The following is a 385,480-nucleotide window of genomic DNA, read 5'->3' on the forward strand; positions in this document are numbered from 1 at the left end:
CGTCAACGACCAGAACCCGAGACCTTCCGTGAGCAACTGGAACACGCAGAAAGCGACGAGTACGCACAACAGGCCTGAAGCGACCTTGATCTTGCTGAACATCGAGAACACCTGAATTGAATGGCCGAAGGGATGACTACGGGTTTACGGCAATATGTGGGACGCCTTGAGGCCGATCCGCTAAAAGAGGCGATATTCCCCGTCCACAGCAGACTCGCGACGAATAGCCTCTTGTTTTCCGCAAGAATCCGCAGGCAATGTCTTCAAATGACCTTGACGCCGTGCGCAGGCGCTTCCTAGAGTGGACACCAGACGGGCCGACGCCCGAAGGAACCGAGATGACCGATCTACTCGATCGCGCACGCGGCGCGTTGCATGCGCAGCCGTTCAGCATGCTGCTTGGCGCCGAACTCATGAACACGGGCGCGCATGAACTGACGCTCTGTCTGCCGATCCGCGATGAATTGAGGCAGCAGCACGGTTTCGTCCACGGCGGGGTGATCAGTTATCTGGCCGACAATGCGTTGACGTTTGCCGGCGCGCTCACGCTCGGACCGCGCGTGGTGACGGGCGAATACAAGATCAACTATCTGAGGCCCGCGATCAACGGCACCTTGATGGCGCGGGCGCGGGTCGTGCATGCCGGGCGCAATCAGGCGACGTGCCAGTGCAATATCTTCGTAATGGACGATGGCTCGGAGAAGCTCATCGCCGTGGCGCAGGGCACGATCAACCGCATGGCGGAAGGCACGGAAATCGCGGCGCCGGCCTGAAGCCTGAGGGAGGTTTTGACGCGAACGCCGGGTGGAACCGGGCGTTCGCACAGCGCGGCCCGTCGGGCCGCGCGTCACGCTACACCATTCATTCCGCTGCGTAAGTCTTCTGCTTCTGCTCGCCGAGGCCCTGAATGCCAAGGCGCATCGTCTGACCCGGTTTCAGGAACACCGGATCCGGCTTCACACCCATGCCGACGCCCGGCGGCGTGCCGGTCGAAATCACGTCGCCCGGCTGCAGGCTCATGCACTGCGACAGGTACGACACGAGTTTCGCGACCGTGAACACCATCGTCTTCGTGTTGCCGTTCTGATAGCGATGACCGTCCACTTCGAGCCACAGGTCAAGCGCCTGCGGATTGGCCACTTCATCGCGCGTGACGAGCCACGGGCCGATCGGGCCGAACGTGTCGAAACCCTTGCCCTTGTCCCACGTGCCGGTGCGTTCGATCTGCCACTCGCGCTCCGACACGTCGTTGATCACGCAATAGCCCGCGACATAATCAAGCGCATTGGCTTCGTCGATGTATTTGGCGGGCTTGCCGATCACCACGCCCAGTTCCACTTCCCAGTCGCACTTTTTCGAGTTGCGGGGAATTTCGACGTCGTCGTTCGGGCCGACGATCGCGCTCGTCCACTTGTTGAAGACGACCGGTTCAGCCGGCACCGGCAGGTTCGATTCCGCCGCGTGATCCGCGTAGTTCAGCCCGATACAGACGAACTTGCCGATATTCGCGACGCACGGACCGATGCGCGGATTGCCCTCGACCACCGGCAGCGAAGCCGGATCGAGCGCGCGCAGTTTTGCGAGACCGGCATCGGTCAGCACGTCACCGCCGATATCGGCGACAACTTTCGACAGATCGCGAATCTTGCCTTGCGCATCGAGCAAGCCCGGCTTTTCCTGACCTTTCGGCCCATAACGAAGCAGTTTCATCGTGGCATTTTCCTGGTGTTCAGTGAAAAAACGCGTGGGCGGCCCGGACTCCGGCCGCCGTGCAACTAGTTGGACCAGCCACCGTCGATCACGTGCGCGTGACCGGTGGTGAACGCGGATTCGTCCGACGCGAGATACAGCGCGAGCGCCGCGATCTCTTCCGGCTTGCCGACACGACCCATCGGCTGGCGCGCGACGAAGGCCGCCTGCACCGCGTCGATTGTAGCGCCCTGGGCCTGCGCCTGCGCCGCGATGCGCTGTTCGAGCGACGGCGAAGCCACCGTGCCCGGACAGATCGCGTTGCAGCGCACGCCGCGCGTCACGAAGTCGGCCGCGACAGCCTTCGTGAGACCGATCACGGCCGCCTTCGACGCACCGTACACGAAGCGGTTCGGCACGCCCTTGATGCTCGAAGCCGCCGACGACATGTTGATGATCGAGCCGCTGCCCTTCTCCAGCATGCCAGGCAGAAACGCGCGGATCGTGCGGTACATCGCTTTCGCGTTCAGGTCGAAAGCGAAGTCCCAGTCTTCGTCGCTCGCTTCGAGAATCGAACCTGCATGCACGAAGCCCGCGCAGTTGAACAGCACGTCGATCGCGCCGAGTTCGGCGGCGAGCGCCTTGATCGCGGCGTCGTCACGCACGTCCAGCTTGCGCGCCTCGACGGGCTTCCCAGCGAGTGCGTCGATGCGGATATCCGTGGCGATCACGCGGGCGCCCTCGCGCGCGAAGAGCTCCGCGGTCGCGAGTCCGATGCCTTGTCCGGCGGCAGTGATCAAGGCCGTCTTGCCGGCCAGTCTTTGTATCATCTACGGCTCCAGTTGAAATGGCGTTTGAGTCATACCGGGTATTGCAGCGCATGCCGGGATGAACCCGGCACGTGCATGAAAGATTCATAGTCGATAGAAGGCCGCCGCATTGCCGCCGAATACCGCGTCGCATTGCGTCTGCGACAGCGATGCCAGCAACGCGTTCGCCGCGGCGTGCCACGTCGGGTAATCGCCGTTCAGGTTCAGCACCGGCCAGTCGCTGCCCCACATCAGGCGTGACGGCCCGAAACGCGCAAGCAGATGGTCGACGTAGGGACGCAACGTGGCTTCGTTCCAGCCCGGCGCGGCCTCGGTGGCAAGACCGGACAGCTTGCAGTGGACCTGTGGAAAACGCGCCAGCCGTTCGATGCCATCCGCCCACGGCTGCCAGGCCACCGCGCCGTCGCGGATCGCGGGCTTCGCGCCGTGATCGATCACGATACGCAACCGCGGAAAGCGCTGGATGAACGTTTCGAGCGCATCGACATGCCGCGCGAAAATCAGCGCGTCGAACGCGAGGTCGTGTGCGATGACGGCTTCGATCGCGGGCGCAAGGGCGGGGTTCGCGATCCAGCTGTCGTCGGGCAAATCCTGAAGCATCGGCCGCACGCCCTTGAACTTCGGCTCGCGCGCGAGTTCGGCGATGAGCGCGGGCGCGTCGTCGTCGAGCAGCGGCACCCAGCCCACCACGCCCGCAATCGAAGCCTCGTTGCGCGCGAGGTCCAGCAGATAGCGCGTTTCGTCGACGGTCGACGCGGCCTGCACGACAACAGTTTTGTCGATGCGCTCAGCGGCGCGCAACGACGCGAGATCGGCGGGACCAAACGTGCGATAGAGCGGCTTCAGATCGGGCGTCAGCCAGCCGTAGTCGCCGCGATCCGGATTCCAGTAGTGCTGGTGGGCATCGATGCGCGTTGCCACGTCAGTCTCCGGGCACGGGCGCGCGTGGATCGAGCAGGCCCTCGCGCAACGCTTTCCACAGCGCGACCGGCAATTCGCGCTCGAACGACGCGACGTTCTCGCGCAATTCGCCGGGGCTGCGCGCGCCCGTCAACACGGTGGCGACGGCCGGGTGCGCATACGGAAACTGCAGCGCGGCGGCGGGAAGCGGCGCGCCATGCACGCGGCAGATCGCTTCGAGGCGCGTCACGCGGTCGATCACGTCCTGGGGGGCGTCGCCGTAGTTGTACTTCAGGTCACCCTGCACGCCGCGCGCGAGGATGCCCGAGTTGAACGCGCCGCCGAGCAGGATGCTCACGTGCCGCGCTTCGCACGCGGGCAGCAGGTCGTTCAGCGTGTCCTGTTCAAGCAGCGTATAGCGGCCCGCGAGCAGCGCGCAGTCGATGTCGAATTCCGCCATCGCCTCGAGGATCACCGCGCCTTCGTTCACGCCGAGACCGACCGCCTTGATCGCGCCGGCCGAGCGCAGTTCGTCGAGCGCCTTGAACCCGCCGCCTTCGCTCAGTTGCTTCCAGTAGTGCGCGTTACGGTCGCCGTGCGTATAGCGACCGATGTCGTGAACCAGCAGGATATCGATGTCGACCATGCCAAGCCGGTGCTGGCTGTCTTCGAACGAACGCAGGATGCCGTCGTGCGTGTAGTCGTAGATCGCCTCGAACGGCAGCGGGTTCTGCCACCCTTCGCTGCCGTCGTAAGGATGCGTGCGCGGCACGAAGCGCCGGCCGGCTTTCGTCGACAGCACGTACTCGCCGCGCGGATATTTGCGCAGCGCGTGCCCGAGGCGGTGCTCGGCTTTCGTGTGTCCGTAGTGCGGCGCGGTGTCGAAATAACGGATGCCGGCGTCCCAGGCGGCGTCGATCGTGCCCTGGGCTTCCTCGTCGGTGAGATCGCGATACAGGCCGCCGAGCGGCGCCGTGCCAAGCCCGAGGCCGGTCACTTTCAGGTCACGCCGGCCAATGCCGCGCCGCTGGCTGACCTTCGGATTCGCCGCTGTCGTCATGCAGATGTCTCCTCTCTCATCGTTACCGCGCTTCAGACCGGCGCGATTTCAACCACGCGATGCTGCGCCGCACTCGAAGGCAGGCATGCGGGCCCCACCGGCTCGAACGTCTTGTACGTCAGGATAAACTCCTGATGGCCCAGCGCCTCCGACTTCGATGCCGCGCCCCGCGCGACAGCGAGCGTTGTATCGAACACCTCGCGGCCGACTTCGTCGAGCGTCGCGCGGCCCTCAAGAATACGCCCGGCGTCGATATCCATGTCGCCGGCAAGGTTGCGATACGTCGACGGATTCGCGCACACCTTGATGACCGGCGAAATCGCCGAGCCGACCACCGAGCCGCGCCCGGTCGTGAACAGGATCACGTGCGCGCCGCACGCGATCAGCTCGCCGATCTCGGCGTTGTCGCTGATATTCGGAAAGCCGAAGCGCGGCTCGCCATCCGGCACGACGTCGAGCAGATAGAGCCCGCCGGTGGGCGGCACGTCGCCGGGTTTCACGATGCCGACAATCGGCGACGCGCCGCTTTTCGCATACGCGCCGAGCGACTTCTCCTCCTGCGTCGTCAGCCCGCCGTCAGCATTGCCGACCGCGAAACTGCCATGTCCGAGAATGGAATAGTAACGCGCCGCCTTCGCAACGCAAGCGACGATTGCATCGCCCAGGTCGTCGCGCGCGGCACGGCTCTTCATGTGGAATTCGCAGCCGACCAGCTCGCCCGTTTCCTCGAAGATGCAGGTCGCGCCCGCGTCGATCAGATGATCGAACGCGCGGCCCACGGCCGGATTCGCGGTGATGCCGCTCGTGCCGTCGGAGCCGCCGCAGATCGTGGCGACCACGAGTTCGTCGAGCGCCATCGGCACTTTTTGCTGCGCCGCCAGTTGCCGGCGCGCGTCGCGCACCCAGTCGACGCCGTACTGGATCGTGCTGCGCGTGCCGCCCTTTTCCTGGATCGTCAGCACCTCGACGGGCCGGCCGCTCGCGCGCACGACGTCGACGAGGTAGTGCTTGTTCATGCTCTCGCAGCCGAGCGACACGAACAGCACCGCGCCGACGTTCGGATGCGTGGTGAGCTGCTGCATCATTTTCTCGGCGTAGCTGTTCGGGTAGCAACCCGGAAAGCCGATCAGATGGACGGGCGGCTCGCGCTCGCCGGAAGGGTCGTCGAACGCGTCGAGCGGCGCGCGAAACTGCGTGACGATTTCGCGCGCGACGTGATGCGCGCATTCGACGAGATACGCCACCGCGACGACATTGCGGATGCCCTTGCGGCCATCGCTGCGCGGATAGCCTTGCAGCACCGGCGCCAGCGCGGCCTCGAGCGGCTCTGCGGCGGCGGATGCAACGGAAGTGTCAATCATGATCGTTGGTTCCCGCACGGCGAAACGCCGTGTTCAGTGATGCACGAATGCGTGGCCGGCGTCGTGCGTGTAGGTCGGCAGATAGTCGCTTGCAAGGTTGTGCGTGTGCAGATGCTCGCCGCGTGCGACGGCTTCGGTCACATGACCGATCACCGCCCCATAGCGCAGGACCTTTTCGTCCTGGACGAGCGCGCGGCGCGCGACCTTGTGGCCGAGATCGATGGTCTTCGCGAGCGTGACGCGCTCGCCTTCGATCATGACGTCGGTCCCGGCTTCAAGACGCGCGGCTGCGATCAGGCAGTTGTCCTGCGGCGTCAGCAGAATGAGGCGCGGGTCGGTTGATGAACTGCTCAAAATAGGTCTCCGTGATGCGCGCTGGCGTGTTGCCGCCAGCGCTTCTTCCAGCGTTTCAGGTCAGTTCTGGCCTTCGCCACCCGCGAGCCGCGCCACCATCAGCGAGCCGAGGATGATCGCGCCGTAGATCGCCTGGATCCAGAACGACGGCACCTGTGCGAGCGTCAGCAGGTTCTGCACGACGCCGAGCAGCAGCACGCCGGACAGCGCGCCGAGCATCGTGCCCTTGCCGCCGTCGAGCGAAATACCGCCGATCACCGCCGCCGCGAACACGGTGAAGATCATGCCGTTGCCCTGGTTCGCGTTGATCGCGCCGACGTAACCCGTCACGATCAGGCCGCCAATCGAGGCGAGCATGCTGCCGAGCACGAACACGCCCCACGTGATGCGCTCGACGCGAATGCCGGCCGCGCGGGCCGCTTCCGGATTGCCGCCGATCGCGTACAGCGCGCGGCCGATGCGGTGATAGCGCAACATGAACGCGGCGATGGCGAACGCGGCGGCCGCGAGCCACACCGAAACCGGCAGGCCGAGCACGATGGTCGTGGCGAGCGTGAAGAACGACGACGGCATGTCGAACAGCGTGCCGCCCTTCGTCGCGCCGACGAGCATGCCGCGCAGCACGATCAGCATCGCGAGCGTGACGATGAACGCGTTCAGCCGCAGCCGCACGACGAGAAAGCCGTTGATGAACCCGATCACCGCGCCGACCAGCACGATCGCGATGAGGCCCATCGCGGTCGGCCATTGCAGGCCGAAGCCCGCGGACGCCGCCGGCATCACGAGCATCGCGCCGATCGCGGGTGCGATGCCAACGGTCGATTCAAGCGAGAGATCGAACTTGCCGGTCAACACGATCAGCGATTCGGCGAGCACGACGAGCGCCAGCGCCGCCGACGCGCCGAGCACGCTGATCAGATTCGCCTTCGTCAGGAAGCTCGGGCTGACGAACGCGCCGATCACGAGCAGCAGCGCGATGGCCGGCAACAGCGCGAGGTCACGCAGACGCGCGAATTCGATTCGCGCACGGCGACGCGGCGTGGCGGGCGCGCCGGCCTGTGCCTGGCCCGTCGCGAACGCGGGCGTGGGCGCACTATTCTTCATGGAGACTGACTCCTTCAACTGAGGCGATAAGGTCGTGGTCCTGCCAGCCCGCCGGGAATTCGGCGACGACGCGGCCACGGAACATGACCAGCACGCGGTCACAGGTGCGCAGGTCGTCGAGTTCGCCGGAGACGACGAGCACGGCCTTGCCGTCCTCGCGCACGCGGTCCACGACGGACAACAGCGCTTCCTTCGATTTCACGTCGACGCCCGCGGTGGGGTCGATCAGCACGAGCACGCCCGGGTCGGTGGCGAGCGCACGCGCCATCACCACTTTCTGCTGGTTGCCGCCGGACAGGCCGGACACGACGTGCTCCGGTCCCTGCGCGACGATGCCGAGCGCGTCGATCATCTTGCGGCCGAACGCGTTTTTCTTCGCGGGCGGTGCGATGCCGAATTTGCCCAGCAACCGCGTGATCGTCATCGACGCGTTTTCCGCAATCGACTGCGACAGCACGAGGCCTTCGTGATGGCGGTCCTTCGGCACGCAGCCGACACCCGCCGCAAGCGCCGCGGGCACGTCGCCCGGCGGCAGCGCGTTGCCGTCCACGCGGATTTCGCCGCGCCTGATGTTGCGCAGGCCCGCGATCACCTCGGCGACGCTCGTGCGTCCGCTGCTCGTCGCGCCTGTGAGGCCAACCACTTCGCCGCGCTTCACGGCGAACGACACGTCGTCGTAATCCACGCCGGCGAGGTTCGCCACTTCGAGCGCAACCGGCGTGTCGTGCGGCAGCGCTTCGCGCGCCGCGGCATCGGCGACGTTCAGGCCGCCGCGCTCGCCCGTCATCGCCTCGATCAGCTGCTCTCGCGGCAACGCGGAAACCGGCGCGCTGACGATATGCCGCGCGTCGCGCAACACCGTCACGGCCTGGCAGATCTCGTACACCTCCTGAAGATGGTGCGAGATGAAAAGGAACGTCACGCCTTCGCTCTGCAGTTCCTGAATACGTTTGAAAAGGCGCTTGATTTCGTCGCCGTCGAGCTGCGCCGTGGGTTCATCGAGAATGATGAAGCGCGCGCCGTACGACAGCGCCCGCGCGATTTCGACGAGCTGGCGCGCTTCGACGGACAGGTCGCCCGCACGGGCGTCCTCGCGCACGTCGATCTTCCAGTGATCGAGCAACGCGCGCGCGTCGCGCCGCATCGCCGGCCAGTCGATCACGCCACGCCGTGCCGGCTGGCGGTTGATGAACAGATTCTCCGCGACGCTCAGATCGCGGATGATCGTCGAATGCTGATAGACGCACGCGACACGTTCGCGCCACGCATCGCGATCCGCGATCGGCGGCGCGGCGACGCCGCCGAAACGCACCTCGCCGGCATCCGGCTTGCGCAGGCCGCTGAGCATCGACACCAGCGTCGATTTCCCGGCCCCGTTACGCCCGACGAGTGCATGCGACTCGCCGGGCATCACGCGGATGCTCACGTCTTTCAGCGCGGCCGTCGAACCGAAGCGCTTCGTCACATCGAGCGCTTCAACCACGGCGGACACAGCGGAGGACGTCATTTCACTCATTTGACGGTGTTACCCCAGAGGCTCTTGTCGTCGACGTTCGCCTTCGTCACGAGCGGTGCGGGCAACTGGTCTTCGAGTCGTCCCGGCGCCAGTTCGATGATGGTGCTGCCGTGATCCGTCGGGCCCGGCTTGAACGTCTGCCCGGCGAGCGCGGCCTTGATGTAGTACAGGCCGTATTTGGCGTACAGGTCGGCCGGCTGCGAGACCGTTGCATCGATGTCGCCGCGGCGGATCGCGTCGAATTCCTGCGGAATGCCGTCATTGCTGACGATCACGACGTGCTTCGGGTTGCCCGCCGGATACAGCATCTGCTTGCGGCGCAGCGTCTGCAGCGTCGGCGACAGATACACGCCGCCCGCCTGCATGTAGATGCCCTTCACGTCGGGGTTCGCGGTCAGCAGGCTGTCGAGCCCGGTCGCCGCGACATCGCCCTTCCAGCCCGCCGGGATTTCCAGCACCGTCAGCGACGGATATTTCTTCATGCAGGTGCGGAACGCTTCCGAGCGGTCGCGGCCGTTCACCGAGCCGAGATCGCCCATGATCTGCACGACCTTGCCCGCTTTCACGTGCTCGCCGATGTAGGTACACGCCTTCTCGCCGTACGCGTGGTTGTCGGCCCGCACGACCATCGCGACCTTGCCCTGCGTCGGCGCCACGTCGACGGCGACGACCGGCACGTTCTTCGCCGCGGCGGCGTCCAGCGCGCGGCTGATCGCCGCCGAATCCAGCGGCCCGACCACGATGCCCTTCGAACCAAGGTTCAGCAGGTTGTTCATGTCGGTGATCTGCTGCACCGGGTCGCCGTTCGAGTTCACCGGCGCGAGGATGTCGATGCCCATCTGCTTCGCGTACTTCGGCAGGTAGTTGTTGTACGACTGCCAGAACGGCGAGGTGAGCAGCGGCAGGCCGAGGCCGATCTTGCCGACTTCCGCGGCGCGCGCGGTCGTGCCGAGGGCCATGCCCGCGACACACGCGGTGGCGAGGCTGAGCGATAACGTCTTGCGAATGAAACGGCGGGCCTTGTGCTGCCCTGTTGCCAGGTTCGACATGCTTGTCTCCGGGATATGCGTTGTTGAACTGCCGGAAACCGAGAGTCGGCATCCGGCACGTTGCCATGCGCTTTCTTATAAATTGGTGGTTTTTCATTCACCAATGAACGTATTATTCATATACGAACTTTTTTAAGTCAAGGAAATTGCGCTCCACCAGACGTCCGTACTTTCCCTGGCGGCCAGCCGCGCGCAACGCTCTACACTCACGCGCCAGGCAGCCGATGAATTGCACGAGGATCTGAAACACAATGGCAACCGATCTGGAAGACAAGGACGACGCCGACCGCTATCGCGCGCCCGCGCTCGACAAGGGTCTCGATATCCTCGAATTGCTGGCCGAGCAGAAGGACGGCCTGACGCGCGCCGAGATCACCAAGCTGCTGGGCCGCAACGCGAGCGAGATGTACCGGATGCTGGAGCGGCTCGTCGCGCGGCAGTACGTGGTGCGCTCGCCGGGCGGCGACCGTTATTCGCTGAGCCTGAAGCTGTATGCGCTCGGACACCGGCATCCGCCGATGAACCGTTTGATTTCCGAAGCCCTGCCGCTCATGCAGCGCTTTGCCGATCGTGCCGAACAGTCGTGTCACCTGGTTGTGTACGACCGCGGCAATCTGCTCGTGATCGCGCAGGTCGACGGGCCGGGCACGTGGGGCATTTCGGTGCGGCTGGGTTCGCGTGTCGGCCTGATCGACACGGGGTCGGGCCGCGTGATGCTCGCGTTCCAGACGCCGGAGCAGCGCGCGCATCTGCTCGCCGAACATACGAAGGTGAAGGGCGAGGTGACGATCGATCGCGACGCGCTGGAACGCGTATGCGAGGAGACGCGCAAGGCGGGTTTCTCGCAGAAGGACAGCCAGCAGACGTTCGGCGTCACCGACCTGACGTTCCCCGTGCTCGGGCCATCGGGCCAGGCGATCGCGGTGATGACGTGTCCGTATCTGCGCCGTATCGACGAGTACGTCGCGCCCACGCTCGAAGCGGCGACGGTGATGCTGCGCGAGACGGTTGAAGCGCTTTCGATGTTTCGCGAGCGTGTCTGAGGGCGAATGAAGGAACCGGTGGAAACGGACTTGTGCGAGGCGAGGGACGCGTTAGAATAGCGGCCCTTTCCGAAACCGCCGCACGATTTTTGTCGTGCGCGCCCAACGTACACGTCATGGCTAAACTTCTGAACGATCACGAATTCCAGCGTTTTTCCGAGCTTCAGCAGAAGCAGGCCAGCTTCACGATCACGAGCGAGGAAGCCGATGAGTTGCGCGATATCGTCGCGCGCGCACAGAAGAAACGCGACGATCGCGCGGCGGCGATGCAGGCGATCGAAGCACACATCCAGCAGTTCGACATCACGCCCGACGAGCTGTTCCCAGCCGACCAGATCGCCGATGCGGCGCGCACGTTCGGACTGATTCCGGCGGCGAAGAAGGAGCGCGTGCTGCCGCCTTCGTTCACGTTCAACGGCAAGCCATATCAATGGACGCGCGCGCTGCCCGAGGAAATCCGCGTGCCGCTGTTCGAAGCGTTCACGGGCGGTCAGTCGGTGAAGGGCTTTATCGCCACGCCGAAAGACACGGTGCGGTGCGCAGCGGCGATCGCGCGCCTGGAAAAGGAAACCGGTGCCGTGTACGCGGAAACGTGGCTTGAAGAGCTGGCTGTGTCGCGCGCGCAGGTTGAGGAGCAGGCGGCGAAGCTGGTGGTGTAACCCGCCACGTGGGAGGGCCAGGCTGCTGCGGAAAGGCGCATGGTATTGCGCCTTTCATTTGCGTGCGATCTGGCTCACCGTGATCTCGTGCAGCGGATGAGGTATCGGTGTTCTGTGACCATGCGATGGTCATCGTCACACCAGGATCAGGATTCAGCGCGCCCTCGTAATTCTGGCCACCGTAGAAGACGCCCTCGATGAATGCCTGTCCATCGCGAACCGCGAACGCAATGATTGTTCGCCGGCGATAGTGGGTAATACGCAGGCCCGGTCGTATGTCATCACGACGTGTGCCCCGGCGCGGGAAGATCCGCAAACTCTCGCAATACGCGACGATGCCATCGACGTAGCGCGCCGCTAGCGCCGGCGAAGCAGCCTCGGCGATATATCGCTCGATATCCTCGAGTTGCGAGAGCGCTTCAGGCGCAAACTTGACCGGCGGTGTCGTCATGCGTTCTCTATGTTCCTTTCTTTCGTCTGGCGGCAAGCGCCGAGCGCACCTCGCTTGCGCCAAGTGCCCGTGAGGGATCGGCCACCAGTGCATCGTGGGCCGGCGCGACCTGCTCGCGCAGCCATGACTCGACGGCACGATCGCGAGCGACCAGTGTGCGCAAGCCATCGCGGATCACCTCGCTTTCAGTGGCGTACTCGCCGGAAGCAACTTTTGACCTCACCATGTCAGCCATTTCGTTCGGCAAGGTGATGCTGAATTGTTGGGTGGAACGCATGACGACTCTCCGAGCCAAATCCGTAGGATTTAATCCTACACCATCCCTCCTGGCAACGCCCGTTCAATCTTGCTGCTCTCGCCATGATCACACTCCGTATAACTAACTAATACAAAGCTTAAAGCAGAACGACATCCCGATAAATAGACCGTTCGGCATAGTCATCCCTCATGCCCGGCTATCGCCCGCCCCTTCATCCAGCGCCATCCTGAACCCCATCACACCGGGATCTTCCGTTTTCGTCATCGTGAAGCCGCAGGCCTGCGCGAGCCGGATCATCGGCGTGTTCTCGCGCAGCGCCTCGCCGACGAGCCATCGCGTGCCACGCGCCCGCGCGTATGCAATGATCCGCTCCATCAACAGGCGCCCCAGCTTGCGCCCCTTCTGGTCCGAGCGCAGCGCCACTGCGAATTCGGCCGTTTCGTTATCCGGATCCGCGATCGCGCGCACGACGCCCAGCGTGTGCATCGAACCGTGCTCGTCGGTGATCGTCGCGATCAATGCCATCTCGCGGTCGTAGTCGATCTGCGTCATCCGCGCGAGCTGGGAGTGATCGAAGCTGCGCACCGCGCCGAAAAAACGCAGGCGCAGATCGTCGGCGCTCATCGCTTTCACCAGCTCGTTGTGCGCGGCTTCGTCTTCAGGGCGAATCGGCCGGATCGTGACGCGCAGGCCGTGCCAGTCGAGCGTCTCCTCGAAGCGGCGCGGGTACGGCACGATCGCAAGCCGGCTGCGCTTGCGCCCAAGCCGCACGCACGGCGCGACGAGCACGGTGCGCGTCTGGAACACCCGCAGCGTCAGCGAGAGTCCGACGATCTCGCGCACGTCGCACACGGCCTGCGAAAGCCCGGTCAACGCAATCAGCGACGGTTCCGCGGGCACCAGCCGCGCATACGGCGAACGCCCGACGATGTCGCGCGCGAGGACCGGATTGAGCGGCGGCAGGCCGTACGTGTGCATCGGCGGCGACACGCCATCGGACGAAGGCGCCGTGAAGCGAAACACGGGGCCGAAGTTTTCGTCGTCATGCAGCTCGACCGCGATATCGACGATCACCCGCTCCGCCGATTCCTTTGGCTCGACAACGAGGCCAAAGTGGCCGAGCAGTCGCGCGGCTTCCTCGCCGGTGAGCTTGACTGTCGTTGCGTCGGCAACCTTCGCGGCTTCCGCCGCCGTCAACGCCGCGCATGCCTCGGCCTGCGCGGCGTCGATCGATCCGGGCAGTTGCGCGGGCAAACCTTCCGGCGTCTGCATCAGCAATTCGCGACCAAGCCGGTAGTCGACAAGACGCGCGAACGCGCTCGCAAGCCGCTGCGGCGTGGTGTGTACCGGAATGCCGTGCGCGTGCAACGCGTCGCGCGTCGCAGTATCGACGCCGCCAAAGAAACACGTCAGCAGCCCGCGATACGCAAATCTCTGCTGTTCGCACAGCACGCGCGCCACCTCCGCGGCCGGCGCGCTGTGCGTCGACGCGTGGACCACGAACGCCGTGCCCGTCGCGCGCCTCGGCGCCAGCATTTCGAGCGCGATGCCGAAGTGCTCGGGTCGCGCGTCATCGCCGAGCAGCAACGGGTTGCCCGGCGTCGCGTTCGGCAGCGCGTTGGCGACGCCCTCGGTGGCGTCGTCGGGCCAGCGCGCGAGCGTGTCGCCCGACGACGCGAAGGCGTCGGACGCGAGCGCGGCGACGCCGTGGTCGCTCGTGATGAGCGTCGCCGTATCGCTCGCGGCGACGCGGCCTACGCCGAGCGTTTCGATTTCGTCGAGCAGATCGTCCAGCGAATCGACGCGCACCATCCCCGCGCGACGAAACGCGGCCGTGTAGAGCGCATCGGCGGGATCGGAGCGGCCCGCGCGCAACGCGAGCACGGGCTTGTTTCGCGCCGCCGCGCGCGCCGCCGACATGAACTTGCGCGCCGCGCGCACCGTATCGAGTTCGAGCAGGATCGCGCGCGTACCCGGGTCGCTCGCGAGATAGTCGAGCACGTCGCCCGCGTCGACGTCCGCTTCGTCGCCGAGCGCCACCGCGTGCGAAAAGCCGAGCCCGCGCGCATGCGCCCAGCCGAGCACGGCGTTCGTCAGCGCATTCGACTGCGAGACCCACGCCACGCCGCCCGCCTTCACCGTACACGACGGTGCGCCGAGATGCGCGCCGAGCCCGGGCGTCACGACGCCGAGACTGGCGGGCCCGACGATGCGCAGCAAATGTGGCTTCGCCGCGGCCAGCGCGTGGCGCAGCGCGGCCCGGTCTTCATCGCAGCGCGTCTGACCAACGATGATCGCCGCGCGCGTGCCCATGCCGCCGAGACGATGCACGATCGCGGCCCACGTCGCGGGCGGCGTGCAGATCAGCGCCACGGTCGGCGGCTCGGGCAGATCGCCGACGTCGGCCATCACGCGATGTCCGTCGAGCTCGTCGCACTTCGGATTGACCGGCCACAGCGCGCTGCCGAAGCCACCGTCGAGCACGCGCGTCCACACCATTGCGCCGATGCTGCCCGCGCGCTTCGAGGCGCCGATAACGGCAACGGATTGCGGCCGGAACAACGCGTCGAGATTGCGAACGGTCACGGGCACTCCACGAGAGCGAAAAGGTAAGCCCGGGGCGACCCGGGCCACGGGAACGCACGCGGGCGCTGCGGGCGTGCGCATCCTCCAACAGGATAGGCGAAGTCGGCGCGCCCGGCTCGCCCGAATCCCGCGGCGGCGTCGCGACCCGCGCGCAAGCAAGCTTGTTGAAAGTGCCGTGTGCCGTTAGAATCGCCCGGTCATTGGGGAGTAGCCTTCCTCCTTCCCCGGAGGAGAATGCGTCAACACACCTGGTCCGGCGGTTCAATCGCCTCCGGCCATGGCGCATTCGACCGCACCGGTCTGGCGAGACCATTGGCGCACTGCTTCGTCCCGGGTCGGACGGGAAGCGGTGCGTCATGGTTCGTGTACGTCCGGCCCCGGAGACTCCCTGTGAAGCGTCACTCTTCCTTTCCCGCCACATCTTTCATCGATACGCCATTCCGCGCATGCCGCACGGAGGGATGCGCGTGAGCTCGCTCCTCCTCGAACTCGCCGTCATGCTGGTCGTCATTCTGGTGGCGGCTGAACTCTTCACGAACGCACTCGAACACCTCGGCGAACGGCTGAAAATTTCCGAAGGCGTGACCGGCTCGCTGTTCGCGGCCGTCGGCACCGCGTTGCCGGAGACGATCGTGCCGCTCCTCGCCATCGCCAGCAGCACGGGGCCAGGCGGCGTGAACCAGGAGATCGGCGTCGGCGCGATTCTCGGTGCGCCGCTGATGCTCTCCACGCTGTCGACGTTTCTGATGACGCTCGCCGTGCTGCGTACGCGCGGCGTCAACGGACACATCGTGCCCGAGCGCACCGGCTTTACCCGCGACCTCAACTATTTTCTGTTCGCGTTCTTTCTTGCAGCGGTGGCGATGTACGTTCCGCACGAACGCACGTCCGTGCGCGCGCTTTTCAGCATCGCGCTGGTCGGCGTGTACGTGACGTATGTGGTGATGACGTTCCGCGCGTCGAGCGGTCTCGTCGCGGACGGACACGGCACCGAGGCGCCGGGCCGCATGCTGCTCGCGCGCATCGGCCTGCCCACCACCATGCTCACGATCGGCGTGCAGCTGCTGCTCGCCGTCGCGCTGCTCGTCTGGGGCGCGGAGGGTTTCATCCACGGCGTGCGCGGCGTCTCCGAAGGGCTCGGTGTTTCGCCGCTCCTGCTCTCGCTGCTGATCATTCCGATCGCGACCGAGCTGCCGGAAAAGGTCAACAGCATCCTGTGGATCCGTCGCGGCAAGGACACGCTCGCGTTCGGCAACATCACGGGCGCGATGGTGTTTCAGGGCACGCTGCTGCCCGCCATCGGCATTCTGCTGACACCGTGGGAGCCGCGCATCGAAGTCGTGACGGGCGTCGTCATCACGCTGATCGCGGCCGCCTGGATACGCATCAACGCGCGCGCGCCCGGTCTCGCGATCTGGGCGCTGCTCGTGAATGGGCTGCTCTATCTCGGCTACCTGGGTATCACGTTGATGCGGTAGCGCGGTAGCGCGACTGCGTGGCTGGCTCGATAATTTACCGCTCATATGTGAGCGGTAATCCCTCTTTATCGCTCACATATGAGCGGTAACGGGATGTTTTCTTGACCGGGTACCGCACTGCGGCGGATAATAACGTTATTACCCGATATCAGCCTTAACCGCTCATATGCGCACCATTAAGCCGGATAACCGCTCACACGTGAGCGGTAAAACCTCGGTCAGGAAAAGCGCGGCGAATCAATCCCCGCCCGCCCTGCCAGCGCCCGCGAGAGACAACAGCGGCCTTCCGCCGCCGGTCGCGCGCGCGCTGAAGAAGCTGGGCGCGGACCTTGCGCTTGCGCGCCGCCGCAGGCGCCTGACGCAGGCGTCAATGGCCGAACGTATCCAGACGTCGGTAGCAACCTTGCGCCGGATGGAGCATGGCGACGAACGCATTCCTATCGGCGTCATCGCGCAGGCGTGCCTGGTGCTCGGTGAGCTGGACAAAATCAACAACCTGCTCGACACGGCCTCCGACGATATCGGTCTGACGCTGATGAACCAGCAGTTGCCGTTGCGCGTCCGAAGGAAAAAGCGCGTCACACCCGAGTCAGGCGCGCTATGAAGCGACCCGTCCTGCAACAGTCCGTCAAGGTCGTATTGGGCCAGGGCGCCATTCCCGTTGGAAGCCTGAGCTTCAACAAGGATGGCGCGCGTGAAAACTCGACGTTTGCCTATCACGACGCATGGCTCGCATCGATTGACCGGTTTGAGATCTCGCCGGACCTGCCACTCGTCGACGGGCACCAGTTCCGCAAGCCGCCATCGAAGGAAGATTCGATTTTCCATTTTGCGTTTGCGGACACCGAACCGGACGGCTGGGGCTGCCGCGTCATCGCACGAGACCACGCGAAGCGTCGCAAGGCAGCGCACGCCAGGGGCGAACGCGTGCCGACCGCGGCGCTCACCGAGATGGACTATCTGCTCGGCGTCGACGACATGAGCCGCATTGGCGCACTCCGGCTCAGGGATGAAGCCGGCAACTTTCTGCGCACCATCGAGGACGGCGGCCGCGGCACGCCGCCGCTACTTGAACTGGCCCATCTCCTGAGCGCGACGCGCGCCGTGGAGACGAACAGGGAAACCGTGGCGGACCTGAAGTATCTGCGCGGGCGCGGCACATCGCTTGGCGGAATGCGGCCCAAATGCACCGTGCTCGACGATGACGGGCATCTTGCAATCGGCAAGTTTCCGAGCGTCAAGGATGACCGCAGCGTCACGCGCGGTGAAGTGCTCGCCCTTCATCTCGCCGCGGCGGCGGGCATTACGGCGGCGGACGCGCGCATCGTCATGTCGGACGACATTCCAGTGGCCCTCGTGCGCCGGTTTGACCGGGTCGCAGGGGGCGGACGCATTCCCTATCTTTCCGCGGGCTCGATGTTGCAGGCCTCGCGCGCGGAGGACCATGCCTACACCGGGATAGCCGATGTCATCATCGCGCGCTCTGTTGACCCGAAGCACGATCTGGAGGAACTGTGGCGGCGGCTGGTATTCAACCTGCTCATCACGAACGTCGACGACCACGTGCAGAACCATGGGTTCCTGCATGTGGAGCACGGCCAGTGGCGACTCGCACCGGCGTTTGACCTCAATCCGTTTCCGGACAAGGATCCCGAACTGAAGCTGTGGCTGAGCGAAGAATACGGCCCGGTCGACTCGATAGGCGCCGTGTTCGAGGCGGCATCGTACTTCCGCCTGTCGGATACCGAAGCCGCGCGGGTTCTGGGCGAGGTCTATCAGGCTGTACTGGGCTGGACACGCGTCGCGAAGTCCGCGCCCGTCGGCATGACGAACGAGGACATCGATGCCTTTGCCCCGGCATTCGAGAACGCCCAGATGGAGGAAGCGGCGAGGCTGCTCGCGTAGCAGGCCCGCCGTGCGTGAATATTGGAACCCGCGCCTTACATCGCCTTCTTGAACGGCGCGCCGGAATGCTCGCGCAGTTCGTTGAAGACGATCTTCGGCCACGCCTTCTGCGCGACTTCGATCTCGGAGATGTGCGAGGCAAGATACGTCGGCGCGTTCGACGCGTCGAGCGCGATCCGCGCCGCGTAGGAATCCGTGAAACGGCGCAGTTCCGCCGGATCGTCGCACGTCACCCAGCGCGACATGCGATAACGCGCCGGCGCCATCCGCACGTCGACCTTGTATTCGGTCGACAGCCGGTGCGACACCACTTCGAACTGCAGCTGGCCGACCGCACCCAGGATCGTCAGGCCGCCCAGGTCCGGACGGAAGACCTGAATCGCGCCCTCTTCGCCCAGCTGCTTGAGCGCTTCGCCAAGCTGCTTCGCGCGCATCGGATCGACCACTTCGACCGTCTGGAAAATTTCCGGTGCGAAAAACGGCAGGCCGACGAACTGCAGCAGCTCGCCTTCGGTCAGCGTATCGCCGAGCGAAAGCGTGCCGTGATTCGGAATGCCGATGATGTCGCCGGCGTACGCTTCGCTGACCGTTTCGCGGCGCTGCGACAGGAACGTCACCACGTTGCTCGCGCGGAACGTCTTGCCCGAACGCGTCACCTTCAGCGCCATGCCACGCTCGAAATGCCCCGAGCACACGCGGATGAACGCCACCCGGTCGCGGTGCGACGGGTCCATGTTGGCCTGCACCTTGAACACGACGCCCGTGAACTTCGGCTCGTCCGGCATGACCGGACGTTGCACGGCCATGCGCATCGAAGGCGGGGGTGCGAGGTCGACGAGCGCGTCGAGAATTTCCTTCACGCCGAAGTTGTTGATCGCCGAGCCAAACAGCACCGGTGACTGCTCGCCCGCGAGAAACGCTTCGCGATCGAATTCCGGCGACGCGCCGGTGATCAGCTCGATTTCGTCCTTCGCGCGTGTCCATGCCTGGCCGAAGCGCTTTTCGCCTTCTTCATCGGAAGGGCCATGCAGCGTTTCCACCGCGCCGCCGGCCGTGTCCTGACCGGCGCGGAACACGCGCACCTGGTCGCGCTGGATGTCGTAGACGCCCTGGAAATCCTTGCCCATGCCGATCGGCCACGTGAACGGCACGGCCGCCACGCCCAGATGCTGCTCGATTTCGTCGAGCAGTTCGAGCGGCTCGCGCACCTCGCGGTCGAGCTTGTTGATGAACGTGACGATCGGCGTCTTGCGGCTGCGGCACACTTCGAGCAGCTTCAGCGTCTGCGCCTCGACGCCGTTCGCGCCGTCGATCACCATCACGGCGGCGTCGACCGCGGTCAGCACGCGGTATGTATCTTCAGAGAAGTCTTCGTGGCCCGGGGTGTCGAGCAGGTTGATGACGGCTTCGCCGTACTCGAACTGCATCACCGAACTCGCGACCGAAATGCCGCGCTGCTTTTCGATCTCCATCCAGTCCGACGTCGCATAGCGATTGCTCTTGCGGCCCTTCACGGTACCCGCGATCTGGATCGCGCCCGAAAACAGCAGCAGCTTTTCGGTAAGCGTGGTCTTGCCCGCATCGGGGTGGGAAATGACCGCGAAGGTGCGGCGGCGTTTGAGTTCGGAGACTGACATCGGTGCTGGGAATCACGGTAGGGGTTCGAGCGCGCGTCACGGCGCAGGGCCGGCGCTGGCTGGTGCGTCGGCTGTGCCAGACGCGGCGGCGAAGGTGGGGAAAACCGCTCGAAAAACGGGAAATCCCGGCACGGAACAGCGCCGGGACGAATGATACACGTCATGGGCGCCCGCGTCGGGAAACGGGGCGCCCCGGTCCCGCCCGGTGGGCTTCGTTCAGCGTGAGGCGCCTTGTTTCCGGCGCACACGCGGCCCATGCGATCGAAACGGACATGACACATGCGGTGACGCGAGCCAGATTTCCAGTAAAGGTGAGGGTTTTCGGGACCTGCCCCGCAATGGCATTAGCGACGCGTTTTCAGGTAAAGAGCAAAGGCGCACAGGAAGGCAGCGATGGCATGCACACGTACACACATTTCGCACCGATAACATCGCTCGCGTTTTGATCGTCAGCGTGATGCACGCATCATCGTGTCGGGCGGAGAGCCTTTTACTGCAAGGCTTTGCTCGATGTTCAGGGTAGCGCGCGCAGTGCGCTTTCGCCTCGCGCGTTCATCATGCGAAGCGACGTTGCGTGTCAGCGATGTCGCCTGTCAAGGCAACGCAGGCGCATCGTCGATGCGTCGTTCCATCTGCGACGACAGAGACGAACCGAACGCCAAAGGTGAGGGTTTTCGGGATCAGAGAAAAAGCGGCACAACTCAACCCACGTCCGCACGAAGCGCACAGCGACACGCCACTGCGTCGTGCAGCCGGTCAGCTTTCGATCAGGAAGCGTTCGCGATTCTTGCCGGCGAGCCATCCTGGCGAGCGTCCACGTCCGCTCCACGTTTCGCCGGTTTTTGGATTGCGGTAGCGCGCCGGCAACGCGGGTTTGCGGCCTTTCGCCTTCGCGCTCTTCGTGCCGGAGGGGGCGAAACCGAGTTCTTCAGCCGTGATGTCGAACTCTTCGATCAGCAGCTTGATGTCGGCAACGACCTGCGCCATCTCCTTCTCGCGCGCGACCGCTACTTCCTTGTGGAGCTTCTCGAGTTGCGCTGTCAACTGCTTGTAGCTGGCCATGAGGAATGGTCTCCAGTCTGTGTCGATAACGACGACGGCCTGACTTTACCAGTCCGGAAAGACGCTGGCCACGCGCCGTCATTCCTGCATGCCGCGCGATCTGCCCTGGGTGCCGCGTGAATCAGTCGTCGATGGCGTCGTACACGTGGCGCTCGAATTCGACCACCATCGGAAACGGCTCGATACCGCGCCGCTGGATCAGCATCATCGCGATCATGTCTTCGACCGGATCGGCAAGCCAGCTGGTGCCGTATGCGCCGGGCCAGCCGAACGATCCCGTCGAGCGGTAGCCAAGCGGCAACTGCTGCGCCGGGTCGTCGACGACGGCGAGCCCCAGCCCGAAACCCTGCCCCGCCCACACGACGTGCCCAAACGACGGCTGCCGGCGCTGGTCGCGGCTCAGGAAATTCGATCGCATCAGGTCGACCGAGCGATGCGACAGCAGCCGCGTGTCGCCCACGCGGCCGCGCCCGAGCAGCAGGCGGGCGAACTGGAGATAGTCTTCCGCGGTCGAGACGAGCCCGCCGCCGCCACTATGAAAGCGCTCCGGATTGGCCCAGCGGCTGCGCTCCGGGTGATCCTCGACGACACGCCGTTTCGTCGCCGGATCGATGGCGTAGGCCGTGGCGAGGCGCCCAAGCTGCGCCTCGGGTACCCAGAACGCGGTATCGCGCATGCCGAGCGGCTCGAAAATACGCGTGCGGAAGAAGTCGCCGAGCGACATGCCCGTGATGCGATGGATCAGCACGCCGAGCACGTCGGTTGCAATGCCGTAGTGCCAGCGCGAACCGGGCTGGAACATCAGCGGCAGCGCCGCGACGCGTTTGAGCCAGCCGTCCGGCCCCTGCGACGACTCGAAACCGTTGAAGGCGCCCAGATACGCTTCGGCCAGCGGCCCGAGCGCCGTGAAGTGATACGCAAAGCCAGCGCGGTGCGTCAGCAGGTCGAGAATCGTGATGGGCGCACGCGCTTCGACGGTGTCGTCGAGCGGGCCGGCCGGGTCGCGCAGCACCCGCGGGTCCGCGAGTTCCGGCAACCAGCGCGCGACGGGCGCGTCGAGCGTCAGCCGGTCTTCCTCGGCGAGCATCATGATCGCCGCGCTCGTCACGGGTTTCGTCATCGAGGCGATGCGAAACAGCGTGTCGCGCGCCATCGGTTGCCCGGACATGTCGTCGAGCGCGCCGAGCGTGTCCATCTGGGCGATTTCCCCGCGACGCCAGATCAGCGTCACGACACCGGCCACCTCGCCCCGGTCGACATAGCCCTGCATGGCCTCGGTCAGCTTCGCCAGTCGCGCGCCTGAGAATCCTGCGTGGATCATGAGTTGCCCTGGTTGCACGGGTGAAGCGGCGCCCGCCTGGTGCGCGAGACGCATCCGCGCCGCCGGGAGTCACACCGGAACACGCCACGGATGTGTCATTTGATCTGCATGCGCGTTTCCAGCGCGCGCAGCGCTTCATTCAGGCGCTTGACGCGACTTGCCTGCGAAGGCACGAGTTCCGCCCCCAGCACGCGATCGATCCGGTCACGCCAGTACGAAAGCGGAATGCGATCCTGATCCGAAAGTCGCGAGATTACATGTTCCAGATGTTCAATATCTTTTTCGAGTTGGTGATGATTCATTGCTTTCCCCGGAATTGCTGTTTCTGGTCTGCTCTCTTTGCATGAAAAGCGCCGCAACCTTGCGTTGTACCCGCAAAAGGATAATTCTGCTTCCCCACGCCCTGTTAAGCGTCGTCTGAAAAAATGCAGGAAGAAAACGCATGTTACGGCAATACCATGGAACATCGGTGAAGACTATAGGACAGGAATCTTCCATTCATCCGTTAGCCGCCGCACGGAAAAATGCCGCCGCATGCGCGAAATTGCCACAAGGGACGCCAGGATTAACGACGGCTAATCGGACCGTATACGCCACATTTGCGGAAAAGACCGGAAATGCACGGCCGGTTGAATATTCCACCCGCCACCAGGGCCGCGACGACACGGGAGCGCAGTGGAATTGGATGAAGAACAGTATGACCAGCTGGTACACCGGATATATGACACCGTCACGGATTCAGAAACGTGGCACCTGTTTTACGCGGAACTTGCCGAACTCATTGTCGCGAAAACCATTCGTCTCATTGGTTTCGATAAAAAACACAATGCGCTTTCATTTAGCGACGGTTTCAATCTGCTTCCTGGCCGTGAACTCGGTTACATCCGCCGTTATCACCAGATTGATCCGCGGCTTTCGATGCTGTGGTCTCAACCGGTACTCAAGTGGTTACATTGTCACGAGCATTTTGACGCGGAGTTTGTGCGTAATAACCGCTTCTTTCAGGAATTCCTTTTACCCGGTGGACGCCGTTATGCGTCATGCGTAAAACTCGTCGACGATGAAACGGTTACCGTTTTTTTCGCCTGTCTGAGAACCGTCGACCAGGGTCCATTCGCGCTGGACGCGGTCGCGATACTCGAACGCCTGACGCCCCACCTCGCACGCGCGGCCAGATTTCAGATACAGCGCTTCGTGTTCTCGACGGATGCGCTGGTTGGACACGCGCTGGTCAACCGCTGGCGGCAGCCGGTCATTCTCGCGAGCACGGAAGGCGACGTGCTGCGGCTCAACGGCGCGGCCGAGCGCCTGTTGCAGACCACGATGATGGTGCGCACGAACAATCGCAAGGTGACGCTGCCCGCGCCGTTCCAGCAACGCTTTCTGGAAGACTGCGCGACGACCGAAGCGCATCTGCGTGTCGCCAGCGCCGACGTCCACGCGGATGCGGCGCGCTATCGCGTGATGCGCATCCAGGACAGCACGAGCCCGTTCCCGCAGGACACGCTCTACGCGTTCTACAACCTGATCGCGCCGGGCGAGGTGTCGGCCGTGTTCGGACTGCGGGCAATCGTGATGCTGATTTTCTATCACCCGCCGTCGGCGCCGCCCGTCGACGAAGACCTGCTCGCCGCCGCGTTCGATCTGACGCCCGCCGAGTGCCGCGTCGCGCATTTTCTGGCGGGCGGCATGTCGCCGAAGGAAATCGCCACGCGCATCGGCGTACAGCACGACACCGTGCGCAAGCAGTTGCAGGCGATCTATCAGAAGACAGCGACGAACCGGCAACCCGATCTGGTCCGGCTGCTGCTGCATTTACCCGGCAACGGCGGCGGCCAGTAGGTCGGTGGGCCAGCCGCAGGTTCATCGCGAGCCGGCCACGACCCGATTCAGCCCGCCTTCTTGCACGCGAAGAGCAGGTTGCGCACGCCGCCGGCGGTGGTCTGGCGCACGATCTCGAACGGGCCGCCGCACATGCCGCGCGCCTGCTGCTCGCAGCCATCGCCGCCGGCCGCGGAACACTGGACCTGCGTGGTGGGCAGGCCATCGGGAGAAAACAGCGGCGCCGCGCTGCTGCAACCCGCCAGCGCGGCGAACGCCACGCCCGCGCTGGCGGCAGCGGCGGCAGACAGGGCGCGTGTGACGAAGCGCGGTGGCGCGCGGAATGGACGATTGCGTTTCATTGAAAAACCCCGGTTGATCTCTTGTTCTGCCTGTCCTGTGATTCTGCCACGCGACCGGAGCGCTGCGTCAGTCGGGCGCCGCAAGCGTCTTGTAGGGCAGCGGGCCGCGCGGTGTGGCCGTCACGCGCACGAACACCTGCTCGACGTCGGGAATCGCCTCGAGACGCTTTTGCAACGCGGCCGCATCGAACGATGCCGGCGCGCAGCCTTCCGCATAGATGAAGCGACGCTGCACCGTGATCCAGATGCTCGTGCCGTCGAGTCCTTCCGGCGGGGTGAACCGCGCGCGAATCGCAGCGGCGATGTCCGGGTCGTACATGTAGGAGTTGGGCTTCGTGCATTTGTGCGCGAGCCAGCACGTCGTCCCGCGCTCGACGCGATAGTGCGCGTCGTCTTCCATCTGCGCCTTCGTCATCAGCGGACCGAGCGGCACCGGACAGTCCGCCACCGCGTGCGACAGCGCGAAAAACGGGTCGTTGTACCAGTTCCTGCGCTCGACCGTCGATGATGCGCCCGCGCCAGATACGGCCGAAGCCGCCGAAGCCGCCTGCGCGAACGCGTGCTGTGCCTGGAACGCGAGGCCCGTCGCGAGCAGCATTGCAGCGAATCGCCCGTGCTTCATCTCACACCTCGATACCGTAAGCGGCGATCTTCTTGTAGAGCGTCGCCCGTCCCATGCCGATACGCGTCGCGGTTTCCGTCACGCGGCCGCCGCTGGCACGCAGCGCGTCGCTCAGGAACCGTCGTTCGAACGCGGCCATCGCGTCGGTCCAGGTTGCGTTTTTCGCATCCGTCGCGGTCGTGGAACCGGAGCCGGCCGCACCCGTGACGTCGATGCCGGCTTCGCGCGCCGCCACGGGCGCACGCATCGGTCCGAGGAACGGCGCCAGCGCCCGGGCGTCGATGCGTTCGCTGTCCGACAGCATCACCGCGCGCTCCAGCGTGTTGTGCAGCTCGCGCACGTTGCCCGGCCACGCGTACGCGGACAACAGGCGCAACGCGTCGTCCTGCACCTCGAAATGGGCGCCCGGCACGTTCAACGACAGGTCCTCGAGTATCGCGTACGCCAGCGCCTCGATATCCGACGCGCGTTCGCGCAGCGGCGGTGCTTGAATCGTCAGCACGTTGAGCCGGTAAAAGAGGTCCGCGCGAAAGCGTCCGGCGGCGACGAGCGCCGGCAGGTCCACCGAGGTCGCCGCGATGATCCGCACGTCCGCGCGCACGATCCGGTTCGAGCCGAGCGGCTCGAACTCCTTGTCCTGCAGCACACGCAGCAGCTTGCCCTGCAAGGGTAGCGGCATGTCGCCGATTTCGCCGAGAAAGAGCGTGCCGCCGTCGGCGAGTTCGAACTTGCCGACGCGGCCCTTGCGATCGGCGCCCGTGTAGGCGCCCGCCGCCGCGCCAAAGAACTCGACTTCGAGCAGCGTATCCGGAATCGCCGCGACGTTCACCGTCACCAGCGGCTTGTTCGCCCGCGCGGAGGCGCCGTGAATCGCATGCGCCAGCAGTTCCTTGCCGGTGCCCGTCTCGCCGAGCAGCAGCACCGGCGACTCGACCTGCGCCGCGCGCCGCGCCTGGCGCTTGACCTCGAGGCTCGCCGCGCTCGTGCCGACGAAACTCGCGAATGTATATTTCGCGCGCCGCGCCTGCGCGAGCGACTGACGCGTCGCGATCAGCTCCTGCTGGACACGCGAGTAGTGCGAAAAGAGCGGCGTGAGCGCCTTGAGTTCGTCGAAGAGCGCAAACCCGACGGCGCCGACGGTCACGCCCGCATCGTCCTTCAGCGGCAGACGGGTCACGACGAGCGGCTCGCGGTCGGTTTCAAGGATATCGAGCAGGATCGGCTTGCCCGTCGCGACGACGTCGCGCATCAGGCTGTTCGGGATCACCGCTTCGCAATCGCGGCCGATCGCCTGCTGGGGATCGGAGAATCCGAAGCGCGCCGCGTAACGCTTGTTGATCCAGACGACGCGCGCATCGGCGTCGACGATGAACGTCCCTTCGCTGAAATTTTCGAACGTGCGAAAGAGCGAATCCATCGCCCTTCGCAAGACGTCGCTGTAGTTCTCGGGCAGGCCTGCCCAGTCGTTCATCATGGTGTCGCTGTCTCCTGGTATTGTTTTATGCATGCCGCTGTCTCCATATGTAGACAGCATATCTCAACGCCGAGATCACCAGCAAGACCGCCTGCTCGGGTATCGCCGCATTCCCGGCATCCTGGATTGCCGCCTTAAGTCTCGAAGTCGAGACTTTATGTACAATCGGTCGCACCGCGCGCTGGCCGGCGGGCCGCTGATGTCGCGCCCACGCCGTCTGGTGGCGGGTGGCACGAAAGCTGCGTACGCGAGCGCCGGCTCGCCGCATCCACGGTCAGGCCGTCGACGCGCGTGCGCACAACAAACCAGTTCTGGAGACTTAATGTCCTTTGTCATCGTCCTCGCCGCACTGGCGTTTCTGATGTTCGCCGCCTATCGCGGCTACAGCGTGATCCTCGTCGCGCCGATCGCCGCGCTTGGCGCCGTGCTGCTGACCGACCCCGCCGCCGTCGCACCGGTTTTTTCCGGCATCTTCATGGAAAAGATGGTCGGCTTCGTCAAGCTCTACTTCCCCGTGTTCCTGCTCGGCGCCGTGTTCGGCAAGGTGATCGAGCTGTCGGGCTTCTCCGAATCGATCGTCGCCGCCGCGATTCGCTACATCGGCCGTTCGCGGGCGAATGCGGTGATCGTGGCGGTGTGCGCGCTGCTCACGTACGGCGGCGTTTCGCTCTTCGTGGTCGTGTTCGCGGTGTACCCGTTCGCCGCTGAACTGTATCGCCAGAGCAATATCCCGAAGCGGCTGATGCCGGGCGCGATCGCGCTGGGCGCCTTCTCGTTCACGATGGATTCGCTGCCGGGCACGCCGCAGATCCAGAACATCATCCCGACGACGTTCTTCAAGACCACCTCGTGGGCCGCGCCGTGGCTCGGCGTGATCGGCTCGGTCTTCATCATCGTGGTCGGCCTCACGTATCTGGAATGGCGTCGCCGCGCGGCGATGGCAACGGGCGAAGGCTACGGCACCGAACTCGTGAACGAGCCGGATCGCGTGGAATCGAAGTCGCTGCCGCATCCGCTGCTGGCCGTCGCGCCGCTCGTTCTCGTGGGCGTCGCGAATTTCGCGCTGACGCGCATGATTCCCGAGTGGTATGGCGCGAGCTACACCGTCGCGCCGGAAATCCTGCCGGGCGTGCATGCGCCGGTGACGACGTCGGTGAAGGCGGTGGTCGCGATCTGGTCGGTGGAAGGCGCGCTGCTGCTGGGCATCCTGCTCGTCGTGCTGACGGCGTTCGGCCGCGTGCGCGAGCGTTTCGCGACCGGCACCAAGGCTGCTGTGGGTGGCGCATTGCTGGCTTCGCTGAATACGGCTTCGGAATACGGCTTTGGCGGCGTGATCGCCGCGCTGCCGGGGTTCCTCGTGGTCAGCAACGCACTCAAGAGCATTCCGAACCCGCTCGTGAACGCGGCGGTGTCGGTCAGCTCGCTGGCGGGGATCACCGGTTCGGCGTCCGGCGGCATGAGCATCGCGCTCGCCGCGATGTCGGATCTGTTCATCAAGGGCGCGGACGCCGCGCATATCCCGATGGAAGTGCTGCACCGCGTGGTCGCCATGGCCAGCGGCGGCATGGACACGCTGCCGCACAACGGCGCCGTGATCACGCTGCTCGCGGTGACCGGCCTCACGCACCGTCAGTCGTATCGCGATATTTTTGCGGTCACCGTCATCAAGACGCTGGCCGTGTTCTTCGTGATCACGGTGTACTACACGACCGGGATCGTCTGATTCTGATTGGCGGGCGGGCGGGGCGGCGTTGCTGACAACAGGCCAGGGCGTGTTCACACGAATGTCCAGGGAAGGTCACTTCGAGTGAAAAAGTCAGGACGACTGGCTCGCCAGCTGTCCGCCCCCTCAGTCGGGGCGCGACGTCAGTAGCGTGACTGGAACGCCATGACAATCCTTCTTCGCCAGTATGGTCACCCCGCGAAGCGCGGACAACGGGTCATGACCGGCCAGAGTCGACGTCGCCGGGTCAACGGCACGTAGCATGTTGATTGGCCAGGACGCACGATAAAGCCGCTCATGCACAAGCGAACCCAACCAGACGGGCGTCGCCGACGCGGCGCCCTGCTCTTCAATTGCATGGTCCGTGGGCCAGAAACGCAGCACGTCGCGTTCGTCGCGCGTGCTGCCGGGATGCGTGAAGACCAGCAAAGACGGCACACCGTTGTTCAGTTCCGGCAGCACCGGCAGTGCCATCGCCGAAACCCTGGGCGACGCGAGGGACAGCAGGCTGCGCGCAGAAAGCTTTGCTCCGTCGACCCAACCTTGAGCTCGAAGGCGGCTTCCTATCTCCTCAACATTCGCGGACCACTGAATTGCCAGAGGCTCCTTCCGGTCACCTTCCATGTCTGACCGGTAACAAGGCAAACTCCGCCACAGGGAATCGGTCCATTGCGAGGTCGTCGCGATGACCGGTGCGTTACCCGGTGCGCTGCCAGGTTTCGGTGTGGGCGGCGCAACGTGAAGTTGCATGGCCACGCTAACGCACACAACCGTCAGCATGAGAACTGGCATGAACCCACGCGATGGCTGCACCACCGGTCTGCGCAACACGGCGGTAAAGGCCACGACAGCGACCCAGACCGACGCAAGCGCCGCGCCTCCAATGGCATCGGAAAACCAGAATCGACCGAAGTAAAGCCCGGACAGGCTGACGCTGACCATGACGACGGTACTTGCCGCCACGACGAACACGCCAGCCAGGGTGCCAACTCTTCGCGTAAGCAGAAACGCAAGAAAACCATACACAACGACCACCGCGGCAACGTGATTGCTCGGGAACACATACGCGCCGGACGCAAGCGAATCGGGCGGAGCACGATGGATTGCAAACTGGAGGGTGACTATCAGCAGCTGTGAAAAGACAACGGCAGCGAGCCAGTAACCCAACGTGCGCCAACGGCGTTCCCACACCATCCACAGCGCCGCTGTGGCGACCAGCGCTGCCAGCGTCGGGACACTGCCGGGCATGGCAAGGCCCGAGAGGACCGTGTCGCCCCACGGGCTGCGCACAGATTGAAGAAAGTGATAAACGGATACGTCAACCCGCACGAGTGGGTCGCCGCTGATGACGTCCTCCAATACGCCGAAGAACAGCCAGCAGGAAAGAAGCACAATGGCCGACGCCACCCCTATCGCGCCAGAAGCGGGCCGGTCCGGATTCAGTAGCTGCAGGGCAAGACGACCTGCCCGCCCTTCGTGATGACTGGCCCAGGTCGCCAGAGTGCGACCCACGGCACTCGCCCAGGCACTGGCGTGTGAGAGAACGAATCGGGCGCCCCGAAAGCTCAGCCATACGATTCCGGCCAGGAGCGCGATGATGATGACGAGGCGAAACGAAACAGCGCCGGCCACCTGGACGGAGGCCCCGAAAATAACGCCCGGCAGGATATGCGCGGGCGCCCAGAGTAGCGCTGACAGGATGTTCATGGTGTAAAACCGCACCGGCGTCATACCCGACGTTCCCGCAACCACTGGCACAATCGCTCGCAGCGGCCCGATGAAGCGGGCGAACACGACGCTCTTCGGACCGTGTTTCGCGAAAAATCCGTGCGCGGCCTCAAAGACTTGCGGGTGCGTCCGAAACGGCCACAACTGGCCAATCTGTGACTTGTACCGGCTGCCGAGCCAGTAGCTCATGCCGTCCCCGGTTACCGCGCCAGCAATCGCGCATGCGAACAGCGCTCCCAGGTTTAACGACCCGGTTCCAGCAAGCGCGCCGGCCAGGAACATCGCGGTGCTACCCGGGATGAAGGTTCCGATCACGGCGACCGCTTCGAGAAACGCAGCCAGGAAAGCGACCGCGAGCATCCATGCCGGGTGTCCGGCGAGCAGATGCAACAAGTGGTCGTATGCGTGTTCCATCGACATCTCCATGGTCCGCGCGCCCGCTGTCGCCTGGCGCCATTCAGATTGCCGCGGGCCATGTGCCGCGCGATGCGAATACCGGACACCTGGGCTCAGGCAGATCCCGAAGTCACGGATTCGGATATAACGGCTGAAAATACCGCGCGCGAAATCCGCCTGCGATGTTCTCGAGTACCAGCCGGCCCCCTGTCCGGCGTGCAATCTCCGAGACGATGGAAAGACCCAGTCCACTTCCCGACGCAACGGAATGGTCCAGCCGGTAGAACGGTTCCAGCACACGGTCGAGTTCGCCGTCCGGAATGCCTGGACCCGAATCGGCAACCTCAAGGATCACCTCGTCCACCGCGTGAATGACCGATACATCCACCCTGCCGCCGGCTGGCGTATAGCGCACCGCGTTGTCGACCAGATTTCGCAGCACCACCATGACTGACGACGCGTCCACAACGGCGTCGACGTCATCAAAGCGCTCGAACCCAAGGTCGATATCCTTCTCGCGAGCGATGCCAATCGTGGCGTTGATGGCCTCCGTTGCGAGGGCTCGTAGCGATACGGTCGTCGGCTGCTCCAGCACGGCCTGTTCGGATCTCGCGAGAGCGAGCAGTTGCTCCACCAGTCTGTGGGTGCGGCGCAACCCTGCCTGAAGGGCCAGCAACCGCTCCCGGGCGTCCGGCGACGTAATGGCGACACCCAGATTTCCGGCTTGCAGGGACAGGGCTGCCAGTGGCGAACGCAACTCATGCGCTGCGCTGGCGACAAACCTGCGCTGCTGGCCGATGGCGTCCTTGAGTCGTGCAATCAGGCTGTTTATCGACCGGACAAAGGGCAGTGCTTCCGCGGCGATACCTTCCTCTGATAACGGCTGGACCGTCGCGTCGGTCTGGCGGTCCACGACGGCGGCAAGGCGTGTCAACGGTGCCAGCTTCGTCCTGACAATCACCACCACGACGATGAACAGCCCCGGCAACAGGAGGAGCATGGGCACGAGTGTTCTCATCGCGCCGTCCCGCGCTATTTCGTCGCGTAACGCAGAGGGTTCCGCCACGGCGATGCGGCCGCCGCTTCGGAGCGTTCGTATGCTGACGCGCCAGCGTTGTTCATCGCCGCTCAAATCATGAAAGCCGTCAGCCAGCGCCTGCGGAATCACCAGCCCGGCGACCTGCGCAACGCCTGACGGTGCATCGCTTAACCGGTCAATGACCACCTTGACGTCTGCGTCCTGCGAGCTCTCAATCGATGGACGGGACCCTGTAAACGTCAACGCGCCGCTATCGATGAGCGCAGCGATCTGCTTCAGTTGACCATCCTGAAGCGCTCTTGCTTCCTGATACGCGAACAGGAATGAAAATCCGCAGGCAAGCACGCCGACGGCCACAATCACGCCGCCAATCCACGCCGACAGCTGCAACGTCAGAGAGCGTGATTGTTTTCCTTGTCTACCAACCATCCCACACCTCGTACATTGCGGATAACCGACGCGCCGAGTTTTTTGCGGATGCCGTGAATCAGGACCTCCACGGCATTGCTCTCGACCTGTTCCTGCCAGGCATATAGTTTTCGCTCCAGGTCGCTTCGCGACAGGACCGTCCCGGGTTTCATCAACAGCGCGCTCAACAACGCAAACTCGCGACTCGTCAGCCGGCACGCGTTGTTCTCATACAGAGCCATGTGTGTGGCCGCATCGAGTGTGAGACGCCCGCCTGTCATCCTGGTATCGCCGTGGTCGCCGAGCCGGCGGGTCACCGCCCGAAGTCGCGCAAGTAATTCGCTGATTTCGAATGGCTTGACAAGATAGTCATCGGCGCCGGCATCCAGCCCGACTATCCGGTCCTGGACACTGTCGCGCGCCGTCAGAATAATCACCGGCGTCCTGTTTCCCCCCGCCCTGAGCGAGCGAAGCACGTCAATGCCGTCGCGCTTCGGCAGATTCAGGTCCAGCAGCACGACGTCATGCTCATGTCCCAGCAACGCCCCGGTTGCCGACTCTGCGTCGCGCACCCAATCGGCCGCATACGCCGCGTCCTTCAATGCCTGGACGATGGCAGCGCCAATCATTTCGTCGTCTTCTACGAGGAGAATTCTCATGCGTCCCACCGGATCGAAAGCAGCGTGCTAAGTCAAATCTAAGTCTCGCGGATTAGTATCCGATGCGTTTTTGCGTCGGATATTCATCGTGACCCATGATGCCTACGATAGCAGGTTGCAAAGCGGACTTGCCACAACCCGTCGGCGATATATCGCGCCATTGCACTCGCGCGAGTCGCGCTGGCTTTAGCGTTGACCGGATGTGCGACGCATGCAAAAAGGCCGCTGCCGGAAACGGGACATGAGTGTTACGCGAGGCAGAGACACATCGGCCATCCACGCCTCGGGGCTTACCGTTCAACGGCAACCGCAGGAATATCGCGATCGCGTAAGCGCCATTGACCACCCGCCGCTTCACCAGGTTCACCATGAATTCCGCACGCCTGTTCATCCTCGCCGCCGCCGTCATCATCACATCATCCGTCGCCGGTCATCGTGCGTTCGCCGAAGACGTCGTGACAATGCCTGCGGTCCAGAAGCGCGTTGTGGCCACCATCTCCGCGACCGCGCACGTTCAGGCAGCGTCCAACACCGTGTTGAGCGCGCCTGTGGCGGGCATCGTCTCCGGCCTGCGCGTGCTGCCCGGCGAAACCGTGCGGCCCGGGCAGACGGTTGCGCATCTGACCGGCCCCACGGTATCAACCGACAGCGCGCGCCTTGCGGCCGATCTGGAATCGGCGCGGATACGGGTGTCCGCGGCAACGCAGGCGGCCGCCATCGAACAACAAAAGCTCGATGAGCAACTCAGCACGCGCGACGCCGTCGTTCGCATGCGCGCCGAACTCGACACCGCACGCCAGCAACTCGCAGCTGCGCAGTCGGCGATCCGGAGCTACGCACGCTCTATCGCGATCGGCGTACCCGAGCCGGGTGTCGTGACGGCGGTCAATGCGGCCGATGGTCAATATGTGAGTGCGGGACAGGCACTGGTAACCGTGGCCCCGTCGCGTGGCCTTCATGTGGTCGCGAATTTCTATGGCAACGACGCCTCACTGGTCACGGGCGGAATGCAGGGCGTCTTTCTGGCCGAAGGCGCGGACGCGCCCATCAATGTGGTTGTACAACGCGTGTCGTGGAGCGTTACCGCGCCCGGACAACTGGAAGTCTGGCTCAATGCCGCACCGGGGCACGCGCTGGTGACGGGCACGGTCGGCACAGTGTCTTTAACCACGTCTGACGACAAACGGCTCGCCATTCCGTCCGCGGCGCTCGTGCTCGATGGCGGCCAATGGTGGGTACTGGTGCGCGACAAGAGCGGAAACCACAGGCGACGCGTCGTTCCAGGACTCTCTGACCGGGGCTGGACGTCGATCGTCCAGGGGCTCTCGCAGGATGAGCGGGTTGTAGTGCAGGACGCGTATCTGCTCTTCCATCAGGACTTTGCCGTGCGCTACCAGCAAGCCGACTGATGGTCCCTGCCGACAAGACCATGCTCAACGACATCGTCAAACGCCCGCTTCTCTGGGTCATGCTGTACGGCGCGCTGATTGCCTATGGCATCTATGCGCTCCTCAACATTCACGCCGAAGTCCTGCCGCAGTTCAACATGCCGCAGGTGAGCATCATCGCCCAGTTGCCCGGTGCGACGACGTTAGACCTGGAGGGCCTGATAGCCCGGCCCATCGAGGCCGAACTTCAGTCGCTACAGTCGCTGGGCGACGTACGGACGGTCATAGGCCAAGGTTCCGTCAAGATCGAAGCGCGATTCACGGAAGGAACCACGGCGGCAAGCGCGCTGCAAGACGTCAATGGCGTCATCGGCCGCATCAACGGTTCGCTGCCAGGTGGCGCGACCCTGACCACGGAAATCTCCGGCAACGCGATCAACGAGGTTGCCGACTACGCCGTCGAGATTCCTGACGGGGTGGACGCGTCAATGGTGCAACGTGTCGTGGAATCGAATCTTGCTCCTCGCATCCGGGCGGTTCCGGGCGTGCAGCGCGTGTCGGTGGCGGGGCCTGGCCAGGATGCCCTATGGGTCCGCCCCGACCTTCTGAAAATGCAACGCTTTAATGTCTCTGCGTCGACGCTCGCCGCGTCGCTCGGCGCTGCCACGGGCATGGTGCCCAGCGGATATGTCGACCTGGGCCATCAAGACATTTTCGTTGAAGGAAGAAGCCTGCCGACGCAACCGTCCGAATACGCGGACATCTCCCTGCCGTCACCCGGTGGCGCCATCCCGCTAGGCGCGATCGCCGACGTGGTCCGTGCCGCTCCGCCCTCTCACCACGCCGTCAAACTCGACAACAGGCCGACCATCGCGCTGGTCGTGTTCAAGCAGCCGGGCGCTTCGACACTGCCGGTTGTCAACGAGGTCGACAGGACACTGCATGAACTGGAACGCCAGTTACCCGGCGGCGCCCGTTTCGTGCGCATCTACAGCCAGGGGCATATCGTCGGTGTGGTCGCCGCTGACCTGAGCCGCAATCTCGCTATCGGCGCCGTACTTGCCGTTGCGGTCCTGTTCTGGATGCTGGGCGCGAGCCGCGGAATATGGGCGGTGGCCCTGAGTATTCCCCTCTCGCTTCTACTCGGTATCGCCGGGCTGTACCTCGCCGGACAAACGTTGAATTTACTGACGTTCGGCGCCCTGTCGGTGGCCGTGGGGCTGCTTGCCGACGATGCCATCATCGTGCTGGAAAGCATCTACCACCGATGGGAAGCCGGCGACAGCCGGTGGGAAGGCGTGGTGCGTGGCTTGCGCGACATTGCCGGGCCTGACATTTCTGGGACGATGACGACCGTCGCGGTGTTTCTGCCGCTTGCGTTCGTGGGTGGCCTGGCGGGATTGTTCTTTGTTCCGTTTTCGCTGGCGATGACGGTGAGCCTGATCGCGTCACTCGTCATTTCATTGAGCATGATTCCGCTGGTACTGGGATTCATCGGACCTCGCGCCGAAAAGCGCATGTCATCAGGTGCGCATGCCGTCGCGTGGCTCAAAGGCCATAACCTGCGTCTGTTCGAATTTACCCTGCGTCGCCCTACGCGCTCGCTGTGGGCGTGCATCGCCATCTTCGTGGTCTCCGTTGCCGGGCTCGCGCTGGTTCCGGTGGATTTTCTGCCGTTGCCAAACGAAGCCGTGCTGCTTGAAAGCTTTACCCTGCCGCCGGGCACGTCATTGCATGACGCCGAGGACGCCTCAGACCGCATCAGCGAGCGACTGCTCGGGCTCGGGCCGGTCGCTCATGTATTTTCACGCGTGGGCTCGGCGTCCGGGACGTCTTACACTGAACCGGCTTACGCTGGCGAGATTCAGATTGCGCTGAAGCCGGATGTGAACGCGAGCAGCCTCGACCAGATTGGCCAGCAGGTTCTCGATGCATCGAAGCTGCCCGCCGTGCAGACCGCAATTGGCACGCCGACGCTGGAACGCGTCGGCGAAACGCTGTCGGGCTTGCCGCAGCCGTTCGTTGTCGACGTGTACGGGGATTCCATCGCAACCTTGCAGTCGCTCTCGTCGGAAGTCACGCGTCGGCTCGCGAGCGTGCCCAACCTGTCGGGCGTGTTCAACAACGACGGCTATCCCATCACCGAATTGCAGATCACGCCGAGGCCGAACGGCCTGACGCTCCATGGCATCACACCTGCCCAGCTCTTCTCCCAGCTGCATATCCTGCTGGCCGGGCAAACGGTTGCCACGGTCCCCGAAGGCAACGGCCACCTGGATGTGTTTGTCAGACTGGCCGACCCCACACACCTGTCCATCGAGCAGCTACGGCAGCTTCCGGTGATGGCTAACGGATGGACCACCCTGAGCGACGTCGCCGATGTCCGCATGGCGACTGGACCCAACGTCATCAGGCATCTGAACGGACTCCGCGCGATTGAGATACTCGCGACGCCAACTGCCCCGCTCGGACAGGTGATTTCCGCTTCCAGACAGGCGCTTGCGACGCTTTCCCTGCCAGCGGGCTATGAAGTGAAGTTCGGTGGCCTGTACCCGCAGCTCGAGCGGGCGGCAATTAACGTCGGTATCGCGGCGGTGGTCGCACTCGCGCTGATGCTCGGTATCCTCACGCTGCAGTTCGACGGCTTGCTGGTGCCGGGTCTGCTGTTGCTGCAAATGCCGCTGGCGTTCTCCGGAGGCGCGATCGCGCTGGTGGTGAGCGGGGTTGGCCTGAATGCAATCGGCCTGATTGCCTTTCTCACCCTGATCGGGGTGAGCCTGAACCATGGCATCGTGCTGCTGCAACTGGTGAAGCGAAACGAAGCGCAGGGACTGTCCGTGGTCGACGCCGTGCGCGACGCGGTCGAGGTGCGCTTCAGGCCGATTCTCCTGACGGTCCTGACCGCTTCGCTCGGCCTGTTGCCGACCGCCCTCGGCTTCGGCAAGGGCGCCGCTCCCGAACAGGGCCTGGCCATCGTCACGTTGGGCGGGTTGGTCTGGAGTGGCCTGCTCAGCACCAACCTGCTGCCGGCTCTTTATGTACACAGGCGCGAGAAGCAGCGTCAGAAAACGCTCTAGGAGGCGCGGGGCATCGCTTCGTCATTTGCTCTGGACAACATTGACGCTGCAGCGCCGCGCGATGCGCGCGTGGCTGGCATCACGCCTCCCCGTCTGCGTGGTGCCGGGGAACATGGCGAACATCGGTGCCGCTCACCACGTAGACAACCGACTCGGCGATATTGGTTGCGTGGTCACCAATACGCTCGATGGCCTTCGCGATAGACAGGTAGTCCAGTCCCGTCGAGATGGTCCGGGGGTCTTCCGTCATATACGTCACGAGCTTGCGCACGAAGGTGCGAAACGCGTTGTCGATGGCTTCGTCATCCTTGATGATCTGCGCGGCTGCAACGGTGTCCATGCGCGCAAACGCGTCCAGCGCCCGGCGAAGAATCTGTAAGGCCATTTCGCCGGAAACCGTGATTTCAGCGATATTGAGGCTCCGTGCGCTGGATTGACTGGCAATGCGGCGCGCGCACTTCGCAATCTTCCTGGCCTCGTCACCCGCGCGCTCAAGGTTTGTGATGCACCTCGACGCGGCCATCAGGAGCCGCAGGTCACGTGCGGCGGGCTGTCGACGGGCGATGATGTTGCCCACTTCCTCGTCGATTTCTATTTCCATCGCATTGAGCCGACGTTCGCCCTCGAGGACCTGCTCGACAAGTGGCAAATCGAATGTTCTCATCGCCTCCATCGCGAGCGCGATCTGTGCCTCCACAAGGCCGCCCATTTCGAGCAACCGGCCTGAGAGCAGGTTGAGGTCGACATCGAATTTTCTCGAAAGATGCTTGTCCGGCATGCTGATTCCTCGGCCGAAGCGGCCAGCAACATAGTCCGCAGTTGCCTGCAGTATCGTATTGGGTCCGGAAAATCTGCCCGCTCGAACCAGATTCCACGAACACACCCATGCTCACGGATACATGGCCATCGAGCCTGAAGCCTGTGATGACGCCTGCACGCCTGACACGAAAAAGAAGGCCCGGAATCGCTTCCAGGCCCGGGAAAGGTGGTCATGGCATAGCTCTTTCGGCTCGAAACGTGACTGAGCCGAACTTCACCAGTGGCGTTAACCACCTGCGTGGTCATACAAACGAAACAGTCCGACACGCGTGCGTGTCGAACGTCAGAAGCAGAATTCCGCTACCGCCCTGCCTGCACGAAATTAGCAGTCTCTCCTTAAGGGCAGCTTATGCGGACGTCGGGAAGAACACATGTATCGATCTGCCCCGACACGCGTGAGTGCGGAAATTGTCAGGGATTCGAGCGTCGCGGATCAACGCGTATTAGTCTGTTCGCAAGGGGCGTCGAATTTCTGGCCGGTGGCGCTTAGCCACTGCTGCCAACGACGATGCGTCAGTCAGGATTGGGCCCTTCCAGTTTGTTTTCCAGAACCGCTCCGTCCCGGGCGTCGACACCGACCTCCTGGGTCGCCCGTCCCGTGCGGATATCGAAGGAATATCGAAGTCCGCTGCCCCCGGCCTCCTTTTCCAGTTCCTCATCCACGATTTTTCCCGGATGTGCCTTGAGCGCGATGGAACGCGCCTCTGCGATTCCGACCCTGGCATCCTTTGCAAACTGCTGGCCGGTAAACGCCTGCGCACCCACGCTTGCAACGAGTAACCCACACGCCAGACCCATTGCGGAATAGTTTCTCATCTCAACCTCCATGGTGATTCCGGTTTCAATGCAATGCTGGACGTTCGACCTTAACGCCTGCTTATGGTCCGTCTTGCCGGTTGCGTAATTACGGCTGCGTGCGCGAACAACGGGAATTTCGTCAGACTTCGAGGCAATGTCCCGCGGCGCCTACAGCATGCGTCGAAGCAGGCGGTCCTTGAATCCAGCCTGATGCACGACTACAGCGAAAACGTGCAGACCAATCAGGATGAGAAGCATCGTGGCGCTTGCGCTGTGCCACTCGCCAATGGACGCGCCAGGCGAATCTGGCGTGGCAAGCTGTGGCATATCCCATACCCCGGCCAGCCTGACAACCCAGCCCCGGCCACTTGCGTTCAGCCATCCGAGCAGGGGAACGAGCAGCAGAAGCGCGTACATTGAAACGTGAACCGCCGCCGCGAGAAACCGGAGCACGCCATGCTGGTCGACCGGATGTGGCGAGCGACGCATTGCGGCCCACAGAAGCCTTGCGGTGAACACGGCCAGTAGCGAAGTTCCAATGCCAACGTGCCAGGCGACCAGGCCAGCCGGCGCCTTCACTGAATCAGCGTCCGGCATCAACCATCCAAGGCTGAACTGCGCCACCAGAAGCAGCAAGCTGAGCCAGTGAAGCAGCCGGGAAACCGCGTCGTAACGGGCCGGCGTGTCGCTGAAGCGGACTGTGTTTCGAGTATTCATTTTTGACTGGACCAGAACCGGAAAATGAAGGCGCCGCGTTCGACGTTCGAACAGCGAATCCTTCTTGCACGAACACGCGACATCACCTGCCCTTTCCGCGCGCGCGACGTTACGCCCGCCAGATGCTGCAGGCATTTGGCTTAAGAGATACTTAACGAGTCTGGAAAGACCTGCTGTCAGACGATGAGCGACGTGTTCATCGGAACGCCCGTTGCTCTCTGCGATGCGCAGATGTCGTCAGGCGCTCAGAGATAGCGCTGACCTCGTTGGCGTTCGATGCGAAGAAGGTGTCTTGCGTTGTGGGCTTTCGTGTCGCCAGAATCTTCCGGCGCAGAGGCAGAGAGGCGGAAAAATCCCGCAGGCCGACAGCACTTGAGAGTTGATCGAGTCGTCCTGCCCGAAGGGCAAGACGGGGCGCCCGCCACGCGCAGTCGCGACGATGTCACGGATCCATTTCCATGCATGTATGTATGGACCCGACACAGGAAGGCGGCAACGGGTATGTCCAAGACGGGTCGCGAACATTCAGACTCTAGCGACGGCCCGCTTCGATGAATCAGTCATCGTCGCCATGATGTTGATGTTCCCATCCACGGTGGCGGCCGTGGTCATGCCATCTGTGCTCGTCTTCGTCATCCCCATCGTAGCGATATCCATAGCCATAAACCGGGGCTGGCGCGTAGATCACCGGCGGCGGAGCCTCGTACACGACTGGGGGTGGTGCGGCATAAACGGGCCCCGGCAAACCCAGAAACACGCCGATGTCCGCGTGGGCGAAAGCCGCGCTGGATGCACAAGTAGCGGAAATGCCTACTGCGAGAAAAAGGGTAGCGCGTTTCATGAAGTTCTCCTGTCCTGCTCACTTCTGGCGGGTACCAGACAATGGTGAACGACGCGGATTTTAGGAGTGGTGGACACAGGCAGGTGAGGCTGAAATGTCAATTCTGTAACCGGCCGTAACCCGCGGTGGAATACGACCGGTTTCGAACATGATCACGACGCAGTCAGGGAGTCCCCCGAGACATGGACGCGCTCACCGACCTGGACCGCCGGCTGGGACGGGTACGTGAAATTCCGGTAGCTGCCGTCCTGCATTCTCACCTGCACCTGGTAACTCGTAGCCTTGCGCACCGCATGCTCGATGCCGTTACCCGCAAAGCCACCGCCAACCGCTCCCGCAATCGTTGCCAGAATGCGACCGCGTCCTCCTCCAACCTGATTTCCCAGCAGGCCGCCAGCGACCGCTCCGCCCACGGCCCCCAGACCCGTCGTCGGTTCCGGTTCCTGGACCGTATTGACGGCGACAACTTCACCAACATTCGGGTCGACGGCAACCGGCCGTGGTGCGAGTTGTGCGGGGTTTTGCGAGGCGTCGTTGTTCGCATATCCCTGAGCCTGCTCAACCGGCGCACTCCGGTGATGATGGACACGCGGATGGACTGGCGCTTCCTCGCGCACGACATGTTGCTGCGCGTCTGGCTGCGGCGATACGACCGGCGCACTGGCAATTTGCGCGGCGACCGGTACCGCCTGGGCCGAAGGCGCGGTCGTCGCACGGGATGTGGGAAGAATGCCGGTCATCGCGGCGATACCGGTCGCACTGGCCAGGATGACGGCCACGGCCGCACCGGCAACCAGAGGGTGGATACGACCGCGTTGCGGTGAACTGGAAGTCAGGTTGGTATTCATGTCGCGCTCGCTCCGTTGACGTGTGTCAGCAAGAACGTCGGGGTCGACAACCCGGTGGACATAGCAACCGCGGGATTTGTAAGCAGTTGTAGCGCTTACAGCTCCGGATGCGCCAGGTCGCCAGCGACGATCTGCTCGCCCTGCACCTGCGCGGCCGCCAGCGCCTCGTTTTTCGTCGCGAAAGGGCCGAGTTCCGGCGCACCGTCGAAGGGAAACAACACTTTCCCATCTGTCTTTCGAACTACCCGCAAGACGCCATGGAACCGGAGATAGCCGGCGAGTTTCGTCGTGGCGAAGACGTCGAAATCATCTTCCGACGTGGCGGGCACACTGGGGATAAATCTGAAGTTGGACATGACGGGCTTCTGGATTGCTGTGCCGGGCGGCCATCCAGCGAGCCCGCTGTTGTCACACCGCTGGCGAAAGAGACAGGGACGGTGAAGTCCCTTTTTACCGCATTACTGCCAGGTTTCCCGCTGCCACGGACCCCATTCGGCGCCCGCGACCTTGAAACGGGTGTAGGTCGCACTCTGGCCGGTCGGATTTTCCGACGTGTCGCCTTCCGGTTTGACGTCGGTGGTATGAAGCGCGAAGGCCTGATGGTCGTCGGTGTCGATCGTCACGCGACCAATGGGACCGGTTCCATCTTGTTGATTTGACTCAAGAATTACGAAATAAGGGGCGAGTCGGCCCCAAAAAGCAGTCAATTCATCTTGCAAATAATGTGTCATGGATTTCCTGGATGTATGGGTCCAGTTTACCCTGGTCACCATCGGCGACGATTTTTGACCGCCCGGGCGCCTGAAGGAATGCGCGAATATCGCAAAAAATCGTCACCCCGTGTACTTGCTGATAGGCGGTTTTCATAAAGGCGTGGTACAACTCTATCTTCGCGTCTGCCGATCCAGAAATACGGCGGCCGCGATGGAACACAACTTTTACTGGATTAAAAATGGCAACTGGTACCGTGAAGTGGTTCAACGATGCGAAGGGTTTCGGATTCATCACGCCGGATGACGGTGGTGAAGATCTGTTCGCACACTTTTCTGAAGTTCAAGGTAGCGGCTTCAAGTCGCTGCAAGAAAATCAGAAGGTTAGCTTCGAAGTGAAGCAGGGACCGAAGGGCAAGCAAGCCGCCAACATCCAGCCGCTGTAAGCAGCTGGGCAGTCGGTTTTGCGACTACGAATGGCCCGCCCTCGCGGGCCATTCGTACTTGTAACGGCAGCGAAACAGTCGCTGCCGGGTGGCGAGTCGTTTTTTGTGTTGCGCGACGGCTGCGGCACATCTACGCATCGCGCAGCAGCTTGCGCGCTACCCGCACGCGACGCCTGCGCTCCTGCTTCAGCCATCGCGTGACGGAATCCCGGGCGCCGCTGTCCCCAAACAGGTTTTCGTTCTGTTGAAGCAGCGTTTCGCTCGCAACGACGTCATTCAGCGCACCAAACCGCTTCTGGATTTTCGTGAGGCGTTTAAGCGTCCGGCGATGATCGCCACGCAACGCCGGTTCAAACAGTTCCAGCAGATAACGCAGCGTCTTCCCTGCTTTTCGCACTTCATGCAACGACGCGTAGTCAGATTTCTTCGCACGCGAAGCGCGCCTCATCCGTTTGCGCAGTAACTTTTCGCATGCCACGACCCGGCGGTCTCCAAATTTCCGGAACGGTACGCGCTCGTGCGCGGTGTTCAGCGCCTTCGTTGCGTCTGCAAGCGTTTCGCGCAGCACGTCCTTCACACCCGCGTTCGCGAGCGTTTCCAGACTCGCGGCCAGCGCCTGTGTACGAGCCGCTTTTAGCTCGCTCGAAGAGGCCGACTCGGCCTCCACTTCTTCTTCGAGCAACTGCAGAAGAATGTCCCAGTCGCGCGTTTTGCCGGCAGCCGTCGCGAGGAATTTGAAGAGCGCCCGCTGTTGCCTGGTGACGTCCTTATCGAAGAGCGGCCCGTAGGCCCACCACAACGAACGCAAGCGGCGCAGCACAACCCTTAGCTTGTGAAGCGATTCGGGATCGGCGCCCTCGCTCAACAGCGCAGCGCATGAGATCGCCTCGTGAACGAGCGGCGACGCAAGTGATGAGAACGCGGCAGCGGCGTCCTCCCGGGCCTCGATGCCGGAGCCTGCCCCAGTTGTATCGTCGCGCTTCATTCGATCTCCCGCCGGAAGAGGGTTTTACGCGGACCCAGAAAAGAGATTGCCAACGCGCGTGAGCACGCTCTGTTTCATCATAGACGCACGGGGGCTCAAGTTCCTGCCGGTCATGCCGTAAAGCACAGGAGAGCAGTATCTCGACCTGGTGACGGGAACGTGGACACCGAAAAACAAGCCATCGAAGAACAAACATGGACCACGGGGCGCATATTGAGCAACGTCGTCTGGCCAGAATTGCCAGATCGTTGCCCGGCAGAACTTTCATCCAGGCGTCGCTAGCGATCGTGCTTGGCATCGTTGCGGCACTCGTACTTCCCATGGTTTTCGGCGATGAATTCGCTACCCGCAAGGCGGCAAAATTCTATGCGCCTGTCGAGGGCAAGGCTTATGGAAGCGGATCGCGCGATTCCATCGCCGTCCTTCTGATCGACGATCAATCGCTAAAGCAGGCAGGCCAGACGTGGCCAGCCAGTTACGACTATTACGTCCGCCTGATGCGTGGCATCGCGATTTACAGGCCCAAGGCCGTATTCATCGATATCGTCTTTAAAGACGCCCGTTCCGATCCGGCCATCGGGAAACTCGCTGCCCGCCTGTGTGAGCTGCAACACGCCGGCATCGACGTCTACCTCGCCGGCAAGCGCGATGCGGATGGCAAATTACGCATACGCGCCGGTCTCGACGAGTTGCAAGGCCGTTGCTTCAAACTCGTATCGGTCGAATACAAACCCGACGAACTGGATCATCTGTCCTGGACGTATCCACTCGAAACGAAGTCCGGCGGAGCAACGACTGTTCAGAGCGCTGCGCTTGGAATCTACGAAAACAGCTTTGGTGTGCATCTCGCCCGGCCGACTGCGGATCTGGCGCTGTCCTGGGGTCTGAAACCTGCTGCGAACGGCCTTGACTGGAGCGCGTCGGATACGGGCGAGAACAGAACCCACGGCGTGGCTGAAGACGGTTCGTACTGCCGCGGCGACCACGGATGGCTCGAACTGGCGCCATACGGCTTTCGCCAGATGCTGTTCCATGACGCAGAAAAGCCCGTCTGCGTTTTTCACGAAACGCTCTATGCACGCGAGCTGGCGAATACGACTGCCGAGGACGAAGCAAAGCTGACATCCGCGTTGCGCGGCAAGGTCGTCATGGTGGCAACCGCACGGGACTATTCAAACGACCTGGTCAACACGCCAATCAACAACCGCATTCCCGGTGTGTATCTCCATGCGATGGCGCTCGACAACCTGCTTACGTGGGGTCCACGCTACAAGCATGCAGCGGCTCTCACCCCAAGTACGGATCGCGACAACCTCAAACTGCTGGGTCTTGCCGCGTTCGGGCTCCTCGCCGTTGTCATCGTGCGGATGCTCAAGAACTTCGCGCGCGAGCGATCGACGCGGTTGCGAACCGCACGACGCGGACCCCGGTTTTACGATCCAGACGTGTATCTCCTCGATACCTCCCCCACCGGCGACGGCGGCGAGCGTCGAGTTCAGATCGAGTCTCGCGTGGCCGGACACAGAGAACAGACATCGCCCTCCAGGCGGCTCGCGCGACGACTCGGACACGGGCTTCGGAAAGCAGCGGTCTGGGCGGCCACATGTCTCGCGGAGATCACCGGCTCGCTCGCACTGGTCGGGCTGCTGCTCTACATCGGTCAACGTGTGCTCGACGTCGGATTTCTGACCGTTGTTGACATCGCTGTGTTCGCGCTTGCCGCCGAGTGGTTCGAGTGGAACGAAAAGCTGATCGACTGGTTCAACGCGTCCAGTCATAACAAGGAGTAGATACGATGAAACGAAGCTATACCAGCCCGTCATTGAGAAGCCTGCTTGTCTGGTGGACCGTTCCGCTCATGGTCATGGTGTCCCCGGCAGCGGCCGTTGCCAGTGACGCCGGTAGCGTCGTCAGCGCGAAAATCGATCCGGTTCCGCTATACGCCAGTCCCGACGAAGCCAATCCCGCGAAAACAGCGCCAGCCTCCAGCTTGCCCTGGCATATCAAGGAAACGCACAACGATTTCTATCGCGTATCGATCGACGGGAAGGACTACTGGGTCGACTCGATGACAGTCCACGCCAGCAAGACCGTCGTTGCGGCATGCGGGCGCTCCGCCGGGGGCGTTGTCATTGCTGCCGATCTCGGCGCGTCAACCAATCATTGCAAATGAACGTACGGATGCGTTTTGCGACGTCAGCTGCGATCTCGGTCTGGCTAATGAGTGCGTGCGCGAATATCCCCGTGCCCTCTGGGATTGCGTCCGTTCCCGGCGTGGGACCGGACAAGCCGGTCATGACGGTGGCTGGCGAGCTTCCACCGGCGCCTTCGCACACCTGGCCGGCTATCAATGAGGACCTGAACGATCATCGGGCTGACGGCTGGGGCCTGGTGTCGATGCCGGAGATGGAGAAATACCTGAATGGCCTGCTAAGGAAGATCAAGGTCGCAACCGGCACCACAGACTGGCCCGGCGCAGTACACATCACCGCACAGACTTCGCTGAATGCGAGTTCGAGCGCCGCCGGCAATATCTATGTTTCCCTTGGGTGGCTTCAGTCGGCGGAATCAGAGGATGAGATTTTTGCGATCCTGTCGCACGAGTTCGGCCACATTTATCTCAATCACTACGCCGTATATGACGTGAAGAACGCGGGCGACACGTCAACGCTCATCGCGGGTGTCACGTGGACATACGTCAACCGCAAGGTTGCTGACAAAGGCTGGAACGGGCTCGACAAGATAGCCGTCGTTCAGGCGATCGGCACGATGGCGCTCATGCCGGCGTGGCAGCGCCATATCGAGGAACAGGCGGATCTCTTCGGCGCCACGGTCAGTCTGCGGTGCGGTTATTCGTATATTCACGGCTTCAAGGCTTTCCTTGAACGCATCGATTCCTATGACCGCAGCGCGAGAGAGCGCAACGCAAAGTTACGCGAGGAACAGGACAACGCGACTCGCGAGAAAATTCGTACGGATACGCTCGCGCGTGCGCCGAAAACGCCTCCACCTCCGGCGGTCGCATCGGATGCAGCGGCACCGCTTCGGGCACTCGCGGCGATCAATGACGCGCTCACGAAAGTCAACGGGACACTAACCGAGGGGCAAATAAGCCTGAATCAGGGCACCTTTTCCGCTGCACAAGCGCTCGACGACGCCATCGCCAAAGGGACGGCTGCAATTCAGGATCCGCATCCCGACGGTGCAGCGCGCGAAGACGACCTGAGCAAGGAGGTCGCCACCCTGATTGCCGGGAAGCGGCCGCCTGGCCGGGTAAAGCCATGGGAAGACGCGAAGCATCAGCGCAGAACCGCGCAGACGCTTGCACATTACGCGCTTGTGCCAGATATCGAAATGCTCGAGGCCCAATACCAATACCTGGAAGCGCTCAAACTGGCGGCAAAGGCCGCGTCGGGAACAAACGCCGATGACGCCATGCTGGACTTTTACCTTGGCAATACAATTGCGCTTTCGCAGGGACGATCGAAAGAAAGCCCTGTTCAGGTTTTCAGCCGAAACCTCAAGTCACCCGAGCGATCATGGCGCCTTCAGGTGGCGATCGCCAACAACATGGCGAGCACGAATCGCCAGCAGGCGCGAAGCTTCATTGAACAGCAGTTTGTGTATTTTGGGCGAGCGCCCAAGGCGTGGCCCGACATGATCGCGTTCTATCGCGATAGTGGCGACGTGAAAGGCGCCAAAGATATGGCAACGACCTGCTCAATCACGCTGCCAGACTATCGCCAGGCCTGCCTGACCGCAAGCCAGACGCCCGCCGAGCTTGCCGAGGCGAAGGCAAAGGCCGACGCGCATGCGAAAATCGTCGTCGACAACATGTCGAAGCGATGGTTCAAGCAGTAATCTGCCGTACTTTTCCGCTCTCACTCGCATGCGTCAAGCGGACACGGCAAGCAAAACCGGTTCCGGTTCTGGCCGTGTCGATTGCCGTCGTCGAGCCGTTTGCGCCCGACGACGCGCATCCGCTACTTACGATGCAGCAACCGCCTCTGAGACAGTAGCGATCTTTTTGGCCGCGACCTTCTTCACCGCCGTTGCCTTTTTAGCCACGCTCTTCTTAGCTGCCGTCTTTTTGACAGCGGCCTTTCTACCGGCAGTCGCGACAGTACGCTTTACTGTCGTTTTTACGCCTGCGGCTTTTTTGGCGGTTACTTTCTTTGCAGCCGTCGTCTTTTTTGCGGCAGCCTTCTTTGCCGTTGCCTTTTTGGCAGCCGCGCCACGTTTAGCCGTGACCTTCGCTTTCCCGGCTGCACCCGATTCCGCCGCCGCGTCGATCAAAAACTTCGTGCGGTCCTTGACGTCCTTGATCCAGACCGGCGGACGTGCGTGACCACTCCATGTCGCGCCCGTTTTCGGGTCGCGATACTTCGGCGGAAGCTTGCCTTTTGCGGCACCGGCCAGTTTTGCCTTGCCATTCGCTGAACGGCCGCTTAAAGCTTTTGCTTCACGTCGTGCTTTTGCCTTTGCTTCGATATCCGCTGTCGTCAAACCATGTTTGAGCATCAGCTCACGAATCTGGTTCACCGCTACTTGAGTCTTTCGCGCGATAAGCGCATCGGCTTGCGCCTGGAGTTTTTTCAATCGCGCCTGGATCTGTTCCAGTGTGGCCATCAGAGCCTCCCTTCAGGTTTAGATGGTCGCACTATGCCACGTACAGACACTCAATGACAAAAGTTTTGTCAATACTTCACGTTTTTAAAGCGAAAGTCACGGCATTCACCGTTCGTGTCTTTCGCTTTCGATATTCAAAACTCTCCGGCGTCGGGCACAACTGTATGGACTGTTTATCTTGTGATACGCGGCGAATATGTCCATGTCTGAGCGGATCGTCTGGAATACGACGCTTTCCTTGAAGAGCAGAAAGCCAGCTGGAACCCGAAGAAAGGAAAGTATCGGACGCGTTTCATTCCAGACTCAATCGCGTTTGCCAATGAAACGAAACTCGTCGCACCCGGATAACGCGGGATTAAAGCGCCCGCATCAGACACACGGCGACGCCTCGCGAATCTCAAGCCATGGTTCGCGAGGCATGCGTCTAAACAGGCTGTGGAGTTAGCAGTTGCTAAAAAGACAGGCTCGAAACCGGCATCGCTGTCGCAGGTATTGCCTCAGGCGTCTTCGCCGGAAAGTCGCACACGCCTTCCGGGAACGTGAGCCATGAGTGTCGCGACAATCTCTTCCGCGCTGCTTTCCGCGGGCACGACACGGCAACACGCATCCTCTTGCGCATGCGGCGACCATTCGACAAACCGGTACGGGCGCCCCCAGGGCGGCTGAAAAGGCTCGGAAATCCGGCACGTCCGCGGTGCGAATCCGCGCTCCGCACTGGACATGGCTCGAAGCTGTTCACGCACACTATCCTGAACCATCGTCGACTCTCCATTGCTGGTTGCACTTCGCTTCACGTCGAGTACCCCTCGTGCCTAAAAAAATTGCCGCCGATGAACTGGCGGCTAAACAGGGGTCGACTCATAGTCGCAGCGAACAATTAAGCGAGCCTTAAAGCGCACACGAAAGACCTGACCTGAGCAGGTCAACGCATTTCGCAATCGTTACACCAGGCACGCGGCTTGCGCGACCGTTGAAGGACAACGACCAGGAGAATGAATTGAGCGCACCCGATCCCAACTTGCCGCCACCCATAGGCGACGACGAGGCGAATATCGTCGGCATTCTTCCGGGCGACGACCCAGGGTCGGACGTGATGGCCGCCGCAACGCTAGCGGGCGACAAGGCCGTGACAACGGATGGCGACCACATCGGACACATCGCGAGAATCATGCTGGACGTCCGACGCGGCCGGATCGCATACGCCGTGCTGTCCGCCGGCGGTTTTTCCGGCATGGGCAACATGCTGCACGCCATTCCATGGGGCGCACTGACATTGAACGTCGACGAAAAGCGCTTTCTTGTTCATGTCATCGCGGACGAAATCAGGAACGCGCCTGGTTTCGACAAGGACCACTGGCCTTCCGCGGCCGATCCGCAGTGAGCGACAGCGGTGCATCGCCATTTCAAACGCGGGCCGTCCAGGCTGCCGCGATGACATTCGTTGCAAATCCCGCCCACGTCAATCGTCCTGGTAATACCAGCGTGTGCGGAGCCGTCTCCCGAAAGCTCCACATATATGACATTACCGTGCGGCCGCCAACGGTCAGGTACACGAATTGCGGATGAAATGACCCAGGTGGCCTCCTGCCGGAGCCTGGACGCTACCGGACAACGCGTCCGGTGGCGCGTTGAACGAACATCTGACGCAAAAAGAACCAGAACATGATCACCACCCAACCATGCACTGCAACACGGGGAACCGGCGGTGATGCCATTACCGTCGCCTTCTATCCCGATACCGGCTGCCTGCGTTTTTCCGACGCGCAAGGCACCTGTCTGCACGAACTGCTTCCGCCACACTCCTGGTTTGCCGTTTCGTCGTTTGCACGAAACGACCAGGGCGGCGCCGCGCCAGGCCCCCAGACACTTGACATCCTGCTGATCGAATTTACAACGGGTACGCGCTTTACGAACGCACGTATTCATCAGCGGATAGCATCCGATTTGCTCACGGGTTTCGCCCGGTTCCGGTAATTCGCGTTCCGGTGGCGACGTTACAACGCGCGCGCGTTTTGCTTCTGTTAAATTGATCCGGGCGCCCCGCGAAGTATGAGACTTCGCTGGCCAACCGGATGCCGCGAGGTGTGTCATGGAGACTGTGGAGTTCGAGCCCAGCGTCTCGCCCGATGGACGGACAGTGGTCTTCGTTCTGTCACTTCGGGGGCGGGACCATGAGTGCGCGGTAACGCGTGAAGCGCTGGAGCAGCATTTCTGGCTGCAGCACGGCGCGACCGAAGCGCGAATCCTCAGAACTTTCGACGACGGCCGCAAACGCATTTTCGCCGTCGCGGAAAGAAAACTGCTGGCAAATCCCGGTGGGCGCGTCGTCGTTACCGCAAATGACTTCGGCCCGCGACGCTAGCCCAATGCGCACTCGACACGACAGGCACTGCATTCACACCTGCAATGGCTAAAGCTTCTTGGCACCCGCAACTGTCTCTAGTGTTTCTGCAGTTGCGGGTCTCGCACGTATCGCTTCTTTCTGTATTTTCACTGCTGGCGTGATGCCGCCGGCGCTGTGATGCATCGCGCGATGGTAAGCAACCGTCGATACAAGCAACGCTGCAAATACCACTGCCAGCAGATAGTGAACAGCCGCGCACGGTTCGCGAACCACACGAAAGTTAAGGCGCGCATCCCACGCCGTGATTCCGTCGCGCTTAAGCAGTACCGCATTCAGGATCATGACAAGCGGTTGCGCAACGGGCAGCCCAAACGCAAGGCCGCGCGCCCACACCGAGAAATTACGCGAGAGGTAACGGTCAAATGAAGGCGCGGCACCATCCGGTTCGACGACGCGAATGCCAAGCAATGCCTTGCCGATGCTGTTCCCGCACGCGGCATAAACCAGTGCGTCGAGGAAGAGCGCAAGCGGCAGATAAACCATGCCCAGAAAACTCATGTTCATCATGGACGTCGAGTGAAACTGCAGCAGGCGCCAACCCGTCACGGTGTTGATGAACGCCATTGCGTAGCCGGCAAGGAACGTCCATAACAGCAGGTCGAGCGTCCGCGCGACGTAGCGGCGCCATACGAGCGGTGGCGCCGGTGTGATCGTCGATAGCGTGGTGCTCGCGGCGACTGACGGTGTCACACCGGCGGGAGATATTGCAGGCGCCGCGCTGGCTAACGATTGCGCTCTTGATGTGGGATCGCTTTGCGTGACCGGCAGCCTTTCCTTGCCCAGCGCGCTCGCGAAGAGCCACGCGACGGCCCACAGCAAAGCGAGCGGACACATCCCGAGCGCCAGCATCGCGAACAGTGGATCGAGCGTGTGAACGGCGAAGCCGCAGGCGAATGCCAGCCAGATTGCAGAAGGGACAGCGAGTGTCCTGACCGTCCATGACGTGTATGTCATGTCGCCCCCGAGTTCTTTTCAGATAAATTTTTCTGAACTCTACTGCGGTGCCCAGGGTGCGTCTACAGGCGAGAGTGCGGCACCGCTCAGTTCCGCACAGGCAAGCGATCCTGCATCGTCGGATCGCGACACACACAACGACCGACGCGACTTCCGTGCGGTGCGCTTTACCCGCCCGTTGATATCTTCGGTCAGAACCGCAAGCCGTTCAGGAACTGATACCACAGCGTACCGAGGCCACCGCCCGGCACATCTGCGTTTGCTTTTGCATTTGCATGGCGCGTGTCGCCATCGGACGTGGCGGTTGCGGCATGCGCTTCCTCGACCACCGGCGGGGCCTGCCGCGATGCATGCAACGCCACTACGCTGGCCGCGATCTGTGCAGCAAGAGCGGCTTCGCATTGCTGACCGATGAGCACGCCGAACACGACGTCGCGATTGTGTCCCTCGTCGGCGAAGCGCATCGCCACGGCAACCCGTTCCGCGTATTCCGCTTCGGCCGCTGCGCGCGCCACCGCTTCGCGTTCGGCCTGCTCGCGCGCTTCGCGCTCCTGATGCGCTTCCCACGCGCGCATCTGCTCGGCGTACACGGCGTCGTACACCTCGCGCTGCGACACGTCGGAGAGGATCGCGTATGCGTTCTTGACGTCCTGAAACGCCATGCGCGCAACCTCTTCGTGTCCGGCGTTGCGGTCTGGGTGCCAGCGCATCGCGGCCTTCCGGTAAGCCCGCTTGATTTCTTCGCCCGTGGCGCTCGCGTGTACGCCCAGCGTGTCATAGAGGGTTGCCATTGCCTGTTCGCCTGTCGATCACGTTGCGAATCATCGTAGCATGTGAAAAATGCACGCCTGTTACAGCGACTGGCGTGTTGCGCGCCAGGCGGCAGCTGCCTGCAAGTTATCCCCACTTTATGTTGGCAACGTTGTGGACAACCACGCGGGTTACGTTGCAAGTGCATGAGCGGAAACGACTATCGCCCATCGGCGCAAACTCGGGCACGCGGTCTGCGCAACGCATTTTTGGCGCGCTATCTTCTGGCGGGACGGGACCGCATCACGCCGGTCGCCACACACGGAGACGCCTGTGAGTCACGACATCAAGTTCTGGATGGTCCCGGCTGCGCCGACGCCGGTCGGACCGTTCTGTCACGCCACCGAATCGGACGGCTGGGTCTTCATCACCGGACAGATGCCGACTTCGCCCGACGACGATCATGCACCGTTGCCCGAAGGTGTCGTCGCGCAGACACAACGCGTGATGGACAATCTCGTGCTCGTGCTGCACGGCATGGGGCTCGGACTCGAACACGTCGTGTCGGCGCGCATCTTCCTCACCGAATTCAAACGCGACTTTGCGCCGATGAACGAGACGTACCGCGCGTATTTCCCGAAGGACGCATTGCCGGCCCGTACGTGTATCGGCGTGACAGCGCTCGCGTGCGACGCGCTCGTGGAGATCGATTTCATCGCGCGCAGGCCGTAAGCGTTTCGTAACGCAGCGTTACCTTTCTCGCATCGCTGTTTCACCTGTGTCGGGCCTCGTCTCATAGACTTCAGTCGTAGTCACGGACAACGCACACGACGTGCAAGGAGAAACAGATGAACAAGAAGATCCTTGGAGCAATACTGGGTATCGCCGTGCTCGCGGCGTCGTCAGCCGCATCGGCGCATGTCAACGTGGCGATCGGACTCGGCATTCCGGGCCCTGTGGTGTACGCACCCGCACCTGTCTACGTGGCGCCCGCACCGGTCGCCGTAGGCTACGGTTACGGCTATGGCGGCTACGATGGCTGGCGCGGGCGTCAGTGGCGCGAACGCGAATGGCATCAGCGCCAGTGGCATCGTGAAGGTGGACGCGAGCGCCACGGCGGATGGCGCGAACATTGAGTTCAATCCGGCGCTCAGGCCGATGAAATCGGCGCAAATGTCGGCAATCCGGCCTTTGCGCTTTCTTTTCATCATCGACTGCGTGTAACGCGCTTTATTCCGTTCCCGCTCCGCCTCACCAGTGCAACCGGCTACTCGATCTGACTTGGCCTGGATTCGTTTCCTGAGTCCGGGCACGACGGTACGCACCGTCGGAAGCGTTTATTCGATCCGTTGTGGAACGCGCATTTGAAACGATGTCCGGCATACAAAAAGTCCGGTTGCCAGCCTGCTTGTATCTACGCCGGGCTTCGTCAAGCGAAACCGCATCGAATGCTCCCGCTTTTACTGCCGCATCGCCGAATGCGTCGCTGCGGCGATATCGCTCGCCACGGACGCGAGGGCTCGACTGTATGCGTTAGCGACGGCGTCGTAGCCAGGACCGGTAGCAGACCCGGATACAACGGAGCGCCCGCCAACTTTTTCTCCCTGCTTCGGAGGACGCACGGACCAGATCACGACCAGCATTACTGTGCCGTCCATTGATGAATCGAAGCTCTGCACGTCAACCGATACGCGGTATGCGCTTTCGTCCGTACGCTGTGGATACGTGGATACGGCTGCGCCTGGAATCAGCTGTGCGAGATCCGCAGCGAGCACACGCGGAATCTGGCGCTTCAGGGGCTCGGCCCACCGGGCGAATTCGTCGATCGACACACGGTTCGCGCCCAACCTCGAAACTATCTGCGGTCGATCGACCAGTTCGGGAACCGAAACCGGATCGAACGCGATAACCACGCGATCCACGGCTTTCGACGGCTCGGCAACCTGAACCGGGTTCAACGTGTAGAACTTCGACGCCGGCGATGTCGCGCACCCCGCGAAAAGACCCAGCGCGATCATCGTGAAAAATAACAACGTCGACCTGTTCATGGCCTGTCCTCGACCTTGCCACGAAGAAGTGCCTCCGGATGCCGGTCGAGATAGTCCGCAAGCTCGCGGATCGAGACGGCAGCCCGTGACAGTTCACGCATTGTTTCCGCAGCGCTTTGCTGCAATGGCGAGTCACTTTGCAACGTGCGATTCGCCGACGTAAGCGCCTCGCGAGCCGCACTCAATGTTGCTTTTGCCTCAGGCGCGACATCTGTGTTGAGCTTGTTCAGCAGCGTGTCGGCGTCACTGAGTGTTTTGCGCAGGTCCGTGCTGATTCCCTCAAACGGTATCCTGTTCAGCCTCGCGACGAGGCTTGTAATAGAGTCCTGCAAGCCCTGCAGATTGCCTGGCACCGTTGGCAGTTGCGGCGTCTTTTCTCTCCAGTCTATGGTTGCCCTGGGCGCGGCGGGGAAGAAGTCGATCGCGATATACAGCTGTCCGGTAATAAGACTCGCTGTCCTCAACTGCGCCCGCAGCCCTTTCGATACCAGGTAGTCAGCGAACATCCTTCGTTCCGACGGCATACCCTCGACGTTGCCGTGCCAGTCGTCGCGTGATACCAGGCGCTCGGGAAAAATGCTGACCTCGACAGGGATACTGAATTCCTTCCTGACAGGATCGAAGTGCGAGCGGATCGCCGAAACCTCTCCGATCACTATTCCGCGGAAGTCGATGGGGGCGCCCACGGTCAGGCCGCGCACAGATTCGTTAAAGGTCAGCACATATTTGTCGACGATTGCGTCATGCCGCTTCATGGCCTCGGCCCGGTCGATAAAAAGCGCGTACCGGTGTTGTGCGTCTGCTTCATTTTTGTCCGTTGTATCTGGCGGATTCTCGAATGCGAGCCCACCAACCAGAATCGATACGAGTGATTCGGTGTTGATCTTCACGCCGGTTGTATCGAGCGTCACGTCTACGCCGCTCGCATGCCAGAAGCGCGTGTCATTCGTCACGTACCTGTCATACGGAGCATTGATAAAGACGTGCATGGTCATTCCCGTGCCATCGGCATCCAGCGCGTAAGAGACGATCTGACCCACCTGAAGGCGCCGGAAGAATACGGGCGAGCCGATATCCAGTGAGCCGATGGTGTCGCTCTTCAGCACGAACTCCCGTCCTGGTGTCCCCGATGCAAGGACCGGTGGCGACTCGAGACCGGTGAAGTCACGCCGCGCCGTGTGCGACGTGCCGATGTCCATGCCGATGTGAGCACCGGATATCAGCGTGCTGATGCCCGATACGGTGCCGCCCGTAATCCGTGGTCGCACCACCCAGAAGCGCGTGTCGTCGACGAGCATGCTCGAGGCACTGCGGGACATTTCAGCGCTGGCAAGCACGGTCTTGTGGTCGTCGGAAAGTGTAAGGCTCCTGATTACACCCACATCGACGTTCTTGAACTTGATCTTCGTCTTGCCGGCCTCGATACCTTCACCCGTGGCAAAGCTGATCGTGATGGTCGGACCTCTTTGCAGGACCGACTGCGCCACCAGCCAGCCGGCCAGCAGCACGGCGACTAGCGGGACTAACCAGACAAGCCGCATGCGCCACTTCAATGGCGTGACTGAAACCGCGGCCGGAAAATCGGGCGCGGCGAGGTCATCGTTCTGTTCAGGTAACTTATTCACTGCCTGGCTCCACGGCGTCCCATATGAGTCGTGGATCGAAGGACAACGTGGCGAACATGGTCAGCACGACGACCGCCCCGAACGCAAGCGCCCCGGGGCCCGCATCGATCGTTGCAATCGAGCCGAATTGCACAAACGCGACCAGAATCGTGATGACGTAGATATCGAGCATCGACCAGCGGCCAACGAACTCCACAATCCGGTAGATACGTGTCCGCTCGCGTGGGATGAAAGAAGAGTTCAGCTGGGTACTCCAGGCGAGAAAAGCCAGCGACAGGATTTTGAGCATGGGCACCACGATGCTCGCGACGAAGACAATGACTGCAAGCGTCCACGATCCAGCGTTCCAGAGATAGACGACGCCGCTCAATATCGTGTCGGCCTGAACGCCGAACAGGGTACTGGTGACCATGACCGGGAGGAGTACGGCCGGGATGTAGAGCACCATGGCCGCGAGAAGGAAGGCCCAGGTGCGTGTGAGGCTGGCGGGTTTTCTCAGATGCAGCGATGCGCTACAGCGCGGACACTTCCTGGCTGGAACATGGGCGAGGAGCGGGCTGGAGAGCGTGCCGCAGTCTCGACAGGCGAACAAGCCGGCGCGTGCGGCGGTAGTGCCGGCGACAATAGTCTGGATGGCGCGCGGCATGACACCGTTGCCGCGTGCTGAATCGACACGCGCCCATATTTCACGCGGATTAAACTCAGCAGCCGCAGCCGCGAGCAGCACCATCACCGCTCCAAACGCCCAGGTCGCGATGCCTGGGACGACGGTTGCAAAATGCTGAAGTTTGACGAGCGCAACCAGCATGGCGAGGACGAGCACCTCGATCATTCCCCATGGCGCAACGTGTCGCAACAGACGAAAACCAAGCTCAGGTCGTTGAGGGACATGTCCAATATGCAACGGCAAGAGCAGACAGATCACGACCGCGATGTTCAGGGAAGGCATCAACAGCGTGGTCACGAGGACCAAACCTGCAATGGGCCACATGCCATTCATGTACAGATGTGAAGCTGCCCCGAGAAGCGTCGTTTCAATGAGCGTGCCATTTACCCAGAGTCCGAATATCGGAAAGCAGTTGGCAACCACAAACAGGATCGCGGCAGCCAATGTGAATGCCAATGCACGATCGAACGTCGCCGGCGAGCTTTTATAGAGGGCTGCACCACAGCGTCGGCATTTCGCGGTACCGCCCTGCGGCAATAGCGTCTCCCACTGGAGAAATTCGCATTCGCGACAGGCGATCAACTTCATTTCATTCATTTTCGGCATCCGGTTTCTGACGCACGATTCCGAAGCCCCTGCTTTTTTGACCTCCGGCTGCGGCTTGCTCGCTGGAGTCGGGCAGCCAGGAACAAACCGCGGTCCTGATGAGTGGGGCATCGGACTCCAGCCAGATCAATGAAGCTGTGCCACCAGCGCATCGGCTCCCTTGTCGAGGCCAGTCTTTGCAGCACTCAATGAGCCGAAAGCTGCGGGCAGATTCATGGCATTCGGATATTGCTTCGACACGTATGCCTTTAGCAGCTGGCCACTCACGCTGTCATAGACTTCCACCGCGTAGGAAACCGAGCCGCTGAATGCGCCCTGCCCTCCGCGGATCGACTGCACTCCGTTATAGAGATTGCCCGCAAGGTCAAAATGCATGACCTGCCCGACAAGCAATGTCGTGCTTTCGGCACCCGTAAGGGTCAGCTTGATCCGCAACGTGTTCGGGCCGGCCTGCTTCGCAACGTCGAACCGCTTCGCGAGCCTGTCCGAGAACGTCTTTGCCATGTAGTCGGCAAGCGCTGCCCTGTCGGCGGCCTTCATGTCGCCAAACTGGTTGTCATGGCCCTGATACACGACCACCGGGTCCAGCACGACCTGCGTGTATCGCGCCCAGACCACAGGGGCCGTGTATTTGTAGGGCACCTTGCCCGCATCGTCATCCCGGTTCTGCTTCAACTGCGACGAGGAAGAAATGCCCGTGTAAGCGACGGGTTGCACACCCGCGCATGCCGTGAGGGCCAGTACCACCGTGCCGGTAAAAAGAAGCGGGACGAGTTTGTTCGTGAACATTGCGTGTTCCTTGAAGGGCAAATTGAGTGCCGGGTGAGCGCCAGCTGAGTGCCGGGCGGCGTCCAGTTCAGGCGAGAACCAGTCAGGCCGAACAGTAGCATCGCCATAACTGGATGTAAACCGTCTAGACGGTTTGTTTGTTGCCCAGTCGGGGAGGTACAATTCCATCCTTGAAGGCGAACGGTTTCACGCCACCCGTTTGCGAGGCCGCGTGCCGAACCGGTTTACTTCAACGAATTACTTGCACAACACCATCACGGCGCGGCAGCCATCGAGGCTGCACCCCAATCGTCGCGACGTCATCAAAATCGATAATGGATAACCAGACCCGTTCGGAGATTTCCCGCAGAAAGGCCATTGAGGCCGCGCTCATCATCCTGACCCGGGAAGGTGTCGGTGGGCTCACGTTTGATTCGTTGTCGCGTGAAAGCGGCATCAGCAAGGGTGGACTGCTGCATCAGTTCCGCACCCGGCAGGGCGTGTTGTGCGCGTTGCTGGAATATCAGCGGCAGCAATTCGAGCAGATCGCGCGCGACTATATGGCAAAGGAAGGCGCGTCGAAGGCCGAACCGAACCTCGCGGCGCAGATTGCGATTTATCGGGAGTCCATCAACCAGCCGCATTCCGTGGCACGGGCGGTGCTCGCCGCACTGGTCGAAAATCCCACCCTGCTCGACGACATGAAGACGTCTGATGCAGTGAAAATGAAGGTGTTGCAGGATGAAGCGACCGACCTCGATCTCTCGCTGTTGCGATACTTCGCTGCCAGCGGTCTGGCATTTCACACTCTGCTAGGACTGTCGCCTTTGAGCAATTCCGCGCGGAACAGGCTGTTCGACCGGCTCCTCGATGAGGATAGCTGGCAAGCTCAAAAGCCACAGCCGAAAGCGCGCAGGCGGTCTGCGCGCTGAGCGTCGCCATGGTTTGAATTTTCACAAAAACTTCTAAAGCCCATACTGTCTGTTGCGACGCCGATGAACAGGACCCGCAACAACTACCCACCCGCGGTCTCGCCGCGGGCAGCGCTCATTTCGAAGCCGTCGTCACAAGAACCGGTTTGTCGCGGTAGAGCGTCGGGAAAAGCCGCTTGAGGTTCGCGACCTTCGGCAGATCGTTGATGGCGATATACATCGAATCCGGGTGCAGCGTCAGATAGTTCTGGTGATAGCCCTCGGCCGGATAGAACGCCTTCAGCGCATCGGTCTTCGTCACGATCGGCGCGGGAAACGCATGCGACTTGTTGAGCTGCGCGATGTAGCTTTGCGCGACCTGCTTCTGCATGTCGTTTGCCGGAAAAATCGCCGACCGGTATTGCGTGCCGACGTCCGGGCCCTGCCGGTTCAGCTCGGTCGGATCGTGCGCGACCGAAAAATAGATCTGCAGCAGCCGGCCATACGTGATCTGCGACGGGTCGTACGTGATCTGCACGGATTCCGCATGTCCTGTCTGTCCGGTGCTGACCGTTTCATATTCGGCCGTATCGCGCGCGCCGCCCGAATAGCCGGAGACGACGTTCGTCACGCCGCGCACGTGCTGGAACACACCCTGCACGCCCCAGAAACAGCCGCCTGCGAGCACCGCTGTTTCCGTATGCGCGGCCGTCGGCGGTTCGTCCACGGCCGGCGGCGCGATCACGACAGCGGCTTCCGCCGACATCGCCGTGCGCTGCGTCATCACGAGCGCGCCGCCAGCAAGGCCAAGCGCCATCGCGACGGCGAGCGCACGCGTGCGCGTCGAGCGTCTGAAAGTTTGAGTCAGGAACTTCATGATCCACGTCCTCGTTCAGCGCGCCGTTTTGCGTCATGCCCGGCCGGCGCAGGACCGTTTTCTTTACGTGCGGATACGCGTCATGCGCGTCATACGGCCTTGGGCGTAAACGTCATCGCAAGGCCGTTCATGCAATAGCGCAGGCCGGTGGGCGGCGGGCCGTCATCGAAGACGTGCCCCAGGTGTCCGCCGCAGCGCCGGCAATGCACCTCGTTGCGCGCCATGCCGAACGACGTGTCGGTCTGCGTCGCGACGGCGCCATCCAGCGGCTTCCAGAAGCTCGGCCAGCCGGTGTGGCTGTCGTATTTCGTCTTCGATGAAAACAGGTCCAGCCGGCACCCCGCGCACGCGAAGATGCCCGCGCGGTGTTCGCTGTTGAGCGGGCTGCTGTACGGGCGTTCGGTGCCCTCCTCGCGCAGCACGTTGTATTGCGCGTCGGTCAGCATCTTGTGCCACTCGGCGTCCGAATGGACGACTTCGAACGGCGTGCCGGTGGCCGCCTGTGCATGCGCCGGCGCGGCGCCGAACAGGCGCCACGCGGCCGTGCCGCCAGCGAGCGTGGTCGCCCCGAATACCTTCAGGAAAATCCGTTTCGAGCGTTTCATGATATTCATCCAGGTAATGTCTCCGGCGTCTCCGACCTCGGTGCCAGGGTCGCCACGACGCCTGACGTTCGCCGGAATCCGCACGTTTGCCCGCGGAACCCGTCCAACGCTTTTGCGCGTTCGTGAACGTGAGTCGCGCGACACGCCGATAAATGACAGTACGCCTGCACTGTTTACACATCCAGTGCCAGGTTATTCCGTGAAATATCCGGAAATGTTCGAAACGGTGCATCGGGAATAAAGTACGCGCGAGCGGCGTTTGACTTGAGACCCTGACATCGTCGCGAGCGGAATACACTAGCGCCCCATTTCTAACAGCTTTCATCGCCCCATCCTTCTGAAGACGCCACCGATGAACACACAAGCCAACCCGTCCCGCGCCGAACTGGCCGGCGCGACGACGCCCTCGCAGTACTCCCGCACCGCGATGCTGCTGCACTGGGTCATCGCGGCGCTCATTCTCGTCAACGTTGCGCTCGGGCTGAGCGCGGATTCGCTTCCGGACGACTGGGTGCGCCCCGTCATCGATACGCACAAGTCGATCGGCATCACGGTGCTGGGCCTCGTGCTGCTGCGCATTCTGTGGCGCGCGTCGCACCGGCCGCCGCCGCTGCCGCGCAGTTTTCCGGACTGGGAACGCGGCGCGGCGCACGTCGCGCACTTCGTGCTCTACCTGTTGATGATCGGCCTGCCGCTCTCGGGATGGATGCACGACTCCGCGTGGAAAGACGCGGCGACGCATCCGATGAGCCTCTTCGGCATCGTGCCGTGGCCGCGCATCGGGTTCATCATGAATCTCGATCCTGCCGTGAAGGAACACCTGCAGCTGCACGACAGATTCGGCGCGCTGCATACGTGGCTCGGCTATGCGCTGTATGCGCTCCTCGCGATGCACATCGGCGGCGCGCTCAAGCACGAATGGATCGACCGCAAATCGGTATTGAAACGGATGCTGCCGTGACCGGGGACGTCGACCTTCCCCTCGAGAACCCGCCGGTGAATTCCGCCGATGCGGCGCGAAGCGCGAAAGCGTCGCTCGAAAACGCGCTCGCGCTCGCCTCGCCGCGCATCCTCCCGCGTCCGGCGACGATGCTGGGCGTGGCGATTCATTGCAGCGTAGTCGTGCTGTGGCTGGTGCTGTTCGCGCGGGCGTTTTTCCTGCACGGCGTCGTCGCGTGGGCGACGGGCATCGCATACGTGATCTACGACACGTTGCTGCTCGCGTTCGTCACGCTGAAAACGCTGCCGCTGATCCGCCCGATGCAACCGCCGGCCGCGCCGGCGCACGCGGCCAACGCGCGGCCGATGCCGGACATGGGCGTCATCGTCGCGTCGCACAACGAGGCGGCGGTGCTGCCCGTGACGCTCGCCGCGCTGCTGCAACAGACGCACGGGCCCGCGCAGATCGTCATCGCCGACGACGGTTCGACCGACGGCACGCGCGATCTCCTCACGCGTCGCTTCGGCCTGGTCGCGCCCGCCGAAGGCGAGCTGAGCGCGCCGAGCACGCTGCATCCAAACCTCTACTGGCTGCGCGTGCCACACGGCGGCAAAGCGCGCGCGCTGAACGCGGCCATCACCGTCATGACGACGAGCACCGTGATGACCGTCGACGCCGACACGCTGCTCGCCGCCGACGCCACCTTCGCGATGCGCGCCGCGTTTGCCGGGAACCCCGATCTGGTCGCCGCCACGGGCATTCTGGTGCCGGTCTGCAGCAAGACCGTGGCGGGGCGGCTCTTCCAGTTTTTCCAGACGTACGAGTACATGCGCAATTTCATCGCGCGCTTTGCCTGGATGCGCGCGGACAGCCTGCTGCTGGTTTCAGGCGCGTTTGCGTCGTTCCGGCGCGACGCGCTGATCACCGTCGGCGGCTTTGATCCGCAGTGTCTGGTGGAAGATTACGAACTGATTCACCGCCTGCGCCGTCACGCGGTCGATCACGGTTTGCACTGGGACGTCAGCGTGGTCGGCAATGCACACGCGCGCACCGATGCGCCCGGCACGCTGGCGGGTTTTCTTCGCCAGCGGCGTCGCTGGTTCGCGGGCTTCCTGCAGACGCAGTACTGGAATCGTGACATGACGGGCAATCCGCGTTACGGCACGCTCGGCATGCTGATGCTGCCCGTCAAGGCGATCGATACGATGCAGCCGGTCTACGGGCTCACCGCATTCGCGCTGCTGCTCGGCTTTGTGTTCGGTGGACACGGCGCGATCGTCATTTCGATCTTCAGCGTGATCGGCCTGAAAACCGCCATCGATCTCGTGTTCTACCTGTGGTGCGTGCATCTGTACCGCCGCTGGACGGGCGACCGTTCGGGCTCGAGCATCGGGATGGCCATGGCCGCCGCGATCGCCGAGCCGTTCACGTTCCAGTTGATTCGCCATGCAGGTGCCGCGCTGGGCTGGCTGCATTTTCTGCGCGGCGGACGCTCGTGGGGCAAGCAGCGCCGCTCAGGTCTCGTCGCGCCGGACGAGCATTGAGGTGGTGCGCCTGACAGCTGCGGCTGGCAGGCGCGAGCGAGCACTTTTTAGTGTTTCTGATGCGCCTCGCCTCTGATGTCGGGAAAGAACGCGCCACGCCGCGCCTTGATGTCAATTCGGCGCTGCACGGCCAGTATCCGAGGCAGCGCCTCAGTCCGCGGGACCCATCTTCGGCGCGTCTTCGTTGCGCGATTTGCGCCACTGCTGGTAAGCGGCCAGCGTTTCTTCGTTCGGCGGATAGGTGCCGCGCAGCGGCGCGCCCGCTTCGATGCGCGCCGTGATGAACGCTTCCATCAGTTCCTGCTCCGCCGCCGCGTGCGCGACTTCTTCGGCGAGATGACGCGGGACGATCACGACGCCATCGGCATCGCCGACGACGATATCGCCCGGATACACCGCCACACCGCCGCAACCGATCGGGACGTTGACGTCGATGGCGTGATGCTTCGCGAGATTCAGCGGCGCGCTTGCACCCGCGCAGAAAAGCGGCAGGCGAAGCGCGGCGATCGTCGCGCTGTCGCGGATCGGGCCGTCCGACACCATGCCCGCGACGCCGCGCATTTTCAGGCGCGTCGCGAGAATCGAGCCGACCGATGCGACGCTGCGCTCGCCGCGGCAGTCCTGCACGAGCACGCTGCCAGGCGGCGCGGTTTCGATGGCCTTGCGCTGCGGATGGTCAGGGTCCTGGAAAATGCCGACGTGATCGATGTCCTCGCGCGCCGGGATATTGCGCAGCGTAAAGGCCGGGCCGACGAGATTCGGCGCATCGGCGGCGGGCTTCACGAGCGGCACGACGCCCTGGAGGAACACATTGCGCAGGCCGTGCTTGAAGAGTTGCGTCGTGAGCGTGGCGGTGCTGACATGGCGAAGTTTTTCGAGCGCCGCTTCGCTGACGGGATGTTCGGTCGAAGTCATCGGATGGGTTCCGTGGTGAGAGTCAGACGGGTTCGCGACATGACATGCCGGCGCGTTTTGCCGGCCGATGTTATCGCTACGACCCTGCCCACGCTCGCCAGGGATTACGCGTACGCACGCGCTGTCCGTCTCCGGTTTCAAAGCGCAGTATGCTGGCGGCAACCGTGCTGCGCTTCCGGCAGCGAGCCAACCGCAAAGGATCATGACCATGCCCGCGTTCACCGCGCCGCCCGCCGTCGTCACAGTGAAAAGCCGTTTCGATTTCGACCGCACGGTGAATCTCGTCACCGAGGCGCTGACTTCACGCGGCATGACGATTTTCGCCGACATCGATCAGGCCGCCGCCGCGGCACAATCCGGAACGACGCTGCGTCCGACGCGGCTGATTCTCTTCGGTAATCCGAGGGGCGGAACGCCGGTCATGCAGGCCAATCCGCACGCCGCACTGGAATTGCCGCTAAAGATCGTGATCTGGCAGGACGCGCAGGAACCGGTATGCGTCGATTATCTCGATCCCGGCGCGTTGCTCAGCGAGCGATATGGCATCGATCCCGCGCTTACCGGTGCATTCAAGCAGGTCGCGCAGCTACTGGCGCAGACGCTTCAGTAAAAACCGCCGCCCGGCGCTTACGCGACCCGCAGCCCAAGCTCTTCCATCAGCAGCGCCGCCTGCGCGTGCGAAATCGTCGCACCGCGAAACTGTGCGGCATCCGTGAGACGCAGGCCACCGAGGTCGGCGTCGCGCAGATCCGCGCCGGCGAAGCGCGCGCTCTTCAACAGCGCGTTGCGCAGACTGCCGCCGTTGAACACGGCGTCGCGAAAGTCGGCGCCGCCGAGGTCGGCATCGGAGAAATCGAGCTGGTCGAGCGTCGCCTTTCTGAACGACATGCCGCGCAGGTCCGCACCGATCAGCAGACACTCGCTGAACTGCAAACCGAGTGTCGTGGCGTTTTCGAAGGTAGCGCCCGTCAGCTTGCTCTCGCTGAACGCGACCGACGCGAGTTTCGCGCGTCGCCAGCTGGTGTTGTTGAGATCGCAGGCGCGAAACGTCGCGTCGTGGAGATCAGCGGCGCCGAAATCGGCCTGCCGTCCACGGCAACTGCGCCAGCGCGTGCCGTTGAGCTGCGCGCCGAAGAACGACGCTTCCACCAGCGTGCAGCGCGTGAAATGACATCCGCCCAGGTTGAGTCGCGAGAAGTCGGCCATGTCGAACACGCAGTCTTCGAATGAAGGCGGTGTCGTGGCGCTGGCAAGCAGGGCTTCGAGCGATTCGCGAGTGAGGGTTGTCGATGCAACGGGTTGACTGGTTTGACCGGTGCGGCCAGGGGCTGTGTCTGGAAAGAGTTCGTGGTTCATCTGGAGTCGGAGTGTGCCGCGCACAATGCGCCGCGCGCGACATGGGCAGCGCGCCTCGTCCATTTTAACTTCAGCGCACGGCCGCGACCCTGGGCAGGAAATCATGGAAGTGTTTATATTTATCGTCCTGTCCGACGAATACCGCCGAAAACGCATTCATTCAATGAATGGCGCGACGTCGCCGCTCAACCCCTGCATCAGGAACTCGAGATGACCGATCTTTCCGCCTTTCCGATTACAACGAAGTGGCCCGCGCAACATCCTGAGCGTATCCAGCTCTATTCGCTGCCGACACCGAACGGCGTGAAAATTTCCATCATGCTCGAAGAAACGGGCCTCGCTTACGAGCCGCATCTCGTCAGCTTCGAGACGAACGACCAGATGTCGCCCGCGTTCCTTTCGCTGAATCCGAACAACAAGATCCCGGCGATCATCGACCCCAACGGACCGGACGGCAAGCCGCTGGCGCTGTTCGAATCCGGTGCGATCCTGATCTATCTCGCCGACAGGTCGGGCCGGTTCATGCCGCGGGACGCCGCCGGCCGCTACGAAACGATCCAGTGGGTCATGTTCCAGATGGGCGGCATCGGGCCGATGTTTGGACAGGTCGGCTTCTTCCACAAGTTCGCGGGCAGGGAGTATGAAGACAAGCGTCCGCGCGACCGCTATGTCGCCGAATCGAAGCGTCTGCTGGGCGTGCTGAACGAGCGTCTCGCCACACGCCAGTGGATCATGGGCGACGACTACACGATCGCCGACATCGCGACGTTCCCGTGGGTGCGTAACCTGGTCGGCTTCTACGAAGCGGGCGACCTCGTCGCGATCAAGGACTTCCCGCACGTCACGCGTGCATTGCAGGCGTTCATCGCGCGCCCGGCCGTCGAGAAAGGGCTGACGATACCCGCGCGCAAACCTGCCTGAAGTAGCGTCGCGGTAGCGAGCTCCTCCGCGCCGCGCGGACAAAAAAATGGCCGCTGGTAACCCCGCGGCCATTTACCCCCACGCATGCGGCTTTGAATCCGCTGCGTTTTTCTTTTGTTTTTGTTCTTCTTCTGGTTGCTTCTTCTTTTCCCCGAACTACCCTTTCCCCGAACTTTCGTTTTCCCCGACTTACTGGCCCCACTCGCTTGCAACTCCGTGCTTGTTCTTATCGTTTGGTCACACTTGGTTACGTTTGGTTACAGTCTAGTCATTACGAATTGACACGCTATTGTCGTTTTCTCTCCCAGGGTTTTCACCGACATTTTGCTGGCGCTTGACGCCGCGCACCGGTGGTCCTGCAACACGCGGCTCATCGGTCCTGCGAAAAGCCACTTTGTGACGCATGGCACGAGCACACACAGCGCCGTGCCTGCGCCAACCCGTGAGGCACTTCGAAACGATCGGCGGATCAATCAAATGGCTTGCCGCTTTCAGTTCGCGGTGCGACATTCGTGGAGCCCGGCATCCGCAGGCACACAGACAAGGAGCATGAATGACCGGACATGAAATCCTCCATCCGTTAAGGCCTTTTCTGAAGAATTTCGTCTGGGAGCACGGACACATCGGCACACGTTTTCTCGACTGCACCGATGGCGGCGTGAAATTCGACGAAGGCAAGAAGTCCCGCTTCGCCGCGGAAAAATATCTGTACGTACCGCTCGGCAAGGATGCCGACGACGACCCCACCGCGGAAGGCCCGGCGGTCCACGAAGCCGGCCTCGCCCGCTTTCTGCGCGCAGCGCAGATGGGCAAGCCGGAGGAAGCCGGTTCAGCCGCGGAAGTGCAGCGCGCCGTACACGACTGCGTGGAACTCGGCGTATTCAGCGCCTACCAGCGCGAAGCGCACGCCGCCCACGCACGCTATTCCGAAGAAGCGATGTTCGACGACGAAATCCGCGCGGCGGTTGTCGGCGATATCCGCCGGATGTACGCGCCGATGCGCGAGCAGCTCGCGCTTTATGACTTCACCGTGCTTTACGGCCTGCCGGCGCCGCTCATGTTCAGCGACGCGCCGTTCATCGACTGGCGCGTGCGGATCACGCCCGCGCTGCCGTTCGTGTCGTTGCCGCTCGGGCCGTATGCGCTGCTCGTCGGCGGCTCTTCGGGACGAACGAGCAAGGCAGCGCCCGTGGTATGGAAAGCCGCAGGCGCGCTCGGGCCGCTCAAGGACCATAACCGGCATCAGGTGGAGCGCGCGCACCACTGGATCGTCGCGACCACCGACGACCCGCTCGTCGCCGTGCAGCCGCGCTTCGCGCCGCCCGCCGCCACCCCGGCCCCGGACGCCGCGGCGGGGCCGGCATGAGCGGCGATCTGCTGGTCACCCACGTGCGTCTTGCGGATGGCCGGCGCGTCGACATTTCGATTGCCGGCTCGCGCATCGCGGCGATCGGTCCCGGCCTTACGCGCGAACCCGGCGTGACGGAAGAAAACGGCGAAGGTGCGCTCGTGCTGCCGGGTTTCGTCGAGGGTCACACGCATCTCGACAAAACCATGTGGGGCATGCCGTGGTATCGCAACGAGGTCGGCCCGAGGCTCATCGACCGCATCGAGAACGAGCGTCGCTGGCGCGCGACGAGCGGCCATGACGCGGGCGCGCAGTCGCTCGCGCTCGCGCGCGCGTTTCTGCATGCGGGCACCACGCGGCTTCGCACGCATGTCGACGTCGACACGGATGCCGGCCTGCGCCATCTCGAAGGCGTGCTTGCCACGCGCGAGACGCTAAAGGGCGTGATGGACGTGCAGGTGGTCGCCTTCCCGCAATCGGGCCTGCTCAAACGCGAGGGGACCGCCGCGTTGCTCGATCTCGCGCTGGCCGAAGGCGCCGACGTGCTCGGTGCGCTCGATCCGGCTTCGATCGACGGCGATCCGGTTGCCTCGCTCGATACGACGTTCGATATTGCGTCGCGGCATCAGAAGCCCGTCGACATCCATCTACACGAGCCCGGCGAAACCGGCGGACGCACGATGACGCTGCTGCTGGATCGTGTCGAAGCGCTCGGCATGCAGGGGCGCGTCGTGATCAGCCATGCGTTCTGTCTGGGTGACCTGCCGGAGCGCGCGCGTGACGCGCTGCTTGAGCGCCTTGCCCGTCTGCGTGTCGCGCTTTTGACGACGGCGCCGCCTTCCGTGCCGGTTCCGCCGCTCAAGGCATGTGTCGCGGCCGGCGTCACGCTCTTCGCGGGCAACGACGGCATCCGCGATACGTGGACGCCGTATGGTTCGCCCGACATGCTCGAGCGCGCGATGCTCGTCGGCATGCGCTACGACCTGCGCCGCGACGACGATCTCGAACTCGCCTTCGACACCGTCAGCGGCGCCGCGGCGCGCGGCTGCGGCTTCGCGGATCACGGCCTTTCGGTGGGCGCGCGTGCCGACCTCGTGCTGGTCGACGCCGACACGGTAGCCCATGCGCTCACCGCGCGACCGGTGAGAAAGTGCGTCGTCTCTCACGGGCGCATCGTCGCCCGAAACGGCGAGGGCGTCGCGCGGTAAGCGCCGCGCCGCACGTCTCCCCACGCCCGCGTGTTACGCGTTATGTGCGCTATCGCACATAACGCGCAAAAAAAATTTCACACCCCATTCGTTATACCAATACAGCAACCATCCTGCATGGGACCGAAGTACGACGGCTAAAGTCCGCGCATGGCGAGCGGGCCACAAGGAGATCCTCATGACCATGCCGCAGAGCTTTCGCAATCCGTTTGTTTCGCTCTACCAGTCTGTGGTGGATCAGGTCGCGCGCGCGACCTGCGATCTGGCGACCGGCCTGGCGTCCCGACCCGGGCTCGAGAACCGCCTCGTGCATGCGGCGGAACAGGTGGCGGCACTCAAGGCACAGGGCGCGACGGACTTACCCGATGTGCCGCTCGACGGTATCGCGCAGGACGCATGGCAATGCGCGAAGCTGGGGTTCGCCCTCATGGAGGCGCTGGCGCGTGGCGACACGGCCTCGGCGCAAAGCATCGAGGACGTCATGCGCTACAACGTCTGCGACCCGCACTGGGCAGGCACGATTACCCGTTACGTGCGGTATTTCGGACCTGACGGCGACCGCGCCAGCATCCCCTATATCCGGCCCGCGACAGTCGGCCCCGTCACCGTGCCGCTCAAGGCCGACGCGCGGGTCGCGCTGATCGCGGACTGGGGAACCGGCACCGACATCGCCGTGAATCTGCTGAAGGAAGTGGCGTTGCAGAATCCGGATGTCGTGATTCATCTCGGCGACATCTACTACTCCGGCACGGCGCACGAGTGCGACGTGAACTTCAGACGGATCATCGATGCGGTGCTCGAGCGCGACACAAAAAACCTGCCGGTGTACACACTCTCCGGCAACCACGACATGTATTCGGGCGGCGAGGGTTATTACGGCCTGATCGCTTCGCTGAACGATCGCCCGTGGTTGCAGCCAGCCAGCTTCTTCTGCCTGCGCAACGACGACTGGCAGTTCATCGCGATGGACACCGGCCTGCACGACTACATCCCGGTCGTGGGCGAGGACACGCTGACGTTCATCGAGCCCGACGAGGAAGCCTGGATCATCGACCGCCTCAGGGAATTCGACGGCAGGACGATCCTGATGTCGCACCACCCGCTTTTTTCGGCGTTTTCGCAGATCGGCCCGCGCGGCGCCGACGGCACGCTCACCGCCTACAACCCGAAGCTCGCGGCGAGCTACCGGCGCTTCGCGAAAGCCGCGAAGCAGCCCGTTGCCGCGTGGTTCTGGGGCCACGAGCACAACCTGTCCGTCTACGATCCGTTTCAGGGGCTGCAACGCGGGCGCTGCATCGGCCACGGCGCGGTGCCGGTCTTCGTCGAAGACGACACGACACCGTTCGCGCCGATGCCCGGCATCGTCAATCCGCCGAAGGTGACGGACGTGCAGCTGGGTATCGAAGGCCGCACGTACATGCACGGCTTCACGGTTGTCCGGCTCGGCACGGGCGGTGCCGCGCGCGCCGAATACTACGAGGACAACAACGGCACCCAGCCGATGTTTGCCGAAGACCTCTAGCCCGCATCCTTGCGCAGGAACATCGCTTAAAGGAAATGCAGCGTCTTCGCGGCCTGCTGGATGGCCTTGCGGATTCGCGGATACGTGCCGCAACGGCAGACGATGCCGCACAGCGCCGCGTCGATTTCATCGTCCAGTTCCGCCGGTTTGAGTGGCCGCTTCAGGTTCCTGAGCAGCGCGCAGGCCGCCATGAACTGCGCGCTCTGACAGTAGCCGCACTGCGCGACGTCGATGTCGAGCCACGCGGCCCTGAGCGCCTTCGCCTCGACGCCCTGCACGCCTTCGATCGTCGTGATCTTCTCGCCGTGCAACGCGTTTAGTTTCGTCTGGCAGGCAAGCCCTGCCTTGTCGTTCAGGTGAACCGTGCAGGCGCCGCAGACACCCACGCCGCAGCCGAACTTCGTGCCGGTCAGGTGCAGTTCACACCGCAGCACCCAGAGAAGGGGCGTCTCGGGATCGGAGGCGACGGTCACCGTCTTGCTGTTCACGTTGAGGGAGGACATGTTTTCGTCGTCGCGGTGTTGGCGGGGTTGAGCGGACAGGGCGTTTTCAGGCGCACGCCGGCGGGGTCGAGCGGCAGCGAATAGCGGCGCTCGCCGGTGAGCGCGAAGAGCGCGTTCGCGACGGCCGGCGCGACCGGCGGCACGCCCGGCTCGCCGACGCCGTGTGGATGCGCGTCGCCCGGCATGATGTGGACCTCGATCGTGGGACAACCCGACATCCGCACGACCGGGAAATCGAGGAAATTCGTCTGCTCCACCTGCCCGTCGCAAAGCGTGATCTCGTTCTGCAACGCGCTTGAAAGACCAAAGATGATCCCGCCTTCCATCTGCTGCGCGATCAGGTTTGGATTGACTGCCGTGCCGCAGTCGATGACGCAGACCACCCGATGCACGCGCACGCCTTTGTCCGGATCGAGCGAGACCTCGGCGACCTGCGCGACGATGCTGCCAAACGCCTCGTGCATCGCGATGCCGCGCGCGCAGCGCACGCCCCTCGGGCCGACAACCGGCTTGCCCCAGCCCGCCAGCGCAGCCGCGCGGCGCAGCACGGCCAGATGCCTGGGATGCTGCGTCAGGAGGCCCGCGCGAAACTCGACCGGGTCCTTGCCCGCGAGCGCGGCGACCTCGTCCATGAAGCACTCGGTGAAAAATGCCTGATGCGAATGCCCGACCGAGCGCCAGAAGCCGACCGGCACCGGCAGCTCGACGAACGCGTGCGCCACGCGCGCGTTCGGCCATTCGTAGGGCTGGTCGAACGCGCCTTCGGACGTCGTCTTGTCGTACGGAAGATGCAGGTCCGGGAGGCCGAACGTGCGCGTGAGCACCTGTGGCACGATCGCCTGCCCCGCCGACGTGTTGCGCCATGCCACCAGCTTGCCGTCGGCATCGAGCCCGGCCTCGAACCGCGACAGGCACGCCGGCCGGTAGAAGTCGTGCTGCGTATCCTGCGTGCGCGACCAGAGCGTCTGCACCGGCCGGCCGCCGGCTTCCTTCGCGATGGCCGCGGCCTGGGTGATGAAGTCTATTTCGAGGCGCCGGCCGAACGCGCCGCCCAGCAGTTGAGTCTGCATGTCGACCTTGTCTTCGTCGATGCCCAGCACTTTCGCGACGTGCCGGCGCGCGAGCGTCGGCATCTGCGTGGCGGCCCAGACGGTCGCCGCGCCGTCCTTGAACTGCACCGTGCAGTTGACCGGCTCGACCGGCGCATGCGCGAGATACGGCGCGCGATATTCCGCCGTGATCGTCCGGTGCGCCGTGCGCAGCGCGGCATCGACGTCGCCCACGGTGTAGAACGCGTGGCCGCTATCCTTGTCGAGCGTCCCGGCAAGGCGCGCGTCGATGTCCGCACTCGACAGTTTCGCGGCGGCGCCCGCGTTCCACACCGGCTTGAGATCCGCGGCGGCGGTCAGCGCGCCGTACATGTCGCGCGCGATCACCGCGACGCCGCCCGTGCCGCCGTTATAAGGCGGCACGACGAACGCCTTGATGACGCCGAGCTTCGCGGGAATCCCCGACGCGTCGAAATGCGCGACCGTCCCGCCCAGCGTCGGGCACATGTTGACGCTGGCGTAGAGCAGGCCGTCGGGCAGCGCATCGATGCAGAAGCGCGCGCTGCCGTCGATCTTCGATGCTGCCTCGATACGCCGCAGCGGCTTGCCGATGATCCTGAACTGCGCCGGCAGTTTCAGCTCCACCTTGCGCGGCATCGGCTGTCGCGCCGCCAGCGCCGTCAGTTCGCCGAAGCTCGCGGTACGGCCCGACGGATGCGTGACCCTGCCGGCGGCGACGCTGCAATCGGCCGCGCGCACGCCCCACTTCGCGGCGGCCGCACTCACCAGCATCGCGCGCGCCGACGCGCCGGCCTCGCGCATCGGCGTCCACAGATCGTTGACGCTTGAAGAACCACCCGTCGTGTTCACGCCGAAGTCGCGCGTGAACTTGCGCACCATCCAGACCGCGAGACGCTTGATCTCGCCGTCGTCGTCCGGGCGAAACCAGAGATCGTCGACGATGCTTTGCTGGTCGTTGTAGATTCCGTCGATCGGCGCGTTCTCGACTTTCACCTGCGACCAGTCGGCGTCGAGTTCGTCGGCGAGCACCATCGCAAGGCCCGTATGCACGCCCTGCCCCATCTCCGACTTGCACATCATGATCGTGACCGTGCTGTCGGCGGCGATCTTGACCCAGCCGTTCAGCGCGACCTGCGTGCCGCTCACGGGCAACGGCTTCGACGTCGTCAGACGCTGCCCCGGCGGCAGCACGCTCCAGCCGACGAGCAGGACACCCGCCGCGCCGGCACCACCGAGCAGGAAAGTTCTGCGCTTCATCATGCGGCGACCCGGGTGGAGTCCACGATAAAGGAGCGTCCCGGTTCGCGCGGGGCGCCATGTGTTCCCAACACTGATAGAACGTGCGAGCAGCGACGGGACTGAAATGCTTCATCTTAGTCCGTCCACGCGCCATTCGAGAGACGCGCGACACGGTCATCTCCGCCGGGTACGGCGCAATCAGCGTATCTGGACGCATCGACGTGACGCAACACGCCCGAACGCGGGGGCTTCGCTGGCTGATGCCGCCTGGGATGGCGTCACCCCGCTTCGGAACAGCGGAGGTTCCACTGACGCAACGCGCGGACGTCGCGATCGAAGCCGAGGATACTGATCGAAGCCGTATCGAGCACCAGATGCGCGCCGAGCGCCGCCGAATCGCCCATCCAGCAGCCGCCCAGCACGCGCAGAAAATGCGCATGCGAGAAGAGCGCGATGCGCCCCCGCATCGTCAGGAGACGTGCGATCAGCGCGCGGGCGCGCGCCTCTATCTGTTCCAGGCTTTCGCCTTCGGGCATGGGCGAATCCCAGACAGACCAGCCCGGCACGGTCTCGCGGATCCCGGGCGTCGTGCGCCCTTCGTAGATGCCGTAGTCCCATTCGTGCAGCTCCGGCTCGACCTCGGCACGCTCACCGAGACCCGCCTCGCGACAGGTTTCGATCGCGCGCGACATCGGGCTCGTCAACACGCGATCGAACGGCTGCGCGGCGAGCAGCGGAGCGAGCTGATGCGCCTGACTGTGGCCGCGTTCCGTCAGCGGGATGTCGGTGCGGCCCGTGTGCTGGCCGGACAGGCTCCACGCGGTTTCGCCGTGCCGGACCAGCCAGAGTTCGACCTGTCCTTCGTGGCGCTGCTGGGTGGCAGTTGCAGTGTTCATGGGAAAACTCTTCTGGACGGGATGCGGTGACGGGCGGCACGAGGTAGCACATCGGGTGACGCCGCAGGTTGACCGATTCTAAAGCGACCAGACGAAACCCGCCGTCGGGCACACGGCATGCCGTGTATGGCGCGACGCGTCCCGCTTGCGGGTCGCGTGCGCCATGCATTGATCGCGTGCTATGTTTCCGGTGATCCAGCGCCACCAGACCGCCCGCCCCAAAGGACACACTCCCGCTGATGGAGCACGCCTACTTCGAGTTGCTGCACTTTCTGACCGCGAACCCGTCATGGGCGCTGGCGGTCGTCGTACTCGCCGCATTCTTCGAGGCGATTGCCGTCATCGGCACGTTCGTGCCGGGCAGCACCGCGATGTTCATCGCTGGCGCGCTGGTGGGCACGGGCACACTCAACCTCGGCTGGGTGCTCGTCTGCGCGATCGTCGGCGCCATCGCCGGCGACGCCGCCAGCTACTGGTTCGGCATCCGTCACAAGACGACGATCGCGCGTCTGTGGCCGTTCAGCTCGCACCCCGGCATCCTGATCGCGGGCGAAAAATACTTCGAGAAACATGGCGCGAAGAGCGTGATCTTCGCGCGCTTCATCGCGCCGATACGGGCCATCGTGCCCGTTGTCGCCGGCATGATGGGCATGTCGCAACTGCGTTTCTTCGCGTTCAACATCCTGTCCGCGCTGCTCTGGGCGCCCGCGCACATCCTGCCCGGCGTGGTGTTCGGCGCTTCGCTCGAACTGGCGGGCGCCGTGTCGTTCCGGCTTGTGATCGTCGCGGCGATCTTCGTGGCGATCGGCTGGATGACGGTCAAGCTGATCGGCGTGAGCGTCTCGCACGCGCGAAACTGGACCGACGTGTCGCGCCGGCGCATGCTGCACTGGGCCAGGCACAACCCGCATGCGACAGGCCGCCTCGTGCTGCGCGTGCTGGATCCGGACAACCCGGCCACGGGTCTGATCATCGCCATTTCGATGCTGCTGCTGGTGGCGGGCGCGGTGTTCGTCTCCACGATGAACGACGTCGCGCGCGGCAATCCGCTGGTTCAGGTGGACACGTCCGTGTACCGGTTCCTGCGCTCTTTCCACGCCTCGCTGTACGACCACGCGATCTTCCTGCTCTCGACGCTCGGCAGCGCGCTCACGCTGTCGATGCTCGCGCTTGCCGTCGTCATCTGGATGGCGTTCGAGCGGCGCTGGCGCACGATCCTGTACTGGCTGATCGCCGTCGTGTTCTCCCAGGTGCTGATTCTCGCGATCCAGATCGCGGCACGCGGTCTGACGACCGCCTCCGTCGCTTCCAGTGTGCGGGCGTTTCCAAGCAATCACGTCGCGGGCGCCGTGGTCATCTACGGCTTTCTCGCGTTTCTGCTCGTGCGCCGGGTCGGCCTGCTTTCGCGGATCCTGGTGACCACGGCCACCGCGGCGATTGTCGCCGCGGTGGCGCTCGCGGGTCTGTATTCGGGGCTCTTTTCTTTTTCGGCCGCGCTCGGCGGCGCCGCGCTCGCGACCATCTGGGTGTTTCTCGTGGCGCTGACCGCCGTCTGGCGGCATCCGTCAAACCCGTCCCCGCGACCGTTCATGCCGCTCGTGTTTCTGGTGCTGATCGGCGTCGCCGTCGTGGCGCAACTGGATGCCACCCGGCGCAGCGAGTGGATGGATGCCGCGAAGCCGGCGCCGGCCATCGTCGTCACGCCCGCTCAGTGGACCGATCGCATATGGCGCACGTTCTCGTGCTATCGCTCCGACATGGAAGGCGATCGCCAGGAGCCGATCACGGTGCAGTGGACCGCCTCCGCCGATCAGGTGCGCACGCAACTGCTGAGCCGCGGCTGGGTGGCGGGCACGCCGCTTTCCGCGCGCAGCGTGCTCTCGCTGGTTTCGCCAGACGTGAGCGCCGTGGACCTGCCGGCGCTGCCGAAGCTGAACAACGGCGAACCTTCGACGCTCGTCTTCATCCGTCCCGATGCGTCCCGCGACCAGCGCGACGTCCTGCGATTCTGGTCGACGAACTACGCGGTCGAACATCGGCGCGGCATTGCACCGACGCCGATCTGGCTCGGCTCCGTGGTTCACGAACGGTTGCGGCGCCCGACCTGGCCGTTCAACGTGCTCCGTCCGGACCTGCGCGTCGAGCCGATGATCCTCGACCGGAGCACCACGTCGTCGTGGAACGATCTGCAGATTGCAAGAAGCACGGGGTGCAAGGGCGTGCCGGTCACGCTGATCGCATCAAGGGCGCAATGACAGCCTGGCCGGCCGCCAGGCGCGGCGGCGAATCACGCGGCACAATAGGCAGGAATCAACGAACGGGTAGGTACACGTTCATCACAGGGGCCAGCAGGTGATCGAGTTTCCGGCGGCGGCGATTGCGACGTGGGGCGCGGTGGTGGTGTTCGGCAACGTGTTGCTGACGCGCCTCGGTGCGCCGCTGCCGGCGATTCCCGTGCTGATCTTCGCCGGCTCCGCGATCGGCAGCGGGATGCTCTCGTTCACGCACATCCTGTTCGCCGCGGTGGCGGCCGCGATGCTCGGCGACTGCGTCTGGTTCGCCGCCGGGCGGCGCTTCGGGCGTCGCCTCGTCGATGGCCTTGCGCGCTTCTCGCTGACGGTCGCAACCGGCGTGCGGCACGCGCGCGCGCTCTTCGAGCGCTTCGGCTTGCCGGTCGTCGCCGTCTGCAAGTTCGTGCCGGGCCTCGCGCTGGTGACGCCGCCGCTGATGGGCACCACCTCCGTCGCCATTTCCGCGTATTTCGCGTGGGATGCCGCAGGCACGTTCGCGTGGGCCGCGTTCTGGCTGCTGGGCGGTGCGGCGTTCGAGCAGCAGTTGTCGCAGTTCATGGCTGTCGTCAGGTCGTACGGCGCGACGATCTTCGACGTGATCGCCGTCGCGACGGTGCTGTACGTTGCGTATCGCTACTGGCAGCGCGTGCATTTTCGCCGGCGCATCGCGCACATGAAGGTTTCGCCCGAACAGCTCGACGCGATGATGCGCTCGCCGTCGCCGCCGGTCATTGTCGACGCGCGGCCGGAGTCGGTCCGCGACGAAGACCCGTGGCTCATTCCCGGCGCGCTGCTGCTCGACCTGCATTCCGGCGAGCCGCTACGCGCCAGGGTGCTCACGCGCGAAGTGGTCGTGTATTGCTTCTGCGAAAACGATTCGACGTCGCGGAAAATGTGCGAGCACCTGCACAAGGAAGGCTTTTTTCACACGCGCTCGCTGACAGGCGGTCTCGACGCATGGCGGCGATGCGGCTATCCGGTCAAGCCGATGCCGCCTCGTATCGAGATGTTTCCCGCGGCGCTGGCGAGGACGTAGTGTCCCCGCAGGCCGTCAGCAGCACAGGAATCGACTTGGACGTCGGCGTGCCGGCGCCATCGGCCACCGAAGACAGCGGCACGAGCGGATTCGTCTCCGGGTAATACGCGCCGAGACAGCCGCGCGGAATGTCGTATTCGACCAGCAGAAAACCGTTCACGCGACGCTCGATGCCGTCGTCCCATACGCTCGTGATGTCGACGCGCTCGCCGGCCTTGAAACCCAGCATCGCGAGGTCGTCCCGGTTCGCGAACAGCACACGCCGCTGGCCGTAGACGCCGCGATAGCGGTCGTCGAGACCGTAGATCGTCGTGTTGTACTGGTCGTGCGAGCGCGTGGTCATCAGCGTCATCAGGCGCTCGCCGTGCAGCGCCCGCGCGCGATGAACCGGCGTATCGAAGGAAATCGCGTGGACCATGAACCGCGCCTTGCCGCCCGGCGTGTTCCAGATGCGCTCGCGCGCCGCCACACCCAGATGGAAACCGCCCGGCTGCTTCAGCCGCTCGTTGTAATCCGTGAAGCCATCGATCACTTTCGCGATGCCATCGCGGATCAGCGCGTAGTCGTCCGCGTGCGCGAGCCAGTCGACCTTCGCGCTGCCGAGCGTGGCGTGCGCCATGCGCGCGACGATCGCGATTTCCGACAGCAGATTCTCCGAGGCCGGCTTGTTCATGCCGTACGAGATGTGGACCATGCTCATCGAATCCTCGACGCTCACGCCCTGCGCCACGCCCTTCTGCAGATCGATTTCGGTGCGGCCGAGCGTCGGCAGGATCAGCGCGTCCCGACCGTGTATCAGGTGGCTGCGGTTCAGCTTCGTCGTGATGTGGACCGTCAGCGCGCAGGCGCGCATGGCGTCCCACGTGCGCGGCGTGTCCGGCGTCGCGATCGAGAAGTTGCCGCCAAGGCCGATGAACACCTTCACCTTGCCGTCGAGCATCGCCTGAATCGTGTTCACGACGTCGAGGCCATGTTCGCGCGGCGGCTCGAAGTCATAGACCTCGCCGAGACGGTCGAGGAACTGCTGCGTCGGCTGCTCCTCGATGCCGACCGTGCGGTCGCCCTGCACGTTCGAGTGACCGCGCACCGGACACAGGCCCGCGCCGCGCCGGCCGATGTTGCCGCGCATCATCATCAGGTTCGACAGGATCTGCACCGTCGGCACGGAGTTTTTGTGCTGCGTCAGGCCCATGCCCCACGTCGAGATCACCGCGCGGCCCTTCGCGTAGATGTCGGCGAGCTTCAGCACGTCTTCGAACGGCACGCCCGATTCCGCGACGATCGCGTCCCAGCTTTCGGCGCGCAGGTCGTCCGCGAACGAATCGAAGCCCACCGTGTGCTCCGCGATGAAATCGACGTCCAGCACGCGTTCGAGATTCGACGCGATCGCTTCGTCGTCGAGTTCGATCACGCGCTTCGCGACGCCCTTGATCAGCGCGAAATCGCCACCGACCTTCGGGCGGATAAAGACCGAGCTGATTTTCGTGCTGCCCATCGTGATCATCTCGACCGGATGCTGCGGGCTCGCGAAACGCTCGAGGCCGCGCTCCTTCAGTGGATTGATCGAGACGATGGTCGCGCCGCGCTTCGCGCATTCGCGCAGTTCGCCCAGCATGCGCGGATGGTTCGTCGCGGGATTCTGGCCGAAGAGCAGCAGCGTGTCCGCATGCTCGAAGTCGTCCAGCGTCACCGTGCCCTTGCCTACGCCGACGGTGTGCGGCAAGCCGCGGCTCGTCGCCTCATGACACATGTTCGAGCAGTCGGGGAAGTTGTTCGTGCCGTACATGCGCACGAACAGCTGGTACAGAAACGCGGCTTCGTTGCTCGCGCGGCCCGACGTGTAGAACGCGGCGCGATCGGGGTCGTCGAGCTGGTTCAGATGGCGCGCGATCAGGCCGAACGCGTCGTCCCACGCGATCGGCACGTAGCGGTCGCTGCGGGCGTCGTAGACGAGCGGATCGGTCAGGCGGCCGTGCTGTTCGAGTTCGAAGTCGGACTGGGTCATCAGGTCGGCAACCGTATATTGCTCGAACAGCGCGGACGTGGCGCGCTTGCTGGTGGCTTCGGCGGCCACGGCTTTCACGCCGTTTTCGCAGAATTCGAACGTCGACGCGTGTTCGCGATCCGGCCACGCGCAGCCCGGGCAATCGAAGCCATCGGGCTGGTTCTGCGCGAGCAGCGTGCGGTAGTTGCCGCCCGCGACCTTCTCCTTGAGCAGGTTCAGCGCCACATATTTGAGGGCGCCCCAGCCAGCGGCGGGGTGCGTGTACGGCTCGATACGAGCTTCAGGTTTCTTCATGACCGTGTCGCCGGGTAGACGGATAAGCGGGCGGATGTGCCAATGAAGTGAAGCGTACTGTGTCCCAGAATGAACGCGGCACACAGAAATCGTGAAATTCGAGGAGTACAGTTGGCGAGTCCGGGCTACACTGGCTGCATTCCCTCTCCGGACCTTCTTCGCCGTGAAGCTCTACGAGAAACTCGCCGACGAAATCGAAACCGCCGTGCGCAACGGTGTTTTTGCGGCGGGCGAGCGCATTCCGTCGGTGCGGCAGGCGAGCCAGCAGCATGGCGTGAGCATCAAGACGGTGCTGCACGCGTATGCATTGCTCGAAGGGCGCGGCGTGGTCGAAACGCGGCCGCAGTCCGGCTATTTCGTGCGCGAACTGGCCCGCACGCAGGGTGCGTGGGCGATGTCGCCGCAGGCGCCCGCTGTCGCTTCCGAGGTCGACGTGAGCCGGCTCGTGCTGTCCACGCTTCGCAGCATCCGCACGAACGACGCGATGCCGCTCGGCTCGCCCTATCCCGATCCAACGCTCTTCCCGTGGCGCCGCATCAACCAGTACGCGAACGCGATTGCGCGACGGCACGCAAGCTGGAACCTGATGGACGACCTGCCGCCCGGCAATCCCGAACTGATCCGCCAGATCGCGCGGCGTTACGCGGAAAACGGCGTGCCGGTCGATCCGCGGGAAATCATCATCACCGTCGGCGCGACCGAGGCGATCAACCTCAGCCTGCAGGCGGTCGCGAAACCGGGCGACACGGTCGCCGTCGAATCGCCGACGTACTACGCGATGCTGCACGCGATCGAGCGCCTCGGCATGCGCGCGATCGAAGTGCCGACGCATCCCGTCGACGGCATCGACCTCGCGGCGCTTGCACAGATCATCGCGCGCGAGAAGATCGCGGCGTGCATGGTCATGCCGAATTTCCAGAATCCGCTGGGCTTTCTGATGCCCGACGAGCGCAAGCGGCAACTGGTGGAACTGCTGGCCGCGCACGACATTCCAGCCATCGAAAACGATGTCTATCACGAGCTTTACTACGGCGAGGCCCGGCCTTCGACGCTCAAGAACTTCGACACGCGCGGGCTCGTTCTGCACTGCGCGTCGTTCTCGAAGAGCCTGACGGCTTCGTACCGGATCGGCTGGGCGATGCCCGGGCGTTATCGCGCGCAGGTCGAAAAACTCAAGTTCCTGAATACGCTGACGACACCTTCCGTGCCGCAGGTCGCCGTCGCCGACTATCTGCGTCAGGATGGCTACGACAGGCATCTGCGGCACGTGCGCCGGGTTTACCGGCAGCAGGCGCGCCTGATGACAGCCGCCGTGCAGCGATTTTTTCCAGTGGGCACGCGCACGTCGGCGCCGCAGGGCGGCTATGTGCTATGGGTGGAACTGCCGGAGCGCGTCGATTCAATGCGGCTCTATCAGGCCGCGCTCGCGCGCGGCATCACGATCGGGCCCGGCTACATGTTTTCGACGCGCAACGAGTTTCACCATTTCATCCGGCTGAACTACAGCTACACATGGACATCCGCAACGGAAACCGCGCTGAAGACGCTCGGCGAACTCGTCGCGCAGATGGCTTGAGAAACGGACACGCAAAAAAACACAATGGAGACGCAGATGAACGATGACATCGATCCCGCGCTGATCGCCGTGCTCACGCAGCTGTGGCGCGCCGCGCGGGAGACGCCTGGGCGCGCATGGTCGCTCGCGAAGCTCTCGAAACAGGCGGGCCTGCCGATGAGCGGCTTGCGCCGCCAGTTGACGGCGCTCGTCGACGGCGGGTTTGTCGAAACGACGTTCGATGAGGCGGGCACCGGCACGGCGCGTCTGAGCGATGCCGGGCGCGCATTGTGTGCCGGTCTGTTCGATGACGGCGATGGGTCAGACTGAGGTCATCGGCGGCTGATGCCCGACATGCATCGCCGCAACGCGCAGATCGCGTTGCTGCAATCACGCGCACGTCGAGTTGGCGGGCAGATGCCGCTCGCCAGACGGCGTGCCGCCCCGGCCGTTATGGGCCGGGCACCGGCGCGACGGGCCGCGTATTCCTGATCCGGAATCGCAGACGGTTGCAGTCGCCCTTGACGCGCGCCGCGTAGGCTTGCGGATCGCCGGCACGCAGCGATTGATACTGCAAAAGCGTACGTTCCTGCTGGATCCAGCCGTAATTCCAGTGGTAATCGAAATCCTTTGCATCGGGCATCGAAGCTCTTAGCTTCGCCTTGTAGCCCGCAACCTGACTGGACGTGAACCCGCACAGCGCGCTTCCGAAATGCGCGCCGCTACCCGCCGCCTGAACGGCCTCATCGGTGCTGTTCGCCTGGCCCCAGGCGCCAGACGAACATGCCGCGGCAATCAGCAGCACGGCACGCGTGACTCGTTGCGGATGCATCATTTCGCCTCCGTTCGATGTGAAGTTCAACATCCCGCGAAACACCCCGGCTGCCATCGAGTGCAGGCGTCGCGTTCGCGCGGTGACAAACTGCCGGCCGCCGCGTTCAGCAAACACACACTCCACGAACGCGGCGGCCAGTTGCGTTCAACGTTCAGCTTTCAGGAAACGGCGTCGCCGTGAATGTTGAACTGCTCGCTGAGCGCGGCATGCAGCGCGTCGGCCCGCTGCTGGAGATCGGGTGTCCAGCCGGACGTCGTGCCGCACAGTTGCTCCAGTTCGCGACAGCGCTTCGCGAGCACCGGCTCCTGCACCACCAGGAACGCGCCTGCGCTGCCATGAGCCCACTGACGCAGCAGCACGACGTCCTGATTTTCGATGATGCCCGCGAGCTTCGGCAGATCGGTCGCGAGATGGTCCTTCAGGATCGCCATGTAGCGCGATTTTTCGCTGGTGGACATGGCAGAGGACGCAGCAGACGTGTCATCGACACGCGGTGCGGATACCGGCGCCGGAGGCTCCTCCGGTGTCGCCGCGCTCGCCGCAACGATCGCGCCGCTTCGCACGAGTCCGAGCAGCGCGGTTTCCAGTTCCTTCAACGAAGCGGGCTTCGCGACGTACGCAGCGAAGCCGCGTTCGCGCCAGTCTTCGGCCTGCTCGTTGCTCGTCACCGCGCTGAACGCGAGCACGGGCACGTCCGGATGCGAGACGTGCAGCCTCGCCAGCAGTTCGTGTCCGTCCATCACGGGCATGTGAATGTCCGTCAGCACGGCGTCCACTTCCGTGTTCTGGAGCGCGGCGAGCGCCTGTCGTCCGTCGCCGACGATAATCGGCCGGCAGCCCAGCGTATCGAGCTGCTCCGCGACCAGCGTCTGGTTGAGCGGGTTGTCTTCGGCGACGAGGATCACGAGGCCCTGCAACGCCGCGTCGGGCGCCTCCACTTCGACAGGATATTCGGGCGCTGCCTCGACCTCGCCCGACGATTCACCCACCGCGCGCTCGATGGTGGCGAGTCCCGACCGGTGGTTGAACGCGTTCACTTCGTACACGCCCTCGGCGTGGCGCACCGCGCTATGATGTCCGGTGCGCGTCATCCACACCACCGGCACGCGGCGCACCGCACGGAGCGCATCGATCGTGGCGCGGTCGTACTCGCCGGTCACGATCATGAAGCTGGGTGTGTTGGCGCGCAGAAACGCCTCGGCCGTGGCCTGCGTCAGCACGGTGTTCGTCAGCCAGCCGGCGCGCAACATCCAGGTTTCCAGATACTTGCCGCTGTCGCGCTCCTGACACAGCACGAGCGTCGTGCCGCGTTGCACGGGCGCGGGAGGGTGTTCATCGGCTGCGGCGTGCAGCGACGCCAGCGGAATCATCACGGTAAACGCGGAACCGACGCCGGGTACGCTCTCGACCGTGATATGGCCGCCCATCAGTTCGCACAGCCGCGCGCAGATCGACAGGCCGAGCCCGGTGCCGCCAAAGCGGCTCGACGTCGTCGCCTCCGCCTGAACGAACGGGCTGAAGATCCGCGACACCAGGACCGCGTCCATGCCGATCCCCGAATCGCACACGCGGCACACGAGGACGTCGCGCTCCTGAACGTCGACCTGCATCTCGGCGCTGAACGTGATCTTTCCGCACGCCGTGAACTTGAACGCGTTGTTCAGCAGGTTGTTGACGATCTGCGCGATGCGCGTGCGATCGCCGCGCAACACCGTGTCGAGCGTCGCGGACAGATGCACGTAGAAGCGCAGCGGCCGGTCCTGCGCCATCGGCGCATAGGAAAGCGCGAGACTTTCCATGTCGTCGATCGGCCGGAACGTCTCGGCAACGAGCTTCAATTCGCCCGCATCGATCTTCGAAAAATCGAGGATGTCGTTGACGATGCGGCGCAGTCCGTCCGCCGCCATGCCCAGCGCCCGCAGCCGTTGCTCATGCGGCCGCACACCCGGGCTTCGCGACAGCAGTTCGAGATTGCCGAGCAGCGCGTTGAGCGGCGTGCGGATCTCATGACTCATCGAGGCGAAGAAGTTCGAGCGCGCGCGCATCATCGCTTCGGATGCCTGCTGCGCCGAACGCAGTTGCTGCTCGAGCGTCTGCTGCTCGGTGACGTCGATGACCGCGCAGAACAGCACGTCCTCGCCGTCGTAACGCGCGGGCGCGTAGGTGATCTGCAGGAACTGCGGCGCTGGACCGCCAGCTTCGGGCAGCTTCGCATGCACGATGAAACCGGCGATCTTCGCAAACGAGGAAGCCGGCACCTCGTGCCCGCCGTGCTCCCGAAACGCCGTGACGATGTGCGGCGGCAGCTTCGACTCGCTTCCGGGGCGCAGCAGCGAGGCGGCCAGCTGGTTGAAGGTCAGCAGCGAATAGTCGCGTTGCCGGACGATGCACAACCCGACCGGCGTCGCGCTGACAAGAATGTGGTTGATCGTTTCGCTTTCGAGCGCGCGTTCCGTTTCAGCCTGCGACTGGCGAAGCAGCCGCAAGCCCCAGAACCGCGCCGTCAGCATGACGCCCGCGATCAGCACGAGTGCGAGCCCCGCGATCACCATCAGCTGCTCGCTGAGCGCGCGAAGCAAACCCGCGTACGAGACGAAGTAGACGAGCGAGCCGAAACCGGGCTGCGTCGGCTCGACGAACAGCACCCCTTCGCGCGAATAGACGACGTGTCCGGGCGCAACGCTGTTCGCGGCCCTGAGCAGGCGGCTGGACTGCTCAGCGGTGACGGCCGGCGACGACGCCACGAGGCGCCCGCCTTCGTTCTGCAACAGGAGCGTGCCCGGATCGGCCAGACGCGTCAGGCCAGCGAGAAAGGTCTTGACCGGAACGCTGGCGGCAATGAGCGTCCCGGCTGTGTCGTTTTCGTAGACGGCCGTGACCTCGGTCATCACCTCGATGTTCTGCACCGGATCGACGTAGGGGCCAATCCAGACACGCTCGCCAGGCGCCGGCGTGGCGCGCCCCGTCTTCGACTGGAGTTCGCGCGTCAGCACGTCGTGCAACCGCGTCGCCAGACTGACGTCGAGCGCGGATGCCTTGCCAGGCCTGGCTGCGTCGAGGGCGGGAAGAATCAGGCCATAGCTTTCGTCCACGCCCACCAGATACGCGCGGTGATCGAGATCGAACGCGAGCTGCGTGGCGAGTATCGAGTCCGCGGCTTCATACAGGCGCGAGAGCCGCCCATCCAGCGTGCTGCCCCACGCGTCGCGCGTGGCCGGCGGCACCAGCACGTCGAAATGCGCTTCCGGCAACCTGCCGAAACCGCGCCCGATCCCCGTCTCGCGCACCTGGTCGGCGGCGCCGGCGGGCAACGGGCGCGGTGCCACGAGCGTGTCGTAGTAGCGCACGGTCACCTCGGCGCGATGCATGAACGAGCCTTCGCGTTCGAGCAGCGCGGAGACATCGGTCGCGTATTGCACGACACGCCCGTGCCGATAGTCGAGATAGCGCGCGGTGGCCAGCACGGCCACCAGAACCACCGACACGACGACGATCGCCACCAGCGTGCAGATCGTCGCGAAATAAAGATAGCGCTGACGCCGCGCGCTTCGGGCAACGGCCGCGAACGATTCGGCGAGCGAGTCCTGGGTGAGGTCGAGAATTTTCTGCATGACGCGGTCGTCAGATCAGTCCGTTCTCATAGGCATAGCGGATGAGATCGGTGTTGGTCTGCAGACCGAGCTTCTGCATCGCCATGGTCTTCTGGCTGGACACCGTGCTGACCGAGCGGCCCAGCTTGGTTGCGATCTCCGACAGCAGGGAGCCTTGCGCATAGAGCCGCACGACTTCGAGTTCGCGCGGCGTCAGTTCGGTTGCGGGCGCGGCGTTGGCCGACGCCGAATCGAGCAGCGCGCGGATCGAGGGCGAGTAGAAATGGCCGTCGCTGACGGTCACGTGGATGCACGCGCGAACGGTTTCGTCGAGCTGGTCTTCCTTGCTGACGAAGGCGCGCGCACCCAGCTTCATCGCGCGCATGACGACGCCGGGGTTGGTCTGCGCGCTGACCACGACGATGCGCGTGTCGGGATAAAGACGCGACAGGCGCTTGAGCAGATTGAAGCCGTCGATCGACGCGTCGCCGTGTCCCATGCTGAAGTCGGTCACGGCGACGTCCGCTGGATTCTGCGCCAGCGCCTGCACCAGCTGGCTGCCGTTTGTGCATTCGCACACGACCTCGAAACCCGGCGCCCTTCTCAGGCAGTCCCGCAGGGCAACGACAATCAATGGGTGATCGTCGGCAAGTGCGACGCGAATAGGCTTGACTGACATACCGTTGTTCCTTAGGACGACGGAGGGGAATGTGCTGGCTATTCTCGGAGGCAGTCTAGCCTTTTTGCTAATCTTAGGATATGTCTGATTCACAAATCTGGAATTGGCGAAATTCTTTAGATTGCCGTTCACGGAATATCCGGTTTGACTGGAATATGAAGCGGGTTAACAGAACGTTAAAAAACGTAATAGCCATCCGTCGCTGGGGTGATCCGCACGTCGTCGAACTCACAGGAAGCGTCCCTCCGTTATCAAGCCTGGCGGCCTCTGACGCCCGCACGGTTGTCGGACTACATCGATAAAGATCGCGCGCCACGTTATGTGCCGTGCATTCTCAATGGCACTCCTGGCAAGCGGTATCGTAATTTCCTTAAAGTGGCATTCCCGATTTCAGATATTTCGCATAAAGAGCCGGGCACGTTCTGCCTTACTGCGCGGGCACCGGATTATCAGCGACCGCGAATTGCGATTGACCGGTGTGTCGAACTGACGCAACGCGTACGCAACGGATGACAGCGTCGCGTTACGACGGATTGCCAGCCGGTGAGGGCGGAATATCGACGCAAACGTTGAAGCGAAAGCAGAATGATCTGATGGATCGGCGTTATTACCATCTCGACAGCACGTGGGCGACGGCTCAGGATGAACCTGTCAGCGCCCAGTAATGCGGGCCAGCTGATCCAGGTAACAACGGCGTTTGAGCGGCCCGCCCAGGAATGGGCGGGCTATTTTTTTGAATCGTCACGCGTTCGTGTCGCGCGCGCGGCTGGGCCGGCGTATCCGGCCACGTACCGCGGCGAGGCCCACAAAAAGCCCGCCAGCCCGACGGACACTCGCGCTACACTGGCCTTGAACCGCGGCGCGAGGCTGCATGCGGTCCTCCGGGCAACGAAGCCCACGGCAGCGGGTGTCCGTGGGGAGGCTCGCCCGGCAGACGAAGTCCGCGGCCAGCCCGTACAATGAATCGCTCAACAACGAAACAAGGACACTGTCGATGCGCACCACCGGCTCTTCCGGGGCAATGACCCTGCTCACCGAATACGACGACGCAACGGCGCGCGAACTCCGCTCGCTGCGCCTCGAATCGACTGAAGACGGCAAAGGCATTCTTCTGGTCGAAGTCGATGAACGCAAGCCGGGAATCCACCGCGAAGTGCGTTACGAGATCACGCCCGCGGAACTGATCGCGGCGATTCGCGCCCACGGCGCCGAATTGCCGGGCGAACAGCACAACCGTTAATTCACCCTGAACCGCCGGCCGCATCGCCGGTTTCATCGCGGGCGCTGGCGCGCGTCACCACTCTGTCACATGCGCGCCACCGCCTTGCACGGTCTTTAGCGGGGCCGGCCGGTACCGGCGGCGACGCCCATCCTCGAAGGCAGACAATGGAATACGATCCGCAGAATGCGTTCGCCCGGATCCTGCGGGGCGAATTGCCCGGCATCCGCGTGTACGAAGACGAACTGACGGTCGCGATCATGGATATCATGCCGCAGGCCGATGGCCACGTACTCATCCTCTGCAGGGAGCCGGCCGCCGAAATTTTCGAGCTGTCGGAAGAAGGCGCGGCCGCCTGCATGCGGACCACCCGGCGGGTCGCGAAAGCGGTCAAGGCGGCCCTGAACCCGCCCGGCGTGCTGATCGCCCAGTTCAACGGGCGCGCAGCCGGCCAGACCGTGCCGCACGTCCATTTCCACGTCATCCCGCGTCGCGCGGGTGAAACGCTGATACCGCACGGCACAGTGCCTGCGGATGCCGAAAAACTTCGCGAAATCGCCGCGCTGATCGTCGCCGCCATGCCCGAAGGCGCGGCCTGATCCACTGTCTGGGCGTCTGTCCGTCTCTACGTCAGTCGGCCCTTTCGAAACGGCGATTCGTCCCCATCTGGCGCTAACGGCCAGAATGGAACAGGGCGGCCACCTCTACCGCCTCCCGCGTGCCGGGCGCGTCACGCGTCCGGCACGCGGCGTTTCTCCAGCCCGTCGTGGCCGGTCCGATCGTGAATTTCCTTTGTTTTCAAGTCACATTCCGGCACGCTTGCACGTCTTAAAAATGCGTCCATAATCTTTGAGTTACCTTCATTTCTGGCCGTAAGGCCGTGGATGTAAACCGATGCTACATGACCTCGTCCAGCAGTACGGGCCGTTGCTGGTGTTTGCCAATGTGCTCGCCGCGTCGTTCGGGCTGCCCCTGCCCGCGATGCCGTCCCTCGTCCTTTTTGGGGCAATGGCCGCGCTGCACCCCGGCTCCATCGGCGGGCAACTGCTGCCGGTTCTGGTGCTGTCGATTTTCGCGACGCTGATCGGCGACAGCGCGTGGTTCCTCGCGGGCCGCATCTACGGCGGCAACACGCTGAAGACGCTCTGCAAGCTTTCCCTGTCGCGCGACACGTGCGTGAAGAAGACCGAACGCTTTTTCGGACGCTGGGGCGTGCGCGTGCTGGCCGTGGCCAAGTTCGTGCCGGGCCTGTCGATCGTCTCGGTGCCGATGGCCGGCGCGATGCGCGTGCCGTATCGCACGTTTCTGAGCTACGACAGCATCGGCGCGGCGCTGTGGTCGGGCGTCGGGCTGATTATCGGCGTGCTGTTCGCACCGCAGATCGACATGCTGTTCGCCGGTGCAAGCCGTCTTGGACGCATGACCGCGGTGGTCGTGGTCGCGCTGTTGCTGCTGTATGGCGCCTGGCGCTGGATCCGCCGGCGCCAGTTGATCAGGAAGCTGGCGACCGCCCGCATGGAAGTCGAGGAGCTCGACCATCTGATCACCGCGAATCAGACGCCCGTGCTTTTCGATATCCGCTCACACGAAAAACGCAAGCTCGATCCGTTCGTGATCCCGGGCTCGCAGTACGCCGACGAGCGTCAGCTCGCGGAGATCATCGCGAAATATCCGCACGACCAGAAAGTGGTGATTTACTGCTCGTGCCCGAACGAGATTTCAGCGGCGTGGATGGCGAAGCAGATGACCGAGGCCGGTTTCTCGGACGTCGTGCCGTTGCGCGGCGGCCTCGACGCCTGGCGCGACGCCGGCCGTCAGCTGGAGCCGCTGCCTGGCGCCCCCGCCAGCCACGTCGACGACGCCGACATCGAACCGAAAGCGGCGTAACGCGCGGCCGCGCGTCGCCCCATGTCGGGCGACGCGGCAGCCGCAGCCGGCCTGGCGCATCCGCGCCGGCACCGGCCCCGTGTCACACAGGACAGAGGAAGGAGCCGTTTGATGGCAGCGACTCAGGACAATGAAGGTCAGGCAATCGTAGCGGACGCACCGTTTTCGAACCTGAGCACCCGGCAGCACCAGATGTTCCCGGAACTCACCAACGAGGAAATCGACCGCCTGCGCAAATTCGGCGAAGTGACGCGCCGGGGAGCCGGCGAATATCTGTTCCTCACCGGCCAGACCGGCCCAGGCATGTTCGTGATCCTGTGCGGCGGCGTGCGGATCACCCGGCGCGACGGACTCGGCCGCGAATATCCGGTTGTCGAGCACGGCCGCGGCCAGTTCATGGCCGAGGTCGGGCAGCTCTCCGGCAAACCCGCGCTGGTCGACGGTCTGACGACGCGCCCCGTCGAGGTGCTGCTGATTCCACCCGAGCGGCTGCGCGCGCTGATCGTCGCCGAGGCGGAACTGGGCGAGCGCATCATGCGCGCGCTGATTCTGCGTCGCGTCGCGCTGATCGAGAACGGCGCCGGCGGGCCGGTGCTGATCGGCAAGCGCGACGACCGCCGGCTGGTCGCGCTGGAAGGTTTCCTGTCCCGCAACGGTCATCCGCATTCGGTGATCGATGAACGCGACGAAGATGCGCTGCGGCTCATCGAGCAGTTCGCCGCGCGCCCCGAAGACCTGCCGCTCGTGATCTGTCCGGATGGCACGGTGCTGCATCATCCGAGCGATCCCGAACTGGCGACCGCGCTCGGCATGCTGCCCGACCTGGACGCGTCGCATGTCTACGACGTCGCGGTTGTCGGCGCCGGTCCGGCCGGGCTCGCGACCGCCGTGTATGCGGCGTCCGAGGGCCTTTCGGTCATCGTGCTCGACAGCCGCGCGCCTGGCGGCCAGGCGGGCGCCAGTTCGCGCATCGAAAATTATCTTGGCTTTCCGACGGGTATTTCCGGCCAGGCGCTGGCCGGCCGCGCGTTCGTGCAGGCGCAGAAATTCGGCGCGCACGTCGCGATTCCCGTGAAGGTGCGCACGCTTCATTGCGACGAGCAACCGCACCGGCTGGACCTGGTGTGCGGCGGCAGCCTGCTGTCGCGCACAGTGGTGATCGCGACGGGCGCGGTGTACCGTCGCCCGAATCTCGAAGGGCTCGAACGCTTCGAAGGGCGCGGCGCGTACTACTGGGCTTCGCCCGTCGAGGCGAAACTCTGCAAGCACGAAGAGATCGTGCTGGTTGGCGGCGGCAATTCGGCCGGACAGGGCATCGTCTATCTGGCGTCGCACGCAAAGCACGTACACGTGCTGATCCGCAAGAGCGGTTTCGAGTCGACGATGTCGCGTTACCTGATCGATCGCATTCGCTCGTTGCCGAACGTGACGGTGTATCCACACGCCGAAATCGGCCGCCTCGAGGCCGGCGAAAGCGGGCTCGCCTCGGTTGTGCTGAAGTCGCCGCTTCCGGACGGCACCGATCACTTCGACACGCGTCATCTGTTCCTCTTCACCGGCGCCGATCCGAACACCGCCTGGCTGCGCACCTGCGGGGTCGAACTCGACGCCAAGGGCTTCGTGCTGACGGGCGTCGGTGCGGGCTCGGGCTGCGATCTGGCGACGACGGTCGAAGGCATCTACGCTATCGGCGACGCCCGCGCCGGGTCGACGAAGCGCGTGGCGGCCGCCGTCGGCGAAGGTGCGGCGGTGGTGGCGCAGATTCACCAGCTGCTCGCCGAACGGGCCGGTGAAGCGATCGCGCTTGGCGCCTGAGCGTCGAGCGCGCACCGCGTCTTGAAGACCGTCCCGCTTCCGGCTGCCCGCACGCTCCATCTGGCCGCTCAGGGTCTGCTCGCGCCGCCGCGCCGCAAGGCGGCGAAGGCGGACGTGCTGACGGCCATCCGTCGCATGGCGCAACTGCAGATCGACACGATTCATGTCGTCGCGCGCAGTCCGTATCTGGTGCTGTTCAGCCGCATCGGCGCCTACGAACCGGGCTGGCTCGACGCGCATCTCGCCGAAGGCAATCTCTTCGAATTCTGGTCGCACGAGGCGTGCTTCGTGCCAATCGAGGATTACGGCCTGCTGCGCCACCGCATGCTCGATCCGGCTGGCATGGGCTGGAAATACGCCGCCGGCTGGCACGCCGAGTATCGCGCCGACATCGACAACCTGCTCGATCACATCCGCCGCAACGGCCCCGTGCGCGCGGCGGATTTCGCGCGCGAAGGCGGCAAGGGCAACGGCTGGTGGGACTGGAAACCCGAGAAACGTCACCTGGAAGTGCTGTTCTCGACCGGGCAGCTGATGGTGTCGGCGCGTCACAATTTCCATCGCGTCTACGATCTCACCGAGCGCGTGCTGCCCGGCTGGGACGACGCACGCGACCTGCAACCGGTCGAGGCCGTCGCGCGCGAGCTGCTGCTGCGCAGTTGCCGCGCGCTTGGCGTCGCGCGCGCGGACTGGGTCGCGGATTATTACCGGCTGCCGCGCCGTCCGTACGTCGATGCGCTCAAGGCGCTCGCCGACGAAGGCGAACTGATCCCGGTGCGCGTCGATGGCTGGAAGCAGGACACGTTCGTGCATCGCGAATTCGCGCCGTTGATCGACGACGCGATCAGCGGCGCGCTGGCCTCGACGGTGACCACCGTGCTCTCGCCGTTCGACCCGGTGGTGTGGGACCGCAGGCGCGCGGCTGCGCTGTTCGATTTCGACTATGCGATCGAGTGCTACACGCCAGCCGCGAAGCGCAAATTTGGCTATTTCGTGCTACCCCTGCTAAGCCGCGGCAAGCTGGTGGGGCGCGTGGATGCGAAGGCGCATCGCACGGAAGGCGTGTTCGAACTGAAATCGTTTCATCTCGAACCCGGCGTGCGCCTGAGCGGCCGGCTGACGGACGACCTGCGTCGCGCGCTGCAGCGCTGCGCCGACTGGCACGGCACGCCTGAACTGCGGTTCACGTCGGCGCCGAAGGCGGTGCTTGCCGCGTTCGGCGCTCTCGGCGCGCAAGCAGGAAAACGCGAGGTCAGTGAAACGCCGCCCACGCCAGCGACAACGAAAACACGCCGAGCACAAGCGACGCGCCGCGCTGCACCTTCGACGGATTGACCCACGCGAGCCTGCCGTTGCCGAGCGCCGCGCCAAACGCGATCCACGCGAGCGCCGCCGGCACGAGCAGGCAGACGAACACCGACATCGCCAGCAGATACGCCGCACCGTTTTCGAACGCGGCGGCCGGAAAAATCGTGCCCGCGAACAGCAATGCCTTCGGGTTAAGCAGGGTCGCGACGAAGAGCGTGCGCACGCCCGTGGCCGCCTGAGCCGAAGTGGACAGCGCCACCGCCGCCTTCCACATGTTGACCGCGAGATACGCGATGTAGAGGCCGCTTGCGATGCGCAACACCGAAGGCAGCCACGGCCACGCATGCGCGGCCTGCGCGAGAAAATGTCCCCACAGCGAAATCGACACGACGTAACCCGCGAGTTCCGCGCCCACGAGCGGCAGCGAACGGCGCATGCCCTGGCGCAACCCGGCGGCGGCGAGCAGCGTATTGGTCGGTCCGGGTGTGATGAGCACAACGGCAATGCCGAGTGCGAGCAGTGCGGCTTCGGAAAGAGAAAGCATGGCAGGCGAGTGCTGGCGGATACGGTGCGACTTTTTATCACAGATCGCCGCCGCGCCAAAACCATCCGCGACGATCACTGGAATGATGAGAAAAAAACGGCCGGCATCGCGCCGGCCATGGGTACACACGGGAGCCGCGCCGGCCTGAACGACCGGCGCACGGCGTGCGCGCCTGGGCGCTAGAGTCTGGCGCGCAGTTCGCGGGCGGTTTCGAGCAGACCCTGGTAGCCAGAGCGCGCATGCTCCGGCAGGTCCGGATCGCCGACAAACGCGCCGAGCGTTTCGATCAGGCTGTACAGAATGCCCTTCGCCGCGCCCGCCGCGATACCGCCTGTCGACACCAGATGATCGACATGGCTCACCGCTGCGTCGAGGTGCTCCAGATCTGGCCGCTCACCCGTTTCCTGCTTGTCCGATACTTCGCGCGTCATGATGGTCAATCGCTCCTGTTGAAGGACCCGTGGTAGATCTTTCATGTTGTTATATACCGATCGCGCGCGGTCGTCCATCCGGCGGGGCCTGAGCGTCGGAGCGCCGCTGGATCAAGGCGTTCAGCGATACATCAGGTGTTTCGCGCGCGCATCGTCCATCGTCTTCGGCCTGCACGACGTATTCGCTGTTCGCGCGCTGCACGGCGGCGAGGCCTGGATACATGTCGATCCAGCCCGACGTGCCCTCCACGTTCGCATCCGGCGACATGTAGCCGACCGGCTGTCCAGCGTATCGGCCCAGTAGAAACCGTTGCCGACCGTTGGCGGATTGCCGGTGATCCGCCGCGGCGTCGGCTCGCAGCGCAAGAACGTCGGGATAGTAGAAGCGGCTCATCGTGAACGACTTGTACGACCATTCCTGTCCAGGTCCGCGGCTGTTGGTCGAGCGAAAAATGCTTCGAACCACTGAATACCTGATCGGGAGAGTCGACAAGGAAGGCGTGGCTCACCTGTCGTCGGCTCCCGGATATTCTCACCTGTCGCGATCGAACGGATGCCGTGACGCTCCCGAACCCTCTCACCTTACGGGTTGTCCCGGGCGCACGCCGCACGGCCGTCAATCGCTCCCGTTATCCAGCGACCGGGTACGATGTCGCTTTCGTTACCACACCGGAGCCCGCGAGCTTGCGACCTACCGAGTCCTCGGCACTCGACCTGCCACTGCCATCGCGCAACTTTGCAACAACGCGCCGCATCCTGCTTGTCGTCCTCGCGGCAGCCGTGCTGATTCCGCTGGTCTGTCTGATCGGCTATGGCTATTACGATTACCAGCGCCGCACCATCGACGCGAACGACGTGACCGATCGCCTTGTGCGCGTGGCCCAGGAACACGCGCTGAAGGTGCTGGACCTGAATCGTGAAATGGCGACGCGCATCGTCGATCTGCTCGGCGACAGCGGCGACGCCGAAATCCGCGCGCAGGAAGCGCCGATCCACCGGCGGCTCAGCATGATCGGCGGCGACTTCCCGCAGATCGCCGCGATTTCCATCTTCGGCGAGAACGGCGACGTACTCGCGACGAGCCGTTATTACCCGGTGCCGAAGGCGTCGATCGCGAATCGAGATGACTTCCTTTCCGCACGCGCCATCCGGCCCGCGCCGTATTTCTCGTTGCCGCTGCGTGACGTCATTGGTCACGCGGACGTATTCGTGACGAACCTCGGCCGCACCTCCATGAAGGACGGCAGTTTTCTGGGCATCGTTTCGATTGCATTACAGCGCAAATATTTCGCCGATTTCTACCGCGAACTCGTCAGCGACAATCCCGCTGTGACGATCGGCCTTTATCGCCGCGACGGCGCCGCCCTGCTGCGCTATCCCGAAGGCACGCCGGGCATCATGCCCACCGCGAATACGCCGTTCACGAGCGCGCTGCACGACGGCCTGCTGTTCGGCCGGCTTCGCATGACATCGACGAGGGACAACGTCGAACGGCTGCTGTCGTTTCGCCGCGTCGGCAACTATCCGCTTTACGTCGTGGCGGCCTATGCCACCGACGCGATCTTCAACGCGTGGTGGCGCCACTATCTGCTGATTGCGTCGATCACCGCGGTGCCGTGTTTTGCGGTGTGCGTGCTCGTGCTGTTCTCGCTGCGTCAGTTGCGCGCCGAGCAGGTCGCATGGGAGCGCTGGCAGGCGGAAGTGGCGATGCGCCTGTCGGCGGAGGCGTCGAGCCGGCACATGCGCCGGATGGGCGCGCTCGGCAACCTCGTCGCCAACGTCGCGCACGACTTCAACAACCTGCTGATGGTCGTCTCGACCAACATGGGGCTCGCGCGTCGCAAGGGCTTCAACAATCTCGAGAAAGAAGTGACGGCGGTCGAGCGCGCGACGCACGGCGCGCAGTCGCTCGCGCGGCGCCTCCTGAGCGTCGCGCGCAAGCAGCCGCTCAAGCAGGAAGCCATCGATTTCGCCACCTGGCTGCCGGCTGCCACGCACCTGATCCAGACGGCCGTCGGCGACAAGGTGCGGGTCAGCGTGCAGGTCGTGCCGGACCTGTGGCACGTGTTCGCCGACGCGACGGAACTCGAATTCGCGATCATCAACGTCGCGGTGAATGCGCGCGACGCGATGCCGCTCGGCGGACGCTTCGTCATTCGCGGTCAGAACGTACGCCTGACCGCGAGCGACACGCGCCTGCCCGACGGCGAATATGTCCTGGTCTCGCTCACGGACGACGGCGAAGGCATGCCGGAAAACGTGCTGAAACGCGCGTTCGAACCACTCTTCACGACGAAGTTCAGCGGCGCCGGTACGGGCCTCGGTCTCGCGCAGGTGCTGGTCGCGTGCGAACAGGCTGGCGGCACGGCTCGCATCGACAGCGTGCCGAAGCGCGGCACCACCGTGCGCCTGTACCTGCCGCGTTACCAGGGCGAGCTGGTTCCGGTGCGACCTGTTGCGCCTGCCGCGCCGGCAACCGCCACCGCGAAGCAGGGCGTGGTGCTGCTCGTCGAGGATAACGGCGACGTGGCCGAGGGTGTCGCCGCCGTGCTGGAGGTCTTCGGCTGCAAGGTGCGCCACGAGCCCACCGCCGATGCCGCGCTCGACGCGCTCAATGCCGGCGGAACCTTCAATCTCGTTCTGTCGGACATACAGATGCCGGGCCGCCTGAGCGGGATCGATCTCGCCGAGCGGATACAGCACCAGTGGCCGGGTCAGCGCGTCGCGCTGATGACCGGCTACGCCGACGAACTCGAACGCGCCCGGCACCTCGGCGTGCCGATCCTCGCCAAGCCGTTCGATATCGATGAGCTGCGTGAACTGGTGACGTGTACGCCTTGAATGCGGTTTTCGTCCGGGTGACGAGGCACTTCATGTGAGTACCCACTTACGCATTCAGGCTTTATTTACGGCTCTGGTGCGGTTCTGATGGGCCGGGGTTCCGGTTACGCGCCGGCATGTCACCAGGGCGGCTTTATGCGCAAAAAGATTGTCACCGGGGCGCTGGGCGCCTCGGCTGCCCGGCCTGTCGCGCCGGACCGCCCCCCCCAGACGCCCCATGCACGTTGCCGCGCACTCCCGAAAAACCTCACCTTGAGGCCATCTTTGACCTCTGACGGGTGATGATCGGCAAGGCAAACGGCACACCGCTCGTTCCGCCAGACGTATGCGCGAAAGCGCGCCGCCATCCTGCCGTTGCGTCTGCTTCGGCACGCGCCGGCCGGCCTCGCTCTAAACGCCGTTGTCCTTTATCCATAAGGGTTTGACGCCATCTCGCAGAGGGCGAACCCAAGCCCGACGATTCCGCCAGCGCACCATGAAACGCCATTCGTCCGATCAGCCGGCCGCATACATCAGCCGCGCCGCCCAGGATGGATCAAGGCCCCGCGCCGGCCTCCGTATTTTCCGCTCCCGAAAACCCTCACCGTTCGCCGTGGAGCAGCCTTCGTGCATATTCGCCGCTTGCGGATTCACCCTGCCGGGTGCCAGGATGCACGGGGTATTGGGGCACCGGCGCACGCCTGGGCCGGCGCCCTTCTTCGCTGAAACACGCGCTCTCAAGGAGATGTGCCGATGCAAACCGACGACCCAACGCTCCCGCCTGACCTTCCCCAGCACACCGACCAGCCTGACGACCCCGAACGCCGTCGCGTCCTGACAGGTCTCGCGGCAGTTGGTATTGGCCTCGCGCTGACAGGCTGCAAAACCGGGCAGGTATCCGCGAATGCCGGCGGCCCGCGTAGCGCGGCCGATCTCCGGCTCGACGCCGCGCTCAATGACCAGGTTCGTCACATCGTCGTGATCTATGCGGAAAACCGCAGCTTCGCGAATCTGTACGGCAATTTCCCCGGCGTCCAGCATCCGCTCGACGCGGTACCGGCTACCCGCTCCGCGCAGCTCGACCGCGACGGCCAGACGCCGCTCGCGCAACTGCCAAAAATCTGGGGCGGTCTCGTGCCGCAGGCGCAGGAAGTGGGCGGCAAGCGCTACATGGTTGCCGAGCGCGACATCGTCGGCCTGCCAAACGGGCCGTTCCGTCTCGCCGACGCAGAGGGCGTACCGCTGCCGAACGGCGTCATCACGCGCGATCTCATCCACCGCTTCTATCAGAACCAGATGCAGATCAACGCGGGCCGCAATAACCAGTTTGTCGCGTGGGCGGATTCCGGCGGGCTCGTGATGGGTCATTACCGGAATTCGGCAGACTCGCTGCGCCTGTGGAATCTCGCACAGCAATACACGCTGTGCGACAACTTCTTCATGGCCGCTTTCGGCGGATCATGGCTCAACCACATCTTCCTGATTTCGGCGCAGGCGCCGTTTTATCCGGATATCCACAACAGCCCCGCGAGGAAACTCGTTTCGGTAATCGAGGGCGACGACCCGACCGGCACGCGGCTGAAACTCAGTGCGAATTCACCCGCATCGGCGCTCGAAGGGCCGCCGAAGTACGAAAACGACGGCCTCTTCACTGCGGACGGTTACGCCGTCAACACGATGGCGCCGCCCTACATGCCGAGCAACGTGCGTCCGGCCGAAGGTGGCGACCCGAATCTGGCCGATCCGTCCAACCCGAAGGTGCTGCGGCCGCAGACGTACGCGACGATCGGCGACCGCCTGTCGGACAAGGGCGTGGACTGGGCGTGGTACAGCGGCGCGTGGCAGTACGCGCTCGACCATCGGGACACGGGCGCGGTGCCGGACTTCCAGTATCACCATCAGCCGTTCAACTACTTCGTGAATTTCGCGCCCGGCACGGATGCGCGCCGGCGCCATCTGCGCGATGCGGGCCTCGGCGACGACGCGTCCACGAACCATCTGATCGCCGACATCGACGCGGGGCGTCTGCCCGCTGTCGCGTTCTACAAGCCGCAGGGCAACCTGAACATGCACGCGGGTTATGCCGATGTCGAATCGGGCGACCGCCACATCACGCAGGTCATCGAACATCTGCAGCGCAGCCCGCTGTGGCCGAACACGGTCGTGATCGTCACCCACGACGAGAACGGCGGCTGGTGGGACCCGGTCTCGCCGCCGAAAGGCGACCGCTGGGGCCCGGGCTCGCGCATTCCGGCGCTCGTCGTGTCGCCGCTCGCGAAAAAAGGTTACGTCGACCACAGCCTGTACGACACCAACTCGATCCTGCGACTGATCACGCGCGTACACGGGCTCGCGCCACTGGACGGCGTGCTTGCGCGCGACCGCGCGTTTGTACAGGACGGCAGGACGCCACCCGGAGACATGACCGGCGCACTCGATCTCGCATGACGGCTTGCGAGTTCGCCGCAGGCGACCCGCAACGACTTTGCCGGTTCGGCCACCGGGGCGGCGATTCTATAAAGTCTACGATAGACTTTACGTCTATACTCGATGCCAGGCCGTCGCGCGCCGGCGCGATCGCCATGTGCGACCTGCTGCGTGTGCGTATTTCAATTCGAGGACGGAAGTCATGGAAATCAGGGAATTCGGTGTCGAACGCTGGATGGATCTCTACGAGAACCACTGCGAGTTGAATCTCGCGGAAACGTGCGTCGAGTCGTTGACGGTCGAGGAACTGCTGCGTATGTCGGGCCGGCAGGACAGCATTCTTGGCGAGATGCTGCCGCTCAAGCTGACGTACGGCGCCATCGACGGCACCGAGCGCCTGCGCTCGAACGTCGCCTCGCTGTACGAAAAGCAGAAGGTGCCGAACGTGCTGATCACGCACGGCGCGATCAGTGCGAACGCGCTGGTGTACGAGACGCTCGTCGAACCCGGCGACCATGTGATTTCCGTGCTGCCGACGTATCAACAGCACTATTCGATTCCCGCAAGCTATGGCGCGAACGTCGACATCCTCGCACTTCGCGAAGAAAACGGCTTCCTGCCCGACCTGGACGAACTGAAGCGCCTTGTCAAAAACAACACGCGCCTCATCGCGATCAACAATCCGAACAACCCGACGGGTTCGCTGATGGACCGTGCCTTCCTCGAACGTTTCGTGGAAATCGCGCGCTCGTGCGGCGCCTGGGTGCTGTGCGACGAGGTCTATCGCGGCACCGATCAGGAAGGCGACGGCTTTACCGCGTCGATCGCCGACCTGTACGAGAAAGGCATTGGCACGGGCAGCATGTCGAAGACGTGGTCGCTCGCCGGCCTGCGCGTGGGCTGGATCGTCGCGCCGGTCGAGCTGATCCGCCGCGTGCAGATTCATCGCGACTACAACACCATCAGCGTCGGCATGCTGAACGATCTGTTCGCGAGCATTGCCCTCGAAAGCCGCGACGCGATCATCCGCCGCAGCCACGACATCCTGCGCACGAACCTGGCCATTCTCGATGCGTGGATCGCGCAAGAACCCCTGCTCTCGTACGTCAAGCCGAAGTCGGGCACGACGGCGCTCGTGCGATTCGATCTCGACATGACGTCGCGCGATTTCTGCGTCGCGCTGCTCGAAAAAACCGGTGTGATGTTTACGCCCGGTAGCGCGATGGACATGGAAGGTTACGTGCGCATCGGTTATACGAACAGCCGCGACGTGCTGGAAGCCGGGCTTGTGAAAGTGTCCGGGTTCCTGCGGGACATCGCGCGTTAGAAGTCGCTGCCGCCATTGCGGCTTCTGTTGCTCCATGATTGCTGCCTCACTGCTATATCGGTTTCGCTAACCACGACGCCTGCGTGTTACGCCATGCCGTAACACGCAGGCGCACCCCGCCCGTGTTCCTTCGACGCCCCACCTGCGTCGCGTTGAAAACTTCCGTCGATTGCTGCCAGTGTGCCGTGCCAGCGAAAGCGCGTCACCCTGGCCGAACGGCCAGGTTTTCTTTCGCCCCGATCGTCGGTACGCTGTGTGTTCGACATTCAGGAGTCGGGTCATGCAACGTTTGAAAATTCCCGCCGTCTATATGCGCGGCGGCACCAGCAAAGGCGTGTTCTTTCGCGCGGACGTTCTGCCGGAGGATCCGCTCGCGCGTGACCAGTTGCTGTTGCGCATCACGGGCAGCCCCGATCGCTACGGCAAGCAGATCGACGGTATGGGCGGCGGCACGTCGAGCACCAGCAAGGTCGTCATCGTGTCGCGCTCGGCGCGCGCCGATAGCGACGTCGATTACTGGTTCGGCGCGGTGCCGATCGATAGCGCGGTTATCGACTGGTCAGGAAACTGCGGCAATCTCTCGGCCGCTGTCGGGCCATTCGCGATCAGCGAGGGGCTGGTCGACGCGCCGGCCAGCGGCGTGGCCATCGTGCGCATCTGGCAGGCCAATCTCGGCAAGCACATCGTCGCGCATGTGCCGATGCAGGATGGAGAACCGCTCGAGTCGGGCGATTTCGAACTCGACGGCGTCGCGTTTCCCGGCGCGGAAATCAAGCTCGAATTTCTCGATCCGGCCGGCGGCGACGGCGAAGACAAAGCAGACGCCGGTGGCCTGTTTCCCACCGGCGCGCGCATCGAGACACTCGACGTGCCAGGCGTTGGCGCAATCCGGGCGACGTTGATCAACGCAGGCAATCCTACTGTCTTCATCGACGCGGCAAGCCTCGGGCTCAGCGGAATCGAATTGCAGGCCGACGTGAATCCGGACCGCTCGCTGCTGGACCGTGCAGAGGCCATCCGGGCACACGGTGCGGTCGCGATGGGTTTGTCCGCGAGCGCGGACGAAGCAACCCGCCTGCGCCCCGCCACGCCCAAGCTGGCGTTTGTTGCGCGTGCTGCGCCGTACGTCGCATCGGATGGCAAAGCGATTCACCCCGATGAGATCGATCTTGTCGCACACATCTTCTCGATGGGCCAGCTGCATCACGCAATGACCGGCACGGGCGCGGTGGCGCTCGCCGTCGCGGCAGCGATTCCCGATACGATCGTGAGCGCGATTGCGCCGCTCGGTCCGGACGGCCGCGTGCGCTTCGGGCATCCGTCGGGCACGCTGACGGTCGGTGCCGAAGCCCACGAGGAAAACGGCGCGTGGGTCGTGACAAAAGCGGTCGTCAGTCGTTCGGCACGACGGTTAATGGAAGGCGCGGTGTGCGTGCCGGTCACCGGGAGCGCGGCCGATACTGCCGGTTGATCTATGTGCTGAAGCGCTTTGATCCGGAATCCTGGAAGGTCCACGTGTACCGGTCGCGCGACGCGAGCTCATCGTGTTCGATACGCTCGTGAAGCAACCCGGCAAAGTCATCCACAAAACTTAGCGTCCCAAAACAAAACGGTGCGCAACGCGTTGTCGCGTTACGCACCGTTCATCGACTCCCGCAAAACCTCACCTCTAGATCGGTCTCAATATGTTTCGAGATGCAGGCGCCCTTCGCGTTTGAGCGTTTTCCACAGCGGTTCCCATTCAAGTCCATTTTGTTCGGCGATATCGCGCAATGCCTGCAATACGCCGTCTTCCATGTCTTTCAGACCACACACGTAGATGTAGGTGTTCGCGTCGCGAAGCATCTGCGCGACATCCGCGGCGCGCTCGCGCATCGCGTCCTGCACGTAGCGCTTTGGCTGACCCGCCGTCCGTGAAAACGCCAACGTCGTATCGATGAAATCACGCGGCAGGTTCACCAGCGGCCCGAAGTACGGTAACTCTTCCTTCGTTCGCGCGCCGAAAAACAGCATCAGCTTGCCGGTCGCGCCCTTCAGCCTGCGGCGGCGCCGGTACTCCGTCATCGCACGCATCGGCGCGGAGCCGGTGCCCGTGCAGATCATCAGCAAATGCGAGTTCGGATGATTCGGCATCAGGAACGTGCTGCCGAACGGGCCGATCACGTCGACCTTGTCGCCCTTCTTCAGGTCGCACAGATAATTCGAGCACACGCCATCCGTCGCATTGCCGTGATAGTCCTGCGTGACGCGCTTCACCGTGAGCGACAGATTGTTGTAGCCCTTGCGCTCACCGTCACGCGGGCTCGCAATCGAATACTGTCGCGCGTGATGCGTCTTGCCGTCCTTCGTCGAACCCGGTGGCAACACGGCGATCGACTGGCCTTCCAGCACCGGGAACGGCATCGTGCCGAAATCCAGCACGATGTGATGTATGTCGCTTTCAGTCGATTCGTCCGTGAGCCGGTAGTTGCCGACCACCGTCGCCGACATGGGGGCTTTATGCGTATAAAGATTCACATAGGGCTTGGCCGACGACCAGGGTGGCAACGTCGAGCCGCGCACCGTGTCCACCTCGATGCCTTCCGACGTTTCCGCTGATTCCTCCGCATCGCCAGGTTGAGGCGCGACTTCATCGAGCGCGGGGCTCGCGGTCGTGTTGTGCGCGGGCAGTTCGTCCCACGTGAACTGTTCGTCGATGCTGTACGCGTCGGCCTTCAGCACGTTGCGCCAGTTGTCGATGGCGCCCGTCGGACACGGTGGCACGCACGCCATGCATCCGTTGCACACATCGGCCTTCACGACGTAGTTGTTCGAATCGTGCGTGATGGCATCGACCGGGCAGGTCTCTTCGCACGTGTTGCAGCGAATGCAGATTTCCGGGTCGATCAGATGCTGCCTGAGGACTGCGATCGGGGCTGGGCCGTTCATGTTTTGTCTCCCCCTGCATCCGGCTGCGTCGCGACAGATCGCTGCGCAACCGGGCGCCTGGTAGTGCCGGGATGAATCAGTTGAAGCGCACGTATTCGAAATCGACCGGCTGGCGGTTGACGCCCATCGCTGGCGGCGCGATCCAGTTCGCGAACTTGCCGGGTTCGATCACGCGGCCCATCAGCGAGGCCACGTACGCGCGATCTTCCGGCGTCGGCAACCAGGTGGCCTCGTTCGCCTTCCATTCGTTTTCGTTGATCACGCGGCCATCGGGTGCGACGCGCACGCCGGCGAACGTGCCGATCTGGCGGTTGAACGCCTTGTGCGGCACGGTCACGCGAAAATCGATGCCGGCCTTTTCGAGCACCTTGTTCCAGCGTCCGACGCCCGCCACCGAATCCTTGATGTAGTCGTCGCGCAGCACTTCGTTCATCGCGTTGAGCATCGGCACTTCGCGTTCGACGAGCTTGCCGTCCTGCACGTCGAGCAGCTTGTAGTTCTGGCCGTTCAGTTGATGATCGTCGTCGCGTTTGGTTTCTTCGTAACGGCCTTTCAGGCCCGAGCTGTAGAACGTCGCCGCGTTCGACGACTGGTCGGCGCCGAACAGGTCGATCGTCACCGAGTAATGGAAGTTGATGTAACGCTGGATCGTTTCCAGATCGATGACGCCCGCGGCGCGCAGCTTGTTGACGTCGTCGGTCTTGAGTTCGTTCATTACCTGCGCGGTGCGCTGGATCACGCGCGACACGCCCGATTCGCCGACGAACATGTGATGCGCTTCTTCCGTGAGCATGAACTTCGTCGTGCGGGCGAGCGGATCGAAACCCGACTCGGCGAGCGCCGACAGCTGGAATTTGCCGTCGCGGTCGGTGAAGTACGTGAACATGAAGAACGCCAGCCAGTCCGGCGTGCGCTCGTTGAACGCGCCCAGAATGCGCGGGTTGTTGTCGTCGCCGGAGCGGCGGTCGAGCAGCGCGTCGGCTTCCTCGCGACCGTCGCGGCCAAAGTAGCGATGCAGCAGATAGACCATCGCCCACAGGTGACGCCCTTCCTCGACGTTCACCTGGAACAGGTTGCGCAGGTCATACATCGAAGGCGCGGTGAGCCCGAGGTGACGCTGCTGTTCCACCGAAGCGGGTTCCGTGTCGCCCTGCGTGACGATGATGCGTCGCAGGTTCGCGCGGTGTTCGCCGGGCACGTCCTGCCAGGCGGCTTCGCCCTTGTGCTCGCCGAAGTTGATCTTGCGCTCCGCGTCGCCGGGCGCGAGGAAAATGCCCCAGCGATAGTCCGGCATCTTCACGTGATCGAAGTGCGCCCAGCCGCCGGCATCGACGCTCACCGCCGTGCGCAGATAGACGTCGTAGCCGTGCGAGCCGTCCGGGCCCATGTCGCCCCACCATGACAGGAAGTTCGGCTGCCATTGTTCGAGCGCGCGTTGCAGCGCGCGGTCGTCGGCGAGATTGACGTTGTTCGGAATCTTTTCGCTGTAGTTGATCGTGGACATGTCTGTTTCCTTGAGCTTGAACTGGAGCTGGAGCCTGGGCGCGTGCGTTACGGGATCGTTGAGCAGGGAACGTTCGATAAGGCGCGCGTTACACGCGGTTCAGGTCGAACTGCGCCTTGCTGCCCTTGCCGTACACCTTGAGCGCGCCCTTCTCGCCCACCGCGTTCGGCCGGTTGAAAATCCAGTTCTGCCAGGCGGAAAGCCGGCCGAAGATGCGCGTGTTCATCGTTTCCGGCCCGTTAAAGCGCAGGTTCGCTTCGAGGCCCGTCAACGCGTCCGGCGACATCGCCGCGCGTTCTTCGATCGCCATACGGATTTCGTCGGCCCAGTCGATGTCGTCGGGCGAAGCGGTCACGAGCCCAAGACGTTCGGCTTCGACCGGTTTCACCGGCTTGCCGGTCTGCTCGCGGGCGGCCTGCATCGGTCCGGTTTCGTCGTAGAAGCGGCGGCCGAGGCGCGACTGGCCGGTGATCATCGGATACAGGCCGAAGTTGACGTCGGACAGCGTGATCGCCGGTTCTTCGTCTTCGTTGCCGGGCAGCGCGGCCATGTAGGTGCGGTCGGTCGCGAACGCCAGTTCGGCGAAGGTGCCGGCGAAGCACGAACCCGGCTCGATCAGCGCGAAGAGCGAACGCGACGACACGTCGATGCGCGCCAGCGTGCGGCGCAGCATGCCGATCGTTTCGCGGACGAACCAGTGGTCCTTGTGCTGAAGCAGCGTGGCATCCGCGGCGAGCAGCGCGCGGGCGTCGCCTTCCGTCTTGAAGATCCACGTGCCGATGTCGAGTTCGTTGGTGCGCATCGAGAGAATCGCGTCGTCGAGTTCGCGGGCGAACTGCAGCGGCCACCAGTTCGCGCCGGCCGCGACGATTGCGTCGATATCGGCAGGCGGGTTGCCGGACGGCGCTTTCGCGGTGAACGTCGCGGTGCGCTTCGTGCGGTCGATCGTGACGTCGACGGTCGCATAGCCGATGCCGTCTTCGCGGTCCTGACGTTCGACGCGCGTCAGCGTCACGCCTTTCGCGTCAGCCGGCCGGTCGCTCTGCGCGGCCAGTTCCAGTGCGCGCGCCTGCACGGTCTGTTTGAACACGTTCGGCTTGACCACTTCGTCGACAAGGCGCCACTGCTTCGCGCGCTCGCCGCGCACGCCTTCGACGATCGTGCAGAAGATGTCGGCACGGTCATGGCGGACCTTGCGCTTGTCGGTGACGCGGGTGAGACCGCCGGTGCCGGGCAACACGCCGAGCAGCGGCACTTCAGGCAACGCGACGGACGACGAGCGATCGTCGACGAGGTAAATCTCGTCACACGCGAGTGCCATTTCGTAGCCGCCGCCGGCGCACGCACCGTTCACTGCCGCGAGAAACTTGATGCCCGAATAGCGCGACGTGTCTTCGAGACCGTTGCGCGTTTCGTTGGTGAATTTACAGAAGTTGACCTTCCAGGCGTGCGACGACAGGCCGAGCATGAAGATATTCGCGCCGGAGCAGAACACGCGGTCCTTGAGACTCGTGACGACCACCGTGCGCACTTCCGGATGTTCGAAGCGGATGCGTTGAATCGCATCGTGCAGTTCGATGTCGACGCCCAGATCATACGAATTGAGCTTGAGCTTGTAGCCTTCGCGAATGCCGCCGTCTTCGGCGATATCGATGCCGAGCGTGGCGACGGGGCCATCGAATGTCAGCGACCAGTGTTTATAGCGTGACGGCTCGGTGCGGTAGTCGACCCGCGGACCGGCCGACGGCGCAGCAGATGCCTGAACCGGCGTGACGCCTGTCGCGGTGCCCTGCTCCACTGATTGAGCGACTGACATGGATGTCTCCTTCGTACATTGCGGGTTTGTTGAATGTACGATAGTGCATCTTTTTACTCGAGTAAAGCACTTTAATGCTTGTTACGGGTTTTCCCGGACGTGCTTTTTAGTTCAGTGTACGCGCCGCCATCGTGTCGCCATGACGCCAACGTCACTCCGAGGCAATCCGCGCCGCCAGCCGGTCTCGCAGCGACAGATAGCATTCCGCCAGCGGTTTGCCGCTGGTGTCGAACGTCATGTCGGCGCGTCCGTAGAACTCGCCGCGGCCTTCCAGAATGCGCTTCAGGTCATCCATCGCTTCCTTGTTGCCGGACATCGGCCGCAGGTCGCCCTGGGCGATCACGCGCCGCATGTGTTCTTCCGGCGTGGCCTGCAGCCACACCGTGAAGCAGTGGGCGAGCAGCGCGTTCAGTGTGCTGGGCTCGGACACGAGACCGCCCGGAGAAGCAATCACCGCGCGGGGATGCTCCTGTATCACCGCTTCGAGCGCGCGGTGCTCGTAGCGCCGGTAAGCGCTCGCTCCGTACAGCGCGTGGATTTCCGCCGGCGGGCAGCCCGCCAGCTGCTCGATCACGCGGTTCAGTTCGACGAAGGGCATTTTCAGCTCGTCCGCGAGCATCCGGCCAAGCGTCGATTTCCCGGCGCCGCGCAGGCCGATCAGCGCGATCCGGTTGCGCCGGTTGGGATCTTGCGGCGCGGTGGCAAGCATCTCCTCGAGCGCGGCGCGGGCGCGCTTTAACGTGTCGTGATCGCGGCCGTAAAGCAGTTCGCGGATGCGCAGCCAGTCGGCGGAAGACGTCGTTTCGTCGCCGACGATCTCGGCCAGCGTGCAGTTTAGTGCCTTCGTCAGCTGGCGGAGGAACAGCACCGACGCGTTGCCCACACCGGATTCGAGGTTCGCGAGGTAGCGCTCGGAGACATCCGCTTCCTTCGCCAGCGCCTTGCGCGTCAGGCCGCGGCGCGCGCGCAGCACGCGCACGCGCTCGCCCATTCCGACCAGAAACGGATCGCGGGCTTCACGCGCGTCGTCGGGCGCGGCGTCCTGATCCGCAGGCTCAGTCGATTGCACGGCGGATTGCACGGCGGCGGTTTGTTTCATGTTGAAGCATCCTCTGAGCGGACTTTAATGAATTATAGTGCTTGACATGCAGTTTGTCGCACGCTAAGTTTAATGCACATTTCAAGACTGCCAGACGCCTGCGGCCTGCTCGCGTCACGGCGACGATCCGCGCCTCGCGCGCGGTGGAGACACGCATGTCCCCCGACACATTTCGAACGCTGATTGCCGGCGTGACCCGCAGGATCGCGGCGCGCCCGCTCGATCAGGATCTCGCCGGCTGGCTGAACGCCGAATATCCCGCCTCGGGCGCGGCCTGGGCCGAACTCGCCGACGCCTGCTGCACCGGCGTGAAGGAAGGCTGGCTGTGCGAGCGCGAAGCGGGCGGCATCCGCTACGGACGCATCTTCAAGGCGCTGCCGGAAACACACGGCTTCTCGGTCGACGTCGTCAGCATGACCGACATCGCCGGGCCGCATCACGTGCATCCGAACGGTGAAATCGATCTGATCATTCCGCTCACCGAAGGCGCGACCTTCGACGGCCATCCGGCTGGCTGGTGCGTCTATGGGCCAGGCACCGCGCACCGGCCGACGGTCGCTCATGGCAGCGCGCTCGTGCTCTATCTGCTGCCCGAAGGCGCAATCCAGTTCACGAAACAGGAAGCCGCCGCCTGACGCGCGCCGCTTTCCACATTCACATCCGGATCGCAGCCACCGCTCATTGCGTCGCATTGCATCACGCCGCAACGTTCCACGAAGCCGGCGCTGTGAGCCGCTAGACCGATCACTCAGGAAGGGCATCTCATGGCCGCATTGCTAGAAAACCTTATCGCCGGCAAGTGGGTCGCCGGTGGCGGCGAAGGCACGCTGCTGAGCGATCCGGTGACAGGTGAAGCGCTCGTGCGCGTCTCCAGCCAGGGCCTCGACCTGCCCGCCGCGTTCGACTACGCCCGCACTCGGGGCGGCGCCGCGTTGCGCAGCCTGACCTATGCGGCGCGCGCCGCTCTGCTCGCGGAAGTCGCGAAGGTGCTGCAGGCGAACCGCGACGACTACTACGCGATCGCCCTCGCGAATTCCGGCACGACGAAGAACGATTCCGCGGTCGACATCGACGGAGGAATCTTCACGCTGTCGTACTACGCGAAGTCGGGCGCGACGCTCGGCGAGGTCCACGCGCTGCGCGACGGCGCCACCGTGAGTCTCAGCAAGGACAAGTCGTTCACCACGCAACACGTGCTGACGCCCACGCGCGGCGTCGCGCTTTTTATCAACGCGTTCAATTTTCCGTCGTGGGGATTGTGGGAGAAGGCCGCGCCCGCGCTGCTGTCCGGCGTGCCGGTGATCGTCAAGCCCGCCACCGCGACCGCATGGCTCACGCAGCGCATGGTGGCCGATGTCGTGAAGGCCGGCATTCTGCCGGACGGCGCGCTTTCGGTGATCTGCGGCAGCTCGGCGGGCCTGCTCGACCCGATCGGCGCGTTCGATGTCGTTTCGTTCACCGGCTCCGCTGAAACCGCTGCGAAGCTGCGCGCGCATCCCGCGTTCGTCGAGCACGGCGCGCGCCTGAACGTCGAGGCGGACAGCCTGAACAGCGCGATCCTCGCCGCCGATGCCGCGCCGGGCACCGAGGCGTTCGATCTCTTCATCAAGGAAGTCGTGCGAGAAATGACCGTGAAGTCGGGTCAGAAATGCACGGCGATCCGGCGCGCCTTCGTGCCGAAGCAGCATCTCGCCTCGGCCACCGACGCGCTCGTCGCGAAACTCGCGAAAATCACCATCGGCAACCCGCGCAACGAGTCGGTGCGCATGGGCGCGCTCGTCAACCGCGAACAGTACGACAACGTGCGCGCCGGCATCGCGGCATTGCGCGAGGAAGCGCGCGTCGCGTTCGATGGCTCGGGCGTCGAACTCGTCGACGCCGACCCGGCCGTTGCCGCGTGCGTCGCGCCGCATCTGCTGGTCGTCGACGACGCGGACACAGCCACGCGTATTCACGACATCGAGGTATTCGGTCCGGTCGCGACGCTGTGCGCGTACACCGTGGCGGCCGCGCAGGACGCGTCGCTGGAGGAAGCGCACGCCATCGCGCTCGCGCGACGCGGACACGGTTCGCTCGTCGCGTCGGTGTTTTCGAACGACGAAGCGCGGCTGGCGCGAATCGCGCTCGAACTCGCCGATACGCACGGGCGCGTCCATGCGATCTCGCCTTCGGTGGCACAAAGCCAGACCGGCCACGGCAACGTCATGCCGATGTCGCTGCACGGCGGCCCGGGCCGGGCCGGCGGCGGCGAGGAACTGGGCGGCCTGCGCGCGCTGAATTTCTATCATCGCCGCGCGGCGATCCAGGCGCCGGCCGCAACGAACGAAGCGGTGCAGCAGGCGACGTCCAGCGTGATTGCGTGACGACGAAGCCTGCTCACCGGCGAGTGGTGACGAATGGCGGTAGCCCTCCGGCGCCAGCAGCGGGAACAGGCGCGAGCCACTGAATCGACCCAGACAACCGACAACAAGAACGTGTGACGGCGGCTCACGCCCAGCCGGACACGCGTCGCCCACGTCAGGAGACAAGCATGGAAGCCCTGGTAGAGCCGGACGCCGCAAACGGTCAACCCGCCGTCGAAGCGCCGCCTGTTCATTTCAACTTTGCCGCGCACCTTTTTGCGCTGAACGAAGCGCGCGCCCTGAAGCCCGCGTATATCGACGACAACGGCGTCATGCCCTACGGCGAACTCGAGTCGCTTGCGCGCCGCTTCGCGAGCGCGCTGACGAAACTCGGCATTCACCCCGAGGAGCGCGTGCTGCTCGTGATGCACGACACGACCGATCTGCCGGTCGCGTTTCTCGGCGCGCTGTATGCCGGGGTCGTGCCGGTCGTCGCGAACACGTTGCTCACGGCCGCCGACTACACGTACATGCTCGATCACAGCCGCGCACGCGCGGTCATCGCAACAGGCACGCTGCTGCAGGTGATCACGCAGGCGCTCGCCGATAAGGCTGACGAAGGCTGCGTGCTCGTCGTCTCGCGGCCGCAGGACGCGGATCTGCCTGGCGAGCATGTGTTTCGTCGGATGATCGACGAATCCACGCCGCGCGCGACGCCCTGGGCAAGCCACGCCGACGATATCGCGTTCTGGCTGTATTCGTCCGGCTCGACGGGCAAGCCGAAAGGCACGGTCCACACGCACGCGAACCTGTACTGGACGGCCGAGCTCTACGGCAAGCGCGTGCTGGGTATCCGCGAGGACGACGTCGTCTATTCGGCGGCGAAGCTGTTCTTCGCATACGGCCTTGGCAATTCGCTGACGTTTCCGCTTTCTGTCGGCGCAACCGCCATCCTGATGGCCGGCCGGCCAGCGCCCGAGGCCGTCTTCGCGCAACTCACGCGCCACAAGCCGACCATCTTCTACGGCGTGCCGACGCTGTACGCGGGCATGCTCGCCTCGCCGGACCTGCCCGCGCGCGCGGACGTCCGGTTGCGCGTGTGTACGTCGGCGGGCGAGGCGTTGCCGCGCGAAACCGGCGAGCATTTCACGGAGCGCTTCGGCTGCGAGATCCTGGATGGCATCGGCTCGACCGAGATGCTGCACATCTTCCTGTCGAACCGCGCGGGTCACGTTGCGTACGGCACGACGGGCACCGCGGTGCCGGGCTACGATATCGAACTGCGCGACGAAAGCGGCCAGCCGGTTCCCGACGGCGAAATCGGCGACCTTTACATCCGGGGACCGAGCGCCGCGCTGATGTACTGGTGCAACCGCGACAAATCGCGCGCGACGTTTCTCGGCGACTGGCTGAAAAGCGGCGACAAGTATCGTCGTCTGCCGGATGGGAACTACACGTATGCCGGCCGCAGCGACGACATGCTGAAAGTCAGCGGACAATACGTGTCGCCGATCGAAGTCGAGATGGTGCTGATGCAGCACGACGACGTGCTCGAAGCGGCGGTCGTCGGCGTGACGCGCGACGGGCTCATGAAAACACGTGCGTTCGTCGTGCTGAAACACGAAGCAACGGCGACCGACGCGTTCGCCGCCGAACTGAAGGCCTTCGTGAAGGCACGGCTTGCGCCGCACAAATACCCGCGCGAAATCCTGTTCGTCGACGATCTGCCGAAGACGGCGACAGGCAAGATCCAGCGTTTCAAGTTACGTGAGGCACCATGATGCGCCCGCGCCGGATACCATCGAACCCGCCCAAGATACGCGGTGAAACGCCGCTCAACGCTTCTGTTTCTGTGACTGTCTAATGGACCGGATCCGCACACCCCTGTCGTCGGCCTTCGCTGAACTGCCTGCCGGCGTGGATCGCGGCGCGCTTCGCATCGAGTATCAATGGCTCAGCCCGGAGCGCGTCGACGCGCCGCTCGCCGTGTTTCTGCACGAAGGGCTCGGCTCGATCGCGATGTGGAAAGACTGGCCGCAAACACTGTGCGACGCGCTGGGTTTCCGGGGTCTCGTGTACTCGCGCCCGGGTTATGGCCACTCGACGCCGCGTGATCACGACATCAAGTGGCCCGTCGATTTCATGCACCGGCAGGCGTACGACGTGTTGCCCGCCCTCCTCGACGCCCTCCGGATCGACGCAGCCGAACGCGCGCGCATGTGGCTCGTCGGCCATAGCGACGGCGGCTCGATCACGCTGCTCTATGCGGCGGCGTTTCCGCACGCGCTGGGTGGCGCGATCGTCGTCGCGCCCCATGTGATCGTCGAGCAGAAGTCTGTCGACGCCATCGCGCAGGCAAAAATCGCCTTCGAGACGACCGACTTCAAGCCGAAGCTCGCGCGCTATCACGACGACGTCGATTCCGCGTTCTATGGCTGGAACGACATCTGGCTCAACGCCGACTTCCGGCGCTGGGACATCACCGGCGTGCTGCCCTCGATCACGTGCCCGCTGCTTGCCGCCCAGGGCCATGACGACGAATACGGCACGATGGTGCAGATCGACCTGATCCAGCAGCACGTCGCGCACGTGCAACTCGCGAAACTCGACGGCTGCGGACATTCGCCGCATCGCCAGGCGCCTGAACTGCTGAACGCAACGATCACCGCATTTGTGAAAAGCCAGTAGCACCACGCTTGTGGTGAGCTTTTTCGGGAGGTGAGCGCGACGCCATTTCGCGCTCACCTTTGTCATTCGGGCGTTCTGCCCTTTCCTCGCCTTCCTTCCCGTCGCATCATGTATGTCGCACCACGTTCGCTGTGGGGCGCGATATCAGGCACTTATATCATCAGTCATCGTATAACTTGATGAGAGGCAGGGGAAGGTCATTTCATTGTTTAATATAATGGTTAACGTGAATATGAAAGCATATTGTCAGGTGCATAATATAATTAAGATATACGATGACAGATAACATCATGCTTTGAACGGAGCGCGGGCCCAATCCTGCCGGGCGCCCTGTTCTGCCCGCCACTCGTCACCCAGCCGAAGGACAATTCATGATCGCTGCCTCGCCGTTTCAGCCCCTGCCCAACAGTTTTCGTCAGGCCGTACGCAACCGCGAGAAGCTCGTGGGTTGCTGGTCGTCGCTGGCAAGCCCGATCGTTACGGAAATGCTCGGCGTGATCGGCTTCGACTGGCTTCTGCTCGACGCGGAACACGCGCCGAACGACGTCATCACGCTCATTCCGCAGCTGATGTCGCTGAAGGACAGCCGCAGCGCGCCCGTCGTCCGGCCGCCGGCGAACGAGAGCGTCGTGATCAAGCGCCTGCTCGACACCGGCTTTTGCAACTTCCTGATTCCGTTCGTCGACAGCGCCGCCGATGCCGCGCGCGCCGTCGCCGCGACGCGCTATCCGCCGCACGGCATACGCGGCGTGTCGGTCGGGCATCGCGCGAACCGCTTCGGCACGGTCGCCAATTACCTCGACATCGCGAACGACAATATCTGCGTGATCGTGCAGATCGAAAGCCGCGCGGCGGTCGAAGCGATCGACGAGATCGTGGCCGTCGACGGCGTCGACGCGGTGTTCGTCGGCCCGTCGGATCTTGCCGCGGGCTATGGCCATCTCGGCGACGCGAACCATCCGGAAGTGCAGCAGGCCATCGAACGCATCTTCGCGAGCGCGAATGCCGGCGGCAAGGCAAGCGGCATCCTGGCGCCGGTCCAGGCCGACGCCGAACGGTACATCGCGATGGGCTGCCAGGTGGTGGCCGTATGCGCCGATCTCGGTCTGCTGCGCAACGCCGCGCAGGCCGTGCGCAAGCACTTCATCGCTGCCTGAACCCGGCACGCCAGACACCCGATTCAACGACACACTGAACCCGACAGACCGAACGGAGGATCACATGCAATCAGCAGGCTTTATCGGACTCGGCATCATGGGCAAGCCCATGGCAGCGAATCTTCTCAAGAACAACGTGTCGCTCGCGGCCTTCACGCGCAGCGGCGTGCCGGACGAACTGAAGCAGGCCGGCGCCGTCGCCTGCGACAGCCCGGCGGCCGTCGCGGCGAAAGCCGACGTCATCTTCATCATGGTGCCGGACACGCCCGACGTCGAGCGCGTGCTGTTCGGCGAGGATGGACTCGCGGGCGCGCTGCGCGCGGGCCAGACGGTCGTCGACATGAGCTCGATCTCGCCGATGGCCACGCGCGAGTTCGCCGCGCGCGTGCGCGAAAGCGGCGCGGAGTATCTGGACGCGCCGGTCTCGGGCGGCGAAGTGGGCGCGAAGGCCGGATCGCTGACGATCATGGTCGGCGGCACGCAGGCCACGTTCGATGCCGTGAAGCCGCTCTTCGACATGATGGGCAAGAACGTCACGCTGATCGGCGACGTGGGCGCGGGGCAAGTGTGCAAGGTCGCCAACCAGGTGATCGTCGCGGCGACGATCGAGGCGGTCGGCGAAGCGCTGCTGCTGGCGTCGAAAGCGGGCGTCGACGCGGCGCGCGTGCGCGAGGCGCTGATGGGCGGCTTCGCTTCCTCGCGGATTCTCGAGGTCCACGGCGAACGGATGACGAAGCGCACGTTCGACCCGGGCTTTCGCATCGAGCTGCATCAGAAGGACCTGAACCTCGCGCTCTCCACGGCGCAGGCGCTCGGCGTATCGCTGCCCAACACGGCGACGTGTCAGGCGCTCTTCAACGCATGCGTCGCGCACGGCGGCAAGGCGTGGGATCACTCGGCGATGGTTCGCGCACTCGAAGTGCTCGCGAATCACGAGATCGGCCAGCCCGCCAAAGCGTGACGCCGCGTACCTGACCAAAGCACGTGACGGGAGCCGCGGGCAGTTGCGGGTAGTTGCATGAGGCTCCCGTAAATACTCACCGATGCGCCTGAATAACCATTTTCAGGCCGAAGAAACAAAGAAGGAGCGTGCGATCGACGCCACGCCCCTTCTTCGATGCGATGTCCCTGCCTGAATCGTCCGAACCTTCCGGACGAAGATTCAGCGCAGGGTTTTAGCGCCCGGCTTTTTCCTCGACCGCCTGGATCGCTTTCGCGACGCCCGCGCCGTAAGCCGGATCGGCCTTCGTGCAGTGCTCGATATGCAGCGCCTGAATCGGCTTCGACACGCCCGCGATCGCACGCGCGGTGTTGTCGAACAGTGCCTGCTTCTGTTGCGCCGACATCAGACGGAACAGCGCGCCCGGCTGCGAGAAATAGTCTTCATCGACGCGATGATTCCAGTGATCCGCCGCGCCTTCCAGCGAAAGCGGCGGTTCGCGGAAATCCGGCTGCTCGATCCACTCGCCGCGCGAATTCGGATTGTACGAAGTCGCACCGCCCGCGTTGCCGTCGACGCGCATCAGGCCGTCGCGGTGATAGCTGTGTACGGGGCACTTCGGCGCATTCACCGGAATCTGGTTGTGGTTCACACCGAGCCGGTAGCGCTGCGCATCGCCGTACGAAAAGAGACGGCCCTGCAGCATCTTGTCCGGCGAAAAACTGATACCCGGCACGATGTTGGCCGGATTGAACGCGGACTGCTCGACGTCGGCGAAATGATTCTCCGCATTGCGGTTCAGCTCCACATAGCCGACTTCGATCAGCGGATAGTCCTTCTTCGGCCAGACCTTCGTCAGATCGAACGGGTTGACCGGATAGGTGGCCGCGTCCTTCTCCGGCATGACCTGCACGAACAGCGTCCAGCGCGGAAACGCTTTCTTCTCGATGCTTTCGTACAGATCGCGCATCGAGCTTTCGCGATCCTTGCCGACGAGCGCTTCCGCTTCGGCGTCGGTCAGATTCTGGATGCCCTGCTGCGTACGGAAATGGAACTTGACCCAGTGGCGCTCGTTCGCGGCATTGATCAGGCTGAACGTATGGCTACCGAAGCCATGCATGTGGCGAAACGACTTCGGAATGCCGCGATCGCTCATCACGATCGTCACCTGATGCAGCGCTTCGGGCAGATGCGTCCAGAAATCCCAGTTGTTTTCCGCGCTGCGCATGCCGGTGCGCGGATCACGCTTCACGGCGTGGTTCAGATCGGGGAAATTGAGCGGATCGCGCATGAAGAACACCGGCGTGTTGTTGCCGACCATGTCCCAGTTGCCTTCCTCCGTATAGAACTTGAATGCAAAGCCACGGATGTCGCGCTCGGCGTCGGCGGCACCCCGCTCGCCAGCCACCGTCGAGAAGCGGGAAAACATCGGCGTCGTCTTGCCGATTTCGGAGAAGAGTTTCGCGCGCGTGTACTTCGTGATGTCGTGCGTCACCGTGAAGGTGCCGAACGCACCGGAGCCCTTCGCGTGCATGCGGCGCTCCGGAATCACCTCACGGTCGAAATGAGCGAGCTTTTCGAGGAACCACACATCCTGCAGCAGCGCGGGCCCACGGGGGCCGGCCGTCTGGATGTTATTGTTGTCGACAACGGGTGCACCAAATGCAGTGGTGAGCTTGTTCATGTCGTGTCCTGTCCTTGTGGGGAGATGGGCGCCTGTGGCGCCCGGTTCACGCAAACGCCGACGCGCGGATCATCGCACCGACGTTGACTGGCACGCGTCGGCCGCGACTTCCACGACGATACACTGCATCGCCGCGACGTATCGCTACGCCGCTCATCGCACACTGGCCGGCGCTTCGCGCAACACCCTGAATCCATACCGGGTCGTCGAGCGCCAGTACTGTAGGACAGCGGTCGTCGAAAGGCGTTCCAGTACCCACCGTAGTGGGAAGCACGCAGGAAGCCATGAATTGATCGTTGTCGGCCTTGCGTGCTGAACGGGATTGATTGTTGTGAATCTTTTGGCCCTGCATTTAATTAAAACCCGCCAGTCATGCAGCCAGCGACGGTGCGCCGCGCGGATGTCGCCGCCCGATGCATGCGGGACGCATGGCCGGTACATCAGGGTCCGCAAGGCGAGGTGGAACTTCGTCTCCCGAATACCCTCACCTCTCTTCGTACCGCCGCGACCTGACGCTTTTGCACATTCCTGACAGCGGTGTCAAAATATGATCATTGCAGTTTTGTGTACTGGAGCAGGCATGGCAGGCGTTCGGCAGTTCGATGAAGACAGCGCATTTGCGCAGGCGCTGGAGGTTTTCTGGCGCAAGGGTTTCCGCGCGACCTCGATGCTGGATCTGGCAGAGGCCACCGGCGTGCAGCGCGGCTCGCTCTACAACGCGTATGGCGACAAGGAAGAGATTTTCATGCGCGTGTTCGAGCGATACACCGAACGGTTTATCGCCGGCGCGCGCCAGGCGCTGAAGAAGCCCGATGTACGTGATTCGTTGCTCGCTTTCTTCGCCTTTGTGATTGCCTCGCTCGTGCAGGGCACGCCGTCGCGCGGCTGCCTGTCGACGAAGACCGCGATTGAAGTCGATCCGGATTCGCCGCGCCTGCGCGAGGCGCTGCAAAAGATGATCGACGGACTGGAGGCCGCGGTACGCAGCGCGCTGGACACACCCGAGGCGAAAACGCGACTCGCGATTCCAGCGGCGCAGGCGGCAAAGCTCGTGGTCACGATGACGCGCGGCATCGCCGTGATGGAGCGGGTCTATGGCGACCCGAAATCGCTCAAACAGACCACGTCCGCGCTCGTCGATGCGCTGGTGCCGAAGCACTGACGCACGCCGCGCGTGATGTTTTTCAGGCAGCGGGAATGAGGTCTTCGCGATTGGTGATGTCGTGGAACCCGACCATCGCACCTTCGACAGGCTCCCGCAGCGCCACGATCCAGGTTGAGATATTCGCGTCTGGATGAAGCCCCCATTGCGCACCGACCCGCGCCGCCATTACGAGGTTCCCGGCATCACACTCAGCGAGCATGACGAGCAGTCCAGGCCTCCACAAAGCAACCCGGCGCAGATGGGGCGCGACCTTTGGTTTAAGCAGCGAAGAACCGGTCATGCTTTCTGAAAGGATGCGAGGGTAGTATCCGGCGACTGATTGTAGCGTGACATGTACCGCCGTCAGGCATGGCATATCCATCGACGGCCTGCACGGTCGGGCAACCCGGTACGCCGCCGATGTCGCTGCGCTGGCGCGCTGACTCCCACACCCGCACTATCTCGAGGACTCAAAATGGATACCTATATCCTGTTAGGTTGTGGCTTTGGCACGGCGCTGCTGATTGCAATCTGGGGAATATGGAATCTCAGGTAGTCCGCAAGACGTGTACCCGAAGAACACGTGGCGAAGGACGCGACGGGGTCAACCATCTGGACCAGTCCAGCTTCCCGAATCTCCAGAACATCCTCCGTTGTGGCCATCACATCGACAGGTGTTTGAAGTAGCGCCAGAAGCGTCACCAGTTCATGTCCACCCAGCGCCGTGACGTTCAATAACCTCCATGCCCCCTGTCTGGCGCAGACTCTTTGCACGTTGTATATCAACGGCCCGCATGCATGAAGACGGTCTGGTGCAGCAGCGTCAGAACATGATGCTGGTCCTCAGGCCCACCACGGCTTCATTGCCGACCCGCTGCGATGGGTTCTCCGGATTCGGAATGCCACCCGCCGGACGGAACGCGTACTGAAAGTCCGCCTGCAACTGCCACCACGGCGTGACCTGACACAGACAGGTCGCCTCGACGTATGAAGACATGCTGGCGTCTCGCAAGTGAACTTGCGAAAGGCGGCCAGACAAAGGGAGCGTGCTGCTGACAGACCGGCAGAAAGCCAGTCGGTGATGAAGCGCGCCAACCCGACCAGAGCGAGTTAGCGGCGAAGGAGTGTTCCTGCTGCGGCTATCTCGCGGTTACTGCGCCGGCACAGGCCGGCGTCGGACTTCCACTACTCGAGCATGCGTCCACGAGGGACTCCTTTTGATGAGACGGGCGGATTGTATTCGGCACGCGTGTCAAACGGCAAGTAAAAAAATCGCAAAGAACATCGCACTCCGAATCTCCCGCCACATTCTGTGGACAAACGATTCTGCTTCGCATTCGCCGCAGCATCTCTGATTTTTCATTAACCCTTCATTCATGTCATTTCGAAAGGATGACGGGCGCCGGGAAATTATATTGGCGCTGCCTGGCGAATCATGTTGACTTCAGATTCGAGCGACGCCTAAAATTTAAAAATCTTCACAAACGGGGCTGATGCCTTGGACACCTGCAGTAGTCGACCTTCGAATAGTTTCGCTGCCTGACCGGCAGGACGTCCGCGCTCTCTTCATCCAGCCGCCGTCTTGCCAGCAGGCAGACGGTGCGCGCCGTAGCAACGCTCTCCGTGCATCTTTGATTAGCGCCATCTGGCCGCAGCGATTCCGCGCGTCCGCATGGCACAGCGTCGCGAGTGTCAACTCGCGGCAGCGTTCGCTTGCGCCCTTTCGATTCACCGGCGTGGGCCAACGCGTGGATAAACACGTGCGTAGCAAACGCTGATAAGGAGCCGCCATGCCGGACAGTGACAGTTATCCCATATGCCGCTCATCTTTACCTTTGCCTGAGGAAAGCGAGTAGACGTTCGCCGCCGCGCGCATGATGCGCCGAAGCGCCGTGTCTGCTGGCTTTCCGCGAACCGCATTAAGCCAGCCACTCGGAGAAACATCATGAACTTCGGCCTCCTCCTGTCGCAACTGCCACACGTTCAGGAATCACGCGTCCACTACGACGCCATGCTCGCGTTCCACGCCCGCGAACCGCACCCATTCGCCGCTCTCTGGCAGCGTTTCAAGACATTCGTTTCGTAAGTTCGCGCTCTTTTCCGCCATACGCAAGCGACGCCGTCGTTCGACGGTACACGCCCTTACGTATGCCGGAGGTACGCAATTTCCTTTCAATAACCAGAATCGGGGAAGAAAGCAAAATGGCCACTCCAGCTAACGTCTCACCGCCACGCAGCGCCGTGCTTGACTCCGCGCACGTCGGCGACATCAGGGGTGCGTTGGGCACCATCGCCCACCACGACACCGCGCCGCGCACCAGCTGGTGGGCGCGCTTTCGCACGCTGCTGGCCATTCTTGGCCCCGGCCTCATCGTGATGGTCGGCGACAACGACGCCGGCGCCTTTGGCACCTACACCCAGGCCGGGCAGAATTATGGGACCACGTTGCTGTGGACCATGCTGCTGCTGGTGCCCGTCCTCTTCGTCAACCAGGAAATGGTGCTGCGACTGGGCGCCGTCACCGGTGTCGGCCACGCGCGCCTCATCTTCGAACGCTTCGGCAAATTCTGGGGGGCCTTCAGCGTCGTCGATCTGTTTGTCCTCAATGCGCTGACGATCGTGACCGAGTTCATCGGCATCACGTTCGTGCTCGACTTCTTCGGCATCTCGAAGATTCTGGGGGTCTGTATTGCCGCGGCGCTGACCATGGCCGCCGTCAGCACAGGCAACTTCCGGCGCTTCGAACGCTTCGCCGTGGTGCTGTGCCTGCTGAGCCTGTTGCTGGTGCCGGTGCTGGTGTCGATTCACCCGCCGGTTGGCCAGATGACGCGCGATTTCTTCATTCCGAACTGGCCCGCCCACTCGAAACTGAGCGATGTGATGCTGCTGGTCATCGGTATCGTCGGCACCACCGTTGCACCGTGGCAACTATTTTTCCAGCAAAGCTACATTGTCGACAAGCGCATCACGCCGCGCTTCATGACGTATGAAAAAACCGACCTGTGGATTGGCATTCTGTTCGTGCTGATTGGCGCAGTGGCGATGATTTCGTTCTGCGCTGCGATGTACGCCGGCAAACCCGAGTTCGGGAATTTCACAGACGCGGGCGGTGTCATCGCTGGTCTGGAGAAATATGCGGGCCGCACGTCCGCGGTGCTGTTCGCCGTTGCGCTGCTCGACGCCTGCATCATCGGTGCCGCTGCGGTTTCGCTGTCGACCGCGTATGCCATCGGCGACGTGTTCAAGATCCGTCATTCGCTGCATCGCGGCGTGACGGACGCGAAGGGTTTCTATCTTGTGTATTTCGGCATCGTCGCCGCCGCTGCGGCTCTGGTGCTGATTCCCGGTAGCCCGCTTGGACTCCTGACCGAAGCGGTGCAGACGCTCGCAGGCGTGTTGCTTCCGAGCGCCACCGTGTTCCTGCTGCTGCTGTGCAACGATCGCGCGGTGCTCGGCCCGTGGGTCAACTCGAAGAAGCTGAACCTGTTCACGGGCGCTGTTGTCTGGGTTCTGGTGATGCTGTCCATCATCCTGACCGCCTCGGTCGTCTACCCGGACATCACGGGCGAAACGATTCTGGAAACGCTCGCTGGCGGGACACTGCTTGCCATCTTCGGCTACGCCGCCACGGTCGGCATTCGCAGGCTTCGTCGCGAAACGGCGGACGGCGCGGTACAGACGTATCCGCAAGGCGCGCGCGACACGTGGCGCATGCCGCCGCTGGATGAACTGCCACCTCCGAACCTCACGCTGAGCAAGCGTGTCTGGATGGGCGTGCTGCGCGGCTATCTGGTGCTGGCCGTCGGCCTGGTTGTCGTGAAGGTCGTGCAGATGACGCTCCTGAAATAAAACAGACACCTGCGCCGTCCGCACTTTCTGTCCATCCGCCCAGGCGCCGTGCCTGCTTGCCCGCCACCCGGCGGGCAAGCCATGAAGCGCGAAAGGCCGACGTCATGAGCCGGATTCGAACGCTCCCTGCACGCTCAGTGCATCAGCGTATACGTGGCGAAGAAGGCGCCTGAAATCTGGCAACAGTCGCGCAATTCGGGCGAAAACGATATCTCGTTTTCCGGACAATGACGGCTCTGCTATTCGTTTTGAGGCTGGTACAGTCGAGCCGCTTCATTCAAGCGCCTTCGCAGATGCATCAACATGATGGAGTACGCGCATGGAATCCGGCGAAAACGACGAACCGCTCGAAACCCGGCTGGTACGGGTGCGTGGCCAGGTACAGGGTATCGGCTATCGGGAGGCGTGCGTGCGCCGCGCCAGCGCACTGGGTGTAACCGGCTGGGTTCGCAACCGGATGGATGGTTCGGTAGAGGCAATGCTGCAGGGCTCTCCGGAGCAGTTGGCGACCCTGTGCGCCTGGCTCAGCGAGGGTATGCCCGCAGCGCTTGTCGACGCATTCGAGGTGACTGAGGTACAGCCGCCGTTTGCTCGCTTTGACACCTTTGAGCGTCTGGCCACCCAGTGAGCGGCGGCAGGCAGCGACAGTCGAAGGACGATCAGGCGTGTGCCGCCGCCAGCGCGGCCGTCACGTGTTCGCGGAGGAACGCGATCCACGTCCTGATCTTCGCGTCGAGATATTCACGCGACGCGTACACCGCGTAAATCGTCATTTCCTGCAGCTTGCACTCGGGCAGCACGTGCACCAGCTCGCCGCTGCGCAGCAGCGGCAGCGCGGAGAGCATCGGCAGCGCGCCGATTCCCATGCCGCGAGCAAGCGCGCCCGCAAGCGCATCCGGCGAATTCACGCGCAGCTTGCCTGGCGGCAGATCGATTTCCTCGACGCCACCGGGCGTCTCGAACTTCCAGTGGTCGACTGGAAAATACGGTGTGACGAATTGCAGGCAGGCATGCTCGAGCAACGCCGCGACGGTAGCGGGCGTGCCATGCCGTTCGATGTACCGCGGCGACGCGCACAGCACGCCCGGCATCGTGCAAATGCGCGCGGACACCAGCGCCGAATCCTGCAGATGCGCGGTCGTGATCTGAAACGACACGTCATACCCTTCGTCGAGCAGATCGGGAATCCGTTGCGACAGGGTCAGCTCCCCGCGCACCCGTGGATTCGCCTCGAGATATTCCGCGAGCGCGGGGATCACGTAGATATGGCCGAAGCTAAGCGGTGCGTGAATACGCAGCACGCCCGATGGCGTGTCTTTCGCGTCGCCGGCTTCGGCTTCGGCTTCGGAGTGTTCGATCAGGCCGAGAATTTCCTTGCAGCGGATCAGATAGCGATTGCCCGCATCGGTCAGCGCAACGCGACGCGTCGTGCGATTGAGCAGACGCGTGCGCAGGTGAACCTCGAGTTCGGAAATGGCGCGGGAGGCCTGCGCGGTCGTCACCTCAAGTTGCTGCGCTGCAACCGTGAAGCTGGCGATCTCCGCCACCCGCACGAAGATCTTCATGTTCCGCAGTATGTCCATCGCGTCCGGTCCCGGGTTGTTGACGCGAAAATATCATAGGGGCCGTGTTGTACGCCACGTGGCGCACGTCCTCATGCGACGTCAAAGACTGCCGTCGAACAGCGATTGCTGCGTCGTTTGCGCTACGGTCCGGTTGCGCGTCGCGTTTGACCGACGCGACGTTTTCACGGATGTGGATGCTGGCATCTTTGCGGCTTCGATCGCCAGCAGCGTTTCCTTCGCCTTCAGTCCGCCCGCGAAGCCGGTGAGATCGCCCGACGCGCCGATCACGCGATGGCACGGCGCGATGATCGAAATGGGGTTTCTGCCGTTCGCCGCGCCGACGGCGCGAACCGCCTTCGGGTTGCCAATTTGCGTCGCGATGTCCAGATAGCTGCGGGTTTCGCCGAACGGAATCGTCAACAGCGCGGCCCAGACCTGCTTCTGGAACGACGTTCCGGCAAAATCCAGTTCGAGATCGAAACCGGTGCGTTCGCCGGCGAAATACTCCTTGAGCTGGCGCTCCGTTTCATCGAGCACCGGATCGTGTTCGGCCTCGACCATTTCGCCGAGCCGCACACGGTTGGGCCGCTCGTTTTCCCAGAGAACGGCGACCAGGCCGGCCCCTTTCGCGACGAGTTTGAGTTTGCCGACCGGCGAATCCACTTCCTTGTACGCGTATGACATTTGACCTCTCCGTGCAATCGTTGATTGAGGTTAGCTCATCCGTGACGAAAGTGTAGATGACATCGGCGTGCAGGGGGCCACGGGCACTTCGGGTTCAGGCATGTTAGTTTGCCGCCCGGTATCTGGAAGGATCGACGTCCCAGGCTTCGCGGAACGCACGCGCGAACCTGCTGTGGTTTGTATCGCCACACTACGCCCAACTGCGTGCGCTTTTCGGTACGACGAGCATCTCCTGGATATCCTCACCATCCTGGAAACACTCACCTGACGGCATCGCCCCGTAGCTCCCGAATTACCTCACCTCTGCGGGCATCTCCTGGAATTCCTCACCATTGCGACGATGCGATCCTGCTAGAACTTCACCTTCAGCTGAAACCCCAACGTGAACGGAAGATTGTCCGACGGGATCGGCGGAATCAGAATGACGTTTGCACCGACGCGCTTGTATTCGAACATCAGGACCGGCGCGACCACCGGTCCGATTGTGTGATCGCGACCGAGGCCCCAGTTGCCGTAGTTATAGCCCGAGATGATGCCGCCGATCACGGAGAGTCGCACGAAGCCCCAGTGCGTGAAGTCGGGCGACCAGACGCCGCCGCCGTACCACGAAGGACGCGACAGCGAATTGCGAAAGCCACCGGCCGTCAACGCCCATTCGTTGTTCAGCCAGCACTCGACGCCGAGGCCAGGATTGAACTCCCGGAAGTGTTCGTTTGGGTCCGGGTTGATGTGATACGACCCAACCATCACGTCGGCCCAGACGCCGCCCTTGCACCAGTCGGTTGCGTGCGCCGCGGTCGTCATGCCGAGGCCCGCCGCCGCGGCCACGGCCGCGCATGCTATTTTGTTTTTCTTGCGCCAGAAACGCATGTCCTCTCCGTCGTCGGTCGGATGCCGACGTGATCCATGTTCTTGTCGAGTGGTGGTGTCACCGCCGTCGCGCACTGTACCTCAACGCGCGCGGCACGAAGGGGTGGATACGCTCGGGAAAGCGGGCACGCGAGCTGCCGCGTACCGCCCAGGGAGAACAATAACGGAGAACCGATGGCGAATTGGTGAAAAGCGCGACGCGAGCCCGCGCTTACAGGCCCAGATCCGACAGCCCGGGATGATCGTCCGGACGACGGCCGAGCGGCCAGTGATACAGACGGTCCGCCTCGCGGATCGGCAAGTCGTTGATGCTTGCGTGACGGCGAGCCATCAGGCCGTTCGCATCGAACTCCCAGTTTTCGTTGCCATATGAGCGAAACCAGTTGTTCGAATCGTCGTGCCATTCGTAGGCAAAACGCACGGCGATCCGGTTGTCGTTGAACGCCCACAATTCCTTGATGAGCCGGTAATCCAGCTCCTTCGCCCATTTGCGACGCAGCAGGCCGACGATCTCCGCGCGACCCGTGACAAACTCCGAGCGATTGCGCCAGACGCTTTGCGGCGTGTAGGCAAGCGCCACGCGCTCGGGATCGCGCGTGTTCCAGCCATCCTCTGCTCCGCGTACTTTCTGGATCGCCGTTTCGCGCGTGAAAGGCGGAAAGGGCGGACGGCTTTCGATCGGTTCGGTCATGACTTCTCCTGACGTTGGGTGGACACCCGTCGGCCCGACGGGCGAGAGACAGCGAAATCTGCTTCGAGCAACTGTCCGGCTGCGGTGCGCGCATCGAGCGCGGCGTCGGCGTCGCCACTGACGAGCGCCACGCCGATCGCGCCGTCGATCAGGATCAGCCATTGCCGCGACAGCCGCGCGGCGCGTGCCGTGCGCCGATCCGGCTGATCGTCCGGCTTGTTCTGCCTGCCCTGCTTTTTCTGTGTGATGACGTCCGGACCGGTCGATGCCACGTAGTCGTCGCACACTTCGCGCACGAAGCGAAGCAGACGCGCCTTGTGTTCACGCGCGACGACGCGGATCGGATCATCGGCGGCGCCGATTTCTCCGGCCGCATTGAGAAACGCACAGCCATGAAAATCATCCGACAAGAACCACTCCCGCAACACGTCGAACATGCCAATGAGCCGTGCGCGAGGCGCCGTGCCGCGCGCGAGCGTGTTGCCGGTGAACCAGTTCATCCAGCGTTCGTCGCGCCGTTCGAGCGCAGCGGCAACCAGCGCGTCCTTCGAGCCGAAATGCGTGTAAAAGCTTTTGCGCGCCGTACACGACTGACGCACGATCGCGTCCACGCCGGTCGCGTGGATGCCACCGGCGTAAATCAGCGCCTCGGCGGCGTCGAGCAGCCGCTCGCGTGCACCGGTTGTCGACGGATTGTCAGAAGAAGCCAGGGAAGTCTCCATGAACGAAAGGTAGAACGATCATTCTCCCCTGTCAAGTTCTGGCGACAATCGTTCATGGAATCTGGATGACGCCGGGCGCTTGCGTTATGGTGATGCTCTTCGAAACACGGATCGACGACATGCGGACACTCACGCTACGCGCCGCGCTCACGCGCGCGTTCCTGGTCACGGCGCTTGCGACAGCGGCGGCCTGCACGCCACTTCGGGTGGTGACGCACACGGTCAGCACAACGGAAACGCGTGTGCCGGCCGGACGCTACACGCTCGATCCGAATCATTGCAGCATCACGTTCGATATCGATCACTTCAAGTATTCGCGCTTTACGATGCGATTCGATCGCAAGACCGCACAACTCGACTGGAACTCTGGCGGGCTGGATAAAAGCGCGGTGACGGCGTCGATCGACGCGGCAAGCATCGACACGAATGTGCCGCTTCTCGACAGGATGGTGAAGGGCGACCAGATGCTGGATGTCGCGCGCTACCCGGAGATACGCTTCGTGAGCACGCGCTTCGAGCGGACCGGCGATTCGCGTGGAACGCTAACCGGCGACCTGACGATTCACGGCACCACGCAACCGGTCACGCTCGACGTGACGTTCAACGGCTTCGCACCCGATCCGCTCACGAAGCAGGACACGCTCGGCTTTTCGGCGGAAGGCCGCTTCAGCCGTTCGAAGTTTGGGCTTTCGACGTGGTATCCGGCTGTGGGCGACGACGTGCATGTGCGCATCCAGGCGGAATTTGTGAAGCCGCCTGCGGGAGGTTGAATGCGTCTGATTTTGCTGTTGTCACGCGTGCGTTGTGTTGGACCTGTGTCCAGCACAACGCGAATCAACGATACGACAGCAACGAATCAGGCCGCGGTCCAGTCGAGAATGACCTTGCCGCTTTCACCTGAGAGCATCGTCGCGAAGGCACGCTCGTAATCGTCGACCGGGAAACGGTGCGTGAGAATCGGCGAAAGATCCAGCCCGCTTTGCAGCATCGCGACCATCTTGTACCAGGTCTCGAACATCTCGCGCCCATAGATACCTTTGATCTCAAGACCCTTGAAGATGACCTGGGTCCAGTCGATCGCGGTTTGTGCCGGCGGAATGCCGAGGAGCGCAATCTTGCCGCCGTGATTCATCGCGTCGAGCATGCTGGTGAACGCGCTCGGCACGCCGGACATCTCGAGCCCGACATCGAAGCCTTCGGTCATGTGGAGGTCTTCCATGACGTCGCGTAACGATTCACGCGAAACGTTGACCGCCCGCGTCGCACCCATTTTTCGCGCGAGGTCGAGACGATAATCATTGATGTCGGTAATCACGACGTTGCGCGCGCCGACGTGCTTCGCAATCGCAACCGCCATGATGCCTATCGGCCCGGCGCCCGTGATCAGAACATCTTCGCCGACCAGATTGAACGAAAGCGCCGTGTGCGTGGCGTTACCGAACGGATCGAAGATCGCGGCGAGGTCGTCGGAAATTTCCGGCGGAATCCTGAACGCGTTGAACGCGGGAATCACGAGATACTCGGCGAACGCGCCCTCGCGGTTCACGCCGACGCCGACGGTATTGCGGCACAGATGACGGCGCCCCGCGCGGCAGTTGCGACAGAAGCCACACGTAATGTGGCCTTCGCCGGAAACGCGGTCGCCAATCGCGAAGCCGCGCACTTCCTGACCCATCTCGACGATTTCACCGACGTATTCATGTCCGACGTGCATCGGCACGGGGATCGTCTTTTGCGCCCAGTCGTCCCATTTCCAGATGTGAATATCGGTGCCGCAGATCGCGGTGCGCGTAATGCGGATCATCACGTCGTTGTGGCCGACTTCGGGCTTTTTCACGCGCGTGAGCGTAAGCCCGGGTGCGCGTTCGAGTTTTGCAAGTGCTTTCATGTGATGGTCTCCGTTTCAGATAACGCCAAGCGCCTTGCCGACGCGCGCGAACGCATCGACGGCGCGATCGATCTGTGCCGGCGTATGTGCCGCGCTCATCTGCGTGCGGATGCGCGCCCGGCCTTTTGGCACGACGGGAAACGAGAAGCCGATAACGTAGACGCCTTCGCGCAGCAGCGCGTCGGCCATGCGCGAGGCGAGCTGCGCGTCGCCGAGCATCACCGGGATGATCGGATGTTCGCCCGGCACGAGCGTGAAGCCGAGCGCACTCATGGCGTTACGAAAATGCGCGCCGTTTGCACGAACGCGCTCGCGCAGCTTCGCGCCTTCTTCGCTGGCAAGCAGGTCGAGCACCTTGAGCGAAGCCGCGGCGATGCTGGGCGTGAGCGTGTTCGAAAAGAGGTATGGACGCGAGCGCTGTCGCAGCAGCTCGACGATTTCCCCGCGCGCGGCGACATAGCCGCCCGATGCGCCACCGAGTGCCTTGCCAAGCGTGCCCGTGATGATGTCGACGCGCGACAACACGCCACAATGCTCGGGCGTGCCACGCCCGTTTTCGCCGATAAATCCCACCGCGTGCGAATCGTCGACCATGACGAGCGCACCGTACCGGTCCGCCAGATCGCAGATGCCGGCGAGATTGGCGATGATGCCGTCCATCGAAAACACGCCGTCGGTGGCAACAAGCTTGAATCGCGCGCCGGCGGCATCCGCTTCCTGCAACTTCGCTTCGAGATCGGCGAGATCATTGTTCCGGTAACGGAAACGTTTTGCCTTCGACAGACGCACGCCATCGATAATGCTGGCGTGATTCAGTTCATCGCTGATGATCGCGTCGGATTCATCGAGGAGCGTCTCGAACAGGCCACCGTTCGCATCGAAACAGCTGGAGTACAGGATGCAGTCGTCCGTCTGCAGAAATGCGGCGATCTCGCGCTCCAGCGCCTTGTGGACGGTCTGCGTGCCGCAGATGAAACGCACCGATGCCATGCCAAATCCGTCCCGGTCGAGCCCGTCTTTTGCGGCGGCCACGAGCCGCGGATCGTTCGCGAGGCCCAGATAGTTGTTGGCGCAGAAGTTCAGCACATCGGCGCCGCCCTCAAGACGAACGTCGGCCGACTGCGGACTGGCGATCACGCGCTCGGTCTTGTAAAAGCCGTCGCGACGAATCTGCTCAACCGTGCTGCGCAGATGGGCGAGAAAGGGTTCACGCATGAATCAGTCTCCTGAATGGCCACGGCGGATCGCGCCGTGGCATTAGCTCGTGGACCGGCAGCCTGTTATAGTCGGCTGTCAGCTTTACCGGATAAATTCGTTTTTTCGAACCAAAGTTCGGTATATCGAACAACTTTAAACGATAGGTCACCCGATGGCAAGTTCCGGAACGCGCCGCACGTCGACAGCGTCCCCTCCCGCATCCGCTGCCCAGGCTGCTTCGACGGTTGCGGCCCCCCCGCGCGTGGGCGAGCAGATCCAGCGCCTGCGTGGCGAACGGCGGATGACGCTCGACGATCTCTCCCGCGCGGCGGGCGTATCGAAATCGATGCTGTCGGAAATCGAGCGCGACAAGGCCAATCCTACGATCGCGGTGGCGTGGCGTCTCACGAATGCGCTTGGCGTCAGCCTCGATTCGCTGTTCGCCCAGCAGAAGCCGCCGGAAGCCATCGCCGTATCCGGACCACACGAAATCCCGACGCTGAGCGGCCACGACAGCCGCTATCAGTTGCGCGTATGGGGACCGATCGAACTCGCGGGCAAGTTCGAGTGGTACGAACTGACGCTGCAACCGGGCGGCGCACTCGTCTCGAACGCACACGAGCCCGGCACGCGCGAACACCTGACGGTGCTGCACGGCACGATCGAAATCGATGCGGCGGGCACGAGCCGCAGGCTGAAGGCCGCCGACACGGCACGCTACATCGCCGACGAACCGCATGCGATCCGAAACGCAGGAAAAGGCGAGGCAAAAGCCTTGCTGGTGGTGATTCACGGGTGAGCCTCCGCGCTCATGCAACGCCTTCACGATAGCGCAGCGGCACCCATCCGGCGCCTCGGCCAGATGGCCGAGGTTGCGCCAACTACTGTATATTTGTACAGTATAGGCGGATTGACCGGAGCCCAAAATGAACCACTCGAACGAGCATGACCTCGCCGCGCTGCGCTTCCAGGCCGCCGCGCGCGATCTCGAACACATCGTGCGTCACATCGCTTCACGCTATATCGCGCAGCAGGTACCGCTGACGTGGCGGCTGCTGCACGCAATCGAAGCGGAGGCGCAGGCCGACCTGGGCTTCGCGAGCCGCCACGACGCGTTTTTGCTGGTGCTGTTTCAGCGACCGGATAACCTGCCGTATCCAGAAACCGACGACACGGTGGATTTCGGCGCCTCGAACGCGTTGCCAGCGGTGTTCGCTTTCGCGGTCAATGCCTATGAGAAAGCGCACGCCGCCTCGATGCAGTCCGCAGGCAAGCGGACGGCGGCAATGCGCCCCAGTGCGTGGGGCGGTTAAGCGAAGGGGATTTCGTCCACCAGGGTTGCGCTGGAGGTCGGCGGGAGCGATGCGCAATCTGATGGCCGACACATCGCGGAAGGCGGGCTTCTGATTCCGTATGTGGGTGCTGAAGGCGTTCGAAGATCGGCGAGCTTGGGACCATTAGCGGGTTGACCTTGCGCTTCGCGTCTGGAAAACACCACGTGAATATCCTACTATTCACGCAACTAACGGATATTCAATCATGGTCGCTTCACCTCCCTCATCACAGCCACGACAGCATTCGGCCAGCGCCGATCTGTTTGACCAGCAACGCGAAGACTGGCGACGCGACCCTCGCATCGCATTCGACGCCTGGCTCGCAGGTCAGCAGTTCCGTCGCTCGTCGGCCGATGTGTATCGTGCGCAGTGGGGATTGTTTCTCGACTGGTTGAAAGTTCGTCGCAAGAGCCTCACAACCGTCGACACGCATGCCATCGCCGATTTCGTCGCTGGCCTGGATATCCGAAAACCGCAACGGGCCCGCTATTTAAGGCTGATTGAGCGCGTGCTCGATCACGTCCGCGAAATCGAGCTGGCATCGACCAACCCCGCGCGCTTTATTGCACAGGATGGAGACGCCGCGTGGCGCAATGCCCGTGACAATGAACCCACCGGATTTCTCACTTCGGTCGAACGATCTCTTCTGGTTGCCCACCTGTTCTCGCCACTCGCTGATCTCTCGGTTGCGGCTCGATGGCGCGAGCGTCGCGACCGCGCGTTGATCGCGGTTTTTCTCGGTGGGGGACTCAAGACCGGTGAAGCGCGAACATTAACCATTAGTTGCGTGAATCCAGGTTCGCCCTGGGTTCTGGTGGAGGCCGCCAATCCTGCCTTCACGCGACGCGCCCGGCTCTCGCCGTTCGCCGTGGCCGTCATGGATGCGTGGCTTGCCGAGCGGCGTCTCTCCGAACTGGCCGGCAATCTTGTGTTTCCGGCTTCGCCTTCGGGACGGCCGATGCACAAGGCGACGATGTTGCGATCGGTCGATGCGCTTATCGATGTCACCGGCATTTCGGACGCGCGAGCGACACGCGCCAGTCCACATACGTTGCGCAATACCTACGCGGCCGATCTGTTCGAAGCCGGAGTTGAGCCAGCGCTCGTGGGTCAATGGCTTGGATTCATGCAGCCCGTCTCGTCCAACCGGCTGCATCGCGCATGGCAAAACTGGATGATCCAGCAGGACGCACCGGCGAACGACATTCCCGATCCGGCTTCATCAACGCGTTCTGTCTAGTCGGCTTGGCCGCCCGTCTGGCCGGGCGCACGCCGATTCAGTATCCTGAAAACCCTCACCCACAGGCTCCCGGAACGGCTCACCTTTACCCGGCGTCGATCGCACCTCGATCGATCGGTCGAACGTTTGTGTTTTGTCGCCCGATCGGGCTTTTAGCTTGTCGCCGAAGCGGGGACCGTCCTGGCGGACAAAAACCGCGCCACCGCCTGAAGTCTGGAATCGCCCATACCCGACGAGTGTTCGCATTCCGGACACTGCAACTCGAAACGGTGATCGACCTGTGACAACTCCGGTTCTCCATCCACGCATTTCGGGCAGCGAAGCGGAAGGGCGACCTGAGCGTCGGCGAGGGTTCCGATCGTGCTCAACTCGTCGGGTGTCAGGCGGCCGGCGCCGGCCAGCGTACACAGCAAACCGGCAATGGCGGGATCGATGCCTTCCTGCGCACGCAAGGCAGCCACTTCCTTGCTTAGCGCATCGATCTCATCTGACTGCTCACGAACCTGCGCGTCCAGCCGGTCGCCGCGGGCTTTCGACGAAGCAATCTGCTGAATGAAATCGAATTCCTTGCGGCTCGCGTCGCGCACGCCGGACTGATACGTCGCCGCCATGCTGCGCAGCGAGTCGAGCTCGACCAGCATCGGCTTGACCCGGCGCTCGGCTTCGGCGACGGCGTCCTTGATCTGCTGCGCGTAATGCTCGGTACTCTGTCGCATATCCGCGTGCAGGGTATCAATCCGGTCGCGTAGCCCAGCGTTGGTGGTCTGCTCGATATCGAGGCGTTTGCGAAGCGCTTCGGTCTCCGCTTCGAGCCGTCGGACCATCGCCTGCAGACTTTCCTGATGCGCCGATCCGTGGGAATTCGCCGCGGCGAGTTCGGTTTCCAGTTCGCGGATCCGGTTCCATGCGGCATCAGCGCGTATTTCCGCACGCTCGATCGCTTCCTCCGATGCGTCGAGGCGAATTTCCGCCTCGCGCGCTTTTTGTTCAGCCGCTTCGACCTGGTGCTGCATCGTCGCGCGGTCTTCGTCGAGCGTCGAGCGAGCGTGTGTCATCGCGGCCTGGAACAGCTCGCCCAACAGTTCACCGGCGCGGTCCTCGAGCGCTTTCGGTATTGCCCCTGCACCGACGCGTACCTTCGATGCGCCTCGAATGCGTTCCCAAAAACTGTCGATGTCTTTTGGAATGTCGCTCGCGCTGCCTGTCTGGGTCAGTTCACGCACAGTTGCCATCGATGGGCGGATGCCCAGATCGAAAAAGAGTCGCTTACAGGCGTGAAGTGACAGTTCTTGACGGCGCGCCCCGTTTGCGCGCATCTGCTCGAGTTCTTGGCGAATCGCCTGGCGTTCTTCATCTGAATTCATTCATGCCTCGATGGAGCTGCAATCCAGCGAATCATAACAATTTACGTAGTAAACGATACGAACTTTGATTCTTGACTGGCTAGACAGGTAAACCGTGCGTTCAGCGTTGACTTTACCGCGTGTAGGGGTCGATGTCGGGGATTTACCGTGAAACAAATCGAAGAATAGTCAATAAGCTTCTGTAAATAAAGGAAATTCTGTCTTCGTCAAAAAATCGGGACTGTTTCACGAAGCGGAATGATGGGCGCGGTTTTGACGTCCGGAAATTTTCCGGCGGCACAGCGGGTTCTCGTTGAGAGTAATAGAAGTAAACACCCTTGAACCTAGGTTAAAAACGTTAACGCCATGGCAAAGCCATACCTGGTAAGGCTTTGCGGGCAGTGAGGTGAAGCTTTACGGGACAGTTGGTGAGCAATCCCGGGATGCTGCGGTGATGGGGTTCAGGGAAACGGGTGAGAGGGTTCGGGGCAGTGAGTGAGCGGCTTCGGGAGCCATGCGTCAGACAGGTCATTTCGAGAGGTGAGCTTCTTCGGGAGCAGATCGGCTGAAACCCCTGCGGCGACCTGAATACAGGACGTAGAAAGCGTAAAAACGGCGGTGAGTATCTGCGGGATGCCCGTTGCCCCCTTGTTTTGGCTGGTTTTCGGGCCGAAAAAGGCGAGTGGTGAGGCATAACGGGACAGAACGACATATGAAGGTGAGGGTTTTCAGGGCTTGACCGCCGAAATGCCCCGTTTTGGGCGACCCAGAGCCCTGCGGTGAGCCTTTACGGGACGCGCTGTGATTGCCGGCCGCGGATCGAAGCGGGATTTCAGGTATCAAAGGTGCTCTGCACGGGTAAAGGTGAGGAGATTCGGGAGATCTGCCGGAGAAAGCGTGGAATCCGATGGCCTTATCGGGGCGGGCAGCGATGGTGAGGTTTTTCAGGAGCAAGATTAAGTGGGGCATTCGGGTCTGGTGAGACTTTTCAGGAGCTAGTTTGCGGTTACTTACTGGAAACACTGCATTGACGCTGGTTGGTGAGGACATCTTTCCGGCATCTCACGATGCAAAGGTGAGGAAATGCGGGAGGTAGATGATTTTCTTCCTTCCAGCGTACCCAAAGCTCGGGTGCAGCCTTTGGGTGAGGATTTACGGGAGCGTGGTCGACTGAAGGTACCGGTTGACGAATCAAGGGTAAGTGCCGGTAACGATTGGATATTTTTCAGCGGCTGCCGAAAGGTGAGGCTTTTCAGGACCTCTCGGTGCCAGCATCGCCCAGCGTCGATCTTGTGCCTTTGGTGAGCTTTTTCAGGAGGGAAAACGCCCGTCTGGATAGCCTGTCGGCTGGAAATCCCGCGTAAACGGGGCCTCGCGCGTGCCAAAGGTGAGGTTTTTCGGGACCTTTTCCTGCCGGCATCGGTTGATTGAGGCGGATTCGAGAGGCTCTGGAGGGCATTGCGCGCAAAAAGCCAGGCAATCTCGGCGACCGATGGTGAAAATGGCCGAATGGAGGACGGTCCAGCAGGCTTTCGTGATGCGGAACGCGATAACCTGGCGTTCGCCGCTGGTTTTCGCACCCGACGTCGTAAAATTCCGACGACGTTGACCGGTGAGCCGATACGGGAACTGAAATTGAGGCTGGCGGAAGGCCCAAAACGGAGTGGATTTCGGGACCCGGCGACGGACAACGCTTGCCGTCCTGGGTGCAATCGCGCGGCGGTGAGGACTTACGGGAACGGTTCGAGGTGAGGTGCGATTCGTAAACACACTTCACCGGCAATGGTGAGATGCGCGCTATAGACGTGCTTCACCGCAGCCGGTATGCTTTCGCCAAATCCCTCCTCGACCCGACGCATGGCCACGAAGCGCGCGAAGAAGACTGATGTGGTGAGCCCGAGCTCCGCCGAATTGCGCAAGGCCGTTGAGGCCATTGCCATTCAGCCCAAGAGCGGCAAGATCACCCTGCTCACCCGGAAGCTGTTCAATGTGCTGCTCGCCGTGGCTCAGCAGGCAGACGAATCCGGCGATACCTATCGCGCGTTATTGTCCGACATCGTCGCGAATTCTGCGTTCGATTCGAACGATACGGCGCTCGTCAAAGAACATCTGCGGCGGATGGTGTCGGTGCAGGTGGAATGGAGCACGGGCACCTCGAGTCAGAAGCCGGGCCGCAAGTGGGGCATTTCCACGCTGATCGCGGACGCCGAAATTCTCGAGGATCCGGCCACGCGGCGCGTGTGGGTCGAATTCTCGTTTGCGCCGAAAATCAAGAAGAAACTACTCGATCCGGTGCAGTACGCGCGGCTGAGCCTGCAATTCCAGAGCCAGTTGCGCAGCAGCGCGGGTCTCGCGCTCTATGAAATCTGCGTGCGTTATCTGACGAACCCGAGCCATCTCACGATGCGCGAGGCGTGGGAGTGGTGGCGCCCGATTCTCTCGGGCACGCCGGATACGGAAGCCGGTGACGAAGCGAAGCGCGAATACAAATATTTCAAGCGCGACTATCTGCGCCCCGCGATTGCCGAAGTGAACGCCGTGACCAACATCTTCGTCGAGCTGATCGAGCATCGGGAAGGTCGACGCGTCGCTGAAATCCAGTTCCGTGTCACGGAGCGCAAGCAACCGATGCTCGCGCTCGACGAACATCCGAATGTCTTCGACAGCACGCTCGTCGACCGGATGGTGAAGATCGGCATTCCGCTCAAAGAGGCGCAGACGCTTTACGCCGATAGCGAGGAGAACCGGATTCGTGCGGCCCTGCAGATGACCGAGCAGCGCATGCGCAGCTCGACGTTGCCGCCAGTACGCAGCGCCCCGGCGCTCTTCAAGGACGCGCTGAAGAAGGGCTACGCCCCGCCAGTCGAAGCCCTGCCTTCGGTGGATGGCGTGAAGGGCATCGTCGCGGCCGTGCCGGCGGATGACCTGAAGGCGCGTCTCCTCGGCGAATACTCCGCCTACCGCCGCAAGGAAGCACGCGCGCTGTATGACGAGCAAGGTGAGTCGGAACGGGATGTGGCGCGACAGTCTTTCGAGGAAGACGAACTGCCGTCGCTGGGCGCGCATATGCGTGATGACTGGCGTCGTCGCGGCCTGGATTCAAAGCTTGCCGAGACCGCATTCTTCGACTGGCTGGCTCGCAAGACGTGGGGCGATCCCACCGATGGTGACCTGCTCGCCTTTACGCTGAGCCAGTCCCGCGCTGCCTGATCCTGCAGTTTGCCAATGAGGACTGCCCGCCGTGATGGCAGGCAGCCTCGGGCTTCGGGTGGATCGAGATTTACTTCGACAGCAACATCTGTTCGATCTGCTTCAGGATGTCGTCGCGCTTTTCGCGCGTGAGCCCGCGCAACCTGAGTTCCAGACGGTCATCACCGTATGATTTCAGATCTCCGACCGTCACTCCGTCGAGTTTGATATCGAGCCGCTGGGCATAGCGCTGACGTCCGGCCGGCTTCGGGATTTCCTGCGCGGTTGCGCGGCCTTTGACGATGTCCGCGACCTGCCGCGTGCTCAGATCATCCGAAAGAATCTTGTTGATCAGGCGCAGCGTGGCGTCAGTGCCGCGCGCGCTGTGGTATCGGCCAACCTGATAGCCCATGTTCGAGCCAAAGCGGTCAGGCCGGACGACCATTTCATGCATGACAGCTTCAGGCAACTTCGCGATTGACAGCGCGACGGCCACGGTCGATTCATCGAGACCGAGATGTTCGGCGAGTTCTTTCTGGCTTTGAAAATGTTTATCGTCCAGAAAGCGCTTCCAGACGACGGCATTATCAAAGACAGTCTGCGAATCGCGTTGAACGTTGAGGTCGTAGCCGAGTTTGTAGCTCTGGATACCGATCGGCAGATCGATGACGATTGCCTTGACGGAATCCTTGTTCGCCTCTTTCAACGCCCGAACGCGGCGGCCGCCATCGCTGACGAAATAACTGCCGGGATTGTCATAGTCGGGGATGACATGGATCGCCTGTTGTTGTCCCTGCTTCGCCAGATTGACGGCGAGTTCGGCAATCGACGACTTCAAATAGAAATGACGTGGATTGAACGGACTCGGCTTGATGGTTTTCAGCGCAAGTTCAATCACCTGGCCGGAACGGTATCCATGCTCGACGCGCCAGGCGTGATACTCGGGCGATTCGCTCGCAGCTTGCGACAGTGCGGGCTCCTCGACCATCGACACAACCGCGGCGTCAGGTTGACTGGAGCGCCCCGGCACGTCGGCTGACTTCGCGTCGCTACGTTGAACGAGGCCGTCGATGGCGTTGAGTCGGTCGAGCGCGGTACGTTTCTCACTGCTGGTCGTGTCAGGACGCGCCTGGAAGCCTTTAGCGAATTGGGAGGGTTTCATTCAGGGTCCTTTATGCGCATAAATTCAGGGAAGCAAGGCGGCGATCTCGTTCGCGCACGCCCGTATTTCAAAGCTTGCGAGCTTGGCGCCGCGGTCATTCATCTGCAGGACGGTCTGTCCAAGTGCCATGGCCTGTTTATAGGCCTCTCGCGTCGGAATCTGGGTTTTGAGCAATGGAAACCCGAGTTCTTCGAGGGCACGTTTAAGTTCGCGGGTCAGCATGCGCTTCTCTTCCGTTTTGTTGAGCAGGAAGACGGCACGAAGGTCCTCATTCATGACTTGAGCCTGCTGAATGAGTTTGACGAGGCCGACGCTTGACCAATAGTCAGCGGGCGATGATGAGGTGGGAATGACAGCGACAGTCGCGGCGAGCAAAACGACGCCCGAGACTTTTTCGGTAATGGACGGTGGACAGTCGACGACGATGATGTCGTAATCGCCGACGAATTTCTTGATCTCGCGATGGATCTGGCCGCCCGCCTCGGAGAGATTGACCACCGGAAACGGAATTCCCGATTCTCCTTCAGACGACGCGCTTGCCCAGTGAACGAGGGTGTTCTGACCATCGGCGTCTACAACGAGGACGCGCTTGCCTTTTTCGTGGAAGGCAGCGCCAAGGTGCATGGCGATAGTGCTCTTCCCGACTCCGCCTTTTTGTTGCGTGACTGCGATGATTTCAGCTGCCAATTCTTCACCTCATTTTTAGACGCTGATGGATTTTACCGTGATGAATTTTGATTTCAATGATTTTCGTCGTTCAGACGCGACGAATTAGCCATTCGGCCAAGGTTTATGCGCATAAACGGGTTCCCGCTAGCGGATGAGCCGCGGCAACGACTGCTTTCGATATTTCGTTGGTTTGAAGTGGTGTTCGGGCCGAGAAGGTGTTGTGGCCATTTATTTTGTGGCGACGCGATTCGCCGCTGTCAGGAGACGGCGCGGATTTGTCGACGTCTCAGCGCAGGCTGCGGACTTACCGCAATCCGTACACTGCATGTCCGCAGACCCAAACAATCGGACTCGCGTTTATGCGCATAAACCAGGAGGCAATGAATCGTCATCGGGGAATGACATCGAGACGGACAGATTGCCAACTGCCGGTATCCCGGCCTTCCGGGCGCGAAACCAGAGTTCGCGTTTTCGCCGGATAGAGTTCATCCCGCTAGCGGCTCGTTTGCACCTGCATCGAACGCTTTCGCCGCGAAGCACACGTCGATGCGTGGGCTATTAAAGAGGTGGCTTAACCTGACGGCCGGGAATGCCCTGATCCCGCAGGTCTTCTACCGGGCGCAATCGGCATTGGAATTGCTCACTCCAGGAAGCGCAACTCACGTTCAGCGAGAGGGCCTCAGTTCAGGCCGTAATCCCTTCTTCGATGCAACAACCAGCGCTTCGACAACAGAGCGATATACACCACAAACGAGCACGAATCGTCGATCGGCCCGCAAATCGACACCTGATGCGCTCCCACACCTAAAGCATCGCCAGCAAAAGCAACCCGTGCGGAATCCACATCGAACGCCGATTCATCTGGTCACCAACTCAAGAACCCCGGCAACTGAAATCAGGCGGAATCGGTACACTTCCGGTTGCTCAACGACCAACAGCTGGCAAGCGTCCCAAACCATGATCACGATCTATCACAACACTCGCTGCTCGAAATCGAGAGGCGCTTGCGACCTCGTCGCAAATGCCTTCAACCCGAAAAATGAACCGGTGGAAATCGTCGAGTATCTGAAGAATCCACTGTCGGTCGCTCAACTGAAAGAGCTCAACCGCATGTTGGGGTGTTCCGTGCGCGAGATGATGCGCGACACGGAAAAGGAGTACGCGGCGTTGGGTCTCGCTGCTCCCGAGTTGACAGATGATCAGTTATACGAAGCAATAGAGGCGAACCCGATCCTGCTGCAACGCCCGATTGTCGTGCGAAATGGACGGGCGGTCATTGGCCGGCCGCCCGGGAACATCTCCGCGCTGTTTGCCAACGAGGATTGATCGACAACGATTGCGAGAAAGCGTCGACTCAGGCCAAAGGTAAAGCACGCCGTCGCGCTTATCCTTTCGCGACGAGCACTGCATCCCGAGTCACGATCTTTGCCGGAATGATGTGCAGTTCAGCGAACGTGTCTGCAATCCGCTGTTGTGAGGCAAGCACGCCGGCGTCGACGGGTTTGTAGATGTGCGCGTAGTGTCGCAGCCCCGCTTCGATCACCTTTTCATCGAGGCCCTGAATGGGCGCGAGCTGCGCCGCGGCTTCCGGATAGTGTCCACGGACCCAGGCGCCTTCCTTGTTGACTTCGTCGATCACGATGGAGAGCACATCGCCGTTGTCCCGAGCGAACGGCCGCGCGCTCAGGAAGAATTGATGGTGATCCACGATACCGCTCGCGTCCGCAAGCAGCCGCGCGTTCGGTTGCTGTTTTGCGGCTTCGAGAAAGGGATACCAGATCGCCCATGCATCGATCGCGCCGCGCTCGAATGCGGCGCGCGCATCGGCCGGCGCCAGGAACACCGGTTGTACGTCAGCATACGTGACGCCCGCTTTCTGCAGCGCCGCGACGAGAAACCAGTGCACGTCCGAACCTTTGTTCAACGCAATTTTCTTGCCCTTCAGATCGGCAAGGGTGTGGATGGGCGCGTCCCGATGGACGAGGATGCCTTCCGCGTGTGGCGTCGGCACCTCATAGGCGGTGTAGACGAAGTTCGCGCCCGCGGCTTGCGCAATGACGGGCGGCGCCTCGCCGACGTAGCCAAAATCGATCGCGCCGACGTTCAGGCCTTCCAGTAGCTGCGGGCCCGCCGGAAACTCGTTCCACTTCACCGATACGCCGAGCGGTGCAAGGCGTTTCTCGAGCGTTTGCTTCGACTTGAGCAGCACGAGCGTGCTCGCAGCCTTCTGGTAGCCGATGCGCAGCTCCCGCTTGGACGTGCCCGCGAAAACGGGCAGGGCAGCCGCGGCCAGCGCGGCGCCGGCGCCGACAATGAACGCACGACGTGCCGGTGTGAAAGTTCGTGACATAAGAGGATTTCTGACGTGATGGCGGACGCAACGTGGACCGGTTGCGGCCAACGATAAGACGCCCCACGCCAAATGCGAACTGATGGATTCGCATAAGCAAATCACACGGCTCCTCTGCTGATCACTACACACGTCGACGATTAGAGCAGACAACCTGACGCGCCGGTATCGGCCGAATGGCCAGGCTGCCGCGTTCCTCAGTGCCCGCTACAATTCGTCCGTGCCTCTCACGTAGCGCCTTCAACCAACCCAGGAAACACCGTGCATCCATTGACCCCCCTTGTGCCATGGGCCGCCCACGACACCCAGCTCATTCTTTCCTGTGTGCTGGGGCTCGCGATCATCGTCGTCTTTATCAGCGCGCTCAAGCTCGCCCCGTTTCTGTCCATTCTGGTCGGCACGTTCGCGGCGGGATTCGCGGCGGGTTTGCCGCTCGAAGCGGTTGCGAGTGCGTTTAGCAAGGGCGCCGGCGCGTTGCTGGGGGACGTCGGCATCATCATCGCGCTGGGCGCGATGCTCGGCGCGTTAATGGCCGATTCAGGCGCGGCCGACCGGCTCGTTTCCACGATCCTCAAGCACTCCACGCCGCGCCTGTTGCCATGGATGATGGCGCTCGTCGCCATCATTATCGGGTTGCCGCTTTTCTTCGAGGTCGGGCTCGTCATGATGGTGCCGATCATCTTCGTGATGGCGCGCCGCTCGCAGCAACCCATCTTGCGCATCGCGATTCCCGCGCTGGCCGGCATGACAACCCTGCATGCGCTGCTGCCGCCGCACCCGGGGCCGCTGATCGCCGTGAGCGCGCTCCACGCCGATCTGGGCATGACGCTGGGGCTCGGTCTGATCGTCGCGATTCCCGCTGTGATTCTCGCCGGGCCGCTGTACGGCATGTGGCTGTCAAAGCGCATGCACGTCGTCGAGCCCGAGGAGATGGGCAAGCTGTTCACGGCCCAATCCGATCAGTCGGAGCCGCCAGGCTTTGCGATTTCGCTGATCACGATCCTGCTGCCGGTCGTGCTGATGCTGGGCCGCACGGTCGCAAAGCTGGGTCTGTCGCCGGAGACGTTTCTTTTCGATGCGCTCGACTTTCTGGGTGAGCCGCTCGTGGCGCTGGGTCTTACCGTGCTCTTCGCGATCGTTGCGCTAGGCTGGTCGCGCGGCATGCCTCGCGAGCGCGTCGGCGGCATTCTCCGCAAGAGCCTGCCGCCGATCGCCGCGCTGCTTCTGACCATCGGCGCGGGCGGGGGGCTCAAGCAGACGCTCGTCGCGGCTGGCATCAGCATGACCATCGGCAAGATCGCGGTCGGCGCGCATCTTCCGCTCATCCTGCTCGCCTGGCTGATCGCCGTCGCGTTCCGTCAGGCAACCGGTTCTGCCACCGTCGCCACGACCGCGACGGCCGGTATCGTTGCACCTGTCGTCACTGGCCTGAGCGCGACGCACAGTTCGTTGATGGCGCTCGCGATCGGCGCGGGTTCAGTCTTCTTCTGCCACGTGAACGACGCGGGTTTCTGGATGGTGCGCGAGTACTTCGGGTTGCAACTCAAGCAGACTGTCTTCGTCTGGTCGATTCTGCAAACGATCGTTTCGGTGGTCGGACTTGCCTTGACGCTTGTTCTATGGGGCGTGCTGACCTGAGGTGGGATTCTGGCGCCGAAGCGTGGCGCCCTGCACAACGGAAGCGAACCTGCAACGCTACGCGATGCAATGCGCCACGCGCACCACCCGCAGGCTGGCAGGAATTGCCTGCTGAGTGGCAACCGTGCGGTGCGTCGCGTCGCTAGACTGGTTGCATCGGTATCAGGCGCGCCGCATGAAGACGTGTCGCGCCAGTGAACGAACCCGGCGACCTGCAGAAGCGCGTCACGCCCTTTCCATTTCGCCCAGGAGTCTTTTGATGCTGGAATTGCGACCCTCCTGCGAATGCTGCGGTAAATCCCTGCCGCCCAGCGCAACCGACGCAATGATCTGCACGTACGAATGCACGTTTTGTGAAGTTTGCGCGTTGAGCGTGCTACGCAATGTCTGTCCGAATTGTGGCGGCAATTTTCAGTTGCGGCCGAATCGCCCGAAGGCGATGCTGGCGAAACATCCGGCACGCGCGGAGCGGCACGAAGCGAAGATCGACGAGGCATCGCATGCGCGGTATTTCGAGCGCTATCGCACGACACCACCGTCCAGGCGTTGAGCGATCCGGCTCGCGGTTAGCCCAACGCAACGCCATAGCGAACCCTCATGCGTCACAACCCAGGGCACGACCCGAAACGCGCCCGACGTGTACCAGAACTTACTGCTCGTCCTCAGCCTCGCGGCCGCCGGCGGTGCCGTTGATTTCCTGCGACGCCGCGCGTAGCAGGCTGATATGTCGCCGGTAATTGCGGCAACCGCTGCAGGTCGGCAGATGCACGCCGATGGCGATCCACTCGCCAGCGGTCAGCGGGCGGTCGAGCGCGTCGGATAACAGTCGCGTGATGTGCTTACACTTGCCCATTGACGTCCTCGCTGGAAAAGCCTTTCTCGCTGAGGCAGGTGCGCAACCGCAGCCGCGCACGGTAGATGAGCACGCTGCAGTGATTTGCCGTCATCTGAAGCTCGGTGCAGATGTCGGCCGTTTCCAGTTCGAGGAACTCACGCATCATGAACACGCGTCCGATGGTTTCCGGCAGATGGTCGAGGCAGATCTCGAACAGTTCCCAGAACTGCTGCTGACGTAACGCTGTTTCGGGCGTCGGCCACGGTCGCGGTTTGGCCTGCGCCGACCAGTGCCCGTTCTCCTTGAACAGCTCCCGGTCGAGCACGGATTCGTCGTCGAGTTCGGATTCGAGCGCCGACAGGTTCACGGTGCGGTGTCGCGCGCGCAACGTGTCGACGAGCTTGTGACGCAGAATGCCGAACACCCAGGTCTTGTGCCCGGACTGTCCCTCGAAACGATCGACCTGCGTCCAGGCTGCGGCGAGCGCCTCCTGAACGGCGTCTTCGGCCGCCGCGGCATCGCGAAGCTGCAATCGTGCAAACCGGAGCAGGTCGCGGCGGAGTTGCGTCAGGTAGGCGGGATCGTCGAACGCGGGATGCTGCGGGGCGGTCATACGCGCCACCCCCGGCGGACGGCGCCATCCAGGCGGATTCGCCCGACTGCGCATGCGCATGAGGCATCGGGCCGCGCCGGAGCACGCGGGAGGCGCGACGGTGGTCGTTGCCCAGTGATCGTCGGTGTGAATGCATGGCTGCTGTTGTCGCGGTCGGCGAAATCAATCGGGTTCATGTGTGCGTGTGCGATGACGGATGGGTGCCGACGCGGGCTCACTGCAGGGCAAGCTCAGGAAGCGGCCCGACAGCATAACCGCACGAAGCGAACGCCAGCTCCGGACGCACAGCATTCCGTTTGCAACGGGAGCAGTCGCGGGCTGGTTCGCCCGTCATTCTCCCGCACGTTGCCATGCCGCGAGACAAGATTCGGCGCGTCGCGGGCGGCGGTCCGGTTTTCAGTCATCCCGCCTTGGTCGCGCGAAGGGCGGCTTTATGACAGTTGGCTTGCAAATGATTTCCTGACCCGCGCCGCAATCGTCAACGCCGCGGACCTGGTCAAACCGGGCCGCCGCCGCGAGCGTCGTTACAAGCGTTGATGCAGGACGCGCGTCACACCTTGCCGCCGCCGTCGATTCCACATCCCTGCCGCCACACCGCCTTGCCGCGCTCCGAGAGTTCGCCGCTGCTGTGTGCGGCGTCGCCTTCGGTGCCCTTGACCGCCATATCGCCGCCTGCCTGTTCCTGCGCTTTCTGCTCCTTGTGCTTGCGCGCCGCAACGGCTTCGTCGTGTGACCTGCCTGCGTAGTTCAATGTCATGTCTCTCTCCTTCTGAAAAACCATGGACCACAAAGGTTCGATGCCGCCGCGCCTGCACAGGTTCGTTTTTATGCGAGGCAACGCACCCGTGGACGGTCTCGTCTTGACCGCGGTTTTTGCGCACGGGAATAGATGCCGGGCGTTTTCCTTGATGGGCAAGGTTTGCAGCTCACTTATCCACAAGGTTGTTCAACGAAACTGTGGATATCTTGAATGCACCGTGAGTTATCCACCGCAAGCGGTGGCGCGGGCGTCTCACGGACGCTTCCCTTTCAGTCGTCACCGGCCCATTGACCGCCTATGATTGAGCATTGAGACCTTTTCGCGCGGCGTGCGCCCCACCTGAGGAAACAAAGATGGCTTATCAGATCGCGGTTATCGTAGGCAGCTTGCGTCGGGATTCAACGAACAGACAACTGGCTCGGGCGTTGATCTCGCTTGCGCCGGCCGATTTCTCGTTCGACCTCGTGGATATCGGCGGATTGCCGCTGTACAGCCAGGATTACGACGCGGATTACCCTCCGGTGGCACGCGAGTTCAAACAGAAGATTCAGGCGGCCGATGGTTTGCTGTTCATCACGCCCGAGTACAACCGGTCGATGCCCGGGGTGCTGAAAAACGCGCTCGACTGGGGCTCGCGGCCGTGGGGCACCAGCGCCTGGGGCAACAAGCCGGGCGCGGTCGCCGGCACCTCGCCGGGGGCGACCGGAACGGCGCTCGCGCAGCAGCATCTGCGCAACGTGCTCGCGTATCTCGATGTCGCGACGCTCGGCCAGCCCGAGATGTTCATCAAGCACAACGCGGCCGTGATCGACGAAAACGGCAAGATCCTCAATGACGACACGCGCAAGTTCCTGCAGTCGTTTGTCGATCGCTATGTCGCGTGGGTCAAGACGCACGGCGGGACGCACTAGACGTTCCGGTTCACCGATCCATCGGTTGCCGCGAGACCCGCGGCAAAAAGGCGGCGCTTCCGCAAGGAGCGCCGCGTGTCCCGCTACACGCCGGACGAAATCGGCGGGCTTAAACGTGATGGTGACCCGTCACCCGGTCCCAGCCGTGACGCACAGCCGCCTTGAAGCGTTCCCATGTGTCGCCTTGAGGCGTCGTTTCCCAGTTGCGGCGGGCTTCGGGTTCGATGTCGTCCCACTGACGGTCGCGGTAACGGACGTCCTGGCCCATCTTCGCACCGTAGTGATACGCGCCTGAGTAGTCTTCGTAGCGTGCGCCTTCGTCCGCGTACGCTTCGTCGTAATGGCCGCGGAAGTCCTCCTCGTATTCGAGAAACTCGTCCGGCACCGGCGCACCGATATCGCCGGCACCCGCACCCGCACCCGCACCCGCACCCGCACCCGCACCCGCACCCGTACCCGCACCCGCACCCGCACCGGTTGCGGGCGCGGCAGGCGCCATATAAGCGCCAGACCCAGGCGCCGCAGCCGACGAGACCGCACGTGTCGCGTCGTCGTCCAGCGGCGGTGGCATGGCGCCAGCCGCACCGATCCCGAGTTCGTCGAGCATCGACTGGTCGCGCGCGGCGGTCGTATCCATCATCGGTGAATCCCACGCCGGTGCCCGCTCGCCGATGTCGATCGCACCGAGTTTCGCCAGCGTGCGCTGGGCGAGTTCCGCGTGCGACTCGCTCGCGGCGCTCACGCAGACGAGCACCGCGCCGCGCCGCACGGCGTCGGCGTAGCGGGCGGTCGTGGCGGGGTCGGCAGGGCGCGGCCCGGAAGCGAACAGGCTCGCCAGGAACCGCTCGAGGTTGGCCATGAAACCGTGGCCGGCCTCGGGGTGGGCGGCCGGATCGATGTCGGCTCCGGATGGCGTGACCGGATTGGCCTGCAGTTCGATGTCGGTACGGGCGAAACCCGTTTGCACGAGCGTGTCGCGTGCAGCTTCGGCCTGGGTGTAGGTGTCGAATAACCCGATCACGGTGTGTCGCATGGCTGCCTTCCTCCGTTTTCACAGGACCGGTCCGGTGGGTCCGGATCGCGCGGCGCGACGCGCGTCGCTGTCCAGTCACCGAGGGGAATGCAACGATCATGCCGGATCGGCAAAAGCCCCGGTGTAAAGGGCGCGCACGGCTTCGCACCGGGCGCCGGGGTGCCACCCTGATCCAGCGTCGGCGCGCTTTTTACAATCGCCGCGTAATGAACACTGCGGAGTACTGCGCAAGGCGTGGCAGCTGGTCAGCCGGAACTACGCAGCGGGATGCGTCGGCGAGAGCGTGCCTTGAATGGTTTGCAGAATCTTGTCGAGCAGCGCGATATCGAATGGTTTCGACAGCACGCGCACGTCGACGTGACGCGCCCGTTCCAGTTCCTCGGCGTAGCCGGTCACGAGAATCACCGGCAGCTTCGTTTCGAACGCGAGCACGGCTTCAGCCAGGTCGATGCCGTTCATCGCGCCCGGCATGTGAATGTCCGAAATCACGAGATCGAACGGTAGCGGCTCGCCGGTGCGCGCCTGCTTCGCGCGCGCTTCGTCGAAGAGGCGCATCGCGGCGTCGGCGTTGAAGACGCAGGTGATCTCGTGTCCCATCATCTGCAGCAACGCTTCGGTGCCGGCGGAGACTTCCTCGTTGTCGTCGACGAGCAGAATCCGCAACCCCTGGCGCGCGGCAGGCGGGGTTTCCGCACCCGGTTCCGCAGGGCGTGCGATTTCCGGCGCGGCTTCGGCGCGCGGCAGGTACAGGCGCACCGACGTACCCGCTCCAGTCGCGCTGTCAATCGCCGCGAGGCCGCCCGAGCGCTCGCAGAACGCGAACACCTGCGGCAACCCGAGGCCGGTGCCCATGCCCTTCGGCTTCGTCGTGAAGAGCGGCTCGAAGGCGCGCGCGAGCACTTCCGGCGGCATGCCGACGCCCGTGTCTTCGAGCGAAATCTGCACGAAGTCGCCGGTGAGCGGAAAGCCGTCGTCGTGCCGGAACGCGACGTTGTTCGCGCGCACGGTGAAGCGGCCGCCGTTTGGCATCGCGTCGCGCGCGTTGACGGCGACGTTGATCAGCGCGAGTTCGAGTTCGGCGACGTCGACGTGCGTGGGCCAGACGTGCGCGCTCACGTCGACGACGAGCGCGACCTTCGCACCAAGCGAGGCGCCCAGCAGTTCGCGGCAGCCGGGCAACCAGCGTTCCACGGCGATGGTTTCGTTGCGCAGCGGCTGCTTGCGCGCGACGCCGAGCAGTTGCCGCGTCAGCGACTGACCGCTTTTCAGCGCGCGCTCGATGGCGGACAGTTCGCGATCGAGGCCAGGCGCGCCCCGCCGGCGGGCAATCTGCACGTTGGTCGAGACGATCATCAGCAGGTTGTTGAAGTCGTGCGCGACGCTGCCGACCAGGTTGCCGAGCGCCTCCATCTTGCGCGACTGCCGGTACGCGGATTCGAATGAGCGACGCATCGACGCTTCCGCCTGCCAGCGCTCCCACGCTTCCTCTTCCGCGCGAAGGCGCTTGAGCGAAAGCCAGATCACGCACCACAGCACGATCGAGGGCATGAACATCGAAAGAATCAGGAGACTCAGATGCCGGTACCAGCCGGCCCAGATCGCCGACGTGCGGTAGCCGCACGACACATACACCGGATACGCGCCGACGCGCCGGAACGCGAGAATCACGCGGTCGCCTTCCGCGCCGCGCATGTTGACGACGCCCGCGCGGCGGCCCTCGGCCAGCGCTTCCGTGAAAGGCGTGCCCGGGGGTGCGAGCGCGGGTTCGTGCGGTGGTTGCGGATATTGCGCGAGCGTGGCGCCGTCGGCGCGGGTGAGGCTGAGCGTCATCGGGGCGTCTTCGCTGCCAGGCAGTTCGCGATAGAACGCGTTGAAGTAACCCGGCCGCAGCGCGACCGAGACGACGCCGGTAAACGCGCCGTTTTCGTCGTGGCGGGCCACGCCGGTGTTGAACACCATTTCGCCGGCAACGTCGCCATCCATCACCTTCGAGACATGCTCCAGCACCTTGTTGTCGCGCAGGCCGATGAAATCGGCGCGGCCCGCGATCGAAACGGCCGGCACCGGATACAACCGGCTGCTCACGAGCAGCTCGCCCGTGCCGCTGAAGATCGACACCGCGGCGACCTGCGGATAACCGCCGCCCATCGTGCGCAGCTTCTCGTGAATGTCGGCTTCGCGCTCGCGGATGCCCGCGTCGTCGAGACCGCTCACCAGATCCACGATGCGCGCGTCGAGCGCCTCGTTCATGTCGAAAACCTTCAACGCGTGCTCTTCGGCGACGCGCACCGTGCGCAGCGTGACATCGGTCGCACTGGATTCGCGCGCCTTCAGGTCGCTCCACGCCATCGTCGCGACGTAAATGCACGGCAACACGACGGCCGCAATGAGCAGCGCGATCAGCGTCATGCGCCGGATCGCGAAATGATGTTCGGGAGGCGCAGCCGGAAACAGGGGTTCGTCTTGCTGGCTGGCAGGCGCGCGGCTCGCCCGGAGCAGGTCGGGCCGTTCAGGGTTCATCGTCGGGAGGGCTGGAAACGTCGGAAAACAGGGACACCGTGTTCAATATCATAAACGAGAAGAAAGTCGGGTTCGGATTGCGCGATGCACAATGGAAAGGTTTTCTCGCGCGCGGGTGGTTTTCGAGTGGTTTTTTCGCGAAGCACCCACAATCAGCGACGAATCCAGAAGCGCAAACGTACACAAAAGGATGCATTCAAAATATTTGCCGTGTTTTGAAAATGTTCATTCGATTAATTGCCATTTTCGGGTGATTTTTATCGAGCCGATCGATTTTGGTGCGTTGCTTTTTCGCTGAATTAATTCAAGAATCATTCCTGCGACAAATAAAGCGTCCGCCATGCCCGGACGTTTCTCCCGCGGGGGCCCGTCAGACAGTGCGTGTGACATGCATGCCGGGTTATCCGCGGATGCAGGCGCGGGGGGCACCAGATCTCGGGTCCAGGGGTCGTCTACTGCTGCGCCGTGTACGTACGGGGTAGGCTTCCACCATGTCGGATTCTGGCGTTGTCTTTTGCGCTCATGCACCTTGCCGTGCGAGCGCCTGTTTCCCGCATGCCGCTCTTTGCGGCGCGGTGCGGTCGCCCTCGTTTGATTCCTTTCTGACTGCTTATCCGCCTGGCCGGTCCTGTGGCTCAAGAACGGTGTCGCGCTGCCGTTAACCCGATTGAGCCTATAACGTCTACCGACTGCCGCCATGTCCTTGCCTATTGTGATTGCCGACGACTCGCTGCTTGCCCGCAAGGTGCTGACCAAAGCCCTTCCGCAAGACTGGGATGTCGATATCGCCTACGCATCGAACGGCGTCGAGGCGCTCGAACTGTATCGGGCCGGCAGGGCTTCCGTTATGTTCCTCGACCTGACGATGCCCGACATGACGGGTTTTCAGGTGCTCGAAGCGCTGCAGCACGAGGATCTCAACACGTTTGTGATCGTCGTGTCCGCCGACGTCCAGCCGATGGCGCAGGCGCGCGTGCGCACGCTGGGTGCCATCGCATTCGTCGCCAAGCCGGTGACGCCCGAGGCGGTACTGCCCATCCTCAAGGAGTACGGGTTGTATGTCTGAGCCAGCCCTGAACGAAGAACAGCGCGACGCGCTGCAGGAGGTCGCCAACCTGGCGATGGGTCAGGCCGCGACCCGTCTCGCGACGCTGCTCGATACGTTTATCGAGTTGTCGGTGCCGCGCGTGCGCGTGGTCGACGTGTGCGAGGCGGCCGAGGCGCTGCGCGACATGACCGGCATCAACGAGGCCGTCACGGCGGTGCGACAGGGCTTTCGCTCCGACATCAAGGGCGAGGCGCTGGTGATCTGCCGCAGCGGCAGTATCGCCGAGTTGTGCGCGCTGGTGAACGACCCGTATGCCGGTTCGGCGTACGAAACGGTTTCGCAGGAAGAGCTGATTTACGACGTGGCGAATGTGCTGACGGGCGCCTGCGTGTCGTGCATTCTCGACCAGTTGGGCCGCACGCCGGTGTTTTCGGCGCCGGGACTGCTGGGCGCGTCGATGTCGCTCGACGACGTGTTCCAGCCGAAGGTGCTCGCGTGGGAAATCGCGCTGCTGGTCGAGGTGAATTTCGCGCTGGAAGACCAGAGCTTCCGCGCCCATCTGGTGATGTTGATGGCGGAAGAGTCGATCCGTCACATGAATGAGGCGCTCGATGCGCTGCTGTCCAGCCTATGAGTGAATCGTCCGCGTCCTTGAGCGATCTGGTTGTCGAGCGCGTTGATTTCGGCATTTTCGTGCTCGATCGCGAAATGAACGTGCTGATGTGGAACCGGTTCATGCACGACCACAGCGGGCTTTCCGCGGAACAGGTGGTCGGAAAACAGATTTTCGCGAGCTTTCCCGAACTGCCGCGCGTGTGGCTCACGCGCAAGCTCGAAAGCGTGTTCCAGCTGGGCAGCTTCGCGTTCAGTTCGTGGGAACAGCGGCCGTATCTGTTCAAGTTCGACCATGACCGGCCGATTACCGGCGGCGTTGACTTCATGCAGCAGGATTGCACCTTCATGCCGCTCATGCGCGACCGTGAAGTCGTGGCTGTCTGCGTGACGATTTCCGACGTGACGGCCGTGAGCATCGTGCGGCGCGAACGCGAGGAAGCGGTCGCCAAGCTGCAGGAATACGCCGATCGCGACGGCCTCACGGGCATCGCCAACCGGCGCTATTTCGAATCGCGGCTGCGCGACGAATACACGCGCTGGCAACGGTACGGCGGCGACCTGTCGGTGCTGCTCTTCGACCTCGACCATTTCAAGAAGATCAACGACCGGTTCGGCCACGTCGTGGGCGACACGGTGTTGCGCGTGATGGCACAGCGCGTCGCGGAAGTGGTGCGGGTGCAGGACACGTTTGGCCGGTTCGGCGGCGAGGAGTTTGCGCTGCTGCTGCCATGCACGCCGCTCGAAGACGCCATGCTCGTCGCGGAAAAAATCCGCTGCAAGATCGGCGATACGGCCATCGACGTCCAGGGCACGCTCGTGCCGGTGACGGCGAGCGTCGGCGGCGCGTGCGCGCGTACCGGCGTGCCGGCCTACGAAGTGCTGATCAACGAAGCCGACGCCGCGCTCTACAGCGCGAAGCGGCAGGGACGCAACCGGTCGGTCGCGTTCAACTGAGCCTCACGCTTACTCCTACTCGCCGGCGCCTTCGACCCGCATCGTCGATGTTTCCTGCGCTGGCGCCGGCCGGTCGTTACCGGGCGCCGCGATCAGCAGGCCGGGCTTTGGACGGCTGGCGCCATCGGGCGTGAATCCGATGAATGATGTCTTGATCAGCGCGTCGAGCGGCGAGTCGCCGCGCTGGACGCTTGCCGTGATCCACGACTGTTCGAGCGATTCCAGCGGACTGTATGCGTGCTGCGCGGCGTGAACCCCGCACGTGGCACCCAGCAGCGTGAACGATAAAGCGGCAAGCCGGATAGCGTGTTTCATGATATTTCCTGAACGGTCATGGTTAACTGGCAGGCGTGACGAGACCGCCGCCGATGCAATGAGCCGGGGAAATAGAGTCGTGTTGATTAACGCGAATGTGATTCGACCGGCGATCCGCGACGATTACCGGCGCGACACCTGTTTCGTGTCTCGATAAGGCGGGTAACCGTTGCCTGGTGGGAGCCACGAAGATTCGTGGCATCTCAATAAGATCAGTTTAAGCAACCGTCGATGGCTGCTGAATAAGACCAGTCTTAAATGAAGAATGGCCTTTTCAGGCGAATTTGAACAACCGGATTTGTATGGCCGTTATTCAATTTATTTGCCTCGGGCGCGTGAAAACCGGCGCCGTCTTTCCGGTGGCGTTGTGCGTGAGTTAGTGACTTCGAAGGGACGTTTGCGTTGCCAGCATGAAGCGGAGAACCGCCGGAACCCGCTGCCCTGGCGCGACCTTCTCCATGGCATTGTTACGCCGGGCTGTCCTGTCGACCAACACTTACTCCAGCTCCATGGCGCGCCCCTCGGGTTCCATGCAAGGGAGTGGCCACCGACGTGTTTTCAGCGGTGAACGCCAAAGATTGTTATACTTTTCGGCGTTTCCGGCATCCCAGCCGGATTGTTTCGCGCGTGTCCGCGCGCGCGGACGACATGCCCTGCGTCCGGCCATCTGGCCACGAACCGCGGGCGCCTCAGCGGAGATCGTCTTGGCCGTTTCCAACCTTGTCGTGGACGATACAGAAACCGACGCAGCAGCCGTGACTTCGGGCAGCTCGTTCTATCTCGCAATGCGCATCCTGCCGGCGGCGCAGCGCGACGCGATGTATCAGGTCTACGCTTTCTGTCGTGCGGTCGATGACATCGCCGACAGCGACATGCCGCGTGTCGAACGCGCCGCCGCGCTCGAGCGCTGGCGCGCCGACATCGACGCGTGCTACGCGGGCTCGCCGCGCGCTTCGTTGCGCGCGCTGACCCGGCACATTCACACCTTCAACCTGCAGCGCGACGATTTCCACGAGATGATCAACGGCATGGCGATGGACGCCGCCGAAGACATCTGCGCGCCCGACGAAGCCACGCTCGACCTGTACTGCGACCGCGTCGCGAGCGCGGCAGGCCGTCTGTCGGTGAGGATATTCGGGATGCAGGACGCGCCGGGTCGCGAGCTCGCGCATCATCTCGGCCGCGCGCTGCAACTCACCAACATCCTGCGCGACATCGACGAAGACGCCGGCATCCATCGCTGCTATCTGCCGCGCGAACTGCTGGCGCGCGAAGGCATCGCGTCCACCGATCCCGACACGATCGCCGACGATCCGTCGCTGCCGCGCGTCTGCGCCACGCTCGTCGCTCGCGCGCGGGCACACTTCGCGAAGTCCGACGAAATCATGGATGCGCAGGCGCGTCGCGAAGTCCGCGCGCCGCGCATCATGTCCGGTGTCTACCGGTGCCTGCTCGAGCGCGCCGTCGAGCGTGGGTTTGACATCCCGCGCACGAAAGTCAGCAAGCCGCGCGCGCGGCTCTTGTGGATCGTCGCCCGCTACGCACTGTTCTGATGGTCAAACTCGTCCATGTGATCGGCGCGGGCCTCGCCGGCCTGGCAGCCGCTGTGCAGCTGCAGCGCCGCGGCGCGCAGGTCGTGCTGCACGAGGCCGCCGCGCAGGCCGGTGGACGGTGCCGCTCGTATTACGCCCGCACGCTTGGCGCGACGATCGACACGGGCAACCATCTGATCTTCTCCGGCAATCAGGCAACGCTGGGTTACGCGCGCGCAATCGGCGCCGCGGACGAACTGGTTGGCCCCACGCAACCCGGGTTTCCGTTCATGGACCTCGCCGCCAGCGAGCGCTGGACCGTCAGGCTTTCGCCCGGTCCGTTGCCGCTGTGGGTGTTCGACGCGAACGCCCGCGTGCCGGGCACGAACTGGACCGATTATTTTTCGATGCTGTCGCTGCTGTTCGCGAAGCCCGGCCGCTCGATGGCGCAGACCATGCGCTGTAACGGCGTGCTGTGGGACCGGCTGCTGGGTCCGCTGTTTCACGCCGTGATGAACGGGGAACCGCGCGATGCCACCGCGCAGCTGGCGGGCGCCGTCGCGCGCGAGACGTTTGCCGCGGGCGCTCAGGCATGCCGCCTGCTCGTCGCGCGCAACGGGCTGGGCAGCGCGTTTGTCGATCCCGCGTTGCGTCTCCTGCAGCATGGCGGTGCGCAGATCAAGCTCGGCTCGCGGCTGAACGATCTGACGTTTTCCGAATCCGGACGCGTCGCGTCGCTGCATTTCGCCGACGAAAGCATCGCGCTCGGCGCGGACGAAGGCCTGGTGCTCGCCGTGCCGCCGAATGCCGCGCAGTCGATCGTGCCCGGCTTGCAGGCGCCGCAGCGCTTCAGCGCGATCGTCAACGTGCATTTCGCCGTCGAGCCGCCGTTCGGCCTGCCGCCGGTGATGGGCCTGATCGGCTCGACCGCCGAATGGCTGTTTGCGTTCGACGGCCGTCTGTCGGTGACGATCCACGGCGCCGACCGTCTGACAGGCACGCCACACGAAGAGCTCGCGAAGACAGTCTGGGCCGAGGTCGCGCACGCGGCCGGCTTGCCGGCTGAGCCGATGCCGGCATGTCAGGTCGTGATGGACGAACGCGCGACGTTCGCCGCCGTGCCTGACCAGGAAATGCTGCGCCCTGCCACGCGCACGCGCTGGAACAACCTCATGCTCGCGGGAGACTGGACGGCCACCGGCCTGCCCGCGACGATCGAAGGAGCGATCCGCTCCGGCCAGAAGGCCGCGGACCTGCTTCTGAATGAACCGATGGAACGCCGATGAACGATTTATCCCAGATCCCGCCGACGGATGGCGAGACGCCCGCCTCAATTCCTGTTTCGACTCCGGTTGACGCCGTCGATATCGTCGATACCGCCGTGCCGCACGACATGCTCGAAAGCGCCATCGCGCGCGCGACCGACGCGATCCTCGCCGACCAGCGCGCCGATGGCCACTGGGTCTACGAACTCGAAGCCGACGCGACGATTCCCGCCGAATACATCCTGCTCGTCCACTACCTGGGCGAAGAGGCGAATCCCACGCTGGAACAGAAGATCGGCCGCTATCTGCGCCGCATCCAGCTGGCGGACGGCGGCTGGCCGCTCTTCACCGACGGCGCGCTCGACGTCAGCGCGAGCGTGAAGGCGTACTTCGCGCTGAAAATGATCGGCGACCCGGAAGATGCGCCGCACATGCGCCGTGCCCGCGAGGCGATTCTCGCGCACGGCGGCTCGGAAGCGTCGAACGTGTTCACGCGCATCCTGCTCGCGCTCTTCGGCGTCGTGACGTGGTACGCGGTGCCGATGATGCCGGTCGAAATCACGCTGCTGCCGAAGTGGTTCCCGTTCCATCTGTCGAAGGTGTCGTACTGGGCGCGCACGGTGATCGTGCCGCTGCTGGTGCTCAACGCAAAGCGTCCGGTCGCGCGTAATCCGCGCGGCGTGCGCATCGACGAACTGTTCCGCGGCGCGCCCGTCACGACCGGCCTGTCGCCGCGTGCGCCGCATCAGCACAAGGGCTGGTTCAGCTTCTTTCGCGGCGTGGACGGCGTGTTGCGCGCCATCGACGGCCTGTTCCCGAGGACGCTGCGTCAGCGCGCGGTACAGGCGGCGGTGGCGTTCGTCGATGAACGTCTGAACGGCGAAGACGGCCTCGGCGCGATTTTTCCGGCGATGGCGAACGCCGTCATGATGTACGACGTGCTTGGCTATCCGGCCGATCATCCGAACCGCGCGATCGCGCGCCGCTCGATCGAAAAGCTGCTCGTCATCCACGAAGACGAGGCGTATTGCCAGCCGTGTCTGTCGCCGGTATGGGACACGTCGCTCGCGGCGCACGCGCTGCTCGAAACCGGCGATACGCGTGCCGAAGAAGCCGCGGTGCGCGGGCTCGAATGGTTGCGTCCGCTGCAGATTCTCGACGTGCGCGGCGACTGGATTTCCCGCCGCGCGGACGTGCGGCCGGGCGGCTGGGCGTTCCAGTACGCGAACCCGCACTATCCGGACGTCGACGATACGGCCGTGGTCGCGATGGCGATGCATCGCGCGGCTGCGCTGACGCAGTCGAACGTGGACAACACCGCGATCGCGCGCGCCCGCGAATGGGTTGTCGGCATGCAGAGCAGCGACGGCGGCTGGGGCGCGTTCGAGCCGGAAAACACGCAGTACTACCTGAACAACATTCCGTTCTCCGATCACGGCGCGCTGCTCGATCCGCCGACGGCGGACGTGTCGGGCCGGTGCCTGTCGATGCTCGCGCAACTTGGCGAAATGCCGTCGACGAGCGAGCCGTCGAAGCGCGCGTACGACTACATCCTGAAAGAGCAGGCGTCCGACGGCAGCTGGTACGGCCGCTGGGGCATGAACTACATCTACGGCACGTGGACGGCGCTGTGCGCGCTGAACGCCGCGGGCATCCAGCACGACGACGTGCGCATCGCGCGCGCGGTGCAGTGGCTCGTGAAGATCCAGAACGAAGACGGCGGCTGGGGCGAAGACGGCACCAGCTACAAGCTCGAATACCGCGGTTACGAGCAGGCGCCGAGCACGGCGTCGCAAACCGCGTGGGCGCTGATGGGCCTGATGGCGGCCGGCGCGATCGACCATCCGGCGGTTGCGCGCGGCATCGAATATCTGCAACGCGAACAGCGCGATCACGGCCTGTGGGACGAAACGCGCTTCACCGCGACGGGCTTCCCACGCGTGTTCTATCTGCGTTACCACGGCTATCGCAAGTTCTTCCCGCTGTGGGCGCTGGCGCGCTACCGCTCGCTCAGGCGCAGCGGCGGCACGCGCGTCACGGTCGGCATGTGATGGCGGTGGCGAAGGGCGTTCAGGCGCGAGGCGGCGCGTTGCCGGTGATCGTCGTGGCCGGCATGGCGTTCGAAGCGCGCATTGCGCGCGGTGAAGGCGTCGAGGTGGTGTATGCGGCGCGCGCCGATCTGCTCGAACGCGCGCTGAGCGCGGCGGTTGCGCGCGGATGCAGCGGCATCCTCAGTTTCGGCACGGCCGGCGGTCTCGCGCCGGACCTCGAACCGGGCATCGTGATCGTCGCGGATGCGGTCGAAGGGCCGTTTGGGCGCATCGAGACCGACGTCGACTGGTCGGGGCGGCTTGCGCTCGCGATCGGCGCGTCGCCGTTGAGTGCGCGGCTGCGCCGGGGTGTTCAGGCGGCGGTCGCCGCGCCGCTCGTCAGCGCGCAGGACAAGCTCGCGCTCAACCGCTCGACTGGCGCGCTCGCGGTCGATATGGAGTCGCACATCGCGGGCGCCATCGCCGCCGCGAACGGCGTGCCGTTCGCCGTATGCCGCGCGATTGTCGATCCGGCGTGGCGTACGCTGCCGTCGGCCGCCACCGCCGGCCTGCGCGACGACGGCCGGACATCGATCGCGCCAATCCTGCGCGAGCTGCTCCACCAGCCGTCGCAACTGGGCGCGCTGCTCCAGGTCGCGGCGGACGCCCGCGCGGCCCGGCAGTCGCTGGTGCGGGCGCGACACGCGCTCGGCACGGCCGGCGCGCTGCGCGCTGCCTGACCGTCCAGAGACCAGCACTTCGACGGCCGGTCCCTCCTCGACCGGTTGGCGCCCCTCTTGAAATACCAGGGAAAACCCTGATCTCTGTTACAATAATCAGTGTTAACCCTTATCTGGCCGCATGATCGAAGACCAGAACAGCAGAAGGACGGGATCCGCCATGAATTTCCACACCAGAAAATGGGTCAAGCCTGAAGACCTGAATCCAAACGGCACGCTTTTCGGCGGCAGCCTGCTGCGCTGGATCGACGAAGAAGCGGCCATTTACGCGATCTGCCAGCTGGACAACCAGCGCGTCGTCACCAAGTTCATGTCGGAGATCAACTTCGTCAGCTCGGCGCGCAAGGGCGACATCATCGAACTCGGCATGAAGGCGACGCATTTCGGCCGCACGTCGATCACGCTGCGCGCCGAGGTTCGCAACAAGATCACGCGAAAGAGCATCCTGACTGTGGAAAAGATGGTCTTCGTGAATCTCGACGAGAACGGCGAACCCGCGCCGCACGGTCGCACGCAGATTCGCTACGCCGATGAGGCGTTCGCCCGTTATCGCGAGAGTTCGCACCCGTCAGCGCCAGCGCCGGACCAGAATGCGGCAACCGGTGAAAACGTGCTCGAGCGCGTCGAAGCCGATACGATGCATTGAGTCCGAAGGAAGGCAGGGCGGCGTGACGTGAACGCCTGCAACACCCGATTCACGATTCATGGAAAAACAGCCCGACAGGTTTGCACCTGTCGGGCTGTTTTTCTTGCAGATCGCAAAACACGCAAAACGTGCGGCTTATTGCACAGTCGGCTTCGGCAGCGGTGAGACCTCGGGCGCCTTGTCACCTGCAGGCGGCGTCGGTGTCGAGTCCGATGCACCCGAAGCAGGCGTCTCACCCGGATCGGTGTAGTTCGGCACATCCGATGGCGCGCTGGGCTGCGTGTCGGAAGCCGGCGCCGGCGGCGTGGCCGAGCCTGCGGCGCCTTCGCCCGGATCGGTGTAATCAGGCACGCCCGCGGGCACGCCACCAGGCGCTGTGCCCGAAGCGCCCGAAGCCGGCGCGGCGCTGGAATCGTCCGGCTCGCCGTAATCCGGCAACGCGGTCGGCGACGTGCCCACGGCACCCGCTGCACGCAGCAGCGAAATGCGCTGCTGCGTGTACGCGTCGCGGACGAACGAATACTTGTCGAGCGCCGCCTGCGAAAGCAGGTCGGTCGCGCCGAGCAGGTCGGCGCGCTTGCTGACGAACTGCAACCCGTACAGCGGATTGCGCACCGCCGGTTCAGCGTAGTTCAGCGGATTGAAGCGGAAATCGACCGCGAATCCGACGCTGTCGCGAAACGAACTCGGCCCGAACAGCGGCAACACCAGATACGGACCCGACGGCACGCCCCAGCGTCCGAGCGTCAACCCGAAATCCTGATGGTGCTTCGGCAGGCCGGCTGGCGTCGCGAAGTCGAGCAGCCCGAAAATGCCGAACGTCGAGTTGAACGCGAAGCGCATGACGTCTTCGGTGGCGTCCGTGATGCGCAACTGCATCAGGTTGTTCGCGGCGTTGCCGAGATCGCCGAGATTCGAGAAGAAGTTGCTGATGGCCGTGCGCAGCGGGCTCGGCGTGACCTTTTCATAACCCTTCGCGATCGGTTGTGCGACGTACGTATCGAGTGAGTCGTTGAACTTGAAGACGGCCCGGTTCATCGGTTCCAGCGGATCGCCGGGTTTTCGGTCAGGGCCAGTCGCGCAGCCGCTGGCAACACACGCGACGACCAGCGCCAGCGCGGAGGTTTGCATCTTCATCCGTCAATCCCATGGTGTTTCTTCGTGGCGCGCCTGGGGCGCGGTTTTCCCATCAGTACCGGTTGGAATACCACAGCGCCGACAAGCGTGCAGAACAGCGACAGCGCCAGCAGCTTGCCCATGCTCGAGGTGCCCGGATGATGCGACAGCCAGAGGCTGCCGAATGCCGTGGCCGTGGTCGCGGCGCTGAAGATGACGGCGTGCGTCAGGCTCGATTGCAGGAGCCCGGTCTGGCCGTTACGCCAGGCCATCACGAAGTAGATCTTGAACGCCACGCCGACGCCCAGCATCAGCGGCAACGCGATGATGTTCGCGAAGTTGAGCGGCATGTTGAACACGACGCACAGTTCGAGCGTGACCACCGCCGAGACGAGCAGCGGAATCAGGGTGCGCAGCACGTCGCCGAAACGGCGCAGCGTGATCCAGAGCAGGATCGTGATCGACAGCACGGCCCAGCCGGCCGCCTGTATAAAGGCCTTGATGATCGTGTCGGCGGAATGCAGGATCGAGATCGGGCCGCCGATCGCGCCGGGTTCGGCCGCTTTCACCGCGTGCGCGAAGCTACGCAGCATCACGTCGTCGCCGGGGTCGGCGCCGGGCACCACCTTCGGCGAGATGTCGACGAGCGCGTGGCCGTCGGGCGAAACCCAGCTGTGCGCAATCTGCGCCGGCACGGTTTCGCGCGTGATCGGCGCGGGTTGCAGCAGCGCGTCCAGCTGGCCGAGCGCGATCTTCAGCGGCGCGGACATTGCCCGTTCGGCGCGATCGCGCGTGGCGGCATCGGCGGCGGCGAGCTTCGTCAGCGTGGCCGAAAGGTGTTGCGCTTCGGCGGCGCCCGGGCCTGGATGGTCCCCGGCGGCGAGCGCGAGCTGGCCGGCGGCGCGCTTGAGCGCGGCGACGCGGTTCGCGTCCGTCGAGGGCGGCGCGGGGGTTTGCGTGAGCGCCGGCAGCAGTTGCTGCGCCGCGCTCGCGATCAGCGCGAGCTTTTGCGGCTGGTCGGCGGGGATGAACGTGTTGAGCGTCGTCACGCGGCCGACTTCCGGCAGCGCCGACAGCTTCGCTGCCATCTGGTCGGCGACCGCGAGCGTTGGCGCGAGCACGTGGACGTTGTTGACCGACGCCTCCGGCGCATCCTGCAGCGACAGCAGCGTCGCCATCGATTCCGTGTGCGGATCCTTCAGGTGCAGCGGATTGAAGTCGAAGCGCAGATGCAGCAGCAACGGCAACGCGGCGACAATGACGATGAGCGTCGTGATCAGCACCGGCTTGCGGTTGCGGTCGAGAAAATCGTCGACCGGCGCGAGTTGCCGGAAGCCGGGCGCCACCGGCTCGCCCAGCGGCGCGAAGACTTTGAGGAGCGCCGGCAGCAGCGTCATGTTCGTGAAATACGCGACGAACATGCCGACGCCCGCGATTTTCCCCAGTTCCGACACGCCGCGATAGGCCGTCGGCAGGAACGAGAAGAAGCTTTCGGCGACGGCCACGGCCGCGAGCGTGAGCGGCACGCCGATGCTGTGCGCTGTGTTCAGCAGGGCGGCGGGCAGACGGTCGTCGAGGTAACGCTCCTCGCGATACTTCACGCCGAACTGCACGCCGAAATCGACCCCCAGCCCGACGAACAGCACCATGAACGCGACCGAGATCATGTTGAGCGCGTCGACCATCATCAGGCCGAGCGCGGCGGTGATCGCGAGGCCGACGAAGAGCGTGATGAAAACCGCCACGATCAGCCGTTTCGAGCGCAACGCGAGCCAGAGAATCACCAGCACGACGAGCAGGGTGCCGATGCCGTTCACCACGGCGCCGTCTTTCACCGATGCGAATTCCTCGTCCGCGAGCGGTTGTTCGCCGGTCAGGCGGACGGTCGCGCCGTACTGCGTATCCAGATGCAGCGACGCGGCGGTCGCGCGAATGTCCGCGGAGGCGCGCGCGCCGGGTTCGAGCGCGCCGAAATCGACGACCGGCTGCACGGTGACGAAGGCGCGCGCCGGTTCTCTGGCCGCGTCCTTGTCCACCAGCGCGCGCCACGAGAACACGGACGGCTGGCCGGCGAGCACGCCGTCGAGCACGGTTGCGCTTTGCGACAGCAGGTGGCTCATGTCGGCGAGCTTGATCTGGCCGATCTGCAGCGGCAGCAGCAGGCTCGTGGTCAGCACGCCGGCGAGGCCGGTCAGGCTCGGATCGTGCGCGAGCGAATTGATGAGCGGACGCGCCTGCGTGAGCTGCGTGGTGGTCGACTGAACCTGGCTCAGCGGCAGGAACAGCAGCCCGTTGTGCTCGAAGAACGGACCGGCCTCGGGCTGCGAAACCGCGACGAATTCCTTCGACTGCTTCTGCAGCGCGGCCGTGAGATCGCGGGCGGCGGCATCGGCGAATTCGGGCGCGCGGGCCTCGACGACGACGAGAACGGTCTGACCCCGGTCAGGAAAGGCCGCGTCCATCGCGTTTTCGAGGCCGGACCATTGCGCGTCGGTTTCGACCAGACGGCTGATGTCGGTGTTGATCTTGAAGTGATGCGCGACGTAGATGCCGCTTGCGACGGCGAGCAGGATCGACAGCGCGATGACCCACAGGGCATAGCGCACCGACCATGCAACGAGGCGGACGATGGATAACTTCAGCATACAGCTGGGAGAGCCCCTGTCATTAATGGCGTATTCGGCGAAAGGGCACAAGTATACAGACGCGGCGGCTTCGCGCGCGCGGAGGAAGGCAGGGCGGCGCGGTCAAAATCGGTATACTGGCCCTCAATGGTCCCCGCTGGCGGTTCAGCGGATCATTTTCCTTCCCGTTCTGAAGAGCGTATGAAACGTTATCTGTCTGCATTTTTCGCCGCCGCCCTGGTGTCCACGGCGGCCTTCGCGCAAAGCGCGCCCGATGCGGTCGTGAAAGCCGCGGTCGAAGGCACGGTCAACGCGATGAAGGCCGATCCGCAGGCGCGTGGTGGCGACATGGCCAGAATTACCCAGGTCGTCGAGACGCACTTCGTGCCTTCCACGAACTTCCAGCGCACGACCCGCATCGCGGTCGGCAAGGCGTGGACGACCGCGACGCCCGAGCAGCAGAAGCAGCTGTACGAGCAGTTCCAGAAACTGCTGGTGGGCACCTATGCGGCATCGCTGTCGCAGTTGCGCGACCAGGACGTCAAGTTCAGGTTTCTGCCATCCACGGCCACCGCGGGCGACAAGGACGCCGTCGTGCAGTCGCACGTCATCAGCAACGGCGGCGACGACGCGATCGGCTACCGGCTGGAAAAGACGGCCAGCGGCTGGAAGATTTACGACATCAACATGATGGGAGCCTGGCTGATCCAGGTGTACCAGACGCAGTTCTCGGATCAACTCGCGAAGGGTGGCGTCGACGGATTGATCAAGTTCATGATCGCGCACAACGCGCGGAGCGCGGGGTGAGCCCGGGGCCGTAGCCAGCGGCCATCCGGCCTCGCAAGTGTTCGCGGGATATTAAAAGAGCGCAACGGCATCAACCGTTGCGCTCTTTTCATTCCAGCTCAGGGAAGGCCCGGTGCGACGCTCAGGCTACCTTCGCAGCCTGCTCCACCTTCTTGCCCTTACCCGTACGCCCGATCTCTTCCAGCTTGATCTCGACGTGACGCGAGAACACGTATTCCGCCGGACGTTGCTTGTCCAGCGGAATATCCTTCGCGAACGCGCCAGTCGTTTTCGGGCCCGAAATCGCGACCTTCAGCGCCTTCAGCGGATGCGTGACCGTATCCATCACGGCCGTCGCCTCAAACCCGCAGTGGACCATGCAATCCGCGCACTTTTCGTAGTTGCCCGTACCGTAGTTTTCCCACTGCGTGGTGTCCATCAGTTCCTTGAAGGTCTTCACATACCCTTCGCCGACCAGATAGCACGGCTTTTGCCAGCCGAACACCGTGCGCGCCGGGTTGCCCCACGGCGTACATTCGTACGTCTGGTTGCCGGCCAGGAAGTCGAGGAACATGCTCGACTGGCTGAACGACCAGTTCTTGCCGTTGTTGCCACGCTTGAAGATTTCGCGGAACAGGTGCTTGGTCTTGTCGCGGTTCAGGAAGTGCTGCTGGTCCGGCGCGCGTTCGTACGCGTAGCCCGGCGACACCGTGATGCCGTCGACGCCCATCGGCCCGAGCGTGTCGAAGAACGCTGCAACGCGTTCCGGAACGGCGTCGTTGAACAGCGTGCAGTTGATGTTGACGCGGAAACCGCGGCGCTTCGCTTCCTTGATCGCGGCGACGGCCTTCTCGTACACGCCTTCCTGCGAAACGGAGTGGTCGTGCGCTTCCTTGTCGCCGTCGAGGTGAACCGACCAGACGAAGTACGGATTCGGCTCGTAGTCGTCCATCTTCTTTTCCATCAGCAGCGCGTTCGTACACAGGTACACGAACTTCTTGCGCGCCATGATGCCCTTCACGATCTGCGGCATTTCCTTGTGCAGCAGCGGCTCGCCGCCTGCAATGGAAACCACCGGCGCGCCGCATTCATCGACGGCGCCAAGACATTCTTCCAGCGAGAGCCGCTGGTTCAGGATGGGATCCGGATAGTCGATCTTGCCGCAGCCATTGCATGCCAGATTGCAGCGGAACAGCGGTTCCAGCATCAGTGCGAGCGGGTAGCGTTTGTTGCCCGAAAGGTGCTGGCGCATGATGTATGTGCCGACCCGGAATTTTTGCAGAAACGGAATAGACAAGGCGTCCTCCTTAAACTTCGCGTGCAGCGAGTGGTTGCGTCAGCTTTGACGGCAACTTGAATTCAACTTTCTCTTCACGGCCCGCCATCGTCGTGACTTCGACGGACCCCAATGCGCGCAGCGCATCGATCACGTTTTCAACCATTTCCTCCGGCGCCGACGCGCCCGCCGTGATGCCGACGGTCTGCGCATTCGCAAACCACTCCGGCCGCACTTCGGAACCATCGGCGACGAGGTAGCTCGGCACACCCGTTTCACTGCCGATTTCGCGCAGACGGTTCGAGTTCGAGCTGTTCGTCGCACCGACGACCAGCAGTACGTCGACCTGCGTGCTCAGTTCGCGCACCGCCGCCTGGCGGTTTTGCGTCGCGTAGCAGATGTCGCGCGTATCCGGGCCGACGATGTCGGTGAAACGGCGCAACAGCGCGTCGATGATGCCGCGTGTGTCGTCGACCGAAAGCGTGGTCTGCGTGACATACGCGAGCGGCGTGTCGAGCGGCAGGTCAAGCGTACCGACTTCGGCTTCGCTCTGCACAAGCAGCACCTTGCCGGGAATCTGGCCGATCGTCCCTTCGACTTCCGGATGCCCGGCGTGCCCGATCAAAATCAGCGTGCGGCCGGCACCCACGTATTGACGGCCCTGAACATGCACCTTCGTGACGAGCGGGCAGGTCGCGTCGAGCACGTCGAGGCCACGCTGTTCCGCGTCACGCTCGACGGTCCGGGCGACGCCGTGCGCGCTGAAAATCGCCACGGCGCCCTGGGGCACCTCGTCAAGCTCCTCGACGAAACGGGCACCTTTCCGGCGCAGGTTATCGACCACATGACGGTTGTGGACAATTTCGTGGCGCACATAAACGGGCGCCCCGTGTTGCTGCAAGGCGCGATCGACAATCTCGATCGCACGGACAACACCCGCACAAAAGCCGCGGGGTTGAGCAAGGATGACTCGCATAGGCTGGCGAACTCCGACTGACGCGGGTTTCGAAGAAGTCGGTAAAAATGACCTTATCGCCGCGACATCATATTAGATGGTGTATTTGGTCCGACTAGCGTCGGCACACCGAAAACCAAACGCGCATTCTAACGCTATCGGCCAGGATGCGCTTTCCAGGACATATCCGATACCACAAACGCTGCGGCAATAATGACTCGCTGCAGCGCGGGTGCGGAACCCTTAAACTATCGGGCCTTGCGGTACCCGCTGGTCACGGCTGCATTCGCTGGCCGGCTGACGGGCCGCTTCACTGTCCGGATCACCGGATGCATTTCAAGGCTTCGCAGGATGAAGGCCGACCGCCCTGGATATGTCCGCGTCTGCGTTCGCGTCGCACGCGGACTGGCGCCCCGGGCGCCGGGGTGGGCCGTTTCCGCGCGAGACCTGTCGGTTGAGGGCAACGCATGATCCTGGTTCTGTTCGCACTTTCGTGTCTCTCCCTGTTGATATGGGGTGTGTTGCTGCTCGCGCGCGGCGGTTTCTGGCGCACGCGTCCGGCGGCTCCGCTCGCCGCGCAGCCGCGCGGCGACGCAGGCTGGCCGGCCGTGGCCGCCGTCGTGCCGGCCCGCGACGAGGCCGACGTGATCGGCCGGGCGGTCGCTTCGCTGCTGGGTCAGGACTACGCGGGCGCGTTCCACGTGATCGTCGTCGATGACCACAGCACCGACGGCACCGCCGACGCCGCCCGTGCCGCCGCGCTCCAGCTGCAATCCGCCGACCGGCTAACCGTGCTGACCGCGAAGCCGCTTCCGGCGGGCTGGTCCGGCAAGGTCTGGGCGCAGTCGCAGGGCATCGAGGCCGTCAAGACGCTGGGCTTTCCCGCCGACTTCCTGCTTCTCACCGACGCCGACATTGGCCATCCGGCTGATGCCCTGACGCAGCTTGTCGTTCGCGCCGAAGAAGAAAAGCGCGATCTCGTCTCGCTGATGGTCCGTCTGCGCTGCGATTCCTTCTGGGAAAAGGCGCTGATTCCAGCGTTCGTGTTCTTTTTCGCGAAGCTGTACCCGTTCTCGTGGGTCAACAACCCGCGCAACAGGACGGCGGCGGCGGCCGGTGGCTGCATGCTGGTGCGCCGCACCGCGCTCGAGGAAGCCAGCGGCATCGAGTCGATCCGCGCCGAACTGATCGACGATTGCAGCCTCGCGGCGCGCATCAAGCATCGCGGCGAAGGGCGTCATCCGATCCGGCTGGACGTCGCGGCGCGCAGCGTTTCGTTGCGTCCGTACGACAGCTGGAAGGACATCTGGAACATGATCGCGCGCACGGCGTTCACGCAGCTGCGCTACAACGGCTGGCTGCTGGCCGGGACGCTCGCGGGCATGACGATCATCTACCTCGTTCCGCCGGTCGTCGCGCTCGTGCTCGGACCGCTCGGCTGGCCGGCGTGGCTTGCCTGGGCGCTGATGTGCTGCGCCTACGCGCCGATGCTCCGGTATTACGGTCGCTCGCCGCTATGGGCGCCGTTCCTGCCGCTCGTCGCGCTGTTCTATGTCGGCGCGACGTTCGCCTCGGCGGTGCGGTACTGGCGCGGCAAGGGCGGCCAGTGGAAGGCCCGGGTCCAGGCGCCGGCGCAGGAACGCTAGAACGGCAAACGGCGTGGGCGGCGCGCGATGCTCCGCCTCGTGCATCACAAGCCGCCGGCGCGAACCTCACCGTGCGGGCGTTAAAAAAACCATAGGGTTTTGCAGACGGGAAGCGCGTCGCGCGCAACACGTCAGACGCGCATCAACGCTGTGTCAGCAGCGCGTACATCTGGACGACCATCTCCGGCGAGAACGTGAACGGCACCCAGCCATGGCCGGTGTGGCGCAACACCAGCAGACGATCGCCGTTCGACTGCTTCTGCGCGGCCATCACCGGATTCTTCGTCGATACGAAACGCCAGCCTGTCGGCAGGCCGCCCGGCGGCTCGGGCATCATCGACGCGCGCGCGTTCGCCAGTTCCTCGATCAACTGACCGACCTGCTCGGGATGCAGCGAGACGGTCTGGCCGCCGATCGTCATCGTGATTTCGTTCTGCGCCGGACGGGCGATGCCGAGCGTCGGCTTTTCACCGACAACAGGGGTGGCCGGTTCAGCGGGCTCGGACGACGACGTAGCCGCGCCGACGGCGACTTCAGCGGCAGCCTCCGATGCAGTTTCTGCCGTGGCCGTGGCCTTCGGGGCGAGCGTGACCTGGATGAGCTGATTGAGCTGATCGACGCCCGTTTCAAGCGCGCCGATCTGTTCTTGAAGATTCATGCGAGACTTTCTCTGGTAAGACCGGCGATTTTAACCGCTGTGCGCGGCCTTGAACGGACGCCGGACGGCCGACGTTGTAACAAAGTGCGTGCGCGTGCCGTGCGACGACAGCGCTCACGCCTTCAGATAACCCGCCTCCCGGAACCATTGCAGCGCGTCGCCCAGGCCTTCGCGATACGGGCGCGCGCGATAGCCGAGTTCGCGTTCCGCCTTCGCCGACGTGAAGTACATCTTGTTCTTCGACATCTTCAACCCGTCGACCGTGACGAACGGCTCGCGCTTCGTGATCTTCGCGACTGCTTCCGCGCCAATGGCCAGCGGATACAGCGGCCAGCGCGGCAGCGCGATCGTCGGCGGCTTGCGGCCGGTGAGATTCGCGATGTCGGCGAGCATCTGCTGCAGCGGCAGGTTTTCGCCGCCCAGAATGTAGCGCTCGCCGATGTTGCCGCGTTCCAGCGCCAGAAAGTGCCCGGCGGCGACGTCGTCGACATGCACCAGATTCAGGCCGGTATCGACGAACGCCGGAATCTTGCCGCGCGCCGCTTCGACGATGATGCGCCCGGTCGGCGTCGGCTTGACGTCGCGCGGGCCGATCGGCGTCGACGGATTGACGATCACGGCGGGCAGCCCGTCGTGCGCGATCATGCGTTCCACCGCGCGCTCGGCCAGCACCTTGCTGCGCTTGTATACGCCGATCGCCTTTTCGGGCGTGAGCGGCGAGGTTTCATCGGCGGACTGGCCGGAACTCGTCACCTTCAGCGTGGCCACGCTGCTCGTGTACACGATCCGCTCGACGCCTTCGGCGAGCGCGGCGCGCATTGTCGCCTCGGTGCCCTCGAGATTCGAGCGCTCGATGTCGAGCGGGTCCGGCGCCCACAGACGGTAATCCGCGGCCACGTGAAAGAGGTAGCGCACGCCGCGCAGCGCGGCGCGCATCGACGCTTCGTCGCGCATGTCGCCCACGACGATTTCCGCGTCGAGCGCTTCGACGTTGCGTCGCGGACTCGTCGCGCGCACGAGCACGCGCACCGCAAAACCCTTTTGCTGCGCAATGCGCGCCACCGCCGATCCGACAAAGCCGGAGGCGCCGGTGACGAGCACCAGATCGCGATTCTGATCGGTCATCCGTTTCGGTTTCCCTGCAGGGCGCGCGGCATTTCGTTTACGTGGGCGTGCGAAAGCGGGCTGCGCCGGTTGAATGGTCGACGGATTGTACGTGGAGCGCGCGCAGCGGTCACCGGAGCGCGGCTGTCGCCGCGTTTCCGTCCAGCATCAATCCGGCGGGGCGACTAGAATGCCGGCTTGAAAAGATAGTCAGGAGAAGCCGGCATGGCTGCGCCAGATCTGGATTCACGAATCGAAACGTATTACGTGCGCGTGCGCGGCGTTGTGCAGGGCGTCGGCTTTCGTCACGCGACGGTGCGTCAGGCGCACGCGCTCGGCATCCGGGGCTGGGTCGCCAATCTCGACGACGGCTCGGTGGAAGCGATGCTGCAGGGCACGGCCAACCAGGTCGACCGGATGCTGTCGTGGCTGCGTCACGGACCGCCCTCCGCGCGCGTGACCGAAGTCAGCGGCGAAGAGCGGTCGACCGAAAAACGCTACGAGCGCTTCGAGCAGCACTAGCCGCGGGCGCGCAGCGCAACGCGCCCCGCGCTGGAATTAGCGCGCCACCAGCAGACTTTCCGCAAAACCCCAATCGCGTTCGATCCATTGATGCTGGCATGTGAAGCCCGCATCGCCGGCAATCGGCCCCACTTCGTCGGCGCGATATTTGTGGCTGCTTTCCGTCCAGATCGTCTCGCCTTCCTCCAGCGTCACCGTGAGCCGTGCGGCCGCGACATGCGCGGTCACACGCCGTTTCGCGCGCAGGTGCATCTCGATGCTGCGCACTTCCGGATTGAAACGCGCGACGTGTTCGAACGCATCGAGCGGGAAGTCGCCGTCCAGTTCGCGATTGATCCGCGCGAGCAGGTTCAGGTTGAACGCCGCGGTCACGCCGACCGGATCGTCGTAGGCGGCGACGAGCGTCGAAACCGGCTTGTCGAGGTCGGTGCCAAGCAGCAGCGCGTCGCCGGGTTGCAGCATCGTGCGGATGGCGCGCAGAAAGCGCGTCGCCGCGAGCCGTCCGAAATTGCCGATCGTGCTGCCAAGAAACAGCACCAGCAGTTGCTCGCCGTCCGCCCGCTTTTCGCTGACTTCCGCGAGCCCGGCCAGATAATCCTTCTCATAGCCGACGATCGAGATCCGTTCGATATCGCCCAGCTCGCGCCGGCACAATTGCAACGCGGTGCGCGAAATTTCAATCGGGCAGTAAGAAGTGGGGCGCTTTTTACACAGTGCTTCAAGAATCCGGCGCGTTTTGCGGCCACTGCCGCTGCCGAGTTCGGCGACGGTCACGTCCGGAGAAAGCTGCGCGACGATGTCGGTGGCGTAACGCGTCAGCAGGCGCTCTTCCGAGCGCGTGACGCCGTATTCGGGCAGTGCCGTGATCACTTCGAAGAGCGCGGAGCCCACTTCGTCATACAGGTATTTCGACGGCAATTCCTTTTGCGGCGTCCTCGTAAGGCCGGCGCGGATTTCGGCGGCAAATCCGGGTGTCACTTCGGGCAATAGCGCAGGCTGAGTCATGCAGTGTTCCTCGTCTGGATGGTGGCTGCTGGCCGTGCGGGTTGGCGCGCATCGGTGACACGCGCTGCGGAATGGCGGATCACGTGTCCGCGCTGACGATGGTAAAGACGTGCGTTGAAGCAAGAATCGCGCTTGTCGCACGCGCAAAGCGGTTCGACGCGAAAGGTTATCCTGAAACGGGAACCGCTGCTGATGGGTGAAGTTACGTTCTAGTCCATCGGGAGCCGATGCGCACGGAATAAATGCAGCGATCGGGGCAACGCGTCTGCGTCTAGAATGCGGGCTTCCTTTTACGCGGCGGTGACAGTCGCTTTTTTCCGATGCGCCGCCCGTTTCCACGAATCCCTGTGATGAAAATGAAAGACACCACGCTTGAGCGCGGCACGCCACGTGTTGTGCCGCTTGCCCGGCAAGTTCAGCACGTGCCGCACGTGCTGCAGGGCTCGCATGCCGCGGTATTGCTGCCGGCGGATCGATGAACCAATACGAGCCGGGACGCGGCATCGCGTTATCCGTGGGCGCCTCGGCGCTGTTCGCGTTGCTTTCGGCCTATGCAAAGCTGCTCGCGCCGCTCACGGGCCTCGATATCTTCGCGTGGCGAATTATCTGGACCGTTCCCGGCGCGCTGCTGCTGATCGCGCTGCGGGGAAGGCTGCCGGCGTTGCGCGAACTCGCGCTGCGCGCGGTCAGTCAGCCACGCATCGGGCTCGCGCTGGTGGTGAGCGCCGCGCTGCTCGGCGTGCAGTTGTGGGTTTTCCTGTGGGCGCCGCTGCACGGCCGCATGCTCGAGGTCTCGCTCGGCTATTTCCTGCTGCCGCTGATCATGGTGCTCGTCGGGCGTTTTTACTATCACGAGCGTCTGGACGGGCTGCAATGGCTGGCTGTGGCATGCGCGGCGCTCGGTGTCGCGCATGAACTGTGGATGACGCGCGCATTTTCATGGCCGACGTTGCTCGTCGCACTCGGCTATCCGCCGTACTTCGTGTTGCGCCGCAAAATCAACGCCGATTCGCTGACTGCGTTTGCGCTCGAAGTGTCGCTGCTTTTTCCGGTCGCGATTGCGTTTGTCGTGACAGGCGGGTCGCTCGCATTGCTCGCGGGACGCTACGACATGTGGTTTCTGCTACTGCCCGGACTCGGCGCGTTGAGCACCGTTGCGCTCGCGTCGTATCTGAAGGCGAGCCGGCTATTGCCGATGGCGCTCTTCGGCATTCTTGGCTACGTCGAACCGGTGCTGCTCGTGATCGTGTCGGTGACGCTGCTGCGCGAGACGATTTCGGCCGCGCAACTGGCCACCTACGGGCCGATCTGGATCGCCGTCGCGCTGACCGCGCTGCACGGCGTGCGCCTCGTGCGCTTCGCGCCGCGCTAGCGTCGTTGCGGCGTGGCTGGCGCCGCGGGATTGATGCGCGTCGCGCCGACCTGTGCCTCGATCGCCTCGCGTAACGCCGGCCGCCATCCGAAGGCGAACAGCGCTTCGGCGAGCACGAAGAGCGGGCCGATGGCGAGTCCGATCAGATCGTCGACGAACGCCGGCTTGCGATGCTCATACGCAACGTGGCCGACGAACTGGAACACCCAGCCGACCACGAAGAGGCCCACCCCGGAAACGAGCCACGTCAGCGTGGATTGCGCGGCGAGCCACTGGCCAGCGACGACGCACAGCGCAAGCGCCGCGCTCATCACGATGCCGAGCGGCACGTCGAGCACGAGGTAGTAAAGCGCCATGACGACAACCAGCACGCACGCAGGGGACAGCGGGAACGGCAACGCGGCGACGGCGAACGCCGGCCGGCCCAGCAGCACGGCAACGGCAAGCACGATCATCGGAATACCGACGAAGTGCGTGGCGATGTTGCGGCGGTCGCGATGATACGCCGCGTACTGGGTCAACTGTTCGGTGAGTGTTCTCATGAGTAACGTCCCCGGATCGAATTTTTCGTGATCGCCCGCAAAGTCGTTTCAACCCTCCGGGCAGCCGACAATTTCGCACGGAAGCCGGTCAATGCGTTCGAGTCTTTCCTCGACTGGCAGCGCATCGACGTCCCGCATCTGTCATCGAACGGCAGAATGTTTCACGCCATCGAAAGGGTGTCGCAGAAAGGGTCGCGAAGACGTTGCTATACCGATATACTTTTGCGCTCTTTCGAACGGCACTTTCTGATCAGAACTCTCGCATGCGTGTACGTATTCTCGCCGTCGCTGCTTTAGCGTTTTCAATGTCCATCGCCCACGCGGATTCCTCGCTGTCCACGTGGGGCAAACAGCTTTTCTCGCGAGCGGAGCCTGCCGTGCCCTTTGCGTCGGGTGCATCGTACCGGGTGTGTTTCGTGCCGAACGGCGCAAGCTGCCAGGATCTTCTCGTCGACGAAATCAACAGCACGCGGCGCACGCTGCTGATCCAGGCTTACTCGTTCACGAGCGCGCCGATCGCCGCGGCTGTCAAGCGCGCCAAAGACCGCGGCGTGGACGTTCGCGTCATTCTCGACAAGAGCCAGGTTTCGCAGCGCTATTCGAGCGCGACGTTTCTGCGCAATGCGGGCATTCCGGTTGTGATCGACACGAAACCGGCGATCGCGCACAACAAGGTCATGGTGTTCGACAACGCGAGCGTTTTCACCGGCTCGTTCAACTTCACGAAATCGGCTCAGGAACGCAATGCGGAAAACGGGTTTCTCGTGCGCGGCGACGACAGGATCGTGAGAGCGTACGTCGACAACTGGAACGAGCGGTTCAGGGTCTCCACGCCGTACTGACCGTCCGGACGGCGTTTCAGATACCGCGCCGGATGGAGCGCGCGCGGCCAGACCTGGCACGCTGGCGCGCGCCTGACGCGTCGGTGGAACGATGCGCCGCGCGCATCGGCATCACACCCGCACCGCGTCGCCGGCATCAGCTGTCGAACACGCCGTGTTCGGCATGCACGGGCTGGCGGTCGACGGCCTGCAGCCGCCAGTAGCCGCGCATCGGCACATGTTCCGACGCGGACGACCATGCCGCCGAACCCTGCGCCGCGCTCACGCGCAGCTTGCGATCGACATGCAGGCCGCGCAACGTGCAAAGCGGCGCATCGTCGCGCGGTGCGCAGAGCATGGTCACACCATCGACGTCACGCACTTCTCCCCACGCGGGGAAGTCGATGCCCTGATGTGCTTCTCTGGACCATCGATGCTGCTCGGTGTCGAGCCAGAGCACGGCGTAATCGTGATTCACGCTGGGATCCGACCCGTTGATCAAAATCGTGAGGCGCATTGGGGACTCCGGACGAAAGCTACGCTGGATGCATTCAGTCTAGGTCGGAGCAATGTATTAGCAAGACGTTCCCGCGAATTGCATCGGGCACCTGTTCCGCAATACCCGCGCGCGCCCATGCACCATGACAGCGGCAAGGCCGCGGGCGTCGGCTGTGGCGAAAAATGCCCTCCGGGAAGAGGCAAAAAGCGTGAAAACCGCCGCATTCGACTATCGGTTGCATTGAAAAACACAATTGGGGAAGGGGTCGCGCAACTCCTACATTTAAAGAGGCACATCCGGCGCGCGGCGTCGGCACGTGTGCTCGAAGCGCGTAAAGCGACGCATCGATGTCCAGCGCGCACCCACAATGCAGGCATGGATGGAGGCATCAGATGTCACAGCTCAAGGGCTCCAGAACAGAAGAAAATCTGAAGGCCGCGTTCGCTGGCGAATCGCAGGCGAATCGTCGTTATCTATATTTCGCAGCCAAGGCCGACGTCGAGGGGCAGAACGACGTCGCCGCGCTGTTCCGTTCGACCGCCGAAGGCGAGACCGGGCACGCACACGGTCACCTCGAATATCTCGAAGCCACCGGCGATCCGGCGACGGGCTTGCCGTTCGGGCCTTCGCGTCTGAACCTGCAGGCTGCGATCGCCGGCGAAACGCACGAATACACCGATATGTATCCGGGCATGGCCAAGGCGGCGCGCGAAGAAGGCTTCGATGAAATCGCGAACTGGTTCGAAACGCTCGCGAAGGCGGAGCGCAGTCACGCGAATCGCTATACGAAGGCACTCGACGCGCTGGTCGACTGACAGGCCGCTCGCCGGTCTGAATCGACGCCACTGAAGCAGGCACACCCGCGCGTGCGCAATGCGTGCGCACCCCTGTCACGTGCCGCGCGCGCCGCGCGGCACGGTGCTGCTTCGTCCGATCGCATTGCTTTCGCAAGAGGAGCCCGACGCCATGTCCCACAAAGAAGGCAGCCTGGAGGCGCCCACACGACATCCGCTCGACTGGCTTTCGGACACGTTTTACGATCAGGCATCGCTCGACAAGGAACTGACGCGTGTGTTCGACATCTGCGCGGGCTGTCGGCGCTGCGTTTCCTTGTGCGGCGCGTTTCCCACGCTCTTCGATCTCGTCGACGAAACCGGCAGCGGCGAAGCGCACGACGTCGACACGCGCGCGTTCGGCAAGGTCGTCGACCAGTGTTATCTGTGCGACCTCTGCTACATGACGAAATGCCCGTATGTGCCGCCGCATCCGTGGAACGTCGATTTTCCGCATCTGATGCTGCGCGCCAAGGCGGTCGATTACCGGCGCGGCGACGTACCGTTACGCGACAAATTCCTTTCGAATACCGATGCGCTCGGCCATCTGGCCGGCATTCCCGTTGTCACGCAGACGGTGAACGCGGTGAACCACACGTCGGCGGCGCGCGGCGTGATGGAAAAGGCGCTGGGCGTCGACAAAGACGCGTGGCTGCCCGATTTCGCGGCGCGCAAGTTTCGCGGCGCGGCCCGCAAGTCGCCTCAAAAGCCCGTTCAGGATGGCGAGCGCACGCCCGGCAAGGTCGCGATTTACGCGACCTGTTACGTGAATTTCAACGAACCGGGCATCGGTCACGATCTGCTTGCCGTGCTCGCGCACAACGATATTCCTTACGAGCTGGTTAAAAGCGAGGCGTGCTGCGGCATGCCGCTGCTCGAACAGGGCAACCTGCAGGGCGTCGCGAACAAGAAAGAGAAGAACATGCCCGTGCTCGAGAAATACGCGCGCGAGGGCTACGCGATCATCGGCGCGATTCCGAGCTGCGTGCTGATGTACAAGCACGAACTGCCGCTGATGTTTCCCGACGACGAGGCGGTGCGTGCCGTCAGCGAAGCGTTCTGGGATCCGTTCGAGTACTTCGTGGCGCGGCATCGCGACGGCCTGCTGAAAACCGACTTCAAGACCGCGCTGGGCAAGGTGTCGTATCACGTGCCCTGTCACGCGCGCGTGCAGAATATCGGACGCAAGACGTTCGAGACGTTGTCGCTCGTGCCCGAAACGAAGGTCACCGTGATTGAGCGCTGTTCGGGTCACGCGGGCACGTTCGGCGTAAAGAAGGAGTTCCACGCGATGGCGATGAAGATCGGCACGCCGGTCTTCAAGGCGATGGCGCAACCCGAGCCGGATTACATCTCGTCGGACTGCCAGCTCGCGGGGCACCACATCGAACAGGGCATCGACGAAAACGGTCTGCCGCGTGCCGAACTTGCACATCCGCTGACGCTGCTGCGCAAGGCGTACGGCATCTGACACCGACAAAGTGAGGCACGTCATGAGCATCGCCCGGAATTCGCTGCTGTCGCTGGAAACGTACGCAAAGTCGCGCAAGGCGATGCGCGCGCAGGTCATCGAACACAAGAAAGCGCGCACCGTACCGCTCGGCAATCACGTGACGTTCCTGTTCGAGGACGAAACGACGATCCGCTATCAGATCCAGGAAATGCTCCACATCGAGAAAATTTTCGACGAGGAGGGCATCCAGGCCGAACTCGACGCCTATCTGCCGCTCGTGCCCGACGGCAGCAATCTGAAGGCGACGATGCAGATCGAGTATGAAAACGAAATCGAGCGACACGCGGCGCTCGCGCGGCTGATTGGTATCGAGGATCGCGTGTTCGTGCAGGTCGACGGCGAGGCACCGGTGTACGCCATCGCCGACGAAGACCTGGAGCGCGACAACGCCGATAAAACCTCGGCGGTGCATTTCGTGCGCTTCGAACTGACGTCTTCGATGAAGGCGCGCCTGCGCGACGGCGCGGCGCTCAGCATCGGCAGCGATCACCCGAACTACCCGGTGCCACTGTATGCGATCGAGCCGGGCGTTCGTGCTTCGCTGGTCAGGGATCTGAAGTAGCGCCTGGGCAAACCGGAGGCGTTGAGCGCGAGCGGCGCGCAGGCTGGACGGCATCAGGAGGCACATCGGAACCACGATGCGCCCCGCGAACGTCAGGCCGTTCGCTTCGCGGCGGGCTTTCCGGCGAAAAGCCGGCGCGTCATGTCGAACGCCACCAGGTTGCCGGCCACCACCAGCACCAGTCCGACCACCGCCAGCGCCGACCATCGGTAGCCTTCGAACACCGTCGACAGCCCGAGCGCGACGATCGGAAACAGCACGGTGCAATACGCGGCCCGTTCCGGCCCGATGCGCCCGACGAGCGTCAGATAGGCGGTGAAGCCGATAACCGAACCCGGGATCGCGAGATAGACGAGCGCGCCGAGATAGCGCGGCCCCGGTTCCAGCGCGAACGGCAGGCCGGCGGCGAGGCTGCCGAGCGTCAGCACGCTCGCGCCGATCAGCATCGCCCAGCCGTTCGTGACGAGCGGATGCAGACCCATGCCCTGCATCCGGCTCGACAGCAGATTGCCCGCCGAGAAGCACATCGTGCCGAGAAAGGCGATACCGAGCCCGCGCCACATGGCGACGTCGCCCGCGTGCAGCTCCATCTGCTGCTCGAACAGGCACGCGATGCCGGCAAGCCCCAGCAGCGCACCGACGATCGCCGCCGGCTGGAGCGTGCGTCCCATGAAGAGGCGGCCGTTGATCGAGTTCAGCAGCGGCGCCGTCGAAAACACCACGGCGACGAGGCCACTCGGCACCACCTGTTCCGCGTAGTAGAAGCACAGGAAGTTGACGCAAAAGAGCGCGAGGCCCTGCGCCGCCAGAAAGCGCCACGCCGCGCGCGGCGGCCACATCGGGCGACGCATCACGCGCACGATCGCGAACAGCACGAGCGCGGCGAGCCAGAAACGCAGCGCGATCGAGACGGGCGGCGGCGTGACGCCCAGTTGCCATTTGATGGCGATCCACGTGGTGCCCCAGATCAGCACGGTCACGGCATAAAGAAGCGGATTCATAGGCAGTATGGGCGGCAATAGCCAGACATTCAGGAGCCCGACTATGCACGCGCGGGCGTCGCGCGACTTGTCCAGGATTGCGCACTTTTCCGGCTCGCGCCAGCGGGGGCGGGGCGTTGCCCATATACTTCATGCATCCCGCCCATCGCGACGCCCCAGCCGTGAATACGAATCCGCCCGTTCCCGTGATCGACCCTGCCGAAACGCCGTTCGGGCTGCACTCGGTGTGTCGCACGCTGGGCGAATCGAACGCGACGCTGGAGAAGTTCGCGTGGCTCGGCGACCAGCTGGCCGTCGCGATCTGGCGGCGCTATACCGACGAAGCCGAGACGATCTATGACCGGCCGGGTCATCACACGCTGTCGTGCTATCTGAACGGCGGCTACCGGACGGAGCGCCAGAAGGTGCCAGGCCTGTTCGGCGCGCCAAGCCGGCTATGCGCGCTGCCGGGCGATCACGAGTCGCGCTGGTGGGTGCGTGGGCACATGCACTTCATGCACCTGTATTTCCTGCCCGAGCATTTCACGCGCCGCGCCGTGCAGGAACTCGATCGCGAGCCGCGCGAACTCAAGCTCGCCGACCGCACGTATTTCGAGCATGCCGAAATCGCGCAGCGCTGCCAGACGCTCGCCAACGAACTGTGGGACGACGCCGACGGACGTCTGCGCGCCAACGAAGCCGCCCACGACGTGCTGAGCCTGCTGCTGAAGGCGCAATCCGTGCAGCGGACGGACGTCGCGCATAAGGGCGGGTTGTCGGTGGCGACGCGCCGCCGGTTGCGCGACTACATCGCGGCGAACCTGACGGCGTCGCTCACGCTGGGCGATCTGGCCGAAGTCGCGTGCCTGTCGGAATTCCATCTGGCCCGGATGTTCCGCACGTCGTTTGGCCTGCCGCCGCATGCGTGGATCGCGCAACAGCGGCTCGACCGCGCGCGCGAACTGCTGCGCACGACCGCTTTGCCGCTCGACCAGGTCGCGCTGCAAAGCGGCTACGCGAATCCGAGCCACCTGAGCCATCGTTTTCGCGCGGCGCTGGGCGCAACGCCCACGGCGTATCGCCGGACGATGCGGTCGGCCTGAACCGGTTCACACGCCCGTCCGCGGTGCAACACAAAAGGGATGTCGCTTAAACGTTGGCGCGCAAGCCGGACCGACGACGCCCGTCCGCGCTCGCTGCTTTCAGGTCCGCGCGATGCGACGCAACGGCTGCCACGCTTCGTTCCTGTGCTCATGGGCTTCGCCGCGCGGCGTCAGCTCAGGCGCGCCGCATTCGCGCAACAGGTCACGCAGTTCGTTGATGACCGGAAACACTTCATGATTCCAGTCGGCGCCCTGTCTGTCGTGCGCGGCCTGTTCGGCTTCGACGATCTCGCGGTCTTCCTTGAAAATGCGCTCGGTGAACCACACCAGCAGCGGCCATGCCAGATCGAGCGCGCCCGGAATACCCGGCTTCTTGATCGACAGCAGCCCGAACGTGCGATTCGTGCGCTGTTCGGCGTCGAGCGGCACGTAAATGATCCAGAGATTCATCACGAGCGTCTGGTCGGCTGTGCGGATCTGTAGCGTCTGATACGGATATTCCGTGCGGACCGTCATCACGTCCTTGTCGTTCTGTCCGCCGGTGCTGCGGTTCTGGCCGAACACGAGCGCCTCGCCGACCGGCTGCTTGCCTTCCATGCGCGCGAACGTGTAATCGACTTCGACCCAGCCCTCGCCGCGACGGCGCCCGAGCGAGCGGGCGCGCATCTGGCCCATCTGCCGGCGATGCAGGAACTGATGGTTCATGTCCATCAGGTTCTCGTGCATGAACGAGTAGTGACACTTGACCTCGCGGCCCAAACGACGCGTTTTGTACGCCTTGTCCGCCACCGAGGCGAGCGGCGGCAACGGTTTTTCTTCCGCGAGCGCGGGGTTGCCGGGGAACACGAAGATCAGGCCTTCGACTTCGCGGCACGGATACGAGCGCACGCCGTTCGGCAGCCGCTCGCGGCCCAGATACGGCACGTCGATGCAGCTTCCGGTGCAGTCGTACGTCCAGCCGTGATAGCAGCAGCGGATCGATTCGCCATCGACGACACCCTGATGCAGCGGCACCTGGCGATGCGCGCAGCGGTCTTCGAGCGCGAACACGGCGCCCGATTCGGTGCGCACCAGCACGATCGGCTCGCCCGCGAAACGCACGCCGTGCGTCTTGCCACGCTTGACTTCCCGCGACCAGGCGAGCGGATACCAGTTATCCGGGTGAATGGGCACGCGACGCAGGTCGCGCACCGGCGCCTCTGCGACTGCGCCGGAAGCGGCCTCATCAAGGGTGCTGCTATCCAGCGTGGGAACTGCATGCATGGGAGACGCCTCCTTGCGACTGAACTGGATCCCGTCGATTGAAACAATTGACAGCGGTTGGATGAACTTCGCCGGTCAGTCTACTCGAACCAAAGTCCTCGCGCAGTGTTTGCGAACGCCGGGTTTGCTCGCCTTGACCCGCCAGGCGGGCGTGTGGCGTCGCTGGCGGCCCGAAGCCGGGCGGAAAACATGCGTCGCCGTTCCGGGCGTCCTGACCTCCGTTTCCGGGTCGATCGAGCGGCAGCATCCGGGCTTCCAGGTGGGGGAGGACGCACTTTACCCGCGTCGCGCGCCTGTGGGATGGCATCACGTCCTACAATAGCTGCCTGCTTTCTCCGTCGTTTTTCGTCTTTCTGTCAGGGAGTCCGGACGTGAATCCATCTGCTGCTATTGCCGCTATCCTGGGTGCGCTGCTGATCGGCGCGATGAGCCCCGGGCCCAGCTTCCTGATCGTCGCGCGCAGCTCGATCGGCCTGTCGCGGCGCGACGGCCTTGCGACGGCGCTTGGCATGGGCGTCGGCGGCGTGTTTTTCAGCGCAATCGCGCTCGTCGGGCTGTACACCGTGCTGGCGGCCGTCGGCTGGCTTTATCTGGGGCTGAAGGTGGCGGGCGGCCTGTATCTGATCTGGATCGCGTCGAAAATCTGGCGCGGCGCGGCCTCGCCGTTTACCGTCGACGCAACCGCGGGCGCCGGACGGCAGAACGCGCGCAAGTCATTCTGGATCGGCCTGAGCACGCAGCTGAGCAATCCGAAGACGGCGATCTATTACGGCAGTATCTTCGCCGCGCTGCTTCCGCATCATCCGCCGCTGTGGTGCTATTTCCTGCTGCCGCCCGCCGTGTTCACGATCGAAGCCGGCTGGTACACCGTCGTCGCGCTCGGGTTTTCGAGCCGGCGGCCGCGTGAGATGTATATCCGGGCGAAGGCATGGGTCGACCGGATCGCGGCGGGCGCGATCGCCGCGCTCGGCCTGCGCCTGATCTGGACGGCACATAAAGCCGGCATCTGACCGTCGACCGGCTGGGGGCGTCTCCCTCCAGCACCGTCTTCGATTCCACGCCACGCCTCCGAACTGTCCGGCAGCCGTCACTCCGGCTCCGGACATACCCGGTCAACTCTTTGTTTTAGTGGACTTTGTTGCCTACACTTCATTACAGGCAGCGTCTCCACTCGATCATCTGTCCCCTGTCGATCCGCGTTCGCGCTTTAGCGCGTCAATTGCACTGATCCCATGCGAGAGGGTTGCTGCTGCGCCAAAAAGAAAAGAAAGGAGACTGATCCATGTTCCAGCAGATTCTCAATCCGGCTGGCAACCTTTTCGTGTCCTGGTTGCTGGCACTCGTCCCCGTCGCTGTTCTCCTGATCCTGCTGGCTGTCTTCAGACTTTCCGCGTGGATCTCCGTGCTGATCGGCGCCGTCGTCACGCTGGTGCTGGCGGTGGTGGTGTGGCACATGCCGGTCGGCACGGGCATCCGGGCATATGTCTACGGTTCGCTGACGGGCATCTGGGCGGTCGACTGGATCACGTTCTGGGGCGTGATGATGTTCAACTCGCTGACGCTGACCGGTACGTTCGATGACTTCCGGCGCTGGCTGACGAGTCTCGGCACGGCGGACGTCCGCGTGCAGACTATCCTGTTCGCCTGGGCTTTCGGCGCCCTGCTGGAGGGGCTCGTCGGTTTCGGCTATCCGTGGGCATTCGTCGCGCCGATCCTGATCGCCGTTGGCATCCCCGATCTCGACGCCATCCGGGTTGCGGCGATCGCGAACAACGCCCCGGTGTCGTATGGCGCGCTCGGCGTGCCAATCGTCGCGCTTTCCGCCGTGACCGGCCTGCCGCTGATGGCGCTTTCCGCCTCGGTGGCGCACATCGTGGCCGTGCTTGCGCTGCTGCCGCCGTGGATCCTGATCTATCTGGTCTCCGGCCGGACCGGGCTGCGCGACGGCTGGCCGCTCGCCGTGGTCGGCTCCCTCGCCTACATCGCAGGGCAGTATCCCGTGGCGGTTTTTCTTGGACCTTACCTGCCCGACATAACGGGCGCGATCGTCAGCTTTGCGGCGCTGCTCGTGCTACTGCGCTTCTGGCGTCCGAAACGCGTGCTCGGCTATGGCGGCAAGCCGGTCGATGCGGCGCTTGCCGCAGCCGGCAACGAGCCCCACGGCATGTCCGGCGGCCAGGTGTTTCGCGCCTGGCTGCCGTTCATCGTCCTGATCGTGGTGGTCGTGCTCTGGACCGGCCCGTGGTCGCCGTTGCCGGGCATCGTGTGGTTCAAGCTTTCGGTTGCCGCAGGCTCGTCGATCCATCAGGGCTCGACGGTCGCCGCCGCGTTCTCTTTTGCGCCCTTTATCGGCGGCTCGGCCATCCTCGCGTCGTGGTTCATCATCAGCCTGCTGCTTGGCATGAAGCCCGCGCAATATGCGGAGGCCTTCCGCCGCACGTGGCACCAGATGTGGGGAGCCATGCTGGTGGGCATCTTCATCTTCGGCCTCGCGTACATCTTCAATTTCTCGGGCATGGCGGCTTCCCTTGCCGAGGGATTCTCGAAGCTCGGCGTGGCCTTCATCATCGTCGCCCCCATTCTGGGCTGGATTGGCGTGGCGCTGTCCGGCAGCAACACGTCCACGAATGCGATGTTCGGCTTCTTCCAGGTGACGGTCGGGCGCCTGCTGGGCTTTCCAATACTGCTCCTGCCGTCGCTCAATTCGGTGGGCGCCGAAGTCGGCAAGCCGGTGGCGCCACAGACCGCAAGCGTCGGCGTGTCGACCAGCCGCTTTGTACGCAACGAAGGCGAAGTGATCCGCCACAACATGGGGTGGACGTTCATCATGCTCATCTACCTGGTGGTGATCGGGGTAGGGTTTTATTTCTTCGCACCTGGCCTGATGACGCTTCCTTGAGGTCACCAGGCCGTTTCAGCCGTTCGTTCAGGCTGAACGACGACGTTGAGCGTCGACATCTGCGGCCGCGCTTTCCGCGTTCTGCGGGAACAGCGCGCGACGCGTTTCCTCGTCGAACCCGGTCTTCAGCGTCAGCTTGTCCTTCAGTGCCTGCGCACGGGCGGCGGCGGGACGCGCCGAGATTTCGTCGACCAGGCGCTTCACGTCCGGATAATCCGTCAGACCTTTCTCGCCGAGGATGTAGCCGGCGAAGTTCGCCCAGCCCCACAGCGCCATGTCGGCGATCGTGTATTCGTCGCCGGCCAGATACTTTGACTGCGCGAGGCGGTCGTCGAGCACGCGGTAATGGCGCTCGACTTCCTTCAGGTAACGGTTGCGCGCGTACGGCAGCGCTTCCGGCGCGTGGTGCAGGAAGTGGACCGCCTGGCCCGAGAACGGCGACAGGCCGGTCGCGATGAACTGCAACCACGACAGCATCCGCGCGTGCTCCTTCGCCGTTGATGGGATGAAGCGGCCGTGTTTCGCGCCGAGGTAAAGCAGGATCGCGTGCGAATCGAACACGACGACGCCGTCGTCATCGATCGCGGGCACTTTCGCGTTCGGGTTGATCTTCAGGAAGTCGGGCTGGTGCTGCTCGCCCTTGAAGGTATCGACGGCGATGAGTTCGAAGGGCGTCTTCAGTTCTTCGAGCAGCAACGCGGTTTTCATCGGATTCGGCGACGGGTGGAAGTAAAACTTCAGCATGATGTTTCCTTAAGTGGGTGAGAGTGAGTGACAGCAAACGCTAGAGACGAGGCTGGCCACGACCATGTGGCGAACCGCGTGGTCGTGGATCGTTGAACCGGAGACGGCGCGCGCCTCTTACCGCGTCGTGAGATGTGCAACCTGCGGCAACCGCGTCCGGCCGGGCAGGCCGGAGCCGGAGCGGTGTCAGGCGATGGGCGGCGCGTTGCCCGAAAGCCTCGCGCGATCGTGCGGCGCGGTGAAGTCCTGCATCGGGCCGAGCGGCACGATGCCAGTCGGATTCACGGAAGGATGGCTCTCGTAGTAATGCCGCTTGATGTGCCCGAAATCCACCGTACCCGCGACGCCCGGCAATTGATAAAGATCGCGTGCATAAGCCGACAGGTTCGGGTAATCGGCGATCCGCCGCAGATTGCACTTGAAGTGCCCGACATACACCGCGTCGAAGCGGATCAGCGTGGTGAAGAGACGGATGTCGGCTTCGGTGATGCGATCGCCGGTCAGGAAACGGCGCGTCGCCAGTTTCTCCTCGAGCCAGTCGAGCGAGTCGAAAAGCGGCACGACGGCTTCCTCATACGCCTGCTGCGTCGTCGCGAAGCCCGACTTGTAGACGCCGTTGTTCACGGTGTCGTACACACGCAGGTTGATCGCATCGATCTCTTCGCGCAGCGGCGCCGGATAAAAATCGCCTGCTTTCGCGCCGATGCCGTCGAATGCCGAGTTCAGCATGCGGATGATTTCCGACGACTCGTTGTTGACGATCGTCGCCTGCTTTTTGTCCCACAGAACCGGCACGGTCACGCGGCCGGTATACGACGGATCGGCGGCGGTATAGACCTGATGCAGCAGGCGCGCGTGATTGACCGTATCGGGCACGACGCCGGGGCCGTCGGCGAACGTCCAGCCGTCTTCGAGCATCAGCCAGTGGACGACCGACACGCTGATCATCTCTTCGAGTCCCTTGAGCGCGCGCAGGATCAGCGTGCGATGCGCCCACGGGCAGGCAAGGCTCACGTACAGGTGATAGCGGCCCGCTTCGGCCTTGAAGCCGCCGACGCCACTCGGGCCCGCCGAGCCATCGGCGGTGATCCAGTTGCGAAACGCCGCGTCCTTGCGCACGAACCGGCCGCCGGTCGCTTTTGTGTCGTACCACTGGTCCTGCCACTGGCCATTCACGAGAAGTCCCATGTCACTGCTCCTTGAGAGCGCGGGCGGCGCGTGCCTCGAAGGCCCCTGCGCCCGCCTGCGTTGCAATACGGCTTTCTGTCCTGCCGCGCCGGCTTATTGCGGCAACGGCGGCAACGGCGGTGCGTTGATGAACTGGACGATATCCGCAATCGTCTGTTCAGGTGCTTCTTCCATCAGCCAGTGTCCCGAACCCTTGACGATCACGCCCTGCACGTGGGTGTCGACGAGACGCGCCTGGTTGATCAGGAAGTCACCCGAAGCCTTTTCGCCGGCCAGCACGAGCATCGGCATCGTCAGCGGCGTCTGGGCGAACTTCGCGAAGTCCTCGGCGTCCTGCGGGAACGTGTGGAAATACTCGAACCCGGCGGCCATCCGGCCCGGCTGCGCGTAGTTCGCGGCGTAGCGTCGGCGATCGGCCTGCGATACCGAATGCGACGGATCGGCGGCGAAGTCGTTCCAGAAGTGCTCGAAGTACGTCCGCTCGCGACCCTTCACCAGCGCGAGCGGCGTCGTGCCGTAGAAGTTGAAGTGCCACTTGTCGCGCAGCAGCCAGACCTGCTGCCAGTCGCCGACGCCCGGCAGGAACGCGTCCATCAGCGTGATGCTTTCCACTTCGTCCGGATACTGCGCCGCGTACGCGTACGCCACCATCAGGCCGATGTCGTGACCGACGAGCTTCACCTTGCGATAGCCGAGTTGCTGGACCATCGCGTGGATGTCCTGCGCCATCGTCTTCTTGTCGAAGCCGCTCTCCGGAATCGCCGACTGGCCGGCGCCCGGCAGATCCGGCGCGAGCACGACGCGGCGGTCGTCGAGCTGTCTGATCAGCGGCAGCCACATGTGGCTCGACTCGGCGTAGCCATGCAGCAGGACGACCGGCGTTTCGTCGCCCTGGCCAGCTTCGAGGTAGTGCAGCTCGATCCCGTTCGCGTTGATCGAACGATCGTGGATGGCGGATTGCGGGGCGGCGTGCGCGGCCGACAGCATCGCGCCGGCGGCCAGCAGGGCCGCGCCAGTGTGCTTTGCGACTTTGTTCAACAGGCTCATGACGGTTTCTCCGGTGAGATTTGCACCGATCCCGGGAAGGATCTTCTGGTGACGTGATGCCATGGTGGACTGGCGCACCGGTTTTGCCGTACGATTTTTCCGATGAACTCGTTCGAAGGAATTGAACATGTTGTCGGAAGACGAATTGTCCCTGCTGGAGGCGATCCGGGAGAGCGGCAGCCTCTCGCGGGCGGCGGCGCGGCTGGGCAAGGCGCCTTCGACGATCTCGCACGCGGCGCGGCAACTGGAAACGCGCTTTGACGCGCTGCTGTTCGACCGGCGCCGCTACCGGCTGCAGCTCACGCCGGCGGGGCATCTGCTGGCGGAAGAGGCGGCGCGGCTGATGCAGGACGTTTCGCGCATGACGCAGCGCGTGCGCCAGGTCGCGAGCGGCTGGGAAGACCGCCTGTGGATCGTCACCGACGAAATCCTGGAGTTCGAGTTCCTGATGCCGGTCGTGCATGCGTTCGATGAGATGAACTCCGGCGTCACGCTGCGCATGACGGGCGAAGTGCTGTCCGGCACGTGGGAAGCGCTGCGCGACGGTCGCGCCGACCTGATCATCGGCGCGACCAACGAGCCGCCGGCGATTCCGGGGTTGCGCTGGTTCGAGCTGGGCTCGATGGAATGGGTGTTCGCCGTGTCGCCGCGCCATCCGCTCGCCGCGGTCGAAGAGCCGCTGCGGCGCGAGCGGATCGTCGCGCATCGGGCGGTCGTGGTGGCGGACTCGTCGCGAATGACAGGCGGGCGCGCATATGGCGTCGTCGGCGGGCAGCCGGCGCTTGCGGTGCCGGGCATGCGCGCGAAAATCCTCGCCCAGCGCGACGCGCTCGGCGTCGGCTGGCTGCCGCGTTATCGGGTGGCGTCGCTGCTCGCACGCGGCGAACTGGTGGAGAAGGCCACCGCCGATCCGCGTGAGCCGAACGTGCTCTATGTGGCATGGCGCGGCGATCACGAAGGCCGTGCGCTGCAATGGTGGCTCGAACAGTTGCGTCAGCCGAGGCTCGCGCAACGTCTCGTGCGGGGAATGGATCTCTTTGCGTGAAGCGACGCCGCGTGGCGGCGAAAACGAAACGCGTTACGTCTCGCTCCAGAGCCGCAGCAGGTTGTGATACACGCCGACGAGCGTGCGTTTTGCCGATTCGTCGCCGTTCGTTGCGTTCAGACGCTGGATCGCGTTATCCATGTCGTATAGCAGCGCGCGCTTCGTGTCGTCGCGCACGAGGCTCTGTGCCCAGAAAAAGCTCGACACCCGCGCGCCGCGCGTGACCGGGCGCACCTGATGCAGGCTCGTGCCCGGATAGAGAATCGCGTGCCCGGCGGGCAGCTTCACTTCCTGCACGCCAAAGGTATCCTCGATCAGCAGTTCGCCGCCGTCGTATTCGTCGGGCGGCGTGAGAAAGAGCGTGATCGACAGGTCGGTGCGCACGCGCGCGCCGTGTCCGGGAACGAGGCGGATCGCGCCATCCACGTGACTGCCGAAGTGCATGCCGCCTTCATAGCGGTTAAAGAGCGGCGGATACAGCTTGTTCGGCAATCCCGCGCTGATGAAAACCGGATGCCGCTCCAGCGACGCGACGATGATTTCGCCCATCTCCCGCGCGATCGGCGAGTTTTCCGCGATCTGCTGGTTGCGCTTGACCGGCGCGCCCTGATAGCCCGCCGTCGCGCGGCCGTCGACCCATGAATCCGTGGCGGCTTCGAGCCGCGCGCGCATCGTGGCGGCGTCTTCGGGACTGAGAACGTCCGGGATCGTGACAATCATCGTGTGAGACTTCCTGCGTCGAACCGCCCGTTTCCGCAGAAGGGAAACAGGCGGCGTTTCGTGAACCGTCGCCTGACTGACCGGGTGCGGCGATCAGAAGAAGCGATAGTTTAGCGTGGCAAGGAAGGTGCGGCCGAGACCCGGCACCGCGCGGCCGCCGTCGGACGGAATCAGCGCGTCGTAATACTTCTTGTCCGTGAAGTTCAGCACGTTGAACTGCACGTCGTACTTCTTCGCGTGATACGCGGCCATCGCATCCCAGCGCGTGTAACCGCCGACCGACACCGTGTTGTTGTTCGCCGCATAACGCGCCGACGTGTACACCGGGCCGCCGCCGACCTGCCAGTGCGGCGTGAAGTCGTACGTGGTCCACAGCGTGAGCATGTTGCGCGGCGTGTTCGCGGGCGTGTTGCCCGCAGTGCCGTCGAGCGCCTCGCGCACTTCGCCATCCATGTACGTGTAGCCGCCGAACACCTGCCATTTCTTCGTGATGTGACCGGCGAGGCCGAGCTGATAGCCACGTACGCGGATATTGCCGTCGAGCTGGTAGTTGCCGGTTGCATCCTGGGTGCGCGCGTTCGTCTTTTCGATGTCGAAGAGCGACTGCGTCACCGACAGTCCGCCGCCCAGCAGGTCCCACTTCGAGCCGATTTCATACGACCGGTTCTTTTCCGGCGGCAGGTTCTGCTGGCCGTTCGTGAGCGTGAGCGCCTCGAGCGACGGGTCGAACGACGTGCCGTACGACACGTAGTACGACTGCCAGTCGGTCGGCTGATAGATGATGCCGCCGCGCACGCTCGTGAAGAAGTTCGTCTGCGTGGCGTAGCCCGGCGCGTTGATCGAGTTGTTGATCGACGCCTCGTAGCGATCCCAGCGCACGCCGCCGACCACCTTCCAGTGTTCGCCGAGCGAGATCGTGTCGTTCAGGTAGAGGCCGATACCGTTCGCGCTCGATTCGGCGAGATTGGTGGCCACTTCTTTCACGTTCGCCGGACGCGCGGTGTACGTCGGGTCCATCAGCGGCACGACTGCCAGCGTGTTCGACGGCAGGCCCGGCGTGGTCGCGGTGAACGACTGGTTGCTGTACGTCTCGTGGCTCAGGTCGACGCCCGTGATGACGTCGTGCTTGAGGAAGCCGGTGTTGAACTTCGCTTCGAGATCCGTCGAGTTGTACAGCGAGTGGTCGTTGATGTTGCGGTCTTTGCCCTGCAGCTTCACGTACAGCGACGAGAGCGGCAGCGTCGTGTAGTTGCCGTTCGAAAGGGCGGTCGAGGACGCGAGCGGGCCGGTCAGCACGGACGCCGCGTTGGTTTCGCGTGCTTCGGTGCTGTAGTGGGCGATCTGCGTCTGGTTGCGCAGCGTCAGGTTTTCGTTGAAGCGGTGCTGGATGCGCGCGGAGAACTGCTGCACGTCCTGCATCGTGCGATCGTCGGTGAAACCGTAGAACGTGCCGCGGTTCACCGGCGCCGGATGGCCGTTCACGGACGGCACGCCGTAGTCCACCTGGTCGCGGTTGTGCTGGATCAGCGCGGACAGCGTGATTTCGGTCGGCGTGCCGATGCCGAACTTCACTTCCGGCGCGATGCCGTAGTCCTTGTTCTTCATCACGTCGCGGCTCGAGCCGAGATCCTGGCCGAACGCGTTGATACGGACCGCGGCGGTATCGGTAATCGGCTGGTTCAGGTCGACGGTCGTGCGATAGCGGTCGTGCGTGCCGGCCTGCACCGAGACGTCGGCGCGGCGCTTCAGGGTCGGCTCCTTGCTGACCTGGTTGATCACGCCGCCCGTCGAACCGCGTCCGAAATAGAGCGACGACGGGCCGTACAGCACGTCGATCGATTCGAGGTTGAACGTGTCGCGATAGTACTGGCCGCGGTCGCGGAAGCCGTCGAGATAGATGTCGGTGCGCGCCGTGAAGCCGCGCAGGTTGATGTTGTTGCCGATCTGGCCGCCTTCGGCCGCGCCGAGCGTGACGCCCGGCACGTTGCGCAGCGCGTCGCTGAACGACGTCGCGGCCTGCGATTGCAGCACCGCTTTCGGGACGACGACAGCGGCCTGCGGGATGTCGCGCAACGCAGTCGGCACCTTCGCGCCGACGCTCGATTTTTCGGGCTGGAAGTCGTTGCTGTTGTCCGCCTGGCCGGTGACCTTGACGGCGGGCAGCGTATTGCTGGCGGCGGTGTCGGTGGTAGCGGTCGGGGCGGATTGCGCCGGCTGGGCGGTGGTCTGCGCGTACAGCGGTGTCGCGAATACAGCCAGAATGGCCGCCGCGAGCGGTGTCGTCCTGATCATCGTCTGAATCCCTGTCGTTGTTGCGTTTCTTTTTTTCGGTCTGGCGAGACGCGAACGTCCCGCCGTGGCCCGCAGCGCGTCATTTCGCGCGCGCGATTCAACCCCGCCAGACCGTTGTTCAGGAACCGGCAATGTCGTCAAATGCGAATCGTTATCATTTCACAAATGGTAACGATTCGCAACAAAGACGTGTATTTTGTGGGTGTTTAGTAAGCGTGCTTACAGCACTTTTGGGGGCGTTTCAGGGAGGAGATGACGATGAAGTCCAGCGAAAAGCTTCGTGGTGGACGATGAAAAACAGGCGTGGCGCAGGCGCAAGAAGGTCGGCCGCGACAGGATCCGAACAGGTCTTGCCGACCCGTGTGCGCCGTTCAGCCTCGCGTACCGCCGATGGCCGCTTTCACACGAAATGAGCCGGGAAGCTGCGCATATCGTGTCCCCGAACGTCAGTCAGCATCATGTAGACGTAGACGTTCGACCAGATAGTCGATCAATACCCGCACCTTCAGGGGCAAAAACCGGTTGGGCGGATAGAGCAGCCATATCGAGCCCACGTACGGCTGTCCTTCGAGCGTCCAGTCGGGCAGTACCTGCACCAGCTCGCCGCGCGCGAGCGCGTTCGCCGCCGTGAATTCCGGCACGTTCGCGACGCCGAAACCCTGAAGCGCTGCTTCGAGCCGCGCGCCGGCATGATTGGCGATATAGCGCCCTTGCACTTCAACGGTTTGCGCATGTGTGCCGAGCCGCAGGCGCCAGCGATTGTCGTCCGGGGTTTCGCCGAGATAAATGCAGTCGTGCTGCGCGAGTTCGCGCGGCTCTCGCGGTGTGCCGCGTGCGTCCAGATAAGCCTGCGAAGCACAGAGTACCCAGCGCACCGAACCGAGCTGCCGGCCAGCGAGGCCGGGTGGCGGTCGCTCAGTCAAACGAATCACAAGATCAAGGTTATCGGTCAGCGGATCGACGTCGCGGTCCGAATACAACAACTGGAGATCGACTTCCGGATAGGCGCGCAAAAACCCGGGCACAAGCGGATGAAGCACCGTTCTTGCAAACTGGCTTGGCGCGCTGACGCTCACCTTGCCTTCCGGTCGGCCAGCCAGTTGACCGGCGGCATCCACCGCGGCCGAGGCGGCGCTCACCACCTCCCGGCAGTAGCGCGCCACTTGCGCGCCCGATTCGGTGACCCGGACCTTGCGCGTCGAACGCTCCAGCAGGCGGGTTGCGAGCGCTTCCTCGAGGCGCTTGATCTGGCGGCTGACCGTCGACGGCGTGCTGCCAAGCTGGCGTGCCGCCAACGAAAAATTACCGGCATCGACGACCCTTGCAAAGACTGCCATATCGGGCAACAAGGCGAAAAGTTCGTTGGGATTCATCGTGCCCGCAGGAGGAGGATCTGAAGAAAAAGCGTAAAAAAGACAGCCTCTGGATTAATGCATTTGAAACACAAAAGCTGTGCGTCATGACCGGATTATCACCATGATCGCAAAGTTCGACAATGCGAATCCAGTTCCCGAGGTTCGCTATGTCCCGACCAGACCGCCTGCAAATATTGTCCGACCTGATGCTACTGGCGGTCGCCATGGTGTGGGGCTCCAGTTACGGCATCGCCAGGAGCGCGCTCGCGTATTACCCGGTTCTCGGGCTGCTCGCGCTGCGTTTCGGCATCACGTTCGTGTTGCTGTCGCCCGCGCTGCGCCCATTGCGATACGCCAGTTTCCGCGCGCTGAGCGGCGTGGTCGGAGCAGGCTTGCTGCTGTTCAGTATTTTCCTGTGCGAAACGTTCGGGCTGCTGCTCACGCGCGCAGCCAACGCGGCGTTTTTGATCGGCCTGTGCGTGGTGCTGACGCCGCTCGTCGAGTGGTCGCTTCTCAAACGTCGGCCGAGCCGCATTGAATGGACGGCTGTCGCGGTGTCGTTGCTGGGAGCATGGCTGTTGACCGGCGCGGGTGCCTTGATGCTGAGTCGCGGCGATGTGCTGATCCTGGCAGCGGCGGTACTGCGCGCGATTACCGTTTGCGTGACCAAGCAGTTGATGCGCGATGCGGCACTCCCGCCTTTGACGGTGACCGCCGTGCAATCCGGAGTGGTGGCGTTCGGCAGCGTGGCGGCGGCGCTGGTATTCGCGCGTGAGCAGTGGCAACACGTGCCGTCTTTTGCAGGGCATCTGACGTTTTGGGGTTGCGTGTTCTATCTGGTGCTCGCCTGCACGCTCTTCGCGTTCTTCGCGCAAAACCATGGAATCAAACACAGTAGCCCGACGCGCGTCGCGTTGCTGATGGGCAGTGAGCCGGTGTTTGGCGCGTTGTTCGCGTGCTTTTGGCTCGGGGAGAAGATCTCGCCCATGGCGTGGGTTGGCGGAGGGTTGATCGTGGCGGCGTCGCTGCTGGCTACCGTGCGCGGGCCAAAGAGCGTGCGTCAGTCAGAACCCGCTCCTGTCCGATTCGGCGTCACACGTCCCCGCTGAACGGGTTGGACACCGACGTTCAATATGTTCGACATCGATTCGCGCACGCAGCGCGCGAACTCCAGTGCCGCCGGCGGCACCGTCGTGGGCAATCGCAGGCAGATGGCGAATGGCGGCAGAGCGGGCAAGCCGGCCGCGTGCGGCGCAAGCGTTTCCAGGTCGGCCGGTACCGTCGAGGCGAGCCAGGTCGTGATCGCGAGGCCCGCGCGCACGGTTGCGGCAGTCGCTTCGATGTTGCCGCTCTCAAACACCGTGCGCCACGGAATGTCCTTGTTCGCGAGCGCGCCGAGCACCACTGGACGGAATGCGCAGCGTTCGTCCACCATCGACAGCGGCAAGGGCCGCTTCTGCCAGGCATCGCTGCCTCGGCCTTTCACCCACACCAACGGCTCGATGCGGACCACTTCGCCCTCGGCTTCGCTCGCGACATATTCGGCCAGCGACACGTCCACGCGGCCGGTATCCACTGCTTCGCGCAGTTCTGGCGACGCCGCGCACACCAGTGAAACCTCCACGTGCGGATGCACTTCGGCGAACGTTTTCATCGCAGGGGCGAGCGATGACACGAGATCGTAGGGCACGCCGACGCGCAGGCTGCCGCGCAGCGACTCGCCGGTCATGTCGGCCCAGATTTCGTCGTTCAGCCGCAGCAGCTGGCGCGCCTTGACGAGAAACTGTTCGCCCTGGCGTGACAGTTCCAGCTTGCGCGTTTTACGCACGAACAGGAGGCAGCCCAGCAAGTCTTCGAGGCGTTTCACCTGCTGGCTGACGGCGCCTTGCGTCATGTGCAGCAGATTCGCGGCGACCGTCATGCTGCCGCTATCGGCGACGGTGACGAAGGTACGGATCAGATCGAGGTCGAGGTTTCGCATCATCAACGTATTATGCTGCGTAATGCATCAAATCAACATTATTCGCTTTTCTGATGCATCCATGATCCGTACAGTGAAATCCCGATCACCCGGATGCGTACTCATGACTTCCTCCATCCTGCCGCTTCTCCTGTTCGTCGCCGTGGCGACCGTGACGCCCGGCGGCGCCACCACGCTCGCCACTGCATCGGGCACCCGCTTCGGCTTTGCGCGCTCGATTCCGCTGATGCTCGGGATCGCGATCGGTCTCGCGTTGCTCGCCGTCGTCGCCGCTCTCGGGCTCGGCAGTCTGCTGCTCGCGATGCCGGCGCTGCAAACGATCGTGAAGGCGCTCGGTTCCGCGTATCTGCTGTGGCTCGCGTGGCGCATCGCGCGAAGCGGGGCGCCGAACGCGGGTAACGGCCCCGCGCGGCCCGTCACGCTCGTCAACGGCATCCTGCTGCTGTGGCTCAATCCGAAAAGCTGGGCGATGACGGTCGGCGCGGCGGCGTCATTCGCGCTGCTTGCGAACAGTCCCAACCGGCTCGCGATGCTGCTCGGCGCGGCGTTCGGCCTGGCCGCGTGCGGGTCGCTCGCGCTGTGGTGCGCGCTCGGTGCGCTGCTTGCGCGGCTGTTTCGAACGCCGCGCCACTGGCGCATCCTCAATCTTGCGATGGGGGTACTGCTTGCCGTATCCGTCATCCCCACCTGGAGATAACCATGCTTGTCCCTCCATTTGCCGAATCGTTCGACCTCGAGGCCGCGTTCGCCGATGTGTCGGAATACTGGTCGCCAAAAGTCGTCGCGCAGGTCAACGATCAGTACGTGAAGGTCGCGAAAGTACGCGGCCAGCTCGTGTGGCACGACCATGCGCACGAGGACGAACTGTTCTTCGTCGTGCGCGGGCACTTGAAGATCGAATATGAAGGCGGGCGCGTCGTCGATCTGCCCGCTGGTTCGATGCATGTGGTGCCGCGCGGCACACTGCACAATCCAGTTGCCGACCACGAATGCTGGATCGTGCTGATCGAGCCCATGCAGACAAAGCACACTGGCGACGTCGAGTCGCCGCTAACACGGACGATCGAGGAGCAGTTGCGTTAATCACGGTGAGTTCATGTCTCACATATCTCACCTTTGACAGGTCAATTCCAGGCCAGCCTGGGGCATAGGCCGGCATCGAATGACGCTTGACGGTCAGCGTCACTCAGCGTGACGGGACATGTTTTTCTCCCGCGCATAACGATGAAACGTACACGCGCACGCGAACCGCCCCGGATCTACGCGCGCGCCGCCCGCTTGACGGCCTGCGGCGGCTGACCGAACGCCCGCAGAAACGCCCGGCGCATCCGCTCGGTGTCCACAAAACCCGTTTCGATCGCGACGGTCTCCAGCGAATGGCGACCGGTCTCGATCATCGATCGCGCTGCTTCCACGCGCAGGGTTTCGATGGCCTTCGCGGGCGACTGTCGCGTCTCGTCGCGAAACGCGCGGCTGAACTGTCGTGGGCTCAAATGCGCGACCTCTGCGAGCGTTTCCACCGACAGCCGCTCGCGCAGGTGATCTTTCGCCCATGTGAGCGCGGTCTGGATGCGGTCGGAACGCGGCTGCAGATCGAGCATCGCGGAAAACTGCGACTGGCCGCCGGTGCGCCGGTGATAGACCACGAGCTTTCTTGCGATCGCGCGCGAGACATCGGCGCCCAGATCGGCCTCGACGAGCGCGAGACACAGGTCGATGCACGCGGTCATCCCCGCCGACGTCCACACGGAACCATCGACGATGAAGATACGGTCGTCGTCCACCCGCGTTTTCGGGAAGCGGTGTTGCAGTTCGCGGGCGAACACCCAATGCGTGGTGACCCGCCTGCCGTCGAGGATGCCCGCCTCGGCGAGCACGAATGCACCGGTACAGATGCTGGCGGTGCGCCGCGACGCGGCCAGCGCGCGCTTCAGGAACGTGCGCAGGCCCGCCGACGAAGGCTCGACGAACATCGCGCCGGCCACGACCACCGTGTCGTACGCGGGGTCGTCGAACGCCTTCGATTCGACCTGCACGCCCGCCGAACTGCGCACCAGCCCGCCATGCTCGGAGATGACCTCGATTTCGTACGCTGGCTGGCCCGGGCCCTCGCCCTGGCCCCCCTCCAGATTCGCAAGCTCGAACACCGACACGGCGATCATGTCGAGAATCTGGAATCCCGGGAAAACGACCACACCGATGCGCTTCATCTCACCCTCTTTGCTTGACCACGGTTCCCGTCACATCAAAAGATGATGTCCTGAAACGAGGTAAATACGTCATTTGAGACATGACAATACGCGCCTAGACTCTCCCATGTCAACAGCGGAAACCGTCGGTCAACCCGGCGTCCGCTGCGATTTTTCCCTTATCGATCAACATGAACGGCGCATCGCGGTGGCATATGCCGGGCGCCCACGGAGAGTTTCAAATGGCAACTTCATCGAACATGGGCACGGCGCTCGTTACGGGCGCATCGTCGGGCATCGGCGCGATTTACGCGGATCGTCTCGCGCGCCGCGGCTACGACCTGATCCTGGTGGCGCGCGATACGCAGCGTCTCACTGGGCTCGCGGAAAAACTGTCGAAGGAAACCGGCCGCAAGGTCGAAACGCTCGGCGCTGATCTGACCGTGACCGCCGACCTGCGCCGCATCGAAGCGCGCCTGCGTTCCGATGCGGGCATCACGATGCTGGTCAACAACGCCGGCGTCGGCGCGGCGGCCACGCTGGTCGATTCCGATCCGGACAGCCTCGAAAGCATGATCCAGCTGAACGTCGTCGCGCTGACGCGGCTGACGTCGGCGGTCGTGCCGGGTCTGGTCGCGCGCGGCAAGGGGACGGTGATCAACATTTCGTCGATCGTCGCGGTTTCGCCGGAACTGCTGAACGGCGTGTACGGCGGCACGAAGTCGTTCGTGCTGAGCTTCACGCAGTCGCTGCATCACGAAGTCGGCGCGAAAGGCGTGCAGGTGCAGGCCGTGCTCCCGGGCGCAACCAGCACGGCGTTCTGGGACCGCGCCGGCATGCCGGTCACGGCGCTGCCGCAGGCATGGGTGATGTCGGCCGCCGATATGGTCGACGCGTCGCTCGCCGGTCTCGACCAGGGCGAACTCGTCACGATTCCGTCGCTGCCGGACGCCGCTGACTGGCAAAAGGCCAACGACGCGCGTCTCGCGCTCGGCCCGAACCTGTCGCACAACCATCCGGCGGCGCGCTACGGCGTGGGCGCGGCGGCGTAACAATTAACCATCCTGCGTGGGTTTGACGAAAGGCCAGGCGACACACCGCCTGGCCTTTTCGCACGTGTACCACCGGGCGCAGCGATGAGGATACCGTCGCGGCAAGCGGTAAGCCGTGTGCGGGAGCTTCGCCGGCGTCATGGCCTGTTCGGGGCACTCCGTCATACCTCGGGAACGGGCGTCCGCCACGCGGCACGGAAATCGCGCCAGGCATTTTTGCGCCCGCCACCTTCGCTTGCTAGACTGCCTTCGCATATCGTCCGCGCAACGCGTTGCCGGACACGTCGACGCATACCGCGTCGCACGAATTAGCGGAGGCGCCATGTCTTACATGCTGCTCATCGTCGAGCCCGTCGAACAGCGCGGGGAGCGCACGCTCGACCAGGGTCACGACGTCTACGACCAGATGCTGCGTTTCGCCGAAAATCTCAAATCGCGCGGCGTCCTGCGCGGCGTCGAGTCGCTTAATTCACCGGCGAAGGGCGCGCGCGTCCAGGTGCGCAACGGCCGCAGTACGGTCATCGACGGTCCGTTCGCCGAAGCGAAGGAAATGATCGGCGGCTTTTTCATCGTCGACTGCGAGACGCTGCAGGAAGCCGTCGCGATCGCCGAAGAATGCCCGGCCGCGTCCTGGTGTACCGTCGAAGTCCGCAAGGTCGGTCCCTGCTGGGACTGAACCTTCACGCATAACGCCTCGTCACGTGTACCCCGCCAAAGGGAAAACCCTGACGTGAACCGTTCTGTGTCGATCCTGCCCCACGCGGTTCGTCGTGCATGCAGAAGCCGGAAAAACGACGGCTTTTCTGTTCAGGCCAACCAGGAGAAACGGCGATGCGATTCATGATCATAGTGAAGGCGACAGCGGTGTCGGAAGCCGGCGTCATGCCCGATGACGACAGCGTGATGGACGCCATGGCGACGTATCACGAAGAACTCGCGAAGGCGGGCGTGCTGCTCGACGCGAACGGCTTGCGGCCGACGTCGAAAGGCTGGCGCATCAGGTACGCCGGTGGCCGGCGCACAATGCTCGACGGGCCGTTCGCGGAGACGAAGGAACTGATCGCCGGCTACACGCTCATCCAGGTGCGTTCGCGCGAGGAAGCGATCGAATGGGCGCGCCGTTTCCCCGCGCCGTTCGGCGAAAACGCCGACGGCGAGATCGAGGTGCGCGAGCTGTACGAGCCGGAAGATTTCGAACCGGGCGGCGTGCTCGCGCGCACCCGCAAATCGCAGGCCGGAAGCCAGTAACGGCGCGTCCAGAACACTCAATTCGGAGAGACCGATCATGCACAAACAGATCTATGTGAACCTGCCCGTCGACGACCTGCCGAAGTCGATGGCGTTTTTCAAGGCGCTGGGCTTGAGCTTCAATCCGCGGTTCACGAACGATTCGGGGGCCTGCCTCGAAATCGGCGAGAACATCTACGCGATGCTGCTCGTCAAGCCGTTCTTCAAGGGTTTCACGGGCAAACCGATTGCCGACGCGAAAGCGACCACCGAATGCCTGCTGTGCCTTTCGTGCGAAAGCCGCGCGGAAGTCGACGCGCTCGTCGCGAAGGCCGTGGCGGCGGGCGGCACCGCGCCGCGCGTACCGCAGGACCACGGCTTCATGTACGGCCACGGCTTCGAGGATCTCGACGGCCACATCTGGGAACTGGTGCATATGGACCCGAACGCGGCGGGCGCGCCCTGAGGCTGGTCGTGACGGCGACCGGCACGCATCGGGCCATCGAGGCAGTCTGGCGGATCGAATCCGCCAAGGTCATCGCTTGCGTCGCGCGCATGGTGCGCGACGTGGGCCGCGCCGAAGAGCTCGCGCAGGACGCGCTCATCGCCGCGCTCGAACACTGGCCCGAGGCGGGCGTGCCGGCGAACCCGGGAGCCTGGCTGATGGCGACTGCGAAAAACCGCGCGCTCGACTGGCTTCGCCAGCAGGCGCTGCACGCACGCAAGCACGAGGAACTCGGGCGCGAGATGGACGCGCTCGAGGCGCACATCGTGCCGGACTTCGTCGACGGGCTCGATGCCGCGCGCGAGGACGACATCGGCGACGACCTGCTGCGGCTTGTCTTCACGGCGTGCCATCCGGTGCTTTCGACCGAGGCGCGCGTGGCGCTGACACTGCGTCTGCTCGGCGGCCTGACGACCGATGAAATCGCGCGCGGCTTCCTCGTGCCGGAGCCGACGATCGCGCAGCGGATCGTGCGCGCGAAGCGCACGCTCGCGGCGGCGCACGTGCCGTTCGAGGTGCCGCAGGCCGACGCGCGTGCCGCGCGGCTCGGCTCCGTGCTCGAAGTGATCTACCTGATCTTCAACGAAGGCTATTCGGCGACCGCCGGCGATCACTGGACGCGCCCGGCGCTGATCGACGAAGCGCTGCGGCTTGGCCGCGTGCTCGAAGGCCTGACACCCGACGAGAGCGAAGTGCATGGCCTCGTCGCGTTGATGGAGATTCAGGCGTCGCGTACGCATGCGCGCACGGATGCGGCGGGCCGCCCTGTGCTGCTGCTTGATCAGGACCGCAGTCGCTGGGATCCGCTGCTGATCCGTCGCGGGCTGGCGGCGCTCGAGCGGGCGCTGTCGCTCGGCGGCGGGCGCGGGCCTTACACGTTGCAGGCCGCGCTCGCCGCGTGCCACGCGCGCGCCCGGACGGCCGCCGAAACCGACTGGACGCAGATCGTCGCGCTGTACGACATGCTCGCGGAGGTCGTGCCGACGCCGGTGGTCGAGCTGAACCGCGCGGTCGCGGTCGGCATGGCGTTCGGGCCGCAGGAGGCGCTGCCGCTCGTCGATGCGCTAGGCGAGGAAGGGGTGCTTGCGAACTACCACTGGCTGCCGAGCGTGCGCGGCGATCTGCTCGCGAAGCTGGGCCGCGAGGATGAGGCGCGCGCCGAGTTCGAACGCGCCGCCGCGATGACACGCAACGCGCGCGAGCGTGAATTGCTGCTGGAACGCGCGGCGCAAATGCGCAAGCGCGACTGAACCGCTGCCCTTGACCGCGAGTGGTTGCCGCCCGACGCCCGCATCCATCGTACCGTGACATACTCTGGAAGACCGCTGCCGGAGTTTCTGCCATGACCCGCGCTTCCTGCGAACCCGCCCGCACCACCGACCCGGACCTCGTCGCGATCCGTGACGAACTGGCGAGCCGTGAACCAGTCTTCCATCGGCCGGAGTGGGGAACGACACGGGCGGACTTCGACCGGATGCTGGCCGGCTGCTTCTGGGAGACCGGCGCATCTGGCCGTCGCTACAGCCGCGCGTTCGTGCTCGACGAACTTGAACGCCGCTACGCGTCGCCCCCGCTCGACGACGACTGGGAAAGCTGCGATTTCCATTGCCAGCGTCTCGCCGACGACCTCTATCTGCTGACCTATTCGCTGCGCCAGGGCGCGCGCGAAACGCGCCGCTCGACGATCTGGCAGCGCGCCGGGTCGGAGTGGAAGATCGTCTTCCATCAAGGAACGATTGTTCAGGACGCCTGACGCGCACTGTTGCGCGCGAGCTTTTCCACGAGAAAATCGACGAAGCTGCGCACGCGCGGCGACAGATGTCGCCCGTGCGGATGGCGCGCCCGGAATTCCAGCAGAAAGCGGCGGTGCGCTGATACGGCGATAATGCAAGCCAGTCAAAGGAGCCGATCATGAATCCGTCCAACCTTTCCACACCGCTGCTGACTCGACTCGGTATCAGCGTGCCGGTGATCCAGGCGCCGATGGCGGGCACCAGCACACCCGCACTGGCCGCGGCGGTGTCGAACGCGGGCGGGCTTGGCTCGCTCGGCATGGGTGCGACAACGGTCGAGGGCGCCCGCGCGATGATTCGCGAAACGCGCGCGCTGACCAGCAAGCCGTTCAACGTCAATCTGTTCGTGCATGTCCCTGCAACAGCGGACGCTGAGCGCGAGGCGCGCTGGCTCGCGTATCTGGCGCCGGAATTCGCGCGCTTCGGCGCTGAGCCGCCCGCGGCGCTGCGCGAGATCTACAAGAGCTCGGTTGACGACGACGCGATGCTGGCGATGCTCGTCGAAGAACGGCCGGCCGTCGTGAGTTTCCATTTTGGCTTGCCGAAGCCGCACATCGTCAAGGGCCTGCACGACGCGGGCATCGTGTTGCTGGCGAGCGCGACGAGCCTCGACGAAGCGATGCAGATCGAACGCGCTGGCATCGATGCGATCGTGGCGCAAGGTATCGAGGCCGGCGGTCATCGAGGCGTGTTCGATCCGCGACAGCCCGATGAAGGGCTCGGCACGCTCGCGCTGGTGCGCGTGCTGGTCAGGCATACGCATCTGCCCGTAATCGCGGCGGGCGGCATCATGGACGGCGCGGGCATCGCGGCCGTACTTGCGCTCGGCGCGCAGGCGGCGCAGCTCGGCACGGCCTTTGTCGCATCGCCGGAATCCGCTGCCGATGCAGCTTATCGCGCAGTCATCGCGAATCCCGCGGTGCGGACCACGTTGATCACGTCGATTTCAGGCCGGCCCGCGCGCGGTGTCGACAATCGTCTCGCGGAACTGGGGCGCGCGCCGGAGCGCCCGCCGTTTCCCGATTATCCGATTGCCTACGATGCCGGCAAGGCGCTGCACGCCGCAGCCAAAGCGCAGGGCAATTACGATTACGCCCCGCATTGGGCGGGGCAGGCGGTGCGGCTCTCGCGCGCGATGCCAGCCGCCGAACTGGTGGCCACGCTGATGCGTGAGGTCGCGCAAGCCGGTTCGTAGGCGCTGGCGAGCGGTGCCCGGGGCTCGACGTCGCAGCCGGCGACGAAGAAATTGTGATTGCGAAGGTAGGCAAACCTGCAGCGCGACTATGCCGATGGAGCGTGCCAGAGTGACGCGCCGGTTTGGTGGCTTGAAAAGCAAGGTTCGGATCGCGGAAGACTTCGATTTGCCGCAGCTCGATTAATGTGATAACCACATTCGAAGGCCGCTAATGCGCACGCACATTTTTATGGACGACCGCAAGCTGACCAGATCTGCACGAAAACTAATACTGAATGCCGACGATGTTTTCGTCATCAGGTTCGACTAACGCAAAGCGCCGCGAACGCTATCGTCACGGGTAACGACATGAAACTGCACATCCGCTTGTGTAGCGGTACTTTATGATATACGATATATATATCATGCAACGGAGGCGATAATGGGCCGAATTCTGGTTGACTTGCCCGATGCGCAGGTCGAAGAACTGGCGGTACTCGTGGAGGCGGAGCAACGCCCCCGTGCTGCTGTCATCCGTGACGCGATCGAGGCGTATATCGCGCAGCACAAGCGAGCGCTCGGGGCTGATGTTTTCGGGCTGTGGAAGAGCAGGAAAATAGACGGCCTTGAATATCAGCAGGAGCTTCGTTCGGAATGGTAAGAGCGCTTTTTGACACGAACATTTTGATCGACTATCTGGGCGGTGTTGGCGCAGCAAAGAAGGAGCTGGCGCGGTACGAATATCGGGCGATCAGCATCATCACGTGGATGGAAGTTCTCGTCGGTGTAACGGCGGCGGATGAGGCGGCGATTCGCGCATGGCTTGGTTCATTTGACGTCGTCGCATTAGACGGCACTATTGCAAATCGCGCGGTTGAGATTCGCAAGCAGAGGCGGATTCGTCTGCCTGACGCGATTGTTTGGGCATCCGCACAAGTCAATTCGCTATTGCTCGTTTCTCGCAATACGAAAGATTTTCCTGCGGATGAACCAGGCGTACGGGTTCCCTACAAGATTTAGAGGGGTGCTCGCCAGTCACCGTGAGTCGCGAACTGACCGTTGCAGGCGCGCGAATCTTGGCGTTACGGCATATCAGTTTGTGATTCGCACGCCACGACAACATGCACCCTTTATCCGCCGCATCACGACTTCAGCGGAATCCAGAGTTCGACGCCTCCCATACCCGTTGTCGGACTGAACTGTTCGCCATACCGTTCGAACACGGGCGCATCCGCGATTTCGTGTCCGGACGCCGGCAACCACTTGTTCCAGATCGTGTTCCACGTGCGGCGAATCGCCGAGATGTGATCGCGATGTTCGAATATCGCGTAACGCTGTTCGCCAATCCGCACGCGCGCCACAGCGGCGGGTAGCGCTGAAAAATCCGCGACTTCGACGCCGCACAGATAGTCGAAATTGCCGGCGTCGTCGTTGTTGAGGCACACGCCGTACGCGACCGGTTCCACCTGCCCGGGTATCTTGCCGATGGACGGCCCGAAACGCTGCCACTGCGCGGGAATGCCGTCGCTGCGTTCGTAGTGGTAACGCTCGCTCAGGCCCGCGACAAGCAACGGCTCGCCGGTTTCGATGCGTGGCGGCGCGAGGTCTTCGAGAAAGGATTCGTCCATTTTGATGGGCTCCACGAGTTCGATGTTGCACACGGTGCCTCGCGCACGGACCGCTTCGGGCGTGACGCCGAACTGGTCGCGAAACGCGCGGGTGAATGCCTCATGAGAGCCGTAGCCCGCTTCGACGGCCACCGCCAGGATATCGGGTGCGCCATCCGCCAGCGCGCGGGCCGCATCGGAAAGACGGCGGCCGCGCACATAGCGCATCACCGTGCGGCCCGTCGCCGCTTCGAACGCCCGCGACAGATGAAAGCGCGAAACACAGCCGCACGTCGCGATATCGTCGAGCGTGATATCGCCTGCGTAGTGGCTTTCGATAAACCAGAGCGCCTTTCCGACGGGGTTCATGCCAGCTCTCATATCAGCATGGAACCAGCATAGCCGCGACGGATGCGGCACATTTGATCGCGATTGCGCATCGGCTTTGCGGCGTCTCAGCCGTTATCGGTGGCCGCTTTGTTGCTGGAGCGTTTCGGCGCGCCGTGTGTGCTTTGCGCTTCGCCATGCGCGGAAGGCGCGCGGGCACGCAGAAACGCTGCGCCAACCAGACCCGCGACCGCCGCGAAAATCGCACCGCACACGAACGCCACGTGATACCCCGCGTTCAGCGCGACCGGCGTGGGCGCGCCACGCGCGAACACTTCACCCGTGCGGGCGGCGGCGAGGCTCGCGAGAACCGCCAGGCCGAGTGCGCCGCCCATCATGAACGCCGTGTTGACGATGCCCGACGCGAGGCCGGAATCCTCCGGCTTCACGTCGCTCATCGCGGCAAGCAGAAGCGGATTGAACGCGATACCTCCGCCTAGGCCGAGCAGCAACATGCCGGGCAGCACGTCGAGCGCGAAGTGACCGTCGACCGGCGCGCGCGCAAAAAGCGCGAGTCCGCAAGCCGCAATCAGAAGACCCACCGCCAGCGGCAGGCGCAGGCCGAATCGCATCACGAGCCGCGCGGAAAGCCCTAGCGAGAAGAACGCCATGATCAGGTTCGCGGGCAGGAACGCGAGACCGACCTGCATCGGCAGATAACCGAGCACCCGTTGCAGATAGAGCGCGGAAATGAAGAACCACGCGAACATCGCGGCGGCCCACAGCACGCCGACGACGTTTGCCGTCGCGACGTTGCGCAGCATGAAGAGGTCGAGTGGCATCAGTGGATGACGCACGCGCGCTTCGATCCACAGAAAGAGCGCAAGCAGCGCGATGGCGAGGGCAAGCAGGCCGAGCGTCGTCAAGGACAGCCAGCCGGCCTCGTTGCCGTTGACGATCGCATAGACCGCCAGCATCAACGAAGCCGTGACGCTGGCCGCGCCGGCTACGTCGAGCCGGCCGGCTGGTTGCAGCCCGCGTCCCGCCGGCAGCAGTGCGAGACAGAGCGCATAGACCGCGATGCCGATCGGCAGATTGACGAGGAAAATCCAGTGCCAGCTGAGCGCACTGGTCAGCAGGCCGCCGAGCAACACGCCGATGCTGCCGCCGCCCGCGCACACGAAACCGTACACGCCCATCGCTTTCGCGCGTTCGCCGGTTTCGGTGAACAGATTCATGATGAGCGACAGCGAAACAGCCGAGACGACAGCGCCGCCCAGGCCCTGCACGGCGCGGGCGCAGACAAGCAGCACCTGGGTGGTCGAGATGCCGCACGCGAGCGACGCCACGGTAAAAAGCGCAATACCGGCGAGGAACAGCCGGCGGTGCCCGAACAGGTCGCCGAGGCGACCGCCCAGCAGCAGGAAGCCGCCGAACGTCAGCATGTACGCGTTGACGACCCAGACCAGCGAGGTTTCAGAAAAGCCGAGGTCCACCGCGATCGAGGGCAGCGCGACATTCACGATGGTCGTGTCGAGGACGATCATCAGCACGCCCATGCAAAGCACGAGCAGCGCGAGCCAGCGTTTGTTGCCTTCGATGTGATGCGTCATGCGCACGTTCCTGTAACGTTTTTCGCGTACCCAGAGCGGGACCTGACCCTTACCCTCGCCGATGTGCTTCGGTCAGACCCGAAGTGTAGTACGGGATTTGCCGCGCCGTGAACGCGCGACGGCGAGCGCCTCGCGCATTGACCCGGGCAAACCCCGTACTGGCCAGCGCGCTCAAGCGTTGCTGCCCATCAGGCCGTTCGAGGGCAGGGTTTCGTCGAGCAGTTTCTTCGCGCTTTCGATGCCGGCAACCGGCAGGCCCGCCGGATTCAGCAGGCCGATCTGCACGAGCACCGACGCCTGGTCCCAGTAGATGTGCTCGTTATAGAGCTTGTCGCCGCGAAAACACACGACGGCCAGCATCGGCACCTCGAAGTATTTGCCCGTTGGCGCGACACCCGGCAGTATCCAGTCGATCTCGCGCGAATGTGTGCAGCTAAAGATGAATTCGTCGACGATGCGATCGGCGCCGATGGTCCGCGATATCGGAATCAGCTTTGTGTCGTCCGGGTTCGAGTTGACGAAGTGATTCGTATAGAAGCGCTTCAGGTTGTCATGGTCGACGCCGCCCGTCATCACCGGAACGTGGTTGACGTACGGATCGGCGACCATCGTCGGCATGACGGCGTCGACGTCGCGTGTGGCGAACTCGAAGTAGCAGTGCTGTTCCCACAGCGCGTTCAGGTCGTACACGGGCCCAAGCACCTTGCGCAGCAGCGCGAGCGTGCGCGAATACGCCATCATGGTCGCGGGCTTGTCGTAGTGCGCGCGCCCCGGTGTCGCGAACGCGTGATCGCAGCCGGCATAGACGTACTGCTCGATGTGCGGCTGTCTGCTCAACGCAGCGCTTACGCGGGCGCGGACATCCGGCGGACACATCGCGTCGAGTTCGGGGAAGTGGAACACCATCGGGCAGCGGATCGCCGGCACTTCGTCGAGATACTGCTCGAGCCCGACGCCGTAATAGCTCACCGCGCAATCCACGTCGGTACGCGTGGCGGCCAGCAGCGCCAGCCTGCCGCCAAGGCAGTAGCCGATGGTGCCCACCTTGCCCGCCTGCTCGGGCAGGCCGCGCAGCGTGGCGATCGTCGCCGCGATGTCCTTGCAGGCAAGATCGATATCGAAGCGCGCCAGATACTGCATCGCCTCCTTGACGTCGGCCTCGCCATAACCGAGTACGACGCCTAGCTGCATGCGCCAGAAAAGGTCCGGCACCATCACGACGTAGCCTTCCTCCGCGTAACGGTCGGCCATCGACTTCATGTAGCTGTTGATGCCGAAAATTTCCTGCAGCAACACCAGACCCGGGCCCGAGCCCTGTGCGGGACGGGCAATATAAGCGCTGAAACGGCCGCCATCGTGGGCGGTGACTTCGATGAACGAACCTGCCATGTCGGGGTACTCCAGCGGAAACGATCGTGTGGGATGAGTTACATCGCGCGCAATGCGAACCGTTTGAGCTTGCCCGTTTCTGTGCGCGGCAAGGCGTCGACGAACGTGATCACGCGCGGGTATTTGTATGGCGCAATCGTATTTTTCACGAAATCCTGCAGTTGCGCGACCAGTTTGTCGCTGGGCGCGTAGTTCGGGCGCAGCACGACAAACGCTTTCACGATCTGGCCACGGGTTTCATCGGGCGCGCCCACGACGCCGCATTCGGCCACCGCTTCATGCTGCATCAGCGCGCTCTCGACTTCCGGACCGGAGATGTTGTAGCCCGCGGAGACGATCATGTCGTCGGCGCGTGCCTGGTAAAAAATGTAGCCGTCTTCGTCCTGATACACCGAATCGCCGGGCAGGTTCCAGCCGTCGCGCACGAAATTCAGCTGACGCGTGTCCGCCAGATAACGGCAGCCGGTCGGACCGCGCACCGCGAGCTTGCCGGTCGTGCCGCGCGGCACGGGCTGCATCGCGTCGTCGACGACCTGCACGACGTAACCCGGCACCGCACGGCCGATCGCATTCGGACGCGCGTCGTCCTCCGAAGCGGAGACGAAAATATGGATCAGCTCGGTGCCGCCGATGCCGTCGATCATCTCGATGCCGCTCGCGCCGCGCCATAGCGTGCGCGTCGAATCGGGCAGCGCCTCGCCGGCGGACACGCATTTGCGCAGGCTCGACGTGTCGAAGCGCGGCAAGAGCGGCGCCATCTGGCGATAGAACGTCGGTGCGGTGAACATGATCGTCGCGTGAAAGCGTTCGACGGTTTGCAACAACGTTTCCGGCGTGAGCCGTTCGATGAGCACCGTCGATGCGCCGGCGCGCAGCGGAAAGCACAGCATGCCGCCCAGGCCGAACGTGAACGCGAGCGGCGGCGTGCCGCAAAACACGTCGGCCGGCGAAGGCTTGAGTGTGTGACGCGGAAACAGGTCGCACATCGCGAGCACGTCGCGATGAAAATGCATGCAGCCTTTTGGCGCACCCGTCGTGCCGCTCGTGAACGCGATCAGGCACACGTCGTCGCCGGCCGTGTCGCACGCGGTGAACGTCGCGGGTTTGCCGGCGGCGAGCGTTTCGAGCGAACCTGCCGAAGCGTCGTGAAAGACCCGCATTTGCTCGAGGTCCGGACAATGGTATTCATCGCTGCTGTCGGCGCAGCGCTTCAGTTCGTCGAAAAGACGCGTGTCGCACAACGCGGCGGTGATCTTTGCCTTGTCGATGATCTGCTTGAGTTCCTTTGCGCGTAGCAGCGGCATGGTCGGCACCACGACGAGGCCGGCCTTGAGCGCGGCGAGAAACGCGACCGCCATCTGCAACGTATTCGGGCCGCGCAGCAGCAGACGATTGCCGGGCCGCAGGCCCATGTCCTCGACGAGCACGTGGGCGCTGCGATTCACGAGCGCAAGCAGCTCGCCGTAAGTGGTGGCTTGAGGGCGGCCGTCTACTTCCGACCAGATCGCGGGACGGTCCCGATACCCGGCTTCCACGCTGCGATCCAGCAGTTCGGTCGCGCAGTTAAAGCGCGCGGGATACGTCACGTCCGGGTTGTCCAGCAGAAACACCGGCCATTGATCCTGCGGCGGCAGATTGTCCCGCGCAAAGGTATCGACGTGTGCTGACGGTTCCATCACGGTCTCCCAGAGCGAGTGATAGGTTTAGCGGGCGTCGTGAGGAATCACGGCGGTCGCTTCGATTTCGACCTTTGCTTCGTCTTCGATGAGCGCGACCACCTGAACCGCGCTCATCGCGATGTCGTAATCGCCGATCAGTTCGCGAAACGCACCGCCGATTGCCTTGAGCGAAGCGAGGTACTCGCGTTTGTCGGTGACGTACCACGTCAGGCGCACCAGATGCTCCGGCTTGCCGTTTGCCTCGCGCAGCACCGCGACCACATTGCGCAGCGCCTGGATCGCCTGCGCGGCGAAGTCGGTGCTCCGGAATTGCGCGGATTCATCCCAGCCGATCTGTCCGGCGATGAAGACCTGCGTGCCGCTCGCGGCGACGCCATTTGCGTAGCCGCGCGGCTTGACCCAACCGGCGGGCAGCAGAGATTTTTTCATGAACGAAGCTCCTGCGTGGATGAGCAATGCGGGGCGAACACGGCCAGGGCGGCGGCGATGTCGTCGGGAATATCGATTGACGCGCCCGATTCGAGCGACGTCGTGACCAGCACCTGGTGCGCGCGAAAGCGCACCTCGTCGCCGCACCGGCCGACGATGTCGATCCGGATGGAACGCCGGCCTTTAGCCGCGAGCGAAAGCGACAGCGTGACGGTTTCACCCATCCGGCTTGGACGCGAGAACTCGCAGTCCAGCTTGACGATGGGCAGGCCCACGCGCCGCGTTTCGATCATGTGTGCGTAGTCGATGGCAAGGCGTTCGGTGAACCAGTCTTCGACGAGCGCGTTGGTCATCACCAGATACTGCGGAAAATAGACGATGCCAGCCGGATCGCAATGCGCGAAGCGGATGCGCACGGGCAATTCGAACGTCGCGCTCATGGCTTTGGTTTCCTGCTTTCGCTTTCCAACGCGTGTACCTTGAGCACGTCGCGCCCGACGATCAGTTGCTGCACTTCAGTCGCGCCTTCGTAGATACGCAGCGCGCGAATCTCGCGATACAGCATTTCGACGGCCGTGCCGCTTTGCACGCCCATGCCGCCCCACAACTGGACGGCCGCATCGATCACCTGCTGCGCGCCTTCGCTTGCATGCCACTTCGCCATCGCCGCTTCGCGCGTGACGGTTTCGCCCTGATCGCGCAGCCACGCGGCGCGATAGACGAGCAGGGCGCTGCTGTCGATGGTCAAGGCCATCTGCGCGAGCTTTGCCTGCGTCAGCTGAAAATCGCCGAGCGTCTGACCGAACATCTTGCGCGACGCCGCGCGTTCAAGCCCTGCTTCCATCGCATGACGCGCGAATCCAAGCGATGCCGCCGCAACGGACGTACGAAAGATATCGAGCGTGCGCATCGCGATCTTGAAACCCTCGCCGGGTGCGCCGAGCATCTGGCTGCGCGGCACGCGCGCGCCGGTAAAGCGAAGACGTGCCAGTGGATGCGGCGCGATCACGTCGATGCGTTCCGCGATTTCCAGGCCCGGCGCATCCGCATCGATGACAAACGCGCTGATGCCGCGCGCGCCGGGTGCTTCGCCGGTTCGCGCGAAGACAACGTAAAAATCCGCGATGCCGCCGTTGGAAATCCACGTCTTTTCGCCGTCGAGCACGTAGGCATCGCCGTCCATGCGCGCTGAGAGCGCCATCGCGGCGACGTCCGACCCGGCCTCGGGTTCGGAGAGCGCGAATGCGGCAATCGCCGTGCCGCTGGCCACGCGAGGTAAATAGCGCTGCTTTTGCTCATGCGTACCCGCCAGTGAAATCGCGCCGGAGCCGAGGCCCTGCATCGCAAGCGCGAAATCGGCGAGACCGGAATGTTTAGCGAGCGTTTCGCGCAGCAGGCACACTGCGCGTGTGTCGATCGTGTCGCCATGACCACCGTAAGCGACGCCGCCGACGCCGTATTTCAGCCAGCCCGCTTCGCCCAGCGCACGCACCAGATGGCGACAGGTCGTGTCGACGTCATCGTGCTTTTCGTCACGAAGATGCGCGCTGGCCCACGCCTCGATGCCGGCCGCGAGTTCGCGATGACGGTCTTCAAAGAACGGCCACGCGAGCGCGTCGTGCATGTCCGGTTTAGCGAAAGCGTTCAACTCAGTCTCCTTCGAACACAGGGCGCGACTTCGCCGCAAGCGCGCGATATGCGCGATCGAAGTCGCGTGTACTCATGCAGATCGCCTGCGCCTGCGCTTCGGATTCAATGGCTTCGTCGACGCTCATGCTCCATTCCTGATGCAGCATCTTCTTCGTGACGCCATGCGCGAACGTCGGACCGGCGACGAGTTCGGCCGCGAGCTTCGCGGCTTCGTCGAGTAGCGCGGCTGGCTCGCACAGGCGGTTGTAGAAGCCCCATGCGAGGCCTTCCTCGCCGCTGGCGGAGCGCCCCGTGAGCAGCAGTTCGGTTGCGCGCCCCTGGCCGATGATGCGCGGCAGGATCGAGCACGCGCCCATGTCGCAGCCCGCAAGACCGACGCGCGAAAACAGGAACGCGAGTTTGCTGCGGGCAGTGCCGAGCCTGAGATCGGACGCCATCGCGAGAATCGCGCCGGCGCCGGCGCACACGCCGTCGACAGCGGCGACGACCGGTTGCGGACAATGACGGATCGCCTTCACGAGGTCGCCCGTCATGCGCGTGAACATCAGCAGTTCCGGCATGGGCAGGTCGATCAGTGGGCCGATGATTTCATGCACGTCGCCGCCCGAACAGAAGTTTTCGCCCGCACCGTGGATCACGACGGCCTTCACGTCGGTTGCATACGCCAGTTGGCGAAAGAGGTCGCGCAGTTCCGCGTACGACTCGAACGTCAGCGGATTCTTGCGCTCGGGACGGTTCAACGTGACCGTCGCGACGCCTGCACTGACCGACCATCCGAAATGCCGTGCTTCATGGTTCGCGAGCGTCACGCGATTACCCGCGAGGAGCGCATCGGCGTTGTGTTGTGTCATGAACGTCTCCCTTCAATTTTGTTCGTGTCAGTTGCCGAGGTTGTCGAGTAGATGCTTCTTGAGCTTGCCGAGCCGGCCATGTACCCGCGATTTCTCTTCGAGATCGAGGCCACCGAACATTTCGACAACCCATTGTTCGTGCGCGATCGCCATCCTGTCGAACGACTTGCGGCCTTCCGCCGTGAGCTTCACGCTGATCGAACGACGGTCGTTCGGATCGACGCCGCGCACGACAAGACCTTCTTTTTCGAGCTGATCCGTGATGCCCGTTACGTTGCCGCCCGTCACCATCATCCGGCGCGACAGCTCGGTCATCTTCAGTCCATCGGGATGACGTTCGAGCTGGGCCATCAGGTCGAAGCGCGGCAACGTCGTGTCGAATTCGGTGCGCAGACGCTTGCGCAATTCCGCCTGCACGAGATTGGTCGTGGTCAGCATGCGCAGCCACAGGCGCAGGCCCATGTGACTGTCCGTGCCTGTGCTCATCTCGAGATCGACAACGTTATCGGCCGGCTTGGCGACGCCTTTACGCGTCGTCTTTGCTTCAGAGGTGGCGGCTTTCTTCACTTTCGCGACGGGGCTCATTCTATTTCTCCGCCTGAAACCGAGATCGATTGTCCGGTGATTGCGTCGGAGCCCGCGCCGCACAGCCAGAGCACGCTGTTCGCGACTTCCTCCGGCGCGACGAAGCGACGTTGCGGGTTCTGACGCAGCAGCGCTTCGCGCGCCTGCTGCTCGCTGCGTGAGGTCGTCGCGGTGATCTGGTCCAGCGACGCGCGCAGCAGTTCCGTTTCGGTATAGCCGGGACACACCGCGTTCACGGTGATGCCTTGTGTCGCCACCTCGCGCGCGAGCGAACGTGTGAGCCCGATCACGCCGTGTTTCGCGGCGCAATAGGCCGCGACGTACGCGTAACCCGTTTGCCCCGCCGTGCTCGCCACGTTGACGATGCGGCCCGCGCTGCGTTCCAGCATCGCGGGCAACACCGCGCGCGTACACAGAAAAACGCCAGTGAGATTCACGTCGAGCATGCGTTGCCAGAGCGCCATGTCGGTTCGCGCGAACGGTGCTGCCTGTGCCTGACCCGCGTTGTTGACGAGCACGTCCACCGCACCCAGGCGCGTGGTCGCTTCAGCAAATGCTGCCGTGACCGCCGTTTCCTGCGTGACGTCGACGCTCACGATGCTCACTTCGCCGGCACCGCTCAACGCTGCACGTTGTGCTTCCAGCTTTGCCGTGTCGCGGCCCATCAGCGTGACGCGTGCGCCCGCGCGCACGAGCGCGGCCGCGGTTGCCGCGCCAATACCGCTGCCGCCGCCCGTGACGACCGCGTGTCGTCCTTCAACGCCCTGCCATGCATGGTTCACGATGTGCCCTCCGCGCGCTGCGCGCGTTCCTGCGGCGAAAACCGCGCGTTTTCCGCGGCCTGGGCGCGCTCGCGCTCAAGGTTGCGTTCAAGCTGCGATTTCGCGGCGGTGTACTGCTTCGGCCACGCGATGTCGAAATAGCCGATACGTGCAGCCTCGTTGAGCGTCCACGATGGATTCGCCAGATGCGGACGCGCAACCGCGCACAGATCGGCGCGCCCCGCCGCGATGATGCTGTTGACGTGATCCGCTTCCGAAATCGCGCCGACCGCGATCGTGGCGATGCCCGCTTCGTTACGGATGCGATCGGCGAACGGCGTCTGAAACATGCGGCCGTACACGGGCTTTTCTTCCTTGCTGACCTGTCCCGACGACACGTCGATCATGTCAGCGCCGGCCGCCTTGAACGCGCGGGCGATGGCGACGGCGTCATCCGGTGTCGTGCCACCGTCTACCCAGTCGTGCGCGGAAATGCGGACCGAAATCGGCTTGCCGGCAGGCCAGACCTTGCGGATCGCGGTGAACACCTGCAGCGGATAACGCAGACGGTTTTCGAGCGAGCCGCCGTATTCATCGGTTCGATGGTTGGTGAGCGGGGAAAGGAAGCTCGACAGGAAATAGCCATGCGCGCAATGCAGTTCGAGCCAGTCGAAGGAAGCCTCAGCGGCCATTTCCGTCGCGCGCACGAATTGCGCCTCGATCGTGCGCAGGTCGTCGTGCGTCGCTTCGCGCGACCACTGGCTCACGCCGCGCAGATACTGTTGCGGCGAGGCGGAAACCAGCGGCCAGTTGTTGTCGGGCAGCGGTTGATCGATGCCTTCCCACGCGACGCGCGTCGATGCCTTGGCACCCGCGTGCCCCAGCTGCAAACCGATTTTTGCATCCGACTGCGCGTGGACGAAGTCGACAATCCGTCTCCAGGCCTGGAGATGTTCAGGGGCGTACATGCCGGGACATCCGGGCGTGATGCGCGCCTGTGCGGAGACACACGTCATCTCCGTCATGACGAGCGCCGCGCCACCCATCGCACGTGCGCCGAGATGCATCAGGTGATAGTCGCCCGCGATGCCATCGACCGCCGAATACTGTGCCATCGGCGAAACGACGACGCGATTCTTCAACGTGATGCCGCGCAACGTGAACGGCGTGAACATCGGCGGGACCGGGCGGTTGCTTTCGGCGCGCGTCATGCCGGCTTCGCTTGCGAGCCAGTCCTCGAACTGCGAGACGTAACGCGCGTCGCGCGCGCGAAGGTTTTCGTGAGAGATGCGCTGCGAGCGCGTGAGCAGCGAATACGCGAACTGCTCCGGATCGAACGACGTATAGCGGTCGACGTTCTCGAACCATTCCGTCGAATTGCGCGCGGCGTTCTGGATGCGCAGAACGTCGACGCTGCGGACTTCGGTGTAATGCGTGAGCGCATCGCTGAGGTTCTCGGGATGCGCGCCGATGCTGCTGGCCAGTTCGATCGCGTCTTCGAGTGCGAGCTTCGTACCCGAGCCGATCGAGAAGTGCGCGGTGTGCGCCGCATCGCCCATGAGGACAACCGGCGTGGTGCCGCCGTCGGCTCGCGGCTTCCAGTGCACCCACTCCTTGTTGATGACGCGCGGAAAGCGGATCCATTGCGACGAGCCGCGCAAGTGGCTTGCGTTCGAAAGCAGCGGATTGCCGTCGAGGTATTTTGCGAAGAGGCGCTCGCAGAACGTGATGCCTTCTTCCTTGCTCATTTCATCGAGACCCGCGGCGCGCCACACGTGCTCGGGTGTTTCGACGATGAACGTCGACGTGCTGTCGTCGAAACGGTATGCGTGTGCCTGGAACCAGCCCCATTCGGTTTCTTCGAAGGCGAACGTGAACGCGTCGAAGAGCTTTTTCGTGCCGAGCCAGACGAAGCGGCAGTTGCGCATGTCGATGTCGGGCTGGTACGTGGCGACGTATTTCTGGCGGATCGCGCTGTTGGCGCCGTCGCAGGCGATGATCAGGTCGGCTTCGTAGACGTCGTCATCGGTGACCTGGGTTTCGAAGACGAGCTTGACACCCAGTTCCTCGCAACGCGCCTGCAGGATATTGAGCAGACGTTTGCGACCGATGCCGCAAAAGCCGTGGCCCGACGAGCGGACCTGCTTGCCGCGAAAGTTGATCTCGATGTCGTCCCAGTGGTTGAACGCGTCGAGGATACTGTCGGCGCTGGGCGCGTCGGCCGCGCGCAGGTTGCCGAGTGTCTGGTCGGAAAACACGACGCCCCAGCCGAAGGTGTCATACGGACGGTTGCGTTCGACAACCGTCACCTCGTGCTGCGGGTTCCGGCCCTTCATCAACAGCCCGAAATACAGGCCAGCCGGGCCTCCTCCAATACAGACGATACGCATGCCGTGCTCCAGACGTGGATTTCTGGATTTAATTTAGTCGTAGATAGTTTAGATGTCAAGTAAATGGAGGGGTGGGTGGTGAGACTTGCGACGAGCGGTGATCGGAAGAAATAAAGTCGGTCGAAGAAAAATATAGACGGTCGTGAGGATCTGACAGTCTGTAAAGTCAACTTTTCCTTCTTGAGAGGCTGATCCGAGACAATGAACTCAGTCACCCGCTTCTCTGCCTGACATACCCGAAAGGGACGGAACAACGTTGAAAAATGTCGGAATCTGGCGGAGTCGGTGACGGTGGGAGCAGATAGGTGTGAACAAAAAATTGTTCTTACGTTTAATCAACAAATTGTTCACGCAAATGGGCTTTTTTGCCTTCACTCCACGCGGCTTAATTCTTTGATTTAAAATAGGAATCACGGAACTTCGCCACGCAAGAGCGAACGTGCAGATGTGTGCAAATCCGTGAGGTGAGGGGTCGCCCTAGACGGCTCCTTCGCGGGAACACTCCGGAACCCTGCTTGATATAGCGACTGTCGCTGACAGAGCTTTCGTACTCGTCGGCCTAGCTGCTAGACGGAAATGTCTTCCTTGGATATTCGTCCGCTAAAGTCTGCGGTATAGAAGGTGCTGTCGTCGCTTCGACAGTTCTCTAAGAATTTCGAGTTCCACCGCCCAGGCCGGATATTCTTCCGGCCACTCCCTTGCCAGCAACACCACCGCCTCTCGCATCCGGACTCGCAGCGCCGTCTCGTCGCGACTCGACCCCACGCTGCCCACCCTCATTTGCGCGCAACCAACCCGGTCCATCGCCCGGCGTAAGCGCACGAAGCTGGCATCAGAAATCTGCAGGTCTCGTGCAGCCACCTCAATGTCGGTCATCGCGTCCGTCAGGACGTACGCGAGCAGGTCGGCGAGACGCTTCTTGGTGTGAGTGAGCGCCCACTTTCGACCGAATTTGCTGTCGTTAGGATTGAGTGTTTCATGGCCAATACAGCGATGATTTTTATGCGAACTCGCTAAACGAATGCAGCGATTCGATTGATGGTGGCACTCTGCTGTACGTAGCTGCTGCCGTTCCGGGCCGCCGTTGTACGCGCAACCAAATTCTGGTATCAATACTGCAGTTCTTCTGTGCCTCGTGCTGAGTGGTCCGGCCTCCGGAACCGCAAATTCGCACGGAGCGCCCGGCGTGCAGCAATGTCTCGCCGGACGGGTCAGCCATAGCATCGGCGCGCCCGCAGGAAACGGCCCAAGCCTCGCAGTCAGCCGGAACACCGTAGCTTCAGCCGTTTTGAGGTCGCATTGGACGGTCGGTAGACTTTATTTTCAGGCTTGGGCGGCCTTGACGCTTCGCGGCGCTTGCCAGCTCGGGCAAAAACCCTAGAATTGGAGGCGAAAGTGACGTTTCAGGCCGAAAGCAAAAACGTGCCAGCGGTTGGCGCGTCAGCGGCGGCGTGTCCGTTTGCGCTTTGTTCTTGTGCCTCGTGCTGAGTGGTCCGGCCTCCGGAACCGCAAATTCGCACGGAGCGCCCGGCGTGCAGCAATGTCTCGCCGGACGGGTCAGCCATAGCATCGGCGCGCCCGCAGGAAACTGACTCCTCGGGCTTGGGGCAAGCTTACCAATGCGGCCCCGTACCCAACATAAGAAGCAAAAAGAATGGGTATCCTGTACAGGAAGGTTGGCCGCAAACCGAACCTCCGCAAAGCAGCGCGTTCAGTGCTCGCCAACGCCCTGATTTCCACCTCTGAAAGCACCCGGGACGAAGCGAAGCAATTTCAGCTGCGGCTCGAGCAGAATATCAGCGACCTTCGCAAACAACTGGTAGCCGGGACCTTCGAGTTTCCGCCGGCTCGCGGCGTCGCCGCCCGGAAACCCGGCAAGACGACTAGGCGGCCCATTGTGATTGCGCCGATTGCGTCCCGTGTCGTACAGCGAGCGATTCTTGATGTGCTGACCGGCTTGCCTTTCGTTCAGAGTATCCAGAAAAAGGCGTGGAATCACGGTGGCGTAAAAGACGGCGGGGTCGCGAAGGCTATCGCCCAAACCTACGAAGGCGCCATTCGATACCAGTACTACGTTAGAACCGACATCAAGGATTTTTTTACGCAAGTTCCAAAAGAGGACCTGCTGGCAATCGTCACGAAGTACACGGACGACCCGGAGTTCGACGCACTGCTGATGCGGGCAGTCAATGTTGAACTTGATAACCTTGCCGAGCTGCGCGAGCACAAAGATATTTTTCCACTAGCGTCTCGCGGCGTTGCACAAGGTTCTTGCCTGTCGCCGCTCCTGTGCAACTTGCTTCTCCACGACATAGACGAGCAGCTAAATACGGGCGGCATGATGTCGGTACGCTATATCGACGACCTGATAATTTTTGCGCCCAATCGGAGTCGTGCGTTGAAAGGCTTGAAGCAGCTCAAGCATGAACTCAAGCGATTTGGGCTTGATGCTTACGACCCGCCGACAAAGGGTAGTCCTGCAGCCTCGGCAAAGGCTGCGGCGGGGGAAACCAAGAAGGGGTTCTCTTTTCTTGGCTGCGACATATCTCCAGAGGCCATCTCGCCGGGGAAGCGTGCCCGCGGCTCGTTGCTAGCCAAGGTGGACGCTCTCTGCAACAAAGCGCTCACGAGTCAGCGACATCTGAAGACCGGCACGTCGGAGCCGATGACGTTAGCCTCCGACCCGACGCTGCTCAGCACGCTCTGGCGCGTTTCCAACACGGTCCGCGCCTGGGGTGCAGCGTTCTCTTTCTGTACGGACCACCGCATCTTCCGACAGCTGGATGCGGATGTTGCGGAGAAAGTGGGCGATTTCCGGCGTTTATGGCGAGCAAAGACGAGTTTGCTCAGCGCCGCGGACCGTCAGCGTCTGATGGGAATGAGTCTGCTGGACGACACGAACTTCGATATGTTATTTGCGGAATTAGTGGCTTCGCGGGGCGGAACCCGAAGGACTTAGGACCGGTTTGCTGCCCACGCTTTTCATCGACACCGTGCGAGCAGACAGCCGGCGCGAGCTCCCGAAAGCTATTTACCGCCCGCGTCATACCGCCGTCTTAACGACGTTACCAAACAACCTTGATGCTGGCGCTAGGCGCTGCCTTAGGAGTCGCGATGCGCGTAACGTGCCCTTGGTTCACGAGAGGGACTCTATTTGTCTAAAGAATATCCCAGTTCCAGCCGTTTACTCATTTAGCCAGCAATTCAGCGGAACACATCTTCACGCGTGTTTCAACGCGCAGGTCTTGCGCACGCTGAACTCTTCACACTGCTTCGAGAGCGCTAAAAAAGGAACATGGAACCGTACGAGAACATTGTCATAGGAAATTTCCTGTACAGCCTCGGGCTTACCGTTGGGCAGGAAAGCCAAGGGTCAGTCCGGCCAATGTGCGTGAACTTAATGCAGCAGACGCCGCTGGACGAACGTCTGGGTGACGTGATGGTTGCAAACACGGGTGTAACGCGACTGATTGAGTTTAAACGCAAGAAAAACGACTCAATCAAAGAAGAAACAAAGCGTGAAGTCCTATCCCGCGCATTGGGCACAGACAAGCTCATGCTAGCCATTTCTCGCGAGATTCATTGGTACATCGAGACATCGGAAGCGGAAGGTGCCTTTGTTTCCACAGTAGTGCCGTATATCGACTTCGTGGACGAGACGGTTCCCGCTACGACAATCGAGCGCTTTACGTCGTCAGTCGCCAAGGATGCTGTGTCGAAGGTGATTGACGAAGCCACGCGCGCCTCATATGAGGCCTATCTGGCGTTGGTATCGGTCTCGCACGGTGGCCTCCAGGGGGCGTCTGGCGGACTGCTCGTAAATCTCAGTCAAGAGCACGGACTCCGCTACGTGCTCGTCCCGGACATAAGAGACCTGCTCTTAGACCATAGTTTGGTTCGTGAGGCGTACTTCGAGAGAGTGCAACAGCAAGCTATGGAGTTAAAGCGTGAACACGCGGTAAGAAGCCGCCAACTGTCTTTAAAAAAAAAGCATAGACCACGGTTATGAATATGAATGGTGAAGTCGGCGGAATGAAATACGCATATGACGCGCTGGGAACATTGCTAGAGGCGGCAATCCGTGACCAGAAGTTGACGGCAGACGCTGTAAAAGCGATGAACTCCTTGACTGCGGCCGTAGAGCAACAGAGTCGGTCCATGCCCAAAGCAATTGTCGCCGATGTCAAGAGCCAGCTGGGTACAACCATTGATGCTGCAGCAACGACGCTCACTTCTCGCGTCGAGTCGGCGAATCTCGCAGCCGATAAGGCAACGAAAGCGCTTGAGCGTGCGGCTACGTTCTCGATACTACGCATATGCGCCCCCGCACTATTGGCGAGTCTAGCCGCGATGGCTTTGTGGTACGGGGTGACCGCGTGGTCTGTACACCGCCTTGAGCAGCAGAAGACGGACCTCGAACAGCAGAAGACGGAACTTGAACAGCGGGTCGCATACCTTGATAGTAGAGGCGGACGCCTCGACATCACATCGTGCCGGTTCGACGACGGGCGCTCTGTGCCGTGCATCCGCGTCGATGAAACCGCACCGTTCAACGGTGGATATCGGATACCGATTCGGGTGAAATAGCCCGTGTCTTGGCTGACGGGCACAGCAGCGGAGTTCGGCGATTGTGGCATCTCGCCGCAATCCGAGCGCGTCAGCCTCATCTTCAATCGTTCCGCCGCCTGAGCCGGAAAGGCCTGCGACGGTTTTTGTTGCTAGCTGTTCGACGGGTTCCAGGCCTTTCAACTAACTAGGCTGCTCCAGCAAAACTTTGCTTCCAAGCAGCCGTATAGCCGGAGAAATTACCGTCGACCTTTCAAATACCCACCGCCGAATCCGAAAGAATCTTCAGCGCCTCGCGAGCGATTGCTTTGCGCAGTCATCATTTCGACGTCGGTCAAATAGATGAGCACGAGCACTTCGCCGTCACGGCCGCGAGCACTGTGCTCCATCACTTCATAGGCGTCCGCGCCATCGTCGTCGAACCATACTTCGGCGGGCTGTTTCCCTTGCATCTCCTTGCCGTACTGCAGAACGTCATAAGCGAGGCTGTCTTCGTCCAAGCGGCGTTTGATAAACCACCTCTTCGGGACGTCTGGCGCTCGAGAATGCCAGCGCAGGTCGTTACCGCGGTAACAGGCGACGATGAGGGGTAACGTATCGATTTGTGCAACTCGGATGCAAGTTGCGGTACGACTGGTCTGGAATATTTCGGAAAATTCGTTGATGTGTTTGAAGCCGGGACGTCCCACGCTCTTGACCATCGGCATCAAGAGCGGACGGGGCATCAAAAGATGCGCAGCATACTCGTCCGCGTGTTTCTCGTGTTCGCTGTTCGAAGCCAGAGTTTCTCCCGGGTCGTCAACGCGACAGCGGAACGACCTGCCTCGATGCATTTCCCAGTGTCCGAGTTCGTGACCAATGGAAAAGCGTTCCCGTCCAACATTCGATGGGCGAATGGTAGCAATCGCTCGATTCTCAAATCCGAGAAGCGTGGCATCACAACCGTCCAGTTCATCGAATTCAATTTCGAGACCGGCGTCGTAGGCGAAGGCGACAACATCCAACTCTTCAGGGGACGTAATACCAAAGTCTGAGATGAGATTTTCGGCGCGCTCACCGGGGCTCATTTGACATCATCTCCATTTGAGTCGCGAGATGACTCTAGCCTCTTGAGCTGTGAGTAAATTCGACGCAAGTCAGACTCGGACATTTCTTCAAGTCCTCGCGCAGCCATGGTATATCGGCCGTCATTTTTCGCTCGCTGTATATAGGCCTTAATTTCCTCTAGCCTGACTTCCGGCTGAACGGTGGAGACGTCACTGCGGCCAGCCGCTAGGGCTTCCTGGGCTGCAGCTAGCCGCTGTTTCCCAGCAGCGGCCTTCGCAGCTTTCAATAGCCTCAAGCCGTTCGCCTTGGCCGCGTCCCCGTTTCTGCCTTCAAGAATGTCTTCGTCGGACATTTCTAGGAGCTCTCGCTCCAAAGCATCAGCAAGATTGTCGAATGGCTCGTTTTTCTTCTTTGTATTCATCTGTTCACCCCTGCTTATCGTGAGGTGCGAGCCGACGCAGCAAGCGCTTCCTCGCCGCGTCAAAGCGCTTCTTGTCCCAACCCAGCACGGCGGCCGCTTCGGCGCCGCGTGTTCCATCAATCCACACCATAAATAACAAACCAGCTTCCTCGTCGTCGAAAAGTTCCGCTTCAATCTGTTCGACCAACTGCCGCGCGATAAGCACGTCCTCCGGGGTTTCCAGAGTCGTTGCGACTGCGTATGGCTGAATCTGCCCCTCTTCGGGAGACTCGTCGGTCGTCGACACGACCGCGAACGTGTCAATCGGACCTTTGGTCTCTTTCTTCAGCTCGTTCGAAGAAATGCTCCTCATTGCGCCGAACAAGGCCTTGAGCGGTTCGAGGCCCCTCGGCCACCTGCGACGCATGTTGAGAAACTTCTCAATGGCCATTTGCAGCAGGTCGTTGCCGTCGCACCCGGCAAGGCTTCTGGACAGAAAGCCGGCATAAATCTCCGCCCGCGTCCAGTCTGCCTCGCTGAGCTTCTGCAACTCTTCCTCGACCTCGCGTTTGCTCAGTCGGCTCTCGTTCTCCACGGTATCGGACATCCCCGTACCCGCTCCTGAAATGTGACTCTTCAACCGCCTTCGGTGGACGCGATAAAAATATTTTTCTGTCAGCGTCCACGGACGGCTTCTCGAGAGTCCTGTCCAGTAAGGGCACAAACGCACGGTGCGCTGCGCCCAAACTGTATAAGGACAATCTAACGATGGTAAATCGCAAAACTCGTAATATCAACAGGGACTTGGCGCATCTGCGCACAGGAGAGCAGTATCTTCTGGGACTGCCGCTCAACACGATTCAGCCGCAGCGCCTGGAACGCGCCGGCCTCGGCACGCATCCGGCAAGCGGCACCCGCGTGTTGCCCCCGGCAACCGGCGGCGCGGCCAGCCGGCGCAACGCAAATGGTTTCGACATCATCCACCGCGACCAGCCGAAGGAAACGCGGTATCGCCAAATCAGCTGGACCTGGACTGAGCACCACGGCCGCGACACCGTCGAGAAGACGGGTGTGAAGGACGTGCCGTATTTGCGCTACCCCCGCACCGCTGTTCCTCCGTACGCCGTCGAGCTTCAGGTTCAGACGCGTTCCGACGGCATGTCGTTCGTGGTCGCCGGCCCATTCACCGTCGGCAGCGAACTCGACGCGGTCGCCACCAATACCGCCAACGTCTTCTGCGAGCAGTTCGGTGGCTTCGAAGTGCTGACCTTGACTCTCGGCGCGTGGGTCGCGGCCCCCGTTCGCCGTGTGAACTGGGAACTGCTGCCGCCGGGCCGCAATCCTTGGTTCAGCGCAAAACCGGCACTGGATCGCATCGTCTCAAGCGCGCCGGCAGGCAATCGGAATGTTATTGCGGCACGGTTTGCTGCTATCGGCGGCCACGAACCTGATTTCGTCGCGGTAGGGTCGGCTGGATTCGACGGTTATGCGGTGTTCGGGTTTACACGTCAAGGCTTCTGCCTGCTCGAGAGCCGTCAGGTGAACAACGCCACCTACGTGCTTTCGGACACGGACTGGGAGCGCATTTCGCAAATGTCGAAAGCGGAAATCCTCTCTGCCGGAGCCCACCAGCGGCGCCTCATCCATACGCGCAACTGGTTTGACGAACTCGAACTGATGTTTGCTGGCCCTGGGCGTCGCGCTGCATGACGGCTCGCTAACACGCACATTCACACAACCCTCAGTGGCGAGAGCGTCGCAGCTTCAACGCGGCGCCTCGCCGGAAGTTAAAGGAAATCTCGATGGCAAATCCTCGCGAATGCGACGACCAGCAGAAGTTACTTCTTGAAATCATCAAGCGGTTTGACTCGTACATCAACTCGAGCAACTCGAAAATTGCAATCATCCTGTCCTACTGCATGGCGTACATCGGCGGGCTGGGTTTCAAGCTCGTCGATGTCTCGGACAAGCGGACTCACGACGTCGCGTGGTGGGGCCTGCTTCTTGTGTCACTGCTGTCTATTGTCGTCACGCTATGGGCTGCGCGATACGCTTACCTCGCCTTGCATCCGCGGGTTCCGCCTGGCCGCGCTGCGCACGAAGTACCTTCAGCCATCTTTTTCGGCGATGTAGCACGGCATCCGGGCGGCCGAGATGGCTACGCAGCATCGTTGCGCGCCATGACCGACGAAGAAGTGGTCAAAGACCTGTCTGGCCAAACTCATGCGCTCGCCGATATTGCTTCACGGAAGTATGCGCTGCTCGCCAAGGCGACGAACTGCCTCGTCTGGGCACAGATACCCCTGTTCGGCGTGATTCTAGTTGTTCTTCTAACAGCGTTGCAAAAGCAGCCAACTTGAGAGGGCAGAAAAAATGGCAAACCGAGAAATTGAACAGTTCAGGAAGAGCTTCGACAACATCTTCGAGCAGGTTAGTCATCGTCAGCTACTCGCGAAATCCGCCTGGGCGCTGGATAGCATGAACGAGGGCCACGAGGTACGCGCGGACTCGGCGCTGCCGGCCCTTCAAGAGGAATACGCCATTCAGCTTCCTATTCGTCGCTGGTTCGGTAAGCAGCCGCAGGTCAACGAGGGCCGCATCGGCTGCCATCCCGACTTCGTTCATCTGGAAGGCACGGACGAAATTGAGTACCACCACGTCACCACCATGTTCATCGACGTGAAGGATTCGACGCGCCTCGGTCTGCGATACCCGCTCGAAGTAGTTCAACACATCAAGAATTCAATTCTGCGAGCAGCATCGGAAACGGTGCGCGCAATGGACGGTCACGTGCATCGCTTCATGGGTGATGCATTGATGGCCTTCTTCGGTGGGAAGGACCAGACCAAGGAGTCGTCTGCGATGGCGGCCATCTCTTGCGCCGCCATGCTGCAAGCTCTCATGCAAGAGTCTGTGGTTCCTGCTCTTACGAAGCGGAACATCGACGCGCAGGATATCGGTTTCCGTGTTGGCCTCGACTTTGGCGACGACAGCGAGGTCCTTTGGTCATCCTATGGCTACACTGCGGTGAATGAGGTGACGGCCACATCATTTTTTGTAGATGTGTCGGCGAAACTGCAGTCAATGGCGTCCAAGGACACTGCCATGCTCGGCCAGAACCTGATGCAGTATCTCGACTTCCCCGAAGCACTCGTTCGCTGCAAAAAGGAAAAGCGTGGGGACGAGATGGTTCCGGTGCCGTACTTACGCCCGAATTATGAGAAGCAGGACGGGAGCTCGCTGAACTACGTGGTTCGTAAGCTTGATTTCAAGGCGTTCGCGCGGCTGCTGCCGCTGCCGACCGAGTTCAAACAAATCATCGTGCCGGACATCAAGGCGCGGGCAGGCTTCAGTTTCCGCGCAAACGTGCTTGGGGACGCCGCCGGCGCGAGGCCTTATCCGTCGCTGTCGGAATGCCTGCCGAAGAACGTCGAAGTCGCATTCACGTTCCGCGCGGAGCCGCATGCCTTTGACGGGTTGCGCCTTCCTCTTTCGGGCAAGTTTATAAAGCAGAACCATGGGCAAGAGGCCGACGACGAAGATTCCCTTCTGCCCGAATTCGAGGAATTTACGATGCGGCCCGTCGTGGACGCTTACAAGAACGCCAAGGTTTGCACAAGAACCTTCAAGCGTCATACCGCGTACCGCGGACTTCATACGGTGACCGTGCATGTCGTAGACGCAGCGGGACAAGTCGTGTTTAACGATACGATTGCCGTGCACATCCGCTAGGCTACTTAACCTGCCCGGATGACGCTACCTGACTCACTGTGAAACCGTGCCCCTGCAGCCGCTTCCTATGATTCCGCGTCGTGTTAGTGAGCGTCATCGGTTGCGATTTGAGCAGTTGCCTGAAGCCGGAAAGGCATCGTTCATCCGCAGTTTCCCCCTTGAGGGCCTGCGTCGTAGTGTACCCAAGCGACGTTCTGGGAACCAGATGGAGTGCATCGTTGGCTTCGCCTGCGCTCTGAACCAGGTCGGCATTCATTTTTCCCTCGCATTGCGCTTGCGTTTCCGAGAGCAGCTCCATATCGGCTTCGGGCCAAGGCGCGGTTGGCCTCGCGGCCTGCAGCGGTCCTGATGTCCGAGGCGATGTCCGCCAATACGTTTTGCTGGTCAAAGTCGAATGCGGATGTTTCGAGGAAAACATGCGCAACGCCCAGAATTAAACCAACGGCAGCGACAATGCTCCGCAGAGGCTGTTTGACGCAGCCAAACCCTGCACGCGATACACGGCGGCGCAACGGCGCCTATGTAGACACCCAACCACAGGTTCTGCACCGAATAATAGCAACGGGCCAGAAAGAACCAGCCGGCGAGAAGGTATCGCATCGATAGAATACGTGGTTTCGAATAGCCCCGTTTTCGGCACTTCGGTGGAAAATCTTAGCCCGCCCGCCACATCGGCGTGTGTTAGCCGCATGCGGGCACGCCTTCGCCGTGGACACCAGCTGTCTCAGGTTTTCTGTGGCTGCTCAACTGCAACCCGATGAGCGGCCACATTCCCCCCCTCGACGCTGCACGGTTGGGTACAATTTGGAGGTTTTTGCAGTCTCGCGCCTACCGACCTCCCGGTACCCACCTCATGACAAACAGATTTCGTTGGACAAACGCCTCGGTGATCGCATTCGCTGCCGGATGCGACCCCGTTGAGATGATGGAGCAGAAGGCTCGGGAACTCGTACTTCAGGCAATGGATGAAGGCTGGGCCGGCCCGCCGTTTGACCCCTTGGCGCTCGCCAAGCGGCGAAACATGCGCGCTGAAGCCCGTGGCGACATACCCGACGCTCGCACCATACCAACTCCCGATGGCGAGTTGGTACTGCAGTACAACCCGACTCGTCCCCGAGGCCGACTTCGGTTCTCAATCGCCCACGAAATCGCCCATTCACTGTTTCCGGATTGCGCCGACGAGATTCGTCATCGCGACGGTGGTCCTACCTCCAGCAAGGACAACTGGCAGCTTGAAGTCTTGTGCAATATTGGGGCGGCAGAACTGCTGATGCCTCTCGGCAGCTTCTCGCAGCTAACGGGGCTCGAACTCTCGATGCAATCCGTGAACGAGCTTCGCAAAAAATTTGATGTGTCCGTCGAAGCTTGCCTGATTCGGCTCACCAAGCTTGCCACCACGCCATGCGCCGCCTTCTGCGCTTCACGTCACGAAGACGGTCAATACCGGATTGACTACGTAATCCCGGCACCAGGCTGGAAACCGCCTGTGGCGGTGGGGCATGCTGTTCCGGAAGGAAGCACAGTGACCGAGGCGAATGCTATTGGCTTCACCGCAATCGGGCATGAGCGATGGGCGCCAAACGCTCCCCTGATGAGAGTGGAGTGCATGGGACTTGCTCCCTACCCGGGTGGCTTGGCGCCACGCGTGGTTGGGCTCTTCGTGGTTGACGACGAAGCAAAGCTCGAAACGCCTCACGTTGTAGAGATTCAGGGCGACGTGCTGGCTCCTCGCGGCGAGGGCCCGAAAATCATCGCGCATGTGATTCCTGACCTCAACGTGCCTTGGGGCGGCGCCGGTTTCGCATCAAGTCTGCGTCGCAAGCATCCTGCCGTCTGGGAACAGTTCAAGGCAGATGCGCCACGCAAGAGTCAGGTGTTGCAGCTAGGCCAGGTCTATACGGGGCACATTGCGGAGCAGGTTTCGGTTGTCCACATGGTCGCCCAACACGGTATTGGACAGTCACAGACTCAGCGTCTTCGCTATGCGGCTCTAGCAGACTGTCTGGTCAAGGTTCGCGACCTCGCCAAGGAAAGCGGCGCGTCCGTGCATATGCCGCGCGTTGGAACTGGCCACGGTGGAGCAAACTGGGATATCGTTAAAGAATTGATTCAGGAAGTCTTGGTTGACCGAGGGGTTGCAACGACTGTGTATATGTTGCCGCGCTAAGAAGCCTTTAAAGAAAAGACTGAGAGGGGCAAATGAAGCCCAGATTCATCATTTTGTCCGGGCGACTTTGCGCCGGCAAATCGACGCTAGCGAAACTGCTGTGTGAAAAGGCCGGTGCCAACCTGATACGGTCGAAAGACCTTCTACGGAGTGCTTCAGGTGCGGATTCGGCCGAAGCGCTGGACCGCGCGTCACAGAAGCTTGAACAGACAACAGGTGGCCAGTGGCTCGCCGAAGCTGTCAACAAGCAGCTGATGTATCAGCCACCAAAGGAGTCCACCTCCGTCATCGACTGGGTACGTACCGTAGACCAGGTTAGGTTTCTGCGCGCTAGTGGTTGGGCCGTCACGCATGTCCATCTGAAAGCTAGCGACGCCGCTGTGAGCGAGCGACAAGGGAATAGCCGGACCAGCAGCAGCGAGAGGTCACGACGTTCTTTGTCAAAGCAGGCGCGAGACCTTGAGGCAATCGCTGATGTGGTCATGGATACAGACCGCTGCAACGCGAACGATGTCTTTGCACGGGTCGCTGCTAGACTGGAAGTGCGCCCGGTGACTGCCGAACCCTTAGTGGACGTACTGATTGGCGGACAGTACGGCAGCGAGGGAAAGGGCAACATCGTCCACTATCTGGCGCCGGAGTATGACGTGCTGGTTCGGGTCGGTGGCCCCAACGCTGGCCACAAGGTGTTTCGCCCTGGCGAGTCGCCTTATACGTTCCATCAACTTCCATCGGGCGCGCTTGCGAACCGCGACGCGACGCTCGTCATCGGCGCGGGTGCTGTTATTAATCTCGAACACCTGCTTCGGGAAATCGGCGAACTCGACATCAACTTCAACAAGCTCATTATTGACCCACAGGCGATGATTATCGACAAGACAGTCGACATTCCTTGGGAGACTGACTATCTGAAGTCGGCCATCGGCTCGACAGCGCAAGGTGTCGGCGCCGCGACCGCCCGGAAGATTCTTTATCGGCGAACCGACTCGAACGTCCTGCTCGCGAAGGACGTGCCCGAGCTGAAACACTACATACAGGACTCAATCGAGTTCTTCGCATCGTGCCTGTCCAATCGCCGCAAAATAATGCTTGAAGGCACACAAGGCACTTCCCTTAGCCTGCACCATGGGTTCTATCCGCATGTGACTTCGCGGGTCACATCGGCAACAGGCTGCCTCGCAGAAGCGGGCCTGTCTGCCCGCCACGTCCGACGCGTCGTGATGGTCTGTCGCACATATCCGATTCGTGTCGGAGACACGGATACCGGAAACACCTCAGGCTTCATGAGCCAGGAAATATCGGTTGACGAAATTTCCCGACGCTCCGGCATTCCCCTCGATGAGCTGAAGAAGACCGAGACCACGTCGACAACGCATCGGCCCCGGCGTATTGCGGAGTTCGATTGGGCCCAGCTTCGGCGTTCCCTGCTACTGAATGGGCCAACCGACATCGCCCTAACGTTCGCCGACTACTTCGGAATTGGGAATCGCAACGCGTTCCGTTACGAGCAGTTAAATGCAGAAACACTTCGTTTCATCGAAGAGACCGAGAAGGTAAGCGGGATTCCAGTGTCGATGATTTCAACCGCCTTCAATGAGCGCAACGTCATCGACCGGCGTATGTGGTGACAACCAAACGGCAAATAAAAAATGGATTTGAACGCATTTGTTGAACGTTATCCGACGCTGTACCACATGGCCGAGCAGGGAACGTGGCCATCAATCCGAGCGTTGGGGCTTCTCAGCACGAGCGCTGCGCTCGACCATTACGATGTAACCGGCGACGAGCGCACACTGCACGAGGTATCGCATCGGCCGGAAAAGGTGGCGATTGGCCCAGCCGGGGACCAAATCATTCTCCGCGACCAGAAGCCCATGGAGCCCACCCGACTGGAAAAAGCACTTCAGGGCGTAACGCCGTCGGGGTGGTATCAGTTTCTGAACAACAAGGTTTTTATGTGGGCTCAGGAGCATCGGCTCTTCGGCCTGCTCAATGCGCGTGCATATAAAAGACTCGAGCATGACGTTCTGACCATCGACACCGCGGCTCTCATGGAGAGGCACGCGAACCGGGTCTGGCTCTGCCCAATGAATTCCGGCAACACGTTTCCAATGCCCCACATCCGTAGCCTGGAAACGTTCCAGCGTATCGCGGACTACCCTACCAAGCGCAACGGGGCTCCCCAGAAAGAAGTTGTAGAGGTCGTAGTCGACTATAGCATTCCTGATATTGCCGATTTCGTTATCGAGGTTCGACGGATAAAAGGAGAGGAAGTGCTTGAAACGCTTCCCCTCCAATAACGCAATCAGTCTCGCACCGCTTGCTGTTGTTCCAGCAGTTCGCAAAGACGCTTATGGTCCTCCGCTAATCGTTCAACCCGATTGGCGAAGTGACCGAACACGGCCCAACGCAACGGATGACCGTGTGTTGCGACCGCCTTCGTGGCTTGGAGTAGCTCGTCGCGCAACTCAACGATTGAAGCGCCATTCAATGAACTCATGTGAAGGTGACCTCTCGATGTGATTTGCTTCGGTGACATATCTCGGTATAGGCACCGTCAAAATTTTGAGGCAGGGGAGAATTTTTTATGCTTACCGCATCGCGCCTTCTCGTGTTGTTGAGTGGTCCCCTCGCCGTAGGAAAAACTACACTGCGCCACTGCCTAGTGACGACACATGGTTTCGACTACGTTCGCTCCTCCGCTTTCCTTACCGAGCAGGCGCAGCGGGAAGGCCTTCCGGCGGACCGGCGAGGGCTTCAGGAACTCGGGGACCGGCTCGACGCCGAGACTGACTATCGATGGATCGTTGATGAGGTCGCGCTCCCAAGCATGGCAGCATGTGCCGACAAGAATCGCTGGCTAGTCGATGCTGTGCGTAAGCCAAGGCAGGTCGAGCACTTCAAAAGCCTTGAGCAGATTAAAGTCATACACGTGCATCTGACCGCACCTGAGGACGTGCTCCGACTGCGATATGAGACGCGGTTAGTGGCGAGCGCGGCCGCACCGTCTGCACCCTCCTATGAAGCCGCGATATCGCATCCCAACGAGGTCGCGGCCCGTGGCCTCATTCGAATTGCAGACATCGTTGCCGACGTGACTGATGAGAACATGGCAGAACTCGCGCAGCTGATTATTTCGCGTCAAAGCGGCTAGCATTTCACTAGGTATCGAGTTGTGTGCGACCAGCAAAGCGACGGGCGCTGTTCGGCGGACCAGCCAGCGCTTCCTGGGAAGGACGGGCCATATGCACAAGGTACGAATCGAACAATCCGCGAGAGCCGCTTGACGGCCTCAGTTTCACGCACGGGGCCGTTCGCCCAAGCGAACGGCCTGTAAAGTCAAATCGATACTGAACGCGCCGCTTGCGCATTGCGGTAGCATGCAGAAAAGATTTGCGCTCGTTCCCGCTGCCATGGTGACGTTAAGCGCAAGCCGCCGAAAACGAGAGATTCCTTGAGGGATTATGGCAGTTGACGCGAAGACAAAAGAACGGACACGAACTCTCATCGAGGGCCTGGTCAAGACGTTTGAGAATGCCGACGAGTTGTATGACGAGGCACTGTGTCTGGCCGAACGAGGCTCAGTCGCACGCGCCCTGTTGCTTCATCAAATCTCGCTTGAGGAGTGTGGAAAGGCCGACATGCTTTGCGTTGCGGTCTTTTCGTCGGTACGAGGCGAAGATATCGATATGAAACGTCTGACACGCGCTTTCTCGCGCCATGAGGCCAAAAACAAAGCTAACGCGTACTTTTTGGCTAAATCGGAGGTGGAGGCGCATGCACATGACAATAACGACTTTGCGACGGCCTCTGAAGCCTTCGGGAAAATGCAGGCTCAGTTTCATAAGGATTCGAATTCCTTGAAAAACGCCTCCCTGTACGTGGACTTCAACAGAAAATTCATTTCGCCTCGCGAGGCGGTCACGGCCGAAAACCTCGCAGACATCCGTCAGCGCAATGCGGACTTCATGGCGATGACCCACCACAAAGTAAGCGTCATCGCAACATGGGGAGACAACCTCGATGCTGCTGCAGATTACTATGCGCAGATTTCGAGCGAGCTAGGATTCGACCGAATCAAGGAGTTGGACCACAAAGACCCGGAAGCGCGGAGAGAGTTCGCGGAGGGGTTGCTTGAAAAAGTGGCCGAGCTGGCGAAGATTAGCAAGTAGCGCGTCCGGACGCACTTCTGGGGCCGCGACGCGATTTTGAAGTGCCGTATGTTGGCGGTACGTTGGAGGATTCCGTTTCGGCTTTTGCTGAGTTGGGGACGAGACTCAAACCCAGTTTGAGCCGGACGGAGCTTACTCGCGGCCACGTCCAGTTGACCTTGGGGTGTAAAGTGAAGCTTCTTGAACGGAGGCTCACAAAGTGCGACCCCGCGGGTACATGGGTCTTGTCGAGAAGGCGGAAGCAGCGCTCGTTGCTGCAATCGAAATTTACAACAAGCCGAGCTTCCCCTACCGGGAGGAGAGCTTCTCGATTCTTGCTATCAACGCCTGGGAGTTACTACTCAAAGCGAAGGTGATGGCCGAGAGCGGCGGCGACAAATCGGCCATCTACGAATTCACCAACTCAGTGACAGCCAAGGGAACGCCGTCCAAGAAGCGGCACGTCAAGCTGAACCGCTCCGGGAATCCCACGACCATTAATCTGCACAAGGCCATGTCGCGGCTTGACGACATGCCGAATGCATTGCTTCCTCCAGCCGTGCGTGCCAACGTCGAGTCGCTGATTGAAATCAGAGACAACGCCGTTCACCTCATCAACATCGGACCGGCCTTCTCGAAGCAGGTCTTGGAAATCGGCAGCGCGAGCGTGACGAACTTCGTAATCTTGGCGGGCCAGTGGTTCAAGCGCGATTTGTCGTCAAGTCTTTCATTGCTCTTCCCGGTCGGTTTCGTCGGCTCGCGCCTGAAAGCGAAGGCGGTTCCTACGAGTCCGGACGAGAACCGTCTCATCAAGTATCTTGCTGAACTGGAAAAAGGTGCGGAGGCGGATTCAGCAGCGGAGTACTATGTCGCGCTATCTGTCGACGTGAAGCTCAAACGGTCTCCCGGGGCGCTCGCGTCACAGCTGCAGCTTTCTCAGGACCCGAATGCCATGAAGGTCATCCTACAGGAAGAGGACGTCCGTCAGGCGTTTCCTTGGGATTACGGCGAGCTGATGAACCGGTGCCGCGACCGTTACACTGATTTTTTGCAAAACAAGGTTTTCAATGACGTTTGCAATCAGGCGAAACAAAACCCCGCGCTCACCCGCGTCAGATATCTTGACCCAGGCAACCCCAAGAGTTCCAAAAAGGTTTTCTATTCGACCAACATGCTGAAGCTTCTCGATAAGCATTACACGAAGAAAAAGTAAACCGAGCCTGTCCGGGCATTGTGCGGCTATTGATATCGGGGAAAAGGCGTGGCGCTGACTTTTGATGACAGACAATGGGGCCGCTTTGATGTCGCTGAGCATCTTGCTGGAACTCGAAGGCCACAACGTGACCGCCGCCAGCAGTGGACACGAAGCCTGTTGATTTGCACGGAATCCTGACCCCCTTGCAATCGCACTCAGGCGGTCAACTCGGCGGCAGCCTGCCTTGGGGCGGCCGGAGCGGCCACGCCCGCGCTCTTGGCGGGCGCTTGTTTCGCCGGCGCCTTGTTAGCCGACGACTTCCGACTCGCGGCATTCTTGGCGACAGTCTTTTTCGCCGTCGGGGCCTTCTTCTCGACTACCGATTTCTTGTCGGCCGCGGTAACGCCGTCAATTAGAAACATACTGCGGTCCTTCGCGTTAGCAATCCACGCCGGAGCACGACCACGCCCAGTCCATGTCGCGCCACCTTCGGGGTCTCGGTAAAGCACCGGCTGCGGTCCGCGCAGATAGTTGCCAACTGCTTTGGTCGCACTTGCCGCCTTGGGGGCTCTGTTGGCCGTGGTTTTTGCCTTGCCCGCAGTCCCCTTCGTCGCCGCTGCAATCACCTCATTTCCATCTGCAATGAGGAATTTGCTGCGGTCTTTGACGTTAGCAATCCAGGCAGGCGGACGAGCATGGCCGCTCCACGTTTCGCCGGTTTTCGGATTGATGTACTTCGAGGGTAGCTTGCCCTTTGCCTCGACTGCGGACCTCGCCTTTGCATTTGAAGTCATGGCACGCGGCTTCGGTCCGCTCTTTTTGCCGCCACCGTGCGCATCGACGTCAGCAGTAGTCAATCCGTGTTCTGCCATCAAACCGCGAATCTTTTCGATAACAGCACTCGACTTCTTGGCAACGAGCGCCTCGGCTTGCGCCTGCAGCTTCTGGATTTTTGCTTGCAAGGATTCCAAAGTTGGCATTCCCACCTCCTCAGTTGAGATGCCGCACTATGCCATGCGCAGGACGCAGTGCGCTACTTTTGGCTGCGAGGCACGACAGACGCGTTTTGCGCGCTCCGAGACAGAGCCGCGGATCTCTAGAGCTTCAAAGTCTAGTTTTCCGTAGAGATCGGCGGGAGACTGATGCGAGAACGTTCGACGGTTTGGCGCGGTCATAGAGTCTCCTATCGTTAATGGCGATGACATAGCTGTTGCAATCTGCGAATTTCGCACCTGCAAAAACTCCGGCGGACTGCATCCTCGGTACGGTTGCTGTTACCTCGCCGTCAGGCGATGATGTTGTGATCGTTCCAATTGACGTGGTCGGAGTTGCGCCATGAGCCATCCATAAAGGCTGACTCGTCCTGAGGAACTCGCCGTGCCCGGCGATATGGAGCTTGCTGTTGTTTTGCGGGTATCGTTGAATGCGATTGCGAACGTCGTCGCAGAGAAGTTAGGAGAGAAGGGGGCCAGCCTTATTTTCCACGCCCGGGATAGCGATGCGATGTATCTTCGGGTAGACGATGTGCCGCTTGTCTTCGTCTCATTCAACGAGCAGCCGTGTGAGGTGCATGTCTACGTGGCAGATCGGAATGTGCAAGGAGAGCGCGGGTTGTTAGAACTGCTAGGTCGGCTACCGTTGTCTGGCATAGAAGGAGATTGGTGGACGCGCGAAGATCAGCCCCGTTGGCCCGGAAATAGAGCCGGGACCTTTGTCATTCGCCACCGCGGCCGCGGTCGCCGGCGATGGATCTGAGAATCAGCGCCGAGCGTGCCGGGAAGATCTTACGTGGGCTATGCGTTGCGCAAGTTGTGTGAGCGAAATTCGCAGCTTTTAGGGCGGGGTCTGAAGTCGCCGCCTGCTCTGATAACTTCTATATTAATTAGATTGGTGTTTGACGGGTGAAACTTGGGGGTAACGCCGTTTCAGGGGCTTCTGACTTGGCGAGAGCAGGGGGGTACTCTTGGCTTGGCCGAATGGCAAAATTCCACGCGGTTAGGTTCTATATTCTGGACAGACGCGTCGCGGCACCTGACCCGGGTCGGTGCCGACACCGGCGGGCACCGCCGAACGAGAGAGGTGCCCGAACGACCTGCGTATCTGACTCGTGGCGCCGCTCGCGCTGTGGCCGCTTGAGAGCTACCACTAAGTGGGCGGTATGAACTGGCCCCCGCCGGCCGGTGCGGCCGGCAGGATTTCGATCTTGCGTATGTCTGGGATTCTGCGGACTGCGTCCGCGGCATACCGAAGTGGCAATGAACAGCAGACGGCCCGCTGGCCGGCACACTAGTAGCATTTTCCCGGGCGCGAACCATGGCCGAGTATGGCATCGAAAACGACGAGGAGTATCGCCAGGCGCTCAGAACCGTCTCGATGCTGGTTGACCTCGACTCGGTGTCCGGTTCGCCGGATGGGCGACCGGCTGATGGCGCTCGTGTGGCTGATCGAGCGGTACGAGGCGATGTTCATGCAGGACCTTGCCCCCGCGAAAAGGCTAGTTGAACCCGGGCAACGAAATCGAGAAGGCTTGAATGAGCACACTTCAGCTAGGGAAGTCCGTTTCGACGACTTCACCATGTAGGTTGAACTGGTCGATGGTCGCACACACCCGGCGTGCCGCTGGCCTGGTTCCCTCGTTTGTTGCACGCCACACCAGAGCAGCGAGCCGCGTGCGCTATTTGCCGCTATGGCCGGCACGGGGAAGCCATCGTCGAGGACATTTCCATTGAAGGGCTGTTGGCCGGTAGCAGCGACATGACTCATCGGTCGCACCTCTCGGCGTAATGCATTAACACCTTCTCGATGCAGCGAGGCTCAGCGCAGTTGCACGATGTGCCAGCTAGGCGTTTCTAGGTGTTCAAGCCGGATTTCCACATTTTTTCGCGTGATTGCTCGGGTGCGATTGTTCACAGGGTTGCGCCTTGCGCTCTTGCCTCATATAGACATTAGTGCTGGACTGCCGGAGCTGAAAAGTTGTTATGGTGTGAACTCAGCCGGGGGGTGATCCAACGAAGAATGCATTCCGTCGTGGGTTGTTGCGCAGTGCGTTTCGCGGGCAAGCTCATTCTTTAAGCCGACCAGGATTTCATTCTGTATCTGCGGAGGTTTCCTGGCAAGGGACGGCAGCTCGACCCTGCGAAATCTCTTTGAAACAGCCATCACGCTTACTCCAAAAGCTTTCGCTATTTCAGAATAAACGCCTCGGTGCTCAAGGTACGGCGCTAAAAGAGCGTGCCTGTCGGCGGCGATGCGCGCACGTTTTCGATTCTCGTTATGTGCGCGTTTCTTTCGCTGTTGTGAACTTCGATTTTCGCGTTGGACATGTCGTAGAGACTCGAGGAAGTTTTGACTTATCGGCGAAAAAAACTCGTCCAGCGTAGTGGTCGAACAATCCGAGGTGGCTGCAAGTATCATCGCGTGCACCATACCGGCGGTGTGCTGAGCCGATCGGCAAGCAGCATCGATTGCCGCGCACGATTTATCATTTCCCATGTTTAGTAGCGAAGGGAAGTGCTCTTCGAGCCACAAGTTCGGAAAATTCCGTGCCACAAATGAGGAAAGATTTGGCCGGTTGCCTCTTAGCCCCACCCTAAGGTCGTGGCGAGCCGCATGCATTCGGTGATGAACGGCGGCGGAGTGGAGCCACACCCGCTGTCCCCCCGTGAGGAACCTCTTTGCGACTGAACAATAGCGGCCGATAATGGGCAGAGAGTGGAGGCTGGCGAGGTCGGGTGAGACTGGCTGGGCCGAGAATTGCCAGGCTTCGGGAGGACATTCAAATGCTCGTGCATCGCCGATCCACATAAGGGGCTGGCGGTGCTCTTGGCACACATCAACCCCTGGCAATTGATGCTCTCGCCGCCAGTAAGAGAAGTGTTGCGTTTCACGGTCAAATTGTATGCAATCGATGCAGAAATAGGCATTCGGTCTCGCTAGACAGGTGGCTATTCCTTTCTTTGCTCCAGGCGTCTCAAAATCAGTGGTTGACGATTCATCTGGTGCGGCAAGGTATAGAAACGGGACGAGTGAATGACGCATCAAATATGTCGAAGTATCCATCCCAATTGCGGAAGCAACCAATTGATGCGGCAGCTGTTGATTTTCGCCTTTCAAATCGCTGCTGCTAAGGAAGCGAAGTGACTTGCATCGTTGTGTGATTCTAAATTTATGCAATTGCCGGAGCCGACCGTAGTGTCCGCGGATGAATTCGTCGGGAAGAGGGAGTGCAATAGCCATATCAGATCCTCTTGATTCATAAAGGCAAGGTTGAATTTAGTGCCCAAGATAAGGCTTCCATGATGCAAAACCACCTGGTGATGAAGATCCTGTTCAACATCTCTATAGCGAATCAAAACCACCGTCTTGTGAGCGGTTTCCGATTGCGCTAAGGGCGTCAGCTTGACGCCGACATCTACAGAAACCCAGCCGAGATGCCTGTCATGCATTCTTGAGTCGGACAAAGTGAATGTAGTTTTGTAATATCGGAAGATCCAATTTATCACCTCATTTTTTTTAACCTTGAGCTTGGTTAATTTCTTTCGAGGTTAGGTCGTATTCTTCGCGATAAGCATTCCTTATGTTTTGAAGTTGCTTGTCTATGGATACGCTAGACGACTCTAGATCCGATTGATTGAATTTGGAAGTTTCAAGCCTGTATGCAGCAAAAAACTTCTGCCACGTGTCGAACAGCCAGACGATTGCAAACAGATGCAGGATCGGATGCAAGTTGCCGGCGGGCAACCAGCAAAGCCGGGAAACGTATGCGCGTGCCGTATCCGCTGAAGAAGGGAGAGGAAGCAGTTCGTATATTTCTCGAAGCGGAACTGCCATATCAAGGATTGAGGCGGCGCATCTTCCTACATCAAGTTTGCCGAATGAATCTTTCAGCCCAAGATCAGAGAGTCTTTGCCTATAAATCTGGGTCATTCGTTGCCGGTCAAGGCATACAGTCGTTGCGAGCTCTGCCAGTCCGATAGCGGCGAAAGTGAGTCGTGCAAGTAAGCCACGATCACTCGTCATCAGAGCGGACGAGGAGGTGACCGGAGGTTTAAGAAAACTTCTTTGCGGGAGATGCCAGTCATAGTGGTGAGGTCCTGGTTGTCTGGCAGTTGATTCAAGGAGAACGGTTCCGTGTCGCGGACAGACCCAGACTAGGGGGTATTGATGTGTGCGATGCCAGTAGGCCACATGAAAGCCGTTGACGTCTTCGTCCATACATGTCGTGCATGCCCTTAGTGGATGATGTGCTTCGAAATGATTTGCCAACATTCCCAACTGGTACTTCAATGCTCCGACTCGATTTCCGCGCATAGCGCTTAGCGCCGCGTCCAGGTGTTCCGGCGACTTCAAAGGTAGATAGAAAGGAAGTAGCGTATGCCCAAGAATAACCTGTCGCGCGTTGCCAAATACACCTCGAGTATTTTCAACGAATACATCAATGCGAGACGGGAGATCGTGGTGGGATCTGAATCTTGGATGTCCGAACAACTGGAGAAACGTTTGTGACGCATGGCAATTCCCGGACAGAATGTGATGTCGACCTGCAACACTGAAGAGCGTTTCATCTGGTAGCCACGAGGTAATGGGTAAGTCCGATTCAAAATTAAACGAACCCTGACGCGGCGAGATATCGTGCATTGAGGTGGCTTGAGGGTGGTTTGGCGGAGAACTCCCGATACTGCTTCATGAATTCCTGACTGCTCCTCCTCCAACATAGTACATCGCTGCATGAATATCCAGAAAGTCGCGTGATATTCATTCTGGTCGTAGAGCAATGGAAAAATCTCAAAAATTCATCAGGAGATATTCGTACGTGTGATGTTCTATTTTCAATACTCGCGATGTATGCGTTAATGTTAAGGACTGGAAAACTTTATATTAAAGGGAAACTGTGCTAGCCTGAATTCGATCGAATCCACAGCGTTCCGATGGAATCTGAACGAATGCGCTCCAAGACTTTACGATGCGACCGAAAATGACCAAACATACCCGGACAAGAGAGGAGGTCCTGGCTGCCTTCGAGGCGCAGGGGCTATCAGTGACCGAATGGGCGGCAGCTCATGGATTTCGGCGCGAAGACGTCTATGCGGTGCTTGGGGGGCGAACGCGTGGTCGAAGGGGCGAGGCACATCGTATCTCCGTGGCCCTTGGTATCAAACTGTCCGTCGAATGCTCGCTTATGGATAGCTAGGCGGCTCCTGAAAATACGAGACTAAGCGGAGAGCGCTAACGTGAAGGCGCTTATGGAAAAGTGTCCGGATGAAAGGAGGATGTCTATGCCGTAGATCGGCACGTGGGAAAGTGGGGTGCGAAAAGCACAAGGCCAGCTATCTCGTGGAAAAGATAGCTGGCCTTTTGAGGTGTGCCTGTCGGTTTGCTGCCTGACGAGCCCATCTTGCAACGGTATGGCAGTGCTGTCAAGCACTTCCAACGGCGCACTATTCCGTATCGTTGGCGTGAATTCCCCCCAATTCGCTGTTTAGGCCTCGAGCGAACGCTTTAGGAGCGCGGCGCTTGGGTCTGGATAACTAACTGATGGTTATCTTGGGAGAATTCGATGTCGAGCATGTCGGAATTGGCGTCGCAACAGGCCCGCACGTCATGTGACCGAAGCGAGCGACTCTTCTATCGCCTGCTATCGCGCCAACCTCGGGGCTGGACTACGGAATACGAACCGGGAATTCGTGCAAATCCAAAAGAGGCGCCTCGAAGGTCGCGACCGTCGCTTGTGTATGCTGCCTTCCTTGGACGCGATATTCATCTTCTTTCCGTGCCGGAACGAAAGGCTGCGCTGCTGGCTTTGTACAACCCCTGGCTATTCTCGATCCAGGAGCAACTGGTCCTCTCAACCGACCCTTGGCCGCATCCGCTTTATGGCTACCCTGGAGTGAGCGGGCTGCCCTGGTTCCGAGGCACCGTTGATGTCGCAGTTCGGCTGGGGTGCTTTTCCTCGCATCCGAGGGTAACGATCCGGGACCCGAGCGGTGGATCAGAGATGCGACGGGCGCCGATGCCTTATGTGGGCGATCTCCTTCTGTTTTTAAAGGGGTCAGATAATTCTCCTTACTGCGTGAATTGGACCGTGAAAAAGGATGCGAACGGATTCCGGCGAGGACTGGGGTTGAAGCAAACGCTTGCCGGACAGGCACGTGAAGAGGCGAGATCTCAGCGCCGCCATGAAATAGAGAATGTCTACTATCAGGATGTCGGAATTCCCACCATTCGCGTGACAGAGGCGGATATTGACACGGACGTCGCGGCGAATTTGCAGGTGTCGTACACATACCTCAACAGGACAACGAAACTGGACGCCGGATCGCAGGAAATTCTGATTCAAAGGTACGGCGAGATTATCGGTTCGAAGATATCGGTTCTGGAGTGCGCGAGATCACTGTGTACCGTGCTTGACTGCACGCTTGAGGATTGCAAGGTCGTGCTTCACCAGGCGATCTGGAAACGCAAGCTCCGTGTTGATCTTTTCCGGCCAGTTCTGTTTGACCGACCTCTGAAAATTGAAACGTGCGACGTTCTTGGGCGATACGCCCACTGGTTTGCGAGGTGGGCATCATCATGATGATCGGAACTCAAATTGCCGCAGCTAACGGATTCGGGGGACTCGATAAAGATGCTACCTACTATTTTCTCAAAAGTGACGCTGCTCACTCGAAGGTATGGCTCGTTCGTTTCATACTAAAACCAAGGGCTCGTCCAAATAGCATTCTGATAGGAATGCAAAGGTCCGAATTCGAGAGTGGCCTTGATGCTAACGAATTGACTGTTATAGAGGAGCAGCAAACCCTCCCTCCCTGGCTAAGCAACATGAGCGAGGAGAAGATCTGGAAAGCTGATCTGGTTCGCCTCGGCAGGGAACTGACGTTACAGGGGCGAGCTGAGAAACGGCTCGAGCACATTGAACCTCTGCTTGCGCGGGAAGTGGAAATCCTGTCGGCTGAGAATCCGACACTTGAGATCAACCGGTGTGCAAGAGCATTCGGGAAGAACGAGACGCGGCTGAGAACGTGGTTTTTCAGTTACCTGCTTTTCGGACGGAATGTCTTTGCTTTGTGCCCCGATTACTTTGAAAAAATCGGCCACTGGGATCGGGCCAGCCCCGAGCGTGCCTACGGCCCGAAATATGGCCGTCGTTCTATAAAGCGCGGTGCCGCAGGCGGCTACCGGGTTGACAAGAAGATGAAGGAAAACATCGTTAACTCTTACGTTCGACATCGTGGTCTCGGCAAGCCGCTTCTGAGAATTTATAGCAAGGCTATGGTTGCAGATTTTGGCTGCAAGGTGCTGACCGATGAGAAGGGCCGAAAACGCTTCTATCATCCAGATTCCAGACCGTTTCCCACGTATGGGCAATATCGTTATCACGTACTGGATTATTTCACCCCAGAGGAGGTCCGACGTGCGTTGTATGGGGACGATCGCGTTCGTAATCGCTCGTCCGCATCGGCAGGAAGATTCTCATCAGCTGTGGCCAATCTGATGGAACGGGTTGAGAGCGATGGCTATTATACCAGCGACTATCCGAGTAGCCCGGTCGGTGGGGAGATACTCCCACCACTTTGTGTAGTACGGACTATTGACGTTGGTTCGTCGTACTCAGTTGGGATCGGCTTTTCACTCACAAAGGAGCGTAGCGACGCATATCGGATGGCGCAATTTTGTGCCGCAATTCCCAAAGTGGAATTCGCCAGACTATTTGGCATTCACCTGAACGCCGGCGAGTGGGAGAGCGTCGGTCTTTCACCGTTCTGGGTCGCAGACCGAGGGCCTGGATCAAAGGCTGACCTACGCGAGCAATGCGGAGATCTGATTCCGTTTCGCGAGTTACCCCCGTCCCATTCGGGACGATCAAAGGCCACTGTCGAAACTGCGAACCCAAGGTCTGTGACGATTGAAGGGCAGCCAACCTATGTTAAAAGTGATCTCAATCCGGTGCAGATGGCGGTTCGGGAGATTTATCGCCTTATCGAGAGAAACCACTCCAGCGACGTTTCACATAAGCTAACACCGGAGATGATTGATGCGGAAACCATGCCCACCCCCGCGGGAATATGGGCTTATCTTGACAGGAAAGGGAGAACCGATGCGTTAGCGATCTCGTTCCAGGATGCTGTCAGGAGATTTCTCACTAAGGTGCCCTTCACGGTGGAGAGTGATGGTGTCTATCTTCATGGGCAGAGGTTTGACTCTTCAGAATTGCGTGCCACAGGTGTTATAGATCGGGTGGCGAGAGGACAACGTCTGGAATGGACGGGTTATGTACTTGACCTGTGCGTGCGGTATGCATGGATTGAAATTGATGGTCGAATCATTGAGATTGCTGCTGTGCTGCCGATTCGCGACGACGAAAGCCAGCTCTCCGTGACAATCTATGAGCTGGAGCAGCGAGCGGCGCAGAAGTCAATCCTGAAAGCCGAGCTTCGGGAGCATCAACAGGCGGTTAAGTCTGAGATAGAAACCAGATTTGAAGAGTCGACCGGCATGGCATGGGATGCCGGCAGTAGGAAGACAGGAAGGCCGAAAACCGGTTGTCGAAAGTCAAAGGCGGCTCAAGCTGCCTTTGTGAAAGTGGCGTCGCCAGCAAACGCAAAATGAGAGTCACTCAAAACCCGTGGGTCAATAGATTTGTTCAATTGCTGGATGAGGAGGTGATCAAGAACAAGGTGCGATGTAAGCCGCCAGCACTACACAATCTGGACAGTCTGGCGCCGCTCGCAGCTGAGGATCGTATTCGCACGGCACTGAAGAAGATATATGAGCCGACCCAACAGGATTACATCATCCTTCGCGGACTCCTTGAGCGAGCAATCGGTTTTTGCATTGATCGGTACCAGGATGACAGATCATTCACCGAGGCGATGTACGACAAGACGAAAATCCCCAGACGACTGGATGCCCGGGCCATCTGTCTGACGGGGCTTGGCGGCATTGGCAAGTCTGAATTGATTGAGGCGTTGGGACGGTTGCTGGCTAGCGAGACTTATGTCGATATCGGTAGTGGGCATAAACCGATCCTCCTTGACCCGTACTGGACCCACAATTTCCGACGACAACCGAGTCTTCCCAAGACGCTTCGTGAACTTGCATACGGGACTGACTTGCCGCGTGGGCGGATAGATGCTTCGGATCTCAAAGATCAGGCAAGGTGGCGTGCCTTCAGAGACGGTACGGCACTGATGGCTGCTGATGAATGCCAGTTCATCAGCTTTGGGGCGAGTGCGAACACCAAGGTAACAAATACACTTATTTCATTGCTGTATTTGGACGTTCCATTTGTGTATGCCAGCAATTACAACCTCATCCATCTGCTGAAGAAGCGCTGGCAACACGAACGGGATCGCTTGTTATGCGATCCGATCGTGATGCTTCCCGAATCGGCCGACACCGATGACTGGCGTAACTTCATTGACGAGTGTAAACGCGTCGCAGGAAGTTGGCTGAAGATTGACGCCGTGAAGGATGCGGGGCAACTTCACAGCTATACCTTCGGAGTCAGGCGCATGCTGGTGGACCTGATCTGTGTCGGCTATCGCTTGATGCGACAGCGCAAGCTGAAAGCAGTAGATATATCTTTGATCAAAGACGCCTATGGCTCGGCTATGTACAGTGAACATCGTCGAGACGTAGAACAACTCCTAAGTCATCCTCCTGCGAGCGACTCACTTCCTGACGATCTTCGATGCCCATTTGACTTGCAATTGGATCATGTGAAGAAGGATCAAGGTGGGATCAGACGACAGGAGGAGGGCAATTCCCGTGGGATACTGGAAGCGGCGTTGACTACATCGGAAAAAGAAGAGCTCGATGAGATGCGTGCCAGCAGCGGCGCTACAATGTCTGAAGAACGACTGGAAAAGCGTCCACGACGAGAGCGGGCGAACGCGGGGGAATTTATGGAGTCTATGGGCCATGCGAGGAGCGCTCTGAACCGAAAAACGATTCGCAGCTAGATCGATAAGCCGGATCGGGTGTAACGCGCGATGGAAGTTGAGGCCCGTTTGGGATCTGTTGTGTTTCGTCGAGCAGAATTTTGGAGAGCGTTTGGAGTCTACCGCATCGGACAACGCCAACGTGGCTCCCCGAGACGTCATGTTTGATACGGTTCCGACGGTAGTGCTGTAGTTGTACAGAGTCTGCGAGTGCCCACGGTAACGCGATTATCAAGGAGTCTCATTCGCTCTATAGCTTCCGGATGCCATCACTCGTCAACACCTGCATGGTGAGACAGATCTTGTGGCTCAGATTTGAGCCGGAGTGAATCGACTTCAATGCTTACCAACTGATCATGTACGAAATCCCTATTCTTCGAGGCGGCGCTGGTCACGCACAGACTCAATCGCGTCTTCCGCGATTGCGCTGAAATGTTGGTCCAGTTGGTCGCGCGAACCGAGGATCTCTATTCTTCCTGCCTTCACATCCGAGATGCCAATGTGCGCGGCATCTCGGAGAGTTGCAATCCACACACGATCCTTACGTTCGGTCATTCGGAAGCCTTCGTGTTGCATCTCGATTCCGCTCCTGTAGCAGTCTATTCAAAATTGGCAGATAGTGCCATTGTAGGGCGCATATCCCGAAACACAAATGATCGCGAGCGGCGTGTTTTAAATGTGACCCACGTACCTTCGATAGCACCGAATACGACTGGCGATTACTCTGGCGACAAGGTGTGCTGAGTACCTGCGACTTTGAGATCTGCGTAAAAGTATTTGTTCACTGCGCTAGCGCAGTGAAAGCGTGTACTTTGTGGGGAAATCCGTCGAGCATACATACATTGTCTCCGCCGCATCGAATCGTCGCACATATATGGATTTGCAGCGAGATGCGGGTGCGTCTGAACTGGCAACTTCGCAGCCCACCGCTATGTTATTCGTACAATTAGTATTACGCGCGACTGTTATAGGGTTAAAGGCGAACGCTATACATCAAGGTTTAGAATGAGTTTTGTTGAAAGACTCTTGAATTCTAAGGCACAGTGACCTCGTGATTTTGCTGTTCGCATCACTTGGGTTCCGTTGTGAACAGCAAAATTGGTGACGAGCGTGAAGTTCATCGATGAACCCATTTAGCGAGTCGTTCCAGACGTCGATCAATTTTCGCGATGAGCTTCTGGAAAAGCGTTGGCCGGACGACGATCGCGTCGCGAAAGTTATCGGGGTGCCGCGAGACGCGGACCCGAGAGAACATATGACGCGTGCGCGCGTTGAGGGACGGCTGCTAGGTGTCTGGTCCAAGCGAGACCGCAGGTTCGTTTATCCGGCGTTCCAGTTTGATCAGCAGGGCAAGCTCCGTCCGGAAGTCGCCGAACTGCTTTCAATCCTGCCCGACGATGATGATCGCGGAGGATGGAGGCGAGCATTCTGGTTGTATTCTCCGCACGCGTTTCTAGACGGTCTGTCGCCGGCAGAGTCTTTCACAAGCGAACCGGCACGTGTGCTCGAAGCGGCGCGACAAGAATTCTCGGGTGATCGCGACGCTTGGTGGTGAGCACGGAGTTGTAGTTCGGCTAACCGTAGTGCTGGATTCATACGGAACGCAGTGGCGGCGTCCGCGGCGATATCTACAGGATGCCATTGCTGCTGGGAACGCTCTCGCGAATTGCTTGGCGTTCAAGGCGCACTTCATCGCTTCGTTATGGCGAATTTTTACGCTCGTGCGTGTTGAATGGAGGCGATGAGGTGGCGTTTCGTCAGTGTGACCTTACTCCGCACCTCTTGTCTTTGTGATCTACTCAGGTCGCACGAAGTGAAATTCTCAGCGGATTAGTTCATCCGAGCGGGTTCTCGACGTACTGCCTTCAGGACACAAACGATAGGTGCGAAAAAGAGTCGGGGGCTTCGTTGGGCAGCGATCACGAACTCTCGTATAAACGCATGCATTTACAGACCTCCGGCGATTGGACGAGTTAAATCAAGAATAGTACGGCTTAAGATGCAGCCAAAGAGCTTAAGATAGCGCTATCGGGTAGCCTCACAACGAGATGCCGATGCCAACTGCTTCCATTTTTGAGAGCACGTCTGACACTCAGCAAGGCCGTCTTGCCAGGATGGTCATGGCGCCGTTTGGCCGAGGCCGTGTGGAAACTCCATTTTCGCGGCTGCGGGCGAGGTTGCTGATCGAGTCGATCAGGTCAGATACATCGAGCTTGCGCTGATCTGATCGAACAGCGCGAGCGCAAGAAGCCCTCCCGGGCCTCAGCTCTCAGCCATCCTGATTGCTTTCATTGTCGTCGCAACCCCGAGTATATTCGTGACTCGCTTGAGGTTGTAGGCCAGTACATGAAGGCTCATTTCGGTGCTCACCCGCCCGCGCGTCCGGGTCAGGAAGTGTGTGGCACCCATCCAATGCTTCAGCGTGCCGAAGACGTGTTCAACAGTGCTTCTTCGGACGGTCATCGCATCAGGCTTGCGGTCGAGTCGACGCTGCACCGCTTCCAGTACATGTTCGTGCTCCCATCGTCGGATACGACGATATTCGCTGGGTGAACATCGCTCCTTGAGATGGCAACGCGGACATGCGCTGGGCCAGTACACGTTCAGATTCATGCCATTCTCGACGGTCTTGAATCGAAGAATTGCGCGCTCGCCAGCGGGGCATCGATACTCGTCGTTCCTGGCAACGTAGATGAAGTCGCGTTTGGTAAAAAGCCCCTTTTTCCTTGATGCCGAGGTAAGTGGTTTCGGGACGTACGTTTTGATCCCGGCCAATTCGCATGCGCGGATATCCGGGCCACTGACCTCGGCGTGAATCGTCCGAATCAACGTGAGCAACTGCGCATCGGTCAGCCGCTGACGCTCGGGCGTGCCGCCGCGCTTCCACGCACGATAGCCGTTGACGCTCACGCAAAGGACCTCGCACAGCGCCGCAAGCGGGTATTGCCGGCACTGTGTGTCAATCCAGGCGAACTTCACAGGAGGTCCTTCGCGAAGAACGCCGCAGCTTTTTTTGCGATTTCCAGCTCCATCTGCAAGCGCTTGTTCTCCGCTCGCAGTCGCGACAGATCCATCTGCTCCGCCGTGACGGCCTTCGCCTCGGGACCATTCAGCGTACCGGCCTCGAACGCTTTCAGCCAGTTGCGCAGCGTCTGCGTCGACATGCCCAATTCGCGGGCCACGGCGCCCACGCCTTGTCCGTCCTTGATTCGTTGCACGGCGGCTTCCTTGAACTCTGCCGTGTACACCTGATGCGGTACCTTGAACATCTCTGTTTCCTTTCTTTGGGTCGAGTTTATACGCGACCTGCTGGAAGGCGAAATTTCAGGGGAAGCTCATGAGAGGTATCCACTGATTCGAAAACAGTGGACATAGCCTGCACGCTCAGATCAAACAGTTCCAGACGTCCATTTCTGCGCGCTTACCGACTATTTCTCCGCTAAACAGGTCTTTGAGACCAGCCAGATACAGCCATCCCTCATCAGTCGCGACATAGGTAATGTCACCGCACCATGCTTGACCCGGAGCGCCTACATCGAAGTCCTAGTCCAGTATATTCGGTGCGAATGGTAAGTCGTGCGTCGGATGGGTCGTCGCCTTGAACTTGCGCTTTTGCTTGCATCGCAGGCCGAGCTTGCCCGCAAACGCTTGATGCGGTGAATAGCAATCTGGACGCCGTGATTCGCCAGATCCTTCTGCAGCCGTTCCGGGCTAAAGGTTTGCCGGGCATGCTCGTGAGCTGCACGCATCTGTGCTTCGAATTGGAGCTCTTGCTGAGCACACAATGACGACGGCCGTTTTCACCAGGCATAGTAGCCACTGATGGACACGCCCAGGAACCGACACATCGGCGCCATGGGGTACCGCTGTCGCATCTGTTCAATTACGTCGTACTTTACCGCGACTCCTTCGCGAAGTACATCGCAAATCTTTGAATAGATCACGCTCCATTTTTGCCTCGGCCAATACTCGCTTGACCCTATCCAGCTCGGCCTCCGTCTGATGTCTTTGATGCTGTCCAACAGCATCCAACTTGTCGTCCTTTGCAGCAAGAACCCGGTTCGCCAACGTCTTCATCGAGATCGACAATCGACGCGCCGCTTCGGACACGCTGACGCCACCAATCATTGCCAGCTTTACTGCTTCTTCACGATTCTTCACGAAATTCTTTCGTGTGTGCGGCCTTGCGGACTCGGTTCATCAGTGCCTCTATTCCTCAATTCCACGGAATATTGGCATCCAATTTTTTAGCTAACCTTAGCGTTGACTGTGTCTTCGATCGGCTGCTATTCCTGTCGAAGGCTACATCTCGGCTTCCATTCGAGCTCGCCTGCTTTTTCAACAGACCGTCCGGTCGGTTGATGAAGAGGATTATTTCATTCGCCTCGATTTGACAGAAAAAACTCGATCTCCTCGAAATAGAAAAGCCCCAAAGTGAGACTTGGTGGTCCTTGAACAGAGAAGCTGCTTCCGGTGTAATGCCGTCGAGCAGGTGGGGGCGTTCGCGAACGAGGCGTTTCACTCCAAGTTTTCCATCCGACGAACTCGGCCTTCTCAGTCGTTGAAAGACGCTTCTATATGCAATTGGACGGTGACAAACCCGGAATACGATTCGATTCGCATCACCGCATGGTAAAAGTAGCTAAATGCCTTATCCGCATTATCCAGCGGTGCACGCCGTAGCGATGCAAACTTAGAATCGATGTTGTATGCCAAATTGTATCCCCCGCGCATCTGCGCCCGCATACGCCACTGGAATGCCAACTGTAGTCGCTCCGTTCATAGTATAGGTCGCCTTGTGCATGTTTTTCAGGAACGCCGCTGAAAAGTAAAGCGTGTCACGCTTCGACAGAAAATACCAATACATCATGCCGATCTGATTGCCATCATTGTCTGCTGACGTACGATCGGACGCATGGCCGATGCCAAACGACAACTGGCTCGCCGGGTTAATCGTCCATGCCAGTGACGTTGTGTACGCGTTCTTGTTTAACGAGCCATCGCTCTGCCGCGCGTTATTCAACCCGACATACAGGCGCACCGGGCCGAACGCATAGGATGCGCCGACCGTGAAGACCTCGAGAACCGAGGAGTTCGTCGCATTCTGCAGCCGTTGAAAGCCCGTCGCCGCGCTAACTGGACCGCGGTCGTATTCAATCCCTATGTGATAGCTCGCTGCTCCGCTCATTGGCTTCGTCGTCTGGTCGCGCAAGCCGATCATGAACTGAGCCACCAACCCGGCAATCCTGGGCGTCTGATAAAAAATCGCGTTATTGCTTCGGGGAATGAGAGTCTGGAAGCTCGCTTGTGCCGAACCAATCGTAGCTACCGTGAACGCGTCGAGATACCCGTTGACGTAGATGTAGACCGGAGAATTCTGCAAACCTACCCGAAATTCGCCCCACGTTCCCGCCATTCCGACCCATGCCTGGCGGCTGAAAGCAAGGGTGGGATTTGCCGCCGTGCCATCGTTGCTGCCAATCCCTTGCTCCAGCATGAAGTTCACCGTGTTTCCACCACCAATGTCCTCGGTGCCCTTAAGGCCGAATCGCGAACCGAGCTGGCCGCCCGAGTCCATCCGCGCAACCGTTCCGTTACCGACATTCGAGACTTCGATACTGGTATCGATAATACCGAAAAGCGTTACGTTTCCACTTGCATAGGACAGTGCCGGCATTGCCGTTACAAGACATATTGCTGCCCGGGTAATTTTCTTCATGGGGTGTCTCCTCTGATCGTTTATATGGACTTCTTCTGGCTTAGTCTCGCTTTAAAATTATTAGATGTCGTTGTGTTCACCTGGTCTCAAAGGTCCAGCACCAGACGATCTCCAATGCAGCCAGAACAACAGATCATCATGGTCTTGCCAGCCTTTCTTTCGCGTTCGCTAAGAATTCCATCCCGATGATCAGGCCGGCCTTCAAGGACCTTGGTCTCGCAAGCACCGCAGCTGCCCTGTTCGCAACTGAAGCTCACCGGAATGCCCTGCTTGCGCAGGCTTTCGAGTATCGTGCTGCCCGGTGGCACGCTCACCACCTTCCTTGACCTCGCCAGTTCGACAACAAAACCTTCTGTGTGATCGCGCGACTGCGCGGTTACGAATGACTCGAGATGGACGCGCGACAAAGGAAGCGCAGATGTTGCCTTGCGGAACGCTTCTATCATCGGCGAAGGCCCGCAGCAATAGAAGTGAGTAGTGTCAGGACTGCTATCAACGACGCTCTGGATATCGTAAATCCCACCTGCCACGTCGTCGAAATGAAGATGCACGTGGTTGCCATATGCCGCAAGCCTGTCGAGGTAGGCCGCGCTGGCTTTAGAGCGTGCGCAGTAAACAAGCGTCCAGCGTGCGCCACTACGACAAAGCCGATCAGCCATTGACAGCATCGGCGTAATCCCAATCCCGCCACAGAAAAGCACTGTGTTATCCGATTCCCGTGCCAGCTCGAACGAATTTATGGGTTCGTCCACAGCAAGCAGATCGTTGATCGCGAGGTGATCATGTATGTATTTCGATCCCCCTGTACTGTCCGATTGGCAGGCAACGCCAATCTCGTAGACATGTCGATCCTCCTCGGAGTTCAGCAATGAGTAGCTTCTGGACAGGTCATCGGTGAGATGCAAAACAATATGGCTACCCGCGCTAAAGGCGGGCAGTGGTCTCTTATCCGGTTCAACCAGCCGAAAGGTCTTGATTGACGGCGTTTCCTGCACGATTGAGCTGACTCGTAAGCGAAGCATACTGTTTCCACCTCTAATACCTGTGTAAATTGCAGACTTTGATTCTTGACATTGCACAGACCAGCACCCGAAGTTACGTGACTGTCTATACAGTCTATTAGTAATACTTATTATAAAAATTATCGAAGCGTCCTTTCTCGTGTCACCTTCCCTAATTCATACTCACGCTAGATAGACTGCGTGTTTAATACAAAGGTCCGCTCGCACACCCCCTTTACACCCACATAGGCCGCGATGAGTCGTCCCGCCATTGGTTGCTGCGCAAGTTCAACGTCGCCCATACGCGTCGAGCTAGTGATATAGAGCGTGTCGAGTTTCTGGCCGCCGAAGCAGCAACTCGTTGGCAGTCGTACCGGCAGGCCAACGATGCGATCCACCCGCCCCCTTGGATCGTAACGCGTGATGCACCAACCTCCGCAACTGGCGCTCCAGAGATAGCCGTCCCCGTCAACGGTCGCACCGTCGCCAACGCCGCGCCCGTCAGGCAGTTCGGCGAACAAGCGGCGGTTATACGCAACGCCGTCACAGACGTCATAATCGAACACATCGATTCTCTGGGTGGACGAATCGGTGAAATACATGCGTTGTCCATCGGGGCTCCAGCACAGGCCATTGGGGCAGGTCAGGCCGTCGAGCATCGCGCTGCCACATGCGTCCGCTTCGATTCGCCACAGCCGCCCGCGCGGCGCGAGTGAATCGGTCTGGAGAGAGCCGATCCAATAGCGGCCAGTCGGATCCACCGCACCATCGTTAAAACGATTCAAGGGCCGATCGCTTTCCGGCTTCGCCAGCGGCGTGCGCATTCCTGTTTCCGTATCGACGCGATAAATGCCCGAACGCATCCCCGCGACCAGCCCACCGGCCTCGCACAATGCGATGCTGCCTACCTCCTCGTCATACGACCATGTATGACGGTTTCCCGTGTTCATATCCCGCCACAGAATCGCGGGGCGAGCGACGTCGACCCAATAGAGGCGGTTCGCACGATAGTCCCAAAGGGGGCTTTCGGCGACGAAACGCCTTTCCTCGTCGACGATGTCGAGATCTGTGTACGAACGGCTAACTAGAGTCGTGACCATTACCGGAATCCTTTAGATCAGTGGTACTTCGATGTAGTCGAGGCCTATTGCACGCTCCAGTTGACCGGCGTTCTCGCGGAGATTCTCACCATCCCCTTCGAAGACGATACGTCCACGATCCATCACCAGGCACCGGTCCGCGAACTCCAGAGCGATATCGACGCGTTGCTCAATGAGCAAAATAGCCAGATGCTGATCTTCGATTACCGCGCGCATCGCATCGACCAGTTGATCGACGACTACCGGCGCAAGGCCTTCGGAAGGTTCGTCCATCAGAAGTATCCGTGGGTTGCAGACGAGCGCGCGGCCAATTGAAAGCATTTGTTGCTCCCCACCTGACAACTGCCCCGCCAGCGTTTTTATCCGTTTTTTCAGCGAAGGAAAAAGGTCGAATACCCGTTCTCGTGTCCATTCGCCAGGACGGGACGCGATATCGAAATGCTCGGATACGGTCAGATCACGGAATACCTCTCTAGCCTGGGGCACGTACGCAATCCCGTTGTGTACTCGATGATGCGAAGGTACGCCATGCAATGGAACGCTTCCCGCCATGACTTCTCCTGACCGGAGTTGGGCTCGCCCCATGAGCAGCTCCATCAGCGTGCTTTTTCCCACGCTGTTGCGCCCGAGAATGGCGATGGTTTCACCAGCCCTCAGTGAGAGCGACACCCCTTCAACCACTATGGTAGGCCCCCAACCGCCGCATAGATTACGCAACTCAAGTACTTGAAGATTTGGCGAATCGTGCATGTCCTGACCTGCCTAAATAGAGAGCTCGAACATCTTCCGAGGCCATGATGTCGTGAACGGCACCGGACACCATGATTCTTCCTGCTGCCAGAATCGTTACGCTCGTGGCGAAACGGCGGACGACATTCATATCGTGTTCGATGGTTAAAATCGCGATGTCCCTCGGCAGCTTCTCCATCGCATCGATGATGACGCCAGTTTCGCTTCCAGGAACACCCGCAGCGGGCTCGTCGAGCAGAAGAACCTTGGGATGCAAACTCAACGCGATCGCCATTTCGAGGAGCCGTTGACGCCCGTATGCGAGTTCCTCGGCAAGTTTCCACCGGTCGTCTATCAACCCCAGTTGCTCGAGCACCCCTTCTGCGGAATCAAGATAGTCGCGGTGTCCCGACACCGACCGCAGCAGTCGATAGCTCCCACCCTTGCGCTGACAGACAGCAACTAGCACGTTATCGAGAACGGTGAGGCGTGGAAACAGGTTGCTTATCTGGAACGTTCGCACCAGCCCGTGGCGCACCCTGGCCGCCGATGCGGTCCGCGTGATATCGCGACCCATTAGCATGATCTTTCCGGAATCGGATTCGACCACGCCGGACAGCAAGCCGACCAGGGTACTTTTACCCGCGCCGTTAGGTCCCAGTACCGCGTGGCGCGCGCCGGCTTCCAGTGTCAGTGATACATGATCCGTTACCAGCAGGCCGCCGTATGCCTTAGTCAGATCGTGTGTCTGCAGCAGAGGTCCCCGACCGTCGGTTAGCACGTGATCAATCGCCATATCTGTCTCCTGAGCGAAACCTGAGTAGTCCCAGCAGACCGCCGTTCGAGAACCGGACCACGATCAGGAGTACTCCCATCACGAAAAGCCAGTGATACGGATTCCATGTGGAAGCCGTATGCCTGACAATCAGGAACAACGGTACGCCGATGAAAGCGCCATACAGGTTGCCGATGCCGCCTATAGCGAGCATGACGAGAATGCTAATGGATGCCTCAGGGCTCAACCCGCCAAGACTCGCAAAGCCGGTGGTCTGACATGAGACCGCGCCAGCAATACCAGCAATGAGACCGCTGATCGTATATGCCAGTGTCAGCTGACGCAGCACGGGGGCGCCGACCAGCTTCATTCTCTGACGATTCTCGCGTATGCCTTTGAGAGAGAGACCGAATGGCGATCTGACAATACAGCTGACAAGAATGAAACAGAGTAGCAGCCACGCCGAGGCATACATATACTGCGTCTGGCCCGACAGATCCCATTTGAACAAACCGAATACCGGATCAAAACTAAAGGAAGTGAGACCGTCGTCGCCACCTGTAATGGAAGTGGCCTGATTTGCTGCTTCGTACACAATGGCGTTGACTGCGATCGTCATCATCACGAGCGGAAGACCCGTGAATCGCGTGATGAACGGCGCGCACGCCAGTGCGACCGCTGCCGAAATCGCGCCGCTAATCAGCACGCCCGTGATCGGTTCATGGTAACCTGCCTGGGCAAGCAGAGCTGCGCTGTATGCACCAACGCCGAAATAAACTGCATGCCCGAGCGTGATAATGCCGGCGTAGCCCAGAACCACATCCAGCGCCAACGCGAAAAGCGTTGAAGTCAGTATGGTCGTCGCAAACCCGCGTTGATCCGGGAACAGGAAAAATGCAAGCACTGCGAGAATCCAGAACAGAAGCGGCGCCGGGTTACGGACCGTCTGCCTACGTGCCTGCGCATGCGAAACAGCGATCATGACGCACTCCATTCTTTGAACAGTCCCATATCGCGCGAAACCAGAATCACGACCAGGATGAGATACACGACGTAGGAGCCCGCTGAAGGGGCGAGATATCGACATGCGGTGTCAACGATCCCTACGAGAAGCGACCATCGCGCAGCGCCTTTGGTGTTACCGAAGCCCGTCAACGCAACGATAACCAGCACGATTATCAAATACTTGAATGGGTAGGTAGGTTCAAGTGGAAGGATGGCAAAACCGATGCTCCCTGCCAACGCCGCCAGCGCCGCCCCGAGCATGAACGTCGAGGTGAAAAGCCTGCGGACGTCGATGCCCATTGCCTGGGTCATTGACCGATTTCCAACTGCGGCCTTGAGCTGGGAGCCCAGGTTAGTGCGTTCAAGCAACAAATAAAGCAACAGCATGATCAGCAGGCCGACCGCGACAATGAAAAGCCGATACACCGGGAAGTCGTTGCCGGGAAGATGCACGCTACCGGTCATAAAATCCGGGGTCTGAAAAGGAATAGGATCCGGGCCGAAAATGAAGTTCAGAGTGGCCATGCTGACAAACATCAGTCCGGTGGTGAGCAGTACCTGATCCAGTTCGCTCGCGCCATAAAGCGACGCCAGCAGTGTGCGTTCGATGACGGCCCCCACGATCGCTATCCCGACCATCGAAAGCAATGTCGCCAGAACGAACGGCACGGCATAGTGCGTCATGAGGAAATAGGTCGCATAGCCTCCAGCTGCCGCGAACGCACCGTGCGCCACGTTGATGACCCGCATCAGTCCCATCGTGATGACGAGGCCGACCGACATCATGAACAAAAGCATCCCGTACGACACGCCATATAGTGCAATAAACACGACTGCCGACATGTGGATTTCCCGTTGAAATTTGACTTAGTGGACCGGATTGGCGACTGCCCATGGATCGGGCACGCCTTCGCTCTCGCTGACGACGGAATTGACGAGTTTGCCGTTCTCCTTTGTGACCTGCCGCACGAACATGTTTTGGGTCATGTTCCGGTCGGTGCCGATTTTGACCGGGCCTGACGGACTAACCCATGTGTAACTGATGACGGCGGACATGGCTGCGTCCGGATTCCACATTGTCCCTTTCTGGGCGGCGATCATTCGGTAAAACAATTCCATGCCGTTATAAGCACCCACCATCGAGAAGTTCGGTACGGCCTCGGGGCCATATTTGGCGATCAGGTCGCTTTTCAGCTTTTCATTGACGTTATTCCCGACGCCCGTCGCATAGTTGCTCGCGGTATAAGTCCCGATGACCGAGTCTGGAAAGAGATGAAGATCCGGGTCGTCAGTTTCGTTGTTCCCTATCACAATGAGCTTGCCACCAAGCAAGCCACGATCACCCATTGCCTTGAGAAAACTGATGGCAGGCGTGCCCGCTGGCAGAAACATTTCGACCATGTCCGGCTTCATGTCGGCAATACGCTGCGCAAAAGCGGCGTAGTCGACGGTGTTCAGCGGGACGCGGTCAGAGCGGATAACCCGGCCACCGAGCGCCGTGAACTTCTGTTTGAATGCGTCTTCGATATCGCGTCCGGCACTGTAGTCGGACACGATAGTGTAGGCAGTCTTGGCACTGCGTTTATGACCGTATTCGGCGGCAATTACGCCCGAAGTCCACATGGTGGCCGCCACCCGGACGAAATAGGGTGATTGGCGGATCACCTGCGGAGACGACGCGCCGAATAGAACGGTCGGCGTTCGGGTTTCGGTAATGACAGACGAAACCGCCGATGCCTCGGGAGACAGGTAGAAACCGCCGAGCATCGATACCTTGTCTTTCAGGATCAGTTCCTGGGCGATCTCGCGTGCCGCCGCAGGGGACGTACCGCCAACGTCGCGATAAATGATTTGCACGTCGCGACCGTTGACTTTGCTGCCATGCTCCTGCACGTACATTTCGATGCCTTGCCGATATTGCTTGCCGGACGCCGCATAGGGACCGGAGAAGGGTCCAATCACACCGATGCGGATGACGTCGGTGGTCTCGGCACGGACAGCAAGACAGAATGCACCGATGCACACGCCAATTGCCACAATCAGCATGCGGGGTTTTATCATGGTTGTCTCCAATATTTTTGTGCGGCCTGCATTCGCTGCAGGCCCTATAGTTGGGCCTTGTGGGGTAGGGGCCGCTTTCCGCTAAGTCATCGAATACTCTTCCAGACGGACTCATCCTTGACCGTATCTACGTGGGCTCGCACGCGGTGATAGTCCATTGAATCGTGTGGGAAACCCGATGAATTGCCTTCGGTTGCCTGATGTTCGCGCACAAGGTCGAGCAGTAGCCGGCGTAGTCTCACGACAGCAAGATCGCCCGAATTGAGAAACTCCTTGCTACGGTCGGCAATGGCGCCCTGACTCTCGCAGGCAGCAAAATCTTCCGTATTCAGATGGCCAAACCCGGAAAAATGCCCGCGCATCATCATTCCGCGATCCTGGCCCCAGCGGTTTGCCGCCCCGCCCGTCCCTGGCGGAAAATCGTCCGGATTTTCAGCCGGGTTTTGCAGCGACGGGGACAATGGCCTGTGCGGGTTATAACGCACCAACCAATGGAACGTATTTTCGTCGTCGATCGGCGTAGACATAATTGTTAGCCGATCTCCTTCATTATTCTCATCAGGGCAAATGAAGCTGTACCACGGCAGCACGTATTCATTGATTCTCAGATGCTTCTTTCCGCCAGCCGCGTTGCGAATTGCCGCATAGCGGTAGCCACCCGCCGTTTCGTCGAAATCGTAGACAGGCGCCATGTCGTCGGTCGTCGCGCCGAGACGCGCCTGCTGGATCCAGGCCTGATGGAGAATCCCGACGTGGGCTGAATCCATTCCACCCTCCACATCCTGAACCCAGTTGCAGTTGACGAGTTGCTTCGATACATAAACCTGATCGTCCGGTAAGCTGTTGAATTCGAACTCCGGAAACGGTTTGGGCTGACCTTTGCCGATCCATACCCACACCACGCCCGCCGCTTCTCGTACCGAATAGTGATTAAGCGGGACTTTCTTGCAGAAGGCCGCGGCGTTTACCGGTTCGGTCGGCACCTCGACCACCTCGCCCGTCACGCTGTACTTCCATCCGTGATAAATGCAACGCAATGCGTTGTCCTCATTACGCGCGAGCAGCAAGGACGCGCCGCGATGCGGACATTTCTCGTCGAAAAATCCCAAGCGACCGTCCGTCGAACGAAACGCTACGAAATCCTCGCCCAGCAGCCGTACCTTGAGTGGCGCGCCATCAGCCACGAGTTTCTGTGAAAGCGCAACGGGAAACCAGAAGTTGTTACGAAGCATCTGGCCCATTGGTGCGCCGTTCTCGATCCGGCAAAGCAATTCGTTTTGCTCGCGTGTAAGTGACATTTCAATTCTCCGAAGTAAGGGCGTCTGCCTGAGGTAGGCGCGAGGTGTGGAAATGGCCGCAGGAAAGTGAGTACTTGCAGTAGTCCTGTTGGCCAGCATTTGCGCCAATGTTGTAATGACGAACCGTGTTTGTCAATAGCAAATCTCCCATCCGGGGCCAGGGACAACCCGTCCACTGCGAGCGATGAGGAGCTCCGTGCTATACGAACGCGCGGTGTCAAAGCGGGAAATCGACGATGGGAAATGCGCGGGCGAGCGTCACCCAGCGGGGTTGCGCAGTTTAGAAAAATGGAGACGTATCAGCGCAAAAGCCGGACGCCCCTCGGGCGCCCGACCTCTAATGAAAGGACGGAGGAAAAGCAGAACAGCGAGATACGTTGATCTAAAAGAAAGAAGCAAAACGAATCAATTTGGCGGAGTGGCCGCTCTCAAGCGATACGAAAGCCATCTTTGAACGCGGCAAGTGCTTCCTGCGCCATTGGCATTTCGCATCCAGCCTGTTCAGCCAGGTCGAGCAGTGCGCGCAAATCTTTTATCATGTTCCGCGCGGAAAGCGCAGGGAACAGACCGTTAGCGATATCGGCCGCAAAATTACGACGAATCGACGAATCGGCGCCGCTTCCCGATAGAGATTCAACGACACGAAGCGGATCGAGCCCTGACTTTTTTGCGTATCGCAATGTTTCAGCCCATGCGGCTACAGTCGAGCAGACAATCGCCTGGTTGCAGGATTTGGCTAATTGGCCGAGTCCGCACGAACCCATGTGCTCGATTCGGTTTGCAAAAGACCTGATCCATACGGAAACCTGTTCCACATTGGCTGCGTCACCACCGATCCAGACTGACAGGCGCCCGTCTTCCGCAACCTGAGCCCCTCCAGAGACCGGTGCGTCGAGATATCGGAGACCAAGCGCGCCGGCTCTTGTCTCGAACTCGCGAGCAAGGTCAGGATGAAGGGTCGAGTGATCGACGATGAAGGTACCGGGACGGGCAGACGTTGCGACCCCGTCGTCGCCGAAGAGTACGTGATCCACGGCGTGAGCATCGGGTACGCAGAGAAACACGGCTTCCACGTCACGCACCGCGGCAGCGGGAGTGGCACAAGCGCGCTGGTCGGTAACCGACTGTATCTGGGCAGGATCAATGTCCCATAGGGAAACCTCATGCCCCGCCTTGATCAACCGAAGTGCCATCGGCTTGCCGATGCGGCCAAAGCCGATCCATGCCAGTCGACTCATGTCCTTCTCCTCTAACGCAGCCGTTGCACATCGCATCCAGGAATTTCAGCGAGATGATACCTCTGGCGCCGCATGAGCTCCGCCAATTTTCGCGGAAAGACGGGAGGCCGAATCCTTGAGCGCTTGCAAATGAAGGCGTGACTTGAACATGCGCGAAGGTCCGAGTATCGAAATAGTTGCAGCGATTTGTCCACTGTAATCGAACACCGGCGCCGCCACGCTGACAAACCCCTCAAGCATGACGGGCGATGACAACGGCGTGGTCGAGTAGCCATTTTTCCGTATCTTTTTGATATCAGCGTCGAATTGAGCATCGTCATGGAGCTTCTGCTCCGCGATAAGCCCGGCCATGTCCGGCTCGTCGCGCCATGTAAGAAACGCATAGCCAACCGCGGTACGTAACGGGAATACGTAACCGATGCGAACAGCGAGCGCGCCTTGATACGTACCGTCCGCCTTCACGGCAATGACAGGCCCCCGATTTCCCCAGACGCAGACAAAGCAAGCGAAATCTGTCGCGGAGCTAAGCGCCGCAACTTCGGGGGGCGCTACGGCGACGACGTCCACTTGACGGATAGCCGACAGCCCCAACTGAAATGCGAACGTGCCAAGGCCGTACAAACCGGTCGCGGGATCCTGAGCAACCAGGCCTTCGCGCGCAAAACTGACGAGATACGTATAAGCCTTGCTGGCCGGCATACCCGCTCTGGCGGCGAGCGTGCTCAGTTGAAGTGGACCATCGGCCGCTTCGAGCACCTTGATCAGAAGAAATCCGACTTCGATCGATTGAATTCGACGTTCCCTACGCCCTTCAACCATTAATCACCTCTTTGCTCCATGACGGTTGCAACTCGCCTGCCCCCGCAGTCCCATTTGCCGGGTTTTCGATAGGCAGACGTAGACCAACTCGCCGTTGTTAACGTTAAATGAACCGGCTCAATGCTGACATGCAGCCGGGTCGCCAGTGTAGCGCGATATGAACGCAGGAAGTTTGCTCCTAGTTGTATGACCGGTGGCGAGCCGCAAACCACCTGCCTGCAGGCGGCATCCTTCCACTGCGAGTGCTTCACTTCGCACCCGCCCGAACCGCCAAGCGAGACCTACCGCCGGTGCGAATTTGCTCATTGACGAATGTCATTTGCCATTGTAGCATTCCTCCATGGTCGATACATGGACCGCGCCGGCCGAATCGAACTCGACGACAGTGCTGGTCGCCAATAGATTGCCGACGCGTAAAACATTTCCACTGTGGCCGATCTCACGGGCGTGGAGTTGGTACCAAGTATTAAATTCGTATAACTAATAATTAGTTTACCGATATGTCTGACGCGAGACGCACGGGAAAACTTATAAATTCGGAAGGAGACAATTGTGACAATGCGCCGTACCCGGTCGTTGGAAATTCATGGCGTTACTCACGGCGGCGCACCGATCCCAATGGGTGCGCGCGTCGGCAACGTGCTGTATTCATCGGGTATTCCCGGCAAGGATCCCGCCACCGATTCGCTGCCTGACGATATCGCCTCGCAGGCCCGTTTCGCATTCGAAAACATGCAAGCACTGTTGACAGCCGGCGGCTCGACGCTCGACCACCTGGTCCGCATGACCGTCTATATCAAGGACAACAGCGTGCGTGCTGCCGTCAACGACGTGTGGCTGCGCTGTTTCCCCGACCCGCACGACCGCCCCGCGCGGCACACGCTCGTCTACGACCTGCCCGGCGGCATGCTGGTGCAGCTTGAAGTGGTCGCCATTATTCCGTGAGGAGAACCCCGCAATGCCAAAGATTATCGATTCGCACGCACATGTCGTTGTACCGCAGGAAAGCTATCGCTACATGGCCGAGCTCGTCGGCAACCGCGGCAATCCGAGCAGCGCCCCCAATCTGTCCGACAAGGCCGTGCGCGACGCGGGCCAGTCGATCATCGACATCATGGATGAGGTCGGCACCGATATCCAGTTCCTGTCACCGCGTCCCTATATGCAGATGCATTCGGTCAAACCCTCCAAAGTGACCGCGCTGTGGACGCAACACATGAACGACCTGGTTTTCCGTACTGTGCAAATGTTTCCGAAACGTTTTCGAGCGGTCGCAGGCCTTCCGCAGTTCCGCGACACCTCGCCGGTGAACTGTCTCGACGAACTTGAATTCCGTGTGAAGGAGCAGGGTTTCATTGGTTGCCTGCTGAATCCGGATCCGACCGAAGGCGAAGGTCCATCGATGCCGGGGCTGGGAGAGGATTTCTGGTATCCGTTGTACGACAAACTCTGCGAACTGGATATTCCAGCACTCATACATTCGGCCGGCAGTTGCCAGTCGCGAGAAAGCTACACGATGAAGTTCATCAACGAGGAAAGCAACGCGATCGTGTCGCTTGTCAATTCTGATGTATTCGAACGCTTCCCGAACCTGAAGCTGATCGTGCCGCACGGCGGTGGTGCAATTCCCTATCACATGGGACGTTTCCGCGCGTGGTCCGTACGCAAGGGCGGCGAGTATTTCGACGATCGCCTGAAGCGCCTGTGGTTTGATACCTGCACGTATGACAAGCATGCGCTCGAACTACTATTTAAGAACATAGGCCCTGATCGCGTGCTGTTCGCGACGGAAAACCCCGGCACCGGCAGCACGCCCGATCCGAAAACGGGCCGTGCATTCGATGACCTGAAGCCAGTAATCGAGAGCATCGAGTTCCTGACCGAGCAAGACCGCGAGAACGTGTTCGAATGCAATTGCGCGCGTCTCTATACGCACTTCAAGAACTATAAGTAAGGATGCTGCGATGAATGCCCAACAGTCAGCGCCAGCGCTCGGAGTACGCACGTCTAGCGACACTGCACTCTCCGCGCTCGTCGCACGGCTTGCGAAGCTGGACACCTGTGTCGTGTCGGATGCGCTCGACCGGCTTGGACTGCGCGGTGTCGCATTCGGCTTGCGCCGTCTCGCAGGCACACGTCGTTTCGCAGGTCGCGCGATCACCGTGACACTCGGGCCTGCGGAAGGCAGCACGTCGCCCCGTCATTTGTGTACGGCCGCGGTCGATATGGGCGGCGTGGGCGATGTGATCGTAATCGAGCATCATGCGCACCAGGAAGCCGCCGGTTGGGGCGGGATTCTGTCCTACGCGGCGAATCGCAATGGCATCGAGGGCGTGATCGTCGATGGCATGTGCCGCGATATCGACGAAGCGGCCGAACTCGATTTTCAGGTGATCGGCACGGGCGCGGTGCCTGCCACCGCACGGGCGCGGGTCATGGAGATCGCGTGTCAGGACCCGATCGTCGTGCGCGGCATTCGCGTGTATCCCGGTGATTTTGTGCTCGCGGATCGAAGCGGGGTGGTGTTTCTGAAGGCCGATCACGCAGCGGAAATACTCGAGCTGGCCGAATCGCTCGCGGCTCGTGAGCGTCAGATGATCGAACGCCTGAAAAACGGCGAACCGGTCAGCATGGTGATGGGGCAGCAATATGAAAACATGTTGAGCGACAACGCATCGAGGAACAAAGGATGACCAATTCAGCCATTTCCCAGTTGAGCTGCATGGATACGACAACGATCTCCGACGCACTCGACAAGCTGGGCATCGCAGGCCAATGCCTTGGTATCGGGCCGCTTGATCCGGCATGCCGTCTTGCCGGTCCCGCTTTTACCGTGCGTTATATGCCGTGCGGCGTGCACGGTGGCACCGTCGGCGACTACATCGACGATCTGCCTGAAGGCACCGTAATCGTGCTCGACAACCAGCAGCGGCTCGATGCTACCGTGTGGGGCGACATTCTGACGACCGTCGCAAGCCGCAAGCGGCTTGGCGGCACCGTGATCGACGGTGTTTGCCGCGACGCACCTCGTGCGATCGACGTGAAGTATCCGGTCTTCTCACGCGGCAGCTACATGCGCACGGGGAAGGACCGTGTGGCGGTAGACGCCGTGCAATGCAGCGTGTCGATCGGTGGTGTGCGCATCGATCCAGGCGACCTGCTGGTCGGGGATCGGGATGGTGTGGTGGCGATACCGAAAGCGCGTATCGAACAGGTCGCAGAAGTCGCGCAATATATCGACGAAGCGGAAAACCACATACGCGATGCGGTGGAGCGGGGCGAACGGCTCGATGAAGTGCGCAAGCGCCAGCGCTATCACTCGCTGCAAACGCGGGAGACATCATGAACGAAGCGTTCAGTGTGGCGCTGCTCGACGCAGCGCGCCGGCTCGGCTCAGCGACGCTGCACGAAGCGGGCGGGAAGGTCGGCGCCTTGCCATCGTCGATCAAACCGCTTGATCCGCATTGGCGCATCGCTGCGCCGGCGTTCACTGTCGCAGGCCCTGCGCTCGATAATCTGTGGTTACATCGAGCCATCTATGCGGCACCAGAACGCGCGGTACTCGTGCACGAATGCGGCGGCTATGCGGAAAGCGGCTACTGGGGCGGTGTGATGGCGAACGCGGCGATCGCGCGCGGCCTTGCCGGGCTTGTCACCGAAGGCGGCGCACGCGACGTCGAAGAGTTGCGCACACTGGATTTTGTGGTTTGCTCGGCAAATATCTGCATCCGCGGCACAGGCAAGCGCAGTGATGGCGCGGGAACGTTAGGGCGCTCGGTGCGAATCGGAGAGGTAATCGTGTACACCGGCGATCTGGTGGTCGCCGATGCCGACGGCGTGGTCGTGCTGCCTGTTGCCGACGCGGCCCATATCGTCGCGAAGGGTATCGAGCGAGAAGCGAAGGAAAAGGACATCATCGCAAGAATCAAGCGTGGCGAACGCTCGCTCGATATCTACGGCCTGCCGGAAAATCCGCAATAGGAGGCCGCAATGGCTAACATCGTACTTGGAATCGGCACTTCGCATACGCCGCTTTTTACACTGGACAGTGCCGACTGGCGCTATCGCGCACAGGCCGATTTTGAGAATCAAGCCTTGAACCTTTCGGACGGACGTTTTGTCACCTATCCGCAGTTGCTGGAAGAGGTTGGGCCGCAATACGCGAATGTCGCACAACCAGAAGAACTGCAACGGGTGGCATTGGGCTGCGATAGCGCACTCGATCATCTGGGCGACGCGCTCGAGGCGGTCGCGCCCGATATCGCCGTAATAATTGGCGATGATCAGGGTGAGTTGTTCGGTTCCGACAATCAGCCTGCATTCGCGATCTACTATGCGGACAAGCTCTTAACCAGCGACGCGTATGGACACGATGACAGCCCCGAATGGGTCCGCACGATGGGGCGCGGCTATCTGATGGACGACAATCACGCAATTCCGGGCGATGCGGGATTCGGTCTGCGAATCATCGAGGGGCTAATCGACCGCGACGTCGACGTAGCAGCGGTCGCGCGGATCGGGGATCGTCCGCGCTGTGGGTTGGGTCACGCATTCGGCTTCGTTGTCAAACGGCTGTTTCGCAATCGGCCGATACCGGTGGTGCCGGTTCTGCTTAACACTTACTTTCCACCTAATGTTGCGAGCGCGTCGCGATGCTATGACATCGGTGTCAAGCTGCGCGAAGTCATCGAAGGAATCGACAACGCTGCACGCGTCGCAATCATCGCATCGGGCGGATTGAGCCATTTCGTTGTCGACGAAGCACTGGATCGCGGTGTGCTCGCCGCGCTTACGCATCGGGACGAACGGCATTTGCGCGCGTTGCCGCGTGGTGCTCTCAACGCCGGATCATCGGAAATACTCAACTGGGTGTTGGCGGCGGGTACGTTACGCCCGTTGCGGGTCGTCTGGCAAGAGTATCTCCCGATATATCGCACGCCGGCTGGTACTGGACTTGGCGCAGCTTTCGTTATATGGAAACCGGAAGATGGCGGGAACAACGTCCATCCGCATGGTACGTAATGTATGCCGCCCGTCTTCCGTCACGGCGTATCGGTATGCACTATAAGCGCACCGCAGCTTCCGGTCGACGATTCCTCGGGCGCTCAATATAGCTCCACGGCGCTCTGCGCATGGACGTGCCGGGATAAGGCCAAAGCCTGCTTGACCCGACCCGGACGAACGCGGCAGCAAAGCTCCGGCGCATCCATTTGAGGAAAGCAGGGGGGCGAAAGAATCCTGTCACGAACCCTCGCCGCAAATACGCCGTGTGCCACGAATCCGACGAACGTCGTCGCCAAGAACATGAGCAACAATTCCAGCATGCGGAGCGCAGGCTGGTTTTCGCCGCGATCGATGAATTGCGGCAGGAAGACGAAGAAGATCAGGAGTTTGGGGTTGAGAACATTCACGAGGATCGTATGTAAGATCACATCCCGGTCTGTGCGGGTGGGGCTGTCGGACGTCATCTTTCAACGGTCCTTTTTCCTTGAGCGCTTTCCATGCAATGGATGGCAGATAGACGACGTCCGCATATTCGATGAGAACGCGATAGCGCTCGCATACAGGAGCGCGGCCAGACCGGTGATCTTGCAGCAGTATGCCGAACGTGCAGCCCAATGCTGCGACGATTGCTACACGCGCCCACGCGACAAACTAGCGCGGACTGTGAGTAGTGCGCCGGTTTTGGGCAAAGCCACGACGATCAGTGTCGGAGTCGCTGATTTTTTTGAGTCGCCGTCACGGCTTCAAGGTAAGCCGCCTCCCGTTCGTTCCCTTGCTAGACCAGCGTTTTCCCTGGCTCAGGCGATTTACGTATTTCTGAAGATCCTCCCCCCAAGCGTAACCGCTACTTTGGCCTAAATCGCGCACTAGCTTTACGACTTTTACGCGTACGCAATTTTCCAGCAAGGGGATGAGAACATCGATGCGCAGGTTACGCAACGTGTCCGTCAGCTGTACCGCTTCGTCCAGCGATTGTCCTTTTCTGCCCCTTTTCCCTATATCGCTCGTAAGTTCCAGCAGCGCAAGTTCTGGGACTGAAACCAACACGTGCTCATTCTTGAATGGCAACGGTCGAAACCATTGAGTCACCGGATATTTATCGTTGAACAACTGCGTTGTCTGAAATGTGTAGGGCATTTGCCGCTCAATCCAGGCGGGAAAGCGGTAGGCTTTCGATCCCCACAGCGTGATTTTGGGTCTGAAGGCAACATTGTGCCGTGCTCCCTGCCAGTCAAGTGCCGTTTTGCCTCCAACGTGGAGTCCGGGAATCCGCCTGCTCAGATAGGTGATGATTCCTTCTACAGATGCAACGTCCCCAGTGACTAGATAAGCTCCTTTCGACAAACGTTGGAGCCACCCCGCGCTAACAAGGTAGGTGGTTTGGGCCGGGCTTATGTCAAAGCTCCGCAACATCGCTGGATCAAGTGGTTGTCCGCGCGGTGCGTTTTTTATCAGGCGCTGGATTTTTCGATCACTCAAGGTTGCCTCGCCGCGTAGTTTAAATGATAAAGATCTGCATTTAAGAAAAGTTAAAGCAATTAAATTACGACGAAACTGCGATCGCAGTCAATGCCGGGGCAACTGTCCGGTGCGAACGAATTCTTTGGCCGGGCTGGCGTTGCACAGTTACGTGTCTTAGATGGCTGATTCGGATGCGACACAAGTTTGGCCGGTCTGGCGGTGGTTATGCGATTGGGCTGGGTATTGCAATATGGTGGTGAAGATCGAATACGGAAAGAAAAGTGTACTGGGCGCAAGCGGGCGCGAAGCCGATTGCATCTGCCCGCTGGTCCGTTGTCAACTGAGGTGGTGAAAGCGTTGGCACGAATGGCTCAGTCTCGCAATCGCCCGACACGCCAAGGTTCGACCGACTATCTCTTTTAGAACAAACGAAAGCGCGCGTTGCTCGAGGAGCCCCGACCGTTATGCAAGCAATTTTTTGAATTCGGAGGCTCTTGCAAAAGCAGACACTTAGCGAGGGCTGTCTCGACCGAATATATTTTTTTCGATCAGCGGTGATCCGAGAGAATAAAGTCCGTCATGAAAGAATAGAGTCCGTCATGGATTTTTCACCATGTGGACTCCGCGTGAGTTTGCCTCGTGGATTTCCTAATCGGAAAATGGAGTTGGAAGGCAGACGGTATTGGCGGGCGTGGAGATTCCGCGGAATGTAGCGAAGTCTGTGACGGTGGAATCGGAGTGTGCGGATCGGTGCGCCGTTGCTCAACAGAAATAGAAGCGTTTACAGATAAACGCTTCTAGGCGTTCCAGCCAAGCTTTTCGTCGATGCAGCCTTGTTTTAGAAGCGTAAACGCTTCTAATTGCAAGGTCGAAAATAGGCAGATTTGGCGGCGAAATTTCGCGAAAAGTCACCCGGAATGACGAACAAGTGGAGAGCACCGTCGGGTTTGACAGTGGCTCTCCGCTGCATTCGCGTCTTTGTCAGCAAAGAGGTAACCGGAACTAATGGTCATGCGCCATGGACGCGTTCTCAAGTGCCCGTCGGACACGGTGAGGCTCTAACAAGAGCCACGCTACCGCCCCGGTCGGATACTCATCCGGCCACTCCTTTGCCAGCAATTCAACCATCGTCCCCATCTCCCCGACGGCATCTGCCCGCGCCCTCGCCCTCGCCCTCGCCCTCGCCCTCGCCCTCGCCTCCAGCCCCTTCGTCACCCGTCCTTCACCGACATTGCCTCCATCCGCCCGCAACCCTTCCTGCGAACATCCCGTCGCGGTAACTCTCCTCATTGTTTCCAAGAGCCGTCGCGTACAAGCGACTCGGTCCAATGCGCGTTGCAGCCGGACGAAGCTGGCATCAGAAATCTCCAGGTCTCCTGACGCCACCTCGATGTCGGTCATCGCGTCAGTTAGAAAGCACTCGAGAAGGTCGGCACGTTGGTTCGCGATTTGAGTGAGCACAAGCTTGCGGCCGAATTCATTGCTGGCATTGTTGGATGTTTCCATCGCTAATACAGCGATGTCGTTTATTTCTCTTCCAGCCAGCGTAAGTCTTGGCGGCTGATGATAGTCAAGGGAAAAAGCCGCGGCGCCCTACACCTTGCATTTTTGTGAACTCCAATGGGAGCAAGACCGACTTGAGTTCGGCCAACGGTTCTTCGTTTTCGAGGACGACCACTTGGCCGGGACCGGTCCAGTCTGCGAGCCAAGTGTAGAACCGCATGTTAACAGTGGTCATAGGCACATCGGGGTCGTCATGCTGCTTTCTGTCCGCGAAGGGTTTTAAGGGAGAGTCGATGACCACAAAGCCGGGATGCGGATGCCCAACCTTCTCGGCATACTGCAGCAGCGCGACGTAATAGGCGGCTAGGAAGAGCGCCCGTACTCCTTGTCCAAACGACGCACGTCTCCTGCCGTCAACTTTTATGTCGAAAGTTGCGGCATCGAACGTAACCTGCCTAATCGACTCGAAGCCCCAAGAATGAACGAGTTGTAGCACGAGGTCTGATAGCACTAAACCGTCTTGCGTCAACTGTCGCTCAATGCGCGAGTTCCTTCCAATGCTGACGGCCTCCAGTTTTGCAGCCTCCACCGTCAGACGAGCAATTTCCTCGAAAGCCCGTGCTTGCGTATAGAGTTCAGTCCGTCGTCTGGCGAGTTCGGTTGCCGACACCTTAAATTCGTCAATGCCAGAGTCAATCATGCGCCGCTCGCGAGCGCTCTGTGATTGCAAGGCCGCCTGTAGTTGTTCGCGCTTCACCACAAGAGAATGGAGTTGCTCGGTCTCGTAGCTCAATGCCGCGGCGAGCCCGGTTCGCTGCTTGTCGATTTTGGCAGCTTCGGCCGCGATGGCACGTCGTTGCTTGTCCGCAACGTCAGGGGAAGCCAACGACGCCTTCGTCTGATTCGGTAGTGTTGTGCCGCAAAGTGGGCACGGCACGTCGTCAAGCAGGAAATAAACGGCGGAACCTTCGTCGAGTGATACCAGCCGTTCAAAGTCGCTATCGTATTTCTGCTGCAGCAGCTTGAAACGGTTAACGAGGCCAGCGCTCTGTGCCAGACCTGTCTCGCAGCGACGCAGTTCTGCGCTCGTTTGCGCCAGCTCGCTACGTACGGCTTCGAGAGCTTGAGCCCGAGACTTTTGCTGCTGGGACAAGGCTTGCAGTGTCTCGTCGACACGCGCCAACGCTTCCTCAACGTCCTTTTTCGGAGTATCTGGCGGCAAATCTGCGCGCAGCGATTCAATCATTCCACGCATCGCGTCTGCTCCGCCACCTGCTGCGCGTCGGGCGTCGGTACTAATTCCAGTCTCAATAGCTGTGTCGTCGACCCCACTAAGCATCAGCGCGAGGGCAGCGCTTCTCTCCACACGAGCATTGGAATCTCCAAGAACGCTTTCCTTGGCGACGATAGACGTCTGCGACAGCATTGACCAATGTCGCAATGGCCCCGCGGAAATCGCACCTTTCTTTCCGGCCTTTTTGAAGACAACGTTCTCGCTGACGCCAATCAGGCGTTTCAAAAGCTCATTGCAATCAATCTTGAGCTTTCGAGCGGTTGCGGTACCCTCGATGTGCGCCCGGTAAACTGCTTCCGCGCCTCCCTGTATGCCGCGTACGATAGTGAATATGTCGCCATCCTGTGGCTTCGGCGGCAAGTCCCCCAAGTCCAAGGCAGCTTGATGTTCCGTCTCATCTAGGAAGTTTTCAGAGTCGCGTCCAGTCTGAATCTCCAGATAAACGGATTGGTACCCTTTCGCCTCTGGAATCTCCTCCGGCGCGGTGTCGCCGCCGAGGCAATAGGCAATGCACTGGAAAACGTAGGACTTGCCGGTCTCGCTAGGTCCATAGACTGTTGTGGTTGGCCGCGACAGGTCGAAGGTAGCTGATTCTTTCCCGGGTCCGGTAACCACTAGCCGTAGTAGTTTGAAAGCCATGGTCAGTTCAGCAGGTCGCCAATTTCTGCGCCCCAACGCCGACCCTCGGCGTCGAACCGTTGGGCCAAGGAGTCCGGCGACACGTCGCCGAACGCGCCGGCTACCCAACTGGCGCGCAGCTCGAGTTCGCGTGCATACGGGGAGGTGAACGCGTTGACGAGCTGTCGACAGCGCGGGCCTGCCAGATAGACGATTCCGTCGTCGCAGAAATCTGCAGTCACAACGCCCTTCGCGCTCATTAGATAAAGTCCCTCTTCAATGCGGTCTCTCCGGGTGTAGACCTCGCTGCTCCGCTGCGGCACAGGGGTGTGGAGACTGGGAGGCCCCTTCAGGTCGGCAGAATAGACGAGCGCGTAGTCCAGGAGGACGAGCTTCTGGATGTCGGCAACGCGAGGCCGTAGAGCGTGCAGGATAAATGCCATCCTGATACCGAGTTCAAACGCTGAGTTGAATGGGGAAGAGTTCATTTTTATTTCACCCATTTAAGCTTTCCGGCGTTTGCCAGGTGATGGCATGCACCTGGCATATCGGGGGACCGCAGACTCTCGCTGAGTGGACTGTCAGCCATTTTCAACTGGTAAGAACGCTCTGTTGTGGCACAAAGTCGCTCAAGCCCGGTTTTATGGGTGGGCAGGCTTACGGTGCTCCTCACCGTCTTCAACATTGTCCCGAGGAATGCATCGAATTCGCCCGGGAAGATATCTCGGCTGAATCGCTTCAAACCTTCAGCACTGTAAAACTCCGACCGGCACGCCGAAAAGTGCTCTTCATAGTCACTACCGGTCAGTCCGTCACAGTCAACCGAATGCGCGGCATGCTCGCTGTACACGGCGAGAAGAGCTTGGACGTACTTCTGTTCATGCTTTCGCGGCGACGGCGGGACAGCTGGGTCATTGAGACGCTTCGGCTTGATTCCGAATCGCTTGAAATGCGCAGACTGGTTCTTCGAGTGCATCTCAACCAAGGTTCGCGCGGACATTTCCTTGAAGCGTGAAAAATCGAAGGACTCAACTACGGCCTTGATTGCGGGCGTCAGGTTCCTTTTCAATCCGCGATTGCCGTCAACCCACGCCTGCAAGAAAACGGCTTTGAAGTCCTCGGGCTCGGAAACCAGCAGGTCATGAAGGTCAACACCACAGTCATGCGGGGCGCATATAAAGTACGCGCGTGGTTCGGGATAGCTCTTGCGGACAAGATGGCTGAAGAAACTGGCTATCTCGGGAAAGAAATCCGACGGCGCCACCGGGCCCTTGAAGTACTTGCACTGATAAAGGTCCCAACCGTGCTGTCTTCGCGGAAGAGTGACGATTGCCTCCACATCTCGACCTTTGTCGCCAGGCATCCCGAGTCGCTTCACGATTTGGTATGTGGTGCCCTGCAGCGGGAGGCAACATTCCTCAACGAAAATCTCCCACGATGCAGAATCCATCAATCTCAGTTGCGCCACGGGAGCATGGGCTCCGGCTTGAATCACATAGCCTGCCGCGCTTGTGTCGGTCGAAGCTCGCCGCCGTTTAAGAACTGTGTTGCCAACTTCAGATTTGTTCTCCGCCACGGCAGTCTGCCCCCGAGTAGGTTCGGTAGTCGTTTTGTAAGGTCTATTATTCGATGCTGAATGATGCCTTTAATGCAGATAATAGTGCAACGAGAAGAAACTGGGATTTCTGCTGTAAGCTGACCGTGAGTCCTTGTTGGGCGAATTTCTGGAGCGCAATGAATTGACAACGCTACCTGAAGCAATGAATCACACTCTATTCGTCAATCTCCCCGTTGCCTCTGACCACCACACGAGGTGTGCATGAGCCTGAATTTTCACTCTTATGTAATAGCGGAACCGCAAATCGTCGGACTGTTCGGAGAGAGAGGTCTCGGTATCAGCTCGCTGAGATTTAGCGTGCTGTTTACAGTGGTCAATAGCGCGGAGGGCGACCCCGCAATGTACATCGACGGGCTAAGGGCGACGGTCTCCGTCGTCCCCACGTCGGGGCGCGTCCAATACATTGGAACTGGTCAGTTCGAGGGGCCGCATATTCTGCGTCGGCAACCGCATACCGGCAAACTAACCTCCTTGCTTAGAAACTGTTGCGAAATTAGTTAAACCAAGGCTTTAGACGCGTCCAGCAAATCAAGGCGCAAGCTAACGAGAGGAAAGCCTCGTGGATATGAGCGTAGCGTTCATAGCGAATCTTCAGCCGTCGAAACGAGTGAAGCCAGGCAATCGAGCGCTCGACTTGCCAACGCGTTTTGCCGAGTCTACTGCCATGGGGCGCGCCGATTTTTGCGAGCAAGGGCGTGATGCCACGTTCGCGCAAGCGCTGCCGATGTGGCTCGGAACTGTAACCCCGGTCGCCCTGAACGATTTGCGGCTTGTGCAGGGGACGCCCGCGCTTGCCCCGAATGTGTGGAATGGCCTGGACCAGTGCATCGAGCTGCGTAATGTCGTGGCGGTTTGCTCCGGTCAGGATGACCGCGAGCGGGATGCCTTGCGCGTCGACGATGAGGTGATGCTTGCTGCCGAGTTTGCGCCGGTCCGTGGGATTCGGGCCGGTTTTTTTTCCGCCAGCATGGCGCGAATTGACGAGCTGTCGACGATGGCACGCGTCAAATCGATTTCGCCTCGGCGGCGCAGTTCCGCCAGCAGCGTTTCGTGGATACGTTGCCAGACACCGGCCTGCTGCCATGCGACGAGCCGTCGCCAGCAGGCTGTGCCTGAGCCGTAACCCATTTCCTGCGGCAACAGGTTCCACGCAATGCCCGAGCGCAGCACGAACACGATGCCAGTCAGTACTGCCCGGTCTGGCGTCGGTTCGCGGCCCGCGTACTGGCGATTACGCGGTGCTCGCGCGGGCAGAAGCGGTTCGATAAGTGACCACAATTCGTCGTCTATGAGTTCTTTAGGCATTGCTTCCTGTCAGGCAAAACAAGACAGGAAGTTAACACCAAGTCAGAAAAGTTAACAGACCCTAAACTTAATTTCGCAACAGCTTCTAAGTTGTCGTTTGGCTGACAAACCCGAGAAAGCCAGACTGCTTGCCCTCGGGTGGCCATGCATCTTGGCATAAAGCTTCTGAAGTCGACTATGCTTATTGCATCGAGCTGTCGACGGCCGAGACGCTCGCTCGGTACTCTTCACGTAGAATTCGCAGACGGTTCTCAGCTCCCTTGGCTCTTCAGCTCGCTACTTTTACTCGATGATTTCGTTCCAGCAGGCAGTCAGTCTCCGCGAGATAGAAGCCGCATACGGCGAAGCTGGCCACGACCCGGTTTTGCGGATTCCACTTGCGCTCCGCTACGGCGGCGCGGTTGGTGTCCCTTCCGCGCTCATGCAGTACGTCGCGACATGGTCACGTCACCAGGCAAACTCGGCACTTCGGCTGTACGGGAATGCCGAAAATAGTTCAATTGAGGCGTTGGCGCAAGAGCCTCATGGCTTGGTGTCTACCTATTTCTCCGGCTCTGTTGAAGTGCCGGGGCTTGAACCGCTTACTACTCGCGAAGCGCTGTCCTTTGGCGTTGGCAGAATACAGGCAATGCAGGAGAGCCGCTTCCGAGAGACCATGCATGGTAGAGGGGTCTTCCTTTGTTGCTTCGCAAGGGCGAAAAACGAATACCTGCTTCCCTTTTATACCCGGCCAAGTCCGAACGCATTGCGTTCACGGGCTGACTTCGTCCGGCTCACATCAAGGATAATGACTGCGTGCGCCCCGTCTGCTGAATGGATAGCTTCCGAGGAAGATGTCACAGCGATTGGGACGTTGATTTACGAGCTCTTCAAGAACACCGATGAGCATGCGACGCTCGACGAGGAAGGAAAGCCATACGCTAGGAATGTGCGAGCACTCATGGCCAAGTTCATTGCGTATGACCGTGATTCCCATCAGGAGCAGGTGGTCGCAGACGACCCGACATTCAGCGATTACCTCGCAGAAAATTCCGCAACTTATGCGTCTGCCACTGTGGGACAGGTTTCTCATCTTCGACGAAAGTCGTTTCTCGAATTGACGGTGCTTGACACCGGACCTGGTTTGGTTCGGCGGTGGTTGTCACGCTATGGAAAAGATGGAGAAGGGGAGCTAACGCTTGACGAAGAAGTTGACATCGTGAAGCGCTGTTTCGCATTGCACGCGACAACGAAAGACACGAACGCAAGCGGCGGCGGACTGACGTATGTGCTCAAGACATTAAGCGAATTAAATGCTTATCTGAGGTTACGGACAGGGAGAATTTGCCTAGTGCAAGATTTCTCAAACTCAGAGTTCGGGAAGTTCGAGCCAATGCATTGGCTTGAAGAGCGGAGGCAACTCAGTCACACCGCCGGCGCTGCATATTCCATCGTCATCCCCCTGACGGCGGTGCAGCGATGAAGGGCTTTTTCGGATTCGATTGGGCGCTAGAGAGCAATTCACCGATTCGGAACTTCCATTTCCTCTTCAAGCCACCTGGAACCTTCAATGTAGCGAACTTGGCCGATGCTATTGAGGCAGGGTTGCAAGGCGTCAATCCACCCGATGTTGTAGCAATCATCTGCGAGACAGAAGAAGCCTCTGAAGTCTTGAAAGCGTTCGACCAACAGTTGCTCGAGCAGGCTGCCAACCGTACATCAACCAAAGTGGGTCTTTGCGTCTGCTCTTTCGGGCCTGATGGCACCATACGTTTAGTATCAGAGCTTCGCAACCCGGTAGTCGGTCTCAGACAGCTGCTTCGTGGTCAGACGCCAGCAATTCGAAACGCCGGTCTCGAGGTATTGTTCTCGGCTCCGCACGTCTCGGTCGTCGCGCCACCTGGCTTCACGTTTGTAAAACCATCTCAAAAGCGGTCGACCCATTTTTTGAGAGCCGAAGAGGCGCTGACCGAGGTTGAGGGAGTCCAGTTTCTCGCATTTGCTCTCCTCGAGAAGCTTCGCGAACGCTCGCTGGAAGTCGGGGCGCAATTCGATGTGATTTTCGTCGACACGATGGGAATCGCGGCCGTGGCGTACGCTATACGGGAGATTTACTGCGCTATATATGAAGTCCCTAAACCTCGGGTGGTAACGTTTCATTCGCATGACGGGATTGACAAGATAGACGCGCCGCTCTACGGCACGTCGTTTACGCTCATCTCCGCGTCTTCGTCGATGAACCTAGAGCGAGACTGGAAGAAGAAGGTAAAGTGTCATCCGACCGAGGTAGTCACGCTTCTAACGTTGCGTGACGCTGCTGATTGCGAGAATGCCCTCTATGCACTTCCAGTTCCAGATGGGCTCGACAACAATCAGCATCACAAGCACCTGAAAGACCTACCTATAGTGGGCGAGCGTTTCGCCCCAGAAGAACTGCTACCTAAGCCGGTCTTGCTCAGAAAGAAGGAGCATCGACTGGAAGCGGTTTCCGATTTCTGTAAGTCTTTCGGTCTCAACGGAGCGCTAGCTATACAGGCTCGCGGACCGATTCCCACGTCTAAGGTTCGTCCGCTTTACCTCGACGGACGAGCGCTGATGCGCGACAACGAATTCGTCAAGTTTGTTGAAAAGGTACTGTGCCAGCAAACGGCTGCTTCGGTGAGTACCATCGTTTACCAGAACGACGACGCCTCGCTTCAGATTGCCCAGCATTGCGCAAAGAGGCTCCAGGATGTCATGAAGCGCGTATCCCCGCTTCGACTTATAAGTGATGCCAGCATTGAGTCGAGGAGTGCTAAACCAGATTCTGCAGGCGGCCTTCTAGTAGTTGCCGCGGTGGTCGGACGTGGCACACGACTGTTATCGATAAGCCGCGACTTACGTGATATCCATCACGGCGCGCGAACGTACCTCGTAGGAACACAGATTGCGGAGACCGCTGCGCAGCTCAATGCCCTTCTGCCAAACCTGAAGCACTCTGCTTTCAGGGCGGAAATTAACATTAGGCGATACATGGGCATCGCTGTTGGACCCGGAATCGGCGACTCTTTCGAAGAAGAAGGGCGGTTGCTTCAAAACATTCAGAAGCATTTCGGGGGTGCTTTTTTCGCACGCTTGGACGGGCTCACCGGTTCCTCGCAAGGATTGGGGAATTCGGTCTTCTTGCCGTTCGACGACGGCCTTGCAACATCAATGCGGCTACGTCTCGATTTCGCATTTTGGGGTAATTTCTATGCCGAGACAGATGAAACGAACGCTGCCGTATTGGCGACAGCCGGAGCACTCCTGCAAAACGCGCGGGAGGCAAAGTTTCCGAACGAGAATCTCCGCCTCGCTACCGACGCGTTTCAGCAAGTCATCCTTAGCCCAGAGAACTTCACGCGCTACAACGATGGAGTGATTCAAGCTGCGTTTCTGCGATGTGCGCGGCCGAGCGAGCTGGACTATTCCCGTGAGGGAAGCTCCAGCCAGTTCATGCTCGACTTGCTCACAAACATCTTCGAACAACACAACCGAAGGCAGGGGGAGGCAGCGTGTGAGTTCGCATTTGCCCTATACACGAGAAAACTGCGCCTTCAGCAGCATCACCTTGACGAATTGCGGACTCGACTCAAGCCGAAACTGCAGGGGGACACGCGCAAGCTTCAATTGCTCCGTATTCTGTTCGGGTTCGAAGTTATGCCTTCAAGCACTTCGCTTCCCGATGATTTCTGAATTGTCCGGTCACATAAGGTAGCTTTTGGAGGCAACCGACGTTGAGAACCCATGCAAAGGCAGCCTTAAATCGCAGCGGCTGCCAAAGTCCCGAGATTCTACGCGACGCTACCCGTAGCTGCTGGGGCTTGTTTTACCATCTTAGACTCCGGATGCTTATCGACAAGGCGAGGTGTCCAGTGGTTACCCTCGACGGCACGCATCGCCAATTCTACCGACACGCCCGACTCGATAGTCGCAGGGCCAACCACGTGAATCCTGACTGCTGGACATGACACCTCCAGGCCAAAAGGACCATAGCTACGGCCATAGATTTCCAGGTCAATGTGGTGTTTCAGCGTCATTGCCTGCGGCGCCTGATTTGCAAGGATAGCCTTCAACGGCATGGCTTGGTTGGACGACGCCGCGAAAAAGTTGACTTCGGTCTCCGTGGACGTTTCGAGGTCAATCACGTCGAGTAGCCAGGCCATGTCACATTGGAGGAGCAGTACGTCGCTGATATCCGCCGGCAGCGCGAGATTTAGGTCGAAGAAATCATCAAGTCGCCGAATAATTGCGATTTCATCGAAAAGGGCGCGCAGTGGCCGAAATGTTTCACTTCCATCGAAAAGTCCCGTCCCGAATTCAGACTCGAGGCCTTCATGCGTGAATAGGATTCGAACTTGAGTCGGCGATGCAAGAAGCTGGACAATGTGATGCAGACGGGAGAAATGGGGTAACCGGCGAACCGGCTTGCTCGCCCACTGCTGGGTATCGATGTTAAACGTGAAATCGGTTAAAGCGCCCGAATAGTCGGCGGTCAGGATTGCCGTGAGCATTCCGCCGAACGCCGTACCTTGCAGCCTCGCACCTTTGTTGCCTTGGGTGCCGTTACCGATAAACTCGATGTACAGCGGCGAGCCTGTCCCCTCCGCTAGCACAACTGTCATCGTGACCGGACGTGGGGTTGACGATAGCTGCCAGCGAGTGGCGGCTGCCTCATCTGTCTTAAACAGCGGGGAGCCTTCCATCCGAAGGTCCCCGCCATCCAGCACCAAGTGGCCGCCATAGTTGAAAAAATCGCGTAGAGCCTGGACTTTGCGCTCTTTGTCCTCGGCGGTGACTATGAGTTGGGCGTCAACGGTCTCCTTTGCCGTGACCTCGTATATGGGACCCGACTCTCCCATACGCACGCCGACCTTGAAGCGCGGGTCAATTCGCTCCTGACGCGCCGACTCCCGACTGCAAAACACGTCCACCGCTCGCTTGATTGCGGTGGGGCTCGTCAGTGCAGACAACTCGCTGCCAGGTGGTTTTCCGGCTCTTATGTTTGCCACCCACTCAGCGTCCGCCTTGAGGCGGAGCAAATCTGCCACCGAATACGCATCGGAGTCGCGGTCGATGATGTCCGCGCAGGTGGCGCAGGCCCACACACCATTTTTAATGCCTTTGCGCTCGGCCGGTGTTTGGTTCTTCTCATAACGCGGACCGTTCTTTGCAGCAGCCTTGATGTGCGCCGCCTTGCCCACTGAAAATCTCTTGTCCGTCGTCCCGGTCTTTGGCCCCAAAGTCGGCGCGTCGCAGACCGAGCAATGGAAGTTGACACGCTCGGCGAGCATCTGCTTCACCGCCCGACTGAAGTCGTCTCTTGCGTTTGTTCCCATCTGGCTCCCGCGGCCCATGCACATGATTGTGGCAACATTTTAGCGCTGTCAGCGGTCGGCGTTATGGAGCCAAAGCAGGGTCGGCGTAATCGGGCCACCTGATGGTCGGCACAATGGAGCCAGTCCAGGGTCGGCGTAATGGAGTCACCCGAAGGTCGGCGTAAAGGAGCCAGTCCGCCGCCGGAGGTCGATGTGAATGAGATTTTGTTCAGGCCGCCCCGTCAGGAAGGTCAGGTATCGAGGGGGCCCGGTTTACCGCGTGGTTTGGAACGCGTATGGCGCAAGGAAGATTCGGCCTGCCTGAAGCTATTCCGAAGAGCGGCACATGCTAATCCACCAGCATATTCGCAATCCGACCGTAGGTGATTACGGCCCATCCGGTGATCAGAGCCAGCGGCACGCTGGCGAGCAGACCAAGCGTGATCGGCCAGAAAACCGGGTAGACCGGCGCTGGCACATCAATCTCCAGCCCACCAATGCTGATGCGAAAACTGATTGCCACGTATAAAGCGGTGAGACCCACTTCGCCGAGACTAAGCAGCAGCGCCACAAGCCGGAAGGTTAGTTTTGCGGCTTGTGTACCAAGAGGCATGAACATCATGGCTGGGATGAAGATAGCCGCCAGCAAGACAAGCAGGATTAAATTATGCGTCTGTAGCGCCGCCAGCAGCGATGGCACGCTGTTGCAATAGGGCAAGGCCAGAAATGCACTGAACGCGATATAGCAGATGATGAACAGGTACGGCAGGCTCAGCAACCCGGCTGCGGCAGAGGCTGGTGCTTGTGCCAGGCGGGCCGGCGTGAAAATGGACCGCAGGATCCTGGTACGGTCATCGGCGCTTGCAACCACAGGGGCGGTCGGCTGTGCGGCGCGAAGGGCAGTTCTCCCACCAATGCCGGCGGCAAGGCAGAATGGCAGCACGGCGCGCAAAGGGGAAAATGCAAGCAGCAGAAACGTGCCAAGCCAGAGTAACGCGGCGCAGACGGCAAGAGTGGGCTGGCGAGCGCGGCAGGCGGCGATGAAAGGCAGCAGCAAGGCGACGGCCATCGGTGTTGTCCGCGGTGGCGTTCCGTTCTTATGGGTCGCCGCGCCACCATCGATGCCGGGCATGGGCTCCCATGTTTCTATCGGTGCCTCTGGGTCCAACCAGTGCATCGAGAACAGAGCGCGCGCAACAATATACAGACCCGGCGTGGCCAAAATACTGACTGGTGCCGTGAGAAACAGAGTCGTGTCACCACTCAAGCCCGCGTGGAAATCCAGGAGCAGAATGATCATGAGTGGGACATGCAGGATCAGGAGCGCCCAAAGCAGGATGCGATAGCCGCGCAGCGCGATCATTGCCCGCCCGTCGAGAAACTGTAGCGGGTAGCAGCAATAGATGAAGCCCAGGAGCACACCTAGCATCGGCGCCAGACTACCGGCGGCGGCATGCGTCGCCTGGGCGATCAGTCCGCCAGTTGCGCCGAGGTCCGTGATGATCAGGCAGAAAAAAATCAGGTTGAGGCCGCCGATGCCAGTGGGCAAGGTTGAAAGTTCCACCGGCTTTCCCCCGCGCGCCGGCGCCGAGGGGGAAGGACTGAGTCGTTGTCTTGTCATGATCCGGGATTAACTTGCATGCTTTAGTTTCCAGACTGTTGAAAGAGGTGAGACCCCTCGCAGGGGGTAAGGCCAGTTACCTTTTTCCGGCTCCGATTGGGCGCGTATGCCATTTACGAGTCGCGGGAGCGGCCTTCAGGTGTGTCATCGTGCCAGGCATCACGGGCAGATTGCTCGACCGCGCGCTGTCCCATACGGCAGTATGCAATGGAAGTTTACTGACTTTATTCCGCAGCAGCATCGCCAGACTTCGGTCTCGTCACTTTATGACGGACTTTATTCTCCCGGATCAGAGCGGTGGGTATGACAGGAATTAAAAGCGTCAACAAAAGCAGACCGACAGTCGCGCGCGGCCGGTTCGGACGCCGTCCGCGCGGCGGCTTCGTTTGATTTCAATGTCCACGAGCGAGCAGGTTGTTCACCGAGGTGACGCCGTCCACCGCGTTCGCGCTCTGTTCGGCCAGCGCGACCTGCTGGCGCTCAGGTACCCATCCGATCAGCGTGACTTGTCCTGATCGTGCGAAGACGAATACGTGAGACGTACCGACGCCGCTGTGCGCAAAGGCGACGCGGACGTTATGGGCGAGTTGCTGGTCGGCTGCCGTCGAACGGGTGTCGGCATGAACCGCGGGCGAGATTGCACTGGAAATCAGCAATGCGAGTGTGGAAGCAATGGCAATTTTCACGATACCTCTCCTTACAGATAGGCAGATGTGCCGGCGGACTCCGGCAGCAAGTCTTCCGGTTCGACTCCAGCAGGAGCCGCGGAAGTGGGTGACAGAATCCCTATGCGCTTACTGCTCGCCCAACTCTATCGATGGAGCGTTCAGGGTTTGATCTGTCGGGTCGGTTGGCGAGTTTTTCTTGTCGCCCGGCGAAAAGCTTGCGCGTTCATCGTGTCGGAACGCGACGCTGGACTTAAGGGCGTGCCGCATGAGGCGACAGGGCCCCTTTGATGGGCCCGGAGGCCCCACCCCAGCTGTCTCTCAGGCTGGGATTCGTTGTCCAGCGTCCTGCTGGTTGATCATAGTCCCGAATGCCGGCGCGTGCTGGAGGCGCAAGAACAGCCGTCTGGTCGTCCCGCAAGCACGCATCCCCCGCGAGTTTTCGGGATTCCAAAAAAGGCGGATCAAAAAAATCCCGGCATACGCACGTCAAGCTGAATGCGGGTCGTTGCATTTGTGCAACGCCCAGATTTGATTCACACCCGCACGCGAACGGTTCGACGCGTCTCGATACATGCCAGAGAGGCGACGCATGCGCTTCGTGCAGTTTTTCAGTGAATGGATTCAAGCGGATTTGCCAGGCAGGTGACCACGACGTCATGGTCACGAAGCGCGTGCTACTTCGCCATTGAATCGCGCGCAACAGCTATGAATAACAGCGTTTTCCCTGACACGGAAGATCGATACGCAGCGCAACGGCGGTCCCTATAATCGCCTCGAAATGTGAAGCAGACATTTCAGCAAAGCGGGGAATGTGCGGAGTCAGTACATGTCCTGAGCGGCTCGGAGACGCCAAAGTTAATATAGGATATCTAATGAAAAAAACGGTTCTTGCTTTGTCCATGATGGCAGCCGCGACGGCGGCCCAGGCGCAGAGCAGCGTCACACTATACGGTCGTATCGATAACGGCTTTCAGTTCGAGTCCGGTATTCCAGGCGGCCACGCGTGGAGCGCCGAGAGCGGCGACTGGGGTTGCTCGTGGTTCGGCCTGGAAGGTGCTGAAGATCTGGGCGGCGGCACAAAGGCGGTCTTCCAGCTGGAAGGGCAACTGAACACGATGACGGGCGCTTCGGCGGGCAACCTGTTTGGCCGTCACGCTACTATCGGCTTCACCAATGACCATTACGGTCTGTTCAAGGTGGGTAACCTCGGTGCCGGCGAACTGTCACAAGACAGTTGGGGCACGGACCCGCAGCTGATGCAGCGTTACGCCATTTCGACGCTGGTGCGCGGACGGAACTGGGCAAGTGCCAGCAACGGCGCGGAATATGACTCGCCCGTCCTGTTCGGCGGCCTTGTCTTCAAAGGACAATATTCGCTCACGAACAACACGAGCTGGAACTCGGCGCCGGTTAACGCCGCAGGTGTTCCCACCGGCCAGGGCCGTACCGATGCTGTCGAAGGTATCTACACGTTCGGCAGCGGCCACGTCCGCGTGATTTATGACGAAGTCCGTGGCGCCAATGGTTCTTTCAACAACGTCTATGCGGCCTCACGTTCGATCCTGGCTGGCGGCACGTATGTCATTGGCCCTGTGAGGCTGTACGCTGGCTACCAGCATCTGAGCGCGCCCGATGCGACCAACGCGAGCATCGGCGTCAGCAATGCATCGCAGCCGGCTGGTGTGAGCGCGCCTACCGCCGTCAATCATGAGTGGCTGGGTGCGGCGTGGCAGGTGAGTGATGCCACGGCGATTACCGGTGCGGTATTCCACGCGAACGCGAACAACGGCAACGGCAACGCAACGCTGTTCACGCTCGGTGCGACGTACGCCCTGTCCAAGCGTACGTTCCTCTACACGGAAGCGGGCTACGTGCATAACAGCTCGACGTCGAATATCAACCTCGGCAACGGCCCGTACGGCAACAACAACTTTGACCCGTCGACCGGCACGTCGTCCAACAGCAACCCGGACTACGGTCACAGTCAGACGGGCGTCTTCGCCGGCATCATGACGATGTTCTAGGCTGTTGCGTTGTTGCCTGACCGGCAATCGTAGTGATCTCTGTGTTTCCAGTACTGCTTATATCTCTTTCGTAGAGAGGCCGGTGCGACGCTTCCTCCACCCTCGTCGCACTGGCTGTTTTTTCAGCAGCCCCATCCCGGTATGGGTAATGGCTCAGGGTTTTTACGCGTTTGAAAGCGCTTTCAAGAACAGTATTCTGCGAATCATGATCGAAGATGGCGCCAACCCACCTAATGTGACACTCGAGGAAATCGCGCGGGCAGCCGGCGTTTCTCCCAGTACGGTGTCGCGCATCCTGAACGGCACGGCGCGCGTAATGCCCGCGAAGCAAAGGGCGGTGGAGCAGGCTATCGCGCGGTTCAACTATCGGCCGAACGTGCTTGCGCGCAGCCTCGCGAGCGGGAAGACCGACACCATCGGCGTGCTGACGCAAACCGTGTCCAGTCCGTTTTACGCGGAGTGGCTGCGCGGTATCGAAGACGGGCTCTCCGAGCCGGGTTTTACACCGCTTTTCGTCAGTAGCCGCTGGAGCGTAAAGGATGAAATGTCGCGCATGGAGCAGTTCATCGCGCGCCGCGTCGACGGCATCATCATGCTGCATTCGCAACTCGACGAGCCATCCCTGATCGACTACTCACGGCATGCACCCGTGCTCGTGCTCGGACGCTCGCTGCAAATCAGTGCCTCCCTTGCGAGCTTGCCGTTCGATAACCTGCAAGGCGCGCGTGATGCTACCCGGCATCTGATCGAGCAAGGCCATCGCGAGATTGCTTTCATCGCCGGGCCGCCAACTCACGCGGATGCGATCGAGCGCCTGGACGGTTACCGGACGGCGCTCGAGGAAGCGGGTATCGGCTTTGACGCCGATCGCGTCGAGCAGGGCGACTACCTCGAGACAGGCGGACTGGCGGCCATGGAGCGGCTGTTTGCGCGCGGCCCGTCGTTCAGTGCGGTCTTCTGTGCGAATGACCAGACTGCCTATGGCGCGCGTCTCACGCTGTTTCGCCGTGGGCTGCGCGTGCCGGAGGACATCTCGCTGGTCGGTTTCGACGATTTGCCCACCTCGTCGTATATGACGCCGCCGCTGACGACGGTCCGCCAGCCTACCTATGAGATCGGCCGCCTTGCCGCTCAAGGGATCGTGCAGATGATCCGCAAGGAGCCGGTCGCCCTGGACTCCATCCCACTTACGCTCATGACCCGGGAAACCACACGGCGGATCGTGCGGTCATCCAGACCGGGAGACTCGCCCCTCTAGCCGCAACGCGGCTCCAGGGCCTGTGACACCCTGCGGGGCGTTTTTTTACCGCGCCATGAAAGCGCTTTCAAACGATAAAGAGCAGCAAACAGGTAGTCATCAAACCGCAAGAAAAAGCAGAAGAAGCAACCACGAAGTAACCGACAGCAATCTACAAACGGTTCAACAGGAGACGATTGATGAAATTTCGCTTTTCAGGGCCCGCCGCCGCAGTTCTGCTCAGCCTGGCAGCCGCCAGCGCGCATGCCAACACCACGTTGACGGTCGCGGTCTTTCCGAAGCTGGATCAGGAAATCAAGGACGCGCTTCCCGCATGGAAGAAGCTCCATCCTGATGTCGACATCAAGGTGTCGGCGCTGGCGATCGCCGACCATCACAACGCGATGACCACCGCGCTCGCGACCAGCTCCGACCTGCCCGATGTGATGGCGGTCGAGGTCGGCTTTATCGGAAGGTTCGCGGCGGGCGGCGGCCTGGAAGACCTGTCGAAGCCGCCGTACAACGCGGGCCAGTACAAGAGCCAGTTCATTCGCTATACCTTCGCGCAAGCCACCACGCAGGACGGCGTGATCGTCGGCATGCCGGCGGATATCGGGCCGGGCACGCTGTTCTACCGCAAGGACATCCTCGACAAGGCGGGCGTCACCGAAGCCGATCTGAACAAATCGTGGGACTCGTATCTCGCCGCTGGACAGAAGATCAAGAAGGCCACGGGCGCGTACCTGATGGCGTCGTCGCGCGACATCGAAGATATCTACATTCGTGCTGATCTGAAGGAGGGCGACGGGGTGTACTTCGACAAGGCCGGCAACCCGGTCGTCACGTCGGAGCGCTTCGTCAAGGCATTCCAGCTCGCGAAAAAGGCGCGCGAACTCGGTCTCGACGCGAAGATCACGCCGTGGTCGAACGAATGGGCCGAGAGCTTCCGGCGCGGCACCGTTGCCACGCAGATGATGGGTGCATGGCTCGGCGGCCACCTGTCATCGTGGATCGCGCCGGACACGAAGGGTCTGTGGCGCGCGGCCAATCTGCCGAACAACGCGTACGCCTCTTTCGGCGGCACGTTCTACTCCATTCCGGTGAAGGCGACCCAGAAGGCGATGTCGTGGGAGTTCATCAAATTCCTGACGACGCGAAAAGACACCCAGCTCGCCTCGTTCCGCTCGATCGATGCGTTCCCGGCGCTGCTCGCGGCCCAGGACGATCCGTTCTTTGCTGAGCCTGTCGCGTTCCTCGGCAATGAAAAGGCGCGCCTGATCTGGCGCGACGCAGCCTCCCATATTCCGTCGATCCAGCGCAGCAAATACGACCAGGTGGCCGAGGAAGCGGTCCACTCGGCGCTCGACAAGGTGGTCGACGACAACGAGGACATCGGGACGGCGCTCAAGCAGGCGCAGGACGAGATCACGCATCGCCTCCGGCGTTGAGGAAACAGCACGGCGCTGCCCGCACCGTGCTGAAGTTTGCAATAGCGTAGCCGGCGCTGGTCGCCGGTTACGCCAGACTGGACGAACTATTGATGAGCCTTTCCCTGCCCACCCCCGAGCCGGGCGTCCGTGACGCACGCGTGAGCGATGTGCGTCCGCCGCTGGCGGCGCCGCGCGGAAAATCGCTGGTCAATCCAGTGAAGATCGCACCGTACCTGTTTCTCAGTCCGTTTTTTCTGCTGTTCGCTTTGTTCATCGCTTTTCCGCTGCTGTTCTCGCTGTATCTGTCGTTCCAGAGTTGGGACGCGACCGCGGGACTCGCGAGCATGAAATGGGTGGGCCTGTCGAACTTCGCTTTCACGCTGACCGACCCGTGGTACTGGAAATCCCTCTACAACACGGCGTGGATGGCGGTCATGTCCGGCTTGCCGCAACACCTCATTGCGCTGCCGCTCGCGTTTTTCCTGCAGACCGCGTTTCGCCGCTGGCGCAATTTCGTCGTCGGTCTGTACTTTTTGCCGTTCATCACGTCGAGCGTGGCGATCGCCCTGATCTTCTCGTCGCTGTACTCGACCGACTTCGGCATGATCAATCTCGCCATTGCCGCGATCGGCAAGGTGCCGGGCCTGCACTGGATCGTGCCCGCCCATCCGGTCGAATGGTTGTACAGCCCGGCCAATGTCAAACCGGCGGTGTCGCTGGTGATTTTCTGGCGCTATGTCGGCTGGAATACGGTGCTTTATCTGTCGGCGCTGCAAACCATTCCGAAGGATCTGTACGAGGCCGCGAAGATCGACGGCGCTAACGGCTGGCAGCAGTTCACACGCATCACGATCCCGCTCGTCAAGCCGATGATTTTCTTCGCGGTGACGCTGTCCATCATCGGCGGCCTGCAATTGTTCGAAGAGCCGTTCATCCTGCTGCCGAACGAGGGCATGGGCACGAGCCAGTCAGGTTTGACCACCGCCGTCTACATGTATCGCACGGCGTTCCACGACGGCGATTTCGGAACAGCGAGTTCGATTGCGTGGCTGCTTTTCATCACTATCGCCGCGCTGATGTGGCTCAACACGCGCATCTTTCACCGCAGCGGCATGAACGAGGAGGCACAGCGATGAAACTGTCGAATAACAAGGCCCGCTATACCGGCTATGCGATCGTGCTGGCGGGCGCGCTGCTGATGTTCTCGCCGTTTTATTTCATGTTCGTATTCGCGACGCACACCAGCTCCGAAATCTTCTCGATGCCGCCTCCGTTGTGGTTCGGCAGCGCGTTCCTCGACAACATGGCATCGCTGATGCATCGCATCCCGTTCTGGCGCAACCTCGGCTGGAGCTTCTACACGGCGACGATCCAGACCGTGCTGACGCTGCTGGTCACGTCGATGGCGGGTTATGCGTTCGCGATGTACGAGTTCCGCTTCAAGAAGGCGCTGTTCGCCGTCGCGTTGACGGCGATGCTGGTGCCGCCGTTCCTCGGCATGATTCCGACCTTCATGACGATGAACCTGCTGGGGTGGATCAATCAGCCGCGCGCGCTGTATGTGCCGGGTGCGGCCGCCGCACTGGGTGTGTTCCTGATGCGTCAGTACGTTGCGTCGGCGATCCCGTCCGATCTCATCGAGGCGGCGCGCATCGACGGTTGTGGCGAATTCCGCATTTACTGGAGCGTGGTGCTGCCGCTGCTGGGACCGGCATTGGGCACGCTCGGGCTCATCAGCTTTATCCAGGCGTGGAACAACTTTCTGTCGGCACTCGTCGTGCTGCGCTCGCCATCGATGTACACGCTGCCCCTCGCGCTGCGCATCCTGCAAAGCCCGACCAATTCGGACTGGGGAGCGGTCATGGCGGGCTCGGCGGTCGCGGTGCTGCCGCTCCTCGTGCTGTTCGCCTTCACCTCCCGCCGGCTGATCGACGGTCTGACGACCGGCGCAGTCAAGGCCTGACTCTGTTCCGTTTCTCTTTTTCCAGGCCCTCAAGGGCATGATTATTCGAGGCAACATCATCCATGTCGACATATCGATTTAAAGAAGACTTCGTTTGGGGCGTCGCCACCAGTTCCTATCAGATCGAAGGTGCAGCACATGAAGACGGCCGTGGCCCGTCGATCTGGGACGCGTTCTGCAACGTGCCAGGCAAGATCGTGAGGGGCGAGAACGGGGACGTCGCCTGCGATCACTATCACCGTGTCGAGCAGGACCTCGACATGATGGCTGAACTCGGTGTTCAGGCCTATCGCTTTTCGATCGCATGGCCGCGCGTTCAACCGGATGGCCACGGCGCGTTCAACGAGAAAGGTATCGCGTTCTACGAACGGCTCGTCGACGGCCTGCTCGAGCGCGGTATCCAGCCGTTCGCGACGCTGTATCACTGGGACCTGCCGCTCGCGCTGCAGGAGACGCAAAACGGCTGGGAAAACCGCGATACGGCTTACCGTTTCGCGGACTATGCACGCAAGATCGGCAGCGTGCTCGGCGACCGCGTGGCGTCGATCGCGACTCACAATGAACCGTGGTGTACCGCATGGCTCGGTAATGCGACCGGCTATTTCGCACCCGGCAACGAAAGCCTGAAGAAAGCGGCGCACGTCGCGCACCATCTGCTGCTTTCGCATGGCCTCGCGTTGCAGGCGCTGCGCGCCGATGGCGTCAAGGCGCCGCTTGGCATCGTGCTGAACCAGTCGCCGGCGGACGGCGCGACCGGCTCACCCGAGGATCAGGCAGCTGCATCGCTTGAATATGCAAAGTTCGTCAGATGGTACATGGACCCGCTCTTCAAGGGCGAGTATCCGGCAGAGGCGCTGCAGTGGTACGGCGAGAACGGCCCGCAAGAGGTCGTGCTCGACGGTGACTTCGACATCATCGGCACGCCGATGGACTTTCTCGGCGTCAACTACTACACGCGGATCTTCGCGAGCGCGTCCGGTGAAAAACGGCCGCCGGGCGTACTCGGCTTCACCGACATGGACTGGGAAATCTATCCGCAGGGCCTGTCCGACCTGTTGACCCAACTGAATGCCAGCTACAAGTTGCCGCCCATCTACATCACCGAGAACGGCTGCGCAACGAAGGACGTGCTGGACAACGGACGGGTGCGCGATATCGAGCGCATCAGGTTCTACGACCTGCACCTGGCCGCGTTGTCGGCCGCGGCGCAAAAAGGCGTCGACATCGCCGGCTATTTCGCATGGAGCCTGATGGACAACTTCGAATGGGCGTCGGGGTACGACAAGCGCTTCGGCATGGTGCACGTCGACTACGCGACCCAGCAGCGCACGCCGAAGGACAGCGCTTACTGGTATCGCGACGTGATCGCGCAGCATGCCGGCGTGGTAACGCCACGCTAGAGCGAAGTCATCGGCCCCGCGACTCGCGCGACGCGCCGGAGAGCAACGTCGCGCGGGAGAGCAGGCATCAGGATTCAGGAGAAGCTACAAATGGGCGAACTCGTATTGCGCAACGTCGCGAAGACGTATGGTGAAGGGCCACAGGTCATACAGGGCATCGATCTTCACATCCCGGACGGTCAGTTCACCGTCTTCGTCGGACCATCCGGGTGCGGCAAGTCGACCATGCTGCGCATGATCGCCGGGCTCGAACCGGTGAGCGGAGGCGACATTCTGATCGACGGCGTACGGGTCAACGACCTGCAGCCCGCGGACCGTGGCATCTCGATGGTGTTCCAGAGCTACGCGCTTTATCCCCACATGACAGTCGCGGAAAACATGGGTTTTTCGCTGAAGCTGTCGGGCAAATCGAAGCAGGAAGTGCGCGAAGCGGTCGAACGGGCCGCCGGGATCCTGCAGATCAGCCACCTGCTGGAGCGCAAACCCAAGGCGCTCTCGGGCGGCCAGCGGCAACGCGTCGCGATAGGACGGGCAATTGTGCGCAAGCCGCGCGTGTTCCTGTTCGACGAGCCGTTATCGAATCTCGACGCGGCGCTGCGCGTGCAGATGCGAATCGAACTCGCGAAGCTGCACCGCGAGCTTGGCACGACGATGATCTACGTCACGCACGATCAGGTCGAAGCCATGACGCTGGGCGAGAAAATCGTCGTCTTCAACAAGGGAAATATCGAACAGATCGGCGCGCCGCTCGACCTGTACGACCGGCCGTCGAACCGTTTCGTCGGCGGCTTCATCGGTTCGCCGCAGATGAACATGCTACCGGCCCTGCTGGTGTCGCAAAGCGAAACGCAGACCGTCGTCATGCTTAGGGGCGGCAGCGAATCTATCGTGTTGCCGGGTTGTCCGGATCGTTCGATCGCCGGCACGCTGACACTCGGCGTGCGTGCCGAACATCTCGGTATCGGCGCGCCGGGCGAAGGACTGGCTGCCCGTGTCGAGCTGGTCGAGCATCTGGGCGACGTATCGATTCTGCATGCGCATCTCGACGGCGTGGGCCAGGCGATCTCGCTGAAGCTCGACAAGAAGGACGCACTTCTTCCGGTCGGTGCGCGCATCGGTATCAAGGTGGCGTCCTCATCGGTGACGCTGTTCGATGCGAATGGCGTCGCGGTGGCGTTTGAGCGCAGCGAGGCAGGGGAGCGTGTTCGGGCAGTCGTTTGACCTTTGCGGGAAACATCTTGACCGTCTTGCAGCGCCTGATCCTGACTGGAACCAGCCTGTACCGTCGCCATGCTGGCGAGCCATTATTGGCCCGCTCAGCCCACCGGGAAAGGTTCAGAGACCAGGTAAACTCCGCATGGCGGTGGCCTCGGCGCAATACTAACATTACATAACGTTAAGGATAACGTTAGGTAATGTTGTTCTGACATCGAGATTCACGGGCAGGGGCAAATATCGGCCCTCTCGATGTAGCGCTCGCCGCGTGCAGCAGACAAGGCGACGTCTTCGTCAGTCACGCGGCTGGAGGCGAATGGCGTCACCCTGGCGTTTGAGTGCGGAAGTGAGGGAGCGCTTCCGGCAGTAGCTGGACACGATTGATAAAGAATGTCTTGCCGGGCGCCGCAACCGTCTCGGCCCGATTCAAAAAAATAGTTATACGAATTATCTGGGTGGAGATCGCGATGGAAAAGAGAGTATCGAAGGCCGTTTTCAAGTCCAGGGCATGTGAGCTGTTCCGGCAGATTGAGATGCTGGGGGAAACGGTTATCGTCACGGACCGGGGGCAACCCACCATCGAAATCAGGCCTTACTGCAGCAAGCACCAGAATCCGCTTGAGCTGTTGCGTGCTTCGATCGTGCATTTCGATGCGAAGTCCGCAACAACACCGGTCGCATCGGAGCCGGAAGTTCGATGATTACGCTCGATACGCTTGCGCTGGTCTGCTGGCTGGGCCGGCAGAAGGCTCTGAGTCAGGCGGCGCACGATGCGATCGATCGGGAACTGAACGGAGGCGAGATCCTGATTTCGGCGATCAGTGCGCTCGAAATCGCCGATTTCGTCAAGGACGGCCGGCTCGGCCTGTCGATGGACGCGCGAAGCTGGCTCTCGACTGTCGTGTCGATGGAAGGCGTGCGGCTCGTTCCAGTGGACACCGAAATCGCCTTTCGCGCGGCCAGGCTGCCGCCCGCGCTCACGTCCCACCAGAGGCTGATCGCCGCCACCGCTCGCACTTTTGGCTGCGCGCTCGTCACCTCGGATGCGAAGTTTCGCGCCTCGACTTACGTGGAAACGATCTGGTGATGTGCGCCGCCCTGCTTCGTCCGGACCTGCCCGGTGGAGTCGCGCACGACAAGTTCCGCCGGCAGCGTGATGCGTTGCGAGGCTGCACCGATACCCGCTATTTGCGCGAGCAACGTATTGATCGCCGAGCGCGCCATTTGCTGGAACGGCTGGCGGATCGTGGTGAGTGCCGGATGAAACTGTTCGGACATCGGAATGTCGTCGAAGCCGATCACCGAAATGTCATCCGGCACGCGCAAGCCCGCTTCCCTGATTGCGGCGATGACGCCGAACGCACTCTGGTCATTCGCCGAGAAGATCGCGGTGGGCGGATCGGCGAGGTTCAGCAGATCGAATGTGACATCGAACGCCATCATCTGCGAGAGGTCGCCCGCGGCGACGAGCGCGTCTTCGCGCGGCAACCCGAGCCGGGCGAGCGTGTCGTGATAGCCGCGCTGCCGGTCGCGCACCCCCTCGATCGTTTCGTCACCCGCGAGGAACGCGATCCGCTTGTGACCGAGTTCCGCAAGATGTTCGACCGCGAGACGGGCGCCTCCGTAGTTGTCGACCGATACCGATGGAAAATCGGTCAGCGTGCCGCCGCGTTGATCGACGACGACGACGGGCACTTTGGCGCTCGACAGCGCCTCGAGACACAGCGATTCGCGGGGCAGGATCGCGAGGATCCCATCCGAGAACTGCTGGATCAACCCGAGCAGGTCGTGATGCGGATGACGGTCCTCGTCGAACACGGTATAGACCAGGATCTCGCAGCCCGCGCCGCGCGCCGCGCGCCCCGCGCCGAGAATCAGCTCACTGGAGAACTGGGTATCGAGTGTCGGCGTGATGATGCCGATGATGCCGTTGCGACCGCCCGAAAGCTTCTGCGCGGTACGGTTGACGACATAGCCGATGTCCGACGCGATTCTCAGCACTTCGTCGCGGGTCTCCCGCGACACGCCGGAACGGCCGTTGAGCGCGCGCGAGGCGGTCATCTGGGACACGCCGGCGAGCTTCGCAACGTGCTCGAGCGTGGGGGTCTGCCTTGCCATGCGTGACGAGGGGGGGCGAGAGGTCATATCGGAGTTCACTCACTGGCTACGTTAGCGCTACCGTTTGTATGCGCACCATTCTACCAGAACCGGTTGCGCCGCAGCCTCCATCGGCGTATCAACCTTCCCCAGCACGCGATATGTCGCGAAAGCGACCAGGTAAAATCCCGCATAGCATGAGTTCATACACGGGTTTAACATTTGTTAACGTTATGGCTAACGTTAAATATCTGGGTTGATATTCCAGTATCCATAAGAGGGGACATAAATATGGCGTACCCGGCTTTTTCCAAAGCGCGGTCGATGGTCGGCGCCACGGCGCTCGTATGCTCGCTGTGCGCAATCGCATCGACTGCCGCATTTGCGCAATCCGGCAAGACGATCACGGAGTGGGACCAGCAGACCAACGCCACGTCGAGCAAGGTGCTGCGGGATGCGGCAGATCGCTTCGAGCGGCAGAATCCTGGCTACAAGGTCGAAGACTCGCACGTCCTGAACGAGGCGTACAAGACGAAGCTGAAGGTGGCATTCGGTGCAGGCGAGCCGCCTTGTGTGTTCGAGTCGTGGGGCGGAGGTCCGCTGCATGAATATGTGAAAGCCGGTCAGATTGTCGACCTGACGCCGTATCTCCAGAAAGATCCGGCTTATCGCGACCGCTTCCTGCCGACCTCGTGGCATGCGGTCACGTTCGACAACAAGACGTATGGCGTCGCGGCGGAAAACGCATCCGCGGCCGTGATCTTCTATAACAAGGACCTGTTCAAGCAATACAACCTGAGCCCGCCGGCGAATTGGGACCAGTTGATGCACGTCGTGCAGGTGCTGACCTCGCACGGTATTGCGCCGTTTGCGCTGAGCAACAAGAACAAGTGGACTGGTTCGATGTACTACATGTACCTCGTCGACCGGATCGGTGGGCCCGAGGTGTTCCGCAAGGCAGTGGATCGCTCGCCCGGCGGCAGCTTCGCGGATCCGGCCTTCGTCGAGGCCGGCAAGTACATTCAGGACCTCGTGAAGGCGGGTGCTTTCGCGAAGGGTTTCAACGGTCTTGACTACGACGTGGGCGCCTCGCGTCGTCTGCTGTATTCGGGCCGCGCCGCGATGGAATTGATGGGCGGCTGGGAAGCGTCGACGATCCAGAACGAGAATCCCGGGTTTGCAGGCAAGCTCGACTTCTTCCCGTTCCCGGCCGTACCGGGCGGCAAGGGTGATCCGCGCGACGTGATCGGCACGGTCGGCGACGGCTTCATGAGCATCTCGACGGAGTGCAAGGACCCGCAGGCGGCGTTCAAGCTGATCCAGACGATGACCGACGATACGTCGATGCGCGGTCGCGTTCTCGACAAGAAAATTCCGCCGGTCAAGAACATCACCATTACGGATCCGTTCCTGAAGCGCCTGCAGGCGTTGATCGCCGACGCGCCGAACGTGCAGCTCTGGTACGACCAGGAGTTGCCGCCGAAGCTGGGCGAGCTGCACAAGGATACGTCGCAGGAGCTGTTCGGCCTGTCGATCACGCCTGAAGCCGCTGCGCAGCAAATGGAAGCCGCCGCGAAGGCGGGAAGCTAACCCGTAGTCCGAAGAGGAGCCCGGCCCGTGTCGTTTTTCGATGCGGGCTGGACACACGATCTGTGAATATTGCAATCTCCACCGCGCCCGTCGAGCGGGCGCGTATTTCGTCACAGTGGCTGGTTATCACCGTTTTTCTCGCCCCCGCGGTGGTGCTGCTGGCGATATTTCTGCTGTATCCGCTGCTCTCCAGTCTGCGGCTTTCGCTGGTCGACTGGACCGGGCTCGGTACGCATTCACGCTTCGTGGGGCTCGCCAACTGGGCGCATCTCGCGCAGGACACGGTTTTCTGGCGCTCCTTGTGGAACAACGTCCTTCTCGCGCTCGCGTCGATCGTGATCGAGCTGCCCATCTCGCTGGCGCTGGCGGTGCTGCTGGAAAAGGCGGGGCGTGGCTCGCGTATTCTCAAGATTCTCTATTTCCTGCCGCTGCTGATGTCGAGCGTCGCGATCGGCGTGCTGTTCAAGAATATCTATGATCCGAATTTCGGACCGCTGAACGTCGCGCTGCGCGCCATCGGCCTTGACCTGTTCGCGCAGGACTGGCTCGGCGACACGCGCTTCTCGCTCGCTTCGACGATTGCGGTGATCTGCTGGCAAAACGTGCCGTTCTACATGATCCTGTTTCTTGCCGGACTGTCGTCGATGCCGGCGGAGTTGAACGAGGCGGCCCGCCTGGACGGCGCCTCCGAATGGACCATCTTCTGGCGCATCAAGCTGCCGCATCTGCAAGGCGCGATCCGCACGGCAGTCCTGCTGTCGGTACTCGGCTCGCTGCGGTATTTCGATCTGATCTACGTGATGACGGGCGGTGGCCCGGAAGGCTCGTCCGAGCTGATGGCGACGTATATGTACCGGACCGTGTTCAGTTCTTTCCAGCTGGGCTACGGCAGCACGATCGGCTCCGCGATGTTCATCATCGTCTCACTGGTTGCCGCCATCGCATTGCGCATGACGCGTCGTTACGAAACGGAAGTTTGAGCATGGCCACTGAAATCCGTCGCCTCCCTTTTCCCAGGATTCGCATCGGTGTCCCGTTGCTGGGTCTGATCTGGCTCGCCGTGACGACGTTGCCGTTCCTCTTTGTCGTGGTGACGAGCCTGAAGACGCAGGAGGAAACCTTCTCCGCGCCGGTCTGGGCACTGCCACACCATTTTTATTTCGGAAACTACTGGGCGGTGTTGCACGGTCCTTACCTCACCTACTTTGGCAACAGTGTCTTTGTCGTCGGGCTTTCGGTGCTGCTGATCGTGCTGTTGAGCGCCATGGCGGCCTATGTATTCGCCCGCCTGCGCTTTCGCTTGAACAAGCTGCTGTTCGGCCTCGTGATCGCAGGGATGATCGTGCCGTTGCACGCCACGCTCGTGCCGATCTATCTGCTGACCCGAAACCTCGGGCTGTACGACACCCAGTTCGCGCTGATCGGACCGTATGTGGCGCTCAGCCTGCCGATTTCGATCTTCATCCTGACGGAGTTCATGCGCCAGATTCCGCATGAACTCGAGGAAGCCGCGCAGCTCGACGGCTGCGGTCCGTTCAGGATTTTCTGGCGCATCTTTTTCCCGCTCTCCACGCCGGGGCTGGCGACAGTCGCGATCTACAACGGAATCGCGCTCTGGAACGAGTTCATCTTCGCGTACATGCTGACCTCGACTCCGCCGCACCGTACGCTGCCACTTGCCGTGTGGGATTTCCAGGGGCAGTACTCGTCGAACATTCCGGCGATGCTGGCGGTCGTCACGATGACGTCGTTGCCGCTCATCGCGGCCTACGCGTTCGGTCAGGAGCGTTTGATCAAGGGCATGATGGCCGGCTCCCTGAAGGGCTGACGGGCGGATGACGAACCGGGTCCAGCCAGCCAGGGCAGGGTCGCGTCCCGCACTGTCGGCCGGATCAGTCGGGCTGAAGCGAACGCCCGGTAATTTAACTGCGAACACAACGAGCTATGGCAAGCATTACCCTGACTAAAGTACAGAAGGCGTACGAAGGCAATTCGCCGATTATTCGCGACGTCCATCTCGAAGTCGGCGAGAACGAGTTCTGTGTGTTTCTCGGGCCGTCGGGATGCGGGAAGTCGACGTTATTGCGCATGGTCGCCGGACTCGAATCGATCACCAGCGGCGAGTTGCGTATCGACGGGCAATTGATGAACAACGTGCCGCCCGCGGAACGCCGTGTCGCCATGGTGTTTCAGAACTACGCGCTGTATCCGCACATGAGCGTCTACGAGAACATGGCTTTCGGCCTGCGTCAGGCGAAGATCGACAAGGCGACGATCGACAGCAAGGTGCGCCGCACGGCGGCCGCGCTACAACTGGACGGGCTGCTGGAGCGCCGTCCCGCTGCGTTGTCCGGTGGACAGCGGCAGCGTGTGGCGATCGGCCGGGCGATCGTGCGCGAACCAGGCGTGTTCCTGTTCGACGAGCCGTTGTCGAATCTCGACGCTGCGCTGCGTGTGCAGACCCGCATCGAGATTGCCCGCCTGCATCGGGAATTCCGCCGGGCAAGCGCGATTTACGTCACGCACGATCAGATCGAAGCGATGGCGCTGGCGGACAAGATCGTGCTGTTGCACGCCGGTGCGGAAATGGAAAAGCACGGCAGCATCGCCCAGACCGGTGCGCCGCTGGATCTGTATCACCGGCCCAAAAGCCGCTTCGTGGCGGGCTTTATCGGATCTCCCAGGATGAACTTCCTGCCGGGCGTCGTGACGACGATCGACGCCCGGGGTATCGAGGTTCAACTGACGGGCGGCGAGCGCGTGCGGGCACAAGTCGATGGCCGCAATACGCGCCCCGGCATGCCTGTCACGCTGGGCATCCGGCCCGAACACCTGGGCCTCCCCTCCGGTCAGCCAGGGGCTCAGACCATCCGCCGCGCGGTCCGTCTCGTGGAGCGAATGGGGGAACACACCTACGTTCATATCGACGGTGGCAGCCGGGACGGCAACACGCTGATCGCCAAGGTGCCTGGCGATGGCGGCGTGGCGCGCGATGAACATATCGATCTCACGCTGGCGCCAGACGCGTGCCATGTGTTCGACGAACGGGATTTCGCGCTGCCGGGTCTGCACTGACCCTGGCGTTCCAGCTGTGAACGGGCCGCGTCGGACAGCAGGCGCTTCCAGCAGCGAAGCGGTGCTCCCTCGTCATGCTATCGAGGTAATGAACTTCCAGTCCTTTAATTATTCGACCAATTAAAAGGACTACGAAGTTCAGAAAGGAATATCAAATGCAAGGCGAGACTTCGGATAAAGCGGTGCCGTCCCCTGCGGTTGTGATGAAAAGCGGATTTGTCGGCGCCATTGGCGCCCTGTACACCCGGATCATTTAAAGGAGTTCCAGATGTTGCTTCGCCAAAGTGAAGTTCCGCTCTACCGCGATCCCACTGCGGCTGTCGAGGAGCGTGTTTCCGATTTGCTGGCGCGCATGACAGTGGACGAGAAAATTGCCCAGTTGCACGCCGCGTGGCTGAAGCTGTCGTCCGATGGCAATCACGAAGCGCGTACTGTGGATTTTGCGCATGGCGATGCCGGCATCACGGTGGAAACGATCCTTCAACACGGGCTGGGTCAGATCACGCGCCCGCTCGGCACGCATACGGTTGACCCGAAGGAAGGCGTGCGCGCGCTCAACGCGTTGCAGCGGCAGATGGTGGAGGAGACGCGCCTCGGTATTCCCGTGATGTCCCACGAAGAATGCCTGGTCGGCCTGATGATCAAGGACGCCACGCTGTTCCCGTCGCCGCTGAACTATGCGGCGACGTGGAACCCGGGCCTCGTCGAACACGTGGGGCGGATCATCGGCGAGCAGGCGCGTTCGATCGGTTGTCATCAAGGGCTCGCGCCGGTGCTGGACGTGTCGCGCGATCCGCGCTGGGGTCGCACCGAGGAAACACTCGGCGAGGACCCCTATCTCGTCGGCGTGCTTGCCTGTCACTACGTCAAGGGACTGCAGGGGGAACACCGTGACCTGCTCGCGACCCTCAAGCATTTCGTCGGACATTCGGCGAGCGAAGGCGGCCGCAATCACGCGCCCGTGCATGTCGGCCCGCGCGAGCTCAACGACGTTTTCATGCTGCCGTTCGAGATGGCGGTCAAGCTGGCGAATGCCGGCTCCGTCATGCCTGCCTATCACGACATTGACGGCGTGCCCTGTCATGCGGACCGTACGTTGCTTCAGGAAACGTTGCGCGAGAAGTGGGGTTTCGACGGACTGGTTGTCGCCGACTACGCAGGCGTCGACCTGCTGCACGGTCATCATGCGGTCGCGCGCGACAGCGCGGCTGCCGCGGCGCTCGCGTTCAATGCCGGACTCGACGTCGAGTTGCCCGGACACGAGTGCGCGCTGCATCTGAAAGAAGCGCTGGCGCGCGGTGAGATCAGCGAAGAAACGATCGACGCCGCCGCATCGCGCGTGCTGCGCACGAAGTTCCGTCTCGGCCTGTTCGAAAAGCCGTATGCCGATCCGGAGCGAGTAGATGTGAAAAGCGAAGCGGCGGGCGACATCGCGTATCGGGTGGCGCTTGAATCGGCCGTGCTCCTGCGCAACGAAGGCGGCGTGTTGCCGCTGGATGTCGAAGGGGCGGCGAAGGTCGCGGTGATCGGGCCGACCGCCGACGATCCGTTGGCGCTGCTGGCCGGCTACAGTTTCCCGGTGCATCTGATCAACGCCGGCGAGCAGTCGGTCGCGTCGATCGGTACGCCGCTGCAGGCGTTGCGCGCGCTGCTCGGCGATCAACGGGTGATCCATGCGCGTGGCTGCGACATCATCGCGGAGCGCCGCGCTGGCGCGCCGGTGTTCCCCAGCGATGTGTCGCTGGATACCACGGCGCACGCCAGCCGCGACGAACTGATCAGCCGGGACACCGGCGGCATCGCAGCGGCGGTCGACGCCGCACGGCAGGCCGGCGTCGCGATCGTCTTCGTCGGGGATCTGTCGGGGCTGTTCCAGTCCGGCACGGTAGGTGAAGGATCCGACACGGACAGCCTGGACCTGCCTGGCGTGCAGCAGGCGTTGCTCGCAGCGGTGGTCGATAGCGGTACGCCGACGGTCGTCGTGATGACGGGCGGCCGCCCGTATAACCTGGGTGGTCTCGAGGACCGGATCGCGGCGCAGATCATGGCTTTCGCGCCGGGTGAGCGGGGTGCGGAAGCGCTCGCCGGTCTGCTGGCAGGTCGCGCGAACTTCACCGGCCGCCTGCCGTTGTCGGTGCCGAAAAGCGCTGGAGCAGTACCCTATACCTACAATCACCGTTTGAAGAGTGCGGGTACACCGGTTGCTTACCATTTCGGTTGCCGCTACCCGTTTGGATTTGGGCTCAGCTATACGCAGTTCCGTTACGGCAGTCTCGCTCTCGCGCGACGCGAAGTCCCGATTGCCGACGGAACGATCGAACTCAGCTTCGTGGTCGAGAACACCGGCTCGCGCGAAGGCAGCGAAATCGTGCAGCTCTATGTGCGGGACCGGCTGGCATCGTCGGCACGACCGGTACGCGAATTGAAGGCTTTTGCCCGCGTGCCGCTAGCGGCGGGCGCCTCCGCGCGGGTTCGCGTGAAGCTGCCCGTGGACATGCTCAATTTCACCGATGGACGAGGGGAGCGTATCGTCGAGCCAGGCGACTTCGACCTGATGGTCGGAAGCTCGAGCCGCGACCTTCATCTGGGCGACGTGGTGACTGTCACCGGTAACGCGGCGAGAACACTTGAACGCGACTGGCGGATGGTGAGCGAGGTCGACGTACTGCGGTAACCGGCAGGGTGGGGTGCGGCTGGTGCCGCGAATTTGTCGTCATACCCGTAACAAATGGAATATCCGATGTCGTACGCAATCTATCCCAGCCTCTCAGGCAAAACAGTGGTTATCACCGGTGGTGGCAGCGGCATCGGTGCCGCGATGACCCGCGCATTCGCACAGCAGGGTGCGCGGGTTTTTTTCCTCGACGTGGCGGAGAGCGATTCGCTTGCGTTGCAGGAATCGCTGCGCGACGCCGTTCATCCGCCCGTGTTCCGCCGATGCGACCTGCGCAGTGTCGAGGCGATTCAGAGCACGTTCGCCGGGATCGCCGATATCGCCGGGCCGATCGAGGTTCTCGTCAACAATGCGGGCAATGACGACCGGCACGAACTGGACGCTGTCACGTCGACCTACTGGGACGAGTGCATCGCCGTGAACCTGAAGCATCAGTTCTTTTGCGCGCAGGCCGTGGCGGCCGGCATGCGCAAGCTCGAACGCGGCACGATCCTGAATCTTGGCTCGGTGTCGTGGCATCTGGCGTTGCCGAACCTCGCTATCTACATGAGTGCGAAGGCCGGTATCGAGGGCCTTACCCGCGGACTCGCCCGCGAACTCGGGGATGCCGGCATCCGCGTGAACAGCATTATCCCGGGCGCGGTTCGCACTCCGCGTCAGATGCAGCTCTGGCAGTCGCCCGAGAGCGAAGCGAAGGTCGTCGCGAGCCAGTGTCTGCGCCTGCGTATCGAGCCCGAACACGTCGCCCGCATGGCCTTGTTCCTCGCGTCCGACGATGCGTCGCGCTGCTCCGGCCGGGACTATTTCGTCGATGCAGGGTGGTACGGAGAATGAGTTTCCGCATCCCTGTCTGCGTATGGCCGGTCGGTGCCGAACTGGGGGAAGGCCCGGTGTGGCAGGCCACGGAGAACGCTGTCTATTTCGTCGATATCAAGGGTCGCCATATCCATCGTCTGAGCGTCGCCACGGGACAGACGCAGACATGGAAGGCGCCCGGCCAGGTCGGCTTTGTCGCACCGCTTGCGGATCGTACTTTTGTCTGCGGGTTGCCGGACGGCCTGTATCGTTTCGATGCCGGCAGCGGGCAATTCGGCAAGCTCAAGGACGTCGAAGCACATCTGCCGGGCAACCGGCTCAATGATGGCTTTGTCGATGCCAGCGGGCACCTTTGGTTTGGATCGATGGACGACGGCGAGGAGCGGCCAGACGGCACCCTGTATCGCGTCGGTGACGACGGCGAAGCGGTGGCTCGGGACGACGGTTATGTGATCACTAACGGCCCGGCAATGAGCCCGGACGGACGCACGCTCTATCACGGCGACACCGTGCGGCGCGTGGTGTATGCGTTCGACGTGAGCGAAGACGGCACGTTATCGCGCAAACGCATCTTCGCCACTATTTCCGGCGACGGATACCCGGACGGAATGGCGGTCGATGCAGACGGATTCGTGTGGATCGCTCTTTTCGGCGGATGGCGTATCGAACGGTACTCGCCTGATGGCGAGCTTGTCGAGCAGGTGCCTTTTCCCTGCGCCAACGTGACGAAGCTGGCTTTCGGCGGGGACGATCTGCAGACTGTGTATGTCTCGACGGCGTGGAAGGGACTGCCTTCGGCGGAGCGCGAGCGGCAGCCGCATGCCGGCGGCCTGTTTTCGTTTCGCTCGCCGGTGCCCGGCCAGCCCCAGGCGCGATGTAAATGGGGTTTCTCGCAGTAATGTGAAAAGCGCAACGGAATCCTCGCGGGAATGGCCGGAACGCGCGAGCCGTGATGAAACCTCGCCCCGTGTGGAGGGCGCCAGGTATCATGTGCGTTCCCAGACTTCCGCGCACCTGCACTGATCAATACCATGACGTCGAGGCCGCCCGTTCCACCCCGTATGTCCGACGTTGCCGAACGCGCCGGCGTGTCGAAGATGACCGTGTCCCGTGTACTGGCGGGACGCAGTGTGTCGCAGGCGACCCGCGAGCGGGTTCTGAAGATTATCGATGAACTTGGATACGTCGCCGATGCGGCAGCCGGTGCATTGTCTTCGGGCCGTTCGGAGTTTGTCGCGGTACTCGTGCCGTCGCTGTCCAGTTCCAACTTCTCCGATACGGTGCGCGGGCTGAACGCCGCGCTCAACCCGCACGGTCTGCAATTGTTGCTTGGCGATACCGATTATCGTCTCGAACAGGAAGAACTCCTCGTGCGTTCGATGCTGCGCCACCAGCCGCGCTGCGTCGCGCTGACGGGCGGGCGGCATACCGGGGCTACCCGTACGCTGTTGCAGCGCGCGGGTATCCCCGTTGTCGAAATGTGGGACCTGCCTCGCGACCCGATCGACACCGCGGTGGGTTTCTCGAATGCGACGGCTGCGCGTGCGATGGTGCAGCATCTTCATGCATGTGGATATCGCCGCATTGGCTTTATCGGCGGGGCGAGCGAACGCGATCGTCGTGGCCTCGACCGGATGCGTGGATATATCGCTGAAATGAAGGCGCTGGGCCTCTGCGAGCCTCGCGTGATCCGCCTCGGCGAATCGCCGGTCACGATGAGTCACGGCGCTCCGGCGATCGGCGCGTTGCTTGAGGCGTGGCCCGATACCGAGGCCGTGATGTGCGTGAGCGACATGTCGGCTTTCGGCGCGATCATGGAGTGCCATCGGCGCGGGCTGTCGGTGCCGGGTGATATCGCAATTGCCGGTTTCGGCAACTTCGAGGTGTCGTGGTGCTCACAGCCGACCATCACCACGGTATCGGTGGACGCCTACGGAATCGGCTTGCGTGCCGGCGAGACATTGCTCGCGGCACTCGCGGCACGTGAGGCCGGCGACACGGTCGGGCGCGGCAAAAACGCGGCGGCACCGACGGCGCGCGCGAAAGCGGTCAAGATCGAATTTACGGTTATTCCGCGCGAAAGCGCCTGAACCGGTTGCGCGCGGTCGCCGCGCGATAAAAGCAGTTTCTTTCCCAATCGTTACCTCAGAGGGTGGCCCATCCGCGTTTGATCAGGGATATCCCTTGGTTGTCCGGATGCCGGGCCGCGCGTAACATCCACAATCAAAATGTTACCGGTAACTTAACTGGCGGCGATTTATCAGCCTGCGCGGCACGCTGCCGTAAGCGCTCAACCGTTTCTCACAAAATACGCCGACAAATGCGCTTATCAATGCGCTGATGGAGATCTGAATGTCCACTGTGCCGTCCGCCATCCCCACGCATCCCGCGGAGAGGAGCGAGTTCGAGGAAAAGACCTATCGCAAGGTCGTGCGCCGGCTGTTGCCGGTGCTGTTGCTGTGTTACGTGGTGGCCTATCTGGATCGGGTCAACGTCGGTTTTGCAAAGCTGCAAATGCTCGACGATCTGGGCCTGTCCGACACCGTGTACGCGATCGGCGCCAGCGTATTCTTCTGGGGCTACTTTATCTTCGAGATTCCGAGCAATGTGTTCCTGCATAAGTACGGTGCACGCTTCTGGATCGCCCGGATCATGTTCACATGGAGCCTCGTTTCGATGGCGCTCGCCTTCATCGAGCCGCTCGCGCGCCTCGCGCATGTCGAGACCGCGACGATGTTCTACTCGCTTCGCTTCCTGCTCGGGATCTGCGAGGCCGGCTTTTTCCCCGGTGTCATTCTTTACCTGAACTACTGGTTTCCGGCGCAGCGCCAGAGCCGGGTCATGTCGGGCTTCCTGATTGCCATGCCGGTCAGCCTGATGGTGGGCGGCGTGGTCTCCGGCTGGTTGATGGACCATACAGCCGGCCTGTTCGGCTACCAGGGCTGGCAATGGATGTTGCTGCTCGAAGGTGTGCCATCGCTGTTGACGGCGTTCGTGGTGTATTTCTCGCTTGACGACGGCATCGAGCGCGCACGCTGGCTGACGCCGCAGGAGAAAAGCCTGCTGGCGGCCAATCTGCAGCGCGAGAGCGCGCACAAGACAGCGCGTTTCGGATCGGCGGTGCGCGATCCGCGAGTGTGGCTGCTGGTGGCGATCCTGTTGACCTTCAATACCGGTTTTTACGGGCTGGCATTCTGGTTGCCTTCGATCATCAAGGCGACGGGAGTACAGGATCCGTTGCATATCGGCTTGTTGACGGCGATTCCTTACGGCGTGGCGATCATCGCAACGCTCGCTAACGCGGCCCATTCGAGGAAAACCGGGGAGCGGCGATTGCACGCGGCGATCCCGGCGCTGATCGGCGGTGTCGGCCTGATTCTGAGCGCGGCGTTCGCACATCAGGTGGTGTGGGCGATCACGTTTCTCACGATTGCCACGGCCGGTATCCTTGCGTTGATGCCGATTTACTGGACTTTCCCCGGGCAATTGCTGTCAGGCGCGGCTGCCGCGGCCGGCATCGCGATGATCAACGCGATCGGCAACCTGTCCGGCTTCACGGGTTCGATGATCACCGCCGTCGCCAGGAACCTGACCGGTGATATCAACAACGGCACTTATGCGCTCGGCGCGTGTCTGCTGGTCAGTTGCGTGCTGATCCTGCTCGTGCCGCGTAGCATGCTGACACGGGCTGCCGCAATCGAAGACAGCGGGTCCAGCCACCGCGCGGCGAAGCACGCAAACGGTTCAACCATCCCCATGACAGAGAGATAAGCAACATGTCCGCATCCACACCTCGCCGGCTAAGAAGCCAGGAATGGTTCGACGACCCGTCGCATGCGGATATGACGGCGCTCTACGTCGAGCGTTTCATGAACTACGGCCTGACGCGCGAAGAGCTTCAGTCGGGCCGGCCGGTCATCGGCATCGCGCAGACGGGCAGCGACCTCGCGCCGTGCAACCGGCACCATATCGAGCTCGCCGAACGGACAAAAGCAGGCATTCGCGACGCGGGCGGTATTCCGATGGAATTTCCGGTTCATCCGCTCGCCGAGCAGAGCCGCCGGCCGACCGCCGCGCTCGACCGCAATCTCGCGTATCTCGGACTGGTCGAAATCCTGCACGGCTTTCCGCTCGATGGCGTCGTGTTGACCACGGGCTGTGACAAGACCACGCCAGCCTGTCTGATGGCCGCGGCCACCGTCGACATGCCCGCCATCGTTCTATCGGGCGGACCGATGCTCGACGGCTGGCACGAGGGCAAGCGCGTGGGTTCGGGGACTGTCATCTGGCATGCCCGCAATCTGCTTGCCACCGGCGAAATCGACTACGAAGGTTTCATGCAGCTGACGACTGCGTCGTCGCCGTCGATCGGCCACTGCAACACGATGGGCACGGCGCTCTCGATGAACAGTCTGGCCGAAGCGCTCGGCATGTCGCTGCCCGGCTGCGCGAGCATTCCCGCGGCCTACCGGGAACGCGGCCAGATGGCTTATGCCACGGGCAAGCGCATCGTCGACCTCGTGCGCGAAGATGTGCGCCCGTCGCACATCATGACGAAGGCGGCGTTCGAAAACGCCATCGTGGTGGCCTCCGCGCTGGGTGCGTCGAGCAACTGCCCGCCCCATCTGATTGCGATTGCACGGCACATGGGCGTCGAATTGAGCCTTGACGACTGGCAGCGCGTGGGCGAACAGGTTCCGCTGATCGTGAACTGCATGCCTGCGGGCGAATATCTTGGCGAGAGTTTTCACCGTGCGGGTGGCGTGCCCGCCGTCCTGCACGAGCTGATCCAGGCACAACTCGTACACGGTGAATGTCTGACCGTGTCGGGCCGTACCATCGGCGAGATCGCAGCGGATGCGCCTCCTGCCGATCGCGACGTCATCAAGACCACTGAAGATCCGCTCAAACACGGCGCGGGTTTCATCGTGCTGTCGGGCAATTTCTTCGACAGCGCGATCATGAAGATGTCGGTGGTCGGCGATGCGTTCCGGCAGACCTATCTGAGCGAGCCCGGTGCGGAAAATGCCTTTGAGGCGCGGGCAATTGTCTTTGATGGTCCTGAGGACTATCACGCGCGCATCAACGATCCGTCGCTTGCGATCGACCAGCATTGCATTCTGGTGATTCGCGGGGCAGGTACCGTGGGCTATCCGGGGAGTGCCGAGGTGGTGAACATGGCACCGCCGGCAGAACTCGTGCGTCAGGGCATTACGTCCTTGCCGACGCTCGGTGACGGACGGCAAAGCGGCACCTCCGCGAGCCCGTCGATTCTCAACATGTCGCCCGAGGCGGCGGTTGGCGGTGGATTGTCGCTATTACGCACGAACGACCGCATTCGCGTGGATCTGAATTCACGCAGCGTGAACGTGCTGGTCGACGAGGACGAACTTGCGCAACGTCGCGAGACGGCTACCTTCACGATTCCGCCGGCACAGACGCCCTGGCAGGAACTGTACCGCCAGACGGTCGGCCAGCTTTCGACCGGCGGCTGTCTCGAGCCCGCGACGCTCTATCTCAAGGTGATTGCCGAGCGTGGCAACCCGAGGCATTCGCACTGACGTGCCGGTTGCAGGACCGGGCTCCATGCTTCACATCGAACCCGGTTCCACTGGTCTTCCAACCCTTCCGAGAATATCCAATCCCATGTCCACAACTTCCCAACCCGGTTTCCTCCCTGACGATATCGACGAGGCGCTGCTCGTGGGGCGCGTATGGCGCAAGACGGACCAGCATGAAGGCCCGTGCGTGGTCGTCGTGCGTCGTGGCGAGGTGTTCGACATCACCGCCACCGTGCCGACGACTGCTGACCTGTTCGACCGGGAGAACCCCGCACAGGTCGCGCGTACAGCGGAGGGCGTCCCGCTTGGCGCGGTGGCGGAGCTCATTGCCTCCAACCTTCCTGGCATGACCAGGCCCGCCGTGCGACTGCTCGCGCCGTGCGACGTTCAGGCCATCAAGGCGTGCGGCGTCACGTTCGCCGTGAGTTTGATCGAGCGCGTCATCGAGGAACAGGCGGGCGGTGATCCGGCGAAGGCGAAGGCAGTCCGCGAGACCATTGCTTCGATGATCGGATCGGACCTCTCGAAAATCGAGCCGGGCTCGGACGCCGCCATGAAGCTGAAAGCCGAACTGGAACGGCGCGGTGCGTGGTCGCAATACATGGAAGTGGGCATCGGCCCCGATGCGGAAGTGTTCTCGAAGTCGCAGCCCATGTCAGCGGTCGGTTTCGGGGCCGATGTGGGACTGCTCGCTGCTTCGACGTGGAACAATCCGGAGCCGGAAATCGTACTGGCGGTGAATAGCCGGGGCGGCATCGTCGGCGCGACGCTCGGCAACGACGTCAATCTGCGCGATATCGAAGGCCGCTCGGCGCTTTTGCTGGGCAAGTGCAAGGACAACAACGGCTCATGCGCGATCGGCCCGTTCGTGCGCCTCTTTGACGAAACCTTCTCGCTCGATTCGGTGCGCGCGGCAAGTGTCGCGCTGCGGGTGGAAGGCGTCGACGACAGCTTCGTGCTCGAGGGCGTGAGCCACATGAGCGAAATCAGCCGCGATCCGGCGAACCTCGTTGAGCAGACGTGGGGACGGCATCACCAGTATCCGGACGGTTTCATGCTGTTCCTTGGCACCATGTTCTCGCCGATCAAGGACCGTGACGCACCCGGTGCAGGGTTCACGCATCACCTGGGTGACGTGGTGACGATCTCGACGCCGCAACTGGGCGCGCTGGTGAACACGGTTCGCCTGAGCACTGAAATCGAACCGTGGACGTTCGGTGTGCGCGCGCTGTACCGGAATCTGGCTGCACGCGGCCTGCTTGCCGCTGCTTGAGCGACGAGTGCCAAAAACTCACTCGCGACCGCCGCAGATGGCGATCGCGAGTCAGTGGTCCAAGGCGGCGGCCGTAGCGAGCGCACCCGCGCCGCCAGAAAACAGCTTGCTGGACCGACGAAGCTTACCGGGCTACTCGTGTTGCGACGAACCGCTGACAACGCCGCCCACCGCGCTGTTCTGCGCGGCAACACGCGCTTCAGCAGCCTGGATGTTCGCCGGATATTCATTCGGGTTCGAGCGAACCGGGTTGTAGCCCGCCTTTTCGATCTGAACCAGTTGTGCGCGCACTTCCGCGCGGGTCAACGGTTGGTTCGACTGGGCGAAAACGGCAACCGGAGCAGCAAGGGTGGCGGCAACAACAACAGCGTGAATGAGCGACTTCATGATCACTACCTCCAGAGAGTGTCTTATTGGCCTGCAAACATCTTTATTTGCGGCAGTGAGGACAGTGTAGGAGGCGGTGAAATCAGGGTAAATACCTAATTTTGAATTCACTGTTTTTAAAAACAGGACAATCCGTGTCACCAGAAAGGGGCCCGCAGCAGAGCGCGCAACCCGCCCGTCGAAGTCACTCGAGTGACATGTCTTTCTCCGGCGCCTTGCCGGTCACGCGCCTGCGGCGACATTGCGCGGCGAGCGCCCTGATTTGCCGGGCGACTTCGTCGTCGAGCGGGGCATAGACGATCAAGCTCAGGTCCGGTCGCCCATCGACGGAAAACGCCGAGTATTCCAGTTCGATCGAACCCAACGTGGGATGCAGCAGCCGCTTGACGCCGTCTCCCTCTCCGTGACCCAGCACCTCGTTGTCCTGCCACAGGGCGTCGAACTCCGCACTGGTGGTACGGAGCGCGTTCACCAGTTCACCGACCTCGGATACCAGGCCCGCGCGAGCCACATCCGCCCGGAACGCGCCCACCACGAAACGGGCGACGTTTTCCCAGTCGTGCTGCTTTGCACGGACGTCGGGATTGCGGAACAGGAACTGGAGAATATTGCGCTGGCCGACCGGCAACTCGTCATAGTCAGTCAGCACAACCGCCGCGGCATCGTTCCAGGCAACGACGTCCCAGGTGGCGGTCTTGATGATTGCCGGGCTGGCATCGAGCGAGTCGAGCAGCCGCTGAAGCCGCGGATTGACGCCGTCGACGGACTTGTAGCGGACCTCGGGCGGCCGCCCCAGTCCCAGCATGAAAAGGTGCTCGCGCTCCGCATCGGTCAGCATCAGGGCGCCGGAGATCCGGTCCAGCACTTCGGCAGAAGGCGCGCCGCCACGTCCCTGCTCCAGCCAGGTGTACCAGGTCGGGCTGATGTGGGCACGCACGGCAACCTCCTCCCGGCGCAGCCCAGGCGTGCGCCTGCGTCCGGAAAACCCGAAGCTCGCCGGGTCGAGGCGTGTCCGGCGGCTTCTCAGGAAATCCCCGAGCGATCTCGCGGTATTGACTGACATCGTGATCCTGTTAGTCGCTTTACTATGATGAGATCACTACTTTAACGGGATAACAATTGACCGGATAGTGAACGCCTCACGACCAGGGAGACTTCACCATGCGTATCTTTCTTACGGGTGCGACCGGCTTTATCGGTTCGGCCCTCGTTCCTGAACTTGTCGAGGCCGGTCATCACGTGGTCGGCATGACCCGTTCTGACGCGGGAGCGCAGGCGCTTGTCGATGCGGGCGCCGAGGTGCATCGCGGAACCCTCGAGGATTCCGCGAGTTTGCGCAGCGGCGCCGCAAACGCAGATGCCGTCATCCACACGGCCTTCGATCACGATTTCTCGAAGTTCGTCGAGAATTGCGAGAAGGACAGGCGTGCCATCGCCGCACTCGGTTCCGCACTCGCCGGCTCCGATCGGCTCCTGATCATCACCTCGGGGACGGGAATGGGCAGCGGTCAGCATGGCAGGCCGGCGACCGAGGACGTCTTCGATACCGGTCATCCCAATCCGCGCATCGCGTCCGAACTGGCTGCCAATGTGCTGCTGGAGGCGGGTATCAACGTGTCCGTGGTGCGATTGCCGCAGGTTCACAATCCGTTCAAGCAGGGCCTCATCGCACCGCTCATCGGCATCGCTCGCGAAAAAGGCGTCGTGGCTTACGTGGGTGAGGGCCGTAACCGCTGGCCGGCGGGTCACCTGTCCGATGTCGCGCGTCTCTATCGGCTCGCCGTGGAGGCCCGTGAACGGGGCGCACGTTATCACGCGGTCGGTGAAGAAGGCATCAGCAGTCGCGAAATCGCCGAGGCGCTGGGGCGGGGGCTGAACTTGCCGACGGTTTCGATCGCCCAGGCGGAAGCCGCGGCGCATTTCGGATGGATGGCGATGTTCGTCGGTCTGGATATGCCGGCTTCCAGCGCCTGGACGCAGGCGCGACTGGGCTGGCATCCAGTGGGGCCGACGCTGGTCGCCGATCTCGACGAAGCGCGTTACATCGCGTAGTTTTCCCTGGGGTGTGACATTGCACGACATTCCCGGCTCCAGATTCGTGTTCGAACCTGGAGCCGGGAAGATGCACTTATCCGCCGCAGCTGAGGAGTAAGCAACGGGCGCATCCATCGATCCCTTCGACCACGCGCCCGAGACCTCATCACCACGGGATCGTTTCGCTCTCCCAACGCGTGAACGTTCCGGTGGGGCTATCCGGGCCCAGCAGTGCGACGCGCACCGCCTCGCGCGCGCCGTCCTCGACGGTTGCCGTGCCCGCATATCCGTTGAGGTTCGTCCGGGTAAAGCCCGGGGAGACGGCGTTGACCTTGATCCCCTCCGGCTCCAGCTCGATCGCCATGGCGACCGTCAACGCGTTGAGCGCCGTCTTGGACGCAGGGTAGACAGGGCCGAAGATCGAGCGATAGGCGAAGGCCGGGTTCGAGTTCGTCGTCAGCGACCCGACGCCACTCGACACGTTGACGATGCGGGCTGCCGGCGCCTTGCGCAGGAGCGGCAGCATCGCCTGGTAGACGGCGAGGACGCCGAACACGTTGGTGTCCCACACCGCGCGCATTTCATCGAGCGACACGTTGCCCGGGCGGGTCGTCCTTGCATACTCTTCGACGGACTGGCCGGGCCGTTTGTTCGTATTCGAGATGGCCGCGTTCTGGACGAGCACGTCGAGACGGCCGAACTCATTGCCAACGCGTTCCGCCGCGGCAGCGATCGAAGCCTGATCGGTCACGTCGAGCTGGAGCGCGCGGGCGTCCGGCCCCACCTCTCTCGCCGCCGCCTCGCCGCGCTCGAAATCGCGCGACCCGACCAGCACCATGAAGCCGTGCGCCACGAGATCCTTTGCGATCTGAAGGCCGATTCCCTGATTAGCCCCGGTGACGAGCGCGATGGGTTTGTCCTGCATGGTGATCTCCTTTTCGTATTGCGTTGCATTGCGTTGCATTGCGTCGTAGCGCGCGGAAGCCATTTCCGCGTGGCGCCCACGGGTCAGCGAACCTCGGCCGCCCATGCTTCGGCGTCGGCGCCGGCCGGAATGCGCATCGGGGATGACGGATCGGTCGCCGCGCGCCACACGGCTTCGGCGACATCCTGTGCCTGGGTAACCGGCGACGACGCATCCTCCAGTCCCGCGAAAACCTGCTTGACGATCCCGGCATAGGCCTCGTGGTCAAGGCCATGCATGTGCGCGCGCGCGTTTTCGAAGAAGCGCGTCGCGGGCGCGCGGCCCGGCAGCACCAGGCGTGCCCGCACGCCGAACGGCTCGAGTTCCAGCGCCATCGACTCGGTGAACGCATTCACCGCCGCCTTGCTCGCGCGATACGCGGTGATCAGGGGCAGCGCCTTCAACGTCACGCTCGACGTGACGTTCACGACGACACCGACCCTGCGCTGCCGGAACTGGGGCAACACCGCCTGCGTCAATGCGATCGTGCCGATGGTGTTGGTCTCGAAGATCTCGCGCACCGTCGCGATCGGGACGAGTTCTGCCGGAGAAGCCGCGCCAAAGCCCGCGTTGTTGACGAGGACGTCGATCGGGCCCGCGGCCTCGACGGCCTGGCGGATGCTCTCCGGATCGGTGACGTCGAGCGCGAGCACGCGCAGGCGGTCTGACGGCGGCAGCACGTCGGCACGCGGCGTGCGCATCGTGGCGACGACGTGCCAGTCGCGGGCCAGGAAGTAGCGGGCGATCTCGAGGCCAAATCCGGAAGAGCAGCCGGTGATGAGTACGGTTTTCATGGGAAGTCCTGTGGGGGAGTGTGCCCATACGATAGATCGCTGGAACCGTACTTGCTACAATCAATCATCCGAATTTCATTTGCAGGAGTCCGGCGATGATCGATCCGTTAGCCGAAGTCGTGACGCTGCTGCAACCGGGTGCCCGGTTCTCCAAACTCGTCCTTGGCGCCAGCCCCTGGCGCATCAGTCGCTCGGACGCCGGCCAGCCGTTCTATTGCGTGATCCTCGAGGGCGGGTGCCGCATCGCGATCGACGGACACGCGCCCATCGAGCTGCTGTCGGGTGACTTCGTGCTGATTCCCGCGGCCTATGGCGTCGCGATGTCCAGCCTCGAACCACCGCCGCCGGGCGTGGAGACGCCGGCGCCCGTCGCGCTGGGCAACGGCGAATTCAGAATCGGCGCCGCGGGCAGTCCGATCGACGCGCGCATGATGGCGGGCCACTGCAGCTTCGGTTCGCCGGATGCGTCCCTGCTGGTTTCGTTGCTGCCGCAACTGGTGCATGTGCGCGGCGAGCAGCGACTGGCGACGCTCGTGCAACTCGTGCGAGAGGAAACGCGCGAGCAGCGGCCCGCGCGCGAAGTCGTGCTTTCACGCCTGCTGGAAGTGCTGCTCATCGAGGCGCTGCGGTCGACCGCGGAAACGAATGCGTCACCGGGCCTCGTGCGCGGGCTCGCCGACAGCCGCCTCGCGGCCGCGATCCGCGGGATGCACGAACGCCCGACGCATGCATGGACGATTGCCGAGCTCGCGAAGGAAGCCGCGCTCTCGCGCTCGACCTTTTTCGAGCGCTTCACTCGCGCGGTCGGCGTTGCGCCGATGGAATATCTGCTCACGTGGCGCATGGCGCTCGCGAAGGACCTGCTGCGCCGCAATGAAGGCCGGGTCGCCGAGATCGCGCAGCGCGTCGGTTACAGCTCCGCCAGCACCTTCAGTGTCGCCTTCACGCGGCACGTCGGCCGGCCGCCTACGCAGTACGCGCGCGAGGAGCAGGCGGCCGCGAACGTCGCGTAAGACGGCGCGAACCGGCAGTTCCCGGATCTGTCAGCGCGTGGTGAAGGTCGTCGCCGAATACGCGTCGATGACTCTCATCGGGCTCAGCGCGTAGTTGCATTCAGCGCGGCTTTCGACATCACGATTCCCGAACAGGCTGCTACAGCGACGAAGCCGCCCTTGCCGCCTGATCGTAAAGCCCGCTCATTCGCACAAAAAACCGCGCGAACTCAGACATCGCTGGCTTCATGTCATCTTCGATGATGCCGAGCAGACAGCGCTCGCGCACCTCACGATAGTTCGCGATTACCTTCTCGCCATCCGGCGTCGTCTGATACAGCACTTCCTTGCCAACCTTCTGACCCGTCACGAGCTTCGCGGCGAGCAGCTTCTTCAGCGAATAGCTGACCGAATGCGTATCGGCGAGATTGAGCACGAAACAGATGTCCGCGAGTTTCCGGTTGCGCGCCCGATGCGCGACCTGATGCAACACGACGACATCCATGAAGGTGAGGTCGCCGTGACCGGCCGCCTTCGTGCCGCGCTCCAGCCATTCGTTGAACGCGTTCCAGCAGACGATCATCCCGAACTCGAACTCGCTCAGTCCTTCATTGCCGGGGGACACCAGATGCGGCGACAGAACCACGGGTTTTTTAGCTCCTTTCATCATTTGCCTCCTCGTTTTCCCGGATTTTAGCACTTTGACAATAATGTCACGTTGACGAAACGCTGGCGTTTCACTAGTGTTGATCCATCGTTGATCACAACCCGCTGCTTTTGCTCTGGACCCGTATGCGGCCGTCCGTGGGCTTTCTGTTGCCCGCCGTTTGCGGATTGTCCGTACGCCAGCAGCAACTGACAGCGGGTGTGGCGATTCGCCCCCCAGGAGAAAAGAAGATGCAAAACGAAAGTGACGCTGCCGCGGCCATGAAGCCGAACGTGGCGCAAATCCGGCTGTCCGTGGATATCGGCGGGACGTTTACCGATGTCGTCCTGGAAACGGCCGAGCACCGGTTCACGAAGAAAGTGTTGACGACGCCGGAACAGCCCGAGCGGGCGGTACTCGACGGCGCGCAGCTGGCGCTGGGCGACGCGGGTCTCGTGTTCGCCGACATCGACGTCTTCGTGCATGGCACCACGCTCGCCACGAACGCGGTGCTCGAACGCCGCGGCGCACTGACGGCGCTGATCGGCACCACGGGTTTTCGCGACGTCATCGAAATCGGCACGGAAGGCCGTTACGACCAGTACGACCTGCAGATCGAAAAGCAGGTGCCGCTGGTGCCGCGTGCGCTACGGGTCACGGTCGAGGAGCGGATGAATGCGAAGGGCGAGGTACTGCTGCCGTTGAACGAACGCATGCTGCACCGTCACATCGATTTTCTGCACGCGCAGCGCGTGGAAAGCGTGGCGATCTGCTTTCTGCACGCCTATGCAAATGCGGTGCATGAACAGCGCGCCAGAGAGATCATCGCCCGCGCGTTGCCGGACCTGTCGATCTCGATCTCAAGCGAAGTCTGCCCCGAGATCCGCGAGTATGAACGCACGTCGACCACGCTCACCAACGCCTACGTGAAGCCGCTGATGTCGGCGTATCTGGGGCGTATGCGCACGGCACTCGACGCCGCCGGTTTTCGCGGACCCATTTATCTCGTCACGTCGAACGGTGGTTTGACCTCGGTGGAAACCGCACGCCAGTTCCCCGTCCGGCTGGTCGAATCAGGGCCCGCCGGCGGCGCGATCTTTGCCGCCGATGTTGCGCGGCGCGCCGACGAGCGCAAGGTGCTCGCGTTCGACATGGGCGGCACCACCGCCAAGGTTTGTCTGATCGACCAGTTCAATCCGGATCACGACCGTATCTACGAAGTCGACCGCGCGGCGCGTTTCCAGAAGGGCAGCGGTTTGCCATTGCGCATTCCGGTGATCGATCTGGTGGAGATCGGGGCGGGCGGCGGATCGATCGCCCGCATCGACGCGCTCAGGAACGTCGTGGTGGGTCCGCAAAGCGCGAGTTCGGTGCCGGGGCCCGCGTGCTACGGCCGCGGCGGCACGCAGCCCACCGTCACCGATGCCGACGTGGTGCTTGGGTTGATCGATCCGGCCGCTTTTGCGGGCGGATCGGTGCAGCTCGACGTCGAAGCGTCGCGCGTCGCGCTGCGCTCGGAGATCGCCGAACCTTTGGGAATGACACCGGAACTGGCTGCATTCGCCGTCTACGAGATGGTGTGCGAAAGCATGGCGAGCGCGGCGCGCGCGCACGCGATCGAGAAGGGCAAAGGTTTCGCCGATCGCACACTGATTGCCTTCGGCGGCGCCGCGCCGCTGCACGCCGCGCGGGTCGCCGAAAAGATCGGCGCGAGCCGCGTGCTGGTTCCACCGGGCGCGGGCGTCGGTTCAGCGGTGGGATTCCTGCGCGCGCCGGTTGCCTACGAGATCGTGCGCAGCTACCACGTGCGCCTCGACAGTTTCGATGCCGGCGCGGTCGGGACAATGCTCGGTGCGATGGAAACGGAAGCGCGCGCAGTGGTCAGCGAGGGCGCCGCCGGTGCGCCGATGCAGGTGCGTCGCGTTGCCTTTATGCGTTACGTCGGGCAGGGACATGAAATCGCCGTCGATACACCCCATGGCGACGATCCCGCGGCCTGTGCGCGGATCCTCGGCGAGCGCTTCGCCAGTGCGTACTCCCAGCTTTTCAACCGCACCATTCCCGGCGCGCCGATCGAAATCCTCAGCTGGTCGGTGACCGTCAGCGCACACAGCGCCGCGGCCGGCCTGAACGCCGCTGCACTGGAGTCCGGGGCTGCGGCGTTGGCCGAAGGCGAACGTGAATATTTCGACGGACACAACGGCGCGCGCATACCGGTGCCGGTGTACCGGCGCGAAACGCTGGCGCGCGATGCGCGCGTGAGCGGGCCCGCGCTGATCGTCGAACGTGAAACCACGACTTTCGTGACCGCCGCCTTCGATGCCGAAGTCGACCGGCACGGCAACATCGTCCTGCAACGCAAGCAGCAACAGCAACCCGGAGACCGCACATGAACACTTACGACGCGCTTCAAACCATCGAGTTGCAGACCATGTGGCATCGCCTGATCGCGATTGTCGAAGAACAGGCGCAAACGTTGTTGCGCACGGCATTCAGTCCGATCGTCCGGGAGTGCGGCGATCTGTCGGCCGGCGTATTCGACACGCAAGGACGCATGCTCGCGCAGGCGGTGACCGGCGCACCGGGTCACGTCAACACGATGGCCGAATCGGTGCAGCACTTCCTGCGCCGCTATCCGCTCGACACGATGCAGCCCGGCGACGTATTCCTGACCAACGATCCCTGGATGGGCACGGGGCACCTGAACGACTTCGTCATGGTGACCCCGGCTTTCCGCGGCGGGGAGGCGGTGGCGCTTTTCTGCGCGACGAGTCACATCATGGATATCGGCGGCCTCGGTTTCGGTCCGGATGCGCTGGACGTCTACATGGAAGGCCTGTATATCCCGCCGCTCAGGCTGTTCGACGGCGGCGAACTGAACGGCACGCTCATGGACATGATCCGCGGCAATACGCGTCAGCCGATGGAGACCGAGGGCGATACATACGCGCTCGCCGCGTGCAATGCAGTGGGTGCGAAGCGGCTCGTCGAAATGATGGATGAGTTTGGCCTGGCGTCGCTGGACGCGCTGGGGCAGTTCATCCTGGAGCGCTCGCGCGAGGCCATGCTCGAACAGGTCCGCAAGTTGCCGCAGGGCACGTGGCGCAACGTGATGACCGTCGACGGCTATGGCTCGCCGATCGAGATTCATGCCGCGTTGACGGTTTCAGACCACGGCATTCACGTGGATTACGAGGGCAGTTCGGCGCAGTCGGCACGCGGGATCAATGTGCCCATCAGCTATGCCACCGCCTATTCGCTGTTCGGTCTGGCCTGCGCGGTATCGGGCTGCATCCCCAACAATTCCGGTTCGCTGTCGGTATTCACGGTGGCGGCGCCGCCCGGCAGCATCCTCAATGCCGCGCGGCCGGCTCCGGTGTCGACCCGCCACGTGCTCGGGCAAATGCTGCCTGACGTGGTGTTCGGCTGCCTGCGCCAGATCATTCCCGAGCGTGTGCCGGCCGAAGGCACGGCAGCCGTCTGGCTGATCACGCTGCGTGGCGAAGCGGCGGACGCCGCCGCCGGCACCTACGGCTTCACGCTCGGCTTCACCAGCAACGGCGGTACCGGCGCACGCGAGGCGCGCGACGGTCTTTCGGCGACCGCGTTTCCGACGAGTCTCGCATGCACGCCCGTGGAGATCGCCGAGACCCAGACGCCGCTCGTGTTCTGGCGCAAGGAGTTGCGCGAAGGCTCGGGCGGAGCGGGCAGGACGCGCGGCGGACTGGGGCAGGTGATCGAAATCGAGTCCGCGTGCCAGAAAAACTTCGAGATCCTTGCGTCGTTCGACCGGATCGATTTCCCGCCGCGCGGCCAGGACGGCGGCCACGACGGCGCGGCGGGATTCGTCGGCCTGCGCTCCGGCGAGCGGCTGAAAGGCAAGGGCGCGCAAAGCGTGGCCGCGGGTGAGCGGCTCGTCATCATGACGCCGGGCGGCGCGGGCCGCGGCGATCCGTGCGAGCGGGATCCGCTGCTCGTGCGCTTCGATGTCGCCAGCGGGCTGGTGTCGTCGCGCGACTCGGATGCGATATACGGCACGGCCTGAGCAGCACGGGCTGGCGGCGCGGCGTCCGTGCGCGAGGCGCATATGTACCGCACCGCCAGACGGGGAAAAAGGAATTACACGCACCTTTATTGATATGTCATCCTGAACGAGAGGGTTGGGAAATGAGAACCGACAGAGAAGCAGCGAAACCTGATGCGGGCGCCCGGCTGGAACGGTTGCCAATGAGCCGTTACCAATATCTGCTGTTCGCGATCGTGGCGACCGCGTTCCTGTTCGACACGGCGGATACCGCGGCGCTCGCCTACATGCTCGGCACGATCAAGGCGGAACTCGGGCTGAGCGTGGCCGAGGCTGGCGTGCTCGCCAGCGCGAGTCTGCTTGGCATGTTTTTCGGCGCCGGCATCGCGGGCATTCTGGCCGACCGCTTTGGCCGCAAGCCGATCTTCCAGTTCAGCATGCTGCTGTGGGGGCTGGGCAGCCTGTTGTGCGGTCTGTCGACGACCTACACCGGGCTGCTGAATGCGCGGCTGCTGCTCGGTGTCGGCATGGGCATGGAGTTGCCCATCGCGCTCGCGCTGATCGCCGAGTATCTGCCGACCCATCTGCGCGGCCGCTTCACCGCGATTCTCGAAGGTTTCCTGCCGATCGGCTTCATCGGGGTCGGGATTCTGGTCTATTTCCTGATGCCGCTCGTGGGCTGGCAGGGCGTGTTCCTGGTGCTCGCCGTGCCCGCGCTCTTCCTGTTCGTGATCCGCCGCATGGTGCCGGAATCGCCGCGCTGGCTGGAGGCGGCCGGACGTCTCGACGAGGCGGAAGACGTGATGGCGCTGATCGAATCGAAGGTCATGCGTGCAGCAGGGCTGCTCAAGCTGCCGGAACCGGTAATCGGCGTCGTGACGCTGGAGGCGGACACACGGCACCGGTGGCTGTCGGCGCTCGGCGATCTCTGGCATCGCGACTATCGCAAACGCACGCTGATGCTGTGGATCGTCTGGTTCCTGACGCTACTCGGGTTCTACGGTCTGACCTCGTGGCTCGCTTCGCTGCTGCAGCAGGCGGGCTATCCGGCGACGAAATCGATCTTCTATACGGTGCTCATCTCGTGCGCCGGGATCCCCGGCTTCATGGCGGCGGCCTACGCGCTCGAACGCTGGGGCCGCAAGCCGACCGCGATCGCCTATCTCCTCGGCAGCGCGGCAGGGGCGTTCGTGTACGGCCAATGCATCAGCCATCGCGCGGATCTCGCGCTCCTGATCGCCGCGGGACTGGTGATGCAGTTTTTCGTCTTCGGCATGTGGTCGGTGATCTATGCGTACACGCCGGAACTGTACCCGACGCGATCGCGCGGAACCGGATCGAGCATGGCGTCGGCGATCGGGCGGATCGGTTCGATCATCGGCCCGTCCGGCATCGCGTTGATGCTGCCCCTGACGGGTCCGTCAGGCGCCTTCGCGGTCGGCGCGGGCTGCTTCGCGGTGGCGGCCGCCACGATCGCGCTGCTTGGCCCCGAGACCCGGGGCGTGACGTTGAACTGAGCGCGAAGGCTACTTTTGTGCTCGTCCATGTCAAATAGGGCTCTGGCGAATTGCCATGGCACGGACGGCATGTTGACGTCCCGGGCCGCCTCGAGGGAGCGGCAGGGGCGAAAGGATCGTTGCTAAAAAACGAACGTTGAAAGATCGACGATGGCGTTGTTCCGCGATCCGCTACACACCCGCAAGGCAGGACTGTGGCAATCACGGGTTTTATTCTCAATGACTACAAGTTTGCTATCGCACGGCCTTCGCGGGTATCTTGCCCATTCCAAAGCGCAAAGGGCAAGGACTTATGCTGACCAGAATTGCATCGGCCTCAAGCAACGGCTTCGCCCGCTGGATACGTAAGCCGCTGTCTTTCGCGCCTTGTCTGGCACCGGCTTCGGCTGTTCCACATACGCCATGTGCATGGGTCAATAAAAGCATCCGCGTCCTGCTCGCCGCCGTCGTGCTGATCGCGGCAGTTGCACCGGCATGTCAGGCGCAGTACACCACCGACTGGCTGGCGAACACGTTTGGGACGAATGCTGCCCACGTCGGTAACGGTGCGCGTTCCATGTGGGTAGCGCCCGAGGGCGTTATCTATACAGCATCGATGTGGGATGAAAACGAGGGTGGCATTGCCATTTACCGCAACGGCCAGAGCGCAGGTTCCATCGGGTTGCACAACGACTTCCAGGGCAGCGCCATCACGGGCAATGCAACGTCGATCTTCGCTGCCTTGCAATTCAGCAGAACGGACGGCGGCGGACGGGTGGGGCGATACAACCGGGCCACGCAAACGCGCGACCTCGTTATTCCCGTTAGCGCGACGACGACCGAGGCGCGTGCCGATGTCATCACGGGACTCGCGACATCGGGCTCGCTCCTTTACGCGAGTGACTTCCCTGGCAATCGCGTCCGGGTCTTCAGCACGGACGGCGTCTGGCAGCGGGATATCAATGTTTCAGGCCCGGGTGCGCTCGCCGTGGACGGCGCCGGCAACATCTGGGTTGCGCAGAAAAGTGCGGGCAGGATCGTTGAATTCAGTCCCACTGGGGCATCCCTGAATGCGATCCAGATGTCTGCTGCGTCCCGGCCTTCCGCGCTGTATTTCGACGCCACGGCCCGGCAGCTCATGGTCGGCGACGAGGGGCCCGACATGAACATCAAGATATTCCGTGCCGTCGGCAGGCCCATTCAGGTCGGCACATTCGGCATTCAGGGCGGGTATCTCGACACGACGGCTGGCATCAAGGGGCAGGTCGGCGACAAGCGGTTCACCCGCGTGGCCGGCATCGGCAAGGACGCTGCGGGCAACCTGTATGTCCTCAACAACCCGTGGGGTGGAACCTGGGACCTCGGCCGCAACGGCACGACCGACATTCACGCCTACGACAGCTCGGGTAACCTGCGATGGAAGCTGCAGGCGCTGAACTTCGAAGGCAACGGCGCGCCTGATCCCGGCACGGACGGCGCGTACTTCTATGGCGGCTTCAACGTCTACACCGGCACCGCTGGCGGAACATTCGTGGCGAACACCGTGGACCCGGTCGACTATCCGTCGGATCCGCGCATCGCCATCAACGATGGTCAGCGCGGCCAGCATTTCGCGCAGATCGCCACTGTCGGTTCAAACCGGATCCTTGTCGCATCCGGCCAGAATCCCGGGATCTTCTATTTTTTCCATTTCAATGCGGCCAATGGCTACATCGCGATTCCGGACGCCTCGCTGCCGGGTGCGGCGTTCAATACGACGGCACCCGTCACCGGCGGATTTTCCCTCGACAGCAATGGAAACATCTGGGCCGGCCTCGACAGGACGAACCATATCTACTACTACCCGCTGACTGGATTCGATGCCGACGGCAAGCCGGCCTGGGGTGCAGCCGTGACGTACTCCACGCCGATGTCCATCAGGCCGATGACGCGGATCATCTACCTCGCGGATAGCGACACCATGATCCTGGCGCAAGGCATCGTCGGCAGCACGGACTGGACGTCGATCGGCACGAGGATCGAGGTGTATCACGGCTGGCGCGCGGGCAACCAGAAATCGCCGAATCCGGTGATCAACATCACCAACCCCAATCCCAAGTCGATCACGGCGGCCGGCAACTATCTGTTCGTCGGATACGTACACACCGTGCCCAACATCGATGCGTTCAATCTCAACACGGGCAACCTGGACGTCACATTGACCAACACCAGCCCCGCCAGCGTGGATGTCGGTAGTGACGTGGATTCGATGTATGGCCTCAGGTCGTACCTGCGGTCGACCGGGGAGTACGTCATCACGAAGGACAACTACAACGACTCCAGCATTATTGTTTATCGCTGGACGCCTGGCTGAACCGGCGCGGCGGCTCTGCCGCCGCTCACCCTCACTTCACCGCCCCCAGCGCCAGCCCCTTGACCAGATATCGCTGCAGCCACGCAAACACGATCGAAACGGGCAGCGTGGCGCACAGCGTCGCGGCCATCACGAGATGCCATTCGACGACATACTTGCCCGCCACCATATCCGTCACCTGCACGGTCAGCGTCTTGTTCTCCGGCGAACGGATGAGCGTATAAACCACGGCAAACTCGTTCCACGCGTTGATGAACGTGAAGATCGCGGTCACGACGATCGCGGGCACCGCCAGCGGCAGGAACACCTTGAAAACCGCCTTCGTCCGGCTGCAGCCCTCGAGCCACGCCGACTCTTCGAGATCGCGCGGCACGGTCTGGAAATACGACGACAGCATCCACACCGCAAACGCGATGTTGAACGCCGCGTAGGAAACGATCACGCCGATCTTCGAGTCCACCAGATTGCCGTCGCCATAAGGAATCATCGCGGCGAGCCGGAAGAGACCCACCACCAGCAGAATCGGTGAAAGCATCTGCGTGACGAGCAGGAACTGGCGATACACGCCGCGTCCCTTGAACGGAAAGCGCGCGAGCGCGTAAGCCGCGGGCAGGCTGACGGCCAGCGCCAGCGCCGTCGAAAGCAGGCTGATCACCGTGCTGTTGCGCAACGCGACGCCAAAGTTCGCCGCCGTCCACATATCGATGAAGTTCCGCCACTGCCAATGCACCGGCAGCCAGCGCGCCGGATAGACGAACACTTCGTTGGCGGGCTTGAGCGCGGTGAACAGCATCACCGCGAACGGAAACAGGATCACGATAACCAGCGGCGCAAGCGCGAGCCAGCACCAGAGGGTGCGTTTCATCTTGACGCTCATGCGGGGTCTCCTGATGATTTCGGCTGGAGGCGCAGATACACCATCGAGAAAATGAACAGCATGACCAGCATGATGAGCGACACCGCGGCCGCCTGGCCGGGCCGGCCAAGCCTGAAGCCAAGTTCATACAGATAGGTCACGAGAATGTGTGTGCCGTTGTCGGGGCCGCCCTGCGTCATCACCCAGATGATCGGGAACGAGTTGAACACGTAGATCACGTTCAGCAGGATTGCCATGTTCACGAACGGACGCAGCAGCGGCAGCGTCAGCTTGCGGAACATCTGCCACGCGCTCGCGCCATCCATGCGCGCGGCTTCGTAAATATCGCCCGGCACCGAAGACAGGCCGCCAAGCAGAATCGTCACGGTAAAGGGAATGGACACGAGAATCCCGACCAGGATCTCGACGATGAACGCGAGCCCCGGCGTGGCGAGCCAGTGAATCGGGCCTGAAATCAGGCCTAAACGCTGAAGCGTCACGTTGATCATGCCGTAGTCGTCGTTGAACGACCAGCGCCAGACAACGGCCGTCATCGTCAGCGAAACGGACCACGGCAACATCACGATCGTGCGCGCAATGCCACGGCCGTGGAAATCCTGGTTGAGCACCAGCGCAACCGGCACCGACGTGAGGATCGTGCCGCCCACGACGCACACGGTCCACACCAGCGTGCGGCGCACCACGCCGAGAAACACGGGATCGGTGAAGATCGCGTAGAAATTGTCCAGCCCGATGAAGTCGCGGATCGCACCAAAGCGCGATACCTCATGCACGGACTGCCACACGATGCTGAAAACCGGATAGCTGATGATGAAGAGCGCGAGGACGAGACTCGGTGCAATCAGCAACCAGGGCGCCGAAAGGCGGGGAAAAGCGGGACGGCTCATGCGTGCTCGATCAAAAGAGGCGCCGGCCATGATGTAACATCACGCCGGCGCGCCAGAATGGGCCGATCAAGGCGGGGCTCGAAACGTTACGTTCGTCCAGGCCCGGAAAACAGCAAACCGGCCGCACGCGAAGCACGCAACGCTTCGAGGCGGCCCGCACCATCAGCTATATCAATGCCCCAATGCCTTGTTCGCCTGCGTGGCCGCGTTGTTCAACGCGTCCGCCGGCTTGGCCTTGCCGAGGTAAATCGCCTGCATCGCGTCGGTCACGGCCTTCGCGGTGTCTTCCCAGCCCGTTACCGTCGGTGCGAACTTCGCGGTCGGCAGCAGCGCGACGAATGCCTTCGTGTCCGGATCGTTGAACACCGGATCGGTTGCTTCAGCCTTCGTCGTCGGCAGGAAACCTTCCGTGCTCGTGAACTCGACGCGCGGCTGCTTCGTGAACAGGAAGTCGAGGAACTTCCACGCGTCCTTCTTCACCTTCGAGTTCTTGAACATCACGATCGAATCGGTGACGGCGTACGTGGCGGCCTTCGTGCCCATCGGCACCGGATCGATGCCGTACTTCAGGTTCGGCGCTTCCTTCTTGATCTGCTTGGCGAGGAACGGCGCCGAAATCACCATCGCGACGCGGCCCTGCTTGAACAGGTTCTGCACGTCTTCACGGCTGTAGCCCGTCACGCCCGGTTGCGTCAGGCCCTCGTCGATCATCTGCTTGTACATCGTCGCGGCCTTCACGCCAGCCGGCGAGTTGAACGCTGCCTTGCCGTCCTTGCCCAGCACGTCGCCGCCTTCGGTCCACAGCGCGTAGTAGAAATACACGTCCGTTTCGATTTCCTTGCCTTGCAGGCCGAAGCCGGCCACGCCCTTGGCCTTCAGCTTCTTCGATGCATCGATGACGTCGTTCCACGTCTTCGGGCCGTTCGGATAGCCGACCGAAGCAAGCAGGTCCTTGTTGTAGTACAGCGCGCGTGCCGATGCCGCGATCGGCAGGCCGTACGTCTTGCCGCCGATCTCGCTCGGCGCGAGGAACGGGCCGATGAAGCGCGACTTGAACGACGCGTCCATGTAGCCGTCGAGCGGCTCAGCCACGTCGTCCTTCACGAAATCCAGCAGCCAGCGCGTGCCGACGATGGCCAGATCGGCGTTGGCGTTGCCCGAGATGTCCGTCTGCAGCTTTTGTTGCAGGGTGTCCCAGTTCACGTCTTCGATCTTGATCGTGGTGCCGGGATTGGCCTTTTCGAACTCCTTGGCCATTTTCTCGAAGTACGGCGCGGTCGCGTCGCTGTAGTGGGCGACGGTCACCCGGACCGTATCGGCCTGTGCCGACATCGCGATACCGGCGAGGGTAAGCGCAACGGCCAGCTTGCCGAGCGTAAGTGAAGCACGTGCATGCAACGACATTTTCGTCTCTCCTGGGGTGGTCTGCCGCCGTAGCCGGCTGCTGGGTTTGGATTGTTTGAAAAAATCCTACAGGACGAAAAAATAGTTGTCACGTAGGGTTCGCCATATTTTTTATCCAGGCGCTTTGTGCTTAATATGCTGTAAAGAAGCGATATTTTGTGCGGTGCAGGAACGCACCAGACAAAAGCCGATGGGCGGGAAAGTCCACCAGGCGCCATGTTTGTAGGAAATTTACAGGCGTCGTAAGGCAAAAAAACAACGAGAGAGCGCGGCCGTCACGATAGACGCGGCAGGCACGAATCAGGGAGCAGTATTACGGACAGTCAAGGCGCCGTCGCATGCGAAACGGCGCGCAAAAGCAACATCGGCAACATCGGCGAGGACGGACATGAATCGCGTGGTCTTGGTGACGGGTGCCTGCGGCGGAATCGGCAGGGTGTTGTGCAGGCGCTTTGTGGAAGAGGGCGACACGGTGCTGGCGCTCGATATCGACGCGACAGCGCTTGCCGCGCTGGCCGCTGAACCCGGCGCCGCGCGTGTAATACCGGTGGCGGTCGACATCGGCGACGCCGCGGCGGTACACGGCGCGGTGGCGAAAGCCGTGGCAGAGCGCGGGCCGGTCGACGTGGTGGTCGCCAACGCGGGCGCGGCCGAAGGCCTGACGCTCGCGACAACCGACGCCGCCAGCTGGCAGCGCGACGTCCATCTGAATCTGAACGGCACGTATCACACGGTCGAAGCGGTGCGCGCATCGATGATCGAGCGCGAGCGTGGTGTGCTCGTGCTGATCGGCTCGGTGAACGGCATGGCATCGCTTGGCCACCCCGCGTATAGCGCGGCCAAGGCGGGCCTCATCAGTTATACGAAGGCGCTTGCGCTGGAGCTGGGGCGCCACGGCATCCGCGCGAACATTGTCTGTCCGGGCACGGTCAAGACACAGGCGTGGCAGGCGCGCGTCGACAAGAATCCACAGGTTTTCGAGGCGCTCAAGAAATGGTATCCGCTGCGCGACTTTGCGACGCCCGACGATATCGCCGACGCGGTGCTGTTCCTCGCGTCGCCGGCAGCGCGGGTGATCACGGGCGTGGCGTTGCCGGTGGACGGTGGCCTGATGGCGGGCAACCGCCTGATGGCGGAGGAACTGACGCTGGAGCAGTTCTAGGCCGAAGCTCCGGTGTTAGAGATTGAAGCAGTGAAAGCGGTTCGAACGATGAACGTCGCGCACCACGCGCGGCGCTCTGGATCCTGACGAGGACAGCATGGCAGCAGTGCAACTGAGCGGCATTTTCAAGCGCTACGGCGAGACGCAGGTCGTGCATGGCATCGACCTTCATATCGACGACGGCGAGTTCGTCGTGCTGGTCGGCCCTTCGGGCTGCGGCAAGAGCACGCTGATGCGCATGGTGGCCGGTCTCGAGGAGATCAGCGGCGGCGAGCTGATGATCGGCGGCACGCGGGCGAACGCGCTTGCGCCGCAGGAACGCAACATTTCGATGGTGTTCCAGAGCTACGCGCTTTATCCGCACCTGTCGGTGTACGAAAACATCGCGTTCGGGCCGCGCATCCGCAAGGAATCGGAGAAGCATTTCAAGCCGCGTATCGAGGCGGCCGCGAAGATGCTCAATCTCGGCAGCTATCTGGACCGTCTGCCGCGCGCGCTCTCGGGCGGCCAGCGTCAGCGCGTCGCGATGGGCCGTGCGGTGGTGCGCGAGCCGTCGCTGTTTCTGTTCGACGAGCCGCTTTCGAACCTCGACGCCAAACTGCGCGTGCAGATGCGCACGGAAATCAAGGCGCTGCACCTGCGCCTGAAGAACACGATCATCTACGTCACGCACGACCAGATCGAAGCGATGACGATGGCCGACCGGATCGTCGTGATGAACGCGGGCCGTATCGAGCAGGTCGGCCGGCCGCTTGAACTTTACGATCGTCCGGCGAACCTCTTTGTCGCGAGCTTCCTCGGCTCGCCTTCGATGAATTTCGCGGAAGGCTCGATCGTGCAGGGTGACCTGGGCTTCGCGCTCGCGCTTTCCGACGGCCACGTGATTCCGCTGCCGGAGGCCGCGAAAGCTTATGCGGCGCCGGGCGCGCGCGTGACGCTCGGCATCCGGCCGGAACACATCGAAACGGATACCGCGGCGCACACAGGCGTGGCGATGGAAGTGGAAGTCGTCGAGCCGACGGGCGCGGAAACCCATCTGTACGGACAAATGGGTGGCAGCACGTGGTGCGTCACGACGCGTCAGCGCTCGACGGTCGAGCCCGGCCAGCGTGTCGCGCTTGGACTGCCGGCCGGACATCTGCATCTGTTCGACACGGGCAGTGGTGCCCGGCTTGGCTGAATCCGCGTGTTGCCGGAGCCGTCGAAGCCATGACGGAACGCGGAGTTTTTAACCCAACAGGAACACACGGGTGTCCGCTCCGAACCTGATTCCCCATATCCGCAACGCGCTTGCATCGCTGCGGCCGGCCGAACGCAAGGTCGCCGACATGGTGCTGGGCGACGTCGATTTCGCGATGCGCGCGAGCATCACCGAACTCGCGCAGCGTGCCGACGTCTCGGAGCCTTCGGTGACGCGCTTCTGTCGCGCGATCGGCGCACATGGGCTGCGCGACTTCAAGATGCTGCTCGCGCAGAGCGTCGCGGGTGGGTTGCCGTATGCGTCGACGGCCGTCGCGCGCGACGACGACCTGCAGACGCTCTTCGACAAGGTTAGCGAAGCCGCGGTCCAAGGCATCACGCACGCGCGCGGCGCACTGGAACCCTCGGCGGTCGAAGCGGCGATTTCGGCGATTGCCACGGCGCGGCGCGTGTATTTCTTTGGCGTCGGTTCGGGCTCGGGGCTCGCGGTGCAGGACGCGGCGCTGCGGTTTCTGCGGCTCGACATCGCGGCGAGCGCTTTCACCGACGGTCATCTGCAACGGCTTTACGCGGGCCTGATGGAACCCGGCGACGTCGCGTTCGCGATCTCGCATTCTGGACGCAGCGTCGAAGTCAACGAAAGCATCCAGATCGCGAAGGAGCGTGGCGCGACAACCATCGGCCTGACGAACGTCGGCTCGCGTCTCGCGTGGCTCGTGGACATTCCCTTGCTCCTGCGCGTGCCGAACGCGATCGATCCCAATACGCCGGGCGTGTCGCGCATCGTGCATCTGTGCATCATGGATGCGCTCGCCATCGGCGTTGCGCTCAGGCTGGAGCCGAAGACGCTCGAGAAGATGCGGCATGCCAAAGCAAGGCTGTCGCAGGAAGCCGGGCCTCCTTCCACGGATACGCCTTGAAGCATCGTTCGGTTGTGGCCAGAAAGCGCGCTTTCCTGCGCCGGCGCGCAATCATGCGCGCCACGAGCCCATGTGGTTGCATGGCGCGCCAGTACGGCGCGGTTCGGGCTTTGACGAACGGCTTTCAGTAGATCCAGGGAATCAGCCGGCGCGAATGTCGCCGGTACTCTGCATAGACTTCACCAAATTCGCTGGCGAGCGCGGCTTCTTCGATCTTGATGCGCCTGATCATCACGCAGAAGACCGGCAGGAACGCGACGGCCAGGCTGATCCAGTTATTGAGCGCGAGACCATAGCCGAAAAAGCTGACGAGCAGTCCGGTATAGGCCGGATGGCGCACCCACCGGTAAATGCCGCTGGTGATGAGCGCGTGTCCTTCGCGAATCGCGACGTTGTAGGTGAAGAAGCGGCCGAGCGTCACGATCGAGACGATCCGCAGCAGCATGCCGGTCAGGATCACGACGATGCCGACGTAGCGGAATTCCGGCGCGCGGACGATGGGGAAATCCGTGAAGTACGCGATGAGCGCGGCCACCCCGATCGACGACACGGTGGTGAACCAGATGACGACAAGCGTGCGCCGGTCACGGTTGCCGGCTTCCTTGCGGGACGCTCGCAGTTTCGACGACAGGACCATCTCGGTGCCGACCCACGCGAAAAACACAACGGCGAAAATGTAGTTCATAAGCGGATGACGGGTGAATCTGGCGTCGGCCAGACTGAGGGTTGACGGGTTAAGGATCGCGACACGCAACTTAGATGACGAGCGCCATCAGGACAATGAGCGAGCCGGCCACGAGGCTGAACGGGGTGTAGATAAGGCGGTCCATTCGCCGGAATGGGCCGTCGCCCCTCTTCCGGAAAAAGCCGAAGTGGCGAAAATCACCGACGGCACGCACGAGCAACGTCGCGCCGAGCAGGATCACGGCCACCTGAAGAACCGGGCGAAGCGCCGCGCGCGGGAACGGCGTGCAGATGACGTCGAGCCACAGAAGCAGCAGCGCCGAACACGCGGCCGAGCCGGCCGCGACCAGCAGGATCGCGCCACGGCGAGGCTGAAAGACCGGCCGCGCGCCCTCATGCGGAAGGGCGAGCTGCAGGCCGCGCCGGCCGTTCATCGCCCAGTACAGATGGACGAGCGCAAACAGAAAGAACGCAAACGCGAGTGCAAGACCCGCGCAGCGCAGGCCGGCGACGTACCAGGTGTGCATGTCAGCCATCGGTTCTTGAAGCGTCGCGCGGCACCACGCGTGATGCGGGATCGGCCAGCGGCGCTTTCTTCCGTGTGATCAGCGGCCATATCCGCGACTGCGCGTGATTGAACGCGACGGCAGCTTCACGCTCCACCGGGGGAAGATCGTCCGCTTCCAGGATGGCGTCGACTGGACACTCGATGATGCAGACGCCGCAATCGATGCAGTCATCCGGATTGATAACGAGCATCTCCGGTCCTTCGTGAAAGCTGTCCGTCGGGCAAACCTCGACGCAGTCCGTATATTTGCAGCGCTCGCACGCCTGTGTGACGACATGTGTCATGAGTTTTCCTGTCAGGCTGTCATGCCGCCGTCGATCACAAAGCACTGTCCGGTGACATAGTGGCTTTGATCGCCGACGAGGTATTCGACCATGGAGCTGACGTCGCTCACATCGCCGGCCTTACGCATGGGGATCGAGCGGCAGAGGGCCACGCGCGCTTTTTCCGGCATCTCGCGCATCATGTCCGTATCGATGATGCCGGGCGCGATGGCGTTGACGCGCACCCCGAAGCGCGCGACTTCGAGCGCCAGCGAGCGCGTGAAGCTGATCAGTGCCGCCTTGGTCGCGCTATAGCTGGTTTGCCCGGCGTTGCCCTTCAGCCCCGACACGGACGACATCATGACGACCGAGCCGCTGCCGGCTTCAACCATCGAGGGGAGCAGCGCGCGCGTCCAGTGAAACGCCGCGTTCAGGTTGTTGTCGACGACCGCGAACCAGGCTTCGGCGTCCATGCCGAGGAAGGCGCCATCGCGCGTGATGCCGGCGTTGTTGATGAGCGCATGCGGCGCGCCGTACCGGGCAACCCACGCCTGCGCCAGCGCCGCGACCGCCACGCGGTCCGTGCCGTCGCATTGCACCGCGTCGACATGGCGGCCTTGCTGCTGGCAATCGTTCGCGAGACGGTGCGCCGCGTCACTGGAATGAACGTACGTGAAGACGACGTGATAATGCCGCGACAGTTCGCGTACGAGCGCCTCGCCGATACCGCGGGCGCCGCCGGTTACCAGTAACCACGGCCGTTTCTGTTGAGTCATGTGAAATCCTTTGCTTTCTGGAACCCGAGCATCGCGCCGTAGCCGACCGTCGCTTCGTATCCGCTGCCCGACACCCAGTGGCTGACAAAGCGCAGGTTGTCGACCGGAAGCCTTCGTGAGGGCGCGTGTTTCGTCGACGATGGTTCGACCAGTGCGCCATAGCCCGACCCATGGGTGTTGTTCGTGTAGCGCAGACAGGTGCGCGGCGTTGACAGTTCGACGTAGCGAACGTGTCCTTGCATGTCGGCGAAGTGTTCGAGCAGGCGGCCGAGCAGCGCATCCCGCGCGCGCGCTTTTTTGCCGCGATAGGCGTCGGTCTTGCGTTCCGGCCAGTGATGGATCGTGTCGAGTGCATTGACGACGATGACGTGGCCGGCTGTCGGGTCAAGCGCGTGATAGTTCGTCACCTCGACCGACGAGTCGTGCCAGTACGCCTGTTCGCTCAACGCGGCCTCAGACGGCGCGCGGCGCGCACAGGCCCGGGCCTCGCATGCCGTTTCGGGATCGCGCGCGAGCAGCATGGTTTCGGCGTCGACCAGACCGTAGCGGGCTGGCGGCGCGTCGAGCACGACGTAAAGCGTCGTGGTTGAACTGGCTGCGTGCGTCGCGGTGTGTGCCGCGACGGGCGTGTCGAACCCAGGCAGCGTCCGATCGACGAGATGCTCCAGCGCGTAAAGCGGCGACGTGTTGACGATCACTTCGTCAGCATGGAAATGACCGATCTCCGTGACGACGCCCGTCGCGCGCATCGACGTGCGGTCGATCGTGATCTGCTGGACTTCGGCGCGGGTGACGACACGCCCGCCGCCACGTTCGATGCGGCGAACCAGCGCGGCGGTGAGCGCGCTCGAACCGCCTCGCAGATACGCCGAGCCGCCGAACAGCACCGCATACCAGACATGCAGAAAGTACAGATAGCTCGTCTGTTCCGGGAACGCGCCGACGTAAATGCACGGCAGCGCAAGTATTTCGCGCAGCGTCGGCACCGGGATGCGCTCGCGGATCGCATCGCGCGTCGAGCGTGTTTTCAGCACGGTATGTGCATATCGCAGACGTTTGAGGTCAGGTTCGTATTCGCCGGACAGCGTGCGAAACTGCATGTACCCATCGTATCCGTACGTGCTGATTTCGTCGAAGATGGTTTGCAGCCCCGCTGCACAGTCGGGGAAGCGTTGTTGCAGCGCTTCAAGAACGGCGTGCGGATCTTTGGTCAGCGTGATGCGTGTGTCGCCGGTGCATGCCCTGAAGAGCGTGTCCGGAAAGACGGGCTCAAGTTCGTCGAACACGCCGAGGCGCTTCAGCGCCTCCCGCAGGTTGCCGTCCGGCCCCATGCCGCTCAGCTTGTGCAGGCTGACGTCGAAGCGCGCGTGGTGCTTCGGGCGGGCGAACTGCGTTGCGTATCCACCCGGAATCCGGTGCTTCTCGAGCACCACGATGCGTGTGCCGCGACGCGTTTCGAGCAGGCTCGCCGCATACGCCAGCGCCGTGATGCCGGAGCCGACGCATACGACGTCGAATGACTCGCTCATTGCGAAAGACCGAGTTCGACGAACCAGTCGCGCTGCTCCTTGAACCGTCGGGCGTTGAGCATCGCATTGTTCGGCGACGTGCGGATCGAGCGGACCACGTCCGGATTGTTGACGTCGGCGGGAAACGGAAAGCTCAGATGCGCGGCGATCTCCGGATTGAACGTCAGCAGATTAATGAAGTTGTTCAGCACGGGCCGGAACTGCTCGCGCACGATCGCCTGATCTTCGTGTGAAGCGCTATTGAAAAAGCCTTCGACGATGCGCCGGCCGAACGTGATGTGACGGATTTCCTCGACGTGATGCGCATGAAACATCTTGCGCGTGAGCGGCTCGATACCCTCGTCTTGCGTGCTGGACATGGCGACCAGTTCGGCGGCCCACTCTATCGTCAACGTCCACAGAATGCCGATGGCCGGATGAAGCGTGGGGAGCTTTGCCAGCAGCGCCGCGTAAGGACCCGACGGCGGTGCGAACAGGTTGAGACCGGCGAGTTTCATGTATCGCCGGAACATCAGCGTATGGATGATCTCCTCTTTCGGGAAGATCATCAGGTACTCGTAGATTTCCGGACTGAGCCGTTCATGATACGTGTTGACGTAGCCGACGTAGAGCGGCGGCAGCGTCTGCTCCAGCCAGATGAACATCGATACGTCGCGCGCTGTTTCCTTCCACAGCAACTCGCGACGTTCGGACTCGCCAAGCGCGTCCCAGTACGGCGTGCCGTAGATCCACGAGGTGTTGTCCGCCTTGGGCGGCAGCGAGAGATCGATTCCGTCCTGCCACGGCAGAACACCATCGACGTCCATGAACGACCGATGTGACGCCTGCACGAGCTTTCTGATGTTCTCGTGCTTCTGTTCGGACAGGCAGAACGGGTCCCCTGCGTTGATGGCGACTGCTTCAAGCGGATTACGAGTAGCGGTGTTCATCGTCAGGCCTCCTGGGTTGCGGCTGCCGTGCCGATATACGTGCATAGCTGTCCGAGTGTGCGGATCTGCTTTTCGAAGAGCGCGGGCGACAGCGCCACGCCAAATTCGCGCTTCACGCCGACCTGGATTTCGACGTAGTCGAGACTGTCGAGACCCAGTTCATCGATGCTGGTTTCCTGCTGGATCTCGCTGGGCTCAAGGTCCTTGATCTCGACGATCATGTTCTGGATAAACTCAAACACAGTGCTGGCATCAGCCATTTTCTTGTTGCTCCAGTTGCTTCGCTGATGAACTCAGCGGGGAAATCATGAGAGCCACCGTGGTTCTCAACAGAAACTGCGTATCGGCATACGCGCTCAAGGTCGCCTGAATGACGCAACCCTCCTGCCCGCTGCCGGTAATGACAGGGGTATCGATGTCGCAGCGGATTGCATCGGCTTCGCCGTGTGCACCGGTCGAATCGATGTCCATGCGCTGGATTTCGGCGGAAATCACCGTCGAGTGGTGTGTCTGCAGGACGGTCGCGTGTTGCATGAGGTCGTCAACGGAACGGGCGGGCGCGAAGCCGGCAAAGTCGCTAACTTGCGCGAAGAGGCCAGGCTGGCGGAGCAGCGCGCTAAAGAGCAATGCGTCGAGCAGCAGCCATGCGCCGGCCTGGCCGTGAGAGGTGGCCGGCCATAGCGCGATTGCGGCGGCGCGTTCCGCTTTTGAAATCGAAAACGAATGCCACGCGGGCCCGCTGCCGCACGCTCCAGCAGGATCGCATTTCGACTCAACGCTGACTGACAGCGGACGCAGATGACCCGTCATGCAAGGTGTGTTGCGTTCTTCGTCTGCTACCGCGAAATTGAGGCCGTTGCCGCGCGATTCGATGGCGAAGCGATAACCGGCGTTCTTGAGAACCGGTGCGCGCAACACGGCCTTGAACACGAGCGCGCCTTCCGGCCATTCACGGCGCCCCGCTTCCTGAAACAGTGCTGCCTTTACGTCGAGCATCACGCGCATGCCGTGAACGGGCACAGCGCCCAGATTCAGCCGCGCGGCGCGCGCGAGGTCGAAATGGACCGGATTGAAATCGCCCGAGAATTCGGCCCACGCCTGCAGGTCGGCTGTGTTGTAACGGAGTGCGGTCATGGCACGAACCGTTCGATGACAAGCGCCGCGTTGGCGCCGCCGAAGCCGAACGAGAGGTTCATCGTCGTGTCGACCTGCGCCTCACGGTGCGTGTTTGGAACGTAGTCGAGATCGCATTGCGGATCGGGATCGGCCAGATGGATTGTCGCCGGGACAATGCCGGATTCGATCGTTTTCAGGCAGACGATGGTTTCGAAACTGCCAGCCGCCGCGATCAGGTGGCCCGAGTACGACTTCGTGCTCGACACCGGAATGCGGTACGCGTGCTCGCCAAGCGCTGCCTTGATCGAAGCCGTTTCGTTGACGTCGTTGAGCGGTGTCGACGTGCCGTGTGCGTTGATGTAATCGATCTGGTCAGCGGACTTTCCCGCGTCGGCCAGTGCCGCCCGGATCGATTCGACGCGCGCGATCATGTCTTCTGCCGGCGCCGTGAAATCGCGCGCGTCGGAGTAGCTGCCGTAGCCGGTGATTTCTCCAAGAATGCGGGCGCCGCGATGCAGGGCGGATTCCATCTCCTCGAGGCACACTACGGCTGCACCTTCGGACAGGACGAAGCCGCTGCGCGCCTGGCTGAACGGACAGCAGGCTTTCGACACGTCAGCCTGTTCCTTGGTGAGTGCCTGCAGGATATCGATGTTCCAGACGTTGGTGCGCGCGTTGAGCGCCTCGGCGCCGCCCGCGAGCATCATTCTCGCGCGGCCCTGGCGGATCACCTCGACGGCGTCGCCGATTGCGATCGTGCCCGTTGCGCAGGCGGCGACCGGCGTGTTCTGATAGCCACGCAGATTCCACATCAGGCTGCACGCAGCCGTTGCCACGTTCGGCATGGTCAGCAGGCTACCGAGCGGACTGCCGAAGCCCGTCGCGAGATAGCGGTCGTGGCATTGGTAGGCCTCGTCGAGGCCGCCCCATCCCGTACCAACGATCACGCCGCAATCGAGCGGCGAGTAGACATCGCCCGGTGCCTGCTGTCTGAACGCCATGCCAATGGCTTCCTGCGCGGCGAGCGCCGCGTGGCGTGCGAAACGCGGAAGCGCGCGCCTGACCGCCGCTGGAATGGCGCGGAACTGTTTTTCGTCAATGTCGACCTTGCCGAAGAAGCGGGCTTTGATCGACGCGTCCCCCGTGTCGTGAAGACGATAGCCACATGCGTAATTCATGATGCTTTCCCAGCACGCGTCGACGCGGTTGCCAAGAGGCGTCACGCTGCCGTAGCCAGTGACCACGACTCGACGGGCAGGGTGGTTCGAGTTGCCACGGAGAGAGTTGTTCATGCGGAAAAGGAGTCCGTTCGATACGCGGAAGAATCGGTGGGTCGCAGTGCTGCCTGTTATTGCGATCCGTAAATCGATGCTTCTTTGACTGTGTAGGAATCCGTAGTGTATGAACTGAACATTAGCCCAGTATTGACAGGAATCAGAAATGATTCGGAGAACTGTTATCCAGAATTTGCGCTAAAAGGACGCGTGTTTTTGGGAGCGTGCGAACGCTTAATGCGTAATGAATATGCGCGACGTGAAGGCCATCTCGTCGGAAGCCGGATCGAAGCAGGTGTGGAGTGCGAGGCGGGGCGAGCCAGCCGCGAATAAGCGGGACGCCGTGAACGTCCCGTTCAGCGCGATCCATGCAGCATGAAAACGTTGCCGTCATACGGAGAGCAACGCATGCTAACGCGGGGTCTCATGCGATCTGCACCGAAGGCACGCTCTTCATGCAGCGCAGCGCGAACATCGAGCGGCTGTGGCGAATGCCGGCGATCCGGTAGAGCTTCTCGCGCAGGAAGCGCTCGTATCCCGCCGTGCCGTCGACGGCGACTTTCACCAGGTAGTCGTATTCGCCCGAGACCAGATACGCCTCCAGCACCTCCGGCAGTGTTGCCAGTTCGGCGCCGAAGCGGGCGAGGGCGTCATCGTCGTGACGGTCCAGCGTGACTTCGAGCAGCACGACATCGGCGAATCCGAGCTTCGCGCTATCCAGCAGCGCCACGTAGCCGCGAATGTAGCCGTCGGCCTCCAGTTGCCGCGTGCGGTTCCAGCAGGCGGTCGTGGACATGCCGGCCAGCTCCGCCAGTTCCGCGTTCGAGAGCCGGGCGTTTCTTTGCAGTTCGCGCAGGATCTTGCGGTCCTGGCTGTCCAGTGGACGGTTTCGCGTGCTCATGATGGATCGCCGGAAGATTATTCAGATATCGATCATTCTAACGGAAGAACGTTTCGGCTTGACAGCAAAACACATGGCAATCAGGAAGCCTTTACAGGGGCGCGCCGGGTATATTTTCTACATTGCTTTCAAGCCCGGACAGCCGCGCGGGCCAGCACACCCGCGCCGGCCGCCCGCCGTAGCCACACGCTACGGATCGGATGTCGTGTCGCCTTACCGTTGGCGACGCAGGAGCGCGCTTCGACGTTACCGCGTCGGACGTGGCGCCCAGCGGGTACGAAGGCATGTTCTGTTTTTCCTCTGCCGTTTCCTTCCCTTCTGATGTTTTCAGCTGGCGCCCGGCCGCCACGTCCACGCGCCTTCACGCGAGCGCCGCAATTCGACGATCGACAGCGGCGCGATCTCGATCCGCCCAGACGACTCAGCCGGTGCGCCCAGCACATGAATGAGCGCCGCGCGCATCACGACCGCATGCGTAAGCGCGATCACCTGCATGCCGCCGGCCGGTGAAAGTGAAGCTGAAGACGAAGGCGCAAGCGCATCGAGCCACGCGCCGACGCGGGCCAGCACAGCCCGGAACGATTCGCCAGCGGGCGGCGCGGCGTCAGGCGAGCGTATCCACGCGGCGAGCGCCTCGGGTTGCGCGGCGGCAAGCTCGTGCAGACGCCGGCCACGCCATTCGCCCGCATCGGCATCCGAAAGCGCGGGCACGATTTGCGCCTCCAGTCCGAGCGCCTCGGCCGTTTCACGCACGCACGTCGCCGCGCTGCGAAAGACCTGCGCGGCCTGGGCACCTTGAGCGGCGATCAGCCCACGCCCGTGCCAGGCCCGGAGTGCGTCGAGCGCGCGCGGATCGAGCGGATCGTCCGCGGGGAAGGCGCCCACGCGCATCGCCCGTGTCGCCGGGTGGCTGATCAGCAGCAACCGTGTCTGCATGTGCTGTCCCTGTTGTGAGTGCGTCGCGCGTTCTTCGCGCTGGCGCGCGAAGTTTAGCGCGTAGAATATCGGGACCGAAGCGCGGAAGCCGGTGTAAGCCCGGCGCGGTCGCGCCACTGTAATCGGCTCAACAAGGAGTCGAAAGCCAGACCTGAGCTTCGTGTCACCCCTGTGCCACCCGTGGCCATCTTTTTTCCATCGACTGTCGGGGCGCGTAACCCCTGGAGAGATACACCATGACTGACGCCGTTTTCAAGCCGGCCGTTCAACCTGCACCCATTCCCCTGCGCGAACTTTTGCCGTGGGTTGTCTTCGGCGGACTGCTGCTTCTGCTCGCGCTGTATTTCGTTGGCGCTGAAGAAGGCGCGACGTCGCTGGTTCCCGGCATGATGGTTCACGAGTTCGTCCACGACGGCCGCCATCTGCTTGGCTTCCCCTGCCACTAACGGGGATACACATGGTAGGCAAACTGTTGGTACGCGGCATGCTCGCAGGCATCGCCGCAGGACTTCTCACGTTCGCGTTCGCCCGCGTGGCCGGCGAGCCGGCCGTCGATCAGGCGATTTCCTTCGAGGAAAAAGCGGCCGCCGCGCGTGGCGAAGCGCCGGAACCGGAACTCGTCAGCCGTGAAACGCAGGCCGGTCTCGGGTTGCTGACCGGCGTGGTCGTGTACGGCGCAGCGTTCGGCGGACTCTTCGCGTTGACGTTCGCGTACGCGTACGGACGCGTCGGCAGGCTGGGCGCGCGCGCGTTGTCGGCGACGCTGGCGGCGGGCGCGTTCATCGCGCTCGTGATCGTGCCGAATCTCAAGTATCCGGCCAATCCACCGTCGGTCGGCGATCCGGAGACGATCGGCATGCGCACCGGGCTCTTCTTCCTGATGATCGCGATATCGCTGGCCGCGCTCGTGTTTTCGCTGAAGGTGCGGCGGCGCGCGGTCGCGCGTGTCGGGCAATGGAACGCGGCGATCATCGGCGGTGCGGTGTACGTCGCGATCATCGCGGCCGTGCAGCTTTCGATGCCGGTCATCAACGAAGTGCCGCGGACGTTCCCGGCCACGCTGCTGTGGCACTTCCGCATTGCGGCCATCGGCATGCAACTGATCATCTGGACGACGATCGGGCTGCTGTTCGGCTGGCTCGTCGAGCGTGACGAGCGTGCGCAACTGCGTGCGGGTGGGGCGGAACGGTCAGCGTTTCCCTGATAGCGCTTGATGGTTGTTTGATGCGGGCCTGGGTGTTCCAGAGGGAATGGAGTGCCTGGGCTCGCAGTCCAGTCTTTCACATGGCGTGCGAGGCGGGGTCCTCCAGCAACCAGAGAAAGAGTTCGTCAAATCTCGTGTCGACACTATCTGGCACTCAGTCCCCTCGCTTTTCCCTGCGGTTTTGCCGCGACTCCGCGGATGCCTGCCCGCGGGATTTTCCGGGCGCAACCGCTTCCCTCACATCCATCTGGATGCTGCCGTGGGGTTGGTGGGTTTTTTTACTTGAAAATTAACAAAGATGTTCATGAAATCCGTAATTTCATAAACATCTTCTTTAATATTTCGCCGGTGTGCGTTGCGTCGGCATGGCTGTGTGGCGGTCGCCGAATGGCCAAAGCTTTCCCATCGGCGTGACTTGCCGAAGCTATCCGTGCGCAAGACGCGCCGACACTTCCTGCAAATCGAGATCCTGTTCGAGCGCGCACAGCAGTTCGTCGTGGATCAATCCTTCGCGACGCATCCGCAGCAGTTCGACACGGCCGGCCGCGATCGCTGTCAGCACGACGTCGTAATGCGCCGCCCGCAGGTCGGCGGGGAATTCAGTCTGATCCTGATACGAATCCGTGAGACGCGCGCGGTAACTGTACTGTTCGAGCAGACGCGGGTGAATCACCGTGCCATCCGCGTCGTGAACCAGCGGCTGGATCGCGGCGAACTGCGCGGCTTCGACGTGCGCCCACGCCTGCGGCTCCGTCAGGTGACGCGGGTTCCGTTCGGCCCGATGCTCGGGGCCAAGCCAGCGGATCAGCGGCCCGATCGTCGTGCCCTGCACGAGTACCGTCACGAGGATCACGGCAAACGACGCGACGAGAATCAGGTCGCGCCCCGGCATCTCGTCCGGCAGCGACAGCGCGACCGCCAGCGTCACCACGCCGCGCATGCCCGCCCAGCTCTTGATCGTGGCGGCGCGCCAGTCGGTCGCGTGGGCGCCCTTTCGCATGCGCCGGTGCAGCACGCCGTGCAACCCGTCGACGGCGAACACCCACACGAAGCGCGACACCACGACGGTGCCGACCACCGCCGCGACCGCGGGCGCCAGCGTCGCAAGCGCATCGCCGACGCCGCCAAGCCGCACGATCACGCCGCGCAGCGAGATGCCGATCAGGATGAAGACGAGCGCCTCGAGCAGGAAGATCATCACCTGCCAGAACGCCGTGCCGCGAATGCGCGCGTTCGCGGAGAGGATTTCGTGCTGATGCCAGCCGAGCGCCATGCCGCAGGTGACCGTCGAGATGACGCCGGAGACTTCGAGCATTTCGCCGGCGATGTAGCTGATCCATCCGGCGAGCACCGAGCCCGTGATGACGAGATACAGCTCGCCCGTGTCGTTCAGAAAGCGCAGCAGCCTGACGAAGATCCACCCAGTGGCAAGACCGACCGCGATGCCACCGAGCCCGAGAATCGCGAAGCTCGCGATGGCGTGCGGCGCGCTGAACACGCCGGTCAGCGCGGCCACGACGGCGAAGCGGAACAGCACGAGGCCGGCTGCGTCGTTCAACAGGCTTTCGCCTTCCAGCAGGACCATCAGGCGGCGCGGCAACGCGACGCGTTCGAGCACGGCTTTCGCGGCGACGGCGTCGGGCGGCGAGACGATCGCGCCCAGCGCGAAGCAGGCCGCGAGCGGCAGCGCGGGCACGACGAGATGCACGATCAGGCCGACGACGAGCGTCGTGAACGCGACCGCGCCGATCGCGAGCAGCAGGATGCCGGCGAGATCGCGCCGGAACTCGTCCCATACGGAGAACCATGCGCCGTCCATCAGGAGCGGCGGCAGGAACACGATCAGCACGAGCGCCGGATCGAGGTTGACGGGCGGCAGACCCGGCACGAAGGCCATGCCGATGCCGCCGATCAGCAACGCAGCGGCGGGCGGCAGACGCAGGCGCTTGGCGAGCAGTTCGAGCCCGATGATCGCGATGAGCGAAAGCAGTACCAGTTTGAAGGCGGCAACAGAAGACATGAGATGACCTGGATGTCGATAGTGAAGTCGTGTGGACGATGGCACCGCGTGCCCGCGTATTAAGCCACAGCGCTTCGACAAACAGGATGTTCATGCGCGACATCGCGCTCAGGAGTGCGGCGCGTGATGCCGGACGGACGCAGCGCTCAGGACTGCGCCGCCGACTCTCGCGCGACGCGCGACCGTACGGCGGCGGCCGCCGCGGCCGCGGAGCGGCGCCGGGCGCCGAGCTTCTTCAGCCAGATCATCAGGCCCGTAGCGCTCAGCACGGCGACGGCGATGCCGGTGAAGCTCATCAGGATACGTCCGCCGATGCCGAGGATGCGGCCCGAATGCAGCGGGAATTGCGCCTGCATGAAGATATCGCCGGCCGAGCCCTTGCCCGGGATCGATCCGCCCGCGAGCCTGCCGGTGTTCGCGTTGTAGTAGAGCCAGGCGTTGCCGAGGCCGGCGTCGCCGTGATCGTGGCCCGGCGCGAAGAAGCCCACGCCGTACGCGTTGAACGACGGCACGTAATACAGCGCGCCCGGCGGCGCGGTGAGGCCGCGTTCGCGGCCGGCGGCCTGGGCCATCTGCACGATGCGTTCAGCCGTGAGTGGCACCTCGCCCGGCGCGCCCTTGCGCATCAACGCGGGGTTGTTGAAGGGCGTCGGTTCGAGCGTCGATACGGTCGAGAGAAGCGGCCGCACGACCGGGTCGGACAGATTCATCGATACCGAAGTCAGCGCGACGATCGCGAGCACGCCCCAGATCCAGACGCCGCCCGAGCGATGCAGATCGAACGTGAGCGCATAGCCGCCGCGTCCGAAACGGAACGCGAACGACTTGCGCCACGCCTTCACGCTCGGAAACGACAGCACGAGCGCGATCACGCTGTCGAACAGCCACACGATGCCGACGATGCCCATCAGCCAGGTGCCCGTGTCGAAGCTGCCCATGAACGGCAGATGCAGCGTGTAGTGCAGCTTGTAGATGAACGGAATCAGGTTGATCCGAGCCACCGATACCGCGCCCCATTCGCGACGCCCCTGGATCTCGCCGGTCGCGGGATCGACGGCCAGCTGGTTGAAGCCGAGCGCATACGGCTGGCCGGTCTTCGGATCGGTGCGCGGCAGCACCATCATCTGTAGCGTCTTGCCGGGTTCGACGCCCAGCGGCAGATACGTCACGTCAAAGCGCGGATCGGCCGCCTCGATGCGTTGTGCGAGTTCCAGCGAAGGCAGCGCCGGCCCCTGCGTGCGGGCGTTGAAGAACATCGGGTTCAGCGCCGCGTCGAGTTCGTGATCCCATGCGATCAGCGCGCCGGTCAGCCCGGCGACGAACAGGAACAGCGCCGTCGCGACGCCCATCCAGCGATGCAGGCGAACGAGCAGCGGCCTCATCTTGCGCGGAAGGTCGCGCCGACGCGCAAAGGCTGGGCGGTAAACGGGGACGCGGCGGACAACACGGCGAATCGACTCTCTTTGTAAATAAGAATTGTTCGCATCTTAACGGTTGATGGCCCCGGCTGCAAGTTGTCCGAAAGCGGTGGCCTGACTCACCTTCGGACCTTCGCAACTGGCCGTCACGCCACGAAGCGCCGCGTTGCCCGCCGCAACGGCGCACGGCTGGCTGAGGCCCCGTGTCTACCGCAAGCCCGCCGCGGACTCGACGTTGGCGACCATCGCGATGAGCCGTGGCGCGACGTCGTCGAGCAGCGCACGCGCCTGGGGCGTGTGGTCCATCACCGCGCAGTTGAACACCAGCGTTTCCGAGTCGACCGGCGCGCAGAGCGGCGCCGCGACGGCGTATATGTTCTTCTGCATGTCGCCGTGCGACACGCACACGCCCAGTTCGGCGTAGTCGCGCATCGCCTGATCCAGTTGCGGCCGGTATCGCTGCCACTGGTCCGGCACGCCGACGCGCAGCTGGTTCAGCGCCACCTCGCGTTCCTCGGGACCGACGCCCGCGAGCCACGCCCGCCCCATTGCCAGGCGCAGCACCGGATGGACCGCACCGACGTCGGGCCGCGTGTCGGAGCGTTTGTCCACCGAGCAGCTTTCGATGTAGACCATGTTCGCCTGGTCACGCATGCCGAGCGAAACAGCGCCGCGTATCTGCATCGCGAGTTCGCGCATGAACGGCCGCGCGATCTGGCGGACGCGCATGCCGGCCAGCAGCGGATAGCCCATCGACAGCACGCCGCCACCGAGCCGGTACTTGCGCGCCTCGACGTCGTGACGCAAGTATCCGAGCTCCGTCAACGTGAAGGCCAGCCGCGAAACCGTGGCTTTGGACAGTCCCGTGCGTTCGACAAAATCGCGATTGCCCAGCGTCCTTTCGCCGGGAAGAAAGCAGCGCAATATTTCGAGCCCGCGCGCCAGCGTGACGGCGAACTGGCGGTCATCGTCGTCAGGCAGCGCGAACATGGCCGGGCTCCTTGTGAATGCGGTTCATGGTTGCGTGCTTCATGGTTATTTGCCGGCCGGCGCGACGTCCTGCTGCGCCTCGAGTTCGTGTTCGAGCCTCTCGACCATCTGGATCAGCTTCGGCGCGATTTCGTCGACGAGCGTATGGCGGCCGAGCTGGATCCGCGGCACGCCGCAGTTGAAAACGAAAATCTCCGAGTCGATCGGCGCGCGCATCGGCACGGCCACCGCGTGAATGTCGCGCTTGATCTCGCCTTCGCTGAGCGCGAAGCCCCGCTTCCCGAACGCGCGCAACGCGGGCGCGAGCGATGCGTGCCACGTCTGCCATTGCACCGGATCGCGGGTGCGCACGAGGTCGAGCACCGCGTCGCGCTGGGCAGGCGTGGCGCGTCCCAGCCACGCGCGCCCCATCGCCGACGCCAGCACCGGTAGCGTCGCGCCCGTATCCGGCCGGAACGCGAGCGATTCATGCCGGCGCGACGTTTCGACATACACCACCTGCGTGCGGTCGCGCATGCCGAGCGACACCGACCCGCGTGTCGCGTCGGCGAGTTCCTTCATCAGGGGTCGCGCCAGTTCGCGGATGCGCATGCCCTGCAGGAACGGATAGCCCACCGACACCGCCGCCGACCCGAGCCGGTATTTGCGCACGCTGTTGTCGTAGCGCAGGAATCCGATCATCGCGAGCGTGTACGTGAGGCGCGAAACGGTCGCTTTCGACAGGCCGGTTCGTTCGGCGAATTCCTTGTTGCCGAGAACCGGTTCGCCGACCTTGAAGCAGTTCAGCAGTTCGAGACCGTGCGCGAGCGTCGTCGCGAACTGGGGATTACGGAGCGGATATGAGGCCATGAATGTGAGCGGAAAAATGCGCCTGTCTGGCGCTTCGCCTATTCAAGCACAGCGCGGCGCGTGGCGCATCGGTGTTTAACATAGCGAAACCCTAATATCGGCATCCTGCCAGGTTGTTAGGCTTGAACCACATCTTCAGTCCCAGTCCGGAGTGGTTTCAATGCCCTTGTCTTCCAGCCAGCGCGCCGCGCTCGACGCCCTGTTCAATCCCGCATCCATCGCCGTGGTGGGCGCTTCGTCGAACCCTGCGAAGATCGGCGGGCTGCCCGTCGAATATCTGCTGAACCAGCGTTATCCCGGTGCGATCTATCCGGTCAATCCGAAGCAGGATCGCATTCAGGGCCTGCAGGCGTGGCCCTCCCTGCGCGACGTCGGCGCGCCGATCGATATGGCGATCTGCGCCGTGCCCGCCTCCGGCGTCATGTCCGCCGTCGAGGACGCCGCCGTCGCGGGCGTGCGCTCCATCGTGATGTTTTCGTCGGGCTTCGCCGAAACCGGCGAAGCGGGCCGGCGCGCGCAGAACAACCTGCGCGCGCTCGTCGAGGAAAGCGGAATCCGGCTGCTCGGGCCGAACTGTCTCGGCTTCGTGAACAACCATCAGCGCATCTACGCGACCTTCACGCCGGCGCTGAAAATCGCCGCGCCGCTACGCGGCAACATCGGGCTCATCAGCCAGAGCGGCGCGTTCGGCATCTTCGCGTTGATGCTGGCGCAGCGGCGCGGCCTCGGTGTCAGTCACTTCGTGTCGACGGGCAACGAGGCCGACATCGAACTCGCCGATGCGCTCGCGTGGCAGGCGCTCGATCCGGCGACGTCCGTGATCCTCTGCTATCTCGAAGGCGCGCGCGACGGCGACAAGCTCTGCGCGGCGCTCGAACTCGCGCGCGCGCAGCGCAAGCCGGTGGTGATGTGCAAGGTCGGGCGCACGACGCAGGGTGCGGCCGCGGCGGCGTCGCACACGGCTTCGCTTGCCGGCTGCGATGAAATCTACGACGCGGTGCTGCGCCAGTACGGCGTCTACCGCGCGAACGACATCCACGAACTGTTCGACATCGGCTATGCGTGCTCGGTCGCGCCGATGCCCGCGTCGGACGCACTCGGCATCGTGTCGATCTCGGGCGGCGCGGGCGTGTTGATGGTCGACGAGGCGCACCGGCTCGGGCTGTCGGTGCCCGCGCTGCCGCAAGCCGCGCAGCAGGTGATTCTCGAGCGTGTGCCGTTCGCGTCCGCCGTCAATCCCGTCGACATCACGGGCCAGGTGCTCAACGACACCGCGCTGCTGGGCGACGCCGTCGATACGATGCTCGCGCACGGCGGTTACGACGCGCTGGTGTCGTTCCAGGCCGTCACCGGAATTTCGACGCAGCACCGGCCGCTCGTCACCGATCTCTGGGCGCGCGTGCGCGCCGCGCATCCCGAGCTGACGGTCGCGGTCGTGTCGATTTTCGACGAAGCGAACCGCGAGTTCCTCGAAGCGCAGCGTTGCCTCACGTTCGAGGAACCCGCCGCCGCCGTGCGCGCGATTGCCGCATTGCACGGCTTTCGACGGCACTTCGAGCGCGCCGCCGCGCCCATTGCACTGCCCGAACCGGTGACCCTTCACAGCGCGCGTCTCGACGAAGCCGCCGCGTTGCAACTGCTCGCCGCAGCCGACATTCCGGTCGTGCAGAGCCGCGCGGTGTCGACGGCTGGCGAAGCCGCCGCGGCGGCCGCGGCGGCCGGCTTTCCGGTCGCGCTGAAAGTGCTGTCCGCCGACATCGCGCACAAGTCCGACGTGGGCGGCGTCGCGCTTCACCTCGCCGATGAGGCAGCGGTGCGCGCGGCGTTCGAACGCGTCACGCAGAACGCCGCGCGCGCGGTGCCCGGCGCGCGGATCGACGGCGCGCTCGTCGCGCCGATGATCGGCAACGGCGTCGAATGCATCCTCGGCGTAACGCGCGATCCGGTGTTCGGCCCGGTCGTGATGTTCGGCCTCGGCGGGATTCTCGTCGAGGTGCTGAAGGACGTGACGTTCCGGCGCGCGCCGTTCGACCTGGCGGAAGCGCACCGGATGATCCGCGAGATTCGCGGCTGGCCGGTGCTCGGCGGCGTGCGCGGCCAACCCGCCGTCGACGTCGACGCCATCGCCGAAGCGCTCGCCGCGTTGTCGCGCTTCGCGGCGGCGAACGCGGACACGATCGAGTCGATCGACATCAATCCGTTTATTGCCCGGCCGCACGGACAGCCCGCCTGCGCCGTCGACGCGCTGATCGTCGCGCGCGCATGAAACGCACCGCATCGCATCGGGAGGGAGGGAGCCTTATGAACCCGAACCAGACACCGCTGGAAACACTTCGACTGCGCGTACGCGCGTTCATCGACGAAGACGTGATCCCGTGCGAGGACAACGCGCTCGCGCACGACTTCGCCGCACAGGACAGGGTCATTCACGCCTTGCGCGAGAAAGCGCGCGAAGCCGGCGTGCTTGGCCCCGGCATTGCACGCGAACTCGGTGGCCTCGGGCTGTCGTTTCGCGAGCGCGCCGTGATTCTCGAAGAGGCCGGCCGCAGCCTGCTGGGCCCGCACGCGCTGCACGCCGGACCGCCCGACGAAACCAACATCCTGATGCTCGCGAGCCTGTGTACCGACGCGCAGCGCGAGCGCTACCTGAAGCCGCTGGCGGCGGGCACCGCGAGATCGTGTTTCGCGATGACCGAGCCACCGCCGGGCGCGGGCTCCGATCCGTCGATGCTGCTCACGCGCGCGACCCGGCGCGACGGCCGGTGGGTGATCGACGGCTGCAAGTGGTTCATCAGCGGCGCGCTCGGCGCGGACTTCGCGATCGTGATGGCCCAGACCGACAGCGGACCGACGATGTTCATCGTCGATACGGATACGCCGGGCTACCGGATGGTGCGCGTGATCGACGCGCTCGACGGCTTCATCAGCTCGCATTGTGAACTGGACTTCGAGGGCTGCACGGTCGGCGATGACGCGGTGCTGGGCCAGGTCGGCGAAGGCTTCGGCCACGCGCAGTTGCGGCTCGAACCCGCGCGTCTCACGCATTGCATGCGGTTCATCGGCGCGGCGCAACGCGCGCTCGATATCGCCGCGCGCTACGTCGCGGGACGCGACTCGTTCGGCAAGCCGCTCGCGCAACACCAGGCCGTGCAGACGCTGATCGCCGATTCGCAGATCGACCTGTACGCCGCCCGCCTGATGACGTACGACGTCGCGACGCGCATGGACGCCGGACAGTCCGTGAAGCAGGAATCGTCGATGGCGAAGGTCTTTGTCTCCGAGGCCGTCGGCCGGGTGGTCGACCGCGCGGTGCAACTGACCGGCGCGTTCGGCATCTCGGGCGACACCGTGTTGTCCGCGCTCTATCGCGAGGTGCGCCCGTTTCGCATCTTCGATGGCGCATCGGAAGTGCATCGCGCCGCGATCGCGCAGCGCGCGCTCAGGCAGTACGCGCCGCCCGCGCGCGAGACGTGTCGGGGGCAGTAAAGCGGTTGCGGTCGTTCGACCGCGCCGCGCTGGTTTCATCCATATAAACAAAATCTGACATTGGAGACTTGTTCATGAAAATCCGGCACCTCGGCTGGCTGCTTGGCACACTCGCGTTCAGCGCGCATGCACAGAGCAGCGTCACGCTCTACGGCCTGATCGACTTCGGCCTCACGTACGTCAACAACACGCAGACGTCGCGAACGGCGTCGGGACTGCACGGCGCGCACCAGTTCGCGGTGAGCGACGGGAGCGCGAACGGCGTCGCGGGCAGCCGCTGGGGCCTGCGTGGCGTCGAGGATCTGGGTGGCGGCCTTCAAACCGTGTTCGTACTGGAAAGCGGCTACACGCTGAACAACGGCGCGCTCGCCCAGGGCGGCGCGGAGTTCGGCCGCCAGGCGTATATCGGCTTGCAGGGCGGATTCGGCAGCGTCACGGTCGGCCGTCAATACGACACGTACACCGACTTCGTGCAGCCGCTGACGGCGACAGGCCAGTGGGCCGGCTACATGGGCGCGCAGCCGGACGACGTCGACAGCCTGTCGAACACGAGCCGGATCAACAATGCGATCAAGTTCCGCACGCCCGATTACCGCGGCTTCGCGGCGGCGGGTCTCTACAGCCTCGGCGGCATCGCCGGGAGCACGACGCAGAACCAGCTCTGGTCGCTCGGCGCGCATTACAGCGTGGGTTCGCTGCTGATCGCGGCCGGCTACCTGAACGCGCGCGACCCGAACGTGTCGCTGTATGGCACGACGCCGAACAAGGGCACGACGACGGCCAACAACATAGGCTCGTTCGGCTCACCGGCGACGCCCGAGTCGTATCCGGTCGATGCGGGCTACGCGTCCGCGAAGACGACGCAGATTGCGGGCGCCGCGCTCCAGTACGCGATCAGCGCGGTCACGCTCGGCTTCGTCGTGACGAACACGCGTTTCGAGGGGCTCGGCTCGACGTCGGGTCCTAATCCGCTGGGGTACACGGGCACCGCTGCGTTCACGAGCTTCGAGCTGAGCGCGCGCGCGCAGGTCACGCCGGCGTGGCTCGTCGGCAGCGCGATCCATTACACGGACCGCAACTCCGTGAATGGCGACGGCGGCGCGAAATATCTGCAGCTCGATCTGGGCACGATCTACAACCTGTCGAAGCGCACGAGCGTCTATCTGCTGACCGTGCTGCAGCGCGCGAGCGGCCGCGATTCGCTCGGCCAGCCGGCGGTGGCCTCGATCAGCGGTTTCAGCCCGTCCACGACGAACCATCAGATCGGCGTGCGCGTCGCGTTGCAGCAGCGGTTCTAACGCGCGCATCGGGCACGCTACGGTCAAGGAGGAAACATGTTTCCCATAGCAAATCGATGGCGCGGGTGGATTGTCGTCGTGATGATGTTTCTGTTCATGCTGATCAATTTCGCCGACAAGGCAGTGGTCGGACTGGCCGCCGTGCCGATGATGCACGATCTCGGGTTGTCGCCGCAGCAGCTCGGGATGGTCGGCAGCAGCTTCTTTCTGCTGTTTTCGATTTCGGGCGTGCTGTTCGGCTTCGCGGCGAACCGCATCAAGACGAAATGGCTGCTGGCGGTGCTGTCGATCATCTGGGCCGTCGTGCAGTTTCCGCTGGTGGGCGCGGCGTCGTTTCCGCTGCTGATCGCATGCCGCGTGGTGCTCGGCGCGGGTGAAGGGCCGGCGTATCCGCTCGCGCTCCACGCGACGTATAAATGGTTCGACAACAGCAGGCGCAACCTGCCGTGCGCGATCGTGCTGCAAGGCGCGAACACCGGCATGCTGGTGGCGGGTCCGGTCCTCACGTACCTGATCATTCACTACAACTGGCACAGCGCGTTCCTCGCGCTCGGGCTGGCGGGGTGCGCGTGGACCGTCTTGTGGCTGCTGCTCGGCGAGGAAGGCACGGTCGACGATCACGCGGCCGCGTCGCCCGTGAACGTGAACGTCGACGTGCGCTCGCCCGTGCCTGTGCGCGTGCGTTATCGCGACCTGATATGCGACCGGACGCTGTTCGGATGCGTGTTGCTCACCTTCGTCGGATATGCCGTGCTGTCGGTGGGCTTCACGTGGTTTCCCGTCTATCTGCGCCTTGCGCTCGGCTATCCGGCGGCGGACGTGGGCTGGCTGTTCTCGCTGATCGTCTGCGCGGGCATTCCGGCGACGCTCGCGATGTCAGCCGCTTCGCAGTGGATGGCGGCGCGCGGCGTGAGTTCCCGGGTTTCGCGCGGCGTCATGGCGAGCGTGCCGATCGCGCTGGCGGGGCTCGCGCTCTTCGGCACGACGACGCAGATCGGCGCGGGCGCGAAGGTCGCGTGCCTCGCGGCGAGCAACGTGCTGAGCCAGCTGATTTTCTTCTTCGCGCCGCTGATGATCGGTGAAGTGACACCCACGACACAGCGCGCGGCATGGCTTGGCATCAATGCGTCGCTTGGCACGCTCGCGGGGCTCGTCGCGCCGGCGTTGATGGGCCATTTTGTCGGCGATGCGAGCAGTGTCGCCGAAGGCTTCCGACACGGTTTCACCGTGCTGGGCTGCGTGCTGGTGCCGTCCGGCCTGCTGGGTGTGTGGCTGATGAATCCGGAACGATCCGTGCGGCGGTTGCAGCGCCTGTATTCCGCGAACGCAGGCGAGGCGACGATGAGCGCGGCAGGCACGCCGTCGTGTGGCGAAAAAGCGGCATGACGACGTAGCGACTGAGTAATCGGGATGTTGTGTGTGTGAAAAGCGGCCTGTCCGGGTGTCCCGGACAGGCCGCTTCGCTTTGTCAGCGAGCCGTGCTTTCGTCGACCCGCCGGACAGCCGGAATGACGTAGTCGCGCGTCAGGATTTCCTTGCGCGGATGGTACAGGCGCAGGATCAGATAGAAGCGTCCCGCGGGCGCCGGAAGCCAGTTCGAGATGCCCTGTTGCGGTTCCGTGTGCTGGATCTGGATGTCGAGCGATCCGTCCTCGCCGCGGCGCAGGTCGCGCGAGCGGTCGCCGATCGCGTAGCGCCGGATCGGATTGTCCGCGAAGTAGAAGTCGCTGCCGTAGATCGACACGGACCAGAACGCATCGACGGGCGGCAGTTGTCCCGCCGGGAAATGCAGCACGTACTGCCGCGCGCCATCGAGCTGCTCGCCGTTCGCGTCGAAGTCGCCGAGCGCGTAGAGCGCTTCGTCGCTGGCGAGCGCGCCGAGGCCTTTCATCGCCGTACACGCGCGCGCGAGGTAATCGGTGCCGAGGCGCCCGCCCGCGTAGTTGATCGACCACGGCAGCGCGCGACGGCTGCGCGTATGACCTTCGATGAGCTGCGCGCCCGCCTTCACGGCGCGCTGCAGGCCCGCGAGCCGCGCTTCGCCGGCAGCTCCCGTATCGACCCGCCGGCCGCGCGCGAGACCGAGGCGCGCGAACTGCGCGACGAGGCTCGCGTCACGCGCGGGCGGCGGATTGTCCTGCATCGCGCGCGCGAGATTGTCGAAGAACGCGATGCCCGAGGGGCTCGACGGCTGATAGTCGACAACCGACTGCGGCAGGCGGCTTTTGCCGGTTGCAGTCAGCGTGAACTGCGCCTGGAAGGCGCGCGCTTCCTGCATGTCGTCGGCGCCGTCGATCAGCACGCGCCCCAGCACCCATACGAGATTCGTCGGACAGCGGATTTCCTCCGTGCCGTCGGGCAGCGTGCCGGACCAGTCGGGACCGACCAGCGCGAAGCGCGATGCGTCCGGACCCACGACGCGCGGGCCGAGATTGCGAAAGTTGTCGCTGTACGCGTCGACCAGTTCGATCACGAAGTAGCGGCCGGTCGGCGCGGGCGTCGTCAGCACGACCGGGCCGTCGGCCAGGTTCAGCCAGGCCATCGAGTACAGCAGGTCGTTGGCCGGCGTGACGACGTCGCGGTCCTCATGCGTCCACGGTCGCGGACAGTGCGAAAACTGGTTGACCGGCGCGCGTCCGTATTCGGTGGGCGCATCGACGGCCGTCATCAGCGCGCACGTCCTGACGATCTCGACGAGCGGATAGCCGTAGACGTAAGCCTGAACGCCGGCCACATAGGCCCACTCTTCCTGTGCAGTGTTACTGGTCATGCTGGAACGTCCTCCTGGGTGACTGCGTGTATGTGTCTCCGCGCGGACGGTGAGCAACGCGCGGCGCCACGGCCGCTCCACTGGCCATGGTCGTCGCACGCCGCGCCCGCCCGCGGATGGTGCGAGGCCAGTATAGGCAGGCGTCCCGTCCAAAGTGTTTAACATGGCGAAACCCTGGTTCCGTTATGCGGTGGCCGGCGTAGGCTTGATTCCGTCTCTTTTGTCCTGCTTGTTCTGTTTAGGGAGCGGTATTCATGTCCTTTTCCACGAGCGCACGCGCCACGACGCATGCGCATCCGGCTGCAACCCCGAACCCGGCGGATGACCTCGCGGCGCTCGCCCGCGACGCCGTGCTCTACACGCTGCCGCTATTCGAAATGGCGCGTTCGCGCGCGACGACGTGCCCGCGTCGCGACGACAGCGGCCAGTTCGCCGGCGAGAGCCCGAATTCGACGCTCTGCTGGCTCAACCGCCTGATGCGCGACCGCCAGCTACTCGGTCCGCAACACCGCAAGGTCGTGACGCCCAACAACGACACGCTGTACATCAGCGGGTGGCTCGACGTGGGCGAGGCGCCGCTACTGGTGACGGTGCCCGACACGGCCGACCGCTATTACGTGCTTGGCCTGCTCGACTTCTATACGAATCCGTTCAACTCGATCGGCACGCGCACGACGGGCAACGGTGCCGGAAAATTCCTGCTGTATCACCGCGACACACCGCTGCCCGCCGATATCGATCTGACGGATATCACGCCCATCGCCTGCCCGACGCGCGACGTCTGGATGATCGGACGCGTGCTGGTGGATGGCCCGCACGACCTGCCGGCCGTGCATGCGCTGCAGGACCGCTTTCTTCTGACGACGATCGATGGTGGCCCCGCGCAACGCCGTTTCGACGTCGGCATGGACCGAAGCGAAACGGCGGGCGACGCGCGACGCTATGCCGAAGTCGTCAACGCCGCGTTGCTGCGCAACCCGCCTCCGGCGGCTGAGCGTGCGTATCTCAGCCGGTTCGCCGCTGTCGGGATCGGCGCCGGTTTCGATGCGCCAACGTCTGCCGCGCCTGACGAAGACGCGTTCGCCGTGCTGGGCGCCGCGCTCGAAGCCGTGATCGCGGAGCTGGACGTGCCGCATCCGTCGGCACTTGGCGGTGGCTGGTTCCTGCCGGTCGAGGTGCGCGATTCGTTCGGCGACGACTACTTCGCCCGCGCGCATGTCTGCTGGAACTACATCGGCGCGCTGGGCATCGAGGAGGCGATGTACTTCTCCGCCGATTGCGACAGCGAAGGACGGCCGCTCGACGGACGCCACGCGTACGAACTGACGTTCGCGCCGGGCGGCCTGCCGCAGGCGCAGGCGTTCTGGTCGCTCACGATGTACGACAAGACGTCGTGCATGCTGGTGGACAACGTCATCGACCGTTACTCGATCGGCGACCGCTCCGCGCACCTGCGCGATGACGAAGCGGGGCTGACGCTGCGACTGTCGGCGCAGGCGCCGCGGGACGCCGCGCTGCAATGCAACTGGCTGCCCGCACCGGCCGCGCCGTTCTATGTGACGTTGCGCGTGTATATCCCGGGCGCGGCGCATCTGGAGCAGCGCTTTTCCTGGCCTCCGATCCGGCGCATCGAATCATGAGCAGCCGGCGCGTGCATTAACCGGATCAACCCGGCGTTCGAGACCGGACCGGCGTGTGCTGTACCAATCAAGGAGGAGACATGTTGAAAGAATCAACCAGCCGGTGGCGCGCATGGGTTGTGGTGGCGCTGGTGTTCCTGTTCATGCTGATCAATTTCGCCGACAAGGCCGTGATCGGCCTCGCGGCCGTGCCGATGATGCGCGACCTGGGGCTGACGCCCGAGCAGTTGGGCCTCGTCGGCAGCAGCTTTTTTGTGCTGTTCTCGATCTCGGGAATCGTCTTCGGCTTTATCGCCAACCGGGTCAAGACGAAGTGGCTGCTGGCGATACTGTCGATCGTGTGGGCGGCCGTGCAGTTTCCGCTGGTCGGCGCGGTGTCGTTTCCGTTGCTGATCGCGTGCCGCGTGCTGCTCGGCGCGGGCGAAGGGCCGGCCTACGCGCTCGCCATCCACGCCACCTACAAGTGGTTCGACAACAGCCGGCGCAACATCCCGACCGCGATCGTCCAGCAGGGCGCGAACATGGGCATGCTCGTGGCGGGACCGTGCCTCACGTGGCTGATGATCCACTACGACTGGCACGCGGCGTTTCTTGCGCTCGGCGTCGTCGGCGCGATCTGGACCACGCTCTGGCTGCTGTTCGGCGCGGAAGGCACCGTCGACGAATCTTCGCAGCAGGACGTGGCCGACGCGTCGCCGCGTTCCGCTTCTACTTCCGCTCCCGCTCCCGCTCCCGCTCGCGTGAATGCGCGTCTACCCGTTCGCGTGCCGTACCGCGCGCTGATGTGCGATCCGACGCTCGTCGGCATTTTCCTGCTTTCGTTCGCGGGCTTTCTCGTGCTTTCGCTGTGCTTCACCTGGTTTCCCGCCTATCTGCGACTCGGCCTCGGCTATTCCGCGACCGACGCGGGCTGGCTCTTCTCGGTCATCGTCGGCGCGGCGATTCCTGCTTCGCTGGTGATGTCGTGGTTCTCGCAGTATCTGTTTGGCAAAGGCGTGTCGTCGCGCGCGTCGCGTGGCTTTGTCACGAGCGGCGCGATTGCGTTGACCGCGCTCGCGTTTCTGTGCACGACCACCGATATCAGCGCTCCTTTGAAAATCGTCTGCCTGACATTGGGCGCGGGTTTTGGCCAGCTGATCTTTCTCTTCGGCCCGTTGATGATCGGTGAAGTCACGCCGCCTGCGCAGCGGGGTGCGTGGCTCGCGATCAACAATTCGGTCGCGACGCTCGCCGGATTTGTCGCGCCCGCGCTGATGGGGCGCTTCGTCGGCGCCGCGCACAGCCGCGCGGCCGGCTTCGAACACGGGTTTCTGTTGCTGGGCTCGGTGCTCGTCGTGGCAAGTGTCGCCGCGTTCTGGCTGATCCATCCCGAACGCTCGATGCGCCGGTTGAGCGGCGCCGCTGCGTTCGCTGCGTTGGGCGACAGCCGCGAACGCAGCGACATCCATCAGCCCGCGTGCTTGCCGGACGAAGCAACCGGCGCGGGCTGATCGTGACCGGCCCGGACGATGTCGTCGGGTTCCTGCATGTGACGAATCATGGTGATCTTCGCCGCCACGCTGGCGAGGATCGCCAGCGCGCCTATCGTGTCGAGCAGAGCTGAAAGCATCACATCTCTCCTGGTTCACATCCTCTATGACAGGAAGCGATGGGTGATTCGCCTTCCTGACAGCGATAAAACGGTACGCCGCGCCGATTATTTCAACGCGGGTCCATAGGCGCGCACGAAAAACGCCAGCGTGATGCAGACGGTCAGCAGCAGGGTGGCGGACCGGATCAGGGCGGCCGGCGCGCGGCGGCCGATCTGCGCGCCGCCATAACCGCCCGCGATCGCGGCAACGAGCATCAGCAGCGTCTGTGGCCAGTGTACGGCGTGCGCGACAACAAAGGTGAGCACGGCCATCGCGTTCGCGGCACTGACGAGCAGCGTGCGCGGCGCGTTCAGGCGCTTGAGGTCGCCGCTGTCGACGAGTCCCCAGACGGCCAGCATCATGATGCCGACCGCCCCGCCGAAATAGCCGCCGTAGACGCCCAGCGCGAACTGCACCGCCATCACCGCCGAAGGCCGGATGTGGCAATGCCGGCGAAGCCGTTCACCAAGCCTGCGTCCGAACGCGAGCGCGACGCTTGCGACCAGAAGCAGCCAGGGCAGCACGAAGTTGAACGCTTTCGGCGACGTCCACAACAGCAGCAGCGCGCCGATGACGCCGCCCACCAGCGTGATCGCCAGCAGCGGACGCAGCGACACCGCGCCGATCGGGCCGAGCCCGTCGCGATACGCCCAGGCGCTCGCGACCCCGCCGGGGAACAGCGCGACCGTGCTCGATGCGTTCGCCTGAACCGGTGGCACGCCGGCCAGGATCAGCGCGGGCAGGCTGACGAACGAGCCGCCTCCAGCGAGCGCGTTCATCGCGCCCGCTAGTAATCCCGCGCCTGAGAGTAACAAGAACTGGTTCATTCGACAGATCGTAGCGACCGCTTCACCTGTCCGCAATCTGGCTTTTCCAATGCTAGACTTCGTCAAAACCGAAGGGAGGCATGTGTGCGATTCGATCTGACCGATCTGCGTCTTTTTCTCAGCGTGATCGAGCACGGCAGCCTGACACAGGGCGCGCGGGCGATGAATCTCGCGCTGGCGTCCGCGAGCGGGCGCGTCTCGGGAATGGAATCCGCGCTCGGCGCGCCACTTCTGGAGCGCACACGCCGGGGCGTGCGGACAACGGCGGCCGGCGACGCGCTGGTGCGACATGCACGTCTGATCCTCGAGCAGGTTCAGCAGATGCGCGGCGAACTGCACACGTATGCGACCGGCCTGAAAGGGCGCATCCGGCTGTTGTCGAACACCGCCGCGCTCGCTGCGTTCCTGCCGCAGCAGCTGTGCGACTTTCTCGCGCGTTATCCCGATCTTTCTGTCGACCTCGAAGAGCGCCCGAGCAGCGAGATCGCGCTCGCGATCGCGGAAGGGCGCGCCGAAGTGGGGATCGTCGCGGATATCGCCGACCTGACGACACTGCAAACCCATCTGCTCGCGCGCGATCAACTGGTGGTCGTCGCGAACACGCGGCATCGCGTCGCCGGGCAGGCGAGCGTGGCGTTCGCGGATATCGTCGGCGAGGCGTTCGTCGGTTTGTCGGATGCGGCACTGGAAACGCATCTGGGTCAGCGTGCGTCCCGTCTTGGACGGCAGATGAATTACCGTCTCAAGCTGAGAAGCGTGGAGAACGTGGGGATGCTCGTCGAAGCGGGTATCGGGATCGCGATTCTTTCGGAGGCGTCGGCGGCGGCGCTGCGCCGGCCGGGCCTCGAGATCCTGCCGCTTTCGGAGCCGTGGGGCTCGCGCCAGCTCAGCCTGTGCGCCCGCGATTTCGCGACGTTGACGCCGCACGCAAAACTGCTCGCGGAGCATCTCAAGGCGAGCAACGCGTTGCCGGATGTGACGTCTTCATAGCCGGTGATTTCGCGGCCACGGCAGGCGTCGCGCTCCGGTGCTCGAATCACCGCGTTGCGCGCTACGCGTTGCGTTTGTTCAGGCGTTCGAGCATCGCGATCGCGGCGGCCGGATTGTGTGCCTTGAACCCGCTGATCACATAGAGATAGACGTCGCGAGGCGTGTTTTCTGCGTTTACATCGCCGGATATATCGAGCCCGTCCGGCGTGCCGCCTGATGCCCATGTGCGCGCACGTGTCACCCATTGATCCAGCGCGTTGCTGGAATAACCTTTCGACTGTGCTTCGGTCGTGCCCATGACCCGCGCGTAGACAAACGGCGCGGTCGGGTCGGCGATCTGCGGATACTTCGAATCGCCGGCCATCACAATCGCCACCTCGTACCGGCGCGCGAGCGCGACGAACGCCGCGTTGCAAAAGCTCTCGTGCCGCACTTCGACTGCATGGCGGATCGCGCGTCCGTCGACGCGCTTTGGCAGGAGCTTGAGAAAGCCTTCGAAATCGTCGGGATCGAACTGTCTGGTCGTGGCGAATTGCCAGTTGACCGGGCCGAGCTTGTCCTTCAGTTCGAGCACGCCGCTCGTGAAGAACCGCTCGATGGAATCGCCCGCTTCCGACAGCACTCTGCGGTTCGTGGCGAATCGCGGCGCTTTCAGCGAAAAGACGAAGTCATCAGGCGTTTCGTCGTGCCACTTCGCGAACGTGGCCGGCTTTTGCGAGCCGTAAAACGTGCCGTTGACTTCGATGGTCGTCAACTGGCGGCTCGCGTATTCGAGCTCGCGTTTCTGCGTGAGCCCTTCGGGATAAAACACGCCGCGCCACGGCTCGAACGTCCAGCCGCCGATGCCGACGCGGATTCGCGCCGAGCTGTCCGCTGGCTTGGGCGTTGTCTTTGCCGCTGGCTTTGCGGCTGTCTTTGCCGCGGTCTTTGTCGCCGTTTTTACAGCCGTTTTTCGCGTCGCCATTGAATCACTCCTTTCCGAGCGGCCGATGCGCTCAAGTGTAGTAAATCAGCGAGGAATCACCGCCGCAAGCAGATGGAACCGATCGGACCGGTCGAGAAAGCCGACGAAGAGGCGATGCGCGTCCAGCAGGCGTTCTGGAGGGCGCGTTACGACGTCGTCGTTTCGTCGGCGGTGGCGGATGCGGACGTGGCGGGCGATCCACCGGTTCGTGCGACGCCTGCTTCACCGCCGCCTTCCTGCGACGGCGTTTTCTCGCGCGGAAAATGCACGCTCAGCACGGTCGAGCCCTGGGTCGACCGAACGTTCAGCGTTCCACCCAGCCGCCGCACGCGGGCCCGCATGCTGCGCATGCCCGTGCCCGGATGCTCCGCCAGGGCGTCGGGATCGAAGCCCACACCGTTGTCCTTCACCACCAGCCGCACGCCAGCATTGTCGCCATGCAGATCGACGTCGACGCGGCTTGCCTGACTGTGCTTGAGCACATTCGTCAGCGCCTCCTGAAGCGTGCGCATCACGTCGAGACTATGCGAAGCCGGCAGATAACACTGTTCGATCCCGCTGACGCTCCAGTGGCATTCGATCCGGTGGCATTCGAAGAGACGCGTCAGCCGGTGCCGCAGCGGCCCGATCTGCGCATCCAGCGAGTACTCTCCAGACTGATGGCTCGACGCCGTATCGATGATGATGCGCAGGTCGTCGCGCAACTCCTTGAGGATCGACAGGAACTGTTCGGGCGCGATGTCCTGCGGCGCGCGCTCGAGCGTGGCGATGCTGCTCACCAGCGTGCCGCCCAGACCGTCGTGAAGATCGTGCGCGAGATTGAGCCGCTCGCCGAGACGCGCATTCGCCACTTCGAGCGTGTGCTGGCGCTGTAACGTCGTTTCGAGTTCGGCGCACGCCGCCTTGATGCGGGCCGTGAGCCGGTCGTTGAACTGCTCGATGCCGCGCAGGTTCGCGACGAAGCGCCACGCCAGCACCAGCGCCATGCCGATCGACAGCAACTGCGACGTCAGCGCGGTGTAGTAGCGGTTGTCGCTCAGGATGCCGAGGAACGACAGCAGATCGTGCGTGCCGGCCGCGACAAAGATCGCGATGCAGAAAGACAGGATGCGATGGTCGGTGCGGCGGCTTCGCCACGTGAAGACCAGATACGCGAAGCAGGTTGTGAAGTAGACACAGGCCTGCACGATGGTCAGCGCCGCGCGCATGGCGTTCATGTGGCTGTGCGGCGTCATTAGCATGGCAACCGTGCCACACGCGACCAGGACCCACAGCGCGGCTTCGATGCGCGGCAGGCGCCGCTCGCAGAACCGCGTGACGAACATCGTGAACGACGCACTGTAGACGATCAGCGCAATCGAATTCGCGGCTTCCCATCCGTCGGTCGTCGCGAACGGCCAGGGGGTCGTCGCCACCTGATTGAGCGCGACCCATCCCCACGCGAGCGACATCAGCGTGAACCAGCCGTAGGGCGCTTCCTGTCTGCGCATCAGCCACAGCGACAGAAAGAAGCAGCCGAGCGTCGCGGTGATCGCAAGGCTGAAGAGCTGAAGATCGTGACGCAGCCAGTAGTCGCCTTCGAAGCGCGCGGCGATCATCGCGGGGTCGCCGATTGAAACAGGTCCGAGGCCCGGTTGATACGCGGCCTGACCCGCGACGCGCACCAGCAGCGTATTCGTGCCCTCGTGCAGCAGCGGCGGCGCGAGCAGCTGGTGGCGCGGGGTGTTCCAGGCGCGCGTCAGCGGTTCGGCGAGATGCGGGTCGCGCATCAGCAGCGTGCCGTTCAGATAAACCGCGCCCGCCATGTTCAGATAGTCGAGCATCAGCGCGATGGGCCGCGTGGTGTCTGTCTGCTGCCATGTGAGTCGGTACCAGACGTCGCCGTCGAAGCCGGACCAGCGCTGCGACCAGTCGTCGGGTAACGAAACGGCAACCCATCCGGTGGCCGGCGGCGTATCGGCCGGCTGCGCGGCGCGTGCCGCCTCGACGTGCGTGAACGTTACAAAAGAGGGGGACGTCCGCGCGTTTGCCGCGTTTGCCTGAAGCAGGGCGAACGCCATGACGAACGTTACGGCGACCAGCCAGCGTGAGTCACGCCGCGCGATCAGGGCAGCAAGCCATGCGTGCGCGCTTCGAACACAGCCTGCGTGCGCGAATGCACCGCCAGTTTCTTGTAGATGTTCTTGATGTGGCATTCGACCGTCAACCTCGACAGGGACAGCAAACCGGCAATTTCCCGATTGGTCAGCCCCTTGCCCACCAGCGACAGGATTTCGATTTCCCGTGTGCTAAGCGGCGATGCGGTGACGGTGCGTGGCGCGGTGACGACCTCCGGTGTGGACGAAGGCGCTGCGGTGCCGACCAGGTCGAGAATGCGTCTGGCGACGAATGGATCGATCGGTGCGCCGCCGCGCAACGCGCTGCGAACTGAGAGCGATATTTCGATGTCGTCGCGTTCCTTGAGCAGATAACCGGTGGCGCCCGCCTGCAGCGCGGTCACGATGATGTGCTCGGTGCTCCACGCGGAGATTACCAGAATCGGCACGGCCGGATCGCGCTCGTGCAGCGAACGGATCAGGTCGATGCCGTTGCCGTCCGGCAGCCCGACGTCGATCAGCGCCATCGCGAACGGCTGGTCCGCGAGCAGCGCCTGCGCCGCGCCGATGCTGCCGGCAAACATGAGCGCTTCGTCCGTGTAGCCGAGGGTCGCGAGGATGCCGCGCATCCGCTCCTGCATCAACGGTTCGTCTTCGACGACCAGTAGCGGGCTCGGGAGGATCGATTCGCTGACATCGGGAAAAGCGTGGTTCATGGGCAGGAGTCGTGGTTTCGATTGTGTGGGGTGGGGGTTTGCGCGGCCGCGCATCCAGTTGCGGCCTCTGGCAGCAACATACCTGAAACAGGCTGGATCAGTCCGGGGTGGGTGGATGCGCCATGTCGAGACTATCGGACGTTGGCGCCGCGTTGCGAATACCTGGTCCCTGGTATTGTTGCGAATACACCCATGCGGTCAATCCGGTGCGTTGTCGTTCGCGCAGAGCCCGCATGCGACGGACGGGCACCGTCGGCCACGCGAATACCCCGTCAACGTGACAGCGCTGTCGGGTAAGCCCGGGCGGGTCCGCATTCGCATTCCGCGCTAGACTGATCCTGGTCAGATTTTTTGTGATCGGGCAGTTGCCTGGGAGAGGCCGCCATGAACCGGCCGCTGGTTCGGTTTTCGCTTCGTACGCTCGGTGCTGCGCGGGTCTGGACGTGGCTCAAGTGGTTCCTCGTCGCGGCCTTTCTGCTTGCGCTGGTAGTCGTCGCAAGGCTTTGCCAGATCGAAATCGAAACCTCCCGGTTGCAGGCACGCTATTTGTCCGAACTGACGCGCGACGTCGGTTCCACGCCCGGCGAGGGCGTGAGCCACAGTATCCGCTTTCCCACCCACGGCCCCTACGATGAGCGTCTCGGTTACGCGCTGTTGCCGTCGTTCCAGCAGCGACTGACTGAGCGCGATTTCGCTGTCACATCACAGGCGCGCGATTCCGAACGGATGCTGTCGCTTGCGGACGACGGCCTGTTCCTGCCTTACGAAGAGAAAGATCAGGCGGGCCTGCAATTGTTTGACGGCACCGGCGTGCTGCTATTTGACAGACGTTATCCGAGCCGCGTCTACGACAGCTTCGAGGCGATTCCGCCGCTCGTCGTCAACGCGCTGCTGTTCATCGAAGACCGTTACCTGCTCGACGCGGATCAGCCGAACCGCAACCCCGCGATCGACTGGGGGCGCTTCAGCCGCGCGCTGGTTGACGAGGGCCTACACGTGTTCAACCGGCATCAAGCGACGCCGGGCGGCAGCACGCTCGCGACGCAGATCGAGAAATTCCGCCACTCGCCTGGCGGGCGGACGGCGACGCCGCCGGAGAAGCTGCGGCAGATCGCATCGGCTTCGGTGCGCGCCTACCTGAACGGGCCGCAGACCATGCCCGCGCGTCGCCAGATCGTCGTGCGCTATCTGAATTCGGTGCCGCTTGCGGCGCAGCCTGGCATCGGCGAGATCAACGGCATTGGCGACGGCCTTGCCGCGTGGTACGGGCGTGACTTCGACGAAGTCAACCGCATCCTCGATGCGCCCACGTCCGGTGACAACCTCGCCGCCCAGGCGGTGGCATTCAGGCAGGTTCTGTCGCTGATGATCGCGCAGCGCGCGCCGTCGTACTTTCTGCATCAGGGCTTTGACGATCTCGAACGCCGGACCGACAGCTATCTGCGACTGCTGGCGACAGGTGGTGTCATTTCGCCCTCGCTGCGCGATGCAGCGCTCGCCGTGCATGTCGAACGGAGTCCACCGCCGCGCGGACATTCGAGCGAATCGTTCGTCGACCGCAAGGCGGTCACCTCGATGCGCACCCATCTGCTGGCGGCGCTCGGCATACCGGGTTTCTACGAACTCGACCGGTTCGATCTGCAGGTGACCGGCACGCTCAATAACGCGGTTCAGCAGGCGGTGAGCGACCGGCTCGCGCGCGCGGCAACGCGCGACGGCGCGCAGGCTGCGGGACTGTACGGCTTCGAAATGCTGCGCCCTCAGGACGACCCATCGAAGATCGCCTATAGTTTCACGCTGTTCGAACGGCGCAACGGCGCGAACCTCCTGAGGGTGCAAACCGACAGCGTCAATGAACCGTTCGACATCAACCAGGGCGCGCGCCTGAATCTCGGCTCGACGGCGAAGCTGCGTACGCTCATCACGTACCTGCAGATCGTCTCCGACCTGCACGCGCGTTATGCGTCGCTGGGCACGGCGGAACTCAAGCGCGTCAAGCCCGATCCGATGGATGTGCTGACACGCTGGGCACTCGACTATCTCACGCATACGTCGGACCGCTCGTTGCAGGATATGCTCAATGCCGCGGTGGAAAGGAAATATTCAGCCAGTGCGGGCGAGACGTTCTATACGGGCGGCGGCGCGCAGACGTTCAGCAATTTCGAATCGAGCGATAACGGCCGCGTTCTGACCGTACACGTGGCGTTCCAGCACTCGGTGAATCTCGTGTTCGTGCGTTTGATGCGCGATATCGTCCATTACGAGATGATCCAGACTGCGGGGCCGTCTTCCCACTGGCTCGACGATCCGGCGACACGCGAGCGGTATCTCACGCGTTTTGCCGATCAGGAAAGCCGCGTGTACATGAAGCGCTTCTACACGAAGTACGATGGCAAGACGCCCGACGAAGCATTGGCGATTCTGCTGCAAGGCGTGCGCAAGTCGCCGCCGAAGATCGCGACGGTGCTGCGCAGCGTCGCACCCGACGGCTCGCAGGCATGGTTCGACGCGCGGATGCGCACGGCCTTGAAGGGCACATCCGCGGCGTCGCTGGCGGATGACGATCTCGCGAAGCTCTACACGAAGTACGCGATCGACCGCTTCAACCTGAATGATCGCGGCTACATCGCGAGCGTGCATCCGCTGGAGTTGTGGACCGTCAACTATCTGCGTGAACATCCGGCCGCAACGCTCGACCAGTTGCAGAACGCGAGCCGCGAGGTGCGTCATGGCGCCTATTCGTGGCTCTTCAAGACGCGCTACCACGCGACGCAGGACCGCCGGATCAAGCGCATGGTGGAACTGCGTGCGTACGACGCGATCGGCAAGTCGTGGCAGGCACTCGGGTATCCATTTGCGAACCTGACGCCCTCGTATGCGGCGGCCATCGGTGCATCGGGTGACCGGCCGGCCGCGCTCGCGCAACTGATCGGCATCATCGCCAACGACGGCGACAAGGTACCGACCGAAAGCATCGCGCAACTCGACTTCGCGAAGGACACGCCGTATGAGACGCATTTCACGCGAGCGGCGGTGGCCCCGCAGGCCATGGTGTCGCCGCAGATTGTCAACGTGGTGCGTGAGTTGTTGAGCGACGTGGTGCAGGGCGGCACCGCAAGGCGCCTTGCCCAGGGCATGACGTTCCCCGATGGCAAGACGCTCGCGGTGTACGGTAAAACCGGTACGGGCGACCAGCGTTTCGATGTGTTTGCGCCCGGTGCCCGGCTGATCGAGTCTCGCAAGGTTAACCGGACCGCTATTTTTGTGTTCGCGTTCGGCAACCGTTTCTTTGGTGCGTTGACTGCTTACGTTCACGAGCCGTATGCGGCCCGCTACGATTTTACGAGCGCGATGGCGGTGCAGTTTCTGAAGTCGCTCGCGCCGGCGTTGCAGCCGTTGCTCGATAGCAATAGCCATTGAACGATCGCATCTTGACTTTCCTCGAAGAGCGAAGACAGATTCACGCCCAGCGCGACGGCGAGCCGGTCGAGCACGGTTGCAGTCGGGCTGCTCTCGCCGCGTTCTATCAGCGAATGTTCGAGCGGTTCACGCCTGAAACAGGCTGGATCAGTCCGGGGACGCCAGGTTCGGGTTGTGTGGATGCGCCATGTCGAGACTATCGGGCGTTGGCACCGCGTTGCGAATACCTGGTCCCTGGTATTGTTGTGAATACACCTATGCGGTCAAATCGGTGCTTTGTCGGTGGTGCAGGTGAACAGACCGTTTAGCCCGCACGCGACGGACATGGACAGGGTAGTTGCGTGGCGCGGGTTTTGAAGCGCCGCGTGTGTGTTGGAGCCGGCGCGTTCGCGCCCGGCTCTTTTTTTGCACGTGCCTGTCAAAGCAGCCGGTAGTAGAACGTCGTGTCGCACAACGCGCCATCCGGCATCAGCGCGTAGTCCGGTACGACGCCCGCGCGTTGCCATCCCGCGCGCGCGTACAGCCGTTCGGCATCGCCGCCCGTCACGGTATCGAGTACGAGCACGGTCTTGCCTTCATCGCGTGCGACGTGTTCGATGGCTGCCATCAGACGCTGCGCGACGCCTTGGCGTCGCGCGCGGCGATGCACCAGCATCTTCGCGACGTCCGCGCGATGCGGCTGGTTGTCCGGTTGCGCGACGATCAGCTGCACGGTGCCGGCGATCGTGCCGTCCTGATCCTCGGCGACGAGCAGGACGCGTTCATCGCGCGCGACGGCTTCGGCGACGCCGCGCCAGAACGCCAGCGCCTTCTCGCGTGGAAGCGGCAGCATGAAGCTCACCGACGCACCGCCTTCGACGCAATCCACCAGCACATCCGCAAGCGCGTGTACGCGCGCCATGGCTGCGTCGCCGTCGAGCCGGCGAATGGTTACGGTGTCGCTCATGTGTGCCTCCTCGTGCGTGCCGGCGACAAGGTTGCCAGCGCAACGAGATATCGCGCCGGCGCCGACGTGGGATTGCTGAAGACGGTCGGGCAGTCGAGGCGCATCGTCAGACAGTCGCCGGCTTCGAGATGCCAGTGTTCGTCGCCGATGATTAGATCCATCGCGCCTTCGATCATCCATATCTGCTGATGCGTCTCCGCGTCGCGCGCGCCGGTTTCGTACGCGACGCGCTGGCCGGCAGGAAATGAAACCTCGACGAGTTGAATCGGCGAAACCGCAGCAGGCGAGAGGCTGCGCCGCACGTAGCCGGAAACCGGATCGGTCCATATGGGCTGACCGGCGGCGCGCGCCACCGGCGACGGCGGGGCGGCGGCCTCGCTGCTTTCCTCGAAGAGTGAAGACAGATTCACGCCCAGTGCGACGGCGAGCCGGTCGAGCACGGTCGCGGTCGGGCTGCTCTCGCCGCGCTCGATCAGCGAAATGTTCGAGCGGCTCACGCGGCTGCGTTCAGCGAGTGCGTCGAGCGAGAAACCGCGCGCGTCGCGCAGTTCGCGCAAGCGGCCGGCGATGCGGGTATTGACGTCCATAACATCCAGTTTAGCGGAGAAAAAATTCCAGTAAACTGGAAAAACGTCGAGATATACAGAAAAATGGATGCGAGATACCGCGATCGGGTCCACAATCGGGCTTGATATACTAAATCCAATATTCCGTCACGATCCTCGCACATGGCCGGACGCATCCCACCGCGTCACGCAGCCGCGCAGGTTCAACTGGAGGCGACGCATCTTGTCAGAACTTCACACTGAGGTAGCGGCCACGCCGCTGACGTTGTCGCTGCGGCCGATCGGCGCGAGCGTGAGCCTGCGTGACCGCGCGTACGCGATGCTGCGCCAGGCGATCGCCGACGCGGACATTTATCAGACGCGCGAAGACGTGCGTCTCGACGACCGTGTGTTGAGCGAGTCGCTGGGTGTGAGCCGCACGCCGGTTCGCGAAGCGATGACGCGGCTCGAACAGGAAGGGTTTCTGCGCACCGTGCCGCGTCGCGGCATCTATATCGTGCGCAAGAGCAGGCGCGAGATCGTCGAGATGATCCAGATGTGGGCGGCACTCGAAAGCATGGCGGCGCGTCTTGCCACGCTGCACGCCACCGATTCGGAAATTGCCCGGCTGCGTCGCATGTTCGACCATTTCCACGACACGACGCCCACCGATCACATCGCCGATTACTCGGACGCGAACATTGCGTTTCACCAGGCCATTGTCGAGCTGTCGAAATCGCAGGTCATTCTCGACACGATCAAAAACATTTTTATTCACGTGCGTGCCATTCGCCGTTTGACGATTTCGCAGAGCGATCGTGCATCGCGCTCGATTGTCGATCATCTGCGCATCATTGAAGCGCTGGAGTGCCGCGACACCGAACTCGCCGAACGACTTGCCCGTCAGCATTCACTCGATCTCGCCGCCTTTGTCGAGGCGAACTGCGATTTTCTCGACTGACCGACACATAACAGCCGTCTGACTGGAAGACGGTTAACGACAAGCCCGGGACGTTGCCAACGACCGGGCTTTTGGCCGTTTACGCGCGATTCGTACACCTGAATGACGAAATTCAATGCATAAGCGATAGCGAATGAACACGATAACGAATTTTGATTATGCGTAAATCTCCAATGTACTTAGCATGACTCCGTATAAGCCGGTGCAGCACGCCTCGATGCAGTGCATCAGAACGCACGAAGCAGGAGGCCGGCATTATTCAATATAACGGAGACAAGACACATGAACGTTCTTACGCAGCAACCACCTGCCCCTTCTTTTCTAGGGAACCGGTGGACCCAACTCGTCATTGGCATTGTGTGCATGGCACTCGTCGCCAATCTTCAATACGCATGGACACTGTTCGTCGGACCGATGGACGCGCGGCATCACTGGGGGCGGGCGGCGATCCAGCTGGCCTTCTCGATTTTCATCCTCACGGAGACGTGGCTCGTGCCGGTTGAAGGCTGGCTGGTCGACAGGTTCGGTCCACGACCGGTCGTTGCCGTCGGCGCGCTGTGCGCGGGCGTCGCGTGGATCATGAATTCATACGCGACGACCTTGCCTGAGTTGTACGTGGCGGCCGTGTTCGCGGGTCTCGGCGCGGGCGGTGTGTATGGCACGTGCGTCGGCAATGCGCTGAAACTGTTTCCGGATCGTCGCGGCCTCGCGGCCGGACTGACGGCGGCGGGTTTTGGCGCCGGCGCCGCGGTCACGGTGATTCCAATCGCCAACATGATCACGCGCACGGGCTACGAGCATACGTTCCTGTTCTTCGGCATCCTGCAGGGTGTCTGCATTTTCGTGCTGGCGCTGCTGCTGCGCAAGCCGGCGCTGGGTCTGGCGTCCACCGCAAAGAAGAAGTTCGCGGTGAGCAGGACCGACTACACGCCGGGACAGATGATCAAGACGCCGGTGTTCTGGGTGATCTATGCATCGTTCGTCGCGGTGGCCGCGGGCGGCCTGATGGCCACCGCGCAGATCGGCCCGATCGCGAAAGACTGGGGCCTCGCCAAACTGCCGATGACCATCTTCGGCGCGACGCTGCCGCTGCTCACGATGACGCTGTCGATCGACAGCATCTGCAACGGCTTCACGCGTCCTTTGTGCGGTTTCATCTCCGACAAGATCGGCCGCGAAAACACGATGTTCTTCATCTTCATCGGTGAAGGGCTCGCGCTGCTCGGCCTGATGGAGTACGGCAGCAACCCGTATGCGTTCATGACATTCGCCGCACTGGTCTTCCTGTTCTGGGGCGAGATCTATTCGATTTTCCCGGCAATCTGCGCGGATACGTTCGGCAGCAAATACGCGGCTTCCAATGCGGGCACGCTGTACACGGCGAAGGGCACGGCGTCGCTGATCGTGCCGATCGCCTCGGTGCTCTCGGCGACGGGCGGATGGAACCTGGTGTTCATCGTCTCGGCGGTCATCACGATCGCGGCCGGCATCTCGGCGAAGTTCATCCTCGCGCCGATGCGCCGGCACTGGATCGAATCAAGCGATAGCGCAGCGGTGGATGCGGCCAGCGTCGCGGCCAGTTCGGGCCTGAGCCATCACTGATACGGCTGCGGGCAAACAGACAGGCAGATAGCAATTGGCAACGAGAGTCGTGCAGTAAAAAAACTCACCCCGCTGCGCAGGTAGCGGGGTGAGTTTTACACGTTAAGACGGGAAAGTTTGCCGCGCATGGGCGCGGCATAAGACAGCACGTAACGCCTGAATTCAGGCGCCGGCGAGCGCGGGCAGATCCGGTTCGTCCGACCAGTACGCGGCAATCGAGAAGCCTTGCGAGGCCGGCTGAGCGGTTTGCGTGCCTGCGCTGGCTTCGGTACAGGTGGGCAGCGCCTCCGGCGCAATCGCGGTCTTCTTCGCGAGAATGGCTTCGCTCAGGAACGCCGCGCTGTACGCGTTCAGCAGATGCGGATGGTGCGCCTCGACGTACGCGATGATGCGAGCCTGCTCGCCGTCGATGGTCGCGAGCGATTCGAGCGTCTGCGCGTCCCAGCGAAAGCGCAGACCCAGTTCAGCGAATGCCATGTTGTAGGCGCAGAGCTGGGTGCGGATCGCCTGTTCGCGCTGCGTTTGATGTCCGTGGATGTGTGTGTCGCCCATGATGTCTCTCCGGTGATCGATAACGTAGATACAGCGTAGGGCGTCGGAACGATAGATGATAGTTAAAGATTATTTCGATAATCATAAGTCGTAGCTTATGAAATAGCGCTGTTGCGGCACTGATATCTGGAGGGCACACGTGCGTCTACGTATGTGATATCCAAAATGAAATATTTGTGACAGCCAATTTTGAGGCCGGAAAAGTCGTCTGTCAGAGGGTAGGCAGCAAGAAAAACACGCTGAAAACACGAAGGCGATAGCGACGACTTACAGTATGAAATCCGTCCTGGAAACGGCCTGAAAGCTTTGCATGACGGCACTCATGTCATACGCAACATTGATGCATCGCAGCAGTCTTTATGAGGAACACGAGGAAATCCACCCGCTTCGTTCACGCTGCACAGCAGCACGGTCACACATCGGAGAAAACTCGCTTGACTAATATTGTGTTTGGAATATTGTATATCACGAGACAACACACACGCCCCGCCAAGGAGGAGACGTCATGGCAGAAGTAGTTGGGACCATTAAGCCGCAGACAGCCGCTGCAGAAGCTACGCAGCAAACAACCGACGGCTTTCACCTCGTCATCGATGCGCTGAAGGCAAACGACATCGATACGATTTTCGGTCTGGTCGGCATCCCCATCACCGACCTGGCTCGCCTTGCGCAAGCCGAGGGCATGCGCTTCATCGGCTTTCGCCATGAGCAGCACGCGGGCAACGCGGCGGCCATCGCCGGCTATATGACAAAGAAGCCGGGCATCTGCCTGACGGTGTCGGCGCCGGGCTTCCTGAACGGCCTCACGGCACTCGCCAACGCCACCACGAACTGCTTCCCGATGATTCTCATCAGCGGTTCGAGCGAGCGCGAAATCGTCGACCTGCAGCAAGGCGATTACGAAGAGATGGATCAGTTGAACGCGGCGAAGCCGTACGCGAAGGCCGCGTATCGCGTGCTGCACGCCGAAGACATCGGCATCGGCGTCGCGCGCGCCATTCGTGCGGCCGTGTCGGGTCGTCCGGGCGGCGTGTACCTCGATCTGCCCGCCAAGCTGCTCGCGCAGACGATGGACGCCGTGAAGGCAAAAAAATCGCTCGTGCGCGTGATCGACGCCGCGCCGCGCCAGCTGCCGGCGCCTGAATCGGTACAGCGCGCGCTCGATCTGCTGAAGGGCGCAAAGCGTCCGCTGATCCTGCTCGGCAAGGGCGCCGCCTACGCGCAGGCCGACGCGGAAATCCGCGCGTTCGTCGAGAAGACCGGCATTCCGTATCTGCCGATGTCGATGGCGAAGGGCCTGCTGCCCGACACGCACGAACAGTCGGCTTCCGCCGCGCGCTCGTTCGTGCTGGCCGAGGCGGACGTCGTCGTGCTGATCGGCGCGCGTCTGAACTGGCTGCTTTCGCACGGCAAGGGCAAGACCTGGGGTGCGCCGAAGCAGTTCGTCCAGATCGACATCTCGCCGACGGAAATCGACAGCAACGTGGCGATCGCCGCGCCGGTGATCGGCGATATCGGTTCGTGCGTGTCGGCGCTCGTGGCAGGCCTCGATGCGAGCTTCCCGAAACCCGCCGTCGAATGGACGGGCGCGATCACGGAGCGCAAGAGCACCAACCTCGCGAAGATGGCCGCGACGCTGGCGAAGAACCCGTCGCCGATGAATTTCCACAGCGCACTGCGCGCGATCCGCGACGTGCTGAAAACGCGTCCCGACATCAACGTCGTCAACGAAGGCGCCAATACGCTCGACTACGCCCGCAGCATCATCGACATGTACGAGCCGCGCAAGCGCTTCGACTCGGGCACGTGGGGAATCATGGGCATCGGCATGGGCTTCGCGATCGGTGCGGCGGTGACGAGCGGCAAGCAGGTCGTCGCGATCGAAGGCGACAGCGCGTTCGGCTTTAGCGGCATGGAACTCGAAACCATCTGTCGTTACGACCTGCCGGTCTGCACGATCGTCTTCAACAACAACGGCGTGTATCGCGGCACCGACGTGAACCCGACGGGCGGCAAGGACGTTGCGCCGACGGTGTTCGTGAAGGGCGCGCGCTACGACAGGATGATCGAGGCGTTCGGCGGCATCGGACACCACGCCACGACGCCCGAGGAGTTGACGAAGGCCCTGCTCGAAGCCATCGCTTCAGGCAAGCCGACGCTCATCAACGCAGTGATCGACGAAGCCGCCGGCACCGAAAGCGGTCGTCTGACGAACCTGAATCCGCAAAGCGCGGCAATGAAGAAATAACACCCGTTAAGTCAACAGGAGATACAAAGGTGAGCAAACCTCTCGATGGCGTCAAGATCATTGACTTTACTCACGTCCAGGCGGGCCCGGCATGCACTCAGATGCTGGCATGGTTTGGTGCAGACGTAATCAAGGTCGAACGTCCAGGCTCTGGCGACGTCACGCGTAGCCAGTTGCGCGACATCCCGGGCGTCGACGCGCTTTACTTCACGATGCTGAACAGCAACAAGCGTTCGCTGACGCTCGACACCAAGAAGCCGGAAGGCAAGGAAGTGCTCGAAAAACTGATCCGCGAATCGGACGTGCTGGTCGAAAACTTCGGCCCGGGCGCACTCGACCGGATGGGCTTTTCGTGGGAACGGCTGAACGAACTGAATCCGAAGATGATTGTCGCTTCGGTGAAGGGCTTCAGCGACGGCCACCACTACGACGACCTGAAGGTCTATGAAAACGTCGCGCAGTGCGCAGGCGGCGCGGCATCGACCACCGGTTTCTGGGACGGTCCGCCGACAATCAGCGCGGCGGCGCTCGGCGACAGCAACACGGGCATGCACCTCGCGATCGGCATCCTGACCGCGCTGATCGGCCGCGACAAGACCGGCAAGGGCCAGAAGGTCGCGGTTTCGATGCAGGACAGCGTGCTGAACCTGTGCCGCGTGAAGCTGCGCGACCAGCAACGTCTCGATCGCGTCGGCTACCTGGAGGAGTATCCGCAATATCCGCACGGTGAATTCAGCGACGTCGTGCCGCGCGGCGGCAACGCCGGCGGTGGCGGCCAGCCGGGCTGGGTGCTCAAGTGCAAGGGCTGGGAAACGGACGCGAACGCGTACATCTACTTCACGGTGCAGGGCCACGCGTGGGAGCCGATCTGCCGCGCGATCGGCCGGCCGGAATGGATCGACGACCCGGCGTACAAGACTGCTGAAGCGCGTCAGCCGCACATCTTCGAAATCTTCAAGACGATCGAAGAATGGCTTGCCGACAAGACGAAGTTCGAAGCGGTCGACGTCCTGCGCAAGTTCGATATTCCGTGCTCGCCGGTTTTGACGATGAAAGAGCTCGCGAACGATCCGTCGCTGCGCGCAAGCGGCACGATCGCCGAAGTGCAGCACAAGGAGCGCGGCAGCTATCTGACGGTGGGCAGCCCGATCAAGTTCTCGGACATGAAGCCTGAAATCACCGGGTCGCCGCTGCTGGGCGAGCATACCGAGGAAGTGCTCGCGGGTCTGGGCTACAGCCGGAACCAGATCGAGAATCTGCGAGAATCGAAAGTGGTCTGATTGTTCCACAGGGGTCGCACGTGACGCTCGCTTGCCGGATTGCGAGCGTCAGTGAAACAGCGCCCCCGTGGGCGCTGTTTTCACAATGACACCGGCGGGCGCGATCATCGCGCCCGCCATCAACGGAGATTCGCTCGACCATGCAGCCAGCCATCGATTATCAGCAACTTGTCACGGCGATCGGAGACGCGGTCGTCATTTCGGGCGCCGACGGCAACATCACGCTGTGGAATCCCGCCGCGGAGCGCATGTTTGGCTTCACTGAAGAAGAGGCGCTTGGCAGATCGCTCGACGTGATCATTCCCGAGCGTCTGCGTGGCCGTCACTGGGAGGGTTACCAGAAAACCATGGCAACCGGCCAGACGCGCTATGGCAACGACGTGCTGCGCGTGCCCGCCGTTCACAAGGACGGCCGTGCGCTGTCGATCGCCTTTACCGTCGCGCTGCTGTATGCGCCGGACAGGACGTTGACCGGCATCGTCGCCGTGATCCGCGACGAAACGAGCCGCTTCCAGGAAGATCGCGGTCTGCGCAAGCGTATCGCTGAACTGGAAGCGAAGGTGCAGGCACAGGCGGCCGCGTAAGGCTTCGTGGCTTCAACGATGGGCCCTGTCAGGAGAGATTCGATGCGTGTAGAAACGCTGGGACGTTACCAGCTCGAGCTGTCGGCGCGGCAGTTCATCCACAACGGCGGGTGGGCCGCGTTCGCCGCGATCAGCACCACCGACGACGCCGATGCCGCGCCGGTCGACGTGCTGCCGCTGCAGCAGGTCATGGAAAACGCGGTCTTCGAGAGCGAGGCCGCGGCGATCGCCGCTGCGCGTGGCGTCGTGATCGCGTTGCTGAAGCGGCCGCAGGCGCCCGCCACGCCGGTCATCAGCTGAGCGGCGACGGACGGCGTGCCGGCGTCAGTGGGTCGACGCCTCGCGGGCCGTCCGTAGTTTGATCGCGGGCACGATCGTCACCGAGATCATCACGCCGAGCGAAATCACGAGAATCGACGCAAACGTGAGATGCAGCGACTGGTGCAGGACCAGCCGGGCGGCGTTGTCGCGCATCGTGTCAGCGGTTGAGTCGAGGAGTTGCCGCAGCTGGTCGGACGAGACGGCGGCGGTGCCCTTCGAGTGGCTCAAGCCGTAGTTGAGCACCGCGCCGAACATCGCCGCGCCGAGCGTGCTGCCCAGATTGCGCGAGAAGAGATTCGACGCCGTTGCGCTGCCGCGCTCCGACGGCGTCACGATTTCCTGGATCAGGATCAGCGAGCTGACGCTCACGACGCCCATGCCGAACCCCATCACGAGCGAGCCGATGCCCGCGAGAACTGGTGTGCTGCCGGGCGTCAGCGTGGTGAAGAACACGGCGCCAAGCGGCAGGAACACGCTGCCGGCGATCAGTGTGCGGCGCAGGCCGATCCGGTGAAACGTGCGCGCCGCGAGCGTGGCGCCGCTCGGCCAGCCGAGCATCATCATCGTCAGCGCGAGCCCCGCGACGACCGGCGAGCGGTGCAGCACGCCCTGCACGTACATCGGCAGAAACGTCGTCAGTCCCATCAGCGCCATGCCCGAGAGCACGGTGGCGACGTTGCACGCGGCGATCGGCCGGTGGCTCCACAGCGCGAATGAAATCATCGGGTCGGCGGCGCGTCGTTCCTGCACGACGAAGAGCGCGCCGCATACGACGGATGCGACCAGTTCCAGCGTGCCGCGCGCATAGTCCGACGTGCCGAAATCTGTCAGCGCCATCATGAGCGACGCAATCGAGAGCGTGAACAGTGCCGCGCCCGCGATGTCGATCGAAGGCTTGCCGTGCCGCTCGTGCTCGTGCAGATAGCGAACAAAGCCGATTGCGGACATGATGCCGATCGGCACGTTGATCCAGAAGATCCACGCCCACGAGAGATCGCGAATGATGAGGCCGCCGAGCATCGGCCCGATCACAGCCGAGATCGCCCACACGCTCGCGAGATACCCCTGAATCTTGCCGCGCTCGCGCGCCGGATACAGGTCGCCGACGATCGTCAGCGCGACGGGCTGCATGGCGCCGGCGCCGATACCCTGAATCAGGCGAAACGCGATCATCGCCGGCATCGACCACGCGAAGCCGGCCAGCACCGAGCCCACGATGAAAATCGCGATGCCGGTCAGCATGACTGGCTTGCGGCCGTACAGATCGGCGAGCTTGCCGAACACGACGGTCATCGCCGTCTGCGCCAGCAGGAACGACGAGAAAACCCAGCTGTACAGACTCAGCCCGCCGAGTTCGGTCACGATCTGCGGCATCACGGTCGAGACGATGGTGGCCTCGATCGCGACCATCGCCATCGAGGCCATCACCGAGGCAATCACCAGCGGTCTTACGGTTTTTGTGTGTTGTGACATGGGGGTTTCCGGTTTCAAGCCGGACGTGCGCGTGAATGTAGAAGGACGGTGCCGATGCCGCCGAGGGCAATCACGACCATGCCGAGCGCGGACCACCGATCGGGTACCTGGCTGAACAGCGCCCAGCTGAAGAGTGCAGCGAACGCGAGCTGTGCGTAACCAAACGGCGTGAGCAGCGCGAGTGGCGCGCGGCGCAGCGCCTGGAGCATCAACACGTGTCCGAGCGTCGCGAGCGAAGCCATCAGCAGCACGAGAATCCAGCTTCCGGATCGTACACGGCTCATTTCGGGAAGCAGCGTCGCCTGATCTGCCCAGAGCAGAAACGCAAGTGTGATGGTTGCGACGAGCGCTGTCAGGAAATTCGTGGTGATGGGGTCGCCGCTTTTCGAGAGCTTGCTGGATGCGACCTGAAAACAGGCGAAGGTTGTCGCGGCGCCAATGGGGAAAATCACGGTCCAGTTGAATTGCCCGCCGCCGGGGCGCACCACCATCAGCATGCCGATGAAACCCAGCACGACCATTGCCCACTTGCTGCGCGGCACGTCTTCGTTGAGCACGGTTGCAGCGAGGAGGGTGGTGATGAGCGGCGCCATCATGGCGAGCGAGGTCGTGACGGGCAGCGGCAGATAACGCAGGCCGGCGAACGTGCAGGCTGAATTGGACAGCAGCAGGAACGCGCGCAGAAACTGCAGCTTCAGCGCGCCGGTGTTGCGAAAATGCCGGGCGCCGCGCCGTGCCTGCCACACGCCGAGCACGATCGCCTGGAAGAAGTAACGCACCAGCAGGAGCGCCAGCAGCGGGACCGCCGTGCCGATCGCCTTGACGGTTGCATCGCTGGCCGCGAACGTCGCGGTCGTCGCGATCATGACGAGCACGCCCGCCCCGGCGGTGACCGGTAGCGAAAAGCCGCGCATGCGGGCCAAAACTTCCATCGGGCTCTCTTGTTGTGGGCGCGGATTGTTCGGGTTTGCGCTCGAATCCGGTTCGCCGGGCTCGTTGCGCTGGGGTCAATTATGACGATTAAAGTGAAAGGGTGAACCCATGCAGGGGAAAAAATGAACGACGAAGGTCCTGCTGGCCAGGATTGCACCGGCGAAACCGGGTGGTCGGCCTGCCTCTGGCCTGCTACGCTTTCTGGCGGGAGCGAGGTTCGAGCCGGGTCGTCGCCGCTGTGTGACGATTCAGATATCTTCGCTTCCATCCCCAGGGACCTCACGCCGATGCCAGCTACCATCCGCAACTCGCTCGTCTGGATCTTCGAGGCATTCGAGCGGGAGGCAACCTTCATTCGCAAGCCAATGTTCGGCTGCGAAGCCGCCTATGTCGATGGCCTGTTATGTCTGGTCGCGGCCGATCGCGACGAGCCCTGGAACGGCTTGCTGGTCTGCACGTCGCGAGAGCGCCATGCCGCTCTCATCGAGGACATGCCCGCCCTGCGGCCGCATCCCGTCCTTGGGAAATGGCTGTATGTGCCGCAAGCCGATCCGGCGTTTGAAGACGTCGCGGAAAGGCTGACAATGCTCGTGCTGGCGCGCGACGGGCGAATCGGCGTCGAGCCGAAGCCGCGCCGACGTGGTGGAAGATCGCCGCTTCCAAAGACATAAGGCGTCGCTCCAGGCGATTTCTTTATACGACGAGGGCGGCCCGTACGACCCACTGGACGCCCGGCCACGGAGATCACCGCTCAGTGCCCGTGTCGCTCCTCAACAGCTACCGGTGTCTGTTTCGATTGCCGGCTCAGCATCAGCGTGACGACGGCGGACACCGCGAGCGTCGCGCCCACTACGTACAGGCCCGCTGAATAACCCCCCGTTACGTTTTTGAGCCATCCGATCGCGAACGGACCGACGAAGCCGCCCAGATTGCCGACCGAGTTGATCATCGCGATTCCCGCCGCCGCACCGGCGCCTGACAGGAACATGCTGGGCATCGCCCACAATGGCGCCTTGGCCGCGCTGATCCCGATGTTCACGATCACGAGCGCCAGGATGATCATCAGCGCGGTAGCCGCGTTACCGGCAAAAACGAATCCAAGGCACGCCACGACACATGGAATGACAACGTGCCATGTGCGCTCTTCCGTGCGGTCCGAATGCCGTGCCCACACGATCATCGCGATCACCGCGAGGATGCTCGGTATGCCTGCCAGCAGACCCGTTTCGAACAACCCGAACCCATACTGGCGAATGATCAGGGGCGCCCACAATCCGAGTGTGTACAGCCCCGCCGACGTGCCAAAGTAGATGAGCGCGAGTGCGAGCACACGCGGATCGCGCAAGGCGCTTAGCGCACCAGCGGTGTGGCCGGCATGCGCCTGCCTCGCCTCCGCTTCCGTCTTCATCTTCGCGATCAGCCATGCGCGCTCTTCCGGTTGAAGCCACTGCGCTTTCGCCGGCGTGTCCGTCAGGTACTTCAGCACGAAGAAGCCGAGAATGATCGCCGGCACCGCTTCGAGAATGTAGAGCAACTGCCAGTCGGCCAGTCCGGCGACTGGAGGCAGCTTCATGATCGCGCCGGAGAGCGGCGAGCCGATCGCGGTCGAGATCGGCGCGGCTGCCATGAACCATGCCGCGGCGGCCGCACGTTGACGCAACGGGAACCACAGGCTCAGATACAGGATGATGCCGGGGAAGAAGCCCGCTTCGGCGACACCCAGCATAAAGCGCAGCGCGTAGAAGCTGTTTGGGCCGACGACGAACGCCGACGCGAACGACACGATCCCCCACGACACCATCACGCGGGCAATCCACCGGCGCGCACCGACCCGGTGAAGAATCAGGTTCGACGGCACTTCGAACAGGAAGTAGCCGATAAAGAACAGTCCGCCGCCGAAACCAAAGGCGGCAGGCGAAAGGCCGATGGCCCTGTTCATCGTCAGCGCGGCGAAGCCCACGTTGACGCGGTCGAGAAAACTCACGAAATACAGCAGCATGACAAACGGAATGATCCGCAGCATGAGCTTGCGGGACACCCGGCTTTCGAGTTCGGAAATCATTGTCTCCTCCTTGGAGGTTTGAGCGGTGCTCTATTCAGATTTCGATGTGCTCGCATCAATACACCCTGGCAACCGGACTTCGATGACGCGTGACATTGCCCGTCTCAAGAGGGTTGCCGCCCTGTATTCGCCGCACTCGGGACGAGCCCGGCCACCACGCAGACCGGACCCCTGCGGAGCCGCCGATGGCGCTTAAGCCGCTTAAGCCGCGTTGGCTGCAGGCACCGCGGCTTTCTCGATGAACGCGCAGACGGCGGCCGTCACCTGCGCCGTCGTTGCCGTGCCGCCAAGGTCACGGGTGTGGAGCGACGTGTCCGCGGTCACTGCTTCGACGGCTTGCATCACGCGTTTGGCCGCGTCGAATTCGCCGAGGTGTTCGAGCAGCATGACGACTGACCAGAAGGTGCCGACCGGATTGGCGAGACCCTTGCCCATGATGTCGAACGCGGAACCGTGGATCGGTTCGAACATCGACGGATAGCGGCGTTCCGGATCGATGTTGCCTGTCGGCGCGATGCCGAGGCTGCCGGCGAGTGCGGCGGCGAGGTCGCTCAGGATGTCGGCGTGCAGGTTGGTGGCGACGATCGTGTCGAGTGTGGCCGGGCGGTTGATCATGCGGGCGGTCGATGCGTCCACCAGTTCCTTGTCCCATTTGACGTCCGGGAATTCCTTCGAGATTTCGAGCGCGATTTCGTCCCACATCACCATTGCGTGACGCTGCGCGTTGCTCTTCGTAATGACGGTCAGCAGTTTGCGCGGACGCGATTGCGCGAGACGGAACGCGAAACGCATGATCCGCTCGACACCGGCGCGCGTCATGATCGACACGTCCGTTGCGGCTTCGATCGGATGTCCCTGATGAACGCGGCCGCCCACGCCGGAATATTCGCCTTCCGAGTTTTCGCGGACGATGACCCAGCTCAGGTCTTCCGGCTTGCAGCGCTTCAGCGGCCCATCGATGCCCGGCAGGATGCGGGTCGGACGCACGTTCGCGTACTGGTCGAAGCCCTGGCAGATTTTCAGGCGCAGGCCCCACAGCGTGACGTGATCAGGAATGTCCGGATCGCCGGCCGAGCCGAACAGGATCGCATCCTTGTCGCGGATTGCGTCGAGCCCGCTGGCGGGCATCATGACGCCATGCTCGCGGTAGTAGTCGCCGCCCCAGTCGAAGTTTTCAAACTCGAATGCGAACGACCGGGTGGTCCTGGCAAGTGCTTCGAGGACCTGCGCGCCAGCGGGGATGACTTCCTTGCCGATGCCGTCGCCGGGGATGGTTGCGATGCGGTAGGTTTTCATGCCGCCGTCCTTCAGGTGTCGTTGGGGTAGGCGAACTTTACCCATCTCCGGACGTGAAAACCGGTGCTAAACTCAAAGCATCTTTAACTTTAATTCATAAGTAAAAGTCATGCGCGACACCGTCGAACCGTCGGATTTAAGTTTCTTTTCGACGCTCGCGGCGTCCGGCAGCCTGAGCGCCGCCGCGCGGGAGCTGGGGCTGACGGCAGCGGCCGTCAGCAAGCATCTGACGCAGATGGAGCGTCGCGCCGGTGTTCCGCTCGTCAACCGGACCACGCGGCGGATGATGCTCACGCCGGAGGGCGAGTTGTACCTCGAGCACGCGCGCCGGATCCTCGACGGGATCGACGAGCTGGCCGAATTGCTGGGCACCGCGAAGAAAAGTCCGAAGGGTTTGCTGCGCGTGAACGCGACGCTGGGCTTTGGGCGCAGCCATGTTGCCCCTGCGATCTCGCGCTTTGTCGCGAAGTACCCGCAGGTATCGGTTCAGCTTCAGTTGTCGGTCACGCCTCCGCCGCTGACGGACGATACGTTCGACGTCTGCATCCGGTTCGGCGAGCCGCCCGACACGCGGGTGGTCGCGCGTCTTCTCGCGACGAACCGGCGGTTGCTGTGCGCCGCGCCATCGTACATCGCGGCACGCGGGATGCCGATGACCGCGCACGACCTGACGCGGCACAACTGCATTGGCATCCGCCAGGGTGACGAAGCCTACGGCGTGTGGCGCCTGACTTCGGGCAGGGGTGCGTCCCGTAAAACGGAGGCGGTGCGTATCAACGGGTCGCTGACGACGAACGACGGTGAAATCGCAGTGAAGTGGGCGCTCGAAGGGCACGGCATACTGATGCGGGCCGAGTGGGACATCAAACAGTATCTCGCCGATGGCTCACTGGTTCTGGTATTGCCCGAGCATGACACGCCGAACGCCGATATCTTTGCCGTCTATTCGCAACGACACCAGATGTCCAACCGGATTCGCGCGTTTGTCGATTTCATCGCACACGATCTTCGGAGCGAAGCGGGGGAGGTTGCATGAGCGACCGCTCAGGCCGGGGAGCGGTCCGGCGTGTTGTGCGTCGACAAACAGCTCTTGATCGGCGAGGAGACGTTGCCGGGCAGAACGGGCAGTGTCCATTGTTGCGTTGCAGATTGCGGGGACGCAACAACGGACACGGAGGAAAGGGGAAGGATTCCTTAATTAGTCAAAATTCCGCACGCAGCGAAACCCCGCATACACGTATTGATAACGCGGCTGGAACCAGTTGCGAAACGTCGGGCGCAACATGCATGCCGCGGTGCGCGCTGAGCCGCCCTTGAGCACGTAATGCTGGCCGTCGAAGAAGTTCGCCGAATAGCCGAGGTAAAACGGAAACGCGTCGAAACCCGGCAATGCATCGAACACAGTCGATGTCCATTCCCAGCCGTTGCCGAACTGCCCGACGACGCCGAACGCGCTGATGTTATCCGGATGCGCGTGGACCTCCTGCGGATCCCAGCTACGGAAATCGAAATTGCCCGATGCCGCGTGCGGCGCGCCGTGCGCCGCGCGCTGCCACTGCGCTTCGGTGGGCAGCGCCTTGCCGGCCCAGCGTGCGTACGCGCTGGCTTCGGCATGACTCACATAAACCGGCCAGGTTTCGGGCAGGACGATGTCGTCGAACATCGTGCGCAGCTTCCACATGCGCTCGCCGTCCTGCGTCGCGAGCGACCAGCCCGCGGGATGCTCGATCTGTTCGGCTTCCCGCCACGCCCAGTCCTTGCCGGTCCACAGCGACGGGTCGCGATAACCGCCCGCTTCGACGAACGCGCGATACGCACCGTTCGTCACCATATGACGGTCGATCTCGAACGCCGGCACATCGACACGCAACTCGCCGAATTCGTTGTCCCAGCCGAAGACACCATCCTCGCGCACCATGCCGAGCGCGGTCGGGCCAGCGGGTACGCTGACCATTCCGTCATCGGGATGGCCGGTCTGGGGTTCGGTGATGGAGCGCCGCGGCGCGACTTTCTGCTCGAGGGGCAACTGGTGCAGCATGTACGCGAGCGTTTCGGCATGCATCAGCCGGTGCTCGATCGCGACGTGCAACAACTGTTCGGCCGAAGCGGTGCGCATGCCTTCGCGCACGAGTTCAAGCGTGGCAAGCTTCCGGTCGATCTGCGCGCGCGCCTCCGCGGCGTATTCGTTGACCACTTCGAGCGAGGGCCAGTCAGACGGCACGTCAGTCGGAAAGCCGCCGTCGACGGGATCGATGCCGAAGGCGAACAGCTGGTCGAGTTCGGGGCTGAGCGCGGGGAGGTCGAACAGACGCCGGTCGAAAAGGTTCCGGTCGAACGCTTCGAGATGGCCGATATAGAACACGATCCGGTGCCGTTCGCGGATCGGACGTTCGTAGAGAAACTCAGGTTTGACGACGGCAAACAACGCGTCCGAGACGCGGCGGGCTTCGATGAGTCGATGGATGAGCGGGTGCTGCAAGGCGGGTTCGCGATTCATTGCACCGGGTCTCCTGCTAGGGGACAGTCTGAAACTGTACCTGCTTGCAGGAGGCATGCCAAGGCGAAATGTATCGCGATCAGGTGGCCGGCTTGACGCCGCCGTGCCAGCGTGGCGCGCGCGGGAGAATGGCGATTCTGGCCGGCCGCCGTGGTTTTATAGCTGACGCAAACCGTCGAAATCGACGATGCGGATGAATTTGCCCTGTATGTCGATCAGGCCACGCTTTTGAAATCTTGACAGCGTACGGCTGACCGTTTCAAGCGTGATGCCGAGGTAGCTGCCCATTTCCTCACGCGTCATGCGCAGGTTGAATTCGTTCGACGAATAGCCACGCTGTGTGTTGCGCTCCGAGACATCCAGCAGGAACGCGGAGACGCGTTCGTCGGCGCTCTGTGAGCCGAGCACCATCATCTGCCTTGCCTCGCTCACGATCTGCTCGCCCATCAGTTTGTGCAGCCGGTCCTGCATCGTGCCGATTTCGCGGCACAGACGCTTCAACGCGGGATACGGCACGATGCACACGGAACTGTCCTCGAGCGCGACCGCGCTGCACGCGTGCGTATCGTTACTGATGCCATCGAGGCCGAGCGGTTCGCCCGCGAGTTTCAGTCCGATCACCTGTTCGCGACCGAGGCGATGCGACATCACCGTTTTCAGCGCGCCCGAGCGGACGGCGTACAGGTTGTCGAACGAGTCGCCCGTGCGAAAGAGCACCTCGCCGCGCCGCACGGTGCGCGCGCTGCAGATGAGCGCCTCGAGTTTTGGCAGGTCTTCGGCGCACAGGCCCTGCGGCATGCAGAGTTGCCGCATCGCACAGGTCGAGCAGCGGGCGACATCGCGCCGCGCACGCACGGGCGCGGTGGCCCGGACAGGCCGGTGCGCGACAGGCGTGGGAAGCGCGACAGACGGAAGCGCGATGGGATTGAGCATGATCGGTTAGCCCGGAAAGTGTTGTTGCCCTGATTGTCCCACCGGCCTTTGCGCGGCCTGAGTGACAAAAGGACGCGCGGCTGTGTGAGAGTCGCGTCTTGAAAAGGTCAGACAGAGAAAGGAGCGACGCAAGCGCGCAGGATATGACCCGGTCAGCTATGCGCTGAATCAAACATCAGCGTAAATGATCACCGAAAAGCGCCGAAACTGCCTTGATGTAAATCAAGTCGTCAGGTCGTTGGTCTTGACCGGGAGAAGGGACAGGATCAAGACCTGGCAAGGCTTCCAGCTAACAAAAGGCTTGCCGTCAATCAGAATCAGACGGGTAACTTGTCCAGTTTGCCTTACAATCATGCTCTATTCAGACAAGCTGCGACATCGACGATGAACGAGCGCAAATCTTTGGGTCTGCCCGACAAGATCTACGGCGATATCCTGAACCAGATCCTGGAAGGCGAGTACCGGGAGGGCGAGCGGCTACCTACCGAGCACGCGCTGGCCGAGCGTTTCGAAACGTCGCGCCCGACGGTGCGTGAAGCGCTGGCCCGTCTGCGAGCCGACGGGATCATCGTGACGCGCCACGGTTCGGGTACCACGGTCGCGCGCAGGCCCGATCCGGACGTGCGCCGCTTTGCGCCGCTCGAAACGCTGTCCGATATCCGCCGTTGCTATGAATTTCGCATCGTCACCGAAGCAGGCGCGGCGGCGCTCGCCGCACAGCAGGCCGACAGCGACGATGTCGCCGCCATCCAGCACGCGTGGGACGAGCTCGAACGCGTCATCGAAACGCAGGGCATCGGCGCGCACGACGACTTCTCGTTTCATCTGGCCGTGGCGCGGGCGTCGAAGAACCAGTTTTTCATCACCGTGATGTCGTTCATCGAAGAGCAGATCGTGTTCAGCATGAACCTCTCGCGCAACCTGTCGCTCGTGAAGACGCTGGAGCGGCAGCGTCTCGTGCAGCGCGAGCATCTGGCGGTGCTGGAAGCGATCCGCAGCAAGGATGCGGCCGCGGCGGGGCAGGCCATGCGCGCCCACCTCGAAAACGCGCTCGACCGGATGTTCGGCTCGTAAGCGCCGCGCAAACCGGACCGGCTCCCGCCCGAATCCGGTTTGAACCCGACCTGAACCGGCAACCCGGCAACCCCTCAAGCCGCCGCGGCCATCGGACCAAACAGCGCGGCCCGCGTCTGCGGACTGACCGCGATCTCCAGCGCCACCGCATTTTCGACGCCGATGCGCAGCGGCGGCCCGAGCCGTCGCAGTTCGATACCGGTTTTGCGCAGCAGCCGCTCGATAGGCGTCGTCGTGACGGTCACGTAGCGCGTGATGCCCATCTGGTCGGCGAAGGTCACCAGCTCGTGGATCGCGTGCATCGTCAGATCGGCAAAGCCAAACGTTTGCTCCTCGCCGCCGGTTTCGACGACAAAACGGCTCAATTCCCAGATATGCCGGCCGACCGGCGCCGCATCGCCATGCAGCAGCTGCGGGAACGTGTCCCTCAGCATGTTCGGCCCTTCGGTCGGCATCAGACGCCAGCAGCCGCGCACGGCCCCCGCCTTGTCCTGGATGAGCATGTAATGCGGCCCGAGCGCGTCGTAGCCATCGATCTCCATGCCGGCGATGGTCGGTATATCCCATCCGAGCCGCCCATGAAACACCCGGGCGCGCAGCCGGTACATCTCGTTGATGTGATCGTTGTCGAATTCCTGACGCAGGCCAATCCGGATTGCTGCTTGCATGTCGTTCTCCCTCACGTGTTGGTGAACCAATACGCATGGAAACTTATGCATTTCGGGTAAGAATTCCACCTACCCACCTGGATAGGTGTGCCCGGTTCCGGAGTCCGTGGAGAATCGATTTATCAATCCCGGCGGTAGCCAGTCAAACAGGCGGACATCATGGAACTACTTGAAAATTATTGGCAACCGGTACATCGCACGAGCACTCCGGTGCGAGTGCTGGAGCCCGCGTCGCCCGTCGACCGCGTGTTCATCATCGCGTTTCGCAAGAAGAAAAAAGAGAGCCAGCGCCGCTTCTGGTCACGCTTTGGCGTCACGCAGTCGCGTGGCAGCCGCTTCGAATCCGGCGCGGAAATTCCGGCGCCAGTGGCGATCCTGCTTGGGCTTTATTTCACGAAAACCGTCTCCGACAGCGATCTCGGCCGGGCAGAACGCGCGCTGCACGAGAAGGGCTTCGACGTCGTCAGGCAGGATCAATAACGCCGAGTTGCGTTGCGATGACCGCGGCCGCGCGCCGCGAGTTCACACCGAACTTCGCGCGGATGTTCTTCATGTGAAAGTTCACGACTGCTTCCGAGCAGTTCAGGATGTGTGAAATCTCCCACGTGGACTTGCCGCGTGCAGTCCACTTCAAACATTCGCGTTCACGCGGCGTGAGCCTCGGGATCAGTTCCTGCGTGTGTACGCTCATATGACGCTGGCTCGTGTCGATCACCAGGTCGCGCAGCAACACCAGATTCGGCAGCGCGACGTCCACATGCCGCCAGAATGCGTCGCCAGGCATGCTGTCGTTGACAAAGCACAGCATGCCCGCTTCCTGGCGTGGCCCGTGAACGGGCAACGTGACGCCGGAGCGCAACCCGTATGCGCGGGCTTCTTCATACATCGATTGCTGGGGTTCGGTCGTAAAGATCTCGGGCGACCACACGAGCGGCGAGGCGCGCGTCGCGCAGTGCGAGACGGTGGGATCGATGTGCATGAGGCCCTGCTCGTCGTAGGCGCGCCGCCAGGACGTGGGATAGGTGCTGCGCACGTACGCGTCCTCCAGGCGCAGGCCCGGGCGCGGCAGCATCGCCAGCAGAACCTGGTTGAACCCCCATCCGTCGGCGAGACGGGTGATGGCGTCGAACCATGCGGCTTCATCGGTGGCCTCGAGCAACGGTGACATCTGCTCGATGAAATGTAGTGACACGGATCGCTCCCTCGGATCACGGCAGGCCAGGTCGCGGACAAGAACGACGCGAATACCTGGTTCGCGCCTGTCTGTTTCACTAATTTATCACCATTTTTTTATTCTGCCCGGCAATTCGTATGGATATTGGGCTGATCAAAAGCGGCGATTTGAGTTGATTTTTTGCATTTTATCGTGCCCCGACTGGCGGGCGTCCCTGGTAGATGGGCCTTCTGCGCTATATCGACTGAAACATAGCGGAATAGAATCGGCATTTTGAATCGGCTTTAATCCCGACCGGATTGATATAAGACTGAAAAACCCTTCTGGCGTAATTGACAAAAACTCAGCTATGACGCGCCGGAAAGTATCGACGCATTCAGACCTGAAGAATTTTGTTGTCATACGAGAATAAGAGACGCATAACAGCGTGGGTGCAATCAAAAGGGGCGGGTTTTCGACAAAAACAGCCGGAAAATCCGGCTTTTATGCTGCGTTGCGACGCGAATGGCTCCGGCCATCAAAGAGCATGGTCATAGAAAACTTGTTTGACAACATTTGATCTGCGGTGCTACCCTGGCAGTCAATCATCGAGTTGATCCGTTTGCCGGGGTGCCATGAACGTCTCTCCAATTTCCGACAGCGAGTTTGCCGCCAGCGTGATGGCGGTGCCGCCGCTTGCCCGCCGCGCCGATTATTCGCTCGACGCCGCACAGAACCAGAAGCTGATCCACCACATCGAGGCAGGCGGCGTGCGCACGCTGCTTTATGGCGGCAACGCGAACCTGTATCACGTCGCGGTCAGTGAATATCGTGATCTGCTCGATCTGCTCGCCGCGTGCGCCGCGCCCGGAACGCGCGTGATTCCAGCCATCGGCCCTGACTACGGCAAGATGCTCGACCAGGCGCGCATTCTCGCGCAGACGAACTACCGTACCGCGATGGTCCTGCCGCTCGCCGGCCTGACTACGTCCGAGGGCGTCGAAGAGGGCCTTGCGCGCATCGTCGATATGGCCGGCATGCCGCTTACGCTTTACATCAAGAACGAGAACTACGTCGATGTCGATGCACTTGCGCGTCTCATCGATCGCGGCACGCTGATCGCCGTCAAGTACGCGATCGTTCGCGATAACCCGACCGATGACGTCTACCTGAAGCGCCTGCTCGAAAGCGTGAACCCCGCGAAGGTGATCTCGGGCATGGGTGAGCGTCCCGCGCTCGTCCACGTGCGCGACTTCGGTCTCGCTGCATGGACGACCGGTTCGGGCTGCATCGCGCCGCACGCGGTCATGGCGCTTCTGCGCGCCGCGAAGGAAGGCCACACGGACGAAGCGCAGCGCATCGGCGACGCGTTCATGCCGCTCGAAACGCTGCGTGACGACATTTCGCTGATCCGCGTGCTGCACGACGCGGTGACGTTCTCGAAGATCGCCGACATGGGCCCGATCCTGCCGCTACTCAGTTCGACGCCGGTCGAGCATCATGCGAAGATCGCTGCTGCAACCGAAGCGCTCCTCACGTTCGAGCGTCAGAACGCCGCTTAGCCGGCGCGAGCGCGACGATGCTTCCCACTATCTGATTTTCGCCGCGCGGTGAATGCAGGCCGACGCCCGCGGCGCCCGACTGGAGTTTCAAGATGCAGATCACAGGAGAGATGCTCATTGGCGCATCCGCCGTGCGCGGCACCGAGGGCACGCTGCGCGCGTTCGACCCGGTCCACAACGCGGAAATCGAGCCGGTCTTCGGCGCAGGCAGCGCGGCGGACGTCGACCGGGCATGCGAACTCGCCGCGCTCGCGTTCGATCCGTACCGTGGCGCGCCGCTCGAAACGCGTGCGCGTTTTCTCGAAGCGATTGCCAGCAACATCGTCGCGCTGGGCGATGAACTGATCGAGCGCGCGCACATCGAAACGGCGCTGCCGAAAGCCCGTATAGAGGGCGAACGCGGGCGCACCGTCGGTCAGCTGAAGCTCTTTGCCTCGCTCGTGCGCGAAGGCCGCTGGCTCACCGCGACGATCGATTCCGCGATGCCGGACCGCAAGCCGCTGCCGCGTTCCGATCTGCGTCTGCGGAAGATTCCGGTTGGGCCCGTCGCCGTGTTCGGCGCCAGCAACTTTCCGCTTGCATTTTCAGTGGCCGGCGGTGACACCGCGTCGGCGCTCGCGGCGGGTTGTCCGGTCGTCGTGAAGGCGCATCCGGCGCATCTCGGCACGTCGGAACTGGTCGGTCGCGCGATCCAGAAAGCGGTGGCTGAAACCGGCTTGCCGGAGGGCGTGTTTTCGCTGATCGTCGGCGCGGGCAACGCGGTGGGCGAGGCGCTTGTCGCGCATCCGGCGATCAGGTCGGTCGGCTTCACCGGGTCGCGGCGCGGCGGGCTTGCGCTCGTCGATATCGCGTCGAAGCGCCGCGAGCCGATTCCCGTGTTCGCCGAAATGAGCAGCGTCAATCCGTTCTTCGTGCTGCCCGGCGCGCTCGCGAAACGCGGCGCGGCGATTGCCTCGGCCTTCGTGGATTCCGTGACGCTCGGCGTCGGCCAGTTCTGCACGAACCCGGGGCTCGTGATCGTGCTCGAAGGCCCGCATACGCAGACGTTCGTCGACACCGCCGCCCAGGCGCTCGCGAAGAAAGAAGCGCAGACCATGCTCTCACCGGGCATCGCTTCGGCGTACCAGGCCGCCGTCGCACGGCGCTCGGACACCAGCGGCGTGCAGAGCGTCGCGCAGGGCACGCAGTCGGGCGCCGCGTGTCCGGCGATGCCCGCGCTTTTCCTGACGGATGCCGTGCAGTTTCTCGCCAAAGCTGAACTCGAAGATGAAATCTTCGGACCGGCTTCGCTGATCGTCACGTGCCGCGACGTCGACGAAATGATCAAGGTGGCCGGTTATCTCGAAGGCCAGCTCACGGCGACGCTGCAACTCGAACCGGACGACTACGCGCTCGCGCGCAAGCTGCTGCCCACGCTCGAACGAAAGGCCGGCCGCATCCTCGCGAATGGCTTCCCGACGGGCGTTGAGGTGTCGCACGCGATGGTGCATGGCGGACCGTTCCCGGCCACGTCGGACGCGCGCGCGACGTCGGTGGGCGCGACCGCGATCGATCGCTTCCTGCGGCCCGTGTGCTATCAGGATCTGCCGGCCGAATTGCTGCCAGAAGCGCTGCGCGACGACAATCCGCTGAAGCTGTGGCGTCTCTTCGACGGGGAACTGGGCAAGCATTGAGCGGCCGTTGAGCCTTGACGGTGTCACGCCGCGCCATAGCCGCGCGGCGTGACCCGTTCGAGGTGGCCGTGACCGGGGTCGATCTGGCATCATCGCCAGTGCCGTGACGCGCCCCGTACGGTACAACCGCAAGGAGTCTCATGACAGACAACAGCCGCCGCTATCCCGATCCCGCCATCCGCGTTCTCGATCCTCGTTTTAACGCGCTGCGTATCGCTTCGGCATCGGTCGAATGTCTGTATCAAGGCGCGCGCTGGTCCGAGGGCCCAGTGTGGTTCGGCGACGGGCGCTATCTGCTGTGGAGCGACATTCCGAACAACCGCATCCTGCGCTGGGACGAAGCGACCGGCGCGGTGACGCCGTTCCGTCAGCCGTCGAACAACGCGAACGGCCATACGCGCGATCGCGAAGGGCGTCTCGTCAGTTGCGAACACCTGACGCGCCGCATCACGCGCACCGAATATGACGGCACGATCACTGTCCTCGCCGATCGCTACCTCGGCAAACGTCTGAATTCGCCGAACGACGTCGTCGTGAAGTCGGACGGCTCGATCTGGTTCACCGATCCGAGCTTCGGCATCGACGGTTTCTACGAAGGCGAGAAGTCCGAAGCCGAATTGCCGCAGTGCGTGTATCGCATCGACGGGCAGACGGGCGAGATCACGCTCGTCGCCGACGATGTCGAAGGCCCGAACGGCCTCGCGTTCTCCCCCGATGAATCGCGGCTGTATGTGGTCGCGTCGCGTGAGTCGCCGCGCACGATCCGCGTGTTCGACGTCGCCGCCGACGGCCGCACGGTCGGCCACAATCGCATCCTGATCGACGCGGGCCCCGGCACGCCGGATGGCTTTCGTGTCGATATTCACGGCAACCTCTGGTGCGGCTGGGGCATGGGCACGGACGAACTCGACGGCGTGCGCGTATTTACCCCGCACGGCGAAGCAATCGGCCATATCGCGTTGCCGGAGCGGTGCGCGAACGTGTGCTTCGGCGGGCGGCATCGCAACCGGCTTTTCATGGCGGCGAGCCACGGGCTCTATTCACTGTATGTGAACACGCAGGGTGTCAAAGGCGGCTGAGCCTGCTGGTTTCGCTGCGTGAAGTTGCCTGACAAGTATCGGGCTAAACCCGTAGACCGGCGCGCTTCCGCGCGATGTGAGGAAGACGCCAGATCGTTGACTGTAAAGGGATTGGCGAAGATTGTGCGGCGCACTGCCGCAAAATCGCCCGCCGATGATTTGCTTGACGTCAGACGTACGCGTTGGCAATGTTCGATAACGCGGGACGTGTACCGTCGGCAGCGCACCTGAACCGGCGGACTTCCATACCAAAGAAGCGAGGAGATACGATGACTTTATCTGGCAGGTTGTCTGTGAAAGTTGGGGCTGTCTGTCTGGCGGTCGGTGCGGCGTTCGCGCCCATGGCCCACGCAGCGGACCCGGTGACACTGAACATTGTCGACGTGGCGGGCGACCTTCAACTGACACAAAAGGGCTTCGAGGCGTTCAAGGCGAAGTACCCGAACCTGGTGTCGAACATCACGTTCACCAACGCGCCGGCGCCGCAACTGCCGGGCAAGATCAAGGCGATGCAGGCCGCGGGGCGCTCGGACATCGATCTCGTGCTGACGGGCACCGACGCGCTCGCCGCGGGCATCGAGCAGAACCTGTGGGAGAAGCTGCTGCCCGATCACGCGGCGGTGTTCCCGGGCGTGCTGGATAACTACGCGCCGGGCCCGCGCAGGATGCAGGACCTCGCACAGGGCTACGGGCTGGAGGTGGCCTACATGCCGGCCGGGCCGCTCCTTGAATACAACCCGGCGAAGGTGACCGATCCGCCGAAGACGCCCGAACAGCTGCTGCAGTGGTGCAAGGCGCATCCGAACAAGCTGATCTACGCGCGCCCGGCCAACTCGGGCCCGGGGCGCACGTTCCTGATGGGGCTGCCGTATGTGCTCGGCGACAAGGACCCGCGCGACCCGATCAACGGCTGGGACAAGACGTGGGCGTTCCTCAAGCAGCTGAACGACTGCGTGCCGTACTACCCGGGCGGCACCTCGGCGGTGATGAAGGAGCTGGGCGAGGGCACGCGCGACATGACGGTCACGGTGACGGGCTGGGACATCAACCCGCGCGCGCTGGGCATCGTGCCGGCGGACTTCCGGGTGCAGGCGTTCGACAACATGACGTGGGTGAACGACGCGCACTACATGGTGATCCCGAAGGGCGTGCCCAAAGAGAAGCTCGAGGTGCTCTACAAGCTGATGAACTTCATGCTGGAGCCCGCGCAGCAGGCGCTGAC

The 385,480-nt window shown here is 62.3% G+C and carries 347 protein-coding genes, 9 pseudogenes and 1 riboswitch (1 of these 357 running past the window's edge); of the genes and pseudogenes, 172 read left to right on the forward strand and 184 right to left on the reverse strand.

Annotation, left to right across the window (positions count from 1 at the left end; translation table 11 throughout):
• Window positions 1–102, reverse strand: partial view of a methyl-accepting chemotaxis protein gene (locus BLV45_RS18110; protein WP_090535672.1) — the 5' end (the start) only. Its footprint begins 1,452 nt before the window's first position; 102 of the gene's 1,554 nt are visible here — the first part of the coding sequence; the start codon lies at window positions 100–102; the stop codon falls past the left edge of the window.
• Between the two features lie 236 nt (window positions 103–338).
• Here BLV45_RS18110 and BLV45_RS18115 point away from each other — a divergent pair, with 236 nt between their 5' ends.
• A complete protein-coding gene (locus BLV45_RS18115) occupies window positions 339–773 on the forward strand; it encodes a PaaI family thioesterase (RefSeq protein WP_090535352.1) in 435 nt (144 codons plus the stop codon).
• Window positions 774–861: 88 nt separating this feature from the next.
• Here BLV45_RS18115 and BLV45_RS18120 read toward each other — a convergent pair whose 3' ends face one another.
• From BLV45_RS18120 to BLV45_RS18160, 9 genes are all read right to left on the reverse strand, one after another.
• Complete coding sequence (locus tag BLV45_RS18120) at window positions 862–1,710, reverse strand: ureidoglycolate lyase (RefSeq protein ID WP_090535353.1); 849 nt, start codon at window positions 1,708–1,710, stop codon at window positions 862–864.
• Window positions 1,711–1,775: 65 nt separating this feature from the next.
• A complete protein-coding gene (locus BLV45_RS18125; RefSeq protein WP_090535354.1) occupies window positions 1,776–2,519 on the reverse strand; it encodes an SDR family oxidoreductase in 744 nt (247 codons plus the stop codon).
• 84 nt (window positions 2,520–2,603) lie between these two features.
• Entirely contained in the window at window positions 2,604–3,440 is an 837-nt protein-coding gene (locus tag BLV45_RS18130) for an amidohydrolase family protein (protein ID WP_090535355.1), read from the reverse strand.
• A 1-nt stretch (window position 3,441) separates the two neighbouring features.
• A complete protein-coding gene (locus BLV45_RS18135) occupies window positions 3,442–4,479 on the reverse strand; it encodes an aldo/keto reductase (RefSeq protein WP_090535356.1) in 1,038 nt (345 codons plus the stop codon).
• A gap of 32 nt (window positions 4,480–4,511) precedes the next feature.
• Complete coding sequence (locus BLV45_RS18140; protein ID WP_176954202.1) at window positions 4,512–5,840, reverse strand: UxaA family hydrolase; 1,329 nt, start codon at window positions 5,838–5,840, stop codon at window positions 4,512–4,514.
• A 33-nt stretch (window positions 5,841–5,873) separates the two neighbouring features.
• Entirely contained in the window at window positions 5,874–6,194 is a 321-nt protein-coding gene (locus BLV45_RS18145; RefSeq protein ID WP_090535357.1) for a UxaA family hydrolase, read from the reverse strand.
• Between the two features lie 60 nt (window positions 6,195–6,254).
• A complete protein-coding gene (locus BLV45_RS18150; RefSeq protein WP_090535358.1) occupies window positions 6,255–7,298 on the reverse strand; it encodes an ABC transporter permease in 1,044 nt (347 codons plus the stop codon).
• Entirely contained in the window at window positions 7,288–8,814 is a 1,527-nt protein-coding gene (locus tag BLV45_RS18155) for a sugar ABC transporter ATP-binding protein (RefSeq protein WP_090535359.1), read from the reverse strand. Before BLV45_RS18155 ends, BLV45_RS18150 begins: the two co-directional genes overlap by 11 nt.
• Window positions 8,811–9,773, reverse strand: coding sequence for a sugar ABC transporter substrate-binding protein (locus tag BLV45_RS18160; protein WP_090535674.1), 963 nt, complete (start codon window positions 9,771–9,773; stop codon window positions 8,811–8,813). The genes BLV45_RS18155 and BLV45_RS18160 overlap by 4 nt, the downstream gene beginning before the upstream one ends.
• A 341-nt stretch (window positions 9,774–10,114) precedes the next feature.
• Between BLV45_RS18160 and BLV45_RS18165 the strand changes: the two genes are divergently transcribed.
• Window positions 10,115–10,906 carry an IclR family transcriptional regulator gene (locus tag BLV45_RS18165; protein WP_090535360.1) on the forward strand — a complete coding sequence of 264 codons (792 nt, stop codon included), beginning with the start codon at window positions 10,115–10,117 and terminating at the stop codon, window positions 10,904–10,906.
• A gap of 116 nt (window positions 10,907–11,022) precedes the next feature.
• On the forward strand, window positions 11,023–11,565 hold the full coding sequence (locus BLV45_RS18170; protein WP_090535361.1) for a hypothetical protein: 543 nt from the start codon (window positions 11,023–11,025) through the stop codon (window positions 11,563–11,565).
• Between the two features lie 190 nt (window positions 11,566–11,755).
• On the opposite strand, the pseudogene BLV45_RS18175 reads toward BLV45_RS18170, so the two are convergent.
• From BLV45_RS18175 to BLV45_RS18185, 3 genes and pseudogenes are all read right to left on the reverse strand, one after another.
• Window positions 11,756–12,109 (reverse strand): annotated as a pseudogene (locus BLV45_RS18175) (type II toxin-antitoxin system RelE/ParE family toxin); the annotation flags it as partial.
• Entirely contained in the window at window positions 12,024–12,293 is a 270-nt protein-coding gene (locus BLV45_RS18180; RefSeq protein ID WP_090535362.1) for a type II toxin-antitoxin system ParD family antitoxin, read from the reverse strand. The pseudogene BLV45_RS18175 and the gene BLV45_RS18180, both read right to left, overlap by 86 nt.
• Window positions 12,294–12,461: 168 nt before the next feature.
• The gene (locus BLV45_RS18185) at window positions 12,462–14,861 is read right to left on the reverse strand and encodes a GNAT family N-acetyltransferase (RefSeq protein ID WP_090535363.1); all 2,400 of its coding nucleotides are present in this window, start codon (window positions 14,859–14,861) and stop codon (window positions 12,462–12,464) included.
• A 190-nt stretch (window positions 14,862–15,051) separates the two neighbouring features.
• A riboswitch (yybP-ykoY riboswitch) is annotated at window positions 15,052–15,238 on the forward strand.
• 90 nt (window positions 15,239–15,328) lie between these two features.
• On the opposite strand from BLV45_RS18185, the gene BLV45_RS18190 reads away from it, so the two are divergent.
• The 3 genes from BLV45_RS18190 (at window position 15,329) to BLV45_RS18200 (ending at window position 18,244) form a co-directional block, all read left to right on the forward strand.
• Window positions 15,329–16,339 (forward strand): sodium:calcium antiporter, encoded by a 1,011-nt coding sequence (locus BLV45_RS18190; RefSeq protein WP_090535675.1) that lies wholly within the window; start codon window positions 15,329–15,331, stop codon window positions 16,337–16,339.
• A 166-nt stretch (window positions 16,340–16,505) separates the two neighbouring features.
• Window positions 16,506–16,943 carry a helix-turn-helix domain-containing protein gene (locus tag BLV45_RS28110; RefSeq protein ID WP_090535364.1) on the forward strand — a complete coding sequence of 146 codons (438 nt, stop codon included), beginning with the start codon at window positions 16,506–16,508 and terminating at the stop codon, window positions 16,941–16,943.
• On the forward strand, window positions 16,940–18,244 hold the full coding sequence (locus BLV45_RS18200) for a type II toxin-antitoxin system HipA family toxin (RefSeq protein ID WP_090535365.1): 1,305 nt from the start codon (window positions 16,940–16,942) through the stop codon (window positions 18,242–18,244). Before BLV45_RS28110 ends, BLV45_RS18200 begins: the two co-directional genes overlap by 4 nt.
• Before the next feature lie 35 nt (window positions 18,245–18,279).
• On the opposite strand, the gene BLV45_RS18205 is transcribed toward BLV45_RS18200, so the two are convergent.
• From BLV45_RS18205 to BLV45_RS18220, 4 genes are all read right to left on the reverse strand, one after another.
• The gene (locus BLV45_RS18205; protein ID WP_090535366.1) at window positions 18,280–19,881 is read right to left on the reverse strand and encodes a peptide chain release factor 3; all 1,602 of its coding nucleotides are present in this window, start codon (window positions 19,879–19,881) and stop codon (window positions 18,280–18,282) included.
• Window positions 19,882–20,637: 756 nt separating this feature from the next.
• Window positions 20,638–20,943, reverse strand: coding sequence for an H-NS histone family protein (locus BLV45_RS18210; RefSeq protein ID WP_090535367.1), 306 nt, complete (start codon window positions 20,941–20,943; stop codon window positions 20,638–20,640).
• Between the two features lie 121 nt (window positions 20,944–21,064).
• Window positions 21,065–22,264: a serine hydrolase domain-containing protein gene (locus tag BLV45_RS18215; protein WP_090535368.1), complete on the reverse strand. Its 1,200-nt coding sequence runs from the start codon at window positions 22,262–22,264 to the stop codon at window positions 21,065–21,067.
• Window positions 22,265–22,359: 95 nt separating this feature from the next.
• Complete coding sequence (locus tag BLV45_RS18220; RefSeq protein ID WP_090535369.1) at window positions 22,360–22,566, reverse strand: hypothetical protein; 207 nt, start codon at window positions 22,564–22,566, stop codon at window positions 22,360–22,362.
• A gap of 373 nt (window positions 22,567–22,939) precedes the next feature.
• Between BLV45_RS18220 and BLV45_RS18225 the strand changes: the two genes are divergently transcribed.
• Entirely contained in the window at window positions 22,940–24,106 is a 1,167-nt protein-coding gene (locus BLV45_RS18225; RefSeq protein WP_143130444.1) for a helix-turn-helix transcriptional regulator, read from the forward strand.
• Between the two features lie 47 nt (window positions 24,107–24,153).
• On the opposite strand, the gene BLV45_RS18230 is transcribed toward BLV45_RS18225, so the two are convergent.
• The 3 genes from BLV45_RS18230 to BLV45_RS18240 all read right to left on the reverse strand — a co-directional run bounded on the left by BLV45_RS18230 (window position 24,154) and on the right by BLV45_RS18240 (window position 26,543).
• Entirely contained in the window at window positions 24,154–24,447 is a 294-nt protein-coding gene (locus BLV45_RS18230; protein ID WP_245753381.1) for a hypothetical protein, read from the reverse strand.
• A gap of 67 nt (window positions 24,448–24,514) precedes the next feature.
• Complete coding sequence (locus tag BLV45_RS18235) at window positions 24,515–25,069, reverse strand: hypothetical protein (RefSeq protein WP_090535371.1); 555 nt, start codon at window positions 25,067–25,069, stop codon at window positions 24,515–24,517.
• Between the two features lies 1 nt (window position 25,070).
• Window positions 25,071–26,543, reverse strand: coding sequence for a sigma-54 interaction domain-containing protein (locus BLV45_RS18240; protein WP_090535372.1), 1,473 nt, complete (start codon window positions 26,541–26,543; stop codon window positions 25,071–25,073).
• A 322-nt stretch (window positions 26,544–26,865) separates the two neighbouring features.
• Here BLV45_RS18240 and BLV45_RS18245 point away from each other — a divergent pair, with 322 nt between their 5' ends.
• The gene (locus tag BLV45_RS18245; RefSeq protein ID WP_090535373.1) at window positions 26,866–28,266 is read left to right on the forward strand and encodes a GntP family permease; all 1,401 of its coding nucleotides are present in this window, start codon (window positions 26,866–26,868) and stop codon (window positions 28,264–28,266) included.
• Between the two features lie 126 nt (window positions 28,267–28,392).
• Here BLV45_RS18245 and BLV45_RS18250 read toward each other — a convergent pair whose 3' ends face one another.
• The 3 genes from BLV45_RS18250 to BLV45_RS18260 form a co-directional block, all read right to left on the reverse strand.
• The gene (locus BLV45_RS18250) at window positions 28,393–30,408 is read right to left on the reverse strand and encodes a bifunctional DedA family/phosphatase PAP2 family protein (protein WP_090535677.1); all 2,016 of its coding nucleotides are present in this window, start codon (window positions 30,406–30,408) and stop codon (window positions 28,393–28,395) included.
• Window positions 30,409–30,520: 112 nt separating this feature from the next.
• Window positions 30,521–31,858, reverse strand: coding sequence for an ATP-binding protein (locus tag BLV45_RS18255; RefSeq protein WP_090535374.1), 1,338 nt, complete (start codon window positions 31,856–31,858; stop codon window positions 30,521–30,523).
• Entirely contained in the window at window positions 31,822–32,496 is a 675-nt protein-coding gene (locus BLV45_RS18260) for a response regulator (RefSeq protein ID WP_090535375.1), read from the reverse strand. The genes BLV45_RS18255 and BLV45_RS18260 overlap by 37 nt, the downstream gene beginning before the upstream one ends.
• 338 nt (window positions 32,497–32,834) lie before the next feature.
• On the opposite strand from BLV45_RS18260, the gene BLV45_RS18265 reads away from it, so the two are divergent.
• Both BLV45_RS18265 and BLV45_RS18270 read left to right on the forward strand, forming a co-directional pair.
• Window positions 32,835–33,905 carry an efflux RND transporter periplasmic adaptor subunit gene (locus BLV45_RS18265; RefSeq protein ID WP_143130445.1) on the forward strand — a complete coding sequence of 357 codons (1,071 nt, stop codon included), beginning with the start codon at window positions 32,835–32,837 and terminating at the stop codon, window positions 33,903–33,905.
• Between the two features lie 20 nt (window positions 33,906–33,925).
• Complete coding sequence (locus tag BLV45_RS18270; RefSeq protein WP_090535678.1) at window positions 33,926–36,961, forward strand: efflux RND transporter permease subunit; 3,036 nt, start codon at window positions 33,926–33,928, stop codon at window positions 36,959–36,961.
• A gap of 79 nt (window positions 36,962–37,040) precedes the next feature.
• Here BLV45_RS18270 and phoU read toward each other — a convergent pair whose 3' ends face one another.
• From phoU to BLV45_RS18305, 7 genes are all read right to left on the reverse strand, one after another.
• Window positions 37,041–37,739, reverse strand: a complete 699-nt coding sequence (gene phoU, locus BLV45_RS18275) for a phosphate signaling complex protein PhoU (protein WP_090535377.1) — start codon at window positions 37,737–37,739, stop codon at window positions 37,041–37,043.
• Window positions 37,740–38,293: 554 nt separating this feature from the next.
• Window positions 38,294–38,596: a PepSY domain-containing protein gene (locus BLV45_RS18280; RefSeq protein WP_245753382.1), complete on the reverse strand. Its 303-nt coding sequence runs from the start codon at window positions 38,594–38,596 to the stop codon at window positions 38,294–38,296.
• A 150-nt stretch (window positions 38,597–38,746) separates the two neighbouring features.
• Window positions 38,747–39,295 carry a cytochrome b gene (locus BLV45_RS18285; protein WP_090535379.1) on the reverse strand — a complete coding sequence of 183 codons (549 nt, stop codon included), beginning with the start codon at window positions 39,293–39,295 and terminating at the stop codon, window positions 38,747–38,749.
• A 556-nt stretch (window positions 39,296–39,851) separates the two neighbouring features.
• Window positions 39,852–40,136 (reverse strand): hypothetical protein, encoded by a 285-nt coding sequence (locus tag BLV45_RS18290; protein ID WP_090535380.1) that lies wholly within the window; start codon window positions 40,134–40,136, stop codon window positions 39,852–39,854.
• A gap of 152 nt (window positions 40,137–40,288) precedes the next feature.
• Window positions 40,289–40,984: a glycine zipper 2TM domain-containing protein gene (locus BLV45_RS18295; RefSeq protein WP_090535381.1), complete on the reverse strand. Its 696-nt coding sequence runs from the start codon at window positions 40,982–40,984 to the stop codon at window positions 40,289–40,291.
• A gap of 95 nt (window positions 40,985–41,079) precedes the next feature.
• Window positions 41,080–41,340, reverse strand: a complete 261-nt coding sequence (locus BLV45_RS18300; protein ID WP_090535382.1) for a DUF6723 family protein — start codon at window positions 41,338–41,340, stop codon at window positions 41,080–41,082.
• Window positions 41,341–41,442: 102 nt separating this feature from the next.
• Entirely contained in the window at window positions 41,443–41,715 is a 273-nt protein-coding gene (locus BLV45_RS18305) for a hypothetical protein (RefSeq protein WP_090535383.1), read from the reverse strand.
• A 221-nt stretch (window positions 41,716–41,936) separates the two neighbouring features.
• Between BLV45_RS18305 and BLV45_RS18310 the strand changes: the two genes are divergently transcribed.
• Window positions 41,937–42,140 carry a cold-shock protein gene (locus BLV45_RS18310; protein ID WP_090535384.1) on the forward strand — a complete coding sequence of 68 codons (204 nt, stop codon included), beginning with the start codon at window positions 41,937–41,939 and terminating at the stop codon, window positions 42,138–42,140.
• 130 nt (window positions 42,141–42,270) lie between these two features.
• Here BLV45_RS18310 and BLV45_RS18315 read toward each other — a convergent pair whose 3' ends face one another.
• Window positions 42,271–43,125, reverse strand: coding sequence for a CHAD domain-containing protein (locus BLV45_RS18315; protein WP_090535385.1), 855 nt, complete (start codon window positions 43,123–43,125; stop codon window positions 42,271–42,273).
• 194 nt (window positions 43,126–43,319) lie between these two features.
• Between BLV45_RS18315 and BLV45_RS18320 the strand changes: the two genes are divergently transcribed.
• The 3 genes from BLV45_RS18320 to BLV45_RS18325 are packed head-to-tail and all read left to right on the forward strand — an operon-like array spanning window position 43,320 to window position 46,986.
• Window positions 43,320–44,915, forward strand: coding sequence for a CHASE2 domain-containing protein (locus BLV45_RS18320; protein WP_090535386.1), 1,596 nt, complete (start codon window positions 43,320–43,322; stop codon window positions 44,913–44,915).
• A gap of 5 nt (window positions 44,916–44,920) precedes the next feature.
• On the forward strand, window positions 44,921–45,298 hold the full coding sequence (locus BLV45_RS27175; protein ID WP_143130446.1) for a hypothetical protein: 378 nt from the start codon (window positions 44,921–44,923) through the stop codon (window positions 45,296–45,298).
• A gap of 8 nt (window positions 45,299–45,306) precedes the next feature.
• Complete coding sequence (locus BLV45_RS18325; RefSeq protein WP_176954204.1) at window positions 45,307–46,986, forward strand: M48 family metalloprotease; 1,680 nt, start codon at window positions 45,307–45,309, stop codon at window positions 46,984–46,986.
• A 126-nt stretch (window positions 46,987–47,112) separates the two neighbouring features.
• On the opposite strand, the gene BLV45_RS18330 is transcribed toward BLV45_RS18325, so the two are convergent.
• Complete coding sequence (locus BLV45_RS18330) at window positions 47,113–47,754, reverse strand: H-NS histone family protein (RefSeq protein WP_090535388.1); 642 nt, start codon at window positions 47,752–47,754, stop codon at window positions 47,113–47,115.
• Between the two features lie 497 nt (window positions 47,755–48,251).
• Entirely contained in the window at window positions 48,252–48,512 is a 261-nt protein-coding gene (locus tag BLV45_RS18335; protein ID WP_090535389.1) for a DUF2866 domain-containing protein, read from the reverse strand.
• Window positions 48,513–48,751: 239 nt separating this feature from the next.
• Here BLV45_RS18335 and BLV45_RS18340 point away from each other — a divergent pair.
• The 3 genes and pseudogenes from BLV45_RS18340 to BLV45_RS18350 all read left to right on the forward strand — a co-directional run.
• Window positions 48,752–49,129, forward strand: a pseudogene (locus BLV45_RS18340) (PRC-barrel domain-containing protein); the annotation flags it as partial.
• Between the two features lie 287 nt (window positions 49,130–49,416).
• Complete coding sequence (locus BLV45_RS18345; RefSeq protein WP_090535390.1) at window positions 49,417–49,728, forward strand: hypothetical protein; 312 nt, start codon at window positions 49,417–49,419, stop codon at window positions 49,726–49,728.
• Between the two features lie 115 nt (window positions 49,729–49,843).
• On the forward strand, window positions 49,844–50,116 hold the full coding sequence (locus BLV45_RS18350; RefSeq protein ID WP_090535391.1) for a DUF1488 family protein: 273 nt from the start codon (window positions 49,844–49,846) through the stop codon (window positions 50,114–50,116).
• A 48-nt stretch (window positions 50,117–50,164) separates the two neighbouring features.
• On the opposite strand, the gene BLV45_RS18355 is transcribed toward BLV45_RS18350, so the two are convergent.
• Window positions 50,165–51,112: an RDD family protein gene (locus tag BLV45_RS18355; protein WP_090535392.1), complete on the reverse strand. Its 948-nt coding sequence runs from the start codon at window positions 51,110–51,112 to the stop codon at window positions 50,165–50,167.
• A gap of 191 nt (window positions 51,113–51,303) precedes the next feature.
• Entirely contained in the window at window positions 51,304–51,903 is a 600-nt protein-coding gene (locus BLV45_RS18360; RefSeq protein ID WP_090535393.1) for a J domain-containing protein, read from the reverse strand.
• Window positions 51,904–52,219: 316 nt separating this feature from the next.
• Here BLV45_RS18360 and BLV45_RS18365 point away from each other — a divergent pair, with 316 nt between their 5' ends.
• Together BLV45_RS18365 and BLV45_RS18370 are read left to right on the forward strand one after the other, a co-directional pair.
• Window positions 52,220–52,594 carry a RidA family protein gene (locus tag BLV45_RS18365; RefSeq protein WP_090535680.1) on the forward strand — a complete coding sequence of 125 codons (375 nt, stop codon included), beginning with the start codon at window positions 52,220–52,222 and terminating at the stop codon, window positions 52,592–52,594.
• A gap of 116 nt (window positions 52,595–52,710) precedes the next feature.
• Window positions 52,711–52,998 carry a PXPV repeat protein gene (locus BLV45_RS18370; RefSeq protein WP_090535394.1) on the forward strand — a complete coding sequence of 96 codons (288 nt, stop codon included), beginning with the start codon at window positions 52,711–52,713 and terminating at the stop codon, window positions 52,996–52,998.
• 324 nt (window positions 52,999–53,322) lie between these two features.
• Here BLV45_RS18370 and BLV45_RS18375 read toward each other — a convergent pair whose 3' ends face one another.
• The 4 genes from BLV45_RS18375 to BLV45_RS18390 form a co-directional block, all read right to left on the reverse strand.
• Window positions 53,323–53,910 (reverse strand): PqiC family protein, encoded by a 588-nt coding sequence (locus BLV45_RS18375; RefSeq protein WP_090535395.1) that lies wholly within the window; start codon window positions 53,908–53,910, stop codon window positions 53,323–53,325.
• Window positions 53,907–55,451 carry a PqiB family protein gene (locus BLV45_RS18380; RefSeq protein ID WP_090535396.1) on the reverse strand — a complete coding sequence of 515 codons (1,545 nt, stop codon included), beginning with the start codon at window positions 55,449–55,451 and terminating at the stop codon, window positions 53,907–53,909. Before BLV45_RS18380 ends, BLV45_RS18375 begins: the two co-directional genes overlap by 4 nt.
• Before the next feature lie 76 nt (window positions 55,452–55,527).
• Window positions 55,528–56,799, reverse strand: coding sequence for a paraquat-inducible protein A (locus tag BLV45_RS18385; RefSeq protein WP_090535397.1), 1,272 nt, complete (start codon window positions 56,797–56,799; stop codon window positions 55,528–55,530).
• Window positions 56,800–56,934: 135 nt separating this feature from the next.
• On the reverse strand, window positions 56,935–57,597 hold the full coding sequence (locus BLV45_RS18390) for a DUF3313 domain-containing protein (RefSeq protein ID WP_090535398.1): 663 nt from the start codon (window positions 57,595–57,597) through the stop codon (window positions 56,935–56,937).
• 314 nt (window positions 57,598–57,911) lie between these two features.
• On the opposite strand from BLV45_RS18390, the gene BLV45_RS18395 reads away from it, so the two are divergent.
• Window positions 57,912–58,508: a TetR/AcrR family transcriptional regulator gene (locus BLV45_RS18395; protein ID WP_090535399.1), complete on the forward strand. Its 597-nt coding sequence runs from the start codon at window positions 57,912–57,914 to the stop codon at window positions 58,506–58,508.
• A gap of 115 nt (window positions 58,509–58,623) precedes the next feature.
• Here BLV45_RS18395 and msrA read toward each other — a convergent pair whose 3' ends face one another.
• Both msrA and msrB read right to left on the reverse strand, forming a co-directional pair.
• Window positions 58,624–59,304, reverse strand: coding sequence for a peptide-methionine (S)-S-oxide reductase MsrA (gene msrA / locus BLV45_RS18400; RefSeq protein WP_407671041.1), 681 nt, complete (start codon window positions 59,302–59,304; stop codon window positions 58,624–58,626).
• A 149-nt stretch (window positions 59,305–59,453) separates the two neighbouring features.
• Complete coding sequence (gene msrB / locus BLV45_RS18405; RefSeq protein ID WP_090535681.1) at window positions 59,454–59,969, reverse strand: peptide-methionine (R)-S-oxide reductase MsrB; 516 nt, start codon at window positions 59,967–59,969, stop codon at window positions 59,454–59,456.
• Between the two features lie 352 nt (window positions 59,970–60,321).
• On the opposite strand from msrB, the gene BLV45_RS18410 reads away from it, so the two are divergent.
• Together BLV45_RS18410 and BLV45_RS18415 are read left to right on the forward strand one after the other, a co-directional pair.
• Window positions 60,322–60,930: a cytochrome b gene (locus BLV45_RS18410; RefSeq protein ID WP_090535401.1), complete on the forward strand. Its 609-nt coding sequence runs from the start codon at window positions 60,322–60,324 to the stop codon at window positions 60,928–60,930.
• Between the two features lie 35 nt (window positions 60,931–60,965).
• Window positions 60,966–62,453, forward strand: a complete 1,488-nt coding sequence (locus BLV45_RS18415; protein ID WP_245753413.1) for a glycosyltransferase family 2 protein — start codon at window positions 60,966–60,968, stop codon at window positions 62,451–62,453.
• 150 nt (window positions 62,454–62,603) lie between these two features.
• Here BLV45_RS18415 and BLV45_RS18420 read toward each other — a convergent pair whose 3' ends face one another.
• The gene (locus tag BLV45_RS18420) at window positions 62,604–63,368 is read right to left on the reverse strand and encodes a ribonuclease activity regulator RraA (protein ID WP_090535403.1); all 765 of its coding nucleotides are present in this window, start codon (window positions 63,366–63,368) and stop codon (window positions 62,604–62,606) included.
• A 208-nt stretch (window positions 63,369–63,576) separates the two neighbouring features.
• On the opposite strand from BLV45_RS18420, the gene BLV45_RS18425 reads away from it, so the two are divergent.
• The gene (locus tag BLV45_RS18425; RefSeq protein WP_245753383.1) at window positions 63,577–63,978 is read left to right on the forward strand and encodes a DUF302 domain-containing protein; all 402 of its coding nucleotides are present in this window, start codon (window positions 63,577–63,579) and stop codon (window positions 63,976–63,978) included.
• Between the two features lie 17 nt (window positions 63,979–63,995).
• Here BLV45_RS18425 and BLV45_RS18430 read toward each other — a convergent pair whose 3' ends face one another.
• The gene (locus tag BLV45_RS18430) at window positions 63,996–64,724 is read right to left on the reverse strand and encodes a pentapeptide repeat-containing protein (protein ID WP_090535682.1); all 729 of its coding nucleotides are present in this window, start codon (window positions 64,722–64,724) and stop codon (window positions 63,996–63,998) included.
• A 210-nt stretch (window positions 64,725–64,934) separates the two neighbouring features.
• Here BLV45_RS18430 and BLV45_RS18435 point away from each other — a divergent pair, with 210 nt between their 5' ends.
• From BLV45_RS18435 to BLV45_RS18450, 4 genes are all read left to right on the forward strand, one after another.
• Window positions 64,935–65,645, forward strand: coding sequence for a glutathione binding-like protein (locus BLV45_RS18435; protein ID WP_090535405.1), 711 nt, complete (start codon window positions 64,935–64,937; stop codon window positions 65,643–65,645).
• Between the two features lie 553 nt (window positions 65,646–66,198).
• Window positions 66,199–67,011 (forward strand): hypothetical protein, encoded by an 813-nt coding sequence (locus tag BLV45_RS18440; protein WP_090535406.1) that lies wholly within the window; start codon window positions 66,199–66,201, stop codon window positions 67,009–67,011.
• Window positions 67,008–68,201, forward strand: coding sequence for an amidohydrolase family protein (locus BLV45_RS18445; RefSeq protein ID WP_090535407.1), 1,194 nt, complete (start codon window positions 67,008–67,010; stop codon window positions 68,199–68,201). Before BLV45_RS18440 ends, BLV45_RS18445 begins: the two co-directional genes overlap by 4 nt.
• Window positions 68,202–68,379: 178 nt before the next feature.
• Window positions 68,380–69,723 (forward strand): metallophosphoesterase family protein, encoded by a 1,344-nt coding sequence (locus BLV45_RS18450; RefSeq protein WP_090535408.1) that lies wholly within the window; start codon window positions 68,380–68,382, stop codon window positions 69,721–69,723.
• Window positions 69,724–69,749: 26 nt separating this feature from the next.
• Here the strand turns inward: BLV45_RS18450 and BLV45_RS18455 are convergent, their stop codons facing one another.
• The 3 genes from BLV45_RS18455 to BLV45_RS18465 form a co-directional block, all read right to left on the reverse strand.
• Window positions 69,750–70,226: a (2Fe-2S)-binding protein gene (locus BLV45_RS18455; protein WP_090535409.1), complete on the reverse strand. Its 477-nt coding sequence runs from the start codon at window positions 70,224–70,226 to the stop codon at window positions 69,750–69,752.
• The gene (locus BLV45_RS18460) at window positions 70,208–72,556 is read right to left on the reverse strand and encodes a xanthine dehydrogenase family protein molybdopterin-binding subunit (protein ID WP_090535410.1); all 2,349 of its coding nucleotides are present in this window, start codon (window positions 72,554–72,556) and stop codon (window positions 70,208–70,210) included. Before BLV45_RS18460 ends, BLV45_RS18455 begins: the two co-directional genes overlap by 19 nt.
• A 257-nt stretch (window positions 72,557–72,813) precedes the next feature.
• The gene (locus BLV45_RS18465) at window positions 72,814–73,431 is read right to left on the reverse strand and encodes a histidine phosphatase family protein (RefSeq protein ID WP_090535411.1); all 618 of its coding nucleotides are present in this window, start codon (window positions 73,429–73,431) and stop codon (window positions 72,814–72,816) included.
• Window positions 73,432–73,670: 239 nt separating this feature from the next.
• On the opposite strand from BLV45_RS18465, the gene BLV45_RS18470 reads away from it, so the two are divergent.
• Window positions 73,671–75,686, forward strand: a complete 2,016-nt coding sequence (locus BLV45_RS18470) for a VTT domain-containing protein (RefSeq protein WP_090535412.1) — start codon at window positions 73,671–73,673, stop codon at window positions 75,684–75,686.
• Window positions 75,687–75,783: 97 nt separating this feature from the next.
• Entirely contained in the window at window positions 75,784–76,758 is a 975-nt protein-coding gene (locus tag BLV45_RS18475; protein WP_090535413.1) for a VTT domain-containing protein, read from the forward strand.
• On the opposite strand, the gene BLV45_RS18480 is transcribed toward BLV45_RS18475, so the two are convergent.
• Window positions 76,703–79,057 carry an FdhF/YdeP family oxidoreductase gene (locus BLV45_RS18480; RefSeq protein ID WP_090535414.1) on the reverse strand — a complete coding sequence of 785 codons (2,355 nt, stop codon included), beginning with the start codon at window positions 79,055–79,057 and terminating at the stop codon, window positions 76,703–76,705. The genes BLV45_RS18475 and BLV45_RS18480 overlap by 56 nt on opposite strands.
• A gap of 163 nt (window positions 79,058–79,220) precedes the next feature.
• Between BLV45_RS18480 and BLV45_RS18485 the strand changes: the two genes are divergently transcribed.
• A complete protein-coding gene (locus BLV45_RS18485) occupies window positions 79,221–80,633 on the forward strand; it encodes an aminotransferase-like domain-containing protein (protein WP_090535415.1) in 1,413 nt (470 codons plus the stop codon).
• Between the two features lie 36 nt (window positions 80,634–80,669).
• Window positions 80,670–80,942 (forward strand): helix-turn-helix domain-containing protein, encoded by a 273-nt coding sequence (locus BLV45_RS18490; protein WP_090535416.1) that lies wholly within the window; start codon window positions 80,670–80,672, stop codon window positions 80,940–80,942.
• 121 nt (window positions 80,943–81,063) lie between these two features.
• On the opposite strand, the gene BLV45_RS18495 is transcribed toward BLV45_RS18490, so the two are convergent.
• The 3 genes from BLV45_RS18495 to BLV45_RS18505 form a co-directional block, all read right to left on the reverse strand.
• A complete protein-coding gene (locus tag BLV45_RS18495) occupies window positions 81,064–81,447 on the reverse strand; it encodes a hypothetical protein (protein WP_143130447.1) in 384 nt (127 codons plus the stop codon).
• 158 nt (window positions 81,448–81,605) lie between these two features.
• Entirely contained in the window at window positions 81,606–85,058 is a 3,453-nt protein-coding gene (locus BLV45_RS18500; RefSeq protein WP_090535418.1) for an ATP-binding protein, read from the reverse strand.
• A gap of 10 nt (window positions 85,059–85,068) precedes the next feature.
• Window positions 85,069–85,716, reverse strand: a complete 648-nt coding sequence (locus BLV45_RS18505) for a response regulator transcription factor (RefSeq protein ID WP_090535419.1) — start codon at window positions 85,714–85,716, stop codon at window positions 85,069–85,071.
• Window positions 85,717–86,710: 994 nt separating this feature from the next.
• On the opposite strand from BLV45_RS18505, the gene BLV45_RS18510 reads away from it, so the two are divergent.
• From BLV45_RS18510 to BLV45_RS18530, 5 genes are all read left to right on the forward strand, one after another.
• A complete protein-coding gene (locus BLV45_RS18510; protein WP_090535420.1) occupies window positions 86,711–86,956 on the forward strand; it encodes a hypothetical protein in 246 nt (81 codons plus the stop codon).
• Between the two features lie 146 nt (window positions 86,957–87,102).
• A complete protein-coding gene (locus tag BLV45_RS18515) occupies window positions 87,103–87,534 on the forward strand; it encodes an HIT family protein (protein ID WP_090535421.1) in 432 nt (143 codons plus the stop codon).
• A gap of 295 nt (window positions 87,535–87,829) precedes the next feature.
• Window positions 87,830–88,822 (forward strand): DedA family protein/thiosulfate sulfurtransferase GlpE, encoded by a 993-nt coding sequence (locus BLV45_RS18520; protein WP_090535422.1) that lies wholly within the window; start codon window positions 87,830–87,832, stop codon window positions 88,820–88,822.
• Between the two features lie 111 nt (window positions 88,823–88,933).
• Window positions 88,934–90,637, forward strand: a complete 1,704-nt coding sequence (locus BLV45_RS18525) for an FAD-dependent oxidoreductase (protein WP_090535423.1) — start codon at window positions 88,934–88,936, stop codon at window positions 90,635–90,637.
• A gap of 21 nt (window positions 90,638–90,658) precedes the next feature.
• Complete coding sequence (locus tag BLV45_RS18530; protein WP_090535424.1) at window positions 90,659–91,972, forward strand: winged helix-turn-helix domain-containing protein; 1,314 nt, start codon at window positions 90,659–90,661, stop codon at window positions 91,970–91,972.
• Here BLV45_RS18530 and BLV45_RS18535 read toward each other — a convergent pair.
• The 3 genes from BLV45_RS18535 to BLV45_RS27615 all read right to left on the reverse strand — a co-directional run bounded on the left by BLV45_RS18535 (window position 91,890) and on the right by BLV45_RS27615 (window position 93,314).
• Window positions 91,890–92,489 (reverse strand): LysE family translocator, encoded by a 600-nt coding sequence (locus BLV45_RS18535; RefSeq protein ID WP_090535683.1) that lies wholly within the window; start codon window positions 92,487–92,489, stop codon window positions 91,890–91,892. The two genes, BLV45_RS18530 and BLV45_RS18535, sit on opposite strands and share 83 nt — an antisense overlap.
• A gap of 179 nt (window positions 92,490–92,668) precedes the next feature.
• On the reverse strand, window positions 92,669–92,920 hold the full coding sequence (locus BLV45_RS18540; RefSeq protein ID WP_090535425.1) for a hypothetical protein: 252 nt from the start codon (window positions 92,918–92,920) through the stop codon (window positions 92,669–92,671).
• Window positions 92,921–92,969: 49 nt separating this feature from the next.
• The gene (locus BLV45_RS27615; RefSeq protein ID WP_176954205.1) at window positions 92,970–93,314 is read right to left on the reverse strand and encodes a hypothetical protein; all 345 of its coding nucleotides are present in this window, start codon (window positions 93,312–93,314) and stop codon (window positions 92,970–92,972) included.
• Between the two features lie 290 nt (window positions 93,315–93,604).
• Between BLV45_RS27615 and BLV45_RS18545 the strand changes: the two genes are divergently transcribed.
• The 4 genes from BLV45_RS18545 to prpF all read left to right on the forward strand — a co-directional run bounded on the left by BLV45_RS18545 (window position 93,605) and on the right by prpF (window position 100,965).
• Window positions 93,605–95,761: a hybrid sensor histidine kinase/response regulator gene (locus tag BLV45_RS18545; protein ID WP_090535426.1), complete on the forward strand. Its 2,157-nt coding sequence runs from the start codon at window positions 93,605–93,607 to the stop codon at window positions 95,759–95,761.
• A 732-nt stretch (window positions 95,762–96,493) separates the two neighbouring features.
• Window positions 96,494–98,188, forward strand: a complete 1,695-nt coding sequence (locus BLV45_RS18550; RefSeq protein ID WP_090535427.1) for an acid phosphatase — start codon at window positions 96,494–96,496, stop codon at window positions 98,186–98,188.
• Window positions 98,189–98,369: 181 nt separating this feature from the next.
• Window positions 98,370–99,494: an aminotransferase gene (locus BLV45_RS18555; protein WP_090535428.1), complete on the forward strand. Its 1,125-nt coding sequence runs from the start codon at window positions 98,370–98,372 to the stop codon at window positions 99,492–99,494.
• Window positions 99,495–99,774: 280 nt separating this feature from the next.
• Window positions 99,775–100,965, forward strand: coding sequence for a 2-methylaconitate cis-trans isomerase PrpF (prpF, locus tag BLV45_RS18560; RefSeq protein WP_090535429.1), 1,191 nt, complete (start codon window positions 99,775–99,777; stop codon window positions 100,963–100,965).
• A 209-nt stretch (window positions 100,966–101,174) separates the two neighbouring features.
• Here the strand turns inward: prpF and boxA are convergent, their stop codons facing one another.
• The 4 genes from boxA to BLV45_RS18580 form a co-directional block, all read right to left on the reverse strand.
• Entirely contained in the window at window positions 101,175–102,422 is a 1,248-nt protein-coding gene (gene boxA, locus BLV45_RS18565) for a benzoyl-CoA 2,3-epoxidase subunit BoxA (RefSeq protein ID WP_090535430.1), read from the reverse strand.
• Window positions 102,423–102,498: 76 nt separating this feature from the next.
• Window positions 102,499–103,926, reverse strand: coding sequence for a benzoyl-CoA 2,3-epoxidase subunit BoxB (boxB, locus tag BLV45_RS18570; RefSeq protein ID WP_090535431.1), 1,428 nt, complete (start codon window positions 103,924–103,926; stop codon window positions 102,499–102,501).
• A gap of 88 nt (window positions 103,927–104,014) precedes the next feature.
• Complete coding sequence (gene boxC, locus BLV45_RS18575; protein WP_090535432.1) at window positions 104,015–105,742, reverse strand: 2,3-epoxybenzoyl-CoA dihydrolase; 1,728 nt, start codon at window positions 105,740–105,742, stop codon at window positions 104,015–104,017.
• Window positions 105,743–105,893: 151 nt separating this feature from the next.
• Window positions 105,894–106,841: a helix-turn-helix transcriptional regulator gene (locus tag BLV45_RS18580; protein WP_090535433.1), complete on the reverse strand. Its 948-nt coding sequence runs from the start codon at window positions 106,839–106,841 to the stop codon at window positions 105,894–105,896.
• Window positions 106,842–106,996: 155 nt separating this feature from the next.
• Between BLV45_RS18580 and BLV45_RS18585 the strand changes: the two genes are divergently transcribed.
• The 6 genes from BLV45_RS18585 to BLV45_RS18610 all read left to right on the forward strand — a co-directional run bounded on the left by BLV45_RS18585 (window position 106,997) and on the right by BLV45_RS18610 (window position 113,989).
• Window positions 106,997–107,476 carry a 4-hydroxylaminobenzoate lyase gene (locus BLV45_RS18585; RefSeq protein WP_090535434.1) on the forward strand — a complete coding sequence of 160 codons (480 nt, stop codon included), beginning with the start codon at window positions 106,997–106,999 and terminating at the stop codon, window positions 107,474–107,476.
• Between the two features lie 129 nt (window positions 107,477–107,605).
• Complete coding sequence (locus BLV45_RS18590; RefSeq protein ID WP_090535435.1) at window positions 107,606–109,204, forward strand: 3,4-dehydroadipyl-CoA semialdehyde dehydrogenase; 1,599 nt, start codon at window positions 107,606–107,608, stop codon at window positions 109,202–109,204.
• A gap of 167 nt (window positions 109,205–109,371) precedes the next feature.
• On the forward strand, window positions 109,372–110,964 hold the full coding sequence (locus tag BLV45_RS18595; protein WP_090535436.1) for a benzoate-CoA ligase family protein: 1,593 nt from the start codon (window positions 109,372–109,374) through the stop codon (window positions 110,962–110,964).
• A gap of 82 nt (window positions 110,965–111,046) precedes the next feature.
• The gene (locus BLV45_RS18600) at window positions 111,047–111,871 is read left to right on the forward strand and encodes an alpha/beta fold hydrolase (RefSeq protein ID WP_090535437.1); all 825 of its coding nucleotides are present in this window, start codon (window positions 111,047–111,049) and stop codon (window positions 111,869–111,871) included.
• A 371-nt stretch (window positions 111,872–112,242) separates the two neighbouring features.
• On the forward strand, window positions 112,243–113,028 hold the full coding sequence (gene garL, locus BLV45_RS18605) for a 2-dehydro-3-deoxyglucarate aldolase (protein ID WP_090535438.1): 786 nt from the start codon (window positions 112,243–112,245) through the stop codon (window positions 113,026–113,028).
• Window positions 113,029–113,092: 64 nt separating this feature from the next.
• Window positions 113,093–113,989, forward strand: a complete 897-nt coding sequence (locus BLV45_RS18610; RefSeq protein WP_090535439.1) for a 2-hydroxy-3-oxopropionate reductase — start codon at window positions 113,093–113,095, stop codon at window positions 113,987–113,989.
• A 214-nt stretch (window positions 113,990–114,203) separates the two neighbouring features.
• Here BLV45_RS18610 and BLV45_RS18615 read toward each other — a convergent pair whose 3' ends face one another.
• Window positions 114,204–115,652 carry a catalase gene (locus BLV45_RS18615; RefSeq protein WP_090535440.1) on the reverse strand — a complete coding sequence of 483 codons (1,449 nt, stop codon included), beginning with the start codon at window positions 115,650–115,652 and terminating at the stop codon, window positions 114,204–114,206.
• A 46-nt stretch (window positions 115,653–115,698) separates the two neighbouring features.
• Window positions 115,699–116,004: a DUF3331 domain-containing protein gene (locus tag BLV45_RS18620; RefSeq protein WP_090535441.1), complete on the reverse strand. Its 306-nt coding sequence runs from the start codon at window positions 116,002–116,004 to the stop codon at window positions 115,699–115,701.
• Window positions 116,005–116,232: 228 nt separating this feature from the next.
• Here BLV45_RS18620 and BLV45_RS18625 point away from each other — a divergent pair, with 228 nt between their 5' ends.
• Window positions 116,233–116,814, forward strand: a complete 582-nt coding sequence (locus BLV45_RS18625) for a TetR/AcrR family transcriptional regulator (protein WP_090535442.1) — start codon at window positions 116,233–116,235, stop codon at window positions 116,812–116,814.
• A gap of 22 nt (window positions 116,815–116,836) precedes the next feature.
• On the opposite strand, the gene BLV45_RS18630 is transcribed toward BLV45_RS18625, so the two are convergent.
• Window positions 116,837–117,097 carry a hypothetical protein gene (locus tag BLV45_RS18630; RefSeq protein WP_090535443.1) on the reverse strand — a complete coding sequence of 87 codons (261 nt, stop codon included), beginning with the start codon at window positions 117,095–117,097 and terminating at the stop codon, window positions 116,837–116,839.
• 522 nt (window positions 117,098–117,619) lie between these two features.
• A pseudogene (locus BLV45_RS18635) lies at window positions 117,620–117,796 on the reverse strand (carbohydrate porin); the annotation flags it as partial.
• Window positions 117,797–118,741: 945 nt separating this feature from the next.
• Between BLV45_RS18635 and BLV45_RS27620 the strand changes: the two are divergent.
• The 3 genes from BLV45_RS27620 to BLV45_RS18645 all read left to right on the forward strand — a co-directional run bounded on the left by BLV45_RS27620 (window position 118,742) and on the right by BLV45_RS18645 (window position 121,273).
• Window positions 118,742–118,882, forward strand: coding sequence for a hypothetical protein (locus BLV45_RS27620; RefSeq protein WP_176954206.1), 141 nt, complete (start codon window positions 118,742–118,744; stop codon window positions 118,880–118,882).
• A gap of 116 nt (window positions 118,883–118,998) precedes the next feature.
• The gene (locus BLV45_RS18640) at window positions 118,999–120,645 is read left to right on the forward strand and encodes an NRAMP family divalent metal transporter (RefSeq protein WP_090535445.1); all 1,647 of its coding nucleotides are present in this window, start codon (window positions 118,999–119,001) and stop codon (window positions 120,643–120,645) included.
• Window positions 120,646–120,964: 319 nt separating this feature from the next.
• Window positions 120,965–121,273 carry an acylphosphatase gene (locus BLV45_RS18645; protein WP_090535446.1) on the forward strand — a complete coding sequence of 103 codons (309 nt, stop codon included), beginning with the start codon at window positions 120,965–120,967 and terminating at the stop codon, window positions 121,271–121,273.
• Window positions 121,274–121,304: 31 nt separating this feature from the next.
• Here BLV45_RS18645 and BLV45_RS18650 read toward each other — a convergent pair whose 3' ends face one another.
• The 5 genes from BLV45_RS18650 to BLV45_RS18670 all read right to left on the reverse strand — a co-directional run bounded on the left by BLV45_RS18650 (window position 121,305) and on the right by BLV45_RS18670 (window position 125,177).
• Window positions 121,305–122,228: a LysR family transcriptional regulator gene (locus tag BLV45_RS18650; protein WP_090535447.1), complete on the reverse strand. Its 924-nt coding sequence runs from the start codon at window positions 122,226–122,228 to the stop codon at window positions 121,305–121,307.
• An 81-nt stretch (window positions 122,229–122,309) separates the two neighbouring features.
• Window positions 122,310–122,894 (reverse strand): methylated-DNA--[protein]-cysteine S-methyltransferase, encoded by a 585-nt coding sequence (locus BLV45_RS18655; RefSeq protein ID WP_090535448.1) that lies wholly within the window; start codon window positions 122,892–122,894, stop codon window positions 122,310–122,312.
• 351 nt (window positions 122,895–123,245) lie between these two features.
• Window positions 123,246–123,764, reverse strand: coding sequence for a hypothetical protein (locus tag BLV45_RS18660; protein ID WP_090535449.1), 519 nt, complete (start codon window positions 123,762–123,764; stop codon window positions 123,246–123,248).
• Window positions 123,765–123,975: 211 nt separating this feature from the next.
• Window positions 123,976–124,455, reverse strand: a complete 480-nt coding sequence (locus BLV45_RS18665; protein WP_090535450.1) for a nuclear transport factor 2 family protein — start codon at window positions 124,453–124,455, stop codon at window positions 123,976–123,978.
• A complete protein-coding gene (locus BLV45_RS18670; RefSeq protein ID WP_176954207.1) occupies window positions 124,452–125,177 on the reverse strand; it encodes a TetR/AcrR family transcriptional regulator in 726 nt (241 codons plus the stop codon). The genes BLV45_RS18665 and BLV45_RS18670 overlap by 4 nt, the downstream gene beginning before the upstream one ends.
• Before the next feature lie 119 nt (window positions 125,178–125,296).
• Between BLV45_RS18670 and BLV45_RS18675 the strand changes: the two genes are divergently transcribed.
• Window positions 125,297–125,947, forward strand: coding sequence for a YceI family protein (locus BLV45_RS18675; RefSeq protein WP_090535685.1), 651 nt, complete (start codon window positions 125,297–125,299; stop codon window positions 125,945–125,947).
• An 86-nt stretch (window positions 125,948–126,033) separates the two neighbouring features.
• Here the strand turns inward: BLV45_RS18675 and tdh are convergent, their stop codons facing one another.
• A complete protein-coding gene (gene tdh, locus BLV45_RS18680; RefSeq protein ID WP_090535451.1) occupies window positions 126,034–127,065 on the reverse strand; it encodes an L-threonine 3-dehydrogenase in 1,032 nt (343 codons plus the stop codon).
• A 15-nt stretch (window positions 127,066–127,080) separates the two neighbouring features.
• A complete protein-coding gene (locus BLV45_RS18685; protein WP_090535452.1) occupies window positions 127,081–128,280 on the reverse strand; it encodes a glycine C-acetyltransferase in 1,200 nt (399 codons plus the stop codon).
• Between the two features lie 154 nt (window positions 128,281–128,434).
• On the opposite strand from BLV45_RS18685, the gene BLV45_RS18690 reads away from it, so the two are divergent.
• The 3 genes from BLV45_RS18690 to BLV45_RS18700 all read left to right on the forward strand — a co-directional run bounded on the left by BLV45_RS18690 (window position 128,435) and on the right by BLV45_RS18700 (window position 130,836).
• Complete coding sequence (locus BLV45_RS18690; protein WP_090535453.1) at window positions 128,435–129,061, forward strand: helix-turn-helix domain-containing protein; 627 nt, start codon at window positions 128,435–128,437, stop codon at window positions 129,059–129,061.
• Between the two features lie 127 nt (window positions 129,062–129,188).
• The gene (locus BLV45_RS18695; RefSeq protein ID WP_090535454.1) at window positions 129,189–129,575 is read left to right on the forward strand and encodes a DUF2471 family protein; all 387 of its coding nucleotides are present in this window, start codon (window positions 129,189–129,191) and stop codon (window positions 129,573–129,575) included.
• A gap of 226 nt (window positions 129,576–129,801) precedes the next feature.
• Window positions 129,802–130,836 (forward strand): tyrosine-type recombinase/integrase, encoded by a 1,035-nt coding sequence (locus tag BLV45_RS18700; protein ID WP_090535455.1) that lies wholly within the window; start codon window positions 129,802–129,804, stop codon window positions 130,834–130,836.
• A 152-nt stretch (window positions 130,837–130,988) separates the two neighbouring features.
• On the opposite strand, the gene BLV45_RS18705 is transcribed toward BLV45_RS18700, so the two are convergent.
• Window positions 130,989–132,200, reverse strand: a complete 1,212-nt coding sequence (locus BLV45_RS18705) for a DNA-binding protein (RefSeq protein ID WP_090535456.1) — start codon at window positions 132,198–132,200, stop codon at window positions 130,989–130,991.
• A gap of 1,836 nt (window positions 132,201–134,036) precedes the next feature.
• Here BLV45_RS18705 and BLV45_RS18710 point away from each other — a divergent pair.
• A complete protein-coding gene (locus BLV45_RS18710; RefSeq protein WP_090535457.1) occupies window positions 134,037–135,389 on the forward strand; it encodes a replication initiation protein in 1,353 nt (450 codons plus the stop codon).
• A gap of 70 nt (window positions 135,390–135,459) precedes the next feature.
• Here BLV45_RS18710 and BLV45_RS18715 read toward each other — a convergent pair.
• The 3 genes and pseudogenes from BLV45_RS18715 to parA form a co-directional block, all read right to left on the reverse strand.
• Window positions 135,460–136,320, reverse strand: a pseudogene (locus BLV45_RS18715) (ParB/RepB/Spo0J family partition protein); the annotation flags it as partial.
• Between the two features lie 101 nt (window positions 136,321–136,421).
• A pseudogene (locus BLV45_RS28255) lies at window positions 136,422–136,530 on the reverse strand (ParB/RepB/Spo0J family partition protein); the annotation flags it as partial.
• A gap of 24 nt (window positions 136,531–136,554) precedes the next feature.
• A complete protein-coding gene (gene parA / locus BLV45_RS18720; RefSeq protein WP_090535459.1) occupies window positions 136,555–137,217 on the reverse strand; it encodes a ParA family partition ATPase in 663 nt (220 codons plus the stop codon).
• 939 nt (window positions 137,218–138,156) lie between these two features.
• On the opposite strand from parA, the gene arsC reads away from it, so the two are divergent.
• Window positions 138,157–138,525: an arsenate reductase (glutaredoxin) gene (arsC, locus tag BLV45_RS18725; RefSeq protein WP_090535460.1), complete on the forward strand. Its 369-nt coding sequence runs from the start codon at window positions 138,157–138,159 to the stop codon at window positions 138,523–138,525.
• Window positions 138,526–138,583: 58 nt separating this feature from the next.
• Here arsC and BLV45_RS18730 read toward each other — a convergent pair whose 3' ends face one another.
• On the reverse strand, window positions 138,584–139,549 hold the full coding sequence (locus tag BLV45_RS18730; RefSeq protein ID WP_090535461.1) for a sulfonate ABC transporter substrate-binding protein: 966 nt from the start codon (window positions 139,547–139,549) through the stop codon (window positions 138,584–138,586).
• A 261-nt stretch (window positions 139,550–139,810) separates the two neighbouring features.
• Between BLV45_RS18730 and BLV45_RS18735 the strand changes: the two genes are divergently transcribed.
• On the forward strand, window positions 139,811–141,187 hold the full coding sequence (locus tag BLV45_RS18735) for a GntT/GntP/DsdX family permease (protein ID WP_090535462.1): 1,377 nt from the start codon (window positions 139,811–139,813) through the stop codon (window positions 141,185–141,187).
• 259 nt (window positions 141,188–141,446) lie between these two features.
• The gene (locus BLV45_RS18740; protein ID WP_090535463.1) at window positions 141,447–141,737 is read left to right on the forward strand and encodes a DUF1272 domain-containing protein; all 291 of its coding nucleotides are present in this window, start codon (window positions 141,447–141,449) and stop codon (window positions 141,735–141,737) included.
• Window positions 141,738–141,836: 99 nt separating this feature from the next.
• Here BLV45_RS18740 and BLV45_RS18745 read toward each other — a convergent pair whose 3' ends face one another.
• The 3 genes from BLV45_RS18745 to BLV45_RS18755 form a co-directional block, all read right to left on the reverse strand.
• Window positions 141,837–142,040 (reverse strand): zf-HC2 domain-containing protein, encoded by a 204-nt coding sequence (locus BLV45_RS18745; protein WP_090535464.1) that lies wholly within the window; start codon window positions 142,038–142,040, stop codon window positions 141,837–141,839.
• Window positions 142,027–142,635 (reverse strand): RNA polymerase factor sigma-70, encoded by a 609-nt coding sequence (locus BLV45_RS18750; protein WP_090535465.1) that lies wholly within the window; start codon window positions 142,633–142,635, stop codon window positions 142,027–142,029. Before BLV45_RS18750 ends, BLV45_RS18745 begins: the two co-directional genes overlap by 14 nt.
• 550 nt (window positions 142,636–143,185) lie before the next feature.
• Window positions 143,186–143,392: a hypothetical protein gene (locus tag BLV45_RS18755; RefSeq protein ID WP_090535466.1), complete on the reverse strand. Its 207-nt coding sequence runs from the start codon at window positions 143,390–143,392 to the stop codon at window positions 143,186–143,188.
• A 356-nt stretch (window positions 143,393–143,748) separates the two neighbouring features.
• On the opposite strand from BLV45_RS18755, the gene BLV45_RS18760 reads away from it, so the two are divergent.
• On the forward strand, window positions 143,749–144,306 hold the full coding sequence (locus BLV45_RS18760; RefSeq protein WP_090535467.1) for an NADPH-dependent FMN reductase: 558 nt from the start codon (window positions 143,749–143,751) through the stop codon (window positions 144,304–144,306).
• Window positions 144,307–144,415: 109 nt separating this feature from the next.
• Here the strand turns inward: BLV45_RS18760 and BLV45_RS27625 are convergent, their stop codons facing one another.
• Both BLV45_RS27625 and BLV45_RS18770 read right to left on the reverse strand, forming a co-directional pair.
• Complete coding sequence (locus BLV45_RS27625) at window positions 144,416–145,339, reverse strand: hypothetical protein (protein ID WP_090535468.1); 924 nt, start codon at window positions 145,337–145,339, stop codon at window positions 144,416–144,418.
• Between the two features lie 255 nt (window positions 145,340–145,594).
• Complete coding sequence (locus BLV45_RS18770) at window positions 145,595–147,859, reverse strand: hybrid sensor histidine kinase/response regulator (RefSeq protein ID WP_090535469.1); 2,265 nt, start codon at window positions 147,857–147,859, stop codon at window positions 145,595–145,597.
• 697 nt (window positions 147,860–148,556) lie between these two features.
• Between BLV45_RS18770 and BLV45_RS18775 the strand changes: the two genes are divergently transcribed.
• The 3 genes from BLV45_RS18775 to BLV45_RS18785 are packed head-to-tail and all read left to right on the forward strand — an operon-like array spanning window position 148,557 to window position 150,476.
• On the forward strand, window positions 148,557–148,925 hold the full coding sequence (locus BLV45_RS18775) for a response regulator (RefSeq protein ID WP_090535470.1): 369 nt from the start codon (window positions 148,557–148,559) through the stop codon (window positions 148,923–148,925).
• Window positions 148,918–149,541, forward strand: coding sequence for a chemotaxis protein CheC (locus BLV45_RS18780; RefSeq protein WP_090535471.1), 624 nt, complete (start codon window positions 148,918–148,920; stop codon window positions 149,539–149,541). The genes BLV45_RS18775 and BLV45_RS18780 overlap by 8 nt, the downstream gene beginning before the upstream one ends.
• On the forward strand, window positions 149,538–150,476 hold the full coding sequence (locus tag BLV45_RS18785) for a GGDEF domain-containing protein (RefSeq protein WP_090535472.1): 939 nt from the start codon (window positions 149,538–149,540) through the stop codon (window positions 150,474–150,476). Before BLV45_RS18780 ends, BLV45_RS18785 begins: the two co-directional genes overlap by 4 nt.
• A gap of 15 nt (window positions 150,477–150,491) precedes the next feature.
• Here the strand turns inward: BLV45_RS18785 and BLV45_RS18790 are convergent, their stop codons facing one another.
• Entirely contained in the window at window positions 150,492–150,791 is a 300-nt protein-coding gene (locus BLV45_RS18790; protein WP_090535473.1) for a hypothetical protein, read from the reverse strand.
• 704 nt (window positions 150,792–151,495) lie between these two features.
• Between BLV45_RS18790 and hpnD the strand changes: the two genes are divergently transcribed.
• The 5 genes from hpnD to BLV45_RS18815 all read left to right on the forward strand — a co-directional run bounded on the left by hpnD (window position 151,496) and on the right by BLV45_RS18815 (window position 157,004).
• Window positions 151,496–152,344: a presqualene diphosphate synthase HpnD gene (gene hpnD / locus BLV45_RS18795; protein WP_090535474.1), complete on the forward strand. Its 849-nt coding sequence runs from the start codon at window positions 151,496–151,498 to the stop codon at window positions 152,342–152,344.
• The gene (hpnE, locus tag BLV45_RS18800; protein WP_090535475.1) at window positions 152,344–153,609 is read left to right on the forward strand and encodes a hydroxysqualene dehydroxylase HpnE; all 1,266 of its coding nucleotides are present in this window, start codon (window positions 152,344–152,346) and stop codon (window positions 153,607–153,609) included. The genes hpnD and hpnE overlap by 1 nt, the downstream gene beginning before the upstream one ends.
• Complete coding sequence (gene shc / locus BLV45_RS18805; RefSeq protein ID WP_090535476.1) at window positions 153,606–155,639, forward strand: squalene--hopene cyclase; 2,034 nt, start codon at window positions 153,606–153,608, stop codon at window positions 155,637–155,639. Before hpnE ends, shc begins: the two co-directional genes overlap by 4 nt.
• Window positions 155,639–156,358 carry a phosphorylase gene (locus tag BLV45_RS18810; RefSeq protein WP_090535477.1) on the forward strand — a complete coding sequence of 240 codons (720 nt, stop codon included), beginning with the start codon at window positions 155,639–155,641 and terminating at the stop codon, window positions 156,356–156,358. Before shc ends, BLV45_RS18810 begins: the two co-directional genes overlap by 1 nt.
• 160 nt (window positions 156,359–156,518) lie before the next feature.
• On the forward strand, window positions 156,519–157,004 hold the full coding sequence (locus BLV45_RS18815) for an acyl-CoA thioesterase (protein WP_090535478.1): 486 nt from the start codon (window positions 156,519–156,521) through the stop codon (window positions 157,002–157,004).
• Between the two features lie 135 nt (window positions 157,005–157,139).
• Here BLV45_RS18815 and BLV45_RS18820 read toward each other — a convergent pair whose 3' ends face one another.
• A complete protein-coding gene (locus tag BLV45_RS18820; RefSeq protein ID WP_090535479.1) occupies window positions 157,140–158,141 on the reverse strand; it encodes an MlaA family lipoprotein in 1,002 nt (333 codons plus the stop codon).
• Complete coding sequence (gene hpnN, locus BLV45_RS18825; RefSeq protein ID WP_090535480.1) at window positions 158,138–160,765, reverse strand: hopanoid transporter HpnN; 2,628 nt, start codon at window positions 160,763–160,765, stop codon at window positions 158,138–158,140. Before hpnN ends, BLV45_RS18820 begins: the two co-directional genes overlap by 4 nt.
• 180 nt (window positions 160,766–160,945) lie before the next feature.
• On the opposite strand from hpnN, the gene BLV45_RS18830 reads away from it, so the two are divergent.
• Window positions 160,946–161,551 carry an MlaC/ttg2D family ABC transporter substrate-binding protein gene (locus BLV45_RS18830; RefSeq protein ID WP_090535481.1) on the forward strand — a complete coding sequence of 202 codons (606 nt, stop codon included), beginning with the start codon at window positions 160,946–160,948 and terminating at the stop codon, window positions 161,549–161,551.
• A gap of 121 nt (window positions 161,552–161,672) precedes the next feature.
• Here the strand turns inward: BLV45_RS18830 and hpnH are convergent, their stop codons facing one another.
• Both hpnH and ispH read right to left on the reverse strand, forming a co-directional pair.
• The gene (gene hpnH, locus BLV45_RS18835; RefSeq protein WP_090535482.1) at window positions 161,673–162,827 is read right to left on the reverse strand and encodes an adenosyl-hopene transferase HpnH; all 1,155 of its coding nucleotides are present in this window, start codon (window positions 162,825–162,827) and stop codon (window positions 161,673–161,675) included.
• A 10-nt stretch (window positions 162,828–162,837) separates the two neighbouring features.
• Window positions 162,838–163,782, reverse strand: coding sequence for a 4-hydroxy-3-methylbut-2-enyl diphosphate reductase (ispH, locus tag BLV45_RS18840; RefSeq protein ID WP_090535483.1), 945 nt, complete (start codon window positions 163,780–163,782; stop codon window positions 162,838–162,840).
• Between the two features lie 446 nt (window positions 163,783–164,228).
• Here ispH and BLV45_RS18845 point away from each other — a divergent pair, with 446 nt between their 5' ends.
• Entirely contained in the window at window positions 164,229–165,407 is a 1,179-nt protein-coding gene (locus BLV45_RS18845; RefSeq protein WP_090535484.1) for a glycosyltransferase, read from the forward strand.
• A gap of 142 nt (window positions 165,408–165,549) precedes the next feature.
• On the opposite strand, the gene BLV45_RS18850 is transcribed toward BLV45_RS18845, so the two are convergent.
• Both BLV45_RS18850 and hpnA read right to left on the reverse strand, forming a co-directional pair.
• The gene (locus tag BLV45_RS18850; RefSeq protein WP_090535485.1) at window positions 165,550–166,065 is read right to left on the reverse strand and encodes a hypothetical protein; all 516 of its coding nucleotides are present in this window, start codon (window positions 166,063–166,065) and stop codon (window positions 165,550–165,552) included.
• Window positions 166,066–166,179: 114 nt separating this feature from the next.
• Window positions 166,180–167,190: a hopanoid-associated sugar epimerase gene (gene hpnA, locus BLV45_RS18855; RefSeq protein ID WP_090535486.1), complete on the reverse strand. Its 1,011-nt coding sequence runs from the start codon at window positions 167,188–167,190 to the stop codon at window positions 166,180–166,182.
• 204 nt (window positions 167,191–167,394) lie between these two features.
• Between hpnA and BLV45_RS18860 the strand changes: the two genes are divergently transcribed.
• Window positions 167,395–167,691 (forward strand): acylphosphatase, encoded by a 297-nt coding sequence (locus BLV45_RS18860; protein WP_090535487.1) that lies wholly within the window; start codon window positions 167,395–167,397, stop codon window positions 167,689–167,691.
• Between the two features lie 36 nt (window positions 167,692–167,727).
• On the opposite strand, the gene egtD is transcribed toward BLV45_RS18860, so the two are convergent.
• Window positions 167,728–168,696: an L-histidine N(alpha)-methyltransferase gene (egtD, locus tag BLV45_RS18865; protein WP_090535488.1), complete on the reverse strand. Its 969-nt coding sequence runs from the start codon at window positions 168,694–168,696 to the stop codon at window positions 167,728–167,730.
• Window positions 168,697–169,046: 350 nt separating this feature from the next.
• Here egtD and BLV45_RS28115 point away from each other — a divergent pair, with 350 nt between their 5' ends.
• On the forward strand, window positions 169,047–169,175 hold the full coding sequence (locus tag BLV45_RS28115; RefSeq protein WP_281246322.1) for a hypothetical protein: 129 nt from the start codon (window positions 169,047–169,049) through the stop codon (window positions 169,173–169,175).
• On the forward strand, window positions 169,172–170,068 hold the full coding sequence (rarD, locus tag BLV45_RS18870; RefSeq protein WP_090535489.1) for an EamA family transporter RarD: 897 nt from the start codon (window positions 169,172–169,174) through the stop codon (window positions 170,066–170,068). Before BLV45_RS28115 ends, rarD begins: the two co-directional genes overlap by 4 nt.
• Here the strand turns inward: rarD and BLV45_RS18875 are convergent.
• Complete coding sequence (locus tag BLV45_RS18875) at window positions 170,065–170,610, reverse strand: Mpo1 family 2-hydroxy fatty acid dioxygenase (RefSeq protein ID WP_090535490.1); 546 nt, start codon at window positions 170,608–170,610, stop codon at window positions 170,065–170,067. The genes rarD and BLV45_RS18875 overlap by 4 nt on opposite strands.
• Before the next feature lie 305 nt (window positions 170,611–170,915).
• On the opposite strand from BLV45_RS18875, the gene BLV45_RS18880 reads away from it, so the two are divergent.
• Window positions 170,916–171,452, forward strand: a complete 537-nt coding sequence (locus tag BLV45_RS18880; RefSeq protein WP_245753384.1) for a phospholipase D family nuclease — start codon at window positions 170,916–170,918, stop codon at window positions 171,450–171,452.
• A gap of 136 nt (window positions 171,453–171,588) precedes the next feature.
• Here the strand turns inward: BLV45_RS18880 and BLV45_RS18885 are convergent, their stop codons facing one another.
• The gene (locus tag BLV45_RS18885) at window positions 171,589–171,948 is read right to left on the reverse strand and encodes a DUF3564 domain-containing protein (RefSeq protein WP_090535492.1); all 360 of its coding nucleotides are present in this window, start codon (window positions 171,946–171,948) and stop codon (window positions 171,589–171,591) included.
• Between the two features lie 374 nt (window positions 171,949–172,322).
• Between BLV45_RS18885 and BLV45_RS18890 the strand changes: the two genes are divergently transcribed.
• The 3 genes from BLV45_RS18890 (at window position 172,323) to BLV45_RS18900 (ending at window position 174,838) form a co-directional block, all read left to right on the forward strand.
• Window positions 172,323–172,745, forward strand: coding sequence for a rubrerythrin family protein (locus BLV45_RS18890; RefSeq protein WP_090535493.1), 423 nt, complete (start codon window positions 172,323–172,325; stop codon window positions 172,743–172,745).
• A 151-nt stretch (window positions 172,746–172,896) separates the two neighbouring features.
• Entirely contained in the window at window positions 172,897–174,234 is a 1,338-nt protein-coding gene (locus BLV45_RS18895) for a heterodisulfide reductase-related iron-sulfur binding cluster (protein ID WP_090535686.1), read from the forward strand.
• A gap of 22 nt (window positions 174,235–174,256) precedes the next feature.
• Window positions 174,257–174,838: a DUF3501 family protein gene (locus tag BLV45_RS18900; RefSeq protein ID WP_090535494.1), complete on the forward strand. Its 582-nt coding sequence runs from the start codon at window positions 174,257–174,259 to the stop codon at window positions 174,836–174,838.
• 92 nt (window positions 174,839–174,930) lie between these two features.
• On the opposite strand, the gene BLV45_RS18905 is transcribed toward BLV45_RS18900, so the two are convergent.
• Window positions 174,931–175,839, reverse strand: a complete 909-nt coding sequence (locus BLV45_RS18905) for a DMT family transporter (protein ID WP_090535495.1) — start codon at window positions 175,837–175,839, stop codon at window positions 174,931–174,933.
• 161 nt (window positions 175,840–176,000) lie between these two features.
• On the opposite strand from BLV45_RS18905, the gene BLV45_RS18910 reads away from it, so the two are divergent.
• Window positions 176,001–176,921 (forward strand): helix-turn-helix domain-containing protein, encoded by a 921-nt coding sequence (locus BLV45_RS18910; protein WP_245753385.1) that lies wholly within the window; start codon window positions 176,001–176,003, stop codon window positions 176,919–176,921.
• 99 nt (window positions 176,922–177,020) lie between these two features.
• On the opposite strand, the gene BLV45_RS18915 is transcribed toward BLV45_RS18910, so the two are convergent.
• Window positions 177,021–178,184: an aromatic ring-hydroxylating oxygenase subunit alpha gene (locus BLV45_RS18915; protein WP_090535497.1), complete on the reverse strand. Its 1,164-nt coding sequence runs from the start codon at window positions 178,182–178,184 to the stop codon at window positions 177,021–177,023.
• 371 nt (window positions 178,185–178,555) lie between these two features.
• Between BLV45_RS18915 and BLV45_RS18920 the strand changes: the two genes are divergently transcribed.
• Both BLV45_RS18920 and BLV45_RS18925 read left to right on the forward strand, forming a co-directional pair.
• Entirely contained in the window at window positions 178,556–179,194 is a 639-nt protein-coding gene (locus BLV45_RS18920) for a LysE family translocator (RefSeq protein ID WP_090535498.1), read from the forward strand.
• Between the two features lie 272 nt (window positions 179,195–179,466).
• Window positions 179,467–181,083, forward strand: coding sequence for an L-lactate permease (locus BLV45_RS18925; RefSeq protein ID WP_090535499.1), 1,617 nt, complete (start codon window positions 179,467–179,469; stop codon window positions 181,081–181,083).
• Between the two features lie 27 nt (window positions 181,084–181,110).
• On the opposite strand, the gene BLV45_RS18930 is transcribed toward BLV45_RS18925, so the two are convergent.
• The 3 genes from BLV45_RS18930 to BLV45_RS18940 form a co-directional block, all read right to left on the reverse strand.
• Entirely contained in the window at window positions 181,111–181,827 is a 717-nt protein-coding gene (locus BLV45_RS18930; protein WP_218133546.1) for a glutathione S-transferase family protein, read from the reverse strand.
• A gap of 186 nt (window positions 181,828–182,013) precedes the next feature.
• Complete coding sequence (locus BLV45_RS18935) at window positions 182,014–183,015, reverse strand: glutathione S-transferase family protein (protein WP_090535500.1); 1,002 nt, start codon at window positions 183,013–183,015, stop codon at window positions 182,014–182,016.
• A 93-nt stretch (window positions 183,016–183,108) separates the two neighbouring features.
• Complete coding sequence (locus tag BLV45_RS18940) at window positions 183,109–184,062, reverse strand: alpha/beta fold hydrolase (protein WP_090535501.1); 954 nt, start codon at window positions 184,060–184,062, stop codon at window positions 183,109–183,111.
• A 127-nt stretch (window positions 184,063–184,189) separates the two neighbouring features.
• Here BLV45_RS18940 and BLV45_RS18945 point away from each other — a divergent pair, with 127 nt between their 5' ends.
• Window positions 184,190–185,107 (forward strand): LysR family transcriptional regulator, encoded by a 918-nt coding sequence (locus tag BLV45_RS18945; protein ID WP_090535502.1) that lies wholly within the window; start codon window positions 184,190–184,192, stop codon window positions 185,105–185,107.
• Window positions 185,108–185,140: 33 nt separating this feature from the next.
• Here BLV45_RS18945 and BLV45_RS18950 read toward each other — a convergent pair whose 3' ends face one another.
• The 3 genes from BLV45_RS18950 to BLV45_RS18960 form a co-directional block, all read right to left on the reverse strand.
• A complete protein-coding gene (locus tag BLV45_RS18950; protein WP_090535503.1) occupies window positions 185,141–185,827 on the reverse strand; it encodes a Fe2+-dependent dioxygenase in 687 nt (228 codons plus the stop codon).
• Window positions 185,828–185,920: 93 nt separating this feature from the next.
• Window positions 185,921–188,119: a TonB-dependent receptor gene (locus tag BLV45_RS18955; RefSeq protein ID WP_090535504.1), complete on the reverse strand. Its 2,199-nt coding sequence runs from the start codon at window positions 188,117–188,119 to the stop codon at window positions 185,921–185,923.
• A 446-nt stretch (window positions 188,120–188,565) separates the two neighbouring features.
• Window positions 188,566–189,492, reverse strand: a complete 927-nt coding sequence (locus BLV45_RS18960; protein ID WP_090535505.1) for a LysR family transcriptional regulator — start codon at window positions 189,490–189,492, stop codon at window positions 188,566–188,568.
• 149 nt (window positions 189,493–189,641) lie between these two features.
• Between BLV45_RS18960 and BLV45_RS18965 the strand changes: the two genes are divergently transcribed.
• Window positions 189,642–190,583, forward strand: coding sequence for a DMT family transporter (locus BLV45_RS18965; RefSeq protein ID WP_090535506.1), 942 nt, complete (start codon window positions 189,642–189,644; stop codon window positions 190,581–190,583).
• On the opposite strand, the gene BLV45_RS18970 is transcribed toward BLV45_RS18965, so the two are convergent.
• Window positions 190,535–191,458 carry a LysR family transcriptional regulator gene (locus BLV45_RS18970; protein WP_090535507.1) on the reverse strand — a complete coding sequence of 308 codons (924 nt, stop codon included), beginning with the start codon at window positions 191,456–191,458 and terminating at the stop codon, window positions 190,535–190,537. The two genes, BLV45_RS18965 and BLV45_RS18970, sit on opposite strands and share 49 nt — an antisense overlap.
• A 100-nt stretch (window positions 191,459–191,558) precedes the next feature.
• Between BLV45_RS18970 and BLV45_RS18975 the strand changes: the two genes are divergently transcribed.
• Together BLV45_RS18975 and BLV45_RS18980 are read left to right on the forward strand one after the other, a co-directional pair.
• Complete coding sequence (locus BLV45_RS18975; RefSeq protein WP_090535508.1) at window positions 191,559–192,152, forward strand: LysE family translocator; 594 nt, start codon at window positions 191,559–191,561, stop codon at window positions 192,150–192,152.
• Between the two features lie 2 nt (window positions 192,153–192,154).
• Entirely contained in the window at window positions 192,155–192,538 is a 384-nt protein-coding gene (locus tag BLV45_RS18980; RefSeq protein ID WP_090535509.1) for a cupin domain-containing protein, read from the forward strand.
• 176 nt (window positions 192,539–192,714) lie between these two features.
• Here the strand turns inward: BLV45_RS18980 and BLV45_RS18985 are convergent, their stop codons facing one another.
• Window positions 192,715–193,665: a GlxA family transcriptional regulator gene (locus BLV45_RS18985; RefSeq protein ID WP_090535510.1), complete on the reverse strand. Its 951-nt coding sequence runs from the start codon at window positions 193,663–193,665 to the stop codon at window positions 192,715–192,717.
• Between the two features lie 221 nt (window positions 193,666–193,886).
• Between BLV45_RS18985 and BLV45_RS18990 the strand changes: the two genes are divergently transcribed.
• The 9 genes from BLV45_RS18990 (at window position 193,887) to BLV45_RS19035 (ending at window position 200,415) form a co-directional block, all read left to right on the forward strand.
• Window positions 193,887–194,696 carry an SDR family NAD(P)-dependent oxidoreductase gene (locus BLV45_RS18990; protein WP_090535511.1) on the forward strand — a complete coding sequence of 270 codons (810 nt, stop codon included), beginning with the start codon at window positions 193,887–193,889 and terminating at the stop codon, window positions 194,694–194,696.
• A 322-nt stretch (window positions 194,697–195,018) separates the two neighbouring features.
• The gene (locus BLV45_RS18995; RefSeq protein ID WP_090535512.1) at window positions 195,019–195,372 is read left to right on the forward strand and encodes a YciI family protein; all 354 of its coding nucleotides are present in this window, start codon (window positions 195,019–195,021) and stop codon (window positions 195,370–195,372) included.
• A 155-nt stretch (window positions 195,373–195,527) separates the two neighbouring features.
• A complete protein-coding gene (locus tag BLV45_RS19000; protein WP_090535513.1) occupies window positions 195,528–195,944 on the forward strand; it encodes a YciI family protein in 417 nt (138 codons plus the stop codon).
• A 37-nt stretch (window positions 195,945–195,981) separates the two neighbouring features.
• On the forward strand, window positions 195,982–196,389 hold the full coding sequence (locus BLV45_RS19005) for a VOC family protein (protein ID WP_090535514.1): 408 nt from the start codon (window positions 195,982–195,984) through the stop codon (window positions 196,387–196,389).
• 8 nt (window positions 196,390–196,397) lie between these two features.
• On the forward strand, window positions 196,398–197,678 hold the full coding sequence (locus tag BLV45_RS19010; protein ID WP_090535515.1) for an RNA polymerase sigma factor: 1,281 nt from the start codon (window positions 196,398–196,400) through the stop codon (window positions 197,676–197,678).
• Between the two features lie 92 nt (window positions 197,679–197,770).
• Entirely contained in the window at window positions 197,771–198,181 is a 411-nt protein-coding gene (locus tag BLV45_RS19015; RefSeq protein WP_090535516.1) for a nuclear transport factor 2 family protein, read from the forward strand.
• 158 nt (window positions 198,182–198,339) lie between these two features.
• A complete protein-coding gene (locus tag BLV45_RS19020; protein ID WP_090535517.1) occupies window positions 198,340–199,416 on the forward strand; it encodes an NAD(P)H-dependent flavin oxidoreductase in 1,077 nt (358 codons plus the stop codon).
• Between the two features lie 421 nt (window positions 199,417–199,837).
• Window positions 199,838–200,056 carry a ribbon-helix-helix protein, CopG family gene (locus tag BLV45_RS19030; protein WP_090535518.1) on the forward strand — a complete coding sequence of 73 codons (219 nt, stop codon included), beginning with the start codon at window positions 199,838–199,840 and terminating at the stop codon, window positions 200,054–200,056.
• Window positions 200,050–200,415: a type II toxin-antitoxin system VapC family toxin gene (locus BLV45_RS19035; RefSeq protein ID WP_090535519.1), complete on the forward strand. Its 366-nt coding sequence runs from the start codon at window positions 200,050–200,052 to the stop codon at window positions 200,413–200,415. Before BLV45_RS19030 ends, BLV45_RS19035 begins: the two co-directional genes overlap by 7 nt.
• 122 nt (window positions 200,416–200,537) lie before the next feature.
• Here the strand turns inward: BLV45_RS19035 and BLV45_RS19040 are convergent, their stop codons facing one another.
• From BLV45_RS19040 to BLV45_RS27190, 12 genes are all read right to left on the reverse strand, one after another.
• Window positions 200,538–201,371 carry an AraC family transcriptional regulator gene (locus BLV45_RS19040; RefSeq protein ID WP_090535520.1) on the reverse strand — a complete coding sequence of 278 codons (834 nt, stop codon included), beginning with the start codon at window positions 201,369–201,371 and terminating at the stop codon, window positions 200,538–200,540.
• An 86-nt stretch (window positions 201,372–201,457) separates the two neighbouring features.
• Window positions 201,458–202,942, reverse strand: coding sequence for an MFS transporter (locus BLV45_RS19045; protein ID WP_090535521.1), 1,485 nt, complete (start codon window positions 202,940–202,942; stop codon window positions 201,458–201,460).
• A gap of 171 nt (window positions 202,943–203,113) precedes the next feature.
• A complete protein-coding gene (locus BLV45_RS19050; protein ID WP_090535522.1) occupies window positions 203,114–204,331 on the reverse strand; it encodes a dienelactone hydrolase family protein in 1,218 nt (405 codons plus the stop codon).
• 38 nt (window positions 204,332–204,369) lie between these two features.
• Entirely contained in the window at window positions 204,370–206,007 is a 1,638-nt protein-coding gene (locus BLV45_RS19055) for an AMP-binding protein (RefSeq protein ID WP_090535523.1), read from the reverse strand.
• 27 nt (window positions 206,008–206,034) lie between these two features.
• Window positions 206,035–206,439, reverse strand: a complete 405-nt coding sequence (locus tag BLV45_RS19060; protein WP_090535524.1) for a RidA family protein — start codon at window positions 206,437–206,439, stop codon at window positions 206,035–206,037.
• Window positions 206,436–206,855 (reverse strand): acyl-CoA thioesterase, encoded by a 420-nt coding sequence (locus BLV45_RS19065; protein ID WP_407671040.1) that lies wholly within the window; start codon window positions 206,853–206,855, stop codon window positions 206,436–206,438. Before BLV45_RS19065 ends, BLV45_RS19060 begins: the two co-directional genes overlap by 4 nt.
• A gap of 20 nt (window positions 206,856–206,875) precedes the next feature.
• Window positions 206,876–208,063 (reverse strand): acyl-CoA dehydrogenase family protein, encoded by a 1,188-nt coding sequence (locus BLV45_RS19070; RefSeq protein ID WP_090535688.1) that lies wholly within the window; start codon window positions 208,061–208,063, stop codon window positions 206,876–206,878.
• A gap of 25 nt (window positions 208,064–208,088) precedes the next feature.
• Window positions 208,089–208,940, reverse strand: a complete 852-nt coding sequence (locus BLV45_RS19075) for an enoyl-CoA hydratase family protein (RefSeq protein WP_090535526.1) — start codon at window positions 208,938–208,940, stop codon at window positions 208,089–208,091.
• Window positions 208,941–208,967: 27 nt separating this feature from the next.
• The gene (locus BLV45_RS19080; RefSeq protein ID WP_090535527.1) at window positions 208,968–209,525 is read right to left on the reverse strand and encodes a MarR family winged helix-turn-helix transcriptional regulator; all 558 of its coding nucleotides are present in this window, start codon (window positions 209,523–209,525) and stop codon (window positions 208,968–208,970) included.
• Window positions 209,522–210,307 (reverse strand): SDR family NAD(P)-dependent oxidoreductase, encoded by a 786-nt coding sequence (locus tag BLV45_RS19085; protein ID WP_090535528.1) that lies wholly within the window; start codon window positions 210,305–210,307, stop codon window positions 209,522–209,524. The genes BLV45_RS19080 and BLV45_RS19085 overlap by 4 nt, the downstream gene beginning before the upstream one ends.
• Window positions 210,304–212,676 carry a bifunctional salicylyl-CoA 5-hydroxylase/oxidoreductase gene (locus BLV45_RS19090; RefSeq protein ID WP_090535529.1) on the reverse strand — a complete coding sequence of 791 codons (2,373 nt, stop codon included), beginning with the start codon at window positions 212,674–212,676 and terminating at the stop codon, window positions 210,304–210,306. Before BLV45_RS19090 ends, BLV45_RS19085 begins: the two co-directional genes overlap by 4 nt.
• 600 nt (window positions 212,677–213,276) lie before the next feature.
• Window positions 213,277–213,789: a hypothetical protein gene (locus tag BLV45_RS27190; RefSeq protein WP_143130448.1), complete on the reverse strand. Its 513-nt coding sequence runs from the start codon at window positions 213,787–213,789 to the stop codon at window positions 213,277–213,279.
• Between the two features lie 541 nt (window positions 213,790–214,330).
• Here BLV45_RS27190 and BLV45_RS19100 point away from each other — a divergent pair.
• The 3 genes from BLV45_RS19100 (at window position 214,331) to BLV45_RS19110 (ending at window position 217,263) form a co-directional block, all read left to right on the forward strand.
• Window positions 214,331–215,635: a reverse transcriptase domain-containing protein gene (locus tag BLV45_RS19100; RefSeq protein WP_090535531.1), complete on the forward strand. Its 1,305-nt coding sequence runs from the start codon at window positions 214,331–214,333 to the stop codon at window positions 215,633–215,635.
• A gap of 336 nt (window positions 215,636–215,971) precedes the next feature.
• Window positions 215,972–216,685 (forward strand): hypothetical protein, encoded by a 714-nt coding sequence (locus BLV45_RS19105; RefSeq protein ID WP_090535532.1) that lies wholly within the window; start codon window positions 215,972–215,974, stop codon window positions 216,683–216,685.
• A 2-nt stretch (window positions 216,686–216,687) separates the two neighbouring features.
• Window positions 216,688–217,263 (forward strand): hypothetical protein, encoded by a 576-nt coding sequence (locus BLV45_RS19110; RefSeq protein WP_090535533.1) that lies wholly within the window; start codon window positions 216,688–216,690, stop codon window positions 217,261–217,263.
• Between the two features lie 218 nt (window positions 217,264–217,481).
• On the opposite strand, the gene BLV45_RS19115 is transcribed toward BLV45_RS19110, so the two are convergent.
• Genes BLV45_RS19115 through BLV45_RS19125 form a run of 3 tightly spaced genes read right to left on the reverse strand, consistent with a single transcriptional unit; the run spans window position 217,482 to window position 219,296 of the window.
• On the reverse strand, window positions 217,482–218,309 hold the full coding sequence (locus BLV45_RS19115; RefSeq protein ID WP_090535534.1) for an ImmA/IrrE family metallo-endopeptidase: 828 nt from the start codon (window positions 218,307–218,309) through the stop codon (window positions 217,482–217,484).
• On the reverse strand, window positions 218,306–218,710 hold the full coding sequence (locus tag BLV45_RS19120; protein ID WP_090535535.1) for a hypothetical protein: 405 nt from the start codon (window positions 218,708–218,710) through the stop codon (window positions 218,306–218,308). Before BLV45_RS19120 ends, BLV45_RS19115 begins: the two co-directional genes overlap by 4 nt.
• A gap of 4 nt (window positions 218,711–218,714) precedes the next feature.
• Window positions 218,715–219,296, reverse strand: coding sequence for a hypothetical protein (locus BLV45_RS19125; protein ID WP_090535536.1), 582 nt, complete (start codon window positions 219,294–219,296; stop codon window positions 218,715–218,717).
• A 161-nt stretch (window positions 219,297–219,457) separates the two neighbouring features.
• On the opposite strand from BLV45_RS19125, the gene BLV45_RS19130 reads away from it, so the two are divergent.
• The 6 genes from BLV45_RS19130 to BLV45_RS19160 all read left to right on the forward strand — a co-directional run bounded on the left by BLV45_RS19130 (window position 219,458) and on the right by BLV45_RS19160 (window position 226,888).
• The gene (locus BLV45_RS19130) at window positions 219,458–220,399 is read left to right on the forward strand and encodes a hypothetical protein (protein WP_090535537.1); all 942 of its coding nucleotides are present in this window, start codon (window positions 219,458–219,460) and stop codon (window positions 220,397–220,399) included.
• Window positions 220,400–220,491: 92 nt separating this feature from the next.
• Complete coding sequence (locus BLV45_RS19135) at window positions 220,492–221,049, forward strand: Pycsar system effector family protein (protein ID WP_090535538.1); 558 nt, start codon at window positions 220,492–220,494, stop codon at window positions 221,047–221,049.
• A 13-nt stretch (window positions 221,050–221,062) separates the two neighbouring features.
• Complete coding sequence (locus tag BLV45_RS19140) at window positions 221,063–222,421, forward strand: nucleotide-binding domain-containing protein (RefSeq protein ID WP_090535539.1); 1,359 nt, start codon at window positions 221,063–221,065, stop codon at window positions 222,419–222,421.
• 853 nt (window positions 222,422–223,274) lie between these two features.
• Window positions 223,275–224,588, forward strand: coding sequence for an ImmA/IrrE family metallo-endopeptidase (locus tag BLV45_RS19150; RefSeq protein ID WP_176954208.1), 1,314 nt, complete (start codon window positions 223,275–223,277; stop codon window positions 224,586–224,588).
• A gap of 32 nt (window positions 224,589–224,620) precedes the next feature.
• Window positions 224,621–226,216, forward strand: coding sequence for an adenylosuccinate synthetase (locus BLV45_RS19155; RefSeq protein WP_218133547.1), 1,596 nt, complete (start codon window positions 224,621–224,623; stop codon window positions 226,214–226,216).
• Window positions 226,217–226,237: 21 nt separating this feature from the next.
• Window positions 226,238–226,888 (forward strand): DUF7002 family protein, encoded by a 651-nt coding sequence (locus tag BLV45_RS19160; RefSeq protein WP_090535542.1) that lies wholly within the window; start codon window positions 226,238–226,240, stop codon window positions 226,886–226,888.
• 5 nt (window positions 226,889–226,893) lie between these two features.
• Here BLV45_RS19160 and BLV45_RS27195 read toward each other — a convergent pair whose 3' ends face one another.
• Entirely contained in the window at window positions 226,894–227,088 is a 195-nt protein-coding gene (locus tag BLV45_RS27195; RefSeq protein WP_143130449.1) for a hypothetical protein, read from the reverse strand.
• A gap of 87 nt (window positions 227,089–227,175) precedes the next feature.
• Here BLV45_RS27195 and BLV45_RS19165 point away from each other — a divergent pair, with 87 nt between their 5' ends.
• The 3 genes from BLV45_RS19165 to BLV45_RS19175 all read left to right on the forward strand — a co-directional run bounded on the left by BLV45_RS19165 (window position 227,176) and on the right by BLV45_RS19175 (window position 229,952).
• Window positions 227,176–227,742: a DEAD/DEAH box helicase family protein gene (locus BLV45_RS19165; RefSeq protein WP_090535543.1), complete on the forward strand. Its 567-nt coding sequence runs from the start codon at window positions 227,176–227,178 to the stop codon at window positions 227,740–227,742.
• Between the two features lie 310 nt (window positions 227,743–228,052).
• Entirely contained in the window at window positions 228,053–228,760 is a 708-nt protein-coding gene (locus BLV45_RS19170) for an AbiV family abortive infection protein (protein WP_090535544.1), read from the forward strand.
• A gap of 217 nt (window positions 228,761–228,977) precedes the next feature.
• Window positions 228,978–229,952 (forward strand): DUF3644 domain-containing protein, encoded by a 975-nt coding sequence (locus BLV45_RS19175; protein ID WP_090535545.1) that lies wholly within the window; start codon window positions 228,978–228,980, stop codon window positions 229,950–229,952.
• A gap of 197 nt (window positions 229,953–230,149) precedes the next feature.
• Here the strand turns inward: BLV45_RS19175 and BLV45_RS19180 are convergent, their stop codons facing one another.
• Window positions 230,150–230,914, reverse strand: coding sequence for an H-NS family nucleoid-associated regulatory protein (locus BLV45_RS19180; protein WP_090535546.1), 765 nt, complete (start codon window positions 230,912–230,914; stop codon window positions 230,150–230,152).
• Between the two features lie 1,633 nt (window positions 230,915–232,547).
• Between BLV45_RS19180 and BLV45_RS19190 the strand changes: the two genes are divergently transcribed.
• The gene (locus BLV45_RS19190; RefSeq protein WP_245753386.1) at window positions 232,548–232,718 is read left to right on the forward strand and encodes a DUF2442 domain-containing protein; all 171 of its coding nucleotides are present in this window, start codon (window positions 232,548–232,550) and stop codon (window positions 232,716–232,718) included.
• Between the two features lie 192 nt (window positions 232,719–232,910).
• Here BLV45_RS19190 and BLV45_RS19195 read toward each other — a convergent pair whose 3' ends face one another.
• From BLV45_RS19195 to BLV45_RS28265, 3 genes and pseudogenes are all read right to left on the reverse strand, one after another.
• Window positions 232,911–234,170, reverse strand: coding sequence for a TniQ family protein (locus BLV45_RS19195; RefSeq protein WP_090535548.1), 1,260 nt, complete (start codon window positions 234,168–234,170; stop codon window positions 232,911–232,913).
• Between the two features lie 276 nt (window positions 234,171–234,446).
• Window positions 234,447–234,860 carry a TnsD family Tn7-like transposition protein gene (locus BLV45_RS27955; protein WP_245753387.1) on the reverse strand — a complete coding sequence of 138 codons (414 nt, stop codon included), beginning with the start codon at window positions 234,858–234,860 and terminating at the stop codon, window positions 234,447–234,449.
• Window positions 234,861–235,064: 204 nt separating this feature from the next.
• A pseudogene (locus BLV45_RS28265) lies at window positions 235,065–235,571 on the reverse strand (TniQ family protein); the annotation flags it as partial.
• Window positions 235,572–235,908: 337 nt separating this feature from the next.
• On the opposite strand from BLV45_RS28265, the gene BLV45_RS28270 reads away from it, so the two are divergent.
• From BLV45_RS28270 to BLV45_RS19225, 4 genes are all read left to right on the forward strand, one after another.
• Entirely contained in the window at window positions 235,909–236,124 is a 216-nt protein-coding gene (locus tag BLV45_RS28270; protein ID WP_090535550.1) for a helix-turn-helix domain-containing protein, read from the forward strand.
• 366 nt (window positions 236,125–236,490) lie between these two features.
• Window positions 236,491–237,507: a PDDEXK family nuclease gene (locus tag BLV45_RS27200; RefSeq protein WP_143130450.1), complete on the forward strand. Its 1,017-nt coding sequence runs from the start codon at window positions 236,491–236,493 to the stop codon at window positions 237,505–237,507.
• Entirely contained in the window at window positions 237,504–239,540 is a 2,037-nt protein-coding gene (locus BLV45_RS27205; RefSeq protein ID WP_143130451.1) for a transposase, read from the forward strand. Before BLV45_RS27200 ends, BLV45_RS27205 begins: the two co-directional genes overlap by 4 nt.
• Window positions 239,537–240,895, forward strand: a complete 1,359-nt coding sequence (locus BLV45_RS19225; protein WP_090535554.1) for a hypothetical protein — start codon at window positions 239,537–239,539, stop codon at window positions 240,893–240,895. Before BLV45_RS27205 ends, BLV45_RS19225 begins: the two co-directional genes overlap by 4 nt.
• A 348-nt stretch (window positions 240,896–241,243) precedes the next feature.
• On the opposite strand, the gene BLV45_RS19230 is transcribed toward BLV45_RS19225, so the two are convergent.
• Complete coding sequence (locus BLV45_RS19230) at window positions 241,244–241,450, reverse strand: hypothetical protein (protein WP_090535555.1); 207 nt, start codon at window positions 241,448–241,450, stop codon at window positions 241,244–241,246.
• 547 nt (window positions 241,451–241,997) lie between these two features.
• Between BLV45_RS19230 and BLV45_RS19235 the strand changes: the two genes are divergently transcribed.
• On the forward strand, window positions 241,998–242,429 hold the full coding sequence (locus BLV45_RS19235; RefSeq protein WP_090535556.1) for a hypothetical protein: 432 nt from the start codon (window positions 241,998–242,000) through the stop codon (window positions 242,427–242,429).
• Window positions 242,430–243,136: 707 nt separating this feature from the next.
• On the opposite strand, the pseudogene BLV45_RS28275 reads toward BLV45_RS19235, so the two are convergent.
• The 14 genes and pseudogenes from BLV45_RS28275 to BLV45_RS19305 all read right to left on the reverse strand — a co-directional run bounded on the left by BLV45_RS28275 (window position 243,137) and on the right by BLV45_RS19305 (window position 256,619).
• A pseudogene (locus tag BLV45_RS28275) lies at window positions 243,137–244,143 on the reverse strand (transposase).
• A 154-nt stretch (window positions 244,144–244,297) separates the two neighbouring features.
• Window positions 244,298–245,075, reverse strand: a pseudogene (locus BLV45_RS27960) (IS3 family transposase); the annotation flags it as partial.
• Window positions 245,076–245,090: 15 nt separating this feature from the next.
• Window positions 245,091–245,396 carry a hypothetical protein gene (locus BLV45_RS27215; RefSeq protein WP_143130453.1) on the reverse strand — a complete coding sequence of 102 codons (306 nt, stop codon included), beginning with the start codon at window positions 245,394–245,396 and terminating at the stop codon, window positions 245,091–245,093.
• 171 nt (window positions 245,397–245,567) lie between these two features.
• Window positions 245,568–246,593, reverse strand: a complete 1,026-nt coding sequence (locus BLV45_RS19255) for a porin (RefSeq protein ID WP_090535558.1) — start codon at window positions 246,591–246,593, stop codon at window positions 245,568–245,570.
• 86 nt (window positions 246,594–246,679) lie between these two features.
• Window positions 246,680–247,615 carry a PDR/VanB family oxidoreductase gene (locus BLV45_RS19260; RefSeq protein ID WP_090535559.1) on the reverse strand — a complete coding sequence of 312 codons (936 nt, stop codon included), beginning with the start codon at window positions 247,613–247,615 and terminating at the stop codon, window positions 246,680–246,682.
• Window positions 247,616–247,782: 167 nt separating this feature from the next.
• Window positions 247,783–248,694: an SMP-30/gluconolactonase/LRE family protein gene (locus tag BLV45_RS19265; protein WP_090535560.1), complete on the reverse strand. Its 912-nt coding sequence runs from the start codon at window positions 248,692–248,694 to the stop codon at window positions 247,783–247,785.
• 12 nt (window positions 248,695–248,706) lie between these two features.
• A complete protein-coding gene (locus BLV45_RS19270) occupies window positions 248,707–249,444 on the reverse strand; it encodes an ABC transporter ATP-binding protein (protein ID WP_090535561.1) in 738 nt (245 codons plus the stop codon).
• Window positions 249,413–250,219 (reverse strand): ABC transporter ATP-binding protein, encoded by an 807-nt coding sequence (locus BLV45_RS19275; RefSeq protein WP_090535562.1) that lies wholly within the window; start codon window positions 250,217–250,219, stop codon window positions 249,413–249,415. Before BLV45_RS19275 ends, BLV45_RS19270 begins: the two co-directional genes overlap by 32 nt.
• Complete coding sequence (locus BLV45_RS19280) at window positions 250,209–251,180, reverse strand: branched-chain amino acid ABC transporter permease (RefSeq protein WP_176954209.1); 972 nt, start codon at window positions 251,178–251,180, stop codon at window positions 250,209–250,211. Before BLV45_RS19280 ends, BLV45_RS19275 begins: the two co-directional genes overlap by 11 nt.
• Entirely contained in the window at window positions 251,177–252,046 is an 870-nt protein-coding gene (locus BLV45_RS19285; protein WP_090535564.1) for a branched-chain amino acid ABC transporter permease, read from the reverse strand. Before BLV45_RS19285 ends, BLV45_RS19280 begins: the two co-directional genes overlap by 4 nt.
• Before the next feature lie 24 nt (window positions 252,047–252,070).
• The gene (locus BLV45_RS19290; protein ID WP_090535565.1) at window positions 252,071–253,264 is read right to left on the reverse strand and encodes an ABC transporter substrate-binding protein; all 1,194 of its coding nucleotides are present in this window, start codon (window positions 253,262–253,264) and stop codon (window positions 252,071–252,073) included.
• A gap of 86 nt (window positions 253,265–253,350) precedes the next feature.
• Window positions 253,351–254,562, reverse strand: a complete 1,212-nt coding sequence (locus BLV45_RS19295; RefSeq protein ID WP_176954210.1) for a Rieske 2Fe-2S domain-containing protein — start codon at window positions 254,560–254,562, stop codon at window positions 253,351–253,353.
• Between the two features lie 428 nt (window positions 254,563–254,990).
• Window positions 254,991–255,800 carry an NAD(P)-dependent oxidoreductase gene (locus tag BLV45_RS19300; protein ID WP_176954211.1) on the reverse strand — a complete coding sequence of 270 codons (810 nt, stop codon included), beginning with the start codon at window positions 255,798–255,800 and terminating at the stop codon, window positions 254,991–254,993.
• A 45-nt stretch (window positions 255,801–255,845) separates the two neighbouring features.
• On the reverse strand, window positions 255,846–256,619 hold the full coding sequence (locus BLV45_RS19305; protein WP_090535568.1) for an IclR family transcriptional regulator: 774 nt from the start codon (window positions 256,617–256,619) through the stop codon (window positions 255,846–255,848).
• A gap of 618 nt (window positions 256,620–257,237) precedes the next feature.
• On the opposite strand from BLV45_RS19305, the gene BLV45_RS19310 reads away from it, so the two are divergent.
• Genes BLV45_RS19310 through BLV45_RS19335 form a run of 6 tightly spaced genes read left to right on the forward strand, consistent with a single transcriptional unit; the run spans window position 257,238 to window position 261,641 of the window.
• Window positions 257,238–257,564, forward strand: coding sequence for a RidA family protein (locus BLV45_RS19310; RefSeq protein WP_245753389.1), 327 nt, complete (start codon window positions 257,238–257,240; stop codon window positions 257,562–257,564).
• Window positions 257,565–257,577: 13 nt separating this feature from the next.
• On the forward strand, window positions 257,578–258,573 hold the full coding sequence (locus BLV45_RS19315) for an amidohydrolase family protein (protein ID WP_090535570.1): 996 nt from the start codon (window positions 257,578–257,580) through the stop codon (window positions 258,571–258,573).
• A gap of 10 nt (window positions 258,574–258,583) precedes the next feature.
• Window positions 258,584–259,312: an RraA family protein gene (locus tag BLV45_RS19320; RefSeq protein WP_090535571.1), complete on the forward strand. Its 729-nt coding sequence runs from the start codon at window positions 258,584–258,586 to the stop codon at window positions 259,310–259,312.
• Entirely contained in the window at window positions 259,309–259,965 is a 657-nt protein-coding gene (locus BLV45_RS19325) for an RraA family protein (RefSeq protein ID WP_090535572.1), read from the forward strand. Before BLV45_RS19320 ends, BLV45_RS19325 begins: the two co-directional genes overlap by 4 nt.
• Entirely contained in the window at window positions 259,962–260,600 is a 639-nt protein-coding gene (locus BLV45_RS19330) for an RraA family protein (RefSeq protein WP_090535573.1), read from the forward strand. The genes BLV45_RS19325 and BLV45_RS19330 overlap by 4 nt, the downstream gene beginning before the upstream one ends.
• Window positions 260,601–260,609: 9 nt before the next feature.
• Window positions 260,610–261,641 carry a DODA-type extradiol aromatic ring-opening family dioxygenase gene (locus tag BLV45_RS19335; RefSeq protein WP_090535574.1) on the forward strand — a complete coding sequence of 344 codons (1,032 nt, stop codon included), beginning with the start codon at window positions 260,610–260,612 and terminating at the stop codon, window positions 261,639–261,641.
• 83 nt (window positions 261,642–261,724) lie between these two features.
• Here the strand turns inward: BLV45_RS19335 and BLV45_RS27965 are convergent, their stop codons facing one another.
• The 6 genes from BLV45_RS27965 to BLV45_RS19375 form a co-directional block, all read right to left on the reverse strand.
• A complete protein-coding gene (locus tag BLV45_RS27965; RefSeq protein ID WP_245753394.1) occupies window positions 261,725–262,087 on the reverse strand; it encodes a LysE family translocator in 363 nt (120 codons plus the stop codon).
• A gap of 271 nt (window positions 262,088–262,358) precedes the next feature.
• Complete coding sequence (locus tag BLV45_RS19345) at window positions 262,359–263,102, reverse strand: type IV toxin-antitoxin system AbiEi family antitoxin domain-containing protein (protein ID WP_090535575.1); 744 nt, start codon at window positions 263,100–263,102, stop codon at window positions 262,359–262,361.
• 1,552 nt (window positions 263,103–264,654) lie between these two features.
• Window positions 264,655–266,520 (reverse strand): AAA family ATPase, encoded by a 1,866-nt coding sequence (locus BLV45_RS19355; protein ID WP_090535577.1) that lies wholly within the window; start codon window positions 266,518–266,520, stop codon window positions 264,655–264,657.
• A gap of 2 nt (window positions 266,521–266,522) precedes the next feature.
• Window positions 266,523–267,002, reverse strand: coding sequence for an ABC-three component system middle component 2 (locus BLV45_RS19360; protein WP_090535578.1), 480 nt, complete (start codon window positions 267,000–267,002; stop codon window positions 266,523–266,525).
• Complete coding sequence (locus BLV45_RS19365; protein WP_143130454.1) at window positions 266,990–268,075, reverse strand: ABC-three component system protein; 1,086 nt, start codon at window positions 268,073–268,075, stop codon at window positions 266,990–266,992. The genes BLV45_RS19360 and BLV45_RS19365 overlap by 13 nt, the downstream gene beginning before the upstream one ends.
• A gap of 535 nt (window positions 268,076–268,610) precedes the next feature.
• A protein-coding gene (locus BLV45_RS19375) for an IS5 family transposase (RefSeq protein ID WP_090535581.1) occupies window positions 268,611–269,422 on the reverse strand; the annotation gives its coding sequence in 2 pieces (ribosomal slippage) (window positions 268,611–269,083 and window positions 269,083–269,422; 813 coding nt in all).
• A 289-nt stretch (window positions 269,423–269,711) separates the two neighbouring features.
• Here BLV45_RS19375 and BLV45_RS19380 point away from each other — a divergent pair.
• Together BLV45_RS19380 and BLV45_RS19385 are read left to right on the forward strand one after the other, a co-directional pair.
• Window positions 269,712–270,884 (forward strand): hypothetical protein, encoded by a 1,173-nt coding sequence (locus BLV45_RS19380; RefSeq protein WP_090535582.1) that lies wholly within the window; start codon window positions 269,712–269,714, stop codon window positions 270,882–270,884.
• Window positions 270,881–273,115 (forward strand): hypothetical protein, encoded by a 2,235-nt coding sequence (locus BLV45_RS19385; protein ID WP_090535583.1) that lies wholly within the window; start codon window positions 270,881–270,883, stop codon window positions 273,113–273,115. Before BLV45_RS19380 ends, BLV45_RS19385 begins: the two co-directional genes overlap by 4 nt.
• 98 nt (window positions 273,116–273,213) lie before the next feature.
• Here BLV45_RS19385 and BLV45_RS19390 read toward each other — a convergent pair whose 3' ends face one another.
• From BLV45_RS19390 to BLV45_RS19400, 3 genes are all read right to left on the reverse strand, one after another.
• Window positions 273,214–274,758: a hypothetical protein gene (locus BLV45_RS19390; protein WP_143130455.1), complete on the reverse strand. Its 1,545-nt coding sequence runs from the start codon at window positions 274,756–274,758 to the stop codon at window positions 273,214–273,216.
• 328 nt (window positions 274,759–275,086) lie between these two features.
• Window positions 275,087–276,301 (reverse strand): hypothetical protein, encoded by a 1,215-nt coding sequence (locus BLV45_RS19395; protein WP_218133548.1) that lies wholly within the window; start codon window positions 276,299–276,301, stop codon window positions 275,087–275,089.
• A gap of 449 nt (window positions 276,302–276,750) precedes the next feature.
• Window positions 276,751–277,044 (reverse strand): BON domain-containing protein, encoded by a 294-nt coding sequence (locus tag BLV45_RS19400; protein ID WP_090535586.1) that lies wholly within the window; start codon window positions 277,042–277,044, stop codon window positions 276,751–276,753.
• Window positions 277,045–277,898: 854 nt separating this feature from the next.
• On the opposite strand from BLV45_RS19400, the gene BLV45_RS19405 reads away from it, so the two are divergent.
• The 9 genes from BLV45_RS19405 to BLV45_RS19445 all read left to right on the forward strand — a co-directional run bounded on the left by BLV45_RS19405 (window position 277,899) and on the right by BLV45_RS19445 (window position 287,382).
• Window positions 277,899–279,050, forward strand: coding sequence for a porin (locus BLV45_RS19405; RefSeq protein WP_090535587.1), 1,152 nt, complete (start codon window positions 277,899–277,901; stop codon window positions 279,048–279,050).
• A 205-nt stretch (window positions 279,051–279,255) separates the two neighbouring features.
• Window positions 279,256–280,308 carry a LacI family DNA-binding transcriptional regulator gene (locus tag BLV45_RS19410; RefSeq protein ID WP_090535690.1) on the forward strand — a complete coding sequence of 351 codons (1,053 nt, stop codon included), beginning with the start codon at window positions 279,256–279,258 and terminating at the stop codon, window positions 280,306–280,308.
• A 179-nt stretch (window positions 280,309–280,487) separates the two neighbouring features.
• On the forward strand, window positions 280,488–281,735 hold the full coding sequence (locus BLV45_RS19415; protein ID WP_090535588.1) for an ABC transporter substrate-binding protein: 1,248 nt from the start codon (window positions 280,488–280,490) through the stop codon (window positions 281,733–281,735).
• 92 nt (window positions 281,736–281,827) lie between these two features.
• On the forward strand, window positions 281,828–282,853 hold the full coding sequence (locus tag BLV45_RS19420; protein WP_090535589.1) for a carbohydrate ABC transporter permease: 1,026 nt from the start codon (window positions 281,828–281,830) through the stop codon (window positions 282,851–282,853).
• A complete protein-coding gene (locus BLV45_RS19425; protein ID WP_090535590.1) occupies window positions 282,850–283,680 on the forward strand; it encodes a carbohydrate ABC transporter permease in 831 nt (276 codons plus the stop codon). The genes BLV45_RS19420 and BLV45_RS19425 overlap by 4 nt, the downstream gene beginning before the upstream one ends.
• Window positions 283,681–283,742: 62 nt before the next feature.
• Window positions 283,743–285,080 carry a GH1 family beta-glucosidase gene (locus BLV45_RS19430; RefSeq protein WP_090535591.1) on the forward strand — a complete coding sequence of 446 codons (1,338 nt, stop codon included), beginning with the start codon at window positions 283,743–283,745 and terminating at the stop codon, window positions 285,078–285,080.
• Between the two features lie 90 nt (window positions 285,081–285,170).
• Window positions 285,171–286,301: an ABC transporter ATP-binding protein gene (locus BLV45_RS19435; protein WP_090535592.1), complete on the forward strand. Its 1,131-nt coding sequence runs from the start codon at window positions 285,171–285,173 to the stop codon at window positions 286,299–286,301.
• 461 nt (window positions 286,302–286,762) lie between these two features.
• A complete protein-coding gene (locus tag BLV45_RS19440; protein WP_090535691.1) occupies window positions 286,763–286,996 on the forward strand; it encodes a type II toxin-antitoxin system Phd/YefM family antitoxin in 234 nt (77 codons plus the stop codon).
• A complete protein-coding gene (locus BLV45_RS19445) occupies window positions 286,993–287,382 on the forward strand; it encodes a type II toxin-antitoxin system VapC family toxin (RefSeq protein WP_090535593.1) in 390 nt (129 codons plus the stop codon). The genes BLV45_RS19440 and BLV45_RS19445 overlap by 4 nt, the downstream gene beginning before the upstream one ends.
• On the opposite strand, the gene BLV45_RS19450 is transcribed toward BLV45_RS19445, so the two are convergent.
• Window positions 287,361–288,413, reverse strand: a complete 1,053-nt coding sequence (locus BLV45_RS19450) for a LacI family DNA-binding transcriptional regulator (RefSeq protein WP_090535594.1) — start codon at window positions 288,411–288,413, stop codon at window positions 287,361–287,363. The two genes, BLV45_RS19445 and BLV45_RS19450, sit on opposite strands and share 22 nt — an antisense overlap.
• 270 nt (window positions 288,414–288,683) lie before the next feature.
• Between BLV45_RS19450 and BLV45_RS19455 the strand changes: the two genes are divergently transcribed.
• The 11 genes from BLV45_RS19455 to BLV45_RS19505 all read left to right on the forward strand — a co-directional run bounded on the left by BLV45_RS19455 (window position 288,684) and on the right by BLV45_RS19505 (window position 303,381).
• Window positions 288,684–289,982: an extracellular solute-binding protein gene (locus BLV45_RS19455; protein WP_090535595.1), complete on the forward strand. Its 1,299-nt coding sequence runs from the start codon at window positions 288,684–288,686 to the stop codon at window positions 289,980–289,982.
• Window positions 289,983–290,044: 62 nt separating this feature from the next.
• Entirely contained in the window at window positions 290,045–290,962 is a 918-nt protein-coding gene (locus tag BLV45_RS19460; protein ID WP_176954212.1) for a carbohydrate ABC transporter permease, read from the forward strand.
• 2 nt (window positions 290,963–290,964) lie between these two features.
• Window positions 290,965–291,810: a carbohydrate ABC transporter permease gene (locus BLV45_RS19465; protein ID WP_090535596.1), complete on the forward strand. Its 846-nt coding sequence runs from the start codon at window positions 290,965–290,967 to the stop codon at window positions 291,808–291,810.
• 116 nt (window positions 291,811–291,926) lie between these two features.
• Entirely contained in the window at window positions 291,927–293,057 is a 1,131-nt protein-coding gene (locus tag BLV45_RS19470; RefSeq protein ID WP_090535597.1) for an ABC transporter ATP-binding protein, read from the forward strand.
• Between the two features lie 268 nt (window positions 293,058–293,325).
• Window positions 293,326–295,731, forward strand: coding sequence for a glycoside hydrolase family 3 N-terminal domain-containing protein (locus tag BLV45_RS19475; protein ID WP_090535598.1), 2,406 nt, complete (start codon window positions 293,326–293,328; stop codon window positions 295,729–295,731).
• A 66-nt stretch (window positions 295,732–295,797) separates the two neighbouring features.
• Window positions 295,798–296,565, forward strand: coding sequence for an SDR family NAD(P)-dependent oxidoreductase (locus BLV45_RS19480; protein WP_090535599.1), 768 nt, complete (start codon window positions 295,798–295,800; stop codon window positions 296,563–296,565).
• Entirely contained in the window at window positions 296,562–297,446 is an 885-nt protein-coding gene (locus BLV45_RS19485) for an SMP-30/gluconolactonase/LRE family protein (RefSeq protein WP_090535600.1), read from the forward strand. The genes BLV45_RS19480 and BLV45_RS19485 overlap by 4 nt, the downstream gene beginning before the upstream one ends.
• Window positions 297,447–297,608: 162 nt before the next feature.
• Window positions 297,609–298,637 carry a LacI family DNA-binding transcriptional regulator gene (locus tag BLV45_RS19490; RefSeq protein WP_090535601.1) on the forward strand — a complete coding sequence of 343 codons (1,029 nt, stop codon included), beginning with the start codon at window positions 297,609–297,611 and terminating at the stop codon, window positions 298,635–298,637.
• Window positions 298,638–298,899: 262 nt separating this feature from the next.
• Window positions 298,900–300,318 (forward strand): MFS transporter, encoded by a 1,419-nt coding sequence (locus BLV45_RS19495; RefSeq protein ID WP_090535602.1) that lies wholly within the window; start codon window positions 298,900–298,902, stop codon window positions 300,316–300,318.
• Window positions 300,319–300,323: 5 nt separating this feature from the next.
• Entirely contained in the window at window positions 300,324–302,108 is a 1,785-nt protein-coding gene (locus BLV45_RS19500) for an IlvD/Edd family dehydratase (RefSeq protein ID WP_090535603.1), read from the forward strand.
• Between the two features lie 85 nt (window positions 302,109–302,193).
• Window positions 302,194–303,381 (forward strand): fumarylacetoacetate hydrolase family protein, encoded by a 1,188-nt coding sequence (locus BLV45_RS19505; protein ID WP_090535604.1) that lies wholly within the window; start codon window positions 302,194–302,196, stop codon window positions 303,379–303,381.
• A 132-nt stretch (window positions 303,382–303,513) separates the two neighbouring features.
• Here BLV45_RS19505 and BLV45_RS19510 read toward each other — a convergent pair whose 3' ends face one another.
• Together BLV45_RS19510 and BLV45_RS19515 are read right to left on the reverse strand one after the other, a co-directional pair.
• The gene (locus BLV45_RS19510) at window positions 303,514–303,768 is read right to left on the reverse strand and encodes a DUF4148 domain-containing protein (RefSeq protein ID WP_090535605.1); all 255 of its coding nucleotides are present in this window, start codon (window positions 303,766–303,768) and stop codon (window positions 303,514–303,516) included.
• Window positions 303,769–303,952: 184 nt separating this feature from the next.
• Window positions 303,953–304,831, reverse strand: coding sequence for a helix-turn-helix transcriptional regulator (locus tag BLV45_RS19515; protein WP_090535606.1), 879 nt, complete (start codon window positions 304,829–304,831; stop codon window positions 303,953–303,955).
• Between the two features lie 98 nt (window positions 304,832–304,929).
• Here BLV45_RS19515 and BLV45_RS19520 point away from each other — a divergent pair, with 98 nt between their 5' ends.
• Entirely contained in the window at window positions 304,930–305,820 is an 891-nt protein-coding gene (locus tag BLV45_RS19520) for an SDR family oxidoreductase (protein ID WP_090535607.1), read from the forward strand.
• Between the two features lie 148 nt (window positions 305,821–305,968).
• Here BLV45_RS19520 and BLV45_RS19525 read toward each other — a convergent pair whose 3' ends face one another.
• Complete coding sequence (locus BLV45_RS19525) at window positions 305,969–306,727, reverse strand: SDR family oxidoreductase (RefSeq protein WP_090535693.1); 759 nt, start codon at window positions 306,725–306,727, stop codon at window positions 305,969–305,971.
• Between the two features lie 83 nt (window positions 306,728–306,810).
• Entirely contained in the window at window positions 306,811–307,560 is a 750-nt protein-coding gene (locus BLV45_RS19530; protein WP_090535608.1) for an SDR family oxidoreductase, read from the reverse strand.
• A 95-nt stretch (window positions 307,561–307,655) separates the two neighbouring features.
• Here BLV45_RS19530 and BLV45_RS19535 point away from each other — a divergent pair, with 95 nt between their 5' ends.
• Window positions 307,656–308,573: an AraC family transcriptional regulator gene (locus BLV45_RS19535; protein WP_176954213.1), complete on the forward strand. Its 918-nt coding sequence runs from the start codon at window positions 307,656–307,658 to the stop codon at window positions 308,571–308,573.
• Window positions 308,574–308,712: 139 nt separating this feature from the next.
• Here the strand turns inward: BLV45_RS19535 and BLV45_RS19540 are convergent, their stop codons facing one another.
• A complete protein-coding gene (locus tag BLV45_RS19540) occupies window positions 308,713–309,219 on the reverse strand; it encodes a winged helix DNA-binding protein (protein WP_245753397.1) in 507 nt (168 codons plus the stop codon).
• A gap of 230 nt (window positions 309,220–309,449) precedes the next feature.
• On the opposite strand from BLV45_RS19540, the gene BLV45_RS19545 reads away from it, so the two are divergent.
• The 4 genes from BLV45_RS19545 (at window position 309,450) to BLV45_RS19560 (ending at window position 317,071) form a co-directional block, all read left to right on the forward strand.
• Window positions 309,450–311,591, forward strand: a complete 2,142-nt coding sequence (locus tag BLV45_RS19545) for a hydantoinase/oxoprolinase family protein (protein ID WP_218133549.1) — start codon at window positions 309,450–309,452, stop codon at window positions 311,589–311,591.
• Window positions 311,588–313,243: a hydantoinase B/oxoprolinase family protein gene (locus BLV45_RS19550; RefSeq protein WP_090535611.1), complete on the forward strand. Its 1,656-nt coding sequence runs from the start codon at window positions 311,588–311,590 to the stop codon at window positions 313,241–313,243. Before BLV45_RS19545 ends, BLV45_RS19550 begins: the two co-directional genes overlap by 4 nt.
• A gap of 182 nt (window positions 313,244–313,425) precedes the next feature.
• Entirely contained in the window at window positions 313,426–314,739 is a 1,314-nt protein-coding gene (locus BLV45_RS19555; RefSeq protein WP_245753399.1) for an MFS transporter, read from the forward strand.
• Between the two features lie 292 nt (window positions 314,740–315,031).
• A complete protein-coding gene (locus BLV45_RS19560; RefSeq protein WP_090535613.1) occupies window positions 315,032–317,071 on the forward strand; it encodes an SMP-30/gluconolactonase/LRE family protein in 2,040 nt (679 codons plus the stop codon).
• 31 nt (window positions 317,072–317,102) lie between these two features.
• Here the strand turns inward: BLV45_RS19560 and BLV45_RS19565 are convergent, their stop codons facing one another.
• From BLV45_RS19565 to BLV45_RS19575, 3 genes are all read right to left on the reverse strand, one after another.
• Entirely contained in the window at window positions 317,103–317,948 is an 846-nt protein-coding gene (locus tag BLV45_RS19565; RefSeq protein ID WP_090535614.1) for a carbohydrate ABC transporter permease, read from the reverse strand.
• Complete coding sequence (locus BLV45_RS19570) at window positions 317,945–318,835, reverse strand: carbohydrate ABC transporter permease (RefSeq protein ID WP_090535615.1); 891 nt, start codon at window positions 318,833–318,835, stop codon at window positions 317,945–317,947. Before BLV45_RS19570 ends, BLV45_RS19565 begins: the two co-directional genes overlap by 4 nt.
• Before the next feature lie 171 nt (window positions 318,836–319,006).
• Window positions 319,007–320,239 (reverse strand): ABC transporter substrate-binding protein, encoded by a 1,233-nt coding sequence (locus BLV45_RS19575; RefSeq protein ID WP_090535616.1) that lies wholly within the window; start codon window positions 320,237–320,239, stop codon window positions 319,007–319,009.
• A gap of 388 nt (window positions 320,240–320,627) precedes the next feature.
• Here BLV45_RS19575 and BLV45_RS19580 point away from each other — a divergent pair, with 388 nt between their 5' ends.
• The 3 genes from BLV45_RS19580 (at window position 320,628) to BLV45_RS19590 (ending at window position 323,521) form a co-directional block, all read left to right on the forward strand.
• Complete coding sequence (locus tag BLV45_RS19580) at window positions 320,628–321,401, forward strand: SDR family oxidoreductase (protein ID WP_090535617.1); 774 nt, start codon at window positions 320,628–320,630, stop codon at window positions 321,399–321,401.
• Between the two features lie 97 nt (window positions 321,402–321,498).
• Window positions 321,499–322,581: an ABC transporter ATP-binding protein gene (locus tag BLV45_RS19585; protein ID WP_090535618.1), complete on the forward strand. Its 1,083-nt coding sequence runs from the start codon at window positions 321,499–321,501 to the stop codon at window positions 322,579–322,581.
• A gap of 70 nt (window positions 322,582–322,651) precedes the next feature.
• Window positions 322,652–323,521, forward strand: coding sequence for a MurR/RpiR family transcriptional regulator (locus tag BLV45_RS19590; RefSeq protein WP_090535619.1), 870 nt, complete (start codon window positions 322,652–322,654; stop codon window positions 323,519–323,521).
• Between the two features lie 124 nt (window positions 323,522–323,645).
• Here the strand turns inward: BLV45_RS19590 and BLV45_RS19595 are convergent, their stop codons facing one another.
• From BLV45_RS19595 to BLV45_RS19635, 9 genes are all read right to left on the reverse strand, one after another.
• A complete protein-coding gene (locus BLV45_RS19595; RefSeq protein WP_090535620.1) occupies window positions 323,646–324,206 on the reverse strand; it encodes a methyltransferase family protein in 561 nt (186 codons plus the stop codon).
• 70 nt (window positions 324,207–324,276) lie between these two features.
• Complete coding sequence (locus tag BLV45_RS19600; RefSeq protein ID WP_090535621.1) at window positions 324,277–324,741, reverse strand: DUF3995 domain-containing protein; 465 nt, start codon at window positions 324,739–324,741, stop codon at window positions 324,277–324,279.
• Complete coding sequence (locus tag BLV45_RS19605) at window positions 324,734–325,057, reverse strand: ferredoxin family protein (protein WP_090535622.1); 324 nt, start codon at window positions 325,055–325,057, stop codon at window positions 324,734–324,736. Before BLV45_RS19605 ends, BLV45_RS19600 begins: the two co-directional genes overlap by 8 nt.
• Before the next feature lie 11 nt (window positions 325,058–325,068).
• On the reverse strand, window positions 325,069–325,812 hold the full coding sequence (locus tag BLV45_RS19610) for an SDR family oxidoreductase (RefSeq protein WP_090535623.1): 744 nt from the start codon (window positions 325,810–325,812) through the stop codon (window positions 325,069–325,071).
• Complete coding sequence (locus BLV45_RS19615; RefSeq protein WP_090535624.1) at window positions 325,809–327,341, reverse strand: phytoene desaturase family protein; 1,533 nt, start codon at window positions 327,339–327,341, stop codon at window positions 325,809–325,811. Before BLV45_RS19615 ends, BLV45_RS19610 begins: the two co-directional genes overlap by 4 nt.
• A complete protein-coding gene (locus BLV45_RS19620; RefSeq protein WP_090535625.1) occupies window positions 327,338–328,270 on the reverse strand; it encodes a diiron oxygenase in 933 nt (310 codons plus the stop codon). The genes BLV45_RS19615 and BLV45_RS19620 overlap by 4 nt, the downstream gene beginning before the upstream one ends.
• A gap of 2 nt (window positions 328,271–328,272) precedes the next feature.
• Window positions 328,273–328,530: an acyl carrier protein gene (locus tag BLV45_RS19625; protein WP_090535626.1), complete on the reverse strand. Its 258-nt coding sequence runs from the start codon at window positions 328,528–328,530 to the stop codon at window positions 328,273–328,275.
• On the reverse strand, window positions 328,523–329,404 hold the full coding sequence (locus BLV45_RS19630) for a MaoC/PaaZ C-terminal domain-containing protein (RefSeq protein WP_090535627.1): 882 nt from the start codon (window positions 329,402–329,404) through the stop codon (window positions 328,523–328,525). Before BLV45_RS19630 ends, BLV45_RS19625 begins: the two co-directional genes overlap by 8 nt.
• Complete coding sequence (locus BLV45_RS19635; protein WP_090535628.1) at window positions 329,401–330,678, reverse strand: beta-ketoacyl-[acyl-carrier-protein] synthase family protein; 1,278 nt, start codon at window positions 330,676–330,678, stop codon at window positions 329,401–329,403. The genes BLV45_RS19630 and BLV45_RS19635 overlap by 4 nt, the downstream gene beginning before the upstream one ends.
• A 105-nt stretch (window positions 330,679–330,783) precedes the next feature.
• On the opposite strand from BLV45_RS19635, the gene BLV45_RS27225 reads away from it, so the two are divergent.
• Window positions 330,784–330,993, forward strand: a complete 210-nt coding sequence (locus BLV45_RS27225) for a hypothetical protein (RefSeq protein WP_143130456.1) — start codon at window positions 330,784–330,786, stop codon at window positions 330,991–330,993.
• A 91-nt stretch (window positions 330,994–331,084) separates the two neighbouring features.
• Here the strand turns inward: BLV45_RS27225 and BLV45_RS19640 are convergent, their stop codons facing one another.
• Both BLV45_RS19640 and BLV45_RS19645 read right to left on the reverse strand, forming a co-directional pair.
• Window positions 331,085–331,561: an Lrp/AsnC family transcriptional regulator gene (locus BLV45_RS19640; RefSeq protein ID WP_090535629.1), complete on the reverse strand. Its 477-nt coding sequence runs from the start codon at window positions 331,559–331,561 to the stop codon at window positions 331,085–331,087.
• Window positions 331,562–331,888: 327 nt separating this feature from the next.
• Window positions 331,889–332,497 carry a histidine phosphatase family protein gene (locus tag BLV45_RS19645; RefSeq protein WP_090535695.1) on the reverse strand — a complete coding sequence of 203 codons (609 nt, stop codon included), beginning with the start codon at window positions 332,495–332,497 and terminating at the stop codon, window positions 331,889–331,891.
• 236 nt (window positions 332,498–332,733) lie between these two features.
• Between BLV45_RS19645 and BLV45_RS19650 the strand changes: the two genes are divergently transcribed.
• Together BLV45_RS19650 and BLV45_RS19655 are read left to right on the forward strand one after the other, a co-directional pair.
• Window positions 332,734–332,943 (forward strand): CbtB domain-containing protein, encoded by a 210-nt coding sequence (locus tag BLV45_RS19650; protein ID WP_090535630.1) that lies wholly within the window; start codon window positions 332,734–332,736, stop codon window positions 332,941–332,943.
• Between the two features lie 11 nt (window positions 332,944–332,954).
• Window positions 332,955–333,701 carry a CbtA family protein gene (locus BLV45_RS19655; protein ID WP_090535631.1) on the forward strand — a complete coding sequence of 249 codons (747 nt, stop codon included), beginning with the start codon at window positions 332,955–332,957 and terminating at the stop codon, window positions 333,699–333,701.
• 424 nt (window positions 333,702–334,125) lie between these two features.
• Here the strand turns inward: BLV45_RS19655 and BLV45_RS19660 are convergent, their stop codons facing one another.
• From BLV45_RS19660 to BLV45_RS19675, 4 genes are all read right to left on the reverse strand, one after another.
• A complete protein-coding gene (locus BLV45_RS19660; protein WP_090535632.1) occupies window positions 334,126–335,721 on the reverse strand; it encodes a Na+/H+ antiporter in 1,596 nt (531 codons plus the stop codon).
• Window positions 335,722–335,867: 146 nt separating this feature from the next.
• Window positions 335,868–337,103, reverse strand: coding sequence for a PepSY-associated TM helix domain-containing protein (locus BLV45_RS19665; RefSeq protein ID WP_090535633.1), 1,236 nt, complete (start codon window positions 337,101–337,103; stop codon window positions 335,868–335,870).
• Window positions 337,104–337,346: 243 nt separating this feature from the next.
• On the reverse strand, window positions 337,347–338,129 hold the full coding sequence (locus BLV45_RS19670) for an IclR family transcriptional regulator (RefSeq protein WP_090535634.1): 783 nt from the start codon (window positions 338,127–338,129) through the stop codon (window positions 337,347–337,349).
• A gap of 45 nt (window positions 338,130–338,174) precedes the next feature.
• Window positions 338,175–338,978: an IclR family transcriptional regulator gene (locus tag BLV45_RS19675; RefSeq protein ID WP_090535635.1), complete on the reverse strand. Its 804-nt coding sequence runs from the start codon at window positions 338,976–338,978 to the stop codon at window positions 338,175–338,177.
• 160 nt (window positions 338,979–339,138) lie between these two features.
• On the opposite strand from BLV45_RS19675, the gene BLV45_RS19680 reads away from it, so the two are divergent.
• The 4 genes from BLV45_RS19680 (at window position 339,139) to BLV45_RS19695 (ending at window position 345,148) form a co-directional block, all read left to right on the forward strand.
• Entirely contained in the window at window positions 339,139–341,244 is a 2,106-nt protein-coding gene (locus BLV45_RS19680; RefSeq protein ID WP_090535636.1) for an acetate--CoA ligase family protein, read from the forward strand.
• A 35-nt stretch (window positions 341,245–341,279) separates the two neighbouring features.
• Window positions 341,280–342,464 (forward strand): acyl-CoA dehydrogenase family protein, encoded by a 1,185-nt coding sequence (locus BLV45_RS19685; RefSeq protein ID WP_090535637.1) that lies wholly within the window; start codon window positions 341,280–341,282, stop codon window positions 342,462–342,464.
• A 74-nt stretch (window positions 342,465–342,538) separates the two neighbouring features.
• Window positions 342,539–343,762: a porin gene (locus tag BLV45_RS19690; RefSeq protein ID WP_090535638.1), complete on the forward strand. Its 1,224-nt coding sequence runs from the start codon at window positions 342,539–342,541 to the stop codon at window positions 343,760–343,762.
• Window positions 343,763–343,798: 36 nt separating this feature from the next.
• A complete protein-coding gene (locus tag BLV45_RS19695; RefSeq protein WP_090535639.1) occupies window positions 343,799–345,148 on the forward strand; it encodes an MFS transporter in 1,350 nt (449 codons plus the stop codon).
• A gap of 82 nt (window positions 345,149–345,230) precedes the next feature.
• On the opposite strand, the gene BLV45_RS19700 is transcribed toward BLV45_RS19695, so the two are convergent.
• A complete protein-coding gene (locus tag BLV45_RS19700) occupies window positions 345,231–346,532 on the reverse strand; it encodes a DUF1254 domain-containing protein (RefSeq protein WP_090535640.1) in 1,302 nt (433 codons plus the stop codon).
• 254 nt (window positions 346,533–346,786) lie between these two features.
• On the opposite strand from BLV45_RS19700, the gene BLV45_RS19705 reads away from it, so the two are divergent.
• Both BLV45_RS19705 and BLV45_RS19710 read left to right on the forward strand, forming a co-directional pair.
• Window positions 346,787–348,172: a DUF1254 domain-containing protein gene (locus tag BLV45_RS19705; protein WP_090535641.1), complete on the forward strand. Its 1,386-nt coding sequence runs from the start codon at window positions 346,787–346,789 to the stop codon at window positions 348,170–348,172.
• 80 nt (window positions 348,173–348,252) lie between these two features.
• Window positions 348,253–349,662, forward strand: a complete 1,410-nt coding sequence (locus BLV45_RS19710; RefSeq protein ID WP_090535642.1) for an MFS transporter — start codon at window positions 348,253–348,255, stop codon at window positions 349,660–349,662.
• Here the strand turns inward: BLV45_RS19710 and BLV45_RS27630 are convergent.
• Together BLV45_RS27630 and BLV45_RS19715 are read right to left on the reverse strand one after the other, a co-directional pair.
• Window positions 349,620–349,781, reverse strand: a complete 162-nt coding sequence (locus tag BLV45_RS27630; RefSeq protein WP_176954199.1) for a hypothetical protein — start codon at window positions 349,779–349,781, stop codon at window positions 349,620–349,622. The two genes, BLV45_RS19710 and BLV45_RS27630, sit on opposite strands and share 43 nt — an antisense overlap.
• An 87-nt stretch (window positions 349,782–349,868) precedes the next feature.
• Entirely contained in the window at window positions 349,869–350,630 is a 762-nt protein-coding gene (locus tag BLV45_RS19715; protein WP_090535643.1) for a sulfite exporter TauE/SafE family protein, read from the reverse strand.
• 84 nt (window positions 350,631–350,714) lie between these two features.
• Between BLV45_RS19715 and BLV45_RS19720 the strand changes: the two genes are divergently transcribed.
• Window positions 350,715–351,620: a LysR substrate-binding domain-containing protein gene (locus BLV45_RS19720; protein ID WP_090535644.1), complete on the forward strand. Its 906-nt coding sequence runs from the start codon at window positions 350,715–350,717 to the stop codon at window positions 351,618–351,620.
• A 61-nt stretch (window positions 351,621–351,681) separates the two neighbouring features.
• Here BLV45_RS19720 and BLV45_RS19725 read toward each other — a convergent pair whose 3' ends face one another.
• From BLV45_RS19725 to BLV45_RS19735, 3 genes are all read right to left on the reverse strand, one after another.
• Window positions 351,682–352,584 (reverse strand): DUF72 domain-containing protein, encoded by a 903-nt coding sequence (locus BLV45_RS19725; protein WP_090535645.1) that lies wholly within the window; start codon window positions 352,582–352,584, stop codon window positions 351,682–351,684.
• Between the two features lie 146 nt (window positions 352,585–352,730).
• A complete protein-coding gene (locus tag BLV45_RS19730) occupies window positions 352,731–354,644 on the reverse strand; it encodes a sensor histidine kinase (protein ID WP_245753401.1) in 1,914 nt (637 codons plus the stop codon).
• 44 nt (window positions 354,645–354,688) lie between these two features.
• On the reverse strand, window positions 354,689–355,396 hold the full coding sequence (locus BLV45_RS19735; RefSeq protein WP_090535646.1) for a response regulator: 708 nt from the start codon (window positions 355,394–355,396) through the stop codon (window positions 354,689–354,691).
• A gap of 384 nt (window positions 355,397–355,780) precedes the next feature.
• Between BLV45_RS19735 and BLV45_RS19740 the strand changes: the two genes are divergently transcribed.
• Window positions 355,781–358,816, forward strand: coding sequence for a transglycosylase domain-containing protein (locus BLV45_RS19740; RefSeq protein WP_090535647.1), 3,036 nt, complete (start codon window positions 355,781–355,783; stop codon window positions 358,814–358,816).
• A 14-nt stretch (window positions 358,817–358,830) separates the two neighbouring features.
• On the opposite strand, the pseudogene BLV45_RS27970 reads toward BLV45_RS19740, so the two are convergent.
• The 3 genes and pseudogenes from BLV45_RS27970 to BLV45_RS19750 form a co-directional block, all read right to left on the reverse strand.
• Window positions 358,831–358,929, reverse strand: a pseudogene (locus tag BLV45_RS27970) (helix-turn-helix domain-containing protein); the annotation flags it as partial.
• A 305-nt stretch (window positions 358,930–359,234) separates the two neighbouring features.
• A complete protein-coding gene (locus BLV45_RS19745) occupies window positions 359,235–359,762 on the reverse strand; it encodes a GNAT family N-acetyltransferase (protein WP_090535648.1) in 528 nt (175 codons plus the stop codon).
• Window positions 359,759–360,349 carry a helix-turn-helix domain-containing protein gene (locus tag BLV45_RS19750; RefSeq protein WP_090535649.1) on the reverse strand — a complete coding sequence of 197 codons (591 nt, stop codon included), beginning with the start codon at window positions 360,347–360,349 and terminating at the stop codon, window positions 359,759–359,761. Before BLV45_RS19750 ends, BLV45_RS19745 begins: the two co-directional genes overlap by 4 nt.
• Before the next feature lie 199 nt (window positions 360,350–360,548).
• Here BLV45_RS19750 and BLV45_RS19755 point away from each other — a divergent pair, with 199 nt between their 5' ends.
• Window positions 360,549–361,268 carry a GntR family transcriptional regulator gene (locus tag BLV45_RS19755; protein ID WP_245753420.1) on the forward strand — a complete coding sequence of 240 codons (720 nt, stop codon included), beginning with the start codon at window positions 360,549–360,551 and terminating at the stop codon, window positions 361,266–361,268.
• A 282-nt stretch (window positions 361,269–361,550) separates the two neighbouring features.
• A complete protein-coding gene (gene oxlT / locus BLV45_RS19760) occupies window positions 361,551–362,870 on the forward strand; it encodes an oxalate/formate MFS antiporter (RefSeq protein WP_090535651.1) in 1,320 nt (439 codons plus the stop codon).
• 162 nt (window positions 362,871–363,032) lie between these two features.
• On the opposite strand, the gene BLV45_RS19765 is transcribed toward oxlT, so the two are convergent.
• Window positions 363,033–363,422: a hypothetical protein gene (locus BLV45_RS19765; protein WP_090535652.1), complete on the reverse strand. Its 390-nt coding sequence runs from the start codon at window positions 363,420–363,422 to the stop codon at window positions 363,033–363,035.
• 505 nt (window positions 363,423–363,927) lie between these two features.
• Here BLV45_RS19765 and oxc point away from each other — a divergent pair.
• The 4 genes from oxc to BLV45_RS19785 all read left to right on the forward strand — a co-directional run bounded on the left by oxc (window position 363,928) and on the right by BLV45_RS19785 (window position 367,834).
• On the forward strand, window positions 363,928–365,670 hold the full coding sequence (gene oxc, locus BLV45_RS19770) for an oxalyl-CoA decarboxylase (protein WP_090535653.1): 1,743 nt from the start codon (window positions 363,928–363,930) through the stop codon (window positions 365,668–365,670).
• Window positions 365,671–365,699: 29 nt separating this feature from the next.
• A complete protein-coding gene (gene frc, locus BLV45_RS19775) occupies window positions 365,700–366,950 on the forward strand; it encodes a formyl-CoA transferase (protein ID WP_090535654.1) in 1,251 nt (416 codons plus the stop codon).
• A 140-nt stretch (window positions 366,951–367,090) separates the two neighbouring features.
• On the forward strand, window positions 367,091–367,534 hold the full coding sequence (locus tag BLV45_RS19780) for a PAS domain S-box protein (protein WP_090535655.1): 444 nt from the start codon (window positions 367,091–367,093) through the stop codon (window positions 367,532–367,534).
• Window positions 367,535–367,576: 42 nt separating this feature from the next.
• Window positions 367,577–367,834 carry a hypothetical protein gene (locus tag BLV45_RS19785; RefSeq protein WP_090535656.1) on the forward strand — a complete coding sequence of 86 codons (258 nt, stop codon included), beginning with the start codon at window positions 367,577–367,579 and terminating at the stop codon, window positions 367,832–367,834.
• Window positions 367,835–367,858: 24 nt separating this feature from the next.
• On the opposite strand, the gene BLV45_RS19790 is transcribed toward BLV45_RS19785, so the two are convergent.
• Window positions 367,859–369,328 carry an MDR family MFS transporter gene (locus BLV45_RS19790; RefSeq protein WP_090535657.1) on the reverse strand — a complete coding sequence of 490 codons (1,470 nt, stop codon included), beginning with the start codon at window positions 369,326–369,328 and terminating at the stop codon, window positions 367,859–367,861.
• A gap of 14 nt (window positions 369,329–369,342) precedes the next feature.
• Window positions 369,343–370,260 carry a DMT family transporter gene (locus BLV45_RS19795; protein ID WP_245753403.1) on the reverse strand — a complete coding sequence of 306 codons (918 nt, stop codon included), beginning with the start codon at window positions 370,258–370,260 and terminating at the stop codon, window positions 369,343–369,345.
• A gap of 288 nt (window positions 370,261–370,548) precedes the next feature.
• Here BLV45_RS19795 and BLV45_RS19800 point away from each other — a divergent pair, with 288 nt between their 5' ends.
• Window positions 370,549–370,932, forward strand: coding sequence for a hypothetical protein (locus tag BLV45_RS19800; RefSeq protein WP_090535658.1), 384 nt, complete (start codon window positions 370,549–370,551; stop codon window positions 370,930–370,932).
• Window positions 370,933–371,012: 80 nt separating this feature from the next.
• Here the strand turns inward: BLV45_RS19800 and BLV45_RS19805 are convergent, their stop codons facing one another.
• Both BLV45_RS19805 and BLV45_RS19810 read right to left on the reverse strand, forming a co-directional pair.
• Window positions 371,013–372,323: an MFS transporter gene (locus tag BLV45_RS19805; protein ID WP_090535659.1), complete on the reverse strand. Its 1,311-nt coding sequence runs from the start codon at window positions 372,321–372,323 to the stop codon at window positions 371,013–371,015.
• Between the two features lie 201 nt (window positions 372,324–372,524).
• Window positions 372,525–373,619, reverse strand: coding sequence for a tartrate dehydrogenase (locus BLV45_RS19810; RefSeq protein ID WP_090535660.1), 1,095 nt, complete (start codon window positions 373,617–373,619; stop codon window positions 372,525–372,527).
• Between the two features lie 109 nt (window positions 373,620–373,728).
• On the opposite strand from BLV45_RS19810, the gene BLV45_RS19815 reads away from it, so the two are divergent.
• Window positions 373,729–374,655, forward strand: a complete 927-nt coding sequence (locus tag BLV45_RS19815; RefSeq protein ID WP_090535661.1) for a LysR substrate-binding domain-containing protein — start codon at window positions 373,729–373,731, stop codon at window positions 374,653–374,655.
• 162 nt (window positions 374,656–374,817) lie between these two features.
• Here BLV45_RS19815 and BLV45_RS19820 read toward each other — a convergent pair whose 3' ends face one another.
• Together BLV45_RS19820 and BLV45_RS19825 are read right to left on the reverse strand one after the other, a co-directional pair.
• Window positions 374,818–376,116 (reverse strand): SUMF1/EgtB/PvdO family nonheme iron enzyme, encoded by a 1,299-nt coding sequence (locus BLV45_RS19820; protein WP_090535662.1) that lies wholly within the window; start codon window positions 376,114–376,116, stop codon window positions 374,818–374,820.
• A gap of 156 nt (window positions 376,117–376,272) precedes the next feature.
• Entirely contained in the window at window positions 376,273–376,929 is a 657-nt protein-coding gene (locus BLV45_RS19825) for a helix-turn-helix domain-containing protein (RefSeq protein WP_090535698.1), read from the reverse strand.
• Window positions 376,930–377,433: 504 nt separating this feature from the next.
• Here BLV45_RS19825 and BLV45_RS19830 point away from each other — a divergent pair.
• Window positions 377,434–378,123 (forward strand): FadR/GntR family transcriptional regulator, encoded by a 690-nt coding sequence (locus tag BLV45_RS19830; RefSeq protein WP_090535663.1) that lies wholly within the window; start codon window positions 377,434–377,436, stop codon window positions 378,121–378,123.
• Window positions 378,124–378,197: 74 nt separating this feature from the next.
• On the opposite strand, the gene BLV45_RS19835 is transcribed toward BLV45_RS19830, so the two are convergent.
• Window positions 378,198–378,791 carry an acyl-homoserine-lactone synthase gene (locus BLV45_RS19835; protein ID WP_090535664.1) on the reverse strand — a complete coding sequence of 198 codons (594 nt, stop codon included), beginning with the start codon at window positions 378,789–378,791 and terminating at the stop codon, window positions 378,198–378,200.
• 159 nt (window positions 378,792–378,950) lie between these two features.
• Between BLV45_RS19835 and BLV45_RS19840 the strand changes: the two genes are divergently transcribed.
• Window positions 378,951–379,271, forward strand: coding sequence for a helix-turn-helix domain-containing protein (locus tag BLV45_RS19840; protein WP_090535665.1), 321 nt, complete (start codon window positions 378,951–378,953; stop codon window positions 379,269–379,271).
• Here BLV45_RS19840 and BLV45_RS19845 read toward each other — a convergent pair.
• On the reverse strand, window positions 379,255–379,959 hold the full coding sequence (locus BLV45_RS19845) for a helix-turn-helix transcriptional regulator (protein ID WP_090535666.1): 705 nt from the start codon (window positions 379,957–379,959) through the stop codon (window positions 379,255–379,257). The genes BLV45_RS19840 and BLV45_RS19845 overlap by 17 nt on opposite strands.
• A 620-nt stretch (window positions 379,960–380,579) precedes the next feature.
• Between BLV45_RS19845 and BLV45_RS19850 the strand changes: the two genes are divergently transcribed.
• The 4 genes from BLV45_RS19850 to BLV45_RS19865 all read left to right on the forward strand — a co-directional run.
• The gene (locus tag BLV45_RS19850; protein WP_090535667.1) at window positions 380,580–381,506 is read left to right on the forward strand and encodes a dihydrodipicolinate synthase family protein; all 927 of its coding nucleotides are present in this window, start codon (window positions 380,580–380,582) and stop codon (window positions 381,504–381,506) included.
• A gap of 92 nt (window positions 381,507–381,598) precedes the next feature.
• Window positions 381,599–383,179, forward strand: a complete 1,581-nt coding sequence (locus BLV45_RS19855) for an aldehyde dehydrogenase (NADP(+)) (RefSeq protein WP_090535668.1) — start codon at window positions 381,599–381,601, stop codon at window positions 383,177–383,179.
• Window positions 383,180–383,319: 140 nt separating this feature from the next.
• Entirely contained in the window at window positions 383,320–384,258 is a 939-nt protein-coding gene (locus tag BLV45_RS19860; protein ID WP_090535669.1) for an SMP-30/gluconolactonase/LRE family protein, read from the forward strand.
• A gap of 269 nt (window positions 384,259–384,527) precedes the next feature.
• Window positions 384,528–385,480 (forward strand): extracellular solute-binding protein (locus BLV45_RS19865; protein WP_090535699.1); only part of this gene is annotated, 953 nt, incomplete at its 3' end.

The sequence above is a fragment of the Paraburkholderia sartisoli genome, assembly GCF_900107685.1.
GTDB classification, from domain to species: Bacteria; Pseudomonadota; Gammaproteobacteria; order Burkholderiales; family Burkholderiaceae; genus Paraburkholderia; species Paraburkholderia sartisoli.

Coding starts and splice junctions, on each gene's coding strand:
- BLV45_RS18595 (WP_090535436.1), top strand. CDS start 109,372: ATGGAAGCCCTGGTAGAGCCGGACGCCGCAAACGGTCAACCCGCCGTC.
- BLV45_RS19765 (WP_090535652.1), bottom strand. CDS start 363,422: ATGGGCGACACACACATCCACGGACATCAAACGCAGCGCGAACAGGCG.
- BLV45_RS19020 (WP_090535517.1), top strand. CDS start 198,340: ATGAATCCGTCCAACCTTTCCACACCGCTGCTGACTCGACTCGGTATC.
- BLV45_RS18660 (WP_090535449.1), bottom strand. CDS start 123,764: ATGCGTTTCTGGCGCAAGAAAAACAAAATAGCATGCGCGGCCGTGGCC.
- BLV45_RS18320 (WP_090535386.1), top strand. CDS start 43,320: ATGGACCACGGGGCGCATATTGAGCAACGTCGTCTGGCCAGAATTGCC.
- BLV45_RS18975 (WP_090535508.1), top strand. CDS start 191,559: ATGACTTCCTCCATCCTGCCGCTTCTCCTGTTCGTCGCCGTGGCGACC.
- BLV45_RS18685 (WP_090535452.1), bottom strand. CDS start 128,280: ATGCGTGAACCCTTTCTCGCCCATCTGCGCAGCACGGTTGAGCAGATT.
- BLV45_RS19670 (WP_090535634.1), bottom strand. CDS start 338,129: ATGTTCGCGCTGCCTGACGACGATGACCGCCAGTTCGCCGTCACGCTG.
- BLV45_RS19135 (WP_090535538.1), top strand. CDS start 220,492: ATGGCAAATCCTCGCGAATGCGACGACCAGCAGAAGTTACTTCTTGAA.
- BLV45_RS19040 (WP_090535520.1), bottom strand. CDS start 201,371: ATGAACCCCGTCGGAAAGGCGCTCTGGTTTATCGAAAGCCACTACGCA.
- BLV45_RS18210 (WP_090535367.1), bottom strand. CDS start 20,943: ATGGCCAGCTACAAGCAGTTGACAGCGCAACTCGAGAAGCTCCACAAG.
- BLV45_RS19080 (WP_090535527.1), bottom strand. CDS start 209,525: ATGAGCCCCGTCGCGAAAGTGAAGAAAGCCGCCACCTCTGAAGCAAAG.
- BLV45_RS18115 (WP_090535352.1), top strand. CDS start 339: ATGACCGATCTACTCGATCGCGCACGCGGCGCGTTGCATGCGCAGCCG.
- BLV45_RS18260 (WP_090535375.1), bottom strand. CDS start 32,496: ATGAGAATTCTCCTCGTAGAAGACGACGAAATGATTGGCGCTGCCATC.
- BLV45_RS19655 (WP_090535631.1), top strand. CDS start 332,955: ATGGTAGGCAAACTGTTGGTACGCGGCATGCTCGCAGGCATCGCCGCA.
- BLV45_RS18520 (WP_090535422.1), top strand. CDS start 87,830: ATGCTACATGACCTCGTCCAGCAGTACGGGCCGTTGCTGGTGTTTGCC.
- BLV45_RS18285 (WP_090535379.1), bottom strand. CDS start 39,295: ATGAATACTCGAAACACAGTCCGCTTCAGCGACACGCCGGCCCGTTAC.
- BLV45_RS19405 (WP_090535587.1), top strand. CDS start 277,899: ATGAAAAAAACGGTTCTTGCTTTGTCCATGATGGCAGCCGCGACGGCG.
- BLV45_RS18460 (WP_090535410.1), bottom strand. CDS start 72,556: ATGATGAAGCGCAGAACTTTCCTGCTCGGTGGTGCCGGCGCGGCGGGT.
- BLV45_RS18915 (WP_090535497.1), bottom strand. CDS start 178,184: ATGCATGCAGTTCCCACGCTGGATAGCAGCACCCTTGATGAGGCCGCT.
- BLV45_RS19155 (WP_218133547.1), top strand. CDS start 224,621: ATGAAGCCCAGATTCATCATTTTGTCCGGGCGACTTTGCGCCGGCAAA.
- BLV45_RS18980 (WP_090535509.1), top strand. CDS start 192,155: ATGCTTGTCCCTCCATTTGCCGAATCGTTCGACCTCGAGGCCGCGTTC.
- BLV45_RS19695 (WP_090535639.1), top strand. CDS start 343,799: ATGTTTCCCATAGCAAATCGATGGCGCGGGTGGATTGTCGTCGTGATG.
- BLV45_RS18120 (WP_090535353.1), bottom strand. CDS start 1,710: ATGAAACTGCTTCGTTATGGGCCGAAAGGTCAGGAAAAGCCGGGCTTG.
- BLV45_RS18580 (WP_090535433.1), bottom strand. CDS start 106,841: ATGAAACAAACCGCCGCCGTGCAATCCGCCGTGCAATCGACTGAGCCT.
- BLV45_RS19355 (WP_090535577.1), bottom strand. CDS start 266,520: ATGGCTTTCAAACTACTACGGCTAGTGGTTACCGGACCCGGGAAAGAA.
- BLV45_RS19130 (WP_090535537.1), top strand. CDS start 219,458: ATGGTAAATCGCAAAACTCGTAATATCAACAGGGACTTGGCGCATCTG.
- BLV45_RS27965 (WP_245753394.1), bottom strand. CDS start 262,087: ATGACGTCCGACAGCCCCACCCGCACAGACCGGGATGTGATCTTACAT.
- BLV45_RS18995 (WP_090535512.1), top strand. CDS start 195,019: ATGTCTTACATGCTGCTCATCGTCGAGCCCGTCGAACAGCGCGGGGAG.
- BLV45_RS18435 (WP_090535405.1), top strand. CDS start 64,935: ATGACCGATCTTTCCGCCTTTCCGATTACAACGAAGTGGCCCGCGCAA.
- BLV45_RS19280 (WP_176954209.1), bottom strand. CDS start 251,180: ATGATCGCTGTTTCGCATGCGCAGGCACGTAGGCAGACGGTCCGTAAC.
- BLV45_RS18925 (WP_090535499.1), top strand. CDS start 179,467: ATGTTCCAGCAGATTCTCAATCCGGCTGGCAACCTTTTCGTGTCCTGG.
- BLV45_RS18850 (WP_090535485.1), bottom strand. CDS start 166,065: ATGAATCTTCAAGAACAGATCGGCGCGCTTGAAACGGGCGTCGATCAG.
- BLV45_RS19325 (WP_090535572.1), top strand. CDS start 259,309: ATGACCAATTCAGCCATTTCCCAGTTGAGCTGCATGGATACGACAACG.
- BLV45_RS18425 (WP_245753383.1), top strand. CDS start 63,577: ATGCCCGCGTTCACCGCGCCGCCCGCCGTCGTCACAGTGAAAAGCCGT.
- BLV45_RS18730 (WP_090535461.1), bottom strand. CDS start 139,549: ATGTCACGAACTTTCACACCGGCACGTCGTGCGTTCATTGTCGGCGCC.
- BLV45_RS18205 (WP_090535366.1), bottom strand. CDS start 19,881: ATGTCAGTCTCCGAACTCAAACGCCGCCGCACCTTCGCGGTCATTTCC.
- BLV45_RS19555 (WP_245753399.1), top strand. CDS start 313,426: ATGAGCCGTTACCAATATCTGCTGTTCGCGATCGTGGCGACCGCGTTC.
- BLV45_RS27195 (WP_143130449.1), bottom strand. CDS start 227,088: ATGAGTTCATTGAATGGCGCTTCAATCGTTGAGTTGCGCGACGAGCTA.
- BLV45_RS18135 (WP_090535356.1), bottom strand. CDS start 4,479: ATGACGACAGCGGCGAATCCGAAGGTCAGCCAGCGGCGCGGCATTGGC.
- BLV45_RS18430 (WP_090535682.1), bottom strand. CDS start 64,724: ATGAACCACGAACTCTTTCCAGACACAGCCCCTGGCCGCACCGGTCAA.
- BLV45_RS19015 (WP_090535516.1), top strand. CDS start 197,771: ATGACCCGCGCTTCCTGCGAACCCGCCCGCACCACCGACCCGGACCTC.
- BLV45_RS19490 (WP_090535601.1), top strand. CDS start 297,609: ATGTCCGACGTTGCCGAACGCGCCGGCGTGTCGAAGATGACCGTGTCC.
- BLV45_RS18335 (WP_090535389.1), bottom strand. CDS start 48,512: ATGGTTCAGGATAGTGTGCGTGAACAGCTTCGAGCCATGTCCAGTGCG.
- BLV45_RS27955 (WP_245753387.1), bottom strand. CDS start 234,860: ATGACCCAGATTTATAGGCAAAGACTCTCTGATCTTGGGCTGAAAGAT.
- BLV45_RS18820 (WP_090535479.1), bottom strand. CDS start 158,141: ATGAAGATGCAAACCTCCGCGCTGGCGCTGGTCGTCGCGTGTGTTGCC.
- BLV45_RS19635 (WP_090535628.1), bottom strand. CDS start 330,678: ATGAACAACTCTCTCCGTGGCAACTCGAACCACCCTGCCCGTCGAGTC.
- BLV45_RS19860 (WP_090535669.1), top strand. CDS start 383,320: ATGACAGACAACAGCCGCCGCTATCCCGATCCCGCCATCCGCGTTCTC.
- BLV45_RS19840 (WP_090535665.1), top strand. CDS start 378,951: ATGGAACTACTTGAAAATTATTGGCAACCGGTACATCGCACGAGCACT.
- BLV45_RS18305 (WP_090535383.1), bottom strand. CDS start 41,715: ATGACACATTATTTGCAAGATGAATTGACTGCTTTTTGGGGCCGACTC.
- BLV45_RS18510 (WP_090535420.1), top strand. CDS start 86,711: ATGCGCACCACCGGCTCTTCCGGGGCAATGACCCTGCTCACCGAATAC.
- BLV45_RS18710 (WP_090535457.1), top strand. CDS start 134,037: ATGGCCACGAAGCGCGCGAAGAAGACTGATGTGGTGAGCCCGAGCTCC.
- BLV45_RS19550 (WP_090535611.1), top strand. CDS start 311,588: ATGAACACTTACGACGCGCTTCAAACCATCGAGTTGCAGACCATGTGG.
- BLV45_RS18830 (WP_090535481.1), top strand. CDS start 160,946: ATGAAACGTTATCTGTCTGCATTTTTCGCCGCCGCCCTGGTGTCCACG.
- BLV45_RS18755 (WP_090535466.1), bottom strand. CDS start 143,392: ATGACATTGAACTACGCAGGCAGGTCACACGACGAAGCCGTTGCGGCG.
- BLV45_RS19235 (WP_090535556.1), top strand. CDS start 241,998: ATGAACCCATTTAGCGAGTCGTTCCAGACGTCGATCAATTTTCGCGAT.
- BLV45_RS18290 (WP_090535380.1), bottom strand. CDS start 40,136: ATGAAACGCGCTACCCTTTTTCTCGCAGTAGGCATTTCCGCTACTTGT.
- BLV45_RS18125 (WP_090535354.1), bottom strand. CDS start 2,519: ATGATACAAAGACTGGCCGGCAAGACGGCCTTGATCACTGCCGCCGGA.
- BLV45_RS19850 (WP_090535667.1), top strand. CDS start 380,580: ATGAACGTCTCTCCAATTTCCGACAGCGAGTTTGCCGCCAGCGTGATG.
- BLV45_RS18600 (WP_090535437.1), top strand. CDS start 111,047: ATGGACCGGATCCGCACACCCCTGTCGTCGGCCTTCGCTGAACTGCCT.
- oxc (WP_090535653.1), top strand. CDS start 363,928: ATGGCAGAAGTAGTTGGGACCATTAAGCCGCAGACAGCCGCTGCAGAA.
- BLV45_RS18300 (WP_090535382.1), bottom strand. CDS start 41,340: ATGTCCAACTTCAGATTTATCCCCAGTGTGCCCGCCACGTCGGAAGAT.
- BLV45_RS18970 (WP_090535507.1), bottom strand. CDS start 191,458: ATGATGCGAAACCTCGACCTCGATCTGATCCGTACCTTCGTCACCGTC.
- BLV45_RS19580 (WP_090535617.1), top strand. CDS start 320,628: ATGAATCGCGTGGTCTTGGTGACGGGTGCCTGCGGCGGAATCGGCAGG.
- BLV45_RS18615 (WP_090535440.1), bottom strand. CDS start 115,652: ATGAACAAGCTCACCACTGCATTTGGTGCACCCGTTGTCGACAACAAT.
- BLV45_RS19410 (WP_090535690.1), top strand. CDS start 279,256: ATGATCGAAGATGGCGCCAACCCACCTAATGTGACACTCGAGGAAATC.
- BLV45_RS28115 (WP_281246322.1), top strand. CDS start 169,047: ATGAAAATGAAAGACACCACGCTTGAGCGCGGCACGCCACGTGTTGTG.
- BLV45_RS19180 (WP_090535546.1), bottom strand. CDS start 230,914: ATGCCAACTTTGGAATCCTTGCAAGCAAAAATCCAGAAGCTGCAGGCG.
- BLV45_RS19425 (WP_090535590.1), top strand. CDS start 282,850: ATGAAACTGTCGAATAACAAGGCCCGCTATACCGGCTATGCGATCGTG.
- BLV45_RS18550 (WP_090535427.1), top strand. CDS start 96,494: ATGCAAACCGACGACCCAACGCTCCCGCCTGACCTTCCCCAGCACACC.
- BLV45_RS19525 (WP_090535693.1), bottom strand. CDS start 306,727: ATGCAGGACAAACCCATCGCGCTCGTCACCGGGGCTAATCAGGGAATC.
- BLV45_RS19725 (WP_090535645.1), bottom strand. CDS start 352,584: ATGGCGACGCGAAAAACGGCTGTAAAAACGGCGACAAAGACCGCGGCA.
- BLV45_RS18505 (WP_090535419.1), bottom strand. CDS start 85,716: ATGTCAGTCAAGCCTATTCGCGTCGCACTTGCCGACGATCACCCATTG.
- BLV45_RS19575 (WP_090535616.1), bottom strand. CDS start 320,239: ATGTCGTTGCATGCACGTGCTTCACTTACGCTCGGCAAGCTGGCCGTT.
- BLV45_RS19835 (WP_090535664.1), bottom strand. CDS start 378,791: ATGCAAGCAGCAATCCGGATTGGCCTGCGTCAGGAATTCGACAACGAT.
- BLV45_RS18640 (WP_090535445.1), top strand. CDS start 118,999: ATGGCCACTCCAGCTAACGTCTCACCGCCACGCAGCGCCGTGCTTGAC.
- BLV45_RS19295 (WP_176954210.1), bottom strand. CDS start 254,562: ATGTCACTTACACGCGAGCAAAACGAATTGCTTTGCCGGATCGAGAAC.
- BLV45_RS19620 (WP_090535625.1), bottom strand. CDS start 328,270: ATGAACACCGCTACTCGTAATCCGCTTGAAGCAGTCGCCATCAACGCA.
- BLV45_RS19480 (WP_090535599.1), top strand. CDS start 295,798: ATGTCGTACGCAATCTATCCCAGCCTCTCAGGCAAAACAGTGGTTATC.
- BLV45_RS19510 (WP_090535605.1), bottom strand. CDS start 303,768: ATGAAGTCGCTCATTCACGCTGTTGTTGTTGCCGCCACCCTTGCTGCT.
- BLV45_RS19715 (WP_090535643.1), bottom strand. CDS start 350,630: ATGAACCAGTTCTTGTTACTCTCAGGCGCGGGATTACTAGCGGGCGCG.
- BLV45_RS19745 (WP_090535648.1), bottom strand. CDS start 359,762: ATGAGCGACACCGTAACCATTCGCCGGCTCGACGGCGACGCAGCCATG.
- BLV45_RS18610 (WP_090535439.1), top strand. CDS start 113,093: ATGCAATCAGCAGGCTTTATCGGACTCGGCATCATGGGCAAGCCCATG.
- BLV45_RS27205 (WP_143130451.1), top strand. CDS start 237,504: ATGATGATCGGAACTCAAATTGCCGCAGCTAACGGATTCGGGGGACTC.
- BLV45_RS19115 (WP_090535534.1), bottom strand. CDS start 218,309: ATGAGCCCCGGTGAGCGCGCCGAAAATCTCATCTCAGACTTTGGTATT.
- BLV45_RS18325 (WP_176954204.1), top strand. CDS start 45,307: ATGCGTTTTGCGACGTCAGCTGCGATCTCGGTCTGGCTAATGAGTGCG.
- BLV45_RS18470 (WP_090535412.1), top strand. CDS start 73,671: ATGGAGCACGCCTACTTCGAGTTGCTGCACTTTCTGACCGCGAACCCG.
- BLV45_RS19805 (WP_090535659.1), bottom strand. CDS start 372,323: ATGATTTCCGAACTCGAAAGCCGGGTGTCCCGCAAGCTCATGCTGCGG.
- phoU (WP_090535377.1), bottom strand. CDS start 37,739: ATGCCGGACAAGCATCTTTCGAGAAAATTCGATGTCGACCTCAACCTG.
- BLV45_RS19415 (WP_090535588.1), top strand. CDS start 280,488: ATGAAATTTCGCTTTTCAGGGCCCGCCGCCGCAGTTCTGCTCAGCCTG.
- BLV45_RS18930 (WP_218133546.1), bottom strand. CDS start 181,827: ATGCTGAAGTTTTACTTCCACCCGTCGCCGAATCCGATGAAAACCGCG.
- BLV45_RS19820 (WP_090535662.1), bottom strand. CDS start 376,116: ATGAATCGCGAACCCGCCTTGCAGCACCCGCTCATCCATCGACTCATC.
- BLV45_RS19455 (WP_090535595.1), top strand. CDS start 288,684: ATGGCGTACCCGGCTTTTTCCAAAGCGCGGTCGATGGTCGGCGCCACG.
- BLV45_RS19110 (WP_090535533.1), top strand. CDS start 216,688: ATGAATGGTGAAGTCGGCGGAATGAAATACGCATATGACGCGCTGGGA.
- msrB (WP_090535681.1), bottom strand. CDS start 59,969: ATGAAACGCTCGAAACGGATTTTCCTGAAGGTATTCGGGGCGACCACG.
- BLV45_RS19660 (WP_090535632.1), bottom strand. CDS start 335,721: ATGTCTTCTGTTGCCGCCTTCAAACTGGTACTGCTTTCGCTCATCGCG.
- BLV45_RS19225 (WP_090535554.1), top strand. CDS start 239,537: ATGAGAGTCACTCAAAACCCGTGGGTCAATAGATTTGTTCAATTGCTG.
- BLV45_RS28110 (WP_090535364.1), top strand. CDS start 16,506: ATGCGCACCATTAAGCCGGATAACCGCTCACACGTGAGCGGTAAAACC.
- BLV45_RS19165 (WP_090535543.1), top strand. CDS start 227,176: ATGCTTACCGCATCGCGCCTTCTCGTGTTGTTGAGTGGTCCCCTCGCC.
- BLV45_RS19050 (WP_090535522.1), bottom strand. CDS start 204,331: ATGGCAGGTTCGTTCATCGAAGTCACCGCCCACGATGGCGGCCGTTTC.
- BLV45_RS18250 (WP_090535677.1), bottom strand. CDS start 30,408: ATGGAACACGCATACGACCACTTGTTGCATCTGCTCGCCGGACACCCG.
- BLV45_RS18295 (WP_090535381.1), bottom strand. CDS start 40,984: ATGAATACCAACCTGACTTCCAGTTCACCGCAACGCGGTCGTATCCAC.
- egtD (WP_090535488.1), bottom strand. CDS start 168,696: ATGACTCAGCCTGCGCTATTGCCCGAAGTGACACCCGGATTTGCCGCC.
- BLV45_RS19515 (WP_090535606.1), bottom strand. CDS start 304,831: ATGTCAGTCAATACCGCGAGATCGCTCGGGGATTTCCTGAGAAGCCGC.
- BLV45_RS18480 (WP_090535414.1), bottom strand. CDS start 79,057: ATGAAGAAACCTGAAGCTCGTATCGAGCCGTACACGCACCCCGCCGCT.
- BLV45_RS18780 (WP_090535471.1), top strand. CDS start 148,918: ATGTCTGAGCCAGCCCTGAACGAAGAACAGCGCGACGCGCTGCAGGAG.
- BLV45_RS19125 (WP_090535536.1), bottom strand. CDS start 219,296: ATGTCCGATACCGTGGAGAACGAGAGCCGACTGAGCAAACGCGAGGTC.
- BLV45_RS18540 (WP_090535425.1), bottom strand. CDS start 92,920: ATGACGCGCGAAGTATCGGACAAGCAGGAAACGGGTGAGCGGCCAGAT.
- BLV45_RS19045 (WP_090535521.1), bottom strand. CDS start 202,942: ATGACGCATCACATCGAAGGCAACAAACGCTGGCTCGCGCTGCTCGTG.
- BLV45_RS19075 (WP_090535526.1), bottom strand. CDS start 208,940: ATGACACAACACAACGCCGATGCGCTCCTCGCGGGTAATCGCGTGACG.
- BLV45_RS19710 (WP_090535642.1), top strand. CDS start 348,253: ATGTTGAAAGAATCAACCAGCCGGTGGCGCGCATGGGTTGTGGTGGCG.
- BLV45_RS18625 (WP_090535442.1), top strand. CDS start 116,233: ATGGCAGGCGTTCGGCAGTTCGATGAAGACAGCGCATTTGCGCAGGCG.
- BLV45_RS18170 (WP_090535361.1), top strand. CDS start 11,023: ATGGCTAAACTTCTGAACGATCACGAATTCCAGCGTTTTTCCGAGCTT.
- BLV45_RS19665 (WP_090535633.1), bottom strand. CDS start 337,103: ATGAGGCCGCTGCTCGTTCGCCTGCATCGCTGGATGGGCGTCGCGACG.
- BLV45_RS19330 (WP_090535573.1), top strand. CDS start 259,962: ATGAACGAAGCGTTCAGTGTGGCGCTGCTCGACGCAGCGCGCCGGCTC.
- BLV45_RS19625 (WP_090535626.1), bottom strand. CDS start 328,530: ATGGCTGATGCCAGCACTGTGTTTGAGTTTATCCAGAACATGATCGTC.
- BLV45_RS18410 (WP_090535401.1), top strand. CDS start 60,322: ATGAACACACAAGCCAACCCGTCCCGCGCCGAACTGGCCGGCGCGACG.
- BLV45_RS18935 (WP_090535500.1), bottom strand. CDS start 183,015: ATGGGACTTCTCGTGAATGGCCAGTGGCAGGACCAGTGGTACGACACA.
- BLV45_RS18555 (WP_090535428.1), top strand. CDS start 98,370: ATGGAAATCAGGGAATTCGGTGTCGAACGCTGGATGGATCTCTACGAG.
- BLV45_RS27620 (WP_176954206.1), top strand. CDS start 118,742: ATGAACTTCGGCCTCCTCCTGTCGCAACTGCCACACGTTCAGGAATCA.
- BLV45_RS27615 (WP_176954205.1), bottom strand. CDS start 93,314: ATGAGCCGCTTCTACTATCCCGACGTTCTTGCGCTGCGAGCCGACGCC.
- BLV45_RS19385 (WP_090535583.1), top strand. CDS start 270,881: ATGAAGGGCTTTTTCGGATTCGATTGGGCGCTAGAGAGCAATTCACCG.
- BLV45_RS18165 (WP_090535360.1), top strand. CDS start 10,115: ATGGCAACCGATCTGGAAGACAAGGACGACGCCGACCGCTATCGCGCG.
- BLV45_RS18585 (WP_090535434.1), top strand. CDS start 106,997: ATGTCCCCCGACACATTTCGAACGCTGATTGCCGGCGTGACCCGCAGG.
- BLV45_RS18695 (WP_090535454.1), top strand. CDS start 129,189: ATGAACCACTCGAACGAGCATGACCTCGCCGCGCTGCGCTTCCAGGCC.
- BLV45_RS18140 (WP_176954202.1), bottom strand. CDS start 5,840: ATGATTGACACTTCCGTTGCATCCGCCGCCGCAGAGCCGCTCGAGGCC.
- BLV45_RS19120 (WP_090535535.1), bottom strand. CDS start 218,710: ATGAATACAAAGAAGAAAAACGAGCCATTCGACAATCTTGCTGATGCT.
- BLV45_RS18655 (WP_090535448.1), bottom strand. CDS start 122,894: ATGTCATACGCGTACAAGGAAGTGGATTCGCCGGTCGGCAAACTCAAA.
- BLV45_RS18785 (WP_090535472.1), top strand. CDS start 149,538: ATGAGTGAATCGTCCGCGTCCTTGAGCGATCTGGTTGTCGAGCGCGTT.
- BLV45_RS18315 (WP_090535385.1), bottom strand. CDS start 43,125: ATGAAGCGCGACGATACAACTGGGGCAGGCTCCGGCATCGAGGCCCGG.
- BLV45_RS19540 (WP_245753397.1), bottom strand. CDS start 309,219: ATGAAAGGAGCTAAAAAACCCGTGGTTCTGTCGCCGCATCTGGTGTCC.
- BLV45_RS19585 (WP_090535618.1), top strand. CDS start 321,499: ATGGCAGCAGTGCAACTGAGCGGCATTTTCAAGCGCTACGGCGAGACG.
- BLV45_RS18775 (WP_090535470.1), top strand. CDS start 148,557: ATGTCCTTGCCTATTGTGATTGCCGACGACTCGCTGCTTGCCCGCAAG.
- BLV45_RS19500 (WP_090535603.1), top strand. CDS start 300,324: ATGTCCGCATCCACACCTCGCCGGCTAAGAAGCCAGGAATGGTTCGAC.
- BLV45_RS19465 (WP_090535596.1), top strand. CDS start 290,965: ATGGCCACTGAAATCCGTCGCCTCCCTTTTCCCAGGATTCGCATCGGT.
- BLV45_RS19450 (WP_090535594.1), bottom strand. CDS start 288,413: ATGGCAAGGCAGACCCCCACGCTCGAGCACGTTGCGAAGCTCGCCGGC.
- BLV45_RS27200 (WP_143130450.1), top strand. CDS start 236,491: ATGTCGAGCATGTCGGAATTGGCGTCGCAACAGGCCCGCACGTCATGT.
- BLV45_RS18665 (WP_090535450.1), bottom strand. CDS start 124,455: ATGACCGAACCGATCGAAAGCCGTCCGCCCTTTCCGCCTTTCACGCGC.
- BLV45_RS19435 (WP_090535592.1), top strand. CDS start 285,171: ATGGGCGAACTCGTATTGCGCAACGTCGCGAAGACGTATGGTGAAGGG.
- BLV45_RS19735 (WP_090535646.1), bottom strand. CDS start 355,396: ATGAACCACGCTTTTCCCGATGTCAGCGAATCGATCCTCCCGAGCCCG.
- BLV45_RS18965 (WP_090535506.1), top strand. CDS start 189,642: ATGTCCCGACCAGACCGCCTGCAAATATTGTCCGACCTGATGCTACTG.
- BLV45_RS19530 (WP_090535608.1), bottom strand. CDS start 307,560: ATGAAAACCGTACTCATCACCGGCTGCTCTTCCGGATTTGGCCTCGAG.
- ispH (WP_090535483.1), bottom strand. CDS start 163,782: ATGCGAGTCATCCTTGCTCAACCCCGCGGCTTTTGTGCGGGTGTTGTC.
- BLV45_RS19545 (WP_218133549.1), top strand. CDS start 309,450: ATGCAAAACGAAAGTGACGCTGCCGCGGCCATGAAGCCGAACGTGGCG.
- BLV45_RS18905 (WP_090535495.1), bottom strand. CDS start 175,839: ATGAATCCGCTTCTTTATGCCGTGACCGTGCTGATCTGGGGCACCACG.
- BLV45_RS18860 (WP_090535487.1), top strand. CDS start 167,395: ATGGCTGCGCCAGATCTGGATTCACGAATCGAAACGTATTACGTGCGC.
- BLV45_RS18455 (WP_090535409.1), bottom strand. CDS start 70,226: ATGTCCTCCCTCAACGTGAACAGCAAGACGGTGACCGTCGCCTCCGAT.
- BLV45_RS18650 (WP_090535447.1), bottom strand. CDS start 122,228: ATGGACATACTGCGGAACATGAAGATCTTCGTGCGGGTGGCGGAGATC.
- BLV45_RS18525 (WP_090535423.1), top strand. CDS start 88,934: ATGGCAGCGACTCAGGACAATGAAGGTCAGGCAATCGTAGCGGACGCA.
- BLV45_RS19605 (WP_090535622.1), bottom strand. CDS start 325,057: ATGACACATGTCGTCACACAGGCGTGCGAGCGCTGCAAATATACGGAC.
- BLV45_RS18670 (WP_176954207.1), bottom strand. CDS start 125,177: ATGGAGACTTCCCTGGCTTCTTCTGACAATCCGTCGACAACCGGTGCA.
- BLV45_RS18420 (WP_090535403.1), bottom strand. CDS start 63,368: ATGACTTCGACCGAACATCCCGTCAGCGAAGCGGCGCTCGAAAAACTT.
- BLV45_RS18960 (WP_090535505.1), bottom strand. CDS start 189,492: ATGAATCCCAACGAACTTTTCGCCTTGTTGCCCGATATGGCAGTCTTT.
- BLV45_RS19310 (WP_245753389.1), top strand. CDS start 257,238: ATGGGTGCGCGCGTCGGCAACGTGCTGTATTCATCGGGTATTCCCGGC.
- BLV45_RS18645 (WP_090535446.1), top strand. CDS start 120,965: ATGGAATCCGGCGAAAACGACGAACCGCTCGAAACCCGGCTGGTACGG.
- BLV45_RS19570 (WP_090535615.1), bottom strand. CDS start 318,835: ATGAGCCGTCCCGCTTTTCCCCGCCTTTCGGCGCCCTGGTTGCTGATT.
- BLV45_RS18985 (WP_090535510.1), bottom strand. CDS start 193,665: ATGAAGCGCATCGGTGTGGTCGTTTTCCCGGGATTCCAGATTCTCGAC.
- BLV45_RS27625 (WP_090535468.1), bottom strand. CDS start 145,339: ATGCGACACACCGTGATCGGGTTATTCGACACCTACACCCAGGCCGAA.
- BLV45_RS19035 (WP_090535519.1), top strand. CDS start 200,050: ATGGTAAGAGCGCTTTTTGACACGAACATTTTGATCGACTATCTGGGC.
- BLV45_RS18515 (WP_090535421.1), top strand. CDS start 87,103: ATGGAATACGATCCGCAGAATGCGTTCGCCCGGATCCTGCGGGGCGAA.
- BLV45_RS19315 (WP_090535570.1), top strand. CDS start 257,578: ATGCCAAAGATTATCGATTCGCACGCACATGTCGTTGTACCGCAGGAA.
- BLV45_RS18395 (WP_090535399.1), top strand. CDS start 57,912: ATGGATAACCAGACCCGTTCGGAGATTTCCCGCAGAAAGGCCATTGAG.
- BLV45_RS18180 (WP_090535362.1), bottom strand. CDS start 12,293: ATGCGTTCCACCCAACAATTCAGCATCACCTTGCCGAACGAAATGGCT.
- BLV45_RS18465 (WP_090535411.1), bottom strand. CDS start 73,431: ATGAACACTGCAACTGCCACCCAGCAGCGCCACGAAGGACAGGTCGAA.
- BLV45_RS19730 (WP_245753401.1), bottom strand. CDS start 354,644: ATGGCGTTCGCCCTGCTTCAGGCAAACGCGGCAAACGCGCGGACGTCC.
- BLV45_RS19535 (WP_176954213.1), top strand. CDS start 307,656: ATGATCGATCCGTTAGCCGAAGTCGTGACGCTGCTGCAACCGGGTGCC.
- BLV45_RS19070 (WP_090535688.1), bottom strand. CDS start 208,063: ATGCACGACGCGCTCGCGTGGCCGTTCTTTGAAGACCGTCATCGCGAA.
- BLV45_RS18385 (WP_090535397.1), bottom strand. CDS start 56,799: ATGAATGAAATGAAGTTGATCGCCTGTCGCGAATGCGAATTTCTCCAG.
- BLV45_RS19285 (WP_090535564.1), bottom strand. CDS start 252,046: ATGTCGGCAGTCGTGTTTATTGCACTATATGGCGTGTCGTACGGGATG.
- BLV45_RS18155 (WP_090535359.1), bottom strand. CDS start 8,814: ATGAGTGAAATGACGTCCTCCGCTGTGTCCGCCGTGGTTGAAGCGCTC.
- BLV45_RS18390 (WP_090535398.1), bottom strand. CDS start 57,597: ATGTTCACGAACAAACTCGTCCCGCTTCTTTTTACCGGCACGGTGGTA.
- BLV45_RS18345 (WP_090535390.1), top strand. CDS start 49,417: ATGATCACCACCCAACCATGCACTGCAACACGGGGAACCGGCGGTGAT.
- BLV45_RS19150 (WP_176954208.1), top strand. CDS start 223,275: ATGACAAACAGATTTCGTTGGACAAACGCCTCGGTGATCGCATTCGCT.
- BLV45_RS18370 (WP_090535394.1), top strand. CDS start 52,711: ATGAACAAGAAGATCCTTGGAGCAATACTGGGTATCGCCGTGCTCGCG.
- BLV45_RS18845 (WP_090535484.1), top strand. CDS start 164,229: ATGATCCTGGTTCTGTTCGCACTTTCGTGTCTCTCCCTGTTGATATGG.
- BLV45_RS18760 (WP_090535467.1), top strand. CDS start 143,749: ATGGCTTATCAGATCGCGGTTATCGTAGGCAGCTTGCGTCGGGATTCA.
- BLV45_RS19060 (WP_090535524.1), bottom strand. CDS start 206,439: ATGAAAAAATCTCTGCTGCCCGCCGGTTGGGTCAAGCCGCGCGGCTAC.
- BLV45_RS19505 (WP_090535604.1), top strand. CDS start 302,194: ATGTCCACAACTTCCCAACCCGGTTTCCTCCCTGACGATATCGACGAG.
- BLV45_RS18445 (WP_090535407.1), top strand. CDS start 67,008: ATGAGCGGCGATCTGCTGGTCACCCACGTGCGTCTTGCGGATGGCCGG.
- BLV45_RS19600 (WP_090535621.1), bottom strand. CDS start 324,741: ATGGCTGACATGCACACCTGGTACGTCGCCGGCCTGCGCTGCGCGGGT.
- BLV45_RS19255 (WP_090535558.1), bottom strand. CDS start 246,593: ATGAAGAAAATTACCCGGGCAGCAATATGTCTTGTAACGGCAATGCCG.
- BLV45_RS18890 (WP_090535493.1), top strand. CDS start 172,323: ATGTCACAGCTCAAGGGCTCCAGAACAGAAGAAAATCTGAAGGCCGCG.
- BLV45_RS19780 (WP_090535655.1), top strand. CDS start 367,091: ATGCAGCCAGCCATCGATTATCAGCAACTTGTCACGGCGATCGGAGAC.
- BLV45_RS19265 (WP_090535560.1), bottom strand. CDS start 248,694: ATGGTCACGACTCTAGTTAGCCGTTCGTACACAGATCTCGACATCGTC.
- BLV45_RS18880 (WP_245753384.1), top strand. CDS start 170,916: ATGTCCATCGCCCACGCGGATTCCTCGCTGTCCACGTGGGGCAAACAG.
- BLV45_RS18900 (WP_090535494.1), top strand. CDS start 174,257: ATGAGCATCGCCCGGAATTCGCTGCTGTCGCTGGAAACGTACGCAAAG.
- BLV45_RS19630 (WP_090535627.1), bottom strand. CDS start 329,404: ATGACCGCACTCCGTTACAACACAGCCGACCTGCAGGCGTGGGCCGAA.
- BLV45_RS19640 (WP_090535629.1), bottom strand. CDS start 331,561: ATGAGCACGCGAAACCGTCCACTGGACAGCCAGGACCGCAAGATCCTG.
- BLV45_RS18490 (WP_090535416.1), top strand. CDS start 80,670: ATGAACGATGACATCGATCCCGCGCTGATCGCCGTGCTCACGCAGCTG.
- BLV45_RS18270 (WP_090535678.1), top strand. CDS start 33,926: ATGCTCAACGACATCGTCAAACGCCCGCTTCTCTGGGTCATGCTGTAC.
- BLV45_RS19230 (WP_090535555.1), bottom strand. CDS start 241,450: ATGCAACACGAAGGCTTCCGAATGACCGAACGTAAGGATCGTGTGTGG.
- BLV45_RS19470 (WP_090535597.1), top strand. CDS start 291,927: ATGGCAAGCATTACCCTGACTAAAGTACAGAAGGCGTACGAAGGCAAT.
- BLV45_RS19855 (WP_090535668.1), top strand. CDS start 381,599: ATGCAGATCACAGGAGAGATGCTCATTGGCGCATCCGCCGTGCGCGGC.
- BLV45_RS18885 (WP_090535492.1), bottom strand. CDS start 171,948: ATGCGCCTCACGATTTTGATCAACGGGTCGGATCCCAGCGTGAATCAC.
- BLV45_RS19000 (WP_090535513.1), top strand. CDS start 195,528: ATGCGATTCATGATCATAGTGAAGGCGACAGCGGTGTCGGAAGCCGGC.
- BLV45_RS19290 (WP_090535565.1), bottom strand. CDS start 253,264: ATGATAAAACCCCGCATGCTGATTGTGGCAATTGGCGTGTGCATCGGT.
- BLV45_RS19825 (WP_090535698.1), bottom strand. CDS start 376,929: ATGCGGCAACTCTGCATGCCGCAGGGCCTGTGCGCCGAAGACCTGCCA.
- BLV45_RS19485 (WP_090535600.1), top strand. CDS start 296,562: ATGAGTTTCCGCATCCCTGTCTGCGTATGGCCGGTCGGTGCCGAACTG.
- BLV45_RS18810 (WP_090535477.1), top strand. CDS start 155,639: ATGGCGGTGGCGAAGGGCGTTCAGGCGCGAGGCGGCGCGTTGCCGGTG.
- BLV45_RS18700 (WP_090535455.1), top strand. CDS start 129,802: ATGGTCGCTTCACCTCCCTCATCACAGCCACGACAGCATTCGGCCAGC.
- BLV45_RS19440 (WP_090535691.1), top strand. CDS start 286,763: ATGGAAAAGAGAGTATCGAAGGCCGTTTTCAAGTCCAGGGCATGTGAG.
- BLV45_RS18675 (WP_090535685.1), top strand. CDS start 125,297: ATGCGGACACTCACGCTACGCGCCGCGCTCACGCGCGCGTTCCTGGTC.
- BLV45_RS19305 (WP_090535568.1), bottom strand. CDS start 256,619: ATGGTTGAAGGGCGTAGGGAACGTCGAATTCAATCGATCGAAGTCGGA.
- BLV45_RS19195 (WP_090535548.1), bottom strand. CDS start 234,170: ATGGCTATTGCACTCCCTCTTCCCGACGAATTCATCCGCGGACACTAC.
- BLV45_RS18220 (WP_090535369.1), bottom strand. CDS start 22,566: ATGAATCATCACCAACTCGAAAAAGATATTGAACATCTGGAACATGTA.
- BLV45_RS18895 (WP_090535686.1), top strand. CDS start 172,897: ATGTCCCACAAAGAAGGCAGCCTGGAGGCGCCCACACGACATCCGCTC.
- BLV45_RS19140 (WP_090535539.1), top strand. CDS start 221,063: ATGGCAAACCGAGAAATTGAACAGTTCAGGAAGAGCTTCGACAACATC.
- BLV45_RS18150 (WP_090535358.1), bottom strand. CDS start 7,298: ATGAAGAATAGTGCGCCCACGCCCGCGTTCGCGACGGGCCAGGCACAG.
- BLV45_RS19335 (WP_090535574.1), top strand. CDS start 260,610: ATGGCTAACATCGTACTTGGAATCGGCACTTCGCATACGCCGCTTTTT.
- BLV45_RS19675 (WP_090535635.1), bottom strand. CDS start 338,978: ATGGCCTCATATCCGCTCCGTAATCCCCAGTTCGCGACGACGCTCGCG.
- BLV45_RS19175 (WP_090535545.1), top strand. CDS start 228,978: ATGGGTCTTGTCGAGAAGGCGGAAGCAGCGCTCGTTGCTGCAATCGAA.
- BLV45_RS19300 (WP_176954211.1), bottom strand. CDS start 255,800: ATGAGTCGACTGGCATGGATCGGCTTTGGCCGCATCGGCAAGCCGATG.
- BLV45_RS18940 (WP_090535501.1), bottom strand. CDS start 184,062: ATGAGCCTGTTGAACAAAGTCGCAAAGCACACTGGCGCGGCCCTGCTG.
- BLV45_RS19100 (WP_090535531.1), top strand. CDS start 214,331: ATGGGTATCCTGTACAGGAAGGTTGGCCGCAAACCGAACCTCCGCAAA.
- BLV45_RS19090 (WP_090535529.1), bottom strand. CDS start 212,676: ATGCGTATCGTCTGTATTGGAGGAGGCCCGGCTGGCCTGTATTTCGGG.
- tdh (WP_090535451.1), bottom strand. CDS start 127,065: ATGAAAGCACTTGCAAAACTCGAACGCGCACCCGGGCTTACGCTCACG.
- BLV45_RS19845 (WP_090535666.1), bottom strand. CDS start 379,959: ATGTCACCGTTGCTCGAGGCCACCGATGAAGCCGCATGGTTCGACGCC.
- BLV45_RS19750 (WP_090535649.1), bottom strand. CDS start 360,349: ATGGACGTCAATACCCGCATCGCCGGCCGCTTGCGCGAACTGCGCGAC.
- BLV45_RS18815 (WP_090535478.1), top strand. CDS start 156,519: ATGAATTTCCACACCAGAAAATGGGTCAAGCCTGAAGACCTGAATCCA.
- BLV45_RS18350 (WP_090535391.1), top strand. CDS start 49,844: ATGGAGACTGTGGAGTTCGAGCCCAGCGTCTCGCCCGATGGACGGACA.
- BLV45_RS19445 (WP_090535593.1), top strand. CDS start 286,993: ATGATTACGCTCGATACGCTTGCGCTGGTCTGCTGGCTGGGCCGGCAG.
- BLV45_RS18630 (WP_090535443.1), bottom strand. CDS start 117,097: ATGACCGGTTCTTCGCTGCTTAAACCAAAGGTCGCGCCCCATCTGCGC.
- BLV45_RS18500 (WP_090535418.1), bottom strand. CDS start 85,058: ATGCAGAAAATTCTCGACCTCACCCAGGACTCGCTCGCCGAATCGTTC.
- BLV45_RS19595 (WP_090535620.1), bottom strand. CDS start 324,206: ATGAACTACATTTTCGCCGTTGTGTTTTTCGCGTGGGTCGGCACCGAG.
- BLV45_RS19565 (WP_090535614.1), bottom strand. CDS start 317,948: ATGAGCGTCAAGATGAAACGCACCCTCTGGTGCTGGCTCGCGCTTGCG.
- BLV45_RS19380 (WP_090535582.1), top strand. CDS start 269,712: ATGATTTCGTTCCAGCAGGCAGTCAGTCTCCGCGAGATAGAAGCCGCA.
- rarD (WP_090535489.1), top strand. CDS start 169,172: ATGAACCAATACGAGCCGGGACGCGGCATCGCGTTATCCGTGGGCGCC.
- BLV45_RS19645 (WP_090535695.1), bottom strand. CDS start 332,497: ATGCAGACACGGTTGCTGCTGATCAGCCACCCGGCGACACGGGCGATG.
- BLV45_RS19030 (WP_090535518.1), top strand. CDS start 199,838: ATGGGCCGAATTCTGGTTGACTTGCCCGATGCGCAGGTCGAAGAACTG.
- BLV45_RS19390 (WP_143130455.1), bottom strand. CDS start 274,758: ATGGGAACAAACGCAAGAGACGACTTCAGTCGGGCGGTGAAGCAGATG.
- BLV45_RS19650 (WP_090535630.1), top strand. CDS start 332,734: ATGACTGACGCCGTTTTCAAGCCGGCCGTTCAACCTGCACCCATTCCC.
- BLV45_RS19740 (WP_090535647.1), top strand. CDS start 355,781: ATGAACCGGCCGCTGGTTCGGTTTTCGCTTCGTACGCTCGGTGCTGCG.
- BLV45_RS18255 (WP_090535374.1), bottom strand. CDS start 31,858: ATGGTTGGTAGACAAGGAAAACAATCACGCTCTCTGACGTTGCAGCTG.
- BLV45_RS19610 (WP_090535623.1), bottom strand. CDS start 325,812: ATGACTCAACAGAAACGGCCGTGGTTACTGGTAACCGGCGGCGCCCGC.
- BLV45_RS18375 (WP_090535395.1), bottom strand. CDS start 53,910: ATGAACAGGTCGACGTTGTTATTTTTCACGATGATCGCGCTGGGTCTT.
- BLV45_RS18280 (WP_245753382.1), bottom strand. CDS start 38,596: ATGAGAAACTATTCCGCAATGGGTCTGGCGTGTGGGTTACTCGTTGCA.
- BLV45_RS18750 (WP_090535465.1), bottom strand. CDS start 142,635: ATGACCGCCCCGCAGCATCCCGCGTTCGACGATCCCGCCTACCTGACG.
- boxC (WP_090535432.1), bottom strand. CDS start 105,742: ATGTCAGTCGCTCAATCAGTGGAGCAGGGCACCGCGACAGGCGTCACG.
- BLV45_RS19830 (WP_090535663.1), top strand. CDS start 377,434: ATGAACGAGCGCAAATCTTTGGGTCTGCCCGACAAGATCTACGGCGAT.
- BLV45_RS18945 (WP_090535502.1), top strand. CDS start 184,190: ATGTTGTCGGAAGACGAATTGTCCCTGCTGGAGGCGATCCGGGAGAGC.
- BLV45_RS19160 (WP_090535542.1), top strand. CDS start 226,238: ATGGATTTGAACGCATTTGTTGAACGTTATCCGACGCTGTACCACATG.
- BLV45_RS19495 (WP_090535602.1), top strand. CDS start 298,900: ATGTCCACTGTGCCGTCCGCCATCCCCACGCATCCCGCGGAGAGGAGC.
- BLV45_RS18535 (WP_090535683.1), bottom strand. CDS start 92,489: ATGCTTTCTCTTTCCGAAGCCGCACTGCTCGCACTCGGCATTGCCGTT.
- BLV45_RS19795 (WP_245753403.1), bottom strand. CDS start 370,260: ATGGAAGTTTTGGCCCGCATGCGCGGCTTTTCGCTACCGGTCACCGCC.
- BLV45_RS19275 (WP_090535562.1), bottom strand. CDS start 250,219: ATGGCGATTGATCACGTGCTAACCGACGGTCGGGGACCTCTGCTGCAG.
- BLV45_RS19700 (WP_090535640.1), bottom strand. CDS start 346,532: ATGACCAGTAACACTGCACAGGAAGAGTGGGCCTATGTGGCCGGCGTT.
- shc (WP_090535476.1), top strand. CDS start 153,606: ATGAACGATTTATCCCAGATCCCGCCGACGGATGGCGAGACGCCCGCC.
- BLV45_RS18770 (WP_090535469.1), bottom strand. CDS start 147,859: ATGAACCCTGAACGGCCCGACCTGCTCCGGGCGAGCCGCGCGCCTGCC.
- boxB (WP_090535431.1), bottom strand. CDS start 103,926: ATGTCCACGATCAACTACAGCGAAAAGATTCCGAACAACGTCAATCTC.
- BLV45_RS19560 (WP_090535613.1), top strand. CDS start 315,032: ATGCTGACCAGAATTGCATCGGCCTCAAGCAACGGCTTCGCCCGCTGG.
- BLV45_RS19800 (WP_090535658.1), top strand. CDS start 370,549: ATGCCAGCTACCATCCGCAACTCGCTCGTCTGGATCTTCGAGGCATTC.
- msrA (WP_407671041.1), bottom strand. CDS start 59,304: ATGGCGCTTGGCCTTGCTGGCGGCGCGCTCGTGATGACGCAGCGCACG.
- BLV45_RS19475 (WP_090535598.1), top strand. CDS start 293,326: ATGTTGCTTCGCCAAAGTGAAGTTCCGCTCTACCGCGATCCCACTGCG.
- BLV45_RS19360 (WP_090535578.1), bottom strand. CDS start 267,002: ATGGGTGAAATAAAAATGAACTCTTCCCCATTCAACTCAGCGTTTGAA.
- BLV45_RS18705 (WP_090535456.1), bottom strand. CDS start 132,200: ATGAATTCAGATGAAGAACGCCAGGCGATTCGCCAAGAACTCGAGCAG.
- boxA (WP_090535430.1), bottom strand. CDS start 102,422: ATGAACGGCCCAGCCCCGATCGCAGTCCTCAGGCAGCATCTGATCGAC.
- BLV45_RS18745 (WP_090535464.1), bottom strand. CDS start 142,040: ATGGGCAAGTGTAAGCACATCACGCGACTGTTATCCGACGCGCTCGAC.
- BLV45_RS19815 (WP_090535661.1), top strand. CDS start 373,729: ATGCGCGACACCGTCGAACCGTCGGATTTAAGTTTCTTTTCGACGCTC.
- BLV45_RS19420 (WP_090535589.1), top strand. CDS start 281,828: ATGAGCCTTTCCCTGCCCACCCCCGAGCCGGGCGTCCGTGACGCACGC.
- BLV45_RS18495 (WP_143130447.1), bottom strand. CDS start 81,447: ATGATGCATCCGCAACGAGTCACGCGTGCCGTGCTGCTGATTGCCGCG.
- BLV45_RS19705 (WP_090535641.1), top strand. CDS start 346,787: ATGTCCTTTTCCACGAGCGCACGCGCCACGACGCATGCGCATCCGGCT.
- BLV45_RS19520 (WP_090535607.1), top strand. CDS start 304,930: ATGCGTATCTTTCTTACGGGTGCGACCGGCTTTATCGGTTCGGCCCTC.
- BLV45_RS19005 (WP_090535514.1), top strand. CDS start 195,982: ATGCACAAACAGATCTATGTGAACCTGCCCGTCGACGACCTGCCGAAG.
- BLV45_RS18200 (WP_090535365.1), top strand. CDS start 16,940: ATGAAGCGACCCGTCCTGCAACAGTCCGTCAAGGTCGTATTGGGCCAG.
- BLV45_RS18440 (WP_090535406.1), top strand. CDS start 66,199: ATGACCGGACATGAAATCCTCCATCCGTTAAGGCCTTTTCTGAAGAAT.
- BLV45_RS19615 (WP_090535624.1), bottom strand. CDS start 327,341: ATGAGCGAGTCATTCGACGTCGTATGCGTCGGCTCCGGCATCACGGCG.
- BLV45_RS18365 (WP_090535680.1), top strand. CDS start 52,220: ATGGTCCCGGCTGCGCCGACGCCGGTCGGACCGTTCTGTCACGCCACC.
- BLV45_RS19430 (WP_090535591.1), top strand. CDS start 283,743: ATGTCGACATATCGATTTAAAGAAGACTTCGTTTGGGGCGTCGCCACC.
- prpF (WP_090535429.1), top strand. CDS start 99,775: ATGCAACGTTTGAAAATTCCCGCCGTCTATATGCGCGGCGGCACCAGC.
- BLV45_RS19170 (WP_090535544.1), top strand. CDS start 228,053: ATGGCAGTTGACGCGAAGACAAAAGAACGGACACGAACTCTCATCGAG.
- BLV45_RS19790 (WP_090535657.1), bottom strand. CDS start 369,328: ATGTCACAACACACAAAAACCGTAAGACCGCTGGTGATTGCCTCGGTG.
- BLV45_RS18355 (WP_090535392.1), bottom strand. CDS start 51,112: ATGACATACACGTCATGGACGGTCAGGACACTCGCTGTCCCTTCTGCA.
- BLV45_RS18950 (WP_090535503.1), bottom strand. CDS start 185,827: ATGATTGTCACGATCCCGGACGTTCTCAGTCCCGAAGACGCCGCCACG.
- BLV45_RS19810 (WP_090535660.1), bottom strand. CDS start 373,619: ATGAAAACCTACCGCATCGCAACCATCCCCGGCGACGGCATCGGCAAG.
- BLV45_RS18235 (WP_090535371.1), bottom strand. CDS start 25,069: ATGAAGCACGGGCGATTCGCTGCAATGCTGCTCGCGACGGGCCTCGCG.
- BLV45_RS19105 (WP_090535532.1), top strand. CDS start 215,972: ATGGAACCGTACGAGAACATTGTCATAGGAAATTTCCTGTACAGCCTC.
- BLV45_RS19680 (WP_090535636.1), top strand. CDS start 339,139: ATGCCCTTGTCTTCCAGCCAGCGCGCCGCGCTCGACGCCCTGTTCAAT.
- BLV45_RS18310 (WP_090535384.1), top strand. CDS start 41,937: ATGGCAACTGGTACCGTGAAGTGGTTCAACGATGCGAAGGGTTTCGGA.
- BLV45_RS28270 (WP_090535550.1), top strand. CDS start 235,909: ATGACCAAACATACCCGGACAAGAGAGGAGGTCCTGGCTGCCTTCGAG.
- BLV45_RS18230 (WP_245753381.1), bottom strand. CDS start 24,447: ATGAAACGCAATCGTCCATTCCGCGCGCCACCGCGCTTCGTCACACGC.
- hpnN (WP_090535480.1), bottom strand. CDS start 160,765: ATGCTGAAGTTATCCATCGTCCGCCTCGTTGCATGGTCGGTGCGCTAT.
- BLV45_RS18240 (WP_090535372.1), bottom strand. CDS start 26,543: ATGATGAACGACTGGGCAGGCCTGCCCGAGAACTACAGCGACGTCTTG.
- BLV45_RS18245 (WP_090535373.1), top strand. CDS start 26,866: ATGTCCTTTGTCATCGTCCTCGCCGCACTGGCGTTTCTGATGTTCGCC.
- BLV45_RS18450 (WP_090535408.1), top strand. CDS start 68,380: ATGACCATGCCGCAGAGCTTTCGCAATCCGTTTGTTTCGCTCTACCAG.
- BLV45_RS19320 (WP_090535571.1), top strand. CDS start 258,584: ATGAATGCCCAACAGTCAGCGCCAGCGCTCGGAGTACGCACGTCTAGC.
- BLV45_RS19260 (WP_090535559.1), bottom strand. CDS start 247,615: ATGCTTCGCTTACGAGTCAGCTCAATCGTGCAGGAAACGCCGTCAATC.
- hpnA (WP_090535486.1), bottom strand. CDS start 167,190: ATGACCGATCAGAATCGCGATCTGGTGCTCGTCACCGGCGCCTCCGGC.
- BLV45_RS18990 (WP_090535511.1), top strand. CDS start 193,887: ATGGCAACTTCATCGAACATGGGCACGGCGCTCGTTACGGGCGCATCG.
- BLV45_RS18955 (WP_090535504.1), bottom strand. CDS start 188,119: ATGATCAGGACGACACCGCTCGCGGCGGCCATTCTGGCTGTATTCGCG.
- BLV45_RS19270 (WP_090535561.1), bottom strand. CDS start 249,444: ATGCACGATTCGCCAAATCTTCAAGTACTTGAGTTGCGTAATCTATGC.
- hpnE (WP_090535475.1), top strand. CDS start 152,344: ATGGTCAAACTCGTCCATGTGATCGGCGCGGGCCTCGCCGGCCTGGCA.
- BLV45_RS19685 (WP_090535637.1), top strand. CDS start 341,280: ATGAACCCGAACCAGACACCGCTGGAAACACTTCGACTGCGCGTACGC.
- oxlT (WP_090535651.1), top strand. CDS start 361,551: ATGAACGTTCTTACGCAGCAACCACCTGCCCCTTCTTTTCTAGGGAAC.
- BLV45_RS18360 (WP_090535393.1), bottom strand. CDS start 51,903: ATGGCAACCCTCTATGACACGCTGGGCGTACACGCGAGCGCCACGGGC.
- BLV45_RS27175 (WP_143130446.1), top strand. CDS start 44,921: ATGAAACGAAGCTATACCAGCCCGTCATTGAGAAGCCTGCTTGTCTGG.
- garL (WP_090535438.1), top strand. CDS start 112,243: ATGATCGCTGCCTCGCCGTTTCAGCCCCTGCCCAACAGTTTTCGTCAG.
- arsC (WP_090535460.1), top strand. CDS start 138,157: ATGATCACGATCTATCACAACACTCGCTGCTCGAAATCGAGAGGCGCT.
- BLV45_RS19690 (WP_090535638.1), top strand. CDS start 342,539: ATGAAAATCCGGCACCTCGGCTGGCTGCTTGGCACACTCGCGTTCAGC.
- BLV45_RS19055 (WP_090535523.1), bottom strand. CDS start 206,007: ATGGAACCGTCAGCACACGTCGATACCTTTGCGCGGGACAATCTGCCG.
- BLV45_RS18690 (WP_090535453.1), top strand. CDS start 128,435: ATGGCAAGTTCCGGAACGCGCCGCACGTCGACAGCGTCCCCTCCCGCA.
- BLV45_RS19785 (WP_090535656.1), top strand. CDS start 367,577: ATGCGTGTAGAAACGCTGGGACGTTACCAGCTCGAGCTGTCGGCGCGG.
- BLV45_RS27630 (WP_176954199.1), bottom strand. CDS start 349,781: ATGCTTTCAGCTCTGCTCGACACGATAGGCGCGCTGGCGATCCTCGCC.
- BLV45_RS18160 (WP_090535674.1), bottom strand. CDS start 9,773: ATGGCCCTCGGCACGACCGCGCGCGCCGCGGAAGTCGGCAAGATCGGC.
- BLV45_RS18875 (WP_090535490.1), bottom strand. CDS start 170,610: ATGAGAACACTCACCGAACAGTTGACCCAGTACGCGGCGTATCATCGC.
- BLV45_RS18215 (WP_090535368.1), bottom strand. CDS start 22,264: ATGATCCACGCAGGATTCTCAGGCGCGCGACTGGCGAAGCTGACCGAG.
- BLV45_RS18620 (WP_090535441.1), bottom strand. CDS start 116,004: ATGCAGGGCCAAAAGATTCACAACAATCAATCCCGTTCAGCACGCAAG.
- BLV45_RS18330 (WP_090535388.1), bottom strand. CDS start 47,754: ATGGCCACACTGGAACAGATCCAGGCGCGATTGAAAAAACTCCAGGCG.
- BLV45_RS18790 (WP_090535473.1), bottom strand. CDS start 150,791: ATGAAACACGCTATCCGGCTTGCCGCTTTATCGTTCACGCTGCTGGGT.
- BLV45_RS18590 (WP_090535435.1), top strand. CDS start 107,606: ATGGCCGCATTGCTAGAAAACCTTATCGCCGGCAAGTGGGTCGCCGGT.
- BLV45_RS18380 (WP_090535396.1), bottom strand. CDS start 55,451: ATGCGGCTTGTCTGGTTAGTCCCGCTAGTCGCCGTGCTGCTGGCCGGC.
- BLV45_RS18740 (WP_090535463.1), top strand. CDS start 141,447: ATGCTGGAATTGCGACCCTCCTGCGAATGCTGCGGTAAATCCCTGCCG.